Source organism: Rhizobium sp. WSM1328 (assembly GCF_057653715.1).
The window spans coordinates 1-461373 of the sequence record NZ_JBYGKO010000003.1; the positions used below are offsets into that span (position 1 = coordinate 1).

The 461373-nt window shown below is 60.2% G+C and carries 403 protein-coding genes and 26 pseudogenes (1 of these 429 only partly in view); 264 read left to right on the top strand and 165 right to left on the bottom strand.

Annotated elements, in window-relative coordinates; all coding sequences use genetic code 11:
• The 3 genes from repA (AC2444_RS27680) to repC (AC2444_RS27690) all read left to right on the top strand — a co-directional run bounded on the left by repA (AC2444_RS27680) (position 1) and on the right by repC (AC2444_RS27690) (position 3716).
• Positions 1 to 1197, top strand: coding sequence for a plasmid partitioning protein RepA (repA, locus tag AC2444_RS27680; RefSeq protein WP_128407550.1), 1197 nt, complete (start codon positions 1 to 3; stop codon positions 1195 to 1197).
• A gap of 75 nt (positions 1198 to 1272) precedes the next feature.
• Complete coding sequence (gene repB / locus AC2444_RS27685; protein ID WP_222018380.1) at positions 1273 to 2253, top strand: plasmid partitioning protein RepB; 981 nt, start codon at positions 1273 to 1275, stop codon at positions 2251 to 2253.
• Positions 2254 to 2408: 155 nt separating this feature from the next.
• Complete coding sequence (gene repC / locus AC2444_RS27690) at positions 2409 to 3716, top strand: plasmid replication protein RepC (RefSeq protein ID WP_487762921.1); 1308 nt, start codon at positions 2409 to 2411, stop codon at positions 3714 to 3716.
• A gap of 921 nt (positions 3717 to 4637) precedes the next feature.
• On the opposite strand, the pseudogene AC2444_RS27695 reads toward repC (AC2444_RS27690), so the two are convergent.
• Positions 4638 to 4790 (bottom strand): annotated as a pseudogene (locus AC2444_RS27695) (MarR family transcriptional regulator); the annotation flags it as partial.
• On the opposite strand from AC2444_RS27695, the pseudogene repC (AC2444_RS27700) reads away from it, so the two are divergent.
• A pseudogene (repC, locus tag AC2444_RS27700) lies at positions 4790 to 4981 on the top strand (replication initiation protein RepC); the annotation flags it as partial. The pseudogenes AC2444_RS27695 and repC (AC2444_RS27700) sit on opposite strands and share 1 nt — an antisense overlap.
• A 469-nt stretch (positions 4982 to 5450) precedes the next feature.
• On the opposite strand, the gene AC2444_RS27705 reads toward repC (AC2444_RS27700), so the two are convergent.
• From AC2444_RS27705 to AC2444_RS27715, 3 genes and pseudogenes are all read right to left on the bottom strand, one after another.
• A complete protein-coding gene (locus AC2444_RS27705) occupies positions 5451 to 5747 on the bottom strand; it encodes a hypothetical protein (RefSeq protein WP_128450365.1) in 297 nt (98 codons plus the stop codon).
• Positions 5748 to 5875: 128 nt separating this feature from the next.
• Positions 5876 to 6211 (bottom strand): hypothetical protein, encoded by a 336-nt coding sequence (locus tag AC2444_RS27710; RefSeq protein ID WP_128450366.1) that lies wholly within the window; start codon positions 6209 to 6211, stop codon positions 5876 to 5878.
• Between the two features lie 243 nt (positions 6212 to 6454).
• Positions 6455 to 6631 (bottom strand): annotated as a pseudogene (locus tag AC2444_RS27715) (IS630 family transposase); the annotation flags it as partial.
• A gap of 161 nt (positions 6632 to 6792) precedes the next feature.
• Here AC2444_RS27715 and AC2444_RS27720 point away from each other — a divergent pair.
• Positions 6793 to 7104: a hypothetical protein gene (locus AC2444_RS27720; RefSeq protein ID WP_487762880.1), complete on the top strand. Its 312-nt coding sequence runs from the start codon at positions 6793 to 6795 to the stop codon at positions 7102 to 7104.
• Here AC2444_RS27720 and AC2444_RS27725 read toward each other — a convergent pair.
• Positions 6992 to 8131 (bottom strand): calcium:cation antiporter, encoded by a 1140-nt coding sequence (locus AC2444_RS27725; protein WP_128450367.1) that lies wholly within the window; start codon positions 8129 to 8131, stop codon positions 6992 to 6994. The two genes, AC2444_RS27720 and AC2444_RS27725, sit on opposite strands and share 113 nt — an antisense overlap.
• A gap of 968 nt (positions 8132 to 9099) precedes the next feature.
• Here AC2444_RS27725 and AC2444_RS27730 point away from each other — a divergent pair.
• A complete protein-coding gene (locus AC2444_RS27730; protein ID WP_017997006.1) occupies positions 9100 to 10353 on the top strand; it encodes an MFS transporter in 1254 nt (417 codons plus the stop codon).
• A gap of 574 nt (positions 10354 to 10927) precedes the next feature.
• On the opposite strand, the gene AC2444_RS27735 is transcribed toward AC2444_RS27730, so the two are convergent.
• The 7 genes from AC2444_RS27735 to AC2444_RS27765 all read right to left on the bottom strand — a co-directional run bounded on the left by AC2444_RS27735 (position 10928) and on the right by AC2444_RS27765 (position 16571).
• Positions 10928 to 11092, bottom strand: a complete 165-nt coding sequence (locus tag AC2444_RS27735) for a hypothetical protein (RefSeq protein ID WP_164902269.1) — start codon at positions 11090 to 11092, stop codon at positions 10928 to 10930.
• Positions 11093 to 11410: 318 nt separating this feature from the next.
• Positions 11411 to 11893, bottom strand: a complete 483-nt coding sequence (locus AC2444_RS27740) for a MarR family winged helix-turn-helix transcriptional regulator (protein ID WP_128450369.1) — start codon at positions 11891 to 11893, stop codon at positions 11411 to 11413.
• A gap of 128 nt (positions 11894 to 12021) precedes the next feature.
• Positions 12022 to 13056, bottom strand: coding sequence for a 2,5-dihydroxypyridine 5,6-dioxygenase NicX family protein (locus AC2444_RS27745; protein ID WP_128402196.1), 1035 nt, complete (start codon positions 13054 to 13056; stop codon positions 12022 to 12024).
• 45 nt (positions 13057 to 13101) lie between these two features.
• A complete protein-coding gene (locus AC2444_RS27750; protein WP_128402195.1) occupies positions 13102 to 13743 on the bottom strand; it encodes an N-carbamoylsarcosine amidohydrolase in 642 nt (213 codons plus the stop codon).
• Positions 13744 to 13798: 55 nt separating this feature from the next.
• Entirely contained in the window at positions 13799 to 14551 is a 753-nt protein-coding gene (locus AC2444_RS27755) for a maleate cis-trans isomerase family protein (RefSeq protein ID WP_128450370.1), read from the bottom strand.
• Positions 14552 to 14640: 89 nt separating this feature from the next.
• Positions 14641 to 15438: an alpha/beta fold hydrolase gene (locus AC2444_RS27760; protein WP_128450371.1), complete on the bottom strand. Its 798-nt coding sequence runs from the start codon at positions 15436 to 15438 to the stop codon at positions 14641 to 14643.
• Complete coding sequence (locus tag AC2444_RS27765) at positions 15435 to 16571, bottom strand: FAD-dependent monooxygenase (RefSeq protein ID WP_128450372.1); 1137 nt, start codon at positions 16569 to 16571, stop codon at positions 15435 to 15437. Before AC2444_RS27765 ends, AC2444_RS27760 begins: the two co-directional genes overlap by 4 nt.
• A gap of 352 nt (positions 16572 to 16923) precedes the next feature.
• Between AC2444_RS27765 and AC2444_RS27770 the strand changes: the two genes are divergently transcribed.
• The 17 genes from AC2444_RS27770 (at position 16924) to AC2444_RS27850 (ending at position 39605) form a co-directional block, all read left to right on the top strand.
• Positions 16924 to 17448 (top strand): (2Fe-2S)-binding protein, encoded by a 525-nt coding sequence (locus AC2444_RS27770; protein ID WP_128450373.1) that lies wholly within the window; start codon positions 16924 to 16926, stop codon positions 17446 to 17448.
• Positions 17445 to 20984 carry a molybdopterin cofactor-binding domain-containing protein gene (locus AC2444_RS27775; protein WP_128450374.1) on the top strand — a complete coding sequence of 1180 codons (3540 nt, stop codon included), beginning with the start codon at positions 17445 to 17447 and terminating at the stop codon, positions 20982 to 20984. The genes AC2444_RS27770 and AC2444_RS27775 overlap by 4 nt, the downstream gene beginning before the upstream one ends.
• Positions 20985 to 20995: 11 nt before the next feature.
• The gene (locus AC2444_RS27780; protein WP_128450375.1) at positions 20996 to 23680 is read left to right on the top strand and encodes a carbohydrate-binding protein; all 2685 of its coding nucleotides are present in this window, start codon (positions 20996 to 20998) and stop codon (positions 23678 to 23680) included.
• A gap of 17 nt (positions 23681 to 23697) precedes the next feature.
• Positions 23698 to 25935 (top strand): MGH1-like glycoside hydrolase domain-containing protein, encoded by a 2238-nt coding sequence (locus tag AC2444_RS27785; protein WP_128450376.1) that lies wholly within the window; start codon positions 23698 to 23700, stop codon positions 25933 to 25935.
• A gap of 364 nt (positions 25936 to 26299) precedes the next feature.
• Positions 26300 to 27376, top strand: a complete 1077-nt coding sequence (locus tag AC2444_RS27790) for an ABC transporter substrate-binding protein (protein ID WP_003554938.1) — start codon at positions 26300 to 26302, stop codon at positions 27374 to 27376.
• The gene (locus tag AC2444_RS27795) at positions 27366 to 28280 is read left to right on the top strand and encodes an ABC transporter permease (RefSeq protein WP_113548373.1); all 915 of its coding nucleotides are present in this window, start codon (positions 27366 to 27368) and stop codon (positions 28278 to 28280) included. Before AC2444_RS27790 ends, AC2444_RS27795 begins: the two co-directional genes overlap by 11 nt.
• 10 nt (positions 28281 to 28290) lie before the next feature.
• On the top strand, positions 28291 to 29070 hold the full coding sequence (locus tag AC2444_RS27800) for an ABC transporter permease (RefSeq protein WP_003554934.1): 780 nt from the start codon (positions 28291 to 28293) through the stop codon (positions 29068 to 29070).
• Positions 29057 to 30106 (top strand): ABC transporter ATP-binding protein, encoded by a 1050-nt coding sequence (locus AC2444_RS27805; RefSeq protein ID WP_113548372.1) that lies wholly within the window; start codon positions 29057 to 29059, stop codon positions 30104 to 30106. The genes AC2444_RS27800 and AC2444_RS27805 overlap by 14 nt, the downstream gene beginning before the upstream one ends.
• Complete coding sequence (locus AC2444_RS27810) at positions 30106 to 30705, top strand: cysteine hydrolase family protein (protein ID WP_128450377.1); 600 nt, start codon at positions 30106 to 30108, stop codon at positions 30703 to 30705. The genes AC2444_RS27805 and AC2444_RS27810 overlap by 1 nt, the downstream gene beginning before the upstream one ends.
• 55 nt (positions 30706 to 30760) lie before the next feature.
• Positions 30761 to 31240, top strand: a complete 480-nt coding sequence (locus AC2444_RS27815) for a MarR family winged helix-turn-helix transcriptional regulator (protein ID WP_128450378.1) — start codon at positions 30761 to 30763, stop codon at positions 31238 to 31240.
• A 33-nt stretch (positions 31241 to 31273) separates the two neighbouring features.
• Entirely contained in the window at positions 31274 to 33616 is a 2343-nt protein-coding gene (locus AC2444_RS27820; protein WP_128450379.1) for a beta-glucosidase family protein, read from the top strand.
• A 16-nt stretch (positions 33617 to 33632) separates the two neighbouring features.
• Positions 33633 to 33962, top strand: coding sequence for an XdhC family protein (locus tag AC2444_RS27825; RefSeq protein WP_012759937.1), 330 nt, complete (start codon positions 33633 to 33635; stop codon positions 33960 to 33962).
• Complete coding sequence (locus tag AC2444_RS27830; protein ID WP_128450380.1) at positions 33962 to 34657, top strand: XdhC family protein; 696 nt, start codon at positions 33962 to 33964, stop codon at positions 34655 to 34657. The genes AC2444_RS27825 and AC2444_RS27830 overlap by 1 nt, the downstream gene beginning before the upstream one ends.
• A gap of 142 nt (positions 34658 to 34799) precedes the next feature.
• A complete protein-coding gene (locus AC2444_RS27835; protein ID WP_113548367.1) occupies positions 34800 to 35423 on the top strand; it encodes a nucleotidyltransferase family protein in 624 nt (207 codons plus the stop codon).
• A gap of 534 nt (positions 35424 to 35957) precedes the next feature.
• Positions 35958 to 37850, top strand: coding sequence for a molecular chaperone HtpG (htpG, locus tag AC2444_RS27840; protein ID WP_128450381.1), 1893 nt, complete (start codon positions 35958 to 35960; stop codon positions 37848 to 37850).
• A gap of 409 nt (positions 37851 to 38259) precedes the next feature.
• Positions 38260 to 38922: a transcriptional regulator gene (locus tag AC2444_RS27845; RefSeq protein ID WP_128450382.1), complete on the top strand. Its 663-nt coding sequence runs from the start codon at positions 38260 to 38262 to the stop codon at positions 38920 to 38922.
• Between the two features lie 131 nt (positions 38923 to 39053).
• Positions 39054 to 39605: a hypothetical protein gene (locus AC2444_RS27850; RefSeq protein ID WP_128450383.1), complete on the top strand. Its 552-nt coding sequence runs from the start codon at positions 39054 to 39056 to the stop codon at positions 39603 to 39605.
• Between the two features lie 93 nt (positions 39606 to 39698).
• On the opposite strand, the gene AC2444_RS27855 is transcribed toward AC2444_RS27850, so the two are convergent.
• Complete coding sequence (locus tag AC2444_RS27855; RefSeq protein ID WP_128450384.1) at positions 39699 to 40421, bottom strand: GntR family transcriptional regulator; 723 nt, start codon at positions 40419 to 40421, stop codon at positions 39699 to 39701.
• A gap of 156 nt (positions 40422 to 40577) precedes the next feature.
• Here AC2444_RS27855 and AC2444_RS27860 point away from each other — a divergent pair, with 156 nt between their 5' ends.
• The 8 genes from AC2444_RS27860 (at position 40578) to AC2444_RS27895 (ending at position 50168) form a co-directional block, all read left to right on the top strand.
• A complete protein-coding gene (locus AC2444_RS27860) occupies positions 40578 to 41393 on the top strand; it encodes an ABC transporter ATP-binding protein (RefSeq protein ID WP_128450385.1) in 816 nt (271 codons plus the stop codon).
• Positions 41394 to 41406: 13 nt separating this feature from the next.
• Entirely contained in the window at positions 41407 to 42402 is a 996-nt protein-coding gene (locus tag AC2444_RS27865; protein ID WP_128450386.1) for an ABC transporter substrate-binding protein, read from the top strand.
• A gap of 10 nt (positions 42403 to 42412) precedes the next feature.
• Entirely contained in the window at positions 42413 to 43183 is a 771-nt protein-coding gene (locus tag AC2444_RS27870; protein ID WP_128450387.1) for an ABC transporter permease, read from the top strand.
• Positions 43184 to 43195: 12 nt separating this feature from the next.
• Positions 43196 to 45565 (top strand): hypothetical protein, encoded by a 2370-nt coding sequence (locus AC2444_RS27875; protein WP_128450388.1) that lies wholly within the window; start codon positions 43196 to 43198, stop codon positions 45563 to 45565.
• A gap of 125 nt (positions 45566 to 45690) precedes the next feature.
• Entirely contained in the window at positions 45691 to 46350 is a 660-nt protein-coding gene (locus tag AC2444_RS27880; protein WP_026157679.1) for an ABC transporter ATP-binding protein, read from the top strand.
• Positions 46347 to 48749 carry an ABC transporter permease gene (locus AC2444_RS27885; protein ID WP_128450389.1) on the top strand — a complete coding sequence of 801 codons (2403 nt, stop codon included), beginning with the start codon at positions 46347 to 46349 and terminating at the stop codon, positions 48747 to 48749. Before AC2444_RS27880 ends, AC2444_RS27885 begins: the two co-directional genes overlap by 4 nt.
• Entirely contained in the window at positions 48739 to 49809 is a 1071-nt protein-coding gene (locus AC2444_RS27890; protein WP_128450390.1) for a lipocalin-like domain-containing protein, read from the top strand. Before AC2444_RS27885 ends, AC2444_RS27890 begins: the two co-directional genes overlap by 11 nt.
• Positions 49810 to 49949: 140 nt before the next feature.
• Positions 49950 to 50168: a helix-turn-helix domain-containing protein gene (locus AC2444_RS27895; RefSeq protein ID WP_128449644.1), complete on the top strand. Its 219-nt coding sequence runs from the start codon at positions 49950 to 49952 to the stop codon at positions 50166 to 50168.
• Between the two features lie 75 nt (positions 50169 to 50243).
• Here the strand turns inward: AC2444_RS27895 and AC2444_RS27900 are convergent, their stop codons facing one another.
• On the bottom strand, positions 50244 to 50852 hold the full coding sequence (locus AC2444_RS27900; protein ID WP_128449641.1) for a J domain-containing protein: 609 nt from the start codon (positions 50850 to 50852) through the stop codon (positions 50244 to 50246).
• 391 nt (positions 50853 to 51243) lie between these two features.
• Here AC2444_RS27900 and rpsU (AC2444_RS27905) point away from each other — a divergent pair, with 391 nt between their 5' ends.
• The gene (gene rpsU / locus AC2444_RS27905; protein ID WP_113546788.1) at positions 51244 to 51483 is read left to right on the top strand and encodes a 30S ribosomal protein S21; all 240 of its coding nucleotides are present in this window, start codon (positions 51244 to 51246) and stop codon (positions 51481 to 51483) included.
• Between the two features lie 237 nt (positions 51484 to 51720).
• Here the strand turns inward: rpsU (AC2444_RS27905) and hpaI are convergent, their stop codons facing one another.
• The 8 genes from hpaI to AC2444_RS27945 all read right to left on the bottom strand — a co-directional run bounded on the left by hpaI (position 51721) and on the right by AC2444_RS27945 (position 60187).
• Positions 51721 to 52533, bottom strand: a complete 813-nt coding sequence (gene hpaI, locus AC2444_RS27910) for a 4-hydroxy-2-oxoheptanedioate aldolase (RefSeq protein WP_113546789.1) — start codon at positions 52531 to 52533, stop codon at positions 51721 to 51723.
• Between the two features lie 11 nt (positions 52534 to 52544).
• The gene (gene hpaH / locus AC2444_RS27915; protein WP_128449640.1) at positions 52545 to 53348 is read right to left on the bottom strand and encodes a 2-oxo-hept-4-ene-1,7-dioate hydratase; all 804 of its coding nucleotides are present in this window, start codon (positions 53346 to 53348) and stop codon (positions 52545 to 52547) included.
• Between the two features lies 1 nt (position 53349).
• Positions 53350 to 54219 carry a fumarylacetoacetate hydrolase family protein gene (locus AC2444_RS27920; protein ID WP_113546790.1) on the bottom strand — a complete coding sequence of 290 codons (870 nt, stop codon included), beginning with the start codon at positions 54217 to 54219 and terminating at the stop codon, positions 53350 to 53352.
• Positions 54220 to 54239: 20 nt separating this feature from the next.
• Complete coding sequence (gabD, locus tag AC2444_RS27925; protein ID WP_128449639.1) at positions 54240 to 55694, bottom strand: NADP-dependent succinate-semialdehyde dehydrogenase; 1455 nt, start codon at positions 55692 to 55694, stop codon at positions 54240 to 54242.
• Between the two features lie 23 nt (positions 55695 to 55717).
• Positions 55718 to 57133: a pyridoxal phosphate-dependent decarboxylase family protein gene (locus tag AC2444_RS27930; protein WP_113546792.1), complete on the bottom strand. Its 1416-nt coding sequence runs from the start codon at positions 57131 to 57133 to the stop codon at positions 55718 to 55720.
• 81 nt (positions 57134 to 57214) lie between these two features.
• Complete coding sequence (hpaD, locus tag AC2444_RS27935; RefSeq protein ID WP_113546793.1) at positions 57215 to 58195, bottom strand: 3,4-dihydroxyphenylacetate 2,3-dioxygenase; 981 nt, start codon at positions 58193 to 58195, stop codon at positions 57215 to 57217.
• A 38-nt stretch (positions 58196 to 58233) separates the two neighbouring features.
• Positions 58234 to 59751 carry a 5-carboxymethyl-2-hydroxymuconate semialdehyde dehydrogenase gene (gene hpaE, locus AC2444_RS27940; protein ID WP_113546794.1) on the bottom strand — a complete coding sequence of 506 codons (1518 nt, stop codon included), beginning with the start codon at positions 59749 to 59751 and terminating at the stop codon, positions 58234 to 58236.
• A gap of 43 nt (positions 59752 to 59794) precedes the next feature.
• A complete protein-coding gene (locus tag AC2444_RS27945) occupies positions 59795 to 60187 on the bottom strand; it encodes a 5-carboxymethyl-2-hydroxymuconate Delta-isomerase (protein ID WP_128449638.1) in 393 nt (130 codons plus the stop codon).
• A 122-nt stretch (positions 60188 to 60309) separates the two neighbouring features.
• Between AC2444_RS27945 and hpaR the strand changes: the two genes are divergently transcribed.
• Entirely contained in the window at positions 60310 to 60783 is a 474-nt protein-coding gene (gene hpaR / locus AC2444_RS27950; RefSeq protein WP_113546796.1) for a homoprotocatechuate degradation operon regulator HpaR, read from the top strand.
• A gap of 13 nt (positions 60784 to 60796) precedes the next feature.
• On the opposite strand, the gene AC2444_RS27955 is transcribed toward hpaR, so the two are convergent.
• The 6 genes from AC2444_RS27955 to AC2444_RS27980 are packed head-to-tail and all read right to left on the bottom strand — an operon-like array spanning position 60797 to position 67181.
• The gene (locus AC2444_RS27955; RefSeq protein WP_128449643.1) at positions 60797 to 61804 is read right to left on the bottom strand and encodes a phosphotransferase enzyme family protein; all 1008 of its coding nucleotides are present in this window, start codon (positions 61802 to 61804) and stop codon (positions 60797 to 60799) included.
• A gap of 8 nt (positions 61805 to 61812) precedes the next feature.
• On the bottom strand, positions 61813 to 63096 hold the full coding sequence (locus AC2444_RS27960) for an aspartate aminotransferase family protein (protein ID WP_128449637.1): 1284 nt from the start codon (positions 63094 to 63096) through the stop codon (positions 61813 to 61815).
• A gap of 1 nt (position 63097) precedes the next feature.
• Positions 63098 to 64459: an aspartate aminotransferase family protein gene (locus tag AC2444_RS27965; protein ID WP_113546798.1), complete on the bottom strand. Its 1362-nt coding sequence runs from the start codon at positions 64457 to 64459 to the stop codon at positions 63098 to 63100.
• Between the two features lie 17 nt (positions 64460 to 64476).
• On the bottom strand, positions 64477 to 65127 hold the full coding sequence (locus tag AC2444_RS27970) for an HAD family hydrolase (protein ID WP_113546799.1): 651 nt from the start codon (positions 65125 to 65127) through the stop codon (positions 64477 to 64479).
• Positions 65124 to 66395 carry a Tm-1-like ATP-binding domain-containing protein gene (locus AC2444_RS27975; RefSeq protein WP_113546800.1) on the bottom strand — a complete coding sequence of 424 codons (1272 nt, stop codon included), beginning with the start codon at positions 66393 to 66395 and terminating at the stop codon, positions 65124 to 65126. The genes AC2444_RS27970 and AC2444_RS27975 overlap by 4 nt, the downstream gene beginning before the upstream one ends.
• Positions 66396 to 67181, bottom strand: coding sequence for an IclR family transcriptional regulator (locus AC2444_RS27980; RefSeq protein ID WP_113546801.1), 786 nt, complete (start codon positions 67179 to 67181; stop codon positions 66396 to 66398). It abuts the gene before it with no gap.
• Between the two features lie 322 nt (positions 67182 to 67503).
• On the opposite strand from AC2444_RS27980, the gene AC2444_RS27985 reads away from it, so the two are divergent.
• Together AC2444_RS27985 and AC2444_RS27990 are read left to right on the top strand one after the other, a co-directional pair.
• Positions 67504 to 68955 carry an APC family permease gene (locus AC2444_RS27985; protein WP_018073574.1) on the top strand — a complete coding sequence of 484 codons (1452 nt, stop codon included), beginning with the start codon at positions 67504 to 67506 and terminating at the stop codon, positions 68953 to 68955.
• 58 nt (positions 68956 to 69013) lie between these two features.
• Complete coding sequence (locus tag AC2444_RS27990) at positions 69014 to 70492, top strand: aldehyde dehydrogenase (RefSeq protein ID WP_128449636.1); 1479 nt, start codon at positions 69014 to 69016, stop codon at positions 70490 to 70492.
• A 121-nt stretch (positions 70493 to 70613) separates the two neighbouring features.
• Here AC2444_RS27990 and AC2444_RS27995 read toward each other — a convergent pair whose 3' ends face one another.
• Together AC2444_RS27995 and AC2444_RS28000 are read right to left on the bottom strand one after the other, a co-directional pair.
• Positions 70614 to 71126 carry a flavin reductase gene (locus AC2444_RS27995; protein ID WP_003550320.1) on the bottom strand — a complete coding sequence of 171 codons (513 nt, stop codon included), beginning with the start codon at positions 71124 to 71126 and terminating at the stop codon, positions 70614 to 70616.
• Between the two features lie 9 nt (positions 71127 to 71135).
• Positions 71136 to 72698, bottom strand: a complete 1563-nt coding sequence (locus AC2444_RS28000; RefSeq protein WP_128449635.1) for a 4-hydroxyphenylacetate 3-hydroxylase N-terminal domain-containing protein — start codon at positions 72696 to 72698, stop codon at positions 71136 to 71138.
• Positions 72699 to 72751: 53 nt separating this feature from the next.
• On the opposite strand from AC2444_RS28000, the gene AC2444_RS28005 reads away from it, so the two are divergent.
• The 11 genes and pseudogenes from AC2444_RS28005 (at position 72752) to AC2444_RS28055 (ending at position 84350) form a co-directional block, all read left to right on the top strand.
• Entirely contained in the window at positions 72752 to 73687 is a 936-nt protein-coding gene (locus AC2444_RS28005; protein WP_113546804.1) for a helix-turn-helix domain-containing protein, read from the top strand.
• Between the two features lie 170 nt (positions 73688 to 73857).
• Complete coding sequence (locus tag AC2444_RS28010) at positions 73858 to 74802, top strand: helix-turn-helix domain-containing protein (RefSeq protein WP_409565786.1); 945 nt, start codon at positions 73858 to 73860, stop codon at positions 74800 to 74802.
• A gap of 126 nt (positions 74803 to 74928) precedes the next feature.
• Positions 74929 to 76335, top strand: a complete 1407-nt coding sequence (locus AC2444_RS28015) for an aldehyde dehydrogenase family protein (RefSeq protein WP_128449634.1) — start codon at positions 74929 to 74931, stop codon at positions 76333 to 76335.
• 3 nt (positions 76336 to 76338) lie between these two features.
• The gene (locus AC2444_RS28020) at positions 76339 to 77934 is read left to right on the top strand and encodes a GMC family oxidoreductase (RefSeq protein ID WP_128449633.1); all 1596 of its coding nucleotides are present in this window, start codon (positions 76339 to 76341) and stop codon (positions 77932 to 77934) included.
• 71 nt (positions 77935 to 78005) lie between these two features.
• A complete protein-coding gene (locus AC2444_RS28025; protein WP_128449632.1) occupies positions 78006 to 79262 on the top strand; it encodes an ABC transporter substrate-binding protein in 1257 nt (418 codons plus the stop codon).
• Between the two features lie 84 nt (positions 79263 to 79346).
• Entirely contained in the window at positions 79347 to 80213 is an 867-nt protein-coding gene (locus AC2444_RS28030) for a branched-chain amino acid ABC transporter permease (protein ID WP_128449631.1), read from the top strand.
• Positions 80210 to 81247, top strand: a complete 1038-nt coding sequence (locus tag AC2444_RS28035; RefSeq protein ID WP_206615932.1) for a branched-chain amino acid ABC transporter permease — start codon at positions 80210 to 80212, stop codon at positions 81245 to 81247. Before AC2444_RS28030 ends, AC2444_RS28035 begins: the two co-directional genes overlap by 4 nt.
• Positions 81244 to 81948: an ABC transporter ATP-binding protein gene (locus AC2444_RS28040; RefSeq protein WP_128449630.1), complete on the top strand. Its 705-nt coding sequence runs from the start codon at positions 81244 to 81246 to the stop codon at positions 81946 to 81948. The genes AC2444_RS28035 and AC2444_RS28040 overlap by 4 nt, the downstream gene beginning before the upstream one ends.
• Positions 81948 to 82667, top strand: coding sequence for an ABC transporter ATP-binding protein (locus AC2444_RS28045; RefSeq protein WP_128449629.1), 720 nt, complete (start codon positions 81948 to 81950; stop codon positions 82665 to 82667). Before AC2444_RS28040 ends, AC2444_RS28045 begins: the two co-directional genes overlap by 1 nt.
• A gap of 15 nt (positions 82668 to 82682) precedes the next feature.
• A pseudogene (locus tag AC2444_RS28050) lies at positions 82683 to 83398 on the top strand (SDR family NAD(P)-dependent oxidoreductase).
• Positions 83399 to 83408: 10 nt separating this feature from the next.
• A complete protein-coding gene (locus AC2444_RS28055) occupies positions 83409 to 84350 on the top strand; it encodes a helix-turn-helix domain-containing protein (protein WP_128449628.1) in 942 nt (313 codons plus the stop codon).
• A gap of 21 nt (positions 84351 to 84371) precedes the next feature.
• On the opposite strand, the gene AC2444_RS28060 is transcribed toward AC2444_RS28055, so the two are convergent.
• The 4 genes from AC2444_RS28060 to AC2444_RS28075 form a co-directional block, all read right to left on the bottom strand.
• A complete protein-coding gene (locus AC2444_RS28060; protein ID WP_017968736.1) occupies positions 84372 to 84761 on the bottom strand; it encodes a nuclear transport factor 2 family protein in 390 nt (129 codons plus the stop codon).
• Between the two features lie 9 nt (positions 84762 to 84770).
• On the bottom strand, positions 84771 to 85550 hold the full coding sequence (locus tag AC2444_RS28065; protein ID WP_128449627.1) for a MoaF C-terminal domain-containing protein: 780 nt from the start codon (positions 85548 to 85550) through the stop codon (positions 84771 to 84773).
• Positions 85551 to 85563: 13 nt separating this feature from the next.
• Positions 85564 to 86349: an SDR family NAD(P)-dependent oxidoreductase gene (locus AC2444_RS28070; RefSeq protein WP_128449626.1), complete on the bottom strand. Its 786-nt coding sequence runs from the start codon at positions 86347 to 86349 to the stop codon at positions 85564 to 85566.
• Between the two features lie 500 nt (positions 86350 to 86849).
• The gene (locus AC2444_RS28075) at positions 86850 to 88082 is read right to left on the bottom strand and encodes an ROK family transcriptional regulator (protein ID WP_128439962.1); all 1233 of its coding nucleotides are present in this window, start codon (positions 88080 to 88082) and stop codon (positions 86850 to 86852) included.
• Between the two features lie 283 nt (positions 88083 to 88365).
• Between AC2444_RS28075 and AC2444_RS28080 the strand changes: the two genes are divergently transcribed.
• From AC2444_RS28080 to AC2444_RS28095, 4 genes are all read left to right on the top strand, one after another.
• Positions 88366 to 90954 carry an ATP-binding cassette domain-containing protein gene (locus AC2444_RS28080; protein WP_128449625.1) on the top strand — a complete coding sequence of 863 codons (2589 nt, stop codon included), beginning with the start codon at positions 88366 to 88368 and terminating at the stop codon, positions 90952 to 90954.
• Complete coding sequence (locus AC2444_RS28085; protein ID WP_128449624.1) at positions 90951 to 91961, top strand: ABC transporter permease; 1011 nt, start codon at positions 90951 to 90953, stop codon at positions 91959 to 91961. Before AC2444_RS28080 ends, AC2444_RS28085 begins: the two co-directional genes overlap by 4 nt.
• A gap of 51 nt (positions 91962 to 92012) precedes the next feature.
• Positions 92013 to 93017 carry a rhamnose ABC transporter substrate-binding protein gene (locus AC2444_RS28090; protein ID WP_012759921.1) on the top strand — a complete coding sequence of 335 codons (1005 nt, stop codon included), beginning with the start codon at positions 92013 to 92015 and terminating at the stop codon, positions 93015 to 93017.
• A gap of 67 nt (positions 93018 to 93084) precedes the next feature.
• Positions 93085 to 93849, top strand: coding sequence for a glutamine amidotransferase (locus AC2444_RS28095; RefSeq protein WP_128449623.1), 765 nt, complete (start codon positions 93085 to 93087; stop codon positions 93847 to 93849).
• Positions 93850 to 94183: 334 nt separating this feature from the next.
• Here the strand turns inward: AC2444_RS28095 and AC2444_RS28100 are convergent, their stop codons facing one another.
• Entirely contained in the window at positions 94184 to 94429 is a 246-nt protein-coding gene (locus tag AC2444_RS28100) for a hypothetical protein (protein WP_012759919.1), read from the bottom strand.
• Positions 94430 to 95152: 723 nt separating this feature from the next.
• On the opposite strand from AC2444_RS28100, the gene AC2444_RS28105 reads away from it, so the two are divergent.
• Together AC2444_RS28105 and AC2444_RS28110 are read left to right on the top strand one after the other, a co-directional pair.
• A complete protein-coding gene (locus tag AC2444_RS28105; RefSeq protein WP_113546817.1) occupies positions 95153 to 95719 on the top strand; it encodes a sugar transferase in 567 nt (188 codons plus the stop codon).
• 123 nt (positions 95720 to 95842) lie between these two features.
• Complete coding sequence (locus AC2444_RS28110) at positions 95843 to 97858, top strand: polysaccharide biosynthesis protein (protein ID WP_128449622.1); 2016 nt, start codon at positions 95843 to 95845, stop codon at positions 97856 to 97858.
• A 28-nt stretch (positions 97859 to 97886) separates the two neighbouring features.
• On the opposite strand, the gene AC2444_RS28115 is transcribed toward AC2444_RS28110, so the two are convergent.
• From AC2444_RS28115 to AC2444_RS28125, 3 genes are all read right to left on the bottom strand, one after another.
• Positions 97887 to 99161, bottom strand: a complete 1275-nt coding sequence (locus AC2444_RS28115) for an O-antigen ligase family protein (RefSeq protein WP_128449621.1) — start codon at positions 99159 to 99161, stop codon at positions 97887 to 97889.
• Between the two features lie 329 nt (positions 99162 to 99490).
• Positions 99491 to 99742: a hypothetical protein gene (locus AC2444_RS28120; protein WP_128406053.1), complete on the bottom strand. Its 252-nt coding sequence runs from the start codon at positions 99740 to 99742 to the stop codon at positions 99491 to 99493.
• A 56-nt stretch (positions 99743 to 99798) separates the two neighbouring features.
• Positions 99799 to 100203 (bottom strand): DUF2934 domain-containing protein, encoded by a 405-nt coding sequence (locus AC2444_RS28125; protein ID WP_113546821.1) that lies wholly within the window; start codon positions 100201 to 100203, stop codon positions 99799 to 99801.
• A 273-nt stretch (positions 100204 to 100476) separates the two neighbouring features.
• On the opposite strand from AC2444_RS28125, the gene AC2444_RS28130 reads away from it, so the two are divergent.
• Together AC2444_RS28130 and uxuA are read left to right on the top strand one after the other, a co-directional pair.
• Positions 100477 to 101199 carry a GntR family transcriptional regulator gene (locus AC2444_RS28130; protein WP_128449620.1) on the top strand — a complete coding sequence of 241 codons (723 nt, stop codon included), beginning with the start codon at positions 100477 to 100479 and terminating at the stop codon, positions 101197 to 101199.
• Positions 101200 to 101241: 42 nt separating this feature from the next.
• On the top strand, positions 101242 to 102429 hold the full coding sequence (gene uxuA, locus AC2444_RS28135; RefSeq protein WP_128449619.1) for a mannonate dehydratase: 1188 nt from the start codon (positions 101242 to 101244) through the stop codon (positions 102427 to 102429).
• Positions 102430 to 102681: 252 nt separating this feature from the next.
• On the opposite strand, the gene AC2444_RS28140 is transcribed toward uxuA, so the two are convergent.
• On the bottom strand, positions 102682 to 103329 hold the full coding sequence (locus AC2444_RS28140) for a TetR/AcrR family transcriptional regulator (RefSeq protein ID WP_128406051.1): 648 nt from the start codon (positions 103327 to 103329) through the stop codon (positions 102682 to 102684).
• A gap of 132 nt (positions 103330 to 103461) precedes the next feature.
• Between AC2444_RS28140 and AC2444_RS28145 the strand changes: the two genes are divergently transcribed.
• Both AC2444_RS28145 and AC2444_RS28150 read left to right on the top strand, forming a co-directional pair.
• Entirely contained in the window at positions 103462 to 104646 is a 1185-nt protein-coding gene (locus AC2444_RS28145) for an HlyD family secretion protein (RefSeq protein WP_012759910.1), read from the top strand.
• Between the two features lie 25 nt (positions 104647 to 104671).
• The gene (locus AC2444_RS28150; RefSeq protein WP_128449618.1) at positions 104672 to 106261 is read left to right on the top strand and encodes a DHA2 family efflux MFS transporter permease subunit; all 1590 of its coding nucleotides are present in this window, start codon (positions 104672 to 104674) and stop codon (positions 106259 to 106261) included.
• A 48-nt stretch (positions 106262 to 106309) separates the two neighbouring features.
• Here AC2444_RS28150 and AC2444_RS28155 read toward each other — a convergent pair whose 3' ends face one another.
• Together AC2444_RS28155 and AC2444_RS28160 are read right to left on the bottom strand one after the other, a co-directional pair.
• Positions 106310 to 107179 (bottom strand): aldose 1-epimerase family protein, encoded by an 870-nt coding sequence (locus tag AC2444_RS28155; protein WP_128449617.1) that lies wholly within the window; start codon positions 107177 to 107179, stop codon positions 106310 to 106312.
• A gap of 104 nt (positions 107180 to 107283) precedes the next feature.
• Positions 107284 to 107613, bottom strand: a complete 330-nt coding sequence (locus AC2444_RS28160) for a DUF6665 family protein (protein WP_012759907.1) — start codon at positions 107611 to 107613, stop codon at positions 107284 to 107286.
• Positions 107614 to 107817: 204 nt separating this feature from the next.
• On the opposite strand from AC2444_RS28160, the gene AC2444_RS28165 reads away from it, so the two are divergent.
• From AC2444_RS28165 to AC2444_RS28180, 4 genes are all read left to right on the top strand, one after another.
• A complete protein-coding gene (locus AC2444_RS28165) occupies positions 107818 to 109440 on the top strand; it encodes an ABC-F family ATP-binding cassette domain-containing protein (RefSeq protein ID WP_012759906.1) in 1623 nt (540 codons plus the stop codon).
• 99 nt (positions 109441 to 109539) lie between these two features.
• Positions 109540 to 109932 (top strand): VOC family protein, encoded by a 393-nt coding sequence (locus AC2444_RS28170; protein WP_128406048.1) that lies wholly within the window; start codon positions 109540 to 109542, stop codon positions 109930 to 109932.
• Between the two features lie 92 nt (positions 109933 to 110024).
• Complete coding sequence (locus AC2444_RS28175; RefSeq protein ID WP_012759904.1) at positions 110025 to 110615, top strand: hypothetical protein; 591 nt, start codon at positions 110025 to 110027, stop codon at positions 110613 to 110615.
• Between the two features lie 99 nt (positions 110616 to 110714).
• A complete protein-coding gene (locus AC2444_RS28180; protein WP_003549551.1) occupies positions 110715 to 110879 on the top strand; it encodes a DUF1328 domain-containing protein in 165 nt (54 codons plus the stop codon).
• A gap of 82 nt (positions 110880 to 110961) precedes the next feature.
• On the opposite strand, the gene AC2444_RS28185 is transcribed toward AC2444_RS28180, so the two are convergent.
• Both AC2444_RS28185 and AC2444_RS28190 read right to left on the bottom strand, forming a co-directional pair.
• Entirely contained in the window at positions 110962 to 111321 is a 360-nt protein-coding gene (locus tag AC2444_RS28185) for an EF-hand domain-containing protein (RefSeq protein WP_017997076.1), read from the bottom strand.
• A gap of 20 nt (positions 111322 to 111341) precedes the next feature.
• Complete coding sequence (locus AC2444_RS28190; RefSeq protein ID WP_128449616.1) at positions 111342 to 111590, bottom strand: YMGG-like glycine zipper-containing protein; 249 nt, start codon at positions 111588 to 111590, stop codon at positions 111342 to 111344.
• Between the two features lie 591 nt (positions 111591 to 112181).
• Here AC2444_RS28190 and AC2444_RS28195 point away from each other — a divergent pair.
• Both AC2444_RS28195 and AC2444_RS28200 read left to right on the top strand, forming a co-directional pair.
• Positions 112182 to 112703 (top strand): DUF992 domain-containing protein, encoded by a 522-nt coding sequence (locus AC2444_RS28195; RefSeq protein WP_017957594.1) that lies wholly within the window; start codon positions 112182 to 112184, stop codon positions 112701 to 112703.
• A 76-nt stretch (positions 112704 to 112779) separates the two neighbouring features.
• Positions 112780 to 113271 (top strand): GNAT family N-acetyltransferase, encoded by a 492-nt coding sequence (locus AC2444_RS28200; RefSeq protein WP_128449615.1) that lies wholly within the window; start codon positions 112780 to 112782, stop codon positions 113269 to 113271.
• A gap of 37 nt (positions 113272 to 113308) precedes the next feature.
• Here the strand turns inward: AC2444_RS28200 and AC2444_RS28205 are convergent, their stop codons facing one another.
• Positions 113309 to 114238 carry a LysR family transcriptional regulator gene (locus AC2444_RS28205; protein ID WP_128449614.1) on the bottom strand — a complete coding sequence of 310 codons (930 nt, stop codon included), beginning with the start codon at positions 114236 to 114238 and terminating at the stop codon, positions 113309 to 113311.
• 72 nt (positions 114239 to 114310) lie between these two features.
• Here AC2444_RS28205 and AC2444_RS28210 point away from each other — a divergent pair, with 72 nt between their 5' ends.
• The 10 genes from AC2444_RS28210 (at position 114311) to glpK (ending at position 125468) form a co-directional block, all read left to right on the top strand.
• Positions 114311 to 115228 carry a DMT family transporter gene (locus AC2444_RS28210; protein WP_206615931.1) on the top strand — a complete coding sequence of 306 codons (918 nt, stop codon included), beginning with the start codon at positions 114311 to 114313 and terminating at the stop codon, positions 115226 to 115228.
• Between the two features lie 98 nt (positions 115229 to 115326).
• Positions 115327 to 116100, top strand: a complete 774-nt coding sequence (locus tag AC2444_RS28215; protein WP_128449612.1) for a DeoR/GlpR family DNA-binding transcription regulator — start codon at positions 115327 to 115329, stop codon at positions 116098 to 116100.
• Positions 116101 to 116218: 118 nt separating this feature from the next.
• Positions 116219 to 117733 (top strand): glycerol-3-phosphate dehydrogenase, encoded by a 1515-nt coding sequence (gene glpD, locus AC2444_RS28220; RefSeq protein WP_017997082.1) that lies wholly within the window; start codon positions 116219 to 116221, stop codon positions 117731 to 117733.
• A 41-nt stretch (positions 117734 to 117774) separates the two neighbouring features.
• The gene (locus AC2444_RS28225; protein WP_017997083.1) at positions 117775 to 118854 is read left to right on the top strand and encodes an ABC transporter ATP-binding protein; all 1080 of its coding nucleotides are present in this window, start codon (positions 117775 to 117777) and stop codon (positions 118852 to 118854) included.
• Positions 118855 to 118863: 9 nt separating this feature from the next.
• Positions 118864 to 119934 (top strand): ABC transporter ATP-binding protein, encoded by a 1071-nt coding sequence (locus AC2444_RS28230; protein WP_017997084.1) that lies wholly within the window; start codon positions 118864 to 118866, stop codon positions 119932 to 119934.
• Positions 119935 to 119936: 2 nt separating this feature from the next.
• Positions 119937 to 120803, top strand: a complete 867-nt coding sequence (locus AC2444_RS28235; protein WP_012759894.1) for a carbohydrate ABC transporter permease — start codon at positions 119937 to 119939, stop codon at positions 120801 to 120803.
• A 1-nt stretch (position 120804) separates the two neighbouring features.
• A complete protein-coding gene (locus AC2444_RS28240) occupies positions 120805 to 121716 on the top strand; it encodes a carbohydrate ABC transporter permease (protein ID WP_012759893.1) in 912 nt (303 codons plus the stop codon).
• Positions 121716 to 122012, top strand: a complete 297-nt coding sequence (locus tag AC2444_RS28245; protein ID WP_003552210.1) for a DUF2160 domain-containing protein — start codon at positions 121716 to 121718, stop codon at positions 122010 to 122012. The genes AC2444_RS28240 and AC2444_RS28245 overlap by 1 nt, the downstream gene beginning before the upstream one ends.
• An 81-nt stretch (positions 122013 to 122093) precedes the next feature.
• Positions 122094 to 123818 carry an ABC transporter substrate-binding protein gene (locus AC2444_RS28250; protein ID WP_012759892.1) on the top strand — a complete coding sequence of 575 codons (1725 nt, stop codon included), beginning with the start codon at positions 122094 to 122096 and terminating at the stop codon, positions 123816 to 123818.
• Positions 123819 to 123965: 147 nt separating this feature from the next.
• Entirely contained in the window at positions 123966 to 125468 is a 1503-nt protein-coding gene (gene glpK, locus AC2444_RS28255; RefSeq protein WP_012759891.1) for a glycerol kinase GlpK, read from the top strand.
• 15 nt (positions 125469 to 125483) lie between these two features.
• Here the strand turns inward: glpK and AC2444_RS28260 are convergent, their stop codons facing one another.
• From AC2444_RS28260 to AC2444_RS28275, 4 genes and pseudogenes are all read right to left on the bottom strand, one after another.
• On the bottom strand, positions 125484 to 126482 hold the full coding sequence (locus AC2444_RS28260; RefSeq protein ID WP_128449611.1) for an ABC transporter permease: 999 nt from the start codon (positions 126480 to 126482) through the stop codon (positions 125484 to 125486).
• A 2-nt stretch (positions 126483 to 126484) separates the two neighbouring features.
• On the bottom strand, positions 126485 to 127504 hold the full coding sequence (locus tag AC2444_RS28265; RefSeq protein WP_128449610.1) for an ABC transporter permease: 1020 nt from the start codon (positions 127502 to 127504) through the stop codon (positions 126485 to 126487).
• Complete coding sequence (locus AC2444_RS28270) at positions 127494 to 129044, bottom strand: sugar ABC transporter ATP-binding protein (RefSeq protein ID WP_128449609.1); 1551 nt, start codon at positions 129042 to 129044, stop codon at positions 127494 to 127496. Before AC2444_RS28270 ends, AC2444_RS28265 begins: the two co-directional genes overlap by 11 nt.
• Positions 129045 to 129109: 65 nt before the next feature.
• A pseudogene (locus AC2444_RS28275) lies at positions 129110 to 130123 on the bottom strand (sugar ABC transporter substrate-binding protein).
• A gap of 419 nt (positions 130124 to 130542) precedes the next feature.
• Here AC2444_RS28275 and AC2444_RS28280 point away from each other — a divergent pair.
• From AC2444_RS28280 to AC2444_RS28300, 5 genes are all read left to right on the top strand, one after another.
• Entirely contained in the window at positions 130543 to 131406 is an 864-nt protein-coding gene (locus tag AC2444_RS28280) for a helix-turn-helix transcriptional regulator (RefSeq protein WP_012760176.1), read from the top strand.
• Positions 131407 to 131513: 107 nt separating this feature from the next.
• Entirely contained in the window at positions 131514 to 131951 is a 438-nt protein-coding gene (locus AC2444_RS28285; protein ID WP_012760175.1) for a VOC family protein, read from the top strand.
• A 52-nt stretch (positions 131952 to 132003) separates the two neighbouring features.
• Positions 132004 to 133050 (top strand): ABC transporter substrate-binding protein, encoded by a 1047-nt coding sequence (locus AC2444_RS28290; protein ID WP_128449608.1) that lies wholly within the window; start codon positions 132004 to 132006, stop codon positions 133048 to 133050.
• A gap of 8 nt (positions 133051 to 133058) precedes the next feature.
• Entirely contained in the window at positions 133059 to 133847 is a 789-nt protein-coding gene (locus AC2444_RS28295) for an ABC transporter ATP-binding protein (protein ID WP_041935945.1), read from the top strand.
• Positions 133844 to 134614, top strand: a complete 771-nt coding sequence (locus AC2444_RS28300) for an ABC transporter permease (RefSeq protein ID WP_128449607.1) — start codon at positions 133844 to 133846, stop codon at positions 134612 to 134614. Before AC2444_RS28295 ends, AC2444_RS28300 begins: the two co-directional genes overlap by 4 nt.
• Positions 134615 to 134701: 87 nt before the next feature.
• Here the strand turns inward: AC2444_RS28300 and AC2444_RS28305 are convergent.
• Positions 134702 to 135581, bottom strand: a pseudogene (locus AC2444_RS28305) (alanine--tRNA ligase-related protein).
• A gap of 140 nt (positions 135582 to 135721) precedes the next feature.
• Here AC2444_RS28305 and AC2444_RS28310 point away from each other — a divergent pair.
• Entirely contained in the window at positions 135722 to 136153 is a 432-nt protein-coding gene (locus AC2444_RS28310) for an antitoxin Xre-like helix-turn-helix domain-containing protein (protein ID WP_003552236.1), read from the top strand.
• Entirely contained in the window at positions 136150 to 136632 is a 483-nt protein-coding gene (locus AC2444_RS28315; protein ID WP_128449606.1) for an RES family NAD+ phosphorylase, read from the top strand. Before AC2444_RS28310 ends, AC2444_RS28315 begins: the two co-directional genes overlap by 4 nt.
• A gap of 184 nt (positions 136633 to 136816) precedes the next feature.
• Here AC2444_RS28315 and AC2444_RS28320 read toward each other — a convergent pair whose 3' ends face one another.
• The 6 genes from AC2444_RS28320 to AC2444_RS28345 all read right to left on the bottom strand — a co-directional run bounded on the left by AC2444_RS28320 (position 136817) and on the right by AC2444_RS28345 (position 142255).
• Positions 136817 to 137224 carry a type II toxin-antitoxin system VapC family toxin gene (locus AC2444_RS28320; RefSeq protein WP_012760169.1) on the bottom strand — a complete coding sequence of 136 codons (408 nt, stop codon included), beginning with the start codon at positions 137222 to 137224 and terminating at the stop codon, positions 136817 to 136819.
• Positions 137224 to 137478, bottom strand: a complete 255-nt coding sequence (locus AC2444_RS28325) for a type II toxin-antitoxin system Phd/YefM family antitoxin (RefSeq protein ID WP_128449605.1) — start codon at positions 137476 to 137478, stop codon at positions 137224 to 137226. The genes AC2444_RS28320 and AC2444_RS28325 overlap by 1 nt, the downstream gene beginning before the upstream one ends.
• 169 nt (positions 137479 to 137647) lie before the next feature.
• Positions 137648 to 138634 carry a 4-hydroxythreonine-4-phosphate dehydrogenase PdxA gene (gene pdxA, locus AC2444_RS28330; protein WP_128407270.1) on the bottom strand — a complete coding sequence of 329 codons (987 nt, stop codon included), beginning with the start codon at positions 138632 to 138634 and terminating at the stop codon, positions 137648 to 137650.
• 30 nt (positions 138635 to 138664) lie between these two features.
• Positions 138665 to 139798 (bottom strand): iron-containing alcohol dehydrogenase, encoded by a 1134-nt coding sequence (locus tag AC2444_RS28335; RefSeq protein ID WP_128439934.1) that lies wholly within the window; start codon positions 139796 to 139798, stop codon positions 138665 to 138667.
• 352 nt (positions 139799 to 140150) lie between these two features.
• On the bottom strand, positions 140151 to 141338 hold the full coding sequence (locus AC2444_RS28340) for a sialidase family protein (protein ID WP_128449604.1): 1188 nt from the start codon (positions 141336 to 141338) through the stop codon (positions 140151 to 140153).
• 11 nt (positions 141339 to 141349) lie between these two features.
• Positions 141350 to 142255: a dihydrodipicolinate synthase family protein gene (locus AC2444_RS28345; protein WP_128449603.1), complete on the bottom strand. Its 906-nt coding sequence runs from the start codon at positions 142253 to 142255 to the stop codon at positions 141350 to 141352.
• Positions 142256 to 142582: 327 nt separating this feature from the next.
• Between AC2444_RS28345 and AC2444_RS28350 the strand changes: the two genes are divergently transcribed.
• From AC2444_RS28350 to AC2444_RS28380, 7 genes are all read left to right on the top strand, one after another.
• A complete protein-coding gene (locus AC2444_RS28350) occupies positions 142583 to 144217 on the top strand; it encodes an ABC transporter substrate-binding protein (protein ID WP_487762922.1) in 1635 nt (544 codons plus the stop codon).
• A gap of 130 nt (positions 144218 to 144347) precedes the next feature.
• Complete coding sequence (locus AC2444_RS28355) at positions 144348 to 145304, top strand: ABC transporter permease (protein ID WP_012760163.1); 957 nt, start codon at positions 144348 to 144350, stop codon at positions 145302 to 145304.
• Positions 145305 to 145306: 2 nt separating this feature from the next.
• Positions 145307 to 146263 (top strand): ABC transporter permease, encoded by a 957-nt coding sequence (locus AC2444_RS28360; protein ID WP_012760162.1) that lies wholly within the window; start codon positions 145307 to 145309, stop codon positions 146261 to 146263.
• A complete protein-coding gene (locus tag AC2444_RS28365; protein ID WP_017997106.1) occupies positions 146260 to 147267 on the top strand; it encodes an ABC transporter ATP-binding protein in 1008 nt (335 codons plus the stop codon). The genes AC2444_RS28360 and AC2444_RS28365 overlap by 4 nt, the downstream gene beginning before the upstream one ends.
• Entirely contained in the window at positions 147267 to 148259 is a 993-nt protein-coding gene (locus tag AC2444_RS28370; RefSeq protein ID WP_026157687.1) for an ABC transporter ATP-binding protein, read from the top strand. The genes AC2444_RS28365 and AC2444_RS28370 overlap by 1 nt, the downstream gene beginning before the upstream one ends.
• Positions 148256 to 149320, top strand: coding sequence for a four-carbon acid sugar kinase family protein (locus AC2444_RS28375; protein WP_012760159.1), 1065 nt, complete (start codon positions 148256 to 148258; stop codon positions 149318 to 149320). Before AC2444_RS28370 ends, AC2444_RS28375 begins: the two co-directional genes overlap by 4 nt.
• A gap of 24 nt (positions 149321 to 149344) precedes the next feature.
• Entirely contained in the window at positions 149345 to 150109 is a 765-nt protein-coding gene (locus AC2444_RS28380; protein ID WP_011649637.1) for a FadR/GntR family transcriptional regulator, read from the top strand.
• A gap of 112 nt (positions 150110 to 150221) precedes the next feature.
• On the opposite strand, the pseudogene AC2444_RS28385 reads toward AC2444_RS28380, so the two are convergent.
• From AC2444_RS28385 to AC2444_RS28395, 3 genes and pseudogenes are all read right to left on the bottom strand, one after another.
• Positions 150222 to 150985: pseudogene (locus tag AC2444_RS28385) on the bottom strand (protein-L-isoaspartate(D-aspartate) O-methyltransferase); the annotation flags it as partial.
• Positions 150986 to 151140: 155 nt separating this feature from the next.
• A complete protein-coding gene (locus AC2444_RS28390) occupies positions 151141 to 152145 on the bottom strand; it encodes a sugar-binding transcriptional regulator (RefSeq protein WP_012760157.1) in 1005 nt (334 codons plus the stop codon).
• 89 nt (positions 152146 to 152234) lie between these two features.
• Positions 152235 to 153269, bottom strand: coding sequence for a sn-glycerol-3-phosphate import ATP-binding protein UgpC (locus AC2444_RS28395; protein WP_128449602.1), 1035 nt, complete (start codon positions 153267 to 153269; stop codon positions 152235 to 152237).
• Positions 153270 to 153424: 155 nt separating this feature from the next.
• Between AC2444_RS28395 and AC2444_RS28400 the strand changes: the two genes are divergently transcribed.
• The 7 genes from AC2444_RS28400 to AC2444_RS28430 all read left to right on the top strand — a co-directional run bounded on the left by AC2444_RS28400 (position 153425) and on the right by AC2444_RS28430 (position 160714).
• Complete coding sequence (locus AC2444_RS28400; protein WP_113546875.1) at positions 153425 to 154783, top strand: extracellular solute-binding protein; 1359 nt, start codon at positions 153425 to 153427, stop codon at positions 154781 to 154783.
• Between the two features lie 13 nt (positions 154784 to 154796).
• The gene (locus tag AC2444_RS28405; RefSeq protein ID WP_206615933.1) at positions 154797 to 155762 is read left to right on the top strand and encodes an ABC transporter permease subunit; all 966 of its coding nucleotides are present in this window, start codon (positions 154797 to 154799) and stop codon (positions 155760 to 155762) included.
• Between the two features lie 2 nt (positions 155763 to 155764).
• Entirely contained in the window at positions 155765 to 156685 is a 921-nt protein-coding gene (locus AC2444_RS28410) for an ABC transporter permease subunit (RefSeq protein WP_113546854.1), read from the top strand.
• Between the two features lie 28 nt (positions 156686 to 156713).
• A complete protein-coding gene (locus AC2444_RS28415) occupies positions 156714 to 157442 on the top strand; it encodes a glycerophosphodiester phosphodiesterase family protein (RefSeq protein ID WP_113546855.1) in 729 nt (242 codons plus the stop codon).
• A gap of 3 nt (positions 157443 to 157445) precedes the next feature.
• Positions 157446 to 158168 carry an HAD family hydrolase gene (locus AC2444_RS28420; RefSeq protein ID WP_128449601.1) on the top strand — a complete coding sequence of 241 codons (723 nt, stop codon included), beginning with the start codon at positions 157446 to 157448 and terminating at the stop codon, positions 158166 to 158168.
• A 124-nt stretch (positions 158169 to 158292) separates the two neighbouring features.
• The gene (locus AC2444_RS28425; RefSeq protein ID WP_128449600.1) at positions 158293 to 159021 is read left to right on the top strand and encodes an SDR family oxidoreductase; all 729 of its coding nucleotides are present in this window, start codon (positions 158293 to 158295) and stop codon (positions 159019 to 159021) included.
• A gap of 55 nt (positions 159022 to 159076) precedes the next feature.
• Positions 159077 to 160714, top strand: coding sequence for an FGGY-family carbohydrate kinase (locus AC2444_RS28430; RefSeq protein ID WP_128449599.1), 1638 nt, complete (start codon positions 159077 to 159079; stop codon positions 160712 to 160714).
• A gap of 51 nt (positions 160715 to 160765) precedes the next feature.
• Here the strand turns inward: AC2444_RS28430 and AC2444_RS28435 are convergent, their stop codons facing one another.
• On the bottom strand, positions 160766 to 161377 hold the full coding sequence (locus AC2444_RS28435) for a L,D-transpeptidase (protein WP_128449598.1): 612 nt from the start codon (positions 161375 to 161377) through the stop codon (positions 160766 to 160768).
• A gap of 106 nt (positions 161378 to 161483) precedes the next feature.
• On the opposite strand from AC2444_RS28435, the gene AC2444_RS28440 reads away from it, so the two are divergent.
• From AC2444_RS28440 to AC2444_RS28450, 3 genes are all read left to right on the top strand, one after another.
• Positions 161484 to 161699 (top strand): hypothetical protein, encoded by a 216-nt coding sequence (locus tag AC2444_RS28440; RefSeq protein ID WP_245461259.1) that lies wholly within the window; start codon positions 161484 to 161486, stop codon positions 161697 to 161699.
• A 215-nt stretch (positions 161700 to 161914) separates the two neighbouring features.
• Entirely contained in the window at positions 161915 to 162973 is a 1059-nt protein-coding gene (locus tag AC2444_RS28445) for an alpha/beta fold hydrolase (RefSeq protein ID WP_128449597.1), read from the top strand.
• Positions 162974 to 163148: 175 nt separating this feature from the next.
• Positions 163149 to 164198 (top strand): class I SAM-dependent methyltransferase, encoded by a 1050-nt coding sequence (locus AC2444_RS28450; protein WP_017997123.1) that lies wholly within the window; start codon positions 163149 to 163151, stop codon positions 164196 to 164198.
• A gap of 56 nt (positions 164199 to 164254) precedes the next feature.
• Here AC2444_RS28450 and AC2444_RS28455 read toward each other — a convergent pair whose 3' ends face one another.
• Positions 164255 to 164443 carry a hypothetical protein gene (locus tag AC2444_RS28455; RefSeq protein ID WP_128407259.1) on the bottom strand — a complete coding sequence of 63 codons (189 nt, stop codon included), beginning with the start codon at positions 164441 to 164443 and terminating at the stop codon, positions 164255 to 164257.
• A gap of 155 nt (positions 164444 to 164598) precedes the next feature.
• Positions 164599 to 164814, bottom strand: a complete 216-nt coding sequence (locus AC2444_RS28460; protein ID WP_171815749.1) for a transcriptional regulator — start codon at positions 164812 to 164814, stop codon at positions 164599 to 164601.
• A 187-nt stretch (positions 164815 to 165001) separates the two neighbouring features.
• Here AC2444_RS28460 and AC2444_RS28465 point away from each other — a divergent pair, with 187 nt between their 5' ends.
• Positions 165002 to 165892, top strand: a complete 891-nt coding sequence (locus tag AC2444_RS28465; RefSeq protein WP_128449596.1) for a LysR family transcriptional regulator — start codon at positions 165002 to 165004, stop codon at positions 165890 to 165892.
• 357 nt (positions 165893 to 166249) lie between these two features.
• A pseudogene (locus tag AC2444_RS28470) lies at positions 166250 to 166558 on the top strand (IS66 family transposase zinc-finger binding domain-containing protein); the annotation flags it as partial.
• A gap of 2 nt (positions 166559 to 166560) precedes the next feature.
• Here AC2444_RS28470 and AC2444_RS28475 read toward each other — a convergent pair.
• Both AC2444_RS28475 and AC2444_RS28480 read right to left on the bottom strand, forming a co-directional pair.
• Positions 166561 to 167499, bottom strand: coding sequence for a sialate O-acetylesterase (locus AC2444_RS28475; protein ID WP_012760137.1), 939 nt, complete (start codon positions 167497 to 167499; stop codon positions 166561 to 166563).
• Positions 167500 to 167944: 445 nt separating this feature from the next.
• Complete coding sequence (locus AC2444_RS28480) at positions 167945 to 168256, bottom strand: hypothetical protein (RefSeq protein ID WP_017997128.1); 312 nt, start codon at positions 168254 to 168256, stop codon at positions 167945 to 167947.
• 286 nt (positions 168257 to 168542) lie between these two features.
• Here AC2444_RS28480 and traA (AC2444_RS28485) point away from each other — a divergent pair, with 286 nt between their 5' ends.
• On the top strand, positions 168543 to 171851 hold the full coding sequence (gene traA / locus AC2444_RS28485) for a Ti-type conjugative transfer relaxase TraA (RefSeq protein ID WP_128449595.1): 3309 nt from the start codon (positions 168543 to 168545) through the stop codon (positions 171849 to 171851).
• On the opposite strand, the pseudogene AC2444_RS28490 reads toward traA (AC2444_RS28485), so the two are convergent.
• Positions 171773 to 172464 (bottom strand): annotated as a pseudogene (locus AC2444_RS28490) (sugar phosphate isomerase/epimerase family protein); the annotation flags it as partial. The gene traA (AC2444_RS28485) and the pseudogene AC2444_RS28490 sit on opposite strands and share 79 nt — an antisense overlap.
• Before the next feature lie 55 nt (positions 172465 to 172519).
• Here AC2444_RS28490 and AC2444_RS28495 point away from each other — a divergent pair.
• Positions 172520 to 172864 carry a YkgJ family cysteine cluster protein gene (locus AC2444_RS28495; protein WP_017997131.1) on the top strand — a complete coding sequence of 115 codons (345 nt, stop codon included), beginning with the start codon at positions 172520 to 172522 and terminating at the stop codon, positions 172862 to 172864.
• Between the two features lie 303 nt (positions 172865 to 173167).
• On the opposite strand, the gene fcl is transcribed toward AC2444_RS28495, so the two are convergent.
• The 6 genes from fcl to AC2444_RS28525 are packed head-to-tail and all read right to left on the bottom strand — an operon-like array spanning position 173168 to position 180766.
• Positions 173168 to 174238 (bottom strand): GDP-L-fucose synthase, encoded by a 1071-nt coding sequence (gene fcl / locus AC2444_RS28500; RefSeq protein WP_012760134.1) that lies wholly within the window; start codon positions 174236 to 174238, stop codon positions 173168 to 173170.
• Positions 174231 to 175322, bottom strand: coding sequence for a GDP-mannose 4,6-dehydratase (gene gmd, locus AC2444_RS28505; protein WP_012760133.1), 1092 nt, complete (start codon positions 175320 to 175322; stop codon positions 174231 to 174233). The genes fcl and gmd overlap by 8 nt, the downstream gene beginning before the upstream one ends.
• 53 nt (positions 175323 to 175375) lie before the next feature.
• Entirely contained in the window at positions 175376 to 177583 is a 2208-nt protein-coding gene (locus AC2444_RS28510; protein ID WP_012760132.1) for a GumC family protein, read from the bottom strand.
• Complete coding sequence (locus AC2444_RS28515) at positions 177580 to 178725, bottom strand: glycosyltransferase family 4 protein (protein ID WP_012760131.1); 1146 nt, start codon at positions 178723 to 178725, stop codon at positions 177580 to 177582. The genes AC2444_RS28510 and AC2444_RS28515 overlap by 4 nt, the downstream gene beginning before the upstream one ends.
• The gene (locus AC2444_RS28520) at positions 178719 to 179819 is read right to left on the bottom strand and encodes a glycosyltransferase family 4 protein (RefSeq protein WP_017997134.1); all 1101 of its coding nucleotides are present in this window, start codon (positions 179817 to 179819) and stop codon (positions 178719 to 178721) included. Before AC2444_RS28520 ends, AC2444_RS28515 begins: the two co-directional genes overlap by 7 nt.
• Positions 179816 to 180766: a glycosyltransferase family 2 protein gene (locus AC2444_RS28525; RefSeq protein ID WP_012760129.1), complete on the bottom strand. Its 951-nt coding sequence runs from the start codon at positions 180764 to 180766 to the stop codon at positions 179816 to 179818. The genes AC2444_RS28520 and AC2444_RS28525 overlap by 4 nt, the downstream gene beginning before the upstream one ends.
• A 613-nt stretch (positions 180767 to 181379) precedes the next feature.
• Between AC2444_RS28525 and AC2444_RS28530 the strand changes: the two genes are divergently transcribed.
• The 3 genes and pseudogenes from AC2444_RS28530 to AC2444_RS28540 all read left to right on the top strand — a co-directional run bounded on the left by AC2444_RS28530 (position 181380) and on the right by AC2444_RS28540 (position 186706).
• A complete protein-coding gene (locus tag AC2444_RS28530) occupies positions 181380 to 182705 on the top strand; it encodes an O-antigen ligase family protein (RefSeq protein ID WP_017997135.1) in 1326 nt (441 codons plus the stop codon).
• Positions 182702 to 184831: a right-handed parallel beta-helix repeat-containing protein gene (locus AC2444_RS28535; protein ID WP_012760127.1), complete on the top strand. Its 2130-nt coding sequence runs from the start codon at positions 182702 to 182704 to the stop codon at positions 184829 to 184831. The genes AC2444_RS28530 and AC2444_RS28535 overlap by 4 nt, the downstream gene beginning before the upstream one ends.
• Positions 184832 to 185507: 676 nt before the next feature.
• Positions 185508 to 186706 (top strand): annotated as a pseudogene (locus AC2444_RS28540) (IS256 family transposase).
• Between the two features lie 206 nt (positions 186707 to 186912).
• Here AC2444_RS28540 and AC2444_RS28545 read toward each other — a convergent pair.
• Positions 186913 to 187512, bottom strand: a complete 600-nt coding sequence (locus tag AC2444_RS28545; RefSeq protein ID WP_017997138.1) for a hypothetical protein — start codon at positions 187510 to 187512, stop codon at positions 186913 to 186915.
• 158 nt (positions 187513 to 187670) lie between these two features.
• Between AC2444_RS28545 and AC2444_RS28550 the strand changes: the two genes are divergently transcribed.
• The 4 genes from AC2444_RS28550 to AC2444_RS28565 are packed head-to-tail and all read left to right on the top strand — an operon-like array spanning position 187671 to position 192973.
• Positions 187671 to 188537, top strand: a complete 867-nt coding sequence (locus AC2444_RS28550) for a WecB/TagA/CpsF family glycosyltransferase (RefSeq protein WP_012760125.1) — start codon at positions 187671 to 187673, stop codon at positions 188535 to 188537.
• A gap of 7 nt (positions 188538 to 188544) precedes the next feature.
• On the top strand, positions 188545 to 190038 hold the full coding sequence (locus AC2444_RS28555) for a sugar transferase (protein WP_017997139.1): 1494 nt from the start codon (positions 188545 to 188547) through the stop codon (positions 190036 to 190038).
• A 45-nt stretch (positions 190039 to 190083) separates the two neighbouring features.
• Complete coding sequence (locus tag AC2444_RS28560) at positions 190084 to 191127, top strand: UDP-glucuronic acid decarboxylase family protein (RefSeq protein WP_012760123.1); 1044 nt, start codon at positions 190084 to 190086, stop codon at positions 191125 to 191127.
• Between the two features lie 4 nt (positions 191128 to 191131).
• Positions 191132 to 192973, top strand: a complete 1842-nt coding sequence (locus AC2444_RS28565) for a glycosyltransferase family protein (protein WP_017997140.1) — start codon at positions 191132 to 191134, stop codon at positions 192971 to 192973.
• Between the two features lie 178 nt (positions 192974 to 193151).
• On the opposite strand, the gene AC2444_RS28570 is transcribed toward AC2444_RS28565, so the two are convergent.
• A complete protein-coding gene (locus tag AC2444_RS28570) occupies positions 193152 to 193928 on the bottom strand; it encodes a LuxR C-terminal-related transcriptional regulator (protein WP_017997141.1) in 777 nt (258 codons plus the stop codon).
• A gap of 551 nt (positions 193929 to 194479) precedes the next feature.
• Between AC2444_RS28570 and AC2444_RS28575 the strand changes: the two genes are divergently transcribed.
• From AC2444_RS28575 to AC2444_RS28600, 6 genes are read left to right on the top strand one after another with little or no spacing between them, the layout of a single operon-like run.
• Positions 194480 to 194986, top strand: a complete 507-nt coding sequence (locus AC2444_RS28575) for an acyltransferase (RefSeq protein ID WP_012760120.1) — start codon at positions 194480 to 194482, stop codon at positions 194984 to 194986.
• Positions 194983 to 196020 (top strand): Gfo/Idh/MocA family protein, encoded by a 1038-nt coding sequence (locus AC2444_RS28580; RefSeq protein WP_012760119.1) that lies wholly within the window; start codon positions 194983 to 194985, stop codon positions 196018 to 196020. The genes AC2444_RS28575 and AC2444_RS28580 overlap by 4 nt, the downstream gene beginning before the upstream one ends.
• Positions 196017 to 197120: a DegT/DnrJ/EryC1/StrS family aminotransferase gene (locus tag AC2444_RS28585; protein ID WP_012760118.1), complete on the top strand. Its 1104-nt coding sequence runs from the start codon at positions 196017 to 196019 to the stop codon at positions 197118 to 197120. The genes AC2444_RS28580 and AC2444_RS28585 overlap by 4 nt, the downstream gene beginning before the upstream one ends.
• The gene (locus AC2444_RS28590; protein ID WP_017997142.1) at positions 197110 to 197829 is read left to right on the top strand and encodes an acyltransferase; all 720 of its coding nucleotides are present in this window, start codon (positions 197110 to 197112) and stop codon (positions 197827 to 197829) included. The genes AC2444_RS28585 and AC2444_RS28590 overlap by 11 nt, the downstream gene beginning before the upstream one ends.
• A complete protein-coding gene (locus AC2444_RS28595; protein WP_012760116.1) occupies positions 197826 to 198800 on the top strand; it encodes an NAD-dependent epimerase/dehydratase family protein in 975 nt (324 codons plus the stop codon). The genes AC2444_RS28590 and AC2444_RS28595 overlap by 4 nt, the downstream gene beginning before the upstream one ends.
• Positions 198797 to 200008 carry a DegT/DnrJ/EryC1/StrS family aminotransferase gene (locus tag AC2444_RS28600; RefSeq protein WP_026157690.1) on the top strand — a complete coding sequence of 404 codons (1212 nt, stop codon included), beginning with the start codon at positions 198797 to 198799 and terminating at the stop codon, positions 200006 to 200008. The genes AC2444_RS28595 and AC2444_RS28600 overlap by 4 nt, the downstream gene beginning before the upstream one ends.
• Before the next feature lie 424 nt (positions 200009 to 200432).
• On the opposite strand, the gene AC2444_RS28605 is transcribed toward AC2444_RS28600, so the two are convergent.
• Complete coding sequence (locus AC2444_RS28605) at positions 200433 to 201941, bottom strand: O-antigen translocase (RefSeq protein WP_017997144.1); 1509 nt, start codon at positions 201939 to 201941, stop codon at positions 200433 to 200435.
• 228 nt (positions 201942 to 202169) lie between these two features.
• Positions 202170 to 203480, bottom strand: coding sequence for a polysaccharide biosynthesis/export family protein (locus AC2444_RS28610; RefSeq protein WP_012760113.1), 1311 nt, complete (start codon positions 203478 to 203480; stop codon positions 202170 to 202172).
• A gap of 578 nt (positions 203481 to 204058) precedes the next feature.
• On the opposite strand from AC2444_RS28610, the gene AC2444_RS28615 reads away from it, so the two are divergent.
• The 7 genes from AC2444_RS28615 to AC2444_RS28645 all read left to right on the top strand — a co-directional run bounded on the left by AC2444_RS28615 (position 204059) and on the right by AC2444_RS28645 (position 223234).
• On the top strand, positions 204059 to 211105 hold the full coding sequence (locus tag AC2444_RS28615) for a DUF4082 domain-containing protein (protein ID WP_128449594.1): 7047 nt from the start codon (positions 204059 to 204061) through the stop codon (positions 211103 to 211105).
• A 50-nt stretch (positions 211106 to 211155) separates the two neighbouring features.
• Complete coding sequence (locus AC2444_RS28620; protein ID WP_017997147.1) at positions 211156 to 212379, top strand: GTP-binding protein; 1224 nt, start codon at positions 211156 to 211158, stop codon at positions 212377 to 212379.
• Positions 212380 to 212616: 237 nt separating this feature from the next.
• Entirely contained in the window at positions 212617 to 217935 is a 5319-nt protein-coding gene (locus tag AC2444_RS28625; protein WP_128449593.1) for a DUF4082 domain-containing protein, read from the top strand.
• A 21-nt stretch (positions 217936 to 217956) separates the two neighbouring features.
• Positions 217957 to 219168, top strand: a complete 1212-nt coding sequence (locus AC2444_RS28630; protein WP_128449592.1) for a GTP-binding protein — start codon at positions 217957 to 217959, stop codon at positions 219166 to 219168.
• A gap of 76 nt (positions 219169 to 219244) precedes the next feature.
• Positions 219245 to 219553: a hypothetical protein gene (locus tag AC2444_RS28635; RefSeq protein ID WP_012760108.1), complete on the top strand. Its 309-nt coding sequence runs from the start codon at positions 219245 to 219247 to the stop codon at positions 219551 to 219553.
• 97 nt (positions 219554 to 219650) lie between these two features.
• Positions 219651 to 221795 carry a peptidase domain-containing ABC transporter gene (locus AC2444_RS28640; RefSeq protein ID WP_012760107.1) on the top strand — a complete coding sequence of 715 codons (2145 nt, stop codon included), beginning with the start codon at positions 219651 to 219653 and terminating at the stop codon, positions 221793 to 221795.
• Positions 221792 to 223234, top strand: coding sequence for an HlyD family type I secretion periplasmic adaptor subunit (locus tag AC2444_RS28645; RefSeq protein WP_012760106.1), 1443 nt, complete (start codon positions 221792 to 221794; stop codon positions 223232 to 223234). The genes AC2444_RS28640 and AC2444_RS28645 overlap by 4 nt, the downstream gene beginning before the upstream one ends.
• A gap of 11 nt (positions 223235 to 223245) precedes the next feature.
• Here the strand turns inward: AC2444_RS28645 and AC2444_RS28650 are convergent, their stop codons facing one another.
• From AC2444_RS28650 to AC2444_RS28660, 3 genes are all read right to left on the bottom strand, one after another.
• The gene (locus tag AC2444_RS28650) at positions 223246 to 223374 is read right to left on the bottom strand and encodes a hypothetical protein (protein ID WP_260686789.1); all 129 of its coding nucleotides are present in this window, start codon (positions 223372 to 223374) and stop codon (positions 223246 to 223248) included.
• A gap of 254 nt (positions 223375 to 223628) precedes the next feature.
• Positions 223629 to 224531 carry an MBL fold metallo-hydrolase gene (locus AC2444_RS28655; RefSeq protein WP_164902773.1) on the bottom strand — a complete coding sequence of 301 codons (903 nt, stop codon included), beginning with the start codon at positions 224529 to 224531 and terminating at the stop codon, positions 223629 to 223631.
• 98 nt (positions 224532 to 224629) lie between these two features.
• On the bottom strand, positions 224630 to 225262 hold the full coding sequence (locus tag AC2444_RS28660) for a DsbA family protein (protein ID WP_128407710.1): 633 nt from the start codon (positions 225260 to 225262) through the stop codon (positions 224630 to 224632).
• Between the two features lie 113 nt (positions 225263 to 225375).
• On the opposite strand from AC2444_RS28660, the gene AC2444_RS28665 reads away from it, so the two are divergent.
• From AC2444_RS28665 to AC2444_RS28725, 13 genes are all read left to right on the top strand, one after another.
• Positions 225376 to 226269 carry a LysR family transcriptional regulator gene (locus AC2444_RS28665; RefSeq protein WP_012760716.1) on the top strand — a complete coding sequence of 298 codons (894 nt, stop codon included), beginning with the start codon at positions 225376 to 225378 and terminating at the stop codon, positions 226267 to 226269.
• Between the two features lie 190 nt (positions 226270 to 226459).
• Positions 226460 to 226726: an acylphosphatase gene (locus tag AC2444_RS28670; protein ID WP_017997643.1), complete on the top strand. Its 267-nt coding sequence runs from the start codon at positions 226460 to 226462 to the stop codon at positions 226724 to 226726.
• A 153-nt stretch (positions 226727 to 226879) separates the two neighbouring features.
• On the top strand, positions 226880 to 227530 hold the full coding sequence (locus AC2444_RS28675; RefSeq protein WP_128407709.1) for a Rieske 2Fe-2S domain-containing protein: 651 nt from the start codon (positions 226880 to 226882) through the stop codon (positions 227528 to 227530).
• Positions 227527 to 228372, top strand: a complete 846-nt coding sequence (locus tag AC2444_RS28680; RefSeq protein ID WP_128407708.1) for an aromatic ring-hydroxylating oxygenase subunit alpha — start codon at positions 227527 to 227529, stop codon at positions 228370 to 228372. Before AC2444_RS28675 ends, AC2444_RS28680 begins: the two co-directional genes overlap by 4 nt.
• Entirely contained in the window at positions 228369 to 229028 is a 660-nt protein-coding gene (locus AC2444_RS28685) for a glutathione S-transferase family protein (RefSeq protein WP_128407707.1), read from the top strand. Before AC2444_RS28680 ends, AC2444_RS28685 begins: the two co-directional genes overlap by 4 nt.
• 1 nt (position 229029) lies before the next feature.
• The gene (locus AC2444_RS28690) at positions 229030 to 230409 is read left to right on the top strand and encodes an amidohydrolase (RefSeq protein ID WP_128449438.1); all 1380 of its coding nucleotides are present in this window, start codon (positions 229030 to 229032) and stop codon (positions 230407 to 230409) included.
• A 26-nt stretch (positions 230410 to 230435) separates the two neighbouring features.
• Complete coding sequence (locus AC2444_RS28695) at positions 230436 to 231533, top strand: BMP family ABC transporter substrate-binding protein (protein WP_012760710.1); 1098 nt, start codon at positions 230436 to 230438, stop codon at positions 231531 to 231533.
• Between the two features lie 3 nt (positions 231534 to 231536).
• Positions 231537 to 233057, top strand: coding sequence for an ABC transporter ATP-binding protein (locus AC2444_RS28700; RefSeq protein ID WP_128407705.1), 1521 nt, complete (start codon positions 231537 to 231539; stop codon positions 233055 to 233057).
• A complete protein-coding gene (locus tag AC2444_RS28705) occupies positions 233057 to 234157 on the top strand; it encodes an ABC transporter permease (RefSeq protein ID WP_012760708.1) in 1101 nt (366 codons plus the stop codon). Before AC2444_RS28700 ends, AC2444_RS28705 begins: the two co-directional genes overlap by 1 nt.
• Positions 234154 to 235065 carry an ABC transporter permease gene (locus tag AC2444_RS28710; RefSeq protein WP_128438951.1) on the top strand — a complete coding sequence of 304 codons (912 nt, stop codon included), beginning with the start codon at positions 234154 to 234156 and terminating at the stop codon, positions 235063 to 235065. The genes AC2444_RS28705 and AC2444_RS28710 overlap by 4 nt, the downstream gene beginning before the upstream one ends.
• Before the next feature lie 369 nt (positions 235066 to 235434).
• On the top strand, positions 235435 to 236748 hold the full coding sequence (locus AC2444_RS28715) for a CmpA/NrtA family ABC transporter substrate-binding protein (protein WP_113544896.1): 1314 nt from the start codon (positions 235435 to 235437) through the stop codon (positions 236746 to 236748).
• A gap of 56 nt (positions 236749 to 236804) precedes the next feature.
• Positions 236805 to 237698, top strand: coding sequence for a nitrate ABC transporter permease (gene ntrB / locus AC2444_RS28720; RefSeq protein WP_128449437.1), 894 nt, complete (start codon positions 236805 to 236807; stop codon positions 237696 to 237698).
• Between the two features lie 11 nt (positions 237699 to 237709).
• Positions 237710 to 238507 carry an ABC transporter ATP-binding protein gene (locus AC2444_RS28725; protein WP_012760704.1) on the top strand — a complete coding sequence of 266 codons (798 nt, stop codon included), beginning with the start codon at positions 237710 to 237712 and terminating at the stop codon, positions 238505 to 238507.
• Between the two features lie 82 nt (positions 238508 to 238589).
• Here the strand turns inward: AC2444_RS28725 and AC2444_RS28730 are convergent, their stop codons facing one another.
• The gene (locus AC2444_RS28730) at positions 238590 to 239264 is read right to left on the bottom strand and encodes a GntR family transcriptional regulator (RefSeq protein ID WP_128449436.1); all 675 of its coding nucleotides are present in this window, start codon (positions 239262 to 239264) and stop codon (positions 238590 to 238592) included.
• Positions 239265 to 239602: 338 nt separating this feature from the next.
• Here AC2444_RS28730 and AC2444_RS28735 point away from each other — a divergent pair, with 338 nt between their 5' ends.
• The 9 genes from AC2444_RS28735 to AC2444_RS28775 are packed head-to-tail and all read left to right on the top strand — an operon-like array spanning position 239603 to position 248167.
• On the top strand, positions 239603 to 240730 hold the full coding sequence (locus AC2444_RS28735; RefSeq protein WP_017997635.1) for a BMP family ABC transporter substrate-binding protein: 1128 nt from the start codon (positions 239603 to 239605) through the stop codon (positions 240728 to 240730).
• 20 nt (positions 240731 to 240750) lie between these two features.
• Complete coding sequence (locus AC2444_RS28740; protein ID WP_128438947.1) at positions 240751 to 241878, top strand: ABC transporter permease; 1128 nt, start codon at positions 240751 to 240753, stop codon at positions 241876 to 241878.
• Positions 241878 to 242804: an ABC transporter permease gene (locus AC2444_RS28745; RefSeq protein WP_017997633.1), complete on the top strand. Its 927-nt coding sequence runs from the start codon at positions 241878 to 241880 to the stop codon at positions 242802 to 242804. Before AC2444_RS28740 ends, AC2444_RS28745 begins: the two co-directional genes overlap by 1 nt.
• A 12-nt stretch (positions 242805 to 242816) precedes the next feature.
• Positions 242817 to 243833 (top strand): formamidase, encoded by a 1017-nt coding sequence (locus AC2444_RS28750; RefSeq protein ID WP_128449435.1) that lies wholly within the window; start codon positions 242817 to 242819, stop codon positions 243831 to 243833.
• An 11-nt stretch (positions 243834 to 243844) separates the two neighbouring features.
• Positions 243845 to 244546, top strand: coding sequence for a biuret amidohydrolase (gene biuH / locus AC2444_RS28755; RefSeq protein WP_041935977.1), 702 nt, complete (start codon positions 243845 to 243847; stop codon positions 244544 to 244546).
• Positions 244546 to 245601, top strand: coding sequence for a cyanuric acid amidohydrolase (gene atzD, locus AC2444_RS28760; protein WP_128449434.1), 1056 nt, complete (start codon positions 244546 to 244548; stop codon positions 245599 to 245601). The genes biuH and atzD overlap by 1 nt, the downstream gene beginning before the upstream one ends.
• A gap of 1 nt (position 245602) precedes the next feature.
• A complete protein-coding gene (locus tag AC2444_RS28765; RefSeq protein ID WP_012760696.1) occupies positions 245603 to 247153 on the top strand; it encodes an ABC transporter ATP-binding protein in 1551 nt (516 codons plus the stop codon).
• On the top strand, positions 247153 to 247821 hold the full coding sequence (locus tag AC2444_RS28770; RefSeq protein ID WP_012760695.1) for a cysteine hydrolase family protein: 669 nt from the start codon (positions 247153 to 247155) through the stop codon (positions 247819 to 247821). The genes AC2444_RS28765 and AC2444_RS28770 overlap by 1 nt, the downstream gene beginning before the upstream one ends.
• Positions 247814 to 248167, top strand: a complete 354-nt coding sequence (locus tag AC2444_RS28775) for a cupin domain-containing protein (RefSeq protein ID WP_012760694.1) — start codon at positions 247814 to 247816, stop codon at positions 248165 to 248167. The genes AC2444_RS28770 and AC2444_RS28775 overlap by 8 nt, the downstream gene beginning before the upstream one ends.
• Positions 248168 to 248218: 51 nt before the next feature.
• On the opposite strand, the gene AC2444_RS28780 is transcribed toward AC2444_RS28775, so the two are convergent.
• From AC2444_RS28780 to AC2444_RS28795, 4 genes are all read right to left on the bottom strand, one after another.
• Entirely contained in the window at positions 248219 to 249010 is a 792-nt protein-coding gene (locus AC2444_RS28780; RefSeq protein ID WP_012760693.1) for an amino acid ABC transporter ATP-binding protein, read from the bottom strand.
• Positions 249007 to 249675, bottom strand: coding sequence for an amino acid ABC transporter permease (locus AC2444_RS28785; protein WP_012760692.1), 669 nt, complete (start codon positions 249673 to 249675; stop codon positions 249007 to 249009). The genes AC2444_RS28780 and AC2444_RS28785 overlap by 4 nt, the downstream gene beginning before the upstream one ends.
• Positions 249672 to 250313 (bottom strand): amino acid ABC transporter permease, encoded by a 642-nt coding sequence (locus AC2444_RS28790; protein ID WP_003555545.1) that lies wholly within the window; start codon positions 250311 to 250313, stop codon positions 249672 to 249674. The genes AC2444_RS28785 and AC2444_RS28790 overlap by 4 nt, the downstream gene beginning before the upstream one ends.
• A 98-nt stretch (positions 250314 to 250411) precedes the next feature.
• A complete protein-coding gene (locus AC2444_RS28795; protein ID WP_128449433.1) occupies positions 250412 to 251227 on the bottom strand; it encodes a transporter substrate-binding domain-containing protein in 816 nt (271 codons plus the stop codon).
• A 228-nt stretch (positions 251228 to 251455) separates the two neighbouring features.
• Here AC2444_RS28795 and hutC point away from each other — a divergent pair, with 228 nt between their 5' ends.
• The 4 genes and pseudogenes from hutC to AC2444_RS28815 all read left to right on the top strand — a co-directional run bounded on the left by hutC (position 251456) and on the right by AC2444_RS28815 (position 255135).
• A complete protein-coding gene (hutC, locus tag AC2444_RS28800) occupies positions 251456 to 252163 on the top strand; it encodes a histidine utilization transcriptional repressor HutC (protein ID WP_017997626.1) in 708 nt (235 codons plus the stop codon).
• Positions 252164 to 252193: 30 nt separating this feature from the next.
• Positions 252194 to 253130: pseudogene (locus tag AC2444_RS28805) on the top strand (LysR family transcriptional regulator).
• A gap of 113 nt (positions 253131 to 253243) precedes the next feature.
• Positions 253244 to 254599, top strand: coding sequence for an LLM class flavin-dependent oxidoreductase (locus tag AC2444_RS28810; protein WP_017997625.1), 1356 nt, complete (start codon positions 253244 to 253246; stop codon positions 254597 to 254599).
• Entirely contained in the window at positions 254596 to 255135 is a 540-nt protein-coding gene (locus AC2444_RS28815) for a flavin reductase family protein (protein ID WP_012760690.1), read from the top strand. Before AC2444_RS28810 ends, AC2444_RS28815 begins: the two co-directional genes overlap by 4 nt.
• On the opposite strand, the gene AC2444_RS28820 is transcribed toward AC2444_RS28815, so the two are convergent.
• Positions 255112 to 256275 carry an aminotransferase gene (locus AC2444_RS28820; RefSeq protein ID WP_128449432.1) on the bottom strand — a complete coding sequence of 388 codons (1164 nt, stop codon included), beginning with the start codon at positions 256273 to 256275 and terminating at the stop codon, positions 255112 to 255114. The two genes, AC2444_RS28815 and AC2444_RS28820, sit on opposite strands and share 24 nt — an antisense overlap.
• Before the next feature lie 96 nt (positions 256276 to 256371).
• Between AC2444_RS28820 and speB the strand changes: the two genes are divergently transcribed.
• Entirely contained in the window at positions 256372 to 257427 is a 1056-nt protein-coding gene (gene speB / locus AC2444_RS28825) for an agmatinase (protein ID WP_012760688.1), read from the top strand.
• A gap of 190 nt (positions 257428 to 257617) precedes the next feature.
• Here the strand turns inward: speB and AC2444_RS28830 are convergent, their stop codons facing one another.
• The gene (locus AC2444_RS28830) at positions 257618 to 258202 is read right to left on the bottom strand and encodes a cysteine hydrolase family protein (RefSeq protein ID WP_128449431.1); all 585 of its coding nucleotides are present in this window, start codon (positions 258200 to 258202) and stop codon (positions 257618 to 257620) included.
• A gap of 80 nt (positions 258203 to 258282) precedes the next feature.
• Entirely contained in the window at positions 258283 to 260670 is a 2388-nt protein-coding gene (locus AC2444_RS28835) for a putative bifunctional diguanylate cyclase/phosphodiesterase (RefSeq protein ID WP_128438943.1), read from the bottom strand.
• A gap of 105 nt (positions 260671 to 260775) precedes the next feature.
• Between AC2444_RS28835 and AC2444_RS28840 the strand changes: the two genes are divergently transcribed.
• Positions 260776 to 261582: an ABC transporter substrate-binding protein gene (locus AC2444_RS28840; RefSeq protein ID WP_128449430.1), complete on the top strand. Its 807-nt coding sequence runs from the start codon at positions 260776 to 260778 to the stop codon at positions 261580 to 261582.
• A 75-nt stretch (positions 261583 to 261657) separates the two neighbouring features.
• On the opposite strand, the gene fdhA is transcribed toward AC2444_RS28840, so the two are convergent.
• Both fdhA and AC2444_RS28850 read right to left on the bottom strand, forming a co-directional pair.
• Complete coding sequence (gene fdhA, locus AC2444_RS28845; protein WP_033184174.1) at positions 261658 to 262848, bottom strand: formaldehyde dehydrogenase, glutathione-independent; 1191 nt, start codon at positions 262846 to 262848, stop codon at positions 261658 to 261660.
• A gap of 585 nt (positions 262849 to 263433) precedes the next feature.
• On the bottom strand, positions 263434 to 264339 hold the full coding sequence (locus AC2444_RS28850) for a DMT family transporter (RefSeq protein WP_003555531.1): 906 nt from the start codon (positions 264337 to 264339) through the stop codon (positions 263434 to 263436).
• Between the two features lie 111 nt (positions 264340 to 264450).
• Here AC2444_RS28850 and AC2444_RS28855 point away from each other — a divergent pair, with 111 nt between their 5' ends.
• A complete protein-coding gene (locus AC2444_RS28855; RefSeq protein WP_128449429.1) occupies positions 264451 to 265326 on the top strand; it encodes a LysR substrate-binding domain-containing protein in 876 nt (291 codons plus the stop codon).
• Here the strand turns inward: AC2444_RS28855 and AC2444_RS28860 are convergent.
• Positions 265301 to 266359 (bottom strand): GlxA family transcriptional regulator, encoded by a 1059-nt coding sequence (locus AC2444_RS28860; protein ID WP_080518631.1) that lies wholly within the window; start codon positions 266357 to 266359, stop codon positions 265301 to 265303. The two genes, AC2444_RS28855 and AC2444_RS28860, sit on opposite strands and share 26 nt — an antisense overlap.
• A 40-nt stretch (positions 266360 to 266399) precedes the next feature.
• Between AC2444_RS28860 and bcoG the strand changes: the two genes are divergently transcribed.
• From bcoG to AC2444_RS28910, 10 genes are all read left to right on the top strand, one after another.
• Positions 266400 to 267302, top strand: a complete 903-nt coding sequence (bcoG, locus tag AC2444_RS28865; protein ID WP_128438942.1) for a 3-dehydrocarnitine:acetyl-CoA trimethylamine transferase BcoG — start codon at positions 266400 to 266402, stop codon at positions 267300 to 267302.
• A 7-nt stretch (positions 267303 to 267309) separates the two neighbouring features.
• A complete protein-coding gene (locus tag AC2444_RS28870) occupies positions 267310 to 268800 on the top strand; it encodes a carnitine 3-dehydrogenase (protein WP_017997616.1) in 1491 nt (496 codons plus the stop codon).
• A gap of 10 nt (positions 268801 to 268810) precedes the next feature.
• Positions 268811 to 269971: an acyl-CoA dehydrogenase family protein gene (locus AC2444_RS28875; protein ID WP_003555525.1), complete on the top strand. Its 1161-nt coding sequence runs from the start codon at positions 268811 to 268813 to the stop codon at positions 269969 to 269971.
• A 4-nt stretch (positions 269972 to 269975) separates the two neighbouring features.
• Positions 269976 to 272030 (top strand): acetate--CoA ligase family protein, encoded by a 2055-nt coding sequence (locus tag AC2444_RS28880; RefSeq protein WP_012760684.1) that lies wholly within the window; start codon positions 269976 to 269978, stop codon positions 272028 to 272030.
• A 6-nt stretch (positions 272031 to 272036) separates the two neighbouring features.
• On the top strand, positions 272037 to 272819 hold the full coding sequence (locus AC2444_RS28885; RefSeq protein ID WP_003555522.1) for a carnitinyl-CoA dehydratase: 783 nt from the start codon (positions 272037 to 272039) through the stop codon (positions 272817 to 272819).
• A gap of 118 nt (positions 272820 to 272937) precedes the next feature.
• On the top strand, positions 272938 to 274527 hold the full coding sequence (locus tag AC2444_RS28890; protein ID WP_003555521.1) for an ABC transporter substrate-binding protein: 1590 nt from the start codon (positions 272938 to 272940) through the stop codon (positions 274525 to 274527).
• A gap of 97 nt (positions 274528 to 274624) precedes the next feature.
• On the top strand, positions 274625 to 275629 hold the full coding sequence (locus AC2444_RS28895; protein WP_003555520.1) for an ABC transporter permease: 1005 nt from the start codon (positions 274625 to 274627) through the stop codon (positions 275627 to 275629).
• Complete coding sequence (locus AC2444_RS28900; RefSeq protein WP_003555519.1) at positions 275626 to 276453, top strand: ABC transporter permease; 828 nt, start codon at positions 275626 to 275628, stop codon at positions 276451 to 276453. The genes AC2444_RS28895 and AC2444_RS28900 overlap by 4 nt, the downstream gene beginning before the upstream one ends.
• A complete protein-coding gene (locus AC2444_RS28905; RefSeq protein ID WP_128407684.1) occupies positions 276446 to 278077 on the top strand; it encodes an ABC transporter ATP-binding protein in 1632 nt (543 codons plus the stop codon). Before AC2444_RS28900 ends, AC2444_RS28905 begins: the two co-directional genes overlap by 8 nt.
• A gap of 51 nt (positions 278078 to 278128) precedes the next feature.
• The gene (locus AC2444_RS28910; protein ID WP_128449428.1) at positions 278129 to 280132 is read left to right on the top strand and encodes a CocE/NonD family hydrolase; all 2004 of its coding nucleotides are present in this window, start codon (positions 278129 to 278131) and stop codon (positions 280130 to 280132) included.
• A gap of 3 nt (positions 280133 to 280135) precedes the next feature.
• Here AC2444_RS28910 and AC2444_RS28915 read toward each other — a convergent pair whose 3' ends face one another.
• Positions 280136 to 281047, bottom strand: a complete 912-nt coding sequence (locus AC2444_RS28915) for an alpha/beta hydrolase (protein ID WP_128449427.1) — start codon at positions 281045 to 281047, stop codon at positions 280136 to 280138.
• A 224-nt stretch (positions 281048 to 281271) separates the two neighbouring features.
• Here AC2444_RS28915 and AC2444_RS28920 point away from each other — a divergent pair, with 224 nt between their 5' ends.
• Together AC2444_RS28920 and AC2444_RS28925 are read left to right on the top strand one after the other, a co-directional pair.
• Complete coding sequence (locus AC2444_RS28920) at positions 281272 to 281796, top strand: RNA polymerase sigma factor (protein WP_128449426.1); 525 nt, start codon at positions 281272 to 281274, stop codon at positions 281794 to 281796.
• Complete coding sequence (locus AC2444_RS28925) at positions 281793 to 283913, top strand: vWA domain-containing protein (protein WP_128449425.1); 2121 nt, start codon at positions 281793 to 281795, stop codon at positions 283911 to 283913. The genes AC2444_RS28920 and AC2444_RS28925 overlap by 4 nt, the downstream gene beginning before the upstream one ends.
• A gap of 64 nt (positions 283914 to 283977) precedes the next feature.
• On the opposite strand, the gene AC2444_RS28930 is transcribed toward AC2444_RS28925, so the two are convergent.
• Positions 283978 to 284904, bottom strand: coding sequence for an SMP-30/gluconolactonase/LRE family protein (locus AC2444_RS28930; protein WP_012760676.1), 927 nt, complete (start codon positions 284902 to 284904; stop codon positions 283978 to 283980).
• Positions 284905 to 285130: 226 nt separating this feature from the next.
• Between AC2444_RS28930 and AC2444_RS28935 the strand changes: the two genes are divergently transcribed.
• Positions 285131 to 286207, top strand: coding sequence for a LacI family DNA-binding transcriptional regulator (locus AC2444_RS28935; protein ID WP_003555512.1), 1077 nt, complete (start codon positions 285131 to 285133; stop codon positions 286205 to 286207).
• A 76-nt stretch (positions 286208 to 286283) separates the two neighbouring features.
• Here the strand turns inward: AC2444_RS28935 and AC2444_RS28940 are convergent, their stop codons facing one another.
• Positions 286284 to 287315 carry an L-idonate 5-dehydrogenase gene (locus AC2444_RS28940; protein ID WP_017997608.1) on the bottom strand — a complete coding sequence of 344 codons (1032 nt, stop codon included), beginning with the start codon at positions 287313 to 287315 and terminating at the stop codon, positions 286284 to 286286.
• Between the two features lie 10 nt (positions 287316 to 287325).
• On the bottom strand, positions 287326 to 288267 hold the full coding sequence (locus AC2444_RS28945; RefSeq protein WP_003555510.1) for a 2-hydroxyacid dehydrogenase: 942 nt from the start codon (positions 288265 to 288267) through the stop codon (positions 287326 to 287328).
• Between the two features lie 135 nt (positions 288268 to 288402).
• Here AC2444_RS28945 and AC2444_RS28950 point away from each other — a divergent pair, with 135 nt between their 5' ends.
• The 13 genes from AC2444_RS28950 to AC2444_RS29010 all read left to right on the top strand — a co-directional run bounded on the left by AC2444_RS28950 (position 288403) and on the right by AC2444_RS29010 (position 302895).
• Positions 288403 to 289167, top strand: coding sequence for an SDR family oxidoreductase (locus AC2444_RS28950; protein WP_128449424.1), 765 nt, complete (start codon positions 288403 to 288405; stop codon positions 289165 to 289167).
• 13 nt (positions 289168 to 289180) lie between these two features.
• Positions 289181 to 289738, top strand: coding sequence for a gluconokinase (locus AC2444_RS28955; protein ID WP_128449423.1), 558 nt, complete (start codon positions 289181 to 289183; stop codon positions 289736 to 289738).
• Positions 289728 to 290621, top strand: a complete 894-nt coding sequence (locus AC2444_RS28960; protein WP_128449422.1) for an NAD(P)-dependent oxidoreductase — start codon at positions 289728 to 289730, stop codon at positions 290619 to 290621. The genes AC2444_RS28955 and AC2444_RS28960 overlap by 11 nt, the downstream gene beginning before the upstream one ends.
• A gap of 106 nt (positions 290622 to 290727) precedes the next feature.
• On the top strand, positions 290728 to 292224 hold the full coding sequence (locus AC2444_RS28965) for a sugar ABC transporter ATP-binding protein (protein WP_128449421.1): 1497 nt from the start codon (positions 290728 to 290730) through the stop codon (positions 292222 to 292224).
• 18 nt (positions 292225 to 292242) lie between these two features.
• Positions 292243 to 293283, top strand: coding sequence for an ABC transporter permease (locus tag AC2444_RS28970; protein WP_003555504.1), 1041 nt, complete (start codon positions 292243 to 292245; stop codon positions 293281 to 293283).
• Between the two features lie 51 nt (positions 293284 to 293334).
• Positions 293335 to 294432, top strand: a complete 1098-nt coding sequence (locus tag AC2444_RS28975; protein WP_003555503.1) for an ABC transporter substrate-binding protein — start codon at positions 293335 to 293337, stop codon at positions 294430 to 294432.
• 95 nt (positions 294433 to 294527) lie between these two features.
• On the top strand, positions 294528 to 294866 hold the full coding sequence (locus AC2444_RS28980; RefSeq protein WP_128449420.1) for a hypothetical protein: 339 nt from the start codon (positions 294528 to 294530) through the stop codon (positions 294864 to 294866).
• 324 nt (positions 294867 to 295190) lie between these two features.
• Complete coding sequence (locus tag AC2444_RS28985; protein ID WP_003555501.1) at positions 295191 to 296216, top strand: ABC transporter substrate-binding protein; 1026 nt, start codon at positions 295191 to 295193, stop codon at positions 296214 to 296216.
• Positions 296217 to 296250: 34 nt separating this feature from the next.
• Positions 296251 to 297141, top strand: a complete 891-nt coding sequence (locus tag AC2444_RS28990; protein ID WP_003555500.1) for an ABC transporter permease — start codon at positions 296251 to 296253, stop codon at positions 297139 to 297141.
• Positions 297117 to 297866, top strand: coding sequence for an ABC transporter ATP-binding protein (locus AC2444_RS28995; protein ID WP_003555499.1), 750 nt, complete (start codon positions 297117 to 297119; stop codon positions 297864 to 297866). Before AC2444_RS28990 ends, AC2444_RS28995 begins: the two co-directional genes overlap by 25 nt.
• Positions 297867 to 297901: 35 nt before the next feature.
• Entirely contained in the window at positions 297902 to 299275 is a 1374-nt protein-coding gene (locus AC2444_RS29000) for an LLM class flavin-dependent oxidoreductase (RefSeq protein WP_128449419.1), read from the top strand.
• Between the two features lie 62 nt (positions 299276 to 299337).
• Positions 299338 to 300408 (top strand): LLM class flavin-dependent oxidoreductase, encoded by a 1071-nt coding sequence (locus tag AC2444_RS29005; RefSeq protein WP_017997603.1) that lies wholly within the window; start codon positions 299338 to 299340, stop codon positions 300406 to 300408.
• Positions 300409 to 300933: 525 nt separating this feature from the next.
• On the top strand, positions 300934 to 302895 hold the full coding sequence (locus AC2444_RS29010; RefSeq protein ID WP_017997602.1) for a HAMP domain-containing methyl-accepting chemotaxis protein: 1962 nt from the start codon (positions 300934 to 300936) through the stop codon (positions 302893 to 302895).
• A 90-nt stretch (positions 302896 to 302985) separates the two neighbouring features.
• On the opposite strand, the gene mctP is transcribed toward AC2444_RS29010, so the two are convergent.
• The 5 genes from mctP to AC2444_RS29035 form a co-directional block, all read right to left on the bottom strand.
• Entirely contained in the window at positions 302986 to 304461 is a 1476-nt protein-coding gene (gene mctP, locus AC2444_RS29015; RefSeq protein ID WP_113544859.1) for a monocarboxylate uptake permease MctP, read from the bottom strand.
• Positions 304451 to 304648 carry a DUF3311 domain-containing protein gene (locus AC2444_RS29020; protein WP_003555492.1) on the bottom strand — a complete coding sequence of 66 codons (198 nt, stop codon included), beginning with the start codon at positions 304646 to 304648 and terminating at the stop codon, positions 304451 to 304453. Before AC2444_RS29020 ends, mctP begins: the two co-directional genes overlap by 11 nt.
• Positions 304649 to 304919: 271 nt before the next feature.
• Positions 304920 to 305564: a two-component system response regulator MctR gene (gene mctR, locus AC2444_RS29025; RefSeq protein ID WP_012760663.1), complete on the bottom strand. Its 645-nt coding sequence runs from the start codon at positions 305562 to 305564 to the stop codon at positions 304920 to 304922.
• Positions 305561 to 306946 (bottom strand): two-component system sensor histidine kinase MctS, encoded by a 1386-nt coding sequence (gene mctS, locus AC2444_RS29030; RefSeq protein ID WP_128449418.1) that lies wholly within the window; start codon positions 306944 to 306946, stop codon positions 305561 to 305563. The genes mctR and mctS overlap by 4 nt, the downstream gene beginning before the upstream one ends.
• A 122-nt stretch (positions 306947 to 307068) precedes the next feature.
• Positions 307069 to 307533, bottom strand: coding sequence for an Lrp/AsnC family transcriptional regulator (locus tag AC2444_RS29035; RefSeq protein WP_128449417.1), 465 nt, complete (start codon positions 307531 to 307533; stop codon positions 307069 to 307071).
• A 163-nt stretch (positions 307534 to 307696) separates the two neighbouring features.
• Here AC2444_RS29035 and AC2444_RS29040 point away from each other — a divergent pair, with 163 nt between their 5' ends.
• The 5 genes from AC2444_RS29040 to AC2444_RS29060 all read left to right on the top strand — a co-directional run bounded on the left by AC2444_RS29040 (position 307697) and on the right by AC2444_RS29060 (position 311768).
• Positions 307697 to 308476 (top strand): ABC transporter ATP-binding protein, encoded by a 780-nt coding sequence (locus tag AC2444_RS29040; protein ID WP_128449416.1) that lies wholly within the window; start codon positions 307697 to 307699, stop codon positions 308474 to 308476.
• A 47-nt stretch (positions 308477 to 308523) separates the two neighbouring features.
• Positions 308524 to 309297 (top strand): transporter substrate-binding domain-containing protein, encoded by a 774-nt coding sequence (locus AC2444_RS29045; RefSeq protein WP_003538444.1) that lies wholly within the window; start codon positions 308524 to 308526, stop codon positions 309295 to 309297.
• 12 nt (positions 309298 to 309309) lie between these two features.
• On the top strand, positions 309310 to 310035 hold the full coding sequence (locus tag AC2444_RS29050) for an ABC transporter permease (protein ID WP_128449415.1): 726 nt from the start codon (positions 309310 to 309312) through the stop codon (positions 310033 to 310035).
• Between the two features lie 12 nt (positions 310036 to 310047).
• Positions 310048 to 310737 carry an ABC transporter permease gene (locus AC2444_RS29055; protein ID WP_113544855.1) on the top strand — a complete coding sequence of 230 codons (690 nt, stop codon included), beginning with the start codon at positions 310048 to 310050 and terminating at the stop codon, positions 310735 to 310737.
• A 122-nt stretch (positions 310738 to 310859) separates the two neighbouring features.
• Positions 310860 to 311768 carry a homocysteine S-methyltransferase family protein gene (locus tag AC2444_RS29060; protein WP_128449414.1) on the top strand — a complete coding sequence of 303 codons (909 nt, stop codon included), beginning with the start codon at positions 310860 to 310862 and terminating at the stop codon, positions 311766 to 311768.
• A gap of 35 nt (positions 311769 to 311803) precedes the next feature.
• On the opposite strand, the gene AC2444_RS29065 is transcribed toward AC2444_RS29060, so the two are convergent.
• Positions 311804 to 312238, bottom strand: a complete 435-nt coding sequence (locus AC2444_RS29065; RefSeq protein ID WP_033184137.1) for a MarR family winged helix-turn-helix transcriptional regulator — start codon at positions 312236 to 312238, stop codon at positions 311804 to 311806.
• Between the two features lie 201 nt (positions 312239 to 312439).
• Between AC2444_RS29065 and AC2444_RS29070 the strand changes: the two genes are divergently transcribed.
• Complete coding sequence (locus AC2444_RS29070; protein ID WP_128449413.1) at positions 312440 to 314254, top strand: chloride channel protein; 1815 nt, start codon at positions 312440 to 312442, stop codon at positions 314252 to 314254.
• A gap of 90 nt (positions 314255 to 314344) precedes the next feature.
• On the opposite strand, the gene AC2444_RS29075 is transcribed toward AC2444_RS29070, so the two are convergent.
• The 5 genes from AC2444_RS29075 to AC2444_RS29095 all read right to left on the bottom strand — a co-directional run bounded on the left by AC2444_RS29075 (position 314345) and on the right by AC2444_RS29095 (position 319552).
• Positions 314345 to 315115: an ABC transporter ATP-binding protein gene (locus AC2444_RS29075; RefSeq protein WP_003555479.1), complete on the bottom strand. Its 771-nt coding sequence runs from the start codon at positions 315113 to 315115 to the stop codon at positions 314345 to 314347.
• Positions 315116 to 315124: 9 nt separating this feature from the next.
• Complete coding sequence (locus AC2444_RS29080) at positions 315125 to 316108, bottom strand: ABC transporter substrate-binding protein (RefSeq protein WP_113544853.1); 984 nt, start codon at positions 316106 to 316108, stop codon at positions 315125 to 315127.
• 40 nt (positions 316109 to 316148) lie between these two features.
• Complete coding sequence (locus AC2444_RS29085) at positions 316149 to 317000, bottom strand: ABC transporter permease (RefSeq protein ID WP_003555477.1); 852 nt, start codon at positions 316998 to 317000, stop codon at positions 316149 to 316151.
• Between the two features lie 10 nt (positions 317001 to 317010).
• A complete protein-coding gene (locus tag AC2444_RS29090) occupies positions 317011 to 318363 on the bottom strand; it encodes an LLM class flavin-dependent oxidoreductase (protein ID WP_128449412.1) in 1353 nt (450 codons plus the stop codon).
• Between the two features lie 403 nt (positions 318364 to 318766).
• Entirely contained in the window at positions 318767 to 319552 is a 786-nt protein-coding gene (locus AC2444_RS29095) for an IclR family transcriptional regulator (protein WP_012760654.1), read from the bottom strand.
• Between the two features lie 219 nt (positions 319553 to 319771).
• Here AC2444_RS29095 and AC2444_RS29100 point away from each other — a divergent pair, with 219 nt between their 5' ends.
• Genes AC2444_RS29100 through AC2444_RS29135 form a run of 8 tightly spaced genes read left to right on the top strand, consistent with a single transcriptional unit; the run spans position 319772 to position 327973 of the window.
• Positions 319772 to 320845, top strand: coding sequence for an ABC transporter substrate-binding protein (locus AC2444_RS29100; RefSeq protein ID WP_128449411.1), 1074 nt, complete (start codon positions 319772 to 319774; stop codon positions 320843 to 320845).
• A 34-nt stretch (positions 320846 to 320879) separates the two neighbouring features.
• Entirely contained in the window at positions 320880 to 322394 is a 1515-nt protein-coding gene (locus tag AC2444_RS29105; protein WP_128449410.1) for a sugar ABC transporter ATP-binding protein, read from the top strand.
• Complete coding sequence (locus AC2444_RS29110; protein ID WP_128449409.1) at positions 322391 to 323353, top strand: ABC transporter permease; 963 nt, start codon at positions 322391 to 322393, stop codon at positions 323351 to 323353. Before AC2444_RS29105 ends, AC2444_RS29110 begins: the two co-directional genes overlap by 4 nt.
• Complete coding sequence (locus AC2444_RS29115; protein WP_012760650.1) at positions 323350 to 324291, top strand: ABC transporter permease; 942 nt, start codon at positions 323350 to 323352, stop codon at positions 324289 to 324291. The genes AC2444_RS29110 and AC2444_RS29115 overlap by 4 nt, the downstream gene beginning before the upstream one ends.
• Complete coding sequence (locus AC2444_RS29120; RefSeq protein WP_128449408.1) at positions 324288 to 325244, top strand: amidohydrolase family protein; 957 nt, start codon at positions 324288 to 324290, stop codon at positions 325242 to 325244. The genes AC2444_RS29115 and AC2444_RS29120 overlap by 4 nt, the downstream gene beginning before the upstream one ends.
• Positions 325237 to 326547: an alanine racemase gene (locus tag AC2444_RS29125; protein ID WP_128449407.1), complete on the top strand. Its 1311-nt coding sequence runs from the start codon at positions 325237 to 325239 to the stop codon at positions 326545 to 326547. Before AC2444_RS29120 ends, AC2444_RS29125 begins: the two co-directional genes overlap by 8 nt.
• Positions 326548 to 326583: 36 nt before the next feature.
• Positions 326584 to 326928 (top strand): RidA family protein, encoded by a 345-nt coding sequence (locus AC2444_RS29130; protein ID WP_003555467.1) that lies wholly within the window; start codon positions 326584 to 326586, stop codon positions 326926 to 326928.
• A gap of 31 nt (positions 326929 to 326959) precedes the next feature.
• Positions 326960 to 327973, top strand: coding sequence for a succinylglutamate desuccinylase/aspartoacylase family protein (locus AC2444_RS29135; protein WP_128449406.1), 1014 nt, complete (start codon positions 326960 to 326962; stop codon positions 327971 to 327973).
• A 15-nt stretch (positions 327974 to 327988) separates the two neighbouring features.
• Here the strand turns inward: AC2444_RS29135 and AC2444_RS29140 are convergent, their stop codons facing one another.
• The 7 genes from AC2444_RS29140 to AC2444_RS29170 all read right to left on the bottom strand — a co-directional run bounded on the left by AC2444_RS29140 (position 327989) and on the right by AC2444_RS29170 (position 333977).
• Entirely contained in the window at positions 327989 to 329173 is a 1185-nt protein-coding gene (locus tag AC2444_RS29140) for a hypothetical protein (RefSeq protein WP_128438918.1), read from the bottom strand.
• A 170-nt stretch (positions 329174 to 329343) separates the two neighbouring features.
• A complete protein-coding gene (locus AC2444_RS29145; RefSeq protein ID WP_128438917.1) occupies positions 329344 to 330018 on the bottom strand; it encodes a 4-carboxy-4-hydroxy-2-oxoadipate aldolase/oxaloacetate decarboxylase in 675 nt (224 codons plus the stop codon).
• Between the two features lie 91 nt (positions 330019 to 330109).
• Complete coding sequence (locus AC2444_RS29150) at positions 330110 to 330946, bottom strand: ABC transporter substrate-binding protein (protein WP_003555460.1); 837 nt, start codon at positions 330944 to 330946, stop codon at positions 330110 to 330112.
• A gap of 31 nt (positions 330947 to 330977) precedes the next feature.
• Complete coding sequence (locus AC2444_RS29155) at positions 330978 to 331742, bottom strand: amino acid ABC transporter ATP-binding protein (protein WP_012760644.1); 765 nt, start codon at positions 331740 to 331742, stop codon at positions 330978 to 330980.
• The gene (locus AC2444_RS29160) at positions 331739 to 332497 is read right to left on the bottom strand and encodes an amino acid ABC transporter permease (protein ID WP_003555458.1); all 759 of its coding nucleotides are present in this window, start codon (positions 332495 to 332497) and stop codon (positions 331739 to 331741) included. Before AC2444_RS29160 ends, AC2444_RS29155 begins: the two co-directional genes overlap by 4 nt.
• Positions 332494 to 333201 carry an amino acid ABC transporter permease gene (locus AC2444_RS29165; protein WP_003555457.1) on the bottom strand — a complete coding sequence of 236 codons (708 nt, stop codon included), beginning with the start codon at positions 333199 to 333201 and terminating at the stop codon, positions 332494 to 332496. The genes AC2444_RS29160 and AC2444_RS29165 overlap by 4 nt, the downstream gene beginning before the upstream one ends.
• Complete coding sequence (locus AC2444_RS29170) at positions 333198 to 333977, bottom strand: SDR family oxidoreductase (protein ID WP_128438915.1); 780 nt, start codon at positions 333975 to 333977, stop codon at positions 333198 to 333200. The genes AC2444_RS29165 and AC2444_RS29170 overlap by 4 nt, the downstream gene beginning before the upstream one ends.
• A gap of 246 nt (positions 333978 to 334223) precedes the next feature.
• Here AC2444_RS29170 and nac point away from each other — a divergent pair, with 246 nt between their 5' ends.
• Positions 334224 to 335129 carry a nitrogen assimilation transcriptional regulator NAC gene (gene nac / locus AC2444_RS29175; protein WP_003555455.1) on the top strand — a complete coding sequence of 302 codons (906 nt, stop codon included), beginning with the start codon at positions 334224 to 334226 and terminating at the stop codon, positions 335127 to 335129.
• Positions 335130 to 335223: 94 nt separating this feature from the next.
• On the opposite strand, the gene AC2444_RS29180 is transcribed toward nac, so the two are convergent.
• Genes AC2444_RS29180 through AC2444_RS29210 form a run of 7 tightly spaced genes read right to left on the bottom strand, consistent with a single transcriptional unit; the run spans position 335224 to position 341250 of the window.
• On the bottom strand, positions 335224 to 336426 hold the full coding sequence (locus AC2444_RS29180; protein WP_003555454.1) for a pyridoxal phosphate-dependent aminotransferase: 1203 nt from the start codon (positions 336424 to 336426) through the stop codon (positions 335224 to 335226).
• A 60-nt stretch (positions 336427 to 336486) separates the two neighbouring features.
• The gene (locus AC2444_RS29185; RefSeq protein WP_128438914.1) at positions 336487 to 337254 is read right to left on the bottom strand and encodes a 5-oxoprolinase subunit PxpA; all 768 of its coding nucleotides are present in this window, start codon (positions 337252 to 337254) and stop codon (positions 336487 to 336489) included.
• 37 nt (positions 337255 to 337291) lie between these two features.
• Positions 337292 to 338287 carry a 5-oxoprolinase subunit C family protein gene (locus AC2444_RS29190; RefSeq protein WP_128449405.1) on the bottom strand — a complete coding sequence of 332 codons (996 nt, stop codon included), beginning with the start codon at positions 338285 to 338287 and terminating at the stop codon, positions 337292 to 337294.
• Positions 338284 to 338991 (bottom strand): 5-oxoprolinase subunit PxpB, encoded by a 708-nt coding sequence (gene pxpB, locus AC2444_RS29195; protein ID WP_128449404.1) that lies wholly within the window; start codon positions 338989 to 338991, stop codon positions 338284 to 338286. Before pxpB ends, AC2444_RS29190 begins: the two co-directional genes overlap by 4 nt.
• Positions 338988 to 339425, bottom strand: coding sequence for an acetyl-CoA carboxylase biotin carboxyl carrier protein (locus tag AC2444_RS29200; RefSeq protein WP_128449403.1), 438 nt, complete (start codon positions 339423 to 339425; stop codon positions 338988 to 338990). Before AC2444_RS29200 ends, pxpB begins: the two co-directional genes overlap by 4 nt.
• Complete coding sequence (accC, locus tag AC2444_RS29205; RefSeq protein WP_128449402.1) at positions 339422 to 340807, bottom strand: acetyl-CoA carboxylase biotin carboxylase subunit; 1386 nt, start codon at positions 340805 to 340807, stop codon at positions 339422 to 339424. Before accC ends, AC2444_RS29200 begins: the two co-directional genes overlap by 4 nt.
• On the bottom strand, positions 340807 to 341250 hold the full coding sequence (locus AC2444_RS29210) for an acetyl-CoA carboxylase biotin carboxyl carrier protein (protein ID WP_003555446.1): 444 nt from the start codon (positions 341248 to 341250) through the stop codon (positions 340807 to 340809). The genes accC and AC2444_RS29210 overlap by 1 nt, the downstream gene beginning before the upstream one ends.
• A 278-nt stretch (positions 341251 to 341528) precedes the next feature.
• On the opposite strand from AC2444_RS29210, the gene AC2444_RS29215 reads away from it, so the two are divergent.
• Positions 341529 to 341783: a type II toxin-antitoxin system Phd/YefM family antitoxin gene (locus AC2444_RS29215; RefSeq protein ID WP_128449401.1), complete on the top strand. Its 255-nt coding sequence runs from the start codon at positions 341529 to 341531 to the stop codon at positions 341781 to 341783.
• Positions 341780 to 342211 (top strand): type II toxin-antitoxin system VapC family toxin, encoded by a 432-nt coding sequence (locus AC2444_RS29220; RefSeq protein WP_033184307.1) that lies wholly within the window; start codon positions 341780 to 341782, stop codon positions 342209 to 342211. Before AC2444_RS29215 ends, AC2444_RS29220 begins: the two co-directional genes overlap by 4 nt.
• Positions 342212 to 342292: 81 nt before the next feature.
• Here the strand turns inward: AC2444_RS29220 and AC2444_RS29225 are convergent, their stop codons facing one another.
• Positions 342293 to 343363, bottom strand: a complete 1071-nt coding sequence (locus AC2444_RS29225; protein WP_033184306.1) for a LacI family DNA-binding transcriptional regulator — start codon at positions 343361 to 343363, stop codon at positions 342293 to 342295.
• Between the two features lie 221 nt (positions 343364 to 343584).
• Here AC2444_RS29225 and AC2444_RS29230 point away from each other — a divergent pair, with 221 nt between their 5' ends.
• The 6 genes from AC2444_RS29230 to AC2444_RS29255 all read left to right on the top strand — a co-directional run bounded on the left by AC2444_RS29230 (position 343585) and on the right by AC2444_RS29255 (position 350526).
• Positions 343585 to 344535, top strand: a complete 951-nt coding sequence (locus AC2444_RS29230) for a sugar phosphate isomerase/epimerase family protein (RefSeq protein WP_128449400.1) — start codon at positions 343585 to 343587, stop codon at positions 344533 to 344535.
• A 58-nt stretch (positions 344536 to 344593) separates the two neighbouring features.
• Positions 344594 to 345826, top strand: a complete 1233-nt coding sequence (locus AC2444_RS29235; protein ID WP_003555442.1) for an ABC transporter substrate-binding protein — start codon at positions 344594 to 344596, stop codon at positions 345824 to 345826.
• Between the two features lie 102 nt (positions 345827 to 345928).
• Positions 345929 to 346816, top strand: coding sequence for a carbohydrate ABC transporter permease (locus tag AC2444_RS29240; RefSeq protein ID WP_003555441.1), 888 nt, complete (start codon positions 345929 to 345931; stop codon positions 346814 to 346816).
• Entirely contained in the window at positions 346816 to 347700 is an 885-nt protein-coding gene (locus AC2444_RS29245; RefSeq protein ID WP_128438908.1) for a carbohydrate ABC transporter permease, read from the top strand. Before AC2444_RS29240 ends, AC2444_RS29245 begins: the two co-directional genes overlap by 1 nt.
• 7 nt (positions 347701 to 347707) lie before the next feature.
• Positions 347708 to 348790 (top strand): ABC transporter ATP-binding protein, encoded by a 1083-nt coding sequence (locus AC2444_RS29250; RefSeq protein WP_128438907.1) that lies wholly within the window; start codon positions 347708 to 347710, stop codon positions 348788 to 348790.
• A gap of 83 nt (positions 348791 to 348873) precedes the next feature.
• Positions 348874 to 350526, top strand: coding sequence for a GMC oxidoreductase (locus tag AC2444_RS29255; protein ID WP_128438906.1), 1653 nt, complete (start codon positions 348874 to 348876; stop codon positions 350524 to 350526).
• 30 nt (positions 350527 to 350556) lie between these two features.
• Here AC2444_RS29255 and AC2444_RS29260 read toward each other — a convergent pair whose 3' ends face one another.
• On the bottom strand, positions 350557 to 351669 hold the full coding sequence (locus AC2444_RS29260) for an NAD(P)/FAD-dependent oxidoreductase (RefSeq protein ID WP_245461250.1): 1113 nt from the start codon (positions 351667 to 351669) through the stop codon (positions 350557 to 350559).
• A 128-nt stretch (positions 351670 to 351797) separates the two neighbouring features.
• Here AC2444_RS29260 and AC2444_RS29265 point away from each other — a divergent pair, with 128 nt between their 5' ends.
• The 9 genes from AC2444_RS29265 (at position 351798) to AC2444_RS29305 (ending at position 361010) form a co-directional block, all read left to right on the top strand.
• Complete coding sequence (locus AC2444_RS29265; RefSeq protein WP_128449399.1) at positions 351798 to 352187, top strand: nuclear transport factor 2 family protein; 390 nt, start codon at positions 351798 to 351800, stop codon at positions 352185 to 352187.
• Positions 352188 to 352259: 72 nt separating this feature from the next.
• Positions 352260 to 353111 (top strand): helix-turn-helix domain-containing protein, encoded by an 852-nt coding sequence (locus AC2444_RS29270; protein ID WP_128449398.1) that lies wholly within the window; start codon positions 352260 to 352262, stop codon positions 353109 to 353111.
• Positions 353112 to 353221: 110 nt separating this feature from the next.
• Positions 353222 to 354136, top strand: coding sequence for a polyphosphate kinase 2 (gene ppk2, locus AC2444_RS29275; protein WP_012760628.1), 915 nt, complete (start codon positions 353222 to 353224; stop codon positions 354134 to 354136).
• Between the two features lie 146 nt (positions 354137 to 354282).
• Positions 354283 to 356172: an alpha/beta hydrolase family protein gene (locus AC2444_RS29280; RefSeq protein WP_128449397.1), complete on the top strand. Its 1890-nt coding sequence runs from the start codon at positions 354283 to 354285 to the stop codon at positions 356170 to 356172.
• A 63-nt stretch (positions 356173 to 356235) separates the two neighbouring features.
• Entirely contained in the window at positions 356236 to 356904 is a 669-nt protein-coding gene (locus tag AC2444_RS29285) for a hypothetical protein (protein WP_245461249.1), read from the top strand.
• Positions 356901 to 357092: a hypothetical protein gene (locus AC2444_RS29290; protein ID WP_003555180.1), complete on the top strand. Its 192-nt coding sequence runs from the start codon at positions 356901 to 356903 to the stop codon at positions 357090 to 357092. The genes AC2444_RS29285 and AC2444_RS29290 overlap by 4 nt, the downstream gene beginning before the upstream one ends.
• A 208-nt stretch (positions 357093 to 357300) precedes the next feature.
• The gene (locus AC2444_RS29295) at positions 357301 to 357543 is read left to right on the top strand and encodes a hypothetical protein (RefSeq protein ID WP_128449396.1); all 243 of its coding nucleotides are present in this window, start codon (positions 357301 to 357303) and stop codon (positions 357541 to 357543) included.
• Positions 357544 to 357677: 134 nt separating this feature from the next.
• A complete protein-coding gene (locus AC2444_RS29300) occupies positions 357678 to 358841 on the top strand; it encodes a beta-barrel domain-containing protein (RefSeq protein WP_012760625.1) in 1164 nt (387 codons plus the stop codon).
• Between the two features lie 63 nt (positions 358842 to 358904).
• Positions 358905 to 361010: a peptidase domain-containing ABC transporter gene (locus AC2444_RS29305; protein WP_487762923.1), complete on the top strand. Its 2106-nt coding sequence runs from the start codon at positions 358905 to 358907 to the stop codon at positions 361008 to 361010.
• Between the two features lie 34 nt (positions 361011 to 361044).
• Here AC2444_RS29305 and AC2444_RS29310 read toward each other — a convergent pair whose 3' ends face one another.
• Positions 361045 to 361920 carry an aldo/keto reductase family oxidoreductase gene (locus AC2444_RS29310; protein WP_128449395.1) on the bottom strand — a complete coding sequence of 292 codons (876 nt, stop codon included), beginning with the start codon at positions 361918 to 361920 and terminating at the stop codon, positions 361045 to 361047.
• Between the two features lie 99 nt (positions 361921 to 362019).
• Between AC2444_RS29310 and AC2444_RS29315 the strand changes: the two genes are divergently transcribed.
• Entirely contained in the window at positions 362020 to 362931 is a 912-nt protein-coding gene (locus tag AC2444_RS29315) for a LysR family transcriptional regulator (RefSeq protein ID WP_003555190.1), read from the top strand.
• A 42-nt stretch (positions 362932 to 362973) separates the two neighbouring features.
• Here AC2444_RS29315 and AC2444_RS29320 read toward each other — a convergent pair.
• Positions 362974 to 363141: pseudogene (locus AC2444_RS29320) on the bottom strand (pyridoxamine 5'-phosphate oxidase family protein); the annotation flags it as partial.
• A gap of 210 nt (positions 363142 to 363351) precedes the next feature.
• On the opposite strand from AC2444_RS29320, the gene AC2444_RS29325 reads away from it, so the two are divergent.
• Both AC2444_RS29325 and AC2444_RS29330 read left to right on the top strand, forming a co-directional pair.
• Positions 363352 to 363969 (top strand): type IV toxin-antitoxin system AbiEi family antitoxin domain-containing protein, encoded by a 618-nt coding sequence (locus AC2444_RS29325; RefSeq protein ID WP_012760622.1) that lies wholly within the window; start codon positions 363352 to 363354, stop codon positions 363967 to 363969.
• Positions 363962 to 364830: pseudogene (locus AC2444_RS29330) on the top strand (nucleotidyl transferase AbiEii/AbiGii toxin family protein). The gene AC2444_RS29325 and the pseudogene AC2444_RS29330 overlap by 8 nt, the downstream one beginning before the upstream one ends.
• A gap of 220 nt (positions 364831 to 365050) precedes the next feature.
• On the opposite strand, the gene AC2444_RS29335 reads toward AC2444_RS29330, so the two are convergent.
• The 4 genes from AC2444_RS29335 to AC2444_RS29350 form a co-directional block, all read right to left on the bottom strand.
• On the bottom strand, positions 365051 to 365530 hold the full coding sequence (locus tag AC2444_RS29335; RefSeq protein WP_003555195.1) for a pyridoxamine 5'-phosphate oxidase family protein: 480 nt from the start codon (positions 365528 to 365530) through the stop codon (positions 365051 to 365053).
• A gap of 107 nt (positions 365531 to 365637) precedes the next feature.
• Positions 365638 to 365832, bottom strand: coding sequence for a hypothetical protein (locus tag AC2444_RS29340; protein WP_003555197.1), 195 nt, complete (start codon positions 365830 to 365832; stop codon positions 365638 to 365640).
• Between the two features lie 60 nt (positions 365833 to 365892).
• A complete protein-coding gene (rpsU, locus tag AC2444_RS29345) occupies positions 365893 to 366129 on the bottom strand; it encodes a 30S ribosomal protein S21 (RefSeq protein WP_012760619.1) in 237 nt (78 codons plus the stop codon).
• Positions 366130 to 366167: 38 nt separating this feature from the next.
• Positions 366168 to 366320 carry a hypothetical protein gene (locus tag AC2444_RS29350; protein ID WP_164902321.1) on the bottom strand — a complete coding sequence of 51 codons (153 nt, stop codon included), beginning with the start codon at positions 366318 to 366320 and terminating at the stop codon, positions 366168 to 366170.
• A gap of 453 nt (positions 366321 to 366773) precedes the next feature.
• On the opposite strand from AC2444_RS29350, the gene rapA2 reads away from it, so the two are divergent.
• The 6 genes and pseudogenes from rapA2 to AC2444_RS29380 all read left to right on the top strand — a co-directional run bounded on the left by rapA2 (position 366774) and on the right by AC2444_RS29380 (position 371728).
• Positions 366774 to 367487 (top strand): calcium-binding lectin RapA2, encoded by a 714-nt coding sequence (gene rapA2, locus AC2444_RS29355; RefSeq protein ID WP_003555201.1) that lies wholly within the window; start codon positions 366774 to 366776, stop codon positions 367485 to 367487.
• 196 nt (positions 367488 to 367683) lie between these two features.
• Entirely contained in the window at positions 367684 to 367872 is a 189-nt protein-coding gene (locus AC2444_RS29360; protein ID WP_003555203.1) for a hypothetical protein, read from the top strand.
• A gap of 107 nt (positions 367873 to 367979) precedes the next feature.
• A pseudogene (locus AC2444_RS29365) lies at positions 367980 to 368188 on the top strand (helix-turn-helix transcriptional regulator); the annotation flags it as partial.
• 269 nt (positions 368189 to 368457) lie between these two features.
• On the top strand, positions 368458 to 369954 hold the full coding sequence (locus AC2444_RS29370; protein ID WP_128449394.1) for a DUF4153 domain-containing protein: 1497 nt from the start codon (positions 368458 to 368460) through the stop codon (positions 369952 to 369954).
• A 47-nt stretch (positions 369955 to 370001) separates the two neighbouring features.
• Entirely contained in the window at positions 370002 to 370706 is a 705-nt protein-coding gene (locus AC2444_RS29375; protein WP_003555207.1) for a response regulator transcription factor, read from the top strand.
• Entirely contained in the window at positions 370706 to 371728 is a 1023-nt protein-coding gene (locus AC2444_RS29380) for a sensor histidine kinase (RefSeq protein ID WP_017997570.1), read from the top strand. The genes AC2444_RS29375 and AC2444_RS29380 overlap by 1 nt, the downstream gene beginning before the upstream one ends.
• Before the next feature lie 114 nt (positions 371729 to 371842).
• On the opposite strand, the gene AC2444_RS29385 is transcribed toward AC2444_RS29380, so the two are convergent.
• The gene (locus AC2444_RS29385; RefSeq protein WP_017997569.1) at positions 371843 to 372442 is read right to left on the bottom strand and encodes a TetR/AcrR family transcriptional regulator; all 600 of its coding nucleotides are present in this window, start codon (positions 372440 to 372442) and stop codon (positions 371843 to 371845) included.
• 121 nt (positions 372443 to 372563) lie between these two features.
• Between AC2444_RS29385 and AC2444_RS29390 the strand changes: the two genes are divergently transcribed.
• Positions 372564 to 372989 carry a hypothetical protein gene (locus AC2444_RS29390; RefSeq protein WP_012760611.1) on the top strand — a complete coding sequence of 142 codons (426 nt, stop codon included), beginning with the start codon at positions 372564 to 372566 and terminating at the stop codon, positions 372987 to 372989.
• A gap of 72 nt (positions 372990 to 373061) precedes the next feature.
• A complete protein-coding gene (locus tag AC2444_RS29395; protein ID WP_012760610.1) occupies positions 373062 to 373457 on the top strand; it encodes a VOC family protein in 396 nt (131 codons plus the stop codon).
• Between the two features lie 176 nt (positions 373458 to 373633).
• Here AC2444_RS29395 and AC2444_RS29400 read toward each other — a convergent pair whose 3' ends face one another.
• The 7 genes from AC2444_RS29400 to otsB all read right to left on the bottom strand — a co-directional run bounded on the left by AC2444_RS29400 (position 373634) and on the right by otsB (position 380505).
• Positions 373634 to 374398 carry an SDR family NAD(P)-dependent oxidoreductase gene (locus AC2444_RS29400; RefSeq protein WP_128438895.1) on the bottom strand — a complete coding sequence of 255 codons (765 nt, stop codon included), beginning with the start codon at positions 374396 to 374398 and terminating at the stop codon, positions 373634 to 373636.
• Positions 374399 to 374450: 52 nt separating this feature from the next.
• The gene (locus AC2444_RS29405; RefSeq protein WP_128449393.1) at positions 374451 to 375179 is read right to left on the bottom strand and encodes an SDR family oxidoreductase; all 729 of its coding nucleotides are present in this window, start codon (positions 375177 to 375179) and stop codon (positions 374451 to 374453) included.
• Positions 375180 to 375205: 26 nt separating this feature from the next.
• Positions 375206 to 376465 (bottom strand): sugar ABC transporter permease, encoded by a 1260-nt coding sequence (locus AC2444_RS29410; RefSeq protein WP_012760607.1) that lies wholly within the window; start codon positions 376463 to 376465, stop codon positions 375206 to 375208.
• Positions 376462 to 377283: an ATP-binding cassette domain-containing protein gene (locus AC2444_RS29415; protein ID WP_128449392.1), complete on the bottom strand. Its 822-nt coding sequence runs from the start codon at positions 377281 to 377283 to the stop codon at positions 376462 to 376464. The genes AC2444_RS29410 and AC2444_RS29415 overlap by 4 nt, the downstream gene beginning before the upstream one ends.
• Positions 377284 to 377353: 70 nt before the next feature.
• Positions 377354 to 378427, bottom strand: coding sequence for an ABC transporter substrate-binding protein (locus tag AC2444_RS29420; RefSeq protein ID WP_017997565.1), 1074 nt, complete (start codon positions 378425 to 378427; stop codon positions 377354 to 377356).
• 215 nt (positions 378428 to 378642) lie between these two features.
• Entirely contained in the window at positions 378643 to 379527 is an 885-nt protein-coding gene (locus tag AC2444_RS29425; protein ID WP_128449391.1) for a helix-turn-helix domain-containing protein, read from the bottom strand.
• Positions 379528 to 379725: 198 nt separating this feature from the next.
• Positions 379726 to 380505 carry a trehalose-phosphatase gene (otsB, locus tag AC2444_RS29430; protein WP_206615926.1) on the bottom strand — a complete coding sequence of 260 codons (780 nt, stop codon included), beginning with the start codon at positions 380503 to 380505 and terminating at the stop codon, positions 379726 to 379728.
• Positions 380506 to 380629: 124 nt separating this feature from the next.
• Here otsB and AC2444_RS29435 point away from each other — a divergent pair, with 124 nt between their 5' ends.
• The 5 genes from AC2444_RS29435 to repC (AC2444_RS29455) all read left to right on the top strand — a co-directional run bounded on the left by AC2444_RS29435 (position 380630) and on the right by repC (AC2444_RS29455) (position 386730).
• A complete protein-coding gene (locus AC2444_RS29435; RefSeq protein WP_012760602.1) occupies positions 380630 to 381715 on the top strand; it encodes an ROK family protein in 1086 nt (361 codons plus the stop codon).
• An 865-nt stretch (positions 381716 to 382580) separates the two neighbouring features.
• Positions 382581 to 382757, top strand: a complete 177-nt coding sequence (locus AC2444_RS29440) for a hypothetical protein (protein ID WP_164902772.1) — start codon at positions 382581 to 382583, stop codon at positions 382755 to 382757.
• A gap of 262 nt (positions 382758 to 383019) precedes the next feature.
• Positions 383020 to 384237, top strand: coding sequence for a plasmid partitioning protein RepA (gene repA / locus AC2444_RS29445; RefSeq protein WP_003555232.1), 1218 nt, complete (start codon positions 383020 to 383022; stop codon positions 384235 to 384237).
• Positions 384234 to 385223: a plasmid partitioning protein RepB gene (gene repB / locus AC2444_RS29450; protein ID WP_003555234.1), complete on the top strand. Its 990-nt coding sequence runs from the start codon at positions 384234 to 384236 to the stop codon at positions 385221 to 385223. Before repA (AC2444_RS29445) ends, repB (AC2444_RS29450) begins: the two co-directional genes overlap by 4 nt.
• A 199-nt stretch (positions 385224 to 385422) precedes the next feature.
• Positions 385423 to 386730: a plasmid replication protein RepC gene (gene repC / locus AC2444_RS29455; protein ID WP_128449390.1), complete on the top strand. Its 1308-nt coding sequence runs from the start codon at positions 385423 to 385425 to the stop codon at positions 386728 to 386730.
• A 67-nt stretch (positions 386731 to 386797) separates the two neighbouring features.
• Here the strand turns inward: repC (AC2444_RS29455) and AC2444_RS29460 are convergent.
• The 8 genes and pseudogenes from AC2444_RS29460 to AC2444_RS29495 form a co-directional block, all read right to left on the bottom strand.
• Positions 386798 to 387212, bottom strand: a pseudogene (locus AC2444_RS29460) (transposase); the annotation flags it as partial.
• 188 nt (positions 387213 to 387400) lie between these two features.
• Positions 387401 to 387787 carry a type II toxin-antitoxin system VapC family toxin gene (locus AC2444_RS29465; protein ID WP_003555238.1) on the bottom strand — a complete coding sequence of 129 codons (387 nt, stop codon included), beginning with the start codon at positions 387785 to 387787 and terminating at the stop codon, positions 387401 to 387403.
• The gene (locus AC2444_RS29470; protein WP_003555240.1) at positions 387784 to 388032 is read right to left on the bottom strand and encodes a type II toxin-antitoxin system VapB family antitoxin; all 249 of its coding nucleotides are present in this window, start codon (positions 388030 to 388032) and stop codon (positions 387784 to 387786) included. The genes AC2444_RS29465 and AC2444_RS29470 overlap by 4 nt, the downstream gene beginning before the upstream one ends.
• Positions 388033 to 388150: 118 nt before the next feature.
• Positions 388151 to 389293, bottom strand: a complete 1143-nt coding sequence (locus tag AC2444_RS29475; RefSeq protein WP_012760598.1) for a site-specific integrase — start codon at positions 389291 to 389293, stop codon at positions 388151 to 388153.
• Positions 389290 to 389619: a type II toxin-antitoxin system Phd/YefM family antitoxin gene (locus AC2444_RS29480; RefSeq protein WP_012760597.1), complete on the bottom strand. Its 330-nt coding sequence runs from the start codon at positions 389617 to 389619 to the stop codon at positions 389290 to 389292. The genes AC2444_RS29475 and AC2444_RS29480 overlap by 4 nt, the downstream gene beginning before the upstream one ends.
• 11 nt (positions 389620 to 389630) lie before the next feature.
• A complete protein-coding gene (locus AC2444_RS29485; RefSeq protein WP_003555245.1) occupies positions 389631 to 390008 on the bottom strand; it encodes a type II toxin-antitoxin system VapC family toxin in 378 nt (125 codons plus the stop codon).
• The gene (locus AC2444_RS29490) at positions 390005 to 390295 is read right to left on the bottom strand and encodes a type II toxin-antitoxin system Phd/YefM family antitoxin (RefSeq protein ID WP_003555247.1); all 291 of its coding nucleotides are present in this window, start codon (positions 390293 to 390295) and stop codon (positions 390005 to 390007) included. Before AC2444_RS29490 ends, AC2444_RS29485 begins: the two co-directional genes overlap by 4 nt.
• A gap of 322 nt (positions 390296 to 390617) precedes the next feature.
• Positions 390618 to 392318: pseudogene (locus AC2444_RS29495) on the bottom strand (IS66 family transposase).
• Positions 392319 to 392369: 51 nt separating this feature from the next.
• Here AC2444_RS29495 and AC2444_RS29500 point away from each other — a divergent pair.
• The 4 genes and pseudogenes from AC2444_RS29500 to AC2444_RS29515 all read left to right on the top strand — a co-directional run bounded on the left by AC2444_RS29500 (position 392370) and on the right by AC2444_RS29515 (position 398157).
• Positions 392370 to 393483 (top strand): annotated as a pseudogene (locus AC2444_RS29500) (RHE_PE00001 family protein).
• Between the two features lie 89 nt (positions 393484 to 393572).
• The gene (locus tag AC2444_RS29505) at positions 393573 to 394535 is read left to right on the top strand and encodes an aminotransferase (protein WP_245461246.1); all 963 of its coding nucleotides are present in this window, start codon (positions 393573 to 393575) and stop codon (positions 394533 to 394535) included.
• 9 nt (positions 394536 to 394544) lie between these two features.
• Positions 394545 to 396947 (top strand): DEAD/DEAH box helicase, encoded by a 2403-nt coding sequence (locus AC2444_RS29510; protein WP_245461245.1) that lies wholly within the window; start codon positions 394545 to 394547, stop codon positions 396945 to 396947.
• Positions 396895 to 398157, top strand: coding sequence for a hypothetical protein (locus AC2444_RS29515; RefSeq protein ID WP_245461244.1), 1263 nt, complete (start codon positions 396895 to 396897; stop codon positions 398155 to 398157). Before AC2444_RS29510 ends, AC2444_RS29515 begins: the two co-directional genes overlap by 53 nt.
• Positions 398158 to 398224: 67 nt before the next feature.
• On the opposite strand, the gene AC2444_RS29520 is transcribed toward AC2444_RS29515, so the two are convergent.
• The 3 genes from AC2444_RS29520 to AC2444_RS29530 are packed head-to-tail and all read right to left on the bottom strand — an operon-like array spanning position 398225 to position 399937.
• Complete coding sequence (locus AC2444_RS29520; RefSeq protein WP_128449389.1) at positions 398225 to 398704, bottom strand: hypothetical protein; 480 nt, start codon at positions 398702 to 398704, stop codon at positions 398225 to 398227.
• 5 nt (positions 398705 to 398709) lie between these two features.
• Entirely contained in the window at positions 398710 to 399615 is a 906-nt protein-coding gene (locus tag AC2444_RS29525; RefSeq protein ID WP_128449388.1) for an ImmA/IrrE family metallo-endopeptidase, read from the bottom strand.
• A 1-nt stretch (position 399616) separates the two neighbouring features.
• A complete protein-coding gene (locus AC2444_RS29530; protein WP_128449387.1) occupies positions 399617 to 399937 on the bottom strand; it encodes a helix-turn-helix domain-containing protein in 321 nt (106 codons plus the stop codon).
• A 176-nt stretch (positions 399938 to 400113) separates the two neighbouring features.
• Between AC2444_RS29530 and AC2444_RS29535 the strand changes: the two genes are divergently transcribed.
• The 5 genes and pseudogenes from AC2444_RS29535 to AC2444_RS29555 all read left to right on the top strand — a co-directional run bounded on the left by AC2444_RS29535 (position 400114) and on the right by AC2444_RS29555 (position 406146).
• Entirely contained in the window at positions 400114 to 401310 is a 1197-nt protein-coding gene (locus tag AC2444_RS29535; RefSeq protein WP_128449386.1) for a nucleotidyltransferase domain-containing protein, read from the top strand.
• Between the two features lie 5 nt (positions 401311 to 401315).
• Positions 401316 to 401804, top strand: a complete 489-nt coding sequence (locus AC2444_RS29540) for a type II CBASS E2 protein (protein WP_128449385.1) — start codon at positions 401316 to 401318, stop codon at positions 401802 to 401804.
• A gap of 4 nt (positions 401805 to 401808) precedes the next feature.
• Positions 401809 to 402936: an HNH endonuclease gene (locus tag AC2444_RS29545; RefSeq protein ID WP_128449384.1), complete on the top strand. Its 1128-nt coding sequence runs from the start codon at positions 401809 to 401811 to the stop codon at positions 402934 to 402936.
• Between the two features lie 162 nt (positions 402937 to 403098).
• A pseudogene (locus tag AC2444_RS29550) lies at positions 403099 to 403799 on the top strand (T6SS phospholipase effector Tle1-like catalytic domain-containing protein); the annotation flags it as partial.
• 472 nt (positions 403800 to 404271) lie between these two features.
• Positions 404272 to 406146: a hypothetical protein gene (locus AC2444_RS29555; protein WP_164902771.1), complete on the top strand. Its 1875-nt coding sequence runs from the start codon at positions 404272 to 404274 to the stop codon at positions 406144 to 406146.
• Positions 406147 to 406287: 141 nt separating this feature from the next.
• Here the strand turns inward: AC2444_RS29555 and AC2444_RS29560 are convergent, their stop codons facing one another.
• Together AC2444_RS29560 and tuf are read right to left on the bottom strand one after the other, a co-directional pair.
• Positions 406288 to 406944 carry a hypothetical protein gene (locus tag AC2444_RS29560; protein ID WP_128449383.1) on the bottom strand — a complete coding sequence of 219 codons (657 nt, stop codon included), beginning with the start codon at positions 406942 to 406944 and terminating at the stop codon, positions 406288 to 406290.
• Between the two features lie 439 nt (positions 406945 to 407383).
• Positions 407384 to 408556 (bottom strand): annotated as a pseudogene (gene tuf, locus AC2444_RS29565) (elongation factor Tu); the annotation flags it as partial.
• Between the two features lie 311 nt (positions 408557 to 408867).
• Between tuf and AC2444_RS29570 the strand changes: the two are divergent.
• A complete protein-coding gene (locus AC2444_RS29570) occupies positions 408868 to 409062 on the top strand; it encodes a hypothetical protein (protein ID WP_128449524.1) in 195 nt (64 codons plus the stop codon).
• Between the two features lie 181 nt (positions 409063 to 409243).
• On the opposite strand, the pseudogene AC2444_RS29575 reads toward AC2444_RS29570, so the two are convergent.
• Positions 409244 to 409591 (bottom strand): annotated as a pseudogene (locus AC2444_RS29575) (site-specific integrase); the annotation flags it as partial.
• A 94-nt stretch (positions 409592 to 409685) separates the two neighbouring features.
• Between AC2444_RS29575 and AC2444_RS29580 the strand changes: the two are divergent.
• Entirely contained in the window at positions 409686 to 411242 is a 1557-nt protein-coding gene (locus AC2444_RS29580) for an ISL3 family transposase (RefSeq protein ID WP_128449522.1), read from the top strand.
• 106 nt (positions 411243 to 411348) lie between these two features.
• Here AC2444_RS29580 and AC2444_RS29585 read toward each other — a convergent pair whose 3' ends face one another.
• The 6 genes from AC2444_RS29585 to AC2444_RS29610 form a co-directional block, all read right to left on the bottom strand.
• Complete coding sequence (locus tag AC2444_RS29585) at positions 411349 to 411585, bottom strand: hypothetical protein (protein ID WP_245461255.1); 237 nt, start codon at positions 411583 to 411585, stop codon at positions 411349 to 411351.
• 246 nt (positions 411586 to 411831) lie between these two features.
• On the bottom strand, positions 411832 to 412692 hold the full coding sequence (locus AC2444_RS29590) for a hypothetical protein (RefSeq protein WP_128449521.1): 861 nt from the start codon (positions 412690 to 412692) through the stop codon (positions 411832 to 411834).
• 233 nt (positions 412693 to 412925) lie between these two features.
• Positions 412926 to 414167 (bottom strand): hypothetical protein, encoded by a 1242-nt coding sequence (locus AC2444_RS29595; RefSeq protein ID WP_128449520.1) that lies wholly within the window; start codon positions 414165 to 414167, stop codon positions 412926 to 412928.
• 315 nt (positions 414168 to 414482) lie between these two features.
• Positions 414483 to 414992 carry a hypothetical protein gene (locus AC2444_RS29600; RefSeq protein ID WP_128449519.1) on the bottom strand — a complete coding sequence of 170 codons (510 nt, stop codon included), beginning with the start codon at positions 414990 to 414992 and terminating at the stop codon, positions 414483 to 414485.
• 70 nt (positions 414993 to 415062) lie between these two features.
• A complete protein-coding gene (locus AC2444_RS29605) occupies positions 415063 to 416721 on the bottom strand; it encodes a M4 family metallopeptidase (protein WP_128449518.1) in 1659 nt (552 codons plus the stop codon).
• Positions 416722 to 416874: 153 nt separating this feature from the next.
• Positions 416875 to 417501: a hypothetical protein gene (locus AC2444_RS29610; RefSeq protein ID WP_128449517.1), complete on the bottom strand. Its 627-nt coding sequence runs from the start codon at positions 417499 to 417501 to the stop codon at positions 416875 to 416877.
• A gap of 812 nt (positions 417502 to 418313) precedes the next feature.
• On the opposite strand from AC2444_RS29610, the gene AC2444_RS29615 reads away from it, so the two are divergent.
• The 3 genes and pseudogenes from AC2444_RS29615 to AC2444_RS29625 form a co-directional block, all read left to right on the top strand.
• On the top strand, positions 418314 to 418565 hold the full coding sequence (locus AC2444_RS29615) for a hypothetical protein (RefSeq protein WP_128449516.1): 252 nt from the start codon (positions 418314 to 418316) through the stop codon (positions 418563 to 418565).
• A 231-nt stretch (positions 418566 to 418796) separates the two neighbouring features.
• Positions 418797 to 419837, top strand: coding sequence for a metallophosphoesterase family protein (locus AC2444_RS29620; RefSeq protein WP_128449515.1), 1041 nt, complete (start codon positions 418797 to 418799; stop codon positions 419835 to 419837).
• Between the two features lie 131 nt (positions 419838 to 419968).
• Positions 419969 to 420179, top strand: a pseudogene (locus AC2444_RS29625) (IS3 family transposase); the annotation flags it as partial.
• 73 nt (positions 420180 to 420252) lie between these two features.
• On the opposite strand, the pseudogene AC2444_RS29630 reads toward AC2444_RS29625, so the two are convergent.
• A pseudogene (locus AC2444_RS29630) lies at positions 420253 to 420591 on the bottom strand (ATP-binding protein); the annotation flags it as partial.
• Between the two features lie 8 nt (positions 420592 to 420599).
• On the opposite strand from AC2444_RS29630, the pseudogene AC2444_RS29635 reads away from it, so the two are divergent.
• Positions 420600 to 420868: pseudogene (locus tag AC2444_RS29635) on the top strand (ISL3 family transposase); the annotation flags it as partial.
• A 171-nt stretch (positions 420869 to 421039) separates the two neighbouring features.
• Here AC2444_RS29635 and AC2444_RS29640 read toward each other — a convergent pair.
• Positions 421040 to 422332 (bottom strand): ComEC/Rec2 family competence protein, encoded by a 1293-nt coding sequence (locus tag AC2444_RS29640; protein WP_128449514.1) that lies wholly within the window; start codon positions 422330 to 422332, stop codon positions 421040 to 421042.
• Positions 422333 to 422459: 127 nt separating this feature from the next.
• A complete protein-coding gene (locus AC2444_RS29645; protein WP_164902778.1) occupies positions 422460 to 422621 on the bottom strand; it encodes a hypothetical protein in 162 nt (53 codons plus the stop codon).
• Between the two features lie 1327 nt (positions 422622 to 423948).
• Here AC2444_RS29645 and AC2444_RS29650 point away from each other — a divergent pair.
• The 10 genes from AC2444_RS29650 to AC2444_RS29695 all read left to right on the top strand — a co-directional run bounded on the left by AC2444_RS29650 (position 423949) and on the right by AC2444_RS29695 (position 437888).
• Positions 423949 to 427626: a S8 family serine peptidase gene (locus tag AC2444_RS29650; protein WP_128449513.1), complete on the top strand. Its 3678-nt coding sequence runs from the start codon at positions 423949 to 423951 to the stop codon at positions 427624 to 427626.
• The gene (locus tag AC2444_RS29655; protein WP_164902777.1) at positions 427619 to 429184 is read left to right on the top strand and encodes an MBL fold metallo-hydrolase; all 1566 of its coding nucleotides are present in this window, start codon (positions 427619 to 427621) and stop codon (positions 429182 to 429184) included. The genes AC2444_RS29650 and AC2444_RS29655 overlap by 8 nt, the downstream gene beginning before the upstream one ends.
• Before the next feature lie 100 nt (positions 429185 to 429284).
• Complete coding sequence (locus AC2444_RS29660) at positions 429285 to 429686, top strand: hypothetical protein (protein ID WP_128449511.1); 402 nt, start codon at positions 429285 to 429287, stop codon at positions 429684 to 429686.
• A 597-nt stretch (positions 429687 to 430283) separates the two neighbouring features.
• A complete protein-coding gene (locus AC2444_RS29665) occupies positions 430284 to 431240 on the top strand; it encodes a hypothetical protein (RefSeq protein ID WP_128449510.1) in 957 nt (318 codons plus the stop codon).
• A 120-nt stretch (positions 431241 to 431360) separates the two neighbouring features.
• Positions 431361 to 432251 carry a hypothetical protein gene (locus tag AC2444_RS29670; RefSeq protein ID WP_164902776.1) on the top strand — a complete coding sequence of 297 codons (891 nt, stop codon included), beginning with the start codon at positions 431361 to 431363 and terminating at the stop codon, positions 432249 to 432251.
• A gap of 11 nt (positions 432252 to 432262) precedes the next feature.
• Positions 432263 to 432892 carry a DUF2272 domain-containing protein gene (locus AC2444_RS29675; RefSeq protein ID WP_164902775.1) on the top strand — a complete coding sequence of 210 codons (630 nt, stop codon included), beginning with the start codon at positions 432263 to 432265 and terminating at the stop codon, positions 432890 to 432892.
• The gene (locus AC2444_RS29680) at positions 432882 to 433793 is read left to right on the top strand and encodes a DUF3616 domain-containing protein (protein ID WP_128449508.1); all 912 of its coding nucleotides are present in this window, start codon (positions 432882 to 432884) and stop codon (positions 433791 to 433793) included. The genes AC2444_RS29675 and AC2444_RS29680 overlap by 11 nt, the downstream gene beginning before the upstream one ends.
• Positions 433794 to 433877: 84 nt before the next feature.
• Positions 433878 to 434144 (top strand): hypothetical protein, encoded by a 267-nt coding sequence (locus AC2444_RS29685; protein ID WP_128449507.1) that lies wholly within the window; start codon positions 433878 to 433880, stop codon positions 434142 to 434144.
• Positions 434145 to 434577: 433 nt separating this feature from the next.
• Positions 434578 to 436836 carry an AAA family ATPase gene (locus AC2444_RS29690; protein WP_128449506.1) on the top strand — a complete coding sequence of 753 codons (2259 nt, stop codon included), beginning with the start codon at positions 434578 to 434580 and terminating at the stop codon, positions 436834 to 436836.
• Complete coding sequence (locus AC2444_RS29695) at positions 436833 to 437888, top strand: HNH endonuclease family protein (RefSeq protein WP_128449505.1); 1056 nt, start codon at positions 436833 to 436835, stop codon at positions 437886 to 437888. The genes AC2444_RS29690 and AC2444_RS29695 overlap by 4 nt, the downstream gene beginning before the upstream one ends.
• A 183-nt stretch (positions 437889 to 438071) precedes the next feature.
• Here AC2444_RS29695 and AC2444_RS29700 read toward each other — a convergent pair whose 3' ends face one another.
• Genes AC2444_RS29700 through AC2444_RS29710 form a run of 3 tightly spaced genes read right to left on the bottom strand, consistent with a single transcriptional unit; the run spans position 438072 to position 441379 of the window.
• A complete protein-coding gene (locus tag AC2444_RS29700; RefSeq protein ID WP_245461254.1) occupies positions 438072 to 439322 on the bottom strand; it encodes a Dyp-type peroxidase in 1251 nt (416 codons plus the stop codon).
• 27 nt (positions 439323 to 439349) lie between these two features.
• Complete coding sequence (locus AC2444_RS29705) at positions 439350 to 440945, bottom strand: SUMF1/EgtB/PvdO family nonheme iron enzyme (RefSeq protein WP_128449504.1); 1596 nt, start codon at positions 440943 to 440945, stop codon at positions 439350 to 439352.
• Positions 440945 to 441379 (bottom strand): hypothetical protein, encoded by a 435-nt coding sequence (locus tag AC2444_RS29710; RefSeq protein ID WP_128449503.1) that lies wholly within the window; start codon positions 441377 to 441379, stop codon positions 440945 to 440947. Before AC2444_RS29710 ends, AC2444_RS29705 begins: the two co-directional genes overlap by 1 nt.
• A gap of 595 nt (positions 441380 to 441974) precedes the next feature.
• On the opposite strand from AC2444_RS29710, the pseudogene AC2444_RS29715 reads away from it, so the two are divergent.
• From AC2444_RS29715 to AC2444_RS29730, 4 genes and pseudogenes are all read left to right on the top strand, one after another.
• Positions 441975 to 442087, top strand: a pseudogene (locus AC2444_RS29715) (non-homologous end-joining DNA ligase); the annotation flags it as partial.
• 171 nt (positions 442088 to 442258) lie between these two features.
• Positions 442259 to 442732 carry an Hsp20 family protein gene (locus tag AC2444_RS29720; RefSeq protein ID WP_128449502.1) on the top strand — a complete coding sequence of 158 codons (474 nt, stop codon included), beginning with the start codon at positions 442259 to 442261 and terminating at the stop codon, positions 442730 to 442732.
• A gap of 72 nt (positions 442733 to 442804) precedes the next feature.
• Complete coding sequence (locus AC2444_RS29725; RefSeq protein WP_128449501.1) at positions 442805 to 443104, top strand: DUF982 domain-containing protein; 300 nt, start codon at positions 442805 to 442807, stop codon at positions 443102 to 443104.
• A gap of 478 nt (positions 443105 to 443582) precedes the next feature.
• Positions 443583 to 444026: pseudogene (locus tag AC2444_RS29730) on the top strand (zinc-binding dehydrogenase); the annotation flags it as partial.
• Between the two features lie 142 nt (positions 444027 to 444168).
• Here AC2444_RS29730 and AC2444_RS29735 read toward each other — a convergent pair.
• Positions 444169 to 444387: a helix-turn-helix domain-containing protein gene (locus AC2444_RS29735; RefSeq protein WP_128449532.1), complete on the bottom strand. Its 219-nt coding sequence runs from the start codon at positions 444385 to 444387 to the stop codon at positions 444169 to 444171.
• Between the two features lie 78 nt (positions 444388 to 444465).
• Between AC2444_RS29735 and AC2444_RS29740 the strand changes: the two genes are divergently transcribed.
• Positions 444466 to 445362, top strand: a complete 897-nt coding sequence (locus tag AC2444_RS29740; protein WP_487762924.1) for a LysR family transcriptional regulator — start codon at positions 444466 to 444468, stop codon at positions 445360 to 445362.
• A gap of 267 nt (positions 445363 to 445629) precedes the next feature.
• A complete protein-coding gene (locus tag AC2444_RS29745) occupies positions 445630 to 446550 on the top strand; it encodes an ArdC family protein (protein ID WP_128449498.1) in 921 nt (306 codons plus the stop codon).
• Positions 446551 to 446613: 63 nt separating this feature from the next.
• Here AC2444_RS29745 and AC2444_RS29750 read toward each other — a convergent pair whose 3' ends face one another.
• From AC2444_RS29750 to AC2444_RS29760, 3 genes are all read right to left on the bottom strand, one after another.
• The gene (locus AC2444_RS29750; RefSeq protein ID WP_128449497.1) at positions 446614 to 446859 is read right to left on the bottom strand and encodes a WGR domain-containing protein; all 246 of its coding nucleotides are present in this window, start codon (positions 446857 to 446859) and stop codon (positions 446614 to 446616) included.
• A 91-nt stretch (positions 446860 to 446950) separates the two neighbouring features.
• Entirely contained in the window at positions 446951 to 448633 is a 1683-nt protein-coding gene (locus tag AC2444_RS29755; protein ID WP_128449496.1) for a type IV secretory system conjugative DNA transfer family protein, read from the bottom strand.
• Positions 448630 to 448941 carry a mobilization protein gene (locus tag AC2444_RS29760; RefSeq protein WP_128449495.1) on the bottom strand — a complete coding sequence of 104 codons (312 nt, stop codon included), beginning with the start codon at positions 448939 to 448941 and terminating at the stop codon, positions 448630 to 448632. Before AC2444_RS29760 ends, AC2444_RS29755 begins: the two co-directional genes overlap by 4 nt.
• A gap of 286 nt (positions 448942 to 449227) precedes the next feature.
• On the opposite strand from AC2444_RS29760, the gene traA (AC2444_RS29765) reads away from it, so the two are divergent.
• The 3 genes and pseudogenes from traA (AC2444_RS29765) to AC2444_RS29775 form a co-directional block, all read left to right on the top strand.
• Positions 449228 to 452521 (top strand): Ti-type conjugative transfer relaxase TraA, encoded by a 3294-nt coding sequence (gene traA, locus AC2444_RS29765; protein ID WP_128449494.1) that lies wholly within the window; start codon positions 449228 to 449230, stop codon positions 452519 to 452521.
• Positions 452522 to 452873: 352 nt separating this feature from the next.
• Positions 452874 to 453494 carry a type IV toxin-antitoxin system AbiEi family antitoxin domain-containing protein gene (locus AC2444_RS29770; protein ID WP_128449493.1) on the top strand — a complete coding sequence of 207 codons (621 nt, stop codon included), beginning with the start codon at positions 452874 to 452876 and terminating at the stop codon, positions 453492 to 453494.
• Positions 453484 to 453594: pseudogene (locus AC2444_RS29775) on the top strand (nucleotidyl transferase AbiEii/AbiGii toxin family protein); the annotation flags it as partial. The gene AC2444_RS29770 and the pseudogene AC2444_RS29775, both read left to right, overlap by 11 nt.
• Here AC2444_RS29775 and AC2444_RS29780 read toward each other — a convergent pair.
• On the bottom strand, positions 453585 to 453707 hold the full coding sequence (locus tag AC2444_RS29780) for a hypothetical protein (protein ID WP_281019815.1): 123 nt from the start codon (positions 453705 to 453707) through the stop codon (positions 453585 to 453587). The pseudogene AC2444_RS29775 and the gene AC2444_RS29780 overlap by 10 nt on opposite strands.
• A complete protein-coding gene (locus AC2444_RS29785) occupies positions 453707 to 453988 on the bottom strand; it encodes a type II toxin-antitoxin system Phd/YefM family antitoxin (protein ID WP_128449492.1) in 282 nt (93 codons plus the stop codon). The genes AC2444_RS29780 and AC2444_RS29785 overlap by 1 nt, the downstream gene beginning before the upstream one ends.
• 221 nt (positions 453989 to 454209) lie before the next feature.
• Between AC2444_RS29785 and AC2444_RS29790 the strand changes: the two genes are divergently transcribed.
• From AC2444_RS29790 to AC2444_RS29820, 7 genes are all read left to right on the top strand, one after another.
• Positions 454210 to 455202, top strand: a complete 993-nt coding sequence (locus AC2444_RS29790) for an LLM class flavin-dependent oxidoreductase (RefSeq protein WP_128449491.1) — start codon at positions 454210 to 454212, stop codon at positions 455200 to 455202.
• Between the two features lie 22 nt (positions 455203 to 455224).
• A complete protein-coding gene (locus tag AC2444_RS29795) occupies positions 455225 to 456574 on the top strand; it encodes an LLM class flavin-dependent oxidoreductase (protein ID WP_128449490.1) in 1350 nt (449 codons plus the stop codon).
• 17 nt (positions 456575 to 456591) lie between these two features.
• Positions 456592 to 457791, top strand: coding sequence for a M20 aminoacylase family protein (locus AC2444_RS29800; RefSeq protein ID WP_128449489.1), 1200 nt, complete (start codon positions 456592 to 456594; stop codon positions 457789 to 457791).
• Positions 457788 to 458345 carry a GNAT family N-acetyltransferase gene (locus AC2444_RS29805; RefSeq protein WP_128449488.1) on the top strand — a complete coding sequence of 186 codons (558 nt, stop codon included), beginning with the start codon at positions 457788 to 457790 and terminating at the stop codon, positions 458343 to 458345. The genes AC2444_RS29800 and AC2444_RS29805 overlap by 4 nt, the downstream gene beginning before the upstream one ends.
• Positions 458346 to 458382: 37 nt before the next feature.
• On the top strand, positions 458383 to 460158 hold the full coding sequence (locus AC2444_RS29810; protein WP_128449487.1) for an amino acid ABC transporter permease/ATP-binding protein: 1776 nt from the start codon (positions 458383 to 458385) through the stop codon (positions 460156 to 460158).
• A 92-nt stretch (positions 460159 to 460250) separates the two neighbouring features.
• Positions 460251 to 461195: an ABC transporter substrate-binding protein gene (locus AC2444_RS29815; protein ID WP_128449486.1), complete on the top strand. Its 945-nt coding sequence runs from the start codon at positions 460251 to 460253 to the stop codon at positions 461193 to 461195.
• A gap of 66 nt (positions 461196 to 461261) precedes the next feature.
• On the top strand, positions 461262 to 461373 hold the start of the coding sequence (locus tag AC2444_RS29820; RefSeq protein WP_128449485.1) for an ABC transporter substrate-binding protein. It continues 824 nt past the right edge of the window; 112 of the gene's 936 nt are visible here — the first part of the coding sequence; the start codon lies at positions 461262 to 461264; its stop codon lies off the right edge, out of view.

Consider the following 461373-nt stretch of genomic DNA (forward strand, 5'->3'; position numbering starts at 1 on the left):
ATGAACGCGTTTAGCCCGCTACCGTCGTTTGAGTTTGACGACAAGATCCTGATGCAAGGTGCGGAAATCTCGCGCAAGCTCGATCAACTGCGTCTGGAGAACTTTCCCCCGAACGCGAAGAAAGACCTGCGTCAGTTCTCGCTCGCGGAAGTCGCGCACTACCTTGGCGTCACCCCGAGCAATTTGAAGCGCCTCTATCTCGACGGCAAAGGGCCGAAGCCAGTCACAATGTCGGGAAATCGCAGATACTACACTGCCGAACAGATGTTGGAGCTGCGATTTTTTCTGGACAGGACAGGGAAGTCGGAAGCTAAGAAATATGTTCCTCACCGCAAGCCGGGCGATAAATTGCAGGTCATTGCGGTCGTCAACTTCAAGGGAGGCTCTGGCAAGACGACCACAACGGCTCACCTTGCGCAGCACTTGGCGCTGACCGGACACCGCGTGCTTGCCATCGATCTTGACCCACAGGCGTCGCTCTCGGCTCTGCACGGTTTCCAGCCGGAGCTTGATCGGAATCCCTCGCTCTACGATGCGATACGCTATGACGACGAGCGCAAGTCGATTGCCGACGTCATTCTGCCGACCAATTTCCCTGGCCTCGATATTGTCCCGGCGAATCTGGAATTGCAGGAATATGAATACGACACGCCCCTTGCCATGCAGGCTGGCACGGATGGGAAGCGCTTCTTCACGCGTCTCGGCAAGTCGCTCGAGGAGGTTGACAGCCGCTACGACGTCGTGGTGGTCGATTGCCCTCCGCAACTGGGATATCTCACCTTAACCGCGCTCACTGCGGCGACCTCCGTCTTGATTACAGTCCATCCGCAAATGTTGGACCTGATGTCGATGTCGCAGTTCCTGCTCATGCTCGGCAATATCACCAAGACAATTAAAAAGGCTGGTGCCAATGTGCGCATGGACTGGCTCCGTTACCTGATCACCAGATTTGAGCCAACGGATGTACCGCAGGTGCAGATGCTGGGCTTCATGCAATCGATGTTTGCCGAGGAAATCCTCAAGAGCCCGATGGTGAAGACAACGGCAATCTCCGATGCCGGCTTGACGAAACGTACCCTCTACGAGCTCGATCGCTCAAATTTCACGCGAGAAACCTATGACCGCGCGATCGAATGCATGGATGCCGTCAATTTCGAGATCCAAGGATTGATCCATAGGGCTTGGGGGAGGCTCTAATGATGTTGACCGCCGTCAAAACAGCAAGATTCTGCAGTCGAAACAACCCGATAACATGGCTTCGAGGATAGCGATATGGCTCGGAAAAACCCATTCGCCAATGTGATGAGCGACACGCCGGCCGACAGCAACCGGGCAGTGCTTGATTACACCATCCGGGGCGCTTCTAAGTCGATCCTGAATTCCATCGATGAGATGGCGGCCCGTGCAGATAAGCTGCTGGAGGGCGAGACTGTCATCGAGCTGAACCCGGATCTGGTCGATGTATCGTTCGTGCGCGATCGCATTGAGGAGGATGAACAGGAGTTCAACGAATTGCTTTCGGCAATTCGGGAGCGGGGGCAGGACAGCCCGATCCTGGTACGGCCTCACCCCAAGGATTCCGAGCGCTATATGGTGGTGTTCGGGCATCGACGTCTTCGGGCGGCAAGGGCTCTCGGAAGAAACGTCCGTGCAGTCGTCAAAGACCTGAAAGATAGCGATCATCTCGTCGCGCAGGGGCAAGAGAATTCGGCGCGCGCCAATCTGTCATTTTTTGAGAAGGCAATGTTCGCGAATGAAATCGCGCGGCTTCACTTCGATGGTGACAACGCAATTGTTCTCTCGGCACTTTCGGTGGACAGGGCGACCCTATCGAAGATGCTGGCGGTGGCAAGCATGCCTCGCGAATTGCTGGATGCGGTCGGAGCAGCCAAGGGCATTGGACGTGATCGCTGGTACGAGCTGAAGACCCTGTTGGAGCGGCCCTCGAATTTGGAGAGGGCACGTGCCTTCCTCGCAACCGCGGAATTCAACGCGAAGACAGGCGACGATCGGTTCAACGTACTGCTGACGCATATCAAGGCATCAGGCAGATCAACTCCATCGAAACAGGTTCGTGCGAGCAAATGGATTGCCGACGACAAGTCCGTTGCCGCTGATCTGCGGAGCGACGGACGAACTTTTACACTTGCTTTGAAGGCCAAGGATGCGGTCGGGTTTGGGGATTTCCTCTCCGAGAGCCTGACGGATCTCTACAAGGTCTATCGAGGCCGAAACGTTCAACAAGGAGAGTAGACCGCAAAAGAAAAAGGCCCCCAACGACGCGGTCGTGGAAGCCTTCCTCGTATTCCTAGCAGATCGAGAATCGCATTTCCACGAATCACAGTCAAGAGTCTTGGCACCGCTTTTTGGTGAGCAGAGTTCTTTTGCCTAAACTGAGGTGAAGGCAAATGGAGAGTGGATATGTGACGACGCCCTTTGGGCGGCGGCCGATGTCGCTTGGCATGCTGGCAAACCAGCACCTGGCCGAGACCATCGAGCCGGGAATGAAACGCAGCAAATGGAAGCTGTTCAGGGCGATCTGCGAAGCACGGCCGGCGCTTGGCGTCACCGATCGGGCACTGACGGTGCTCGACGCGCTTCTGACCTTCTACCCTGACGACGAAATCTCCGAGGAAAAGGGACTGATCGTCTTCCCGTCGAATGCGCAGCTTTCGTTGCGCGCCCGCGGCATGACGCCAGCGACCCTCAGGCGGCATCTTGCTGTCCTGGTCGAGGCCGGCCTGATCCTGCGCAAGGACAGCCCGAATGGAAAGCGCTATGCGCGCCGCGACAGGGCAGGGGCGATCGGCGATGCCTTCGGCTTCAGCGTCGCACCGCTTCTGGCGCGTGCTGTCGAAATCGAAAGCCTGGCCGCTCAGGCGGTTGCCGACCGGGAGCTGTTACGGGTGACCAGGGAACGCCTGACGTTGTGCCGGCGGGACATTTCCAAGCTGATCACGGCGGCGCTCGAAGAAGGGGTTTCCGGTGATTGGGAAGGCATTTCGGCGATGTTTCGAACGCTTCTTGCCCGAATTCCACGGGTGGCGACCGCCGAAGACCTGGCACCGCTGCTCGACGAGATGGCGATGCTGCGTGCAGAGATCGTCAACATGCTGGAAAGACGGATAAAAACACAAAAAATTGACGCCAATGAGTCTCAAATTGAGCATCACAAACAGAATTCAAATCCCGACTCCACTTATGAACTTGAACCAAGCTTCGAAACGAAGCAAGGCGAAAAGGCAGCGGCCGACAATGACCCGAACGCCGGGCCGTTATCGGCCGAACGAAGATTGAAGCAGCAAAAGCCTTCCGGCCGGATGAGCAACAGGGCGGGGGGCGCAGCCGACCCGGGCGCCGGACAAGGCCTGAAATCCTTCCCGCTCGGCCTCGTCCTCCAGGCCTGCCCCAGTATTCTCGACTATGGGCCCGGCGGAAACATCGGCAATTGGCGAGACTTGATGTCGGCGGCCGTCGTCGTGCGTTCGATGCTCGGCGTCAGTCCCTCGGCCTATGAGGAAGCCTGCTCGGGCATGGGCCCGGAAAACGCCGCCACCGTGATCGCCTGCATCCTGGAGAGGGGAGGGCACATCAACTCGCCCGGCGGTTATCTCAGAGATCTGACCCGAAGGACCGAAAAGGGCGAGTTTGCAATCGGACCGATGCTGATGGCGCTCGCGCGGGCGAATGGTGGAGTGCGGCGCTATGCCAGCTGAGGGGGAGACGGGTGCCTGTTTTGGCTGGAAATGCCTGCCCGCGTGAGATCCACTGTGGCGGAGCGATTTCCTCCACTGTCGCGGCCAGTCTCGCGATCGAATAGGCTTTAGGGATGAAAGCGGTTGTTTTCTCTGTGAGCTCGTTATTATCGTTCAGTGGTCATTGGCCTCATCAGGCGGGTGGCATTCCCCGGCTCTCAGCGAAAGTCCATCAAGGGTCCGAAAGCCTTGGAATTCAATCGCTCCTTCGAGCGCCAGGGCAGATTTTTCGGCAAATAATCACCCCGCCGATCGTCAATGATCGTCGTCGGATCTCGACGACACTGAAGAAAAGGCAACGAGGTGGCGGAAGTAATCTGAGATATAGATTCTGGTTAACGGGCTGTTAACCATTGTTTCAATGCGTTACGCCTCATCTACGTTGTCTCAGATCATGTGGCGCGGTAGGCATAAGGGTGGCGGTCATCATTGTTACAGTTGGCGGGGACAGCTTTGACGGATTGTGGGCGCAGCATCGGCGCCGCGCCGTACGGGACGCGCGGGTGCTGTTTGCCAAGGCGGCGCACGCCCGATTTCCTCCTGTCCCATGAAAGGAACCGACCCTCGGTTCAGCAGGTAGAGGCGCTGTAGTCTGGTGGGAATGCGTCGGCCGGTCGGCGGGCTAGTCGAAGAGCTGCACGCGCTCAAGACCGAGGGAGAAATGCTGCGATCCGAGAACGAAGTGTCTTGCGGGAGGGCAATGCGCAGCTGCGCCTGGCTATCGTTCCGGTAATGCTGGCCAATTCCCTATCGGTAAGCATGACTCATATTGGGTCCACTGCTGGAGAAGCGTAACGCATCCTCTACCCGAAGATGGAGGATCAACAATCCACGACACACAAGAATCGACGACTCTGAAAACTCGTCATTCTAATTCGGTGGTCACTCAACTCCGAACGAGCTTAGCTTCTTTAGAAGAGCCTCCGAAATCTCGAACTGGCGCGCCGCTTCGCGTCCCATCGAGTTCTTGACGATCGTCTCGCTTAACATTCCACTTCTCACCAGAAGATCCACCGTCTCCTTGACGCCGCTGCGCCTGCGATGCATTGGGGCCGGAGAATGCCGCAGTGGCGATGGCGTGCATTCCCGAGCGATCAAACTTCATAAACTCGGCCGGCGGATATCTGCGCGATCTTACGAAGCGCGCGGAGCTCGGAGAGTTTTCGCTTGGGCCGATGCTCATGGCTCTGTCGAAGGCAAATGGCGAGGGGACGCGGAATGCGGGGGTAACGGAGGCCGAGACTATTTCTACTACAAGGGGCCACTTCAACGGTCGAAGCGTTCTGCTTGTCAAAATACCGGGCTCGCGGGCATCGCTCGTTCTGCATAGCCGCTGATTTCTCCTGCGAAATGCAGGAGGATACGCAACTGGATATGTGGATAGACGGCGGGAGCCGGATGAAGATGAAATGTCAAACATTATCAGCTGGTAGTTTCTTGAGAAACGAGGCGCTTCCGATGACGAAATACCAAACATCCGCTGTTCAGACCCTTTTGGGGGACATGATTTACTCATCCCCAGGTGTTCATCGAAGCTTCTCGGGCGATGTTTTTAGATGTGGAGGGGCGGCTGGTTCATCCAGGGGAATTTGGCGTTTGCCGTGAGGCCGTAGCCAAGCAGTTCATTCGCGCGTTTGTCCCTAGCAAACGGTCCGGACGATTTACAACGCCGCTCTTATTCTGGCCCCAAGCGGGCTATCCACGCTGAACCGCCAGAAAAAAAGCAACGATCAAGATCACGAAGAGCCCGGCCGCAGCCGCCGCTATCCCCACAAGAGCAAACCATGTCCGCATATCGAGAAAGCTTGGTCGCCGACCGTCAGCCGCCTTTGTGCCGAGAAATGCCAAAGCTCCGAGGACAACCGGCGTACCCCCTCCAATGACCATCGCTACTGCACCTTCCGGGGCAGTGGTTCGCCAGATCATCCCGAATACGCAAATGCCGGCAATCGTTCCAACGATGAGGGAGCCAAGAATGAGAAGAATGCGCATTGTGTGTCTTTCGCCAATGAAGGCGCTATTATTCACCGGGCAATTTTACATTCATATCGTAGGAGCAGCCAATGAGTGTTTGACGGTCCAGCCGAATGATTCCGACAAGTAGCCTTCTGACGCAGGGCTCAATAATGCAATCGTGGAATCGATATCATTATCAAAAGGAAAGCAATTGCGGCTGCGATTGTCACCGCAGCACTACAAAGAATAGAGCCCGCAATAACGCTCGGGCTATAATATCCCGGAATGAAAACCAACGCCACAATGAGCGCGCACGCTGTTGGGGCGAGAAAAATCCAAGGCTTGTATTGAAAATTCCCAATCCCCTCCAAAAGAACAAAAACGGAAGGGGCAAAAACTTGTGTCATGAAAGTCAGCGGGATAACCAGCAGCCATATGATCAGCGCGAGGAAGACTCCGTCTCTAAATGTCTTTTTGCGGGGTATGAGTGAATCGCGCATATTGTTTTAGGTTTAGCCTTGGTTTCCTCGAGCCGCGCGTGTCCTTTAAAAGGACCATTCGCGGTGTAGGGTTTGCTGGAGACGCGTCAAATACTCACCCGCTTGGTCCCGCATAACCGATAAGCAGGAACGGTATGAGGAGAGCCAATTGAATAGCACGTTTGGTCGATCTTAGAGGAGCTAGCCAGGCCGCACGATCACCACTTTGTCGCTCTGGGCAGGTCTCATACCAATCTGCATTGATCAGAACCGATGCACCCAGTCGCGCATTCCGATTGAGATGATCTTCCAGGGTTGGTCGATGAGCTTCTTTCAGGCCTTGCAGCGGTGACCGACGATGTCGTCATAGGACGTGAAGACCCGGTTTGATAGCCAGTTGTCGCGCATGAACTGCCAGACATTTTCGACGACGATCATCTCACCGTTCGCGATCGCTGCGTTTGGAGCACTTTTGGAGAGCTTCGTGGTTTCCGAGCTTCTGAAACTCGCGTCCTGGTCGGAGCGGCGGCCTAACCTTCTAGCACTACCGGACCAAGGATCAGGACGAGCTGGACGGGGTAATCGAGGACCGTCGCGGGCGGATCGTCGGAATTGAAGAGAAAGCATCAGTCACGGTCAAATCGGACGGCTTCAAAGGGTTGAGGCAACTACAGGAAGCTGGTGGGGAGCGCTTTATCCGTGGCCTGGTGCTTCACGATCATGATCGCGTGACCCCGTTCGGAGAGAAGTTGCACGCCGCCGTCCGGACCCTGATCGCGCAGCAAAGCTCGCGAAGCAGCCCTAGGGGATCGCCGAAACCAGCAGGAACACGGCAAATATCACTAGATGGATCGCCCCTTGTAGCACCGTCGTGCGGCCGGTCCCCAGGGTCAGGGTGCTCACGAACAAGGTAAGCACCAGCAGCGTCGTGTTCGCGGCCGAGATGCCTAGGGCCAGTTGCTGGTCAAGAACAAGCGAGACTACCGCGACAGAGGGTATGGTCAACCCTATACTCGCGATGGCCGATCCGAGAGCTAGGTTGATGCTATTCTGAAGCTGGTTCTTGAGGGCGGATTTCGCTGCGGCAATCCCTTCCGGCAAAAGCACGATCGCGGCGATGACCACGCCGACAAAGGTGTGCGGCAGTCCGGCAAGATCGATGGCCGCATCGAGGGAGGGCGACAAGGTCTTCGCTAGAAGAACGACGGCGACTAGCGAAACCAGCAACAGACCCAGGCATGCCAGGGCTTCCCGGTCTGAAGGCTTCGGGTGGTAGACCTCCGTCATGTCCTCACCGATCACATCTTCAGCGGGGCCATCCAAGAAGTAGGCGCGATGCTTGACCGTTTGCACGAAGACGAAGACGCCCCAAAGCATCAGAGAAACGATGCCGATGAACATCGCCTGGAGTGGAGAATAAGACGGGCCGAGAACTGTCAGCGTGTGATTTGGCAGGATCAACGCCAAGGCGGCGAGGGTGCCGAGCACCGCCAGGGCGGAGGACGCACCCTTAAGCTGGAACGACTGCTCGAAGTGCCGGCTTCCTCCCATGATCAGACAAAGCCCGACGACGCCATTGAGCACGATCATCACGGCGGCGAACACGGTATCCCGCGCGACGGAGCCGCTGCCTTCAGCCCCGGACACCATAATCGAGACGATCAATGCGACTTCGATGACCGTGACAGCGATTGCCAACAGGATCGAACCAAATGGCTCGCCGAGCTTAAGCGCGAGGACTTCCGCGTGGTGAACTGCGCTAAAGACGGTGGCGGCAAGCATGATACCGGCAAGAACAAGGACCACCGGACCGTCGGAGGGAACGAAGTGGAGAAACTTCACAGCGAGAAGCTGGGATGCCAAGAGCGGGGAGAGCCACGTCCACGTCGGGATTGCCGGGTGATGTGTCTCGCTTGCGACGCCGGCTTTCAGTACGTTCATGTGTGTTCCTGACTGGCGATTGAACGCGTGGCAGAAAGCCGGCGTGTCGGAAAATCAATGGCGCTCGAAATCATGTCATAAGCAAGCCTGGATCCTGAAATCGTGTTACCGTGCATGAAGCGATCCGTCCGAACCTTGCCCATACTCGTGACCGTGGAGACTGAGTTGGGTTCGATGGGCGTCGGTGTATAGTGTTCGCATGCCTGTTTGGAGCGGGTCTTGTCGGAATGTATAGCCGCAGCAAGCCGGGTCACGACCTCGAGTAGGACTCGCGAGACACGTCCTGGTTTCGACAGCCGTCGTTGGAACTCTCTCGCAGATTACCTACACCCTATGATCAACTGGGAGGTTGGCCGCCCGCGAACCATCGGCGCCGAGGGCTAATGGGGACTGCGGAAAGCGAGTTTGAAAAGGGTGCTCCGGATCAGGGGCAGACACCCTTTTCGTGCTGAGTTTTGCAGTCTCAGCGGAACGGAAATTAGCAGAGAGATTGCTGTCTACCATCGGACCGAAGTCCGACTCACCCGCAATAATTCGTCGATGGCAGTGCCGAGGGGACATCATCGATCAATGCGCCCCTCGATCCGAGGTGATTGCGGACGAGCAACTCGCCAGGGCGGGCTCTCGGTTGGCGGACGCGTGGAACAAGGCCTTTACATCGTATCCTTGAGGCGAGATTTGACCTTCGATCTCGGCCTCAGCCAGACGGAACTGGCGAGCCTGCAGCGCCTCTTTTTTAATGCTAAACCGTATAGCCCCGATACTGCTCGACGCGGAGCTCAAGCGGCTCGATGCCTCGCCGCCGGAGATTGCGACGATTGCGGCGCGATTTGATGGCGGGAGCTTGAGGATGGGCTCGTCAATCAGGTATTCAACGCACCGAAGCTCGTCATACGAGACGAATGCACTTGGCATTGGTCGAGAGCGTTCAGTTCATAATCGGACCCTGAGGAGTTCTCGCCGTGGCCATGTTTGAAAAGCGGATGACTGCGGCAGGTGGGCCCGATTCTGGCGACGTCGACTCTGGGTATGCCTGGTGGCGGCTGGTACTCACGTTGATCCTCGGCACCGTTGCCTGCGTCGGCAATTGGTCCGTCGTGGTGCTTCTTCCAACCCTGCAAGTCGAGTTCGACACGGTGCGTGGCGGTGCCTCGCTTCCCTATACCTGCACCATGCTTGGCTTTGCCTTTGGCGGGGTTGTAATGGGGCGTCTGGCCGATCGGGTCGGCATCGTCGTGCCAGTACTGATCGGCGCGTTCCTGCTTTGCGTTGGCTACATCCTGGCTGCTCTTACCACCAATATTTGGCAGTTCGCAGCCTTCTCGCTGGTAATCGGCCTTGGATCAGCTGCCGGCTTCGCGCCGCTGATATCCGACCTCTCTCTTTGGTTTAGCAGGCACCGGGCGCTCGCAGTCGCCTTTGCGGCCTCGGGCAGCTATCTTTCCGGGGCGGTTTGGCCGATGGCTATCGAGCATTTCCAGACGACCCAGGGCTGGCGCGCAACCCATGTCGGAATCGGCATTTTCATCCCACTGGTGATGGTGCCCATCGGTCTGCTGTTGAAGCGGCGTCTACAGACCGTAACCTATGTCCAGGCCGAGGCGGTAACCGAAGCAGCACGCAACGAACTGGGCCTAAGCCCGAACGCGTTGCAGGTCGTCCTTGTCGTCGCGGGCTTTGCGTGCTGCATGGCAATGTCAATGCCGCAGGTCCATATCGTCGCATATTGCGGGGATCTCGGCTACGGTGTGGCGGTGGGCACGCAGATCATCGCCTTGATGCTTGGACTGGGTGTCGTCAGCCGATTGGCGTCCGGGGCGGTCGCCGATCGGATCGGTGCCGGGCCGATGTTGATCCTCGGTTCCTCGATGCAGGCGGCAGCGCTGCTGCTATATCTGTATTTCAACAGCAAGTCGTCGCTCTATGTGATCTCCGGCCTGTTCGGGCTATTTCAGGGTGGCATAGTTCCGATGTATGCCGTGATCATTCGGAAATATCTGCCGCCACGTGAGGCGGGTATCCGCATCAGCCTGGTGTTGATGGCGACTGTTCTTGGCATGGCTTGTGGGGGCTTGGCCGCTGGTTATATTTTCGACGCCACCGGCTCTTACCGCCTGGCTTTCCTGCATGGCTTCCTTTGGAACTGCGTCAACCTTGCTTTGGTGAGCTGGTTGATCCTGTGGCCCAGGCTGCGGCGGAGGCAGCAGGCGTTGGCGACGTGAACAGGGGCGCTTTCTCGCCCCGAGACAAGCTCTCGATTTACTGCCCAACGCGCTAACCAAAGTTTCTCGATTCCACACTTTAAAACCCCACCCCCCTGATTTGTGGACACCGGACCCGCCCCGTAATCAAAGGGATGGTCAGATCACTAAGAGACACCTACTACCAAGGCCAGCATCATCCCGCTCCGAAGAGCGGCGCGAGATCGAATTGGGCACTGGCACTTACGGCCGTCTTCATCAGTCGGTGGGCGCTTGGCATCTATGACGGGATGGTGGCACCAATGCTGAAAGTGGGTTGGTTGACGGTACCACGAAATGGCCCCGACCGGCGACAATAGCTCGCGGCACTCCGATGACGGTCTCTTAGAGCAAGGGACTGGCAGTCCCGCGACGCTCGCAACCGTTCAGCTCCTCGGCGATTTCATCTGCGTCCGGCTTTCGAAGTTGCACCAGATCCTTGCCGTTCGTGGCGGCCGGAAGTCCTGTCAAGGTGTCCATGACTGTCCACGAGCCGCCATCGGGCTCGACCCGATAGCGGTCGCCACTCGTGACGCCACTGTGACGTGAATGGTGGTTAGAGCACATGGGATGAAAACAGGGCTATGACCACCAGCACGGTCATGCAGATGACAATAGACCAGAGGATCGCCTTGACGCGCGGGTTGGTGCGGATGCGCGTTGCAATGTCGGGCGTAGGTGGTAGCGGGCGTCCATGGGCAGAGCCGAGATATCGAGCCATCGCAATCTCCTTGTGTGCCGGGTGAACGCCGCCCACCTCCGCTTGTTCCCCGGCGGAGCTGAGCGACATGCGATTCATGTTAGAAAATGCTTAACTACATTTGGAAGACTTCTTCCGCGCTGTTTATCCTCTGATCACGGCGAAATCGGTCGGGATGCGGCGCGTGCGCATAGCAGACGGTCCTTGTTGGGCATACGCCCAGTGACTGAAGGACGCGGCCGTACCCCAGATCAAAGTTGTGAAGAAGGTCAACCACGATGATGCCGGTCATGAGGTCGATATTCCACGACACGCCATCATGGCAGGGCGCCAATCTCGTCACCGCTCTCCAACCTCATCGTCCGCGATTTTGCGAAGAAGATACAGCAGCGCAATTCTCTCGGCCGGATTGAGGGGAGAGATGGTTTTCTCGCTGATGAGATATGCGCGAGGATACATGTCCTGAAGCAGCGCCTCACCCTTCGGCAGGAGAGAAATGACGACCTTGCGGGCGTCGGCTCTGTCTTTGGACAGGTCGATCAATCCACGTGCTTTCAGACGCTCGACAATCCCGCGGATGGTCGCCTGATCGACCGACGTGGCCTTCACCAATTCGACCTGAGAGCTCGGTCCGAGATCGTGTAGCGCGCAGAGCGTGACGAACTGGACGGATGTCAGGTCTGGGTCACTGGCGTTGGCCTGGAAGATCGAGAGATGCCGCTGATAGGCTTTTCGCAGCAAGTGACCCACCTGCTCGGTAACATCATAGGCGGTTTCAGACACCGCGGCTTCACGTGGGCGTTCGATGTCTTTGACAGTCATGTTAGCGGGTCCATCGGTTGCGGCGTCTAGTGCGTCCATGCAGGAAACACCACAGCATGTTTCACCGGTCAAGGCATACGAGGCTCGGGCTGCTTGGCGTGTTTTCACGCCAAGCAGGTTGGTTGCGATTACGATTTGACGGTGTGCTTCATTTCCTTGACGGCGATATCGCCTTTCAGGACCATCGGCTCATCGTCGAGAAAGAGCGAGCAATTGCGCATCGGGATATCGAGATGGCAGGCCGTGTCGTTCGGGCCGCCCAATTCATTGTTCGGGCCGGTCGAGAACATGACATTGCCGTAGAACGAGCGGGCCTCCATGCCCATGCCGCCCGGAAATTCGCCGGGCACCATGCGATGCCACTTGGCGTTTTGATTAAGACCCCAGCCGACATGGCTCATGCCCATGCCACGCGGATCGTTGAAACCGTCCATGTAGGATTTGACTAGCTCGGCGTCGAGGCCACCGCGAATGTCGGTGATCCAACCGTTTTCAATGGTGTAGTAGATCGGATCGCGCACGTAGATGTTCTGCGGCAGCAGAATATCGCCCGGAGCAACGACGATCGTACCGTCGACGCCGTCATCGTCACCACCGGTGAAGACAAAGCCGGATGGCCAATGATCCCAGCGGCCCGGTTCGTCCGTGCACGCATATTCCGTGACGGCCGGATAGGTGTTGAGCTTGTAGGTGACATCCGTGCCATGGTCCGAGGTGATCCGCATCACCTTCGCCTTGGACAGCAGGTCTCCTGCAAATTCGACGCGCTCGCGCAGTTCCTTTGTCGGCAACATGCGGGCAAGAATTTCCGGCGGTTCGACGGCGGTCAGGATGCGCGTTCCGGCCGCCTGGATCGCCATCTGTTCCGGGCTGAAGAGCAGGAAGATGCAATCGATCAGCATGTCGGCGGCCTTCAGGGCCTCGACCGCGTCAGGCATGGCCGCTAGGCCTGTCTGGCCGACGGCCCATGCACCCGCCGGTGGCACCGGCGGTAAACGCATGTGATACATCTTGGCCCCAAGACGCATGCCCGCCGCCATGAAGGCGTCGGCATAATCGAGGCGCTCGTTGCCCTGGGTCAGGACGATGAGTTTTTCGCCCTCGTGGACGCCCGACATCTTCAACTGATGCAGGCAGATTTCGGTGAAGCTGAATTGATCCATGCTCGTTCCCCTATCTTACGTGAAGGCTTGGCTGTTTTTGCAAAGTTACGGACGGTCGGACTTGATCTTGGCGATTTCGGCAATGGCATCCTCCCTCGAAACGACATCGCCATACTTGCTGTCGATATCGAAGAGGTTGGCATTGTGCGGATCGGGGTGCCGGTCGCCGACGCAATCGCGCACGACGATCGTCCGAAAGCCGTGCTGGACGGCATCCACCGCACTTGCGCGAATGCAGCCGCTTGTCGAGCATCCAGCAAGAACGACGGTATCGATACCCTGCGTGTGAAGCAGAGAGGCGAGACTGGTGCCGAAAAAGGCGCTGGCATATTGCTTGACGATGACCAGCTCGCCCTTTTCCGGCTCGACGCCGTCGCAGAATTCGGCCAGCACGTTGCCCTCGACCATGGCCATCATGACCGGAGCCTTTTTCACCCACATGCCGCCATCGGCGCAGTTCTCGGCGAGATAGAGAATGCGGGTGTGGATGACAGGAATGCCTGCGGCGCGCGCCGCAGCCAGAAGTGCCGGTGTTTGTGCGACGGCATCGACGACACCCGGCGCATAGAGCGGCGCGCCTTCCACCGTATAGGCTTTCAGGAAGTCGATCACCAGAAGGGCCGGCCGCTGGCCGAAACCGATGCGGTTGCCCCAAACGCCCTGATAGTTGGTTTCAGCACTCTGCATAGGGCACTCCTTGTTTTCCTCCGCCGCAATGCGGCCGGAAACGACAAATTCAGGTTCAATAAGCGCCGGACAGAAGGGCACCGGCACCCGGCACGACGGCTTCCAGTCCTAGTGATTTCAGCATGCAATAGGTGGTTGCCACGGCAGCGGTGAGCACCGGTTTGCCGGTCATGGCCTCGACCTTGGCGATGACGGGCAGCGACGGCATCTGCACGCACGCCGAAAGCACGATGACATCGACATCAGAAAGATCGAGCGTCTGGACGATGGCCGGCAGGTTTTCCGGATCGTGGCGGGCAACATCCAGATTGTCGGGAATTTCAAGCGCCCGCCAATCTATCACTTCGAAGCCTTCCTCGCGAATATAGTTCACGACGAGTTCGGTCAGCGGCTTCATATAGGGCGCGACGACGGCGATCTTCTTCGCCTTCATCACCTTCAGGCCCTCGATCAGCGCGCCGGCGCTGGTGACGACCGGGATGTTCGTGTCGTTTTCCTGCGTGCGGCCGGTCAGGCGCTTTTCCGACTGGCGATGGTAGCCGAGGCCCATCGCGATGATGGCGACGAGGCAGGCATATCCCAGCACGTCGACGCGCGCATCGGACAGTTCGATGGCGCACCGATCGGATTCGGCGTCCATGGCGGCCAGTTCTTCCTTGACCACCTTCTTCATGCGCATGCGGCTGGAGTGGAAGGTGAAGCGCTCCGGGCGGATCAGTTGGCGAGCCATCAGCATCGCCGGAATTTCCGTCTCCATCGTTGTGTTGGAACTCGGCACGATCTGGCCGATACGATAGGGTTTCTGCACGGACGGCTCCTTTGATGAGTGAGCGGGCGCACATTGGGCGCTCTCGCTGCGGCAATAAAAATGGCGGGCCAAAGACCCGCCATTGGCGTTTATCGGGAGAGGAAATCTCCAAGCGCCTCGAAGAAGCCGTCGAGATCGTCCCAAGGGATCATGTGGCCGGCATTCGGGACGCGGCTGATCTCGATAGCGGGATTGAGCCCACGGATTTCCGCTACATCTTCCGGCGCAATCACGCCACCACGTCCCGCGACCATCAGCATCGACGGCTGCTTCAGTGTGGCGAAATCCGGGAAGATGTCGTCCTTGTGGAAGTCCTCGAAGGCGGTGACGATGGCAGGCTCGAAGCAGGTGTGCAACCATTCGGCACGCAACTGCAGCTGGCTTTCCGTCCATGTCGGGCAAAACGCCTTCATGCCCTCGGCATCGATGCCTGCCAGCGCGAGGCGAATGCTATCGACATACCACGGCAGCTTGCTCGGATAAGGCCGGCGGCCCGGCCCGGAGACGGGGGGATCGATAAGGGCGAGGCGGGAGAACTCGCCGCCGGTATTTGCCGCCCGCATGGCGATGCGCGCACCCATCGAATGGCCAAGCAGCGCAGGAGCGCCAACACCGAGCGCCTGGGCAAGGCCGATGACGTCGGCGGCCATGGCATCGAGACCGTAGTCGAGATCCGGACCGGTCGAGGACAGGCCGCGTCCCCGGACATCGAGAACGTAGACGTCATGGCGTTCGGCAAGGCGTTCGGCAACGAAGCCCCAGGTGATCGCCGGGCTGGTGATGCCGGGAATGAGGATGACCGGCCGACCCTTGCCGCCATAGCGGAGGTAATGCTGGCGAATGCCGTTGGCAGAGACATTCGCGCCGTAGAGAAGGGCCGCGCTCATGCGACGCTCTTGTCGAGGATAGGCTCGGCATAGACGTCGTAGCCGTAGACCCATGAAGGATCTTCCTGCGTCTGCAGGAACGTATTGGCGTTGGACACGGTCTGAACCTGCGTCGCGCGATCGCGTCGGCTGGCCTCATAGAGGCGGAAGGCGGTCGCGTAATCCTGCGATCCGGTTTCCTCCAGGCATCGCGCCAGCATGGCCGCATCCTCGATCGCCATGGCGGCACCCTGAGCCATATGCGGCTTCATCGGGTGGCAGGCATCGCCGAGCAGGACCAAGCGGCCCTGGCTCCAGAGCGGTAGCGGGTTACGGTTGAACAGTGGCCACTTGGTGACGTCGTCAGTGGCTTCGATCAGCGCCTGGATGACCGGATGGTATCCGGCAAAGGCTTCCGACATTTCTTCGCGGCTGCTCTGCACGAAAGCGCCGTCGAATTCCCAGGCGGGGTGCGGGACGCCGGTCACGTAGTAATATTCGTCGCGGCGGCTGGTGGTGTAATAGACCATCATGTGGCGATCCGGCCCCCACCACTTGACGCAATCCTCGAAGGTCAGGTCGAACTTCTTCAGCTTTTCCGCCGAGATCATCGCGCGATGACCGACCCAGCCGCTATAGTTCGGCTTTTCGGCGCCCAGCAATGTCTCGCGGACGCGCGAATTGATGCCGTCGGCACCTATCACGATCGTGGCGCGCGCCGAGGTGCCGTCCTGGAATTCGAGGTAGACATCCGAGCCATTGTCTTCGAGGCGGGTCAATCGCTTGTTGAACTGGACGGTGCCGGGAGTCATGGTGTCCATCTGCAAGGCAGAGAGATCGCCGCGATGGACGGTACAATAGGTCGCGCCATAACCTTCGAGCGGAATGCGGGAGAGATAGTCTCCCGTCAGGCCATCCCGGCTGAACCAATAGGCCGGCGTGCTGCTGATATCGATCAGCTTCTGGTCCATGCCGATGCGCTGGAAGATCTTCAGGACATTCGGTCCCATGTGGATGCCGGCGCCGAGGCGGGAAAAGCTCGGGGCCTGTTCAAAGATCTGGACGTTGAAGCCGGCATGCTGGAGCAGCGCCCCCGCTGCCGCGCCGCCGAGGCCGGCACCGATGATCGCGATCTTTTCATTTCCGGTGGACATGGCGACCCCTTTTTTCCGTTTTTCAACGTATCGCTCTGGCGATAGGCGAATTGGCTTACTTATAGCGTATACGCTTTAAAATGCAAGAGCGAGACAAGCATTCGTGGCGGGCTGGTTTAGTTGAATACCCCAGCGTAACGCGTTTTTCGACGTTTGCAACAACGAAATTCGACTTGCCAGCGGCCCATATGAAGCGTATACGCTATTTATATAAAAATGAGGGGCAGTAGATGCGTAATGTCGGTGACAGTCGCATCGTTATGATGCGCACGCGCCGCCAAGGCGCCCGCCGTATAGCGATCCGTCCAGTAGCAAAAGGCCTGGCTATTTGCGCGATGCTGGAGGAATTCCCGTGAAGCCTCCCGTTTCCGTTTCACTGAATGTCAACGACGCTCTTTGGCGCGTTAGCGCGAAACCGGAAACACCGCTTCTTTACATCTTGCGTAACGACCTGTGCCTGAATGGACCGAAATATGGCTGTGGCCTGGGCGAATGCGGCGCCTGCGCGGTTCTGGTTGACGGCCGTCCGGTGCGCTCTTGTACTGTGCCGCTTGGCGCGATCGGCAAACGACGCGTGATCACGCTTGAGGGGCTGGCGGTGGATGGGCTTCTGCACCCGGTACAGCAGGCTTTCATCGAAGAGGCGGCGGCGCAATGCGGGTATTGCCTCAACGGCATGATCATCGCCACGGTTGGACTGCTTCAGCGAAATACGGATCCCGACGAGAGCGATATTCGCGATGCTCTGCGGCACCATCTCTGCCGGTGCGGAACGCATGTTGAGATACTGGCCGCTGTGCGGCGCGCCGTAACCCTCACCAAAGCCGGCCGGCCAGTCGACCCGATGACCGACGACATGACGGAGGTTTCGCGATGAACCACCGCGAAGCACCCAAGTCCGCCTACATGGCAGCCGCGAGCACGCTTCTCATTGTCAATGACGCGTCGATGGGCGACGCCGCCGAGCTTTATATCGCTGTCGGGGCCGATAGCCGGGTGACAGCGTTCAACGGCCACGTCGATCTCGGGACAGGCATCCGCACGTCGCTGGCGCAAATCGTCGCCGAAGAGCTCAGCGTGCCGTTCGAACAGGTGGACATGGTTCTCGGCACGACGACCGCCGCGCCCAATCAGGGGGCGACCATTGCCAGCGAAACCATCCAGATCACCGCAGTGCCGCTGCGCCAGGCCGCCGCGACCGCCCGTCACCATCTTCTCGTCAAGGCCGCCGAGAAGGTCGGCGTGCCGATTGAGCGGCTGCGGCTGGAGGACGGCATTATCCGTGCCGACGGCGGCGAGAACTGGCAGCTGAACTTCGGCGATGTTGTCGTCGGCAGCCATGTCAGGCTGTCGATCGACAGCAATGCGGCGCTGAAGCCGGCGTCGGACTATAAACTGGTTGGCTCGTCGCGCCCGCGCGTAGATATTCCCGAGAAGGCAACCGGGCGCTGGACCTATGTCCACGATGTGCGCGTGCCTGGCATGCTGCACGGCCGCGTTATCCGCCCGCCATATGCCGGATTCGATCATGGCGAGCATGTCGGAAACAGCTTGATCTCGATCGACGAGACCTCGGTCGCGCATATCGACGGGCTGGTCGGCGTGGTCGCCATCGGTGATTTCGTCGGTGTTGTCGCGACCCGCGAGGAAATCGCCATCGAGGCGTCCGGGAGCCTGAAGGTCGTGTGGCGCGCGCCGCCCGAGTGGCCGGATCTGAACATGCCGGAGAAGGCGCTGCGTGCCAATCCGTCGACGCCACGCAAGCTTGCCGATCGCGGCAATGTCGACATGGCATTGGCCGGTAGCGCCCAGCCGATGAACCGCACCTATGTCTGGCCTTACCAGATGCACGGTTCGATCGGCCCGTCCTGCGCGGTGGCCGATTACAATGACGCCGGGCTGACCGTCTGGTCGGGAACCCAGAACCCTTATCCCATGCGCCGCGATCTGGCGCTGCTGCTCGACATGCCGGAAGAGCAGATTAGGGTCGAGCGGCTGGAGGCGGCCGGCTGTTACGGCCGCAACTGCGCCGATGACGTAACAGCCGACGCGGCGCTGCTGTCGCGGGCCGTCAAGGCACCCGTCCGGGTCCAGCTGACGCGCGAACAGGAACATGCCTGGGAGCCGAAGGGCGCCGCCCAGATCATGGATGTGCGCGGCGGTCTCGACCTGGAGGGCGGTCCGTCCGCCTATGATTTCGAAACGCGCTATCCCTCCAATCTGGCGCCAACCCTTCCCCTGATCCTCACCGGCAAGCTGCCGCCCGTTTCCGACGTCGTGCAGATGGGCGATCGTACCGCCATCCCACCCTATGCCTACGGCAACCTGCGCGTAACCGTGCACGACATGCCGCCGATCGCACGCGCCTCCTGGTTCCGTGGCGTGTCGGCGATGCCGAATACATTCGCCCACGAATGCTACGTCGACGAGCTGGCCGCCGCCGCCGGCGTCGATCCGGTCGAGTACCGGCTCCGTTATCTCCACGACCCACGCGCCGTCGACCTGGTGCACGCGCTTGCCGAACGGGCGAAGTGGGTGCCGCATACGACGTGGGGCACGCTCAGCGGCGAAGGCGATCTGCTCTACGGCCGTGGATTTGCCTATGCCGTCTACGTCCACGGGCCGTTTCCGGGCAAGGCCGCCGCCTGGGCGGCATGGGTTGCCGATGTCGCCGTCAACAAGAAGACCGGCGAGATCGCGGTTACCAAGGTGACATGCGCGCAGGACTCGGGAATGATGATCAATCCCGACGGAGTGCGCCACCAGATCCACGGCAACATCATTCAGTCCACCAGCCGGGTGCTGAAGGAAAAGGTCGAATTTTCCTCGACCGCGGTGCAGTCGAAGGAATGGGGCGGCTATCCGCTGATTACCTTCCCCGAGGTACCTGATATCGACGTGCTGATGGTGCCGCGCCAGGACGAGCCGCCGCTCGGCGTCGGAGAGTCCGCATCCGTTCCCAGCGCCTCGGCCATCGCCAATGCCGTCTACGATGCCACCGGCATTCGTTTCCGCGAACTGCCGCTGACGCCGGAACTGGTCCTTGCCGCGCTGAACGGCAAGACGAACGAAACGCCGGCCACCCCGGTCGCGAAAAAGCGGAGGTGGTGGAACGTCGGCCTGTCGGCGATCGGCGCCGTCGCCGCTCTGTCCGGTATCGTGACCATGGCATCGCCATGGCGCCCGGCGATCGGCACCATCCAGCAGCCGGACGCCAATGTCTACAGCGCCGCCACCATCGAGCGCGGCCGGCTGGCGGCGGCGGCCGGCGCCTGCAATGTCTGCCATGTCGGAAACGACGGAACACCCTTTGCCGGTGGCCGGCGCTTCGACACGCCATTCGGCGCAGTTTATGCCACCAACATCACGCCCGATGTCCAAAGCGGCATCGGCGCTTGGTCCTACCCGGCCTTCGAACGTGCCATGCGCGAGGGCATCAGCCGCGACGGCCATCACCTCTATCCCGCGCACCCCTACACCTCGTTCGCCGGCGCCGAGGATGCCGATCTTCAGGCGCTCTACGCCTACATGATGACGCAGGCGCCGGTCGCCGAAAAGGCGCCTGAGACGAAGCTCAAATTCCCCTACAGCATACGCGCGATGATGGCGGGCTGGAACGCGCTGTTCCTGAAGGCGCAGCCGTTCAAATATGTCGAGACCCGCGATGCGCAGTGGAACAGGGGGGCCTATCTCGTCGAGACCCTGGGCCACTGTTCGGCCTGCCACACGGACCGAAATGCGCTCGGCGCGGAAAAGAGCGGCAGCGCCCGGCTTTCCGGCGGCTTTGCCGATGGCTGGGAGGCGCCCGCCCTGAATGCGTTCGCCAACGGCCCGGTCGGCTGGACGGCAGACGCCTTCTATGACTACCTGCGCACCGGACATTCGCGCGATCACGGCAGTGCCGCCGGCCCGATGGCGCATGTCGTCGAGGTCATGCAGCCGCTGCCGGACAGTGATATCCGCGCCATGGCCACATATCTCGCAAGCCTCAACGAGGCCCCCGCCGATAGCAAGGTGCAGAGCCAGGCTGCCCTTTCCGCGAGCGAAGCGGCCAAGGCTTCCGCCGCGCGCATATCGCCGAAGGGCGAGCCGCTGTTTAATGGCGCCTGCGCCACATGCCACACTGGAAACACGATCCTGTCGTCGCTGGCGCTCAACAGCAATCTTCATGCGGAGACCCCGGACAATCTCATCCAGGCAATCCTGAAGGGTGTCGAGGCGCCGGCAATCCTGGCGCAGACCACCGGCCGTCAAGCCCCTGAAGTGATGTCGATGCCGGCTTTCCGCCAGACGCTGAACGACGGCCAGATCAAGGATCTCGCCGATTATCTGAGAGCGCGCTTCGCCCCCGACAAGCCGGCCTGGACGGAAACGACCAAAGCCATGCAACGCGTAACGGCAGCAAGCCACTAGGGAGAGACGAGTTGGAGCAGATCCGAACCGGACAGGATATCGGCCGCCGCGACTTGTTCGAGAACCCGACAGCCGCGTTTCGCCCGTCGGCCTACTGGTTCTGGCATTCGATCCCGACAGAGGACGTTTGCCATGCGCAGCTCGCCGATTTCAAACAGAAGGGGATCGGCACGATCCTGATCCAGGCCCGTCTCGCAATGTCGCGCGATGACTACCTGTCGCCGGCCTATCTGGACGCCTATCGTGTTGCGGCTGGGATTGCCGGCAAGCTGCGGCTGAAGCTCGGAATCTACGACGATTACAACTGGATCAGCGGTCACGCCGGCGGCCGGACGGTCGTGGACCGCGATGACCTGCGCGAGCGCCACCTGTTCTGGTCGTCCTCGGGAGAGGCGCGGGGCGACATCAGCGGCGTCCATCCGCCGTTCACCCGGACGATGGGCCCCGATATCGTCGCGTGGCAGTATGAGGGCAGCATCGTCGAGTGGTGCGAATGGACCGTCGAGGCAGCGCTACTGCATCCGTCGGCCGGCATCGACAGTCTCGATCAGGTGGTCGACGTCACGGCGCGGACATTCGTCGTCGAAAGCGACCGAACGTCGTGCACCTACCTGTTTGACGGCGTGCCCGATGGGGGGCAGGTGCTCACGGTGTTCGTCAGCGCCCGGTCGAGGACCTCGCGGCTGATCAATTATCTCCTGCCGGAGGCTGCGGAGCGGTTCGTCGAAGTCGGACTCGATCCGCTGATCGAGGCGCTTGGTGATCTCGTGCCCGATCCCGTCGGCTTCGTGTTCTACGACCAGCCGGCGGCGGGTTTCTACAAGTGGAGCCAGATCTCCGGTGACCTTGGCAACAGCCTGCTCTATGCGCCGACCCTGCCGGACGTCGTGTCGCGCGGCACAGGCGAAACCTTCGCCAGGGCCCTGCTGGCGCTGGTGCGTGGCGTCGGACCTGAAACCCTGCGGCTGCGCGCCCAATTCTACGCCGCCTATTCGGCCCTGATGAACGAGGCCTTCTCCGGCACGTTGCGCCGATGGGCCGAGGGTAGGGGGATCGTCCTTACCGGGCACGAGATCCTGCCGCATATCAGTTCCTGGTCGCTGAACGGCGGTTTTACCAGCATCGACCCCAGGGTGGCGCTTGCCGTGGATTTCTTCGGCATCGATGCCTACCGGCACGAGACGGCCGTTGATTGCAACAATTTCGTGGCGCAGCTGGCGCCGAAGCTCGGCGACTCCGTTGCCCGTTCGAATGGTCGCAGCCGATGCGTCGTCGAAACTTATGCCAGCGCCGAGCGAACGCCCGTGCGTGCCGCCGGGCAATGGGAACTGACGCTGGAGACGATGCGGGCGCAGGCCATCCGGCTTCACTGCCTCGGGACCCGGCAATTCCTCTGGCACGGCGTCTACCAGACGGACGGGCGCGACAACGATCCGACGCCGTTTTCCAATCCACGTTTCGATTTCGGGCCGGGCATCAATTTCGAGCCGTGGTGGAGCTACCACGATCTGTTTGCCGAGGAGACGGCACGGATTTCCGCCTTCATCGAGGGGGCCACGCCCCGCACGCCGGTTGCGATCCTTTATCCTCTTCATACAGGCTTCGCAGAAGGGCCGCGCCACAGCCATGCAACCCATATCGGCGCCTGGTGCGAAGGGCTCTTAGCAGAAGGCTGCGACTTCATGTTCGTCAGCGAGGCCGATTTGGCGACCGCTACGATCAAGAACGGCCGCCTGCGCGCGTCCGGCCTTGTTTTCGATGCTGTCGTTCTGCCGTCCGTCACCGTGCTCGAGACGACGAAGACCTTGCACATGCTCGCCGTCTTCAAGGCGGCGGGTGGTGCTGTCTGGTCTTCAGGCGAGCGGCTCTCCACCGTCTGCGATGGCGCAGCGGGGCGTGCCGTCGGCACGTCGATCCATCTCGAAGGAATGCCTGGCAAAGGCGACATCACCGCTCTGTTGCAGTCGCTTCGGTCATCGGGTCCAGATCTTGCCTGTCATTCCACGGGCAGACCCTGGCAATGGGTGGGGTATGAGGCCGCTGGTTGGTGGCGGGTCGTGTTGTTCAACGATGGCGCATCGCACCTCATCAGTGAGATTTCCTTCGGCGACGGTTTCGCGTGCGAGGTCTGGTCCGCGACGACGGGAGACGTGGGAAAGGCAACCGCCTTCAGCCACCTGACAGTCGCGCTCGCGCCCCAGGAGGTGCAATGCATTCGACTGGGCGAGACGACGCAGAAGACCACCGTGCAAGGCCATCTCGAGCACCAGCCGCTGCTTGCCGCGGCTCGTGCCATATCGCTTGTCGACGGCTGGAGCTTCGCGCCGGGCCCTGACGCGGGATTCGTGCCGATCTCGGTGGTTGCAGGGTGGGAAACGCAGGGTTTTGCCGGTTTCTCCGGTACCGGCATTTATCGGCTGGCGCTCGAAATCGGCGATGAGGCCGAGTGGGTCCTCGAATTGCCCGAGGTCCACACGGTGGTCGCGGCGCTGCTCGATGGCCGGCAGATCGATCGAAGAGGCTGGCGCCCCTACCGCTTTGCTCTGGGGCGGCTGCTTCCAGGCGTCCATTCGCTGGAACTGCGCGTCGCCAACACGGCCGCAAATCGCTACTACATCAACACGCCTTATCTCGGTGACACCGCCGACAAGAGCGGCTTGTCCGCCGCACCGAAGCTCATCCAGCTGGCAAACTGACCGGAAGTTACAGACCCATGCTACAACATTCGACGATACCCCTGATGCGTGCCTGGAACAGCTGGTCCAACCGGCCGGCCGAAACGGTCTTCCTGCCGCTCGGCGTGCGGATCACACCGGTTCTCTATTCGACCCGCAGCAAGACGACCTCCGCGATCGAGCCGCGACGCGATATGGTTCGCCTCGGCCGTCACACCATCGACGGCTCGCTGATCGAGCTGGAGACCGAGCTCAGCGGCACGACGGTCGCCTTTTCTACGACGAAGACAGACCCCTTCGCCATCCGCGGCAGCTGGAACGGCAAGGTATCGGCCGAGTGGGGACTGCGATTCTGGCTGACGCTGGCAATCTCCTCAGATGCCGGCGAGGTGGTGGTCCATGACGCGGGCCGCAACATCACGTTGGTGAAGGTCGGAACGCGCTTCGTGGCGGTCGCGACCGCCGAGGCGCCGGTGCACGTCACCGGCCACGAGACGATCGACGCGCTGCGGACCGACTTCGAGGAAAACGGTTATTTCTATACCGCCACCCGCAGGAGCGAAGCGCCGTTGATTGCCCTGCGTTTCAATCTTGAGATGATGCGCCAGGGCGCCTATGCCGCAGGCGTCGCCGATAGTGCCGAATTGGCGATCGCCAAGGCGCAGGCATGCCTTGCCGCCGGCGCGCCAGCTGCGATCGCCGATGCGCAGACCGGCATGTTCGAGGGCGCGCTCGATGCGATGCGTGACGTCGTCGCCTGGAACACCATCTGGGACGAAACCAACGCGCGTTCCTACACCGCGGTCACCCGCATCTGGAACCTCGGGAAATTTGCCGTCTGGTTCAACGACCAGATTTTCGCCGCCCTTCTTGCGGGCGTGTTCGACGCCGATCTGGCGCGCGAGAACATGGCGACCGCGATGGCCGGCGCAACCCCGCAGGGCAATATCGCCTGCATCGTCACCTCCAACGATGCCTGGGTCGATCGCAGCCAGCTGCCGTTCGGCGCACTGGTCGTCTGGCAGCTCTACCAGCGGACCGGCGAGCGGTCGATGATCCAGGCAAGTTACGAGGCGCTGGTGCGCAATCGGCGCTGGTGGCAGGACAACCGCGATCCGGACGGTTTCGGCCTGCTGTCCTGCGGCACCTCCGACGTGGGCGATGGCCTCTACAAGGGGACGGCCTTTGCCGCGCGCAACGAGACCGGCATGGACAATTCCGCGACCCATGACGAGGCGATCTACGATCCCGTCACCCGGACGCTGTCGACCTTCGATCTCGGCCTCAACTGCGCGGCCGCTCTCGATGCCGAGATGCTTTCGAAAATGGCCGCCGTGCTCGGCAAGCATGACGATGCCCGCGAATTCGCCGCTCTGGCCGAGCGTCACCGGACGCTGATCTCGCAGACGCTCTGGGACGAGAGCCGCGGCATCTTCGCCAATCGCCAGCGGCGCGGCGGTTTCGTGCGCTCGCTGTCGCCGACCAGCTTCTACCCGCTGCTGTGCGGCGCCGCGACGCCGGCGCAGGCGGAGCGTCTGCTCGAGCATCTGAGCGACGAGACGACCTTCGGCGGTGATTTCGTGCTGCCGAACGCAACGCGAGACGATCCGGCCTTCGCCGACAACGTCTACTGGCGCGGCCGCATCTGGCCGAACGTCAACTATATGGTCTGGCTCGGCCTGCGGCGCTACGGCTTCGTGGCGGCGGCGAGCAAGCTGGCAAGCCAGAGCTACGACCTGTTCATGAAGAATTGGCGCGAGCATCGTATCGCCTCCGAAAACTACAATGCCGTCACCGGCGAGGCGATGGACCAAGGCGATACCGATCCATTCTACATCTGGGCCGCCATGCTGCCGCTGATGGCTGCCAGTGAGATTGTTGACTTCGATCCGTGGACCGGATGGACGATGCGCCATGCCGGCCGGGATGTGGTGCTCGGACCTATGGTCTCGCCGTCGGGAACGCTCGAGCTGGTCGTCAAGTCCGGAACCCTGGTGATGACATTGAACGGGCGCGCAGCACTGAAGACAGATCTGCACACTACGCTGTCGCGCATCGTCTTCGCCAACGGGCGGGTGGCCTGCACGATTGCTCCGGTCTCCGAGGCAGGTTTCATCGAGTTGCCAGGCTTGGCATTGGGCGATGTTCTTGCCGCCCGTATCAACGGGCAGGACATCAACTATGTGTCGGGCGGCGACGGAATACGCGTCATGATTGCTGAACACGCGGAGGATCGCCGGCTCGACGTCTATTTTTCATCGTCAAGCGCTCACTAAAGCAAGGCAGTGCTTGACAGGTCTCGATTCCTCACAGATAGTTTGTGTACATATAAAATAAAAGACTGATGCTAAAGTCAGAGGGTTGAACGAACAGCTTGCAGGAGATCCGTGGATTCATGCCGGCCGCTCAGTGAAGTGATGTACTATTCTTACAGAAGTGGTGTGCCGCTGCGTCGCAGCGCGCGCTTCATTTCGCCGAGACGTCAGTGCTCCACGGACAATGCTCATCTGCTTTTAGTATGCATACAAATGATTAAGCGCGCTTTAGCACGTGTTTGTTTTCAAGCTAGCCGATCCGTTGAGGTCGATGACCGCGGGTCATGATGGTCCATAACTGTGTATCTTCAAGAGGGGTGCCACAATGACTGAACTCACCAGACGCAACACAATGAAGTTGATGTCCGCAGCACTGATTGCTGGCGTCAGCATCTCCACCTTGCCGCGCAAAGCCTTTTCGGCCGGATCCATCACGGTCCTCAACTGGCAGGGCTACGGCACCGACGAAGCCTGGTCGCTGAAGGCTTTCACCGAAAAGACGGGCATCACAGTCGTCCATGACTACTACAGCTCGGAATCGGAAATGCTGACCAAGATGCGCACGAATCCGGGCGCCTACGATCTTGTTATCCTCAACGCTGCGCGTTGCGCCCAGGCGGTTGCCGAAGACCTGCTGCAGCCGATCGATTTCAGCAAGGTTCCAAACGCGTCAACAGTCGACGAGACCCTGCGCGCCAACCCGAACTTCAGCAAGGACGGCAAGGGTTATGCCGTTCCGTGGGTCTGGGGCATGACCTCGCTTGCCATCCGTGAAGGCATGACCGTTCCCGACAGTTACGCGGTCCTCGCCGACCCGGCCTATAAGGGCCGTGTTGCCATGGACGACGACGCCATCATCAATGTCGGCGTTGGCGCGCTGATGAGCGGGCAGGACATCAACGATCCCAAGGATCTGGCTGCTGTTACGGCCGCGCTGAAATCGATCAAGCCGAACGTCAAGTTGCTGTGGTCGACGGAAGATCAGTGGAACAAGTCGTTCGCCGCCAAGGAATTCGACCTGTCGCTGTTCTGGTCGGGCGGCTCGGTGCGATCCAAGCGCGTTTCTAAACTTCCGGTTCAGTTCGTAGTGCCTAAGGAAGGCGGCGTCGGTTGGGTCGATGGTCTCGGTGTTCCGGCATCGGCTCCGAATCCAGAAGGTGCTCTTGCCTTCGTCAACTGGATGATCGATCCGATATTCTATGTCGAATGGGCAACCAAGATTGGAGCCCCCGCTTCTTCAAATTCGGCAGCCCTTTCAGCACTTCCTGCCGACGATCTCACCCGCCTGGTACACAAGACCGAATATTTGAAGACCACGTCCTTTGTCTCGGGCATTCCCGACGACCGGCGCGAAGCCTTCAACAATATCTGGCAGGAAGTGAAAGCCTTCTATGCAGAATGATCGTCTGATATCAGCGTCAGAGCGCGGACCTTCGGGTCCGCGCAGCCGGCGCCCACTCCCGCCATGGGTTTCGACGACGGCGCTGCTGCTGCCGACCTATGGGTGGCTGACACTTGCCGTCTTTCTGCCGCTGCTGACCATGTTCGTGTTCAGCTTCATGTCGGCGACACCGATGGGCAAGACCCCGATCGTCTTTACGCTGAAGCAGTACCGCGCGTTCATCGATCAACCCTATCTGGTCGGGATCGGCATCACGTCGCTGCTGATCGGCTTCTGGACGACGCTGTTCTGCGCCGTGCTTGGTTTCCTGGCGGCCGTGGCGCTGGTCCGCTCGACCTTCGGCAAGACGCGCGAGATGTTGTTGATCCTCATTCTCCTGCCATTCTGGACCAACGGTCTTGTGCGCGTCTTTTCGTGGACCATGGTGCTGCGCGAAAACGGCTTTCTCGACAGTCTGCTGCATATGATTGTTCCGGACGCGGGTTCCATCGGCTTTCTCTACACGCGCTATGCCGTGGTGGTTGGTCTTGTTCACGGTTATCTGCCGTACATGATCCTGACCTGCTACATAGCGCTGGTGGCCATCGACGACGCGATCATTGAGGCTGCTTCAAGCCTCGGCGCGCGCTGGTGGACCATCCTGTTCAAGATTTTGATGCCGCTTGCGGCTCCCGGCCTGATCTCCGGCGCCGTTTTGATCTTCATTCCGGTCATCGGTTCATTCATGGAACCGCGCATTCTGGGCGGTCGTGTCGGCGTGACCATGGGAACGGTGATCGAGGATCAGTTCACCCAGGCCTTCAACTGGCCTTTGGGCGCATCGTTGTCCTTTACGCTGCTGGCGGTCGTGCTCGCAATTTTCGCAACCTTCTCCGGTGTCCTGCGCCGCGGAACGGTCGCTTGAGGAAGGGATCATGAAAACGCTCGGTCCAATCTATCTCATCGCCATCCTCATCTTCCTCTACACGCCCATTCTCGTGATGATGGCGATGGGGTTCAACGCTTCGCCACTTTACGAACTGCCATTCCATTTCTCGCTGCAATGGTACGACGCGCTCTGGGACAACAGCATCCTTCTGACGGCGGGTCTGAACAGCCTGGTGATCGCGAGTATCACCGCGGTTCTGGCGACGGCTTTGGGCACCATGGCGTCCGTTGCGCTGTCGCGCCGGACCTTTCGCGGCAGAAGTCTCCTGCAACTGATGCTGCTGCCGCCGATTGCCATTCCCTGGCTGATCACCGGCACGGCCATGCTGATCTTCTTTTATTGGACCGGTATCGGGCGCGGCATGCATGCCCTGTTGATCGGCCATGTGGCACTCGCCATCCCCTACGTTGTTCTGGTCGTCGGCACGGGCTTCAAGACAATCCGCGCCGACCTTGAAGAAGCCGCGATGAGCCTTGGTTCGACGCCGGTTCACGCCTTCTTCTCGGTGACGCTACCGCTGCTTTATCCGAGCATCCTTGGCGCCGCGCTCTTCGCCTTCGCAGTGTCGCTCGACCAGTTCGTGATTTCCTACTTCCTCGCAACGCCCGGGTACACCACCCTGCCGGTGCAGATCTACTCCTCGATCCGCAAGGGCTTCACCCCTGAAATCAACGCGATCTCCACCGTGCTTCTGCTCGGCTCGATGACGATCATCCTGATTTTTGCGCGCTTCGCCAAGCCCGGAGACACAAGTGACAAACGTTAAAGTCAATTCCGTCGCCAAGACCTACGGCAGCACACCGGTCCTGTCCGATATCACCACCGAATTCCCTGAAGGCTCTTTCACCAGCCTTCTCGGCCCATCCGGCTCCGGCAAGACCACGCTGCTGCGCATCATCGCGGGCTTTATCAAGCCCGACCAGGGCGTCGTCACGATCGGCAACAATGATGTCACCGACATTCCGGTCTGGGGCCGTAACATCGGCATGATGTTCCAGTCCTACGCGCTGTTCCCGCATATGACGATTGCCCAGAACGTCGCCTTCGGTCTCGAACGCCGGGGCATCAAGGGCGCCGCCGCCCGCAAGGAAGTCGACCGCGCGCTGGAAATGGTGCATCTGCCTGGCTTTGCCGATCGCATGCCCAAGCAGCTGTCCGGGGGCCAGCAGCAGCGCGTTGCGCTGGCCCGCGCCATGGTCATCAAGCCGAGCGTGCTGCTCCTCGACGAGCCGCTGTCGGCGCTCGATCGGCGCCTGCGCCAGGAAATGCAGGTCGAACTGCTGCGCATCCAGCGCGAAAGCGGCCTGACGACGATCTTCGTCACCCACGACCAGGAAGAGGCGCTGACGCTGTCCGATAAGGTAGCGATCCTCGACAAGGGCCGCATCGTCCAGATCGGCGAGCCGGAAACCGTCTATGAGAGACCGCTGACGCGCTTTGCCGCCGAATTCCTCGGCGATTCCAACTTCCTCACCGGCACCGTGGAGAACGGCGCTGTGCGTCTCGCCGATGGGACGGTAGTTCAGACCACCGGCACGTTGCCATCAAGCGGCTCGAACGTCACGCTCGCGGTGCGCCCGGAGAAGATGTCGATCGCATCGGGTCCGACGGATGGCAACAGCCTGACGGCGCGCATCACCACCGTCATCTACGCAGGTCCCGTGCTGTCCTATCTGCTGGAGACGGCGGACGGTCTGCCGCTGAAGCTGTTTGCACAGAACCGCGATGGCAAGGTCCTGAGCGATGGCGACACCATCACCCTGACCTGGGCCGCGGAACACACCGTCCCGGTGGCCGACTGATGATGGCACCCGCGCCACTCTCCAGGAATGCGCTGCATGTCGTCATCGACATGCAGCGGCTCTTCGCCGAGCAAACGGCGTGGTATACGCCAGCGATCGAAGGCATCCTTCCCAATGTGGTGGCGCTGAGCAAAGCGCGGCCCGCTGAGACTGTCTTTGCTCGCTTCATGGTGCCACAAAATGCCGAAGGTGCAACGGGCCGCTGGAAGACCTACTATCGTCGCTGGTCATCGGTGACGCTGGATGAGCTCGATATCGCCATGCTGGATCTGGTCGCACCGCTTACAGCGATCGCCGCTCCAGGCTCCATCGTCGACAAAAAGACCTACTCGGTCTTTGGCTCGCCCGCGTTTACTGCGCGCTTGCAAGGATCGGCAACGGACACGCTGATTTTCTCGGGCGTCGAGACCGACGTCTGCGTCTACGCCAGCGTTCTTGATGCGGTCGACGCCGGCTACCGGGTCATCCTCGCCGAAGACGCACTGGCAAGCGGCGACTTGAAGGCGCACGCCATGGTCATCGAGATCCTGGCGCCAAGGCTTTCGGAGCAGATTGAAATTCTGACGACAGAAGCCATTCTGAAATTATGGCTAGAGTAAATTCGGCAGCGCCATTGCCGGTCACCACGACGAACAGGCAGATTTGAGAGATCCTATGGACGTTCCGTTCAAAGACAAAGGCGGCCGACAAAAGACCGCAACGACCGAGACGCCCGGCCAGCAGGCACAGTATGCGCTTGGCGAGCAGATCGGCTTCTATCTGCGCCAGGCCAACCAGCGGCACGTGGCGATCTTTGCGAGCCTGATGGCGGAGAAGCTGACCACCACCCAATGGGCGGCGCTGGTCAGGCTGAAGGACCTGCAGCCCTGTTCGCAGGGCAATCTCGGCCGCGAGACCGCCATGGATATGGCGACCATCAAGGGCGTCGTCGATCGACTGGTGAAGCGTGGCCTCGTTCACACCGCCCCCGACGCGACCGACGCGCGCCGGCTGGTGCTGACGCTGACGCCGGAAGGCGAGGTGACGGTCGCCCGCAACCTGTCGGTCGCGCTGCAGATCTCGCAGGAAACGCTGAGCACGCTGACGCTTGCCGAGCGGATGATGCTGATGGAACTCCTTCAGAAGATCTGTTGACACACGCCTGATCCGCAGTACCGGAGACCAATCATGTTCCAGCCGAGCGACGCTGACATTCGAGCGCTTGTCGATCAGATGACGGTGGCCGAAAAAGTCGATCTCCTGAGCGGGCGTGGCCTGTGGAAGACGGCATCGATCAGCAGGCTCGATGTTCCTTCGATCGTCATGACCGATGGGGCCTATGGGGTGCGCTACTCGACCACCCAGATCGACGCCGGCGACAACGACGAAGACAGTCTGCGGGCGTTCCTCGATCTCGTCGGGCAACAGGGCGACGGATCGGGCGGCATGTTCGGTGCCACCCGTCCAGCCACGTGCTTTCCCAACGGCAATCTGCTCGGCTGTTCCTGGGATATTGATCTTGCCTATCGCATGGGCGCTGCACTGGCGGCCGAGTGCCAGGATTTCGGGGTTCATCTGCTTTTGGGCCCCGGCATCAACATAAGGCGCACGCCGCTGGCCGGGCGGGCCTACGAATATTATTCCGAGGATCCTGTTATCAGCGGCGACATGGCGGCGGCCGTCGTCTGCGGATTGCAGGATAACGGCGTCGGCGCCTCGCTCAAGCATTTCGCCTGCAATAATTCCGAAATCGAGCGAACCACGACCAGTTCCGATGTCGATGAACGCGCCCTGCGCGAAATATACTTGGCAGGCTTCGAGCGGGCCATCGAAAAGAGCGCGCCGTGGACCGTGATGAGCGCTTATAATCCGCTGAACGGCATCCAGGCCGCCGAACATCATTGGCTGTTGCGAACCGTGCTGCGCGGTGAATGGGGCTATGACGGGCTTGTCCTGTCAGACTGGCACGCGATCAAGGATCGTGGCGCTGCACTCGATGCCGGCACCGAACTCGACATGCCGGAAAGCAAGCCCCGCAAAGCGCGTCTCCATGCGGCGATCAACGCCGGCGACGTGGCGCCCGAGGTGATCGATGCGGCTTGCGCCAATGTTCTGGCGTTCGTGCGCAAATGCAAGTCGAGCGAGCGGCGCGGCACGCCGGCGGATTTCGAGGCGCATCATGTGCTGGCGCGCGACATCGCGGCGGAATCGATCGTGCTGCTGCGCAATGAGGGCCAGGCGCTGCCGCTCGATCCCGGCGAGCCGGGTGAGCTTCTCATTGTCGGCGACGGCGCCGTCACTCCTGTTATCCAAGGCTCCGGCTCGGCCACCACCAATCCCTATCGCGTCGACAGTCCGTTCGTTCAGATTGCCGCGCGGGCAGGAGACAGCCTGAAGGTCCGGCATCTGCCCTTCTCGCCGGTCGCGCAGCCCGACGTGACTGCGTCGATCGAGGCGATCGTCGAAGCCGCGGAGCGTGCCGATGTAGTTGTCATGTTTGCGGAAAACGAGAAGAGCCGTCACGGCGAGGGCAACGACCGCGACACACTGAAGCTCGCCGCCAGCCACGATGCACTCATCACGGCGTTGTCGGCGACAGGTCGCAAGCTCGTCGTCGTGCTCTCGATGCCAGACACGGTCGAGATGCCGTGGATCGGGGATGTCGACGCCGTCCTGGCCAGTTTCTATGCCGGGCAGGGCGGTGGCGAAGCACTGGCCCGCATCCTGTTTGGCGAGCAGAACCCGTGCGGCAAGCTCTCCGCCAGCATGCCGGTTCGCATGCAGGATATTCCGGGCTGGCACACCTATCCGGGCGAGCATGGCCGGCATGTCTATAGCGAGGGCATTTTCGTCGGTTACCGGTTCTACGATCTGAAGGCGATGACTCCAGTCTTTCCGTTCGGACATGGGCTCAGCTACACCACGTTCGCCTATGAGGATCTCAGGCTCGATACGCACGAGATCACGCCCGGCGCCGGCTGCACCGCCGCCCTTACCATTCGCAACACAGGTACGGTTGCCGGCAAGGAAATCGTGCAACTCTATGTCCGGCCGATTAAGCCGGGTCTCAAACGACCCGTCCGTGAGCTCAAGTCTTTCACCAAGCTTCATCTGGCGCCAGGAGAAGCGAAGAGGGTAACGCTTGGCCTGGCGCAGCGCGATTTCCAGTATTTCGACACGTCGCGTTCGGCTTGGGTTCTCGATGCCGAGGCCTTTGTAATCGAAGCGGCTGCATCCTCCAGAGACATCCGCTTGTCGATCACCTTGCCATGCAGGTCAGAGGCTCCGGCGCTGCCGACGATTTCGGCCAATTCTCCGACAGCGCTTGTCTTTGCCCACCCGAACGCCGAGGCCGCTCTCGTTGGTTTCTTCGTCAGCAGGCTTTCGATCTCCGCTGCCGAAGCCATGGCCCTTCTTGCCAAGACAAAGGGCTCCTTTCTCGGCTTCTACGACACTTTGAGCTGGTATGTAGGAGACAGCGTCAAAGAGGCGGATATTGCCGAAGTCTTTTCAGAACTAAACCAACACTAGATTGAGGCCCGCAGGAATGACCATCCAGACGAACCTGACCGACCCGCTGCTGACGGCCGAGCACTGGATGGAAACGGGCCGTGCTGTTGCGATTGCGACGGTGATCGAGACGTGGGGTTCGGCGCCGCGTCCGGTTGGCAGTCATCTGGTGGTCGATGGTGATGGCAACTTCGAGGGTTCGGTTTCCGGTGGCTGCGTCGAGGGTGCGGTGGTTACCGCCGCTGCCGAGGTAATTGCCGCCGGCAAGGCGCAGATGCTGGAATTCGGCGTTGCGGACGAGACCGCCTGGCGCGCCGGGCTGTCGTGCGGTGGGCGCATCCGTGTCTTTGTCGAGAGGCTCGGCTGATGCTCCGCGACAGCCTGCAGCGTCTGAACGCCGCGCGCCGGAAGCGTCTCGCCGTCGTGCTGCTGACAGATTTTCGGGGAGAAGAGCATATCTTCCTGGAAGGGGATCCGGTCGAGCCGCCATTTGCCGCGCTCGTCGAAGGCGCCTTTCGGTCTGGCCGCTCGATGGCTTTCGACACGATAGATGCCAGCGGCTTCCTCAATGTCTACATACCTGCCCCGCGCATCGCCGTCATCGGCGCCGTCCATATCAGCCAGTATCTGACGCCGATGGCAAGGTTGGCCGGCTTCGATGTGCGCATCATCGATCCGCGCACAGCCTTTGCGACGCATGATCGCTTTCCCGATGCGCAGATGTGCACCGATTGGCCCGTCGATGCGTTGATGGCGGATCCACTCGACCGCTATACCGCCTTAGTCGCACTCACCCACGATCCCAAGATCGATGATTTTCCCTTGGCCGAGGCATTGCGCACAGGCTGCTTCTATATCGGCGCGCTCGGCAGCCGAAAGACCCACGCAGCGCGGACAGGCCGCCTTGCCGCATACGGCTTCGGTGCCGATGCGCTTTCGACGATCCACGCGCCGATCGGGCTCGACATCGGCGCATCCAATCCAGCTGAGATCGCCGTAGCGATCCTTGCTCAGGTCATCAAAGCGCTTCGCACGAGCAGCCGCCAGACGATGCCTGCGTAGCGCCTATGGAGAGGCTCACCCTCCGACGATGACGCAGATGGAAAATAGCTTGCCTGGACGCTAAGCTGCTGCACGTTCGCGACCTCGTAACCTGGAGCTCGTCGACGGAGGACGCTGCGGCGCTGGTGGGATCGGGAAAGAGATGGGAGCAAAGCCGAATGTATCAATCGTCGTGCTGGCGGCTGGCTTGGCAACGCGCATGGGCTCGAATGGCGGGCACAAGCTGTTGGCCATGTTTGACGGAATGCCGCTCGTGCGTCGCTCGGCTTTGGTCGCCAAGGCCAGTAGCGCCGTTTCCATCGTCGTCGTCGTCGGCCATCGGCAAGACGATATCCGGGACGTTCTCACCGGCCTGCCCCTGCATATTATCGTCAATCCAGACTACCGAGCGGGCATGTCGAGTTCACTGGCGGCCGGATTTGCCGCTGCTGTAGCCGACGGCGCCGATGGTGTTCTGATGTTGCTTGCCGATATGCCAGGCATTTCTACAGACAATCTGAATCAGCTGATTGACGCGTTCCAAGTCGCGGACGGCGCCGCAATCGTTTGCGCCGCCTCTGAGGGTATGCGAGGCAACCCGGTAATCTTGCCACGGTCCCTTAACGACAGCGTTCTGCGCTTGAGGGGCGATATCGGTGCCCGTGACCTGATCAGAACATCGGGGCTGCAGGTCATTGAGGTCGAGATAGGAACCGCGGCGCTAACCGATGTCGATACCGCCGAGGCGATTATCGCTGCCGGTGGCATTCCTGTTGAGGACTGCTAAGCGATGCCGCCGCTCGACCCAGCGGATTCTCACGGCTTCTGAGCGCCTGCGGTGAAGAGTCCACGTCACCGTGGTCATCCGTCATGCAGTCTTAGCCCGATGAGGACTGTCGTCAGGTTTGAATAATATCACCTTTATGTCGAAACCCGCGTGAAGATCACACACGCGAAATTGTTCATAGCTGTTGAACGAGATCGCCGGACTAGGTGAGCTCAGATTGTTGGAAGCTCTTCCACCTCTCCAGTTTTTTCATTACGAATTCCACAGTTGAAGCCTTGTGCAGCCAATCCCGCTTGCGTCCCGCAAGATCGCTCCCGATGTCGTCGGCGCTCAGTTCGCCCGCAAGATGCGAAAGACGTAGTCGTTAGTTCGAAACCTGCTCAAGAGCAGGGTTCTGGTGAACCTCTCGCGCTTTTGAAACCATTTGCAATCCCCGGCAATTGGCGCCAATCAATCGACCGCAACGGTGAAGCGCTTGAAATCCATCAGCGGAAAACCATCTGACGCGCGACTTCTGCAAAATGGGGATTATCGATGACGACATTCGACGAGCGGCAGCCTGAGCAACATGCATTCGAAGCGGATGTCAGTCGGCTCCTGCACATGATGGTGCATTCGGTTTATTCCGACAAAGATATCTTCCTCCGGGAATTGATCTCGAACGCGGCGGATGCCTGCGAAAAGCTGCGCTACGACTCGCTTTCCCAGCCGCAACTCTCGGCCGACGGCATACAGCCTGGAATTCTCGTGACCCTCAATGAAGAGGCGCTGACGCTTGTCGTCGAGGACAACGGCATCGGCATGAGCCGGAGCGAGATGATCGACGCGCTTGGCACGATCGCGCGCTCGGGGACAAAGGCATTCATGGAGCGGATTGAGGCTGCTAAGGCCGGCGAGAAGGCTGAACTGATCGGTCAATTCGGCGTCGGATTCTATTCCTCGTTCATGGTGGCAGACAAGGTCGATGTGATCTCGCGGCGTGCGGGTCAGGAGGAAGCCTGGAAGTGGTCGTCTGACGGCAAGGGAAGCTACGACATCGTCGCGGCCGATTCCGTCGAGGCGCCGACGAGCGGTACCCGCGTCGTTCTGCATCTCATGGAAGATGCAAAAAGATACACCAACAAGTGGACTGTCGAAAAGATCATTCGCGATCAGTCCGGCCACGTACCTGTTCCCATTCGCCTCGTCGATAAGGAAGCGGCCGAGCCGTCGCAGATCTCCGATGGTGCCGCGCTCTGGACCAAGCAGAAGAGCGAAATTTCCAAACAGGATTACGACGATTTCTACCGTGGCGTTTCGGGTCAATACGATGAGCCGCTGACCAACGTGCATTTCCGCGCCGAGGGCCGGCATGAATATACGACGCTGGCCTTCGTACCCGGTTCCCAGCCTTTCGATCTGTTTGATCCGGATCGCAAGGGTCGGATGAAGCTCTACGTGAAGCGCGTCTTCATCACCGATGACGCCGAGTTACTGCCGCGTTACCTCCGGTTCGTGCGCGGTATCGTCGATACGTCCGATCTGCCGCTCAACATTTCCCGTGAGATGATCCAGGAGAGCCCGGTTCTCACGGCGATCCGTAAAGGCGTAACCAGCCGGATCCTTACCGCATTGGAGAAAATGGCCGACAGCGAAACCGAGACGTTCGGCATATTCTGGGGCCTCTTCGGGGCAATCGTCAAGGAAGGTATCTACGAAGACTTCGAGCGCCGCCCGCAATTGCTCAAGCTGGCGCGTTTCCACACAACTGCTGTCGAAGGCGCGACACGGAGCCTGACGGAATACGTGGCAGCCATGAAGGAGGGGCAGTCGTCTATCTTTTACATCAGCGGCTCGAACCTGGAGCAGTTGAATGGTTCACCACAGCTCGAGGGCTTCCGGGCCAAGGGGATCGAAGTGCTGCTTTTGACCGATTCCGTAGACAGCTTCTGGCCCACCAATGTCTCTGATTTCGAGGGCAAGTTATTCAAATCGGTCACCCAGGGCCTTGCCGATTTGAATAACATCGCCGGCGAGGCAGGCATCGACGAGCAAAAACAGGAAGCCTCTTCCGAGGTTGCCGCTTTTATCGATTTCGCGCGCGGTGCTCTCGGCCAGGAGGTTGCCGATGTGCGTGTCTCCGGTCGATTGACGGAAAGTGCGGTCTGCCTGGTCGCTTCCGAGCACGGGCCTGATCGACAACTTGAGAAAATGCTCCAGGGGGCAGGGCGGCTGCAGACGGCTTCGAAGCCCGTCTTAGAAATCAACGCACAGAGCCAGCTCGTCAGAAGCATCGCATCGATGGACGATCATGCCTTTCGTGAGGATGCAGCTTGGCTCCTCCTCGATGAGGCCCGCATTCTTGATGGCGACAAGCCGGCGAACCCACGGGCATTTGCGGAGCGGCAGGCAAGACTGTTTGCCTTGGCGATGGGACACGGCAAATAAAGGCTCACTACGGATCTTGGCCCATTCGGGCCGAGATCCCTTATGCGTATAAAGACCAACTGCCCCGTTCCTGATCTCTTCGACCAGGCGGTCGAAAATTGGTACGCGAACCGAACTCCGGCGCAATTCCCGATAGTCGGCGATGTTATAGCCGTTATGGGACATCGGTGAGCTGTGGCATGTTGGAAGTGTGTCCTCTCTCGGAATCAGTATCAGCCCAGGGAGGGCGTTTGGAAGCGGCAACGTTCGCTCCATATGAGCCCACTGGAGCCTGTTGTCGTCTCAGCTCCCGTGGCTCTGGTGTCGCCAGGGTATGGACCAACGGCGCAATAGTCGTTATTCGCACGCCATGTTGCGATGCTGAAAACGTCGCTGAAACATCACCGCAGATACCCAAGGCTCTTTTAAAGTGAAAAAAGTGCAGCGCAGCTTTGCCGTCGAGTACAAATCAGGTCGGCGAAAACTCAACTCCAAACCGAGCTCGATCTGGGCAGACACGGATCTCAAGTCCGTTGCGCAAGATATGCAGGACGAGGCAATGCCATTTATGTCATTGTCTCCTCAGGCACGAAGCACCGCAATGCTTGTATCCGAAGAAGAACAGGCCGGGCCATTATTGACACTGCCGATCGAGCAAGAGACAAATGCATCGGCTTTACAGGAGACCATAATGGCCGACGAAAAAGATACGACAACCAATGCTAACACGCCGGCCGCCGCGGCGCTCGATGTACCGAAGAAGGTGCGCAAACCTCGCGCCAAGAAGGTGGTGGCTGAAACCGCCTCAGCCGCCGTTTCTTTGCAACCGGCAGCGGCTTCGGGTGCCAAAGCTGGAAAGCAGACGAGAGGACGCAAAGCAAAGCCTGACGAAGGGACGACGAGTGCCAAGCGTGTACCTGTCAAACGTGCTCCGAAGGCTGTGTCGATAGCGGCTGCACCGTCGGTGGCGGCAGTTGATGAGATCGCGGATCTTCTGCAGCTCGAAGAGGAAAACCAGAGACTGCGCAAGCTGCTGGCGGAGAAGCTCCGCGCTGAAAATGCCGATCTGCGAAAGCGACTCAACCTCGGTTGATCGGCAGCAGACGGTCAAGCGCTGGCCGCATTCTCATGCTTATTGAAGTTTAGATATTGGCGGCGGTTCGTTCTGCCGCCAACGTTTTTGCTCGCAGTTTGCATACGCAGTAGAATTCGAGGTCGAATAAAATGGCGTCTCCATGGAAACTTCTTGCTGGGCTGGTGTCACGGCGACGCCCGCAGAAGCAAGAACACGGCTCGACCGATGATGTGAAGCCGGACGTATCAGCCGTCGCCGAGCCGACTGAAACGGCAACCGACAACCGGTCGAAAGCCGCAGACCGCGCGGCCAGCGAAAAGCCGGTCACTCACGAACAACACAAGGCGGTGTCGCATCATGCCGAAGAAGCGGTAAGCAGTGTTGATGACACGGCAGATGTCGAAAGCGCCATGCTGGAGAATGCGGTTGATCCGGCCTTATCCAATGAGGCCGACGCAGCCAGGCACCCCTCACCAAAGGCATTGCCAGTAGGCGAAGTTCCAACGCGAAAGCGCAGCAGGCGGAGCAACAAAGCGAAAACGATTGCTGTCGTTCTTCCACCTTCTCCAGGCGCTACCGCTGTTTCTGACGACGCAGTCAGTCTGGATGGAGAAATCAGGCTGCTCCGGGATCAGCTGGCGACGAAGCTTAGGCTGCAAAACGCACAACTGAAGAGGATGCTGGATCGGTTCGAGCGGTGAAATTGTCATTTCCTTCGTACCCATCGCGGCCATATTGCCTGGCTAGGAACGGGTATGAGCTGGGTTTCCCATCAAGAGCAAAGACTCGAACTCTCAGCGGTCGGGCGTTCGACTGCCGAGGACAAACTGGTACCGCTCTGGTCGAATAAAAAATTCAGACTTTTCGGCGCAAGCGCCGGTTTCGAAATAGGAACTCCGTTCCAGCACAAGCAGGACCGCATTTTCAGCGGCTCCAATCAGCGATGTTATCCGAGGCGAGACAGCACGCGCCCCGATCGCAATCTCAGCGGAGACAATGTCGGCGCCGGCTTTGTCTTTCAGTAGTGCATAAGTTGGTTGCCGTTCGGCGATCTCTCGCTCCAGCTCTGACATGAACGCCGGCAAGAAGCTTCGGCCCAATGCAATCGGCTCGTCATTCACCACATGAAGCCGTTCCAGAAGTGCGCATGTCGTTCCGAACAGCGGGATGAAAGCAGATGGTGTTTCAATTGCGGTCAACTCGACGATCCGCATCGTAGCATCGAAGCCTTGGACTTTCAGCGATTCATGAAAGCTACGCAGTGTATCAATTTGATGGCGCACCTGCTTGCCGGCCACGAAAGTGCCTTTGCCTTTCCGGCGTTCGATCAGCCCATCCCTATCGAGTTGTTGGAGCGCCAGCCGCACGGTGACGCGACTGACTGTGAAGCGTTCCATAATTTGCGATTCCGACGGGAGCCGTCCGGACGGCTCGTAGGCGCCTTCGGTGATCTCGGCACGAAGCCGATCGGCGATCTGCAGATACATAGGCACCGGGTTATTGCGGATGAGACTCATCTATTTTCCATAGGGTCGAAAACACCACGAAGCAGCGAAGCTTTGGAATAGCGTTCCCTTTTGCTGCCACACAAGGGGAACTCTTCACGTTGATGACCTGTATTATAATGTATTAGAAATTGGGACAACTCCAATCCAGGATCGTCCTAACGCAACATGGCATCTCCAGTTATCCCAAGGCAGGTTTCATCCGGCGCCGCCTTCTCGGTGGACCGCATGGCTTTCGCCTATCCCGAAAGCCGACGCGCCGTATTCGAACGGTTTTCACTGAAGGCTCGGCCGGGAGAATTCGTGGCGATCCTGGGTCCGTCCGGTTGCGGCAAGTCGACGCTCCTTAATCTTCTCTCCGGCTTCCTGCGCCCGCAATCGGGGCATATCACCATCGACGGTGTGCCTGTTGTCCCTGAGCATCCGGTCCTCGGATATGTATTTCAGTCGCCAAACCTCTTCCCTTGGTTGACTGCCCTGGAAAATGTTCGCTTCGGCCTGCGCATGAATTGCCGTGGATCTGCGCAGGAGCAGAGAGACGTCGCGCTGAATTTTCTTCGACTTGTCGGTCTGGAAGAGCAGGCACATGAGCCACCTCACCGATTGTCGGGCGGCCAGCGTCAGCGGGTTGCGCTGGCGCGCTCACTGGCGCTCGAGCCGCGCCTCCTGCTCATGGACGAACCATTCGCAGCGCTCGACGCCCTGACGCGTGCATCCCTCAATGACGAATTGCTGCGCATCTGGTCGGGCTTGGGGAAGACCGTACTGTTCATCACCCATGACATCGACGAAGCGATCTATCTTGCCGACAGGGTTCTCGTCCTTGGGCTACCGCCGACAGGCATCACCGCCGAAGTGGCAATCGATTTGCCGCGTCCTCGCGATCAGCGTGGCACGAGAGCCAATCCTTTATTCGCTCAACTGCGCGAACAGCTCTCGGAGGAAATCGCCAAAGTCATGACCAGCAATCTACCCGTTACCTGAAGGGGAGCATCCGATGAAACACATTCTACCTGCAGTTCTTCTCGCCCTTGCAGCCGTTTTGCCTGCCCATGCCGAGGACCCGCGGCCGCTTCGCATTGGCTGGGTCCAGGCTATGGCGAATGCACCTGCCCTGATCGCCGAGGAGAAAGGTTATTTTCGCGACGAGGGGTTGAACGTCGAGCTCAAGGGTTTCGGCGATGGTCCCGTCATCCAGCAGGCGGTGGCTGGAGGCGAAATCGATGCGGCCTATATCGGTGCGCCCCCGGTCTATCAATGGGCGGCGCGCGGTCTCGAGGCGAAAATCATCGCCAAGGTCAACTATGGTCAGGCAGCGGTGATCGCGAAGACTGACGGCCCGATCCAGGCCCTTTCCGACCTCAAGGGCAAGAGGCTTGCCGCCGTCAACAGGGGCAGCGGCATGGACGTGCTGCTGCGTGGCTACGTTCTCAAAGAGGCCGCCGGCCTCAGCCCGGACGCAGATCTTGCGCTGTCGCAAATGCCCGTGGGCAACATGAACGCTGCCCTCGACACCGGCGTCGTCGATGCAGCCTTTTTGTGGGAGCCCTTCATCAGCCAATCGGTGCTCCGCGGTACAGGTCGCGTCGTCTTCGACGTGAACGGAGCTTTGCCCGGCTATCCCTGGTACGTCATAGCAGCGCCTGCCAAGACGCTGAAGGAACGCCCGGACGATCTCGTGAAACTGTTGCGAGCGAATTCGAAGGCCATTGCGTTTTTGCGGGAGCATCCCGAAGAGGCCGACAGGATCATCGCCCAAAGCTTTAAGCTGGAATCCCTGACGGCCGCGGACGGACGTATCGTTCCGCCGGAAGCGATCGTCACCGAGGCGAGGAAGCGCCTTGGGTGGTCGGCGGAAATCGAGCCCTCCGACCGTGCCTTCATCCAGCGGCTCATCGACTACTCCGTCGCCCTCGGCTTTCTCGAAAAGCGCTTGAATGTCGACGACATCATTGACGACAGCTTCGCCGCAAAAGCGGCCGCTCAACGATGAGATCCGATCGATGAAGAAGTTGGCAGCGCGGCTGCGTTTTCCGCAACCGTCCTGGCGCTGGGCAGCGCTTCCGTTCCTCCTTGTCGTGTGGTGCATCGCGGCAAGCCGCGTTCCCTCCTATGTGCTGCCGCAGCCGTGGGACGTGGCGGCCGAGGGGGTTCGCTGGATCCGGTCGGGCGAGTTGGGTCGCCAGGTCATGGCGAGCTTGTTGCGCGAATTCGGCGGCTTCGGCGCGGCCGTCGTGGCCGCTGTGCTCATCGGCGTGTCTGCCGGACTTTGGCGGCCGTTTCGCGAATTCGTCCAGCCGCTGCTCGGTCTCTTCATGGCCATCCCTCCGATCGCCTGGGCGCCGTTGTCGCTGATCTTCTTCGGCCTCGGATATCTCTCCATTGCCGTCGTCATATTCATCGCATCGGCCTTTCCGATGGCCCAGACGATTCAGGAAGGCGTGCTTTCCACCCGCAGCGGCGAGGTGCGTGCAGCGCGCATGCTGGGTGCCAAAAGGCTGCAACTGCTGGCCCATGTATATCTTCCCGCCTCTCTCCCGTTCCTCACTGCCGCATTGCGCATCGGTTTTGCCCAGGCGTGGCGCGCGCTTGTTGCAGCCGAGATGATCGGCGCATCTCAAGGCATCGGCTGGATGGTCGCCATGGGCGGGCAGGTTGGCAATTCGGCGCAGGTGCTTCTCGGCATCGCGCTGATAGGACTTACCGCGTGGCTGATGGAGAGCCTCGTATTTCGACGGATAGAGCGCCGCTACGAAGGCTGGCGCGGACAATAACGGACGTTCCCCATGACAGAGATTTTGCCAGAAAAGACGATTCAAGCCAGCGCCCATTCTCCGATGGGCCTTGCCGATCATTTCGATACTCTGCCCTTCCTCGGCCGTCTAAGCTGTCAGAGGCAGACGCTGACGGCGGGTGAGTGGACCGAATTGGAGCTCGTTTATGAGGTCGGAGCTGTCGGCCTCGCAGACGGTGCGTGGCTGAAGCTTGCCTTCAAGTTCTATTCCGATTGGGCGCTGTTCCAGACAACGGAGCCGACGGGCGCCAACTATATTTCCGCCGAATACCACGCCGGTCCTCTGGTTGCGGGGCAAAGCCCAGGTACCGTTCAAGCACTGAAGGTGCGTTTCGATCAGAAGGGACACGAACGTCCCTTCCAGAAGGCGGTCATCATCGACGTCGTCGACGGCTATCTCAACCCCGGCGACAGGATCGTCATCCGTCTGGGCGATCGGCGGCAGGGCGGCGCCGGCACACGTGTGCAGACTTTCGTGGAGAAGGTGTTCCGTTTCCGGCTGTTCGTCGACCCGCTGGGCAGCTCAAAATTTGCGGAGGTGCCAGGCGACTGCAAATTGGAGATCGCGGCCGGGCAGCCGCATGCCCTTCAGGTCATCGCGCCGCGGCTGGTTGCCAGCGGTCAATTCTTCGACGCTATCGTGCGCGTCGACGATATATGGGGAAACACTTGCCAGGGTCGAGACCTGCATGGTGCGCTCGTCATTACTGCCCCGGATGGCGGGCAACGAACGGAGCTAGTGGCATTCGCCGCGGAAGGCTGGACATTTGCGCGGATTTCCGGCCTTTCCTTCGCTGCTGCCGGCGAGTGGAAATTGGAAGCATGGCTGAATGACGAACCCGGCGTCGCACCGGGCATCGCCTATGTACAGAGCGAAGAGGGTGCCTTGCGCCCTCTCTATGCCGATCTTCACGTCCATTCCGACGACACCGTTGGCACCAATGATGCCACCTACAATCTCACCTACGGGCGCGACATCGCCGGACTTGACGTGGTGGGCTACACCGTCAACGATTTCAACATCACCGAGACGAACTGGGACGCAGCCGTCAAGACCATCCACGAACTCAACGAGCCCGGTCGCTTCGTCTGCTATCCAGGCACCGAATGGTGCGGCAACTCCGCTGCCGGTGGCGACCGAAACGTCGTCTTCCTGCGCGACGGCAAGCCCAGGTTTCCGTTCGACGAGCAGGGACGCTCCCTGCGCTCTTTCGAATGGAATGAGACGACGGCGGGAGCGATCCGTCCTGGGATATGGCCGGTTGACCGGCTCTATGGAGCCTATGCGGATGATCCGGAAGGCCATTTGCTAATCCCACATGTGGGTGGCCGGCGCTGCATTCTCGACTGGAACCATCCGGAGCTGGAACGCCTCATCGAGATTGGCTCCGCCTGGGGACAATTTCATTGGCTCTACGTCGAAGCTCTAGCTCGCGGACACAGAGTTGGCGCTTCCGCCGCTAGCGACGAACATCAGGGCCGATGCGGCGGTGGTGCGCCGGCCACCGGAACCTTCGGTGCACGTGGGGGGCTCACCGGCGTCATCGCCGACGGTTTCGACCGTGCTGGCGTTGGCGCTGCACTTCGGGCGAGGCGCACTTTTGCCACGACTGGTGAACGGAGTTTTGCGGTTCTGTCCCAAGGCAAACATTTCATGGGCGAGGTGTTTGACGCCGAGCTCAATCAGCCGCTCTCTTACCGCCTGCTCGGCCACGCCGGCTGGGAGGAAGTTCAGCTTTTCGACGGCGACCGCATGGTGTGGCGACGTGATCTGCATGCCGAAGCGGGCCTCAGTGAGCGCAGTGTGCGGATCCGTTTCGGCGGCGCGCGGATAAAGGATCGCTATCGCGCGGCCTATTGGAGCGGCGAAGTGGCTGTCACCGGTGCAGCGCTTCTGGATGTGCGCGGCATCGGTTTCGATCATCCCGAACAAAGCGTTTGGCGCACTGGGCTCGGCACCCTCGGCTTCAGGACGGCAACACATGGCGACGTCGACGGAATCGAACTTAAGCTTTCCGACCTGCGCGACGCGCGCATCGTCGTAGCCGCGAAGCTCCATGGCTACAGCAAGATCGGGGATCCGCTCCAGCCGCCGCCACATGTCCATGCTCCCGAGGTGTTTTTAGAGGCATGCGGAAGCGAGCTGATCGCAAAGGGCTCGATCTCGGTCGATCTTCAGGGTGTCGAGCTTCGACTTCTGTTGGAGCGCGTCACCGATCGCCCTCTTCCACGCGATCTCTCAGGCGAGATACCGCTTCCAGGACTTGGATTGAGCCACGGCCGCGAACACCCGCTTTTCCTGACGGCGAGACAGAGGGATCAATCCCGCATTTGGACGTCAGCGCTGTTCATGACAGCTTGAACTGAGCGTAAGCTGATGCGGGCCGCTGTTTTTGTGCTGCCGCACGGATCTTGCGATCCATCTCGAAAGTTCTTAGGTCACCGGAGGTTTTGCATTCTGCAAACTCCGTGTTCGAGAAGACCGAGATGATCCTCACCCTCGCAGGCGTTAGAAAATCCTATTCCACTGCGGAGAGCCCGATTGAAATCCTGAAGGGCGTCGATCTGGAAGTCGCTGCGGGCGAAAGTGTTGCTCTAACCGGAGAGTCTGGCAGTGGCAAAAGCACATTGCTGCATCTGGCAGGCGGGCTCGACCGTGCAGACAGCGGCTCGGTCGTGATGGATGGCAGCGATCTGGGGCTATTTGCTGAAAGCGAACGGGCCCGATACAGGAGAACGAAGGTCGGCCTCGTTTTTCAACAGTTTAACCTCATCCCATCACTGAGCGTCGCAGCCAACATCTCGTTCCACGCCAAGCTTGCAAACCGGTACGATCACGCTTGGGAAAGGCAGTTGATCGAGGAATTGGGGTTGGAAGAATACACCGCCCGATATCCCGAGCAACTTTCCGGAGGCCAACAGCAGCGCGTTGCAATCGGGCGAACCTTGGCTGCTCGACCTCCTCTCGTCCTTGCGGACGAGCCAACGGGCAACCTGGATGAGCAAACAGGCGATGCCGTCCTCGATCTGATGCTCAACCTGGCCCGGACGGTGGGATCGGCTCTGCTTCTCGTCACCCACTCCACGAGGCTTGCAGCGCGTCTGGACCGAACAGTGGTCCTTCGCGGTGGGAAGATTGCAGAATGAACTTCGTCGCATTCGCAGCCCTGCTGTCACACTGGCGTCGGAGACCTCTCCAGCTTCTGACGCTGGTCATGGGGATTGCGCTGGCGACGGCTCTCTGGTCCGGCGTTCAGGCTATCAACGCCGAGGCGAGGGCGAGCTATGCGCGGGCGGCTTCGGTTCTGGAGCAAGGCAACCTCCGGGAGATCGTCGCCAAGGACGGTGACGGCATAGCGAGCGAGGTCTATGGCAGCCTGCGTCGAGCGGGTCTGAATGTTTCGCCCGTGATCGAGGGCAACTACCGCTTCGGAAGCACAAGAATAAGATTGGTTGGTATCGAACCTCTGACGATGCCAAGGGACACCCGGAACCAGACCGTCGCCAGCAGTCTAGACCTATCCGGCTTCTTTTCAGCCAGTGGACAGTTGCTTGTGTCGAGCGCGACTGCCGAGCGGCTCCGTGGCAGTACCGACATGAGCGTCAAAATCGATGGCAAAGTTCCCGACGGTGCTGCCTTCGTCGACATATCGGTCGCCGACAGGTTGCTCGACAAGCACGGGAAGATCGACCGCCTGGTGGTCGCGGCCGATCAAAGGATCACCGCGGAAGCAATCGATCAGGCGGGATTGACGATCCGCGAACCCGGTGAACAACCAGACGTCGCTCGCCTCACAGACAGCTTCCACCTCAACCTTACGGCTTTCGGCTTCCTTTCGTTCATCGTCGGGCTCTTCATCGTGTATTCGGCCACGGGCCTGACCTTCGAACAGCGTCGAGGCACTTTTCGTACACTTAGATCTCTTGGTGTCTCGCTTCGAGCATTGATCACGGTGCTCTTGATCGAGCTTTCGATGCTGGCGCTGATATCGGGCTTGATCGGCGTCATGCTCGGCTACGTCATAGCATGGCTCCTGATGCCGGGTGTCGCCGCGACCCTCAGGGGCCTCTACGGTGCCAATGTGTCAGGCTCGCTATCCATTCGGCCGGAGTGGTGGTTGGCTGGACTGGCGATTGCTCTCGGAGGAACCGCTGTCTCGTCTGCCCAGAGCCTGTGGCGGGTATGGAAGCTGCCGATTTTAGCTGCCGCCCAGCCGCGAGCATGGGCAAGAGAGTCGGCCAGATCGCTTGCCTTTCAAGCGGGAACGGGCGGAGTTCTGCTGATCTTGGCTGCTATCCTGGCGATAGCTGCGTCCGGGCTGGTGGCGGGTTTTGCGACACTTGGCTGCCTGCTTCTTGGAACAGCTCTGGTGCTACCTGGACTTCTTGCGGTCATCCTGACCAAAGCGCAGCATTTGGCACGAACCGTCCTCATGGAATGGTTCTGGGCCGACACCCGCATACAGCTTCCCGGCTTGTCGCTGGCTTTGATGGCTCTGCTGCTGGCATTGTCGGCAAACATCGGTGTCGGCACGATGGTATCGAGCTTCCGGCTGACTTTCATCGGATGGCTGGATCAACGCCTGGCCGCCGAGCTTTACGTCACTGCCAAGGATGAGGAGGAAGCTGCGCGTCTCCGCGTCTGGCTTCCACCACGCTCAAGGGCGGTCTTGCCCATCTGGAGCGTCGACGCCGAGGTGCTTGGCGAACAGACCCAGATCTTTGGCGTTGCGGACGATTCGACCTACCGGGAGCAGTGGCCGTTGATCGCTTCCGAAAACGACGTTTGGGCAAGGATCGCCGCCGGGCAGGGTGCTCTGATCAACGAACAGATGTGGCGTCGCGGCAAAGCCAAGATCGGCCAACCGTTGGTCATGCCTGGAGGCTGGAGCGCAACTGTGGTCGGCGTGTACTCGGACTATGGAAATCCGAATGGGCAAGTGATAGTCGGGGTCAAAACGCTCGTCGATCATTACCGCGATGTCCCGAAACTTCGCTACGGTGTCCGAGTTGCTCCCGAGCAAGCCCAAGATCTCAAGCGTCGGCTGGTCGAGGAGTTTGGCCTTCCGGATACCGCCATCGTTGACCAGGCCTCACTTAAGCGGCAATCGAGAGCCATCTTCGATCAGACGTTCAAGGTGACCGGCGCGTTGAACGTCCTCACCCTTGCTGTGGCAGGATTTGCCATGTTCTCAAGTCTCCTGACGCTGTCTGGTATTCGGCTTCCGCAACTCGCGCCAGTATGGGCAATGGGTGTACGGCGACGGGATCTGGCGCTCTACGAAGTTGCCCGGACACTTGCACTCTGGCTGGCGACATTTATGGCTGCGATCCCGGTTGGTCTTACCCTGGCGTGGGTCCTGCTTGCGATCGTGAACGTGGAGGCTTTTGGTTGGCGATTGCCAATGATGGTGTTTCCAATGGACTGGTTTTGGCTGGGAGCAATCGCTCTTGCTGCTGCATTGCTGTCGGTGCTGGTGCCGGTTCGGCGTCTGGCCTCGATCAATCCTGCGGACCTGCTGGGGATTTTCGCCAATGAACGGTAGAAAGTCGGCATCTGTCCTGATAGCGGCGGCTATGATCTGCGCGAGCGGTCAGGCATTTGCGCAAGGCTTCGCCGGATTGGGATCGGATGCGCAAGGTTTTGCGATCCCGGAGCGGGGTTCTGTTCTTTCTTTCCCCACCGATCATGGCGCTCATCCTGATTATCGCATTGAGTGGTGGTATGTGACCGCCAATCTCAAAGACGAGGATGGCAGGCAATATGGAGCGCAGTGGACGCTGTTTCGCTCTGCGCTGGCTCCGGGAGACAAGGCAGGTTTCGCGGATCCGCAGATCTGGGCTGGGCACGCGGCGATCACCACCCAAGGTCATCAGTACGTCGCCGAGCGCTTGGGGCGGGGAGGCGTCGGGCAGGCAGGCGTTGCCGCAAGACCATTTCGGGCTTGGATCGACGACTGGCGGTTGGAGGGTAGCGAGCGAACCGGCTCGGACGCCTTTGGCAACCTTTCAGTCTCTGCGGGCGGGCTGGACTTCAGCTACACCTTAGACCTCAAGGCCGACGGCCCGCTCGTTCTTCAGGGGGAAAACGGCTTTTCCGTGAAGTCGGCGAACGGGCAGGCGAGCTACTATTACTCGCAGCCTTTCTATGAGGTGGCGGGAACGATCATGACATCCGGAGCGCCGGTTAAGGTCACTGGCAAAGCCTGGCTGGATCGGGAGTGGTCGTCGCAGCCGCTTGCGTCCAATCAGACGGGGTGGGATTGGTTCTCACTGCATCTGAATTCCGGCGACAAGCTGATGGCTTTTCGCCTTCGTGATGACAAGGACGGGTTTATCTCCGCGAACTGGATATCGGCGGATGGACGAACGACACTTTTGTCGAAAGACGACGTCCAACTGGAGCCGACGCGGAAGGCAACGGTCGATGGGCGCCGGATGCCGGTTGAGTGGCGCATACGCGTGCCGAGTAAGTCACTTGATATTACGACGAAACCGCTGAACGAGCAGTCCTGGATGGCGACCTCTACGCCTTATTGGGAGGGGCCGATCAACTTCACAGGCTCCACGTCGGGTGTCGGATATCTTGAAATGACCGGCTATTAGCTGCTACGTCTCACACGTAGGTAACAGCTCCTACGTCGAACGGTGCGAACCGGCGGAAATCGCCCGGACCCGGGCGGTGGCGTTGGAACTATGAAACTGTTTGGTACGTTTTCCGGCCCGCCAAAAGGAGCTTTAACGACATGAACATGGCCTCGAAGATTGTGAAATCCCTTGTTGCTCTGTCCGTCGGCGGCTTGCTTGCGGAAGCTCGCGCGGCTCGCGGCTATTCGCTGGATGACGTTGCAGAAACCACTGGTCTGACTGTGGCCGAAGTGACAGCTCTGGAGAACGACACGGATTTCGACGCGTCAAGGATACGAAGGACCGCGGCCGCTCTAGGGGTTTTAGACAAGATTTGAGACGTGCGTCGCGCACTACACAGCTTTTTCACGGCAGCGTCTTATCTGTTGACCCGCAGAGACTGTGTCTCCGATTTAGCAGAACCCGTTCAACTTGAGGATTTTATGGGCGTCGATTGCCGCTTGGAGCTCAGCTTCCGAGTTTCGATCTCCTCGGTTGGCGTCTGGATGATGTAGCTTGAGCATCTGCTTATAGCGGCGCCTGATCTCCTCGGGCGCCGCGCCCTGCGAAAGGCCGAGCGTTTCGAAGGCTTTCGCTTCCAATACCTTGAGCTTACGTCGCTGGAGATCAGCTTTCGTTGCTTGATGTTGGGCAGCACTCTTGCGTGCATTAAGGGCTTTTGCCGTGCCCGAGCGGACGGTCGAAGGAAGCGGCATCTCTGTCGCATGATCAACGCGGGTACCCCACGTCTTACGGGCGCCGCTTGCTGCCTCACTCTGATAGCGGGCGGTCACCGGATCGGACAGATTGCTCGCGAAATTATATCCCTTATTGTATTCTCTCGCATGTTGCGGGCAGAACAGCAGGTACAAACCCTCCGCATCTCGCCCAACGGGCGCACGATTGGTGCCGCCGCTTTCGCAACCGTCCCACTGGCATTTCGACTGGGAAGGCTCGGTGGGAAGAGCTGATTTTTTGCCCGTTGGCCTCAGGCCGACGAAAATTTTCGAATCAAACGTCATCGCGCGTTATAGGGCGGTTTTCATCGAACCGGCAAGCTGCCACGCGGTCGGTCGGCCCGGCTATAATCTCCTAATCCGGTCAAATTGGGCAATGCTGCGGCTGCCCTTCGAGCAATCGTGGTGATCATCAACAGGGCGCAAATAGGAAACTGGTAAATCATCTCGTTCGATTTCACGCGGGCAACTCAGTCCAATTGGGGAGGTTTTCAGTCATCCTTTAGCTGCGAAACCTGCGACCCTTAAATGGCTGGCAGAGCATACCTCTAGCCCCATTCGCGATCGTGCCCATGAAACAGTGACGACAGAGAATTTAGGCAATCGGCCTTCCAAGGCTTGATCATCAACGCGCGTGGATCTAATGAGGCGCGTTAGCGATCCTAGGAGTTTTAGAATGCAGGTTCTGGTACGTGACAACAACGTTGAGCAAGCGCTCCGTTTTTTGAAAAAGAAGTTGCAGCGCGAGGGCGTATTCCGGGAGGCCCGACTTCGGGAGCGTTTTGAAAAGCCCTCCGAAAAACGTGCTCGTGAGAAGGCCGAGGGCATCAGGCGTGTCCGTAAACTCGCTCGCAAAAAGCTTGAGCGGGAAAGCGGTATTTCGGCCCCCAAGAAAGTAAGAGCTTCTGGTCGCTAAAGGGGATCGAATGACGGATGTTCTGTCCGTCGGGATAGGACTTCTTGTGTCCGAGACATTCCTTTCCCACTCGCCGTACCGAGTTGAAACTGATCGAAAGCATCGACGCCCCTGGCGCCCTTTTATCAAGCGGGGTGTGCAACCCGACACGGCGGCTGATTGCAGAACAGCTCGCCGCGCTTCAGGGGCCGATCCAGAGGATAGCGCCGTCAGCCAATCTGAAAGTTGCGAGGCGCTTTAGTAGACCTTTGCCGTGTCCGAACTTCCGGTGCCGGCGGCATTTGCCTTTTGAAAATCGGACAACAGGCGCGAGGCGCCGTTCGCCAGCAGGCTGACATCGTTTCCAATGGCGACGAAACTGGCGCCGAGTTCCAGGTAGCGCTTGGCCAGCGCCTGATCGGCGGTCAGGATACCCGCGGCCTTGCCGTGCGCCTGGATACGGATCAGCGCCGCTTCCACCGCCTGCTGCACCTCGACATCGCCGGGCCTGCCGAGATGGCCCATGTCGGCGGCAAGATCGGCTGGTCCGATAAAAACGCCGTCGATGCCGTCGGTGGTGGCGATGTCATCGAGTGCTGCCAGTCCGGCGCGACTTTCGATCTGCAGCAGCAGGCAAATCTCCTCATTGGCCGTCTGCAGGTAATCGGGCATGCGATTGAACGCCGAGGCGCGGGCGAGGGCGGCGCCCACCCCACGCATACCATGCGGCGGATAACGCACAGCGCGCACCATCGCCTTCGCCTGATCGCCGCTCTCGACCATTGGCACCAACACGGTTTGCGCGCCGATATCGAGGATCTGCTTTAAGAGCCAGGCCTCGCCGATCGGCGCCCGTATGATCGGATGGCTCGGCGAACCCTTGAGCGCCTGCAATTGCGCCATCATCAGAGGGATATCGTTCGGCGCATGCTCGCCGTCGATCAACAGCCAATCATAGCCCGCATCACCCAGTATTTCAGCCGTATAGGGATTGGCGAGCGCGAGCCACAGTCCGATCTGCGGACGCTTCTCCATCAAGGCCCCTTTGAAGGTGTTTTTTGGCGCCGGCATGGGCATCCCTCCTATGCGAAATAGCTGCTGACGGTGCCGTAGGATCCGAAATCGGCAACGATCGTATCGTTGTGGCGTGCTTCGATCGGGCGAATGAAGGAGCCGGCAAGGACGATCTGGCCCGCCTCGATGCCATCACCATATTCAGCCAACCGATTGGCAAGCCAGGCAACGCCGCGCGCCGGCTGGTTGAGCACTCCGGCACCAAGACCGGTTTCCTCGACCTCGGCGTTGCGACTGACAATTGCGCCCATCCAGCGCATGTCGACAGTGTCGGGTCGCGCCATGCGCCCGCCGAGCACGATACCGGCATTGGCCGCATTGTCGGAAATCGTGTCGACGATGGTGCGAGCCTTCTTTGTTCCGGGATCGACCCTGAGGATGCGCGTATCGAGGATTTCCAGGGCTGGGGTGATATAGTCCGTGGCGTTCAGCACGTCGAACACGGTGACGCCGGGGCCTTTCAGCGGAGCCTTCATGATGAAGGCGATCTCAGCCTCGATCCGCGGCTGGATGAAGCGGTCGGCAGGGACCGTCGCGCCGTCCTCGAACAGCATGTCATCGAACAGCACGCCGGAATCCGGCGTGTCGATGTTCAAGGCATATTGCATCGCCTTTGAGGTCAGCCCGATTTTCCACCCGATCACTTTGCGCCCGGCAGCGATCTTCTTCGTGCCCCAGGCCGACTGCACGGCATAGGCGTCGTCCATGGTCATATGCGGATATTTGAGCGACAGAAGCCCCGTCTGTTCGCGCGTCCGCTCGGCGATGTCGAGACGCTCTGCCGCCTGCCTGATCTCATCTGAAGTCAGCATCTCACACCTCGTCAGCGATCGCGTTGCGCAAGATGCCGATACCATCGGCCTCGACCTCGACGACATCGCCGGGCTTCAGCCAGATCGGCGGATCGAAGCGGGCACCCGCGCCGGTTGGCGTGCCGGTGACGATCACATCGCCGGGAACCAGCGTAGTGAAGGTCGAGATGTAGTTGATGATCTTGCGGAAGGAAAAGATCATCCGGCTGGTGCGGTCGCTCTGGCGGACTTCGCCGTTGACGCGGGTTTCGAGCCTGATGTCGGCGATCTGTGCCTCGTGCGTGAACGGGATCAGCCAGGGGCCAATCGAGCCGGTGCGGTCGAAATTCTTACCCTGGGTGACGTTGAACTTGGCATGGCGGACCCAGTCGCGGATTGTGCCTTCATTGCAGAGCGACAGCGCCGCGATGTGGGACAATGCTTCAGCCTCGGGAATGCGCCGGCCGCCCTTGCCGATGACGATGACGATTTCGCCTTCATAGTCGAGCTCCGGGCTTTCCGGCGGTCGGATCAGCGGCTGATCGTGGCCGGTAAACGAGCGCGGGAAGCGGATGAACAGGGAGGGATTGGAAGGCGCGGCCTGCCCATCCTTGTATTCCTCGTTGCGGTCGGGGAAGTTTACGCCGACGCAGATGATCTTCTCCGGGCCGGGAACAGGGATTTCATAACGGATGTCCGACACGGGAAAATCGGGCTCCAAGCTCGCCGCTTCCTCAGCGAGCTTCAGCAGCACGCCGTCGGCTATCACCTCGCGCAGCGTTGGCCACTTCGTGCCATGGCGGGCGGAAAGGTCAATAATTCCATCTCCCGCAAGAAGGCCGTATCCACTGTGGCCGTTGCGGGTAAAGCTGACAAACTTCGGGTGCGACATCGCTTTTCTTCCTGTTCAGTTCAGCCGATGCCGCCGAGGCAGACATATTTGACTTCGGTGAATTCCTCGATGCCGTATTTCGAGCCCTCGCGGCCGAGACCCGACAGTTTGACGCCGCCAAACGGCGCTTCTGCCGTTGAGATCAGCCCGGTGTTGACGCCGACCATGCCGTATTCCAGTGCCTCGGCCACGCGAAATACCCGAGCCAGATCCTTGGCGTAGAAGTAGGAGGCAAGGCCGAACTCGGTATCGTTCGCCTGCTCGATGACGTCGGCCTCGTCCTTGAAGCGGAACAGCGGCGCCAGCGGCCCGAAGGTTTCTTCGCGCGCCACCGCCATGTCCTTGGTGACATCGCCCAGGATGGTCGCTTCGAAGAAGGTGCCGCCAAGCGCATGTGGCTTGCCACCCTGCAGGATACGCGCACCCTTGCCCAAGGCATCGGCGATATGCTCCTCGACCTTGGCAAGGGCCGCCTTGTCGATCAGCGGTCCGAGGATGACGCCTTCGTCAAAGCCGTTGCCGGTTTTCAGCCGGCCGACGGCCGCCACCAGCTTCGCAGCGAAGGCGTCATAGACGCCGTCCTGCACGTAAATGCGGTTGGCGCAAACACAGGTCTGGCCGTTGTTGCGGTATTTGGCAATCAGCGCGCCTTCGACCGCAGCATCGAGATCGGCATCGTCAAAGACAATAAACGGCGCATTGCCGCCGAGTTCCAGACCGAGTTTCTTGATGGTCGGGGCGCTCTGCTTGTAAAGCTCGGTGCCGATTTCGGTGGAGCCGGTGAATGTCAGCTTGCGCACGACCGGGTTCGAGGTCATTTCGGCGCCGATCGCCGCGGCCGAGCCGGTGATGACGCTGAAAAGGCCCTTTGGCAGGCCGGCGCGTTCGGCGAGAACCGCAATGGCGATCGCCGAAAACGGTGTCTGAGAGGCCGGCTTCAAGACCAGGGCGCAGCCGGCGGCGAAAGCCGGGCCCGCCTTGCGGGTGATCATCGCGTTCGGGAAGTTCCACGGCGTGATCGCCGCGACGACGCCGATCGGCTGCTTCATCACCATGATGCGCTTGTCGGGCTGGTGGCCGGGGATCAAGTCGCCATAAATGCGACGACCCTCCTCGGCGAACCATTCGATGAAGCTTGCGCCATAGACGATCTCGCCAGTCGCCTCGGCCAGCGGCTTGCCCTGTTCGAGCGTCAGGATGCGGCCGAGGTCTTCCTTGTTCTCGATCATCAGATCGAACCACTTGCGAAGGACGGCGCAGCGGTCCTTCGCGGTGCGGGCAGCCCATCTCTTCTGCGCCAGGCGGGCGGCCTCGATGGCCGTCCTGGTCTCGGCGGCACCAAGCTTTGGCACGAGACCGATGATCTCACCGGTCGCCGGGTTGTTCACCTCGATCGCGTTTTTCGGATCCGCCTCGATCCACATCTCGCCGACAAGCGCTGCTTGGCGGAATAGCGAAGGGTCTTTCAGAAGCATTGTGTTGGTCCTGTCTTTTGAGTCTAGCCAGCGTTCGGCATTCTCGCCGCGACTTCGGAAATGACGTCAAAGGCGGTGTCAACGTCACTTTCCGTCATCTCGAACTGACCCGCCTGAAAGCGGATCGCTACCCGACCGTCCACCCGGGTTTGGGTCAGATAGATGCGACCGTCGTCATTGATCGCGTTCACCAAAGCAAGGTTATGGGCGTCGAGATCTTTTGCGCCAAGGTGGCGAAATGAAAACAGTGAGAAGGCTGGCTCGGTGACGATCTCGAAATTGTCGCCAGCACGTAGGCGTTTGCAGAGTTTTGCAGACCAACCCACGTGGTTGCGGATCATTGTTCTCAGGCCGTCCAGTCCGTGAAACCGCAGTAAAAACCATAACTTCAGAGCCCGGAAGCGGCGGCCGAGCGGGACCGTCCATTCCGAATAGTTGATGATGCCGTCGCGACCGTGGGTTTTCAGATATTCCGGCTGAATGGCAAGCGTGCGCACGAGGTCGGCTGGATTTCGAATGAAATGGGCCGAACAATCGAACTGCGCGCCCAGCCATTTGTGCGGGTTGAAGACCACGGAATCTGCCTCTTCGACACCCGCCCACAAATGGCGGAATTCTTCGCAGATCATCGCCGATCCTGCCCATGCCGCATCGACATGGACATAGAGGCCGTGTCGATGAGCGATCCGCACCACATCGGCAATGTTGTCGCAGGCACCGGTGCTGGTGCCGCCCGTGCAGGCGATGATGCCGGCCGGCACATACCCGGCCTCCGTGTCCTTTACGATTGCCGCTTCCAAAGCGTCGCAGTCCATGCCCCGCAATGCGCCGCGAGCGGGAATACGCACGAGATTATTCTCGCCGATGCCGGATACCCAGATCGCCCGGTCTATGGACGTGTGCACCTGATCAGAAGAATAAATGCGTAGTTGCGGATTTCCGCTAAGGCCCGCCTTGTTACCATTCCAGTCGAGGGCGCGTTCGCGCATGACGAGCACCGCCGAAAGCGTGGCAGAGGAGGCAGAGTCCTGAATGACGCCGGCAAAACCCTCCGGCAGTCCGATCGCCTGCCGCAGCCAATCGAGAACTCTTGTCTCGAGCTCGGTCGCTGCCGGAGAGGTTTGCCAGAGCATGCATTGCGCCGCCATTGCCGTCACAAGATATTCCGCAACGACCGACACGGGCGCCGCGTTGGCAGGAAAATAAGCAAAAAAGCGCGGATGTTGCCAATGCGTCATCCCTGGCAGGATGATATTTTCGAAATCGGCGAAGATGGCGTCCATGTCTTCGCCGGTTTGCGGTGGCTGCATCGGCAACCGCGCGGCGATCTCACCGGGGGCGGTCTGCGCACGCACAGGCCTGTCACGAAGAGATGCCCTGTAGGCGACGCCCCAGTCCGCGGCCTTGCGCGACCATTCGGCAAAATCTGTCCCGTTCATTGATCGCTCCGCTAGGACCAATTTACACGTCTGAGCGCGGCTTTGGCCGCGATCAGAACAAATGAGTATTCTGCCTGCCGGTCAGGGCGCGACGATCGGCTGGGCCTTGAGGATCGAATCTACCACACGGGCGCCAGCAAACAGGCTTCCTTCCTCGAACCAGGATTTCGGCGCCGGAGCACCCCATAGCGTCTGGCGCTGCGGATCCTTGAGATCCCATTTGATCGGTTCCAGGTCGGGATCAACCGTCTGATAATCCGAGCAGTAGATCTCGATGCGGTGGCCATCGGGATCGCGGATGTAGAGGAAGAAGGCATTGGAAATGCCGTGCCGGCCCGGTCCGCGCTCGATATTGGGCAGCCAACCGGTGGTCGCCATCAAATCCAGCAGGTCGATGATATTGAGCGGCGTCGGAACCCAGAACGCGGTGTGATGCAACCGCGGGCCGCGACCATTGGTAAACGCAATGTCGTGGACGCCACCCTTGCGGTGCGTCCATGCAGCCCAGAGCTTGCCGGTCTCCTCGTCGGCGGTGTATTCCGTCACCCGGAAGCCGATCTCATTGTAGAAGGCGACGCTTTCGTCGACATTCGGTGAGAAGCAGTTGAAGTGATCGATGCGGAGCGGTTTCACGCCTCTGTAGAGGGCATATTTCTGGTGGATCGGCGGCAGGCGATCCATCTTGGAATAAAATTCCAGCGGAATGCCGTGCGGATCGCGCGTGCGGAACGTGCGCGACTGGTAGGGCCGCTCGACCCATTCGACCGGCAGGCCCTTGCCCTTGAAGAAATGCTCCGCCTTATTGAGGTCCTCGTCGGAGAACACCTTGAAGCCGAGATCGCGCGCTTCGGCGGCGGCTTCTTTCTTCAGGACGATGCAGTGATGCCCGCGTTCCTCGAGCGCACGCAGATAGATCGTGTCTGCCGTCTCGTCGGTCACCTGCAAGCCGAGAGTATCGACGTAGAAGGCGCGCGATTTCGCAAGGTCGGTCACGGCAAGCTCGACATGGCTGAGGCGCACGATGTTGAAAGCCGGATAAAGATTGGGTGTGGGCAGGGGCATGGGGTTCTCCTCCAAATTCAATAGGGTGTCCGGTGCACTCAGCCGCCGAGTTTCTGGATCGCATGCGCCTTGGTGGCGAAAGCAACGTTCTTGGTCTCCATGTAGAAATCGAAGGACCAATCGCCGCCGTCACGGCCGATGCCGGAATTCTTGACGCCGCCGAAAGGGGTCGGCAGGTGGCGCACATTTTCCGAGTTCACCCAGATCATTCCGGCGTCCAGCGCATCGGTGAAGCGGAAAGCGCGGGTGACGTCCGAGGTCCAGAGGTAGCCGGTGAGGCCGTATTGCACATCGTTGGCAAGCGCCAGCGCATCGGCCTCGTCCTTGAAGGAGATCGCGGTCAGAACCGGTCCGAAGATTTCTTCCTGCGCGATACGCATTTGGTTGTTGGCGCCGGTGAAGAGGGTGGGGGATACGTAACATCCGCCACCCGGCCCATCGAATTTCTCACCGCCAGCGGCAAGCGTGGCACCGTCCTCTTTGCCGATCGTGATATATTCCAGCACCTTCTTTTCATGGACGGGGTGGATCAGCGGACCGACCACAGTTTCTGGATCAAGGGGGTGGCCGACCTTGATGCGCTTGGCCTTCTCGGCGACCATCGCCGTGAAGCGGTCGTAGATGTTTTCCTCCACCAGCAAGCGGGAAGACGAGGTGCAGCGCTCGCCATTCAGCGAATAGATCATGAAGACGGCAGCATCGGCGGCACGTTCAAGATCGGCATCGGCAAAAACGATGACGGGATTCTTGCCGCCGAGTTCGAAATGTACCCGCTTCAGCGTGTCGGCGCCTTGTTTCATGATCATCGAGCCGGTGCGGCTTTCGCCGACGAAGCCGATCGCTCTGATGGCGGGATGCTCGGTCAGTGCCTTGCCGGCGTCCTCGCCGAGGCCGTTGACGAGATTCCAGACACCCTTCGGCAAGCCCGCCTCTTCGGCGATCTCGACCAGCAGCCGTGCCGTCAGCGGTGAAAACTCCGCCGGCTTGTGGACGATGGTGCAGCCGGCAGCGAGCGCTGGTGCTATCTTCCAGGTCGACAGCATGAAGGGTGTATTCCATGGCGTAATGACGCCGACTGGTCCGATCGGTGCACGGCTGGTGAAGTTGACTTGACCATCGGCACGCAGCGTTTTGCCGTCACGGGCTTCCACGGCGCGGTCAGCGAAGAAGCGGAAGTTCTCGGCTCCGCGAAGAGCTGCCTTCGCCATGAATTTGAGCGATTGACCGGTATCCATGCATTCGACGAACGCGATCTCTTCGGAACGCGCTACGATCGCGTCGGCAATCTTATGAAGAAGTTTCTTGCGCGCGTCGCCCGACATCGCGGCCCAGGCAGGAAAGGCAGCTTTTGCGGCTTGTGCCGCCCGGTCCACATCCGCCGCCTTGCCGTGTGCCACCTTTGCCAAGATCTTCAGATCGACCGGAGAGATGATGTCGAACGTGGTGCCATCGGCTGCAGGGATTGCTTCGCCAGCGATATGGTTCAGGACGCCGTCTTTGCGAAAGCGAGCCAAATAGGCTTCGGCCTTTGCGATGTTTTCTTCCAGTGTCGACATGCTTTTCTCCGATGTGTCCTGCTTGCGGTCAATCACTGCGGCGCTAACCGTTTGTCTTGCGCAGGCGCGGGTGGATGGCGTTTTTCTTCCAGCTCAGCGCCGGGTCGATTTCGCGGATTTCGAGGGTGAGGGCGAAGTGCGGCGTCTCGAACAGCTTGCGGAGGTGTTTCGTGACGGCGGCAAAGATCGCTTCGCCGGTCCTTCGCTTGTCCTCCTGGCTACGACCTTCGCCGATACGAAAGGACATATCGATGAAGGCGTTTTCATCGAGCAGATCGGCAATCGCATAGGCTTCGCACCGGATGGCGCGCACCCGCACGGCACCGGTCTCGAACAGACCCGTGCCGAGAATCTCGGCGTGGATCACACGGCACAGCGCGTCGAAGTCCACTTTTCCGTCGAGATTAGCCGAATAATCCATGGTGAAATGCGGCATCGTTCCTCCCCGCGCCACGACCTCAGTATATTTAACATGTTAAATATTTTGTCGGCTCTGTCAAGGGCATCGTGTCTGCCGGCCACGTTGCGCGGCTCAAGAAATTGATCCATAGAACCCTTATGACCAAACAATCCCCTGACGATAACGGCATCATGCAGGATGCCCTGCTGCCCCGCGATACGCGCCGCTCGCTGCCGATTGCGTTGCTTCGGGCGCGTGAAGCGGTGATGGGGCACTTCCGGCCCATGCTGGCGCTGCATGATGTGACGGAACAGCAATGGCGCGTCATTCGCATTCTGGCGGAAGCCGGAACACTGGATGCATCGGAGATGGCGGAACGGGCCTTTATTCTTGCTCCGAGCTTGACGCGGATCATTCGCTCTCTCGAGGAGCGCGGCTTCATCACCAAGAGCAAGGATGCTGAAGACGGCCGCCGGATATTGTTGCAGATCACCGCCGCAGGGCTGAAGATCATCAACGAGGTCAGTCCCGACAGCCGGATGATTTATACCGCGCTTGAGCAGCGGTTCGGCCGCGAGCGCATCGATACCTTGCTCGACATGCTCGACGAACTGGCGACGCTGAACAAATAGCACGGCCTCGCTCCTATCTGCTGGCGCCGAGGCCATCTGCCAGCGTCAGTGCGTCGGCTACATAGCGCTGAAGCCGCTCTGCCGCATCCGGCGCGTCAATTCGCTGACCGATCCAGCCGATATACGTGATGCTGCGCAGAACCATGAAGAGTGGCAGGGTTTCAATGGCGCTGTCCGGCAGCGACCGCACGCCGCGGTATCCCGCGATCAACGCTGCTTTGATGCGTTCGTAGTGCGGCTCGTCGCGATTCTTGAACAAGGCTGTGGCGATGTCGAACATTCGCCAGCCGTAGCCGGCATCGTCAAAGTCGATCAATTCGACATGATCGCCGTCTATGAACACGTTTTCCCGAACGAGATCGGCGTGGATGAGACCATAGTCGAGATGGCGGAGTGCATCGGTTTTCTCCCGCAGCAAAAGCCTGAGATCCGATAATTGCATCGCCTGGTTCGGCGACAGTCCCGCACAATCCCAGAATCGCCCCCAAAGCGGCTGCCTGCCAAGCAAACCATTGCCGTCCCATGCCGGGCGGTGGAAGTCGGCCGGTGGTCTCCAGGCATCGGCGGCGGTGTGCAGCCGGGCCATGGCTTCGCCCAGCAAGCGGAAAATCACGACGAGGCGCTCACTGGAATGCACGAGAAGGACGCCCGATTGGCCGAGTGGGCTGCCGGTCATCCAGCTGACGATGTCGGCGTATTGGTCACCGAACTCAGGATTTGCGGCAAGCGCAACGATTTGGCGTCCATCCGGCGTGGAAACTGGTGCCGGAACACGCAGGCCCGCTTCGCGCAAGGCTGCCATCCAGCAGAGTTCCGAAACCAAAGCAATTTCGTTGCGATAGCCGGGCCGGTGCAGCCGCAGGGCTGCAGGCTCGCCGTTCCTGAGCGTCACCCGGAACACCGCATTCTCCCGGTATTTCAGGAGCTGGGGTGTCTGGGCGCCCAGCTCCCAGCTGCCAAGGGCTTCGCATGCGCGCGCACTCAGCGCCTCCATGAAAGGGATGGATTCATGTTCCGACATGGCCACCGTCACAATCCGGACAAAACGTCGTCGAGCGTGGAAAGCATCAAATCGGCATTCTCCTTCGAAAATGGCATGGGTGGTCGGATCTTGGTCGCGCATTGATGCACCCCGATCTTGCCCATTAGGACGCCGCGCGCCCGCATGTCATTGATGACCTTCGTGGCGATGTCCGGCGCCGGGGTCTTTTTCTCACGGTCGAGAACCAGCTCCGCCCCGAAGAACAGGCCGCTGCCACGCACGTTGCCGATGACGTCATGTTTTTCGGACAGGCGTTTGAGGCCGTCTTGCGCATAGGCGCCGACGGCACGGGCGTTTTCCATCAGTCCTTCATCTTCGATCACGTCGAGAACCGCCAGGGCCGCAGCACAGGAAACCGGATTGCCGCCAAAGGTATTGAAATAGCGAAAGGCCTTGCGGAAGGCGTTCAGCGTGTCGGCATTGGCGACGACGCCGCCGACCGGATGGCCGTTGGCCATCGGCTTGCCGAGCGTCACCACGTCGGGCACGAAGCCTGCGCGCTGGTGGCCCCACATATGGCCGCCAGTGCGCCCGAAACCCGGCTGCACCTCGTCGGATATGACAAGCCCTCCCGCCTTGCGCACGGCGGTGATTGCCTTGTCGAGAAAGCCCGGCGACAGGTCGGGAAATCCCTCATTGGCAAAGAACGGGCAGATGATGAGCGCCGAAAAGCCGTGCGGGCTACTCTGCAGCGAGGCGATCGCTTTTTCCACTTCAGCGGCGAAAGCCTCCGCAAAGGCTTCGCCGGGCATACCACCCATCGGCCGATAGCTGTCGGGCGCCGGCACGTAGCGGACATGGCCGCCGAAACCGCCGACCGGGGGCATGCGGGTAGAGAGCTGCGACACGGCCGCGGTATTGCCGTGGTAGGTGTGGTTGGTCGCGATAACACCGGTCTTTCCCGTAACCGCCTGCGCCATACGCAACGCGATGTCGTTGGCTTCACTGCCGGTACAGGTCATGATCGCCGTATCGAGGCTCTTGTCGAATGTTGCCGTCAGCCGCTCGACATAGTCGAGGATGCCTTCATGGAGATAGCGCGTGTGGGTGTTCAGCGTCGACGCTTGCCGGGTGATCGCGTCGACCACGCGTGGGTGGCAGTGGCCGACGTGCGGCACATTGTTGTAGCAATCGAGATATTTCCGGCCGTCGGCATCCCACAGCCAGACACCTTCTCCACGCACCAGTTGCACCGGTTCGTCATAAAAGGTGGACATGTTTCGGCCAAGAAGCCGCTCGCGGCGGGCGAGAAGTGCTGCGTTTTCCGCCATGTCATTTGCCTCCCGCGGCAGCTGTCAGGCCTGCCTCGAGTGCGGCGAGGATCCGATCTACATCGGCCGTGGTGATGATAAGCGGCGGCGAGATGATGACGTTGGAGCCGGAGGTGCGCACCATCACGCCGGCGTCGTAGGCCGCGTCTTGCAGGCGCTGGACCACATCCTTCGGCGCGCCGGTCTTTGCCGCGCGGTCCGTCACCAGTTCCAGCGCGCACATCAGCCCTTTGCCGCGCACGTCGCCGATCAGTTCGTGTTTTTCCTTCAGTCTGTTCAGACCGGTCAGCAGTTCGTTGCCGCGCGCGCCTGCATTGGCGGCCACGTTGAGGCGCTTGGTTTCCTTGAGCGTCGCCAGCGCCGCCGCTGCACCCACAGGGTGGCCGGAATAGGTGTAGCCATGGCCGATGGTGCCGACGGTGTTCTTGTTTGCCTCGAAGGCTTCCGCGATCTTGTCGGAAATCATGACGGCACCGAAGGGATAATAGCCGTTGGTAATCGCCTTGGCGGCCGACATCAGGTCGGGCCTGGTGCCCCACAGGCGTGATCCCGTCCAGGCGCCGGTGCGGCCAAAGGCCGTGATGACCTCGTCGGCGATCAGAAGAATGCCATTCTTGTCGCAGATGGCACGCATCAGCGGCATGAAGGTTTCGTGCGGCACCATGATGCCGCCGGCACCCAGAACTGGCTCCATGATGAAGGCGGCGATGGTGTCGGCGCCCTGGAAGGCGATCTCGTCTTCGAACTGACGACCGATGGCCGCGGCGATTTCCGCCGGATCGTCGGTGCCGAAAGGATTGCGGTAGCCATAGGGAGCCGCCAGGTGCGAAACGCCCGGGAGCAGCGGCTCGTAGTTGCGACGGTTGTTGGCATTACCGTTGACGGACGCGCCGCCGAAATGGGTCCCATGATAGCCTTTCTTCAGCGCCACGAATTTAGTGCGCTCCGCCTGGCCATTGACCTTGTGGTACTGGCGGGCAAGCCGCAGGCAGGTCTCCACGGAATCCGAGCCGCCCGAGGTGAAGAAGGATCGGCTGAGGCCGTCTTCCTTGAACCACTCAGCCAGTTCGTAAGACAGTTCGATCAGCGGCGGATTGGTGGTGCCGCGAAAGGCGGAATAATAAGGGAGTTCCTCGAGCTGGTCACGGATGGCCTGTTTGATCGGATCGCAGGAATAGCCGAGGTTGACGTTCCAGAGCCCCCCGACGCCATCGAGCACCGTCTTGCCGTCGATATCAGTGATTTCAACACCGGAAGCCGCCCTGATGATGCGCGGCGGATTGGCCAACATGTCGGCCGGGTGCGCCATCGGGTGCCAGACATGACGGGCGTTGTTTTCGGTCAGAAAATTGGTTTCGCGCATATCGCAGTCCTCTTCGTTCAAAGTCCAAGCATGGAAAGGGCGCGGGCATAGCCGTCCGCGGGCCGGGTAACGTCGAAATGGACGTTGGGAAGCTTGACGACGTCGGCGCCCTCGATGTTCTTCAACTGATCGTCGACGAAGACGCAGGCTTCGCGCGGAAGCCCGACCTCGGCGATCACCTGTTCATAGGCGCGCGGATCCGGTTTCAGGATCTTGGTGTAGGTGGCATCGACGATGACGTCGAAGAGATCGATCAGCGGGAAACGCTTGCGAAATTCGACACCGTAGAAAAGATCGAGTTCATTCGAAAGGATGGCGAGCCGCAGGCCGGCGGCCTTGGCGCGGGTGATGGCGTCTGCCGCCTCCGGACGCAGCACGAGATCGGCATCGGCGCCGCGCGCCCGCTGGACGAAGGTCTTCATGTCGGTCCAATCCTCACCGACCAGCCGGCCGACTTCCGCGGTCCGTGTCATCCAGTAGTCGCGTTCGGTGATCTCACGGTTCTGCATCGATACCCAGAGTGGATCAGTCGTTGTATCGAACGGACCGCGCCAGGTGAGTGTGCCGGCGGCAAGGCCAAGCGCCCGCTCGGTGACGTCGTGCGTTTCGAACAGCGTGCGGGTGACGACGCCGCCGAAATCGAGGATGAGTGCGCGATCGCCTGTCATGGCCTGCCTTCCGGGATGATGCCCTGTGCAACCCACGCATCGAATACGGCAAGGGCCTTTGTGGAGAATTGGGGGGAGTTGATGTGGCCATCGACCTCATGCAAGTCGACGGATTGGGGGAGGGCTAGGCGCATCGCGTCGATAAAGGCTGAAAGGCCTACCGGATCATGCAATGGTTCGCCTGGCTGGTCCCATTCCTGTATGCCTTCGAGCGGCAGGATCAGGGCAACCGGCGCCTGTGCGCCGCCAAGTTTTTCTCCGATCAGCGCAGCCGTCGCCCGGCGTCCTTCCGGCGAGGTGGTGACGGAGCCGATCAGCCGGTTGTGTGCGTGATAAGGTCGGTCGGCAAGTGCCGCCGGCAGCGGCTGCCACGCGGGCAGGTCAACCATATCGACGGCGCCGGGTGCAACGATCTGCGGTATGCCTGCGCGGCCCGCATTTTCCATGCGGTCCGGACCAGAGGTGACCACGGTGCCATTCTGGTGGTTGACGACTTCCTGCATGCAGAAGTCGAACACCGCGGCAAAGCCTTTCTGCGCGGCAATCGCCTCGAAGGCCCGTCCGCCCATGCCGGTCGAGTGGAATACTGCGACCTCATAGCCGCGTTTTTCGAGTTCCGGCTTCAGGTGTTTCATGTATTTGAGGCAGGTGGAACCGAGTGAGGTCATTCCGATCAACGGCCGCTCCGCCTTGGGCTTCACGCAGGAACGGGCGGCTCCGACGACGGCACCGCAGGCCTGGGAAAGCACGGCGCGGCAGATATCGTTCAATCCGTAAAGTCCGCCGGCCCACAGTATCATCATCAAGTCCGGGGCGATGCGCTCCGGCGGCACGAGATGCGAATAGGCAATTGTCGAGACCACGAATTTGGGAACGCCGAGCGGCAGGGCAGCCGCCACGTCAAGCGCCAGGTCCGTGCCCATCGAGCCGCCGAGAACAATGATGCCATCCGCCTTTCCGGTCGCGTGCAACGTTCCGACGAGAGCCGCGGCGCCGGTTGACATCAGCCTCATGGCTGAATTTTCGTCGCCGCTGCCGATGATCGCTTCGATCGATGTTCCCGCCGATTTGGCGATGTCGTGCCGGGAGTAATCAGGCGTGTAAGGCGGATCTGACAGGATACTGACGTCGACCAAAATCGGTTTTGCGCCAGCATCGCGGATGATGCCCGCCATGAACTGAAGCTCGTCGGATTTGGTGTCGCCGGTTCCAATCAGAAGGATGCTGAGTGGACGTGATTGTTCTGGCGACGGCTCTGCTGGGCTCATTCAACCGGTCCTCTTTGTTTGCATTTTTGTTCCCGAAGGCCGCTCCGGCCCGTAGTATTTTTCTGAGATGCGTTTGGCTGTGTCGACGACGGCTGCGCCGAAGTTTGCCAGTGTGGCGGCGCGCGCGCGCGCCAGCGGCGCCGCGATGGTGATGGAGCCGATCGGTTGACCGGCCGGCGAAAGAATGGGAGCTCCGGTGCTGACGACGCCGACCTCGAGACCCTGGCTGCTGATCGAAAATCCGCGCGCGACCGTTTCGTCTATTATTTTGCGGACGGCGGCCGGATCGGTCACGGTGTGCTCGGTAAAAGCGTCCAGTGGCTGCGACAGGGCCGACTCGATGTATTTCTTATCTGAGAAAGCCAGATAGGCGAGGCCCGACGCCGTAGCGTGGAAAGGCAGGCGCGTGCCGATCTCGACGATGACCCGGTGCGCGCGCGGTGAGTCCTCGACGTGGATCGTTGAAAGTGTGCTGCCGCTGAATTCGGCGAGATGAACAGTTTCCTCAGACTTTTCAGCGAGCTCCCTTACGAAGGGGATGGCGACCCGCAGGAACGGATAACGCGCCTCGCGAATCCGCGCCAGGCGAACCGGCGCTGAACCGATCCGGTATCTGCGCGTGTCCGGATCCTGCTCAACGAAGCCATGCTTTTCCAATTCGACAAGCAGGCGGCGGGCCGTCGCCTTGTCGAGGTCGCAGAGACGGGCGATATCCGTCAATCCCGCTTCGTGGTTGAGTTGCGACAGGCTGTCCAGCAAGGACAGTGCTTTTCCGACGGTGCTCATGCGGTCTCCTCTTTTTGTCCGGTCGCCGTTCGATACCGGTTGGTGTTACGGGCACCTGTCTGGGTCATCATCGTCGATGTCCGGTCCTCCATGCCGGCCAAACTACTTAACATGCGAAATAACTTGACAGGTGTAGCCGTTATTTGCAAGTCTATATTTGAAGCAATGGTTCAATATATGAACCATATGCGCTGACCTGCGCGCGGCCAAGAGCAAAAGAAAAAACGCGGCAGATTAGTCCGGTTCGAAATGACGGCGATTTGGGAGGACGCGTTTTCCCGGAGCGCAATCGGATAGTTGCAACAAGGGGAACTTGAGCAAAATGGACAATCAATTCTCAACAGGCGCAGGTGAAAACCAGCTGCGCAAGAACAGTCTCGGCGTCGGCGCCGTGACATTTCTGGTGGTTTCGGCCGCAGCGCCGCTGACGGCGGTCGCTGGCGGCGTGCCTCTGTCGATGATGCTCGGCAATGGGCCGGGCATCCCGCTGACCTTTCTGCTGGTCACGGCGATCCTCGTACTGTTTGCGGTCGGCTACGTCGCCATGGCGCGCCACATCCGCAATGCCGGTGCCTTTTATGCCTATACCGCCCAGGGTCTCGGCGGCATGATGGGCGGTGCAGCCGCCCTCATTGCCATCCTTGCCTACAATGCCATGCAGATTGGCGTTTTCGGTCTCTTCGGTGCGGCAACCGCAGGGTTCTTCGCGGGCATCGGCCTTGAATTGCCATGGTGGGTCTGGACCTATATCGGCATCGCCGTCGTCGCGGTCTTCGGCTATCGGCGCGTTGATCTGTCGGCTAAAATATTGACGGTCCTCGTCATTCTTGAATATGTCGTCGTGCTGGTCATCGACGCCGCTATCTTGCTCAAGGGCGGTGACAGCGGCATCTCAGCCGTACCCTTCACGCCCGCCGCCTTCATGAGCGGAACGCCGGCAATCGGCATTCTCTTCTGCTTTGCAGCGTTCATCGGCTTCGAAGCAACCACGATATACAGCGAGGAAGCCCGCGAGCCGCACAAGACCGTGCCGCGCGCGACCTATATCTCTGTCCTTATTATCGGCCTCTTCTACATGCTGACCTCGTGGCTGATGGTCAACGGCGCCGGCGCCGATAAGCTCGTTCCCGAACTGCAGGGCCTCGCCGATCCTACGACCTTCCTCTTCGGCCTTGCCGAACGCTATGTCGGTCACTGGATCGTCCCGGTCATGAACGTACTCTTCATCACCAGCCTGTTTGCCGGCGTGCTCGCCTTCCACAATGGCGTCGCCCGCTACATGTATGTCGCCGGCCGCGAAGGTCTGCTGCCGAAGTCTGTTGGGGTCACCCACCCTGTCTTCCAGAGCCCGCATGTCGGTTCGGTGATCCAGACGATTGTTGCCGCTCTCGTCATCGCGCTCTTCGCCTTTACGGGGCAGGATCCCGTGCTTGCCCTCTTTTCGTGGCTCACCAATGTCGGCACGCTTGCCATCATTCTGCTGATGGCCTTCACCGCATTCGCCATCGTCGCCTTCTTCAGCCGCAATCCCGGCCTCGAGGGCAATGTTCTCGTGACCAAGATCTTGCCGGTGATCACCGGCATCATCCTGCTGGGTCTAGTCTACTATATCACGGTGAATTTCGGCGCGATCGCCGGCGCAAGCGGTGTGCTCGCCGTGCTTCTGCCGGGGCTGGTGGTGATTGCCGCCATTGTCGGCTTGATGGCAGCTGCCCGTCTGAAGTCGGAAGATGCTGCCGGTTTTGCCCGGCTCGGCGCCGGACAGGAAGCCTGACATATCTGGATCATGATGGCGGACGCCGGTCCGCCATCTCTTTCGTAAGGAGATTGAGATGCAGGACAAGATCGACCAACTCCGCTCGAGCGTCGTCTCGCCGCAATCGCTGTTCATTGGCGGCGAGTGGCGTACACCTTTAAGCGGCGCGACAATGGATGTCATCTCGCCGATCGACGGATCGAAATTGACAACTATCGGCGATGCCGGGGCGGCGGATGTCGATCTCGCCGTTAGGGCTGCGCGCACCGCTTTCGAGAACGGCGCGTGGTCGAAGGCAGCGCCCGGCGAGCGCAAGAAAATCCTGTTCCGGATCGCCGAACTGATCGAGCGTGATACGCTGGAATTGGCGGTTCTCGGCGTGCGCGACAACGGTACGGAAATCAGCATGGCCGTGAAAGCCGAGCCAGGCAGCGCCGCCGCCACCTTCCGCTATTACGCCGAAGCCCTCGACAAGGTCTACGGCGAAATCGCACCCACCTCCGAAAGCGTTCTCGGCCTCATTCACCGCGAGCCCGTCGGCGTCGTCGCCGCTATCGTGCCGTGGAATTTCCCAATGATGATCGGCGCCTGGAAGATCGCGCCGGCGCTGGCAGCCGGCAACTCCGTCGTGCTGAAGCCCGCCGAAGGCGCATCGCTCAGCCTTCTGAAACTGGCGGCGCTGTGTGCTGAAGCCGGCTTGCCGGAGGGAGCGCTCAATGTTGTCACCGGCCGCGGCACGGTCGCCGGCGAGGCGATCGGCCTGCATGGCGATATCGATGTTCTCGTTTTCACCGGCTCCGGCGGCGTCGGCCGCCGGCTGCTCGAATATTCGGCGCGCTCCAACCTGAAGCGGGTCTATCTCGAACTGGGCGGCAAATCGCCCAACATCGTCTTCGCAGATGCGCCGGACCTCGAACAGGCCGCCAAGGTCTCGGCATTCGGCATCTTCAGAAACTCGGGACAGGTCTGCGTTGCCGGGTCGAGACTCCTGGTCGAGCGGTCGATCCACGAAGCCTTCGCAGAACGGATTTCAGCTATTGCCGCGAGGATAAAGGTTGGTGATCCGCTGTTGCTCTCGACGGAATCCGGCGCCATCTCCAGCGAGATACAGCTCGAGAAGGACCTCGGTTTCGCCGATCAGGCGTTGTCCGAAGGCGCAAGACTGAGAACCGGCGGCGGGCGCATTCTTCAAGACACCGGCGGTTTCTATATGCAGCCAACCGTGTTCGAGGTGACGCCGCAGATGACGCTGGCCAAACAGGAGGTTTTCGGGCCGATCCTGTCCATCATTCCCTTCGATGACGAGACGGATGCGCTCAACATTGCCAATGCCACGCCTTATGGCCTCGCTTCAGCCGTTTGGACCAGCAACCTGTCTCGCGCCCATCGCATGGTGCGAGGGGTCAAGGCCGGCGTCGTCCACGTCAATACCTATGGCGGCGCCGACAACACCGTGCCGCTCGGCGGCATCCGCCAGTCGGGCAACGGCCACGACAAGTCGCTACACGCCATGGACAAGTATCACAATCTGAAGACGGCGTGGATCCAGCTCTAGCTTGGTCGAGCACTTTGCTGAGAGCAGGGGTCGCAGTTGAAATTTGGGACGCATCTGAAGTTAAAGCTTCCGCGCGCAGCCCATTCGCTGTCAGCAGCAACGCGGCTGACAGCGAATACCTTCAACCTCCGAAGCTGCCAATTTGCGTCGGGACATGAACGTAATTCCGGTCAAAATACAGTAACGCATTGCCATCGGGGCGGGATCGGATGCCGGCGATCCGCCCGATAAAAATGTGATGGCTGCCGACAAGTCTTGCCTCAGACAGCTCGCAATCAAATGAGACGATCGCATCCGCGAGAGCATCCGTACCTGAAGGCATTGCGACCCAATCCGCAGAGGCGTAACGCGCCTCCATATCGGCGGTTGCTCCGGCGAATTTCCCGGCTAGCTCTCTGTGGTCGTGACTTAATACGTTCACGCAGAACCGGTGGTTTTCCAGAAACAGGGCGGTTTGGGCGGATCGGCTATTCATGCAGACGAGCAGCGTCGGCGGCTCATCCGTGACGCTGCACATGGCCGTGGCGGTGAACCCGCCGCGGCCGGCGGGACCATTGGTGGTGATGACGTTGACCGGCGCGCAAACGCGCGCCATGGCGTTGCGGAACTCGGTTTTGGAAAAGGCCTCCTCCATGCTCGCCTCCTATTCAGCAGCGGACTTGAACTGGTCTGCATTGCCGATCGGCGGCAACCAGGTGTCACCGGTCCAGCCGTTTTCGTCGTAGTCGCTCATGCAGGTATCGACCAAGGCCTCCATTTCGCGCAACCGTCCGCCACGCTCGGCCCCCTTCAGCACCTGAAGCCGGACTTCTTCCGGCGCGCCGGCATAGTTCAGCTCGTAGAGCGCATGCCGTCCGCCGAACTCGGTTCCGGTTGCGTCCCACAACAGCTTCATGATCTTGATGCGTTCGATATGGCCCATGTCGTTGGAGCCGCGCACATACTGGCCGAGATAGCGGTTGATCTCCGGATTGCCGAAATCCTTGGCTGAGGAAGGCAAATAGATCAATCCCGAGGCGACGACCTTGCGGACCGTCTCGATGACCCGGGGATAGGCTTCCGACATGAAAGTGCGATAGGCGAGAGCCGCCTCCAGATTGGGCAGCACTGCGCCGTTCGCCCAGGGGATCGGATTGTAGGCCATGGCGTTGGAGAAGCTCCAGAACATGTGGCGCAACGCGATGACTTCGCCAAGTGCGGCCTGATTGCCACGGAAGGCATCGCCGCCGGTCGCCCGCAAAGCCTTGGCGAGCAGGCCGGCCAGGAAGTCGAGTTTGACGGCGAAACGCGTGCAGCCCTGGAAGCAGTAGCCATGCATGAAGCCGGAAGCGGGATGAAAGGACAGGATCTTCGGCGCATCGCGCAGGACCAGCACGTCCTCCCAGGGGATGAAGACATTGTCCAGAACCAGGATGGCATCGTTCTCATCGAAGCGGGAAGAGAGCGGGTAGTCGAATGGCGTGCCGACACGGTTTGCCGTTTCCTCATAGGAAACGCGGCAGAACATCTTGATGCCGGGCGCATTCATCGGAACGATGAACATCACCGATAGCGACGGGTCTTCCGTAACCGTCGCCGAGCTTTGCGCCAGGAAATTGTAGTGCGTCAGCGCAGAGGACGTCGCCACCACCTTGGCGCCCGAGACGTAGATGCCGGGATCGGTTTCCTTGGTGATATGAACGAATACGTCTTTTACGGCATCCGCCGGCTTGTGGCGGTCGATCGGCGGGTTGACGATCGCGTGGTTCATGAAGAGAGCCGCTTCCTGGGCGCGCTTGTGCCAGGCGAGAGCATTGTCCTTGAAGGGACCGTACCAGTCGGCATTGGCGCCCAGCGTATTCATCAATGCTGCTTTGTAGTCGGCGGTTCGGCCCATCCATCCATAGGACATGCGGGCCCAGTCGGCGATCGCACCCTGTTGAGCGACGAGATCGGCGGAGGACTTTGCGACACGGAAATATTTGTGGGTGTAGCCCCCAGAGCCGGTGTCGGTCGGCGATGTCAACCGTTCCTTGGTCTTTTGCGCATGCAGCGCATCGTAAAGCCTGGCGAGCGAGCGGGCGGAATTGCGCATCGAGGGATGCGCGGTCACGTCCTTGACACGCTCACCATTGATGTAGACCTCGCGCCCGTCACGCAAGGATGCCAGATATTCCTCACCGGTGAAGGGCCGCTTGGTATCGGCCCGGAAATCTTCTGATCGCATGTCGTCCTCCCTTGATATGAGACAAATGCTAGTCCTTGCGTTCGCCTTCCACCATGGACAGAATAGGGAAATCACTTGTACTTTTTACGGCGGCCAGCATGAACGACATCGTCCCAAGTTTCTTTGTCTACGGCGAACCGGATCGCCCTTTGGAGATCGGATTTCTTCATGTCGAAACGGTGATGGCGCGCGCAAATCTCCATTCCGGCCAGGTTCGAGCCCATAAGCATGATCGGATGATGCAGGTCACTTTCTGGACCAGCGGCAACGGATCCTATTTCATAGAAGATCAACGTTTGGACTTTTTGGCGCCTGCCGTCAGCTTTGTGCCGAGCGGCGTCATCCACGGCTTCAACGTCGATCCGCTTGTTTCAGACGCGGTCGTCGTGTCGATCGCAGACAGTCTGCTGCCGTCGATCGCCGGTCAGACGACGCTGCCGCTGGATCGCCCGGTGATGGTGACGGGGCAGGGCGCGGAAGCGTTCTGGGAGAGGCTTCGGCGGACTATGCAACTAATTCTGGAGGAGTACTCCGAGGGGAGAGGCCAGGCCGATACGATCCTTTCACCATTGGTTGCCGCCATGCTGACCCAGATCGGACGCCTGGCGTCCGACGCGCCGATGCTGGCACAATCGCCACAACGCCTGCTTGCTGGTGACCTTCGACGGCTGATCGACCGGCATTTTCGTGAGAACTGGCCGGTTGCGCGCTACGTTTCGAGCCTCGGCACCACGCCGCATCTTCTTGCCAAGGCCGGGCACATGGCTTTCGGCCAGGGCGTCAAGGACATGATCGCCGAGCGCCGCCTGCTCGAGGCCAAACGTCTGTTGCTTTTCACCATCCGATCGCTCGAGGACATAGCTTACGAGGTGGGCTTGAAGGATGCCGCTTATTTTTCGCGCTTTTTCCGCGCGCGGACCGGTATGCCGCCCAGTGAATGGCGGCGGCAAAACATAGCTGGTGAGAAGAGTCGGGATGACGGATTCTAGTTAACATGTGAAATATATTGACAGAGCGATCTATCTTCGACACTCTTTCAGTTTACCGGTCTCAGGTGTTGCCGCCTTTTTGCGCTTGTGGGAGAGTCGCGCGAGACGGACATGTCGTTGACTGACACTGTTGGGAGGCAGAGTTGGAGCTCTTGAACAATCAGGCCCTGATGCAACACGCATGGGCAACCGTTCCCTATGATCAATGGACCAGTGATCTCCAATCGATCTGCGGCAACTTCAATCCAAAAGCAATGGAGAGCGGCAAGGCCGTAACGGGGGCAGCCCGGCGTATCGATGTCTGCGGTATGGAGTTCGCCCATGTTTCCAATGATCTCGATCGCGTCCATCGAGATTGGGATGACATTCGCCGAGACGCCAACGAACACCTTTTTCTCATCGTGCAGCTCGAAGGGTCCTGTGGTCTCGAGCACGTCGGACTCCAGGCAGTCCTGGATGTCGGTGATTGCATTCTCGTCGACTCGACCCGGCCCACGACATTCCATTTCGGCGGGCAATTCAGCAATCATCTGTCGCTGCATTTGCCACGCCAGATCATGTATGCCGAAAGCCCGATCGATTTCGACATCGCCCGCAAACTCGAGGCCTTTGACCCGATGGCAATGATGCTGCGTGCGCTGGTGGCGAAGATCATGTCCAATTCGGCATCGGATGCCGCGTCCGCCAATCTGCGGCACCTGATGTTCAATGCGACGCGACAGGCCTTCGTCTCAAACGGCGACGCCATGTCCGCGCTCAACGACAGCGCTTCGCGGCGGCTGGAAATGGTCGACATACTGATCGACCGACACCTGACCGAGAGCGATCTCAGCGCCAAGTGGCTGGCGACACGGATCGGCGTATCCATCCGCACGTTGCAGCAGGATTTTCAAGGTATCGGCATGACCTGCACCACGGTCATCCGGGACAAGCGTTTGCGCCTCGTGCGTGAAAAGATCGCGCAGATCAAAGATCAAAGAAGCCCAAGGACGATCGCTGAAGTCGCCTATTCAGCCGGCTTCAATGATATTTCCTATTTCAATCGCAGCTTCAAGGATCTGTTCGACTGCGCGCCGACCGATCTGCTCAGGCCGGTGACATCAACCGCACAATAGTGCGGTTTGAATAGTTGATGAGCCGACGGCCTGTTGCGTTTGAAACCAAGTCGCGGCGCGCTCCTGCCCAAGACGGCTTTCTTCTGCCCCGTCATACTCCTTCCAAAGCTCAGGGAGGAGCCAATCGTGAAGCAGTACAGTCTGTTCATCGGCGGAGCACGCATCGAGACCGCAACCTATGCCGACGTTCGCAACCCATCGACCGGCGAAGTCGTCGGTCAGATGCCGCTGGCGACTCCGGCGGATCTCGATCATGCCGTTGCCGCAGCCTCAGTCGCCTTTCGCACTTGGAGCCAGGCGTCGGAAGAAGAGCGCCAGGCCGCCTGTCGCGCCATTGCCGAAAAGATCGCAGCCAATGGCGAGGAACTTGCACGCCTTTTGACGCTGGAGCAAGGCAAGCCTCTCAATGGTCTCGGTTCCCGGTTTGAAATTGGTGGTGCACTTGCGTGGACACGCCATACGGCAGAGCTGAATCTACCCATCGAAATTCTGCAAGACGACAATGAGGGCCGTGTCGAATTGCATCGCAAGCCGATTGGCGTCGTCGGTTCGATCACACCCTGGAACTGGCCGGTGATGATCGCTTGCTGGCATATCGTGCCAGCGGTGCGCGCCGGCAATACGGTCATCATCAAGCCCTCGCCGCTGACGCCACTTTCGACAATCCGTCTTGTCGAGATCATGAATGAAGTGCTGCCGGCCGGCGTCGTCAATGTCATCACCGGCGAGAACAGCATTGGTGCAGCACTTTCCGCCCATGACGGCATCGCCAAGATGACCTTCACAGGCTCGACCGAGACCGGCAAGAAGGTCATGGCTTCGGCTGTCGCGACGTTGAAACGCCTGACGCTCGAGCTTGGCGGCAATGATGCCGGTATCGTTCTTCCCGATGCCGACCCTGCACAGATCGCCGAGGGCCTGTTCTGGGGAGCCTTCATCAACAACGGCCAGACCTGCGCAGCGCTGAAACGCCTTTATGTGCACGACAGCATCTATGAAGACGTCTGCGCACGGCTTGCCGACTACGCCGGCAGGATCGTGATCGGCGACGGCCTTGACGAAACCAGCATTCTTGGCCCGGTCCAGAACGAAATGCAGTTCAACAAAGTTCGCGAACTTGTCGATGATGCGCGCGCCAATGGCGGCCGAATTCTCGCCGGCGGCACGCCGATCGATCGGCCGGGTTACTTCTATCCGATCACGCTTGTTGCCGACGTCGACCATGGTGTTCGTCTCGTCGACGAAGAGCAGTTCGGGCCGGCACTACCGATCATTCGTTACACCGATATCGATGAGGTCATCGCCCGCGCCAACACCAATCCCGCCGGGCTTGGCGGCTCTGTCTGGTCGGCGGACGCCGAAAAGGCCAAGCGCTATGCAATGCAGCTCGAATGCGGCTCGGTATGGATCAACAAGCACGGAACGATCCAGCCGAACGCCCCCTTCGGCGGCGTCAAACAATCGGGCATCGGTGTCGAGTTCGGCGCCGAAGGGCTGAAGGAATTCACCACAATCCAGACGGTGTTGAGCTGAGCCATGGCGAACTTCGACTATATCATCGTCGGTGGCGGATCGTCCGGCTGCGTGCTGGCAAACCGGCTCTCCGAGAACCCGGCGAACAACGTTCTGCTGATCGAATCCGGCCGGCGCGACGCCGACCCCTGGATCCATGTTCCAGCCACCTTCTTTAAGGTTCTCGGCAAGGGTGTCGACATTCACCCCTATGCCTCCGAGCCGGAGAAGGGCCTCAACGGCCGCCCTTGCATTACCCCGCAGGGAAACGTGCTCGGCGGCGGCAGTTCCGTCAATGCGATGATCTACATCCGTGGCCACAGGAACGACTACGATACCTGGTCGCAGATGGGGTGTCACGGCTGGTCCTACGACGATGTGCTGCCGGCTTTCCGATCGCTTGAGAATAACGAGAGCCTCAGTGGCGAATTTCATGGCCGCAGCGGCGGCCTGCACGTCTCGAACCCTCGTCACCGCCATCCGCTGAGCGAAGCCTTCATTCAGGCAGCCAGGGAAGTCGGCATTCCGTATAATCCGGACTTCAACGGTGCGGACCAGGAAGGCGTCGGGTTCTACCAGAGTACGACTTACCGGGGGCGTCGTTGGAGTTCCGCGCAGGCGTTCCTGCGCGACGCGGAGATAAGGCCGAACGTCACGGTCCTGACCGAACGCAAAGTCGCTCGCATCCTGTTCGAAGGCCGGCGGGCGACGGGTGTGACGTTGCAGGACGGCACCATATTCACCGCTTCCAAGGAAATCGCCCTGACGGCAGGGGCAATCGCGACACCCAAGATCCTGCAGCTTTCGGGCATTGGCGAGGCCGAGCATCTCCGGTCTCACGGCATCAATGTGGTGGCCGACCTGCCGGGCGTCGGCGCAAACTATCAGGATCATCTTGAAGCGCCGGTTCAAGGCGAGACCCACGAGCCGATCTCCATCCTCGGGCATGACAGTGGGATTCGCGCCGCCGGACACATGGCGCGCTACCTGCTGTCGCATCGTGGTCTGCTTTCATCGAACGTCGTCGAATGCGGTGGTTTCGTCGATACGGCCGGCACCGGCCAGCCGGATGTTCAGTTCCATGTCCTGCCGGTTCTTGTGGGCTTCGTCGACCGCGATCCCGAACCCGGTCATGGTCTCAGCATCGGCCCCTGCTACCTCAGGCCGCGCTCGCGCGGCACCATTCGTCTCAGAAGCGCCGACCCAAATGACCGCGCGGAGTTCAACGCCAATCTCCTCTCGGACCCGGCCGACCTCGATACGTTGGTGCGCGGTGTCGAGGCAGCGATCCGCATTCTGGATGCGCCAGCACTTGCGAAGCTTGTCAAGCGACGCGTCCTGCCGAAACCGGGGGTCGAAAATGATCCCGCGGCATTGCGAGACTACATCCGCCAGACCGCCAAGACCGTTTTCCATCCGGCGGGCACGGCGCGCATGGGGCGAGCTGACGATCCGATGGCGGTTGTCGGGGCCGATCTGAAAGTGCGCGGCGTCGAGGGTCTGAGGGTATGCGACGCGTCGGTGATGCCGACGCTGGTATCGGGCAACACCAATGCTCCGGTGATGATGATTGCAGCCCGCGCGGCCGCCTTCATGACAGGCAAGGCGATCGCTGGCTGAGGCAAAAGATTCCACGATGGAAGACGTTCGCGGGGAGTGCGGACAATAACGGGAAACTGGAGGAGGAAACGATGAGAATAGATATGAGGGGGCTGGTGGTCGGCCTCGGCCTGACGCTGCTTTCGGCGTTCAGTGCTCATGCCGCTGCGTCCTGCGGCGACAATACCGGCAAAGCCGCGACCGGCGAACCGATTGTCATCGGTGCGATCACCGGAAAAACCGGTCCGGACGATTTTTCGAATTCGACCAGGGCCGCCAAGGCCTATTTCGACTGCTTGAACGCCAATGGCGGCATCAAGGGGCGGCCGGTCAAATATCTGGTCGAAGACGATCAGTGGAATCCTGAGACCGCCGCTCAGCTGGCCGCCAAGCTCGTCAACGACGAGAAGGCAGTGCTGATGGTCGGCAATTCGAGCTTTGTCGAATGTGGCGCAAACGCGGATTTCTACAAGAAGTCCGGCATTGTCGTCGTCGCTGGCGTCGGCGTTCCTCGCGAGTGCTTCTTTGCCGAAAACTACGCCGCGACGAATGCCGGACCGCGCGTCTCCACGCTGGGCGCCATGGGCTACGCATTGGATCAGCTCAAGGCAAAGTCGGTCGTTTGCATCGGTCCGAACATCCCGAACGTCGGTACATGGTCCTGCGACGGCATTGAGTCGCTGGCCAAGGAAAAAGGCTTCACGGCGGAAACGATCCTGATGGATCCCGGTACGGCCGACTCGACTTCGATCATCCTGCAGGCGGCGGCTTCCAAGCCTGATGTCATTATCCTCGGCCTTCCCAAGGGCGTCACAATCCCGCTTCTGACCGCGGCCGAAGAACAGGGGCTCAACCAGACCATCAAGTTCCTGAGCGCGGCATCGGCTTATGACCTTTCGGTGCCCGGTACAATTGGCGCAGGCTGGGATGGAAATTTCTATGTCAACATGGAGTTCAACGATCTCGAGGCCGCGACGCCCGACAATCAGAACTGGCTTGCCGTCATGGACAAATATGGCCAGCGGTCCGATCCGCGCGACACGTTCGCCCAGGCCGGATATCTTGCCGCCCGGATTGCCGAGAAGGCACTGATGTCACTTGATCCCAAGGACATCACCCGCGAAAGCACCAGTGCCGCCATCCGGCAGGTCAAGGGCTTTGCCAGCGATATTTTCTGCGCGCCTTGGTATTTCGGCGATGGTCAGCCGCGCCACAATGCAAATTCAACGACGCGCATGGCAGTCAGCGAAGGCGGCAAGTGGAAGGTGATTTCCGATTGCGCGCCATCGCCTGATCCGGAGTTGGCCGACGTCCGCGCCTTTGAAAAGAGCGCCGGAATAGCTCCGTAAATTGAGGCATCACGCATCGTCCCGTGGTCCGAGCCACGGGATACGCTGCCCGCCGTCTCTTCGGCCGCACATCGGAATCCGCTCATGACCTTTTTACCATTTCTGATATCGGGTCTCGGAATTGGGGCCGTCTATGCCCTCTCAGGCGTCGGCCTTGTCATCCTCTTTCGGGCAACCGGGGTCCTTAACTTCGCTTTCGGCGCGTTTGGTGCCATCGGCGCGCATTGCGCCTGGCAGCTTCTCGAATGGAAAATGCCGCTTTCCGTGGCCATCCTCGCGGCCGTCGTCGTGTCCACGGCCATCAGCTTTCTCTACGGGCAGATCTTTGCGCCTATGCTATCGCATCGCGATACGGTCGTGCGCGCCGTCGGGACCTTGGCGCCGGCCTTGGTGCTGATCGCCCTGATGGGAATTATCTGGGGTGAGCTGCCGCGTCGCCTGCAGTTTCCGACCGACCAGATGTTCATTTCCCTCTTCGGTGTTCGCCTGACCTATACGCGCATCATCGCCATCCTGCTTGCTGTGGTGATGGTCGGCTCGATCACACTGCTGCTCAATCGGACGCGCCTGGGCCTTGACATGCGAGCCTTGGCCAACGACCGCGACCTGAGCGCAATTCTCGGTGTTCGCATTCTCTACACAGAAACGGCGGCATGGGTCATTACCGGCATTTTTTCCGGTTTCGCCGGCCTGCTGCTTGCCGACCTCGTCCGCCTCCAGGGTACGTTCCTGACTTTGCTGGTGATCCCAGCGATCGCGGCGGCAATTCTCGGCCAGTTGCGCTCGCTTTGGGAAACGGCTGTCGCTGGGCTTCTGATCGGCATTGCCGAAGCTGCGCTCACCCCGGTCGGCTGGATCTCACCCTATCGCGCGGCCGCACCTTTCATTATCGCGCTCGTCGCGGTCACGATCTTGGGGAGCACGGCCAAGGCCGTGTTGAAGGACCGATGATGACTTCGCAGCAGACGATACAGGCACTACCGGAGCGCGTTCCGGTGGCCCGGTTTCCCAAACAGCTTCTTCAAGTTCCCGCGACGATGGCTCTGTTTGCTGCCGTGGTCACGTGTCTTGCCAATTCCTACTGGCTCTCGGCCGCAACGTCGGCGGTGGCGCTGTCGCTCTCGGTGGCGGGGCTGGCGATCCTCTATGGGCAGCTCGGCCTCGTCTCGCTCTGCCAATTCGCGCTCGTCGGGGTTGGCGGGTGGGTAACGCTTCGTGTCGGCCACGCCTTTCACCCGCCGTTCGAAATCAGCCTTCTGGCCGGAGGCATCGTCGCTTCCGTGGTCGGCCTTGCCTTCGGCTTGCCGGCGCTGCGCTTGAGGGGGCTTTATCTTGCCCTTGTCACGCTGATGCTCGCGGGCGCGTTTCAGATCATCATCAGCGCCTGGGGCTTTCCCGACGGCGGCAACGGTTTTCTCGGCCGCGCCGACGGTTCCGGCCGTGCCATGCTCCCACGGCCTGAAATCGCCGAGGGAGCCGTCGGCTATTTCCTCTATGTTTGCCTTGCCGCGACCATCGCTCTGCTGATCGCCCAATGCCACAAACTGGGACGACCCGGCCGCGCCTGGGCTCTGATCCGCAAGGGCGAGACGGTCGCCATTGCAAGCGGCGTCAATGTGCTGACCTACAAGGCATGGGCATTCGCGCTCAGCGGCTTCCTCGCGGGCGTTTCCGGTGCACTGCTTGCCGGAAATGTCGGTCAGCTCGATGGTCGTGCGTTTGGCGCCTTCGAAAGCCTGAACCTCTTCGCCCTGGCGATCGTCGGAGGCGTCTACAACTGGTACGGAGCGCTGCTTGCCGGGCTGCTGCTGCGGGCGGTGCCGGCGCTGCTGACCGATCTCGGGATCGATGGATATGTGACCATCGGTATTTTCGGCGTCGCTCTGTTCCAGGCATTGGCGACGGCACCATCCGGCATCGCCGGACAGATCGCCTCGCTGATCGCCCGGCTGCGATTCGGTTCGGCAAAGGAGAGGGCGCGATGATCGCCATCGACAATCTTGTCGTTCAGTTCGGCGGCGTCAAACCGATCAACGAATTGACTGCGACGCTTGCTGCGCCAATCGCCGGTCTGATTGGCCCGAACGGTGCGGGGAAAACAACCTTGCTCAATGTTCTCTCAGGTTTCGTCAGGCCGGCTCGTGGCAGCGTCGCACTGAATGGCGAACAACTGCTGGACCTTGCACCGCTCCAGCGCGTGCGCACCGGCCTCCGCCGGTCGTTCCAGACAGAGCAGGTCGTCGAGGATCTGACAGTGTCGGGCAATCTCGCCGCGATCGCGGATCATGTAGTGGCGCCGCTAAATCGCGCCGCGGCCATCGATGCCGCTCTTGCTTTTGTCGGCCTCCGACCGGTGACCGATAAGCTCGGCCAGTCACTCAATCTGTTCCAGCGCCGTCTGGTCGAGCTCGGCAAATGCGTGATCGGCAATCCCAGGCTCATCCTGCTCGATGAACCTGCCGCCGGCCTGACGGAAGAGGAGGGCGGCATGTTTCGCGAACTCGTTTTGCGCATCCCCGCCGAAGTCGGAGCGCAAGTGTTGGTGATCGATCACGACGTCGAGCTCATTCGGGCGATGTGCAGCGAGACGATGGTGCTCGATTATGGAAAGCTGCTGGCGCTGGGGCCGACGGATGCGGTGCTTGCCGACCCGAACGTGCGTCGCGCCTATCTGGGGGAATTCTGATGGCAGCGATCTCATCCGTGGTTGTTGAAAACCTCGCCGTCGAGCGCGGTGGCAAACGGGTCATCCACGATGTCTCCTTTGCCATCAAAAGCGGAGAAATCACCGCGTTGCTGGGTGCCAACGGCGCCGGTAAGTCGAGCACCGTTATGGCGCTTGCTGGCGTCCTGCCTATCGCTGGCGGCAGAATGCGGCTCGACGCGATGTCGCTCACCGGGCTTTCTCCCGATCGCATCCGCCGGGCCGGCCTGGCGCTGGTGCCGGAGGGCCATCGGGTGCTGGGCCAGCTCTCGGTGGAAGACAACATTCTCGTTGCTGCCTTCGATGGGGCGCCTTCCGCCCGCCGCGAGGGACTCGAAAGAGCCTATGAAATATTTCCCGAACTTGCCCAGCGCAAACGCCAGCTGGCTTCCGATCTCTCGGGGGGCCAGAAGCAGATGGTCGCGATGGCGCAGGCGTTTATCGCCAAGCCAGGCTTCATGGTGGTCGATGAGCTTTCGCTTGGGCTGGCGCCGGCTGTGGTCAAGCGGCTGGCGGAAGCACTAAAGATAGCGGCCCAAAACGGCATCGGCGTGCTCCTGATCGAACAGTTCGCCAACCTTGCTCTCGATCTAGCCGATCACGCGATGGTCATGGAGCGCGGCCGGCTGGTCTATGACGGTGCTTCCGCGACGTTGAGGGCCAATCCCGAAATCCTGCATGGCGCCTATCTCGCCAGCTGATCTCAAGGAGAGACGATGACCTTTGCCAACGATCTTTTTACCGGCCGCACGGTCGTTATCCCCGGCGGAACATCGGGCATTGGGGCTGCGACGGCTGAGCGTTTTGCTGCGCTCGGTGCCCGGGTCGTCTGCTGCGGCCTTGGCGCCGCCGGCGGACCACGCAGCGAGCGGATCGAGAGCTGGGACATCAACGTCCTTCAGCCCGGCGCTCTCGACGATTTCTTCGCGAGCCTCAATCAGATTGATGTGCTCGTGAATTGCACCGGCGTCAGCCGCGATCGCGACGAATGGAAGAAAGAGAAGTTCGATGAGGTCATAGCAATCAACCTGACGTCCGTCATGGATTGTTGTCGCTTGGGCCGCAGCCGGATGACATCCGGTTCGTCCATCATCAACATTGCGTCCATGTATTCGACTTTCGCGCGGCAGATCGGCCAGGTTATTCGGCCAGCAAGGGAGCGATCGTACAACTGACAAAGTCGTTGGCGCAGGAGTTTGCGGCGGAGAATATCCGCGTCAACGCTGTCGCGCCGGGCTGGATCGTAACGCCGCTGAGCCGGGCATTGTTTGCCGATGAAGTCGTTTCGGCGCCGATCAGAAACCGCATACCGGCGGGACGATGGGGCGAGGCGGCGGAAGTCGCCGACGCGATCGTCTTCCTGTCGTCCGAGGCAGCACGCTACATAACCGGCGTCTGCCTGCCGGTCGACGGCGGCTACCTGACCTCATGAGGAAGACAGCATGGAACCGGTTTTCTCATCCGTTAAAGTTGCAGGGGGAAGGGATTTTCCGAGCGTTGCCCGCAGCTTGTTTGGCAATGTGCGGCTCGATTTTCAATCGGGTGACGAAGATCAAAGCCGGCTGTTGTCGGCAATGCTCGGCACCTGCCGCCTGACACTGCTGGAAGCCGATACGCACACGGTTTTTGACGAGCGCGTGACCCTCGGCTCGGACTCTCCCGATGCCATCAAATTGGTTTTCCAGACACATGGCTTTTCGTCCCTCAACCAAAATGGCCGTAGCGTTCCAGTCGGCGCCGGCGCGAGCATCATGTATGATCCAAGCCGTCCCTATGTGCTGACCAATAGAACGGCTGTCCGCCTGCTTCTCCTGCAATTGCCGCGTCGCGCGCTTCCAGTTCAAGCGGTCAACCGGCTGATGGAGCCGTTTGTCGCCATGCCTGAACATGCGGGGATGCAGCGCATCCTGCTTTCGCTGATGGATTCGACAATCCGGGAGATTGGCAAGTTGGACGATACCGCGCGTGCCAGCCTCGGCCAGACGATGATCGAGCTCGTTCGCACCATGATCGGCGTCGATCCGCAGCGGGAACGATCAAGCGCCCATTCCCTTGACCTGCTGCGACGGCGTGTGAAGGACTTTGTCTCGGACCACATCTCGCGGCCAGATCTCGATGTCGGCATGATCGCGCGCCGCATGGGTTGTTCCATTCGCTACATCTATCGTGCATTTGAGGCCGAGGGCACGACGCCGGCCGACTATATCTGGAGCCTGCGGCTGGAAAGGGCCGCGTCCAGACTACGGGACGCTGCATGCCGCCCGGGCGAAATATCGGAGATTGCCTTTGCGCTTGGGTTTTCTTCGAGCGCGCATTTCTCCCGGGCGTTTCGTGGCCGCTATGCGCTTTCGCCCTCCGATTGGAGAAAGGGCGGCCCGGTGTGAATCCGCGAGGCCGCCACGCGTTTATCGCATTGCGTCCGCTACACGCAGCGTGTCGGTGAATTGTTCGAAGCGCCGGATCTTGCCGTCTGCGACGCTCCAGACGTGAACGACACGCGCCTTGAAGGACTTGCCGGTCTGTCTGTACGTCCCGGCATAATCACCGATTCCGATCACGTCGCTGCCTGCATCCAGCAGCCGTTCCAAGGCGAACGTGTAACCGTCGAAGGCTTCTCCGAGTGCGAAGAAAACGTTTTTGAAAACCTCTTGCGGACCGACATAGGTGCCGGCACAGGGAAAGCCATCCATTTCCGTCCATCGGCAATCGGCGGCGATGTCGGCAAGCATGCCGTCCATATCCCGGCGCGCGTTGGCGTCGTAGTGTGCCTTCACGATTTCATAGGCTGTGCGCATCGTTCTGCCTCAAACTGGTTCCTGCCCGGGGAGATAGTAGGTCATCGACGCCTTGCGGATGAAGGCGCCGGCCGGGCTGTTCTGGATATGGCCATCACCAGTGATGCCAAGGAATTTGCCTGTCGAACGCATATCCTTGAAATTGTAGAAGAATGTCGAGGCGACAGCGATCTTGAATTCGCGGAAGGTGAAGATGTACTGATCATCGTCGAACTTGTAGGTGGTCGTCAGGTCGACGTCACCGTGCCCGCGTTGCACGCCGACAAGGCATTGCCATGCATAGCGTTGCGACGAGAGATAGGTATGTTCGTAGACGTGGTTCGGGCTATAGGTGAAATGCGCCCTTAGCCCGATCAGATCCCGGCTTTCGGCGGGCACCGGTCCGCTGACTGCGCCGCCTTCGAGAATGCCGGGTCGGAAAATCTGCGCCACCTGCGGCTCTCCGACGGATTGCTCCTTTTCGCGAACAATCGAATAGATCGAGAGAACGCGGCGGCTGGAAACGTTCAGGATCAAGGTCTCGGCTTCTTTGGGTCGACCCGCGAAAATGACTTCGACGAAGAAGGTGTCGGGCGCAACCTCGATGACTTCGACCTTGTCGGTTGCGCTGCCATCGCCGTCCGACCATTGCACATTGTCATCGTGGAAGGTGAGTTGAAGCTTGCGTCCGTCGTCAAAGGCGATCGCGTGGGATGAGCCGGAAAGGGCATTCGTCGCCGGCAGTCGGTTCGCGTCGATCCCGTATGCGAACTGATCGTAGGTTTTCCAGTCTTTCGGATTCTGGTTCATTATTGTCTCCTCCTCAGGTGAATGCGAGCGTGGGCAGATCGACAGTCCCGGCTCCGCCGTCGACGGTCAGGATGGCGCCGTTGACCATTGCGGCTTCCGCCGAGGCCAGGAAGCAGACTGCATTGGCGACATCTTCAGGCGTTGCAGGACGGCCAAGCGGCACGTCCTTCGTCACAAGGGCATAAGCGTCCTCGATGCTCTTCAGCTTGAATTTTTCCATGATGAATTCCATCTGCTCGTCGGCCATCGCCGTCGTCACCCAGCCGGGGCAAACGGTGTTGGTCCTCACGCCGAGGCGGCCGTAATCCCGAGCCAGCGACTTCGCCAGGCCGATACAAGCATGTTTCATGGTGACGTAGCCTGCGGCATCCGGACCGGCAAAAAGCCCCGCGATGGAGGCAAGCACGACGATATTACCTTTGCTCTCGATCAAATGCGGCAGCGTTTCGCGCGCACTGACGAAGGCCGTGTTGAGGTTGAGCCTGGTCGCCAGATCCCAAGTCTCGTCTGACATGCTGACAGTAGGGCCGACACCATGGCCGCCGGCATTGGCCACGAGAATATCCAGGCTGCCGAACTGCTCGGCGACGGCAAGGGCGGCAGCCTTCATGCTGGCGCCGTCGGCTGCATCGGCGACAACGACCGTGGCTCCCATCTCTTCGGCAACTGCGTGGAGTGGATCGGGACGTCGCCCCACGAGCGTGACATTCCCACCTTCCAATCGAATCCGGCGGGCGACCGCCGCACCGATTCCCGTTCCCCCGCCCGTAATCAAGGCCGTCTTGTTCTTGAAGCGCATGATGTCTCCTCTCACCTTGAGGAATATCATGGCCCAAAGCGGCGGAGCCGTCGTGTCCACTTCTGCAGTAAGTTTTGACTGAGAGTGCACAGCCTTGGAATGCGGGCTGCATGGCCGAGGCATTCGCCGGATGTCAGAGCACAAGAATGAAGCTCACGACCTTGCGACGATCCCCTGGAGGTTTCGGCGACTGATGATCAAGTAAGGCCGATACGATCGGCACCTTCTAATCGAAAGGCGGGCTAAGATGTCCATGCTGCCAGGCACGAAGGATAATCTTCATTGCCTTGACACATCCGCGATGGGAAGTGTGTTTCGCGCCCGCCCTCATCCGATTCCCGGTGGAAGAATAAGCGCCGGGAAACTGACGGGCGAAAGTCTTGTGCCTGCTTCTCATCAAGCCGAATGCAAAAAGTAATGGCGTATCCTGTTTCGCCCCGCCCGCCGCAGCGCCAGGTTTTCGTTTCTACCCCTGGAAGCCAAAGGCACGATCAACTTTCCTAAGAGCCAATCAAAAGCGGCTTCTTGTCGTTGCCTTTTTTCATGAGAACGCCGGTATCCGGACCGAACATCAGGTAGAGCGGAAGTATGCTCGCTCCGAGCGCGGAACCCCGGGCTCCCAGGGCACCGGCGGTGATCGTGGGTGCGATCAAGCCGGGGGGGACCATCTCTGAAAAACATTGCCGGACGCGGGCAACGGTTTCCATCAGCAGTGGAGCGGGGAGAAGCCCGTCGATGACAACCGCTTCGACATCGATGACGGCAATGCTTCCGATAATCGCCTGGGCAAGAGCATCCGCGCAGTCGTCCTGCCACTCGGAAACAAATGTGCGCGCGGCTGGCGGCATCGGGTCGAGATCACGGACCCGCCTGATGTCTATACCGTTGGTCCTGAGATGATGGACGAGGGTATAGATTGAGGCACGATGAAGCAGGACTTCGAATTTTCCGGCCGGCTTGGGAACGGAGCTTAGCGTCGAATGTGTCACCGGGAACGGCCCGTAAGCTGCGGTATTGCCGTTCGGACCAGTCTGCAGGGTCCCATCGAGGACAAGGCCGCCGCCGACGAATGTGCTGAGTGAGATGTGGAGGAAGTCAGAAAATTTCTTACCCAACCCGTACACCAATTCCGCGACGGCAGCTGCCGACGCGTCATTCTCGATCATGACAGGAAGACTGTGGGTGTCGGCAAAATGGCCCTTCAGGTCAAAGGACCGCCAGGCCAGTTGGACATCACCGGGAAATCCGAGCTCCTCGTCCCATCCACCAATGAAATAAGGGGCGGAAATCCCGATGCCGATCAGGCGCGAGCTATGAACAGCGCCAAGCTGTGACTTGAAACGCCCGATGGCGGCAGCGCCTAGGCGCTTTATGCTATCGGGATCCGGATGATCGTAGTCGTGGGTCTCGAACGCGGAGATTTGCCCCGCAAAGTCGATTAGGATGGCATCCATCGCTCTGCGGCCGATATGAAAGCCGATCGAATAAGCCCCGGTGCTCGCAAGCCCGTACATTGCAGACGGCTGGCCCTTGCCGCCGAAGCGCTTGCCATTTTCGACCAGATAGCCACCTGCGACAAGAGCCTCAACGATCGCTGCAACAGCTGGTGGGGTAAGATGTGCGAACCGCGCGATCTCCGCCTTGGATGCTTGGCCAAAGCGTCGCACTGCGTCCAGAACAACGCGCTCGTTGTAGTGGCGAAGCTGGACGGAATTACTGCCTTTTCCTGCCATGCGATCCAACCGTGAAAGGACCATTCAAAAGCACGTTGCTTTAAGTGCCAGCACCGGTAACGCGACCGCTGAATTTACGCAACTATCGCGCAGGCCAGGACGCTGTCTCTAGAGGCCATCTTTAAAATGTGGGTTGACCACAATCAAGCATTATTATAGTAAACTGCTTTAATAAATGCCCGATGGGAGTTGGGTGGAGTTGTCTGCCCTAGGGGGTCGGAGGAGGCACCAGGAATGGCTCGCTGCGCGTGGTTGGAAATTCTCGTCATTCCGGATGCGCCGGATGCTTGATGTTTCAGGCAGACCAAAAGCTGCTGGGACGAGGACGACCGGCCAAGTCGTCGCGTCGCTCGAGGGCGTCACGAAGGTCTTTGGTGGCACCGTCGCTGTCGCAAATGTGTCGATTGAACTGCGGGCAGGAGAGGTGCTTGCCCTGCTTGGAGAGAACGGTGCAGGCAAAAGCACATGCGTCAAGCTTCTGGCCGGCGTCCATCGGCCAGATGGCGGCCAGGTCGTCATGCTGGGCAAGCCCGTTGCGTTCGCGTCTCCACTGGAGGCGCAGCGTGCCGGTGTCGCCGTCATGCATCAGCATCCAGGTCTTTTTCCCGATCTCAGCATCGCCGAAAATCTCTTCATCGGGCAGACCGGGTTACGCTGGAAACTTGACCACAGGCAGATGCAAAGCGAGGCTGCGCGCCTTCTGACGCTCGTCGGCCTCGACGTGGATGTCACAGCCCCTTTGGGGCGGCTGCGGACATCCGAGCAGCAGCTCGTCGAAATTGCCCGTGCGCTTTCGCTCGACGCACGCGTTTTGATCATGGACGAACCAACAGCAGCCTTGTCGCAGAGAGAGGTGGAACGGTTGTTTACGGTTGTGGACAATCTCCGCCCGCAAGGGGTGGCGATGATGTTCGTTGGCCATCGCATGGACGAGATCTATCGCGTCGCCGATCGTATCGCCGTCCTGCGTGATGGTCGCCATGTCGGAACGGAGATTGCGGCGGATCTATCCCGTGAACGTGCCGTTCAGATGATGGTCGGGCGTTCCCTGGATGGGCTCTATCCTCGCAACAACACGGCGCCTGGCGATGTGGTTCTTGACGTCAGGGGACTGTCCTGTGACGGTTCGTTCCAGGATGTGTCGTTTCAACTGAGAGCTGGCGAAATCCTGGGGTTCGGCGGATTGGTCGGCAGTGGCCGGACCGAGATCGCCCGGGTCCTGTTTGGCATCGATCAGCCGACAGGGGGGACGATTGCAATCGATGGCAAAACAATGCGCTTTGCCTCGCCGAAAGATGCCATGGGCAACGGCATAGCCTATGTTTCCGAAGACCGGATCGGGCAGAGCCTGGTTATGGACTTCCCTATTCTGAACAACGCGTCGTTGACTGTGCTCGACAAGGCGACCCGAGGCGGGTTGATGTCGCGCGAAAAGGAAATTGGCATTGCAAAGCCGTTTCTTGACCGTCTTCGGCTGCGTTTCAAGTCCTTCGATCAGCCGGTCGGCGCGCTGTCCGGCGGCAACCAGCAAAAAGTCGTTCTGGCAAAATGGCTAGCGACCAATCCTCGCATCCTAATCCTCGACGAGCCGACGCAAGGCATCGACGTTCAGACCAAGGCCGATGTCCATGCGATGATGACCGATCTCGCCGCCAAAGGCATGGCGATCATCCTGATCTCATCCGAACTGCCGGAACTGCTTGGCATGGCCGACCGCATGATCGTGCTGAGGGAAGGCTCGGTCACGGCCGAGTTTCGGCACGATGAGGCCACGCAGGAAAAGGTGATCGGTGCAGCGACCGACGCGATCGTGAAGAAGATGGATGGCGAGATCGTTGCCCAGCCGGTCCCGCATCTGGACGAAAACTCGGTGATCCCGGAAAGAGCAGCGCAGGGCACATGGCGGCGGGTTCTGGCCCGCCGGGAATTGGGGCTCTTTGCGGCCATTGCGGCTGTCGTCATTCCCATTTCGATATTGAACATACGCATGCTGAGCGGCGCAAACCTGTCCGCCCTGGCAATGGACGCCGGCCTTCTGATGATCGTCGCCGTCGCCCAGATGCTTGTCGTGATCACCCGCAGCATCGATCTTTCCGTGGCCGCGATCATCGGTCTTGCAGCCTATGGAGCGGCCTCGACGATCCATCTGCATCCCGAGATCGGCGTGGTGGGTGGTGTCGCCCTGGCTTGCACGATCGGGCTCGCCGCAGGCTTCCTGAACGGGCTCATCGTGACCTACGGTCGCGTGCCGGCCATCGTCGTCACGCTCGGCACCATGTCGATCTTCCGGGGCATCAACAGCCTTTGGGCCGGCGGAACGCAGGTGAGCGCCGACCAGGTGCCGCAAGCCTGGCTTGATATGACGGCAGCGAATATTTTCGGAGTTCCGGCTGTGCTCCTGATCGCCATCGCCACCCTGCTCGTCGTTGCCTATATCCTCCGCAATACCTCGATCGGCAGGGAACTGTTTGCCATCGGTTCCAATCCCGGTGGAGCGAGCCTCATCGGCATTCCCTCGCGTGCGCGCATCCTGATGGCCTTTTCAGCAGCCGGGCTTCTGGCCGGGTTCGATGGTGCGCTCTGGGCGTCCCGCTATGCCACGGTCGATGCACGCGTTGCCTACGGTTTCGAGTTGACCGTGATTGCGGCTGTCGTCGTCGGGGGCATTGCCGTTCGTGGCGGCTCCGGCACGGTGCTGGGCGTCGCGGCCGGCGCCCTGATGCTGCTCATCATCAACAACGGGCTGACGCTCGTGCGTGTCGATCCCCTTTGGCTGCAAGGGGTCTATGGCCTCGTCATTCTCGCCGCCATCGGCATCGACGCGCTCGTCGCCCGCCGCGCCGCCGGCAAGTGCAAGGGAGCACATCGATGAGCGGAAACTCTGAGCGCAATCCCGACTTCGTCACCCGCTTTGCCAACTGGGACAATTTCCTGGCGGTGCTGACGATCGCCGTTGTCGCCTACGCTCTCTTGGGCGTGCCGAACTTCGCTTCCGTCTTCAATATTTCGCAGGCTGTTGCCGGCATTTCAGAGCGCGCGCTCATCGTATTGCCAATGGTGCTGCTGATCATCGCGCGCGAAATCGACCTGTCCGTCGGCAGTATATTGGCTCTCACCAGCGTGATCTTCGGCTTGCTCGTCCAGCACGGCGCGCCACTCCTGCTGGCCATTCCGGTCACGCTGGTCGCCGGCGGAATTTGCGGCGGTTTTAACGGCGTGCTAGTCACGAAGCTCGGGCTTCCATCGCTTGTCGTCACGCTCGGAACCATGGCCCTGTTTCGCGGCATTGCCTACATTCTCCTCGGCTCGGACTCGATCAACGACTTTCCCGACAGCTTCCTTGATTTCGGTATCGATACTGTTGGCACATCGCCGGTGCCGCTGACCATCCTTCCCTTTCTGCTGCTTGCCCCGGTTTTCGCCATAGCGCTTCAAAAGATGCCGCTCGGCCGACGCATCTATGCGATCGGCGGAAGTCCCGACGCTGCGAGCTATTCCGGCATTCGTCTCGCCCGAACGGTGTTTGGCTTGTTCGTCACATCAGGGGTGGTTTGTGCGGCGGCTGGCATGGTCTACGCGGCGCGGCTTGCAAATGCTCGCGCCAACAACGCAGTCGGTATCGAGCTCGACGTTATCACCATCGCGCTTCTGGGCGGGATCAGCGTCTTCGGCGGGCGTGGCCGGCTGACCGGCGTGCTGTGGGCACTTCTGCTGGTCGCCACCATTCGCAACGTCCTTGGGCTGCTGCAGATCGGCGGCGACGCGCAGGGGACGGTCATCGGCCTTCTGCTCATCGTTTCGCTGTTGGCCAGCAATGCGGCGGAACGCGTCTTCGCCAGCGTTCGAACGCGATATTTCAAAGTCAAAACAGGCGAGTAGTTCCGGGGCTAGCCTGCTTCACCGAACCGGATATCTTGAGGAGGAACCGACATGACATCGCATCTTTTCAAAACTCTACTTGTCGCGGGCAGCTTGATCGCCAGCATCGCGGCGGCAAACGCGCAGGAATGCGCCAAGGAACCGGTCACGGTCGGCTTCCTGCCCAAGCTCGACACAGACCCCTATTTCCAGGTTGCACAAACAGGTGCGGAAGAGGCTGCAAAGGAGATCGGCGGCAAGGCGATCAAGCAGGCTCCGTCGCAGGCAACCGCCGAGGCGCAGATCGATTTCATCAACAATCTAGTTTCGCAGAAAGTCGGTGTCATCGCGATCTCCGCCAACGACGCCAATGCCGTGGCCCCCGCCTTGCGCCGCGCGGCCAAGCAGGGTGTGAAAGTCGTATCCTATGATTCCGACGTATCGACTGCCGCCCGTTCCGTCTTCCTCAATCAGGCGGCCGGCGACAGCCTGGCCGAAATGATGCTGGAATCGATGGGGCAGATGATCAACTATGACGGCGAGTTTGCGATCCTGTCCTCGACCCCGACGGCCACGAACCAGAATGCCTGGATCGACTTCATGAAGAAGACGATGGCGGGCGACAAGAAATACTCCAAGATGAAGCTCGTTCAGGTCGCCTATGGCCAGGAGAGCGAGCAGGTCAATCAGCAGCAGGCGCTGGCCTTGGCGCAGGCATTTCCGAACCTCAAGGGCATCATCATCCCGGCCGGCATCGGCTTGCCCGCAGCTGCCCGTGCAATGGACCAGGCGGGCCTTCTCGGCAAGGTCAAGCTGACCGGTCTGGCGCCGGCAACCCTCATTAAGAAGTATATCCAGAACGGCTCCGTTCAGGATATCTGGTGGAACGTCAAGGATCTCGGCTACCTCACCTACTATGCGGCCCAGGCTGTCGCGCAGTGCAAATTGACGGGCAAGGAGGGCGAGACCTTCGAAGCAGGCAGGCTCGGTTCCTACAAGGTTGGAGCTAACGGCGAAGTTCTTCTTGGACCTGCGGATATCGTGACGCCGGCAAACGTCGAAGAATTCAAGTTCTGAAATCCGTCGACGTGATGGGTGGCGCCGCAGTGGCACCACCCAATTCAACTGACATCGGGAGACCACCATGAAGCCAGTTCTGCTTGCCGGCGAGACATTTCACGTCACCTCCTTTGCCTCCAAGGGATATGAAGTTGGAGCGTCTGCGCGATATTCGAACGGTGCCGAGCGCTATATTCAGGGCCTTGCGGCGCATGGCGTCGTGGTCGTCCAGATCGGCGGCGAGCGTTGCGAAAGCGAATTTCCGACGACGATGGACGGACTTGACGCCTATTCCACGGTCGTGTTGTCCGACGTGGGCGCGCTGTCGCTTCTCTACACCCCGCAGACGAGGGCAGGCCGCCGCTCGGTGAACCGCCTCGAGCTTCTGAGGGAGTGGGTGGATAAAGGTGGGGCGCTGATGATGGCAGGCGGATATTGCAGTTTTCAAGGCATCGATGGTCTTGCCATGTTCCGCGGCACGGCGGTGGAGGAATGCCTGCCTATCGAGTGTTTTCCCGGACCGGATGGCTTGGAGGCGCCAGAGGGCCTGGATCCGGTCATTCATGAAATCAGTCATCCGATACTGGCAGGAGTGCCATCGCCGATACCTTATGTCCTTGGCATGAACCGCGTTGCCGCACGCGGCGACATGGAGACGAAAACACTGATCCATTGCGGCCATCGCACCGGACAAATGCCGCTCCTATCGGTTCGCGACTACGGCGCCGGTCGGACTCTAGCTTGGACGACCGACATCGGTCCTCACTGGCTGTCCCAGGACTTCATGCAATGGCCCGGTTACGATCTGCTGATGGCCAACATGATCCGCTGGCTCGCTCGAGAAATTTAGGGTGATGGTTCGAACGACGGCGAGCGCCGAAAATCTCCCGCAGTTTCTTTGAAGCAAGGTGCGGTCACTCGTCAGGGACGCCCTGCCTGAGCTCGGCTTTACTCGTCCACGGAGGACATCCGCACTCCGGACAGAATCGGCGTCCACCATGATCGACAGTGCCGCCTTCGCTCTCGAACTGACCGGCCGGCCATATGGCGAAGTAGGTGAATGCGGCGGGTCCCCTGCCGTTAGTCGGTACAGTGACAGATGCCGACCCGCGTTGGGCACAGTGATGGCAATGCGCACATTTCCGCAGAGGCAGGATTCTGCCAGGACGCCCATCAACCGTTGCCTATTCGTCGTCGACGACTTCGGTATCGGGGCGGTCGCCGCCATCGGCATGTTCCGTCTGCCACCGACCATCGGCGAGCTGATATGAAATTTCGGCATCGCGGCCTTCAATGTGCTGGCGCTGGGCCGCCGACTTGGCGGCAGCGAGCGCGCTATCGTGGTCCGAATAGGTCTCCGACCAGACGTCTCCCAGGCGGTAGGCGAAGCCGCCGTCATGCTCGCCGACATGGTAGGTGATAGTCGTCATGCTGTTCCCCTCATTGGCGTCGATATAAATTAGGGCGCAGCGCCAACATTCCAATCGCGCGGCCATAGGCCGTCGGCGACAATTATGCCGCGCTACGGTGAGCTGAGACATGCGTCAAGATGGCAGCGTAATGTAGAAAAACCGATGTCCGAAAGGACTTGAGCTCTGTCGCGTTCGAAAGGACGCGGATGGCGATGTTAGTAGCCGACGTCCGATAGCCTCCGCGCCAGGTCGGGTTCATACTCTATTCAGCGACGATCGCTGCCTCATCCGTTACTTTGCAAGCGCTGGCATTGCTCTCATCCTACTCAATCGTAGGAGAACCGCGAAGGCGGCCAGGCTCAGCACAGGGACGAGAAAACAGCAAATCACCTATAAGGGGATCGGCGCTCTCGGCGCCGTCAGCGCGCAGTATCGATGCGCTGGTTGCAAGGCGGGTGCGGCAAACGCGATCGCGGTCAAGCTCGCGACCGGTGAGACGTCGATTGATCTCGATCCCGCCCTGATCGAAGATTCGTTCGTGACGGACCGGTTGGCGCAAAATGGTGAACGATTTTCGCGAATTGCTTGAGGCGATCTGCCTGCGCGGTCAAGATTTGCCGATCCTCGTCCGTCCGCCACCGGAGAATGATGGCAGTTGACGCGAAACGGTTTTTGACGATACGGCAACGCGATAGGCCGAATGGCGGATGGTCGGTCAATAAGGCGGAAGAACTGCGGAGCATGGATTTGAAACGGGCGGTGGATTTTTTCCTGGCTTTGATTGCGGCGGCGATCCTGCTCGTTCCAATCCTTGTCGTCGCTCTTTGTGTTCGCCTTACCTCGCCGGGACCGATCTTCTATTGGTCAAAACGTGTCGGCCGTTTCAATCAGATCTTCCTGATGCCGAAATTTCGCAGCATGCGCGTCGACACACCGACGGTTGCCACGCATCTGCTCGAAAATCCAGATCGGTTTCTGACACCCATCGGCTCGTTTCTGCGCAAATCCAGCCTCGACGAACTGCCACAGCTCTGGTGCATTCTCGAGGGGAAGATGAGTTTCGTCGGGCCACGGCCGGCACTCTACAATCAATATGATCTGATAGAGTTGCGCACCGCCCATGGTGTCGACAAGCTCCTGCCCGGATTGACGGGATGGGCGCAGATCAATGGCCGGGACGAATTGCCGATTCCAGAGAAGGTAAAATTCGATGTCGAATATCTCGAACGTCGCTCGTTCGGCTTCGACATAAACATCCTGTTTATGACTGCCGAGAAGGTCATCCGCCGTAAGGGCATACGGCATTAGGTTACCTACTTCTGATAGATAAGTCGGTGCAGAAGACCTTGATTTCCGATTATTTCAGTTGCGCTCGTTGCAGAAAGCGACAAGAAGGTGGTTGTCTATTGATCTGCGAGACGCTGGTAAGCAATGCCTGAAAATACGCCCACTGAGACGCCGCGCTCGGGATGGTTCTTAATGCCGCTGCAAGCGCTTGTCGCCCCTCTGCTGGCGATGCCGCGTGTTGCCAAACGCGCCCTGGCTTTGCTGGTGGATTCCAGCTTTTGTGTTCTGACCATCTGGCTCGCCTATTGCTTCCGCCTCAACGAATGGACGGTGCTGACCGGCGTGCAATGGTTGCCGGTCGTCGTTTCGTTGTGCATGGCCCTTCCCATCTTCATCGTCATGGGCATGTACCGGGCGATCTTCCGTTATGCCAATATGGCTGCTTTCATTACTGTTCTGAAGGCCATTGCGATCTACGGCTTCGCCTTCATGACGATATTTACTGCCCTCAGCGTCCCCGGTGTTCCCAGAACCGTCGGTATCCTCCAGCCCTTCCTGCTGTTGATTGCGATCGGGCTGTCGAGGTTGAGTATCCGCTACTGGCTCGGGGATGCCTACCAGCGCATCCTTCACAAGAATATGCTCGCCAAGGTGCTGATCTATGGGGCAGGGACGGCCGGGCGGCAGCTGGCCGGCGCCTTGATCAACAGTGCCGAACTCAATGTCGTCGGCTATCTGGATGATGACCCGCGTCTTAAGGGCGGCGTCATGGGTGGTTTGCCGATCTACGACCCCTCGGACCTTCCGGTGCTTGCAGAATCTCTCGGCGTGCACAACGTGCTTCTTGCTCTTCCCTCCGCATCGCGGCAGCGTCGCAATGAAATCCTGGAGCACATCCGTAAAGCCAGGGTCAATGTTCGCACGTTGCCGGATCTCACGGCCCTGGCTCAGGGACGCATCGCCGTCTCCGACATCAGAGAGCTGGAGATCGAAGATCTGCTGGGGAGGGAAGCGGTCGCACCACGGCAGGAGTTGCTCGACAAGGCGATGCGTAAAAAGGTGGTAATGGTCACGGGTGCTGGTGGCTCGATCGGCGGCGAGTTATGCCGCCAGATTCTGCGCAACGAGCCTTCAAGCCTGATCCTCATCGATCAGAACGAGTTTGCGCTTTATAATATTCATGCCGAATTGCAGAAGCTGGCCGAACTGTACAAACACGAAAATACGCAGATCGTCCCGATTCTCTGTTCTGTCCGCGATCAGGATCGCATGGAACATGTCATGCAGAGCTGGCGACCTCAGACGCTCTATCATGCAGCCGCTTACAAGCATGTTCCCCTTGTCGAACATAATGCCGTGGAAGGCATCAAGAACAATGTGATGGGTACGCTGGTCGCGGCACGCGCGGCGAATAAATGCGGCGTCTCGAATTTCGTGCTGATCAGTACAGACAAGGCCGTGCGTCCGACAAATGTGATGGGGGCCAGCAAGAGGTTGGCAGAGATGGTTCTGCAGGCGCTCGCAGCAGAATCGGCGACTGACAGAATGCGAACGAATTTTTGCATGGTCCGCTTCGGAAACGTCCTCGGCTCCTCCGGATCTGTCGTGCCGCTTTTCAGGCAGCAGATCAAGGAAGGCGGCCCCGTTACGCTGACACATCCTGATATAACCCGCTATTTCATGACCATTTCGGAAGCCTCGCAGCTCGTCATACAGGCCGGCGCGATGGCCGACGGCGGCGATGTTTTCTTGCTCGACATGGGGGAGCCCGTCCGCATCGCCGATCTCGCCCGCAAGATGGTCGAGCTTTCCGGGCTGGCCGTCCGCGACGAGAACAATCCCGAAGGCGATATCGAGCTGTCCGTTACCGGTCTTCGGCCCGGCGAGAAGCTCTACGAAGAACTTTTGATCGGCGACAACCCAGAAACAACCGAACATCCTCGCATTATGAAGGCGCGCGAGGATTTCCTCTTCTGGTCGGAGCTTTCGAAAAAGCTCAACTCGCTCAATGCGGTATTGGATCGGAACGATATGGTCGCGGCACGTGCGATGTTGGCCGAACTCGTCTCCGGCTATTCCTCAACAGGTGAGGTCTCGGATCTGGCTTTCAGCGGCGCCGAGCCAATCCGGCTGCCTCAGCCAATTCAAAGCACGTCGTAGAGTCTGCAGGCTCAAGGGATGCCAGACGTCAGCTCCGGACGACGGGGGCAAAGCGTGTGCTGCCGCGATCCGCACAAATAAGGGCGACGAGGTAAGCGAAGATCGGATCCAAAGCTTTCTGATTGAACATGATGCCAAAGCTGCCCGTGATGACGTAGCTGCTGACGAGCAGAAGAGCGAGCGCAATCGCTAAATCCCGGCCCGGTCCCGCTTCTTTTCTCAACGCGCCTATCACCGGTGTCAGCAGCATCAGCGAAAGTGCCGCAATACCGAAAACGCCGGCGTCGATTCCTGCGGTCAGAAAGCCGTTGTGGACATGCGAGTAAGGCAGCTGCGGCCTTATGTTATCGGGCAGTTCTGCCAAAACCGAACTCATCCGGTTCTGCGGGCCATAACCCGTCAACGGGTCCTTGCCAATTGCCGATAGTGCGCCTTTGTACAAGGCGAACCGGGCACTCAGCGACGTGATCTCGCCGTCGGTGCGTTCGAGCGATGTCAGATTTTCCTGAAGCGCCTGGATGCGATGGAGGATCTGGCCGCTGCCCAGGGCGATAAGTCCCGCCAACAGCAAGGAGCTGGTAATAGCCAGGCTGCGCAAACTCAGATGGAAGCTGTGCTTGCGAAAATACCAGAGGAAGATGACGATATGGATGGGAATGACCAGCCAGGCCGAGCGCGTTCCGGAAAGCAGAACGCAGCCTAGACCGGCGGCATATCCCAATATCGCAATTCTTTGCTCCACGCTTCTGGGAGATTGAACGTTGAGAAGCGCAATGCCGCCGAACAGAATACCTATCACGCCCAGGAGGGCAGCGTTGGACGTTCCAGCCTCTGCTCTCTCCATCAGAAACATGATCTGCAGTAGACTGAAAACAAAGGTGACGATCATGCCGATGCCTGCGCCGAGGATAAAGAGCGGCACGAGACGGCCATCGGGAGATTGGCGCATCCGCGGCAATATCAGCCAGACCGAGAAGAAAGGCAGGAGGCGGAATATCCAGTCCGCTACGTCGGAGTAAGGCGGATTGATGAAGATGCTGGCGATCATCACCAGCGGGTAGATTGACATGAAAATGGCAACCAGCCGGTCGGATCTCGACAGGTTCAAGGCGAGGCGGCCCGTCGCCAGACAGTAGACGCCCCACACCATCGACGCGAGGAGGATGAAGGAGTTAAAGTTCGGCGAAAGCCCTGGAAGGATTGCAAAGAGAAAGACGGCAATGCGGTTGTTTCGGTCGAGTGCGCTTCCGGCCTCATCCCCCTGACAAAGCACTGCCATCTTGAGTTGTCTAAGATAATTCACTTTGCCGGTCCTGACCGTGTCGATGCTGCCTCGCTAAGGATCGCGATCACAGCTGTCAAGCTGTGATGAGGGTGCAATCTATGGCTTTATTCGACGTGGTATTCCAGCAACAGGCGTCCGGACAGACGTGGTTCCATTCGATGATCAGTGGAAAATGGCTGCGACGGTAAGTCCGGCCTCAACAGAAAACACGTTTGAAGTGCGGGCTTGAAGGTTGATAGCAAGCAGCCGACGGGCGTTGCCGAGAGAAGAGGAGGCGGCGACATCCAGATCGGCACGGCTGGTCGAAGAACCGATGCATGCGCCTCGTTGAAGTGAAGCGGCGGCCGCTATCGCCAATATGGGCGTGTCGAACCTTCCGCCGATGATCGACCAAGGAGATATCCAAGCCCGAATGCGACAATGCCGGTGGTGAGCAGCAATGCGCTTGCAGTGCGCGGGTGCTCTCTGGCACCGAAGGCGACGGCATAAGCCTCACGCTTCATCTCTTTGGCCGCTGACTTTGCCACCTTGGTCAATCCCTCCGGCTGCTCAGTGGGCGTTCCGGTAAATCCGGCGTTCAAGTTCTGTTTGTCGACCATGTCGGGTACCTTTCTGAAATTGGCAAGAGGTCTGAGATTGGCGCGAGCCGGAAAGTTCAATCCTGCTCGCGTGTGCCGGGGGAGGCTTCGCGTTGATCGGCGTCCTCGAGATCGGTCTTGACGAGAAATGTATCCGTATGTTGGCGCGAAGCTTCTCGCAATGCTGCGAGGTTTGGAGGATTGTCGGCTTCACCCTGCTGTGCATCGAGTTCATGTTCAGCCAGGCTCCAGTGATGCCCGTGCTTGCCTTCCGGCCTCCCTTCCTTCTCCCACAGGGAATATGCCCTTTTTCGGATCTCTTCCTCGCGGCCTGCTGCCGGCGATCCGCCGCTCTGGCGGCTGACTTCCTTTGAGGCTCGCGGAGTCGCTTTCCGTCTGCCTGCCTCCGCGGCGGGTCGAACTCCCGGTCGGGCGCCATCGGTTGTATTTTCGCTCGTTTCGGGTCGTGCTGGCTTTTTCATAAAAGTCTCCTTGCGGATCTCAACCAACTTGGCCGATCTAAGTTCCAAATAAAGAGCGCCTTGGTGCAGAGATCGGGTGTCCATTTTCTGCGAGGTCTGCCGTTCACCCGGGCTTCGCACCGTAATTGCCGTTCCATGTTCTTGCCTCGAGCCTACGGCACGCGGGTGGACTTGCTCAATTCGCGAGGCGCCGAACCTTGAGTGGCATGTCTTGGCACGGCAACAAAACTGATATACTAGTATGCCACAGAAATTCAGCGTCCTGGTATATCCATGCGGCAAGCATCAGAAACTGAAGTTTTGGTCGCCCCGGCTTTGCGGGAGGTCGGGGGCAGGCTGCGCCGGATCACCACAGCCGGCGCCATCTACGATCGCCTCTATGCAGACATCGTGTCGCTGCGGATGCCGCCCGGTATGCTGCTGCAGGAAAAGCGGATCGCCGATGATTTCGGCGTTAGCCGCACGCCGGTGCGCGAGGCGCTGCTCCGGCTTTCCGAAGGCGGACTGATCGATATCTACCCACAATCGGGCACCGTCGTGTCGCGGGTGCCGGTCTCGGCGATCCCTGAGGCAGTTGTCGTGCGCAAGGCGCTTGAAGGCACGACGGTCGAGGCTGCGGCGCTGACCGCCTCCGCCACCGATATCGCCCGTCTCGACGCCATCATTGCCCGCCAGCAGGCCCATGCCGCGACTGGCAATGCCTCGAGCTTCCATGAGGAGGATGAGGCCTTCCACGAGGCGATTGCGCAGATATCAGGTTATCCCGGCATTTGGGCAATTCTGAAAACGGTCAAGGTGCAGATCGACCGGGCACGGCGGCTGACGTTGCCGGTGCTCGGGCGTATGGATACCGTAGTGCAGGAACACATGATCATCCGCGATGCACTCGCCGCTCATGATGCGGCGGCTGCGCGCAACGCGATGATCCATCACCTAAGCGCCGTCATTCCCGATGTCGACGAACTGCGCGCGCGTTACCCCGATTATTTCTGCTGACGGCAGGCCAACACGAAACGAAAGACCACGGAAGGAAGAGAGATGCGACAGGGTTGGAGATGGTTCGGACCGGAAGCACCGGTGACGCTGGATGACGTCCGCCAGACGGGTGCGACGAATATCGTCTCTTCGCTGCATCAGGTGCCGATCGGCAGGGCCTGGACAGAGAAGGAGGTGCGCGAACGCCAGTCTCTGATCGAGACGACGCCGGGCGACCGTTCGCCGCTCGTCTGGTCGGTCGTTGAGAGCATCCCGATCCCCGACGCGGTCAAGCGCAAGGGCGGGGAGGCGAAGGCCGAAATCGAGGCGTGGATCGCCAGCCTCGAAGCGGTGGCTGCCTGCGGCATTCCGATCGTCTGCTATAATTTCATGCCTGTCGTCGACTGGACCCGCACCGACCTCGATTACGTGACGCCGACAGGCGCCACCGCCATGCGCTTCGATCACGAGCGTTTCGCAGCCTTCGATCTCTTCATCCTGGAGCGGCCGGATGCGGCCCAGCACTATTCCAGCGAAGACCGCGAACGGGCGCGTATCGTCTTCGAGGCGATGACGGACGACGAGATCGCCGACATTACCCGCATCATCACCTCGGCTCTGCCGGGGTCGACCACCGAACCGCTGACCATTCCGGCCTTCCGGGAAAAGCTGGTCGCCTATAGTGGCATCGATGCTGCTAGACTGCGCCGGCACCTGATCGAATTCCTGGAGGCGGTGACGCCGGCTGCCGAAGCGCGCGGCGTCAAGCTGACGCTGCATCCAGACGATCCCCCGCGTTCGCTGTTCGGTCTGCCGCGCATTGCCTCGACGGCGGACGACTATGCCGCTCTCTTCGATGCGGTGCCATCGGCGGCGAACGGCATGTGTTATTGCACCGGCAGCCTCGGCGTCCGCGCCGAAAACGACCTGCCGGCGATCGCCCGACGCTTTGCCTCGCGCATCCATTTCGCCCATCTGCGTGCCACGACGCGCGAGGGTGACGGCCGGACATTCCATGAAAGCGCGCACCTGGAAGGCGACGTCGATATGGTCGCGGTTCTCAGCGAACTGGTCGCGGAAGACCGCCGCCGCAGTCCCGAAGACACCATCGTGTTCCGATCGGACCATGGCCATCGCATGCTCGACGACCTCGACAAGGTCGTCACACCCGGCTACCCGGCGATCGGCCGCATGCGCGGCCTCGCCGAACTGCGCGGTATCCTGCATGCGCTCGGTGCGCCGCCGAACTGAGGTGTTGTCTCTGGCCGAGGAGGGGGCAAGACGTTGCCACTTGTCTCTTCTCCCCAGCGGGGAGAAGTGCCGGAGCGATAGCGAGGCGATGAGGGGGCTTCACGGCACACCGCTCAATATTGCCCTTCGCTTGCGCTCAGTGCACGCGCCCCCTCATCTGCCCTTCGGGCATCTTCTCCCCGCTGGGGAGAAGGGAGAGCAACTGCTCGCCCGTAAACAAAAACCATCGCGCTCTGAAGCCCGAGCGATGCTTCAGAGCGCGCAACCTTTCAGGAAAAGATCGGCGCACATCTTCGCCCGCGCCTGGATCGCCTCGATCTTCGGCGGCGGCTCCTGGCGCAGGATCGCCGCGCGCTGCGGCTCCATGGCCATCATGCCACGCAGCATGCCGCAGGCCAGATGCGGATCGTCGAGTGCAATGAGGCCGCGGTCGACCTGTAGGCGCAGCCAGTCTTCCATCAGCGCATTGGTGCGCAGGATCGCCCGTTCGTAGAAGGATGTGGCAATTTCAGGAAAACGGTCCGACTCGGCGATAACGAGGCGCATGATGGTGACCGTATCTTCCGAAAGCGTCAGCATGCCGTAAGCCATCAGCATGCGCTCCAGACCATCTCTCAGATCGGCAGCGGCAAGCATCGGGGGATCGAGCGCCAGTAGGAAGCGGCTGATACGCTCGGAGACCACGCTGGCGAAGAGATCGGCCTTGGTCGGAAACAGCCGGTAGAGCGTCTTTGTGGAAACACCAGCCTCCTGGGCGATCGTGGCGATGCTTGCCGCCGCGTAGCCGTTATCGTGAAACTGGGTGTCTGCCGCTTCGACGATCAGGTTCCTGGTGTCGTCGTCACAGCGTATCTGCGGCCGGCCTCTCGGCCTCTTCTCGATTTGTTGATTTTGGACCATGACGATTTTCCAAATTCATGTTGACATCCATTTTATAGTGCATATTTTAGAAAACATCAAGTTTCCTAAATTGTATTCACCCCATTAGAGGCCGCAGCCCTCGTGACAGCGACCGTCATCAGGAGAGAGACAATGACCATCAAGACGCTGCACGCCTTGAACAACAATACTGCCGTCGAAAACACTGCCGAAGCCGCACCGGCAAGCCTGGACGCCGGCCAGCCGCCGCGCGTCGCGGAAGCTGCCGCCACCGTTGCCGAGGAAAAGCCCGCCGGCAGGCGCGGCGGCCGCTCCCTGCTTCTCGGCGCCACCGCGCTCGTGCTGATCGCCGCCGGCGCCTATTACGGCCATGATTACTGGACGGTCGGTCGCTTCCATATATCGACCGACGATGCCTATGTGAAGGCCGACAACAGCACCATTGCCCCCAAGGTATCAGGCTATCTCGCCGAGGTCCTCGTCATGGATAACGAGACCGTCAAGGCCGGTCAGCCGCTCGCCCGTATCGACGATCGCGACTTCAAGGCAGCCCTCGATCAGGCCAGCGCCGATGTCGCTGCCGCCGAAGCCACCGTCAACGCCAAGCAGGCTTCTCTCGATATCCAGCAGTCGACGATTGCCGCCGCCCGCGCGACCGTCGATGTCGACCGCGCCAATGAGACCTTTGCCGAGCAGAACAACAAGCGTTATTCGAACCTCGCCACCAGCGGCTATGCCCCGGTTCAGACGGCGCAGCAGGCCGCCTCGCAGATCGCTGCCGCCCAGGCCTCGATCGTCCGCGACACCGCCTCGCTCGATGCCGCCGTCAAGCAGGTCGATCTGCTGAACGCCGAGCTGGCCCAGGCAAAGGCCGCCCTTGCCCGCAGCCAGGCTGTCCAGCACCAGGCCGAGCTCAACCTTTCCTATGCAACGATCACAGCCCCCGTCGACGGCACCGTCGGCAACCGGACGCTGCGCGTCGGCCAATATGTCCAGGCCGGCACCCAGCTGATGTCGGTCGTGCCGACGACGGCCGCCTATGTCATCGCCAACTACAAGGAAACCCAGCTCACCGACGTCAAGGCCGGCCAGCCTGTCGACATCGAGGTCGATATGTTCCCGGGCCGCACCTATCACGGCCATGTCGACAGCCTCGCTCCGGCAAGCGGCCAGGAATTCGCGCTGCTGCCGCCTGACAACGCCACCGGCAACTTCACCAAGGTCGTCCAGCGCATTCCCGTGAAGATCGTGCTCGACGGTGACGCCGCCGCCAACGGCGACCTGCGCCCCGGCATGTCCGTCCAGCCTGATATCAATACCAAGAACGACCGCAGCTAGGGCCGGGGGACAAGGAGTTCGTGTCATGTCCACCATCGCAGCAACATCAATCGCCGTTCCGCAGCCGAAAACCGGCGCCAGTACCAGGGAATGGATCGCCGTTCTCGCCGGCATGATCGGCGCCTTCATGGCGATCCTCAACATCCAGATCACCAATGCCTCGCTTCTCGACATCGAGGGAGGCATCGGAACAGGCGTCGACAACGGCGCCTGGATCTCCACCTCCTATCTGATTGGCGAGATCGTCGTTATCCCGCTGACGGCCTATTTCAGCAACGTCTTCTCTTTCCGCCGCTACATCCTCGTCAACTCAGTCCTCTTCCCGCTGTTTTCGATTGGCTGTGCCTTCGCCCATGATCTCGGCACGATGATCGTGCTGCGCGGCCTGCAGGGTTTTGCCGGCGGCGTGCTGATCCCCATGGCCTTCACCATGGTGCTGACCAAGCTGCCGAAGCACCAGCAGCCGCTCGGCCTTGCGGCCTTCGCGCTCTCGGTCACCTTCGCGCCGGCGATCGGCCCGACCATCGGCGGTTATCTCACCGAAAACTATGGCTGGCAGACGATCTTCTTCATCAACGCCATCCCCAGCGCCATCATGGCGGTCGCCCTTGCCCTGACGCTCGACAAGCAGCCGATGCAGCTCGGCCTGCTCAGGGAAGGTGACTGGGCGGGGATCATCAGCATGGCGATCGGCCTCTCGGCGCTGCAGACGGTGCTCGAAGAAGGCAACAAGGAGGACTGGTTCTCCTCGCCCTTCATCGTCAAGCTGAGCATCCTCGCCTTCGTCTTCCTCGTCGCCTTCATCTGGATCGAGCTGACGGTGGAGAAGCCGCTGGTCAAGCTGCGCCTGCTTAAGCAGCGCAATTTCGGCATCGGCGTTGCCGTCAACGTGCTGGTCGGCGTCGCCCTTTTCGGCACCGTCTATATCCTGCCGCAATATCTCGGCCAGGTGCAGCGCTATAATGCCGAGCAGATCGGCAACGTGCTGGCATGGACCGGCCTGCCGCAGCTGCTTTTGATCCCGCTCGTGCCGATGATGATGAAGCGCTTCGATGCGCGTTACATCGGCTTCCTCGGCATCTCGATCTTCGCGATCAGCTGCTTCATGAACATCACCTTGTCAGCCGATACCGCAGGCGACCAGTTCTGGATCCCGAACATCGTCCGCGCCATCGGCCAGGCGCTGGTGCTGACGCCGATCACCGCGATCACCACTGCCGGCATCGCGCCTTCGGATGCGGCCGCCGCCTCGGGCCTGACCAACATGCTGCGCAATCTCGGCGGCGCCGTCGGCACGGCAACGCTCGGCACGGTGCTGACCAAACGCGAGCAGTTTCACTCGAACATCATCGGCCAGTCGGTGACGCTCGGCCGTGACGAAGTGCGCAACCGCCTCGACCAGTTGACAGGCTACTTCCTGCAGCATGGTGTTTCCGACCATGCCGTAGCAACCCAGAAGGCTATCGTGGCGCTTGGGCAGGTCGTCAAACGCCAGGCCCTGATCCTCGGTTTTGCCGATACCTTCGCCGTCATCGGCGTGGTTCTTGCCATTGCAGCCATCGCCCTTCTGCTCACCCAAAAACCGCGGGCCGGTGGTGGCGCCGGCGCTCATTGAAGACCCCTGGCGCTCGCCCGGCTTCCCGGCGAGCGCTTCTGTCTGTCCCTATTCCGAAATTTTGACGGTGAAGGCGAAGCTCGCCACGGCGCCCGGCGCCAGGATCGTGGTCGACGGCCTCTTCGAAAGCTCGCTCGAGCCCCCCGCTTCCGCAGCCGTTCCGTGCCAGGGCTCGATGCAGAGGAAGGGCGCGCCCGGTTTGGTCCATAACGCAAGGTTGGGCAGGTTTTCGAAATGGAACTGCATGGTCGGCCCGTCTTCGGCGCCATAAGTCAGCCCTTCGCCCGCACCATCAGGGAAAATCATCGCATCCTGCTCGAACATCGAATGATCGAGCACCAGCCGGCCGGCTTTGAATGGGGAGGGCAGGGCCGCAGGGTTGATGAGGCCGCCTTCCAGCCGCACAAGCGCCGGCTCGCCTTCATTGTCGAGCGTGACGACGTGGTCGCGGCCGGAAGTACCGGGCAATGGCCAGGCGAAGGCCGAATGGAAGCCGAGACCGAAGGGCATTGCTTTCCGGTCGCGATTGGTAACCTCCGCCGTGACAGTCAACGCGTGACCCTCCACCGCATGCACGACGGCCAGCTGAAAATCGAAAGGATACACCGCCCGGGTCGCATCCGAGGCGACCAGTTCGAACCGGCACATCGTCTCGGTGGAGGCCGCAAGGGTGAATTCGCTGCGACGGGCAAAACCATGCTGGGCCATCGGATAAACCGTGCCGTCGATCGTTACCTTGTCATCCGGGGCCTTGCCGACGATCGGAAACAGGATCGGTGACCGCCCGGTCCAGAAGGCTGCGTCGCCGGTCCATAACCAAGAGCGCCCGTCGCTTGACGTGAGCGACTGCATCTCGGCGCCGAGGGAGGAGACATCGACGGTGAGATCCTGATTCCCGATCCGGATTGAGATTGGCATCGCGTTTCCTTTCGCATTGGTTCCGCATCAAGCCATACCGTTCCGCCCCGGCGATTTCCACCCAATAGCGAGGCTGGACGGCTGCCACACCAGCCGTCGCCGCGCTATTTTCGCACTGCGCCCAATCTCGCGATTACTTCGTTGGGGATGCCGTAACGCTGGATGGCGTCGCGGTTGTTGCGCAAGCCGCAGATCTCACGCTGGATGAAGAATGCCCAGACGGCGTCTGATGCTTCATTGAGAAGCCTCTCGCGTTCCTCAGCGCTCTGGCGATCGGGAGCCCAGGCCTTCAGGGCGGCAAGCGTCGCCTCCACCTTCAGTCCGTGACGTCCAAGCGAATCCGCGCGTTCCGACATCAGCTCGTATTCGAGGACGTTGAAACCGTTTTTATTCTGCTCGGATGGTCTGAAGGACTGCGGCGGACGAACGCTCATTGGCGCGAGTTCCCGTTGGTGTGAGCCGCGATATTATCCAATCCTGTTGCAAATTAAAGAAGGTGAGCATGATGTGGTTCGAAAACCGCTCAGGCTTTTCGGCATCATATTCTTGATCGAGAGGGTGGGAAACAGGGCTATCCTGCGCTTTCCCCGCATGGCATAAGCGCGCCAAAATCTCCTTCTCCAGGCGCCGCGTAAATCATGATCCGTATCGAAAATATCAGCAAGCAGCTCAGCCACCGTATCCTCTTCATCGAGGCATCCGCGGCTCTTAACAGAGGCGAGAAGATCGGCCTTGTTGGTCCGAACGGCGCCGGCAAGACAACGGTCTTCCGGATGATCAACGGCGAGGAGCAGCCCGACGAGGGGCAGGTCTCCGTCGAGAGGGGCGTCACCATCGGCTATTTCAACCAGGATGTCGGCGAGATGGCCGGCCACAGCGCCGTCGCCGAGGTGATGAACGGCGCCGGTCCGGTCAGCATCGTTGCCGGCGAATTGCGCGATCTGGAGGCGGCCATGGCCGATCCCGAACAAGCCGACAACATGGAAGAGATCATCGAGCGTTACGGCGAGGTGCAGGCGCGTTACGAGGAACTGGACGGTTATGCGCTCGAAGGCCGCGCCCGCGAAGTGCTCGCGGGGCTGAGCTTCAGCCAGGAGATGATGGACGGCGATGTCGGTGCGCTGTCGGGCGGCTGGAAGATGCGCGTGGCGCTTGCCCGCATTCTCCTCATGCGTCCCGATGTCATGCTGCTCGACGAACCGAGCAACCATCTGGATCTCGAAAGCCTGATCTGGTTGGAGGAATTCCTGAAAGGTTATGAGGGCGCGCTGCTGATGACCTCGCACGACCGCGAGTTCATGAACCGCATCGTCACCAAGATCATCGAGATCGATGCGGGCACGCTGACGGCCTATTCCGGCGACTATGAATTCTACGAGCAGCAGCGGGCGCAGAACGAGAAGCAGCAGCAGGCCCAGTTCGAACGCCAGCAGGCGATGCTCGCCAAGGAAATCAAGTTCATCGAGCGGTTCAAGGCGCGCGCCTCGCATGCCTCGCAGGTGCAGAGCCGGGTGAAGAAGCTGGAGAAGATCGACCGGGTGGAGCCGCCCAAGCGCCGCCAAATCGTTTCCTTCGAGTTCCAGCCGGCGCCGCGCTCCGGCGAAGACGTGGTCAACCTGAAGAACGTTCACAAGAAATACGGCAGCCGAAGCATCTATGAGGGGTTCGACTTCGTCGTGCGGCGCCGGGAGCGCTGGTGCATCATGGGCATCAACGGCGCCGGCAAGTCGACGCTGCTGAAGCTGGTAACGGGCTCGACCGCGCCTGATCAGGGCAGCGTTGCGCTGGGCGCCAGCGTCAAGATGGGTTATTTCGCCCAGCACGCCATGGATATTCTCGACGGCGAGCGGACCGTCTTCCAGATGCTGGAAGACCAGTTTCCCCAGGCCGGGCAGGGGCCTTTGCGCGCGCTGGCCGGATGCTTCGGTTTCTCCGGCGACGATGTCGAGAAGCGGTGCCGGGTCCTGTCAGGCGGCGAGAAGGCGCGGCTGGTCATGGCGATCATGCTGTTCGACCCGCCGAACCTGCTCGTGCTCGACGAACCGACGAACCATCTCGACCTCGACACCAAGGAGATGCTGATCAAGGCACTGTCGCAATATGAGGGCACGATGCTGTTCGTTTCGCACGATCGGCATTTCCTGGCAGCACTCTCCAACCGGGTGCTGGAACTGACGCCCGAGGGTGTCCACCAATATGGCGGCGGCTACACCGAATATGTAGCGCGCACCGGCCACGAGGCGCCCGGCCTGCGAAGCTGACGGTTTTTTGCGCAGCATGTCGAAACCGTCAGCGTCGAATCGACAAGCGGAGAGCAGGCCAGCGATATCGGTTGGCCGCTCGAAGCAACGGAGGAGAAAATGCGCATGCTGTTGGATCGGATCGAGGTCGTCACCCTGTTCGTCGATGATATCGACGAGGCCAAAGCGTTCTACCAAAAGGTCTTTGCGCTCGACGTCGTTTATGAAGACGCGGTATCCTCTGTCCTGAAATTCTCGGGAACGATGATCAACTTGCTCGATGCAGCGCAGGCGCCTCAGCTGGTCGAGCCATCCGCCGTGTCAGCCCCCGGTTCGGGCGCACGCATCCTGCTGACGATCAAGGTCGATGACGTCGATTCGGTTTGCGCGGAGCTGCAGAAACTCGGGGTTGCGCTGCTCAATGGTCCGATCGATCGTCCATGGGGCCGCCGCACCGCGGCCTTTGCGGATCCGTCAGGCCATGTCTGGGAGGTCGCGCACGAATTGCGCTAACCCCTCTCGTGCGATTTAAGTTTTGCCGTCATCGGCCTTACGGACGGGCCGCTTCTTCCAAGCGAAGAGCGGATTCGACGGCTATTGCCACGATGATGACCAAATTCCGTGGTGTTCGGAGGCCTCTTCATGCAATCGGGGACGGGCGCATCGGCATGGACTGGATCAATCGTTATATCGATCAGCCGCTACTGCACGGCGCGGCGGGTTTGTTGCGGAGTTGGCATCTCCGCACGCGGCAACCGCCGGAGCTGCTGGAGCCGACATGGAATCTCGTCGTGCTCTCCTTTCTGCTGATCGCGAGCGGGCAGGTTATGGCCGGCAAACCTTTTGCGCTCAGTGTCGCCGCGCTGATCATGCTGGCGCTGCCGTCTGCGCGAAAGCTGCTTTCGGCTGTGAAGGCAGGGCAAGGCGGGTACGGCGCCCGGGAGTACAAGTCGCTGAGAGCGCGCGCCATCGCCAAACGTGAGGCGGAGTGGTCGGTGCGGATCATCGTCCTCTTTGCATCGGCCTGCCTTCCGTTCATCGCCCGCATCGACGATCCGGTGGGAGCCTGTTTCATGTTGGGAGCCAGCATCTGGTTCGTGCTGACCGGGCCGCTCAAGGCCTATCTCGATGCAGCCGAACCTCCCGAGCCGAATGAAGGCGACCGGACGTACAGCGGCGCCTTTCATTTCGGCTGAAGGGAGCCGATGCGACGCCGCATGTCCCGGCCATCAGACGGACGGGAACCAAATGCGGCCGTCTCCGTTATCTCCGCAGCAACGTACAAGGAGATTGCGATGCTTTACTACGCTCTGGTGTTTCTCGTGGTGGCCTTGATTGCCGGCGTCCTCGGATTTGGCGGCATCGCAGGGGCGTCAGCTTCCATTGCCCAGGTTCTGTTCTTCATTTTCCTGGTGCTGTTCGTCGTATCGCTCGTCATGCGACTGATGCGAAAAGTATAACGCGGACAGATTAAAGTATAAAAACCCGGCGAAGCACATCGCCGGGTTTTTCTTTATTGCCACATTCGGTTTCATGTCTCCGTCACTGAAGGCTTCCGTCCCGGTCGTGGTCGGCTGTCGCGAAATCCGCCATCACCCGCTGCATGAATTCGCTTCGGCTGATCCGGCCGTTATGGTTCGCGTCGGTCAAAGTGAATTGCTCGACCGTCAGGATCTGCACCGTCTCGTCGGACTGCAGGCTGCCGTCCTTGTTCTTGTCGAGACTTCCGAAAGCTGAGCCCATGAAGGTCTCGTATTCCGATCGGTCGACGGTCTTGCTGGTATTTGCGTCAAGCCGATCCATCTGGCCCTGATACATCGATCCGGGCTGTTGCTGTTGTTGCGCCACTGCCCCAACGCATTGGCACAGTATGAATGTGGTCACCAAAGCCAAAGTTTTCATCGCTTGATATCCCTCCCCAATTATCGGCAAGCCAGGCGGTTACCCACGAAGCCGCCGCCGCCTATGCCGGCGCCGACAGCAAGCACCTGCCCGGTTCCGGCGCCGATCGTGCTGCCGATCAAGCCACCGACAATCGCGCCGCCGACGGTTCCGGCGATGCAGCCGAATTCGGAATTACGATCCGAGACGGCCTGCGACGTCGGGCCGGACTGGCAGGCGGAGACGGCAAGGCATCCCGCCAGTATGATGTTTATCCTGCGTATGCGCATCTTTCCCTCCCGATAAAATTACCCGTTATCTCCAATAGAGATCGGCGGGCGTACGATTGTCCGGCCCCCGCGAAAATATCGCCTGATTATATTTCTTAAATTCAGACTTAGTTTCTGTTCGAGCAGAAGCAGAAATCCGGAAAACAAGCGGAAATGCTGCGGCAATGCCAAGCAATCATGCTGTTTTCTCTCCAGTTGCACTGCTGCATGGAGAGTATCTTCGATACAGTACAGCTATCTATACGGCATGGCAACCTGCGCGATCATCGATGCTTATCCAAATAGGGGCGCCTGCGATGTGCATGATACCGCTCGTCGAGAGTTGACGGCGACCAGGATCGTGCCTTTCCGGCAACCATCCCTGACAACATCGTGAAATAACCGGATGACGCGAAAAGATGCCTTCGAAATGTCCCAATGGGAGCTGAACCGTAAGCGTGTTTATCGCTTGCGCCCTCCCAGGCGCTTTGACATGCGATGCGTAAATGATGCCGGTTCGGGATCGTTTTGCGGTTCCGTCCGTTATCTGTTGCCGAATCTGGTGGCGAGTAGCCGGGTATGCTCCCGTCACGATTTGAGAAGGAGAGACTTATGAACAAAATTCTTGCGACGGCTTTTGCCGCGGTATCGTTGACGTTTGTCGGCGCTGGGGCGGTCAATGCCGCCGATCTCGGCACCAGGACATATGAGGAGCCGGACCTCCGCAATGGCGTGAAGATCGGTTACCTCACCTGCGATATCGGTGGCGGCACGGGTTACGTGCTCGGTTCCTCCAAAGAGGCCGACTGCATCTTCCAGTCGACCGTCGGCAACGAACTTTCGGATCGTTATACGGGTGAAATGAGAAAGCTGGGCATCGACCTTGGCTTCACCACGCGCAGCCGCCTGATCTGGGCCGTGTTCGCGCCGACGGCCGGCTATCACCGCGGATCGCTCGCCGGCCTCTACGTCGGCGCCACCGCCGAAGCGACGCTCGGCGCCGGTGTCGGCGCCAATCTCCTGGTTGGCGGCACCTCCGGCTCGATCCATCTGCAGACGGTCAGCCTGACCGGTCAGCTCGGCCTCAACGTTGCGGCCGGCAGCGCCTCGATGACGCTTACACCAGCGAATTGATATGGCCTTGTGACGTCCCCTGCCGCGTCGCAGCAGGGGACGTCATCTCGTCCGAGGCACGATTTTGCACCCTCGCATGCCCAAGCCGGATCACGACATGATGGATATTCGAATGTCAACGCCCAGCGAGGACGAGATCCTGGTTGGGCACTATCTGAAGATCTGGGACAGCTACGGCACACCACCGGAACATTACAGGCCTGATGCGGCGGCGCGGATTTTATCTTTCATCAGAAGCGGTCGCGAAGAGCGCCGCCTGACCTCGTTCCTTGCCATCGTCGACGGCGACATCGCCGGTTCCGCATCCTGCCAGCTGCACCAATCGCCGTTTCCGGAGGTTATTCAGCCGGAACAGCGGCTGCACGGTTACATCTGGTCCGTCTATGTTGCCGACGCCTTCCGCCGGCGCGGCATCGCACTGGCGTTGACCAACAAGGCTGTCGACTATCTAAAATCGATCGGCTGCACGACCGCTGTCATCCATGCCTCGGATGCCGGCGAGCACGTCTATCGGGCCACTGGTTTCGAACTGGCTAAGGAAATGCGCCTGAAGTTTTCGGCGGAATAGCGACCGGCGATCGCCGGGGCCGCCGCCAGCTTTCCGCCTACGCTTTCGCTCGGCCGGGTGCGATAAAAGTAGCGATCGTCGCCTCGTCGTGGCGGGCCTCGCGCAGGAAGCGGCTGGCGAATTCGATAGCAGGGCTTCTCAGTGCCTCGTCCGGTCTAATCAGATGAAAGGCCACATGATAGTCGAGCGTCCGCTCCGATACAGCGACGACGCGTCCGGTGGCCATCGCGGCATCCGATAGCGGTGGCCGCGCGAGCGCGATCCCGAGGCCTTGCGCGCAGGCATCGATCACAAGATTGTAGTCCTCGAAGCGCCGATCGTGGCCGCGCGGTATATAGTCGACGCCCTCACGAGAGAGCCAGCGCCGCCAGCCTTCAATATTCGAATCGTGCAGGATCGGCAGATCGAGCAGCGCCGAGGCATCGGAGCGCTGCCCGAGCCGCTCCGCCAACGCCGGGGCGGCGATCGGAAACGATTTCTCCTGCCAGAGCGGTAGGGCGCGCACGCCGGCCCACGGTCCCTTGCCGCAGCGAATGGCAAGATCCGTGCCTTCGCCGAAATCCGCCAGCCGGTGTTCGAGCGTCAGCTCGACATGCAGCTCGTTTCCTTCGAGCTTCGGCAGGCGCTGAAACAACCATAGAGAGGCGACAGAGGGCGTCACCGAAAGGCGAACCACCGCCTTGTTGCGGCGAGGCAGCCAGCGTTCGCCGCTATTGCCGAGCAGCGTAAGTGCTTCTTCGGCCCGCGCGAAAAACCGCATGCCTTCCGGCGTCAGGCGCACGCCCCGGGCTTCGCGCGCAAACAGGCGCACGCCCATCCAGCGTTCCAGGCGCGAGACCTGCCGCGACACCGCGCCGTGGGTGATGCCGCTTTCCTCAGCGGCGGCCGAAAACGATCCGAGCCGGGCGGCGCGGGCAAAGGTCTCGAGCGTATCGAGCGGCGGAAGCACTGGCGAGCTGTGAACCATACGCACATTTGATCATCGATTGCGATGCTTTTCAAGCACGCATCGAAGGCCTACTCACTGTCGCAGGAACATATGGAGGTGAAAATGAGCATGGCGGCAAGCGCACCGGTTTCGACGAAACAGCAAGGCGGGTTCGATCTGGTGGCCTTTGCGGCGATCGTGGTCACCATCCTCTCCTGGGCTTCCTCCTTCGTGGTGATCCGCATCTGTCTTGGACCACTGACGCCGATCGAACTGGCGACGGCGCGTTATGTGGCAGCCGGCGCCATCGCCCTCGTCTATCTCGTCATCTATCGGCCGACGCCGGAAAAACGCGATTTTTTCCGCCTCTCCGTTGCCGCCGTGCTCTTCATCGCCGCCTATGCGGTTCTGCTGAACACCGGCGAGCAGACCGTTGCGGCAGGACCGGCGAGCTTCATCATCAACACCATGCCCGTCTTCACCGCCCTCATCGCCACATTCGCGCTCGGCGAGCGCTTCGGCCGCTGGGGTTGGGCGGGCACCGCGGTTTCGTTCGGCGGCGTGGCGCTGATTGCGGTCGCCTCCGACGGCGGCTTCAAGCTCGATCCGAACGCTGTCCTCATCCTTGGCGCAGCGCTCTGCTCGGCGATTGCCAGCGTGCTGCAGAAGCCGCTGCTCGGACGGTTGCCGGCACTTGCTGTCACTGCCTGGATCTTGCTCATCGGTTCCGTGCCACTGTTTCCGGCCGTCCCGGCGACGATTCAGGCGCTGGCCGCCGCACCGGCGGAGGTGAACTGGGGCGTTGCCTATCTCGTTATCTTCCCCACCGCGATCGGCTACCTCACCTGGGCGATCGCCCTGAAGCGGCTGACGGCGGCCCGCGCCTCGAATTTTCTTTACGGCGTTCCGCCGGTCGCCACGCTGATCGGGTTTGTCTGGCTGGGCGAAACGCCGACGGCGCTCGGCGCGGTTGGTGGCGTCATGGCAATCCTCGGCGTGCTGATCGTCAACGTGATGCGGAAGCGGTAGCGGCAAATTCGGGCCGTGAAGGCGGCCCGGCAAACAGTTAGGCATTGCGCCGCCGTTCGCTTTCTTTAAAACGAAAGCAGATCGAAAGGCACACGCTCATGTTCTTGACCGACCGGCAAACCGAAATCGTCGCGATTGCGAAAACGAGCGGAAGGGTGCTGGTCGAAGAGCTCGCCTCCCGCTTTTCGGTGACGCCGCAGACGATCCGCAAGGACCTGAACGATCTCTGCGATGCGCAGGTGCTGACCCGCATCCATGGCGGCGCCACCTTCCCGAGCGGGACAGAGAACGTCAAATACGAGGCGCGGCGGCAGATCGCCGCTTCCGAGAAACAGGCGATCGGCATTGCCGCGGTCGAACTGATCCCGAGCGGGGCCTCACTCTTCATCAATATCGGAACGACGACCGAGGCGGTAGGCGAGGCGCTCGCCGACCATCACGAGCTGATGGTGATCACCAACAATATCACTGTTGCCAATCGCTTGCGTCTTTTTCCGGCGATCGAGGTCGTCATTGCCGGCGGGGTGGTGCGCGGCTCGGACGGCGGGATCGTCGGTGAGGCGGCCGTCGATTTCATCCGCCAGTTCAAGGTCGATTACGCCGTGATCGGCGCTTCGGCGATCGATATCGACGGCGCGCTTCTCGACTATGATTTTCGCGAAGTGAAGGTTGCCCAAGCCATCATCGCCAATGCCCGACATGTCATTCTCGTTGCCGATTCGACGAAATTCGAACGCACCGCACCGGTCAGGATCGGCCAGCTTTCCCAGGTTCATACCTTCATCACCGATCACTGTCCGGTGCCCTCGATCCGCAATCTATGCCTCGAAAACAATGTGAAACTGATCGAAACGAACGGCAGATTTCGCTAGACAACGACCCTCACAAACATTCGTTTGACATTCGTATTCCTTTCGTTTTAACTGATGTTACTTTCGCAATTGCGCAAGTTTTGTGCGATGCGAAATCAATGGCAGTCTCGGAGGGGGAATGAGCCGGGAGATTCACGACATATTCGTCATCGGCGGCGGCATCAACGGCTGCGGGATCGCGCGTGATGCTGTGGGGCGGGGTTATTCCGTCGCATTGGCCGAGATGAACGATTTTGCTTCGGGTACCTCGTCGGGCGCCACCAAGTTGATCCATGGCGGCCTGCGTTACCTCGAGCATTACGAATTTCGCCTGGTGCGTGAATCGCTGATGGAGCGCGAGATTCTCTGGGCGATGGCGCCGCACATCATCTGGCCGCTGCGTTTCGTGCTGCCCTACCACAAGGGCGGCATCCGTCCGGCCTGGCTGATCCGGCTCGGCCTCTTCCTCTACGACCATCTCGGCGGCCGTAAGCTGCTGCCGCCGACATCCGTTCTCGACATGCGCAGCGATCCGGCCGGCAGGCCGCTGAAGGCGCTGTTTTCCAAGGCCTTCGAATATTCCGACGGCTGGGTCGACGATGCCCGCATGGTTGTGCTGAACGCCCGCGACGCCGCCGACAAAGGCGCGACCATCATGCCGCGCACCAAGGTGGTGTCGGCAAGGCGCGAGAATGGCCTGTGGCATATAGAGACCACCGATACCGTCACTAGCCGCAATGACAGCCATCAGGCCCGCATGCTGGTCAATGCCGCCGGTCCTTGGGTCGACCATGTCATCCGTTCCGCCTTCGGCCAGAACGAAGCCCACCACGTCCGCCTCGTCCAGGGCAGCCATATCGTCGTGAAGAAGAAGTTCGACGATGCGAGAGCCTATTTCTTCCAGAATCCTGACAACCGCATCATCTTCGCCATCCCCTACGAGGGCGACTTTACCCTGATCGGTACCACCGACCGCGACTACACCGCCGATCCGAGGGATGTCAGGATTTCGGAGGAGGAGACGGTCTACCTCTGCAATGCGGCGTCGGAATATTTCAAGGAGCCCGTCAGGCCGGAGGATATCGTCTGGACCTATTCGGCCGTCAGGCCGCTGTATGACGACGGCGCCTCGAAGGCGCAGGAGGCGACGCGCGACTATGTGCTGAAGCTGGAAGGCGAAGGTGCCGCGGCGCCGCTGCTCAACGTCTTCGGCGGCAAGCTCACCACCTATCGCCGGCTTTCCGAACATGCGCTGGAGAAGATCGGCGCTGCGATCGGCGCCAAAGGCGCCCCGTGGACGGCCAAAAGCCATCTGCCGGGTGGCGACTTCGCGGTCAAGGGTTACGAGGCGGAGGTCGCCAAGCTGAAGCGGCGTTATTCGTTCCTCGCCGATCGGCATGCCCGCAGGCTGGTGCGCCGCTATGGCACCAGGGCCGAGGCGCTGCTTGGCGATGCCAGCGGCATCGATGATCTCGGACGGCTGTTCGGTGGCGATCTCTACGAGGCAGAGGTCACCTATCTCGTCGAACATGAATGGGCCCGGCACGCCGAAGACGTGCTGTGGAGGAGAACAAAGGATGGTCTGCGCCTTTCGAAAGAGCAGGCCCAGTCACTGGAGGAGTACATGGCTGCCATGCCGGCGATGGCCGGGTAGGAGCCATGTGGTCCCCGCTGCGTGGAGGCACGGGAATCGGAATGCTGGAATTGCGAAACGCCGCCAAGATGGTGGGCGCGGATTATCATATCTATCCGACCGATCTGGTTCTCGAGCGGGGCACGCTGAACGTCCTGCTCGGGCCGACGCTCGCGGGTAAAACGTCGCTGATGCGACTGATGGCGGGGCTTGACCGTCCCACAGGCGGCTCCATCCATTTCGACGGCACTGACGTCACCGGCATGCCGGTGCAGAAGCGCAACGTCGCCATGGTCTACCAACAGTTCATCAATTATCCGGCATTGACGGTCTACGAGAATATTGCCTCGCCGCTGCGGATTGCCGGCAAGGATGCCAAGATCATCGATCTGGAGGTACGCAAGGCTGCCGAACTTCTGAAACTCGGGCCTTATCTCGATCGCACGCCGCTTAACCTCTCGGGCGGCCAGCAGCAGCGCACGGCGCTTGCCCGTGCACTCGTGAAGAATGCGAGCCTTGTTTTGATGGACGAGCCGCTGGCCAACCTCGACTACAAGCTGCGCGAGGAACTGCGGCAGGAATTGCCGCGCATTTTCGCCCAGTCCGGCGCGATCTTCGTTTATGCCACGACGGAACCCTCCGAAGCCTTGTTGCTGGGCGGCAATACGGCAACGCTCAGCGAGGGCCGGATCACCCAGTTTGGCCCGACGGTCGAGGTCTATCGCAATCCGCTCGATCTGACGACGGCGAAAACCTTTGCCGATCCGCCGCTGAATTTTATTGATCTAATCAAATCGGCAGGCAATTTCCTGCGCGACGGCGCTGTGATTTTTGCCGTGCCGCGGCATCTTCAGAATGTGCCAGACGGGCCGGCAACGATCGCGTTTCACCCCCATCATCTTGCACCAACCGCCCAGACGGCTGATTCGGCGCGGCTGACAGCACGGACACAGATTTCGGAGATCACCGGGTCGGAAAGTTTCGTGCATCTGCAATTTGCCGACACCCGCTGGGTGATGCTTGCGCACGGCATCCTCAATGTCGACCCGGACACGGATCTCTCCGTTTTCATCGATACGCGCCACCTTATGGCGTTCGGCGCGGACGGCCGGGCGATCACCACTGCTAGGCAGAGGGGCTAGGAGAAGATCATGGCACGTATCACCCTCGATCATATTCGACATGCCTATGGGCCGAACCCGAAGAGCGAGAAGGACTACGCTCTCAAGGAAGTGCACCACGAGTGGAACGATGGCGGTGCCTATGCGCTGCTCGGACCTTCAGGCTGCGGAAAGACCTCGCTGCTCAATATCATTTCGGGCCTTATTCAGCCCTCCGAAGGGCGAATTCTCTTTGACGGACAGGATGTTACGAACCTGCCGACGCAGCAGCGAAATATTGCGCAGGTATTCCAGTTTCCGGTCATCTACGACACGATGACTGTCTATGACAATCTGGCTTTCCCCTTGCGAAACCGCGGAGTCGCGGAGCCTGATGTTGATCGTCGTGTCCGCGAAATATTGGAGATGATTGATCTTGCAGACTGGGCCAAGCGTCGCGCGCGCGGTTTGACGGCGGACCAAAAGCAGAAGATTTCGCTCGGCCGCGGCCTCGTGCGCTCGGATGTGAACGCGATTCTCTTCGACGAGCCGCTCACTGTTATCGATCCGCATATGAAATGGGTACTGCGATCGCAGCTGAAGCGGCTGCATAAGCAGTTCGGTTTTACCATGGTCTATGTCACGCATGACCAGACGGAGGCGCTGACCTTCGCCGACAAAGTCGTGGTGATGTACGATGGCGAGATCGTGCAGATCGGCACGCCGGCCGAGCTCTTCGAGCGTCCGAGTCATACCTTCGTCGGCTACTTCATCGGTTCTCCGGGCATGAACTTCATGCCAGCCAAGGTGGAAGGCCGCACGGTTCGGGTCGGCGAGCATGCGCTGACGCTCGACTATGCGCCAAAGACTTCGGCAGCGGCCAAGGTAGAGCTTGGAATCCGGCCCGAGTTTATTCGGGTCGGCCGCGAGGGCATGCCTGTGACCGTCAGCAAGGTGGAAGATATCGGCCGGCAGAAGATCGTCCGCGCGCAGTTTGCCGGCCAGCCGATCGCGATCGTCGTCCCTGAGGACGAGGACATTCCGGCTGATCCGCGGGTGACCTTCGAGCCATCGGGTATCAGTATCTATGCCGACTCTTGGCGCGCCGGACCGGAGGCTTGATGATGGAAAAAACCTGGAACAACAAAGCGTGGTTTCTGGTCCTGCCGGTCCTCGTGCTGGTGGCATTCTCGGCCGTCATTCCCTTGATGACGGTTGTGAACTATTCCGTTCAGGACACTTTCGGAAACAACCAGTTCTTCTGGAACGGAACTGACTGGTTTACCGAAATCCTGCATTCCGACCGATTCTGGGCCGCTCTACAGCGAAACCTGATTTTTTCGTTGATCATTCTCGCTCTTGAGATCCCGCTTGGTATCTTCATTGCGCTCAACATGCCGAAATCGGGCATCGGCGTGCCGGTATGCCTGGTTCTGATGGCGCTACCACTGCTGATCCCGTGGAACGTTGTCGGCACGATCTGGCAGGTGTTCGGCCGCAACGACATTGGTTTGTTTGGCTATTACATCAATGCCATCGGCATCGATTACAACTATGTGCAGGATCCGTTCGACGCCTGGGTGACGATCATCATCATGGATGTCTGGCACTGGACGAGCCTGGTCGTCTTGCTTTGCTATGCAGGCCTCGTTTCCATTCCGGACGCTTTCTATCAGGCAGCCAAGATCGACGGTGCGTCTCGTTGGGCTGTGTTCCGCTATATCCAGCTGCCAAAGATGAAGCGCGTTCTTCTGATCGCCGTGCTGCTGCGTTTCATGGATAGTTTCATGATCTACACCGAGCCTTTTGTCGTCACTGGTGGCGGTCCCGGCAACGCGACCACTTTCCTGTCGATCGATCTGGTCAAGACCGCCCTCGGACAGTTTGACCTCGGTCCGGCCGCTGCCATGTCGCTGGTCTATTTCCTGATCATCCTGCTGCTTTCGTGGGTGTTCTACACCGTCATGACAAGCCACGACGCGGAGAATTGAAATGAGCGCCTCCAACGAAACGACAGCGAGCCGAAAAATCTCTGGCGCTACCAGTGTCGCAAGCGGTCTCTCCTCCGATGAAGTCAGCCGTCTGATGCGCCGGCGCGGCGAGGAATCGCGCTGGTGGTGGGTGGTTCCGACGATCTATATCATTGTGCTCCTGCTGCCGATCTATTGGCTCGTCAATATGAGCTTCAAGACCAACGCGGAAATCGTCAATTCTCTGACGCTTTATCCTCATAACCCGACGATCGCCAATTACGTGACGATCTTCACGGAGAAGGCGTGGTATTCCGGCTACATCAATTCAATCACCTATGTCGTGATCAACATGGTGATCTCGGTGGCAGCCGCGCTGCCGGCGGCCTATGCCTTTTCCCGTTATCGGTTCCTTGGTGACAAGCATCTTTTCTTCTGGTTGCTGACGAACCGGATGGCGCCGCCGGCGGTCTTTGCCCTGCCGTTCTTCCAGCTCTACTCAGCCTTTGGGCTGATCGATACGCACATCGCCGTGGCATTGGCGCATTGCCTCTTCAACGTGCCGCTTGCGGTCTGGATCCTTGAAGGCTTCATGTCCGGCGTGCCGAAGGAAATCGACGAAACGGCCTATATCGATGGCTATTCGTTCCCGCGCTTTTTCCTGAAGATCTTCACGCCGCTGATTGCGAGCGGCATAGGTGTCGCCTGCTTCTTCTGTTTCATGTTCTCTTGGGTCGAGTTGCTGATCGCACGAACGCTGACGACGACCGACGCCAAGCCGATCGCTGCCACCATGACCCGTACCGTCTCTGCATCCGGCATGGATTGGGGCTTGCTCGCCGCCGCGGGTGTTCTGACCTTGATCCCAGGGGCGCTGGTGATCTGGTTTGTGCGCAATTACATCGCCAAGGGCTTCGCCCTGGGGAGGGTTTGATGAGCTTTTCGCTTCCCGATTTTTCATGGATGGCGTGGACCTGGCCGACGGCCACTTTCTTCGTCGTTATCGCATTGCTGCTGATCGGCATGGGGGTCTGGGAATACGCCGCTCCGGGCGGCAATCCCCGGATCGGAATCCTGCGCTTCGAGACGACGCGCGGTGACCGGCTTTTCCTTTCGCTGCTCGGCAGCGCCTTTATCCATCTTGCCTGGCTTGGTCTCGCTGGATCAAGCCTCTGGTGGGCTCTCGCTCTCTCCGTTGTCTACGCCGTTGGCGTATTCCGTTACGTGTGAGGCAAACTGATGCAGATGGCCGGGGTTTTTCTGGCCGCCTGAGACGTGAAGACTGCAATCGCAAAACCCTGGGAGGATATCATGCGAAGGCATTTATTGACGACGACAGCAGCCGTGCTGCTGGCCATGACCGGGTCGGCCTATGCCGGCATGGACGAGGCAAAGACTTTTCTGGATAAAGAGATCGGCGACGTGTCGACGCTCTCTCGCGCCGACCAGGAAAAGGAAATGCAATGGTTCATCGATGCTGCGAAGCCTTTCCAGGGGATGGACATCAAGGTTGTTTCGGAAACCTTGACCACCCACAAGTATGAGTCCGAGGTTCTGGCTCCGGCCTTTACTGCGATTACCGGGATAAAGGTCACGCACGACGTCATTCAAGAGGGTGACGTTGTCGAGAAGATCCAGACGCAGATGCAGACCGGGCAGAACCTGTATGACGGCTGGGTCAACGACTCCGACTTGATCGGCACCCACTGGCGCTATCAGCAGGTGCGCAACCTGACCGACTGGATGGCCGGCGAAGGCAAGGACGTTACCAACCCCGGCCTCGATATCGACGACTTCATCGGCACCAAGTTCACGACAGCGCCGGACAAGAAGCTCTACCAGCTTCCCGACCAGCAGTTCGCCAACCTCTACTGGTTCCGTTACGACTGGTTCAACGACGAGAAGAACAAGGCCGATTTCAAGGCGAAATACGGCTACGATCTCGGCGTTCCGGTCAACTGGTCGGCCTATGAGGACATTGCCGAATTCTTTACCGGCCGTGACGTCAACGGCAAGAAGGTCTTCGGCCATATGGATTACGGCAAGAAGGACCCGTCGCTCGGCTGGCGCTTCACCGACGCCTGGCTGTCGATGGCCGGCAATGGTGACAAGGGTCTGCCGAACGGTCTTCCGGTCGATGAGTGGGGCATCAAGGTCGACGAGAATTCGCGTCCCGTCGGTTCGTGCGTCGCGCGTGGCGGCGATACCAACGGCCCTGCATCGGTCTATTCGATCCAGAAGTATCTCGATTGGTTGAAGGCTTACGCACCGCCGGAAGCTCAGGGCATGACCTTCTCGGAATCCGGTCCGGTGCCGGCGCAGGGTAACGTCGCGCAGCAGATCTTCTGGTACACCGCGTTCACCGCAGACATGGTCAAGCCTGGCCTGCCTGTCATGAACGAAGACGGTACGCCGAAATGGCGTATGGCACCGAGCCCGCATGGCGTTTACTGGAAAGACGGCATGAAGCTTGGCTATCAGGACGTCGGTTCCTGGACGCTGATGAAATCGACCCCGACGGACCGTGCAAAAGCCGCGTGGCTCTATGCACAGTTCGTGACCTCGAAGACGATTGACGTGAAGAAGAGCCAGCTCGGTCTCACCTTCATCCGCGAATCCACCATTCGCGACAAGAGCTTTACGGAGCGCGCTCCGAAGCTCGGCGGTCTGATCGAGTTCTATCGTTCGCCTGCGCGTGTTCAGTGGTCGCCAACCGGCACCAACGTCCCCGACTATCCGAAGCTGGCTCAGCTTTGGTGGCAGGCTATCGGTGACGCCGCTGCCGGCGCCAAGACGCCGCAGGAAGCCATGGATTCTCTTTGCGGCGAGCAGGAGAAGGTCATGGGACGTATCGAGAAATCGGGCGTCCAGGGCGATATCGGCCCGAAACTCGCTGAAGAGCAAGACCTCGCTTATTGGAACGCGGATGCGGTGAAGAAGGGCAACCTTGCGCCGCAGCTGAAAATCGAGAACGAGAAGGAAAAGCCGGTCACGGTCAACTACGACGAACTCGTCAAGAGCTGGCAGTCGAAGTAAGGCGGACCCGGCCGGAAGCGACGGGGCTTCCGGCCATCACTTCCTGCCACCGGCAACAAGCCGGTGGCACCCACAATCTTTCTCTCATGAAACGTCCGCGTCCTGCTGTCCTCGGCAGGAGCGGTTTCGCGCGAGCCGGAGACGGATATGAGCGGCTATATTCTTTCAATCGACCAGGGCACGACCTCCTCGCGCGCGATCGTCTTCGACAGCGACATGAAAATGGCCGGCTCGGCGCAGGCGGAGATCACTCAATATTATCCGCAGCCCGGATGGGTGGAGCACGACGCTGCCGAAATCTGGCAGTCCGTCGTCGATACTGTGCGCAAGGCGATCGCCGATGCCGGACTTGATGCCGCCGACATTGCCGCGATCGGCATTACTAATCAGCGCGAGACTGCGGTCGTCTGGGATCGCAGGTCCGGGACACCGCTTCACCACGCGATCGTCTGGCAGGACAGGCGCACGGCCGAAATGTGCGAGAGCCTGAAGGCCGATGGATACGAGAAGCTGTTCAGCGCCAAGACCGGGCTGCTGCTCGACCCTTATTTCTCCGGAACGAAGCTGCGCTGGCTGCTCGACAATGTCGATGGCCTACGTGAGAAGGCGGAAGTGGGCGATGTCTGCTTCGGCACGATCGACAGCTGGCTGATCTACAATTTGACTGATGGACGCGTGCATGCCACCGATGCGACCAATGCATCGAGGACGCTGCTCTACAATATCGATGACGGCGCCTGGGATGAGGAGCTTCTCGGCATTCTTCGCATTCCGGCCGCCATGCTTCCTGACGTCAGGGAATGTGCCGATGATTTCGGCCGCGTCGACAAGGCGCTGTTCGGTGCGGAGCTTCCGATCCTGGGTGTCGCCGGCGACCAGCAGGCGGCGGCGATGGGCAATGCCTGCTTCGAGCCCGGCATGATGAAATCCACCTATGGCACCGGCTGCTTTGCCCTGCTGAACACCGGCCGGGATCGTGTTTCCTCTTCCAACCGGATGCTGACGACGATCGCCTGCCGGCTCGACGGCGAGACGACCTATGCGCTCGAAGGCTCGATCTTCATCGCCGGTGCCGCCGTGCAATGGCTGCGCGACGGCCTCGGCATCATCGGCCAGGCATCCGAGGCGGGGGTGCTTGCCGCCAAGGCCGATCCCGGACAGCAGGTCTACATCGTTCCGGCCTTCACCGGTCTCGGCGCGCCCTATTGGGATCCGGCCGCGCGTGGCGCGATCTTCGGTCTGACACGAAACAGCGGGCCGGCGGAATTTGCCCGCGCCGTGCTTGAATCCGTCGCCTACCAGACGCTCGATCTGCTGGTGGCGATGAAGAAGGACTGGGGCGTCAACCAGCTGGAAACGGTGCTGCGCGTCGATGGCGGCATGGCGGCTTCGGATTGGACGATGCAGTGCCTGGCCGACATGACCGGAAATCCTGTCGACCGCTCGGCGATCCGCGAGACGACGGCGCTGGGCGCAGCCTGGCTCGCCGGTTCGAAAGCCGGCATCTGGCCAGGCAAGCGGGATTTTGCGCAGGCCTGGGCCTGCGACCGCCGCTTCAGCCCTTCGATGGATGAGACCGAGCGGCAGGGCAAGATCATCGGCTGGAAGAATGCCGTCTCCAGAATGATTTCGGACGCCTCCGCGGGATAGAGCCGCTTCCCGCTCTTACGCGCCGGCGGGCTTTCTATTGATGAAGCTCAGGGCGAGCACGGCGAAGATCAGCGTTCCCGTGCCGACCTGCTGCCAGTAGAAATTCAGATCGGTCAGCAGCAAGCCATTGGCGACGATGCTGAGCAGCAGCGCGCCGAGAACGGTCCCGCCGACATTCGGCCGTCCGAGTGGGCTGAGCGTGGTGCCGATGAAGGTCGCGCCGATCGCATTCAGCAGGAAGGCATTGCCCGAGGAGGGGATGTAGGTGGTGACGGTTGCGGTCAGGATCAGGCCGGCGATTGCCGCGATCAACCCGACCAGGATGAAAGTCACCGCGACATGGGCCGGCGCGGCGATGCCGGAATAGCGCACGACGCCCGGCTGGATGCCGATCGACAGGATGACGCGGCCGAAACGCGTGCGGGCAAAGACAACGGCAGCGGCCGCGATGACGACGATGGCGGCGGCAAGCGGCACCGGAATGCCGGCGATCGTGCCGTGGCCGAGAAAACGGAAGGCTTCCGGCACGCCGTTCGGCGGCAAATAGACCGGATTGCCGCCATTGGTCAGCAACTGCTGAACGCTGCGGCCGATGAACAGGGTGCCGAGCGTGGCGAGGAACGGCGACACGCCGATCCCGGAAATCAAGAGCGCGTTGAAGGCGCCTACGAACGCTCCGGCGGCCAGTCCCGCGAGGGCGGCGACTGCCACCGGCTGCCCGGCGACGACGAGCGAAACGAAGGCGAAGCTGGCAAAATCCATCGCCGTTCCCACCGAAAGATCGATGCCACCCGATGCGACGGCGAAGGTCATGGCGACCGAGACGATAGCCAGCAGCGTGAAATTGTTGACCAGAATGCTCTGCAGGTTGGCAGGCGTCAGGAAAGTCGGGGTTGCCACGGAGAAGGCGGCAAACACCGCAACCAGGGCGAGGATCAGCCCATAGCGCACCAGGCCGCCGGCGATGAGACGCGGCAAGTCGATGCTGGCGGGGGGAGGGGTCTGGAGCGACATGGTCAGGCCTCCTGCCGGCGCAGCAGCGTGGTCGCAGAAACGACGATGAGAATGAGCACGCCCTGGACGCCGCTGACCAGCGTGCTCGAAATGTTCAGCAGCTGGAAACCATTGACCAGGAAGCCGACCAAAAGGGCCGAAAGCAGCGTCCCGGTGATCGTCGGAACCAGCCGGCGCGAAAAGACCGAGCCGAGGAGGGCCGTCACGACGACGGGCAACAGCATCTCGCCAGCGCCGGTCGTGCTGCCGCTCAGATAGGAAACCGATAGGATGCCAGCGATGCCGCCGGAGACGCCGCTGGCAACGAAGGCGCCGGCCAGCAGCCGGCGAAGCGGCAGACCGGCGGCACGCGCCGCATCCGGAAACTCACCGACGGCGTAGAGACGCAGGCCGAGCGGAGTATATTGAACGATCGCCGTGGTGATGGCCGTGAAGCCGAGGAGCACATAGGCAAGAACCGGGATGCCGAAAGGATCCGAGGCGGAAAGCGCCGACAGGAATGGTGTCGAGGCGGGCAGGACGGTATTGCCGGTCAGCACCAATTCCAGGCCGGCGACGACGTTCATGACGGCAAGCGTGGCCAGCAGCGGCACGATGCCGGCATAGACGATGGCAATGGCATTGACCGTGCCGATCAGGGCGCCGGTGAGGATCGCCGCCGCAATCGCCGTCGCATCGCCGTAGCCGAGCTGCGTCAGGCTCGCATAGACGGCAGCGCTGAGGCCCATATTGGCAGCCAGCGACAGGTCGATGCCGCCGGTGACGACATTGGAGCCGCCGGCAATCAGCACGATCGTCAACCCGATGGCAAGCACACCGGAGATGGCCGATTGACCAAGTACGTTGCCTATATTGCCGATGCTGAGGAAATAGGGTGCGGTCAGCGAAAAGATGATCAGGATGGCGGCGAAAGCGATCAGCGATCCGAAGCGCAACGCGGTCGCTGCAATATTGCCGGCCGGCCGGGGAGGCGGTTCCGCAGCGGAAAAACCGGAAGGCGCGAATTCTACTTCAGCCGACATGGCGTTGTCCCTCGGATGATCCGGTCGATTGAGCGAGCACCGCATCCGCCGTGGTCTCCGACGAGACGAATTCCCGCGCCACGCGGCCGCGGAAGAGCACCAGGATGCGATCGGTGATGCCGATGAGCTCGGGCAGATCCGAAGACAGCACGATGACGCCGGCGCCGCGCGACGCGAGTTCGCCGATCAGCGTATAGATCTCGACCTTGGAGCCGATATCGACGCCGACTGTTGGTTCGTCGAGGAGATAGACCTCGGAGCGGCGGCTCAGCCACTTGGCGATGGCGATCTTCTGCTGGTTGCCGCCCGAAAGCGTGCGCAGCAGGGCATCGCGGCCATTGGTCTTCACCTGCAGCCGCGTAATCAGAGTGTCCACTTCTTGCTGTTCGCGTCTGCGATCGAGAAAGCCGAAGCGCGTGAAGCGGCCAAGGCTGGAAAGGCTGATATTTTCCGCGACGCTGAGGTCGAGCGCGACGCCGTGGCGACGGCGATCTTCCGGCACCAGGGCGATCTCGCGACCGGCCGCCTGGGTGGGATTGGTGAAACGGGCAGCTTTGCCGCTGACCTCGATATGGCCGGAAGCCGGGGTCTCCAGACCGAAGAGAGTGCGGACCAGCTCCTTTGCGCCGGAGCCGAGCAGGCCGGTGAGGCCGAGCACCTCGCCGCGGCGAAGCGTGAAACTGATGTCGTTATATTTCCCCGGCGCCGACAGCTGCTCGACCTTGAGGATTTCCGCGCCGGGCGTCACCTGCGGCTTCGGAAACATCTCCTTGATGTCGCGTTCGACCATCAGCCGCGCAATCGCGCCAGCCGAGGTCTCCCCGATCGGCAAGGAGGCGACGTCCAGCCCATTGCGCAGCACGGTGACGTGGTCGCAGAGCTCTTCGATTTCGTTCAGGTAATGCGAGATATAGATGATGGTGACGCCTTCGTCGCGCAGACGGCGGATCAACCGGAAGAGGATATCGGCCTCGCGGCGCACCAGTGCGGCCGTCGGCTCATCGAAGACGAGCACCTTCGGCTGATTGAGGAGCGCGCGGGTGATTTGCACGATCTGCTTTTCGGCAGTCGACAATTCGCTGATCAAGGCGGCGTTCGGCAACCGGATACCGAAATAGTCGTTGAGAATATCAGACGCGCGACGTTGCATCAGTCGCCGGTCGAGGAACGGTGTGCCCGATATCCGCGGTTCCCGGCCAAGGAACAGAGCTTCGCCGACGGTGAAGGTCGGCACCAACAGCCGGTCCTGGTGAATGAAATGGATACCGAGCTCTTCGGCAAGATGCGGTGTCAGCCTGTCGAATGTTTGCCCTTCGATCTCGATCCGGCCGCCATCCGGCTGATGAAGACCGGCCAGCAGTTTGATCAGCGTCGACTTGCCGGCGCCGTTCTGGCCGACGAGACCGTGGATGGTGCCGCGCCTGACGATCAGCGACGCACCGGCAAGCGCCTGCGCACCGCCGAAATGCTTGACGATGCCTTCAAAGCGGATGATGTCGTCGCGGGCCGTCACCGGCGGCTTCAACGAAATGGCCGTCATATCGATCTCTCCGGGCGGGCAGATTGCGAGCGATCCGGCGATGACCGGACCGCTCGTGTTCAGTGTCAGCCGATGCCGAGCTTCTTGGTGACTTCGCCGACATTGGCCTTGTTGGCGAGCAGTGCCGGAACATAGGTCTCGCGCGGCAGCGTCTGGCCGGCGAGCAGCTTGGCGACGTTGCGGATGGCGGTGCGGCCGATTTCCGCCGGCTGCTGGGCGACATCGGCACCGGCTGGCGAATTCGGATCGGCGATGAGCTGGAGCACTTCCGGGCTGCCATCGACACCGTAGGTGCGGATCTCGGTCCGCCCGGCGGCCGCCAAGGCCTGGGTCGCGCCAAGCTGCGGAATGTCCTAGGCCGACCAGATCGCCTTGATCGAACCCTTTTCCGGATATTTGTTGAGGATCGCCGTGATCTGCGTGAAGGCGTCCTGCACGGTATTCGGGATGACGTCGCGCAGTTCCGGCTGGAGGATTTTGACCTTCGGGAAATATTTGACGACATTGACCAGCTGGTCGTAGCGGATCGCGCAGGGGGTTACGCCGTAGAAGCCGTTGAAGACGACGATATTGCCTTCGCCGCCAATATCGGAGACGAGCTGCAGCGCCAGGTCCTTGCCGATGCCCCAGTTATCGGAGGTGGTGTTGTTGATCGAATTGGTCGAACCGACGTCGACGGTCAGAACCGGGATCCCGGCATCGCGCGCCTTCTTCAGCCAGGGATCGATGACGCTGAGCGTTCCAAGGATCTGAACGATCGCATCCGGCTTCTGGGCAATCAGCGTCTGCAGCTGCGAGACGAGCTTGCCGTCATTGCGTCCGGCATCGACGGCGATCGGCTCGCCACCGAGGCGCTTTACCTCCTCGATCTGGGCATTATAGGCCTGCAGGTCGAAGAAGTGATCGGTGCCGGTTGCGCTGATGGCGATGCGCTTGCCTTTCAGCGACAGTTCTTCGCCCGCGGCAAAAGCCGACTTCTGTCCGATGAGCGATGCACCGGCGACGGCGACCCCGGCCGCGGCGGACAGTTTCAGCAGCTCTCGTCTTCCGAGACCGTTTTCAGACTTTTCGATACTCATCGCAATTTCTCTCCAATTAATTATGTCTATAGATTAAATGGATTAATGCGGATGGATAGGAACGAATTTCCAAAAGAACGATCTCCGGGGGAAAGAGTGGACAAAACGAAAGCTCTTCCCTGGCCGCGGTTTCCCGCGACCAGGGATGATTCCGGAGGCCTCGGCGGTTTTCAGAGCGGTCGATGAGTCTGCAGCCACCGATCAAGAAGAACATGCACTGCATAATTCTTGCGCATGCGACCAAATTTGCCGAAGGCGAACTCCTGCCGGGCCGCGGTGCCGTGTGGCGCGACAGCAGGCGTAAAATCACGATTTAACGGGGCACCGTCGGGTTTTATGCTGCGACGTTGATATCCAGCGCGAAGCTTCGCTCCACTTGGCGCGCAACTTGCTTCTCCCCTGCCAGGGAGAATGAAACAATGCCCGATATCGACCCGCAGATTTTCTCAATAAGCCGGCCATCCCTTGGAGGCTACAAGGCTTTCGTTCAACGCGACATGATTGTCGAGACCTATCGCAGCGCCGCGGGGCAAATGGTTTCGAGGGGCTCCCTTCATCGAATTTCGATCAACCGCACGGCGCACGGCAAATATGCCTATCGGCTTGGAAGCGGGGCATTCCGCAAAGTTGAGAGGCCGCCGTTCACCCTCGGATTTCAACCGGCCGCCACCGTCCTTGAAGTCGATGGCGATGCGGCGGATTATATCTCGATCTTCCAGTCACCTGCGCTCTACAGCAGCATTGGCGGCTCTCGCTTCGATTCCGAGCATTGGGATAGTGATGCGCTCAGCGCGACGACTGATCCGACAACGCTGCAGGTCGCGCTCTCCCTTGCATTTGCCGCCGAGAAGACCGGGCGCGACGACCCGCTTTTGATGCAGCATCTGGGGATGGCGCTCGCCTGTTGCGTTGTAAAACTGCTGGGCGCCAAACCTGAAGCCGGCGATCGTCCGCTGACATCGGAGAACCTTCGACGGGTGATCGACTACATTGAAAACCTGCTTGGCAAATCCGATCTGAGTGTGGAGGAGCTGGCCGGGGTGGCCCATATGAGCCCCTTTCACTTCAGCCGGGAATTCAAACGGGCGGCCGGCATGGCGCCGCATCGCTTCGTTCTCGAACGCAGGATCGAACGAGCACGGCTTTACCTCGCCGATGGCAAGGAGACGCTCGCAAACATCGCTTATGCCACAGGCTTTTCCAGCCAGGCGCATTTCTCCAGCGTCTTTCGCCGTCTGATGGGGGCGACACCGAAGGAATACCAGCGTTCGGTCCGTCTTTGAGCCGGCTCTTGCCGATGACAGATCAGCAGCTTTGCGAAAGACAACCGCACGAATTTGAAATCTCTTGAGGCTGCGGTCTGCGAGGCTTTTCCCATCAGGAGGCCCATATGACCGCTTTTGCCCAAACCAATCCGATTACCGACATCTGCTTTTTGGTCGAGGACATCGACAAAGCATCGGCCTTCTATGTCGAGCGGCTTGGCTTCAAGCCGCGCCGCCGGGCTCCGGGCTTTGCCGATTTCAAAGGGGCGGGCGTGACGCTGGCGCTCTGGGAGATCGAGCATATCGCCGAGAATACCGGTGTCTCAAGCCGCCGTGCCCCGCAAGGTGCACACAAGGCCTGCGCGGCCATCGAGCTCGCCTCGCCAGAGCAGGTCGATGCTGCCTATGCGGAGCTGAAAGCTGCGGGCGTGCTCTTCCACGCGCCGCCGCAGGATTATGTCTGGAACGCGCGATGCGTCTATTTCGCCGATCCTGACGACAATCTCTGGGAAATCTATGCGTGGTCCGCAGGTGGCCCGATCGGTGACATCGGCCCGCAATAGCGAGCGCAATCGGTCGGTCGTCCAACAATCCAACAAGGGGAAAGGCAAGCAAATGAACGGGGAAGACAAACAAATCGTGGTCGGCAGGCGTACCGTCCTGAAGGGCGGTGCCTTTGCCCTTGCTGCAGCGACGGCAGGGATCAGCGTGTTCGTGCCGCGTCACTCCAAAGCCGCCGCATCCAAGGTCGTCATCAAATATGACTGGCTGATGAGCAACGGACAGATCGGCGATATCGTCGCAGTCAAGCGTGGGCTGTTCGAGGCCGAGGGTCTCGACGTCCAGTTTTCCCCTGGTGGTCCCAATTCGGCAACGGTGCCGCCCGTGATCACGGGTGATGCGCAGCTCGGCCAGTTCTCGGATTCGGCACAGCTTCTTCTTGCCAGGTCATCCGGCGTGCCGATCAAGATCTTCGCCTGCGGTTTTCGCATGGCGCCTTTCGCCTTCTATTCGCTGCCCAAGGCGCCGATCCGCACCGTCAAGGACATGATCGGCAAGCGCATCGGCATCCAGCCGACGGCTCGTTATGTCCTTGATGCCATCCTGCTGAAGAACAATATCGATCCCTCGAGCCTGACCATCACCAATATCGCCTTCGACATGACGCCGCTGATGACCGGTCAGGTCGATGCAGTGACCGGATGGATCACTAACACGCAAGCCCTTTCCATCATCGGCCCCGACCGCATTGATCTGATAATGAAGGACACGGGCCTGCCGTCCTACGCCAACGTCTATTTTGCCACCGACGATGCCGTGACCGGCCATGCTGAGACATTGGCAAAGGTGTTGCGTGCGGTCGCCAAGGGTTGGGCCTGGACGCATGACCATCCCGAAGAGGCGGTCAAATTGACGGTGGAGGCCTATCCGCAGCTCGACCTTGCCGTGGAGCTGAAGACGATACCGCGCATATTGTCGCTGAGCTTCGACGCAGCAACGGGTAAGGATGGCTGGGGCAGTTTCGATCCGGCGGCGCTTGCCGAACAGATTTCCGTCTACGACAAGATCGGCCAGTTCAAGAGCGGCGCGCCGAAGCTGGAGGACTGCTATACGGCCAAAATCCTGGACATGACGGCGGACGACCGCCCGAAGATTGCGTGAGAGCGGATTTGCCTGAAGCAGCGGCCATCGAAACCAAGGATCTGGCTGTCGGTTATGCCGGCGCTGTCGAGACGACCCGCATTCTGTCCGGCGTCGACCTCAGCGTCGGCAGGGGCGAGTTTCTGACCATTCTCGGTCCCTCTGGCTGCGGCAAGTCGACCTTGCTGCGTGCCGTGGCGGATCTTCTCCCGCCGCTTGACGGGCGGCTGTCGGTGCTCGGCAGGACAGCGTCGGAGGCGCGCCGGCGGCGCGAGGTCGCCTTCGTCTTTCAGGACGCAACGCTGCTGCCGTGGCGGACCGTGAAAGAGAATGTCGCGCTGCCGCTGCAGGTGGGGAAGAAGAGCGTCTTGCGATCGGTCGATCCGCGGCCCGACCACTGGATCGAACTGGTCGGCCTGTCGCATCTGGCCGATCGCTATCCGCATCAACTGTCCGGGGGCCAGCGCCAACGCGTCGCCATAGCGCGCGCGCTTCAATGCGAGCCGGATATCCTGCTCATGGACGAACCCTTCGGTGCGCTCGACGAGATCACCCGTGAACGACTGAACGACGAGCTTCTGGACGTCTGGCGCCGGACCGGCACGACCATCCTGTTCGTCACCCACAGCGTCGTCGAGGCGATCTATCTCGGCGGACGCGTGCTGGTCCTGGCCGCCAATCCGGGCCGCGTCCAGGCGCTGATCGACCTTGCACCGCTGAAAGACGAGCGTGGGCTCTGTCGGCGCGAGAGTCTCGATGTCCAGGAGACAGCCGCCCATCTGCGCCATTTGTTGCAGCAGGGGAGTTCGGCTGCATGATGCATCGTCCGTTGTCATTCGCCGAGGCAATCGGCCTTCCTGTTATCGGCGCCCTTTCGCTGCTTCTCGCCTGGCAGTGGCTGGTGCCGGCGCTCGGTATTCCGGCCTATATCGTTCCAACGCCGCTGGCGATCCTGCGCACGCTTGGCATCGAATGGCGCTTCCTTCTGTCGAACGCCGTTCCGACGTGGGGTGAGGCGGGCCTCGGCTTCCTCCTGGGCAACAGTCTCGCCGTGATCATGGCAATTGCCTTTGTCTATAATCCACGGTTCCAGGCCGCCTATTTTCCCGTTGTCCTGCTCTTCAACACCATCCCGGTGCTGGCGCTTGCGCCGATCATCATCCTCATCTTCGGCCTCGGCATGCTGCCAAAGGTCATCATCGCTGCTCTCATTTGCTTCTTCCCAACCCTGGTGAATACCGCCCGCGGCCTCAATCTGGCGACGGCGAGCGAGCTTGACCTGATGCATGTGCTTTCGGCGAGCGGGTGGGAGACGTTCTGGCGTCTGCGCGCCCCACGGTCCGCCCCCTTGCTTTTTGCGTCGCTGCGCATTTCGGCAACCACCTGTGTGATCGGCGCCATCGTCGGGGAGTGGATCGGCTCGAACCAGGGGCTGGGCGCAGTGATCATCCAGTCGACATTCAACTATCAGGCGGAAAGGCTTTTTGCCGCCGTCGTGCTCGCCTCTTTCTCCGGCATCGTCTTTTTTGCCGCTGTTGCCCAGATCGAGCGGATTTTCCGTCGACTGCAGCCGGGGCAGAGCTGAAAGCGTTCAATGCGGGCGCCGCAACGCTGACGCTTTCCAGGATATGACAAGGCCTCCCGATGTTATCTGCGGGAGGCCTTGTAGGTTCTACTCCTCCATGCTCTCACTGACGTCGGAGAGATCGATGCCATGGGTGTCGAACCACCCAGTCAGGACTCATCTCGGAATGGCGGTCACGCAGACACAGATATTTGGCGCGCAGCCGCTTCTGGCGTTCGACCTCTTCCGCGAAGAAGGGGTGATGGAGCATGCCGCCCATCTTGTGGATGCGACGGAGCAGCTTTCGCAAGACGTATCCCTGCTCCTTATTACCAGGTCGGTAGCCGCTTTCCACGATTGTCATGACTGTCTCGCACAGTGTCCCGAGCGCATCGTCTTGCGGTGTGCCGCTGACGATCATGTCGAGGCGTTCCAAACCAAAACCGACATCGATGCAGCTTCCGAGCGGATTGACGATGTTTCCGATCTCGACGCCATCCTTATAGAACTCGGTGCAGTATCCGCGGATGCTGCCATCGCTCCACATGCATTCCGGATCCGGCACGATGGGCACGCGCCCGCCATAGAGCGGCGTCCATTCCACCAGGCGGTCGGGATGGATCGTCACATGATCCGGCACGAGCCCCACCGTTTCCAGAAACTCGAGCCAGAAATCGATGGCGTTGCCGACGGTCATTTCCCTGAAGGAGAAAAGGCCGAGCATGGAGAAATGGAGAAGATGAGTTCCGTCGCCGATCTCGTCGAGGTCGCCCATGCGCAGGCAAGCCTGGCTGTTTGCGACGGTTCCACTATGGGAGGGATCGGAGAAGAGGGGCTTGTACTGCTGCATTCCAGCGCTGCAGAAGAGCGTGGTATCGTCATGCGGCCGTACGGATTCGATGCGTATGAAATTGATGCCCTTGGAAAGGCAGAAGTCTTGATATTGCTGGATCAGGCGTCCCGCGGTGACATAGGCAACCTCCTTCATTGTTCGTATGCCTTTGGTAAAGATAGCGGTCTCTCGCGCGCACGGCAATCCGCCGCTATCGAAGATAAGCCGGGATGGCACCCTTGAACATTGTTTCACTTGAGACTAAATATAGCCTCAAGTGAAAAGGAGCCGTTGCCATGATGGGATTTGCCGGTATCGCCGATGTTCTCGGGCTGCCCGCCAGGGAGCCGGTATCGCGTTCGGCCTTCGGCCTGCTCTCCAGCATCGAGGAAGGATTACCGGTCAAGGCGCTTGACCGCATGGCGCTGCTTCTGGCGCCTGATGATGCCCAGTTCAAATACCGGCTGGTTCCGAAGGCCACCTATGAACGGCGCAAATCCAAGCATCGGCTCTCCTCGGATGAAGGCATAAAGCTTGCCCGTCTCGCGCGTGTCTGGGGCCAGGCGCTCGATGTCTGGCAGACCGAGATCGAGGCCCGCGATTTCCTGTTTCGGCCGCATGCAATGCTTGAGGACAGGCGGCCGATCGACGTGGTCATCCAGAGCGAGATCGGCGGCGAGCTCGTGCTCGACATTCTCGGAAGCCTGAAATACGGCAGCGCTGCGTGAGCGCACAGGTTCTTGACCGCACACTGACATCCGTCCGCATCGGAGATCCCCACGGAACCTATCCGATCTTCGACGCCACCGGCTCGACCATCGCGCCTGGCCGGTGGAACACGTCGGGCAGCCCGATCATCTATACGAGCGAGCATTATTCGACGGCACTGCTCGAAAAGCTCGTCCATGGCAGCGGGCGGCTGCCACCCAATCAGCACTATGTCACGATCACCCTACCGCGTGGGCTAAGCTACGAGGTTTTCTCCGAGCCCGCGCTGCCCGGCTGGGACAGCATGCCGGCAAACGTCAGCAAGGCTTTCGGCGAGCGCTGGTGCCAGGAAAAGCGCAGCGCCATCCTGCTGGTCCCAAGCGTCGTCGCCAGCGTCGACCGCAACGTGCTGATCAATCCGGCCCACCCGGAATTCCCGTCGATCACCACCAGCCTCCACCAACCGGTCTTCTGGGATCGTCGCTTGTTCGGCATGTGACGGGTTGCGGTGCAATCAACGTTTCCGCTGAGCAGATCAAAACGCCGGACAGATGAGGCTTGGTCAGCAGATCATGATGCTGCCACCAAACGCGCCGACAATAGTTCTCGGCCCGACGTAGCCAAGGCCTTTATCCAAAGGCACAGGAGGCCATTTTAAACGAGGAAGTGGCTGCCTCGACTGCTCACGCGTCCGTCTCCCATGGATTTATCACCGCTGCGCCGGTGTCGTCAAAATCGCCGACATTGCGAGTGACGACAATCAGATCATGAACGATCGCGGTTGCGGCGATCAGCCCGTCGATATCGCCACGCGGCCGGATGGCGGCGATGCGGCCCCATTCGACGGCGATCTCGTCGGTCACCGGCAGGATCCGGTCGCCATGATCATAACGCAGCTTGCGCAGCCACTCGGTGAGATGCGCCGCGGTCTTCGGATCCGATTTCTGTTTGAGGGCAATGCCGCGCATGATCTCGCCAAGCGTCAACGCGCTCAGGTGGATGGTGAGCGGATCGACGGAGCGCAGCCAGGAGACCGCCTGCGGCGTGCCGCGTCGCGCCTCCGAGACGATGTTGGTGTCGACCAGATACATCAGAAGGCAACGTCGCGGCTTGGAGTCTTGTTGCGTGCTTCTACCGCATCGGCGAACTCATCGTCCCAGGCGGGGCCACCGAGCAACTCGTCGACGAGGGTCGGCCTGCCGGCACGCAGGGCGTCGTAGTCGCGCGCGGACAGAACGACGGCCGTACGCTCGCCCCGCACGGTCACCACCTGCGGCCCTTCTTGTCGGGCCTTCTGCACGACCTTCGAAAATTGGTTCTTGGCGTCCTGCAACTGCCATTCCATCGATTCTGCTCCTAGCTAGACTGTCTAGCTATGTAGTCTTGGAATGTCGACGCGTCAACGGCGGGACGCTCCTGAACGACAGAGTCCGGCTCTGCTATTGGATGTCATAACGAAGTTCAAAATCGTTGTGTCGGCGATGGGCGCTTGTTGGTCCTCATGGAAGCCGCGATCACGCTCTCTGCCGCGGCGAGCGGGCCATCAGCCTGGCATAGGCGATGGCCGACAGCATGTTGACGTGGTTTGCCTTGCCGGTGCCGGCGATGTCGAAGGCGGTGCCGTGATCGACCGAGACGCGGTCGATCGGCAGGCCGAGCGAGACGTTGACCGCCGTGTCGAAGGCAACGAGCTTGATCGGGATATGGCCCTGGTCGTGATACTGGGCGATGACGAGATCGAAGGCGCCGTTATAGGCGCGGGCAAACACCGTATCGGCGGAGATCGGACCGACGACGTCGATGCCCTTTGCCTGCGCCTGTTCGACGGCGGGCGCCAGGAATTCCGTATCCTCGGTGCCGAACAGGCCGTTTTCGCCGCAATGGGGATTGAGTCCGGCAACGGCGATGCGCGCTGTCTTGCCGAGCCGCAGGAAGTGCCTGTGGCCGGCTTCGATTGTCGCCAGCACCCGCTCAGTCTTGGCGCGCTCGATCGCGCCCTTCAGCGAGATATGGGTGGAGACGTGGATGGTGTTCAGCCGCTCGGAGGCAAGCAGCATGAAGGAGCTCTTCGAGCCGGTGAGATGCGCGAGCAGCCCGGTGTGGCCGTCATGGTGATGGCCGGCGAGGTTCATCGCCTCCTTGTTGATCGGCGCGGTGACGATGACGTCGGCTTGTCCCGACATGGCGAGATCGACGGCGCGGGTGATATAGCGCACCGAGGCATCGCCGGCGACGGGGCTGACCTTGCCGATCTCGGGCAGGGCGGCGGCGAGCGCGACTTCGTCGACGGCAATCCTGTCGTCACCGGGCGCATCGGCAGGCCCGAACCGCAGTCCGGTGCCGCTGACGCGGTCGGCGCGTTCCAGCGCTTCGACATTGCCGACAATGACGAAATCGCGGCGCTCTTCCCTGGGCAGAGCTGCCAAGGCCTTGACGATTACCTCGGGGCCGACGCCGGCCGGATCGCCGAGCGTCACGGCGACTTTCGCATTCCTGTCCATCGATCGAATTCCTTCTGAAAACTTTGTCGCCTAGAACGCGGCCGCGTAAATCGCGCGAATGTCGGCCCGAGAGAGATCTCGCGGATTGTTATCGAGCAGACGGCGAATGGCAAAGGCGTCGTCGGCCATGGCGTCGAGATCACTTTCCGGCACGCCGAGGCCTGAGAGCTTCATCTCGATGCCGAGTTCGGCGCAGAAAGCATAAGCCGCATCGAAGACGGAGGTGACGTTGCCGGAGGTTTCACACCCAAGCGCCTCCATCACCGCCTTGGTTTTCTCAGGCGCGGACGGTGTATTGAAGGCGAGAACATGCGGAAAGATCAGCGCATTTGCCGCGCCATGGGCCACATGCCAGCGCGTTCCGAGGGGATAGGCGAGCGCATGGCCGCCGGCGGTGTTGACCGGGCCGAGGCAGAAGCCACCGTAAAGCGAGGCGAGCGAGAGGCCGGCGCGCGCCTCGGCGTCGTTGCCGTCCTTGACGGCGCGGGCGAGATATTTGCCGACGAGCCGCGTCCCCTCGATCGCATAGATGTCGACCATCGGATGCGCCTTGCGGTTGGTGAAGGCCTCGACGCAATGGGCCATGGCATCGACGCCGGTGGCGGCCGTCGTGCGAGCCGGGACGCTGAAGGTCAAAGCAGGATCGATGACGGCGATATCGGCCAGCATATGCAGGCTTTCGACGGCAAGCTTTGCCATCGTCGCCGGATCGGTGACAAGCGCACGGATGCCGGCCTCGCTGCCGGTGCCCGATGTCGTCGGCACCTGGGCAAGCGCTACCTTGCGCGGCCCATGCACCTTGTTCGGACCGACGACCTCGTGCAGCGTCTGGGCAGAGCCGGCAAGCACGGCGGCAAGTTTTGCTAGATCCATGGCGCTGCCACCGCCGAAGCCGACAATCAGCTCGGCATCGGCGGCGTTTGCCGCCGCCAGCACCTTTGCGAGATTGGCCGTATCCGGTTCGGGCGTCACTTCGGCAAAGACGGTTACCTCGCCCTTCAGCTCCAGTACGTCAATGCGCGAGGCATTGAAGGCATCGGAGATGACGAGCGTGCGACGATAGCCCTTTTCGGCGGCCCATTTGCCGAGCTTTCCCGCCGTGCCGACGCCGAATTCGATCAGATGCGGCCGAACTATCGTGATCGGCGAATCCAAGCTGGCCATGAACCAGTCCTCCCTGCAAGATCTTGCGGCAATATCATCGTCCTCTTTAATGTAAAGTTGTAAGGTCAATGTCAAGCCAGCATTCCAGAGAGCAGAAGTTTTTATCATCTGACGTGCGCTCGAGCGCGCTTCAACGCGGCGTTGCTGTGCCAATATCGATAAAGATATCAGTGTGTTATGAAATTCGTCATGGTTATGCCGGCATTTCATGCACCGCTGGCCCATCATCTTTGCGACGGCGGTGAATAATCTGAGCCTGTTGTCAATTTCCCCGTCCGTCAACCCGCAGCCGTTGCCATCCTGCATCCTTGCGATCGGATGCAGGTTTACTATTTTCCGGCTGCCGCTTTGCTCACGGCAGGGATTGCGGGGCGAGGCGCACATATTTGATGGCGCGCCGGTAGTAGGTGTAGGCGATATGCAGCGTGCCGTCGCCGCCCTGGACGATCGAGGGGTAGGAGAACTCGCGGTTCAGCGACTCTTTCGAATTGTTGCTGAGGCAGAAGCCGTCGCCGGTATCGAGATCGATGCGATGCGGAAAGCTCTTGCCGCCATCCCTTGATATCGCCAGGCTCAGCGGCGCACGCGGAACACCCCAGACGGCCTTGCGTGCGCTGGTATCGGCAACGACGGCGGTCTCTCCAGCTTCGCCACCCTCGATTTCGTCATAGAGAGACTGGCGACGTGCATCCGACATGCCGGCATTCGAATGGTTGTAAACCATTGCGATTGCTCCATCATTCAGGATCGTGGCCTGGATCGAGGAGTTGTTGTTCGGCAGTTCGGCGGGCTCGGGCGCACTCCATGTCTCGCCGCCATCGGGTGATCGGCTGGAAAGGATGTTTTCGGCAAAACGATTGCGGTAGAAGGCGATCATCTCGTCGCCGCCAAGCGGCAGGATGTTCATGTGCACCGCGCCGATACTGTCTGGAATATCGCGCATCTGCCAACTCGCGCCGCCATCACGTGACATCAGCACCGCAGCCGTATCGGCATCGCCGCTCCAGCGCTGGCCATTCAGGCCGACGCAACGGAAGACCGGAAGCAGCCAATCGCCCCTGCCGTTGACGACGATCTGCTGGCGAACGAAAGTGCCGGGACTGTCGCAGAGAATTTGGACCGGGCCGAAAGTCTGGCCGCCATCACCTGAAATCCGGCATTTGACAACAGAACCGTCCTGATTGCCGGAAGTCTGCGAGGTATAGAGCAGCCATACGTTTCCGTCTGGAGCCTTGAAAATTAACGGATTTTGTTCGGATTTCTCCGGGTCGTCGCTCATCTTTTCCGGCACGGACCATCGCCCGGAGCCCGGCGCCAGCCGCGACATGTAAATCGAGATATCGCCCATGCCCTCCATCGTGCCGCCGAACCAGACGCAGGTCAGCGTGCCGTCGGGCAGAAAGGCGAGATTTGCGGCATGGTTCTGGATGCAGGGGGAGGGCAGATAGGCATCCGCACGACCCTCGATTGTGGGGTGAGGGGCGATGGCCCCGGTCATCAGGGCCGGAATGGCTTCCGGAGGCAGGCCGGTAAAACTCATGACGGATCTCCTCAAGGCAGCTTGGCGTAGCTTTCGGCGAGTGCGGCATAGTCGGCATCGCCGAGCGGCATCAACGGCGCGCGCGTACGCTTCCAGGCGGGATTGCCGGTCTTCAGCCCAACCATCGCCTTGATGGTCGGGATCTGGACGTAGGAATTGGAAAGCGTTCGATAGGCGTTGATGCGGGCCTGCGCCGCCTCGACATCGGCGGCGCGCGCCTCGTCATGGACATGCTCGTAGACGGTGCGGAGCGAATTCGCCACGAGATTGGAGGTGGCGGTGATGCAGCCGGCGCCGCCCGCCTTCAGCAGCGGCAACAACAGCGGATCGGCGCCTGCGAGCACTGAGAAGCCGGGATAGGCGGCGATGATCGCCTGCATGTTGTTGAAATCTCCCGCAGATTCCTTGATGCCGACGACCGTCTCTGGGAAGGCCGCAATCAACCGCCCGATCAGCGGAATGGATAGCGGAACGCCTGAGACCTGCGGAATATGATAGAGGATGACCTGCAAGCGCGTGTCGGCGACCTTCTCCAGCACCTGCGAATAGGCGGCGAAGAGACCATCGTCGGAGACGCCTTTGTAGTAGAAAGGCGGCAGCATCACCACCTTGCTGACGCCAAGCGACAGTGCGTGCCGGGTGAGTTCCACGGTCTCCGGAATGGCGACGACTCCGGTGCCCGGCAAAAGCCTGTCGGCAGGAATGCCGGCCTTCAGTGCCGCTTCCAGAATGGCGCGGCGCTCGGCGCCGGAGAAGGAATTGGCCTCGCCCGTCGTGCCGAGCAGCGCCACGCCATGGCACCCCTCGGCCAGCAACTGCCGGCAATGGTCGGTGAAAAGGCCGAAATCCGGCCTGTTGTCCGCCGTCAGCGGCGTTGCGGAGGCGCTGAAAACGCCGGTAATCCTGTGATGGCTCATTCCGCCCTCCTCGGCGCGTCCTGTCTTGCCGATCCGTGTTCGAACCGGGAGGCTGCGCATTGCAATTGTCATCGGTCTGTCGCGATGGAGTGCAAAGAACTTTTATATTGCCGCGATTTTGTCAAGAAGACAAAATGCCGTGAAGCCGCCGCGAAAAGTTATCTATCTGTTATAACTTATATATTTTCAGGAGAAAATTTTGTTCGGATTGAAATCGCGATTTTTTGTTGACATATTTACAATAACGAGAGAACGATACGGAACGGATTGTGCTGCGCCTGGCAGGTGCAGGGAGAGCGCTGCCGAATTCACTCTGGGAGGAATGCCATGTCTGATCAATCGGATAAAACCAAAATATCACGTCGTAACGCGCTGAAGCTCGGCCTTGCAGCCGGTGTCGGCCTCACCGTATTCGGGATGAATGCCCGCATCGTTATGGCCGATGAAGGCCAGGTCCTGAAGGTCGCAAATCCGGCCTTCGACCAGGACTGGTTGCCGCTGCGCGGCGGCGGCAGGACGTTCCGCTGGAATTCGATCTGGTGGGCATCGCCGATGTATTTCGACAGCGAAGGCAATATCAAGCCCTACGTCTTCACCAGCTGGGAATCGGCCGACAACACAGTCTGGACCTTCAAGCTCGACCCGAAGGCCGTCTTTTCCGACGGCAGCAAGATCACCTCAGCGGATGTCAAGGGATCGTGGGAAGTCTCCTCGATGCCCAACACCAAGAACCAGCGCGCCGACCAGGTGCTGAGCAGGGTCAAGGGTTACGCCGAAATCGCCGCCGGCTCCGGCAAGGAGTTGACTGGTGTCGCGACACCCGACGAAGGGACGGTCGTGGTGACGCTTGGTGCCGCAGACCCGATCTTCTTCATGCGCCTGGCAAACCACATCGCGCCGATCACCAAGGCATCGCAGTCGCGCGGCAGCGACGGCGAGGAGATCATCGATTGGTATAAGCCCGATAGCAAGCCGGTCTTCTCCGGTCCGTTCAAGCTGACGAGCATCGACATCGACGCCGGCAAACTCTCGTTCGAGCCGAATGAGAACTTCTTCGGACCGAAGCCGAAGCTTGCCCGTATTGATATCACCTCGATCGAGGATAATGTCACTGCAACGTCGCTGATCAAATCGGGCGAGTTCAACGCCCATACCGAACTTGTCACCTCGACCATCATCCAGGATCTTGGTCCGGAATTCTCGGCCGGCCCGCTGATCCCGACCAGCCAGCATTTCTGGTTCAACATCTCCCGCGCGCCGATGGACGATCCGAAGGTCCGCCAGGCGCTGATCATGGCCGTCGATCGCGACGGCCTGTTCAAGGCGTCCTATCCCGACGGCCCGCACAAGAAAGCCGACCAGATCCTCAACTCGGTTCCGGGTGCGGAGAATTCCGGTTTCGAGCCTTATCCCTATGATCCGGCTGCTGCCAAGAAGCTGCTTGCGGAATCGACCTACGGCGGTCCGGAGCGCCTGCCGAAGATCCTGTTCGTCGGCATTTCGGCGCCGGCCATTCAGGCCGCCGCCCAGTTCATCGCCGAGCAGTGGCGTCAGAATCTCGGCATCACAGCCGTCGACATGAAGCCGCAGCAGGATTCCTATGCGGGTCCGGATCAGAATTCGGTCCAGATCTTCCGCGACGACGTCGGCACCCGCGTTCCCGATGCCGTCTCCTATCTGGCGGGCTGCATCGCCTCGACCTCGTCGAATGCGCAGAACAAGCTCGGTGGATACAAGAACGACAAGGTCGACAGTGCCCTTGCCGAGGCCACGACCAAGGCTGCGGACGATCCGAAGCGCATCGCTCTCGCCCAGGAAGCCCAGAAGGCGTTCCGCGAGGATTGGGCCTTCATTCCATGGTATTCTCAGGCGATGTCGCGCTGGGCTACCAAAGAGGTCAAGGGCCTGGAAAAGAACCTTGACTGGCAGGTCGTCGAACCCTGGAACATTTCCATCGGTTGATCCGGCGGAAACCGTTCCAATCGGCAATAACCCGCGCGAAGGCCGCAAGGCCTTCGCGCACGTATCAAAAAGAAGAGATGCGATCGCAGCCAAAAGCGGGAACGCGTCGAACAACAGGTGGGAGGTGGCCTTGCTGCGCTACGTGCTAACCCGATTTGCCATCTGGATTCCGTCCGTTTTGGTGGTGATGCTGGCGGTCTACGCGCTGGCCTTCTATGGTGCAGGCGATCCGATCAAGCTGATCTTCCTGCGCGCGCCAGGCGACGTCGCCTATAATCCGCAGCGCATCGAAGCCATTCGCGAAAGTGCCGGTCTCAACAAACCCTTCATCGTCCAGTTCGGCCTTTACATCTGGAACCTGCTGCACGGCCAGTTCGGCAATTCGTTGACCTCGGGCCGCTCCGTCTGGGCAATGGTCTCGGCCGCAGCCCCCGTCTCCTTCCAGCTTGCGATCTGTTCCATCATCCTGACCGCCGTCGTCGCGATCCCGCTCGGCATGATCGCTGCGCTCAACCAGAATTCGCGCATCGACTATGCCATTCTGGGCTCCGCACTCTTCCTCTGGGCGATCCCGGCCTATGTCGCCGGTCCGATGCTGATGGTCGGCCTCATCGTGCTGCTGCCGGGTGCAAGCGTGCCCTATGGCTGGGGCGGCATCTTCGATGTCCGTATCCTGCTGCCGTTGCTCGTCCTTTCCTTCCAGCCGATCGCGCTGATCGTGAGGCAGACGCGTGCCGCCGTCATCGAGGTACTGTCGGAGGATTTCGTCCGCACCGCCCGCGCCAAGGGCGTGCCCGAGATCATCGTGGCATTGCGCCATATCCTGCGGCCGGTGCTGACGCCCGTCGTCACGCAGCTCGGCCTGATCATGATCACCATCGTCAACGGCGCGATCTTCGTCGAACTCGTCTTCGGCCTGCCGGGCCTCGGCCGGTTGACTGTGCAGGCGCTGATCAATTCCGATTATCCGGTCATTCTGGCGATCACGCTGATCGGCTCATTCCTGGTGATGGTCTCGAACCTCCTGGTGGATGTGCTCTATCCGCTGCTCGACCCGCGCGCCAATGATTCAAGAAGGAGCCGCTGACCATGTCCGCCATCCCTCTTTCCACCACCGAAACCGTCGAAGAGCCGGTCAGCCTGTGGCGCGATGCCTGGTATCGGCTGAAGCGCAACAGGCTCGCCATCTTCGGCCTCGTCATCGTCCTGATCCTCGGCTTCACGGCGATCTTCGGCCCCTACCTCACGCCTTATGATTATTTGAGCCAGGACCTCAACGCCCGCAACGTCCTGCCGTCGATGAGCCACCTCTTCGGAACCGACGATCTCGGCCGCGACGTCTTCAGCCGCGTGGTCTTCGGCACACGCACCGCCTTCCTCGTCGCCATCATCGTCACCGTCTTCGCGGTGCTGATTGGCCTGGTGCTCGGGGCCGTCGCTGGTTTCTTCGGCAATCCATTCGATCGCGCCATCATGTGGCTGACCGACGTGACGATGTCGGTTCCCAACCTGCTGCTCGTCGTCGTCATCAACGCCTCGCTGAAATCGCCGATCAGCAAATGGATGGAGGCGCGTTATCTCGCGACCCTCAATCCCTTCTACCGCGAAACCATGTGGGTGGATTTCATTCTCGTCTTCGGCTCGATGGCGCTGATCTCCTGGCCGCCTTACGCCCGTCTCGTGCGCGCCCAGGTACTGTCGATCCGCAGCCGGCCCTATATCACCGCGGCCCAGGCGCTCGGCCTGTCGAACTGGATCATCATCAAGCGTTATGTCATTCCGAATGCGCTCGGCCCCCTGATCGTCTCGGTCAGCGCCGGCCTCGGCACGGCGATGGTGCTGGAAAGCGCCTTCAGCTTCCTCGGCGTCGGGGTCAATCCGCCAACGCCGAGCTGGGGCAACATGATCTCGGACGGCCTGCGCGTCTGGCAGCATTATCCCCACCTTCTCGCCGCTCCGGCGGCCGTGCTCGGCCTTGCCTCGGTTGCCTTCAGCTTCCTTGGCGACGGACTCAACGACGCGCTCAATCCGCGGGGCAGCAAATGATGGATACGAAAAGCACCGACCGCCTGCTCGATGTCAGGGGCCTCACCGTCGAGATCGACGGCCGCAACGGCCCGGCCGTGGTCGTCGATGGCATCGATCTCCATGTCAACAAGGGCGAGACCCTTGGCGTCGTCGGCGAATCCGGCTGCGGCAAGAGCCTGACCATGCTGAGCCTGATGCGGCTGCTGCCGAACAAGATCAAGGTCACCAAGGGATCGGCGACATTCGACGGCCGCGACCTGCAGACGATGTCGAATCGCGAGCTGCGCAAGGTGCGCGGCGGCGATATCGGCTTCGTCTTTCAGGATCCGATGACTTCGCTCAATCCGGTGATGCGCGTCGGCGACCAGATCTGTGAGCCGCTGGTCTACCATCGCGGAATGAAAAAGGCGGCGGCCCGCGCCCGCGCTGTCGAACTTCTGCGGCTTGTCGGCATCCCCGGCCCGGAAGAGCGCCTGCAGGCCTATCCGCACGAGCTCTCCGGCGGCATGCGCCAGCGCGTGATGATCGCGATCGGTCTTGCCTGCAATCCGAAGCTTTTGATTGCCGATGAGCCGACGACGGCGCTCGACGTCACCATCCAGGCTCAGATCGTCGATCTGGTGAAGGATCTCAGAGCCAAGCTCGGCATGTCGGTCGTCTGGATCACCCATGATCTGGCGCTGATCGCCGGCCTGGTCGATCGCGTCGCCGTGCTCTATGCCGGCACGGTGGTCGAGGATGCGCCGGTCGACGAGCTCTATGCCCGCCCGAGCCATCCCTATACGCGCGGCCTGCTGTCTTCTATCCCGAAGCTTTCGGACCCGCCGGCAAGCCGGCTGAGCTCGATCGGCGGCACGCCGCCGGAGCCTGGCCGCCGGCCGAAGGGTTGCCCATTTGCGCCGCGCTGCCCGCTTGCCGAAGCCATATGCCACGAGAAGGTGCCGCAGCTCGAACCGTTGAGCGGCAGCGCCAATCACCGCGCCGCCTGTTTCGTCGTCCAGAGAATGCAGGAGGCCGCGTGATGGGCGCTCAACCGCTGCTCAAGATCGAAAACCTGGTCAAGCATTTCCACGTCAAGCTCGGCGCCTTCGGCGAACGCTCGGCAACCGTCTATGCCCTCGACAATGTCAATCTCGACATCATGGAAGGCGAGACGCTGAGCCTGGTCGGCGAATCCGGCTGCGGCAAGTCGACGACCGGTTTCACCATCCTCAACCTCTACAAGGCGACCAGCGGCAAGGTCGTCTACAAGGGCCAGGATCTCGCGACGCTCGACGAGAAGCAGATGCGGCCGTTTCGCCGCGACCTGCAGATCGTCTTCCAGGATCCCTATTCGACACTCAATCCGCGCATGACGGTGGGCGAGGCGATCGGCGAGCCGATCCTCTTCCACAAGCTCTGCACCAAGGCCGAGCTGAAGGACAGGGTGACGACACTGCTCACCGATGTCGGCCTGCCGACGCGGTTTGCCCAGCGCTACCCGCACGAGCTTTCCGGCGGTCAGCGCCAGCGCGTCGTCATTGCCCGCGCGCTCGCCTGCCAGCCGAAATTCATCGTCTGCGACGAGGCGATTTCGGCGCTCGACGTGTCGATCCAGGCGCAAATCATCAACCTGCTGCTCGATCTGCAGGAAAAATACGGGCTGACCTATCTCTTCATCGCCCATGATCTCGCGGTCGTGCGCCATATCAGCACCCGTGTCGGCGTCATGTATCTCGGGCGGCTGGCCGAACTTGCCAGCCGCGAGGAACTCTTCGACAATCCGCTGCATCCCTATACCAGAGCGCTGCTGTCGGCCGTTCCGGAGACCGATCCGGAGCATGAGCGCACGCGCCAGCGCCAGATCCTGCAGGGTGATGTGCCGAGCCCGCTGAACCCGCCGACCGGCTGCCGTTTCCACACGCGCTGCCCGATCGCCATGGATGTCTGCAGCAAGGTCATCCCCGCGTGGCAGGAAGCAAAACCCGGCCATCTCGTCGCCTGTCACGCCGTCAACACCGGACAGACCGCATGACGCTGAAGGCCGTCATCATTGCCGATGACCTGACCGGCGCGCTCGATACAGGCACGCCCTTCGTCGAAGCCGGCCTTTCGATTTCGGTCGCCGTTGATGTCGAGGCCGCAGAGGATGCCATCGCCACTGGCTGTGACGTGGTCGTTATCAACACGGCCTCGCGCGCGCTCGGCGAGCGCGAAGCTGCCGAAAGGGTGCGCTTCGCGACCGAGGCACTTCGTGGCGTGAAGCCCGCAGTCGTGATGAAGAAGATCGACTCCCGTCTGAAGGGCAATGTCGCGGCGGAGAGCCTGGCGCTGGCAGATGCGCTCGGCCTGGAGACTATCCTCGTGGCGCCCGCTATTCCCGATCAGGAGCGCGTGACCTACAGAGGCTGTGTTGTCGGCCGCGGCGTCGACAAGCCGCTCCCGATCGCCGATCTGTTCGAGAGCCGCGCAGGCAGCGTCACCGTTGCCGATGCGGAGAATGACAGTGATCTCGACCAGATCGTGGTTGATCAGGACTGGCGGCTGGCACTTGCGGTCGGCGCACGGGGTCTGGGTGCTGCTCTTGCCCGCCAGCTCGGCGAAACGGGGCGGCAGCCGGTGCCGGAATTTGCAGCGACCCGACGCACCCTTTTCGCTTTTGGCTCGCGCGATCCGATTACCGCTACCCAGATGGACCGGCTCGAAGCCTCGGGTGTCCTGCGCATGGTGGTAGACGCGCCGATGGGGCAGGTCGAAGTCGGGGAGGGCATGGCGCTGCCGGCGCTGCTGCGCTGCACCGGCGATATGACAGCCGATGCAGCAGAGGTCGCCCGCTGTTTTGCTGCAGGCGTTAGATCGGTCATCGACGATACCAGGCCTGACATGCTGATGGTCGGCGGCGGCGATACGGCGCTTGCCGTTTTCCAGGCGCTTGGGGTCAGAGTGCTGGCGCCGCAGGGCGAAATCGAAGCCGGTGTGCCGTGGTTCGATGTCACGGCAGCCGACGGGCGGCATTTTCGGTGCGCCGTGAAGTCGGGGGGCTTCGGCAAGCCCGATAGTTTGTTAAGACTGGTCCTTTGGAATCGGGCGGCATAGTAAGATACCGTCGGGGAGAATGACGTGGCTGAAGTGAATGGCGAATCTTTGAACGCGGAAGCCGGCCCGCCGGGCAAGCCCGAACGCGGCAAGGGCGTCAAGCTGGTCGATCGCGTCTTCGACCAGTTGCTCGAGCGTATCCGCGGCGGAAACTATCCGCCCGATTCACGCCTTCCCGGCGAGCATGAGCTTGCCTCGATGCTGGGTGTGTCGCGGCCGATCGTCCGCGATGCGCTGGCGCGCCTGCGCGATCAGGGCATGGTCTATGCCCGGCAGGGCGCCGGCACCTTTGTCAGTGCGCATGGATCGCCGACGACGCAGCTTGCCTATTCGCCGGTCAAGACGATCGCCGACATTCAGCGCTGCTACGAATTCCGCCTGACGATCGAGCCGGCGGCGGCCTATTTCGCCGCCAAGCGCCGCAATGAATCGGCCATTCAGAAGATCGCCAGCGCGCTTGCGGATCTGCGTGAGGCGACCAGCCATCAGCTTCACCGCACCGATGCCGATTTTCTCTTCCACCGCGCGGTGACGGAGGCTGCCAACAATCACTATTACACGGCCTCGATCGATGCGCTGAAGGCTCATATCGCCGTCGGCATGCATCTCCACGGCCTCTCTTTGCTCGGCCCTCGCCAAGGGTTGGAACAGGTCTATGAAGAGCATAACGCCATCTACAAGGCGATCGCCGATGGCCGGCCTGACGATGCACAAAGACTGATGAAGGCGCATCTCGAAGGCTCTCGGGACCGTCTGTTCGAGGGCAGGGTGCTCGACCTATCCTTCTGACGCGCATTCCCAAGCGGCTATCAACTCAAAAATGGCAGCGAGTTCATGCCCTCGAGGTGTTTCCTTCGTCGTCAGTTGTCAGCCGGATTTCTGCTTCTTGATGATGCTGATGCGGCAGCGCGGGCAATTTGTCTATCTTTCCCATACCCCTCCCTGTGCGTCTTGCGGAGAGCTTGGCTCGGAGGCAACCACTTTCGGCAATGAGGGGGCCGTGGCCGTATACATCGGATGGGTAGCAGTCCAGGCGTCTTCACCGATCAAGGGAACGAAGCGCACCCCGCCAAGATCTTCTTCCTCGAATACGGTGGCGCCGGTGCGCGTGAGCCGTTTCAGCCGCTGCCCTTCACCGCCGCCGACCGGGATGATCAGTCGCCCTCCGAGCCCCAGCTGTTCTTTCAAGGCGGTTGGTACCTCGGGTGCGCCCGCGGAAACGATAATGGCATCGAACGGAGCGGCTTTCGCCCAGCCCTTGCTGCCATCGCCGACGCGAACGTCGATGTTGCGGTATCCTAGCTTCTCGAACCGTTCCTTAGCCTCAAGCGCCAGCTTTTCATGGCGCTCGATAGAATAGACATACCTTGCTATCCGGCTGATGAGGGCGGAAGCATAGCCAGAGCCCGTTCCGACCTCGAGCACTTTGTCACCGGCATTCAGATTGGCCTTTTCGAGCATCAGAGCCACGATGAATGGCTGCGAAATCGTCTGGCCCTCGCCGATCGACAGCGGCGCATCCTCATAGGCGAATTCCTCGGAGCCTGGAGGAACGAATTTTTCGCGCGCCACCATGCGCATCGCCTCGATGACGTTTTGATCGCGAATGCCACGACACGTCACGTGGTGCTCCACCATGCGATCTCGAATGCGCGTCATATCCATGGATCAGCTCCACTGCCGCCGATTGCATCTGGGGGCAATTTCTGGGCGGTGCAGAATGTAAAACAAATGGGCGACCGGAGAGTTCCTGAGATGCGCAGGCGCACGTGGATGTATCCGGAAGAGCTCGCAGTCGAGATCGACCGTCGATGCGCGGTCTATGACCCGCCGCGCGTCCTCAACTCGGTAGCAACGAGTTGCGCCTGCAGTGCGGTCGCTTCGTCGCAAATCAGCACGTTTCCAAGCCCGGACAACAAAACCGCGGCAATTGCGTGAACCTTGTTCAAGCCGCCCGATGCGAAGACGACATTGGGAATGGCTCGTAACACCTCAAATTCCGGAGCAATCGCGCACCTGTTGATCGGATGCTCGATCGGGCGCCCGGTCTTATCGACAAACTGGCCAAGCACGTCACCACAGGCGCCGGCTGCGACAAGCTCTTCTATGTTGATGTTGCTCGGCAGGCCGTAGCGCATCAGCAGTGAGCGTTCGGTCATGTCGCCGATGCTGAGCACGATGACGTCATTGGCCTCGATCTGCCGGAAGGCCGCTTCAAAGACGTCTTGTCTGACGATCGCTTCGCGCGACTCGGGGCTGCCGGCGTAAATGGGCGCGGCAAGATAGGAACATTCGGCATTGAGCTGGCGGGCAAGGTCGCTTGCGATATCAAACGTGTTGATTTCGATGCCATGCGTCAGTCCGCCCATGACCGAGTTGACACAGATTTCGGGTCGCCGCTGTGAAGGCATATGACGCACCATTTCGCGCAGAGTGGCTCCCCATCCGACGCCGATGCCGCGAATGTTGCCGCCGTTCAGCAACTGAACGAGATAATCGGCTGCCGCTTGACCGAGCAGGACGGGGATGAGGTCCTCATCCTCTGGAGTCGGTACGATGATAGCCCTGGTGAGCGAGAATTCCGCCGCCAACTGCTGTTCCAGAGCCACACAGGATGTCAGCCGCGAATTGAGTGTGATCGTGACCAATCCTGATCGGCGCGCTTCTGCGATGATCTTGTTGACGCGAAGCCTGTTGGTTGAAAGTGCTTCGGCAATTTCACCTTGCGTGCGCCCCTCCATGTAATAGAGCCAAACCACGCGCACCTGCATTTGCTCATCTGGGAGCGCAACGGGGGCGAATGGAGAATTTCTATTCTGCGTCATGCAATATCTGCGCCTCCGCTTTGACGGCTATGGATCGCGAATTCCTGCCGTTGTCAATTGTGACGGTTGGATGCCGTTTGCTTCCCCTGTCAATCGGTTCGACGCCCGGTCGCCCGGTTGAAGGGATGCAGGCCATCCATTCCCACATGACACGAAATCCGATCACCTTCCTGCAGACGCTGATTGGTGGAAACACTGGCCACGACGCGCTTGTCCGCGCCATCGATGCGCAAATGGACGTTATTCTCATCGCCGACGGTCTCGATCAATTCAACGAAAGCGTCGAACCGGAGATCATGCGCTGAACGCCCACCGAGATTGATTGCACTCGGCCGGATGCCGATGACATCGGTATCCCTGGGAAGCGCGAGTTGGCAGGGGCCAAGCTGATCGAGATCGATCAGGTTCATCGGCGGTGAGCCAATGAACCCTGCCACGAACACCGTTTCGGGCCGGCGGTACACCTCGATTGGTGTCCCGATCTGCTCGATCCGGCCACCGTTCATGACCACCAGCCGGTCGGCAAGCGTCATGGCCTCGAGCTGGTCGTGCGTCACATAAAGGCTTGTCGTTTTAAGCTGCCGCTGCAGTCTTCGGATTTCGACGCGCATTTGCACACGCAGCTTCGCATCCAGGTTGGACAGCGGTTCATCGAAGAGAAAGGCGGCGGGATCGCGGACGATGGCGCGGCCCATGGCAACCCGTTGCCGCTGTCCGCCGGACAGCTGGCGGGGGCGCCGCTCGAGGAATTCGCCAATCTCCAGAATGCTGGCGGCATTGGCGATTCGCCGATCAATCTCGCCGCGAGCGACACGGCGATTTTTGAGGCCGTATTCGAGATTCTGCCGAACGGTCATGTGAGGATAGAGCGCATAGTTTTGGAACACCATGGCGATGTTGCGGTCGGCCGGATCGACATGGCCAACGTCGCTGCCAGCGATCCTGAGGTGCCCGGAGCTTATGGCTTCTAGGCCGGCGATCATACGAAGCAAAGTCGACTTTCCGCATCCCGACGGTCCGACCAGCACGATCATTTCACCATCTGCGACGGTGAGATTGATCCCCTTCACCGCGGAGACGGGGCCGTAATTTTTCTTCAGGTCAATCAGTTCGATCGCTGCCAAAGTATCCTCCCTTCGATATCGTCATACATTTGTAACACGCTATTGACATTTGTAACAAGTGGCTCCACCCTTGTTTTCATCGCCACCTTGGGAGGGGTTGATCGGCGCTGGACGTGCCGGTCGGCGAACACAACGGCAATGGAGAGGAAAGCGAAATGACGACAGAATTTTCGATGGGCGCTCGCATAGGACGGACATTCCGGTCCTTCGCGGCAGGCGCTGCTCTTATGACGCTCGGATTGGCAAATGCAGGCGACGCCAGTGCAGCCGATCGCGTCAAGATCGAGTGGTGGAACGCAGCAAACGGCCGCCTGGCCGAGATCACCAAACAGCTGATTTCGGACTTCAATGCCTCGCAGGACAAATATGAGCTCGTTGGCATCAGCAAAGGCAATTACGAGGAAACCATGGCGGCGATGGTGGCTGCCTATCGCGTCGGTCAGCAGCCCGTGCTTATCCAAGCCGCCGAGCGAGGCTTTCTGACCATGTATAATTCCGGCGCCATCATCCCGGTGCCGGAGCTTATGGAGAAGGAAGGCTACAAGATCGACTGGGGCAATTTCATCGCTCCGGTCGCGGGCTTTTATCTCGTTGACGGCAAGCCGGCGGCAATGCCCTTCAACAGCTCGACACCGATCTTCTGGTACAATGCCGATCACTTCAAGGCAGCCGGCTTCGACAAGCCGGCCGAGACCTGGCAGGAACTCGACAAGCAGTTGCACGCCATCAAGGAGAAGGGAATTTCAAAGTGCCAGATGGCGCTTGCGAACGACTTCTATTGGAGCCTGATCGAGAACTACGCCGCGATCCAGGACCAGCCTTACGGTACCAAGGCAAACGGCTTCGGTGGTCTCGATACCGAATTCATCTTCAACAAGAGCCCGCTGATCGTCGGCCAGGTGACACGCCTCAAGACGTGGCTCGACGATGGGGTCCTGCAGATCGCCGGGCAAGGCCTCTCACCCGACCAGCTGTTTACCTCTGGCAGTTGCTCGACCTATGTGGCCTCGACCGCGGCGCATGCCGCTGTTGAAAGCGGTGCGAAATTTCAATGGAGCGCGACGTTCCTGCCGCATGAGGAGGGCATCGAGCCTAAGAACAGCACCATTGGCGGCGGAGCGCTTTGGGTGTTGAAAGGCAAGTCGGACGAAGAATACGCAGGCGCTGCGGCCTTCTTGAATTTTGTCGCCTTGCCGAAGACACAAGTCTGGTGGAGCAAGCAAACCGGCTATGTCCCGGTGACGAATGCCGCCTACGAAGAGGCCAAATCCGAGGGCTATTTCAAGGAGCATCCGACCCGCGAGGTCGCCATTCTCCAACTCACGCGCGGCACGCCAACCGACAATTCGCGCGGCTTCCGCTTTGGCAATCACAACCAGTCGATGGCGCTTCTGGTCGAGGAGATCCAAGGCGTGTGGACCGGACAAAAAACGCCGCGGGAGGCACTGGATGCTGCGGCGGCCCGCGGAAACCAGATCCTTCGGCAGTATGAGCAGCTTCATGCAGCAAAGTAAGACCCTCGGAGAGATGGGGGGCGCCACCCGGCGCCTTCGCATCCCGCACGCTCTTTCGGCGGGCCGCCTGATCGCGCCGTCGTCGGATGCTGGATTGAAGTCCGCTCACTTCAACAGGCCGTGGCTCGCCTTCGGACTTGTCGCGCCGCAGCTGCTGATCCTGTTGTTCTTCTTTTTCATACCGTCTTACAAGGCACTGTCGTTGGCCTTCGTTCAGGTCGACCCGTTCGGCGGCACGCAAATCTTCGTCGGGCTGAAAAACTTCTACAATCTGTTCGCAAGTCCGGAATATCGAAGCAGTGCGCTATTCACCCTCTGGTTCACCCTCGCACAGAATGTTGCAACGCTTGTGCTTGCAGGTCTGTTTGCATTCGCAACCGATTTCGTGGTCAGGGGCAGGGGAATTTATAAAAGCATAATCCTTCTGCCCTACGCGATCGCCCCGGTGATTTCAGGCGTGATCTGGGCCTTCCTGTTCAATCCGGCGGTCGGGCCGGTCGCTCAATTTCTGCATGGGCTCGGTTTCGAATGGGACCCGAACCGGCGTCCTTTCGATGCGCAACTCCTGGTGACCATCGCGTCGGTTTGGAAGAATGTCTGCTATGACTATATCTTTCTCGTTGCCGCATTGTTGGCCGTGCCCGTTTCGCTTCTGGAGGCGGCAAAGCTCGATGGCGCAAGGCCGGTCCGGCGCTTCTTCACAATTTCGCTTCCCCTGATCTCACCGACGATCTTCTTCCTCGTGGTGATGAACTTCGTCTACGGACTGTTTGAAACCTTTGGCATTATCGACGCGGTCACGCGCGGTGGCCCGGCAGGCGCAACGAACAGCCTGGTCTACAAGGTTTACCAGGATGGTTTCGTGCAACTGGACCTCGGGTCGTCGGCCGCGCAATCCGTGCTGCTGATGTTCATTGCCATCCTGTTCACCATCGTTCAATTCCGCGCCCTCGAGCGCAAGGTCAATTACCAGGTGTAATCATGCCCGAACGTCATCTCGGTCTTTCGATCTTCTGCCACGCCATACTGCTGATTGGCGCGATCTTTGTCTGCCTTCCTCTCTATTTCGCTTTCGTCGCCGGCTCATTGACGTTGCAGGAGGTTCAGCAGGCACCGTTCCCGGTCATCCCAGGCCCGCATTTTCTCGAAAACCTTGCCGGCGCCTGGGAGCAGGGCGAGTTCTCCCGGTTGTTTTTGAATTCGATCATCGTCACCGCCGGCATCGTGATTGGAAAGCTGGCGATCTCATTGATTGCAGCATTTGGCGTGACCTATTTTCGCTTCCCGTTTCGCATGACGGCATTCTGGCTCATTTTCGTATCGCTGATGCTTCCAGTCGAAGTCCGCATCATCCCGACCTATGAAGCGGTCGCCGATGCCGCCGGGCCGCTGCGCTGGTTGGCGGGGTCGATCGGTCTTTCCGGTGTCGTTGAAGGGCTCACCGGATACAGTATCGAAGCATCCTTGAAGTGGAACATGGTCAACAGCTACGCCGGCCTGATCCTGCCGCTCATCGCCTCTGCCTCCGCGACCTTCCTTTTCCGGCAATTCTTCCTGACCGTTCCCGATGAACTTTGCGAGGCGGCCAAGCTCGATGGAGCCGGCCCGCTGAAATTCTTCAAGGACATTCTCCTTCCGCTCTCGAGCGCCAATATCGCGGCCCTGTCGATCATCCTGTTTCTCTATGGCTGGAACCAGTATTTGTGGCCGCTGCTTTTCACCACGGACAAGGAGATGGGAACTGCGGTCCTTGGGCTGAAGCAGCTCGTTCCCGTCTCGGACTCAGCACCTGCCTGGAACATCGCGATGAGTGCGGCACTTCTCGTCATGCTTCCGCCTGCGGCCGTTATTCTCTTCATGCAGCGATGGTTCACCAAGGGACTGGTGGACTCCGGAAAGTAACATCCCGAATTTCAAGGATAATCAGACAATGGTGCATATCATCGGCCACCGCGGTGGTCGCAATCTCTGGCCCGAGAACAGTCTTTCGGGCTTTCGTAAACTCGCGCAAATGCCGGTAGACGGTGTCGAATTCGACATCCATCTGACGCGCTCGGGGGAAGTGCTTGTCATTCACGACCCGACGCTGGAGCGAACGACAGACGCCGACGGGCTGGTCGCAGACCTTCACCCCGGCGAAAATCGCACGGTGCGGCTCAAAGGGAGCGACGGGGAGACCATTCCCACATTGGAGGAGGTCCTCGCCGTCTTCAAGGACACGCCGCTCGAGCTTCATATCGAATTGAAAACCAATGCCGACGGAACGCCGTATGAGGGGCTTGCCGCCAAGGCAGCCGCCGCGGTCGACCGTCTTGCTTTGGCGAAGCGGTCAATTCTCACCAGCTTTCATCCGGACGTGCTCGTCGACATACGCAAGGTTGCTCCGCATATCCGCACCTTGTCGTCGTTCGATTCCAAATCGGCCGAGCGTCTCGGTCTGATCAACAGTCTGAAGTTACTCAACGAATGCTCCGATATCATCGCCGTCGAGAAGTCGCTGCTTACGGCACAATGGGAGCAGATTACCGAACTCGTGCCGGTCGACCGTCTTGGAGCCTGGGTCCCAAACGACATCGGAGATCTCGAATACTGGCTTGCCAAACCGATCCGGCAGATCACCACGGATCGGCCGGATCTCGCATTGCAGGCGCGGAGGTGAGAGATGCTCGATAACCGCGTCGATTGCCCCGGTATGCCGGACCACCAAGGCTTGGAAAGCATTGATCTCGTGATCTTCGATTGCGACGGCGTGCTGATCGATAGCGAGCCGATCGCCAGCCGCACATTGGCGGAAACTCTGCAAGGTGCCGGCATTGCGATCACCGCCACAGAGGCTCATCTCAAATTTACCGGCAATTCAGAAAGCATCATCGGCGAGATGTGCCGGCGCGATTACGGGATTATCGATATCCCCGAGCTGTTTGAAACATGGCACCAGCGTCTATTCGAAGAGTTTTCACGCTCGCTGCTGCCGATCCCCGGCATTGCCGATGTCGTCTACGGACTTCAGCGACCAAAATGCGTTGCGTCAAACAGCACGATGCAGCGGCTCCGCAACAGCTTGGGCATATTGGATCTGTGGAGCGCATTTGGAGACGAGGTCTTCAGTGCCGAAGCCGTCGCCCGGCCGAAGCCCGCGCCCGATCTCTTGCTGCACTGCGCGGAGCGTTTTCGAGCCCGTCCCTCCAGATGCGTCATGATCGACGATAGCAGTCATGGCGTGGCGGCAGCCGTTTCCGCAGGAATGACGGCCGTCGGATTTGTCGACCCGGCCGATCCGAGACCTGACCGGCATACGGCATTGGTGACAGCCGGTGCATTTGCCGTTGCCATGGGGGCGGAGCAGCTTGTCGCCATCCTGGAGGATATCGGAGGCACGCTGTGAGGGTCTCCGGCGCAAAAGGCCTTTCATTCCCGGTCTCAGCCAATGTGGTCTGGTTCGGGCATAAACCCTGCTCTCGTGGCAGCCATGGACGCGTCCCATCCCGCTTCTGCAAGGAATATTCCTCGTGACTGATCTCATGAAAGGTAAGGTTGCCGCCATTACGGGTGCCGCATCGGGCATCGGTTTGGAATGTGCGCGCAGCCTCCACGCCGCAGGTGTAACGGTCGTGCTCATCGACCGCGCCAAGGACAAGCTCGAAGCTCTTTGCAAGGAGATCGGCAGAGGCGCTCTGCCGCTCGTCATCGATCTTCTCGATGGAAAGCAGGTCTCGGGCATATTGCCTCGCATTCTTGACGTGGCCGGCGGGCTCGACATCCTCCACGCCAATGCAGGCGCCTATATTGGCGGTCCCGTTGTCGATGGCGATCCGGATGCCTGGGACCGCATGCTCAATCTCAACATCAACGCGGCCTTCCGCTCGGTCCATGCGGTGCTGCCGCACATGGTTGCCCAGAAGTCCGGCGACATCCTGTTTACGAGCTCGATCGCAGGCGTCGTGCCGGTCGCGTGGGAGCCGATCTACACAGCCTCGAAATTCGCAGTTCAGGCCTTCGTCCATTCCACGCGCCGGCAAGTGGCGCAGCACGGCGTGCGCGTCGGTGCGGTGCTGCCAGGACCTGTCGTCACGGCCTTGCTCGACGACTGGCCGAAGGCGAAAATGGAGGAAGCGCTGGCCAATGGCAGCCTGATGCAGCCGAAAGAAGTGGCCGACGCCGTCCTTTTCATGCTGTCGCGACCGCGTAATGTGACTGTCCGCGATCTTGTGATTCTGTCGAATAGCGTGGATCTGTAAACACCGGCCCCAGACTGCAGTTAGCCTGATCCTTGCCGACTTCAAAGGAGAGACCATGAGCGACACATCTCGCACGCCAGAAGCAGATGCCAAACATGTCATCGGCGTCGACGTCGGCACCGGCAGCGCCCGTGCCGGCCTGTTCGACCTGACCGGCCGGATGCTTGCCTCCGCCAAGCGGAATATCACCCTGTTTCACGAACCGGGTTCAATGGTTGAGCAATCGAGCGCCGAGATCTGGGCGGCGGTTTGTGCGGCAGTGCGCGAAGTGGTTTCCTCGGCCGGGGTCGATCCGGCGTCCGTCATGGGGCTTGGGTTCGATGCCACCTGTTCGCTCGTCGTTCTCGGCGAAGGCGGCAAGCCGCTTCCCGTCGGGCCCTCGGAAGATCCGAAGCGGAACATCATCGTCTGGATGGACCACCGCGCCGTCCCGCAGGCGGAGCGCATCAATGCGCTCGGCCATGACGTCCTGCGTTACGTCGGCGGCCGTATCTCGCCTGAGATGGAAACGCCCAAGCTTCTCTGGCTGAGGGAAAATCGCCCTGAGGTTTTTGATGCCGCGTGGCAATTCTTCGACCTTGCAGATTTCCTGACCTGGCGCGCGACCGGCGATCTGTCGCGTTCGACCTGCACGGTCACCTGCAAGTGGACCTATCTCGCCCATGAAAAGCGCTGGGATGGCGATTATTTTCATCAGATCGGCCTCGGCACGCTCGCCGACGAAGAGTTTGCCCGCATCGGGCAGGCTATCGTCGAGCCCGGTTCGGCCCTCGGTCGAGGACTGACCACGGCTGCGGCCGGCGAGCTCGGCCTGAAGCCGGAAACGCCCGTCGCTGCCGGACTGATCGACGCCCATGCGGGCGGAATAGGAACCGTTGGCATCGGTACCGATCCACAAGCCAATCTGGCCTATGTTTTCGGCACTTCCTCCTGCACGATGACATCGACAGCTGAACCGTCGTTCGTGCCCGGTGTCTGGGGGCCTTATTATTCGGCCATGGTGCCGGGACTATGGCTGAACGAGGGTGGCCAGAGTGCCGCCGGCGCGGCGATCGACCAACTGCTCGCCTTCCATCCGGCTGCCGCGGAAGCGAGGGAGCTTTCGAAGAAGTCGGGCGTTCCGTTGCCGGTTCTGCTCGCAGATATGGCCGCCCGAAAGGCGGGCCGTTCTTCCGACGCCGTCACGCTTGCGGCCGGACTGCACGTCGTTCCCGAGTTCCTCGGCAACCGCGCGCCCTTTGCCGATCCGCATGCCCGCGCAATCATTGCCGGTCTCGGGATGGAGGACGATATCGGCAGCCTGGTCTCACTTTACATCGCAGGGCTTTGCGGTATCGGCTACGGCCTCAGGCAGATCATCGAGACGCAGGCCGATGCGGGCGTTACCATCGAAAACATCGTCATCAGCGGTGGCGCCGGCCAGCACGATTTCGTTCGCCAGCTGCTTGCCGATGCGAGCGGTAAGCCGGTCATCGCGACAAAGGCCGAGGAACCGGTGCTCCTGGGGGCCGCCATCCTGGGCGCTGTCGCCGGCGGTCTGTTTGCGGATGTACGCGAAGCGATGACGACACTCTCGGTGGTCGAAACGACATTCCTGCCATCAGAAGGGCCGATCCCTCATATTCATGACAAGCGTTACGAAGGGTTCAAGGAACTTCAGGCTCTGGCGCGCAAGCTGCGTATCGACGGTTAAATATCCCTACGTCAATCCGCAGAGGTCCATCAGCGATCGATCGGCTGACAGCTAGCGCCGAACAATGACCTTCGTTCCCGGCTGCACGATCTCGTAAAGCTCTTCGACATCTTGACGGTACATTCGAAAGCACCCGCTGGACGCGTTGGTGCCGATAGACGAGGGGTCGTTGGTGCCGTGGATGCGCAACAGGCCATCGGCGAGATAGATCGCGCGGGTTCCAAGCGGATTGGCGGGACCGGGCTTCACGACCGCTGGAAGCCGAGGGTTCTTCTGCCGCATGCCGGCCGTGGGTCGCCATTCGGGATGGGCTCGCTTCGACACGACCCGCGTAGATCCATACCATTGCTTGCCCTCGCGGCCGACCGCGATGGGGTAAGCGAACTGCTCGCCCCAAGGGGTGGTGTAAATGAGCGCATGCTTGCTCGTCACGATTTCGATGGTTCCTTTCGCACGCCCCGTCGGCGATTGCCTGCGATCATGCAGGGGCTCTTGATAGGGAGGCGCTGGATCGTAATCGAGTGGTGGCGGATAGGGGCTGTATGGATCATCGTAACCGTATCCGTCAAACTCGTCATATCCATCATACGGCCCATTGATCTGGGCTTGAGTCTGAAAGACCGTCAGCAAAAAGGCCACAGCCACGAGAGCCAGCAATCTCATCTTGTCGCCATCCGCTTGTTGAACAAGCTTGATTGGGCTGAATTCTGTGGCGGCACTATGACTGGTCGCGGCAAGATCTTGAAAAGCTATCGCGCCGCACCAGGTGATGGCTGGCCTCCGTCCCTGGGAATTCCAAGGTCGCGTGCACGCCGGCACCGTCATCGGTTGGGTTCACAAACCCGCTGCCTTCATCATCGAAAAGCGGCTCGGTCGCGGTAAACTTGTTGCGACGATCTTCCGCCTCCATCAGGAAGCACCGGATGTCGACCCGCTTGCCACCGCACTTTACGATGGCCTCCTCGCTCTTACCACAAGACCGTGAGCTCAGCGACAGCCAACGGAGGTCGCGAGAACTTTGCTTCGTGCTCAAGCGCTAGCGGGAGGGGCTCAGATCGCCGGTCGGGTATATTGCCCGAAGCGGGCGAAATTTACGGAAAGACCTCGTAGCGAGCCTCCCAGGCTGCACTGTCTTCCAGGAGAATCATCCCGTAGGAGATAGGTCTGTTATGCGATCGTCGGCTGCGATATTCTCGACCGATGAAACTCAGTCAGACTATAAGGTTCGCTACCGCCGAGGACGGCACCCGTATTGCCATGGCGTCTTGCGGGCAGGGTCAGGTGATCCTGCGGGCGGCGCACTGGCTGAGCCATGTCGATTATGATCTCGAAAGCCCGGTGTGGCGACCGTGGCTCCAGGCACTGTCCGCCCACAACCGGTTTGTGCGCTACGATCCGCGCGGCTGCGGCCTGTCGGACCGGCATGTCTTTGACCTCTCGGTCGAAGCGTGGCACGCCGACCTTGCTGCCGTGGCGGCGTCGATCGAGGAGCCGCGCTTCGTTCTCCTCGGTCTTTCGCAGGGCGGCGCGCTCGCTATCGCATATGCCCTCAAATATCCCGAGCGAGTATCGCATCTGGTGCTTTTGAACGCCTATGGTCAGGGTGCCCGCGCCAGAGCTCAGACCGAGGCGGAGCGGCTGGAAGCCGAGACCCTTGTCAATTTCGTTCGCGTCGGCTGGGGACGCGATAATCCGGCGTTTTGCCGGTTCTTCACCAATCTCTTTATCCCCGACGGCACGCCTGAACAGCATCGCTGGTGGGGCGATCTCGAGCGGCAAACGGCAACGGCCGACGTCGCCGCACAACTGCTTTGGCAGATGCAGGGGATCGACGTGCTGGACCTTGCGGCGATGCTGCGCGTCCCGACGTTGATCGCACACAGCCGCGGTGATATGCGCGTGCCGTTTGACCAGGGTTGCAAGCTCGCCGCCGCGATTCCGGGCGCGAGCTTCGTACCGCTTGAGAGCAAGAACCATGTGCTCTTGCCGGACGAGCCCGCGTGGAATGTGTTTCAAACGGAACTTGCTGCCTTTCTCGGGCAGGATCGGTCGGTGCGGCCGCGTGCGGTCAGTGAGGCCGGTCTGACACCCGCCGAGGGCGCCCTTCTCGACCTCGTTGCGGAGGGGCTAGACAACCGCGCGATCGCAGAACGGCTTGGCAAGAGTGCAAAGACCGTGCGAAACCAGCTGTCGGTGATATTTAGCAAACTCGGCGTGCATAGCCGCTCGCAAGCGATTGTCGTCGCGCTCTCCCGATAGCCCGCTTCTGCAGGTGGATAGACACCTCCTCCGATGCCGATGGGACATGTGTCCCTCCAAGGAGCGGGATTTCTTCGCAGACGCGGGACAACCGCCTCATGCCCGCCGAGACGGCAAGCTTCATCCTCGGCGTCACGGATGGCAGGACGCCATCCGAGCACCGGGAGGAATTCACGTGACGGAAATAAACGAAACAACGCTCAATGAACTCGTGGGCCGCGTCCTTGGCGACCTTGGCGGAGCGGTCAGCGTACCTCTGGTCCGGATCGGGGATGCTCTTGGGCTGTACAGGACGCTGAAGGAGACCGGGCCGGTGAAGGCCGACGAACTTGCCGATGCCTCGGGATGCGCACCTCGTTATGTGCGCGAGTGGCTGGCGGCACAGGCTGCCTCCGGTTATGTGCACCATGAGCGAGGATTGTTCTCGCTGACGCCCGAACAGGCCTTCGTGTTTGCCGAGCCGGACAGCCCGGTCAATCTGATCGGCGCGTTCGATACCGCTGCTGCGATGGTCGAAAACCAGCCGAAGGTGCAGTCCGCTTTCAAAACCGGCCGAGGCGTTGCCTGGGGCGATCAGGCTGGCTGCATGTTCTGCGCCGTCGCGCGGCTGTTTCGCCCAGGTTATGTCAATGCCCTTGTGCAGGACTGGCTGCCGGCGCTTGACGGTGTCCTCGACAGGTTGAAAGCCGGTGCGAAGGTGGCGGACGTTGGATGTGGGCACGGGCTATCGACGATCCTGATGGCGCAGGCGTTTCCCAATTCCCGGTTCGTGGGCTACGACTTCCATCCGGGCTCGATTGCCGCTGCAACCGCGCACGCCCAGGCACACGGGTTGACGAACCTGCACTTCGAAGTCGGCAGGGCGCAGGATTTCGACGGGCGAGATTTCGATTTGATCACCTGCTTCGACTGCTTGCACGACATGGGCGACCCGAAAGCCGCTGCGGCTCATATCCGAAAGGCGTTAAAGGAGGGCGGTGCGTGGATGGTGGTCGAACCAATGGCCGGAGATACGCTGGAGGAGAATATCAATCCGGTTGGACGGCTCTATTACTCCGCCTCGACGATGATCTGCGTTCCGACCTCGCTTGCGCAGGAGACAGGGCTGGCACTCGGTGCGCAAGCGGGAGAGCGGCGATTGGCCGAGGTGATCCGCTCAGGCGGTTTCACTCATATCCGGCGTGCAGCCCAGACGCCCCTCAACATGATCCTCGAGGCCACCTGACAGGTCGCGCCTTCTATTGGAAATGTCGCGCCACATTCCAGGCCTCGTCAGGAAAGTCAACGAGTGAGGTGGCTGGCTTGCAGGAGCACGCCAGCCACCTCAACTTCAGCGACGGCGGTAAACCGTGCATCTGATTGCCGGTCTGTTCGAAGTATTCGCTGAGCCCGTTCGATGCCCTGAACGATGCCGACGCGACGGTCCTGCTCGAAAAACACTCGATCGCTCCGGATGAGACGTTCTGTCAATGCGCCCAGCCTCCTGAAACTGCGAGACGCCATTTTATCGGCCAAGGACGCACGACTTCGGGACGTCTTGCAGGAGATCATGGGCACACAAAACGCGTGAAGAGCGGATTCGAACCGCACTATAAGTTCGACCAGCGCTGTGGACTTGCCGTGCGTCATTCCATTGCCTTCAACCGAATTCCGGGACCACCGACCCCAGAGTAATCGCCATCGAGGAATATAACCCCTGCTTCTTCTAAAACTGTCCGAATGGCTGCGATTGTCCTCGGCTTCAGATCCTCGCCGCGCTCAAATCTCACGATCGTATTTGTTGAGACAGCGGCTGCATCGGCGAGTTGTTTCACGCCCATCTCCAGCGCGGTTCGCGCCATCTTACACTGAATAGGCAACAAAATCGCTTCCCCATATCGAATTCGCCTTGACATGGCGATTTTTGCGTCGTATCCACACTTTGCGGGGGCTACCTCCCGCGCGAGCTGATTCTATCAACGGCGACTATAGCCTAGCTCAGTGCTGAAGCGCGAGGGCGGCGTGAGACGTCGTCGGGACAGGGCATTCATGGAACTACGCCAGCTCTCCTACTTCGTCGCGGTGGCCGAGGAACTGCACTTCGGCCGGGCGGCCGCCAAGGTGCGCATCGCCCAGCCGGCGCTCTCCAACCATGTGCAGGCGCTTGAACGGGAGCTCGGCTGCGCGCTGTTCATCCGCTCGACCAGACGGGTGGAACTGACGCGGGCAGGGGAGATCTTCCACGAGCGCTGCGTCGGGATCCTCAGCGAGGTCGATCTGTCCGCCGAGATCACCAGGGCGGTGGCCGGCAAGACGATAAGGCAGATCAGGATCGGCACCGTCTATCCGGCGACCACCGGCGTGCTGCCGGCGTTCCTTGGAAAGATCGCCCGCAAGTACCCGGATATCCGCATTCATATATCAAGCGGCAATACCGGCGACATCATCCGCGGCCTGGAAAACGGCCAGATCAATCTCGGCTTCATCAGACCGGTGGAAAACATCGGCTCGTTGCGCTTCTCCTCGATCGCCCATGAGCGGTATCTGTTGGCGGTGGCCAGGAGCAACCCACTGGCGGAGAGGGCGGAGATTGGTATCGACGATCTACGTTCGGAAAGGATCATCGCCTTCAACCGCAAGAACCTCTCCTATACCGAGCGGTACTTCAACGAGAAGTTCGAGGAATACGATCTGACCCGCAACATCGCTTACAGCTGCGACGACACCTATTCGCTGGTGTCGCTGGTCTCTGCCGGCCTTGGCATCGGCTTTGCGCCGGAATGGACCGAGGGCCTGCCGAACCGGGCCTTCGAGCTGAAGGCGGTGAGAGGCATCGACTTCAGGATCGGGCTTGGCGTTGCCTGGAGCAAGGACGACCCAACCGCCTCGCGCGACGACATCGTCGATATCGCGAGGTCACTGGCTCGGCCGGCCAGGTGAGGCGAGGGAGCCCACGGGTCCGCCCAAAGCGGAACGGCTTGCCGGGGGCAGTCGGTCCCGGGTTCCGCTCGTTCCCGAGCGGCGCTCCGCTAACCCTCCTGCGGCTGCCCTTTTAACCGGTCAAGCCGTGCGCGAACTGGCGCCGGCGCGGACGCGCCTTCGCCTGGTATGCTCATTGTTTGGAGGAGCGTCCTTGCCGAGGCAGGCACGATCTCAAGAACAAGAAGTGCTGACAGTCGCAAGTTCGGCATTTGATTCACGACGTACACGCGATAGCACATCGAGCGGTCCGTCTTCTGCTCCCACATTGTTCTCGCCGCCCTGATCTGTGATCGCCTTTCCATGGACAAGCGAAGGGATCTCGCGGTGGAAGACCTTGAGACAGCTATCGCGACCGTTCATGCAGAGCCGAGGCCGATAGCCCTTCAGGCAAGCAGCACCCCAAAACACGCGCCGCCAATTGCGGCCCGTCCATCTTCCTCGTATCGAGGAGATCATCGAGCCGGAAAGCCCCCATCTGCTCTGCGGCGGAGGCTTGCATGGCTTGGCGAGGACGTGTCCGAACGGTTGGGCGTCGTTCCAGCGCAGTGCACGCGTCCTCGTCACCGCCGTCCCAAATACGCCTGCCGGGCCTGTACCGACAGCGTTGTTCAGGCTCCAACGCCTGACTATTGCGAGGTTTCCAGATGGCGATCGCCGCGCAGAAGATTCAGCCAGGCCCGGGCCGCTTTCTCCCCGCCTGTGCCCCCGAAATGGCAATCGTCGTAGCGGTCGTCTCCATCGAGTAACGCATCAGAATTTACCCCCTCTCGGATACCATGGCTGCTTTTTGACAGGGCCAGTTGCGCCCGTACGATCGCATTGTCTGGAATATGCTCCTTGAAGCCGCCGTTGCTCGGTTCGAGGCATTTCGATGCAATCGAAATGTAAACGGGTGCTTCGACGCCGTGCTGACGCAACGTGTCAACCATCGACATGAAACGTTCCTGGTAGGCCTTCGCAGTGGTGCCCATAACGAGGTCCGCCTCTCCTTGCACCCAGAGGACGTTCGTTATCCGGTAACCGGAACCCTGAAGCTGTTTCACTGTATCGACTAGCACGGGATTGAAGTCACCACCTGCCGCCCATCGTGCGACCTCAGATCCGGAATATGCGAGAGGTGCGAGGATGACGTTGTCATTTTGACCCGATGCTATCAAATTGTTCCCAAGAAGCGTCCAATACTCTCCCCTCGTATTGGTCGATCCAAGAAGTGGCGACGCCGCGATGAAGCAGCGTTTGTCAAAGGCGTTTACAACGCGAGCGCCATAATTCGAGCGGTGCCGTTGTCCACCGTAGTTGGCCGCGTTCGATTGGCCAAGAATGAGTAAGACAGCAGTTCGGTCAGTCTGAGGCGGGCAGGCCACAAGCGTTTTTGATTCATCCCCGATCAGTCGTTCGTTGTCGTCGAACGTATAACGGCTTGGAGCCGCCGCCTTCTCTCCGCCAACCATTTTCTTCAGCGCGGAAAGTTGTGGCCAAGGAAAGATCTCATGTCTCGCGCTCATGCCGCCCAGAACATACATGGCGATCAAGGCGGCCAAGCCGACTGCCATTGTTTTGAGCATGTCGTTGCCTTTTGAATGTCAACCGATGATTTGGAGCCTCCGGCGGGCCGAGCTATCCTAGCGTGGACATTGGCCCGAATGAAGGCATGTCTGTATCCCCGCAATATGTTCCTCGCAATCACTACCGGCCACCTGATAATCGGGGCATCGACATCGTCGCCGAGTGATCGAGCCAGCCTGTGCTTTTCCTGACCGCTCACCACAAGCATCAGCGGAGGGAAGTCTTCGCTTTATCCCGACTCTTTGCATTGTTCGTTTCCAACACGGTTCGGCGACTTGGCAATTCATCAGGGAGGTTCTGACTGGAGTCGGCAACATTGCTAGAACCTCCCTGACGTCCTTTCAACAAGCATCAGGACAATCTAGGCCCGATTGTGCCGAGGGAAAGCCGGACCTAAGTCGGACTAGCGACCCTAGGTCTCACTGTTCATCTCGTTGGCATGGATCATGATGTTGCACTCCCGTTGCCGATATCGCCGATAGTCGGCTCATTTGCCTGCGGCTTCAGCAGATCGTCGAACAGATCCCGGTCGCCATCGCGGGTGAGGAACTTTGGCAGTTCGGATCTGAGCCAGGCTGCCAGTCCTCCGCCGATCTGCACATCGCGGTCATTCTCCAGCCGATGCAGCACCAGTGCGCCGATCAACACCTTGCGGCGCGTGTCGATGGCGCGCTCCTGCTTGCCGAGACGGATCTGCAATGTCTTTCGCTGCGCTTCCAGCTGGGCCAACCGTTCGCCGATGGTTTTGCGCGCCATGATGATTTCTCCCTTGTTCCTGTTCAGCCATTGGCCGCGGCGATGAACGGATGATCACAGCCGCCGGCGTGCCTGGATCGAAGTTGTCTCGAAGAGCGGCGCTTCGAAACCCGCAAATCTGCGCGTGGAAGCGACCGGCTGAACGGCTTACGAGGTCATCGGGAGATTGCCGCGTGCTCCCACCAGTGCCCGAAGGAGCCAAGCGACGAAGGCACAAGGGCGCACTTACGAGTTGCCGGGCAACTCAAAGCGCGGGCCGGCGGCCCGCTAACCAAGGGGACAAGCGATGGCGATCTATCATCTCAGCATGAAGCCGATCGCCCGCAGCGGTGGCCGCAGCGCTGTCGCGTCCGCCGCCTATCGTGCGGCTGAGCGGCTGACCAACGAGCGTGATGGGCTAACCCATGATTTTAGCAACAGGAAAGGTGTCGAGCATGCCGAGATCGTCTTGCCGACTGGGTCTTCCGCCTATTGGGCGATGAAGCGATCGGCCTTGTGGAATGCCGCCGAGCGTGCCGAGAAGCGCAGTGACGCCCGGATTGCCCGGGAATTCGAAATCGCCCTGCCACACGAATTGAGTTCCGATCAACGCCTGGCGCTGACGCGGGCCTTTGCCGAAGATCTCGCCAACCGCTATGGCGCTGCCGTCGACTTCGCGATCCATCGGCCAGGTGAGGCAAGCGATATCAGAAACAGCCACGCGCATCTGATGATGACGACGCGTGAGGTGAGGGAAACCGGTCTTGGCGACAAGACGCTGCTCGAGCGGGAGAATAGATGGCTTCTCGCCAATCACCTGCCGCCATCGCAACTGCAGCTGAAGGATCTCAGACAGGCCTGGGAGCATCTTGCCAACACGCACCTTGAGAGGGCCGGCCTCGATATCCGCATCGATCATCGTTCGCATCTGGAGGCCGGGACCACGATCGAGCCGACCGAACATGTCGGTGTGCATGCCACTCAGATCGATCGCCAGGGTGGGGCAGTCTCGCGCGCGCGCATCTCACCGCAATCGGCCGATCGCAATGCCGAGACCATCCGGAGGCGCCCCGAAGAGATATTGAAGCTGATTACCAACGAGAAGAGCGTCTTCAGCCGCTATGACATTGCGAGGGCTCTGCATCGATATATCAACGACGATGCGCAGACCTTCCAGAATGCTTTTGCCGCGGTCATGGCGTCGAAGGCACTTGTCGAGCTCAGACCCGACAGTTCAAGCCTTCGCGGCCGTGACGGAGAGGCACGCTATTCGACGGTCGAGATGGTGGCGATCGAGGGTGCGATGGCAACATCCACTGTTGCGATGAAGGCGCGCCAAAACCACGGTGTCTTCAAGCGGCATGTCGATGCTGCGATCGCCGAACAGGACAGATCGATCCAGGCGGGAAATCCTTCACCGGGGCAGGGGCTGTCGGCGGAACAGCGCCAGGCGATCGAGCATGTCACCGGCGCCTCTCAGATCGCCGTGGTGATCGGCTTTGCCGGTGCCGGCAAGAGCACGATGCTGGCGGCTGCCCGCCACGCCTGGGAGGCGCAAGGTTATCGCGTTCATGGCGCGGCATTGGCCGGCAAGGCCGCGGAAGGCCTGGAGCAATCGTCCGGCATATCGAGCCGCACCTTGGCGTCGTGGGAATACAGCTGGCAGGCTGATCGTGGTCGGCTCAATGCTCGTGACGTCTTCGTCATCGACGAGGGCGGCATGGTCGGAAGCCGGCAGCTCGCCCGCTTCGTCGACGAGGTCAAACGGGCCGGCGCCAAGCTCGTCCTGGTCGGAGATCATGAACAGCTTCAGGCGATCGGAGCGGGCGCGCCGTTTCGGGCAATCGCCGAAGCCGTCGGCCATGCGCAACTGTCGGAAGTCCGACGTCAAAGAACCGATTGGCAAAAGCAGGCTTCGATTGACTTCGCATCTCACCGAACCGCAGCCGGACTGTCGGCCTACGAGGCACGGGGAAGCGTTCATCTGAAGACGGATCGCGCTGAAACGCTGAAGGCGATCATTGCCGATTACGTCGCTGACCGATCGGCACATCCCAACGACACGCGCATTGCCATGGCCCATCGACGCGACGACGTCCGTGCCATCAATGCCGGCATTCGCGCTCGGTTGCAGGATCGCGGTGAGCTGGCAAAATCCGGCAACCCGCCTGGTGATAAAGGTGAGGAACTGAGCTACCAGACCAACAATGGGAAGCGATCCTTTGCGCGTGGCGACCGCATCGTCTTCCTGGAGAACGATCGTGATCTCGGCGTCAAGAATGGCATGTTGGGCGAGGTGATCGCCGTCCAACCGGACGCAATACAGGTTCGGCTTGACGGCAAGGCGCAGACGCAAGATGGGCAACGCCAGGTGACCGTACCGGTGAACAGTTACCAGGCCTTTGATCACGGCTACGCGACGACGATCCACAAGACGCAAGGTGCCACCGTCGACCGGAGTTTTGTCCTGGCGTCGACGACGATGGACCGGCATCTGACCTATGTGGCGATGACCCGTCATCGTGAAGAGGTGCAGCTTTATGCGGGGCTCGATGCGTTCAAGACGGAGCGATCCCTGACAGAGACACTGAGCCGGTCAGGCGTGAAGGAGACGACGCTTGACTATACCCATGACTTCGCCAATCGGCGCGGCATGGAGGATCGCCGGGGGCAGGGCGAGAGCGAGGTCGCACCTGCGGTAATCACCAAGGAGGCGGAGCGCATCGCGGACACGACGGTTCCCAAGCCAATGCAAGAACCACGGCCGCCGACACCGCTCGCGGCCCGCAGCATCGCCGATGGCGGCTCGTCGCACCAGGATCCCACTGGCGATGAACGTCGCGATGAACGCGAGGATGAACGCCGCGTGCTCGTTGCGGCGGTTAAGACCTATGCGATGAGCGTCGAAGAGGTCGGACGATCAAAGGCGATGCCGGCATTCGAACGTGATTGGGCCGCGGCAAAGCAGCTCGCGCCGCAGGTGTTCAACGACGCGCCAGCGGCAATGGACGTGTTGCGCGGCCGCATCCTGGATGAGAATGCAGATCCGGTCGCGCTTGCCAGTCAACTCAGCACTTCGCCCGAGACGATCGGCGCGCTCGCCGGCAAAACCGGCCTGTTCGGAGACAACGCTGAACGCAAACACGCGCTTTTGCGGATCGATGCGCTGGCTTCACATGTTCGCCAATCCGCCAACACCTGGCAGCGTCGCCTTGCGGCTGAATGCGGCTCCGAACGCTGGAAACGAGAAAAGCAGGACGTCGTCGAGGTTCTGGGGCCGAGCCGCCGGAGTGAGGCGCTGCTGCGCAATCTCGATGATCTCCCTTATAGCGACAAGGCAAAGTTCGTCGAACGACTGGCGGCGACACCGGAGGGCCGTCAGGCGCTTGCCGAGGCAAAGGACATCGCTACTGCGATCGAAACGCGCTTCGGTCGCGCCGATCCCTCAGATCTCGCGGATCAGCTGAAGCGAGTGGGACCGGATCGGGATGGTGACGTCGAGCGCATCCGCCAGGTTGCTCGCCTTGCCGATCGCAGTCATCGTGCGGAGCTCACCCAGCAGATGGAGTTGAAGCGGTCGCTGAAGCGGGGCAAGTCCTTGGGGCTTGGGATGTAGATGTTTGGGTCGGACCAGGGATTTCGAGGAGGCTCAGGCTGGCGATAGACCGCTTCCGGTGTCTCGGAAAAGTCGCGCCAGACCTTGCCGCGGCGGCGAGCTCCTTGAGGGCTCGACCAAAGGCCTCGATTGTCAGCCACCCGTCGCAGCCGCTCGCGCGTCGCGCCTTGAACCTCTCTGCCCAGGGAATGTTGCCGCCGGGTAAGCGGCGGTCGTTCTCCAAAATGTAGACATGCACGATGCGGTCACTGTTTCGCGTGAACGCGCCGATTGGATCTGTCTCTTCGATTTTGCTGTGGAACGTGTCGTACATGGCGCGGATATGCGGATGTCCGACCGCGTCGATATGGGCCGCAAGATCGTCCATCGTGTTGAACAGAGCATTCGAGGCGATTCAGCGCCTCAAGCCCGATCATTACGCTGTGCTTTGCTGCATGATCGCCGATCGCGTGTTGTGAGGAAACCGAGCGCTTGAGTTCCGCCGCGCTCGGCCGGCTTCCCGAATTTTGCCGAGCGTCGAATGCCGCGGGCCGCTCAGCATCGTCGTGCCGAGCGCGTCGCTGCAGTCGATGGCCCATTTCACGTAGTCGATGCCGCGTCTGCGGTGCGCTCGCTCAGCGCATAGCCGAAGGCTTTGCTCTTGGCGGCCTATGTGGTAGGAGCGGGCCATGACATCATTGATCGATTTCAATTGCCAAGGCTGCGGAGCCTGCTGCTCCTATTCGCCGACCTGGCCCAGATTTTCCACGGAAACCGACGCTGCTCTCGATTTGCTGCCAGCGCATTTCGTAGCTGCGAACCAGCAAGGAATGCGTTGCGACGGTGCGCGCTGCTCCGCATTGGTCGGTCGCGTCGGTTCAGAGACATCCTGTCAAGTGTACGATCTTCGGCCTGATGTCTGCCGCGCCTGCGTCCCAGGGGATGACGCTTGCTTGACCGCGCGCGCGTTCTTCGGGCTCGGTAAGCCAGGTTTGCCGCCCAGTGACATCGATGCGGAACCGCCAATCAACTGAGGCGGGGTTCCGTCCGGCTCCTCTTCGCCTGTCGACTTTACTCCAGCGATTGTCGTCCGAAAGGTCAGCCGAAGGTAAGGCCCGGTGGAGTCATCCGATGTGGACTATCTGCCTAGTAGCGCGACAAGCGATATCGGCATTTCGACCGCGAAAAAATCCAACGCCGCACCGATAATCATCAACCACACGACCATCAAGAAAATGAGCGCTGCAATCCTGATTTCTACAGGCTGCATTATTTGCGCCGTCCCAGCATGTACGTCCCCCCGAGACAAAACCCCTGTTATCCCTCGTGCAAATTCCCTATGGCGAGGGATGATGCGCAACGGTCGAGAGCGTGGGCGCGTGCGGCGCCGAACTCTTCGCTTTCTCGAAACTGATGTCGCTTTGACCGATCAAGTCGCTGGACACAGCTCTGTCGCTGCGTTCGAGATGATGGCCATCAAGGAAGGAGCGGTAGGCATCTGCGATGCCCTCTTTCAGACCTATCTTAGGAGACCAGCCGAGACTGCGGAGCTTGTCGACGCTCAGGAGTTTACGTGGCGTGCCATCTGGCTTGGTGAGGTCGCGGGTGATCTTGCCTTCGAAACCAACGATCTTGGAGACGAGGTATGCCAATTCGAGAATGGTAATGTCTTCGCCACAACCTACGTTCACATGACTTTCGGCGGAATAGGTTTTCATGAGATGGAGGCAGGCGTCGGCGCAATCGTCAACATGCAGGAATTCGCGCCGCGGCGTGCCCGTACCCCAGACGCATATCTCTTGCTGCTCGCTGACCTTGGCCTCATGTGTCTTGCGTATGAGCGCCGGCATGACATGGCTTGACCCGAGGTCAAAATTGTCGCCTGGACCGTAAAGATTGGTCGGCATGGCCGAGATGAAATCTCTACCGTGCTGTTTGCGATAGGCTTGGCAGAGCTTTAATCCGGCAATTTTGGCGATCGCATACCATTCATTGGTGGGTTCAAGCGATCCGGTCAGAAGTGAGTCCTCAACGATCGGCTGGTCGGCGAATTTCGGATAGATGCAGGACGAGCCCAGAAACATCAGTTTTTCGACGTCAGTTCTATGGGCTGCGTGGATGACATTCGCTTGGAGAATCAAGTTGTCGTAAAGGAAGTCGGCCGGATAGGTAGCGTTCGCGAGAATACCGCCGACCCTCGCAGCAGCTAGGAAGACAGCATCGGGACGATGCTTACTCATCCAGGCCTCCACCTGGTCCTGCCGTCTGAGGTCGACCTCGGCGCGGGTGGACGTCAAAATTTCGCAGCCCTCGGAAGCGAGACGCCGCACGATCGCAGAGCCCACCATGCCGCGGTGGCCCGCGACATAGACCCTCTTTCTGGTAAGGCTGTAGATCACCTCAGGCATGGGCAAAACCTTTGGTTACACCGACCGACGGAACATTTCGTGCCATGACTTTCAGATCCGCGCGAACCATCTCCGCAATCAGTTGATCAAGACTGGTCTCATGTTTCCAACCAAGCTTCGTGTGCGCTTTCGTCGGATCGCCGATCAGAAGATCAACTTCAGTCGGGCGGAAATAAGCGGGATCGATCTCCACCACACACTGACCGGATGTCTTGTCGTATCCCTTTTCCTCAACTCCGTTCCCACGCCAATCAATCGGCATGCCCACCTGGGCAAAGGCCTTGTCAACGAAGGAACGAACCGAGTGCGTTTCGCCGGTCGCAAGGACATAGTCCTCCGGTTCATCCTGTTGCAGCATCAGCCACATGCCACGGACATATTCTCGTGCATGTCCCCAGTCGCGCTTGGCGTCCAAGTTGCCGAGATAAAGCCTTTCCTGCAGTCCAAGATGGATCGCCGCAGCCGCCCGGGTGATTTTGCGCGTCACGAATGTTTCGCCGCGGATCGGGCTTTCATGATTGAACAAAATGCCGTTCGAGGCGTGCATGCCATATGCCTCGCGATAATTGACCACAATCCAATAGGCGTAGAGCTTGGCCGCAGCGTAGGGTGATCGAGGGTAGAAAGGTGTCGTTTCGCTCTGCGGGACTTCCTGGACTTTGCCGTAGAGCTCTGAGGTCGATGCTTGATAGAAGCGGGTCTTCTTTGTCAGCCCCAGGAGGCGAATGGCTTCAAGTAGCCGAAGGGTGCCGGTTCCATCGGCGTTAGCCGTATATTCCGGGGTCTCGAAAGAGACTTGAACGTGGCTCTGTGCGGCGAGATTATAGATCTCGTCCGGCTGCGTTTCCTGAACCACGCGGATGAGGTTCGTTGAATCGGTCATGTCCCCGTAATGCAGAATAAAGCGAGGATTTTCGACATGGGGATCCTCGTATAGATGCTCGATGCGACTGGTGTTGAAGGACGATGAGCGTCGCTTGAGGCCGTGAACAATATAGCCCTTCTCCAGGAGCAGTTCGGCCAAATACGCACCGTCCTGACCTGTTATGCCTGTAACCAGTGCAACCTTATTTTCGTTTTTCATGCGGTCTCCGTAATTTATTTCGGCGGAATCAGGCGGACACGCGCTGTTCGAACTCACGTGAACTCGTGGTACTTCCGCAGTGAGCTCGCAAACAGTTCTGAATCGCGGAAGTTGTACATGGCGTGTTTGTTCGTATTGACGTTATTTATGGCAACGGCAATCTCTGCGTTGCGCGCGGTCTTCAGCTGATGTAGGCAAAACTCTACCGCCCGACGGCTCGTCTTTCCCCATTTTACGACCACCAGCGTTCTTTCTGCTAACGCTGTCAGATGCATCGTATCAGCCGAGGCGAGCACAGGCGCGCTGTCGAAGATGACGATTTGGCCCAGTGAGGCGGCCATCGCCACGATGTCAGCTGCATCAGTCAAGCGGACGCGCCGATGGAGACTGGCATTGCCAGCCGGGATGAAGTCGATGCCGCTTGGATGGTGATGGATGATGTCACGCAATCCCGCCTGCCCACACAGGAATTCGTTCAACCCCTGCTTTAGCTCTGATTTGAAAAACGAGTCGAGATTTCCGAGTCTGAGGTCGCCATCGACAAGCAGCACCGGAATTCCGTTGGCGGCGAGATCGATTGCCAGGGATCTGGCGACAAGCGACTTGCCCTCTCCGCTGTGAGCCGACGTCACGACAATCGTGTTTGGCAGTTTCCCGCCGTTAGATTGTTTGAGCGAAGTCATCACGGAGCGAATTGCTTCGTCAAACATCCCGTCTTGGATGCTCCCGAAGAGCATCGACGGATCTCTCCGGTCTTTCCGTTTGAGGTGCGGGATGAATCCGGCGGGTACGATGCGCGACATTCCGGCCATCTGGTCGAAACTGCGGACTGAGTTGTCCAGCATCTCGACCACGAAAGCGGCCGTCACCGCGATCGATACCGAAGCCAAAAGGGCGCCGATCAAATAGAAAAGCCGCCCGCGTCCCGTTGGCGCCAGCGGCACCGCGGCCGGTGACAAGACTTCCAGTTCCGCGCCTGGCAACATGGCTTGCGCAGCCAGGCCACGGCGCTGCTCGTCGAGCTTGTCCAGTGCCGTCTGCTCTTTGTCAGCCATGCGCTCGAGTCGGGCCAACTCGGTTTGCGCCAGTGTGGAGCGAGCGCGTTTCTCATGAGCGGCCGCCAATGCCGACCGGACTGCGTCGTCCTCATGATCGAGCGCCGCAAGCTTGGCGCGTATCGATTGGAGATATCGATCGGTCGCAAGGCTGAGATCGGTGCGGGATTTAAGGATCTTGGCCCGCGTGTCGAGCACGGATTCTGCCGTGTTGCCATATGTCTCGAGAAGGCGCTCGAGATCTTGCTCCTGCGCACGAAGCTCGCGTTGCATTGCGCCAATGCTGTCGGGAATGACCATATTCTGCAGGGCGAGCGAGGGGTCGTCGGCCGCTTCGAGTGCAGATATCGTTGCTCTCGCTTCAACGCGGCTTTGTTCGATTTTTGTCCGCCGCTCGCCCAACTCCATGATCGACTTGATCTGTTCAACCTGATCGTCATCACTTGAGGCGACGTCCATAATTTTCTGGTACCCGTCGGCGGCATCGCGTGCTGCCTTGGCGCGCCCCATCTGTTCGTCGATGCGCAGCAGAATCCATTCTTCTGCTGCGTCCACTCGACCACGCAGACTGTCCTTGCGTTCTTCGAGGTAGATGCTGATGAGCCGGTTCGGGACCGAGGCGGCCAGTTCGGGGTCGCTCGCATCGAAGCCGATCTGAATGACGTCACCCTGGCCATCGCGCCAAACGCGGAGGGCCTTGTAGTACTTCGGGATTATGGGCTCGATGCTGTCCCGTACCGGCAGGGACGGTTTTTCACTGTCGACCCAACCGCGAAGCATTGATCGGATCTTGTCGATAGGCGAGATTTCTTGCAGCGCCGGATTGAATTCCGGCCATTCATTGAGGCGCAGGTCGCGGATTACCCGCTCTGCGATGCTTCTGGAAAGAAGCCGTTCGGTCTCAGATGTGGCGTCCAGCGGATCGTTGCGGCCGGACTCGTCGGTGCCGAGCTTCGTCGCCAGAGGCGTGTGGATGATCAGCCGGGACTCGGCATGATAAGTCGGCTTCAATCCCGAAATCACGGTTGCGGCAACCGCCATAAGTACCGTGATGATGGCCATTATCATGACCATCCGTCGCCGAATAAGGCGCAGGCCTGACGTCAGATCAATTTCGTCCGAACGGGTCTCTACCTGAAGCCGGGGATCGTAGCGCATCGATGAGAGCGAGGTGTTGCGGTCTGGCGGCACAGTCGAAATAGTCATCGTTCACCCGCCGTTGTTTGAGGTTGCGCGGAGATAGCGTCGTAGAGTTTGTCCAGCGATCGCATATAAGCCTTCATACTGAAATTATTGAGATAATGAGCGCGGGCCTTGGCCGACAGATAGTTGCGGACTTCCGGGTCGGTGACGAGCTTAGCCAGCGCCGCAGCCAGGGCATCCTTGTCTCCGACAGGTACGAAGACGCCAGTTTCACCGTCGGAGATGACTTCGCCATGCGCGCCGACGCGCGTGGTGACGACGGCGAGCCCATGGGCAAGCCCTTCGACCACAGCCATTGCCAAGCCCTCGGCATGCGAAGGTAAGACCAGGATATCTGCCCGTGTACACAACGCCCGCGCCTCGTCGGCGCCAAGCCAGCCCGGCATTTTCACCAGATCTGAAAGTCCCATGGCGGCAGCCTGACGCCGGTAGTCTTCCACAGGTCCGTCGCCTGCCAGCACGGCTCGCCACTGGAGCTCTTTCATGATCGGATGACTTAAGGCAAGCAGAAGCTCCTGAACGCCTTTGCGTTCGCTCAGCCGGCCGAGAAATATGATCAACGGCATCTCGCCGACATGAACATTGCGCGGTCCGGGGTCGGGCACACAATTGCCAATGACGACTACGCGGCGCTCATCCACGCCGAGAAGCGTCGTAAGCGTCATGCGGTCGCGCTGGCCCAGTGCCACGACCTGGTCAGCATGTTGGAACATCCGGCGTACAAGCATTTGTTGACGTGGCGAGCGTGCGGCAAAATCGCGCGCGTAGTCGTAGTCGTGCAGGTGCAATATGTGAGAGCATCCGAGGAGACGGGCAGCCTCGGTCAGGATCAGTTTTCTTGCGGTGCTGCCGCGACCCGCGACATGAATATGGTGAATGCGTGCCGGAGCAATTATCCGGTCCTTCGCCATCATCAAGACGGCGCCGAGCACGCGCAAAGGCGACGCAACGGAGGACCACCGAGACCCTCTAGTGTCGGTGACGAGGTGTGTTTCGCCGGCCTCCTTTGCCGTGTTCGATATATAGCCGACGAGCCTGCCAATTCCGCCACCGTTTTCGCAACCACCCGGGACGTAGTGGCGGACGGTTGCTGCTGCGTTCCGCGTCGCTACCCGATTTCCATCCGTGAGCGTGTTCATCAGCATGCCCCGACCACCTTACGATAAACGGCCGCAGCCTGTGCTCCGACCTGTTGCGGCGAATTCGGACCTGTAGCCCAAGCGAGTGCGTTGATCCCGAAGCTGCTTCTGAGCTCGCTGTTTTCCGCCAGTGTCCGTATGGCTGTCGCGAGCTGTTCCGCATCCCCGGGTGGAACCACCATTCCCAGTCCGTTTGGCAGAACGGTGGCTCGCAATTCGCCGACATCCGTCACGATAACCGGTTTGCCAAATGCGGCGGCAAGATTGAGGACGCCGCTTTGAGAGGCTTCCGTGTAGGGAAGGACAACGATGTCCGCATTCAGAAAGAGCTGGGCGACCTCCATATCCTCGATAAAGCGATTGCGAATATCATAGCGACTAGCGTCCCCCATAAGGGGCTGGAAGATCCGCGGATCGTCGCCGCGGCCTGCCACCGTGATGCGTAGATTGGGGAGCAGGTCCTTGAGCATTGCCTCGGCACGGATCAGATGCTCCAATCCCTTGTAAGCAAAAATCCGTCCGAAAAGCAGAACGCGCAAAGTTCCATCTGCGCCGCGCCGCGCCATCTTGTGCCGCCGGGCGAGTTCCGCGTAGCGATGAATGGCGGGATGCGACAAGACATGGACACAATCAGGCGACTTTGAATATCGCTCGAGGACCATCTGTTTCAGCCCTTCGCCATGGACGACGACATGGCCCGATTGCCGCACCATCAATTGGGGAGCCCAGGCGGGCAGCGTGCGGGTGTCGGAATCGCCGGGATGCACTTCCACGTCATGGACGGTGGTCACGATCGGGATCGGTCGCCAGAACGGCGCGGCAAAATTCAACCAGAGCGTCGAGTTGCTCAGCAGGTGAATGACGTTCGGCCGCTCCTGCCGGATAAGACGTGTGAGTTGGTGCAGGAACCAGGGATTGGAGAGCGAGCGGTGCCTTGGCCAGTCCATGAGGTGCAGATCGACAGCCGGATCGATCCATGAAGCAAGGTGTGCGTAGCGCCGGCGCGGAACCGCGAGGACGACATGCGCATGTCGCGCAACGCCGCTAGCGAAGGAGATGGTGTAGTCTTCCAGTTCGGAAACCAGCAGCAGCGCCTTCATCCCGCAGACTCCGACACGCCGACATCCTGACCAAGTCGAGGCAAGTCGTAGGCTGTGCGCAATGCATCACGCGTCCGCCTCAGCAAGTTTGGTTCTCCGGCGAAAAAGAGCCCTTCCACCGCGAGGCTGAACCGGGTGCGTGTATCGGCGCCCTGCAGCCTGGCTGAGGCTACCCGGTACGGATAGTGATCAGTCAGACGCAGCCTTCCCGCCAGATCATGCGCGGAAAGAAACCGGTTCGTCGCTTCAACCGTCGCCTGCCAATGGGCCATCCGCTTCCGCAGCATGGCGGCGTCATCGACTGGCCGATACCAATTATTGTTGTGAATCCGATAGAACCCGAGTGGATCCGACAAGGCGACAACGCCCCCGAGAAATGGATAGATGCCTGTGAGCCAGGCATCGGCAGACATACGGAACTGCTCGGGAATATCCCCTGCAGCATCCCACGCGCTGCGTCTTACAGCGATGGCTGATGTCATCGGGAAGGGCCACCAACCAGCCGATTTGGCGAGCAGTGGCGACAAATTTCCTGAACACAGGGTCCGAGGTATTGGCTTGAAGGCTGGTGAGCCATCGGTCTGCGTTGGCTGAAGCCGGTGATAAACAAGAGATGCCTGAGGATTGGAGTGGAAAGCAACGGCGGTTGCCGACAGCTTGCCTGGCGCCCACCAGTCATCGGCATCGAGAAAACAGAGGATGTCGCCACTGCTCAACTTCACAGCAGCATTTATGGCTGCGGCCTGTCCCTGGTTCTCCTGGAAAAGCACCGCCACCCGCTTGTCATAGCCGTCGAGAACAGAGCGCGACTGGTCGCTCGAGCCGTCGTCGACGACGATTATCTCGACATTGGACGCCTCTTGTCCCAAGGCGCTGTCAATCGCCCGTTCGACGAAGCGACCGTAGTTGTAGTTGTTGATAAGGACGCTGAATGTCGGTCTCTCCATGACGCCTCCTCAAGCTCGTCGCTGCGCGACGCTTCGGTGCACCAGAGTTGCCAACGCTCGCGCGTCTGGTAGCGCGAATTGGCGGAAAGAGATGAGATGCAGACAGGTATTGTTCTGCTCGGTGAGGATTTCGCCTTGAGCTAGATTTACCGCCGACAACGCCTTGACGCGTGGCACTCCCGTTACAAAACCAGGATCATGACGCAGAACCATACCAATCCCAACCCTTCTAAGCGTCACCTGCCAATAGTCAGTTGCGCTAGAATTACTGTCTCACTTCACCGAAAACTGCGGCTCAGCGCGACGTGCTTTGCGGCATCTTTCATCGTGAAGCTACCGGTGATTGGTCACAGGTGACATCTGCTCTTATGGGCAATGTTGTACGTCCCGGCACCAACTTTTGGAGGAGGGGCAAACCGGGAGCTTAAACTAAACAACGCCCTTAGATGGTGGGTAAGCGCGTTAGGATTAGCTCCGCCTACGTTTGCGTTAGTTGACTGGGGAGGTGGCGGGATGTTCGCTGGTGGTGGCGCAGCTATGAAAGGGGTTTCATGTCTTTCCACATTGCCGCGATCAATACCCTCTCATCTGTCCAAGCAAGTCGGGACGGGTAATGAGAGCGTACACGCTTAGAATAGCGAATGGGCCGACTGTCAGTTGGCGAACAATAGAGTGCTGGGGCGCCGGCCTCTGCCTTTTTCTTCAGACAGGCGCGCTTTTCCCGCTAATGTTCGCGGATGCCGACGGAGGCCTTAGCGATCATGCCAGGTCGATATTGCGTCTGCTTTGTCTACCCGTATACGGGTTTACATTGCTGATGCTGGCACGAAATTTTCCGCACTTCATCACAGCGCTGAAGCGAAATTGGTTTGTCCCGCTGATGGTCGCTATGCCCTTCTTGTCCGTCTTCTGGTCGGTTGGCCCGTCGACGACTTTCAGGCGTGCCATCGGCCTGCTCTTCACGGTTCTTTTGGCTTATGTATTGGCAATACGCTTTACGCCGAGGCAGCTGCTTCTCATTGCATTTGCGACCTTCGGAACATGTATCGTCCTCAGCCTTTTGCTTCTTGTGGTGTCACCGGGGCTCGCTCGCATGCCCACGGACAGCGCGGTGCGCGGCATATTCATCCACAAGAACAGCCTTGGTTGGTACGCCGGTATGATGATACTGGTGTCGACCGCCGTCGTAATGGACGGCAACCGAGGCTTGCGGCGAACCGCTTTGATCTTGCTGATGGCGGGCGGGGCTTGTCTCTTCCTTTCCGGATCGATGACCGCGACAATTGCGACGGTATCGGCATATTGCCTGATCGGATTCTACTCCTTGTTGCAGCGAATCCGTGGCATCGGTCGGATCGTCTTCATCCTGTTTTTTGTTCAAATGTTCGTCGGGATCCTCCTTTTGCTTCATGAATTCCTGGTCCCTTTCCTTGAGGCGCTTGGCAAGGATGCCACGTTGACGGGCCGAGTGCCCTTGTGGGAACTTGTCGACGGTCAGATCGCCGATCATCTCCTGCTCGGCTTCGGCTACCAGGCGTTTTGGACAGAAGCGAATCCCGAAGCGTGGATTATCTGGTCAAAGATCCAATGGATGGCTCCCCACGCCCATAATGGATTCCGCGATACGCTGCTGAGCTTCGGAATAAGCGGAATGACTTTGTTCGCTCTGATGCTTTTGCAGGCACTCCGCCAAGGGGCGGCCCTACAATGCGGGGACCCGCGTTATGGCTGGCTCTGGCTGAACGTCTTCACGGTTGTGGTTTTGGTGATGAACCTGACCGAGACAATCTTCCTTATCCAGAATGACGCGATTTTCATTCTGTTCACAACAGCCATCATCATGTTCTCTCTATACAAGCCTGTTGTTGTTTCGACGGCTCCCGGCCGGCAACTGCGAGCATCGGCCCGCAGCCCAACGGCGGAGCTGCAAATCTCATGAGGCTGCGCTTCGCGCCGATCTTGAGCATTTTGCTTGCGATGCTCTTTCCGCAGCCGAGCAAGCTGGCCTCGGTGAGCCCGAACGCAGATGCGCCTGAGAGGCTGCAGACGACGGTCAGGGAGGCAACTTGCGCGGAAGCCTCGCCGGCGACTTTTTCAGACAAGCTGAAGGGGACTTCACTGAGCAGCATGGTGACCGGAGCACCCGCGGCCCGGGCAGTATTCTATGTCTCTCCCGATGGCAAAGACACCTGGAGCGGACACCTTCCTAAAGCAAATTCTCGGCGTACAGACGGTCCTTTTGCCAGTATTGAAAGAGCGCGGGATGCTGCGCGCCAGAAGGGCGGCCAGAATACGATCGCAATGGGCAATGGGGATTATTATCTCGCTGAACCGATAGTCTTCGATGCTCGCGATGCGGGCCTGATCATCGCGGCGAGATGCAACGAGGCGCCAGTCCTGCACGGCGGCCCGATTGTGCGCAATTGGACGGCGCAGGCCGATGGTCGCTGGAAGGCGTCACTGAAGCTGCCTGCGGGCCGGGATGTGGGCGATCTTTTCGTCAGCGGCGCGCGCCAGACGCGGGCTCGCTTTCCCAACGCTCCACTCGATGGAGACCCGCGCAAAGGGTGGCTTTTCGCGGCTAAGTGCACGCAGGACGACGATATATGGCATGGTAACACGCGCTTTTGCTTCCATGCCGGCGATCTTCCGATCTCAAAAAATGCGGCAGGGCTAGTCGCCCACATCGTAGGTGGTTTTCACCCCGGCAGCCAGTGGGGCAGTGACACCCTCCCAGTGGTTTCAATCGACGCCGCGAACCGGGCCATAAATACCCAAGGCACCAGCTATTTCTTCACCGCAGAAGGCAGCCGCTATTTCCTGACTGGGGCGGCGGCGATGCTCGATGCGCCTGGGGAGTGGTGGTATGACCGCGTCAACGGTCAACTCGATTATATCCCGACCGATCGACCGCCAACCAGTTCTACAGTTGTCGCCGGCATCCTGCCGACCTTCTTCAGGCTGGATGGAGCCGACGGGATGGTTATCTCGGGGCTCCAGTTTCGGGATGGGGATCCGCAGGGCAGCGGCAAGTTCGGTACCGACACCAGAAGCTTTGGGGCCATACGGCTCGATCACTCGGATGGCGTCCGGCTGCTCGGCAATTCCATCGACAATGTCGGCGTCGGCATCCATGTTTCCGAGAGCAAAGATGTCTTGATTGCCGGCAACGTGATTGGAGATGTGGCTGGCAATGGGATTTACGTTGGCACAACCTATGGCAGCTTCGGCAAATCCGACAGAGCCAGAATCCTGTCGAACCATATTCATGACATCGGAAGGGTCTACTTTGAAACTGCGGGGATATGGTTCCAGGCGGCCGACAGTATCAGGATCGCCCATAACCTGGTCGAAAATACTGCGCAGTTCGGTATCGCCGGCGGCTCACTGTGGGGAGCACAAGACGCAGTCCACGACGCAGTCATCGAGCATAACGTGATCCGCAATGCCAATCAGCAGACGGCAGATGGCGGTGCCATCAAGCTGATGGGCGAGCAGGCGGACCTCCTGAACAGCAGCATCCGCTACAACCTGGTTACCGGGACAGGTCAACTTATGAACAGGGCCGATGGGACGTTTTGGCCTCCCGGATATGAAAATATCAATGAATGGCCGACCCCTATCAGTTGGGCGATCTACACCGATGGCAAGGCCAGCGGTGTGCGCATCGAAGGAAATACGCTCTCGGACAATATATCGGCGATCGGCATCAACGGCGGCTGGAGCAACTTGGTGACGGGAAACGTCATCACGCACGGATCGGGCGCGGCTTTTCGCGTTGATGACGGTACCGGCAGGGAGTGGCATCCGCCATGGGCACGCCCCAACCGTATCGAGGGCAATATCGTGTCGATCGGCAGTAGTAGCGGGCTTGCAGCATACGTCTACGCTCCCGGCCATGGGCCTGGATACGTGCAGTTCGCTCGCAACCGCTACATCGGCAATTTGAACGACAAGAGCTTCCGAATACATCCGAGCATCATGCGTTCGGGAGAATTTGGCAATCTAAGGGATCTCCAGAAGGCTGGGGCGGACACCGCAAGCGTCGTCGCGCCGCCGGAGTAACAAAAGGCGCGGCGACGAGCGGTGTTCCTGCCCGCGATAGCGCCTTCGGCTATGGCGACTTGTAAACCCGCTCCGCCATTCGTGCACGCGTTGCTGGTGACTGCAGCAGTTAAGAACGATGAAGACATGCCCTTGGTGAGCCAATTCGAAAGCGAAATTGCAACCCTTGCCAGTTCGGATCCCGCGCCAGACGCGCGGGGATAGCCGACATAAGTATACTGCATCAAAATCAGGATCCGGAGATCTGGTAGGGTGAGGCAGGCTGAGGCGGGGCAATATTGTAGGCAGCGAGCTGGGTCAGCACCTTTGCACTGAGAGTTCCCCGAACTCCCGGATGACGATTGGAGCCTTCATCGGCATAAGAATGGGTCCATACATCAGACGGACCAATGGTCATGAAAACCGCAACGCGGTCAGGAGTCCCGGCCATCCGTCGAAGGGCTGATCGTGCCACGGTGAAAGCCCTTTGCGAGTCAATGCGAAGTCGCGGCCCGATCCGGTCGCAGAACTTGCGTAGATCGTGTCCCGGCACGTGGTGTAGGTGGCGGGAGGTAGCAAAGCCGAGCGCCCGCGCGCTTTTCATAGCGCTGTAGCGGGTGATTGGGTTTGCGGGCGGCCATCAGTGTTTTCCGCTAGGGTCGGGTTGTTGAAGACCAACCTGACGGAAAGACCACCGATGACCAATGACATGATGAACGTGCGTTCGCTTGTTGAGAAGAGCGCCGATGCAGATTTGTTGCGTGAGATGATCGGCTTTGCCGCCGAGCGGCTGATGGAGCTGGAGGTCGGATCAGCTGCGGTGCTGAGTTCGGCGAGAAGAACCCGATGCGCCTTGCTCAACGCAATGGCTACCGCGACCGCGATTGGGAGACGCGAGCCGGGACCGTTGAACTCCGCATTCCGAAGCTGCGCAAGGGCAGCTACTTTCCGAGCTTCCTTGAACCCCGTCGCATGGCGGAAAAGGCTCTGACGGCCGTCATCCAAGAAGCCTATATCCAGGGAATCTCGACCCGTTCTGTCGACGATCTGGTCAAAGCCATGGGCATGAGCGGTATTTCGAAGAGCCAGGTGTCCCGGCTCTGTGAAGAGATCGACGTCAAGGTGAAGGCTTTCCTCGACAGGCCGATTGAAGGCGAGTGGCCATACGTGTGGGTGGACGCGACCTACCTCAAAGTCCGGCGCGGCGGACGTGTCGTTTCCGTCGCCGTCATTATCGCTGTCGGCGTGAACAGCGATGGCCGGCGCGAGGTCCTAGGCATGGAGGTCGGGACGTCGGAGGCCGAACCGATCTGGACGGAATTCCTGCGTAGGCTGACACGCCGAGGATTGCGCGGCGTGAAGCTCGTCGTCTCGGATGCCCATGAAGGCCTCAAGGCTGCTGTCACGAAGGTTTTGAATGCCACCTGGCAAAGATGCCGGGTTCACTTCATGAGGAACGTGCTGGCGCACGCCGGAAAGAGCGGCAGGCGGGTCGTCTCCGCTTTCATCGCAACGGCCTTGGCCCAGGAGACGCCGGAGGCAGCAAGCGCTCAATGGCGCAGCGTCGCCGATCAGATCAGGCCGAAAGTGCCGAAGCTCGCCACCATCATGGACGATGCCGAAGAAGACGTGCTCGCCTACATGACTTTCCCGAAAGAGCACCGTGCAAAGCTGCACTCGACGAATCCAATCGAGCGTCTCAATGGCGAAATCAAGCGACGCACCGAGGTGGTCGGTATCTTTCCGAACGACGAGGCGATCGTCCGTCTCGTGGGCGCGCTGCTGCTCGAACAGAACGACGAGTGGGCCGTCCAACGCGCCAGGTATATGACCCTTGAGACCATGGCTCAAATGAGCGATGATCCCCAAATCAGCCTGCCCGCTGTGGCTCGCTGATATCCGCTCCGACCCATGTCGGAAAGCACGGCCATCAGCCGTCAGCTACACCACTCCCGTGGACACGATCCTTGCGTAGGCTTCTGCCAACGAGTGTCGGCATTTGCCCGGCATGTTCGATCCGCACATCGAAAATGATGGCATCGCCTGCCCCTTCTCCGGCATGCTCCTTACCAGGCCCCTGAGGTGAGATCTTGGTCGAACCTTCAATGTCGCTGGCGAGTTTTCGTCCCGATCCTGCAGGTAGAATGCGATCTTATACCCCTGAAAGACTCGTCCGCGAAGATAGTTCCGTCAATGCAGGCAAGGTGGTGGGGAACCTCATTATGCCACGACGATGTCGTGTTGATCATCATATCGCATTCGCCTGTGAGAACGACGTCAAGCGGTTGCGTGATTTCCTTGAGGTGATTGAGGATCACGTCGGATGTCAGAAATCTGGCGACTTCCTCTGCGACATACCTGGCCTGAAGCTGGAATTTGCCACCGTACTGATACCGGCCTTCCGATTTCAGGTACTGCGTCACAATCAGTCGTAAGCATTCCACCTGATTGGCGGCTAGCAGTTCCCTGATGACGGTGTAGCTGTCGGAACTCAAATCTTTCTGCAGCGGATTCTGTCGTCCAGCTCTGACTGCTCGCCAGCCGAGGCCGTCATCTCGCCTGTCGGATCCCCACATCTCTCTCCCGGCTTGTGCGCTCACCCCCGGCCCTGTCTGCGCGACGGCGACTATCTTCTTCGATTTTGCGACGGCCAAACGCTCTTTCGCGACGGCACTCATCAAAAAGAGCACGTCGTAAACCATAGGGGTACATTGCCTTACTCCAAATATTGTAACTTATCCCCGCGTAAGGCGTAGAAATATGAAGTCTCATCTACGTCCAATAGTTGGAACGGCAAGTATGGAGGCAATCGCCCTTACAGCATATTCTGATGACAGTTTAGATCGCGAAAGCGCAGGTCATGAGAAAGCAACTAGCAGACAGCAGTCAAGATTCGGTTCTTAATCGACCGAGCTATTCGGAATCTATTAATGTCCTTGGTGTTCGCATTTCGGCAGTTAATCTCAAAAGTGCCACCGGATTTATTCAAACAGCGATCGAAGACGGCAGGAAGGAATATGTGTGCGTTCGCGACGCGCACGGTGTCGTCCGATGTCAAGATGATCCCGAACTCCGGTCGATACATAACCGTGCGTTCCTCGTGACACCCGACGGCATGCCGTTGGTATGGGCATTGAAACGTGCCGGTCATGCCGAAAGCGACAGGGTCTATGGACCGGATCTCATGTTATCCGTTTTCGATGCCGGCAGCTCCAAGGGCTTGCGCCACTTCCTTTATGGCGCAACGGCCGAAACGCTCGAACAGCTGCAGGCGCGACTTCTCGCGAAATTTCCGCAAGCACAGATCGTCGGCTCCTATGCGCCACCTTTTCGCAAACTGTCGACGCGGGAGGAAACGGAGATTGCTGACCAGCTCAATCGATCGGGCGCCGATATCATCTGGGTCGGCCTGAGCAGTCCAAAGCAGGAGCTCTGGATGGCGCGCATGCGCGATCGTCTGGAAGCATCGATGCTCATCGGGGTCGGAGCCGCATTCGATTTCCACGCCGGCCTCAAGCGGCAGGCTCCAAGGATCATTCAAAGAAGCGGCTTCGAATGGGCGTTCCGCCTTTTGTGCGAGCCGCGACGGCTGTGGCGGCGCTATGCGGTCGTCGTGCCGACCTTCATCTCACTGACGGCATTCCAGAGACTGGGGCTTCGGAAGTTTCCGATCGAAGACGCGGTTTTTGGACCAAGCGCGCCAAAAGAAGCAGCTGCAAAGGTGTAAAGCCATCATGTCCTTATTTGCGTCGCCAGCAATGACACCGCGTCCGTCGAAGGCAGCCACATCAAGTGACATGACGTCGCGGGCGATTGCGGCAGGTTCCGTGCCGCCCATAGCAGCTAAGACCGCCGATCCCTTTGACCGGGCAGGGCTGAATATGCCCGCCGCACTACGGCGTCGGCTTCCTCGGCTTGCAACCTCGTCCTTGCTGGCCGCCGGCGACATTGCAAGCTATTTGGTTGCCTATTTTGTTGTCCTGTCCTTTTTCCCCAGTGGTTTGGAGGGCACGCTGGCGGAGCGTACGTTCGCGATCGCAGCACTCGCCGCGATTATTCTTTACGCATCGGCCGGCCTCTACCCTGGATATCGGTTACATGAGCACGAACATCTGCGGCGGCGCACTGTAGCTGCCGTCAAGGTGGCTGTCCTGGCGGCGTTTGGAGCAATTATCCTCCCGGAGGGGGAACGACTGCTGCTTGCCGTCATTGGGTTCCTCGCTCTCGGGCTGATTGTTCAGCCATTTGTGCATTGGCTTGCACGGGGCCTGTGCTGGAAACTTGGAGTCTGGGGGGAGCACGCGGTTGTCATAGGGGGGGGCAACCTTACCCCCGCTCTCGTGGCCCATTTCAAGAACCACTGGCAGTATGGCATCAGGCCGGAGGCCATTTCCCCCGATAGTGTGGAGGCATTGCCCGATGGCGGGCCATCCATTGCCATGATTGCGGGCGACACAGGCGTGCTTGCACCAGATTTGGCGGCTATGCGTCGGAAGTTCGCCGAAGTCATTTTGCTGTCCGACACGCCGAGCCTCAAGGTAACCGGATTGCGGCCTGCGGATGTCGGCGGAGAAATCGGTATTCGCCTTACCAACAGTGGGAGTTCGGTGAACTCGGACCTGGTTCGCCGAATCCTCGATCTCGCAATCGCCATCCCTGCATCGATCGTCGTCGCCCCATTCATCGCGTTTGCAGCGGCCGCAATCTATGCCATCGATCCGGGCCCCGTCTTCTTCCGGCACACCAGGGAGGGGCGGTCAGGCAAGCCGGTGCACGTCCTGAAATTGAGGACGATGTATCAGGATGCAGAGCAGCGCCTTGAAGCTGTCTTCCGAGACGACCCCAACATGCGCGCCGAGTGGTTGAGCCACTTCAAGCTCAAGGACGATCCGCGCGTCCTTCCGGTGATCGGACATATGCTGCGCTCTTCGAGCATCGATGAGCTGCCGCAATTGGCAAACATCATTGCGGGGCAGATGGCCATCGTCGGACCGCGTCCGTTTCCAGAATATCACCTCTCAGCGATGGACAGCGAATTTCGTGACAAGCGGCGTTCGGTAACACCGGGGCTGACAGGCCTCTGGCAGATATCCGAACGAAGCAATGCGGATATCGAGCTGCAGCAGCAACTCGACGAGTTCTACATCGACAACCGGTCTCTGTGGTTCGACTGCCAAATTCTTCTCAGCACAATCCCTGCGGTGTTCAAGCGCGGGGGAGCCTACTGACCATCCTCGCTTCCGCGAGGCAACCATCAACAACGGAGCATACCAATGCACGGACAAAAGCGAATTATGGTAACCGGCGGCACCGGGTTTCTGGGATCATTCCTGTGCGAAAGGCTTTTGCGCGAGGGCAATGACGTCCTCTGCGTGGACAATTACTACACCGGTTCGCGCGACAATGTGCTGCATCTTCTTGACGATCCTCGCTTTGAGATACTCCGGCACGACATTACCTTCCCGCTCTATGTGGAAGTCGACGAGATCTACAACCTCGCCTGCCCGGCATCTCCTGTTCACTACCAGTTCGATCCTGTGCAGACTGTGAAGACCAATGTGCATGGGGCCATCAATATGCTGGGCTTGGCCAAGCGCACCAAGGCGAAGATCTTCCAGGCTTCCACCAGCGAAGTTTACGGCGATCCGGCAGTCCATCCTCAGACGGAGGACTATCGCGGAAGCGTCAATCCCATAGGCCCGCGGGCGTGTTATGACGAAGGCAAGCGGTGCGCCGAAACGCTGTTCTTCGACTATCATCGTCAATATGGCGTGGAAATCCGGGTGGCGCGGATCTTCAATACCTATGGGCCTCGCATGCAGACCAACGATGGCCGCGTCGTCTCCAATTTCATCGTTCAGGCGCTTCGAAACGAGTCGATCACCATCTTTGGCAACGGCACGCAAACACGGTCGTTCTGCTATGTAGACGACCTGATCGACGGTTTTATCCGTCTGATGGGTGCGCCCGCTGGAGTCACAGGCCCTATCAATCTCGGCAATCCCGGAGAATTCCAGGTCCGTGAATTGGCAGAAATGGTGATCGAAATGACCGGATCGAAGTCCGGTATCGTCTTCAATCCTCTGCCGGTCGACGATCCGACACAGCGCAAGCCCGATATCAGCCGCGCAACGCAACAACTGGGCTGGCAGCCGAAGGTGAACCTTCGTGAGGGGCTTGAGAGAACGATCGCTTATTTCGAGTGGAAGCTTTCCGGCGGCGTAAGGAACAGGCTTAGCGCCAAGTCCTCGCAAGAAGCTTATCCGCATCTGGCGTCTGCGAACGTCGAACTCACTGCTCCTGAAGCCATTCGATAGGGACATGAATAGCAACGTTAATGATCGAAAGCCGCGGCTCGTTTTTTTTCAATGGGACCATCAGCCCAATGCGAACGCGGCCGGTTACCTGCTGCTGCACATGCAGCAGCAGGTCAAATGCCTCACAACACATTTCGATGTCGTCGTCATTAACCGCGACTGCGATTATGCAGAGATATGCGACAGGTACGAACCGGATCTGACGCTGTTTGAAAGCGGTTATCGGTCGCATGGGTCGCGTCGCATAAAAATCACCAACACCAATACCCATATCGTCGTTCCCAAGCTTGGCCTTCATAACGCCGACGCATGGTGCGATCGACGCGCGGGCTTCCTTTCCGATATGGAGCAGTGGGGCATCGAGGCGTATTTCGCGATCGCAACGATGACTCCGGAATATATGCCGGCGGTGAAGGAGAATCTCTTCGTCTGGCCAAATTTCATCGATCCCAAAGTCTACCACGACTATGGCCAGCAAAAGGTCATCCCGGTGATGCTCACAGGTCAGGCCTATGGCCTTTATCCCTGGCGACAGACGGTCTTTCCGATGATCCGCGACCGTTACCCCTGCCTGGTCTCGCCGCAACACGCCTATGAGAGCAAGCTAGCTTCCCAGCTCCTGTCCGGAGAGGCTTACGCGCGCGCGCTCAACTCGAGCCTCGTCGTCCCCACATGCGGCACTATGGGCGGCGAGGTCGTACGCAAGCACTTCGAGATTCCCGGGGCAAATGCCTGTCTCGTGACCGAACGCACAGCAGCAGTGGAGGCAGCTGGCTTTGTCGATATGGAGAACTGTGTCTTTGTTGACGGCCAAAACGTCGTCGAGCGACTAGATTACCTTTTTGCCCATCCCGACGAAATACGGCGTATCACGAAAGCCGGTTACAGTTTGATCCATTCGTGTCACACACTGAGCCACAGGCCGCAAATATATCAGTGGTTCATGCTGAACAAAGGCCTGCAGTTCGGTGAAAAGATCATTCAGTCCGGCCCCTTCGGCGATCTTACAAAGGTTCAGCGTAGCTCCAGGCGAGAGAGCGTCCATATCGTGGGGGAAGCCAGCGATCGCGCTTTGCTGAAGCAGGGCGACTTGCTTCTCGAGCAGGGCAGGGTGGCGGAGGCCAAGCAGTGCTACGCGCGCTGCCTGGACTATGTATCCTACCTGCCCGAAGCTAAATTCCGCCTTGCCATCTGTGCGTTGCAGGAGGGCGACGCCGATCACGCCTATGAGCTTCTGGTGGACCTGGTCAAGGTGACCATGAGCGAATATGGGGCACTCAACCCGGATCCGGTCGAGTGGGCGTACTTCCTTCTCGCTTTAATCTCCAGAGGCCAGTTTGAGCGGGCGCGAAGGCTGCAAGATTTCTATCCATCGCTATCCCACGACGAATTCAGGCGCGCGCGCCTCGTCATCGCGCAACTCGGTCGCTCAGGCGATGGGGTCGTCTCGGGGCGGTATGGCAGGGATCGAAAAAGCATTCATCAGATTCCTGATCGGAGCGATTCCGAGTGGCTTGCATGGTTTTCCGATATTCTTGAGCGCTGTCAGCAGCCAGATCTTGCAAATGTTCTTCGTCACGCTCCCGTCGGCGGAAGCAGCGCCGGCGAGAAAGTAACATCTCTACAATTCAAACGTGATGCTGGCTGGCGTCTGCGACTATATTCAGGCGTCGATGGCCTGATGGTCAGACTGCGCCTGAATGGCCTGCGGCCGAATGTGCCGCCGCTGCCTGAGTTCCGATATTTCTGGCATCTTGCGCGGGGTCTGGTCCCGCATTCGCAGAGAGGCCCGTTGCGCAAGATCCGAATAGCGCTTTCCAGGCTTCCTATCGGCACCGGCAATTAGCCGTGGGAAAATTGCACATGCAAACAGCGACACCTGGAGAGTCGTACATGACAGACTTTCCAAGTGAGGCTGAAGATGCAATCGCGGACTCGGTGGCGTATTTGCCGTGCAGCCACCGAGGATGTTTAGAGCGAGAATGCGCTCCTGATGCGATCCAAGATCTGATCGGCCGACCGCATCAGCACAGGCTGTTTGTCGCAGAGCCGCCCGAAAGAAACAGATCGTTGAGCTTGAACACGACTTCCGTTCTGTTCGTCGCTTTGACCTTTTTCATAATATTGCGAACATGCACCTTTACAGTGCTTTCTCGCAGGTTGAGCTCATAAGCGATAATTTTGTTTGCCTTTCCGCGTCGGAGCGCCTCCACGACTTCGACCTGACGATCCGTGAATATGCCGGCTAGCGGGCGTGCGGTCGAATTGCTCGAGTCCAGCAAATGACGCATGGCGAACAGGGCGCTTGCAGGCACAAAAATTCCTCCTGCCACCGACAGCGCGATCAGCTCCATACAGACACTGACGCTGACTGAGGCGGGGATGAACCCTTTGGCTCCGTACTCAAGTGCCCTAACGATTTGACCGAAATCGTCGCTATCGGCCAATACGATGAGTGGCGTTGATACAAATTCTGACGAAAGCTTCCGGATTTGCTCCGAAACGGCCGGTTCATCGATCTTTTTGCCGCCGACGTTCAAGAGGATTGCCGAAAGCGGAGGATATTCGTCGCGCTTCTGCTTCCACTCCTCAATTGATCCAAATGCCAGAATCTGCAAATCCGCCTTTTCGGCAGCCATGCATTGCGCCAGGCATTGCCGATCAAGCTCACGATTATCGAGAATGACAAGCGAATGCGTGTGTCTTCCCGGCACGACAGCTGTGTTCGGATTATCTATCCTGAGGGGAAGAGCTACGTTCTCCTGCCTGAGGTCCAAATTCGGTATAAGTGCTGAATTCACAGCTTCACCCTCCCCTAACACGTTACGCTCAACTAAGGCTCCGAGTACCAACCCCTCTCAATTCGGGGGTTTAGGAAACTCTAAAGTAGGAATCGAATACCACAATTCGCGGGGCGTTACAGTAGCTAATATAGGCTAAGTAGCGCACAACTTTCATAACAAGTCGGAAATATAAAGTAAATCTGAAGTAGTCTTACGCGTTACTAGATAATTTTCAGGATAAACTTCATCGTTACACCGTAGTTTGTGACGGGTCACTAAATGCATGGAAACAATCGCAGTCTCCGGCGTAGGACCGGCTGCGGATGCGGTCGGTGAGTCCGCCACCAACGTTGGCCGATGTATGAACATGGGCGTAAGTCATCATAAGTAGATACGCCTTTAGGTGAATAACCTTAAACGTTTTGTTTCTTTACTCAGATGCAGAAAACAATTCTCTTTGCAATGTAGAAAAATATTAGCCCTGTCGGTGTGAAACCTTGGGTGCAATCAAGCGATTGTTGGTTTCAACTGAAAGTCTGGGCGTGTTCAAGAGTAGGGGTTTTGCAGGGATGATTGCATCAAACGTCAAGCTGGATGACGGCACCATTATCCACCATCCGGATCTTGTGAATCTATACGGCTGCACAATCGGCGCCGGAACGCGCATCGGCACCTTCGTTGAGATCCAGAAAAACGTCCTGGTCGGAAAAAGCTGCAAGATCTCCAGCCATTCCTTCCTCTGTGAGGGCGTGACGCTGGAAGACGGCGTGTTCATAGGCCACGGGGTCATGTTTACGAACGACACATACCCGCGCGCCGTCAATCCGGATGGCAGCCTCCAGACGGAGGCCGACTGGATTGTCGTCCCGACCCTGGTCAAGCGCCACGCGTCGATTGGCAGCAACGCCACCATTCTGCCTGGCGTGACCATCGGAGAGGCTGCGCAGGTCGGCGCCGGAGCCGTTGTAACAAAAGATGTACCGGATGGCGCCATTGTTATTGGCGTTCCGGCCAGGGTGATCGGTCGCGTCAATGACGGACCAGTCGACATGTATGCGTCGGGAGGAATGAAATGATCGGCATTGCTGTTGTTGGGTATGGATATTGGGGCCCGAATCTGGTGCGCAACATCTCGGAGGCGGCCGGAGCGCACCTCGTTTCTGTCTGTGATCTTAATGTTGAGCGGTTGGCGGCTGTCAAAAGCCGCTACCCCGCCGTGACGATCACCGATGATTTCGAGGAAGTGCTGCGTGATCCAAGAGTTGATGCCATCGCTATCGCGACGCCGGTCTTCACCCATTTCAAGCTCGCAATGCAGGCTATGATGGCCGGAAAGCATGTCTTCGTCGAAAAGCCGATGGCATCGACGACGGAGGAAGCTTCGCGGATGGTCGAAGAGGCCGCACGCCGACGCCTCGTGCTGGCAGTGGATCATACCTTCGTCCACACCGGCGCCGTCCGCAAGATGCGCGAACTGGTCGAGAACGGCTTGGGCGACATGTATTATTATGACTCGGTTCGGGTCAATTTGGGGCTCTTCCAGCATGATGTCAGCGTCATCTGGGACCTCGCGGTGCATGATCTCTCCATCCTGGACCATGTTGTGCAGGAAAGGCCGGTGGCCGTTTCAGCGACAGGCATGAGCCATGTCCTCGGCGAGCCGGAAAACATCGCCTATCTCACGCTCTTCTTCGAAAGCAAGCTCATCGCACACATCCACGTCAATTGGCTGGCGCCGGTCAAGGTGCGCCGCACGCTGATCGGTGGCAGCAACAAGATGGTCGTCTACGACGATCTGGAGCCCAGCGAAAAGATCAAGGTCTACGACAAGGGCATCACGCTGAACCCCAATTCTCAGGCTTACGGCGAGAAAGTGCATCAGATGATGGTTGGCTACCGCAGCGGCGACATGTGGGCGCCCAAGCTCGATATGACCGAAGCACTGAAACGCGAACTGGATCAGTTCGTCGAGTGCATCGAGCAGAACTCGCGGCCCATTACGGACGGCCATGCCGGCTTGCGCGTCGTTCGCATTCTGGAAGCTGCAAGCCGGTCGTTAGCCCAGCGCGGTCGCATCATCGAGCTCGAAGAGGCAAGGCGCATCGCATGATCCCGTTCCTGGACATTAAGGCACAATATCAGTCAATCAAGGGTGAGATCGACGCCGCTGTGCTCGGCGTCCTCGCCTCGGGGCAGTACGTATTGGGCGACGAGGTCGCGCATTTCGAGCAGGAATTCGCCGACTATTGCAACGTCAAGCATGCGATAGCGGTCAACACCGGAACGAGTGCCTTGCATCTTGCCCTGCTTGCGGCGGGCGTTGGTCCCGGCGATGAGGTCATTACGGTGCCATTCACGTTCGTCGCAACCGTGTCGGCGATCTGCTATACGGGTGCGCGACCCGTGTTCGTCGATGTTGAGCCCGTGACACTCACGATGGATCCGGCGGAGGTCGAGGCAAAGATTACTCCCCGCACCAAGGCCATTGTTCCTGTCCATCTCTACGGTCAAATGGCCGATATGGACGCGATCAAGGCAATTGCCGAGCGCCACGGGATACCCGTCATCGAAGACGCCTGCCAGGCCCATGGCGCGCAATACAAAGGCCACCGTGCCGGCAGTATCGGCCTATCCGGCTGCTTCAGCTTCTATCCGGGCAAAAACCTCGGCGCCTGCGGCGAGGGGGGTATGGTCGTTACGAATGACGATGATCAGGCCAAGACGATGCGCATGCTGCGAGACTGGGGTCAGGAGCAACGCTATCACCATCTGCTGAAAGGCTTTAACTATCGCATGGACGCCATTCAAGGCGCGATCCTGCGTGTCAAGCTCCGGCACCTTGAAGACTGGACCGAGGCGCGTCGCGCTCATGCGCGCCGCTACTCTTCGCTGCTTGCCGGATCGACGGATTTGACAATCCCTGTCGAAGCAGCCGACCGGCGTCACGTCTATCATGTCTATGCCATAAGAAGCCACGATCGCGATGGGCTTCAACGCCTGCTCAGCGCGGAAGGCATTCCGTCCGGGCTGCATTATCCCATCCCTGTTCATCTGCAGAAAGCCCATGCCGACCTTGGTTACCAGGCCGGGGACTTCCCGGTTTCGGAAGCCGCCGCACGGGAGGTCCTCTCGCTGCCGATCTATCCAGAGATGCCTGTACGACACGTTGACCAGGTGGCCGCCGCGCTGGAGTACGCCTATGTCAGTTAACCGCCCAGGCGAGGCTCGACTGGTGCAGGCGGTCCATGGTCGCCATGAAAGGCCGGCAGATCCTGACTACCAAACTGGGTTGGTCGAAGAGCTCAGACAATCATACGGGCGCGCTGGCCTGATAGACCTCTATGGTCGTTTCGCCACAGGTGACGGGGTCGTCGACACTCTGATGCGCAAAGCCATCTGGCAAGCGATCGCGCGGAACTGCGGCGCGGGACTTCAGGTCGCGGGCGGCGCCGGTTTCAAACATCCGGAAACGTTCGAAATCGGCAATGGCGTGTTCATCGGCGCCCAGGCCTATATCCAGGGACGCTTCGACGGCACCTGCGTGATCGGCGACAATGTCTGGATCGGCCCGATGGCCTATTTCGATGCACGCGATCTGGTTATCGAGGACTGTGTCGGCTGGGGTCCTGGCGCCAAAGTGCTTGGGTCGACCCACACGGCACTGCCGGTGGATGTGCCGATCATTCGCACGGATCTCGAAATCAAGCCGGTCCGCATCGGCGCATGGGCCGATATTGGAACGAACGCAACAATTCTTCCCGGCGTGAGCATCGGGAAGGGGGCGATCGTCGGAGCGGGCGCTGTCGTTGTTTCCGATGTCGAACCGTTTTCAGTCGTGGCGGGCGTGCCGGCGAAGTTTATACGCTGGCGCACGGAAGCCGATGCTGTGGTCGATATATCGCGTGGAGGAAGATCGTGAGAGATCAACGGGTACTCATTACCGGCGGAGCCGGCCTGATCGGGTCGCATATCGCCGATCTCGTCGCATTGGAGAAGCCGCGCGAGATTATCATCCTCGACAACTTCGTGCGCGGACGCCGGGACAATCTCAGCACGGCAATAGGTGGCGGGTCCGTCAACATTATCGAGGGAGATATCCGTGACAGAGCCTTGCTGGCGAAAACCTTCGAGGGTGTGGACATCGTCTTTCACCAGGCGGCCATTCGCATCACGCAATGCGCGGAAGACCCACGGCTTGCCTTCGATGTGCTGGCCGAAGGCACGTTCAATGTTCTCGAAGCTGCCGTAAAGGCAGGCGTGTCGAAGGTCGTCGCTGCCTCTTCAGCCTCTGTGCTGGGCTTGGCCGAGACCTTTCCGACCACCGAAGCCCATCATCCATATAATAACAGGACGATCTACGGCGCGGCCAAGACCTTCAACGAGGGGCTGCTTCGCAGCTTCGCGGAGATGTACGGCCTGCGCTATGTGGCGCTGCGCTATTTCAACGTATACGGGCCGCGAATGGACGTTTACGGTGCCTATACCGAAGTGTTGATCCGCTGGATGGAGCGTCTGGCGACCGGAATGCCACCCCTCATCTACGGAGACGGCAGCCAGACGATGGACTTCGTCGATGCACGTGACATCGCCCGGGCAAACCTGCTGGCTGCGAAGAGCGATGTCACCGATGAGGTGTTCAATGTCGCGAGCGGCGAGGAAATAAGCCTCCTGCAGCTTGCGCAGATGCTGAGCAGCATCATGGGGGTCTCACTCGAACCGCAGCACAAAGAAGCCCGCGCGGTCAACGGCGTAACCCGTCGTCTTGCCGATATCAGCAAGGCCGAGAAACTCCTTGGCTTCAAAGCGGAAATATCGATGGAACAAGGGCTTCGCGACCTTGTCGCCTGGTGGCAGTCGAAGACCGCTGCGGCAGGAGGGCAAGCTGCATGAGCGCGTCTCTCTCAACGATTCCGGTCGCCAAGCCCGTCCTCGGAGAAGAGGAGGCCGAAGCAGCGCGCCGCGTTATTATGTCAGGATGGGTAACGCAGGGACCGGAAGTCGCGGCCTTCGAGGGCGAATTCGCAGCCTTTGTCGGCGCCGCACATGCCTGCGCGGTTTCAAACTGCACGACCGCACTGCATCTCGCCTTGATGGCGGTCGATGTCGGTGCCGGCGATGAAGTCATCACGGTCAGCCATTCGTTCATCGCCACCGCGAACGCTGTTCGATACTGCAATGCGGTCCCTGTCTTCGTCGACATCGAAGCAGATGGTTACAATATCGACCCCAGCCTGATCGAAGCAGCCATCACGCCCCGCACCAAGGCAATCCTATGTGTGCATCAGCTTGGCATGCCTTGCGATCTCCGCTCGATCGTGGAGATCGGCAAGCGCTATCAGCTCCCGGTCATCGAAGATGCTGCATGCGCGACGGGAAGCGAAATCCTGTGGGACGGGCGTTGGGAAAAGATAGGCAAGCCGCATGGCGACATTGCCTGCTTCTCCTTCCATCCCCGGAAGGTCGTCACGACAGGTGATGGTGGCATGTTGACCACCGCCAATCCCGAGTATGATCGAAAGTTCCGGCTGTGGCGTCAGCATGGCATGAGCGTCACCGATGCTGTTCGCCATGGCTCGAAACAGGTGATCTTCGAAGACTATGACGAACTGGGCTACAACTACCGTATGACCGACCTTCAGGCTGCCGTCGGAAGGGAACAGTTACGGCGGCTGCCGGGGCTGATTGCGCAGCGCAGGCGGCTCGCCGAGCAATATCGTGAGCGCCTGTCTACGATCCCTGGGCTCTCACCGGTCGAGCCGCATTGGGCTCGTAGCAACTGGCAGAGCTTTTGCGTGAGACTGCCTGATGCCGTCGACCAGCGGAAGGTCATGCAGACACTGCTCGATCAAGGGATCTCGACCCGGCGCGGTGTGATGAACATTCATCTGGAAGGTGCCTATTCCGACCAGAGTTCTTATCGTGCCGCCACAAGTCTGGAGCGAAGCGTGGCAGCGCAGCGGCAAACGGTAGTCCTTCCGCTTTATGCTCAGATGACGGATCTCGACATTGTCAGGGTTGTCGAAGCACTTCGAAGCTCATTGGCTGAGGTCGCCAACATACCCGCCTTACAGCACGATAGGGATATCGCTCTTGTATGATTTCCTGATTGCGTGATGCAATCTTTGTTGTGCCGCAGGACCTGATGCGCATCGCTTCGATGCGCATTTTTTGTTAGAGCCTTTCCTGGTCAATTTGAAGCATTCTGTTGGCTCAAACGGAGTCGGATGGTCGACCCCGGCCGGCGCGCGTCGAAGCCAAGCTCTACGGCCAAGCCGGCAGGTCGATCAGGCAGGCCCGTTTCAGCCAACCCCCGCAGATTTGCCCAGCAAATCTGCAAGACTCTAGAATTGCCGGCCGCATCGCTTCGCATGGCGAAGCAGTGCGGCCGGTGGGCCGGGCATCTCTCCACCTGGATCAGAGGCGATCGGCTCGGACGTACCTTGGGGTATGCCCTTCGCCAATCGCCTTTTCCCGGACGAACACCTGTTCCGGCAGAATGATTCAATCTGACCCGGAAAGGCTCTAGGCGAACTTCGCGATCCATCCTCTGATCACTGCAGGCATCACTTCGGGCGGAAGAAGCTGGACCAGCATGCGCAGCGAGTAGATCCCAGTCAGAGCTACGGCCAAGGTGCCGATCCCTATCGCCGGCCATAACGGCAAGACCCAAAACGCCGAGAATACCAGCACCGATGCAGGCAGGAAAAGCAGCACGTGCCTGCGGTTGGCTGCGGATCCGCGGAAGCCGGTAAGCCGCCGCACGATCACGTAAATGAGGATGCTATGCCAGACGTAGAGGCCGAAAAACGCCATGCCGGCTCCTGGCGTACCGAACTTCGATACGAAGTGCCATGCCAGCCCTACATGCACGAGCGTGGCCGCCACCTCCGTCCAGAAGAAAATGGATTGTGCACGCTTCGCCAGGATGATGAAGCCCATCGGCCACGCGATGATCCTGAGCATCATGCCAAGGCAGATCCAGCGCAAGAGATCAACCGCGCCATGAAACTCCGAAGAATAGAATAGGCTCATCATGAGCGGCGCCAACGTCAAAGTGGCGAGCAGACCGGGGCCGGCAAGAAGGATGCTGATTTCCATCTGTTCGTTAACCAGGCGGTTGCATTCGGCATGATTATCCGCAGTCGTGGTCAGGCGCGGATAGAAGTCCGTTCCCATCGCCTGCAAAATGAAGCCGGCATAGAGACCGCCCAACCCCCAGGCTGCCTGATACAATCCTGCGGCCATCACGCCCCCATCCTTCAATATGATGATGCGGATGGCATAGGCCGCGCCGAAGGTTAGAAGTCCGCTCGCCATGAACACGGCGCCAAATCTCAGCAGAGGTGCCCACTCTTGGCCAAATTGGCGAGCCGACATTCGCGGCGAGTGTGCGCCTATCCGTCTGCTGTACCACCAGGTGGAGAGTGTTGTGACGGCCGCAATCGCTACGACAGAGGGTGCGATCGCCTGCGCGCCGAACAGGTAAATCAGCGGGACCGTGATAACCGTGCCGAAAAAACCTGTGAGCACATTGATGCGGGCAAGATTTGCAATGCCACGTAAGCCCTGGATCAACGCCGTCTGCCCGGACGACACTATCCGGAAAAATACGGCGAGCGAGAGCAGTGCGATGCCACCGGCGTGCTGGTAGTCGCCGAAGGTGAACCCCGAGACGGGAAATGCCAGCGCCGCAAGAAGGAGCGCGCCAACCACCCCGAGTACTATCGATATGCGTCTCAACGCCTTCGCCGACTGTGCGATCCTCGCTTCGTCGCCGGTACCGGCGGCCTCGGCGACCTGTCGCACCCCGCTGCCGCCCAGTCCCAGGCCAGCGGCCGTTTGCGCGATATCGACGATTGACTGGTAGAGGCCCATGAGCCCCACGCCTTCAGGCCCAAGCAGAACGGCCAGGGCCTTGTTGCGAATGATGCTTAAAGCGACGTTCACGAGCGAGGAACCGCCCATCAGCATCGTCGACTTGAGGATCTGGGTATAAGTCTGCCCACTGGCTGGGATCATGCGCAAAGTCATCAATCATCCTTGGCCGCTATGCTGTGGGGCGGGATCTCCGGCGCGCTGTCGCCGACATGTTTACCAACGCCGCTTCGGAGATATGCGGCAAAGGCATTCCTGTTGGGGCAGGGAGCGAATTCAAGACCTGGTCGGGTTTATAACAGCTTGTCGCGCACGTAGTCGGAACGCCTTGGTGCTGCTCAATCGTCCGCTGCGGCCTCGTTTGTAATACATGCTTTTCGCGGGTCACTGGCTTGCCTGACTGGCGTGTGTCTCAGTTTCACGCGACAGGTCGGCGGGCGCGGCCTGAGACACCGGATCGGCAATTGGGGTTCGAACGACCCTCACAACATCACCCGGGATCAGCGCCGTTGTTTCGGAGGCCTGGAACTGCCTGATTTGCCCTTCGCTTCGCCGGCTCACCGTAAACGTCAGCGGGAGCGCCTCGTCGGTGGTAGTCGAGCCTCCTGCCGCAAGGTCATCGAGAAGCAGTTTTTGCGTCATCTCGCGCTTCAATTTGAACTGATCGAGGCTTGCCTGTTCCGACTGCAATTCGGAAGCGACTTCGCTTCGCCGCGTGTCATAAAGCCCCTCAAGATTTCGCGTTGTCTCACTGATCGCCTGACGGCCCCGCATGATGGCGGTGACAAGGTCGAGCCGATCGGAGCGGTAGGTGGTGAGCAACCGTTCCAGATCCAATTGACGCGACGAGAGTGTGAGGCCTTTCGAAACCAGCGTTTTGACGCTGGTCAGCTGCTCCTCGATAGATTTGATATTGTCCTCCGAGCCCTGCACCTTCTCGCCCAGCATGCCGACTTCACTGTTCAAAAGATCACGCAATTCCGTGAGCGCCTTCGACTGCCTGTCCAGCGCATTTGCACGAGCCTGAAAAATAACCCGTTCCTCGTTGTATATTCCCGCAGCGTATCGCTGATCGACGCCGACCGTCTGATCGAACGAGATCTCCTTTGCCCCGATCATCTCTGCTTGGAGCCGTGCTAATTTGGCAGTGCTGCGCAGCAGCGAGTGGTCGATTTCCCGCAATTCGCCTGCGAGTTTGATCGTCTGCGATTGCTGCTGACTTGTGGCGCGGAATGGGCCACCGCTCATTGCCAGGGATTGCAGGACGGTAAGTCCGGAACGGAATTTGTACTCCCCAGGCGTGGTTACGTCTCCGACGACATAGATTGGCGGGTATTCAAGAATTTCGATGGTGACGGCGGGTGGCTGAACCAATCCGATTTTTTCTTGCAAACGCTTGGCAATCTCGGTTGTGAGGCTGGTGTTATCGAGATTGCCGACGGAAACGGATCCAAGAAAGGGCAGAAAGACAGCGCCTTCATCCGAGACGGTGTATTCGCCGCCAAGCGCATCCCATCTTTCATATTGGCCTTTGGACTGCATCCATTGGACAATCGTCAGACGGATTTTCGTTTGCGGAGCAAAAGCAGCGTCATTGGCGAGAGCCGGCGGTACAGTTCCGGCAAGAAAGACCAGTGTACTGATGACAAGTGTCGCCGGAAAAAACACGTTGAGAACGCGATACGATAGCTTCATTTACATGTCCAGCCTGCAATAGCATCCTTAAACGGACACCGGTTCAACGCCTTACGCGTTACGCGAGCGTCGGGCACCAGGTCCGAAGCCTTAATGCCAGTGTGCAATCTGGCGAAGCCTTGAGGAAGGTGGCGGTTGTTTGCTTCGCCTAATCACTATTGATGAGGTGGGGGAGGGTGCTTAACCTAAACCGGGCAGCAACATACACCTTCGTTGCGGTACAGAGGCATTGGCCCGGGAAATCAGGTGATCATGCGCAGGAAGAGGCGCGCTCGCCGCGCAGGACAACGATCCCTTGCGGCAGAGCCATTGTTTGGATCGTCGATTTCGAGACGTTGATATTGACCGGCGGCGCCGCCTTAACGGTCGGAGCAAAGGAAAAAATGCCCCGAAACGAACACCTTGCGTGTCTCGCGCATCACGTGGCCGATGCCAACAATGTCGTTGCCCAAAGGATACCGCCTGTAGAGCGAAAGGCGTAGGACCTACTCGCTTATTTTTGGGCTATCATTCAGGGCTTCGTAGCAAACGATCCCCGTAGAATCGATCCCGATAATCTCGCGAGAGAGGGCCCCGCCATGTATCGCAACGCTCGCCGGTGGACATCACGCTCACTCCTGCTGGATTCGTTGGTTCCCCGATGGCTGACCGTCGGCGGAAAGGGAAGGCCTGGCAAGCCTGCCGATAAGCGCGAGGATAGTGCTCAACTTGCGACATCCGTGCAGACGGCCGAGGGAAACAAGCATGATGGTACGCTTGTCGACAATCCCTACAACAACGCGGCGCTCAACGAGCACGATGTTGGTCCGAGTGGGGGCGTGATTGGCGACGCGGAAGGTGGGGTGGATATCAACCACCTAGCGCTGCCCTTGCCTGCCCTGCCTGACGCTTTCACAGCAAATCGCGAGACAGGGGTTCGAAGCGGGGACACTGCCGCGTCTCGGTTGTTCGCCCACACGCCTGGTTTTGCAAGTTTCGAGCGGGACGCGCACGGTGTCGCATTCGGGGCTCAATCGTCCCTTTATCGCACCTACGCTGGAATGAGCCTCATAGGCGACGATCCTTTGGCTCCGTATCTGTCGCAAAGCTCTTCACCGATAGTTTCGGGACAGGGTTCTGTCGCGGTGACGGGCGAGCGTGCGCACTCGGGCAACGTCGTCATCCTCGAATCGAGCCCGTCAGCGCAGGCGACCGCGCAGCATGATGGAGTTAACTCGCTGGCTTTTGGCATGCCCTTTGGTGTGTGCGGATGCGGTTATTTTACCTCTCCTACGCGGATTCTCGATTGGGCCCATGGCGGCGCCGTGCTCCAACAGGACGGTCAATTACCGGGAACCAGGCTGACCGAGGGGCCGGACTTTGTATCGACGATCAAGCGGGCCATGGGCGCCTCGATCAGCGACCCGCTTCTCGATCGTAACCTTTCCCCTCTCTCGGGCTGGCGCGGGACCGCAACATGGACGGATTCGCCGATCTTGAACGGATCGTTGCCAGGCGGCGGAGAAATCGGAACGGGCACCGCCACATCCAAGGGTATCGGCACTCTTTCCGGCTCGGTGACGACGCCACCTTCAACGCAGCGGTCGTTGACGACGCAAAATCTGGCGGCCGCGGCTGCGGCAAGCAACCTGATCGTGCTGGAAAATCAGAAGCAGGGTAACCCAGAGAGCGAGTGGGGCATCGACGGTGCCGGTAGCTCCAACATCGAGGGATTTGCGACCGACATCAGCGTCGACAATGGCAAGACGATCAGCTTCAAGATCAATACGAATTCCACCAACTATCGGATCGATATATACCGGCTCGGCTATTATGGCGGCATGGGCGCGCGCAAGGTCGACACCATTCAGCATACCGGATTGCAGAATCAACCTAATCCGTTGCGCAATGCGACGACCGGCACGGTCGATGCCGGCAATTGGGCCGTGTCGGCCTCGTGGACCGCACCCGAGGACGCCGTATCAGGCGTCTATATCGCCAAGCTCGTGCGTCAGGATGGCACCTCCGGCGAAAATCACATCCCGTTCATCGTGCGCGACGACGACAGCCACAGCGACATCGTCTTTCAGACGGCAGACCAGACCTGGCAAGCTTACAACGGTTGGGGTGGCGCAAACCTCTATGGCGGCAACGGTCCGGCGACGGGGCAGGGTGCGGGTCGCGCCTATGCGGTCAGCTACAACAGACCGATCGCGACCCGCGGCGGGGTTGGCACTTTTGCCGGTCCGCAGGATTATCTGTTCGGCGCCGAATATGCGGGCATCTACTGGCTGGAACAGAACGGCTATGACGTCTCCTACCTGTCGGGTGTCGACGCCGACCGCTATGGCAGCCTGTTGCTCAATCACAAGACCTATGTTGATGCTGGGCATGACGAATACTGGTCTGGTCAGCAGCGGACCAATGTCGAAGCAGCGCGCGATGCGGGCGTCAACCTGATGTTCTGGAGCGGTAACGAGGTCTATTGGCGCACCCGTTGGGGCAATGCCTATAGCGCCGACGGCACGCCCTATCGCACTCTGATCACCTATAAGGAGACATTTTCGCCCGGCGCGAGCATCGACCCTTCGAACGAATGGACAGGCACATTCCGTGATCCGCGCCTCAGCCCACCCGCCGTCGGCGGTGGAAACCCGGAAAACTCACTGACCGGACAGTTGTTCAAGGTCGATGATGTCGGCAGCAATCTCGCCGCCATCACGGTCGGATATGACGACGCCAACCTGCGCTTCTGGCGCAATACGAGTGTTGCCAATCTTCAGCCTGGCCAGACCGCAACGCTCACCAAAAACTATCTTGGTTACGAATGGGACGAAGCGGTCGATAACGGCTTCGATCCGGCCGGCCTTGTCAAGCTGTCGTCGACGACGCTTCCGGTCAGCACCTACTTGCTTGACTACGGAAATACCACCGGCAATGCGACGTCGACCCACAATTTGACGCTCTATCGTGCGCCGAGCGGTGCACTGGTGTTCGGCGCCGGTACCGTGTACTGGACATGGGGCCTGAGCGACAATCACGACAACCAGGCGACTCCGACCGATCCCCGCGTACAGCAGGCAATGGTCAATCTGCTTGCCGATATGGGCATTCAGCCTGGGACGCTGCAATCCGGGCTTGTCGCTACAACCGGTTCCACGGACCATGTTGCACCGACCTCCGTCATCACGGTGCCCGCGACGGTGGCCGTCGGATCCAACGTGACGATTACGGGCACTGCTGCCGACACGGGCGGCGGGGTGGTCGCCAGCGTCGAGGTTTCGACCGACAACGGCGCGAGCTGGCATCCAGCGACAGGCGATGAGAACTGGACCTATAGCTGGTCGCCGCAGGTCGCCGGTAGCTACACGATCCGGTCCCGCGCCGTCGACGACAACATCAACCTTGAAACACCCTCCGCCGGGCGAACGGTCACCGTCAGCGGACCGAGTTACACGTCTCTGTTCGGTTCGGCGACGCCAGCGGTCGTCAACACCGACGATACCTCAGCCGTTGAACTCGGGGTCAAATTCCAGACCTCTGTGGCAGGGACCGTCACCGGGATTCGCTTCTACAAGGGCAGCCAGGATACGGGCACGCACACCGGTTCTTTATGGTCGAGCACCGGTACGCGGCTTGCTACCCTCACCTTCACCAACGAGACCGCCAGCGGCTGGCAGATCGCCTATTTCACCAGTCCGGTGGCGCTGACGGCCGGACAAACCTATACAGCGTCTTACCACACGAATACCGGTCACTATTCGACAACCGCCGACTACTTCATCTCCAATGTGACGAGTGGGCCTCTGACGGCGCCGGCCAGCGGCAACGGCGTATACACCTATGGCAGCGCCAGCCTCTTCCCCACAGGCACATTCCAGTCGACGAACTATTGGGTCGATGTGATGTTTAGCACGTCGGGATCGAACACGACGCCGACGGCAGTTGCCGATGCGGGGGATGCGACCGAGAAGGGTGGCGTGGGCAACGGTTCGGGTGGTGTGGTTGCCAGCGGCAATGTGCTGACCAACGATACCGATACGGATGCCGGTGACACCAAGACGGTGACGGCGATCCGCTTCGGCGCCACAACCGGCACGCTCGGTTCGGCACTGAACGGCACCTATGGCAGTCTCGTGCTCAGCGCATCGGGCGTCTATAGCTATGCCGTCAACGAGACCAATGCCGCCGTGCAGGCATTGCGGCAGTCGACCAACACGCTGAGCGATGTCTTCAGCTATACGATGCGTGACACGGCCGGCGCCACCGCCACGGCCAGCCTCACCGTCACCATCCATGGCGCCAACGACGCGCCGGTGCTGGCGGTCCAGACGGCTAGCCAGAACGCCACCGTCGGCTCTGCCTTCTCGTTCACGCTGCCGACGACGACCTTCACCGATGTCGACAGCGGCGAGACGCTGGCCTATGCGGCAACGTCCGCCGACGGCACGGCGCTGCCTGGCTGGCTGAGCTTCAATGCCTCGACGAGGACCTTCTCCGGAACGGCGACGACATCAGGTACCTATGGCGTCAGGGTCACGACGACCGACCTTGGCGGCCTCACCGCCACTGAGACCTTCAACATCGCCGTGTCGACATCAGGCAACACGACGCCGACGGCGGTTGCCGATGCCGGGGATGCGACCGAGAAGGGTGGCGTGGGCAACGGTTCGGGCGGCGTTGTTGCCAGCGGCAACGTGCTGACCAACGACACCGATGCGGATGCCGGTGACACCAAGGCGGTGACCGCAGTCGGCTTCGGCGCGACATCAGGCACGCTCGGTTCGGCGCTGAACGGCGCCTATGGCAGTCTCGTGCTCAGCGCATCGGGCGTCTATAGTTATGCCGTCAACGAGACCAATGCCGCCGTGCAGGCATTGCGGCAGTCGACCAACACGCTGAGCGAAGTCTTCAGCTACACGATGCGCGACACTGCCGGCGCCACCGCCACGGCCAACCTGACCGTCACCATCCATGGCGCCAATGACGCGCCGGTGCTGGCTGTTCAGACGGCTGCCCAGAACGCCAGCGTCGGCACAGCCTTCTCCTTTGTCCTGCCGACAACGACCTTCACCGATGTCGACAGCGGTGAAACGCTGACCTACACGGCAACGGCTGCCGACGGCACGGCACTGCCTGCCTGGCTCGCCTTCAACGCCACGACGCGGACCTTCAGCGGCACACCGACGACATCCGGCACCTATGGCGTCAGGGTGACGGCAACCGACCTCGGCGGCCTTGCCGCCAACGAGACCTTCAATATCACTGCGACAGTGGCGCCTGCGACCTACAGCCTGTTCAACGCCTCCAGCACACCGGCCCAGACCAACCTCAACGACGGTCAGCAGCTCGAGGTCGGCGTCAAGTTCCAGTCGAACGTTATCGGTGATGTCACCGCCATCAAGTTCTACCGCAACGCCAACGACAACGGACAGAACGTCGTCGATCTGTGGACCACGACCGGCACCAAGCTTGCCACCGCCACCTTCACCAACACCACGGCGAGCGGCTGGCAGACGGTGAACTTCACAACGCCCGTCACCATCGCCGCCAACACCACCTATATCGCCTCCTACCACACCACCGGCGCATACGTGGCAACCAACAATTTCTATACGACCGCCGTCACCAGTGGTCCGCTGACGGCCCAGTCGAGCGCTGTCGCCGGCGGCAACGGCGTCTACCGCTATGGCGGATCCGCCACCGTAGGCATTTTCCCGAATGCCACCTTCAACGCTGCCAATTATTGGGCCGATGTGGTCTTCCGTCCGGCATCGACAACACCGAACACGACGCCGACGGCAGTTGCCGATGCGGGGGATGCGACCGAGAAGGGTGGCGTGGGCAACGGTTCGGGTGGTGTGGTTGCCAGCGGCAATGTGCTGACCAACGATACCGATACGGATGCCGGTGACACCAAGACGGTGACGGCGATCCGCTTCGGCGCCACAACCGGCACGCTCGGTTCGGCACTGAACGGCACCTATGGCAGTCTCGTGCTCAGCGCATCGGGCGTCTATAGCTATGCCGTCAACGAGACCAATGCCGCCGTGCAGGCATTGCGGCAGTCGACCAACACGCTGAGCGATGTCTTCAGCTATACGATGCGTGACACGGCCGGCGCCACCGCCACGGCCAGCCTCACCGTCACCATCCATGGCGCCAACGACGCGCCGGTGCTGGCGGTCCAGACGGCTAGCCAGAACGCCACCGTCGGCTCTGCCTTCTCGTTCACGCTGCCGACGACGACCTTCACCGATGTCGACAGCGGCGAGACGCTGGCCTATGCGGCAACGTCCGCCGACGGCACGGCGCTGCCTGGCTGGCTGAGCTTCAATGCCTCGACGAGGACCTTCTCCGGAACGGCGACGACATCAGGTACCTATGGCGTCAGGGTCACGACGACCGACCTTGGCGGCCTCACCGCCACTGAGACCTTCAACATCGCCGTGTCGACATCAGGCAACACGACGCCGACGGCGGTTGCCGATGCCGGGGATGCGACCGAGAAGGGTGGCGTGGGCAACGGTTCGGGCGGCGTTGTTGCCAGCGGCAACGTGCTGACCAACGACACCGATGCGGATGCCGGTGACACCAAGGCGGTGACCGCAGTCGGCTTCGGCGCGACATCAGGCACGCTCGGTTCGGCGCTGAACGGCGCCTATGGCAGTCTCGTGCTCAGCGCATCGGGCGTCTATAGTTATGCCGTCAACGAGACCAATGCCGCCGTGCAGGCATTGCGGCAGTCGACCAACACGCTGAGCGAAGTCTTCAGCTACACGATGCGCGACACTGCCGGCGCCACCGCCACGGCCAACCTGACCGTCACCATCCATGGCGCCAATGACGCGCCGGTGCTGGCTGTTCAGACGGCTGCCCAGAACGCCAGCGTCGGCACAGCCTTCTCCTTTGTCCTGCCGACAACGACCTTCACCGATGTCGACAGCGGTGAAACGCTGACCTACACGGCAACGGCTGCCGACGGCACGGCACTGCCTGCCTGGCTCGCCTTCAACGCCACGACGCGGACCTTCAGCGGCACACCGACGACATCCGGCACCTATGGCGTCAGGGTGACGGCAACCGACCTCGGCGGCCTTGCCGCCAACGAGACCTTCAATATCACTGCGACAGTGGCGCCTGCGACCTACAGCCTGTTCAACGCCTCCAGCACACCGGCCCAGACCAACCTCAACGACGGTCAGCAGCTCGAGGTCGGCGTCAAGTTCCAGTCGAACGTTATCGGTGATGTCACCGCCATCAAGTTCTACCGCAACGCCAACGACAACGGACAGAACGTCGTCGATCTGTGGACCACGACCGGCACCAAGCTTGCCACCGCCACCTTCACCAACACCACGGCGAGCGGCTGGCAGACGGTGAACTTCACAACGCCCGTCACCATCGCCGCCAACACCACCTATATCGCCTCCTACCACACCACCGGTGCATACGTGGCTACCGATGGCTTCTTCGCCAACGGCGTCAGCAACGGTCCGCTGTCGGCGCTATCCAGCGCTGCGGCTGGCGGCAATGGCGTCTATGCCTACGGCGGATCTGCCACCACAGGTCTCTTCCCGACCAGCACCTTTGACTCGGCAAACTATTATGCCGATGTGGTCTTCCGGCCGCAGCTTGCAGCTTGACGCGTCGAACGAGGTTAAAGAGGGTTTCGAATGAGGCTCATAAAACGCAAATGACAGTCGCTCCGAATGCCCTCATTCAAGGGATGCTGATAAACAGCGTCGACCGGCTGCCGGTGACGGTGCTCTCGGGTTTTCTCGGCGCCGGCAAGACGACGCTTCTCAGCCACGTGTTGACCAATCGCGAGGGCCTGCGGGTCGCGGTCATCGTCAACGATATGAGCGAAGTGAATATAGACGCTAGTCTTATTCGAGACGGCGGCTGTAACCTGTCGCATACGACGGAGACGTTGATCGAGCTCAGCAATGGCTGCATATGCTGCACCCTGCGCAACGATCTCCTGACGGAAGTGCGGCGACTGGCCGAAGAGGGGCGATACGACTATCTGTTGATAGAGGGGACCGGCATTGCGGAGCCATGCCCTATCGCGGCAACCTTTTCATTCCGCGACGAAAACGGTGTTTCGCTCTCCGATTTTGCGAAACTCGACACGATGGTGACCGTCGTCGACGCCACAAGCCTCTTGGCCGACTACACCAGCGCTGATCTGCTTCGCGATCGCGGCCTGCAGCGCGACAGCGAGGATCGGCGGACGCTTATCGACCTGTTGGTGGACCAGATCGAGTTTGCCGATATTGTCGTGATCAACAAGATCTCCGATGCGACCGAGGAGATCCGCGCGGAAGTCCGCAAGACGGTGGCTGCACTCAACCCGGATGCCCGCCAGGTGGAGACGGACTTCGGCAAGGTTTCTCTTGCAACCGTCCTCAGTACAGGCCTCTTCGATGAAGCAAAAGCCGCCGCTCACCCGTTGTGGCACAAGGAACTGTACAATCCGGGCGATCATGTTCCGGAGACGGAGGAATATGGGGTATCGAGCTTTGTCTATCGCACGAGACGTCCCTTCGACCCCAAGCGGTTTCGAGCATTCCTGGACGAGCCCTGGCCGGGGGTAATCCGCGCCAAAGGCCATTTCTGGCTTGCCACGCGCCCGCGTCACGTGGGTCTGATGTCGGTTGCCGGGGTGCAACGGCGCTGTGAGCCTATGGGGCTCTGGTGGGCGGCCGTTCCCCGACAAGACTGGCCCAGCCATCAACAGTTTCGCCAGCATCTCGAGAGCCGATGGGACAGCGCTTGGGGCGACCGTCGGCAGGAGCTCGTGTTCATCGGTGTTGATATGGACGAGACAGGCGTCCGCACCGCGTTGGACGACTGCCTGGCCAGCTCGGACCCGCGGGACTGGTCGGCTCTCGAAGATCCGTTTCCGGCCTGGTAGCACGGGACGCGGGAGTACCGGGGTCGACGCAAAAGTACCGGCTCGACCGGCCGGACCGGCGAGACAATACCGAACTAGAATTTCTCTTCACCCAGAGTCGGCCGCTGAGCAGTAGCCGGAGGCTGCTTTGCGGGCTTGTCGGGTCGGGTATGCGGTGTGGGTCATCATATCGGAGTACGGAGTATCACCCAAATACCCCAGATTGCTGTCGTACGTTCCCCTTCGAAAGCTGGCAGGATGATTTCGTCCAATGCTGGTCGACGGGAAACGGGGACGCCGCTCTTGCTGAGATTTCATGTGAGGAATCGCGAATATCTAAGTACTGCCGGCGGCACGCCGAGCGTCTGTCACCCACCCTCTGTCTGGACCGCATTGGTTGGAACTGCGACCGTGGTGTCTTCAAGCACTCAGGGTTCCTACGGCTTTGCCAATCAGGACAGCGCAACCGTCCAATCCTCTTTCTCAGGCACTGTCACATCTTCCCTGATTTCATCAGGCGACACGCAATCGTCCTCCGCATCGTCGACGGCGATGCCGGCGCCTGCGGGAGATAGCGGCGCGCAAGACAGTTTCACGAAGACGGCGTCCGCTGCGACGGTGTTCCAGACGCCTTCCTCGACATCGCAACGCACCGTGCTTGCCCCGGATCCGTCCGAGGAGGCTGCGACACTGCCCGCCGCTCCCGCGCTGACGGGCGTTACCACCGATGCCGACACCGGAAGCGCCAAGACCGCGGCGCCGGTCAGCTCTTCCAGCACTCTGGGCGCGACTTCGTTGCGCCTTCAGGCCTCGATAGCATCTGTCTCTCTGGAGCCCAGCCAGGACGTTTCTGCTGAGACGACCGCGGCCCCGACAGCATTGGCGGCAGCGGCGGTTTCGGCTGCGGCGACGCCCAACAAAATCGCGCTCGAAAACCTGAAACAGGGCAACCCGATCAGCGAGTGGGGTCTGGAGGGCGATGGCGGTGGCACCATTCAGGGTTTTGCCACCGAAATCAGCACGAATATCGGCCAGACGGTCGATTTCAAGATTGCCACCGATTCCACCCACTACCGCATCGATATTTACCGCATTGGCTATTACGGCGGAGCCGGCGCGCGCAAGGTTGACTCGATAGAGCAATCGCTGACATCGGCGCAGATCCAGCCGCACCCGATCGTCGACATGTCGCTCGGCCTCATCGATTGCGGCAACTGGTCGGTATCGGCGAGCTGGGAGATTCCCGACGACGCCGTTTCGGGCGTCTATTTCGCCAAGCTCGTGCGCGAGGATGGCACCGAGGATGCAAGCATCATCCCCTTCGTCGTGCGCGACGATGCCTCGACCAGCGATATCGTCTTCCAGACATCCGATACCACCTGGCAGGCCTATAATGCCTGGGGCGGCGCCAGCCTCTATTACGGCGAAGTCCCCGTCGATCCGGCCGACATGATCGGCTACCTGCCGCCGAACTGCAGCTGCGGGCTGACCGCGATCGGCCGCGCCTCGGCCGTCAGCTACAACCGCCCGATCATCACCAATACCAGCCCGATCGGCGGCTCGCATGATTTCATCTTCGGTGTCGAGTCTTCGGCGATCCAGTGGCTGGAGCAGAACGGCTACGATGTTTCCTATATCTCCGGCGTCGATGCGACGCGCAGCGGCAGCCTGCTGCTGAACCATGATGCCTATCTCTCCGTCGGTCATGACGAATACTGGTCGGCCGAACAGCGCGCCAATGTCGAGGCGGCCCGCGATGCGGGTGTGAACCTCGCCTTCTGGAGCGGCAACGAGTGCTACTGGAAGGTGCGCTGGGAAAGCAGTATCGACGGCAGCGGCCAGGCCTATCGCACCATGGTCTGTTACAAGGAGACCTGGGGCACGAGCACGGATCCGAGCAGTACCAGCACTGGCACCTGGCGTGATCCGCGCTATACCGATCCGGGGCAGGAGCCGGAGAATTCGCTGACCGGCACGTTGTTCCAGGTGGACAGCTACCGTTCCGATACGATCACCATCCCCTACGACTATTCGAACCTGCGCTTCTGGCGCAACACCGATGTCGCCGAGCTTGAGGAGGGCGAGACCTTCAATCTCGTGCAGAACCTGCTCGGCTACGAGTGGGATTCCGACGTCGAAAACGGCTTCCGGCCGGATGGCCTTATCAACCTGTCGCTCTCCTCGATCGCGGTCAGCACCTATCTGCGCGACTACGGCACGACGGTCGGCGATGCGCTGGCGACCCATAGCCTCACCATGTACCGGGCCGAAAGCGGCGCGCTCGTCTTCGGCGCCGGCACCGTCTTCTGGTCCTGGGGCCTGAACGCCAACCACCAGGGAGCGGAGACGCCGACCGATCCCAACGTGCAGCAGGCGATGGTCAACATGTTCGCGGACATGGGCATCCAGCCGACTACGCTCGATGCGAGCCTGATCCTCGCGACCCAATCGACCGACGCGTTGAAGCCCACCTCGTCGATCAGCTCGCCGATCATCGGTGCCAGCTTCGTCGAAGGGCAGCGCGTCACCATCACCGGCACGGCGCAGGATTTCGGCGGCGGCATCATTGCCGGTGTCGAGATCTCCACAGATGGCGGCCAGCACTGGTTCAAGGCCACCGGCCGCGAGAGCTGGAGCTATAACTGGGTCGTCCAGGCGAGCGGCACCTATACGATCCTGTCGCGCGCCGTCGACGACAGCGTCAATCTGGAGGCACCATCGGCCGGCAAGCAGGTTACTGTCACCCTGCCGGGCACACAGGGCCTGTGGACGCTGGCGGAAAAGCCTGCGGTGGAAACGGCAATCGATCGAGATCCGGTCGAGCTCGGCCTGCGCTTCCAGGCAACGACGGCAGGCTCGGTGCAGGGCATCCGCTTCTACAAGGGCTTCTACAATACCGGCGACCACGTCGTCAGCCTCTGGTCCGGCGACGGAACGCTGCTCGCAACAGGCGTGTCGGCGGGTGAATCGCTCTCCGGCTGGCAGACGGTGATGTTCTCCTCGCCGATCCAGATCGCCGCCGGCACGACCTATGTGGCCTCCTATCACAGCAACGGATTCTTCTCCGTCACCGAGAATTATTTCAACGAGCCCTATGCTAGCGGCGCGCTGAAGGCCGTCGATGGCGGCGGTGTCTTTGCCTATAGCGGCACCAGCACGTTCCCCGGCCAGAGCCCCGGCGGCTCCAACTATTGGGTGGACGTGGTCTTCGGTGCCGGCCCGAACAGCCAGCCGGTCGCAACCGACGACGGCGGGCTGATCATCGGCCATAACGGGACGCTTGTTATCTCGATTGCCGCACTCGTAGCAAATGATGTCGACGCCAATGGCGATGCGCTGACCATCACCGCCGTCGGCAATGCGCTGAACGGCACGGTTGCTCTCAACACGCAGACCGGAGCCATCACCTTCACGCCGGCTAGCAATTATTCGGGGCCGGCAAGCTTCACCTATACGCTGTCGGACGGCCGCGGTGGCACGGATCAGGGCAATGTCAGCCTCACGGTTCAGCCAAGTCCGGCCGGCGAGACGCTGTTTACCGGCAGTGAGGGACCGACCGGCGGCAGCTTTAACGACAATACGGCGATGGAACTCGGCATGAAGTTCGTCGCCTCCGCAAACGGCACGATCTCGGGCATCCGCTATTATAAGGCTGCCGGCGACACCAGCGTGCACACTGGCTCTATCTGGAGGGCCGACGGCACGCTCGTCGCCACGGTCACCTTCACCAACGAGTCGCTTTCCGGCTGGCAGACAGCAACCTTCTCCACGCCGCTTCAGATCACGGCGGGTGCGACCTATGTCGCCTCCTACCACACGACCGGCAGCTATGTGGCAACGGCAGGCTATTTCAACACGGCACATACCAACGGCTCGCTGACGGCGCTGGCCGGCACGAACGGCGTCTATGCCGTCGGATCGGGCTCAACCTTCCCGACCCAGAGCTACCAGTCGTCGAATTACTGGGTCGATGTCGTCTTCAACCAGTCGACGGGCAACACGGTGCCGGTTGCCGCCAACGACAACGGCTACACGACCTATGCCAACACGGCCCTGTCGATTACCGCGGCCAACCTGCTTGCCAACGACAGCGACAGCGATGGCGACCCGCTGAACATTACTGGCGCCAATGGCGCGGTCAACGGAACGGTGACCTTCAACAGCCAGACCAACTCGGTGATCTTCACGCCGAATTCGGGCTATACGGGCGTCGCAAGCTTCTCCTATTCGATCTCGGACGGCCATGGCGGCACGGCCTCGGCCACCGTCAGCCTCACTGTCAATTCGCAGCCCGGCGGCGGCACGACCTCGAGCTTGTTTACAAGCGCCGACACGTCGGGTGCAGCCGCCGCCAACGACGCCAACTCGGTCGAACTTGGCGTCAAGTTCATCGCTTCCGCCAACGGCCAGATCACGGGGCTCACCTATTACAAGAGCGCTCAGGATACCGGCACGCATGTCGGCTCGCTCTGGACCACGAGCGGCCAGCTCCTTGGCCAGGCAACCTTCATCAACGAGACGGGAAGCGGCTGGCAGACGGTCTCCTTCACGCAGCCGATCAATGTCACGGCCGGCGTCACCTATGTGGCGAGCTACCATTCGAACGGCTTCTATTCGGCAACCGCAAACTACTTCACGACGGACTTTACGAGCGGCGCGCTGACGGCGCCGGCAAGTTCGGTCAGCGGCGGCAACGGCGTCTATGCCTATGGCACGGGCAGCCTGTTCCCGACCGCCTCCTACAATGCCAGCAATTACTGGGTGGACGTGCTCTATCAGCAGGGCGCGCAGAATTCAGTTCCGGTCGCAACCAATGACAGCGGCTACTCGACAAATACGGGCACGCCGATCACCATCCAGGCGTCGGCGCTGCTTTCAAACGACAGCGATGCCGATGGCGATCCGCTCACGATCACTGGTGTCAGCGGCGGCGTCAACGGCTCGGTCGCATACAATGCCCAGGCCCAGACGGTGACCTTCACGCCGACCGCAGCCTATTCGGGACCGGCGAGCTTCAGCTACGCGATATCAGACGGCAAGGGCGGCACGGCCACGGCCCAGGTTGCGCTCATCATCAACAACCCGGCTGCAGGCCCGGAGCAGAATCTCTTTGCCGCCAATGCAACGCCTGCAATCGTCTCCACCAACGACAATCAGCAGGTCAATCTCGGCATGAAATTCCAGGCCGATACGGCAGGCTGGATCACCGGCATCCGCTTCTACAAGGGTGTCGACAATACAGGCCCGCATAACGGCTATCTCTGGACTGCTTCGGGCACGCTGCTCGGTAGCGTCGCCTTCAGCAACGAAACGGCAAGCGGCTGGCAGACCGCGACACTCACCCAGCAGGTCGAGGTCGCCGCGGATACGACCTATGTCGTTTCCTACAGCACCAACGGCAATTATTCGGCGACCGGCAATTACTTCAGCGCCGATGTGACGAATGGCGATCTCAGGGCGCTCAGCGGCAGTAACGGCGTCTATGCCTATGGGTCGAGCGGGTTGTTCCCGAGTGCCAGCTATAACAGCACAAACTACTATGTGGACGTAGCATTCAGACCGCAGCTCGCGGCGTAGAAAAGCGAGCGGGGAGTACCGATGACGAGTGCAGACAACAGACTTCCGGTCACGGTCCTTGCCGGGTTTCTCGGCGCCGGCAAGACGACGGTCCTCAATCATGTTCTGCACAATCGCGAGGGACGTCGAGTCGCCGTGATCGTCAACGACATGAGCGAGGTCAATATCGATGCCGATCTCGTCCGTGACGGCGGAGCCAACCTGTCGCGGACGGACGAGACGCTGGTGGAGCTCACCAATGGCTGCATCTGCTGCACTTTGCGCGACGATCTTCTGAGCGAGGTCCGCCGGCTCGCTAGCGCTGGCCGTTTCGACTATCTGCTGATCGAGGGCACCGGCATTGCCGAGCCTCTGCCGGTCGCAGCAACCTTCTCCTTCCGCGACGAGAGCGGCGCGGCACTCTGCGATGTCGCGCGGCTCGACACGGTGGTTTCCGTCGTCGATGCGGTCAATCTGCTGGCCGATTATGCCAGCGCGGAATTCCTGAGGGATCGTGGCGAGAGCCGGGACGGAGATGACGAGCGCAGGCTCGTCGAGCTCCTTGTCGAGCAGATCGAATTTGCCGACGTCGTTGTCATCAACAAGGCCACGGAGGTGACGCCCGTAGCTCTTGCCGAGGTTCGCCGCATCGTAGCCGCACTCAATCCCGATGCCCGCGTCATCGAAACCGGCTTCGGGCGGCTAAAACTCGACGCTATCCTGAATACCGGCCTCTTCAGCGAAGCGAGAGCTGCCCGCCATCCGCTGTGGCACAAGGAACTCTTCGGTTGGGGCGATCATGTGCCGGAGACCGAGGAATACGGTATTTCGAGCTTCGTCTATCGCAGCCGCCGGCCGTTCGATCCCTCCAGGCTGCGGGATTTTCTCGACAGGAAATGGCGGGGCCTCATCCGCGCGAAGGGTCATTTCTGGCTGGCGACGAGGCCCAACGAGATCGGCCTGCTGTCGATTGCCGGCACCCAGTGCCGCATCGACACCAAGGGCTTCTGGTGGGCGTCGGTGCCGAAAGCACACTGGCCGCGCCATCCTCAATTCCGCCAGCTGCTCGACCGGCATTGGGACGAGGTCTGGGGCGACCGCCGCCAGGAACTGGTCTTCATCGGCGCCGGCTTCGACGAGGAAGCCATCCGCACCGCGCTCGACGACTGCCTGACCGGTGAGGAGACAGGCTTCGATCCGCAGACCGCCGCCGGGCTTCGGGACCCGTTTCCGGCGTGGCAGCACGCACATTGAAATAGTTAGAGCGTCCTAATGGACGTAAGGCGCCCTAAGGTGAAGACGTTTCGATTATCAACTAAAGGAGAGAACAATGAGCAACGAACTTTATGCAGATGGCATCGGCGAAATCACCATCACCGGAACGATCGTGCGCATCGACCTGATGTCGCTCTCGGCCACCGATCGTGACGCCAACAACAATCCGAAGCCGGTCTTCCGCCAGCGCATCATCATGCCGGTCGATGCCTTCGCCAATGCCGTCGATCTCATGCAGAAGGCGCTTGGCGGGTTGGTCGAGTCGGGTGCGGTCCGTCGCATCGGCGATATGCCAGCTGCGGCGGCTGCCGATATTCAGACGGTGCAGGCCGGCGCTTCGAACGCCTCGCCGAACTTCAACTGATAAAACAGGTCTAGAGCGCCGTGCGTCCATTCGGACGCACAAAGACGCTCTAACTTTTCAAATCGAAGCCTCGGTCTCGTATTGTTTCGGGTGGGCCATGAGTGGTTTTCTGCATACCAACCTGCACTGTCTTGCGCTCGTAGCGCGTCATCACGGCGTCGATCTTGCTCCTGAACGACTGCAGCACGATTATGCCGTCGGCAACGATCCCGTTGCCATGCGGCAGTTGCTGCGCATGGCCAAGGATGCCGGCCTCAGAGCAAGGCATCTGACGCTCGACTGGCGATCCCTGTTCCAACTCGGCGAGGCCTTCCCGGTGCTCGCTGAGCTGACGAACGGCAATTGGGTGGTCATCGCCGGTGCTGTCGGGAGCGGGGAGGATGAGAGAATCCGCGTTCTCGACCCGCTGGCATCACGCGCCGAGGTGATGATGCTCAGCGAAGAGCAGTTCGCCAAGGCCTGGCTCGGATCGGTGATCCTGCTGAAGCGCAACTATCGCATGTCCGATGAGGATCGGCCTTTCGGCTTCCGCTGGTTCGTCCCCGAGATCATCAAGCAGCGCAGCTTCTTCCGCGACGTCGCGCTCGCCGCCTTCGTGCTTTACGGGCTGGGGCTGACCACGCCGATCTTCTTTCAGCTCGTCATCGACAAGGTGCTGGTGCATCAGAGCTATGCGACGCTGACGGTTCTGACGGTGGGCATCGCGATCGCGCTCGTCTTCGACGCGACCTTCACCTTTCTGCGCCGTTATCTGCTGCTTTATGCGACGAACAGGATCGACATCCGCGTCGCGACCCGCACCTTCGGCCATCTGCTCAATCTGCCGATCGCGCTCTTCGAGCATGCCTCGGCCGGCGTTCTCGTCAAGCATATGCAGCAGACTGGGCGCATCCGCGAATTCCTGACCGGCCGGCTGTTTCTTACGCTCCTGGACGGCGTTTCGCTGCTGGTCTTCGTGCCGATCTTGCTTCTCTACAGCGTCAAGCTGACGCTTGTCGTGCTCGGTTTCGCCGCCCTCGTCGGGCTCGTGGTGATGATGCTCGTCGGGCCGTTCCAGCGCCGGTTGCAGGCGCTTTACCAGGCCGAAGGCGACCGGCAGGCATTGCTGGTGGAAACCGTGCACGGCATGCGCACCGTCAAATCGCTGGCGCTGGAGCCGCGCCAGCGCAAGGTGTGGGACGATTATTCGGCCCAGTCGATCTCCGTGCGTTTCCGGGTCGACAAGATCTCGACCATCGCCCAGGCGATGACCGGGCTGCTGGAGAAGCTGATGAGCGTCGCAATCATCGGCCTCGGCGCGCTCGATGTCTTCAGCGGCGCGATGACGATCGGCGCGCTGGTCGCCTTCAACATGCTCGCCGGCCGGGTCTCGGGACCACTGGTGCAGATCGTCACAATGGTGCACGAATATCAGGAAGTCGCGCTCTCCGTGCGCATGCTCGGCGAGATCATGAACCAGCGGCCGGAGCAGGCGGGCCGCGGGCGAGGTGTTCGGCCGCATCTGCAGGGCCGCATCGAATTCGACAGGGTCAGCTTCCGTTACGGCCCGGATAGCGCGCCGGCGCTGGACAATGTCTCTTTCGCCATTCCCGCGGGCTGCCTCTTCGGCGTGGTCGGCAAGAGCGGCTCGGGCAAGACGACGATCACAAGGCTCATCCAGGGGCTCTATCAGAGCCAGGAAGGCCTCGTGCGCATGGATGGCTATGACAGCCGCGAGATCGATCTCGTGCATCTGAGAACGAGCATCGGCGTCGTGTTGCAGGATAGTTTCCTGTTTCGCGGCTCGGTGCGCGAGAATATTGCCGCCGCCAAGCCCGATGCCAGCATCGAAGAGATCATGGAAGTCGCCCGCATCGCCGGCGCCGAGGAGTTCATCGAGCGCCTGCCGCGCGGCTTTGACACGATGCTGGAGGAAAACGCCTCCAACCTGTCAGGTGGCCAGAAGCAGCGGCTTGCCATTGCCCGCGCGCTTATCACCGATCCGAAGCTGTTGATCTTCGACGAGGCGACGAGCGCGCTCGACCCCGACAGTGAGGCGATCATCCGCGATAATCTGAGCCGCATCGCCGCCGGCCGCACCGTCATCATTGTCTCGCACCGGCTTTCGACGCTCGTCGATGCCGATGCCATTCTCGTCATCGAGCGTGGCAAGGTCGCCGATATCGGCCGGCATGATCAGCTCGTATCGCGCTGCATGACCTATCGTCACCTGTGGTCCCAGCAGATGAGGCAGGTCGCATGAACGCGCACATTAGAAAACCCAGCGAAAACCTGCCGGTCCCTTCAGGCAAAGGCCCTTCAGACAAGGGCCCTTCGGGGAAGGGCAGGGAGCTCACCGCCCGCCCGCCGTTGCCGCCGGCAATTGCAGAATTCCAGTCCGACGCCGTCGAGCTGGAGGAACGCGCCCCGCCGCGCATTGCAAGGATGACGCTGTACTGCGTGACGGCGCTGATTGTTTCGGCGATCATCTGGGCCTCGGTCTCGTCGATCGATGAGGTGGTGATTGCGCCCGGCAAGCTCGTCACCACCCAGCCGACGATCGTCGTCCAGCCGCTCGAAACCTCGATCATCCGCACGATCGAGGTGAAGGTCGGCGAAGTGGTGCATGCCGGGCAGACGCTCGCGACCCTCGACGCCACTTTCAGCCAGGCCGATGTCGACCAGCAGCAGGCGAAGTTCTCCGCGCTCGACGCGCAGGTGAGGCGCATCGAGGCCGAGCTTGCCGGCGACGACTACACGAAGATGGCGGGAGATGCGCCCGACCAGGTGCTGCAGGCGCAGCTCTTCGGCCAGCGACAGGCCTTCTACATGGCGCAGCTGCAGAATTTCGAGCAGCAAATCGCCGGCCAGTCGGCCGCTCTTGCGGCGAGCAGGAACCAGGAGGCCGTGCTCAACGACAGGCGCGATGGGCTCTCTCAGATCGAGGCAGCGCGGGAGCGGCTCTATAACAAGCAGAGCGGCTCGCTGATCACGTTGCTCGGCTCCCGTGACGCTCGCCTTGACGTCGAGTCCGACCTGACCGCTGTCCGCGGCCGGGCAGACGAGGCCGCCCACGCCTATGCCAAGCTCCGAGCCGACCGCCAGGCCTTCATCGAGGATTTCCGCCGCGCCGCAATGGAGCAGCTGGTGGAACTGCGCGGCCAGCGTGACATGGCTGACGAGGAACTGAAAAAGATGGAACTGCGCCGCAACATGGTGGCGCTGACCGCACCCGCCGATGCCGTCGTGCTCGATCTCGCCCACCGCTCGGTCGGTTCAGTGGTGCGCGAGGCGGAACCGGTCGTGACGCTGGTACCGATCAACGTGCCGCTCGAAGCCGAAGTCTCGATCAACACGCGCGACATCGGTCGCGTAGCCGTCGGCAAGGAAGCCCGCATCAAGCTCGACGCCTATCCCTTCCAGAAATATGGCACCGCCACGGGCGAGGTGAGAACCATCAGCCAGGACACCTTCCTCACCGGCCAACAGGAGCAAACAGAGACCCCGAGCCAGCCGGCCGCCCCCTTCTTCAAGGCGCGGATCCTGCTTGCCGATACCCGGCTGAATGCAGCAGGCATGCCGGTGCGGCTACTTCCCGGCATGACCGTGTCCACGGAAATCAAGGTCGGCAACCGTACTGTGATCTCCTATTTCCTGTATCCGCTGCTGCGTGGCCTCGATAACGCAATACGCGAACCGTAGGATGTGACGGATCAGTTCGCCCCGGCGAGATCCCGAGTGAGCACATGCACTGCCGCTACCATTGTCATGTGTCCGTCGACCACCTTCGACAAAATCTCGATCCGCTGCAGATCACGCTCGCTCATCGCAATCAGTCCCATTCGCAATCTCCCAGGTCATCAAACAAGGGGAGAGTGACATTCCAACTTTTCAGAAACAGGACACTTTAACTTTGCGGCTACATAAATTTGCGGCGTAATGGATATTATGGAACTACGCTATCGGCCTTCATTCGAACTTCGACGACACATGGTAAGCGCCATTTAAGTGCTGACGACTGCATCACCACTTTTGCGGCCTTCCCAGAGATGAAGGGCCCTCCCGGGCCCTTCGGATCAATTTGAAGATCGGCCGTTCAGCCCCACTTCATTTCTCCCTTAGCAACCTTGGAGCCGATGTCGAGCGCAACCCCCATGCCGAGACCGGGGAAGCGGGCTTCCATGGCGGCCTTCAGCGCAGCGGAATCGGCTGCCTTGGCGAGTTCTTCCTCGAAAGCGAGCAGATAGCTCTTCGTGTGTTCGACGGCGGACAGATCGGTTGCCGCTTCCGGCGTCATGTGGCCGGGAACGACAATCGTTGGCTTGCGAGCGCTGATTTTGTCGAGGGTGGCCACCCAAGCGGCACGCTGCTCCGGAGCCTGGGTGTCGGCCGTCCACACGTGGACGCCGGAGAAAATCATGACGCCCCCGAAAACGGCGTTCAGCGATGGCACGAACAGGTACCGGCGATTGCTTAACCCTGCTTCGGCCGCGACAATCTCGACTGTTTCGCCATCAACTGTGACGCTTGGAGCGTCGAAGGCTTCCGGCATGACGATGTCTGCAAGGGTCTGCGGGCCGTTCTCCTTGAGCTGCGGCCCCCAAACGGCAAGCTTTTTCTCGATATTGCCCTTGATCGCTGCAATCGTATCGGAAGCGGCCAGCACTTTTGTGCCGGGAAAGGCTTCGAGGACCGGCTTCAGGCTGAAGTAATAGTCCGGATCGGACTGGCTGACATAAATTGCGGTCAGCGTCTTGCCGGTGGCCTTGATCGCCTCCGCCAGCGCACGGCCGTCGGGATAGGTGAACCCGCCATCGATCAGCAACGCTTCGCTGGCGCCGGTCAGCAGCACCGGAGCGCGAAAGAAGCCATTCTGACCGGCGGGGAAGTGCTTCCAGGCCAGCTTTGATCCGGCCGCGTTGCCGAGATCGGCAGGCGCAAAAACGGCAACGGCGCCGGCTGCGAGGGTGGTTTTCATGATTTCTCTCCTTGAATACATGGTTGTCTCCGATGTTCGCCAGTTTCGATTTTCTGCTGCCGTGAGGGTTGCCCCCCGCAGGTCGGTAGTTCATGGAACGGTCTGCTGAAAACGAACGATCACGCTGCCTGAAGCTCGGCAGCAAGTCGGTCAAAGCCGCCGAACAAGGCATCGCTGCGCAGCACGCGGCGCTTATCGCCGTCGCTGACCAAAAGCGCCGGGACACCATCCGTCCGGAATGCAGCCATGAGTTGGCGGGACTTCCCGATCCTGTTGCGATAGATTTCGAGCAGAGCCTCGTCCGGAGCCCGGACACGAGCGGCGGAATCGGAAAAGCCGGCCTGATCGAGAACGTCGGCCACGACAGCGATCTCCGAGGTATTGCGGCCGTCAACATAGCGAGCGCTTTGAAGTGCCTTCAGGGCATCGCCTTCCCTGTCGAGTTGCGTCACCCCGACGGCTATGATCCCAAGCGTCGCAGGGGCGGAGTCGAACATACCGTCTGCGCCCCCGAGAACCTGATCGCGATAGAGCTGGCTGAAGACCTGTCCCGTGAGCCGGTTGATCCGCTGGTCATTATGCCAGGCATAGGCTGCGAAACGTTCATCCAACGGACGGGCGCCTTCGCCCGCGAAGAGCCCGGTGGGCGCAAGCTCGACGGTGAGATTGTCAAGCTTGGCCATTTTGTCGAGCGCGGGCGCCGCACCATAGCACCAGCCGCAAAGCGGATCGTAGAGATAGGTAAGATGCATATCGGACCATCCTTGAGCGATGGACAACAGATAGTGCACTTTTATTGAGTGATAAATATTGTTAAATGTGACAGAATGTATGTCAAAAACTTACAATCAAATGGAAGAAGGTTATGGAGGCTGTCAACCTCAATCGGCTGGCCTATTTCGCAGCCGTCGTCGATACCGGCTCGTTCACGAAAGCTGCCGAGCGCCTCGCAATCACGAAGACGGTCGTCAGCCAGCAGGTTGCGCGGCTGGAAGCTGAGTTGAAAACCAGCTTGCTCCTCCGAACAACACGACGCGTCGAGCCGACTGAGGCCGGCAAGCTTCTCTACGCGCGCTGCGTCTTGATTTTCCGCGAAGCCGAGGACGCGGTCGATGAAATCACCCGCGCAAATGCCGAGCCGACAGGCATGCTACGCATTGCTGCGCCCAATGATTATGGTGCGAGCACGATCGCTCCGATTGCTGCATCCTTTATCCGGAAGTACCCCGCTTGCAGGGTCGAGCTTCTGCTCGCCGATACGAAGATGGATCTGCTCGCCAATCAGATCGATCTGTCGATCCGCGTTGGTTGGCTCGATGACTCCAGTCACCAAGCGAGACGGATCGGTTCGTTCCGGCAGTTTCTTGTGGCGTCTCCCAGCTTCTCCGCCACGCTCAGTTTGAACAGTCCAGAGGATGCGGCGGGCCAGCCGTTTATCGCCAATCTGGCCCTCAAGGAGCCGGTGACCTGGAGGTTTATCCAGGGCGATTTCGACAGGCGCACCGTGCGGATGCAACAGAGCCTCATGAGCAATTCGACGCCTGCGGTTCTCGCGGCCACGCTTGCGGGGGCGGGCATATCCGTGCTGCCGGATTTTCTGGCTGGAGAGCATATAGACGCTGGCCGACTGATAAGATTGTTGCCGGACTGGAGCCTGCCGGCCGGAGGAATCTATGTCGTCTATCCGGCAGCTCGGTTCCGCACACCCAAAGTCACGGCTTTTGTCGCAATGCTGACTGGCGGTCGCTCGCCCGACTAGGCTGTGCCATCACGCAGCCTGAGTTGTTTCCATACGTCGCGTCGCCAGCGGCGCAGCCATACGGTGGCGGGGAATTGGTATGCCGCCGCAGGGCTTTGCAAAGGAAACTCCGACGCCATATTCTCGCCTTGACGGCGACCCCTTCCCGAAGTTCATTCAGGCGCTATGATGTAGGAAAACAAGGGCGAGCATGGGACAAGATACAAGCGACCTTCTAGAACGGATGACGATTGTCGGTGATCTCGAGGTGGCCTCCTTCGTTCCCTGGATCCGGCGCCATGCCGCCAAGCTTGGGCTTTCGCACACCATATCTCATACGAGTTCCATGCGGATCGAACTTGAGGTTGCTGGGCCGGTGGAGCTGATCGACATGATGGAGATGGGATGCTCTCTCGGGCCCATCGACGTGTGGGTCGAGAGGATAGATCGCACGGCGATCAGCGGCGAAAGGACCTAGTGCCGGGCTGTGGCACATTTCCCCCGTGCATATTATTTACTCATTGTTGCCAATGCGAAATAATTATGCAAACCTGATAAGGTTGAGCGGAAGTGCCTCGATGCCGAGGTGGGACGTCTCGGCAAGCATATGATTTGTTTGGGAACTCTAGTCATGCCATCCGCTACGACCGGCTTTTGGACGCCAGTCGCCCTTTCCCGGGATTTGCCGGCCGGAACCGTCATACCGGCACGGACGACAGCCGGATCGATTGCCCTGTGGCGCAGCGCTTCGGGGCGCATATCGGCATCGGCGGATCGTTGTCCGCATCGTGGCATGCGCTTGTCTCACGGCTTCGTGCGCGGCGAGACGCTCTCCTGCATCTATCACGGTTGGAGCTACGGCCAGGCCGGAAACTGTCTCCGCATTCCGGCTCATCCAGGCCTGACGCCACCGGAGACAATCCGCGTCGCCACCCATGACGTCGAGGAAACAGATAACGTGATCTGGGTGGCTGTGGGTGCGCCCGCTTCGAAGCCACCGAGGCTTGATGACCTCACTCCCTTGCGTTCGCTGACGGCATTCGCCGGCATCGCGGCGATCGAGGCGGCGGCCGGTGCGAAGACGAGCCCTGACGGTCTTGTCGAAATCGACGCATCCACCGGGGTCGTCTGTCTGCTATTATCCGCTTGGGAAGACGGACAGACGTTGATCCATGTGCTGCTGAAGGGTGACACCGGCCCGGAGGCGGGCATCGGCGCCTCACGGGTCGCCGAGAGCCTGCGCCGCCGGGCTGAGGGTCTTCAGAGGGATATCGCGCAATGACCATGCAGGCGATGATCGACGAATGGTATCCTGTCGGGCTTTTCAGTCAGCTCGACAGCGCTGGTCGCACGACGGCGTTGATGGGCGAGCCGATCGAAGTGGCACGCGATGCCGATGGCAATGCGAAGGTGACGGGCAGAGACGGCCGTGTTCTGCCGGTGCGTGTGCGTTACGGTCATGTCTGGTCCTCCCTCGGCGAGCCGAAGAAGGAGCTTTTCCCCATTCCCGAGGCTGACCAGCCCGGCCGCCGCTTCGTCGATGTCGGCGTGGTGCGCGTGCGCTGCTCGCCGCTGCGCGCCGTCGAGAACTTCCTCGACATCGCCCATTTCCCCTTCGTCCACACCGACATTCTCGGCGCGGAGCCGCACACCGAGGTCCAGAACTACAAGGTCGAGATCCGCGAGGAAGAAGACGAGGTCTGGGCAACGCAGGTGAAATTCTACCAGCCGCAGGCCGCCAAGTCGGCAAGTGGCGGGATCACGACGGAATACATGTACCGCGTGCCGGCGCCCACCTGCTCCGTGCTTTACAAGACCTGCCCGCCGCGCCCGAGCGAATGGGATGTCATCACGCTCTTCGTGCAGCCGCTGGCCGAAGACCTCTGCGACGTCTGGCCATGGATGGCGCTCTTCGATGATGAGACCGCGATGACCGACCTCATCCACTTCCAGCAGACGATCTTTCTGCAGGACCGTTCGATCCTCGAAAACCAGATCCCGCGGCTGCTGCCGCTCGACCCCGGCATGGAAATTCCGACGCGGGCCGATCTGACATCGATCGCTTACCGGCGCTGGCTGAAGCGTCACAATTATACCTACGGCGCACAGCTGGTGGCGCAATGAAGCTCTACGACTATATTCTCTCGCCCAGTTGCTACAAGGTGCGCCTGATGGCGGCGCTGACCGGCGTGAAGCTTGACTTGCGCCCGGTAGATTTCCATCCCGGCGCCGAGCATCGAGGCCCCGAGCTGCTTGCACTCAATCCGGCAGGCTCCATTCCGATCCTGGAGGATGGCGACCTGATCCTGACCGAGTCGTCGGCGATCCTCGTCTATCTCGCCGCCAAGGCAGCACCCGAATGGCTGGGTAGCGTCAAGGCCGAGGAAGCGGCGCGGGTGCAGCAATGGCTGTCGTTCTCCGGCCGGCTGACGGCAAGCCTCGGCGGTGCGCGGCTCCATGAAATGCTGCTGCGGCCGGGCGATATCGGCGCGCTGCAGGCCCAGGGCATCGCCGCCCTTCGCGAGCTTGAAGCCGGGCTTGTCGAGCAGGGTCTTCGCGGCATGCGTTTCCTCGCCGCCGACCGGCCGACAATTGCCGACATCGCCTGCTTTCCCTATGTGGCGCTGGCGCCCGATGGGGGCGTCACGCTGGATGCTTATCCTGCGATCCGGCTCTGGTCCCGGGCGCTGCGCGCCCTCGACAAGTTTATCGAAATGCCTGGCATTCACCGACTACACGAGTTGAAGCCCGAACCCCAGATCGAACCGGGCGAGGCGTGAGATGGCTGGATATCTCCTGAAGAACTGCGCTGCCGTGATCGTCGACGAGGGCAAAGGGCCGGTCGCCCATCGCAATGTCGATCTCCTGACCAACGGTCCGGCGATTATGGCGATCGGTGAGAATCTGGGGGCGGACGCGCTGCCTGCCGGCACGACCGTTCAGGATGCTGCCGGCTGGTTCGTCTATCCGGGCCTCGTCAACACCCATCATCACTTCTTCCAGTGCTTCGTGCGCAACCGTGCCGATCTCGACTGGACGAAGCTCTCGGTGATCGAGTGGCTGGACCGCATCTACCCGATCTTTTCGCAGCTCAATGAGGAGTGCTTTTACCACTCCTCCGTCACGGCGATGGCCGAGATGGTCAAGCATGGCTGCACCACGGCCTTAGATCACCAATACAATTTCCCCCGGCACGCCGGAAAGCGGCTGATCGACCGCCAGTTCGAAGCAGCCGAACTGCTCGGCATGCGTTTCCATGCCGGCCGCGGCGGCAATACCCTGCCGAAGTCGGAAGGCTCGACTATCCCGAACGAGATGCTGGAAACGACCGACGAATTCATCGCCGACTGCGCACGGCTGATCGAGACCTACCACGATACCAGCCCCTTCAGCATGCGCCAGGTCGTGGTCGCGCCGTGCCAGCCGGTGAACTGCTACCGAGAGACCTTCGTGGAATCGGTGGCATTGGCGCGTGATCGCGGCGTCGTGATGCATACCCATGTCGGCGAAGGCGAAAGCCCGGTCATTCAGGCTCGCCATGGCATGCGCACGGTCGACTATCTGGAAGAACTCGGCTTTGCCGGGCCTGATACTTTCTATGCCCATTGCTGGGAACTGACACACGACGAACTCAGGAAGATGGCGGCCAGCGGCACCGGTGTCGCGCATTGCCCGGAACCAGTCTATCTGGTCGGCGCTGAGGTCACCGACATTCCCGCCATGGCCGCCTTCGGCCTGCGTGTCGGCCTCGGCTGCGACGGCGCGGCCTCCAACGACAACTCCAACCTGATGCACTGCCTGCATTCCGCCTACATGCTGCAATGCCTCGTCTCCTCCAGCCGTGCCCATCCCGTGCCGCCGCCGGTCGATTTTCTCGGCTACGGCACGGCAGGCGGCGCCAGCCTGCTCGGCCGGCGCGATATCGGCCGGCTCGCGCCCGGCATGGCTGCCGACCTGTTTGCGATCGACACTCGGCGTATGGATTATGTCGGCACGCGCCACGATCCGCTGAGCCTGATTGCCCGCGTCGGCATCGGCATGGCGACGGACATGACCATGATCAATGGCCGCGTCGTCTGGCAGAAGGGCGAATTTCCCGGGCTCGACGAAGCCAAGTTGGCTGCCGATGCCGAGGCCGCACTATCCACCGTGGAATTTTAAAAAAACCAAAAGAGGGAACTGAGAACATGACCAAACTGACCCGCAGAAACCTGATGACGGCCGCTGCCGCCACCGGCCTTGCCGGCGTGCTCGGCAGCCGCCTTGCTTTGGCCGCCGACGAGCCGCTCGGCATCACGCTCGTCGTCCCGTCGCCGATCGGCGACGTTGGCTGGGGGCATGCGCTTGCCGCCGGTCTCGAGCCGATCAGGGCCGCTTACGGCGACAAGGTAAAGGTCACCGTGCTTGAGAATATCGCGGAAGGCCCGGACGCCGACCGCATCATGAACAAGACCGTCGCCGACGGAAACAAATTCCTGATCGCCGGCTCTTTCGGCTATCAGAACGGCGCCTTGCAGATCGCCCGCCGCGATCCAAGCGTCACGGTCCTGCACGCCTCGGGCTTCCAGGTTGCTCCGAACTTCTCGCCCTTCGCCGCCAAGTATTTCCAAGGTACCTATCTGCTCGGCATGGCTGCCGCAGCACTTTCCAAGACCGGCAAGCTTGGCTCTGTCTCCGCCTTCGCCATTCCCGAACTCATCACGTCCATCAACGCCTTCACCCTCGGCGCCCAAGCCGTCAAGCCCGACATCGAGGTCTCGGTGGTCTGGGTGAACTCATGGTTCGACCCGGCCAAGGAGCAGGAAGCCGCCAAAGCCCTGATCGCGCAGAAATGCGACGTGATCTTCTCCAACGCCCAGGACACGCCGTCTGTGATCTCGGCCTGCGAGGAAGCCGGCGTCTACGCCTTCAACCTCAACTCCTCGATGAAGAAGTACGCACCGAAAACCTATCTCGGATGCATCTCGACGGACTGGTCGCCGTTCTTCAAGGCATCGGTCGACGCCCACCTTGCCGGCACTTTCAAGGGCGCCAATGCGTTCCTCGGCGTCGCCGACAAGGTCGTCGAAGTGGTCGACTGGAATGCGGATGTTCCGGCTGACGTGATGACCAAGATCAAGGAGATCGAGGCAAAAGTTGCCGACGGCAGCTTCTCGCCCTTCACCGGGCCGATCGCCAAGGCCGACGGCAGCGAAGGTGTCGCATCCGGTGCAACCATGGCCGACCCCGAGATCATCGCCATGAACTGGCACGTCAAGGGCGTCTCCACGCCGCTGCCGAAATAAGTCATGACCACCCCGCTCCTGTCGCTGCGCGGCATTTCGAAGAGCTACGGCCAGATCCATGCCAATCAGGCCATCGATCTGGACGTGGCGCCGCAATCGATCCATGCGATCCTCGGAGAAAACGGGGCGGGAAAATCGACGCTGATGAAACTGATCTACGGCGTCGAGCAACCGGATGACGGTGAGGTCATCTGGGAAGGAAACTCTTTGCGCCTCGCCTCCCCCGCCGAGGCGAGGCGCAACGGCATCGGCATGGTCTTCCAGCACTTCTCGCTGTTCGAGACCCTGACCGTCCTGGAGAATATTCGGCTGGTCGTGCCGGGCCGCAAGGCTGAGCTCAAGGAACGCATTCGGACGCTCGGACGGGAATTCGGCCTCGAAGTCGACCCGCTCGCCCATGTGCATGCGCTGTCCGTCGGCGAGCGGCAGCGGGTGGAGATCATCCGAAGCCTGATGACCAATCCGAAGCTGCTGATCCTCGACGAGCCCACCTCCGTCCTGCCGCCGCAACTGGTGGAGAAGCTCTTCGACACACTGCGCCGGCTGCGCGACGGCGGCGTTTCCATCCTGTTGATCTCCCACAAGCTCGAGGAAATCCGGGCGATCTGTGACCGGGCGACGATCCTGCGCGGCGGACAGGTGACCGGAGATGTCGACCCGCGCGAGCATGATGCCCATGACCTTGCCCGCATGATGATCGGCCGTGAGATGCCGGCGCCCATCTCGGCCCTGCCACTGTCCGGCGGGGAAAAGCGGCTGGAGATCATTGGGTTGGATTATCAGCCCGACGATCCCTTCGCGGTGCCGCTCTCCGGCATCAGCCTCGAGGTGCGTGCCGGAGAGATCCTAGGGATCGCCGGTATTTCGGGCAACGGCCAAGGCGAGCTTGCCGCGTTGATTTCAGGCGAGACGGTGCTGGGGCGTGACCAACGCGACCGGATCTACATGATGGAGATGGATGTCGGCAGGCTCGATGCCGCCGCGCGGCGAACGCTCGGATTTGCCTTCGTTCCCGAAGACCGGCTCGGACGCGGCGCGGTGCCCGAAATGTCGCTCGTCCTCAACAGCCTGCTGACGGCTCATCCGCTCAAGCTTTTGCGGCACGGTCTCGTCGACAAAGCGCGTGCGTTGGCGTTCACCCATGATTGCATCCGTCAGAATGATGTCCGCACGCCCGGCCCGGATGCCGAAGCCGGCACTCTATCGGGCGGCAATCTGCAGAAGTTCATCGTCGGCCGCGAAATCATGCTGTCTCCCAAATTGCTTTTCCTGGCGCAGCCGACCTGGGGCGTCGATATCGGCGCCGCATCCGCCATCCGCAGCCGTCTGGTCGCATTGCGCAATCAGGGCATGGCGATCCTCGTCATTTCCGAGGAGCTGGAGGAATTGTTCGAGCTCTGCGATTCCATCCAGGTGCTGCATCACGGCCGGCTAAGCCCGCCGCTCGCAACGCGGGACACGAAGCCCGAGGAGATCGGCCGACACATGATCGGGGCACAAGCCTCGCCCGAGAAAGTCCAGTGATGAGTGCTTGGTCCCTTGCTTTCGTTCCCACCCTGGTCCGCCGGGAGCGCGCTTCGCTTGCCGCGACCTTGCTCGCGCCCGTCATAGCACTTGTCATAGCGGTCGCGCTCAACCTCGGACTTTACATTTTGATGGGCCGTGACCCTGTCGCGGTCATTTATGCGATGCTCTTCGAGCCCTTCCTTTCCTGGGCCTCATTTTCGGAAGTGCTGCTAAAAGCAGGCCCGCTCCTTCTGATCGCACAGGGACTGGCGATCGGCTTTCGCGCCAAGGTCTTCAACATCGGCGCCGAGGGCCAATTCATTCTCGGCGCGATCTTCGCCTCTGCCATTCCGGTCTGGTTTCCGCAGGCGACGGGCCAGTGGATCTGGCCGGCGATGCTGCTGCTCGGCGCCATCGGCGGCGCACTTTGGGCTTCTCTCACCGCCTTCTGGCGCGTGCGCCTCAACGCCAACGAGATTCTCGTTTCCCTGATGCTGAGCCTCGTCGCGGCGCAGCTGCTGAACTATCTGCTGCTCGGCCCCTGGAAGGATCCGAACGGCTTCAACTTCCCCCAGTCGGTGATGTTCCAGTACGATGCGATGGTACCGACCCTGATTGCCGGTACCCGCGTCAATGTTTCGTTCCTCATCACGCTCGCTTTGTCGGTTGCGGCCTGGGTCTTCATGCAGAGGAGCTTCATCGGTTACAAGCTGCAAGTCGGCGGTCTGGCGCCGCGAGCTGCCGGCTATGCCGGCTTTAAGGAAGGGTGGGCGATCTGGCTTTCGCTGCTGATCGGCGGTTTTGCAGCCGGTCTTGCGGGGGCCGCCGAAGTCGCCGGTCCGCTCGGCCAGCTGCAGCGTTCGGTCGCGAGCGGCTATGGCTATGCGGCCATCATCGTCGCCTATCTCGGTGGCCTGCATCCGATCGGCATCGTGATCTCGGCGCTGGTCATGGCGGTCATCTATATCGGCGGCGACAATGCCATGGTCTCGGCCAACCTGCCGATCGCCGCCGTCCGTGTCTTCCAGGGCAGTCTGCTGCTCACTTACCTGATTGCCGTCGCCTTCGTGCGCTATCGCCTTGAATGGCGCCGCGCCGCCCACCGGAGCCCATCATGAACGCCATCGAGTTCATTCTTGCCGGCATGCTCGCGGCTGCGACACCGTTTCTTCTGGCAGCCCTTGGCGAGCTGGTGGCCGAGCGCGCCGGCGTCCTCAACCTCGGGGTCGAGGGATTGATGGCCTTCGGTGCCGTGCTCGCCTTCATTATCGTCTACCAGGGCGGCGGACATCTCCTGGGTTTCGTCGTCGCCGGGCTCGGCAGCGCGGTCCTTTCGCTGCTCTTCGCCGTCGTCACGCTGGGTTTCCGGGCAAACCAGGTGGCGGCGGGGCTTGCCATCGGCATTCTCGGCCAGGGCCTTTCCGCGCTTTTCGGCAAGACCTATGAAAGCCTCACGGTCAGGGGACTGCCGAAGCTTGGCCTTCCCGGGCTTTCGGAACTGCCGGTTGTCGGCGGCCTGTTCGTCCAGGACATCGTCGTGTGGATTTCACTCGCCGCGACCCTCGCTTTGTGGGCCATATTTGCCTACACCAAGCTTGGCCTCATCGTCCGCGCCGTCGGCGAGAATCCCAAGGCCGCTCACGCCATCGGCTATTCGGTAATCTCAGTCCGCGTCCTCGCCATCGCCTTCGGCGGCGCGATGGCCGGCTTCGCCGGCGCCTATGCGTCGGTGGTCTATACACCACTCTGGGCCGATGGGATGATTGCCGGGCGCGGCTGGATCGCGATTGCCCTCGTCGTCTTCGGGACTTGGCTCACCGGCCGTATCTTCCTCGGCGCCTGCCTGTTCGGCGCAGTCTCGCTGATGGGGCTTGCAGCCCAGGCAACCGGACTGGACGTTCCCTCGCAACTGCTCTCGAGCCTGCCATATCTGGTCACGATCATCGTGCTCGGCATCATCTCCGCCGACCGCCGCCTGTTGAAACTGAACGGCGTCGCTTCGCTCGGCGAGCCATTCGAGCGGTAGTCTTCGGTGTTGCGGGACAGCGCGGCGCGCGTGCGCTGCACAAATAGGCGCTCTCACGACCGCGCACATAGCAGCAGTCGCACAAAACCTCGGCACAAAGCAAGCATGCCTAAAGTATAGGCACTCGCGAATTCTTCGGGTTTCTCTTTTTACTTCAAGCTGTTACCAGCATCCTGCAGAACTGGCACGCCGATTGCAGGTTCAGATACGCATCGGTCAACGGCGACCGGTGCGGATAGGCGCGGCATAAGCGCCTACAATAGACACCGACGTCGCAAGGTTTTTGCTCCGGGATTCTCCCATCCCCTGGACGCAATTTCCGGCGGCGTTTTTTTGTGTCCAAATTCAGCCAGCAGAGGGAACCTGCGCATGACTAAGAATTTGCAGACTGGGATTTCGACAACCGGCATTACCCGCCGCAGCATGCTCAAGACGACTGCAGCGGCTGCCCTCATCGGCGCTGTCAAGACGGCCTTTCCATCCGGCGCCTTCGCAGCCGGAGCAGGCCCTGAGGTGAAGGGCGTCAAGCTCGGTTTTATCGCTCTCACCGATTCCGCGCCGCTGATCATCGCCAAGGAAAAGGGCTTTTTCGACAAGCATGGCCTTCCGGAAACGGATGTGGCCAAACAGGCCTCCTGGGGTGCGACCCGCGACAACCTCGTGCTGGGTGGCGCCGCAAACGGCATCGACGGTGCGCATATCCTGTCGCCGCTCCCCTATCTCATGCATACCGGCAAGGTGACGCAGAACAATAAGCCGGTGCCGATGGCAATCCTCGCCCGGCTCAACCTCGACAGCCAGGGCATTTCCGTCGCCAAGGAATATGCCGACACCGGCGTGCAGCTCGATTCCTCCAAGCTGAAGGCGGCATTCGAGAAGAAGAAGGCGGAGGGCAAGGAGATCAAGGCCGCCATGACCTTCCCGGGCGGCACCCATGACCTCTGGATCCGCTACTGGCTCGCCGCTGGCGGTATTGATCCGAACAAGGACGTTTCGACCATCGTCGTGCCGCCGCCGCAGATGGTTGCCAACATGAAGGTCGGCAACATGGACGTCTTCTGTGTCGGCGAACCGTGGAATGAGCAGCTCGTCAACCAGGGCATCGGCTTTACCGCAGCCACCACCGGCGAGCTCTGGAAGGGTCATCCTGAGAAGGCGCTCGGACTGCGCGCCGAATGGATCGAAAAGAATCCCAATGCTGCCAAGGCCCTGCTGATGGCTGTCATGGAGGCGCAGCAGTGGTGCGAAAGCATGGACAACAAGGCGGAGATGGCTGACATTCTCGGCAAGCGCCAATGGTTCAACGTTCCGACCAAGGACGTGCTCGGCCGCCTCAAGGGCGACATCAATTATGGCAATGGCCGCGAGGTCAAGGCCACCGACCTCTATATGAAGTTCTGGAAAGACGGCGCCTCCTATCCGTTCAAGAGCCACGACACATGGTTCATGACGGAAAACATCCGTTGGGGAAATCTGCCGGCGAGCACCGACATCAAGGCGCTGGTCAACCAGGTGAACCGTGAAGACATCTGGCGCGAGGCCGCCAAGGATCTCGGCGTCGCGGCGGCCGATATCCCCGCATCGTCTTCTCGCGGCAAGGAGACTTTCTTCGACGGCAAGGTCTTCGACCCTGAAAATCCTTCGGCCTATCTCGACAGCCTTTCGATCAAGGCTGTCTCCTGACCCGCTCCGGCGCGCAACGGGCGCGCCGGCCTTTCATTCCCGTGAGGAGCGCGTTGATGTCCGCCCTGGCAAATAAAGAAATTCCCTCAACGTCTGCCTCCGCCAAGCTGGCGGCAAAGGTTCTGCCATTTTCCGGCAAGCATGGATCGCGGATCGATTTTCGTCGAGCGGCACTGACCGCACTTCGCAACGTCGTTCCGCCAGTCGTCGTGCTGGCACTCATCCTGCTCGTCTGGCAGGTGCTCTGCTCATCGGCGGATGCGTCTTTACCCTCGCCGCATCGGGTCTGGCTGGATAGTTATGACCTGATCGCCTATCCGTTTTTCAACTACGGCTCCCAGGATATCGGGCTCGGCTGGCGCGTGCTCATTTCGCTGCAGCGCGTTCTCTATGGCTTTGGGCTTGCCGCGGTTACGGGCGTCATCATCGGTGCGATCATCGGGCAGTCGATCTGGGCAATGCGTGGCCTCGATCCGATCTTCCAGGTGCTGCGTACGGTTCCGCCGCTCGCCTGGCTGCCGCTGTCGCTCGCAGCCTTCCAGGATTCCAATCCTTCGGCGATCTTCGTTATCTTCATCACTTCGATCTGGCCGGTGATTATCAACACCGCCGTTGGCGTCCGCAATATCCCGCAGGATTACCGCAATGTCGCCGAGGTGCTGCGGCTCAACCAGTTCGAGTTTTTCTGGAAGATCATGCTGCCTTCGGCAGCGCCTTACATCTTCACCGGCCTCAGGATCGGCGTCGGCCTTTCCTGGCTCGCCATCGTCGCGGCCGAAATGCTGACGGGTGGCGTCGGCATCGGCTTCTTCATCTGGGACGCATGGAACTCGTCGCGCCTTCCGGACATCATCGTCGCGCTCGCCTATATCGGCATCGTCGGCTTCTCCCTCGACAAGCTGGTGGCAGCACTCGGCAAACTCATCACCCGCGGCGCCATGGCCAACTGAGGAACGCTCCTATGAACGCCTATCTGAAGCTCGACCATATCGACAAACATTTCGATCGGGGCGGCGTACGCGCCGAGGTCCTGAAGGACATCAACCTGACGATTTCCGCGGGCGAATTCGTCTCGATCATCGGCCATTCGGGCTGCGGCAAATCCACCCTGCTCAACCTCATCGCCGGCCTGACTCCGGTATCGGCAGGCGCCGTGCTCCTTGAAAACCGTGAGGTCAACGGACCCGGCCCGGAGCGCGCCGTCGTCTTCCAGAACCACTCGCTGCTGCCCTGGCTGACGGTCTACGAGAACGTCAATCTCGCCGTCTCCAAACTCTTCAACCGAACGAAGACCAAGGCCGAACGGCATGACTGGGTCATGGCCAACCTCGACCTCGTGCAGATGGCGCATGCGAGGGATAAGCGGCCTTCGGAAATTTCAGGCGGCATGAAACAACGCGTCGGCATTGCCCGCGCGCTTTCAATGGAGCCGAAGATCCTGCTGCTCGACGAGCCCTTCGGCGCGCTCGATGCGCTGACCCGCGCCCATCTTCAGGATGCGGTGATGGAGATCCACGCTCGCCTCGGCAACACCATGGTGATGATCACCCATGACGTCGATGAAGCGGTGCTGCTGTCCGATCGCATCGTGATGATGACCAACGGTCCGGCGGCCCGCATCGGCGAAGTGCTCGATGTGACCATGCCCCGCCCCCGCAATCGCATCGAACTCGCCTCCGACCGGACCTATCTCAAATGCCGTGAAGCCGTGCTGAAGTTCCTCTACGAACGCCACCGCTTCATCGAAGCGGCGGAGTAGAGACCGGGACATAACCTCGGCGTTTACCGGCCGTGGTTTTTTCGCCTTTGTAGCGGCGCCTGATTTCAGGCGTCGCGCCTCTTTACTCCCCGGGCGTTGCAAAGACCGCGCTGGCATCGCTGACAATTTCCACATGGGAATATGCCGCCTGCCCGGCGGCGGCGGCGTCCGCGCGCATGATCGCGGTGACGATCCGGCCGTGCTCCTCATAGGATTTTGCCAGGCGCCCGGGCAGACGGAACTGCGCCCGCCGAAAGGGCGCGAGGCGCGCCCGCGTCTGCGTGACCATCTCGAAGACATGATCATTGTGCGCGCCGCGATAAAGCCGGGTGTGAAAGTCGGTATTGTGAGCCGAATATTGTTCTTCCGCACCGGCATGCACGAGCCTCACCGATTCCCGATGCTCCAGCTCCAGCGCGCGCCGCTCATCGACCGTCATACGCTCGGCCGAGAGCCTGGCGCAGATCGCTTCGAGTTCGGCCATCGCTTCGAACATCGAATGCAGATAAGCCTCGGTGACATTGGTCACGACGGCACTGCGGTTCGGCTCGCGCGCAATCAATCCCATGGCGCCCAGCTCACGCAGAGCCTCGCGTACCGGCGTGCGCGAAACGTCAAAACGAACCGCGAGCGACACCTCGTCCAATTTCGCGCCAGGCAGGATTTCCCCCGTGACGATCATGTCGGCAATCGCTCGCACCATCTGTTCGACGGTGGTTCCGGTACGGATCACTTCTCTGCGCCTGGTCTGCTTCACGATACGAATCTGCTCACGTCAACATTCTGCATACAGATGCGGTTCGAGACTCGATAAGTCAAATCTAGTGGCGAAGATATTGTTAAATTTTCGCTTTCCGATGCACGAGCACCTCAGGCAATCCGAATTTATGCCAATCGCGCAGTAACAATGAACAAGAAATATCTATTGATTACTTTTTACGCAAAGATTCGATCAATCTGCATGCACTTTGCAATGCACAGATCTTGCTGGGGCGGATAAACTATAAAAAACAATAGATTAATTTCTGGCACATGCATTGCATGCACTTTTCTGTACCCGTTCGCAACCGGCCCAGCGCCGCAAGGAGCATTCCGATGACCAAACTCCTTTCCATGAACCGCCGTAATTTCCTCCAGGCTTCCGCTGCCGGTGCGCTTGCCGGCGCCATGCCCGGCCTGATCGCCTCCTCCGCCGCAGCCCAAACAGCGCTGACCGTGGGCTTCATCTATGTCGGTCCTAAGGACGACTACGGCTACAACCAGGCGCATGCGGAAGGTGCAGCCGTGGTCAAGGCGCTATCGGGCGTGACGCTGGTCGAAGAAGAGAATGTGCCGGAAACCGTCGACGTCCAGAAGACGATGGAATCCATGATCAACCTGGATGGCGCGACCCTGCTCTTTCCGACCTCCTTCGGCTACTTCGACCCGCACATGCTGGCCGTGGCCGCCAAACATCCCGACATCCAGTTCCGCCACTGCGGCGGCCTCTGGCAGGAGGGCAAGAACCCGGCGAACACCGGCTCCTATTTCGGCTATATCTTCCAGGGCCAGTATCTGAACGGCATTGCCGCCGGCCATGCGACGAAGAGCAAGAAGATCGGCTTCGTCGCCGCCAAGCCGATCCCGCAGGTTCTGCAGAATATCAACGCCTTCCTGCTTGGAGCGCGCGCAGTCGATCCTGGTATCACCTGCCAGGTGATCTTCACCGGCGAATGGTCGCTCGCCGTCAAGGAGGCCGAAGCCACCAACGCCTTGGTCGACCAGGGCGTCGACGTCATCACCTGCCACGTCGACAGCCCCAAAGTGGTCGTCGAGACGGCCGCCGGCCGCGGCGCCCTCGTCTGCGGCTATCACGCCAACCAGAGCCCGCTTGCTCCGGAAAAATACCTGACCGGCGCCGAATGGGCCTGGGGGAACGTCTACAGCGACTTCGTCAAGAAGGCGCAGGCCGGCGAAAAGCTCGGCAACTTCGTGCGCGGCGGCCTGAAGGACGGCTTCGTGAAGATGAGCGCGCTCGGTCCCGCCGTGTCGGCAGAGGGCCGCAAGGCCTTCGAAGCCACACAGGCTGAGATGATGAAGGGCGGCTTCTCGGTCTTCAAGGGACCGTTGAAGGACAATAAGGGCGACACCGTCGTGGCTGCCGACAAGAGCTACGCCGAAGACGCGATCGAGCTCGAGAGCATGAATTATCTGGTCGAGGGCGTCGTCGGGTCCACGGCATAAACCGCGAAGGGAGAAGCGCCATGACCATCGAGGCCAATGATCCCGCAATAGCCATCACGGAAAAACCGGTGTCGCTGCGCCCCATCTTCGAATGGATCGCGCGGCGAGCCGAGCCTGTTGTCATCGGCCTCGCGGCCATCCTGATCGGTCTTGCGCTCTTCTCCCTCTTCATCCTGGCGGTCGGCAAGTCGCCGGCCACCCTCTTCCAACTGATGTATACCGGCGGTTTCGGCAGCTGGTTTTCGGTGCAGAACAGCTTAAGTCGTGCCGCACCCCTTCTCCTGACGGCACTCTGCGTCGCCCTGCCCGCCCGTCTCGGCCTCGTCATCATCGGCGGGGAAGGAGCGGTCGTGCTGGGCGGCGTTGCCGCCGCAGCCATGGCTCTGCCGCTCGCCGGCACCGCGCCTGTTTTCCTCACTCTCATTCTGATGGCAATCGCTGCCATGGTGGTCGGCGGCATCTGGATCGGCCTTGCCGGTTTCCTGCGGCACTATCGCGGCGTCAATGAAACCATTTCGTCGCTGCTGCTCTCCTATATCGCCATCGCCCTGATGAACCAGTTTGTCGAAGGGGTGCTGCGCGATCCTGCAAGCCTCAACAAGCCGTCGACCAGGCCGCTGCCGGCGGACTACATGCTCGGCAACATTCCCGGCATGGACGTGCATTGGGGCCTCGTCATCGGCATCCTCGCCTGCATGATCTCCTGGATCGTGATCGAGGCGACGAGCTATGGTTTTGCCGCCCGCATCGCCGGCGGCAACGTGCGCGCCGCGCAGATCCAGGGGCTGCCGGTGGGCAAGCTGATTGCCGGATTTACCGCGCTTGCCGGCAGCTTTGCCGGTCTGGCGGGCATGATCGAAGTGGCGGCGGTGCAGGGAAGTGCCAACGCCTCGCTTGCCGCCGGCTACGGTTATACCGGTATCCTCGTCGCCTTCCTCGCCAGGCACAATCCGCTGGCGATCATTCCGGTCGCGATCCTGCTCGGTGGCATCGACGCCTCGGGCGGCCTCATCCAGCGGCGCATGGGCCTGCCGGATGCTACGGTTCTGGTGCTGCAGGGGACGCTCTTCATCGTCATTCTCTTCTGCGAGACCTTCTACGGCCGCTTCAAGATCTTCAATCCCGACCTCTGGAAAAGGAGCCTCTGATGGAAGAGACAGGCATCGGCATCTGGGGCGTGCCGCTGGCGATCTTCGCCGGCGCCATCCGCGTTTCCACGCCCTTCATCTTCGTCAGCCTCGGCGAGACGATCACGGAACGCTCCGGCCGCATCAATCTTGGCCTCGAAGGCACGCTCGTCTTCGGCGCCATGACGGCCTATGCGGTGGCCGTCATGACTGGCTCCCCGACCCTCGGCGTGCTGGCCGCAATGGTGGCGGGCGCGACCTTCGGCCTTATACACGGCTGGATCTGCAAATTCCCCAAGGTCAACGACATCGCCATCGGCATTGCCATGATGCAGTTCGGTCTCGGCATGGCGTTCTTCCTCGGCAAATCCTTCATCCAGCCGGTTGCCCCGAAACTGCCCTCGATCCCGCTCGGCGGCTGGTCGAGCACTCCGCAAGTCCAGGCGGCGCTCAATATCAACGTGCTGTTCTTCATCGGCGCGGCACTTGCCCTCTTCCTGTTCTGGGCCTTCAAGAATACCCGCATCGGCCTGATCCTGCGCGTCGTCGGCGACAGCACCGACGCGGCCCGGGCCATGGGCATCCATCCGGACCGGGTTCGCTTGCTGGCAACGGCAGTGGGCGGTTCGCTGGCGGCAATCGGCGGCGCCTATCTCTCGCTCTACTATCCGGGCTCCTGGAACGAAGGCATCTCGTCGGGTCAGGGCCTGATGGCGGTGGCTCTCGTCATCTTCGCTCGCTGGAATCCGATCGGCTGCTTTCTCGCTGCCCTGCTTTTCGGCGGTGCTGGCGCGCTCGGCCCGGCGCTGCAATCGGTCGGCGTCACGCAAGGCTACTACCTTTTTTACGCCGCGCCTTACGTGCTCACCCTCATCATCCTGATCGCCACCTCCTCGCCCACCCGTTCGCTCGCCGGTGCGCCGGGTGCGCTCTCGCTCACGAAATAACGGAGCCTTTCGATGAACGGACTTGGCGGTCTCAACAAATCCGAACACGGCGTCGGTATCGGCCTGGTGCAGCTCCAGCTGCCGGTGACCGTTACCAAAGCGGACTTGGCAAAACAGACGCAGGTGATCGTCGATCTGGTGGCCAAAGCGCGGCGCAACCAGCCGGGCATGGACCTCGTCGTCTTTCCCGAATACGCGCTGCATGGCCTTTCCATGGACATCAATCCGGAGATCATGTGCACGCTCGACGGGCCGGAGGTCGCGGCCTTCAAGCAGGCCTGCAGGGACAACCGGATCTGGGGCTGCTTCTCGATCATGGAGCTGAACCCTGGCGCCATGCCCTACAACTCCTGCATCGTCATCGACGATCAGGGCGAGTTGAAGCTCTATTACCGCAAGATGCATCCCTGGATCCCCGTCGAGCCCTGGGAGCCCGGCGATCTTGGCATCCCTGTCATCGAGGGCCCGCGGGGCGCGAAGCTCGCTCTGATCATCTGCCATGACGGCATGTTCCCGGAGATGGCGCGCGAATGCGCCTACAAGGGCGCCGAAATCATGATCCGCACAGCCGGCTACACGGCGCCGATCCGCGATGCCTGGCGCTTCACCAACCAGGCCAACGCCTTCTGCAACCTGATGATCACCGCGAATGTCTGCATGTGCGGCTCGGACGGAACGTTCGATTCCATGGGTGAAGGCATGATTTGCAATTTCGATGGCACGATCATCGCCCACGGAACCTCCGGCCGCGTCAACGAGATCATCACCGCGGAGGTGCGTCCCGATCTCGTTCGCGAGGCCCGGCTCGGCTGGGGCGTGGAGAATAATATCTACCAGTTCGGTCATCGCGGCTACGTCGCCGTCGCCGGCGGCGCGCAGGATGCGCCCTACACCTACATGCACGACCTTATCGCCGGCAAATACCGCCTGCCATGGGAAGGCGAGATAAAGGTCAAGGACGGCACGTCCTGCGGATTTGACAAGCCGATGCGCCGTTACGGCGAACCCCTCAAACCTGCCGCGGAATAGGAGAGAGAATGATGGACGCGATGGTCGAAACCAACGGGCATTTTATCGACGCCGATCCGTATCCGTGGCCCTATAATGGCGCTCTGAGGCCTGATAACACCGCCCTCATCATCATCGACATGCAGACGGATTTCTGCGGCAAGGGCGGCTATGTCGACCATATGGGCTACGACCTGTCGCTGGTGCAGGCGCCGATCGAACCCATCAAACGCGTGCTTGCCGCCATGCGGGCCAAGGGCTACCACATCATCCACACCCGCGAGGGCCACCGCCCGGACCTCGCCGATCTGCCGGCCAACAAACGCTGGCGCTCGCAGCGGATCGGCGCCGGCATCGGTGATGCCGGCCCCTGCGGCCGAATCCTGACGCGTGGCGAACCGGGCTGGGACATCATCCCCGAACTCTACCCGATCGAAGGCGAGACGATCATCGACAAGCCCGGCAAGGGTTCGTTCTGCGCCACCGACCTCGAACTCATCCTCAACCAGAAGCGCATCGAGAACATTATCCTCACGGGGATCACCACCGATGTCTGCGTTTCGACGACGATGCGCGAGGCAAACGACCGCGGCTACGAATGCCTACTTCTGGAGGACTGCTGCGGTGCGACCGACTACGGAAACCACCTCGCCGCGATCAAGATGGTGAAGATGCAGGGCGGCGTCTTCGGCTCGGTCTCCAATTCCGCGGCTCTAGTCGAGGCGCTGCCCTGATGCCGTCATTGCGTGCCCATGTCTTTCGCGTGCCAGCCGACGGCCCCGATGACGTTGCCGGCGTCGAGGCGCTCTTTGCCAGCGGCCTTCAGGCGAACAACGTCGTCGCCGTTCTCGGCAAGACGGAAGGCAACGGCTGCGTCAATGATTTTACCCGCGGTTATGCCACCCGCAGCTTCGAGACATTGTTCAGTAGATATGGCGTCGACGGCGTCTCGATCATCATGTCCGGCGGCACCGAGGGGGCGCTCTCGCCGCATTGGACGGTTTTTGCGCGTGAAACCGTAGAAACCCCGGGCGAACGGGCGCTGGCCATTGGTGTGTCGCGTACCCCCGCGCTGCCCCCCGAACATCTCGGGCGCCGGGAACAGATCCTGCTCGTCGCCGAAGGCGTGAAGTCCGCGATGAGGGATGCCGGCATCGATGATCCCGCCGATGTCCATTTCGTGCAGATCAAGTGTCCGCTGCTCACCTCGCGCCGGATTGCCGAGGCCGAGGCAGCAGGCAGGACGGTCGCAACCCACGACACGCTGAAATCCATGGGCCTCTCGCGCGGCGCTTCGGCTCTCGGCGTCGCCGTGGCACTCGGCGAGATAGATGCGACATCGATCGGCGATGCCGACATCTGCACACGTTTCGATCTCTTTTCCCGCTGCGCCTCAACCTCGTCCGGGGGCGAACTCACCGATCACGAAATCATCGTCCTCGGCATGAGCGTAAAATGGTCCGGTCCGCTGTCGATCGACCACGCGGTCATGCTGGATGCGATCGACGCGCATTCCGTCAGGAAAGCCCGCGAACGCCTGCCGGAAAACAGCCGGCTGGCGGCGGTTCTCGCCAAGGCCGAGCCGGACCCGTCCGGCAGGATCGACGGCAGGCGCCACACGATGCTCGATGACTCGGATATTGCAGGCACCCGCCATGCCCGTGCCTTCGTCGGCGGCGTTCTCGCCGGCATCTTCGGCATTACCGATCTCTATGTGTCCGGCGGCGCCGAACACCAGGGTCCGCCCGGCGGCGGTCCCGTCGCCATCATCGTCGAAAAGGAGCAATGAAGTGAGCACAGTCCGCGACACGCCCCTTCCGCAAGCCGGCAAGGCCGTCGGCATCGAGACGCTCGATATGACCATGCGTTTCGGCAGCTTCACCGCGCTCGACAACGTCTCGATCGCCGTTCCGGCCGGCTCTTTTCACGCGCTTCTCGGCGAAAACGGCGCCGGCAAGTCGACGCTCGTCAAATGCATCATGGGCTTCTATCACGCCACGTCAGGCTCGTTGTCGGTCGACGGCCGCGAGGTGGCGGTCGCCTCACCCAAGGATGCCGCGACCTATGGGCTCGGCATGGTCTACCAGCATTTCACACTGGTTCCCTCTCTGACCGGTGCGGAAAACCTGGTCATCAGCCGCACCGAAGTGCCCGCGGTGATCAACTGGCCCAGGGAACGCAAGGATCTGGCGGCTTTCATGGAGCGCATGCCGTTCAAGATCCCGCTCGACAGGCCGGTGAGCGAGCTTGCCGCCGGCGAAAAACAGAAGCTCGAAATCGTCAAGCAGCTCTATCTCGGCCGTTCCTTCCTCGTCCTCGACGAGCCGACCTCGGTGCTGACGCCGGCCGAAGCCGATGAGATGCTCGGCATCGTCCGCGGGATGACCGAGCGCGGCGAGCTCACCGTGCTGATGATCTCCCACAAGTTCCACGAGGTGACGAAGTTCGCTGATGCCGTCTCGATCCTGCGGCGCGGCAAGCTGGTCGGCACCGGCAAGGTCGGCGAGCTCTCCACCGCCGAGATGGCGGCGATGATGATCGGCGACGTCAAGCTCGCCGAGCTCGACAGCCGTCTGCCGGTGGCGGAAGCGGCCAAATCCGTGCTCACTGTGACCCAGGTGAAAGCTCCGGATCGCTCCGGCCTGAAGACGATCGAGATCGACGCGCTGACGGTCCGCTCCGGTGAGATCGTCGGCATCGCCGGCATATCCGGCAACGGCCAGAAGGAGCTGACGGAAATTCTGGCCGGCCAGCGCCCGACCGATAGCGGCCAGGTCATGGTCAATGGCGAGACTTACGGCGCCACCCGTGAGGAGACCCGCAAGAACAGGGTGCGTTTCATCCCCGAAGAGCCGTTGCAGAATGCCTGTGCGCCCAAGATGACCGTGAGCGAGAACCTTGCGTTCCGCACCTTCGATTTGAAGCTGGACGGCAAGGACGCGATCTGGCTGAACAAGGGCAGCATGAAGAAGCGTGCCTCGGCGCTGATCTCCGACTTCAAGGTCAAGACGGCCTCTTCCTCCTCGCCGATCGCAGCGCTCTCGGGCGGCAACGTGCAGCGGGCGGTGCTCGCCCGCGAACTGACCGGCGATGTCGATCTGCTGATAGTCTCCAACCCCTGTTTCGGCCTCGATTTCTCGGCCGTTGCCGAAATCCGCGCCCGGATCATGAAGGCCCGCAATTTGGGAGCCGCCGTGCTGCTGCTTTCGGAAGACCTCGACGAACTGCTCGAGATGTCCGACCGCATCATGGTCATTTCGGAAGGCAAGCTGGTTTACGAGACACCGGCGCGTTCGGCCGATATCGGCGTGATCGGCGCCCACATGGCGGGGCATCATTGATGATGGGGATCAAGGCAGAACCCTTCGCCTTTCCGGTGAAACACGATGAGCTCGCCCTCATCGTCATCGACATGCAGCGCGATTTCGCCGAGCCGGGCGGATTCGGCGCCAGCCTCGGCAACGATGTCAGCCGCATCACCAGGATCGTGCCCGATGTCAAACGCCTCATCCAGGGCTTCCGCAATGCCGGCCTGCCTGTGATCCATACGATGGAGTGCCACCGGCCTGATCTCTCCGACCTGCCACCGGCCAAACGCGACCGCGGCAATCCTGCGCTCAGGATCGGCGACGAAGGCCCGATGGGCCGCATCCTGATCTCGGGCGAACCCGGCACGGCAATTCTTCCGGAGCTCGCTCCGGTGAAGGGCGAAGTCGTCATCGAAAAACCCGGCAAGGGCGCCTTCTACGCGACCGACCTCGGCACCGTGTTGCAGCAGAAGGGCATACGTCAGCTCGTCTTTGCCGGTGTCACCACCGAAGTCTGCGTGCAGACGACGATGCGCGAAGCAAACGACCGCGGCTATGAATGCCTGCTCGCCGAGGAGGCCACGGAAAGCTATTTCCCCGAATTCAAAGCCGCCGCCATCGCCATGATCCGCGCCCAGGGCGCGATCGTCGGCTGGACCGCCCATATCGACGACATTCTGGAAAGCATCGCCCATGCCTGAAACGACCCGCGAACGCCTGACCTCAGGCGGCTGGAAGGAGTTGGAATTCGGCCCTTTCCGCGATGCTGTCACCATTCACTGGATCCGCCCCTTCGAGGGCGATCAGCCGGGCGTGGCGCTGCTGAAATATGAGCCCGGCGCTTCGGTTCCCCGCCATCGCCACGAGGGGCTCGAGACCATCCTGGTGCTCGATGGCGTTCAATCCGACGAGACGGGCGATTACATCAGCGGCAGTTATATCGTCAATGCACCGGGCAGCGAACATTCGGTCTGGAGCGAGACCGGCTGTGTCGTGCTCATCCAGTGGGACCGGCCCGTCAAAATATTCGAAGACGACACTGCCTGAACCCGACGCCGGCCTTGAAGGTCTGCCCGACGATCCGAAAGGACATGAACGTCACAGCAGCATCGAGGCGCCGCGATCGATATAGGTATCCAGAAATTGCTCGAGGCGGGGATTTCTCGGCCGTTTGAAGACGTCCTGCGGCGGGCCGGTGAACAGCACCTTGCCGTGATCGAGAAAGATGATCTGCTGGCCGACCGTCGCGGCAAATCCGATCTCGTGGGAGACGACGACCATCGTCATGCCCTCGGCGGCGAGATCGCGCATGACGTTGAGCACCTCGCCGGTCAGCTCGGGATCAAGTGACGAGGTCGGCTCGTCAAACAGCATGATCTTCGGGTTGAGGGCTAGCGCCCGGGCGATGGCGACGCGCTGCTGTTGCCCTCCCGAGAGCTGCGACGGATAGTGCCCTGCCCTGCCCTCGAGGCCGACCTTGACGAGCTGGGCCATTGCCCGCTCCTCAGCATCCTTGCGGCTCATCTTGTGAACGGACTTCAGCGCCTCGCTGACATTGCCGAGCGCGGTCATATGCGGCCAGAGATTGAACTGCTGAAAAACCATGCCGATCTGGGATCGGATCCGCCGGTTCGCCGCCGCCGGCACCCGCTCCCGGACGCCCTTGGCGTTTTCCGCAAAGCCAAGCACCTCGCCGTTGACGGCAATCGTACCCTTCGTCGATTCCTCGAGAAACGCCATGCAGCGCAGCAGCGTACTCTTGCCGGATCCGGATGGGCCGATGACGCAGGAAACCTGTCCCTGAACGATGTCGAGGTCGATGCCCTGCAGCACGGTGGAACCGCCAAAGGTCTTGACGAGATTTTTGACTGCGATCGCAGGAATGCTCATATGTTGAAAAACCTGAATCTTGAGAGTTTCGTTTCGGCGAGGTGACCGAGCCAGCCGGTGATTTCCACCAGCGCCCAATAAAAAAGGGCAAGCACGAAGAGCGCCTCGACGAAAGCATATTGCTGCGAACCGATCGCACTCAACGTCGCCGTCAACTCCGGCACGGTGATGATGGACAGCACGGCCGTCTCCTTCATCAGGATGATCGTCATGTTGACCGAAGGCGGCAACACCAGCATGGTCATCTCCGGCAGCAATATGCGTCGGACGATCTGCCCTTGTGTCAGGCCAACGCACAGGCCGGCCTCGATATGTCCCTTCGGGACGGCGGCAAAGCCCGAACGGAAAATCTCGCTGAAATAAGCCGCGCCGTAGATGGAAAGGCCGATGACGCCGGCCGGGATCGGATCGAGTGACAATCCGACGAAGGGGCCGCCGTAGTAGACGAGGAATATCTGAATCAAGAAGGGCGTGCCGCGCAGCACTGCGATGACAACGCCGAATGCCTTGTCCGGGACAACGCCGCCAAAACGCCTGGCAACGGCAACAAGGAAGCCGAGCGCGGCAGCGGCCGGCGTGGTGACGATCCAGATGACGATGGTGAGCCATGCGCCGCTGAGGATTTCCGGAAAATTGTTGAAAATCACATTGATGTCGAAGGTCATCGCGGCACTCCCGGCAGGGAGCGTTCGATCAGGCCGCCCGCAAGGGCGACGATCCAATTGATGATGAAATAGATTAGACCGGCGGAAGCGAAAATCTCAAGCGGCAGGAAGGTGCTGCCGGCAAGATCCTGGGCCATGCGCGTCAGCTCGATGACGCCGACGACCGAGACCAGCGAAGACGCTTTCAGGATAAGGATCGCTTCGTTGACGAGTGCTGGAAAGGTCAGGCGCAGGGCGATCGGGGCCTTGATACGACGGAAGATCTGAACGGGACTCATGCCAACCATTTCGGCAGATTCGACCAAGCCCATGGGAACGCTGGCAAAACCGCCGCGCAGATTTTCAGCCTGGTAGGCTGCCGTACACAGCGACAGACCAACGATGGCCGCAACGATGCTCGGCACGTTGATGTCGATCGCCGGCAGCAGGTTATAGATCAGCAACAGCTGCACCAGCAGCGGCACTCCGCGAAAAAAACTGATGAAAATCTTCGCCGGCAGCACCAAAAGCCGTTGCTGCGAAAGCAACATGGCGGAAATAACGATCGCGATCGCAAAGCCGATCAGGATAGAAACCACGCTGATCGTCACCGTGTAGATCGAGGCTTGCAGAAGCAGTTCGAAAAGCTTGATGGACATGGGCGATGTTTGCCTGGGCGCTGCGGCCGTGAACTCTGATGCCACGGCAGATTGCGCCCCGACCACTGGCGGGGCGCGTTCGTTTCACCGGCGGCAAATCAGAATGCCGGGTCCTTGACAGCATCAGGCGTATCGAAAGATGCACCAAACCACTTCTTCTGCAGCTCTGCCATGCGCCCGTCTGCCTTGATCTTGAGCATCGCGGCGTCGATCGCATCCATCAGGGGCGCATGGTCGGCATCCTTGAGACCGATGAAGCCGAAATAGGACTTCTTGCCGAATGGCGGCAGGACGACTTCGAAGGTGCCCTTTCGCTGGCTGGCGACGAAGGCGATATTCGGCAGCGAATTGGCGACGCCGGCAATACGGCCGGCGGCGAGGTCGGCGTAGGATTCGGTAAAGGCGGGATATTCGCGCACGTCGACCTTGGTCGGCAGCGTGGCGGAGAATTCCTTCAGCTGGTCGAGCTGCGCAGTTGCCTTGCCGACACCGATCGTCTTGCCGGCAATATCTTCCGGCTTGCTGATCGTCGTGTCGCCAGCCTTCTTCAGAATGGCAATCGTTGCTTCGGCGATCGGCGGCGTGAAGCGATAGCGCTCCATGCGCTTCTTGGTGATCGTTGCAGGACCTGCGACGACATCGAACTTGCCGGCCTCGAGCGCCGGGAAGACGCCGTCCCAGGGAAGGGCGACCCACTCGATCTTGACGCCGAGTTCCTTGCCGATCTCGGCAAAGAGGTCGACGTTCAAGCCCGTGTGTTCGCCGGCATCGATATAGTCGAACGGTGCGAAAGCCGTTTCGGTGCCGACCTTGAGGGTGCCGGCTGCCAGCGTGTCGGCGGCATGGGCGGAAACGGCTGCTCCGAGCAGGAACGCGGCGCCGACCAGACCCTTCAGCAGTGAATGTGCCTTCATGATCATCTCTCCAGTTTTTATTCCCCCGGCGGAGGAGTTTTTGTTCCCGACTTCGATTTCCTCTGCGCGGATTTCTATGCTCCGCTTTTGACTATACAAATAGATATAGGCTGGCCTAGAGTGTCAATGTAAAAGACGAGGAACGCAAAATTTGTGCCGGGTGGCGTCGATCTCGCTGGCATGACCGTTCCCGTATTTATGGTCGCTGACGCCGGATGAGGTGCGGGCTTGGTGTCGATTTATCAACGTATTTTCACCGATGTCGAGACGAAGATCATCAGCGGCGATTGGCGGCCCGGTGACCGTATTCCCGTCGAACACGAACTCGCGGCGGAATATCGGTGCTCGCGGATGACCGTCAGCAAGGCGCTGTCGGCGCTTGCCGAGCGCGGCATGATTGTCAGACGGCGCAAGACAGGTTCGTTTGTCGCATCGCCCCAGATCGACCGCACGGTGATGGATATCCAGGATATCAGCACCGAAGCGGAACTGGCCGGGCACGAACACCGCTTCGAAATCCTCGCCCGCAAGATCGAGCGCCTTGGAGAGGCGGAGGCGCAGCAGCTGTCGGAACCTGCCGATGCAGAAGTCCTCAGGCTCCAATGCCTGCATATCGTCGATGGCAGGCCGAATGCCATCGAGCGGCGGATCATCATGCTCGATGCTGTCCCACGGGCGAGAGAGGAGAGCTTTGCTTCAACTCCGCCCGGCAAATGGCTGCTTGACGAGGTTCCCTGGTCCAAGGCCAAACATGTCATTCGCGCCGTTTCGGCCGACACCACGACGGCGCGGATCCTGCAGACGGAACGCGGCGAGGCCTGCCTTAGCCTCATCCGCCAGACCTGGCAGAACGGTCGTACGGTGACCTATGTCGAGTTCACCCATCCAGGCGACCGGTTCCAGTTTGCGGGGACGTTTCATCCGGCAGCAAATTGAGCTCGACGCCAATCACGAGAGGTTCTGCAAGTGACCGATGAGCGCCTCAAGGCGATCCCGCTGAAAAGTTTGCAGGCGTTCGAGGCGGTGGGGCGCTGCGGCGGCGTGACGGCAGCGGCGCTGGAGCTCAGGGTTTCGCCGGGCGCCATCAGCCAGCAGATCCGCAAGATCGAAAGCTTTCTTGGAATTTCGCTTCTGGAACGCAGCGGGCGAACCGTCGAGCTGACCGCCTGGGGCCGGCTCTACCATCAGGAGATATCGAAGGGGTTCGAGCAATTTGCGCTGGCCCAGCAATTGTTGGAAAAGGCGCGCAACGAGACGGCGCTGGTGCTCAGTGCGCTTTCCTCCGTCGTCAACAAATGGATCGGCAGGCGCATCTTCGACTGGCAGGCGCTTCATCCCGAAGTTCCAGTGAGGATTATCGGACGCGACAAAGAGCCCCGGATCGGTTTCGACGATGTCGATTTCCGCGTCAGCTATGGATCGGACGTCCTCCAGCACGAACACTATACCGAAGTTCCGCGATTGGGTGGTGCCTGCCTGCTCGCCGGCGCTGATGCAGGATCGCGCGCATGCGGCTCGCGATCTTTTCGAAAAGCCCCTCCTCCATGTCGAGTGGGAACGGCACTTCACCCCTTATCCCAGCTGGGCGGAGTTTGCCGCCAAGGCCGGTGTCCCCCTCGATGCGTCGACGCCGGGCCTTTCCTTCACTCTTTCGAGCAGCGCGATTGATGCTGCTGTCAACAAGCGCGGCGTCGTGCTCGCACAAATGTCGATGATATCAGACGAGCTTGAAGCGCAAACGCTGGTCATTCCCGTCGACCTGCGCATTGCACTGCGCGAAAGCTATTTTCTCGCCTGGGACCGTGCGGCCTTGCAGAAGCCCCACGGGCACGAATTCCGCGAGTGGCTCATTGCCATTTCCCGTCAGCAGGCCCTGGCGTCAGCGCCTAAGCCGATACTTTAGAAAAACTAAAACGGAACCTAGCTGAGCGATATTGATGAAAATTTGCGCCTGGCGATAATTTACGCAGTCGCCCTCCACCGTTGGCGGCGTGGCCGACATAGCAGGAGAGCTCGATGGCGCGAACCGACAAGATGAAACTCGGGACTTTCGTCTACACATTCGGCTTTCACCCGGCCTCCTGGCTGCATCCGGCAAGCGACGTCAATGGCGCCAACGACTTCGCCCATCTGCTCGATGTCGCCAAACGATCCGAGGCGGCCAAATTCGATTTCATGTTCATGGCGGATTCTCCTGCCGCTGCCGTCGGCGATCCGAAAGCGCTTGCCCGCATTCCAACCAAGATGAACCGTTTCGAACCGCTGTCGCTGCTTTCGGCTCTGGCGGTCACCACCAATGACCTCGGTCTCGTGGCGACGGTATCGACGAGTTATTACGAACCATACAATGTCGCGCGCTTGTTCGCCTCGATCGACCATCTGAGTAAGGGCCGTGTCTGCTGGAATGTCGTCACCTCCGACCACGACGAAACCGGCTACAATTTCAATCGTGAAGGGCTCGACCCGCATGCGTTACGCTACGAGCGTGGCAACGAGTTCGTCGATGTCGTATTCGGTCTTTGGGACAGCTTCGAGGACGGCGCACTGCTTCTCGACCGTGAAAACGGTGTCTACTACGACAAGGACAAGCACCACACGCTCAATCACAAAGGCACGCACTTCCAGGTTCGCGGACCCCTCAACATCGCGCGAACGCCCCAGGGCCGTCCTGTCATCGCCCAGGCGGGCGGTTCGGAACCCGGAATGGACATGGCGGCACGCACGGCGGAGATCGTCTTCAGCCTGGCATCGAATATCGACCGAAACCGGACCTTCTACGAAAACGTCAAGAGCCGGATGCCGGCCCATGGGCGCGATCCGGACGATCTGAAAATCATGCCGGGCATCGTGATCAACGTGGGTGAAACTGAAGCCGAGGCAAAGGCGAAGGTGGATTATCTGATCGACAAGATGCATCCGGATGTCGGCCGGCTGATGCTCTCCGAATTCCTCGAGGCGGACCTGCGCGACGTCGCACTCGACAAGCCTTTCCCCATGGATCGGCTGCCGGCGGCGCCCAAGGGATCACGCGCCTTGTTCGACGAGCTGGTCGATTTCGTCAGAAGCGGCCGCACCGTCGGCGAGCTCATCCGGCACTATGCCGAAAAGCATACCGGAAATGGCATGACGGGCACGCCGGCCCAGATTGCCGACTTCATGGAGGAATGGTTCGAAACGCGCGCCGCCGACGGCTTCATCCTGATGTTTCCGACCTTGCCGTCCAGCCTCGACGACTTCGTGCGGCTTGTCCTGCCAGAGCTTCGACGCCGCGGGCTGTTCCGCGAGGAATACGAAGGCAAGACCTTGCGCGAAAACCTCGGTCTTTCAATGCCGGTAAACCGCTTTGCCAAAACAAAAGAGCCAGCCCGATGAGTGTCGAGGCTTTGATCAGCGAAGCGGACTTCAAGCTTTCGATGCGTCATCTGGCGGGTGCCGTCAGCGTGATTACGGTCGGCGACGGGCAACACCGCACCGGCTTCACGGCAACGTCGGTCTCCTCGCTATCGGCGGAGTTGCCGTCCGTCATCGTCAGCGTCAACCGAGCGTCTTCCTCATGGCCGGCGCTGCAGCGGTACGGCTGCTTCTGCGTCAACGTGCTCGCCGCCGACCAGCAACAGGTGGCGCAATCCTTTGCCGGTCTTGACGGACGAAAGGGCGCCGAACGCTACGGCGGTGCAGGATGGTATCGCCTCAAGACCGGCGCGGCCGCCCTTGAAAACGCCCTGACGGTCCTGGACTGCAAGCTCGAAACCGCTTTCCACTACAATTCCCATGCCATTTTGGTCGGACATGTTTGCGCAATGGAAATCCGGCAGGGCATAGGGCCGCTGCTCTACTGGCGCGGCGGCTATCATGAACTTCCGGCGGAGGTTGATCAAAACGGTCTAGCGAAGGCGCTCGGACAATAGCCCAATCGAGGCGACATCCGCATTGGCAAAGGCAAGTCTGAGGTAACGCTCCTGGCCCTCGCCGAAATAGGCGCCGGGCAAACAAACGATGCCGGATTCCTTGGCGAGTTTCTCGGCAACTTCGGAAGACGATCGATCGGCGTGGGGATGGCGGACAAAGGCGAAATAGGCGCCAATCGCACCGATCTCCCAATCCGGCAGCCCGGAAAAGACCAACCTCAAAGCGTCCGCCCGGCGAGCAATCTCCAGCCGGTTGCCGGCCCGCCAATCGGCAAGCGCCGGGATCGCCGATGCAACGGCGATCTGGGCCGAGCGCGGCGCGCAGATCTGCATATTGTCCATCACCTTGGCGATCTCGGCGATGAGTTTAGGCCCTGCCGTGATTGCACCCAGCCTGTGACCGGGGATGCAGAAGGATTTCGAGAAGCTGTAGAGAAGAACGAGCGTGTCTTCCCAGCCCGGCTCTGAGAGGAGTGAGTGTGGCCGTCCGTTATCCTCGCCGAGGAAATCGCGATAGGTTTCATCGAGGATCAGCCAGGCGCCGTATCTCCGGCAGAGAACGAAAAGCTCATGCAGCAGGCTCGGCGGATACACGGCCCCGGTGGGATTGTTTGGTGTGACGACGGCAAGCATCTTCGCGCCGGCCGCAAGGGCCGCCTCGGCCGAACCTGGATCGGGAAGAAAGCCGAAGGCTGGGTCGCAATCGACCAGCCGTCGACCGATCCCCAGCATCGACAGCGTCGTATCGTGATTGAAATAGAAGGGATTGGTCAGCGCGACGGTATCGCCGGCGCCGGCAAGCGCGATTGCCGAACACATGAACGCCTGATTGCAGCCGGCGGTAATGTGGATATTGCCGGCGGAAAGGTCGGCGCCGTAATATTCGGCAACGTGAGCCGCGTAGGTCTTGCGCAATAAAGGTTCGCCCTCGATCGGCCCGTATCCTGTCATCGCCTGTTGCCCAGCCGCCTCGGCGAGAAGCCGAAGCATCTCCGGATGCGCGGGATAGCCGGGCACAGCTTGCGACAAATCGATGAGTGGCCCTTTTCCCCCCTTGTATTCGTGGCTCCAGGCGACGACGGAAGGAATGGGCGGGGCAGAGAGGCGGGCAACGAGGGAATTGGGTTTTGCAGCGATCATATCGATTTCTCTTTGATACCGATTGCTACAACGATACCAATTGTTTTCTCAACCTCTTTGTCTGACGAGACGGACCTGAAGCGGAGACGCATGCATATGGTGTGGGATAAAACGCGGCTCGAGCAACTGCGCGCAGAATTTGCAGACGCCAATGGCGGCGAGATATTCGATGAGAAGTTTCGCAAAGTAGCGGAGAAGATCATCTCCAAGAGCGGCACGAGACTGGCGCCATACGCCGGAGTGCCGACCTTCCTCAGCGCACCCTACATGCAGGTCGCGGCCGATGATCCGGATTTCGGCAATCTCCAGGTTGCGATCACCGGGATCCCCATGGATCTTGGCGTCACCAATCGTCCAGGCTCGCGTTTCGGACCGAGAGCACTTCGCGCCATCGAAAGGATCGGCCCCTACAATCATGTTCTCGCTACGGCGCCGGTCTTCGATCTTCGGGTCGCCGATATCGGCGACATATCGTTCCAAAGCCGTTACCGGTTGGAACTCAGCCACGACGACATCGAAAAGCGGATCGGCCAGATCGTCGATGCCGGCGTGGCCCCGCTTTCCGTCGGAGGCGATCATTCCATCAGCCACCCGATATTGAAGGCCATCGGCCGGCACCAACCGGTCGGCCTCATCCATATTGATGCCCATTGCGATACAAGCGGCGCTTTCGATCAGACGAAGTTTCATCACGGTGGGCCGTTCCGCAATGCGGTGCTTGACGGCGTGCTCGATCCGACACGGACTATCCAGATCGGCATCCGCGGTTCAGCGGAATATTTGTGGGAATTCTCCTACGCTTCGGGAATGACCGTGATCCACGCAGAGGACATCAGCGGAATGGGGATTGCGGCCGTCATTGCCAAGGCAAAATCCATCGTCGGCGACGGCCCCACCTATCTTTCCTTCGACGTCGACAGCCTCGATCCGAGCTTTGCGCCCGGCACGGGCACGCCCGAGGTCGGTGGATTGACCACGCGTGAAGTCCTTGAACTGATACGCGGACTGAAGGGGATAAACCTGGTGGGTGGTGACGTCGTGGAAGTCGCCCCGCAATATGACGCAACGACCAACACGGCGCACGCCGCAGCACAGGTGCTCTTTGAGGTCCTGAGCCTCATGGTGTTTAGTCCATCGATCGGCAGGCGCTAAGGCCGACCTCTCGGTCATCCGTGGCAACTGGCCGGATGGGCCAAGATCATATCATTCGCACCTAGCAATGACGGAAGCAGGGAATCTCACGCCCATGGTCGTCGCCACCGACGCCTCCCGTCATGCAGCCACTGTCGGTGGAGGCGATGAGCAGTATTACGGCGAAGCCTTCATCGTCACGCCAAGCGTACTAGCCAACGCATCTCAAAAACTCTTCGGTATCCATGAGTTCGAGCTGCACGGAAAACCGATCTTGCAGAAGTTCCAGTGACGCGTCATGCGTATCGTCGGCGCCGCTGCAGACGGCGTCGTTCAGCACGATGACACGATAGCCGAGATCGATCGCGCCGAGCGTCGTGGCAAGCACGCAGACATCCGTTTCACCGCCCGTTATCACAAGCGTATCGACCCGCTCCGACTGAAGGATCGGATGCAGGCGGCCGTCGATCCAAGGCGAATAAGTGCGTTTGTCGAAGTGCCTTGCCGGCGGAACCAACGAGGCCAGCGATGGGGCGAGATCTATGAAGCCGCGCGGAAGATGTTCGCCCGTCATCATCCACCATTTCTGGTAATAATCCCGCCATTTCCCCGGCATGTCGTCCGCACGCTCGGGTGGCAGGAAGCGGGTAAAGATCGTTCGCGACGGATGCCGCCCGGCCAGCTCTTCGATCTGGGGAGAGATCCGTGCCATCCAGGCAACGTGCCACGGCGTGTCTTCGGCAAACATCCGCTGCATGTCGACGCAAAGGTGCCGCCATTCCCCGACCTCGCCCATCACATCCTCCATTCGGTCTTCGCGCGTCAACCGCGACGCGGGGCGAAAGTTCCCCTAGCCTGCGGAAGATCTGAAGCCTCTCACGCGACGGCGCCTCGGGCGGTCGTCAGTAACCCAGCGGCGCTTTCAGCTTTCCGGAAACTATCAAGCTCGCCAATAGGAACGGGTTTGGAGAAGAAGTAGCCTTGGAGGTCGGTGCAGCCGAGGGCGGCCAGAAAGTCGCGTTGATAATCGGTTTCGACCCCTTCGGCCGTCGTCGAGATACCGAGGTTACGGCTGAGCGCGACGATGGCGCCAATGATTGCCGCCCCATTGGCCTTGGTGCCGAGCTGTGAGACGAACGATCGATCGATCTTGATGCGGTCGATATCGAAGCGCAGGAGATGGCTGAGGCATGAAAAGCCAGTTCCGAAATCATCCAGCGAAACCTGGACACCCCGGCTGCGCAACGACTTCAGCACCGTATAAACGTCCGAGTTGTCCTCGATCAGTGAGGACTCGGTGAGTTCGAGCTCGAGCCGGGACGGCTGCAGACCGCTCTCCTCAAGCACGGCGAAAACTTCCTCGGCGAAATTCGGTCTTCTCAACTGGGCAGGAGACACGTTGACCGCAACAAACGTGTCCTCCGGCCATTTGCAGGCGGCTCTGCAGGCTTCGCGCAAGACCCAGAAACCGAGAGCGTCGATGAGGCCGCCCTCCTCGGCGACAGGGATGAAGCTGGCAGGCGTCAACAGCCCGCGCTGACTGTGACGCCAACGCACGAGAGCTTCCGCGCCCGACGCCGCGTATCCTGCCTCAGCGCGATGGACCGTTTGGTAATAGACCTCGAGCGATCCGAAGTCCGGCCGGTTCGAAACCGGATCGGCGTGTGGACCATCTGGGGCCATGCCTTTGGCCAGAACTTCCCGCAATTCGTTCTTGAGAATGTCGCGTGCATTTCGGCCGCCGTCCATGGACGGTGAATAGAGACGCCACTGGCCTCGGCCGCCCATCTTTGCCTCGTACAGCGCGACGTCGGCGTAGCGCATGATGTCATCGGCATTCCGCCCGGCATCCGGCACGACGGTCACGCCGATCGAGCCGCCGACGCGCGCAACCGCTTCGCCGCGCAAAAGCGGGAAGGGTTTGCCAAGTTCGGCAACGATCGCTTCGCATATTGCCGGCAAAACGTGGTCATGATCTTTGATGTCCCGGAGAAGCAGCGCAAATTCGTCGCCCCCTAGCCGGGCAAGCGTGTCGCCCGGACGAAGCAGCGAGCGGATCCGCTCGGCGGCCATCCTGATGAGTTCATCGCCGGCGGCATGGCCGAATGTGTCGTTCACCGCTTTGAAGCGATCGAGGTCGAGAAGTGCGACCGCCGAGCGCTCGGTCGAATTCTGCGTCTCGGCCAGGCACTCGTCGAACCTCATAGCGAACAAAGCGCGGTTGGGAAGATCGGTGAGCACATCATGCAAGGCAAGCTGCCTTGCATGCAGCTCGCTTTTCTTCAACTCGCCGAGACTCCTTCGCAGGCGCACCAGCAAGACCGAGAACAGGATCGCGATCACCAAGGCGGCAATCGAAAGCGCCGGCATCAATCGACCGATCACCCTCGAACCTGGAAGATCCGGCCGCCATACGATAAAGCCGATCGGTTCGCCGTTTGCCGTGGCGTCAATCTGGAACGCAACCTCATTTTCGTCCGCATCGGCAGTGCGCGCGAAGCGGGCGCCGTTAAGGCCCTGTTGCCGGCTCAATTCGTCCAGCGCCGCACCATCGATAAAGCGCACGACGATCAGGAATTGCCGCATCGGCTGGCGCTGTCCCCCGGCAGCCTCGTTAATGGCGACGACTCCGACGATGGTCGGCCGGCCCTCGAGCCGCATCAGATTGGCCAGAGCACGGTTGGAATGGGCGGCGCTCGCAAGGCGGGCTTCCATTGAGGATGGCGTTCTTTCGTTCAAAGCCGTGCTTCGCCTGACCCCAAAGCGGGCATCCTGAAGGAGAGGCAAAAAGAGAGGCCTCATCCAGCGGTACCGCTTCTCCGTTTGGGCGTCCGCCAGCATGAGCAGTTGCGCCTTTTCATCGACAACAAAGGCCTGGTCGTAGCCGAACGCCGACATAGCCGTCTGGCCGATCGCACTCCCGGCTGCTGCCGTCAAAACGGCATCGAGGCCGGAGGAGCCTTCGGTCGAAAGGGCGGCAGGATAGACACGTGCGAGGTAGCCATTGCCGAACTGGCCGATAACATGCGCGACTTGATCGACCTGTTCGCGCAGGCGGGCATTCACAAGCTGACGCTGTCGATCGAGGGCTGCGGCATCGCTTTCGGTTCCTGCCCAGAGCGCCGAGAGTACGACAAGCCCGATCGCTCCGAGCCCGCTGACGGCAATAAGGAACAGAATTCTCCCGGAGGCGATCCAGGATTGCTGAAACGTATTGGAGCTGGAAGGAAGAACGATCTGCAAGCCTAGACCCCTGAACACCACGACACGGGCGCATTCGTCGACGCTAACAAAGAAGCGTTCACGTAGAATTAAAAGCTGTGGCCCACTATGGCGCGAGATCGACTATGCCCCAAGGAGCTCCCGACGATGTTGCGCATATCCATTCAGACCATATTGCGCGGAACGCTGATGGCGGGCGGGATCGGTGTCTTGTTAGCGGCGGCCGCGCCGCTCGAGGTGGCTGCGCAGGATCGCATGCCAATGAGAATTGCCGTCGAAGGTGCATTTCCGCCCTTCAACTATCTCGATTCAAACAACAAGCTTCAAGGCTTCGATATCGATATTGCCAATGCGCTGTGCGAGGTCGGCAAGTTTGAATGCCAATTTATCATCGAGAAGTGGGACGACATCATCCCCGATCTCGTTGCCGACAAATACGACGCGATCATCTCATCCATGTCGATGAGCCTTGAGCGACGTCAAAAGGTTGCCTTCACTGAAAAATACTACAACAGCCCGTCGGTGTTCATCGCCCGGAAGGATTCGTCGATCAGCGATGTCAGCCCCGCCGCCCTCAGCGACAAAATTCTTGGTGTGACGTCGTCGACAGCGCAGGAATCCTATGCCAACCATCTTTATCCAGAAATGAAAAAGACGGTGTTTCGGTCATCGCCCGAATTGTACAAGGGTCTGGCGGATGGGAGCGTCGACATTATCCTCGAGGATAAACTGGCCATCTATGATTGGATTGCCAACACCAAGGCTGGAAGCTGCTGCGAGTTCAAGGGGCCGGACCTGGTCGACGTCACCTATTTTGGTGAAGGCGCCGGTATAGCGCTGCGCTTGGATGACAAGGAGCGTCTGACACGCTTGAACGAAGCGTTGAAGAGCATCCAGGCGGATGGAACCTATGACATGATCAACGCCAAATATTTCCCGTTCAGCATCCAGTAGTTCGCCGTCCAATTTTTCGAGAATGCGGAATGGCCGGGTTTTCGCCCGGCCATTCCTATGTGTGCAGTAATGTCGCTATGCGGCTTTCGCCACCTCGCCATGCGGATCGAGGACATATTTCGTCGCCGCTCCCTGGTCGAAGCTCTCATATCCATTGGCGGCATCGTCGAGCGGGATGACCTTGGCGTTGACGATATCGGCAATTGGCAGTCGGTCGTGGAGGATCGCCTGCATGAGTTGACGATTGTATTTGATCACCGGAGTCTGGCCGGTGTGGAAGGACTGCGCCTTGGCCCATCCGAGGCCGAAGCGAAGCGACAAATTGCCGTGTTTGGCGGCATTGTCGACAGCACCTGGATCCTCGGTAACGTAGAGGCCGGGAATGCCGATCGAACCGGCGGCACGGGTAATCTCCATCATCTGATTGAGCACGATCGCCGGCTGTTCCCCGCCCGAGTGGCCGCGGGCCTCGAAGCCGACAGCATCGATGGCGCTGTCCACTTCGTTGGTGCCGACGACCTGCGCGATCATGTCGCCAAGACGGTCGCTCTTCGACAGGTCGATCGGTTCGAAACCGACCTTCGCCGCATGCGCCAGACGGTCTTGATTGAAATCGCCGATCATCACGACTGCAGCGCCGAGAATGCGAGCCGAAGCGGCAGCCGCAAGGCCGACGGGGCCCGCGCCTGCGACATAGACCGTCGAGCCGACGCCAACGCCTGCCCGCACTGCGCCATGGAAGCCGGTGGGCAGGATGTCGGAGAGCATGGTGAGATCCCGGATCTTCGCCATTGCCTTGTCCCGATCGGGGATTTTCAGCAGGTTGAAATCTGCGTAGGGAATGGTGACGTAGCGTGCCTGTCCGCCGATCCAGCCGCCCATGTCGACATAACCATAAGCACCGCCGGCGCGGGCCGGGTTTACCGTCAGGCAGACACCGGTATCCTGAGACTTGCAGCAGCGGCAGCGGCCGCAGGCGACATTGAAAGGCACCGAGACGATATCGCCGATTTCGAGCATCTCGACATCGATGCCTTTCTCGATGATCTCGCCGGTGATTTCATGACCAAGGACCAGGCCCGGCATCGCCGTCGTGCGGCCGCGGACCATGTGCTGATCGGAGCCGCAGATATTGGTAGAAATCACTTTCAGAATGACGCCGTGTTCGATGCGGCGGCCGTCAGGCGCTTCCAGCTTCGGGTCGTCGATGTCGCGAACTTCGACCTTGCCCGGCCGGAGATAGACGACGCCTCTATTTTTACTCATGAATTCCTCCCACTTGTTTGAATGCCTCGATCTGCAACCAATGCAGCCGATGGCAACCTTCCCTCCGGCCTGCCTCCTCAGCAGCCCGGTGTCCACAACACGAGGATACCGCCGCATCGGGCGATATTCGGATTTTGCAAAAGGGACAGATTGAATGGAGAAGAGGAGTAAACGCCATGGCTTTCGCCTGTCGTTCCGCTCGTGATCGTCTGCCTGCAATCCGTCGATTTGCTCTGCCAAGAGCTGGTTTCCAGCTCCAGAATCTCCTTTCGATCCATCTCGATATCTTTCCGGATTTCTATCCGGCGATTTCCTTGAGGATTTCAGTTCTCCTACCGCTGCTGGGAGCGTCGGCGCGTCAGGCCGGCTTCCCAATGCCCATTTCGCCAGTTTGCGAGATAGCGCCTTGAACACCACAAACAAACCATGCCTGACGGAAAACAGCGATCAAGAAAACGACATGGGTGCAACGCAAAGACGACAGTCGGCAAAGTCGCCATAGCTCGCTGTGCAGGGGAGTAACTGATCCCGCGAATACGGCGGTTTTCCGGATCGTCCCGGAAGATTGATCGCCGCCTAAAGGCTTTAGGCGCGATGCGGTCGCCGGCTGCGGCTGACGTCGATGGCCGTGTGCCAGATCACTGCGCCGAGGATGATCGCGCCGCCGAAAAACGTGGCGACGGGCGGCTCTTCGGAAAACAGCAGCCAGACCCAGAACGGCGTGAGCACGATTTCCATTGTGCCGATCAGCGCCGCCTCCGCTGGCGGCATCCGCTTCGCCCCGGCAAGGAAGAGCACCAGTGCCAGGGAGAAATTGGTCGCGCCGAAGGCAGCAAGAACGATCCAGTTGTGCAGGTCGAGCGAGCCTACCGAACCGAACGGCGCGAAGAGTGCAAGCGTCAGGAAAGCGCTGACCACGGTCGGCGGCAGGCTCGGCACGTCGGGACTGATCCGCGGAATGATGATGACGAGCGCGAAGGACGCTGTCATGCCGAGCGCCAGCAGGTCGCCCCATCCGGTGCCGCCGCCGATCGACGAGGCGACGATGACCGCGACGCCGAGGAGCGAGATGCCGCCGGCAATCAGCGTCCGCCTGGAGACCCTCTCCCTGAGGATGACCCAGCCGAGCATGGCCGCGATAAATGGCGCGGTCGCATAGATCATCGTCACATTGGCGACGGTGGTCATGTAGAGCGCCCCGATGAAGCAGCCCTGACTGAAGGTCTGGCAGGCGATCATCGCAAGGCTGGACGGATGGAAGATGAAACGCCATTGCTGCCGTGAAATACCCCCTTCGAGGAAAAGGCAGGGGATCAGCAGGAACAGGCCACCGAACAACGATCGCCAGGCGATCGCCGTCCATACGTCGGTCGTAAGGAGTCGCGAATAGACGCCGCTCGCGCTCCAGGCAAGTGTCGCAGCAACGATGAGAAACACACCCTTCTCATGCTCGCTGCTTGCGAGGCGTCTGGCCGGATTTTCAATTGTCACGCAGATATTCTCAAAGAAGGAAGTCGAACGCGGGTCATTTGTGCGCCCAGAATTGACATCAGACAAACGAATAGTAGAGATGGCTATCATCGATTTTTTCTATGGCTGAACATGCACGAGCCGATTGAAAGCGACCTGCTGAGAACCTTTCTTGTCGTCGTCGAGACGTCGAACTTCTCGGCGGCCGCTCAGCGCATCGGGCGGACGCAGTCGGCCGTCAGCAGCCAGATCAAAAAGCTGGAGCAGACGATCGGCGAAACGCTGTTCGAGCGCGGCGCCCGCGGCGTATTGCTGACGCGTCAAGGCATGCAACTCGTCCCCTATGCCCGCAGGATCATCGACCTCTTGAACGAGGCCGCCGCGACGATCCGCAGCAAGCCGCTAGATGGGCCGGTGCGCATCGGAATACCCGAGGAATACAGCCAGACGGTACTGCCGGCGGCGCTCGCGGCTTTCGCCGTTCGCCACCCGGCCGTCGAGGTGACCGTGTCCTGCGACTATACCGTCCGTAACCTCGCCGCCCTCGAGCGGGACGAGCTTGATCTGGCCGTCGTTTTCGACTGGAGCGATGAGACGAAAGGCGAGGTCATCTGCATTGATCCCACGGTCTGGGTCACATCAATGGTCCATCGGCTGCACGACATCGATCCCCTGCCGATTGCGACCTATCGCAATTCCACCTGGTCGCGCGATTTTGCGCTCCGGTCGCTGGAGCAGATCGGCCGCAACTATCGGATCGCCTTCATCGCCGATACCGGCTCGGGGCTGAAGAATGCCGTGATTGCCGGCCTTGCCGTGACCACGCTTTCCCGCAGCAATATACCGCCCGGCTGCCGGGAGCTGACCGCCGAAGACGGTTTCCCGCCGGTCGACTCCTCCAAGGTCGTGCTCCGCCGAAGCACCTACCGTTCCAGCGAGGCCGTTCGGGAGCTTGCTGAGATGATACGGGACGCGTTCCAGCCTATACCGGCGCCTGCGATGACGTGATGCGGCGGCGCAAGCGGCGCCGGGTCTCGGACGGGCTCTCGGAAAAACTCGCCCGGTAGCTTCTCGCAAAGGCTGAGGCCGAATTGAAGCCGGTTGCCGCCGCGATGTCGGCGAAAGAGGCTGTCGTCTCGATCACCTTGCGGCGCGCCGCATTCAGGCGCAGCGCCAGATAGTGCACATGCGGCGGCGCGCCGATGCTCTGCTGGAAGAGATACTGCAGATGCCGGGCGCTGATGCCCACCCGCCGGGCCAGCCGTGTCAGGACCAGAGGCTGCTCGATATGCTCCTCCATCAGCCGTACTGCCTGGGTCACGCGGGGATCATGCATGCGCAACCCCGCCGAGGCTGCGGAAAGCTGCTCGTCCGCATGGAAGGACGGCTGCTCGTAGCGGAACAGCCGGCTGACCTCGAGCGCCAGCGAATAACCCTGCCTTTGCCGGATCACCTCCAGCATCAGGTCGACGGTCGGAAGCGAACCTGACGTCGTCAGCCGCTTGCCGTCGATGACGAAACGATCCTTGACGGCCCGCACCTCAGGATAGGCCAGCGCAAAATCCTCGTAGTCCTCCCAGTGGACGGTTGCCGGGAGCCCGTCGAGCAGGCTGGCTTCGGCTAGCAGCCAGGTGCCGGACTCGATGCCGGCAATCACCGTGCGATAGCGGGCGGCCTGGGAGAGCTGCATCTTCAGCGCCGGCGTAGCACTTCGGCGCCAGTTGTAGCTAGCAAGTACGAACAGCGGCGTATCCTCGGTCGTCGCCTTGAAAGCGCCTTGCGCGGGCACGGCAATATTGCTGGTGGTCGGGACCGGTGCTCCGTCCGGCGTCAGCAGCCGCCAGCGATAGAGCTCGCTGCCGGAAATGCGGTTGGCGCCGCGCAGCGGCTCGATCACCGAGGCGATCAGGATCAGGTTCGCGTCCGGCAGGACGAGAAGGTCGATATCGAGCCGTTCTGTGGATCGCTGCAGCAAGATCATCTCCCTAGAGTTCCGATAATGTATCGGTTGCTTCCGATATTGCAACGCATCGTCCTTCATCCTGTCGCGTAATGCCGACAAGACGAGGGAGAACAAAAACATGCCTCTTGCGATGAACCGCGATGTCTTCATTACCTGCGCCGTTACCGGCGCCGGCGACACGGTTTCCAGATCCAGCCACGTGCCGATCACTCCCAAGCAGATCGCCGATTCCGCCATCGACGCGGCAAAGGCTGGTGCTGCGGTGGTTCACTGCCACGTCCGCGACCCGGAAACGGGTGCTGCCAGCCGCCGCAACGACCTCTACAGGGAGGTCACCGACCGCATCCGCTCGGCCGATGTCGATGTCGTCCTCAATCTCACCGCCGGCATGGGCGGAGACCTGATTTTCGGGGATGTCGAAAGCCCCCTTCCCCTCAATCCTAACGGCACGGATATGGCCGGCGCCACCGAGCGCGTCAGCCATATCGCCGAATGCTTGCCTGAAATCTGCACGCTCGACTGCGGCACGATGAACTTCAACCTCGGCGACTATGTCATGACCAACACGCCGGCCATGCTGCGGGCCATGGCAAGCAAGATGACCAATCTCGGCGTGCGCCCCGAAATCGAGGCTTTCGACACCGGCCATCTCTGGTTTGCCAAGCAGCTTGCCGAGGAAGGCCTGATCGAAGACCCGGTGCTGATCCAGCTCTGCATGGGCATACCATGGGGGGCGCCCGACGATCTCAATACCTTCATGGCGATGGTCAACAACGTGCCTCAGAGCTGGACTTTTTCGGCCTTTTCGATCGGCCGCAACGCCATGGCCTATCCGGCGGCAGCCGTTCTGGCCGGCGGCAACGTGCGCGTCGGCCTGGAGGACAATCTCTTTGTCGGCAAGGGCCAACTCGCCACCAATGCTGAGCTCGTTGAAAAGGCCGTGCAAGTGGTCGAGGGCATGGGTGCCCGGATTATCGGCCCGGAAGACGTTCGCAAGAAACTCAAACTGACGAAGCGCTGAGGACGGCATGACTGGGATCAACAAGGCGGCTTGTATCGGCGGCGGCGTCATTGGCGGCGGATGGATCGCGCGTTTTCTGCTGGCCGGCATTGACGTTGATGTGTTCGATCCGCATCCGGAAGCGAGCCGCATCGTCGGCGAAGTGCTCGCTAACGCCGAAAAAGCCTATGCCATGCTGACCGGAGCACCCCTGCCGCCCCGCGGCAGGCTGACCTTCTGCGCGAAGCTCGAGGAAGCTGTCGCCGGCGCCGACTGGATTCAGGAAAGCGTGCCGGAAAGGCTCGACCTCAAGCGCCGTGTCCTGACTGAGATCGATGCTGCAGCACGCTCGGACGCCCTGATCGGCTCTTCCACCTCAGGCCTGCTGCCGACCGATCTGCAGCGCGACATGACGCATCCCGAACGCCTCTTCGTCGCCCACCCCTATAATCCCGTCTATCTGCTGCCGCTCGTCGAAATCGTCGGTGGCGAAAAAACCTCGGCGGCGACCATCCGGGCGGCGATCGAAAGACTGGCGCCGCTCGGTATGAAGGGCGTCCACATCGCCAAGGAGATCGAGGCCTTTGTCGGCGACCGGCTGCTCGAAGCGCTCTGGCGTGAGGCCTTGTGGCTGATCCATGACGATATTTGCACGGTCGAGACCCTCGACGATGTCATCCGCTACTCTTTCGGCTTGCGCTGGGCGCAGATGGGCCTGTTCCAGACCTACCGCATTGCCGGCGGCGAGGCCGGCATGCGCCACTTCCTCGCCCAGTTCGGTCCATGCCTCGCCTGGCCCTGGACCAAGCTCACCGATGTCGTCGATCTCGACGATGCGCTGATCGAAAAGATCGGCCGGCAATCCGACGAACAGGCGGCCGGCCTGTCGATCCGCGAGCTCGAACGCATCCGCGACGAAAACCTCGTCGGCATCCTGCAGGCCCTCAAGGGCGGCGATGGCGGCAAGGGCTGGGGCGCCGGCAAGCTGCTGAAGGACTTCGAGCAATCGCTCTGGGCGCAAGGCGGTAGGGCGGCCACGTCTTTCGACCCGTCGAAGCCGCTGAGGCTCGTGGAGACGAAAGTCGGCCCTGCCTGGGTCGACTATAACGGCCATATGACCGAGCACCGCTACCTGCAGGTTTTCGGCGATACATCGGACGCATTGTTGCGCCTCATCGGCGTCGATCTCGCCTATGTCGAGGCGGGGCAGAGCTATTACACGGTGGAAACCCATATCCGCCATCTCGGCGAGGCGAAACTCGGCCAGGCGATCCACTCGACCTGCCAGATCCTCTCCGTCGACGAGAAGCGGCTGCATGTCTTCCACACTCTGTACGACACGGCGACGGGCGAGGCTCTGGCAACCGCCGAACACATGTTGCTGCATGTCGACAGCAAGGCCGGCAAGGCCACACCGGCGCCGGCCGTCATTCTCGACAAGGTCAAGGCGGTTGCAGGAGCCCACGCGAATTTGGCCGTGCCTGAAGGTGCCGGCCGTCACGTCGGCCAGAGGCGGTAGGAGGATAGGCATGCATTTCGGACTGAGCGAAGAACAGGAAATGATCGTCGAGACGGTCCGCGCCTTCGTCGAAACCGAAATCTATCCGCATGAAAACGAGGTCGAGCGCAGTGGCATCGTCCCGCCGGAGCTCGGAGACGAGATCCGGCGCAAATGCATCGATCTCGGCTTTTACGCCTGCAATTTCCCGGAAGAAGTCGGCGGCGCCGGTCTCGACCATGTCACCTTCACGCTGGTCGAGCGGGAACTCGGGCGCGGCTCCCTGGGGCTGACGGTTTTCTTCGGCCGGCCGTCCGGCATCCTGATGGCCTGCGAGGGCGAGCAGCGAGAACGCTATCTCCTGCCCGCAGTGCGCGGTGAGAAGATCGATGCGCTTGCTATCACCGAGCCGGACGCCGGTTCCGATATGCGCGGCATGAAATGCGCTGCCCGCCGCGATGGCAGCGACTTCGTCCTCAACGGCACGAAACACTTCATCTCGCATGCCGACGTCGCCGATTTCGTCATCGTCTTTGCCGCAACGGGCGAGGAGGAAACGCCGAAGGGCATCAAGAAGAAGATCACCGCCTTCCTGGTGGATCGCGGCACGCCGGGATTCGAAATCCTCGGGGGCTACGATTCCGTTTCGCATCGCGGCTACCACAACTCAACGCTCAGCTTCACCGATTGCCGGATTCCGGCAAGCCAGGTACTTGGCGAGGTGCATCGCGGCTTCGAAATCGCCAATAAATGGCTCTATGGCACGCGGTTGACGGTGGCCGCCACCTGCGTCGGCCGGGCACGGCGCGTCTTCGACATGACGCTGCCTTATGCCGCCGAGCGCAAGCAGTTCGGCAAGCCGATCGGCGCCAATCAGGGCGTGTCGTTCAAGCTCGCCGATATGATTACCGAGATCGACGCGGCCGATTGGCTGACGCTCGCCGCCGCCTGGCGGCTCGATGCCGGACTCTCCGCAGACCGGCAGATCGCCTCGGCCAAGCTCTACTCCTCCGAAATGCTGGCCCGCGTGACTGACGAGGCGATCCAGATCTTCGGCGGCATGGGCCTGATGGACGATCTGCCGCTTGCCCGCTTCTGGCGCGATGCGCGCGTCGAGCGCATCTGGGACGGTACCTCTGAAATCCAGCGGCATATCATCAGCCGCGATCTGCTTAGACCCTTGGGAGCATAAGCCGATGACGCCGCGCCCGCTCGACCGCCTGCTCAGACCGCAAACGATCGCCGTCTTCGGCGGCCGCGAGGCGCGCAGGGTGATCGAGCAGTGCGACCGCATGGGTTTTGCCGGCGAGATCTGGCCCGTCCATCCAAAGCTCGACGAGGTGCTCGGGCGGCCCTGTTATCGCTCCGTCTCCGACCTGCCTTCGGCGCCGGACGCCGCCTTCGTCGGCGTCAACAGGATGCAGACCGTCGAGATCGTCCGCAGCCTTTCTGCGGCCGGTGCCGGCGGGGCGGTCTGTTATGCATCGGGTTTCAGCGAGGCGACGGGTGAACTCGGCGACGGCGCCGAGTTGCAGCAGGCCCTGCTGGAGGCAGCCGGCGACATGCCGATCCTCGGGCCGAATTGCTACGGGCTGATCAACGGTCTCGACGGTGCGCTGCTCTGGCCCGATCAGCATGGCATGCAGCGCATCGCACGTGGCGTCGCGATCCTCACGCAGTCCTCCAATATCGCCATCAACCTGACCATGCAGACCCGCGGCCTGCCGATCGCCTATGTGGTCACCGCCGGCAACCAGGCGCAGACATCGCTTGCCGATGTCGCCTGCGCATTGATCGACGACCCGCGTGTGACGGCGGTCGGCCTTCATGTCGAAGGTTTCGGCAATCTCTCTGCACTCGAACGGCTGGCCACCATGGCCCGACGGTCGAGGAAGCCGGTCGTCGTGCTGAAGGTCGGCAGGTCCGAGCAGGCAAAATGCGCGGCGGTGTCGCATACCGCCTCGCTTGCCGGCAGCGATGCGGTCGCGGATGCCGTGCTCGCCCGCCTTGGTCTTGGCCGTGTCCAGACCTTGCCGGCGTTGCTCGAAACCCTGAAGCTGCTGCATGTCGCCGGCCCGCTCGCAAGCCATTCGATCTCGTCGATGAGCTGTTCCGGGGGCGAAGCTTCGCTGATGGCGGATGCAGCCGTCGGTCGCAATGTGGAATTCCCCGCGCTGCAGCCGCAACAATTGCCCCGTCTGCGGCGCGTTCTCGGCGAGATGGTGACGCTGTCCAATCCGCTCGATTACCACACCTTCGTGTGGGGGGATCTTGCACGCCAGACCGAAGCCTTCAGCGCCATGTTCGAGGGCGGTTATGCCCTCAATCTCGTCGTCCTCGACTTTCCGCGCGATGATCGCTGCGATGCATCCGAATGGGCGATGACGGCAGACGCGGTGATTGCGGCTGCCGCTGCAACCGGTGCGCTGGCCGGCCTTCTGGCGACCCTTCCGGAAAACATGCCGGAGCCGATCGCCGATCGGCTGATGGCAAACGGCATCATTACCTTCTGCGGTATCGACGAAGCCATCACGGCTGCGGACGTCGCCGCCGGCATCGGCCAGGCCTGGGATCGTCCGCCGCCCCTGCCGCTGCTCGATGTGCCCTCTATCGATGGCGAGATCGAGACGCTGACGGAGGCCGATGCGAAGGCCGAGCTTGCCGCCTTCGGCCTTCCGGTTCCGCAAGGGCTGTTGGCCTCTTCTCCCGGTCAAGCGGCCGAGCAGGCTGAGCGGCTCGGCTTTCCCGTCGTGCTGAAAGCGCTCGGCATTGCCCATAAGACCGAGGCCGGGGCCGTCGCACTCAACCTAAAGAATATAAAGGCGGTGTCGAATGCGGCGGCGGCAATGCCGCCGAATGCCGGTTATCTCGTCGAGAAAATGATCGATCCGCCGGTTGCCGAGCTCATTGTCGGCGCTATCCGCGACCCTGTCTTCGGATTGTCGCTCACGCTCGGGGCGGGCGGAATCTTCGTTGAATTGCTTGAAGATTCCGTCATCCTACCCCTTCCGGCGACGAAAACCGACATTCACGCGGCAATTTCGCGCCTCAAACTTGCAAAATTGATCTATGGCTATCGCGGTCGGCCAAAAGGCGATCTTGAGGCCGCTGTCGGCGCTGTCTTAGCAACGGCAGATTATGTCGTAAAGAACGCGGCATGGCTGGAGGAACTGGACATTAATCCATTGATGGTTCTTCCCGAAGGGCGTGGCGTGGCCGTAGTCGATGCTTTGATACGGCGGAGGAGGTAGCATAGGTTGAGCGAACCCATTCGCACACGACAGGACGGCGGAGTGCTCGAAGTCGTCATCGACCGGCCGAAGGCGAATGCCATCGACCTTGCGACCAGCCGTGCTCTGGGGTTGATCTTCCGAAATTTCCGCGACGATCCGGCGCTGCGCGTCGCCATCGTCTCGGGCGCCGGCGAGAAGTTTTTCTGTGCCGGCTGGGATCTCAAGGCGGCGGCATCAGGTGATGCGGTCGACGGGGACTACGGTGTGGGCGGCTTCGGCGGGCTGCAGGAACTGCGCGACCTCAACAAGCCGGTCATTTGTGCGGTCAACGGTATCTGTTGCGGCGGCGGTCTGGAGATCGCGCTTTCTGCCGACCTGATCCTCGCCGCCGAACATGCGACCTTCGCCCTGCCGGAAATCCGCTCCGGCACGGTTGCCGATGCGGCTTCGATCAAGCTGCCGAAACGCATCCCCTACCACATCGCCATGGACATGCTTTTGACCGGTCGTTGGCTCGACGTTCACGAGGCGCATCGCTGGGGTTTTGTCAACGAGGTCCTGCCGGCCGAGCGGCTGATGGAGAGAGCATGGGAGCTTGCCCGGCTGCTTGAGAGCGGGCCGTCGCTCGTCCATGCGGCCATCAAGGAAATCGTCCGCGAAGCGGAGGGTTCGACGTTCCAGACTGCCATGAACAAGATCACCAAACGGCAGTTTGCGACGGTCGACAGGCTCTATTCGAGCGAGGACCAATTAGAAGGCGCACGGGCCTTCGCCGAGAAGCGAAGCCCCATTTGGAAAGGAAAATGACCAGGCGGCGGCAACCGCATTATTTTCCCGCATGATGCGGGCACCGGAGGTGGAGAGGAAACCGTCTGCGGACCTGCCCGGAAGTTCTGTCAACGCACCATAAAGAAGGAACTGGGGAATGAACGACTACACGAAGTATCTCGCAAGCCGTGTCACCGCCGGCGGGCTCAGCCGCCGCGAATTCATGGGACGCGCCATGGCCGCGGGCATCACACTTGCCGTCGCCGACAAGCTCTTCACCGAAAGTGCGCAAGCTGCCGAACCGAAGCGCGGCGGTCACTTGAAGCTCGGCCTCGAAGGCGGTGCCGCTACCGATTCCAACGACCCGGCGAAGTTCCTGTCGCAGGTCATGTTCTGCATCGGCCGCTGCTGGGGCGACATGCTGGTCGAGTCTGATCCGCTGACCGGTGCCGCCGTGCCGGCGCTCGCCGAATCCTGGGAACCGTCGAAGGACGCGGCGACCTGGACCTTCAAGATCCGCAAGGGCGTCAAGTTTCACGATGGCAAGGAACTGACGATCGATGACGTTGTTGCGACGCTGAAGCGCCACACCGACGCCAAGTCGGAATCCGGCGCGCTCGGTGTTCTCGGCTCGATCAAGGAGATCAAGGCCGACGGCGGCAATCTCGTGCTGACGCTCAGCGAAGGCAATGCCGATATGCCGCTGCTGCTGTCGGACTACCATCTGGTCATCCAGCCGAACGGCGGCGTCGACGATCCTCTCGCCTCGATCGGCACCGGCCCCTACAAGATGACAAGCTTCGAGCCCGGCGTCCGCGCCACCTTCGAAAGGAACAAAGACGACTGGCGCACCGACCGCGGTTACGTCGATTCGATCGAAATCATCGGCATGAACGATGCGACCGCCCGCATCGCGGCCCTGTCGTCCGGCCAGGTGCACTACATCAACCGGGTCGACCCGAAGACCGTCAACCTTTTGAAACGCGCACCCAACGTCGAGATTCTCTCGACCGCCGGCCGTGGCCATTACGTCTTCATCATGCATTGTGACAAGGCGCCGTTCGACAACAACGACCTGCGTCTGGCCCTCAAATATGCCATGGACCGTGAGGCCATGGTGCAGAAGATCCTCGGCGGTTACGGCAAGGTCGGCAACGACTTCCCGATCAACAGCACCTATGCGCTGTTTCCCGAGGGCATCGAGCAGCGCGTTTACGATCCTGACAAGGCTGCCTTCCACTATAAGAAGTCAGGTCATAGCGGCTCGGTCCTCCTGCGCACCTCCGAAGTCGCCTTCCCCGGCGGTGTCGACGCAGCCGTCCTCTATCAGGAAAGCTGCAAGAAGGCCGGCATCGAGATCGAGGTCAAGCGCGAACCGGGCGACGGCTACTGGACCAACGTCTGGAACGTCCAGCCCTTCTCGACCTCCTATTGGGGTGGCCGCCCGACGCAGGACCAGATGTATTCCACCGCCTATCTCTCGACGGCGGATTGGAACGACACCCGTTTCAAGCGTCCTGACTTCGATAAGCTGCTGCTGCAGGCCCGTTCCGAACTTGATGAAGCCAAGCGCAAGGACATGTATCGCACCATGGCGATGACGGTGCGCGACGAGGGCGGGGTGATCTTGCCGATGTTCAACGATTTCGTGAACGCCTCCACCAAGCAGGTGAAGGGTTATGTCCACGACATCGGCAACGACATGTCGAACGGCTACGTCGCGACCCGCGTCTGGCTGGACGCTTGATGGCAAGGGGACGTTTGCCCCTCTGATCTCCAACGAAGCCGGGACCGTGGGATGAAACCCCGCGGTCCTCCCGACGTTTTAGCGCGAGGTCCTCGCCATGACCAATCCTGCCCCAAGCATCTTGCCCGGCCTCGGGTTCCGGCAGCGTTTTCCGCTGCTTGCCCTCATCCTCGAGCGCTTCGTGCTCAGCCTGGTCCTGCTTTTTGCCGTCTCCATCCTGATCTTCGGCGGCCTGGAAGCTCTGCCAGGCGATTTTGCCACAACCTATCTCGGCCAGTCGGCGACGCCGCAGGCCGTTGCCAATATTCGCCAGGATCTCGGGCTGAACCGTCCGGTGACGACGCGCTACGTTGAGTGGCTCGGCAACGCCGTTCAGGGTGACTTCGGCACCTCCTGGGCCAGCAAGAATTCGGTGAGCGAACAGATCGGCAAACGCCTCGGCAATTCGCTTTTCCTCGCGGGTTTCGCAGCGGTGATATCAGTGCCGCTCGCCGTCGGCCTCGGCATGCTGTCGGTGCACTTCCGCAACCGCCTGCCGGATAAGATCATCAACATCATCTCGCTTGCGGCGATCTCACTGCCGGAATTCTTTATCGGCTACCTGCTCATCCTGCTCTTCGCGGTGAACCTTGGCATGGCGACCTTTCCAGCGACCGTCTATGACAGCATGGGCTTCGTCGAGCGGTTGAAGGCGATCGCGCTGCCGACGGCGACCCTCGTGCTCGTCGTGCTCGCGCATATGATGCGCATGACACGGGCGGCTATCCTCTCCGTCATGTCGTCGGCCTATATGGAGACCGCCGAGCTGAAGGGCCTCAGCGCCTTCCGCTCGATCGTCAAACATGCCGCCCCCAATGCGCTTGCGCCGATCATCAATGTCATCGCGCTGAACCTTGCCTATCTCGTGGTCGGCGTCGTCGTTGTCGAAGTGGTCTTCGTCTATCCCGGCATGGGACAATATATGGTCGATGCGGTCACCGTGCGCGACATGCCCGTCGTGCAGGCCTGCGGCCTGATCTTCGCGGCTGTCTATATCTTCCTCAACATGACGGCCGATATTCTCGCGATTATCGCCAATCCCCGGCTGAGGCATCCGCGATGAGATTGCGAGATATCCCCATCACCGCCTGGATCGGCATGGCCGGTATCGCCATCGCTTTCATCTTCGCGCTCTTCGCTCCCTGGCTCGCCCCCTATGGCGAGACGCAGGTCGTCGGCGACGTGTGGCAGTTGCCTGATAACCAGTATATTTTCGGTCTCGACAATCTCGGCCGCGACATCTTCTCGCGGTTGATCTACGGCGCGCGCACGACGCTGACGGTCGCATCCGCCGCCACCGTCATCTCCTTCTCGCTGGGCATTATCCTGAGCTTCACCGCGGCCGTCTCGCGCGGCATCATCGACACAGTCTTTTCGCGCTTCAACGATCTGATGATGTCGATCCCGACGCTGATCTTCGCGCTCGTCGTTCTTGCGGTGCTGCCGCAAAACATCGTCGTGTTGATCCTTGTCATGGCGATCCTCGATTCCACCCGCGTCTATCGTCTCGGCCGCGCCGTCGCGCTCGATGTCGCGGTGATGGAATTCGTCGAGGCGGCAACACTGCGCGGCGAAGGCAAACTTTGGATCATCTTCCGCGAAATCCTGCCGAACACGCTGTCGCCGCTGCTGGCCGAATTCGGCCTGCGCTTCGCCTTCTCGATCCTGTTCCTCTCGACGCTTTCCTTCCTCGGCCTCGGCATTCAGCCGCCTGCGGCCGATTGGGGCGGCATGGTCAAGGACAACAAGGACGGCATCATCTTCGGTATCTCGGCAGCGCTGGTGCCGGGCACGGCGATCGCGACACTTGCCGTCTGCGTCAACCTCGTGGTCGACTGGCTCCTGAAACGCACATCCAGCCTCAAGGGAGGGCGCGGCGATGCCTGAGCTTCTTTCCGTTCGTAATCTGAAGATCGAAGCAACCAGCTACCCGCCGGGCGAACCGCCGAAGCGAGTGACGATCGTAGACGGGGTTTCCTTCGATCTGCAGAAGGGCAAGGTTCTCGGCCTGATCGGGGAATCGGGCGCCGGCAAGTCGACGATCGGCCTTTCGGCGCTTGCCTATGGCCGGGGCGGCGCCGAAATCACCGGTGGCGAGGTGCGGCTCGACGGCGCTGATATCCTGGTGCTCGGCAAGGACGGCATCCGGAAAATCCGCGGCGCACGGGTCTGCTACGTTGCGCAATCGGCCGCCGCCGCCTTCAATCCGGCCCACAGGCTCGGCGATCAGGTGATCGAAGCCTCGGTCAAACATGGATTGATGACGAAGGACGAGGCGCGCAAACGTGCGCTTTACCTATTCGGGGTTCTCGGCCTGCCCAATCCCGAAACTTTCGGCGAGCGCTTTCCTCATCAGGTCTCCGGCGGTCAGTTGCAGCGCGCGATGACGGCGATGGCGCTCTGCTCCAATCCCGAACTCATCGTCTTCGACGAGCCGACGACAGCGCTTGACGTCACCACGCAGATCGACGTGCTGGCGGCGATCAAGCATGCCATCGAGGAAACGCACACCGCCGCCCTCTACATCACCCACGACCTTGCCGTCGTCGCCCAGATTTCGGACGACATCATGGTCCTGCGTTATGGCAAGCAGGTAGAATATGGCAGTGTCCAGCAGATCATCGAGGCGCCGCGGGAGGACTATACGCGCGCCCTCGTCAATGTCAGGCAGGCCTATCGTGAGGAGGCGGCCGACCAGTCGGTTGCGCTTCTCAAGGTGGAAAATGTCAGTGCCGAATATTCCAACGGCTTCAAAGTGCTGCACGATGTCTCGCTGCACGTGCCGAAGGGGCAGACGCTCGCGGTCGTTGGTGAATCCGGTTCGGGCAAATCGACGCTAGCGCGCGTCATCACTGGCCTGTTGCCGCCGAGCAGCGGGCGCGTCGTCTTTGACGGCAAGCCGCTGATGCCTGATCTCAAGAGCCGGCCGAACGACGATTTGAGGCGCATCCAGTTGATCTACCAGATGGCCGATACGGCGATGAACCCGCGACAGACGGTGCGCGACATCATCGGCCGCCCGCTGACCTTCTACTATGGCCTTCGGGGTGCTGAGAAGACGGCAAGGGTGAAGGAACTGCTCCAGCAGATCGAAATGGGCAAGGGCTTCGTCGACCGCTACCCGGCCGAACTATCCGGCGGCCAGAAGCAGCGCGTGGCGATCGCGAGAGCGCTGGCCGCCAAGCCCGAACTCATCCTCTGCGACGAGCCGACCTCGGCGCTTGATCCGCTGGTGGCGGAGGGCATCCTCAAGCTGCTTCTGCGCCTGCAGGAAGAAGAGCAGCTGTCCTACGTCTTCATCACCCATGACATTGCGATCGTCCGGGCGATTGCCGACAGCGTGGCGGTGATGCATCGTGGTAAGCTGGTGCGGTTCGGTCCGAAATCGACAGCACTGTCGCCGCCCTTCGACGACTATACCGATCTGCTGTTGAAATCCGTGCCGGAAATGGAAATCGGCTGGCTGGAACGGGTGCTTGCCACGCGTCGCATGGAGAGCGCCGGCAACTGACCTGACGAGGGCAGAACCTTCGTCTTACGGAATATGCATCAAGGAATGAGCATGACCTCGCGCGGCTTCACCACCATCGAGAATGAATGGATTACGCTGGAGGATGGGACGCGGCTTGCCGCGCGCATCTGGATGCCGGATGGCGCGGAAACAGATCCCGTTCCCGCCGTCTTCGAATTCCTGCCCTATCGCAAACGGGACGGAACCAGCCTCAGGGACGAGTCGACCTATCCGGTATTCGCGGCCGCAGGCATTGCCGGCGTGCGCGTCGATATCCGCGGATCCGGAGAATCCGACGGCGTCATCGACGGCGAATATACCGAAAGCGAGCTTGCCAATGCCTGCGAGCTGATCGCCTGGATTGCCTCGCAGCCATGGTCGAACGGCGCTGTCGGCATGATGGGCATCTCCTGGGGTGGCTTCAACAGTCTGCAGGTCGCAGCATTGCGCCCGCCGGCGCTGAAGGCCGTCATATCGATCGCCTCGACCGTCGACCGCTACAATGACGACATCCACTACAAGAACGGCTGCCATCTCTCCGCCCAGCTCTCATGGGCTGCAACCATGCTCGGTTACCAGTCGCGGCCGCCCGATCCTGCGCTTGCCGGCGAACGCTGGAAGGAGATGTGGCTGGAACGCCTGGCGGGCGAACCCTTCTTCATGGAGGAGTGGTTGAGCCACCAGCGGCGCGACGACTTCTGGCGTCACGGCTCGATCTCAGAGGATTTTTCGAGCGTGGAGATTCCCGCGCTGGTGATTGCCGGCTGGGCCGACGGCTACCGCAATACGCCGCTGATGGCGGTCGAAGGCCTGGGCGACAAGGCGAAGGCGCTGATCGGCCCCTGGGTTCACAAATATCCGCACTTCGCCTGGCCGAAGCCGCGCACGGATTTCCATGGCGAGGCGATCGCCTGGTGGAATAAATGGCTGCGGGGCGAGGATAACGGCATCGACGGCTTGCCGCAGGCTCGCGCCTATATTCTCGATGCCATCAGCCCTGCCCCGCGACGTGACAGCGATCCGGGTTTCTGGGTCGCCAAGGACGTCTGGTCGCCGCCGCAGATGCAGTGCTTCTATGTCGAGCAGTTCGGCAAGCTGACCGAAGGCATGCCGATCCCGCATGCGCCCGAACATCCCGTTTATCTCCGCTCTCCGCTCGACACCGGGACTGCATCGGGTGAATATTTCACGCTGAAACCCGACGCCGAAATGGCGATTGATCAACGCTCGGACGATGCCGGCTCGCTGGTCTTCGATACGATGCCGCTTGCTGGCGATCACGACTATCTCGGCCGGCCTGTGCTCACGCTTGCGCTGCGGTCGCAGGCGGCAAGCGGAAATCTCTGCGCCCGGCTCATCGATGTCCATCCGGATGGCACGGCGACGCGTGTCGCCTTCGGCGTCGTCAATCTTACCCACCGGGACGGCAATCCAGATCCCAAGCCGCTGATCCCAGGTGAGACGGTGTCGATCCGGCTCGTGCTCGATGCCTGCGGTTATCGCTTCCGCAAGGGGCATCGCATCCGCCTTTCGCTCTCCACCGCCTATTGGCCGATGATCCTGCCGCCGCCTGATGCCGAAGGCATCGAGGTCGATATCGCGGCACTCGGCCTCGGGCTGCCGATGCTCGGGGAGCACCAGCGGATCGACATCAAGGAACCAGCCAATCCCGATCCGCTGCCGAAATACATCGAGCACGCGGCCGCCGTAACGAAGCGGCAGGTCGTCCGCGATCTCTCGGTCAACAGGACCGAGTATCACATCCACGAGGATACCGGGCTCACCGAGCACCCTGAGACAGGCCTCTCGACCCGGCAATTGCGCGAGGAACTCTGGTCGATTTCACCCGATAATCCCCTGTCGATGACCGGGACGTCGACCTGGACCTGCGACATGCGCCGCCCCGGCTGGTTCGTGCGAACGGTGGCGACCGCGCGGATTGCCTGCACCCGGACCGACTGGGTCATCAGTGCTGTCGTCACCGCCTTCGAGGACGACGTGCAGATCTTCGAAAAGGTCTTTGCCGAAAAGCGGATCGTCCGCGACCTGATGTGATCATCATGCCGCCGCAAAACGCCTTGTGGCCTCGCAGACGGCACGGAAGCCGTCGCGGGCGCCGTCGCTCATGTGGCGGGCGCGCAGCCACGCGTGCACCATTTGCGGCTCCTCTCGGAACCAGACTTCGACGCCCTCCGCGATAAGCCGGGCGGCATAGTGCCGGCCGTCGTCCCGAAGCGGATCGAAATGCGCGACCGTGATGAAGGCCGGCGGCAGCCCGGCAAGCGAAGCTGCCTGCAGGGGCTCGGCGATCTCATTGCCTGCCGGCGCCTGCAGGATTTCGCGATAATAGCCGACATCCGCCGTCGTCAGGCCCGGCGCCGCGGCCATTTCGACGTAAGAGCCTGCGGCAAGGTCACCGCCAAGCGCCGGATAGATCAGAACTTGGCCGACGACTCCGGACAGGCCCTCGTCGCGCGCCCGCAATGCAAGGCCCGCCGCCAGATTGGCCCCGGCACTGTCGCCGATCAGCACGACCTTGCTGTTGGCGGAAAGCAGATGCTTCAACACGGTAAAGCCGTCATCCGTCTGCGCCGGCCAGCGATATTCAGGGGCCAGCCGGTAATCGACCGAAACAAGTTCCGCGCCGGCAAAATCGGCGATCTCGGCGCAGATGGCATGATGGCTCTCGAGCGAACCGACAACAAAGCCGCCGCCATGAAGATAGAGCAGAATGGTGCGGGTGCTGATTTTCCGCGGGCGGTAGCGCCGGATCGGTATGCGCTGGAGCATGCCGTCCGCAAAGATCATCTCCGGGGGCAGCGGGCGGTCGAAACGAGCGCAGAGCGTGTCGTACCAATGTCGCTGCTGTTCGATCGATGCTAGAACGGCGTCTGGCGGATAGAAGGAATCGCAAATCGCCAGAAACTGCAGGATGCCCCTTTCGGTGGGGGCAGGTGGTTGAGCGGACATGAAGGTCCTTTCGCGATTTGGGACATGACAGATCATGTCCCTGGCCGACTCTGTCCTCATCATGCGCCTCTGTGAAGCGGACGATCTGTCTGGCCGCGACCCATGGATGTCGCGGCTTTCAAAATTCGCGATAATTTTTTCATCGCCGACCCAAGGAAAGTCATCCGAGAAACGTCTCAATCTCGAAATAGCATCTTGCTGGATAGCATGGGGTAGGTGCGGAATTGGACGCGGAGCTCATAGAACGAGCGCAGGGCGGCGACCGGGAGGCCTTCGGGCAACTGGTGTCGCGCCATTATGATTTCGTCCATGCGACGGCGTGGCGGTGGTCTGGCAGTTCCACGGATGCCGACGACATCGCCCAGGAGGTCTGCGTCAAGCTCGGCGCAGCCATCCGCAGCTTTCGCGGCGCCAGCCGCTTCAGGACATGGCTCTATACGCTGACGCTCAACGCCGCCCGCGACCATAGACGCAAGCTTGCACGAGAGGAGCAGACATTCCGCGCCTACGCCGCCGAACCGCAGCCCGATGCGCCGGCCGGAAATGACGATGAGCTATCGAGCGAATTATGGGCAGCCGTGCGCGCCTTGCCGGACAGGCAATGCGACGCAGTGCTGCTCGTCTACGGCGAAGGTCTCAGCCATTCGGCTGCCGCCGATGTCATGGGCTGCTCGGAGGCGACTGTGTCCTGGCAGGTTCATGAAGCGCGCAAGAGGCTGAAGGCCGTGCTCGGCAAGGAAGAGGTATGACCGTGGACAAGGAACTCGAAAAACTCTCCCGCCTGACACCGCCGACAGCAACGCCGGAGGCGCGTACTCGTGCACTTGCTGCCGCGATGCAGGCCTTCGACACCGCGGAAAATAATGCAACGGCGGCCCAAGGAAATGCGAAAGGCTGGCGTCAAAGCTCCATCATCAACTGGATATGGAGCCCTGCCATGAACAAGAAATTCCTCGCCGGTTCAGCCCTTGCGACGCTGCTGGTCATTCCGGCCGCCGGTTATCTCGCGATCGAGCTGACCCGTAACGGATTGCCGATCATCGACCAGACTGAGATCGCCGGCAATCTTCCGAAAAGTGAGGCGTCGAAACAACCGGCTGCAACCACCGGTCAGCCGGTTGCGGTCGCGCCGCAAATACCGGCCGGGAACGTCAGCCTGGCTGAGCAATCTGTTGCTGTCGCGCAAGCGCTGCAGGACAAGGAGGCGCCGGCCCTCGCGAAACCCGATGCGTCGCAGACATCCGAATACGATGCCAACGCCGCCCTCACGAACAAGCCGGAGGGTTCTGCCGCGGCACTCGGGGCTACCAAACGCGCTGCGCCGGCCGCTCCCGGCATCGTCCCCCAGCGGCAGTTTGCCGAACCGATGGCCGCCATCGCCCCCTCGCCTGTTCCGCCTGCGGAGGGGCGCATGCAGATGCAGCTCGATCCCAATCGCGAGCGGTTTGCCAATGCGGCGGCAAATCCGATCAAGAGCGTCGCGACGGATCCGGTTTCGACATTCTCCGCCGATGTCGACAGCGCGTCCTATGCCTTCGTCCGCCGGTCGTTGACGGGCGGGGCAATGCCCGATCCACTATCGGTTCGCGTCGAGGAGATGATCAATTATTTCCCCTATGACTGGCCGGGTCCTGACAATGCCGACCAGCCTTTCAAGGCGACGGTGACTGTCATGCCGACCCCGTGGAACCGCGACACGGAATTGATGCATGTGGCGATCAAGGGTTATGATATTGCGCCGGCGACCACGCCGCGTGCCAATCTGGTTTTCCTGATCGACGTGTCGGGCTCGATGGACGAGCCGGACAAACTGCCGCTGCTGAAGAGCGCCTTCCGGCTCATGGTCAACAGGCTGAAGGCTGACGATACCGTGTCGATCGTCACCTATGCCGGTAATGCCGGCACGGTGCTGGCGCCGACACGCGTGGCGGAGAAATCGAAGATCCTGTCGGCGATCGACAGGCTGGAGCCCGGAGGCTCGACCGGCGGGGCCGAAGGCATCGAGGCGGCCTACGACCTTGCCAAGCAGGGCTTCGTCAAGGACGGCGTCAACCGGGTTATGCTGGCGACCGATGGCGACTTCAATGTCGGTCCGTCGAGCGATGGGGATTTGAAGCGCATCATTGAAGAGAAGCGCAAAGACGGCATCTTCCTCACCGTTCTCGGCTTCGGACGGGGCAATCTCAACGATTCCCTGATGCAGACGCTCGCCCAGAACGGCAATGGCAGTGCTGCCTATATCGATACCTTGGCCGAGGCGCAGAAGACGCTGGTCGAAGAGGCCGGATCGACGCTGTTTCCGATCGCCAGCGACGTCAAATTCCAGGTCGAGTTCAACCCGGAACGGATCGCCGAATACCGGCTGATCGGTTACGAGACGCGGGCGCTGAACCGCGAGGATTTCAACAATGACCGCGTCGATGCCGGCGATATCGGCTCCGGCCACAGCGTCACGGCGATTTACGAGATTACGCCGAAGGGAAGCCCCGCGGTGATGAATGACGACCTGCGGTACGGCGCAGCCGATAAGGTGCCGGCCGAGGCCTCCGACAGCGCCCATCACGGCGAGCTTGCCTTCGTCAAGATGCGCTACAAGCGGCCGGGCGAGGACAAGAGCGCCCTCATCACCACGCCTGTCAACGACGGCAACGCGGTCGCCACCGTCGATGCCGCGCCGCAGGATGTCCGTTTCTCGGTGGCAGTCGCAGCCTTCGGCCAGAAACTCAGCCATGTCGCGGCCGTCGACACCTATTCCTATCAGGCGATCGCCGATCTCGCCGCGGCATCGCGAGGCACGGACACCTTCGGTTACAGGTCGGATTTCCTCGGTCTGGTTCGGCTGGCGGACGGTCTCAGTCAACGGTGAGGCAAGAGGCACAAAACTGTACCAAACAAGAGGCCGTCCCAAAAGGGCGGCCTCTGCTCAGTGATCATCCCAGTCTCGTTCCGTTGGCGGTGAGATAAACAGCATAAAGAGACGTGCTTGCAGTGATGAAGAGGCGGTTCAGTTTCTCGCCGCCGAAAGTCACGTTGGAGACGCCTTCAGGAATATGGATCTTGCCGATCAACGTCCCATCCGGATCGTAAGCGTGCACACCATCGCCGGCGCTCGTCCATATCCTGCCCTTGCGATCGACACGAAAACCATCGAACAGACCTGCACTACATTCTGCGAAAACGCCGAGATCGGTCAGCCTCCCCTCATTCGAGACCGCGAGCTTTCTGATATGACGCGGACCGCCGGGCAGATGCGTTGCTCCGGTGTCGGCAACGTAAAGCAACGTCTCGTCGGGGGAAAAGGCCAGTCCGTTCGGCTTGACGAAATCGGAGGTCACCTGATCGGTGGTACCTGTTGCCGGATCATGCCGGTAGACGTGGCATCCACCGATTTCCTCTGCGCCGTAGTCGCCCTCATAATCGTGGAGGATGCCGTAGCTCGGGTCGGTGAACCAGACGGTCCCATCGGACTTGACGGTGACGTCGTTTGGAGAATTGAGCCGCTTGCCTGCAATTCGATCGGCCAGAAGGGTGACCCTGCCGTCGAAATCCGTGCGCGTGACACGGCGCGTCAGATGCTCGCAGGTAATCAGCCGACCCTGATTGTCGACAGTGTTGCCATTCGAATTGTTGCTGGGCGAGCGGAAGACCGACGTCTGCCCGCTGGCGTCGTCGTAGCGCATCATTCGGTTGTTGGGGATATCCGAGAAAACCAGATACCGCCCGGCGGCAAACCAGGCCGGTCCCTCCAGCCAGCGGCCGCCGGTCCAAAGACGCTCGACGCGGGTGTGCCCGACGAAGCAGCTTTCGAAACGCGGGTCGAGAACCTCAAACCCCGTACCGTCAATTTGCCCGAACATGATACTCCTCCATTGCGCTCAGATTGTTATCGATATCATCATGTCGTGTTTTGACGGCTTCGTACAGACGCCGATCTGCCGGCCCTTGCCAAAATTCCCAAGGAAGCTTGCTTTCTGGGCGTTGGAATGGTGTGTTTTTGCAGTAATATCGATTGTACGATGATAACGATAACTTTATCGTCTCTTGAACTACCCAATTCGGAAGCTTGTTTGAAAGCGGAGACCAGTGAAAAACGAGGATGAGCCGAAAGTCAAACGTCTCAAGCCGGGAGACGCTCAAAAGCTGACGATGGCGGAGGTCGCCAAATATGTCGGCGTTTCTGCCATGACCGTTTCGCGTGCCTTTCGCCAGGACGCAAGCGTTTCCGAGGAGACCCGAAAGCGCATCATGGAGGCGGTCGACGCACTCGGTTATGTGCTCGACCTGTCTGCCGGCAGTCTTTCGTCAAGGCGAAGCGGCTTCATCGCTGCCCTGGTGCCCTCAATCAACAATTCGAATTTTTCCGACACTGCGCGGGGCATGACCGATGCACTGGAAAATACCGGCCTTCAGCTCCTCCTCGGCTATACCGACTATTCGTCGGAGAAAGAGGAAGAACTGATCGAGGCTATGCTGCGCCGCCGGCCGGAAGGCATCATCCTGACCGGTGGCTCGCATACGGCGCGCGCGCGGCGCATGCTGGCAAAAGCCGGCATTCCCGTTGTCGAGACCTGGGAGCTTCCGGAAGATCCGATCAATCAGGTTGTCGGCTTTTCCAACAGCGAGGCGATGGCCCTGTTGGTGCGGACGCTTGCCAGTCAGGGATATCGGAAGTTCGGCTATATCGGTGGAACGACGGCGCGCGATACGCGCGGCAGCCAGCGGCGAAGCGGTTTCCAGAGAACAGTCGAAGAACTGGGCCTCGGACCGGGACGAATGATTTCCTTCGGCGTGCCGCCCATCACCATGGAGCAGGGCGGCCAGGCGATCGTCAGCCTGCTGGAACGCTGGCCGGACACGGAAGTGGTTCTCTGTGTCTCCGACCTTTCCGCCTTTGGCGCCATCATGGAATGCACGCGCAGGGGAATGAAGGTTCCAAGGGACATCGCCATTGCCGGTTTCGGCGACTATGAGATCTCGTCCATCTGTCATCCGCGCATCACCACCATCAATGTGGATTGTTATGGCATCGGCCGTCAGGCCGCCGCCCGCCTGCTGGATACCCTCCATACCGGCGAGGCGACCGGCGATGAGATCACGTTGACCGGCTACAAGGTTGTCTTGCGCGAAAGCACGGACCGCAACGGCGCACCGACAGCTTGAGTACTGCGGCGCGGCGCGTCTTTTCGGATGCGCGGCGCTGTAACACTTTGAATGGCTGCAAGGATCATGCAGTCGGTCAGAAGGCGATCTGGACTTTCATGGACTTGCTGCGATCGCCGGCCAATTCGAAGGCGGCGACGGCCTCTTCAATCTTAAAGACACCTGTCAGCAGCGGCTTCAGATCGACGCGACGCGCGTTGATCAGTTCGACGGCGAGCGCAAATTCCTCGTGAAAACGGAATGTGCCGCGCATCTCGATTTCCTTCGCAACGATCATATTCTGCGGAATGGAAACATCGCCGCCAAGGCCGAGCTGCACGAGAACAGCGCGAGGCTTAAGCGTTTCTAGGCCCGAGCGCACCGCCCGCTCATTTCCCGACGCTTCGAACATGACATCGAAATATCCCTTTTCGGCACTGTAGGCCGCGAGGTCGGAAGCATGCGTGGCAACATTGATCGTTCGGTCGGCGCCGCTGGTGCGCGCAATCGCCAGAACGCTGTCGGTCACGTCGGTCGCGACGATCTCACGGGCGCCGAGGACGCGCGCCGCGACGATCGCCAACATCCCAATGGGGCCGCAACCGGTGACCAGCACCCGTTTGCCTAGCAGCGACCCGGCGCGGTTTGCCGCATGCAGCGTCACCGCAAAGGGTTCGGCAAAGGCGGCCTCGTGAATGGAAATGCCGTCCGCGACCTTGTGGCACTGCCAACGCTCCGCCACCAGCCGCTGGCGAAAGCCGCCCTGAATGTGCGGCATCGGCATGGCACTGCCGTAGAACCGCATGTTGAGACAATGGTTTTGCTGCCCCTTCAAGCAATATTGGCAATGGTTGCACGGCCGGCTCGGTGAAACCGCGACACGGTCTCCGACGGCAAGATCGGCGACGCCGGAACCCAGCGCCTTGACCGTGCCGGCGATCTCATGGCCAAGGATCATCGGTTCGCGCAGGCGAACGGTGCCGAAACCGCCGTGATTGTAATAATGCAGGTCGGAACCGCAGATGCCGCCGGCTTCGATGGCAATCTCCACCTGCCCGGCGCCCGCAACCTCCGGCTCGCGCTCTTCGATCCTCAGATCCTTGGCGGCATGAATGACGATGGCTTTCATATCGGGGTCCTCACACGACGGGAGTTGGAAGAGCGCTACCGGCAAAATGCGCAGCGAGATTGTCTCTGACGAGTTTGCCCATGGCCTTGCGGGTTTCGACAGTGCCAGAGCCGTGATGGGGCTGCAACACGACGTTTTGGAGGGTCAGGAAACGTGCATCGATCTTGGGTTCGTTCAGGAAGACATCAAGGCCCGCAGCCTGAATGGTGCGGTCTTGAAGGGCTGCGATCAGCGCCTCTTCGTCTACGGTCGTTCCGCGCGAAACATTGATCAAGATGCCGTTCGGACCGAGCGCTTTGAGCACCTCCGCATTGATGATCTTCATGGTCGCCTCCCCGCCGGGAACGATGACGATCAGAAAGTCGGCCCAGTCGGCAAGCGCGACAAGGTCGGGCTCGTAGGCGTAAGCAACATCCTGGTGATCATGGCGGGCGAAATAGGAGATGTCGCAGCCGAACGCGGCAGCCCTCCTGGCGATCGCCTTGCCGATCCGCCCCATGCCGGCGATCCCGACCTTCTTGCCCGAGACGCGCGTCACCAGCGGCATCGCGACGCTGCCCCACTGGCCGGAGCGGACGAAAACATCGGCCTGCGGGACCTGCCTTGCCGTCGCAAGCAGCAGTCCGATGGCGATATCGGCGACATCTTCGGTCAGCACATCAGGGGTGTTGGTGACGCGAATGCCGTTGGCGCGGGCATAGGACAGGTCGATGGCGTCGGTGCCGACGCCGTAACAGGAGACAATTTCCAGTTTCGGCAATTGCGCCATCAGCTCTGCGGACGCTCCGAGTTCGCCCCGGGTCGCTATGGCGCGGATATCCTTGCCGACCCTGGAGATCAGCTCGTGCCGATCTGCCGCTTCCCACAGGCGATGGATGCGGTAGTTCGCCTCCAGATCCACCATGTCCCATTCCGGATAAGCTCCGGTCATCAAGATTTCTACCTTAGGCATTCCGTTTCCATCCCGCATTTTGACAGTTGATTATGTTATCGATAACATATAATTCGGAAAAGCGATGTCAAGTGAGTTTCACCGTCAGCGGCAGTTGAAGCCGTCGCCCGCGGCGAAACCGGAGGAGTTATTTGCATGAAGAACCTGTTCGATCTTACCGGACGGCGTGCCTTGATCACCGGCTCGAGCCAGGGGATCGGCTATGCGCTGGCCGAAGGCCTGGCGCAGTATGGCGCCGAAGTCATCATCAACGGCCGCACGCCCGAAAGCGTCAACCGCGCGGTCGAGAGCCTCAAGGAGGAAGGCCTGTCTGCCCATGCGGCGATCTTCGACGTGACCAGCAAGGACGCTGCCAAAGTGGGTATCGACGCAATCGAAGCCGATATCGGGCCGCTCGACATCCTGATCAACAATGCCGGCATGCAGTTTCGCACGCCGCTGGAAGATTTCCCGGCGGACAAGTGGGAGCTGCTGCTGACCACCAATATTTCGAGCGTGTTCTACGTCGGCCAGGCAGCGGCCAAACCCATGATTGCCCGGGGACAGGGCAAGATCATCAACATCGCCTCCGTGCAAAGCGAACTGGCGCGCCCCGGTATTGCTCCCTACACCGCGACCAAGGGCGCGGTGCGCAATCTGACCCGCGGCATGTGCGCCGACTGGGCCAAGTACGGCCTGCAGATCAACGCGATTGCGCCGGGCTATTTCAAGACGCCGCTCAATCAGGCGCTTGTCGACAATCCCGAGTTCTCGTCCTGGCTTGAGAAGCGAACGCCGGCCGGACGCTGGGGCAATGTCGATGAACTGGTCGGCGCCGCCGTTTTCCTGTCGGGCCGCGGATCGTCCTTCATCAACGGGCACACGCTCTATGTCGACGGCGGTATCACGACCTGCCTCTGATAGAGACGAGACCATGGATTTCGACAAAAAGGCGCCACCTCTGGCCGTCGTCGTCATGGGCGTCAGCGGCTGCGGTAAATCTTCGGTTGGAGAGCATCTCGCCGCTCGAAACGGCGTGCCGTTTCTGGAGGGCGACCAGCTCCACCCGGCTCAAAACGTCGAGAAGATGGCGCAGGGCATACCGTTAACCGACGACGACCGCCTGCCGTGGCTTGACCGGATCGGCGAGGAAATAAGGACCGCGCAAAAAGTATCGCAAGGGCTGGTGATTTCCTGTTCGGCGCTGAAGAGAAGCTATCGGGACAGGTTGAGTCAAGCGGCGGACGGGCATCTCGCCTTTGTTTTCCTGGAAGGATCCCGCGACCTGTTGCTGTCGCGGATGCAGGCCCGTCAGGGCCATTTCATGCCCGCGACTTTGCTCGACAGCCAGTTGCAGACGCTGGAGCCGCCGACCGGTGAAGCTAATGTCGTGACGGTGGCGATCGATAACGCGTTGGATGATATCGTGGCACTGGCTTGCAAGGGACTGAGCGGCATGGCCGTCAAGGGAGGAGATTATCATGCAGGATGACTACAGAGCAGATGTCGCCGTCATCGGTGCCGGCATCATGGGAACGGCGATCGTCACCCGATTGATCGAAACCGGGCATAAGGTCTCCGTCTTCGACCTGGACACCGAAAAAGTTGCGGCTTTAGAGGCCAAGGGCGCACGCGCGGCCGGCTCCGTGGAGGAAGCGGTCTCACGGTCGGCATTTTGTGTGCTGAGCCTCAATCACGCCAACATCGTCCGCGCTGTCGTCTTCGGCGAAAAGGGCGTTGCGGCGGCGGCGGATGCCGACAAGGTGCTGATCGATATGTCCTCGATCGACCCGGCCGACACGGCCGACATGGCGACGCGGCTGCGTCGAGAAACCGGCATGGCATGGGTGGATTGCCCGCTTTCCGGCGGCGTGCCAGGTGCGCTGAGCGGACGCCTGACGATTATGGCCGGCGGCAGCTCTGAGGATTTCGAACGGGCACGCGTGGTGATGCGGCATCTTGCCACCAATTACACGCTGATGGGTGTATCCGGCGCGGGGCAGACTACGAAGCTGATCAATCAATTGTTTTGCGCCGTGCTGTTTCAGGCCGTCGCGGAGGCGGTCAAGCTCGCTGAAGCCGGCGGCGTCGACCCGGCCGCCATTCCGGCCGCCCTTGCCGGCGGCAGGGCGGATAGCCGCATATTGCAGGAATTCATGGCGAAATTCGCCGCCCGGGATTTCTCGCCGACAGGCAGAATCGACAACATGTTGAAGGACCTGGATTCGCTTCAAGCCTTTGCGCTGAAGACGAAGACGCCACTGCCGATGACTGGCTCGGTGGTCGAGATTCACCGTCTGCTCTGCGCTGCCGGGCTTGGGCCAAAAGACTCGGCCGAGATGATGCGCCTTCTCGACGGATTCCAAACCGACTGACGCCAATCTCCAGTTAAATTCGGGATCGCCATCTTTCCGCTTGACCACGCATAAATGTTATCGATAACATACACCCATGAAAACCGCAGCTTTGGGAGGAGCCACAGTGGAAGCCAAGAGACTGCTGGAATTCCAGTCGATCACCAAGAGCTTCGGCGGAACGCAGGCGCTGCGCGACGTCTCGATTGACCTGCGCGAAGGAGAAATCCTCGCGCTGCTGGGAGAAAACGGCGCCGGCAAATCGACGCTCATCAAGACACTTGCGGGCATCTACAAGCCCGATAGCGGCGACATCCTGTTTCGCGGCCAGAGCTACCATCATCGTCCCCCGAAGCCGAACGAGCGGCAGCCGGTTGCCTTCATCCACCAGGATCTCGGTTTGATCGAGTGGATGACGGTCGGCGAGAACATGGGCCTGTCGCAGGGCTTCTCGATGCGTCGCGGCCTCATCGATTGGAGAAGGACGCAGGCGCGCGCCAACGAAGCCTTGAAACTGGTCGGTTGCGACTTTGACCCCACGACGCGGGTCTCGGCATTGTCGCGAACCGAAAAGTCGCTTGTCGCCATCGCCCGTGCACTTGCCGTCGAAGCCGACGTGCTGGTGCTCGACGAGCCGACGGCGAGCCTTCCCGCCGATGAAGTCGATCGGCTGTTCAATGCGATCCGTCCGTTGAAGGATCGTGGCGTCGGGATGATCTACGTTTCCCACAGGCTGGACGAAATCTTCCGGATTGCCGATCGGGTCGCGGTTCTGCGCGACGGATGCATGGTGGGACAGAAGCCCGTCAGCGAGACCACCCCCGAGGAGCTGGTGACGATGATCATCGGCCGCAGCGGCGACAGCCTCTTTTCCAAGACGGCGATCACGCCCGGCAAGGCGATCGTTGAGGTCCGCGATCTCGTCTGCGCCGGCACAGGCCCGATATCCTTCGATATCCGCGAGGGCGAGCTTCTGGGACTGGCTGGATTGCGTGGCGCCGGTCAGGAACGGATCGGCCGCGCCCTGTTTGGTTGCGAGCCCTTCAACGGCTCGGTTCTGCTGCATGACGAGGCCCCCGACCTTTCCAGCCCACGAGGGGCAATGGCGTCGGGCATCGGCTTGATTGCCCGTGACCGGACGGAGGAGTCCGTGGCGCTCTCGCTGTCCATTCGGGAAAATACCTACCTTAATCCGGGAGCCGTCGGGCGTGGGCTTTTGTCCTTCCTGTCGCCGCGCGGCGAAGCCGACCTTGCCCATAAGATCGGCCATTCCGTCGGTCTACGGCCGAACGACCCGGATCTGCCGGTGGAGGCCCTGTCGGGCGGCAACCAGCAGAAAGTGGTCGTCGGCCGCTGGCTGGCGACCGGCCGCAAGCTGCTGGTCGCCGAAGATCCGACCGCCGGCGTCGACATTGGGGCGCGTGCGGAGATCTACCGTCTGATCACCCAGGCGCTCGAGGCCGGTCTCGCGGTTGTCGTGGTGTCGACGGACTTCGAGGAAATCGCCCATATCTGCCACCGCGCGCTGGTCTTCTCGCGCGGGAAAATCGTCAGTGAACTGACTGGAAGCGCTCTGACGACGGAGGCGGTCATCACGGCCGCATCCGCATCGGAAGCCGCTTGAGCCATCGGGAGAACAGCCATGCAATCCATTGAATCCACGGCCCTGGAGCCGACCAAGAGCGAAATGGCGGGTCTGTCCACGGGACAGAAGATCGGACGCCTGATCCCGGTTTACGGGCTGGTGATCCTGACCGTCGGCCTGATCGTGATCTTCTCGATCCTTCTGCCGGATACTTTCCCGACCGTGTTGAATGTCCGCTCGATCGTGTCCGACAAGGCTATCATCGCGCTTCTGTCGCTGGCTGCGATGATCCCGATGGCATCGGGTCGCATCGATCTGACCGTCGGCTATGGCATCGTGCTTTGGCACATTCTCGCCATCAGCCTGCAGACGGCCTACGGCCTGCCCTGGCCGGTCGCGGTCGTCATCGTGCTCGCACTCGGTGTTCTGACCGGCTGCATCAACGGCCTGCTGGTCGAGGTTGCGAAGATCGACAGCTTCATCGCGACGCTCGGCACCGGAACGGTCCTATACGCGCTTGCGCTCTGGCACACCGGCGGCCGACAGGTGGTCGGCGTCCTGCCTGATGGTTTCTATGCGCTGAACGGCACCATGCTGTTTGGCCTTCCGATCACCGGCTTCTATGTGCTGCTGATCGCCATCTGCATGTGGATCGTGCTCGAATACCTGCCGATCGGCCGCTATCTCTACGCCATCGGCGCCAATCCGAAGGCTGCAGCCCTCAATGGCATTCCGGTCCGCAAATTCGTGATCGGCGCATTCGTCACCTCGGGGCTGCTTGCGGCCCTGACCGGGGTCCTGCTCGCCTCGAAGCTGCGCATCGGCCAGGCGAGCGTCGGCCTCGAATATCTCCTGCCGGCGCTTGTCGGCGCGTTCCTCGGATCGACGACGATCAAGCCGGGACGGGTGAACGTCTGGGGCACCTTGATCGGCGTCATCATCCTGGCCGTTGGAATATCAGGAATTCAGCAATTCGGCGGGTCGTTCTTCGTCGAACCGCTGTTCAACGGCGTGACCCTGCTGATTGCCATCGGCATCGCAGGCTACGCCCAGCGCAAGCGCGGAGCTGTGAGGAGGATCACACCCGCATCCAAATGAGGATGCCGGCTTATCCCGGCATTTCATAACAAACAAAATGGAGGAGTGAACATGAAGCGCAGAACATTATTGCAGGCAACGGTCGCAACCGTCGCCGTTATGCTCAGCATGCCGGCATGGGCCGATTCAATGGCCGATGCCAAGGCCGTGGTTGAAAAGTATGCTTCCAAGGTGAGCGCTTGGGACGGCCCGACGAGCGGCCCCAAGGGCGCTGCCGGAAAGAACATCGTCATTCTTGCCGGCGATATGAAAAACGGTGGCATCCTCGGCGTGGTCAATGGCGTTCAGGAAGCGGCAGGCGCGCTCGGCTGGACGGTAAAGGCGCTTGACGGCGCCGGCTCGATCGGCGGGCGGACCGCGGCTTTCGGCCAGGCCATGGCGCTGAAGCCGGATGGCATCATCATCAACGGCTTTGACGCGGTCGAGCAGAAGCCGGCGATGGAAGCAGCCAAGGCTGCCGGCATTCCGATGGTTTCCTGGCACGCTGCCTCGGCGGTCGGTCCGGTTCCCGAAGTCGGTGTCTTCGCAAACGTGACTACCGATGCGATGGAAGTATCGAAGTCCGCGGCGGATTGGGCCTTTGCCGATGCCGCCGGCAAGCCGGGCGTCATCATCTTTACCGACTCCACCTATGCGATCGCGATTGCCAAGGCCGATCGCATGAAGAAGGAAATCGAAGATCTCGGCGGCACGGTGCTCGAATATGTCGACACGCCGATCGCCGAAACCTCGCAGCGCATGCCGCAGCTGACCACGTCGCTTCTACAGAAGTATGGCGCGAAGTGGACGCATTCGCTGGCGATCAACGACCTCTATTACGACTTCATGGGACCGTCGCTCGCCTCGGCCGGCATTGCAGGCGATGGAAAACCGGTGAACGTTGCCGCCGGCGACGGTTCGGAAAGCGCCTATCAGCGTATCCGCGCCAAGCAATTCCAAGCCGTCACGGTCGCCGAGCCGCTCAACCTCCAAGGCTGGCAGCTCGTCGACGAATTGAACCGCGCCTTTGCGAAAGCGCCATGGTCCGGCTACGTGTCGCCACTCCATGTGGTGACCAGCCAGAACGTCGAGTTTGACGGTGGGCCGAAGAACAGCTTCGATCCCGACAACGGCTATCGCGATCAATACAAGAAAATCTGGGGCAAATAACCCTTCCAATCGGGGCGTATCGATCGATACGCCCCGACCTCACGATAACACGCCAACATCGATCCAGCTCCGGCGAGTTTTGGAAAAGAGAACCTATGATCATTCGTTATGCTTTGTTTGAAGGCGAAATCCATCCCGGTAAAGAACGGGAATTCCGCGAATTCGTGCGGCAGCGGCTCGTCCCTCTCTGGACGAAATTTCCAGGCGCCGAGGAAATCCGGGTGCTGGACGGGATGGAGCGCGACGAAGGCGCCCCGATCTATGCCATGGCGCTCGCCATTCGGTATCCCGATATGGACACGGTGAGCACGGCACTTCTCTCCGATGTGCGGTCGCAGAGCCGTGAGGTCACCGGCGAACTCCTGCAGCTCTTTACTGGCAAGGTGCATCATCACGTCTTCTCGGCCAACGAATACGCGCCGCATAGCGCCTGACACAGGCGATCCCGACGTCCGCGACGGCTTGGCGTCTGAAGGGCGGTCACTGCGGTTTGCTGCCAAGCCTTTATCAAGAGCAGGGTTAAACAAGGCCCCGTAAAGCGCCGTGGACGAACGTCCCAGGCGCTTTTTTCACGCCTGGATACATCGACCCTCGTGCCGACGCGCCGGACGCGGTGGTTTCGGTTTCCCGCCTTTTGAGCACAATTTTTCACCAGCGCCACTTTCATTAAACTAAATAATCTATCGATTTAGTAGATTACATTCCATCTTACCGTGCATCGCTCCTGCAATCAGCAATCGGAAACGGGAAGATCGACGATGACATTGGCAAAGACATTCAAAATTGCGTTGTTCAGTCTGCTTGGTCTCAGTGCCATTCACGGTCCGACGGCAGCCGAGGCAGACGCTCCCCTGCTTCCCAAAGTGCCGCCGGGCACAGTGCTGACGATCGGCGATCCGGTCACGCAGAAAGCGCTCGAAGTGTCCGGCCTCGGCAAGGAGCTCAGTTTCGAGGTCAAATGGGCCAATATCAGCGGCGGGCCGCAGACGTCGGAAGCTTTCCGCGCCCATGCACTCGACGTCGGGTCGGTGGCCGAGATCCCTTCGATCTTCGCCAACTGGAACAATCTGCCCGTCCGCAACATCGCCTATCGCGAACGCCGTGACCCGATCGCCAATCCGATCTACCGCTTCGGCATCGCGCCAGGCGCGGCCGTGAAGACGCTCGCGGACTTCCGCGGCAAGCGCATCGCCTTCAGCCCGGGTCAGGCACAGGGCACGCTCGTTCTACGCGCCCTCCGTGCCGCAGGCTTGAAGAGCGGCGACGTCACTCTGGTGGAACTGCCGAGTACCAGTGACGTCTACCCGAAGGCACTGGCGAGCAAGCAGGTCGACATCGCACCGCTCGGCGGCGTCTACATCAGGCGCTACATCACCCAATACGGACCCGATGGCGCGACCCTCGTGGAACATGGCCTGCGGGATGATCCGAGCCATCTTTATGCGCCGCAATGGGTTCTGGATGATCCCGCCAAGGCGGCAGCTCTCGCCGAATACGTCGGCCTGTGGGCACGCGCCACCGAATGGGTGAACCGGAACCCGGACCTCTGGATCAAGGAATATTACGTCGGTCAGCAGGGGTTGAGCCAGGAGGACGGGGAATATCTCGTCAAGCTGACCGGCGAACAGGTCGTTCCCAGCGATTGGAGCGAAGTGAAGAAGCGCCACCAGGAAACCATCGATCTACTGGCAGACGAGCTCGGCAACAAGCCCCTCAATGTGGAGCAGATTTTCGACAATCGCTTCGAAAAGCTCGGCGCCGCGGCCTTGGCCAAGAGCCAGTAACGCTCGACACCCCTTCGGAGAGGAGATTTGAAGCATGGCAACCACTTGGGATGCAGATGAGGCGAAACTGTCGCGGTCGTCCGGCGGTAGAATTGTGCGGGCAGGTTCTCGCCTGGTAAAACCGGCTGGCTCCGTTGGCCCGCGAGCCAGGCGCAGGTTAGGCCCCGGACCGGCGATCCCTTTCGGACTGCAGATCGGGCCGGCATTACTCGTCTTGACCTGGGTCGTCGGCTCGGCGCTCGGATGGATCGACCCGCGTATCCTGTCGGCGCCGTGGACGGTGGCCGAGGCTTTCGTAAGGCTCATTGAGCAGGGTCGCCTGCAGGATAACTTCGTGACGTCGGCGACACGCGCCCTGCTCGGCCTTAGCATCGGTTTGCTGATCGGCACGATCCTGGCGTTGATCGCCGGCCTTTCCCGGATCGGCGAAGCCCTGATCGACGGGCCGGTGCAGATCAAGCGCGCGATACCGACGCTGGCCCTGATCCCTTTGTTGATCCTGTGGTTCGGCATCGGCGAGAGCATGAAGGTTACGACCATCGCGCTTGCCGTGATCGTGCCGATTTATATCCACACCCACAACGCGCTCCGCAGCATCGACAGCCGTTATGTCGAGCTGGCCGAAACCCTGCGGATGGGCCAGAAGGACTTCATCCTTCAGGTCGTGCTGCCGGGTGCTTTGCCGGGTTTCCTTCTGGGTCTGCGGTTTGCCGTCACCCTCTGCTGGGTTTCTCTCGTCGTGGTCGAGCAGATCAACGCCACCAGCGGGCTCGGTTACATGATCGATCTTGCCCGAAATTACGGGCAGACCGATGTCATTCTCGTCGGCCTGGTGGTCTATGTGCTGCTCGGTCTCGTCTCGGACGGTCTCGTCCGCCTGCTTGAACGGAGGGCACTCTCATGGCGCCGCACCCTGGCAAACTGAAGCCCGCAAACAAAGCCGTCCACGTGCGAGACCTCGCACGGCGGTTTGCGACGAAGACGATCCTCGACGGCGTCGATCTCGATATCGAGGAAGGCGAATTCGTTGCCCTGCTTGGCCGCAGCGGCTCCGGCAAAAGCACGTTCCTCAGGGCTCTTGCCGGTCTCGATCACGGTGTCGAGGGAACGGGCACCCTCGAGACGCCGGAGAGCCTTTCGGTGGTTTTCCAGGATGCCCGCCTGCTGCCGTGGCGCACCGTCATCCAGAACGTCACGCTCGGCTTGACCGGCGCCTCCGGCCAGGAGGCCGGGCGGAAGGCTTTGGCGGAGGTAGGACTTGCAGGTCGGGAAACGGCGTGGCCGAACCAGCTTTCGGGTGGCGAGCAGCAGAGGGTCGCGCTTGCCCGTTCGCTGGTGCGCGAACCGGCCCTGCTTCTCGCCGATGAGCCGTTCGGCGCTCTCGACGCACTGACCCGGCTGAAAATGCACGATCTGCTGCGGGAGTTGTGCGCAAGACATCGTCCTGCCGTGCTGCTCGTCACCCACGACGTCGATGAGGCGATTTCGCTGGCCGACCGGATACTGGTTCTCGACGAAGGGCGCCTCATCGAGGATCTCAAGATCGATCTGCCGACGCCGCGTGATCACGGCGATCCGCGCTTTGCTCAAACCCGCATCCATCTCCTCAGCCGGCTCGGGGTCGAGCTTCCGGGCCGCAAGGCCGCCTGACATCAGCAACAGTTCAATTTGATGAGGATAAGCCAATGAGCATATCGAAAAGGCAAATGCGGCTTGGCGCATTCATCATGGCGACCGGCCATCATATCGCCGCCTGGCGCCATCCGCAGGCACAGGCCGATGCCGGCCTCAATATCGATCACTACCGCGAGCTCGCCCAGACCGCCGAACGCGGCAAATTCGATCTCGTCTTCGTCGCCGACAGTCCGGCTGGATGGGACCGCGCCAAGGATCCCGAAGCGCTTCGTCGCACCGCCCAGGGCGCGCATTTCGAGCCGCTGACCCTCTGGGCGGCCCTCTCCCAGGTGACCAAACATATCGGCTTCGTCGCCACGGCATCGACGACCTACGAGGACCCCTACCTTCTCGCCCGCAGGTTCGCGTCGCTGGACTATATTTCCAAGGGTCGCGCCGCCTGGAACGTCGTCACGACGGGTGCGGATGTTTCGAAGAATTTTTCAATCGCGGGCCATCCTGCCCATGCCGATCGTTATGAGCGGGCCGAGGAATTCGTCGATCTGGTGAAGGGCCTGTGGGATTCCTACGAGGACGATGCCTTTATCCGCGACCAGGAAAGCGGGGTCTATCTCGATCCTGACAAGGTGCATCTCGTCGATCACAAGGGCAAGTTCTTCTCGGTGGCCGGTCCGCTCAACGTCGGCCGCCCGGTGCAGGGCTATCCTGTCATCGTGCAGGCCGGCGCATCGGAACCGGGGCGCGAACTTGCCGCCCGCACCGCCGAGATGATCTTTACTGCCAACCAGACCTTCGAGGATGCGCAAGAATTCTATTCCGACGTCAAAGGGCGGCTCGCCCGCTACGGACGCCGGCCGGACGAACTGCTGATCAGTCCCGGCATATTCCCGGTGCTCGGCGGCACGGAAGCGGAAGCCCGGGCGAATTACGACCATCTCCAATCGCTGGTTCATCCCTCCATCGCCTGGAATATCCTTGCGCGCCACTACAAGGGCGTCGATCTTTCCGGCTACTCGCTGGACGATCCCGCCCCTCCCCTGCCTGATAATACCGAACTCAACAAAAGCCGCCTCAAGCTGGTTTCCGATCTGGTATCGCGCAACAATCTGACGCTGCGCCAGTTCTATCTGGCGGTCGCCACCGCTCGTGGCCACCGGACGGTGGTTGGAACACCCGAGCAGATCGCCGATGCGATGCAAAGCTGGTTCGAGAACGGTGCTGCCGACGCCTTCAACATCATGCCGCCGATCCTGCCCACCGCCTTGACCGATTTCGTCGATCAGGTCGTCCCGATCCTGCGCAAGCGCGGCCTGTTCCGGCACGAATACGAAGGCACGACGCTGCGGGAAAACCTTGGCCTTCAACGCCCGCCAAATGGCTTTGTGGTTCAGGCGGGGCAGCAGCAGGCGCAGGCAGCCGTATGATCTCTAGAGGGGCCCTCCTCCCCCTCGTTTTGTTCCAATCACACACAGAACCGCAGCATCGCATGAGCAATAATTCCGAATTTCTCTGGTATATTCCGAACGACGTCAAAGCCGGTCATCGCGGTGATTCCGCCGTCGAGAACCACAACAGCCTGGATACGCTGACCAGCCAAGCAAGGGCGCTGGAAGAGCATGGCTGGAAGGGCGCGCTCATCGGCACCGGTTGGGGCCGCCCCGACACGTTCACCGTTGCGGCCTCGCTCGCCGCCCGGACCACCACATTCGAGCCGCTCATTGCGATCCGCCCAGGCTATTGGCGACCGGCGAACTTCGCTTCCGCAGCGGCGACGCTGGACCATCTGACTGGCGGCCGCGTGCGGATCAACATCGTGTCTGGCAAGGACAACCTGGCTGCCTACGGCGACAGCGAGGGTGATCAGGCACACCGTTATGCCAGGACCAAGGAGTTCATGCGGCTGGTCCGCAGATTATGGACCGAAGAAAACGTCACATCCGCGGGCGAGAACTTCCGGGTCGCTGAATCCACCGTGGTGCCACGCATCCAGGTTCGCGACGACCGTCGGCACCCCAAATTCTATTTTGGCGGCGCTTCGGAGGCGGCCGAGCGGGTGGCCGCCACCGAGGCCGATGTCCAGCTCTTCTGGGGCGAGCCGCTCGAGGGTGTCCGCGAACGGATCGCGCGGCTCAAGGCGTTGAGCGGGGAGCTGGACCGCGACCTCCCGCCGCTGGAGTTCGGCCTGCGGATCACGACGCTGGTCCGCGACACCACGGAACAGGCATGGACCGACGCCGAGGCGAAGGTCGCCGAGATGGCGAGAAGCAAGGGCAGCGGCTGGCACGATCACCAGCGGGTGCTCGCCGTCGGCCAGCAGCGGCTGCTCGATCTGCACGAGCGCGGCGACGTCCTCGACGACAACCTCTATACCGCGCCGGGCAAATTCGGCGGCGGCGGAGCCGGCACCACCTGGCTGGTCGGGTCGGCGGAAGACGTCGCCCGCTCGCTGCGCAAATACCAGGATCTCGGCATCACCCACTTCGTGCTGTCCGACACGCCCTATCTCTCCGAAATCAAGCGGCAGGGCGATCAGCTGCTTCCGCTGCTACGTAGCTGAGGCGGGAGCACCAGAGCTGCGGCACCGCAGCTGCAACTCATGCCAACTGCCGAGACCTTTCGGCAAATCACTAGCCGATGCCAGAACGGCGTCGGCTAGTCGCAGGCAAGCCGCAGCGCCTTGTTATGCAGGGGAGTCCGAGGATTTCGCAACCACCGGGAGAGCGCTCCTCAAATAGTCCATCCGAAAAACGCAAATGCTATCCAGATATGGCGATATAGCATGCTCCGTCGGGTCCGTTTACACTCTCTAAAATATATTCCGCTAATTTTTTGGATATCGGGACGACGTTCTTTGAGGTTCGTCAGCTCCGCCATGATGGCGGGTCAGGCGCCCGAATTTCGCATGAAATCGGCTTTTATTGCTTTGACGGATGTCCCGTATCTCAAGCGCGATTCCGGGCACCGAGGTGCCTGTCGGATGCACTCGGAGACACCGAGGCTCTGCATTCGAACGAGATATGACAAGCAATCCTGGCTGCCGAGACATCCTTCCAACAAACCTCAGCGCGAGGGGAGAGTGCATATGAAGAATATCATGAGTTTCGGGGTTGTGGCGCGCTTGGCGCTTGGCTTCAGCGTTCTCCTTTTGCTGATGGTCGGCTTGACCATCTATTCGACGGAAAAAGTTGCGCAGATCAACGATAAGCTTGGAACCATCAACGACGTCAACAGCGTGAAGCAGCGGTTTGCCATCAACTATCGCGGCAGCGTGCATGACCGGGCGATCGCTATTCGCGACGTCACTCTGGTGACGTCTGACGATGAACGGAAGACCGCCGAGGCATTGATCGAAAAGCTGGCAGCGTCTTACGCGGAGAATGAAAAGCGCATGGCGGATATGGTTGCTTCTCCGGCCGGCGCGACGGAACAGGAAAAGACCATTCTCGGTGAGATTGCAGACATCCAGGCGAAGACCAATCCTTTGGTCGCCCAGATCATTGCGCTGCAGGAGAAAGGCGACGGCGAGGCCGCTCGCAAGATCCTGCTCGAACAGGCCCGGCCGGCCTTCGTTGCCTGGCTTGGCGCCATCAACAAATTCATCGACTACCAGGAAGCGCTGAACAAATCGATTGGCGGCGAGGTTCGCAGCACGGCAAGCGGCTTCAAGCCATTGGCCCTGACCGCGCTTGGCATTGCGGCTGTTCTTTCACTGGTTGCCGCCGCCGTGACCGCACGCACGATCGTCGGCCCGCTGGCAAAACTTCAGCTTTCGCTGAAAGCGATGGCCGACGGCAATCTTAACGGCGATCGTCGCCTCGAAGCGCGCGGCGACGAGATCGGCAAGCTTGCGCGGGCGGTAGCGGGGCTGCGCGACGCAATTTCGGCAAAGGCCGAACGGGAAGCCGACGCTGAGGCGAAGCGAGCCGTGTCGGAGCGGCATCGGCTCGAGCAGGATGCCGATGAACGCCGTACGCTCGCCGAACAGACGGACAAGGCTGTCGGCCAGCTTGGCGACGCGCTGCAGGCGCTGGCTGATGGCGACCTTACACAGCAGATCGGCACTCCGTTCATTCCGTCCCTGGAAAAGCTCAGAGCCGACTTCAATTCCGCGGTCGAAAAGCTCCGTGCCGCCATGCAGAAGGTTGCTCAGAACGCCAGCGCCATCGCGGGCGGTGCACAGGAGATCCGCTCTGCCTCGGACGATCTCGCCAAGCGGACCGAACAGCAGGCAGCCTCGGTCGAGGAAACCGCCGCTGCTCTGGAAGAGATTACGACCACCGTTGCCGACTCGAGCAACAAGGCCCAGGAAGCCGGCCAGCTCGTTCGCAAAACCAAGGACAGCGCGGAGCGCTCTGGCAGCGTCGTTCGGGATGCGGTCGACGCCATGGGCAAGATCGAATCCTCCGCCACCGAAATCGGCAGCATCATCGGCGTTATCGATGAAATCGCGTTCCAGACCAATCTGCTGGCGCTGAATGCCGGCGTCGAAGCCGCCCGTGCCGGTGACGCAGGCAAGGGCTTTGCCGTCGTGGCTCAGGAAGTGCGTGAATTGGCGCAACGTTCTGCCAAGGCGGCAAAAGAAATCAAGGAACTGATCAACGCTTCGAATGGCCACGTCAAAAGCGGCGTTGCCCTGGTTGGCGAGACCGGAAAGGCGCTGAAGGAGATTGCCGAGCAGGTACAGCAGGTCGACGGCAATGTAGGCGCCATCGTCGGCGCCTCGCAAGAGCAGGCGACCGGGCTGAAAGAGATCAATACCGCCGTCAACAGGATGGATCAGGGCACACAGCAGAACGCCGCCATGGTTGAAGAAGCCACAGCGGCGGCTCATAACCTTGCCAAGGAAGCCGACGCGCTGTTCCAGCTGCTGGGCCAGTTCAACATTGGCGGAGCGGTGGCACCGAAACGCGTATCGCCGCCCGCTGCCGCAGCGCCTCGCGCTCAACCGGCGCCCTCGCCCGCGCGTCAGATGATTGCCAAAGTGGGCAAGTCGTTCCAGACGAATGGGAATGCGGCATTGGCCGGCGATTGGGAAGAGTTTTAAGTCGCTCTGATCTCTTTCCGGCTGATACTGGAAAGCAGAGCCGTATGATTCTTGCGAAGGGCAGCGTTTGCTGCCCTTCGCATTTGCATCTTATGCCCGGGCCGGAGCCTTGGCCGGAAGCAAGGCGTTGACCACGACCGCAACCGCGATGTTGGCCGCAAGCGCCAGCAGTCCGGTGTAGACGGTGAAGGGCTCGCCGCCGAGGCTGATCAGATGCAGAGGCTTCCAACCAGCATCCCAGACCAGGAAAGTGCCGCCGCCGAAGCCGACGAACCAGCCGGCAAGCAGGCCTGGTGCACGGAACCAGTTAGTGTACAGGCCGAAGACCAGGGCCGGAAGCGTTTGCAGGATCCAGATGCCGCCGAGTAGCTGCAGGTCGAGGGCGAATTGCGTCGGCAGGAAGATGATGACGAGAAGCGCCCCGATCTTCACGACGAGCGAGGTGATCTTTGCGACCTTCGCCTCGCCCGCATCGCTGACATCAGGATCGACATAGGCTTTCCAGAAATTGCGGGTGAAGAGGTTGGCGGCGCCGATGCTCATCACTGCCGCCGGCACCAGCGCGCCGATGGCGATCGCCGCAAAGGCAAAGCCTGAGAACCAGCCTGAAAACAGCGTCTTGAACAGCGTCGGAACGACGTCATTGGCGCTGTCGAGCTTCAGGTTGGCGGCATGCCCCATATAGCCGAGCAGGGCCAGCAGGCCAAGCAGCAGCGTATAGGCGGGCAGCATGATCGCATTTTTGCGGATCGTTTTGCCGCTGTTGGAGGCAAAGATGCCGGTCAGCGTATGCGGATACATGAAGGCCGCGAGCGCCGAACCCAAGGCGAGCGTGGCATAGGCGACATACTGATTGCCGCCGAGCAGCAGGTTGCCGGAACCCTTGGCCTGGAAAGCCGCATCGGCCGAGGCGAAGACATTCGCGTAACCTCCGAGTTTCGACGGGATCAGTGCGACGGCGGCGATCACGACGATATAGATCATGATGTCCTTGACGAAGGCAATCAGCGCCGGCGCGCGAAGGCCCGCGGAGTAGGTGTAGAGCGCCAGCACGATGAAGGCGATCGCCAGCGGCAATTCGCCATGCAGCCCGAGCGCCTTCAGCACCGCCGTCATGCCGACGAGCTGGAGGGCAATATAGGGCATGGTGGCGATGACGCCTGTTGCCGCCACGGCAAGTTCGAGCCCGCGCGATCCATATTGACCGTGGACCACGTCGCCAGCCGTCACATAGCCGAAATCCTTGGCGCGTTTCCACAGCACAGGCATGACCATGAAGACGAAGGGATAGACGACGATGGTGTAGGGCAGCGCGAAGAAGCCGTAGGCGCCGACCGTGTAGACCAGCGCCGGGACAGCGATCACGGTGTAGGCGGTATAGAAATCGCCGCCGACCAGGAACCAGGTGATCCATGTGCCGAAGTTGCGTCCGCCGAGGCCCCATTCGTCTATACTCGCCAGCGTTTCCGGCTTACGCCAACGAGAGGCAACGAAGCCCATGACGGTGACGAGCACGAAAAAGAAGATGAAGACGGCAAGCGCCGTGCCGTTGATGTCAGTCGTCATGGCGAGTGCTCCGATAGGCGATCCAGGTCAGCGCTGCGGTGATCGGCACCCAGAGAAGCTGATACCAATAGAAGAAGGGAAAGCCGAAAAGAGATGGCTCGCGGACATTGTAAAATGGTGGCCAGAGCAGACCTAGATAGGGAATGACAAGCAGCCAGAGCGCTGCCTTGCTACGTGGTTTTTCCATGTCGGGATACCTTTCAGGCGCCGCGTCGGCGGTCGCCATGTTCCAGTTGTCGGCGTGGAAGGCAGGTCTGTCAGCCGGCGGCCGCGGCAGGCCCGGCTCGGGTCGCTCGAGGTTTTCCGACCGATCGGAAGCTGATGTAACGCATGTGAATTCCTCCCAACGGCTCGCACTTGGCCAGCCGTGGATGGAGTCCTATGGCGGTGGTTTTGTTCTCACAAGATGGGCGCGGCGCTGAAATGCCGGGGCCTACCCAGAAGTGGGTAGACGCGATTTACCCGGTTTTCGAGACGATGCCGTGATCGAGCGCATAGCGGATGAGGCCCGCTGTGGTGGCGATACCGAGCTTCTTCTTGAGGTTCTTGCGATGGGTTTCCGCCGTGGCGGAGGTGATCCCGAGCGTTTCGGCGATCTCCTTGTTGCTTCTGCCGGCAACGATCAGCCCGAGAATGTCGCGTTCGCGCGGGGTCAGGGGATCGCTACCCTCCTCGGCGCGTTCGCCCATCAGCGCGTCGAAGACGCCGGACGAGAAATATGTCCCCCCGCCCGCTACGGTCTCGATGGCCGAGACGATCTCGTCTGTCGAAACGTCCTTCAGGATGTAACCGGCAGCGCCATGCATGACCGAGGAGGAAATATACTCGCGGCTGTCATGCATGGAGAGCATCACGACCCGCGCCTGGGGAAGTTCGTTCCTGAACAACTCGATCGCATCGATGCCGCTCAGCTTCGGCATGTTGATGTCCATCAGCACGACCTGCGGCAGAACTTGCCGGCCGATCTCCAGCCCCGTTTGCGCGAGCCCGGCCGTGCCGGCAACTTCGATATGGTCGAATGTTTCGAGCACGGCCTTCAACCCGTCCAACACCAGCGGGTGGTTGTCGATCAAGAGCACCCTGATTTTCGGGCGTTCCGTCATGCCGCTTCTGCCTGCTGGTCGGCGGGACGATTGGCCGATTTCGGCAGCATTGCCGTCAGCGTCGTGCCGGTCTCGCTGCTGTTGATCAGCAGCAGGCCGCGGAAGTGGGCCATCCGCTCCTGCATGTTGCGCAGGCCGAGACCCGATCTGCCGGACAGGCCGTCCTTGGCGCCGTCGAAGCCAGTGCCGTTGTCGGTGACCGTCATGCGGGCGCGGCCGTTGTCGCTCCAGAGCTTGACCGCAAGCTTGGAGGCGCCCGAGTGGCGTTCGACATTGTTGAACGCTTCCTGTGTGACACGATAAAGCGCGGTATTGGCTTCGGCCTTCAGCGTGTCGGTGAAGCTTGAGGCGTCGATCTTCGTCTCGATGCCCGTGCGCTCGGCAAAGTGATAACACAGCGCCTCCAGCGCGGCCGTCAGGCCGAGATCGTCGAGCACGCGCGGGCGCAGGTCGTGCGACAGCCGCCTGATTTCCTTGATCGCGCCGTTCAGCGCCTCGACACCGCGATCGATCGTCAGTGCTGCATCGTCGACATTGGTCCTCACCTTGCGGCCGGCAAGATCCATCGCATAGCGCACGCCGACGAGATTTTGGGAAATGCCGTCGTGCAACTCGCGGGCAAGCCGTGCGCGCTCTTCTTCCTGGGTATCGATGACCCGCTGCGTAAGGGCCTTGAGCCGGCTGTCGGCCATGCGACGCTCATGGAACGTCAGCAGCATGCAGGTGGTAAAAACGACGAGCACCGAAGGCACGGCGATCAGTGCGACGATGATAAAGGTCCGCTTTATGTTGGCGCGCATTCCGGCGTTGGCGGCGGCACTTTGGGCAAAGACGTCATCCAGATAAACACCGGTGCCCACGACCCAGTGCCATTTGTCGAGGCTGACGACGAAGGAGAGCTTGTCGGCGATCCGTCCGGTCGATGGTTTCTGCCATTTGTACTGATGCAGGCCCCCGCCCGCTCTTGCCGTGGCGATCAGTTCGGCAATGACCTTGTCGCCATCCGGATCGGTGAGGTCGAGCCAATTATGCCCATGCCGGAAACTCTGGCGCGGATGGACGATGTTGTTGCCGTCATAATCGTAGACAAAGAAATATCCGTCCTTGCCGTAGTCGAGCGAAGTCAGGATCGCCGCCACCTTTTGCTTGGCGGCTTCGTCGTCGGCACCGGCATTGTCATAGATCGTCTGGATGGCGGACAGGGCAAGGTTGGTCAGATTGAGGATCTCGGCTTCCTTGGTCTTCAGCATGTTCTGCTCGAACGTGTCGATGCTGTTCTTGGCGAGGTTTGCCGATTGCCAGGTGATGAAGGTGGTGATCGCAAGGATCGATATGACGAGCGGGACGATCGCCAATGCGATGATCTGGTGTCGTAACGTCAACGATCATTCCTCCCGAGAATTTGCGCCCGGAATTATGCCCTTTGTCAAATGCGAGTCCAGCGGCTTGTCGGTTCCCGATCTGTGGCAGCCGGAACCACTGCCGACGGAGCATGGCGTGCGCGCTAGTCCAGGGGCACGAACAGGCCGAGCTTGACGTCCCGCAGCACCACATTCGTGTGCATGCGGCGGATCTGCGGATTGTCTGCCATGATCAGTGCGGCGATGTCGTCATAATGCTCGACGTCGCGGGCGGTGACGATTGCGATCAGATCGACTGCGCCGGTGACATAATAGACCTGCTGTATGTGATCCTGCTTTTCCGCCCAGAGGCGGAACTTCGCCAGCGCGTCGTAATTGTCCCGCTCGATCTCCATTCCGACGATGAACACCATCGCTGTGCCCGTCGCCTTGCGCTCGACGACGGCCACCTCCGCCTTGATGATCCCTTCCTCGCGCAGCCGCTTCAACCGCCTCTGCACGGCCGAGACCGACAGTCCGATCCGCTCGGCAATCGTTTCGGCTTTCAGCTGGCAGTCGCGCTGAACGATATCGAGAATGTCACGGTCAAAACGATCCAGCTGTTCCATTGTCCAATCCTAGTTCTCGCCGCAGCAACTCGCGCATTCTGCCGTACTTGCCGCACGAAGAAGATTATTTTGCATAAAATATGCAGAATAGATGAAAACTGCGCGAAAAAGCCGCGTTGTTTTATCATTATCCTTCGCAAACTCAATTCACCCGGAACCATGCATGCCAGATCAACCCTTTCCTGCTCTTCGCGTCGAAGATCTCCATAAAAGCTTCGGCTCGCAAGAGGTTCTCAAGGGTATTTCGGCGCAGGCCGAGAAGTCCGATGTGATTTCGATCATCGGCTCGTCGGGCTCCGGCAAGAGCACCTTTCTCAGGTGCATCAATTTTCTGGAAACGCCGGATCGTGGCCGGATTGCCGTGAACGGCGAGGAGATCGCGCTGAAGATGGGGCGGGACGGCCGGCTACAGCCGCGCAGCTGGCGGCAGATCGAACGGATACGGACCGGACTGGGGATGGTCTTCCAGAGTTTCAATCTCTGGGCCCATCGTACGGTGCTGGAAAACGTCATCGAGGCGCCGGTGCACGTCATGGGCATTTCGCGACGCGAGGCCATCGAAAAGGGCGAGGCCCTGCTTCACAAGGTCGGACTGTTCGACAAGCGCCATGCCTATCCCGCTTTCCTCTCCGGCGGTCAACAACAACGCGCGGCGATTGCCAGGGCGCTCTGCGTCGACCCTGATGTCATGCTGTTTGACGAGCCAACATCGGCGCTCGATCCGGAGCTGGTCGGCGAGGTGCTGAAGGTCATCCGCGATCTCGCGGAAGAAGGCCGGACCATGCTGATCGTCACGCATGAAATGCGCTTCGCGCGCGATGTCTCCAGCCGTGTTCTCTTCCTGCATCAGGGACGGATCGAGGAGGAAGGTCCGCCGGAGCAGATATTCGGGGCGCCCGTCAGCGCCCGCTGCCGGGAGTTCACCGGCCTCAGCGCCCACTGATGCGCATCGAGCTCTCATCGACAACACAAACCAGGAGAATCCTGCGAATGAAACTGCTTCCCACGCTGTTCGCCGGCGCGGCACTTGTGCTTTCCGCCGTCACCGCACAGGCCGAAGTCCGCTTTGGCGTCATGAACGAATCCTATCCGCCCTTCTTCGCCAAGGACGCCTCCGGCCAATGGCAGGGATGGGAGATCGACCTCATGAACGCTGTGTGCGAGGAGATGAAGGAGAAATGCTCGATCGTCGAGATCTCCTGGGATGGTCTCATTCCGGCTCTCCAGAGCAAGAAGTTCGACGTGATCTGGTCGTCGATGTCGAACACCGCGGAACGCTCGAAGGTGATTGATTTCACCGACAAATATTACAACACACCGAGCACCTTGATCGGTCCCAAGGATCAGAAACCGGGCGCCACTGCCGAGGACGTGAAGGGCAAGACCATCGGCATCCAGGTGTCGACGATCCAGTCGGAATACTACAAGAAGTATTTCGCCGCCGCTGCCGAGGAAAAGACCTATCAGACGCTCGACGAAGCGTTCCAGGATCTCGCCTCCGGCCGTATCGACTATGTCTTCGGCGATTCACTGGCGCTTGACGCGTTCCTGAAAAGCGATGGCGGCAAGGATTGCTGCGCCAAGATGGGCGACGTCGCCGACGACAAGGAAATTCTCGGCGCCGGCGTTTCGGGCGGCCTGCGCAAGGAAGACATTGAGCTGAAGGCCAAGCTGAATACGGCGATCGCCGCTGTCCGCGCCAGTGGCCAGTATGACGCCATCAATAAGAAGTACTTCGATTTCGACATCTACGGCGCAAAGTAAGCAGCCGGAACGATGGCGACCACGCAACAAGGTATTCTGGACCTGCTGTCTCCCTATCCTCCGGGATGGGGCGGCGTCCTTTTGGCAGGTGCGGTCTCCACGGTCGCCATCTCGGCTTGCGCCTTCGCGATCGGCCTGCTGCTCGGCACGGGCGGCGCGCTGGGAAAGCTTTCGGGCAATCGCATGCTCCGCCTCCTGCTCGATCTCTATACCACGCTGATCCGCGCCGTCCCCGAGTTGATCCTGATCGTCGGGCTCTATTATGCCGGCACCGATGGCCTCAACCGACTGCTCGCCGCTTTGGAGCTGCCGCCGGTCAATGTGAATGGGTTCGTGGCGGCCGCAGCCGTGCTGGGTTTCGTCCAGGGTGCCTACATGACGGAGGTGCTGCGCGGCGCGATCCTTGCCATTCCCGTCGGCCAGATCGAGGCCGCCAAAGCCTTCGGCATGGGACCGGTGCTGAGGTTCCGCCGGGTCCTGCTGCCGGCGCTCCTGCCAAACGCGCTGCCGGGTCTTGCCAATCTATGGATGTCGGTCACCAAGGACAGCGCGCTGGTCGCGGTCGTCGGCTACCAGGAACTGGCGCTCGCCACCCGTCTTGCCGGGGCAAGCACCAAGCATTACTTCGTCTTTTTCCTTGCTTCGGCCCTTCTCTATCTCGCCATCACGCTTGTTTCCAACGTCGTCTTCAAACTGATCGAGGGACGGGTACGGCGGGGGCAGCCGCGCCTTGCCTGAAGAAAGCGCCCCATGAATTTCACCTGGATCTCTTCCTATTGGCCGCTGCTTCTGACAGGCGCCTGGCAGACTGTTTGCCTGCTGGTGATCTCCGTGGTGTTCGGCTTCGCCATCGCCATAGGCCTGGCGTTTGCGCAAGTCAGCGGCGGCAGGCTGACCCGGCTGCTGGCGCGTAGTTACTGCACCTTCTTCCGCGGCACGCCGTTGCTGATACAGCTGTGGCTTCTCTACTACGGGGTGGGCTCGCTGCTGCCCATGGTCCCCGGCATCCGCCAGAGCCTCTTCTGGCCGATCCTGCGCGAGGGCTTCTTCTTCGCCGCCGTCAGTTTTACCCTGAACTATGCAGCCTATGAGGCAGAGGTGTTGCGCGGCGCGCTGCTTGCCGTTCCCAAGGGCGAGCTCGAAGCGGGCCGGGCCTTCGGCCTGTCGCCCTGGATGCTGGTCCGCCGCATCTGGCTGCCGCGCGCCATTCGCATCGCCCTGCCGACGATTGCGGGAGAGATCGTCATGCAGCTCAAGGCGACGCCGCTCGCCTTTACGGTGACGGTGATGGATCTCTATGCCGTGGCAAACAAGGTTCGGCAGGACACGCTGCTCGTCTATGAACCGCTGCTAGTCGTCACCCTCTTCTATCTCGCGCTGACCGCCGTAATCGCCCGCGTCTTCCGAAGTCTCGAAGCGCAGGTGCCGGTTCGCCGCTAGGCCGACGGCAAAGAAACTGGTCATGAGTTCCCTCACGCACGAACCACGTACATCTCGCCCACCTTTGTTATGCAAAAGCCCGCCGCCGCTGACGGCGCGACAGCCTGAATGGAGACCTCTTCATGAGCACGATGCGAATTCTCGATGGCGGCATGAGCCGCGAACTGTTGCGGCTGGGCGCCGAGCTGAAACAACCGGAATGGTCGGCATTGGCGCTGATCAATGCGCCGGATATCGTCCGTAAGGTTCACCAGGAATTCATCGCTGCCGGCTCTGAGGTCGTTACGACAAACAGCTATGCGCTCGTGCCCTTTCATATTGGTGAGGACCGGTTCTGGAAGGAGGGGGCGGCGCTGATCCGTCTCGCCGGTCGCTTGGCGCGCGAGGCGGCTGATTCTGTCACGGATCGGAAGGTGCTGGTTGCCGGCTCGCTGCCGCCGATCTTCGGCTCATACGAGCCGCAGAACTTTCAGCCTTCACGGGTGCAGGATTATCTCGAGGTGCTTGTCGAAAATCTTTCTCCCTTCGTCGATGTATGGCTCGGTGAGACGTTAAGCCTGATTGCCGAGGCAGAGGCTGTCCGCAAGGCGGTGGCGGCATCAGGCAAGCCGTTCTGGATTTCGTTCACATTGGTCGATGACGAGGCAGCGATAAGGGGCGGCGAACCGAAGCTGCGCTCCGAAGAAAGGGTCGAGGATGCGGCATCCTGGGCGGGTTCATCGGGCGCCGAAGCCCTCTTGTTCAATTGCAGCAAGCCTGAGGTCATGCAGGCGGCGGTGGAGACCGCGGCGTGCGTGTTCCGGACAATGGACGCGCGCATCGAAATCGGCGTCTATGCCAATGCCTTCGAAGGGGAGCAAGGCGAGGCAGCCGCCAATGAAGGCCTGCATAAGACCCGCAACGACCTAAATGACGATGCCTACTCGCGCTATGCCTGCTCCTGGGCTGAGGCCGGCGCGACCATCATCGGCGGCTGCTGCGGCATTGGCGCCGCCCATATCCATCGCCTGAAGAAGACGCTTTTGGATTGAAGCGGCACGTCAGGAGATCGGCTATGTCGCAATTGTCATTTGGTGTTTGACGCCGTCTTCTGGAGCTCGAGCAGAAGCTCGATCAACTTCGGGGCCATCTCCCTGATTTCCGAAAGGTGGACGGCGCTCAGTCGCGTCAGAAGCGCGTCCGCCTTATCCGTCAGAAGAACCGTCTGGCGGCGCCTGTCGGCCGGATCGGCATGACGTTCGACCAGTCCGGCATCCGACAACCGCCCGACAAGCTCGGTCGCCGTATGCGGCGCGATGATCAGCCGCTCGGCCAGCATGCCGATGGTCATGGCATCGCCACGTTGTCCCTTGATCGCCAAAAGGGCCTGATGCTGCTGCGGGGGCAATCCCTCCGACTGGGCGGCCGAGGCGCTGAAGTCCATGAACTGGCGAAGCGCGAATCTGAGGTCGGCGAGAGCCTCGTAATCCTCCTGTCTCAGCGGCGGCGCGGTCTTCCTCAAAGCACTTCTCCTCTGCCGCAACGGCTGCCAGGGTCGGCAGCCCATGCCGCCATCATCGAATAGATGGGCAGTCGCCAGGCGGTCAAGTGAGGCATCTTCATGGGACATTTTCGCCTTCATGCTTTCACCCATTGATTTATATCGTATCACGATATATTGACGCGCCTCAAGCGTATCCATTCCGGCGTAGCAGAGGCTTCCATGGCGCAGCATCCACCAAACAACCGGCCGCACGATTTCACCGGCGGTCTTTCCCGGCGCGAGGCCGGCGATTTCACCACCGACAGGCGGGTCCTCCTCCTGGTCGGCATGTCCATCATTGTCGGCACCGCCGGCGCGTTTGCCGCCTGGTGTCTCGTCAGCCTCATCGCGCTGGTGACGAATGTCATCTGGTTCGGGCAGATCGGCATCCAGCCTGCCTCTCTGGCTGCGGTGCCGCGCTCGCTGTGGGTGGTGCTTGTTCCGCCGCTGGGTGGACTTGTCATCGGACTGATGGCCCGTTTCGGGTCGGAGAAGATCCGCGGCCACGGCATTCCCGAGGCGATCGAGGCCATCCTGATCGGCGGCAGCCGGATGTCGCCGAAGGTCGCGGTCCTGAAGCCGCTGTCGTCTGCCATTTCCATCGGAACCGGCGGCCCGTTCGGAGCCGAGGGGCCGATCATCATGACCGGCGGTGCGATCGGATCGCTGTTCGCGCAATTCTTTCACCTGAGTGCGGCCGAGCGGAAAACGCTGCTCGTCGCGGGCGCGGCCGCAGGTATGACGGCGATCTTCGGTTCGCCGATCGCCGCGGTCATGCTGGCGGTCGAACTGCTGTTGTTCGAATGGAAGCCGCGCAGCTTCATTCCCGTCGCCGTTGCCGCCTGCGTGTCGATCTGCTGGCGCCCGCTGCTGTTCGGCGTCGGCCCGCTGTTCCCGACCCACTTCCAGGTGGCCTTGCCCTGGTGGGGTATTTTCGCCTGTGCGGCGATGGGCATCATCTCCGGCCTGCAATCGGGATTGCTGACGACGCTGCTCTACCGGATCGAGGACCTGTTCGAAGCCTTGCCGATCCACTGGATGTGGTGGCCGGCGCTCGGCGGTCTCGTCATCGGTCTCGGCGGCCTGATCGAACCGCGGGCAATGGGCGTCGGCTACGACATCATCGATGGCCTGCTCAACAACCGGCTGCTCGCCCCGGCTGTCATGTCGATCCTGCTGGTGAAGACCATCATCTGGCTGATTGCCCTGTCGTCGGGCACCTCCGGTGGCGTGCTCGCGCCGCTTCTCATCTTCGGCGGGGCTCTCGGATGGCTGGTCGGCCTTGTCATGCCGGGCAATGATCCCGGCTTCTGGGCGCTGCTCGGAATGGCGGCGATGATGGGTGGAACCATGCGTGCACCGCTGACGGGCACTTTCTTTGCGTTGGAGATCACCGGCGACGTCAGCACGCTCGTTCCGCTGCTTGCCGCAACCGTGGTGGCCTATGCCGTCACCGTGCTTTTGCTGCGCCGCTCGATCCTCACCGAGAAGATCGCCCGCCGCGGTCAGCACATCACCCGCGAATATGGCGTCGACCCGTTCGAACTGTCGCGCGCAAGCGAGATCATGATCAGCGATGTCGACACGCTTTCCGTCGCCATGACGGTGGGAGAGGCCTGCGATTTCTTCGCCTCGCAGCGGAAGACGCACCGGATCTATCCGGTGGTCGATGCGACAGGCAGGCTGGCCGGCGTCGTATCGAGAGCCGACGCTTTGCTCTGGCAGGGGAACCCGGACCTCGCCAGCCAGACGCTTGCGGAAAACGTGACGGATGATTCAGTTCCGGTGGGGCACCCTGATGATACGGTCGCATTCATCGCCGATCTGATGCTGTCGACCGGCGACGGACGCATTCCGATCGTCGATCCGACTTCAGGGAAATTATGCGGCCTGATCGCGCGCAAGGATCTGCTGCTGTTGCGCAGTTCCTACAGGTCGGCGGAATTGGATCGGCGCCCGTATCTCACCGCCAGCTCGAAGAGCAAGTCGCGGTAGCGGTCCGCGGGCGTCCTCCGCATCGCTATTGCTACTGCCGCGCGCCGCATGGATCAGGTCCCATGCGGCGCGCGCTGACGCTTGAAGACGTCAGTGCAGTCCGAACAGGTTCAGCAGCTCTTCGCGGTGTCGAACGAATTCCGGTGCGCTGCGGTCGCGAGGACGGGGCAGATCGATTTCGATCAGACGCGGCTCGCCGCCCTTTTCCCGTGGCAGGATGAGGATTCGGTCGGCCAGATAGATCGCCTCCTCGAGATCATGGGTGACGAGGATGGTCGTCACATCCTCATCGCGCCAGATCCGTGCGAGTTCTTGCTGCATGCCGATCTTGGTCATCGCGTCGAGCGCGCCGAGCGGTTCGTCGAGCAGCAGGATCTCCGGCTGGACGGCTAGAGCCCGGGCGATGCCGACGCGCTGGGCCATGCCGCCCGACAGCTGCCGGGGATAGGCAGCCTCGAACTGCTGCAGGCCGACGAGCTTGACATAGTGGCGCGCCCGTCCCCTCGCCTGCTCACGCGACAGGCCGCTAGTTTCCAGCCCGAAGGAGACATTGTCGAGCACGGTCAGCCAGGGCAGAAGGCGCGGTTCCTGGAAGATGACGGCGCGCTCTGTGCCGACGCCTCGCACCGCCTTGCCATCGACGAGGACCTCTCCCGTGTCGGAATCCTCAAGACCTGCCAGAACCCTGAGCAGGGTCGTCTTGCCCGAGCCGCTGGCGCCGACGATGGCGAGGCTTTCGCCGGAGCGGACGTGGAGGTTGATATCCCTGAGAACCTGCAGAGGTGTCCCGTTCAACCTGTAGGATTTGGAGAGGTGACGGATCGTCACCTCCCCGCGGCGCGTGTCCTCAGCGATGCTCATCATCATTCCTCAGTTGCTTGCCGGCTTGGCGTCGACGGTCAAGAGGATGTCCTTGGCGGCCAGCTGGCCCTGCTTCAGCTTGCCTTCGCGAACCAGGACGTCGATCCAGAACTGGATGTCGCGCTCGACCGGCAGGCCGCCGGCACGCACCCCATAGCCTCGGAAGTACTGTGCGATATCAGCGTTCTCACCACGCTCACTGAGCGCCTTGGCGAGGATCTTCTTGGTTTCCTCCGGATGCTCGCGGGCGTAATCGAGAGCGCGAGCCGACTGCTCGACGAAAATCTTTGCAGCTTCAGGATGTTCGCGAGCGAAATCACGGCGCAGGACCACGAAGCCCCCGGCGATGTCTCCAAGCACGTCGGTATCGTCGAAAATCGGACGCAGACCGCCATTCTTCAGCGCAGCCCCTTCGAAGGTCGTCTGCCAGTAGCCGAAGGCGGCAATATCGACCTGTTTGGAGCGCAGCACCTGCTCGAGCTGCGGCCCGGGAACGACAAGCTGATTGGCTGCGTCCGCCGGTAGGCCTACGGAATGCAGGGCTTCGCGGATGGTATAGTCGAGATGCGCGCCGAGCGTATTGACCGCGATGCTCTTGCCGGCAATGTCCTTGATACTCTTGATCGGGCTGTCTTCCAGCACGTAGAAGGTCGACTGCACCTCGTTATTGATGCCGTTTGAGGGATAGGCGGCGACGAAATCATTGCCGCCGATGATCGAATTCAGGACGGCGGAAGTTGCGGCGCTGCCGATCTCGACATCACCCGATGCCAGGGCGATCAGGGAGGCCGGGCCGCCCTGGGCGTAGCCGACATTTTCGAGCGTGATGCCCGTTCCGTCGAAGTAGCCGAGTTCGGCGGCGAGTTCATGAGCGGCAAGACCACCCTGGCTGGCGAGATAGCGCAGCTTCACCGTGTCGGCGGCCGCGGCGGGTGAGGTTAGGCCGAGAGCAATCACTGCCGGCAGGAGAAGGTGGCGGGGATGGAATGTCATCTGGTGGGACCTTTCGGAAGAGCAAAATCGGGAAAGCAGGTCAGCGGCTCGGCTGAGACCAGCGGCAGAGACGGCGCTGCAAGAGAACGAGCAAGGCATTGGCGGCAAGCCCGAGGAAGGCGAGCAGAAGGATCGCTGCAAACATCAGCGGGATCTGGAAATTGTACTGGGCATTCATAACCTGGAAGCCGATGCCCTTGTTGGCGCCGATCATCTCGGCGGCAATCAGCAGCAGAAGTGCCGTCGTCGCCGAAAGACGCAGGCCGACGAAGATCGCCGGTACCGACGCCGGCAGGATGACGCGGCGGAAGATGGTCAGCGGTCCGGCGCCATAGGTCCGCGCCATCTCGATGAGCTTCTTGTCCACTTCCTTGACGCCGCCGATCGTGGCAAGCAGCACCGGAAACAGTGTGGCCCAGAAGATCACGAAGATCTTCGATGTTTCGCCGAGACCAAGCAGCAGGATGAAGACCGGGTAGAGCGCCAGCGCCGAGGTCTGGCGGAAGAGCTGCAGGATCGGATCGAGCGCCTGTTCGACCGCACGAACCTGGCCCATGAACAGGCCGAGCGGAATGCCGATCACCACGGCAAAGGCGAAGGCAGTTCCGGATCGCTGCAGGCTGATGGCGATATCATCGAGCAGCGCGCCGTTGGCAAGATTGGTCCAAAGAGCGGACAGGATCACGTCTAGGGGCGGGAAGATAGCGGGATTGACCCAGCCCCTGGTGCTCGACACCTGCCAGAATACGAGGAAGCCGATGAGAAGGCCGTAGCGGGGCAAAAGCGATGCGAGCACCCCGCGCACTTGCAAGGCGAGAGTGGAAATATGGCTTTCGCTGTTTTTCAGGCGGCCGAAGCTTCTCGGAAGAACCTGGTTGATTTCATAGGACATCGACCGCTCCTCACTCTGCTGCCTGGAGATCTGCTTGTTCTGCAGCCCACCGATTGGTCGGGAAAGGCAGGCCGAGGTTTTCTCGAAGCGTCTTGCCCTCATAGGCCGTGCGGAACAGGCCGCGGCGCTGCAGTTCCGGAATGACCAGATCGACGAAATCGTCGAGCGCCGTCGGCAGCCAGGGCGGCAGAATGTTGAAGCCGTCGGCAGCTTCGTTCTCGAACCACTTCTGCAGCGTATCGGCGATCTGTTCGGGCGTTCCGACGATGGTGTAGTGACCGCGGGCGGAGGCAATCCACTGATAGAGCTGGCGAATGGTGAAGTTGTTTTCATCGGCGATCTGGCGGATGAGGGCCTGGCGGCTCTTCATGCCTTCCGTCGGCGGCGCCGGCGGTAGAGGGCCGTCGAGGTCATAGCCGTGCAGGTCGAGCGTGCCGCCGGTCAGGCCATTGAGGAGGCCGATCCCGTCCTCTTCGACGATGAGCGAGGTCAGGCGGTCGTATTTCTCGCGCGCCTCCGCCTCGGTCCTACCGACGAAAGCGGATACGCCGGGCATGACGAGGATATGATCGGGGTTTCGGCCGAGAGCGCGGGCGCGCGCCTTGATATCCCGATAGAACTCCTGGGCGGTTTCGATATGCTGATGGGCGGTGAATATGACTTCGGCCGTTGCTGCGGCGAGCCCGCGTCCATCTTCGGATTGCCCGGCCTGGACGATGACGGGATGCCCCTGCGGCGATCGCGAGATGTTGAGCGGACCGCGCACGCTGAAGTGTTCGCCGCGGTGATCGGTGTCGTGCAGCTTCGCCGGATCGAAGAACACGCCGGACTCCTTGTCCCGTATGAACGCGTCGTCTTCGAAGCTTTCCCAGAGTTTGCGGACAACGTCGACATGCTCGGCGGCGCGGCGATATCGGTCTGCATGCGGCAGCTGGGTATCGCGGTTGAAGTTCTGCGCCGTCAGGTCGCCCGTGGTGGTCACGACATTCCAGCCGGCGCGGCCCTCCGAGATCAGATCCAGCGAGGCGAACTTGCGGGCGGTCGTGTAAGGCTCCTCGTAGGTGGTCGAGGACGTGGCGATAAAGCCGAGATGGGTGGTGAAAGGCGCAAGGGCGGAGAACAATGTCACGGGTTCGAAGCCGGCCACGCGGGCATTGCCGCCTTCGCGTGCTCCACCGAAACCGACAGCCAGCCCGTCGGCCAGGAAATAGGCATCGAAGAGGCCACGCTCAGCTGTCAAGGCAAGACGCTTGTGAAACTCGAAACTGGTCGCGCCGTCGGCCGGCTGGTCGGGATGCCGCCATGACGCAACATGCTGTCCGCCACCGGGAAGAAATGCCCCAAGCCTGATTTTCCGTGTCATTTCGTGTCCTCTCCGTTTTCCGTCAACAGCCCGGTCTTCCCCAGGGCCAAGTATTCAATTGGCTGTTGGGTTGCTAAAATACGTTCTCCATAGAATTTATAGAGAAACTGAATTTCGTAGTTTCGGAGGAAGGGTGAATAGATTTCCCGGTTTGGCATGAAATTGGAAATCAACGGTCAGGGCGACTATCCGGGGGTATGCGGGCGCGGACCGGCAGATGGGATCTGCGGGCGTGGCGAAGAGCCCGGCCGAGACGACAAATGGCAATAGGTCTTCTGAGCGTCTTATGCCCGCTTGCAGCCCCGCCGGAGCGAGGATCCAGTTTGACGAGCATGCAAGAAATGGCGGTTTTCGCACGAACGCCCGTGCTACCTGAGATCAATGCCTTGATGTGCTCAGGGCATCAGCCTCGTTTTGGCCGGGTCGGGGCATGGTCGAGGCCGGCGGCGGCCTTCTTCAGGCAGTCGAGGTAGCGGTCCCGGTTGGCGATGCCATCGTCGCGTGGCGTGACGAGGCAGAGCGTTGCGGCTGCATGGCCTTCCTCGCCCCGCACCGGTACGGCAAAACAGTGGGTGAAGCTGTCGACGATGCTGTTGAAGGTGAAGAGACCTTCGCGCTCGGCCTGGCGCACCTCGGCGATGAAGGTTTGCGGCTCAAGCCATTCGCCGTTCGGCAGGCGAAAATCCTGCGGCGGAATGAAGTTCAGAATGTCCTGATCCGACAGGTGTGCGACGAGCAGGCGGCCCGACGCCGTCCACGGGATCGGCACCGACTGCCCGACATCCGTCGAAATGCGGAAGGGGCGCGCGCCTTCGCGCATGCGAACGACCGTGTATCTGTTTCCATCCAGCATGCAGAACTGCGCTGTCTCCCGCGTCTCGTCGGCAAGCTGTTCCAGCGCCGCCTCGCATTCGCGGGTGAAGTCGAAATGGTTCTCATAGGCTGCGCCGAGGAAATACAGTTTGCGGCCGAGATAGACACGCCCCTCGCCGCCGGTGAATTCCAGGATACCATTCTGCAGCAGCAGGTTGACGAGCTCGTAAACCGATGAGCGCGGCGCGCCGATCTGCGCGGCGATTTCATTCGGCTTCAGGGCCTGCCGTTTCTGGCGCAGGAAATCGAGGATCTCGAAGGCGCGGTCGAGCCCTCGGGCGCGTTTACCGGCTGCTTCGTCCTGAACTGCATCCATTTCTATCGATCCCTTTTTTGTCCGGCCAAGCTTTTCAAGCCGACTGCCGCATCTGTCAATCGATCCCGTCATTCGCCGCGAATGAAATTTTCCCACCCCTCTTGCGAGGTAGAAAAATCGGCATAAGATCGCCTCGTCCGGTATATAGATCACATGTACATTATATTGGACACCAATGGCAAGCCGTCAACGCTGCCGCACACAAAAAAGGGGATCGACATGAAGAATCTTGAAAACGGCATTTCCGCTTCGCTACGCCGCCGCCTTCTCTCGGGTGCTGCCGCCGCGGCCGCACTCCTCGTCTTTTCGGCCGGTACGGCCTCGGCCGCCGCCAATTGCATCAAGGGTGACAGGAAAGCGCCCTATACGATCGGCTGGGCAAACATCTATTCGGTGCCGACCTGGATGAAGCAGACCGAAGGCACCATCACGGCCGAAGTGGAGGAGCTGAAGAAGGCGGGCCTCGTCAAGGACCTGATGATCACGGACGCGCAGGGTAACGCCCAGACCCAGATCCAGCATATCCAGTCGATGATCGACGCCAATGTCGACGCCATCGTCGTGATCGCCGGTTCCTCCAACGCGCTCGACCGCGTCATATCCGATGCCTGCGACAAGGGCATTGCCGTCGTGAATTTCGACAGCCTTGTCAACACCGACAAGGTGACGGCGAAGATCAACACCGATTCCAACGAATGGGGCGCGACCGCTGCAAAGTGGATGGTCAGCCAGCTCGGCGGCAAGGGCAAGATCATCATCATGAACGGCCCGGCCGGCATTTCGGTGAGCGACGACCGCCGCAAGGGCGCCCAGCCAGTCCTCGATGCCAATCCCGGTCTCCAGGTGATCACCGAGACGAACACGGAATATAATGTCGCCCCGGCCCAGGAAGCGATGACCAGCCTGCTTTTCGCCAATCCCGAAATCGACGGCGTGCTGTCGCTCGGCGGCGCGCTATCGGCCGGCTCGGTGCTGGCCTTCGAGCGTCAGGGCCGCGACCAGGTGCCGACAACAGGCGAAAACGCCAGGCAGTTCCTGGAGCTCTGGAAGGAGAAGGGACTGAAGGGCTGGGCCACCATGCAGCCCAACTGGCTCGGCGCGCTTTCCGTCTACACTGCCGTGCAGGCGCTGGAAGGCAAGGACGTTCCGGCCTTCGTCAAGGTGCCGCTGCCTGTCATCGACGACAGCACGATCGGCAGCTACCTCGCACGGGCCGACAAGTTCCCGGCGGACGGCTATATCTACTCGGACTACGACAAGGCGCTCTTCGACAAGCTGCTTGCCGCCAAGTAATCCGCCCAAGTAACTCGGGTTGAGGAAAGCCGCCATGACGGAAAAAAGACCCCTGCTGGAAGCCCGGCAGGTGTTCAGGGGATTTTTCGGCAATCCCGTTTTGAAGGGCGTCGATATCGCCCTTCTGCCGGGCAGGGTTCACGCCTTGCTCGGCGAAAACGGCGCCGGCAAGTCCACGCTGATCAACCTCCTGTCCGGCGCTCTCCAGCCGGACGGCGGTTCCATCCTCGTCGACGGCAAGCCGGTCGAACGCTTCAGCCCGGCGGCTGCGCGTGGCGCGGGTATTGCCGTCGTTCAGCAGGAGCTGAGCCTCACGGCCAGTCTCTCGATTGCCGAAAACATAGGGCTCGGCGCCTTTCCGCGCCGGTTCGGCCTTATCGATTACAGAGCGCTTCATCGCGGCGTGTCAGACGTCTGCGATATGGTCGGGCTCACCGAGCGGCTCGACATGCCGGTCGCCGACCTCGCGCTTGGGCGCCGTCAGATGGTGGAGATCGCCAAGGCGTTGTTCCGCAAGCCGCGTGTGCTGATCCTGGACGAGCCGACCTCATCGCTCTCCGCGCACGAAGCCGGCATCCTGGCCCGCCTGATCGAGACGCTGAGAGACCGCGGCACGGCACTTCTCTATATTTCCCACCGCCTCAACGAGGTACAGGCGCTGTGCTCGCATGTCACGGTGCTGAAGGACGGCCTGGTCACCGCCGACCAGTCGCTATCCGGGATCGACGGCGAAGGCCTGGTGCGCCTGATGGTCGGTCGCGAGACCGGCGACCTGTTCCCGCCGCGCCTGGCCGCAGCACCTGGTGCGATGCGCATCAGCGTCGAAGGTTTTTCCGCCGGCATGGTGCGTGACGTCAGCTTCTCCGCCCGCGCCGGCGAAATCGTCGGTATTGGCGGGCTCGTGGGACAAGGGCAGGAAGACCTGCTGCTCGGCCTCTACGGCGCGATTCCGGCCTCGGCCGATCGGGCGGAAGTATCCGGCAAACCCGCCCTGCCCGCCAATGTCGGCGAGGCGAATGCCGCCGGCATCGTCTATGTCCCGGCCGACCGCAAGCATGAGGGGCTGGTGCTGCCCCATTCCATCGCCTCCAATCTCATCCTGCCCTCGCTCGGACGGCTCGCCCGCAAAGGGCTGCGCGACCGGCCGGCGGAAACCGGCCTGGTCGCCGATCTGGCGCGCCGGCTGACGATCAAGGGCGATACGGCCCGCCCGGTGCAGGCGCTTTCCGGCGGCAACCAGCAGAAGGTGGCGCTCGCCAAATGGCTGCCGCTCGATCCCTCCGTTCTGCTCCTCAACGATCCGACGCGCGGCGTCGACATCGAGACCAAGCGGGAAATCTACCTCATGCTCCGCGCCTTCGCCGCCGAGGGGCGGCTCGTCATTCTGGCTAGCTCCGATACGCCGGAGCTCGTGCATCTCTGCGACCGTGTCGTGGTTCTGCGCGAGGGGCGCATCGCGGCCGTGCTGTCGCAAGATGAAATCAGCGAAGGAGCGATCGTCGGCGCAGCCATGGGCATCACGGCCACGACGCAGGGAGAGGCGGCATGAGCACAAGTTCGTCATCCCGGCTCTACGGCTCGATCCAGCTTCGCCGCAACCGCGGCCTTGCCGGCCTCTATCTGGTTGTCGCCGCCTTTCTCATTCTCTACGCGCTGCTCTTTCCTGGCATCCTTTCGATCGGCGGCTTCTCCAAATTCACGCAGAACTGGTTCCCGCTCGCGCTCGTCACCATGGCGCAGGCGCTGCTCATGCTGAACGGCGGCATCACGCTGGCGATCGGCCCGCTCGTCAGTCTTGGAGCGGTGATCGCCGCGACGACGATGCAAGGGGCGCTCGGCGTGCCGGGAGGCATTCTTGCGGTCTCGCTTGCCGGTCTTTCGATCGGTGCCGTCATCGGCGCCATCGTCACATATCTGAGGCTGCCCGCAATCATCGTCACGCTTGCCGGCTCCTTCATCATCGGCGGGGTCGCACTCATCCTGCTGCCGCGGCCGGGTGGGTTCATTCCCGATTGGCTGTCGACGGTACTGGCCGGCCACACGCCCGTCGCCTTCCTGCTGCTCGTTGTGATCCTGGTCCTGTGGAAGGCCTTTCTAGCAACGCCGCTCGGCCTCGGCATCTACGCGGCCGGTGACAATCCGGTCGGCGCGTTCCGCTCCGGCGTCCCGGTCGAACGGGTGAAGGTCGCAGCCTTCGCCCTGTCCGGTCTTCTCGCCGCCCTGACCGGTCTCTTCGTCGCTGCGCAGACCGGCTCGGGTGATCCTGTTATCGGCACGCCCTTCACGCTGAACTCGATTGCCGCCGCCGTCCTCGGCGGCGTGGGCTTCCTCGGCGGCAAGGGCACGATGCGCGGCGCGATCTGCGGCAGCCTGCTGCTCTCGGTGATGATCAACGTCATGTTCTTCCTGGGCTTCCCGCCGGTCGCACAATATGTCGCGCAAGGTCTGATCATCGTCGGCGCGGTCGCCGTGCCGGAACTTCTTGGGGCTTGGAGGGCAAGGCGATGAACATCATCAGGTCCGCGTTCCGCAATCCGCCGCTGCTGACCTTCCTTCTGGTCGCGCTCGTCTGGATCGTCGCAAGCTTTACGTTGCGTGGTTTCGGCGCCTATGGCCACCTGCGCTACCTGCTCGAACTCGCCGCGGTGATCGGCATTGCCGCCGCCGGCCAGACGCTCGTCATCCTGATGGGCGGCATTGATCTCTCCGTCGGCGCGGTCATAACAGTCACGGCGATCCTGCTGCCGCTGATCTCGCCAGCCTGGGACCCGACCGGCCTCGCCGGCATCGCGGCGGCCCTTGCCATCGCCGCGGCTATCGGCCTGATGAACGGCGCCGGTGCTGCCTATCTTCGCGTGCCGCCGATCATCATGACGCTGGCCATGGCGACCTTCCTGCAGGGGCTGCTCGTCATCGTCGCCGGCGGCAGCGCGGTTACCGTCAGCAATCCGGCGGTCATTCTGCTCGGGCAGGCGCGGCCGCTCGGCATTCCCTCAGGCATTATCCTGTGGCTTGTCGTCTCGATCGTCGTCCTGCTGCTCGTCCACCGCATGCCGATCGGCGCCCGTTTCCTGGCGCTTGGGGCAAACCCGCTGGCGGCCCGACTTTCCGGCGTCAGCGTCACCCGCGACACGCTGATCGTCCACACTCTGTCCGGCTTTTTCGCAGGGCTTGCGGGCATTCTCGTGCTCGGCATGAACCGGCAAGGTTATGTCGGCATCGGCGACCCCTATCTGCTGACCTCGATCGCCGCCGTCGTGCTCGGCGGCAGCTCGATCCTCGGTGGCCGCGGCACCTATGCCGGCACCATTCCCGGGGCAATCCTGCTTGTGACGACGACGGCGCTGATCACCGTCGTCAATGCCTCCCCCGGCTGGCGCTCGATCATGTTCGGCACCTTGATCCTCGCTCTTCTGCTGGTTTCCGGACGCGAGGCGCGCAGATGACGGAGCTCTATGACGGGCCGGTGATCGACCCGCATCACCACCTCTGGGACCTCAGCCTGCAACGCCATCCCTGGCTGCAGAAGGCCAGAGCTTCCGGCGAAGAGATGGTTTTCGGAAACCTCGCGCCGATCCTGCGCGACTACAGCATCGACGATTATCGCGCCGATGCTGCCCGCCAGAACGTGATTGCAACCGTGCATGTGGAGGCCGGCTGGTCCGTTGCCTACCCGCTTGACGAGAGCCGCTGGCTGGATGGCCTCGACCGCAGCTTCGGTGTGGCGCGCCGTTATATCGCGGGCGTTTCTCTCGACGGGCCGGACACTATAAGCCTGCTCGAGGCGGAAGCGGCGAACCCGAATGTCGTCGGCATCCGTGATATTTTGAGCTGGCATCCTGAAGCGGCGAAGAGTTTTGCGCCGCGCCCGAACCGCATGGACGATCCCAGCTGGCGGGCGGGACTTGCCCATGCCACGCGGCTCGGACTGGTCTTCGACCTGATGCTCTATCCCTGGCAGATGACCGAGGCGCTCGAACTGGTGCGTGCTTTTCCGCAAACGCTTTTCGTGCTCAACCACGGCGGCAGCCCGGCTGACCGGACGGAGGACGGCATGGCGCTCTGGCGCCGCGGTCTGCGGGCGCTCGGCAGTGAGCCGAATCTGCGCCTGAAGATTTCCGACCTCGTCGCCTATGACAATAAGTGGACGCTCGAAAGCCTGCGGCCGGTGATCGAGCATTGCCTCGATTGTTTCGGCCCGGCGCGTGCCATGTTCGCGAGCGACTTTCCGGTCGCGGGCCTGCATGCCTCCTTCGACGAGGTCTACCAGGTTTTCCGAGCGGTCGCCTCAGAGCTCTCTTACGACGAGCAGCGCGCCCTGTTCTTTGCCACCGCCAATGAAACCTATCGCCTCGGCATCGCCGATCCGGCCGAGATCAGGAGTGGCTGCGATGTCTGACCTCCATACTGCGACGGAAAACGAGCTGATCGACGAGCGGGTGCGCGGCTTTCCGCCGGGCAATCCGCCGCTTCCGCTTGCTGCAATCGGCAAGCAAGGATGGAAGCCCTATGACGGCAGGATGGCCCTGCCGCTGATCTCGCTCGACCGGCAGGCTTTCTTCGGCAATGTCGAACTGATGATGGCCTATGTGAAGAGCCACGGCGCCGAGATCGCGCCGCACGCCAAGACACCGATGTCGATGGCGCTGGCGGAGGCACTTCTGGCGGCAGGCGCCTGGGGCACGACGGTCGCCGATATCCGCCAGGCCGCCGTCCTGCTCAAGGCGGGACAGCGCCGGCTGATCCTCGCCAACGAGATCGGCGGGGCCGCCGCTGCCCGCCGGCTCGCGGCCCTGCTTGCCCACTATCACGATGCGGAACTTCATATCTTCGTGGATTCGACGGCGCTCGCCGAGGCTCTTCGCTCCGCCTGGCAGGAGCGTGTCGATCTGCCGCCCCTCGGTCTGCTGGTGGAGTTCGGTGCCGGTCGCGCCGGTGCCCGCGGCGTCGCCGCCGCCGAGGCAATTCTGGAGGCGATCCTTGCCGCGGAGACGCCGGCCTTCCGGCTGACCGGCATCGCCGCCTATGAAGGTGCGGCCGCGACCGCCGATGCGGAAGAGACGATGCGTCGCATCGACGCGCTGATGGCGGTGACATCCGATTTCCTGCCGAAGCTGCGCGCCCGCATCGGCGACGAGCGGCCGCTCCTCGTCACGGCCGGCGGCTCGGTGTTTTTCGACCTTGTGATTGCCAGGCTTTCAGCCGCCGTTGCGGCCGATCCCGCCTGCCGGCTGGTGCTGCGCAGCGGCGCGATCTTCTTCCACGATCACGGCATCTACGAGCGCGGCCTTGCCGGCCTCGATGCACGCGGCGGCTTCCGCATCGGCGGCGAGACGATCTCGGCGGCCGCGGGTTTCCGTCCGGCGCTGCGGGTCTGGGCCGAGGTCCTCTCCCGGCCGGAGCCGCGGCTGGCGATCTGCGGCATGGGTATGCGCGACGTGGCCATGGACCAAGGCCTGCCACGGCCGTTGGCGCTCTATCGCAATGGGGCGCGTCTTGCCGATCTCGCAAGCGCCGACGTGTTTCGCCTCAACGATCAACACGCCTTCGTCGCCCTTGCCGACGGCAGCGACGTCGCGGTTGGCGACGTCATCGAGTGCGGCATCTCGCATCCCTGCACCTGCCTTGACCGGCATGCCATCCTCTACGGCCTCGACCCGGATCATTCGGTGACGGCGGCCTATCTGACCAGCTTCGGCTGAACTTTCCCTCCAAAAGCAAGAAAAGGAAAACCCGCCATGATCCAGCGTTATCAGAAAGGTTCGCGTATGAGCCAAGCCGTCAGCTACGGCGGTCTCGTCTATATTGCCGGCCAGGTCGCGGAAAATCGCAAGGCTGATATCAAGGATCAGACCCGCGACGTGCTCGGCAAGATCGACGCCCTTTTGCAAGAAGCCGGCATCGACCGCTCGCGCCTCATCGCCGTCAACGTCTTCCTGCCGGCGATCGTCGATTTCGAGGCGATGAACAGCGTCTACGATGACTGGATCGACATCGAAAACCCGCCGGCCCGCGCCTGCACCGAAGCTCGTCTCGCCGATCCCGATCTGCGTGTCGAAATGACTGCCGTTGCCGCCCTTTGACGGCATCGCAACCGTCCGCACTGGAGACATCATGCATAGCGGTCTCGTCAATCCGATCGACTTTTCGCGCGAGGGCCGGCAGTCCGGCGACCTCGCCATTCCCTATTCGATCGACCGTTCGCCCTATTATCAGATCCGCATTCCCGTCCTTCGTCTGAAAAATGGCGAAGGGCCGTCTTTGCTGCTGATGGCGGGCAATCATGGCGACGAGTATGAAGGTGAGCTCCAGCTCGGCCGGCTGATGCGGCTGCTGGATGTCGCGGAAATCCGCGGCGCCGTCACCATCCTGCCGATGGCGAACCTGCCGGCGGTGATGGCGGCCAAGCGCTGTTCGCCCTTCGACGGCGGCAACCTCAATCGGGCCTTTCCCGGCGATCCCAGCGGATCGCCAACGGCGCGCCTGGCGCATTTCCTCGAACACGAGCTCTTTCCCCGCCATGACGTCGTGCTCGACCTGCATTCGGGCGGCACCTCCATGGCGCACCTGCCCTGCACGCTGATCGAGCGGCAGGGCGATAGCGCCCGCTTCGAACGATCCGTTTCACTGATGCGCGCCATGGGTGCCGCGCATGCCTTCATCGCCGATAACGGGCCGACGGCGCCGACATCGATGGGGGCTGCGGCAAGGGCCGGAACCATCGGTCTTTCCGGTGAGTTCGGCGGCGGCGGTACCGTGACGCCTGAGACCATGGGTTTCACGGCGGCCGCGATCGACCGGCTGCTCGTCACACTCGGCATCATCGAGCGTCCGGTCCTGTCACGCATGCCGTTCGCCGAGCCCGGACCGTTGCAACTGTTCTCGCTATCCCGGCACAGCCAGGGCATCTATGCGAACCGCAGAGGCTGGTTCGAGCCGGCCGTCGCCCTCGGCGCCATCGTTGCCGCTGGCGAGCTTGCCGGATGGTATCATGACCTCGAACGCCTCGAACAGCCGGAGGAAGAGCTGCGCTTTGCCGAGAGCGGCATTGTCATTTCCCACCGGCTGCATTGCGACAGCCAGGCCGGCGACTGCCTGATCCAGGTCGCCGAACCCATTGCATCCTGAGAAGCGCTGATCTGCTCAAGCGATTGCGTCGACCGCTGCCTTGACCCAGTCGAGACGCTTTGCCGGTATCAGGCCGTAATTGTAGAAGTTCACGCCGTCAGCGCCGGCATCGATGGCAGCCTTGGCGCGTGCGGTCAGCACCGCCGACCCGCTGACCTCGGGATAGAAGACGCGCAGGCCCACGGCGAGGAACTTGCTCGGTCCAATTGCCGCCCGGCCGGTCCGGATGACGTCGCCGACGGCATCCGGCTCCATGTCGTAGCAGCAGAGGATCGCCCCGTCGCAGAGCTTGCCGACGGATGCGAGATCGACGCCGCCGAGCCAGCCGTCCTTCAGGTCGATGAGCACGATGCGGGTTGCCGGATCGGCGGCCGCCTTGATCTCGTCGATCAGGCTGGTCACCGGTTCGCTGCGCCAGGTGAGATAGGCATGCAGCTCGGGATGGTCGCGAAAGGCATCGATGCCGGCGGCCGGAAAGTCCGGGAATTGCCGTTCCGGGATAACTCGTTCGCAAAGTTCGGCGATGAAGCGCGCGACCGATCCGCGCGCGCCTTCGACCGGCACACCGGCCTTTGTGGCACGCGCCGTGCAATGGTCGCAGAAGCAGAGCGACAGCAGGAAATCATCTTCGGCGTTCAGGCCGACACCGTCTTTTTCGTGATGATATTCATGCGCGAATCCCATGAAATTCGGGCTTTCGAGTTCCACCATATCGGGCCGGTAGTTGGTGGTGATGTCGCGCACGAGGGTGACGGCATAGGCCCGCGCCGCCGGGCTGGAGGGGCAAAGATTGTAATAGTTGGGATTGCCGAAGGCGTTCCGCGTCACGTGATCGGGATGCAGCATGCCGAGGCGGCTATTATGCAGGCAGACCGTCCAGCAGGAGACCTTGAGACCCGTCGCCTCGCGTCCCTGGACGAGGGTTTCCAGCATGTCGCCGCGCTCAGTGACATTCCCAGCCATCAGCGGCCGGATCAGCTTGTCCAGCCACAGGCTTTCATCCGGCCGGAAGTAGACCGTCCCGTCCTCGGGGAAATAGGCCTTCTGCTGCGGGCTCCGCGGCTGCAGGAACCGGCCGGCGTGATAGGAGGTCGCCAGGCTGACCGTGTTCAGGCCGGCGCGGCCGCGAAGCTCGGCGGCGAGTGCTGCAAGCCCCTGGTCCTGGATGTCCCAGGGATAAGTCCACATGGAAAGATGCATGGCGAGCTCCCGTCGAATCTGTCCATTTTATAGAACATGTGTCCATAATAGTGTCCAGACCGATCTTGGAGGCGTGGCGCCTGCCTGGCAGCGTTCTTGCATAAGGCGGCTGGCCGAAAAGGCCAGCCGCTTTATAAAGTGGCAGGGCTGATGGCTATTGCGCTGTCGTCTCAGATGTCGACGACGAGACCCTTGGCTTTCAGCACCGGTTCGAGATTGCTGACCTCGATGACCGATTTGCCCTGCTTATATGCCGAGATATAGCCGGCCTCGGCATCTTCGCGGCTCTGTGACAGCCTGGCGACTTCCTGCGCTTCCTGGCGACGCACGACCACCAGGCCGTCGGCATCACCGGCGATGATGTCGCCGGGATGGATGATTTCGCCGCCGACGATGATCGTGTCGTTCACCGCCGCGATGGTTTCCTTCACCGTCCCCTTGATGCAGACGCTGAGCGAGAAGACCGGGAAGCCAAGCTCCCTCAGTTGCAGCGTGTCGCGCACGCCGGTGTCGGTCACGAGACCGCCGATACCCTTTGCAAGGCAGGCATTGGCAAGCACATCGCCGAAGGATCCGGCCTCTTCGTATTCGCCCGCCGATACGACGATGATATCGCCCGGCTTTGCGTAGTTGATGGCGAGTTGCAGCATGATGTTGTCACGCGGCGCGCATTTCACCGTGAAGGCCGGGCCGCACAGTTTCATGCGGTAGTCGACGGGCTTGAGGCGGGAGGAAAGGGCTCCACGGCGCCCTTGGGCTTCGTGGATCGTCGCGGGCGAAAATTTGGAAACGGCGTCGATATCGGCTTTGCTTGGCCGTTCGGCGATATCTTTAATATGGATCACGGATGCCTCCCATTTTTGGCCGACGGCGGGCATGCCCCGCCGTCTGAATTCGTTTGGACGTTATCGGTGGATGACGCCGAAGCCGGTCGGCTTACGGGATCGGGTCGAACTTCAGCTCGGAGAGCGATACGACCTTGTCGGTGCGCGTCATCTTGTATTCGGTATCCGGACCGAGCCACTTGTCCCAGATCTTGTTGATCTCGCCCGATGTGTCGAGCTTGCGAAGGATCTCGTTGATCTTGGCGGTCAGCGCCGGCTGATCCTTGGCCATGCCGATGCCGATCGGCTGGTACAGCATCGGCTCCTCGATCATCCGCATTGCCTTGCCCTTGCTCTTCGATTCATTGACGAATTTGGTCGTCGTCATGGTGTTGGCCACCATGCCGCGCGCCTTGCCCTGCTGGACGGCGAGATAGGCCGAGGCGGTATCCTGGAAGGTCAGTGGGTCGGATTTGTTGAGCTTGATCGACATCTCTGAGGTCGAACCCTTGGTCGAAGCGATGCGCTGGCCCGCATAATCGGCCTTCTTCTTGCCGGCATCGTCCGCCGGCACGATCAGCATTTCCTTGGCGAGATAATAGGGATCGCTGAACTGGATCTGCTCGGCACGGCTCAGAGTATAGGCAAGGTTGGCAACGGTGATGTCGACGCGGCCGAGCTTGACCTCGGGCACGCGCGCCTCGACCGAAACTGGCTTGATTTCAGCCTTGACGCCCAATTCCTTGGCGATGGCGCCGCAGAGGTCGACGTCGAAACCGGCCATTTCGCGGGTCTTCGGATCGGGAGAGGCGAAGGGAGGAACGTCGGCGAAAGTCGCGCAGCGCAGGGTTTTCGCTGACATGATGTTGTCGAGCTGATCGGCTTTCGCGGGCAAGGCGGCCGCCATGCCGGCAAATGCGGCGGTGAGGGTTAGGCATTTCCAGTTCATTGCTGTTCTCCTTTGTTTTTGGTGGTTGGTATCAATGCCTGAGATCAGCGAGGAATCGCTGCGCACGGGGATGGCTTGGATTTTTGAAGAAGTCCTCGGGGGTCGCCATTTCGAGGATCTGGCCGGCATCGATGAACCAGACCCGATCTGCGACGTCGCGCGCGAAACCCATTTCGTGGGTGACGCAGAGCATGGTCATGCCTTCGGACGCCAGGCTCTTCATGACGGCCAGCACTTCGCCGACCATTTCAGGATCGAGCGCGCTGGTCGGCTCGTCGAACAGCATCACCGGCGGTTCCATGGCAAGGGCGCGGGCGATTGCCACCCGCTGCTGCTGGCCGCCCGACAACTGACCGGGATAGGCCCGGGCCTTGTCGGCAAGGCCGACCCGATCGAGAAGCTTGAGGGCTTTGTCCTTTGCGACGTCAGGCGCCACGCCTTTCACCCGGATTGGCGACATCGAGACGTTTTCGACCACCGAAAGGTGCGGAAACAGGTTGAAGTTCTGAAATACGAAGCCGATCCGGCTGCGCAGCGCATTGAGTTCCTTCGCCCGCATGGCGGCATGAATGTTTTGGCCGTCGAGCGTAATCGATCCGCTGTTGATCTCCTCGAGGCGATTGATCGTGCGGATCAGCGTCGATTTCCCCGAACCGGACGGTCCGCAGATGACCACGACCTCGCCGCGCGAGACCTGCGCATCGATGTCCTTCAGGACCGGATAGTCGCCGTAGCTCTTGCAGACCTGCGAAAGCCGGATCGTCTGCAATTCCTGTGCTGAAACTGACATGGTCATGGCTGCTCCGATATGATTTTCGATGGCGCGACCAAGGCGGCGGCAGGAAGGTTGGAAAGTCCCGCACGTCGCCGCGTGATGCTCCGCTCGAGGCGATTTGCGAAGTAGGTGAGCGTCCAGCAGATGGCGAAGTAGACGATCGCCAGAATGAGGAAGACCTGGAAAGGCTGCGTCAGGAGCTGGTTGTTGACCTGGCTTGCGGCAAAGGTCAGGTCCGGCACGTTGATCACGTAGCCGAGCGTCGTGTCCTTGATCGTCGAGACGAATGTCGAGATGATGCTGGGGATCATGTTGTAGAGCGCCTGTGGCAGGATGATGAAGCGCATCGCACCTAAATAACCGTGACCAAGCGCACGTCCCGCGTCCATCTGGCCCGGTCCGAGCGCAACGATGCCGGCACGGACGACTTCGCTCAGGAACGCGCTTTGATAGACCACGAGCGTCGTCAGCATCGTCACGAAGCTCGGCACATCGGCGCCGGTCAGCAGCGGAACGAGGAAATAGCTCCACAGGATGAGCATCAAGAGCGGCACGCCCCTGGTGAAATAGACCAGTGCGGTGACCGGCCAGCGCAGCAGCGGCGACCTGGAGAGCCGCGCCAATGCGAACAGGATGCTGACCGGAAAGGCGAGAGCGATGCTGAGCGCTGAAAGGATCAGCGTGTTGGCGAGCCCGCCAAGCGGCCCGTTCGGATATTGGCCGATCAGCAGCAGCAGCCAGTAGTCTTGGACGATGGCGATCATGTCGTGGATCATGCTCGCGCACTCCTGGCAGGATCGGTGCGCATCGACAGATAGGCGCCGATGCTCATGATCACGAGCGAGAAGAAGAGGTAGAGAACTGTGCCGATCAGGTAGATCTCGAAGGTCCGGAAGCTGAGGTTCTCGATTTCCTTGACGGCATGCGTCAGTTCCGAGGCTCCGATGACGACGGCGAGACTGCTGTTCTTGAAGAGGGAAACGCTGTGATTGATGAGCGGCGGCAGCGCGTTGCGCACGCCTTGCGGCATGATGACGAAACGCATCGCCGAGACATAACCGTGGCCAAGCGCGCGGGCTGCCTGCATCTGGCCTGGACTGACCGAGCGCACGCCCGAACGAAGATCTTCGCTGAAATAGGCCGCCTGGCAGAGCCCGAGCCCGATCACCGCGAAGATGGCCTCGGCATTATGAACGGCCAGCCATTCGGCTACCCCGCTCGGCATCAGGGTGAAAATCCCGAAATACCACAGCATCAGCTGAACCAGGGTGGGGACGTTGCGGTGGTAGGATACGTAAGCAGCGACTAACGGATCACCGAAACGAAAGGGCGACAAACGCAAAGCCAGCAGCAGAAGTGCCAGCGCCATCGCCATCGACCAAGAGCCGGCGTAGATGATGAAGGTCATCTCGATGCCATGCAGCAGCATGGCGGTATATTCCGGATTTCCCAGGATTGCCGAAAGGTCGAAACCGCTCACGGGTTTGGCTCCCCGGATTGATCCAGCTTCGCCGCAGGTTGGGGCTTTGCCGTCTGCAGGCCGCCCATGACCTGCAGCGTCGGTGTGATCTCCATATGTCCGATGTTGACGGCGACGGGGGCTGCTATGGCGAAGGCAATCGCGTCGGCGATATCGGTCGCCTGCGGAAGTTCGAAGCCGTCGATGAACCGTTCGCGGATGCTGGGGTCATCGCCGTGGACGTGATTGAAGATGTCAGTGGCGACCCGGCCGGGGCAGATTTCCGTGACCCGTACCCGCTTGCCGAAAGCGTCGATCCGCAGCTGGTTGGACAGCATGCTCACCCCTGCCTTGGTGGCGTGATAGGATGAGTTGCCGCCGAAATTATAGGCGCCGGCAATCGACGAGATGTTGATGACATGTCCGCGGTCGCGCGCCACCATACCGGGCACGACCAGCCGGCAGATGTGCAGAACCGCCCGGAGATTGACGTCGACGATGAGATCGATATCGCCCTCGTCGGCTTCCAGGAATTTCTTCGGCCGGTCGACACCGGCATTGTTGACGAGAATATCGAACTCCACCCGACGTGTGAGCTCTGCCATGGCCTGACGGTCGGTCACGTCGATGACGTGGGCGATGCAGCCCGTCCGCGCGGCCAGCTGCTGCAGCGCTTGGGCACTGCGGGCAACGGCATGGACCTCGATGTTCTCCCGGCGGAACCGCTCAACCACGGCTGCGCCGATACCGGAGGATGCGCCGGTCACCAGTGCGGTCTTGTAGTCGGAGAATGGCATTGTCGTTCCCTTGTTGTTGATTGAGACAGTAGCGAAGCTTAAACCCCTTGCCTAAGACCGATTATCTCTGGAGCAATAAGCAACGGTTATGGAGCCGGCTCAGGCTGCTGAAGAAGAGAAAGAGCTGATGCCGGGCATCAGCTTGCTGCGTCCGGGCCTGAGGAAAGCAGCGACGGCGTCGCGTTGCAAAAGCAATGCGTGTCTGCAAATGTAAGCCGCGCAGATCAGAACGGTACCCCGATCCTCATGGACATCAGACGCCTCAAATCTTTCATCGTGATCGTCGACAGCGGCAGCATCACGCGAGCGGCGGACCTTTTGCACATCGCCCAGCCGGCCCTCAGCCAGCAGCTTGCGGCACTGGAGGAGCATTTCGGCCACAAGCTGCTGATCCGCAGCCAGCAGGGCGTCAGCATGACCGACGCGGGACACGCGGTGTATCGCCATGCGCAGATTATCCTTCGGCAGATGGAGCAGGCGCAAGCGGATGCCTCCGCAGCCGGGAATTCGCTTGCCGGGCGTGTGTCCGTCGGTCTCGTGCCGTTCAGCAGTGCGGCCACGCTGTCGGTCGACCTCCTGGCGGAGACCCGGAAACGGCATCCCGGTATTCTGCTGCACCTGACGGAAAGCGTCGGCCAGACCTATAGCCAGATGATCATGAACGGCCGGCTGGAGATGGCGCTTCTCCATGGAACCGGACCGATCAAAGGCGTCCGGTTCGAGCCGATTCTGAGCGAAGAGTTTTTCCTTGTCGCCCATCGGGACTTTGCGATCGAAGCGGATGCGAAACCGGTTCCGGTCAATAGTCTCGACGGGATGCCGCTGCTGTTGCCGCCGGCCTATAATTTCGTGCGCCGCGCGGTCGATACCGCCTTCACGCGCACCCGCACCAATTTGAAAGTCGTGGCGGAAGTCGAAATCGTCCGCACGCTCGCCCGCGCGGTGGGCAGCGGTCTCGGCGCGACGATCATGCCCAAAGCCATCGCCGACCGCATCGTATCGGAATCGAGCGAGCCGCTGATCTGCCGGCTCGTCTCGCCGCGGATCGAAGAAACCCTGTCGCTGTGTGTGTCCGATCAGAATCCCTTGTCCGAACCGGCCCTTGCCGTCCGCGACATCCTTCTCGAGCTGACGGCGCGGTTGAAACGCTAGAGCATGATGCCGAAAAGTGTGAGCGGTTTTCGGACGACATCATGCTCCATTTCTTTGCTTTAGATCCAAATTCAGATCTAAAGCGCGTTGCCGATCAGCGCATATCCCTGCAGAACTGGGCTATGCGCGCGCATCCTTCGCCGAGTTTCTCCATGCTCGTGGCGTAAGAAATGCGAAAGAAGGGGCTCATTCCGTAAGCCGCCCCTTGCACGGTCGCGACATGATGCTCGTCGACGAGCGCCATGACGAAATCGACATCGGTCTCGATCTTTCGCCCGCCCTTGCTGGTCTTGCCGATCAGCCCCGAGATATTGGGATAGATGTAGAAGGCGCCTTCGGGCCTATGGCAGCGCAGCCCTTCCACCTCAGACAATCGGTCGAGAACGAAGTCGCGTCTTTCCTTGTAGATCGCGGCACGCTCCTTCAAGAGATCCTGAGGCCCATCGAGCGCCGCGGTCGCCGCAGCCTGCGTCAGCGTCGCGATGCCGCCACCATTCTGTCCGTTGACGTTGCTGATGGCGGAGATCAAGTCTTTCGGCCCGGCACAAAAGCCGAGCCGCCAGCCTGTCATCGCGTAAGCCTTGGAGACACCGTTCATCGTCAGGACGCGATCATAGAGCCTGGGCTCGACTTCGGCGATCGTGCAGAACTGGAAGTCGTCATAGACCAGGTGTTCGTAGATATCGTCGGTCATGATCCAGACATTGGGATGTCGCAGCATGACCTCAGCAATGGCAGCCATCTCCGCCCGGGAGCAGGCGGCTCCGGTCGGATTGTTCGGGAAATTCAGGAAGAGCCATTTGGTGCGCGGCGTGATCGCCGCCTCCAGATCCTCGGGATGCAGCTTGAAGCCGGTCTGCTCGTGGCACGGGACGGCGACCGGGACACCGCCGGCGAACTTGACGATATCCGCATAGCTGACCCAGGAGGGCGTCGGAATGACCACCTCGTCGCCGGGATTGCAGGTTGCCAGCATGGCATTGAAGATCACCTGCTTGCCGCCGCCCGAGACGACGATCTGGCTCGCATCATAGTCGAGATTGTTGTCCCGTTTGAACTTCCGGATGATGGCCGACTTGAGCACCGGCGTACCGTCCATCGGAGGATATTTCGTATCGCCGGCAAGAGCTGCCGCATAGGCCGCCTCGATCGCGTGCGCCGGAGTGGGGAAATCCGGCTCGCCGGACGAGAGGCTGACGACCTTGATCCCTTTCGCGGCCAGTTCCCTGGCGCGCTGGGTCATGGCGGCGGATGCGGATATGGAGACGTTTTTCAGGCGGTCAGCGATAACGGACATCGACATGGTCCTTCGATGAGGTTGAAATTTGGAAACCGCCCTTGGGCGATCAGGATTGCGTCATTCGGCGAGTTCGGCGGCAGGCGCGAGCGCAGCACCCGTGGCTTCGATCTCGCCGCGTACGATGCCGGCAAGCTCGAGAGCGCCGGGCGTGTCGCTATGGACGAGAATGGAGCGGGCCGGCATTGCGATCACCGCTCCGTCGATCGTCTCGACAGTTCCTTCGAGCAGAAATTTCCGTACGCGCGCACGCACCGATGCCTCGTCCTTGATGACGGCGCCAGCGAGCCCGCGCGCGACAAGTCTGCCGCCAGCGTCATAAGCCCGGTCGGCTAGGAAAAGCGCCAGCGTCTTCAAACGCGCGCGCCGAGCTGCCTGCTGGATCTCGCTGCCTGAAGTGACGAAGACGACGAGGCCCGCATCGACCGTGGCGATCGCATCCATCATCAGATCGGCCAGCACAGGATCGCGGTTGACCATATTGCCCATAGCCGCGTGGAAGCTGATATGGGAGACAGTGACACCCTCGGCTTTGGCGATCGCCATCAGTGCGCCGAGCTGATAGAGCATCTGCTGGCGAAGCTCGTCTGCCGGAAACGGTATTTCGCGCCGGCCGAAACCCGGCCGATCAGGCAAACCGGGGTGCGCGCCGATGCCGACGCCGTTCAGTTTCGCAAGCCGGACCATGCGTCCCATCGTATCCGGGTCGCCGCCATGGAAACCGCAGGCGATGTTGGCCGACGAGACAAGTTTCATCATCGCTTCGTCGTCGCACAGCCGGTAGGGACCGAATCCTTCGCCCATGTCGGAATTCAGATCGATCTTCATCAGTTCCTCCTTTTGACGGCCTTTTGGGCGACACGCATTAGGCCATCGCCTTCAAGGCGCGCTTGACCAGTCGGGATGTCTGCCTGACGTCCTCGACATAGCCGGCGACAGCCTGTTCAACTGAGCGCGCCTCCGCATGCGTCGAGCGAACGAACTTCAGGCGGGCGCCGATCCGGGCTTGGCCGAGCCGCCAGAGATCGCATTCGATCACGCCGGCGATCTTCGGATATCCGCCGGCGGTGTTGGCATCGCTCATCTGCACGATCGGTTCGCCGCCGGGCGGAACCTGGATCACGCCGGGCACGACACCGTGGGAGCGCATCTCGATGGACGCTGTCGGCTTGATCGGCTCGCCGGACAGGCGATAGCCCGTCCGGTCGCTTCGCGAGGAAATCCTCCAGGTCTGGCTCCAGAAGGCTTCGCCATCTCCGGCGAAAAGATCATGCTCGCCGGCCGGTAGGGCGCGGATCGGCAGTGTGCCGTCGACAGCAGCCGGGAAGACTTCGCGCAGCGCCACGGCCGGTTCGACGACGGCGAGCCCGGAGGCCGGCAGCATAATCAGTTCTGCGTCCTCCCCGACCGCGATCCGATCGCCCTTCGCCAGAGGCCGGCCTGCATTGCCCCCGAAGCTGCCGCGCAGCGACGTGCTTTGCGAACCCATGACAACGGGGATGTCCAGCCCGCCTCCGAGCGAAATATAGGAGCGCGCCAGTAGCGGCGGCTGTTTCAGTTCGAGAAGCTGTCCGGGCTCCGCGATATAAGCGCACCAGGCAAGCAGTTCCGATCCGTCGAGATGAGAATTGCCGTCCGCGCCGGTCACGGCAAAGGCGATGCGCCGTTCGAAACGCAGGCTGAACGGGAAGGTCTGCACCTCTATCGCGGCTGCGTTTTCGTCGTTGCCGACGAGAATGTTGCCGATCCGGACCGCAAGCGGATCCATCGCGCCGCTCGCCGATACGCCGATGTCGCGATAGCCGGGGCGGCCAAGATCCTGCACTGTGTTGAACGGACCGCTTTCCATGATCTCGATCATAGCTCGATCCTTGCCGGCAGGAACCGCACCGTATCTCCCGGCGCCATCATGGCGGGGCTCGGCAACATGGGGTCGAACATCTCAAGTGCCGCGAAGCCGATGGAATTCCAGCCGTTGGGACCTGTGAGCATGGCGACGCCGGTCTGCATACCGCCGATGGTCACGCAGCCCTTCGGCATCTTCAGCGAGGGCACGGTCTTTCGCGGCATGTAGATGCGCGGATCGAGACCATGCAGATAACCGAAACCGGGAGCGCTGCCCAAGGCGAAGACACGGTAGGTCGCTTCATGATGGATGCGGACGACCTCACGGTCGCTCAAGCCCGAGAGATTACAAAGGGCCGGAAGATCCGTCGCATATTCGCCGCCATAATGGACAGGGATCTCGATGGTCTTGCCGTTGAGATCGATGCTGCGGGCATTCTCCCATGCCTCCAGCAGCTGGGCGACCACCGCATCAGGATCCTCGGGCGTCTCCTTGAAGATCACCAGCAGATTGGTCATGCCCGGAATGTTTTCCGCAAGGTCCGCCCAGTCTTTCACGGTCTGGGACAAAGCCCAGATCCGCCGCTGTGCGATGAGATCGAAGTCGCCGGGCGCCTCGAGCAGGAAGGATCTGGCGCCGATCGAGGAAACCCGCGCCAGGCTTTTGGTGGCCGGAACGATCTCGCGTTGCGATGCATGTCTGTTCGTCGTGACGATCATGACTGGAGCTCGATTTCGAACAGAGGATCACCGAAGCTAACCAGCGCACCAGGCTCGGCGAGCAGCCTGGTCAAAACACCGGGGTGTCCGGCGCGAAGGGGAAGCAGGATGTGCCCTACCCCGACAAAGCCGACGATATCCGCATCGGATACGGAGCGCGGCAGATCTTGCGGCACGGCGGAGGCGGCCGGGTGCTCGACACAGAAGCGGCCGGCCATCGGCGCCTTCACGACGGCCGATGCGGAGCCGGGAGCCAAACCGGGAGCAGGAGACGTCGCCCCGGTCGAGCTGATCCGGGAGCCGCCTTTTCCGGCGACGACGATGCGAAGCTGCCCGCCCGGCCGGGAGATTTCGAGACCGTCCACACCGGCGGCCGTCAACGCCTCGGTGAGCAATGCAATCGTCGCCGGATCGCTGAAATCGATCGCGCTCATGCCCCCCTCCGCAGTTTCAGCCATTGTTCGAGATAATGGATATCCGTCTCGCCGCGCGCGAACGCGCCATCCTCGAACAGGGCGCGCAGAAAGGGGATGTTGGTGGAAATCCCCTCGACCTCAGTGCCCGCAAGCGCCTCGCGCATTCTTGCCATCGCTTCCGCCCGCGTCGGCGCATGGACGATCAGCTTGGCGATCAGCGAGTCGTAATAGGGCGAGACCTTGTAGCCGGCATGAATATGCGTATCGACGCGGATGCCTGGTCCCGTCGGCAACGCCAGATGGGTGACGACACCCGCCGACGGCAGGAAATTTTCCGGATCCTCGGCGTTGATGCGGCATTCGAAGGAGTGGCCCTCGCATGTCACATCGCCTTGGGTGAGATCGAGAACGTGGCCCTGCGCCGCCCTTATCTGCGCCTGGACGATATCGACACCACTCGTCAGCTCGGTGACGGGATGCTCGACCTGAAGTCGCGTGTTCATCTCGATGAAATAGAAAGCGCCGTCCTCATAGAGGAATTCGAAGGTTCCGACGCCCCGGTAGCCGATCTGAAGGCAGGCCTTTACGCAAGCCAGACCGACCGGCTGGATGATGTCGGGTGCGATCCCCGGCGCCGGCGCCTCCTCCACCACTTTCTGATGGCGGCGCTGCATCGAGCAATCCCGGTGGCCCAGCCACGCGGCATTGCCGTGATCGTCGCAAATAACCTGGATCTCGATGTGGCGCGGATGCTCTAAGAATTTCTCTATGTAGAGCGAGGGGGAACCGAAGGCCTTGCGGGCCTCCTCCCGTGTCAGCGCAATTGCTTCATGCAGCAAATCGGCCTTGGGCACGACACGCATGCCGCGTCCGCCGCCACCGCCGGCTGCCTTGATGATGACGGGATACCCGATTTCCAGCGCTATGCGCTCGATCGTGGCGGGGTCATCGGGCAGCGCCGTGTCCGGACCGGGAACGCAGGGCACGCCGGCCGCCATCATCGCGCGCTTTGCCGCGATCTTGTCGCCCATAATCGCAATCGATGACGCGGTCGGACCAATGAAGGTCAGCCCCGCCTTTTCGATGGCGTCGGCGAAGGCGGCGTTTTCAGACAGAAAACCGTAACCTGGATGGATGGCGCCTGCACCGGCAAGACGCGCCGCCAGAAGGATGGCATCCTGATTGAGATAACTCTTGGCGGCGGTCGATGGGCCGATGCAAAGAAAGCTGTCGGCGGTGCTGCCGTAAGGCGCTTGCCTGTCGGCCTCGGAGCAAATGGCGACCGTCTTCAGGCCGAGCTCATGGCAGGCGCGCTGGATCCGGGCTGCGATCTCGCCACGATTGGCGATCAGAACAGTATCGAAGCGGTCGGTCGCGGATTGTTCAGTCGTTTCCGGCATCAGGCAATCTCCGCCAACAGGTCGCCGGTCTCGACCTCGCCCTCGTCGATTTCGGTGAGGTGCGTAATGCGCCCTGACCGCGGCGCAGCGATCGTGTTGAAGACCTTCATCGCCTCGATGATGAAAAGCGTCTGCCCCTCCTCCACCTCGTCACCGATTGCAATGAATGGCGGTTCCCCGGGTGCCGGGGTCCGGTGCAGAACGCCGAAGACAGGCGCCTTCACCGCATAGGAAGTTTTCTCGAGCCTCGACGACGCATCGGAGCCGGCATCATCGGCAAAGCTCGTCGTCGATCCTGCCTTTTGCGCGGGCTCGGCAGCAGCCTCCTGACCCGGCGACGTGCGGAAAATCCGAACCGTCACGTCCTTTTCGGTCACGGTCAGCTCGGCAATGTTCGATCGTCCGACAAAGTCGATCAGCGTCTTGATCTTCGAGAGGTCCATATGCGTGCTCTGAATTTCAAAATTCCACCGCGCAGACCCGAAGTTTCAAGTCGCCCGGTGTTGTGATTTTTCGTAGCACGACGCGTCGACTGATGGGGTCAGACGAAGTTTTGATGGAGTGCAATCGGCACCCACTACGATATATCGCCGAACGTTAGCGACCTTCCCTCGACGGCAGCCGGAAGTGGCAGAATCCCCGCAATGGATTCAATGAAGGGACAATGTTTGTTGGCCGAAAGTGCTATATGTAGGTAAGTACCTACATGAGGCAGCCAACTATGACCATTACGACACTTTCCAGCCGTGAACTCAATCACGACGTCAGCAATGCCAAGAAAGCCGCCAGAAAAGGGCCAGTCATCATCACTGACCGCGGCAAACCTTCCCATGTCCTTCTGACATACGAGGAATTTCAGCGTATTTCCGGTAGGAGCCAAAGCTTGGTCGATGGGCTTTCCATGCCGGGCCTGTCGGAAATTAATTTCATGCCGTCGCGGGTCGAGATCAAAACCCGCGGAGTTGACCTGTCTTGAGTTATCTGCTGGATACGAATGTCATTTCCGAACTGCGCAAGATTGGTGACGGTAAGGTTGATCCGGAAGTCGTGGCATGGATCAAAACGGCAAACGCTTCTGATTTTTATCTCTCTGCAATGACCATTCTCGAATTGGAACGGGGCGTGCTTGCTGTCCAACGACGCGATGCCCGGCAGGGTTCACGCCTGCGTACATGGCTTGATGATCACGTGCGTCCGCAGTTCGCCGGCCGGATACTGCCGATCGATGATGCCATCGCAACGCGCTGCGCGCATCTGCATATTTCCGACCGGCGCAACGAGGCAGATGCGCTAATTGCTGCCACTGCACTGGTGCACAATCTTACCGTGGTCACGCGAAACGTGAGAGATTTCGACGGCACCGGTGTCGTCATTGTCGATCCTTGGCAGGGTCAAGCAATGTAGGCGCCTTAAATGGATGCAAGTCGCAGCGTCCATTACAACGTCGGCGTTTCCACACGGATGCGCGGCCGGCTTCCGTCATCGTCAGCTCTTCGTGGGGCCGATGCTCTCCCGCAAGATCAGGCTGCTTCGGATGACGGTGCGAACCGCCGCCGTATTCTGCCGCTGGTCAATGGCGTCGAGCAGAAGATCCACCGCTGCGCGCCCCATCTCTTCCACCGGCTGCTTGATCGTCGAGAGCGGCGGCGAGCAGAATTCGCAGACCGGGGAGCCGTCGAAAGAGACGACGGACAGATCACCGGGAATGCGCACGCCTGTCCGCTGGACACGGCTGACGAATGAAATGGCCATGTCGTCGCTGGTCGCGATGACGGCTGTCGGTTTCTCGGTCAACTCGGCGAAATCATCCGCCGCCTGGACACCAATGTCGAAGCCGTGCTGATAATCGAGATGACCACCCGAGCGATGCACCGCCTCCTCGGACAATCCTGCCGCCTCGAGCGCCTCGAGCACGCCGCCGTAACGCTCGACATCGTGATAATTGCCTTCAGGCCCTGCAAGATAGAAAAACCGCCGATGACCCAATCGGATCAGTTCGGCAGTAACGTCGCGCACGGCTTCGCGGTCGTTCGTCACGACGCTCTGCAGGCCGGCATCGCTCATGTCGAGCAGCATCGACACGATCGGCAGACCGGAATTGGCCAGCGAGCGCCCGTCGACCTCCGGAAGCTTCGACGACAGGATGATGGCCCCGCGTACGCTGCCGCCGAAGGCGAGGTCGAGGATATGCCGTTCGGAAATCTCGTCGCGATCGAGGTTGGCAATCATCAGGTTGTAGCCGCCCTGGATCAGCGATTGATTGATACTCTGCAGCACCTGCGGAATGACCTGGGAAGCACCATAGTAGAGCGATCCCGGCAGAATGATCATGATGATGTTGGATTTGCCGACCCTGAGGCCGCGCGCCATCGCGTTCGGCGTATAGCCCAGTTGCCTGGCTGCGGCATTGATCCTGGCGCGCGTCTTCTCGTTGACTCGGCCGGGATTGGCGAGCGCCCGGCTGACTGTCGATATCGCAACGCCGGCGAGCCGCGCGACATCGGCCATCAATGCACCCGATGGCTCCTCTCCCACCACATCCTTGTTTTTATTCATGTTTATTTCGGTCTCCCGGATGCTTCGATTTGCAACTCTAAGGCAGGGAGCGGTTTATAGCAAACGTTTGCCAAAAATCGCTTGCTTAAAAAACCGGCTTGGCTATTATCTAGCCATGGCAAACGATTGCCATTTCTTAATGCGTTGAAAACCCATGATTATTGGATGCGGAACGGCACTTCCGCACGCTGGTAGGTCATGCCTCGAGAAATGGACAAATTATGGCTACTGACAGGCTGCGCTTCGGTGTCGATCTCGTGACATTCTTTCATCCCGGCTTCTGGGGCGTCGACAGCCATGAGGCGATCGTCGGCTACGCCCGCGCCGAGCCCCGTGCCTTCTGGGACAAGATACTCGACAGCGTCCAGGCCTCCGGCGTTGCCGGTGTCGAGCTGACGTTCTCTCCCTTCAACTGGCAGGACGCCATCAAGACCTATGGTTCCGTCGACGCCTTTGCAGCCGAACTGGCAAGACGCGGCCTGACGCTCTGCAGTGGCTTCTTCGCGGAACTGGAGGCGGCCGGCGATTTCGCTGAGCCCGAGGCCCAGCGCGCGCTGATCGACAAGGCGGAACGATATGCCGACTTCCTGAAAGCCTGCGGCAGCGACATCATGGTGATCGGCGCGCCGCTGCGCCAGACGCTCGGCGCCCAGCCGGTGCAATTCTACGATTTCGACCGCGCCAAAGTGATTGCCGATTTTCTGAACCGGCTTGGTGCGACCCTCTATGCCAGGGGCGTGCGGCTGGCGCTGCACACCGAGGCGCACTCGATCTTTGCCGCCGCGCGCGACGTCGATCTGATGATGCTTTTGACCGACCCGGCCTACGTGCACATGTGCCCGGACACGGCCCATATCATCGTTGCCGGCTCCGATCCCGTCCAACTCGTCGATCGCCATCACGAGCGCATGATCATCGCTCACTGGAAGGATGCGATCGGCCCGATGCCCGCCGATACGCCGATCGACAAGCACATCCATGAACGCCACCAGCCCTATTTCTGCAGCTTCGGCCTCGGACGGGTCGACTGGCCATCCTGGATCCGGCTGCTGCGCGACCGGGCCTATGAAGGCTGGGCGATCCTCGAACTCGATGCCGCGCCCGATCCCGTCCGCGACATCGCCAACGGGCTCACGCTCGTCCGGCAGGCGCTCCTGCCGATCTATCGCTGACAGTCATCCCTAAGACAACGAACGCCCCGCAAAGAGGGCATTTTCAAGAGGTGGAACAATGAAGACCATGATGAAGCTTTTTCTTGCCGGCGTGGCATTCGCCGGTCTCTTCGCCTCGGCCCATGCCGAGGACAAGCCAACGATCGAGATCATGTCGTCCTGGACGTCGGGCGGCGAAGCTGCCGCCCTCAACGTCATCAAGACCGAGTTCGAAAAGCGCGGCGGCGTCTGGAAGGATTCCTCGATCGCCGGCTTCGGTGCGGCCGATGCCGCCTTCCAAAACCGGATCGTCGCCGGTGATGCGCCCGGCGCCAAGCAGGGCGTCATCGGTCTCGCTGCCGCCGATTTCATCAACCAGGGCCTGTTCAATCCGATCGACGACGTGGCGGCCGCCGGCAAATGGGCTGACGCCCTGCCGAAATCGATCCACGATCTCATCACCTATGACGGCAAGGTCTACCTTGCGCCGACCGGCGCCCATGGTGAAAGCTGGCTCTTCTATTCCAAGGAAGCCTTCGAGAAGGCCGGTATTTCGCAAGAGCCCAAGACCTGGGACGAGCTCTTTGCCGATCTCGACAAGCTGAAGGCTGCCGGCATGGTTCCGGTCGCCTGGGGTGGCCAGCCCTGGCAGCAAACCAAGGTCTTCAACATGATCCTGCTTTCGCAGGTCGGGATCGACGGCTTCCTGAAGATCTATGTCGATAAGGACAAGAGCCCGGCATCCGTCGAAGGCGTGAAGAAGACCCTCGAAATCCTCGGCAAGCTGCGTGGTTATGTCGATGCCGGTGCCGCCGGCCGCAACTGGAACGACGCGACCGCCATGCTGATCACCGCCAAGGCCGGCGTGCAGTTCATGGGCGATTGGGCCAAGGGCGAATTCACCGTTGCCGGCAAGGAGCCGGGCAAGGATTATGGCTGCATGATCGTGCCGGAATCGAAGGGCATGGTTTATATCGCCGACTCCCTCTGGTTCCCCAAGACCGGCAAGGCCGAGACCGACAAGGCGCAGAAACTTCTCGCCGAAGTCGTCATGGATCCGGCCGTCCAGGTCGAATTCGCCCTCAAGAAGGGTTCGGTTCCGATGCGCGCCGACGTCGACAAGTCGAAGCTGGACGTCTGCGCCCAGAAGGGTGTCGAGCTGATGGCAGCCGGTGCGATCGTGCCGGACCAGGCGATCGTGCTGACGCCCCAGCAGGTTGGCGCGCTCGATGACTTCGTCGACGAATACTGGAGCGGCGGCTCGGACGATACGGCCTCCACAGCTGGGAATTTCTTCGCCATCTTCGAGTAGGATAGTAGCCCGTGGCGTCGACCTGATGTCGGCGCCACGGCTGCCAGCCGCCGCCTCGCGCGGCGGCGCGCCCTGCTTTCCACTCCGTCAACGAGCTGGCCGATGTCCATCAAACGCAAGCCCAATCTTTCCGCGACCATCGCGCTTTTGCCGACATGGTTCGTCGCGGTCGTGGTCTTTATCGGCACCATGGCCTGGTCGATCCGCCTGTCCTTCACCAATTCGACGCTTTTTCCATCCTCGACCTATGTCGGCTTGGCGCAGTATTCGAAGCTCTTCTCTTCCGCCAAGTGGCTGGCCTCGCTGCAAAACGTGTTGATCTTCGGCGTGCTATACGTCGCAGGCTGTTTGCTGCTGGGCTTCCTGCTGGCTGCGGCGCTGGACCGCAAGATCCGCTTCGAAAGCGCCTTCAGGACCATATTCCTCTATCCCTACGCCATGTCCTTCGTGGTGACCGGGCTGATCTGGCAATGGATGCTCAATCCGACGCTCGGCATCCAGGCGAGCGTGCGTTCGCTCGGCTGGGAAAGCTTCGTCCTCGACTGGGTGGTCAATCGCGACATGGCGATCTATGCGCTGGTGCTTGCCGGCGTATGGCAGGGCGCGGGGCTCGTCATGGTCATTGCGCTCGCCGGCATGCGCGGCATCGAAGGCGAGCAATGGAAGGCGGCGCGGATCGACGGTATCCCTGTCTGGCGGATCTATGTCTCGATCATCCTACCCCAGCTCGGGCCGGCGCTGGCCGCGGCCGGCATGCTGCTCGCCATGGGCGTGATCAAGACCTATGACATCGTCGTTGCCATGACCAATGGCGGCCCCGGCAATGCGACGGAGGTGCCGGCGAAATTCATCATGGACAATCTGTTCGGGCGCCAGAACCTCGGCCTCGCCACAGCCGGCGCGACGGTGCTTGTCCTCGGCGTGATCATCGCAGTCGCCCCGTTCCGCTACATCATGCACATGCGTGACAAAGCCAAGGGAGCCGCGTGATGGCACGTCTTCATCCGAACGGCCCGAAGCCGGCACAGATCACCGCCGGGCGCATCGGCCTCTATGCCTTCCTTGTCGTCGCAGCGCTTTTCTTCCTTTTGCCGCTCTACACCATGGTCGTTACCTCGCTGAAATCGATGCCCGAAATCCGGCTCGGCCAGATCTTTGCCCTGCCGGCGACGCTCGATTTTTCTGCCTGGGCAACCGCCTGGTCGGGGGCCTGCATGGGAACCGTCTGCGTCGGCATTCGCAGCGGCTTCTGGAATTCGGTGGCGATCACCCTCCCCTCGGTCGCGCTCTCGGTCTTCATCGGCGCCATCAACGGCTATGCGCTGTCGCTCTGGCGGCCGCGCGGGGCAAACCTGCTCTTCGGCCTGCTGATGGCCGGCGGCCTCATCCCCTACCAGATCTTCCTCTATCCGATGGTCCGGGCGATGGCGAATATCGACCTTTATAATTCGCTGGCTGGCATCATTCTCGTGCATGTCATCTTCGGTCTGCCGCTGGTGACGCTTCTTTTCCGCAACTATTTCCTCAGCGTGCCGGAGGAGCTCTGCAAGGCGGCGCGCGTCGACGGCGCGGGCTTCTGGCGCATCTTTTTCGAGATCATGCTGCCGATTGCCGTGCCGATGGTCGTGGTGGTCTCCATGCTGCAGTTCACCGGCATCTGGAACGACTTCCTGCTCGGTCTCGTCTTTGCCGGCCGCGACAACCTGCCGATGACCGTGCAACTCAACAATATCGTCAACACCACGATGGGCGAGCGGACCTACAACGTGAACATGGCGGCGACGATCCTCACTGCCATCGTTCCGCTCGCCATCTATTTCCTGTCCGGCCGCTGGTTCGTGCGCGGCATCGCGGCCGGCGCAGTCAAGGGGTAACACTTCCATGCAATCTGCCGTCTCCGTCAAGGACCTGAAGATCGCCTACGGCGACCATACGGTGATCGAGAAGATGTCGATCGACATCGCGTCGCGAGAGTTCCTGGTGCTGCTCGGCCCTTCCGGCTGCGGCAAGTCCACGCTTCTGAACGCCATTGCCGGTCTCCAGGACATCACATCAGGCGAGGTCTGGATCTCGGGCAGGAACGTCAGCTGGGAGGAGCCGAAGGACCGCGGCATCGGCATGGTCTTCCAGTCCTACGCGCTCTATCCGCGTATGTCGGTCCGCAAGAACCTCTCCTTCGGGCTTCGCGTCGCCGGCCTGCCGAAGGCCGAAATCGAGGCCCGTGTTTCCCGCACCGCCGCCCTTCTCCAACTCGACAAGCTGCTCGACCGGCGTCCGGCCGAGCTTTCCGGCGGCCAGCGCCAGCGCGTCGCCATCGGCCGGGCGCTGGTGCGTGAAGTCGATGTCTTCCTGTTCGACGAACCACTGTCGAACCTCGATGCCAAGCTGCGCAACGAATTGCGCGTCGAGATCAAGAAGCTGCACCAGCGCCTCGGCAATACGATGATCTATGTCACCCACGACCAGGTCGAGGCCCTGACGCTGGCCGACCGGATCGCCATCATGCGCGACGGCGTCATCCAGCAACTCGCCTCGCCGGCCGAGATCTACCGCCGCCCGGCCAATCTCTTCGTTGCCGGCTTCATCGGCGCTCCGGCGATGAATTTCATCGAGGGCCGGATCGAGCCCGGCAACGGCGCGCCGCTCTTCCGGAGCAAGGAGTTCACTGTCGATCTCTCCGGTTATTCCTTCCGAGCGGACGCAGCAGAAGGGCCTGCTACTCTCGGCTTTCGCCCGGAACACCTTGTGCTCGATGGCGCCACGAGCGGCCTGCCAACCATTCCGGGCCGCGTTTCCGTCGTCGAGCCGATGGGTTCGGACGCCGTCGTCTGGTTCGACTGGGCAGACCAGAGCCTATCGCTCCGGCTGATGGGCGATGTCACGCTTGAGCCTGGCGATACCGTGGCTCCCGGGCTCGATATCGCCAAGGCGTCCCTCTTCGGCACTGACGGATCGCGGCTGTGACGCGCCACCCCTTTGTTTCCCCGCAATTCCTGGCGCTTTTCGTGCCGTTTTGAGGATTGCTCAAGGACAGGATTAGAAAAGACATGTCTGAGATCGTCTATGATGCGCTGGTGATCGGTTCCGGCGCGGCGGGTTCATTCGCGGTAAAGGAACTGACGGCACAGGGATTGTCGGTGCTGCTGCTCGAGGCCGGCCCCGCCGTCGGACCGAAGGATTTCGATCCCGTCCGCAAGAAGGCCCCGGCAAGCAGCATCAATATCTGGGAGCGTGCGCGGGCCACTCTCAAGGGCCAGCCGATCCAGGCGCGCGCGGCGTTTTTCACCGAGCGCTTCAGCCACTTCTTCGTCAACGACCGCAAGAACCCCTATACGACGCCGAAGGGCGAACCCTTCCTCTGGATCCGCGGCCGCCAGGGCGGCGGGCGCCTCCACAGTTTCGGCCGGGTGCTGCTGCGCTGGACCGACGACGATTTCAAGATCCGCTCACGTGCCGGAAAGGGCGTGGACTGGCCGGTCTCCTATGATGAGTTGGCGCCTTTCTACGACGAGGTCGAGGCCTATCTCGGGCTCTATGGCAACAAGGACAACGTGGCCACGCTGCCGGATGGCATCTATGCGAAGCCGGCAAGCCTGACGCCCGCCGAACAGATCTTCAAGCAGGCGGTCGAAAACCGCTGGCCGGAGAGGCACGTCGTCTCCTGGCGCTACATCGCGCCTGACGCCGACCGGATGCCGCGACCGCTGCGAGATGCAAACGCGACCGGTGAGCTGACCATCCGCTACGACGCCGTCGTTCGCCGCATCACCACGGACGAGAAGACCGGCCGCGCTACCGGCGCCGAATATATCGATCGCAACACCGGTGCGGTATCGACGGTTCGCGCCGCGATGGTGGTGCTTTCGGCCTCGCCGATAGAGAGCGTGCGGCTGCTCTTGAATTCGGCGTCGGCGAAACATCCTGATGGGCTCGGCAACAGTTCGGGTGCTCTCGGCCGCTATTTCATGGACCAGCTTCCATGCCTCGCCTTCGGCTCCTTCTCCAAGGCAAAGGGTTGGGCGCCCGACGAGTCCGCGCCGACCGACCCGTTCTATAATCCGTCGGGCGGGATCTTCATTCCCCGCTTCGGCGAGAGCGACGCGGCCCGCGGCGATTTCGACTACCAGGGAAGCGTCGGCCGCGCGCCGGTCTCCGTGGACACGGATGCACGTCTCGCCTTCTTCGGCTTCGGCCGCATGCTGCCCTATGCCGACAATCGCATCACGCTCGATGTCAGGCGTAGGGATGCCTGGAACATTCCCGTGCCGCATATCCGCTGCGTCATGCAGGAGGAGGAGCAGGCGCTGCTCAGAAGGCAGGAAGAAACGCTGATCGCATTGATCAAGGAGGTCGGCGGCGACCTCGAATTCATCGGCTCGCCGACCGGCCTCAAGGAGATGGGCAAGGGCGCATTTCCCGAAGCCGATGTCTTCAGCCGCTTCATGTTCCGCAAATGGTTTCGCAAGACCATGTGCATGGGAGCGGCAATCCATGAGACGGGCGGCGCGCGCATGGGCGAAACCCGTGAGGCTTCGGTTCTCAACCCCTATAATCAGCTCTGGGATGCCCCGAACCTCATCGTCACCGACGCCAGCGCCTTCCCCGGCAGCGGCATCGCCGGCACCACGCTCACCGTCATGGCCCTGACGATCCGCGCCTGCCGGAATCTTGTCGACCAGTACCGGACAGGACGGCTGTAGGCGCCCGCAACGGCTGAACTGCTAGATCGTTCACGCCGCTTTGGTGTTTCGGCGCTCGGCAAGGATCTGTTCGAGGAGGTACATCGTCACCACGGGACCGACAGCTGTGCCTGCCGCAGATGCATGCGCAAGATGAGCGACCGCATTATCCGCATTGCCAACGGCAAACACGCCCGACCTGTTGGTCCGGCCATCCTTGTCGGTCCTGGCGAGACCGATCTCATCGACCTCGCAGAGGGATGCGGCGAGGCCCGATGCAGCCCGAATCTCCGCCGCGATCCATGTCGCATCGCAGGCGATTTCCCCGCCGCCGCTCGCCGTCGAAACGCCAACAAGCTTGCCGTCTCGATGGACGAGCCCGGTGATTTCGTCCGGAATGATGTTGATATCGAGAAGCCGCAAGCGTTCCGCGTCGGCTTCATTGAACCTGTGCCGTGAGACGATAGTGACATCACGCGACCACATCCAGACCCAGGACGCCATATGCGCCAGGCGTTCCGGCAATCCGAACACCACGAAACGCTTGCCTCGAACTTCATAGCCGTCAAAACAGGGGCAGACACGCACGTCACGCCCCCACGCTTCCGGCAAGCCTGACAGTGGTGGAAGGTCGTCTATCACTCCCGTTGCCAAGACGATCGTGCGTGCTGCGACTCTGGATCCCGTGGCTTCGACCCAGAACAATCCGTCCTCACAAGGCACAATGGAATGGACGTGCTCGGATCTGATGTCCGCACCGTAACGGACGGCTTCCGCACGCGCTTGCGCCATGAACGCTGCTGTCGGCATGCCGTCGAAGCCCAGATGCTCCCGCACCTCTTCAACGCTGAAAATGCGCGATTTACCGCCGTCGAATACAAGCGTCGATCGGCCGGCTCTTCCCAAAAAAAGGGCGGCGCTGAGCCCCGCGGCCCCGCCGCCGACCACCACCGTATCGACTACATCATTCATAACCTTGGCCTTCGATACCCGTGTGATTCCATGACACTGACACGATTGGTAACATATCCCGTTATTCGACACAACAAAAGTTACGAAATCGCTTTGTGCAGAATGAAAGGTCCAGATGTGCGTTCTTTGCCGAGAATTTGAAGGATGACGCATTCTCGCCCCGTTGATTACACCTGATGTAATTGAGGGCATTCCCTGTCCCGCGATATTAGTGAACGGCCTTCCTGCAGGAGGAACAATCCTGTCAACAGAAGCGGCCGACAACCGATGTCGATGGCTCAACTGCCGTCACCCGTACAAAGCGGCCGAGGAGAACGACGATGACGACCATGAATTTTACCAAACGAGAACCCCCTGAATGGCTGTTGGCCTTCTGGAAGGAGATCGATGACAAGACCTTTGGCGGAGGCTTCGACTGCCTGGCGCAGGAAGCGACCTGCAATCTGGGCGTCGCCGACTGGAAGGGGCGAGACACCATTCGTGAGAACCTGCGCGCCTTCATCGACACGGGTTTCTCAGCGCTTCACGACGTCGCGGAATATTGGGACGGCGGCTCGCTGAAAATCTTTCGCGGGACTGTCACAATGACGCCCGACGACGAGGCTCAACCGGTTGTCAAACCGGTGATGACGCACTTCTTCTATATGGATGAACGAGAGCCGGCCAAGGTCGGCCGCTGGTACGGATCGGTTGGCCCGGTTGCTTTCTGATCGATATCGCAGCTGGCGGGAGCGTTATTGCCCCCGCCGGCCATTAGCCGCACAGACGGAGATCGCCATAAGATGAGCTCGACGCACAGTCCTTCAAGCGCAGTACCGAACGAGCTTGGCATCCAGTTGCGCGCCTGGCGCGACACGCGCGGCAAGAGCCAACTGGCTCTCTCACTCGATACCGGCATATCGCAGCGTCAGATCAGCTTCATCGAAAGTGGCCGAAGCACGCCCGGCCGCCACAATCTGCTGCATCTCGCCGACGCCCTTGATGTGCCGTTGCGAGAGCGCAATACGTTATTGCTCGCCGCCGGTTACGCCCCGATTTACGCCGAAGGCGGTATCGACGATGTTGAAATGAAGGGCGTCACGGACGCGTTAAGGCGCATGCTTGTTCAGCACGAGCCGTTTCCGGCAGTTGTCATGGATCGGTATTGGAACGTCGTCATGACGAACGACGCGACGCAGGGCTTCTTCAATAACTTCATTGACATGGCGGCACGGGAAAAACCGCGCAATCTGCTGCATCTGATGTTCGATCCGGCCGGTTTGCGGCCCTTCATCCCAAACTGGGAGGAAACTGCAAAAAGTCTGATGGCGCGGGTATTCAGAGAGTCCGTGGGCCGCGTCATTGACATGCACACGAAGGCGCTGATCGATGCGCTCCTCGCCTATCCGGATGTGGACAGTGCCTGGAAGGTCTCGACGACAGCGGACAGCACACCCGTCATCCCCTTGTCCTTCGTCAAGGACGGGCAGGTTCTGAGCTTCTTCTCGCTGGTGACCACAGTTGGCACTGCGCAGACGATAACGACCCAGGAATTGAGGATCGAGTGCATGTTCCCGTTGGATGATGCCACGGAGGTGGAATACGCCAAGCTGATGAAGCAGGCTGCCGCGCGTTGGCGCCAGACCGGGAAGTGAGACATCGCCGTCAAGGCCGTGGCGTAGGACATCCAGCTTTCCGTACCTGAACCGTCACACAAACTTCGCAGTGACATGCTCCTGTCAAAAAAAGCAGGAAGGGAAAGCCCATGTCTCAGACACCTCAGGACCAACTCAGCCGTATAAAGGCCGAAATCGCCGACAGCTTCGATGAAGAGCTGGAAATGCAGATGGAGGAAGACCGGCTCGACGATCTGGTCGCCGAAGGAATGTCGGAACCGGCAGAGCAGACGCTCGAGCGAAAGATCTACTTCCGGGAACTTTTCCGTCTGCAGCACGAACTGGTGCGGCTGCAGGATTGGGTTCAGCACAAGAAGCTGAAGGTGGTTGTGCTTTTCGAAGGCCGGGATTCGGCCGGAAAGGGAGGCGCGATAAAGCGCGTGACCCAGCGGCTCAATCCGCGCGTCTGCCGGACGGTCGCGCTGCCCGCTCCTACAGAGCGGGAACGCCATCAATGGTATTTTCAGCGTTATGTCCCGCATCTTCCGACCGGTGGCGAAATGGTCCTCTTCGACCGAAGCTGGTACAATCGCGCCGGTGTCGAGCGCGTGATGGGTTTCTGCACCGACGAAGAACTCGAGGAGTTCTTCCGCTCGGTGCCTGAATTCGAGCGAATGCTGGTCCGTTCTGGTATCGTGTTGATCAAATACTGGTTTTCGATCACCGACGAGGAGCAGGAATTCCGCTTCAAGATGCGTATTCACGATCCGCTGAAGCAATGGAAGCTCTCACCGATGGATATGGAAAGCCGGGTCCATTGGGAGGAATACACCAAAGCCAAGGAAGAGATGCTGGCGCGGACACACACGGAGGATGCACCTTGGTGGGTGGTGCAGGCGGTAGACAAGAAACGGGCGCGTTTGAACTGCATCGCCCATCTTCTCGAGCAGATCCCTTACGAGGATGTTCCAAAACCCGAGATCCAGTTGCCGGACCGCATCCGTCACGCCGATTACAACAGGGCGCCGGTTCCGCCTGAAATGCTCGTGCCGGAGCGCTATTGAAAGCATGGCATTCGCCGCGCCCTGATCTTCAGGGGGCGGCTCTCGCGGCGTGCTGCCTCTGGACCATTCCCCGCCCGACACTAGGTTCCGCTTCAAGAGTGAGGTTCCGTCGACCGTGCCTCAGAGTGGACGAGTGAGGGAAATGCTTGCTTTCCAGTAGCCGATTTTACGCCGATAGACGTGCCACGTGGGGATACGAACCAAGTTTCGACGGCGCCCTCATCGCATGGTGGGGCTCCAAACGCGGCGCTCGCGCCGTCTTCGTCGGAGAATTTTCCGGCGGAGAACTCAACATCATCGCCACGTTCAAAGGTGCCCTTTCCCACTTTGGCTGGCGGCAATACGCTGACCTTTTGGTTCTCACCGAGAAAGACCGTCTGTGGGAAGTAGATCCCAGGCGACCCGGGACACGCACCGACGTTACTCCACGAGATTTCCAAACGTGGCAGGTGATCGTCGACCCTCGACACGCCGCAGACAACCAATTCCTGGTTTCCTACGATCGCAGCCCCGCTGTCGCCGATCTCTATGCAACCAGTGCGGACGGACGCGACAAGCGGCTCTTGGAACAAAACAACGGCTCGACCGAAAGCTGGTTGTTGAATGAGGCGCAGGTTCCATGCATTCGCGTCGAGCTGACTGCCTCGGGAATGAGGCGATACCTTCACCGAATTAACGCCGACAAGCCGTGGCGAGAGATGGCGGCACTCGAGCCGGATGACACGCTGGTCATCTGGCGTACGGACAGGTCAGGCAATGCCTTCGAGGCGCTTTCCAACCGTCAGCGGGACAAGATCGCGTTAGTTTCGCTGGACCCGGTTACCGGTAGAGAAACCGTGCTGGTCGAGGACGGCGATGTCGATGTTTCAGACGCGCTGCGCTTCACGCCCACCGAACCGGCTGACGTCGCCGTCATTCGCGACGGCTATCCACGATATATCGCCCTTTCGGAAAGAGGAACGATCTTCACTGAGCTGGTTCTGGATCGCAACGGGCATGCCGACGTCGAAATCTCAGGTTCTTCCGAGGCTGGTGCGCTGCTCACGGTCGCGATCTCCTATGATGAACGACCCTACCAGCACTATCTGTTAAACTTGGCGGATAAGAGCAAGACGCTGCTTTCCGCGTCGGCGGAAAAGCGCAAGTCGGCATTTTCGGCAGTTACGAAGCCTGTCTACTTCACGGCCGGAGATGGTGAGGAGATACCAGCATTGTTGACGCTTCCGGCTGGCTCACCTCATCCTGTGCCGACCGTCGTAATGGCTCACGGCGGCCCGGCGCGCCACGACAGCTGGGGTTACAACATCGAGAAGAGCTTTCTCGCAAGCCGCGGATACGCGACCTTGTCAGTCAACTATCGCGGCTCGACCGGCTTCGGGAAGAGGTACCAATCTCTGGGCTATCGGCAGTTTGGGCGAAAGATGCAGGACGATATCGCCGATGCCGGGCGATGGCTGCTCGCCCAAGGCATCGCGGCTGAAGGCAAGCTTGCGGTCGCCGGCGAAAGCTACGGAGGTTTCATGGCCGCGCTGGCAATGGCCGACGACAAGCTCTTTTCCGCGGCAATCATCGACTACGCAATCCTGGATCTGCCCTACCAGATGCAGAACAACCCGGTCGGCTGGGGGTTGTTCCTCGGCCAGGTCATCCGCTACTTCGGCAATCCTGATGATCCCGGCGATCTCACGCAGATGCAGGAATTCTCGCCGCTTCACAATGCAAAGAAATTGCGCGGATCGTTTCTGCTCACCGCCGGAATGGAAGATCCGGTCGTCGGTTGCCAACAGACGAAAGCCTTCGAGAAGGCGTTGCGCGAGACGGGTCGCGATGTCACGGCGCTATACTTCGATCGGGAGGGCCATGGCTATGCCGGCTGGCAAACCAAACTGGTGCGCGCCCGCGAAATCGAGCTATTTCTCAGCCGCAAACTCGGCGGCAAGGCAAAAAAAATCGATCCGCTGGCCTTCTTGTCAAAGCACTGGATTCAGGGGCGTTTCGGCAATGGCGCGCGAAATATGCTCGCTCGCCGAGTATAAACGGCGAGAACAAAGCCTTGATACTCTCCCTGATTGCTCTAACCTCCCCTTGGCGCGCCGGATATGGCGGGTTTTGGCTTTACCTCGGAGGCACCTATGGTTGACGTTCAGAGTGTTAATGCAGATACCAGCGGATATTACATCCATCCCCTTGAAGATTTTGAAATCGACGCCGTGAACGGTGCCGGCTCATGGATCGGCCATGTCGATCGTGGGCTGATAGGCGGAACATACGCAGCCGGCGGCACTTTTGCGACCACCGGAAGTCTGGGCAAAGCCGGGATTGCCGGCACTGCAGGGTTCGCAGCAGGGGCGTCGGGCAGCATATATAATGGCGGCCTCTCCGGCGGCGGCAATAGCAGCGGTCGTGTCATCTGCACGCATTTCTTCCGACGCGGCATGCTTGACCGCGATCTTTGGCGGGCGGATCTGGAATTCACGTATCAGTCTCTGTCGCAAACGACGGTTCGTGGATATCAATATTGGGCGATCCCCTATGTCCACCTGATGCGCCGAAGCCCGCTCGCGGAAAAAATCATGTATCCTCTCGCCAGAGCGCGGGCTCTGGAGATTGCCTACCAGGCCGGGCGCCGTCCGAAGGGCTCGCTTGGCGGCAAGGTGGTGCGCCTTATCGGCGAGCCGCTATGCTTCCTGATCGGCAGCGTGGTGAAGCAGAAGGACTGGGCTCCGCTTTGGGTGGAGAAGACCGAGGCGACAGGAGGTCAATCATGACAGCCTTCTCAAAATTGATCGTGCAGGAAGTTGCGTTATCGGCGGTCTTGGCGGCAGGCGCCGTCATCGGCATTCCCAAGCTGACCGACCCGAATGCCGCTGCCAATTATCCGCTGGCGATCGGGGTTTTCCTGGCAATGGTCGCGACCTTTGTCGCCTACGAGCTTTTCGTCAAGAAATCATCCTGATGTTATCGTCTGGCTTGAAAGGCCTGTGACGTTTTCAACGGCCGGGAGGCGTAAATCTCCCGGCCGTTATGATTGAATCCTATATTTAATCCTGTCCCGGTCTTCAAAAGTCATCGTCTGCAGGTTGACGCTTTCTTGATGCTACCTAATTTTCCCGTGCACGTAGTGTTTTCGACTACCTTCCCGAAACAAGCAAATGGTGAGTTAAGTGCGGGGTATCAAAGAACTTTCCAGCGCCGAGATGGAACACGTATCCGGCGGTGGCGTCAGCTCCGGTGTTCGGGGCGCAATCGACGGGGCAGCCGCACTCGCAGGTGGTGGCGCTCTCGGGTACGCCGCGGCGATCGGCGCGGGCGTGGGCATTTCCGCCTTCGGCGTCGGAGCGCTTGCGGTCGGTGGCGCTGCCCTTGGCGTCTACGGTGTCTACAGACTGGCGAGAGCCTTTGCCTAAGCTTTAAAACATGGGGCTCCGCCGGAATGGCGGGGCACCCTTCCTTCCCCTAACGACCATATCTGATCTCAATGAGCCTGTTTCGCCGAGAAGCCCTCGAACGGCAGTCCCAGCGTTTAACGGGAACGGTGTCGATGGCGGTACCAATGGGGTGGCACGTCACCGGCTATCTGATGGCCGGCATCCTCATCGTCGTTCTGATCTTTCTTTCCATCGCAAGCTATTCCCGCATTGTCACCGCAACCGGCATTATCCAGCCGGACAAGGGCGTGGCGGTCGTCATGCCCTCGCGCCCGGGCGTCATCATGAAGATGATGGTCGCAGACGGCGATCAAGTCGAAGAAGGCCAGGAACTGGTGGCCGTGCGCTCCGAGGACTACCTGGTCAGCGGTGAATCAGCCTCCGAAAAAGTCGCCGAAATGCTCGACCGGCAGAATGCGAGCATCAGCGAGCAGCTGGCGGAAGTCAAAAATGATGAAATTGCCCAAACGGCGCAATTTAGCGCCCAGATATCCGGCTACCAGACGCAGATCGACAAGCTTCAAAGCCAGATCGCCTTGCAAAAGGAACTGATCACCTCGATCGAGAAAGATGTCGAGCGCATTCGCGGCCTGGTCGACAAGGGTATCGTTCCACGACGAGACGTGACTTTGAGAGAAGATTCGCTCACCGAGCGGCGCCAGCAAATGGCGGTGCTGGAAAGCACGTTGACGGAACGGCGGTCGGATCTCTCCGATGCCGAACGAATGCTCGATCAGGTCAAGGCGCGCTCAAACGAGAAGGTCGCAGCACTCCAGTCGCAGCGTGAGGATATCAATCGCGGCCTCGCCACCAATGAACAGTCCCGTGCCTATGTGATCAGATCGCCGATCGGCGGTACGGTTTCTGCCCTCACGGCCAAGATCGGCGAGCCGCTGAACACGCAGCAGGCGCTCATGAGCGTCGTGCCGCTGAATGCAACATTGCATGCGCAACTGGACGTGCCCAACGCCGCCGTCGGTTTTGTCGAGGTCGGGCAGGAGGTACGGCTGGCGATCGATACCTTCCCTTACCAGAGCTTCGGGACGATCGCAGGTCGCGTCAAGAGCCTGTCGAAAAGCCCGATCAACCGTGGCAGCGGCGCGAGCACCAACCTGAACTATCTCGTGACGGTCGACCTTGAGCGACAGAGCATCACGGCCTTCGGAAAGCAGCAGGCGCTGTTTCCCGGCATGACCTTGTCCGCCCGGATTGCGACCGCGCGCCAATCTCTACTGGAATGGCTGTTCGAGCCGTTGTTCGCCCTTCAACGACGATAGGACCTGCGATTGTCTTCCAAAGCACTTCAGGCCGGGTTCTTTTCAAATTCACGAATTCGTCTCATTCGTCAGAATGAGGTCAGCGAATGCGGTCTGGCCTGTCTGGCAATGATGGCGAGCTTTTACGGGCACGACGTTGATCTGGCGACGATGCGCCGACGTTTCACCCCGTCATTTCGGGGAGCCCCGCTGTCGAGCCTGATCAAGATCGCAGACCAGGTCGGCCTCCTGCCTCGCGCCGTCAAGCTGCCGCTGGAAGAGCTGCCCAATCTCGCATTGCCGGCGATCCTCCACTGGAACATGAACCATTATGTCGTCATTGAGCGGGTTTCGGGTGACAAGGCGCTGATCCACGATCCGGCTGGTCGCAGTGAATGGCTTCAAATGTCTGAGGTATCGGACCACTTTACCGGCGTTGCGCTGGAGTTGAGGCCAAACGAAGCATTCGAGAAGAAAACGGAGCGTACGGTGTTGCGCTGGTCGCAGCTCTGGACGCGGATCAACGGGCTCGGAAGCTCGTTCCTTCAGGTCATCGTCCTCAGCGTCGTGCTCCAGATCTACGTGCTTGCCCTGCCCTACTACCTGCAGGTCGGCATAGACAACGCGCTGCCGGCGCTCGACCACGATCTGCTTGCGGTGCTTGCGCTTGGTTTCGGGCTCTTCACCGCCTTCAATACCAGCGCGAGTTTCCTTCGCTCCTTCGTGATCCTGGCGGCGGGCTCCGCGTTAGGTTTCGGCATCGCCTCGAATATCGCCAGGAAACTGTTCCGGCTGCCGCTCGACTGGTTCCAGAAGCGGGAGGTCGGCGACATCCTGTCCCGCTTCCAGTCGGTGACGCCGATACAGAAGATGCTGACGGAAGGCGTTGCGGGAACGCTGGTGGATGGACTGCTTGCGCTGACGACTCTGGCAATCATGTTCTTCTACAGTGCCAAGCTCGCAGTGATCGCCTTGACCGCCTTCTTTCTCTATTTCGTCGTTCGCCTGATATCCTTCTCGTTCGAACGCCGCGCGCAGGAAGGCAGTATCATCGCCCACGGCAAGGAGCAGACAGCCCTTATCGAAACGATACGCGGCATCCAGACCTTTCGTCTCTACAATAGTGAAACGATGCGGCATGCCATGTGGCAGACGTTGTTGACGGATGCCGTCAACGCCAACATCCGCTCCTCGCGCATAGGCATCTGGCAAACGACCGGCAATGCCTTGTTGTTCGGCCTGGAGAATGTCGTCACCATCTATCTGGCAATCGGCTTCATCATGAATGGCGGCTTCAGCGTCGGCATGGTTTTCGCCTACCTCGCCTATAAAGGTCAGTTCCTCGACAAGGCCGGCAATCTCGTCGATCAGGGCATGGCGTTCTTGATGTTGCGGCTGCATCTGGAACGCTTGGCCGATATCGCCCTGGAGGAGGATGACAGAAGCTTTGCCGCCGGTTCCATGGCCGTCACGGAATTAAAAGGACGCATGGAGCTCAAAAGCGTTTCCTACCGCTATTCCCCAACCGACCCCTTCGTTCTCCAGGAGATCGACCTTTCCGTCGAAGCCGGCGAACATGTGGCCATCACCGGGCCGTCAGGCATGGGTAAATCGACGCTCCTGAAGGTGATGCTCGGGCTGCTGTTGCCTCAATCCGGCGAGGTGGCCGTTGACGGTCTCCCCCTCCAGCAGTTCGGTCACAAGAGCTTTCGGGATCAGATCGCAGCCGTCCTGCAGGACGACAATCTCTTCGCCGGGTCGATAGCGGACAATATCACGCTGTTTGCCGAGCAGGCCGATCCCGCAGCCATCGCCGATGCCGCACGCGCTTCGGCAATCCACGACGAGATCATGAAAATGCCGATGCAATATGAAACCCTCGTCGGCGACATGGGATCGAGCCTCTCCGGCGGCCAGAAGCAGCGCGTGCTGCTGGCGCGCGCGCTTTATCGAAAGCCGAAAATGCTTTTCCTGGATGAAGGCACGTCTCACATGGACGCCGCCAACGAGGCGCGCGTCAATCATTCCATACGCTCACTCGGAATTACTCGCATCGTCGTCGCTCACCGGCAGGAAACTATCGCTGCCGCCGACAGGGTTCTTTACATGGACGGCGAGGGCCTGCGACCTCTCGCTCCACCAACGGAAGTCATCAGCCTGCAACTGGGCGAAAGCCTGAGCACGCGTTAAGAGCGTGACGTCGCGCCTGCGCTTTCGGAGTGCCTCAGGCGGCGCTGCCAGCAACGCCGTCCAACTGCTTGAGAGCCCCATCCGGCAGCACGAGCCCGGCGGCGGCGAGGTTTTCTCTGAGATGGCCGACGGACGAAGTGCCGGGGATCAGCAGGATGTTTTTCGCCCGATGCAGCAGCCAGGCGAGCGCCACCTGCATCGGCGTGGCATTGAGCCCTGCGGCGACATCAGACAGAGTGGAAGACTGCAGCGGGCTGAAGCCGCCGAGCGGAAAGAATGGTACATAGGCAATGCCGTGGTACGCCAGATCGTCGATCAGGGCATCGTCGGCCCGATGCGCCAGATTGTAGTGGTTCTGCACGCAGACAATCTCGGTGATCCCACGCCCTTCGGTAATCTGCTTGGATGTGACGTTGCTCAGCCCGACGTGACGCACCAGGCCCTGCCGCTGCAGATCGGCGAGCACCGTTAGCGGCGCTTCGATCGACCCTTCGGCCGGACCGTGCACGTCGAACATGATCCTGAGGTTGACGATATCAAGCACATCGAGGCCGAGATTGCGGAGGTTGTCGTGCACTGCCTCCGTCAGCTCTTCGCGCGAGAAGGCCGGAATCCACGATCCATCCGCGCCGCGCCGGGCGCCGATCTTGGTGACGATGACGAGATCGTCGCGATAGGGGTGCAGTGCTTCGCGGATGATCTGGTTGGTGACGTGCGGGCCGTAGAAGTCGCTGGTGTCGATGTGGTTTACCCCGCTCGCGACCGCTTCTCGCAAGACGGCCAAGGCCGCACCATGATCTTTGGGTGGTCCGAACACGCCGGGCCCGGCAAGCTGCATGGCGCCATAGCCGAGCCGCTTCACGCTGCGGCCGCCGAGGTTGAACGTGCCGGACTGATCGATAGTGGACATGAGTGTACTCCTTTCAATAGATGACACCCCCAAGATAAACATTGTCGGGGCGTATGAAAATTGGCTATAATCTGCACGGGCTGTGCGGAGTGGCGAACAGTGAAGACAGATCTGGGCGATCTCAATGCTTTCGTTGCGGTGGCGCGTGCCGGTGGTTTCCGCGAGGGCGCGCGCGTCAGCGGCAGCAGCGCCTCTTTCCTCAGTGAAGCGGTGCGCCGCCTGGAGGGCCAGCTCGGTGTCAGGCTGCTCAACCGCACGACGCGCAGCGTCGTGCCGACCGAAGCGGGCAAGGGCTTGCTGGCGCGGCTCGGCCCTGCTTTGAGCGAGGTGGAAGCTGCCCTCGACGTCGTCAATGGATTTCGCGACAGGCCGGCGGGTGCCTTGCGCCTCAATGTGCCGGTCAGCGCGGCGCGGCTGGTACTGCCCGCCATCGTCCCACCGTTCCTCGCCGCCTATCCCGATATTCGGCTGGAGGTGGTGACCGACGAGAGCTTTGTCGATGTCATCGCGGCAGGCTGCGATGCCGGCATCCGCTATGACGAGCGGCTGGAGCAGGATATGATCGCCATACCGATCGGCCCACGCATCCAGCGCTTTGCCATCGCAGCCTCCCCCGACTACCTGGATCGCCGTGGCCGTCTGCAACACCCGAGCGAACTGCTCGCTCACGCCTGCATATTGGGCCGTTTCGACAGCGGTGCGATGACGGCGCCCTGGGAGTTCGAGCGCGATGGCGAGATCGTGCGGGTCGATCCAACGGGACCGCTGATCGTGCGGGTCGGCGGCGCGACCGACCTGGCCGTCGATGCAGCGATAGCAGGAACAGGGATCGTCTGCCTCTTCGAGGACTGGCTGCGTCCGCATTTCGACAGAGGTGCGCTCGAGCCCATCCTCGAACCTTGGTGGCAGCGATTTTCCGGGCCGTTCCTCTATTATCCCGGACGTCGGCTGGTGCCGGCACCGCTTCGGGCATTCATCGACTTCGTCAAGGCATCAGCCAATCAGACTTGATATTTTTCGGCCAGAGGGAACGTCGTTGAGCGCTTCTATGCGTTAGAGCTTGATCTCGGCATTGTCGCCCATGTCAGGTTTGCTGTTCGAGGCCGCGGCGGCGGCCATCTTGATATAGCTGATGATCGTGCCTGGACTGTCCCAATATTCGGCCGAAGACGGGGTCATCTTGAGGATGCGGATGGAAGGATCGTCGGGATTGTCCCACCAATGGCCACGATTGCTTTCACGTCACTTGGCTAGGTGTCCGTCTCGGCGAGGCTACACCCCTGCTCTCGCCAACCACTGGGTTTGCAGTTCTCATCCAATCGAGACAACTATTCACGGTGAAAGTATTCACGAAGCGATGGCTTTCTCGCCTTTAGGGATCGTGATACAAATCCTAGGACAACAGATCCCATTCTCCGAGCTTTTATATCAATGCCCAGTTCCGACACTCAACGCCAAATCGCCCGGACCGTGCTAACGGAGCGCGGAATAGCACGTTTGAGGGAACTGCGTAATGCAGGTGTGACAGGGGCCACCATGAGCCGAATGGAACGGGATGGCGAGGTGCTGCGGCTTGCCCGCGGTCTCTACCAACTTCCTGATGCGGAGCTTGATGTCAACCACAGTATGGCAGAGGTTGCCAAACGCGCGCCGAAAGCCGTTATCTGCCTCGTTTCGGCCTTGGCATTCCACGGCCTGACGGATCAGCTTCCGAGACAAATCTGGCTTGCCATAGGCCGTAAGGACTGGGCCCCGAAACCGGACGGCCCCGCTATGCGCATCGTACGTTTCACAGAAAGCCTTCTCAACGAAAGCGTCGAAACCCATGTCATCGAAGGCGTTCCCGTGAAGGTCTTTGGAATAGCCAAGACAATCGCCGATTGCTTTCGCTATCGCAACAAGATCGGCCTTTCGATAGCGATGGAGGGGCTGCAGGAGGCACTGCGGCAACGAAGGACTAGTCCTGGCGAAATCGCCAACCAGGCCGAACGCGGTGGCGTCGGATCCGTGATCCGGCCGTACCTCGAGGCGCTGACCGCCAATGGCTAAGGAAATCAGAAACGTCGGCGCCTCGGTGCGAGCCCGCCTGTTGCACCTCGCCAAGGCAAGCGGGCAAAGCTTTGATCTGGTCCTGACGCGTTTCGCTCTTGAACGGTTATTGTTCCGGCTCGGTCAGTCGCCCCACGCCAATCGCTTCGTTCTAAAAGGGGCGATGTTGATAATGAGTTGGTTCGACGACCCGCACCGAGGCACGCGCGACCTCGATCTTTTGGGTTTCGGTGATCCGAGTCCGGACCCGATGCTTGAGACATTTTTGAAATTCTGGCGCAAGAGGCCGACGATGGCGTCACGTTCGATCCCGATACGCTGCATGTGGATCGCATTCGCGAGGCACTGGACTATGGTGGGCTCAGGCTGCGGGTGATCGCTACGATCAGTGGAGCCCGGATCAACCTGACGATCGACATCGGGTTTGGCGATGCGCTTGAGCCGGGAGTGGAGATCCTGGATTATCCTTCCATGCTCGATTTTCCGATGCCGCGGCTCCGGGCCTATGCGCGGGAAACGGTCATTGCCGAGAAGTTTCAGGCCATGGTGATGCTGGGGCGAGTAAACAGCCGCATGAAGGATTTCTACGACGTTTGGATCCTCAGCAGGTCTTTCGACTTCAGCGATGATCGGCTGGCGCGTGCAATCGCCGCTACGTTTAAGCGCCGCGAGACATCGATCCCCACCAACCTACCTGACGCCCTAACGGACGCCTTTGGCAAGGACCAGCAAAAGCAGCGGCAATGGCGCGCTTTCATTGAAGGCGTTGCACACAATCCTGGCGATCTGACAGACGTCATCGCGGAGATTGCCGCATTCCTGATGCCGCACGCGGTTGCAGCTGCGAGGCTGGACCAATGATCGGTTTGCTAGCAAGCTCTCTCACACCAACTTCATGCTTTTGGACTCGCGCTGAGTTCTCGCTCGACTGAACCTGCATCACGGGAAGTTTCTCGGGCACCGAGAGCCCATCGATCGCAAGCATGGTCATGCCGTGGATGAGCCCACCAGGGTGCCTGTTAACAGCCAATCAGGCTTGATATTTTTCGGCCGAGGGAACGTCGTTGAGCGCTTCTATGCGTTAGAGCTTGACCTCGGCATTGTCGCCCATGTCAGGTTTGCTGTTCGAGACCGCGGCGGCGGCCATCTTGATATAGCTGATGATCGTGCCTGGGCTGTCCCAATATTCGGCCGAAGACGGGGTCATCTTGAGGATGCGGATGGAAGGATCGTCGGGATTGTCCCACCACGCCTTTGCCGGCGTCGCCCATAATTCCCTGATCTTCGCCCGGTCGTTCTGCACCTCGGCCGTCCCCGATACGGAAACATATTTCTGTCCCTTGGTGTCGGCAAAGGCCAGGCACACGTTTGGCCAGCGGGCGATCTCATCGTCCTTGTGACTACTGACATCCGTCAGAAAATAGATCGCATTCTCGAGCTGCGCGGTGTAGGCGGACATCGGGCGGGCTCGCAGATCGTCGCCGCTGCGGGTCGTCAGCATGCAAAACCCGATCTTGTCGATCAATTCCCATACCCGTGTCGCCTCGTCGTTGTTAGCCATCATCATCTCCATCTGAGCAAGAGACGAGGTAACCATCTGCCGAGGTCTATGTTCCCGGTGGCGGGCCTAATGAGCTCATTCCCGAGGCGGTCGAGACACACAGTCGATCAATGGACGCTCGGTGTTTTCATGACCATCGCAAAGTCTTCGGCCACCAGTTCGCTGACGGCGATGAGGATTTCCTCCAGGGAAAAGCCTGATGTCAGGGTGCGTTGGATCAAATCCTGCAAATCCGGCTCCACGACATCGCGGCAATCCTCGATGCGTTCTTCCGAAACGGTGAGGCTATTGAGTTCGTCCATTGTCTATCCTTTCAGGTAATGTAACCACCAAAGCCCGGGAAGGCCGGTGGGATGAGGCCGTTACCGGGCAGCGGCCGTCCGCTTCGGGCCGGGCAGCAGGCCTTCACGCTGCATCTTCTTGCGCGTAGCCTTGCGCTGCCGGCTGATCGCCTGCGCCTTTTCCCTGACGCGCCGTTCGGACGGCTTTTCATAGGCGCGCCTTTCCTTCATTTCACGGAACAGACCTTCGCGCTGCATTTTCTTTTTCAAGACCCTGAGCGCTTGATCGACATTATTGTCTCTGACGAGGACCTGCATTTCGAATTCTCCTTGTTGGATGGTGCTCTGATCGCCGCTCAGCCGAGCTGCTCGGCGATCAGTGCCTGCAATTCGCGGCGGGTGAGAAGGCAGGGAAACGGCTTCCAGTTCCTGGGAGCACTGCGGACAGCCTCGTCATCCTCACGCGGATTCGCCGCCGCAACCACGGTGGCTGTATGTGTGTTGTTCAAAAAGAAATCCTTTGCCAACCTTGGCCGGCGTTATCGATTGTTTGTGGGATTGCCCATCACGCAGCCTTAGGGCGCGCGCCGATGCATAAGCGCCTCAGTCACCAGCCGGCAACGGCTGAGATCTCCGCTTGGATCGGGTACGTCAGCAACATAGGGCTCGGCGAGCACAATTGCAACGCATAGCCCGGATGGCACGGCGCGGGCATCGCCAATCGCCTTCAGATATACTCTGCGCCATTTTATTCAAGTTAACCGGGTATAGTTTCTACCGAATTTTCTTCAATTTGGCTTGAATGTGACATTATTTCGCCGGAATGGAAGCAACGGGGAGTTCGGCGTCGAAATTAACCTTCTGTTAAATAGGCCATTGACTTGTAGTATTAATAGGTTGTTAAAGGAGCCGCTCGCTGAGGTCGAAATTGACCCGCCAATAAACAATTTGAGGAGAGTGCAATGGCTTCGCCAATTCATGCAACTGATGATAGTGCAACATTTAAAGAAACCGACGTTATTTCCGGAAATCTGCTTTCCAACGATTCATCCGACAACGGCCATCTCTTCCTGCGCGCCTTCGATGGCGCGAGCGTTGGCGCCAAGGCCGGCAACAGCCAGGTCACCGAGATCCAGGGCGACTACGGCACCTTCTTCGTTAAGCCAGATGGCAGCTACACCTATGTCCTCAGCGACGCTGCCAAGATTGGCTTTGCCAACGGCGAATCGTACCAGGAGAAGGTTTCCTACAAGATTTCCGACGGCAGCGGTCATACCGATGTCGGCCTCTTCACCCTGAACATCCAGGGCGTAACCCAGGTAAAGCCGATTGCTGTCGACGACCACTACAGCTTCAACGAAGGTAGCGCCATCGGCGGCAACGTTCTGGACAACGACATTGCCGGCGACAACGGCAAGCTCTTCCTCCGTCAGTTCGACGGCACGAACGTCAGCGCCAAAAGCGGCCTCGACGCTGTTACCGACATCGTCGGCGACCATGGCATCTTCCACGTCAAGCCGAATGGCGAATTCACCTATACGCTGACGGAAGACCTGGCTGCCGGCCAGAACGTCACGGAAACTGTCCAGTACTACAAGATCTCCGATGGCGAAGGCCACACGGACGCTGGCATTCTGACGCTCAACATCACGGGCACCGACGCGCATCTTGCCTGATCAGTTGCAATAAATCAGTGAGACACACCGCCCGCCGCGCAATCGGCGGGCGTCTTCGTATATCCGCTTGTTCTGCGCGCGGTGAAGGCGGGGTTTAATCATGTTCGGTTGAAAGTCTGCAGAGCGGCATAGCTCTTTTTAGCTAGTTCTTATAAACGCCGGCGTGGCGTAGTCTCGATGTTCGGAGGACACGCCGTTGACCGAACACATCGAACCCAGGCAAGTCGAAACAGACGATCTGACCAAAGTCTGGTCGGTGACGGAGTTCTGCGCTCGTCACCGCATAGATGCCGAGGAACAAGCGCTGCTGCTCAAACTCTTCGGGCCGTTCGCGACCGCCTCCGAATTGCTTCACAATGCCAAGCGCGCGCCAAGGTTCAGATAAGGCCTTCTCCATTTCTTCGATATCTTCGCACGTGAACGAGACGGTGGTGCAAGACACCGCCTGATCGGGTGACGCTCTTCATCCTGCCACGGCATTTTCCCTGGCCGTCGGAGAGACCGTCGCCTGCGGCCCATATCTGCGACAGCCGTCCACCCGGCTGGCCGATGCCATTGGCCAGGCTTTGCTGATCGCCGATGGCGAGGACACGCGGTTAGACGGGGCATTGCCGATCTTACGGCCATCGGGTCTGCCGCCTTATCTGGTCGGGATCACGCCGCTTGCATCGATAGCGGTTTCCATCCGGGATGTGGTTGATAGGGCCACTGCATACCCTGATGGGGCCGAGCGATTTTCCTGAAATGCTGCTTACTCTCTGCACAAAATCTGCAATTCGGCGCGGCATTCTTCCGCCATGAGCAAGAACCACATCCCGCCCGGCGTCACACCGCCCGCTTTGCCAGATCGCCTCCGCAATGACGGATGGTGGCTGACGGAGGCAGGCTGGCCGCGAGAAGCCGCCTCTAACGCCAGCCCGGTAGACATGCTCATCGTCATCGAAAAGCGGCATCTACGAGAGGAGCACCAATGGACACAACCAACACGCTGACGGAAGCAATGCCCATCAGGCGTGGCACTAGCCGGATTGTCGGCCTGTTTGCGCTGGTGGCGCTGGCTGATTTTCTGATCTTCGGTGAGATGCCCGGCATAAACCTTTTCCTGTTTGCGCTCGCCGTCTGCGCCGGCATTCTACTTTTGGCCGGGAAGATCCGCGCGCCGTCAATCGCTGCTCTCCTGTTTGGTTTTTCGGTTCTGGCATCGGCACCTCTACTGGAAGCCCCTTCACTAACCGGCATCGCCCTTTGCCTCAGCGCGCTGATAGCGGTTGCTCTCGTCGGCGCCAGGCTTATGCCTCGCAATCTGACCGGTCTGCCGCTGGTGTTTCTCCGTTTCACTCTCATCATTCCCTTGCGGCTTGCCGACGATTTTAGGAAATATCTCAAGGCGCCGGCCAAACGTTTCTCCTTCACCGTCGTTTGGCAGGGCGTCGGCCTCTGGATCATGCCGCTCGCTCTCGCCGCAGTCTTCGTGTTCCTCTTTGCAGCGGCGAACCCGCTTATCGAGATCGCGTTGCGCAGTATCCGTTTTGCCGTTCTGTTGCAGTTTCTCGACCTGTGGCGGATTGGCTTCTGGATGATGATCGCCGCTGTGATCTGGGCGCTATTGCGGCCGCGCCTGAAGCGTCGCACTGCGAGGTCGCAAGCCGGCAGGGCGTTCGTCATCGTGCCGACCAGGAATGCACCGTTCGGCCAGGCCTCCCTGCTGCGGTCGCTGTTCCTCTTCAACGCCCTCTTTGCCGTGCAGACACTTCTCGATCTCGTCTATCTCTGGGGCGGCGCAAACCTGCCCGATCACATGAGCCATGCCGAATATGCTCATCGCGGCGCCTATCCGCTGATTGCGACGGCGCTTCTGGCCGCCGGTTTTGTTCTCCTCGCCATGCGTCGCGGCGGCCCCGGCGATCAAAGTTCGCTGATCCGCGGCCTCGTCCACGCCTGGATCGGCCAGAACGTCCTTCTCTGCCTGTCCTCGATGCTGCGGCTTGGACTTTACGTCGAGGCCTATTCGCTGACGGAACTGCGCGTTGCCGCCGGTCTCTGGATGGGCCTCGTCGCTATCGGCCTTGTCTTGATCCTGCTGCGCATTCTGCTCAACCGATCCAACGAGTGGCTGATCGCCGCCAACCTCGCTTCCCTGATTGCCGTGCTCTATATCAGCGCCTTCATTGATCTCCCTGATGTCATCGCCCGCTTCAATGTCGCCCACAGCCAGGAGATCAGCCACGATGGCCCGCCGCTCGATATCTATTATCTCTCCACGCTCGGCCCTTCCGCCATTCCGGCCCTTGATCTCCATATTCGCGCGCTACCGGAATACAGAACCGACAAGATCAGCGAAGCACAGCTTATCCGGGGCTCGCTCGTCTGGAAATTCGAGCATCGCCCCCGCGACTGGCGGAGCTGGAGTTTTCGTTCTTCGCGGCTGGAGGCCTATCTTCTGTCTCCTGCCGCCATTGCAAGATAGTGCGAGAACGATAACAACAGGCACGACATATCAACGCAGGACCGGTGATGGCGCCCCGCATTCTCGTCGTCGATGACGAACCTCACATCCGCGACGTGATCTGCTTCGCCCTTGAGCGGGCTGGCCTGGCCTGGATGGCAGCCCGCAACGGCACCGAGGCGATGGCGGCCTTCCGCCGTGGCAACATCGATCTCATCATCCTCGATATCGGCATGCCCGAGATGGACGGTCTGGAAGTCTGCCGCCAGATCCGCAAGACGTCGGGATTGCCGATCCTGTTTCTTTCGGCGCGTGACGAGGAGATCGACAGGATACTGGGTCTCGAAATAGGTGGAGACGATTATGTCACCAAACCGTTCAGCCCGCGCGAACTCGTGGCTAGGGTCAAGGCGATTTTGAAGCGCAGCAGCAATGGGGCAGAGCCTGACAGACGCCACGCCACCCTTGTCGCCGGTGAGCTCAGCCTGGATCGCCGCGGCAGGACGGTCATGTTTGGCGAGAACACCATCGCAATGACCGCGCTTGAATTCGCAATCCTGGACGCATTGTTGTCACGCCCCGATATGGTCTTCAGCCGCGAACAACTGATGGAAGCGGCCTATGGCGCCGGTACCTATGTTGCTGACCGGACGATTGACAGCCATATCCGCAACATCCGGGCCAAGTTCCTGGTGGCCGGCGGCCAGGGGATTATCGCAACCGTTCACGGCATCGGCTTCAAACTCGGCCGTGAAATCGGGAGGAAGGCCTGATGTCGGCACCGAAAGTCAGGACGAAATGGCGGCCGACACTGGCGCTGATTGTCTACGTCGTGCTTCTCGCGGTCATGGCGCTGCCAATCCTGATCGTCATCTGGTTTCGCGCCGTGGAAGCGAGTTCGAACCGGATGGCGCCGGCGGAAATCGGCGCCCTCGCCGTCGTCTTCATGCTGACGCTCGGCGTTGCTTATGTGCTGACGCGCACCATCACAGGGCCTATCGACGCTTTGATCGCCCGAACGGAAGAGATCGCCCGCGGCGGCAAGGGAGCAATCCGGCCGCTGGAAAGCTATGGAACGCGCGAGATCGCTGTGCTGTCGCAAAGCTTCCTTGATCTTGCCGGAAAACTGGTCGATCGCACCGAATACGTGCGTTCCTTTGCCGCCCATGTCTCCCATGAACTGAAATCGCCGCTGACGGCGATCCGCGGCGCGGCGGAGCTTCTGCGTGACGATGATGCCGAAAAGCCGATGACGAAGGTGCAGCGTTTGCACTTTCTCGACAACATCGTCGCCGATGCCGTCCGGCTCGACGCGTTGTTGCAGCGGCTAAGGGAGCTTGCCCAGGCGGAAACGCCCGTGGCCGAAGGCAAAAGCAGCGTCACCGACATTTTATCCTCACTGCGCGGACGGTTTCCCGCCCTCCGTGTTTCCGGCTCAGGTGATACGGAAATATCGGTTGCTCTTCCCCAGGAGGCAGCCGGCATCGTCTTTGCCAATCTTGCCGACAACGCTCTTCAGCACGGCGCCACGCTGTTGGAAATCAGAGTATCGACCGACGCCCGAGCTGCCGTCATTCTTGTCCGTGACGACGGCAGCGGTATCTCCGAGGTAAATCGCCAACGCATCTTTCAGCCGTTTTACTCAACGCGCCGCGAACAGGGTGGCACCGGTATGGGCCTCAGTATCGTCGGCGCCATGCTGAGCTCCCATGGTGGCACGATCCGCCTGCTGCGAGCGACCGGCGCCGGTACCGAGTTCGAAATCACCATACCTTTGCAAATTTTATCTGGCTGAGGTCGCGCCGAAGCGATGTGCGGCGGAACTGACTGCGCTTCTCGACGCCGAGCCGCGATTTGTCTTCGAGACCCCCTCCACGGATTTCAAGCCCGCGCTGCCCTGAGGGAGGGATCAGTTTCCAGGGTCTATCGCCGTCAGCGCAGCCTTCGCGATGACGTCTGCAATGCGTTTGGACAGCGCCGGGTCGGAAGCAGCGCGGGCGAGGGTCACACCGCCACTGAGCATGGCGAGCAGCAAGATCGCCTGGTCTTCCCGGCGCGTTTGAGGTTGACCCGATACCTCACCCTCCGGCAAGCCGGCCGCAATTTCCTCGATGAGACGTTTGAGTTCCACCGTATAGGCGCTTCGTGTTTCATCGTCTGCGCGCACCACGTCGGGGGAAAGGCTCGGCAGAGCGCAGCTCTCACCCAGATCGCAGGTTCTTTTATAGCCGAGATAGTAGCCGACGAATGTCGCCAGCCAGTCTTTCGGTTGACTGGCCTTTAACCCCGCAATTCCTTGCCGCAGCTCTTCTAGGCCGGTTAGCACGGCGGTTCGAAAGGCTTCCCCCTTGGACTTGAAATGTCCGTAGAAGGCGCCGTTGGTCACGCCTGCCGCCTTGGTCAATGCATCGATGCCCGCACCGCCATAGCCTTCCTGTCTGAAAACCCGTCCAGCCGCGGCAATGACCCGCGTTCGGGTCTCCTGCTTATGCTCGGCACTGTAGCGCATGTCCGTCCTTTTTAAGAGCGAGCACTCTTTATGTCTTGCTAAGAGAGTGATCGATGTGTATGAATAAAGAGCGATCGGTATATATCAAAAACGGTCATGGTTCAAACAGGGAGACAATCCGATGCCCATCACGCTCACCGTACCTGAAGGCCTGCTCTCGCTGGAGGGCCAGGCGCAGGCTTTTGCCGGATTGACAGACGCGTTGCTTGATGCCGCGGGCTTGACCGGCAACACTTTCATGACGGCCAATGTCATCGGCACCATCAACGTGCTGCCGCGCGAGCATGTGCTTGCTGCGGGAAAGCCGATCGCTGCGGCTTTCATCGAACTCAAGCTGCCTGAGATTGCGCTGGTAAGTGCAGAGACCAGGCAGGCCTTCTTCGAAAAAGCAGCCGACGTCGTCGAACAAGCCGCCGAGGGCCGGCTCAGGCGAGAACACATATGGTCGAACATCATCTACGCGCCCGAGGGGGCGTGGGGCATCGCCAGCCGCAGCTATAGCAATGCCGATCTTGTCGCCGCTATCCAAGGTGGCGCGACGCAATGACTGTGGAATGCGCAAAAGCGCCGGGCCGGGACACTGAGGCGTCATGGTCCGGAACGGTACGGGAGTGAAGCCATGCAGCTTGCCAACTACTTGTTCTTCGCCAACGGCTGCGAGCAAGCGCTTGCTTTCTACACCGAATGCGGGCTTGGCCAAGTCACGCAATTGAAGCGGCACGGTGCAGACGGAATGTCCGCTGCCCCCGAAGCCATGCGCGGGAAGGTGATGCATGCCCGCTTCGAAGGACCCGACGTTCTTTTCTTCGCTTCGGACAATCATGACGCCGAGCCGATGCGAGGCTCCGCCCACATGCTGATCATGGAAGACCGCGACAGTACCGCCAGCCTCTTTGCACGGCTGGCCGAGGGCGGCAAGATCACGACACCACTCGCCGTCCAGCCATGGGGAAGCTATTATGGCAAGCTCACGGATCGCTTTGGCGTCCAGTGGATGCTAGATTGCCTAAATTAGAGCACGATGCCGAAAAACGGGAGCGGTTTTCGGACTGCGCGCGAGCGTGAGACGATAAGGCCCCGATAGCCGCGAAGTGTCTGCATCTGTGTCACAATCAGAACATCGCGCGCGGACGATAATCGGCCGCTCGCACCAACCAAGCGGCTGCGAGCCGCCCTCCCCGTCTTCGGGTTTCAGCGCGTTGTATAACCGCCGTCGATAACCAGCACTTCGCCGGTGACATAACTTGCTGCCGCCGAGCAGAGGAACAATGCGGCACCCGCCACCTCCTCCGGCTGCCCGACGCGTCCCATCGGGGTCATGCTGCGCCAGGTCGGGAACCAGTCGGGATTGTCGATGCCGCCGCGCGACAGATCGGTCTCGATATAGCCGGGGGCGATGGCGTTGACGCGGATGTTTTCAGCGGCAACCTCGCTGGCGAGGCTCTTCGTCATCATGTGGACCGCCGCCTTCGAGGTGTTATAGGCGACCTGGTTCTGGGGAATGTTGGACACGATGCCCGATATCGAGCCGATATTGAGGATGGCGCCGCCGCCTTGGCGCCGCATCGGTGCTAATGCGGCGCGGCAGGCGCGAAAGACGGCGTCGACGTTGACCGTCATGATTTCGCGCCAGATGGCATCGGAGAATTCGCCGCTGTCGCCGTGAATGGCGATGCCGGCATTGTTGACGAGGATGTCGAGCCGCCCCGCCCGCGAAAGAGTCTCAGCGACGAGTTCGTCGGCAGCGCTTTCCTTCATCAGGTCGACGGCGATGAAATCGCAATCGACGCCGGCCCTGGAGAGCTGGTCTTCCGCGGCCAGATTGCGGGTTCTGCCCGTGATGATGACTTTGGCGCCCGCCTCGCCGAGCGCCTCGGCGATGGCAAGCCCGATGCCGCGCGTGCCGCCGGTCACCAGCGCCACCTGTCCGTTCAGGCGAAATCTGTCGAAGATCATGGCCGTTTCCTCTTGAGTGGGTTCGCGAGTGTTGAAGACGGATGCACTTTCGTCAGATGTCGGCGCTCTGCGGCAGGATGACGAGATCGCGGATCGTAATGTTGCGTGGGCGCGTCAGCATGAAGAGCACGGCTTCGGCCACTTCGTTCGCCTCCATCAGGCCGCCGGCTGCGAGTGCCTCGTCCAACTTCTCCTGTGGCCAATCGCTGAGAAGGGCGGTGACGACTGGGCCTGGAGCGACGGCGCCGACGCGCAAGCCATGCTTGGCCACCTGCCGCCGCAGCGTGTGGACGAATGCCTGGATCGCGTGTTTCGAGGCGGTGTAGATCGGCTCCCAGACGACAGGGATCATGCCGGCAACGGAACTCGTCAGGATGATATCCCCGGTCTTGCGCTCGACCATATGCGGCAGGACGGCATGCACCGAACGGAATGCGGCGTTGATGTTCAGATTGAGCATCCGGTCCCAGGCATCAGGATCTCCGCCCAGCACTTCGCCGCCGATATAAGAGCCGGCATTGGCGTGGAAGATATCCAGTTGGCCGGTTTTTTCCAGTATCTCAGGCATCATCCGTTCGACGCTTTTCGGATCGGTGAGATCGATGACCAAGGGAATGGCGTTGGCGTCGAGTTTCGAGCAGATTTCCCGCAACGCTTCCTCGTTACGGTCGACCAGCACCACCCGAACGCCGGCGGCAAGCAAAGCCTTGGCGCATTCCAGGCCGATACCCGACGCCGCTCCGGTGACGGCCGCGACTTTTCCAGACAGATCCTGTCCCATTTTCTTCCTCTGTTTTCTCAGTTGCTTTAGGCTCGGCCGTGCGAAATTCGCGAGCGGCGTGCCAGCGAGTCGACGATGACGGCGACGGCAAGGACAGCGCCGGTGATCATGTATCGAAGTGACGATGACAGATCGAGAAGCGTCAGCCCGCTGGCAATCGACTGAATGACGATGATGCCGAGAAGGGCTGAATAGGCACTGCCTCGCCCGCCAAACAGGCTCGTGCCGCCGATAACTGCTGCGGCGATGGCATTGAGATTGACGTCGCCGGTGCCGGCTTGCTGACTTGCCGTCGCCAGCCGTGCGGCGGAGAGAACGCCGCCGGTTGCCGCAAGCAGAGCGCACATGACGAAAGCGCTCGTATAGATGCGCGAGACGTTGATGCCGGAACGACGGGCGGCCTCCCTGTTGCCGCCGACGGCATGCATCGAGCGTCCCCATTTGGTGCGCGTCAGCGCATAATTCATCGCGCTGGTGAGCCCGACGAAAAGGCCGAACATCCACGGAATGCCGCGCGACTGGTTAAGATAGAACGCGACAGCTTCCAGGGCGAGTGTGATGATGACGGCGCGTAGAAGCAGCCCGCGGGCCGATTTCGCTGACAGGCCGGCCGCCCGCCGGCGCGCCGAGGTGCGGTAGCTAGCGAAGAAGAAGGCAATGCCGGCAAGTGCCACCAGCAGATAGGCGATCGGGTCCGGCATGACCATGATCTGACCGAAACTCACGAGCCAGGAACCATAGGGAAGATTGATCGAACCGGTCGCTCCGAGGATATAGAGCTGCAGGCCGAGAACCGCGAGCAGCCCGGACAGCGTCGACACGAAGCTCGGCATGCCGAAGCGGTTGAAGAGAAATGCGTAGAGCGAGCCGATCAGGACGCCGACGATCATGGCGGCGAGGACCGCAAGAACCACCGGCCAGCCCTGGTTGACCCAGAAGACGCCGACCAGTGCCGAGGCGAAGCCGCTGACGGAGCCGACGGAAAGGTCGATCTCACCCACCATCAGAATGCAGACGATGCCGAGTGAGATGACACCGACCGTCGAGCAGTCGAACAGCATGTTGACGAGGTTGCTGCTCGAGAGAAACACCGGATTGAGCGCCTGGAACACCGTCCAGATGATCGCCAGGCCGACAATGACCGGCAGCGAACCGAGATCGCCTGAGCGGATGCGATCCCCAAAGGCGCGGATCGAGCCGGTAAGGCTATCGTCATGGCGCACTCTTTCGTCACTTCGGTCGAGCAGCGCAGGTGCCGCCGGCTCATTCTGGATGGTCTTCATCATGGCCTGCCCTCCTCGTTCTGTTGGCTTTGCGCCTGGCGGCGCGACGCGCGGCGGGAGACGGAATTGTTGGATGCACCGGTGATGGCGCTGACGAGCTGCTCATTGGATGCGTCGGGCAGCATGGTGCCATTGTTGCGGCCGAGCCGAAGGACGACAATTCGGTCCGCGACGGCACGAACATCCTCCATATTGTGGCTGATCATGATGACGGCGAGGCCGCGCACACGCACGCGCTCGATGAGGTCGAGCACCTCGGCGGTCTGGGCAACGCCCAGCGCAGCTGTGGGTTCGTCGAGCATGATCAGTTTCGGCTCGAGCAGCAGCGATCGGGCGATCGCGACCGTCTGGCGCTGTCCGCCGGAGAGTGAGGCAACAGGTTCGCGCACGCTCGGAATGCGGGCCGAGAGCTCGTTCAAGAGCTTCCAGGCGGCAATCTCCATCGCAACCTCATCCAGCTGAAATGGGTTGAGTTCCTTGCCGAGGAAGATATTGGCGACGACGTCCAGATTTTCGCAAAGCGCCAGATCCTGGAAGACGGTTGCGATGCCGAGGTCGAGCGCAGCACTTGGGCTCGACAGGTTGGCCGGCTTGTTTTCGAAGAAGATCGTGCCCGAACTTGGCTGATGCACGCCGGCCAGGATCTTGACCAGCGTCGATTTGCCAGCGCCGTTGTCGCCCACCAGCGCCACCACCTCGCCGGCATACACGTCGAGGTCGATATCGGTGAGCGCCGACACTGCCCCGAAGTTCTTCGATATTCCACGCAGACTGAGGACAGGCTGACGGGAAGGGTCAGGAGTATGAGAGGTTTCAGACATCGCCTGGCCTTCGAAAAAGGAAAAATCGGAAGCGCGACCGGTGGTCCGGCCGCGCATTCCCTTGGCTCTATTATTTGGTGATGCCGAGCTTCTTGCAGCCGTCGGCATAGCGGCCGGTGCACAGTTCCTCGGCGGTGTTGATCTTCTTGTCGATGATCTCGGCCTTGAGGTTTTCAGCAGTAACGACGGCAGGGACGAAGAGCTGCGCCGGCGTGTCGTAGAGCGTCATTTCGGCCTTGATCGTTTCTCCGGCCAGAAGCTTCACGGCGACGTCGGCAGCGGCAGCGGCGACGATTTCGCTCGGCTTTGAAATCGTATTGTACTGATCCCCTGCGATGATCAGCTGTAGTGCCGCGATCGTCGCATCATTGCCGGTGACCGGCGGCACCGGATCGACACCTGCTGCCTTGAAGGCTGCGATGGCGCCACCCCCAGTGCCGTCATTGGCAGCGACCACGCCGACGATCTGTTTGCCGAAACGGGTGATCTGGCCGCCCGCCCATTGCTGGGCGTTCGCGGGCTGCCAGTTCGGCGTGTCAAATTCGGCAAGCGTCTTGTAACCGCCGCTCGCCAGACCCTCGTGAATGCCGTCCTTGATCAGCCCGGCAGCCGCATCGGTCGGCGAACCATTGATCTGCAGGATGCCGCCGCCATCGGTCGGCACGTTCTGCGCCTTCAGATGCTGGACGAGCGATTCCGCAATTGCCTTGCCGATCGCCTTGTTGTCGAAGGAGACGTAAAAATCGGCCTTGCCTTTCGGGATCGGGCGGTCATAGGCAATGACCTTGACGCCCTGGCTCTGTGCAAGCTGGACGAGCGATGCGGCGGCCGCCGAATCCACCGGGTCCAGCACGATGACTTTGGCGCCTTGCGTGATGGCCGAATTGAACTGTTGCTGTTGTTTTGCGATATCGGCATCGGCGTTCTGATAGAGAACCTTGCACGACGCACAAAGCTTCTTCATTTCCGCGACGAAGCCCGGGTGGTCGTGCTCCTCGTAGCGGGTCGATCCCTGGTCGGGCATGAGGAATGCCACTGTCGCATCCGCAACGGCGGTTTGCGCAAAGGCGGAAGTACCACCAAGCAAGGACAGGACAAATACCGCGGCGCCTGCCGCCTTTGTTGAGAATTTCATCATTTCCATCTCCTCCCGTTGAAAAAATTGTGTTGTGATCGCACTGTTCTGCTGTGGCCGTTCGGCTGAAGGAACGGTCGCGCCTGCCCCGGCGGTTTGACGTCTTTGAGGACAAGCATTTCCAATCGCGAGCCGCTCATCGCGTGCCCCCGTTCAAGTCAGTGTCAGTATTGGTTCCTCCTCCTCGTCCTCCCTCGTCCTTTGGAGGTGCTCGTTCGGCTCCTCTAGGCCGCCTTTGCCACGTTGATATTGTCGCCCAACAACCGCCTGAAGCGAGAAGGCGTCATGCCCTTTTCCGCGAGAAACTGCCGGTTGAAGTTGGACAGATTGTTGAAGCCGACCTCGAAGCAGATATCGGTGATCGATGCGTGGTCATCGCTCATCAGGATCTGGCAGGCGAGATTGATGCGCAGGCGTTTCACATACTGTACCAGCGACATGCCGGTATGGCGGCGGAATGCGCGCGAAAAGGCGCCGGTCGACTGGTCAGCAATCGTCGCCAGATCGGCTTCGTCGAAGGATTTCGTCAGGTTCTCTCTGATATAGGCGAGCGCCTTGTTGATGCCGGCAGACATGTAGCCAGATGGATCGGGCAGATAGCTCGGGCTGGCGAGAAGCTGGGAATCCTGCGCCCGGCTGAGCAGGCCGACGATCATCATGAACAGCTCGATACGACGCACACCGTGTGCCTCCTGCACCTCGTTCATCAGGGGAGCCACCTGCCGGCTGGTATCGGCGCCGAAGAGCACGCCGCGCCGCGAGGCTTCAAGAACCGGATCGAAGGGCCCGAGTTCGGCCAGCACCTTCATAGTACCGCTGATGAAATTCTCGCTGAACTGGATGAGCTGGCATCGAAGCGGAATGCTCGATCCTTTCGGGACATCGCTGATCCAGTTATGGGGAAGATTAGGTCCGGCAAGCACAAGGTTGCCCGGTTCAAATTCGCCGATGAAGTCGCCGACGAAATAGCGTCCCGTCGTCGCCACGACGAGATGAAGTTCGTATTCCGGATGAAAATGCCAGCGAACCGTATGGTAGGGATAGCCATGCGCCTTCGTCGCGAAAGATTCGCCGGGCCGGATCTGAACCACTTCCAAGTCGGGTTCCATTGTTTCCTCCTCCAAGGACTGTTCCAGGCCGTCCGCCAAATTCCCTTTTTGGCTTTATTGTTAAGGAGAGTGTAATGGTCTCGTGTCGTGCCCGCCACCACGATTCCCGGGTAAAACCGATACTTTTTTGACAATTGACACTGCGCAGCCGGTGTAAAGACGACAGCAACCCGCATGCACATCGTCCAACGGCGTACCTCAGGCGGCCAAGGCGGCAATCACGTTTCTGACCAGCGCAGAAGAGGACAGCCGGCTCGTGGCGCAGCTCGGAGCGCCGATCGCGCCGACACGCACGGAAACGCCACCACGCGCATTGGCGATCGCAAACATCGACTCGTCGGTCAGATCATCGCCAATGGTAATCGGCGAGCGGTTCTTGAACGGGTCGGACTGGAAGAACCGCTCCAGCGCATCGCCCTTGCTCGACCGTGCCGGGCGCAGCTCGAATACCATCTTGCCGAGCTGCAATGCCCAGTTCGGCCCGGCTAGCTCCGCATAGTGGTGCATGCGGTCTTCGAGCACCTTTTCATATTCCGGCGCCAGCCGGTAGTGGGCGGCAACGGCCGCGCCCTTGTCCTCGATCAGGACGCCAGGGTAGTGCTCGGCTTCAGCGGTCAGCGCATGTTTCAACGCCTGAAACTCAGGTGTCGCCTCGAGCGTCTGCATTCCGGCGGCGTTCCTGATTTCGGCGCCGTGCAGGCCTGCTGTCGGAAATGCAAAGGGTTTGAACAGCGCGTCTGCATAAGCAAGAGACCGTCCGGTGACCAGCGCCAAGGCGCCGCCGAGCTTGTTCGACAGGCGATGAAGTTGTCCAGGAAGCGCCTCTGGAACCTCTATCGCATCCGGTGTGGGTGCAAGATTGAGCAGCGTTCCGTCGATATCGAGAAACATTGCCCAGCGGTCCGGTTCCTCCAAGACCAGTGAAAGCATTTCCTGTGTAGCGGCATCGTCCTGCACGGCATTCTCCAAACTCTGCAATCATTGAAGCTAGGTCGCCAACCGGCAAGGGCAAGGTGATTTTTCAGAGTCCGGAACATCCAGAGGATAGTTCGCGTTGTATCTCGCCGCCCGTTCGAGCACTCGCGCCGTAGAAGGTACATTGATGGCCAAAAGCAGTTCCGATCCCCGTGATGAGATCAATGCCCCGTTGGCACATGGCGCTTTAAACCTGCCATTGGTAGCGATCGACGATTACAATAACGAACTGCGTGACAAGGATGGCTTCGTTGGCGACAACGCCAACAAAAAGACGTTCCAACAAAAGCTCGACGATTGGAGAAAACGCATCCGCAAGGTTGGAGACGACCCGATCGGCAAGACCGCGACGGAGAAACTCTCCAAGAAAAAAATCGACGCTATTTTGAAGGGCGATGATTTGGCGGCGGCGGCGTTGGTCATGGGGGCAGTGGAGGATTTTGCGCAAGACTTTGCCGATGTGATAGCAAAGTTTCTGAAAGACAAAGGCTGGGGAAAGACAGAACGCATCGTCGTTGGCGGCGGCTTTCGTCGGAGCCACTTTGGCGAACTGACAATCGCCAGGACCATGGTCATTCTTAAAGCGGCCGGCGTCGACGTCGAAGTCGTGCCGATCGTACATCACCCCGATGAGGCCGGACTGATCGGTGCGATCCACCTGATGCCGCGCTGGATGTTCAAGGGCCACGAGGCGATCCTCGCCGTTGATATCGGCGGCACGAACGTTCGCGCCGGCGTCGTTAAATTCGGAAAGGACGACGTGCCGAATTTCGCGGATGCAAGCGTCTGGGAATCCACCATCTGGCGTCATGCCGACGATGAGCCAAGCCGCACCGCCACGATCGAAAGGTTGGCGGCGATGTTGCGGGATCTGATCGGCAAGGCCGAGAAGGCCAATCTCAAGCCAGCGCCGATCATCGGGATCGCATGCCCCGGCATCATCAAAGCCGATGGTTCAATCGAACGTGGCGGACAAAACCTGCCGGGCGGAAACTGGGAGAGCGACAGTTTCAACCTTCCCGCCGCACTGATGAAGGCCATTCCTGAGATCGGCGACGACAGCACATTCGTGATGATGCACAACGATGCAGTCGTGCAGGGATTGTCGCAGATCCCTTTTATGAGCGACGTGTCGAGATGGGCTGTGCTGACCATAGGCACGGGGTTGGGCAATGCGCACTTTACCAATCGCGAGGGCACGAAGGTGCGATAGTGGAATGCCTGCCTCGCGCCACTCTACGTAAGGAACGCTGGATCGGCCGCGATGCTTGCGATCCGCGATTAGGCTTTGCCGCCGGCGTGCCGCGTTATGGTAAATAGCAGGTAAACAAGAAGGAATTCCGTGGACGGAAGCGAACTCGCCAATAAGTTCCGCTAGAAGACGGCGGCTTTGCCAACTTGGAGGTGAGATCTGGTTGCCCGGGCTACCCAATAACGTCAGCAATATCTCGGTACGATTGCTGCGAGCACTGTCGATGATACTCGCCGAAACCTGATTCGCCTAGCATGCGCTGTATTCATCGTGGCGGTTGATGACAGCCTGGGATGTCTGCAACCCTGTTCGCGCTCAACCCGGCACGTGACTAGACTGGTGCCATTGACCTGGCCTGGCGATTATCGGATCTGCGTACAAACGAACCGGAACCCCTTGACGCCAGCCGCTCCCAGTATCTCCCTGACTTCGATCGGCACGAAAATTCGGGCTGCGGGTCCCCTCCCCCGTTGGTCCGCAGCAGCACCCTTGCCTGTGGTAAAACCCAAATCGCAGTCTCCAAATTCTGGCGATGCCGCATGATCTGCGATAGCCCAGTTCGCCGGTGCCGATAAGATGGGGCCTTTCGCATGTCAGGCCGCTCCTGCGCGCCACTCTTCTATCCTTGCGCGGGGAAGAGACCCGAGCGGCGAGCGTCGCCGCCAAAGGTCGCGTTTCGGATCGGCGCTTGAAGATGGGGCTCTCCCCTCCCCTTCGCGCGTGCTTGGAAAAGATGGTGATAACGCCGGCTGGCGGTTCTCGGCGGCTTCAAATTGCGCTTATCTCCAAGGCTTCACGCAATCGATGCGCAGACGAAAGATGGATCATGAATTTCAAGGGAATAAGCGCTCCGCTCAATGCTGGCCGTCTGGAACAAATGCTCGGCCTTGCGCAGCCACGGCGCGATGCCGCAACCCAGGACACAAATGACAAGTCCGCCGGCAACGAACCTGTCCGCGGGATGGAAACCGAAAGCCTGTGCCGTTCATCTGCCTATAAATGAGAAACGGATTGTCTGGTCCGACGTGCTCAAGCAGTGGATGTTGTTTTCCGGTGAGTCGGCAACTGCGTTAGCGTCTGGCATCGACGGGTGCGGGCACCGCCGCCATTGTCAGCTGACAATTGAGCTAAGATTCCGGAATTCCACATGATTTTTTCGTTGAATCCTGTCTGTTATCCATTGGCTAACCAAGAAATCGCTTGACGGAGTCGGCAGACTCACGATCATTTGCGCAAAATGACCCGATTTATCAGGATTTGCGTGAATGCCGACTAAGGCCGCGATTGTTGAGAAAGCCAAGAGAGCGAGTCGAGTCTCGATCGACGAGACGATCGCGCAGGACTCGACGATGCTCAGCAGCCAATTGCAGGTGCTGTTCGAGCGGTTGTTTTCGCCCGACGCCCGCAAATCGCTACGGCGGTTCAGCAGCACCGAGACTGCCAAGCTGCTCGGCGTTACGGACAGCTATGTTCGCCACCTTGCCGCCCAGGTGGAAAGCATCAATCCGGAAAAGACGGCGGCCGGTCGACGGGTCTTCTCGCTTGAGGAAATCCATGCGATGCGCCACCATCTCGGGCGCACCAAACCGTCCTATCTGCCGATGCGCCGGCCGGGTGACCATCTCCAGGTGATCGCCGTCACCAATTTCAAAGGTGGCTCCGGCAAGACGACGACATCCATCCACCTGGCGCAGTTCCTGGCTCTTCGCGGCTACCGCGTGCTCGCCGTCGACCTCGATCCGCAGGCGTCGATGTCGGCGATGCTCGGATATCAACCCGAATTTGACGTCGGCGAAAACGAGACGCTTTATGGTGCCATCAAATATGACGAAACGCGCCGCGACGTAGCCGACATCGTTCGCCAGACCTATTTTCCGGGGCTCGATCTCATTCCCGGCAATCTCGAACTGCACGAGTTCGAACACGATACGCCAAAGGCGCTCGCCGACACCAACCGCGACGACAAGGACATGTTCTTCATGCGGGTCGGCAATGCGCTGCATTCGCTGGAGCAGAGCTACGATGTCGTCATCATCGATTGCCCCCCCACCCTCGGCTTTCTGACGCTCTCTGCTCTTTGTGCCGCTACCTCCGTCCTTATCACCGTCCATCCGCAGATGCTCGACGTTGCGTCGATGAACCAGTTCCTGACGATGACCTCCGACCTTCTGGCCGTGGTCAAGCAGGCAGGCGGCAATCTTGATTACGACTGGATGCGCTATCTGGTCACCCGCTATGAGTCCAATGATGGACCGCAGGCGCAGATCGTTGCCTTCCTGCGCAGCCTGTTTGGCGAGCGTGTGCTGACCTCGATGATGGTCAAGTCGACAGCGGTCTCGGATGCTGGCCTGTCGAAACAGACGATCTACGAGGCCGGACGCGACACGATGCATCGCCAGACCTATGACCGCGGGGTGGAATCCGTCGACAGCGTCAATGCCGAGGTCGAGCAACTCATTCGTAGTGCATGGAGCAGGACATGAGCCCAAAAGGACGCGACATCCTGAAGAGCATGGTCGGCGCTGTCGAACCGACACGGCCGGACGTGCCAAGCGTGCAACAGCCGCATCGGCCTTCGGGAGCGGTCAAGGCGATGAACCTGTCACTTGGACGGCTGGGAGAGGAAGCAGCCGCCGCTAAGGCACTGCGGGAATCGCTGGCTTCCGGCGACAAGGTGCTGGAGATCGATCCGGCTGCGGTCGAAATGTCCTTCATCCGCGACCGCATCCCGGTCGACAAGGATGCCGAGTTCGAGCGATTGAAGCAGTCTATCCAGGAAAGCGGACAGCAGGTTCCGATTCTGGTGCGGCCGGACCCGGCAAGGGCCGGGCACTACCAGGCCGCCTATGGCCACCGGCGCCTGCGGGCGGCAGCAGAGATCGGGGTTCCTGTTAAGGCCGTTGTACGTAAGCTCACCGATGAAGAGCTGATCCTCGCACAGGGTCAGGAGAATGGCCCGCGTGTCGACTTGAGTTTTATAGAGCGGGCACTGTTTGCACGCCGCATGGACGAGCATGGCTTCAGCCGTGACATGATTTCCAAGGCACTGGCGACAGACAAGCCGGAAACGTCAAGGCTCCTGCAGGTGGCTCAGACGATCGATCCCGAGATCATTCTCGCCATCGGGCCGGCCCCCAAGGTCGGACGCCCGCGCTGGTTGGCGTTTGCCGAGAAATTCAGGGAGACGGGCGGGCAGAAAAAGGCGCAGGCTGCCATCAGAGCTGCTGGTTTCGTGACGTTGGAGACCAACAGCCGCTTCGATGTCATCTGGAAGGCGGTAGAGGAGAAGAGTGCACCTCAGCGGGCCGAGCAGACGCTCCGGACCCAAGGCGGCGCTCCGCTTGCTTTGGTGGCCCGGTCCGGCAAAACCTTTCGCATCACCGTCAAATCGGCGGCGTTTTCGGAATTCCTGGCTCAGCGGTTGGTAGGCCTCGCCGCCGAGTTCGAAGAGGAAAATGAGGGAAAATGAGGCAGTTAGGCCGGTTGTCAGCTGACAATTCGGATAGGAGATAACGCGCAAAAGAAAAAAGCCCCCGAACGTCACCGTCGCGGAAGCTTTCCTCGTAGTCCTGAACACCTCCGAGAATCGCACTTCCGAGAATCGCTGTCAAGAGTTTTTGGCGCCGTTTTGGTGAGCGGATTTCTTTTGCCTCGTTGAGGTGGAAGATATGGAAACCGGAAGTGTAACGACGCCCTTCGGGCGGCGGTCGATGACGCTTGGCATGCTTGCAAGCCAGGTCATGGCTGGGGAGATCAAACCGGATCAGTCTGTCGATAAGTGGAAATTGTTTCGCGCGCTGTGCGAAGCAAAGCCGCTGCTCGGCATTGGCGATCGGGCGCTTGCCGTGCTCAACGCGCTTTTGAGCTTTTATCCGAAGAACGAACTGGCCCAGGGAAACGGTTTGATCGTCTTCCCGTCGAATATCCAGCTTTCGCTCAGAACGCATGGCATGGCCGAACAGACGGTGCGGCGTCATCTCGCCGCGCTCGTCGACGCAGGTCTTCTGCTGCGCAAGGATAGCCCCAACGGCAAGCGTTACGTCCGCAGGGACAGGGCAGGGGAGGTCGACGAGGCGTTCGGCTTCTCGCTGGCGCCGCTCCTTGCCCGTGCCGACGAGATCGAACAGCTCGCGGCCGAGGTTATGGCTGAGCGGCTGCATGTCCAGCGTCTGCGTGAACGCATCACCCTTTGCCGCCGTGACATTGCAAAACTGATCGAAGCGGCCGTTGAAGAAGAGATCCCTGGGGATTGGCAAGGCCTATACCGCGAATTCCGGGACCTGATCGAAGGCCTGCCGCGATCGCCGACGACAGCACAGCTTGAACTGTTGCTGGATGAATTGACGGGCCTGCGGACAAATATCCTTAACCAGCTGGAAATTCAGGTTAAATCAACAAAACAGCGCGGCAATGCCGATTATATCGAGCGTCACATACAGAATTCAAATCCCGAATCTATTTCTGAAGTTGAACCAGGCTTCGAAACGAAGCAGGGCGCGACAGCTGAGCCAGACAACGACCGAGGGGCCGTGACGGCAGAGAAGGGAAGGGGTAAGGCAACCCATCCCTTCCATCAGATGGAGGAAGAGCAAAGTCGACGGCCGGGGGGCCGCAACGATGGTGGCGGACTGAAATCCTTCCCACTTGGCCTGGTTCTGCAGGCCTGTCCGGAAATCCTTGCCTATGGGCCGGATGGCGCAATCCGCAACTGGCGCGATCTGATGGCCGCAGCCGTCATCGTTCGATCGATGCTGGGCGTCAGTCCATCGGCCTACGAAGAGGCCGCCAATGTGATGGGTCCGGAAAACGCCGCGACCGTGATGGCATGCATCCTGGAGCGAGGCGGCCACATTAATTCGGCCGGTGGCTATCTTCGTGGCCTGACGCGGCGAAGCGAAAAGGGCGAATTCGCGATCGGCCCAATGCTGATGGCGCTTCTGCGGGCAAATGCGCCGGCCGGGCGGAAAGTTGGATAGGCCTTCGGCTCCGTGCGGGCGGCGCCGATAGATAGCTAAGCTCGGGCAAAACTCTGCAGGCTGCTACGAGATTATCCATCACGACGATGTCGCCGGGTTTGAGCACTGGTACGAGTTGCTGCTCGACATAGGCGCGAAAGCACTCACCCTTGATCGAGTCCATCGAAGACACAGGGTGCGGTGAGCCGATCGCAGCGCAACGCGCCGAGGAAAGTCAGGGTGCGCTAATGTCCGTGCGGGGCGAAGCTGCGCAGGCGTTTGCCCTTCGGCCCCCACCCTCGAAGCGCCGCCATGTTGGTCTTGATCCAGGTTTCATCGATAAAGACCAGCCGTCTTGGATCGAGGCCAGACTGCCAGGATCGCCAGCGCTGTCGCCGTTGCGCAACGTCAGCGCGCGCCCGGTCAAGGGCGAACAGTGTTTTTTTGAACCGCAATCCCTCACGCCGCAGGAACTGCCACACCGTATCGTGGGATACCTTCACCCGTGACATCGATCGGGGCCGCGGAAAATCCTCTCGTGCCAAGAAGAGGCCGAAGAGGGTGCCATCCACCAAGCCGGCTGCGCCGGACGCAACAACGGGCGAAAAGCCATCGCGGCAGCGGCAGGGGAGGGGCTCATTCGCAGGCGGTAGGGCCTCAACTCCTGACTGCAGTCTCTCTTCCGCCATGATCACGCCGCCCGGACATCGGTTTGAGCGAAATCGTTGCCCTTGAACAGCAGCGGCTCGCCGGACGCTTTCGCCAGAGCATAGGCAAAGCAGTCGCCAAAGTTGAGACCGGCCTTGTGACGACCTTTTCCGAAATCGAGAAACGCCTGCCTTGCCAATTCGCCATGCTCGAGCGTGACAGGCTCGATGATGATGCCGGCGCGCCGGAAGAAGGCCTCGGCCTGGCGCATGCCGTCGGGGCCGAGCTGACCCTCGACCACCATCGACAACTCGACGTAATTGGCGACGCTGATCCGCGTGAGCTCCGCGTCATGGATGATCTTAACGAAACTCGCCGCCTCGGGCTCACGGTAGAGGATTGCGACCAGGGCCGAGGTATCGATGATCATTTCGGCAGGCCGTTCTCGTCGTAAAGGAACTCGGCATGGTCGACATAGGGGCGTTTGACGTGCGCTGCGGCGCGATCGGCGATCGCCAGGAGCTCCTCGACGCTGGCACGCCCCTTTCGCCGTTCGATCTTCGCGAACCGCTCGCGCAGCGCCTCGGTGACAACGCGGGTCATGCTTTCTCCCGTGGCGTGGGAGATCGCCTGCGCCAAGCGATGGGCTTCCGGATCCTTGATGCTGAGGCTCATTCCGATAATTTCCGTCTAGAAAAATAGCGTTCTTTCTAGATTTCTATGCGCAATCTTCTTCATTTTCAAGCCTGTCGAATAATGTCCGATAAATTACCGGACATTTAGATGGAGCCACCTAGAGCATTCGAGCAGCGCGACCGCTTCGCCGCGTAGCGTTGTTATAGTAGCTGGATGCCTGCTGCACAGAGCGGTGGCGCGATTGCTCCATGGCTTCGGGAAGCGGGATGCCGCGGTTCGCAGCCTCCGTCAGATAGCCCGACCGAAGTCCATGCGCCGAAAACTCCCCAGGCTCCAGCCCAGCCTCTGCCACCCGCCGCTTGACGATATCGTTGACCGCTTTTGGGTCGAGCGCCCGTCGGGATACATTGCCCCAGCGATCGATCGCTCGAAACACGCTGCCGCCGTCGACTTTTGCAGCCGTCAACCAGGCATTCAGCGCGTCCACCGGCCGGCCGGTCAGATAGACGACCTCGTCCTGGCTGGCACCGGAATTCTTGGTGCGGCCAAGATGGATGGTGAGCGAGGGGAGGGGGATGTCGTCCTCACCGGTGACCGGCGCCTCGACCGTCAGTTGCTCCCGGCGCAGACCCGCGACTTCGCTGCGACGACGACCGCCGGAGGCGAAGGCGACCATTAGGATCGCCCGATCGCGAACGTCGCGCAAACTGTCACTCCTGCAGGTCGCGAGCAGCCTGGCCAGCACCTCGCCGGTGACCGCCTTGGCGCTTTTGCGGCGGCGTGGCCGCGGCACGGCGCGCACCGCCAGCCGGATCGCCGACTTCAGGGCAGGGGAGGTGAAGGCGCCGTCGAGGCCGCGCCATTTGGTCAGCGTCGACCAGTTGGCGAGGCGCCGCCGCACCGTGTCGGGTGCGTGTGGCCCCAGAGACCTCAGGAAGCCGCGAAAGCGCAAGACGTCTTCGACATCGGCCGGCATGCCATGCTCGGGGTCGTTTTCGCGCCGTTGCGGATCCCACAGATGGTGGGCGACAAATTTAAGCAGCAGCGCCTCCGCCGCTGGCCAGGGCAGGGCGCTACCCGTCGCCGCAAGCGACCAGGCTTCGAGATAGGCGAGGTCGGAGGTCAGTGCCCGCAGCGTGTTGTCGCCCATACCGGCATTGACGAGATGCCGCAGCGTCTCGACATCCTGGTCGGTCAAGAGCTCGGCGAGCTTGTCACGGCGGTCGATCGGCAGCACGGCTGCGATGGTGTCCAGGGCCTCGGCGCGGCTGGTGACGGATGCAGAATGCGTGACACTCATCGCGGCGCGCCGTCTGCGTCGTAGAAGTCATCGTGCGCGGACGTCAGATCCACGTCTTTCGGCCTGCCTGTCGCAGCAATAGCCCAGACATCATCGAGCGAAGAAGGTCTTCCGGCCTCGGCGATCCTGCTGGCTGAAGCGGCCGCTACCCCGTCGCCAAGGCTCTTCGTGGGCTGGTCAGATCCGAGAACAGGGCTCGAAGAAAACGCGGTGAGCCTTGCAACAGGTCGTCCGTCCCGGCACACATAGACCTCGTCCTGACGGGCCAATTCGATGAGCTCCTCCAAGCGTTCCGCGGCTTCCTGGACATCAGCGAATATCATCATCACCAACCTCCTTACCATACCCGTTCGTGCAGCACCGCATCGAAGGCGGTGTCGAGCGACACGAAGGCACAATGTTCCAACCGCGTCTGGGCGGCGAGAATGCGGTCCCAGGGATCGCGGTGATCCCAGTCGAAGCTTGCCGCCAGTTCGGCGTGCAGGTCGGTGATGGCAAGTGTCTGTAGGCCACTGTCAGCGACGGCAGCGCGCAGTTCCTGCGGCCTAAGATCGAGCTTTTTCAAACGCATCTTGTTGTCGAGCTCGTAGAAGGACACGGCGCTGACGAGGACGCTGTTGGCCTTGTCCTCGATCAGCGACCGGGCCATCCCGGACAGCCGCTCGCTACCGATTGTCCACCAGTAGACAGCGTGGCTGTCGAGCAGAATCTTCATGGCTGGGGCTCGCGCTCGGATGGACCACCCTGCCAGACGCCGACATCATCGTTCCAATCGCCGGCGTCGATTGCCACTTGTTCGGCATCGACCTCGTCGAACAGGTCGTCGGGCAGGCCGCGCTGGCGCAGCAAGCCGAAGGGGCGCTTGCCGCCATCGGCTGGGCCGATGCGGGCATAGATCTCACTGCCCCGCATGATAATGATTTCTTCGCCCTGGTTGGCGCGCTCGAGCACCTCGGCGAAATTTTTCCGCGCTTCGCTGATCTTGTAGCTGGTCTGGGACATCGTGCGCTCCGATTTTGCCTCTCAAGCTGCACGATAGCACCGTAAACCCGTGCGTACAATCCATCTGTACGTATCACTTCCGATAAGAGCTACTTATCGATGGTTATAACTTTTCAGAAAATCCCGAGCGATGACGGAAGCTAGCATCCATATCGCTTCTGGTTAATGACGTGTTTACCATGATTTCAATGTCTTACGATCTCGCCAAATTGCCAATCTCCAGCTTGCTGGGGGTAAGCGGGGCTGATTTGGTGGCCATGCCGACACAATCAGCATGTCTGACCCAGAGCAGGGTGCTAGTTGCGCAAAGGATCGAGAGCGTTCAGGCGCGTGCTGCAACCATCGAGGCGAGGGGTGCCACAAGATGATCTTCGTCATTGATCCCCAGCCGATCGCCGAGATAGTGCCAGAACGACAGGCCGAGCTTTTGGGCAGGTCTTCATCAGGCCGAGCATGCTGTCGCGCGCCTGCCGACCGCTGCGACTGACCGTGCCGCCGGAAATCTTTCGCTTGATGACAAGTCCCCGCAGATCTCTTTCCGACGCATTGGTGTGGAGCGGGTTTCAGGCCGCTCCAGCACCCGCAGCAGTTCGTCCTTGCGGCGACCCAGTCGAAGCAGCAGTTTGTCGAGGTCGCCATAACCGGTGCGCAGCGAAAAGATCCGATCGAACCGAGCCTGAAGGCCCCGGGCTGCACGGGGATCAGGTCTTCGCCGATAGGCTTTCAGGGTCTTGTAAAAGTGCCAGACAAGCTCGCGCAGGGTTTCGACGTGTTTCACTTGGCCGGGCGTCGCCGGCATCAGCTTGTGCAGCAACCGCTCGGCGTGGACCCAGCACAGCGCATGGGTGCCGACGCGGAATTGTCCGGCATCGTCGGATACGATCACCGCATTGCCGACCAGACCGTGATGGCGGATGGCGCCCCAGATGCCGGCCTCGGCAAACGGGCGGATTATGTCCTTGTCGAAGATGTCGATACCATTGGCGGCCAGATACTCGAGAAACGGAACCTGATTGGCAAACCGCCGCGGTTCACATGTCTTCAACCGCGCCAGAAGGGCGGGGTCCACCTGACGGGTTTCCAGAAAGGTGAAGGCGGCATCGTTGAGAACATAGTCCTGATAGTTGCCGCGCAGCAGGGCCAGAAAATTCAGCCGCGACTTCGACGGCGTCGTGCGGAAGGCGGTGAACTGTTCGCCGCCGATCTGTGTCGTATGGAAATTGCGATTGGCATGGCGGGCACCTGTATCGTCGACCGTGACAAAGGGAGCCGAGACCAGGCCGGCATGCAGCACGGCGGCATCCTCTGCATGAAAGCCATCCAGCCGCTCTGTCAAAAACCGGATGACCTGGCGTTTGGTCGCGATCATCGCTAGCGATGACGCTGTAATTTCGACACCGACATCGTTCAGCAAGGTCGTCAATCGCTGCGTTGTGACCTGCCCATGGCTATGAAGCATCAGGCAGAAGCGACGCAGACTGGCGCCGTAGCCGCCCTTTATCCCTGCTGGCAGCGGCGCAATGATCGTGCGTCCTTCCGGTGTCACCCAGCATTCGCGGCGATAGCGCACCACTTCGGCCCGCACAACCAGATCCCGGACCACGCAATCCTTGTAGCCTTTAAACCGCGATCCAGTTGGGGCTCTGGCAGGCAGTACCTCTTGGCGCGTGGCGCTCCCCGTGTCGCCCTTCGGCCCGCGACGCCGCGCAGGCTTTCGGCTGCCGGCAACCGCCTTGTCGCTCGTTGCCTGCTCCATGCCCGATGGCCTGAACGGTGGGCGTGGCGGCAGGTTTTTAAGCCGCGCAATCTCGTCGCGCAGAAGCTGGTTGTCGACCTTCAGCCGGGTGTTCTCGATCCTGAGCACATCGTTTTCTTCTCGAAGCTTTCGGTTGTCAGCCTCAAGCGCCTCAATCCGGATTTCTGCCCGATCGGCCCGCGCCACAAGTCCCGTCACCAATTCCCGCAGCGCCTTCAGCGACAGCGTATCAGCATGCTCGGCCATGGGGAGGCGGCGCTTCGTCATAAAGGAAGTGAATCATGATTCACAAAAAATCGGAATCCCCCGTGCCAGCAGATCTGCTCCAGTTACCTGTTGCTGCCGATTTCCGACGCCACAGCCGCACTGGCGCGGCTCGACGAACGGATCGCCCGGTCTCCGGTCGGGCCGGGATGGATCGAACGATCACACTTCGCAGACGCCTGTGCCTCGCTGTGGATCGACGGCGACCTGGTGCATCTCGAAGACCTGGTGCTGCATGACGCCGGCGCCGATATCCGCGCCCCCACCCACGAGCTGACCATCGCCCGCGACGTGCTGCGGACGTGCCGCCGGATAGCGTCGCAGCCGCCCGGCTGGCCGCTCAATGCCGACGGTCTGCGCAGCCTGCGCGGGCAGGCGTGGCCTGCAGCATCCCATGGCGCCGACAGCACCGTGGCGAACAGTGTTGTCGAACCGGATGTAGAGATGGCTGGGGTAGGGGAGGGGGAGGATATCACTGATGTTGCCAACCCTCTCGACGCAGAGTTTGGCGCCATCGATGCTGTGCTGGCCCGATCGCAAGCGGCCATCGAACAGGCAACGGCGCCGGGCCGTGCCGTCGCGCGCGAAAAGGATCCGCTGGTCTACGATCTCGACTGGGACGAGGACGAACGGCTCGGCGAATGGCGGGCGGTGCTGCGCGAACTCGACGGCTTCCCACCGGTGCTGCAGGCGGTTGTCGCCCTCGATGCGCGGAATGGTTTGGAGGTTCTGCAGCACGCCCCTTGGCTCGGCCGCCTCCTGGCCGCCTCGATCCTGCGCCAGGGCCGGTGTGACGACCGGAGTGCATCTGGCTGCCTTCAATCTTGGCCTGAAATCCATACCCGTCGATCGGCGCCGGCACCGCGATCGCGAAACCCGCTTGCTGGCGCTTCTCGCCGGCATCACCGCCGCGGCCGATCTTGGCCTCAAGGAGCACGACCGGCTTACCCTTGCCAGGCAGGCGATGGAGGGAAGGCTGGTCGGCCGGCGTCGGTCGTCCAAACTGCCGGAGTTGATCGAGCTGGTGATGGCGCGGCCGCTGGTGTCGGCCGGCATGGTGGCCAAGGCGATTGACGTGACGCCGCAGGCGGCGGTGCGGATCGTCGGCGAGCTGGGTTTGAGGGAGATGACGGGGAGGGGGAGGTTTCGGGCGTGGGGGGTGCTGTAAGGACCAAATTTGGTGAACGCTCCGGCCCTTCCCTACCGTTGTAGTTGTGGCGTTTGTGGCGCTTCTCGTGTAACCCAAGAGTTGCAACCATGTACCGAGACATCATGCATAAGCAAGCGCCGCCAAAGGCCACATTGAACAAATGGCTCACCAGCTATTCCTCGTCTAAAAAGGGCTACGGTCATATTCTGCTGGAACAGATCGTTCCCGGCGACGCAACGATACGCGAGGGCCTCCGACCCTATTTCGAGTCCGCGCATTCGGATGCTCGCGAGTACTTTCATGCCTATGCGGGCATGAGCCTCCATCCGGATGCCGGAGCTCCGGGATGCAACGCAAAATATCCAAACTGCCTTCCTCCGAAGGCCAGGCGGGGCGTGTTTGGAGAGGTGATGTCGGGGCTGATGACCGAGGCGCTGGACTTCGTCGGCAATCACGAATGGATCGTCCCGGTATTTCTCTTCCGCAACCAAGAAGACGCAAGGCAATATATCTACGTTCTTTCGCGCGATCCCGCGCGCAAAAGAGAGGTTCTCGGCCGCAAGGGCGACGATTTTATCGGCATCGTCGTCAATGACGACGGCGCAGTCACGCGTTTCATTGCCGGCGAGGCCAAATGGCGCAAGAAATGGATACCCTCCGTTCTTGATGACGTGATGTTTGGCACGAAGATTGAGTTACCGAAAAAGTCCGGCAACCTTGTCCACGATGGCAAGGGTGTATGGTTCGAAATCAACCGTGCCCTCGATGTGCCGATTGGGGTGAAGCAGTTGCAGGACATTCTCCAGGAGCTGGCGCCCGATGAATACGCCAACGTCATCCTCTCCCTGGACAAGATCCAGCAACTGCAGAATCCGGCGCCGTCCGAGCGCACCGATCTCATTCTTCTGGTCGGGGGCAGCGCGGCCGGTCGGGGTGAGGGTGAACCGTTACTGGAATGGGAAACCAAACCCTCCCAGCATCAGAAGAACAGGGACCTTCAGGTCGTCGAAATCATCCTGTCGGATGGCGATGCACTGATCGACGCGCTCTATGACAGCCTGTGGCCCTAGGGGAAATCCATGCCGATCACAGATGCAGAACGCATAGCAATCGCGACCCGGACACGAAACGCCATTGGCCAGGATCAGCTACTGACACCGAGGCAGGCAAGGGCTTTCGTCAGGGCGATACAGACTACATGGGACGTCGAGACCATACAGTGGTCCGAAAACGATTCCGGGGAAACCCTAACAGAGGCCTACAGACTCATCCATGCCGGAGGCGTCCTGCAGTCGGTCGCGGGCGGAAACCCGGTGGATGCGAGCTCAGCCTTTCGTCGGGCAGGCGAACTCTTCGAATGGCTGGCCCGCTCGGAGGACAGCTTGGCTGAAGTCGTGCCCTTGGCACTGTTTGCGGCGGGATCCTACCAGCTGGGCGGATTGCCTGCCATGGCAGCGGGACTATTACGGCAAGTGAAGTCGAAGGACGACGGCATTCTGTTGTTCGCTGACTTCCTGAGTGCCGATTTCGACAGCGTGCTGCAGAGGGTTGCTGCGTTCTGGAACGCGCATCCTGAGGCGACCGTGCCGGACGCCTCAAACGCGTTTTTCAAGGCGGATGTTGACTCCGATCTTGCGTGGTTGACGACGCTCGAGCTGATCCGATCGGTTGGGCTCGCGGCCGACAGCCTGCGCCGGGGCCACGTCGACAGGCTGGCGGCCGCTATGACCCACCTTCGCCAGGTCGAGCGCTTTCTGGTGCGTCTTGCCCCAGAGGACGTCGCGACGCTGGCCTTCTTTATCCGGTCCGCTTGCGAGCGTTATACCAAGGCGACGATCTATCAGCCTCTTCGGCGATTGGCCGCAACGCGTCCAGGGCATCTGGCGTATCTGGATGGTTTTGCCAGGCGGCAATATGCCAGAGGGCGTGGCGTGCTCTGGCAGTCGCAACATCAAGGCATAGAGCGGCTGCTCCAGAACTCTTCCTTCGCCCTGTGTACACCGACCGGATCGGGTAAAACGCTCGTCGCGAACCTGGCGATCGTAAAAGAGCTTCTCCTGCTGAGCGACGGCCTTCTGGCACCGCTTGCCCTCTACATCGTTCCCTCCCGTGCGCTCGCCGGCGAGGTCGAGGCGAAACTCACCGGCGAACTCGGCCGCGAATTCATCGTCACCGGACTATATGGGGGAGCCGACTGGGGCATCACAGACGCCTGGCTGACCGCGGATACCCCGACCGTGCTCATTGCAACTGTCGAAAAGGCCGACGCGCTGATGCGCTATCTCGGACCGATGCTGCTTGCGCGGTTGAAGCTCCTGCTGGTGGATGAGGCCCACCAGGTGGTCGTCGAAGACACGGTTTATGAGCAGGAAAGCCTCGCAGAACATCAAAGCCGTGCGGCGCGGCTCGAGGCCTTCATTTCCAGGCTGTTGGCCCGCAAGCCCGGCGTCGTCCGCATTGCGCTTACCGCGGTGGCAGGCGGGGCCGCCGGACCGGTCGCCCGCTGGATCGAGGGAAATCTGGCCGCGGAGGCGGTGGGATCCTATTATCGCAGCACCAGGCAAGCGATCGGCACGTTCGAGGTTCGCCCCGGCGCGCCGCCAGAGATCCTCTTCGACATGCTCAACGACCGCGTCCTCGCGGTGCGCGGCCGCGGTCAAAACGTCTACATGCGCCTTCGCATTGCGCCAATGCCGCAGGCGCCGGCCACGGTCAGAGGCAGCCTCAATCACAACACGCAGCTGGCGATCCTGTGGGCGGCCCTTCACCTGACAGAAGGTGACCGACGTATCCTCGTGTCAGTGTCCCAAAGTCCGGAAGACACCATTCGCTGGTTTGCCCAGGCTTTCTCGCTCAAGGGATGGGATGCGGTTCCGGCATTCGTGCCGCCGGCCGATGGCCCTGATGCGGAGCTCTTTCAGTCTGCCAGGATGGTTTGCGCCGATTATTGCGGCCAAGATTCCCACGAGCTTAAATTGCTCGACAGCGGGGTTGCGACGAACCACGGCCAGATGCCACAACGTCTTAGGCGCATGATGGTGGCGCTAATCGAGCGCTCGATCTGCCGCATCACCGTGGCGACCGCCACTTTGACCGAAGGCGTCAACCTGCCTTTTGATCTGATCTTCGTGCCCTCTGTAATGAGAAGTTCTTTCGATGTCGCGACTGGCCAGCGAACGGAACATCCGATGTCGACGGCGGAATTTCGCAATCTTGCCGGCCGCGCCGGCCGCCCGGGTGCTGCCAAGGGTATGGAGGGCATGACGCTTGTCGCTCTTCCGGTTTCAGAATCGACCACCGCGAATGCTCAAAGACCGATCCAGCGTAATCAGATCCGCGCCCGCAGGGGCGAATACGACAATCTCCTCGGGGGGTTGATCGCGGACGCTGCAGGGGGGGGGCCAGCATCACAGTCCGCTTGCAGTGCTGATGCGCTCCATATCGCAGAGAGCCTACCTGCTTGGCGCGGCGACGCCGGCTGATTTCCTGACCTGGCTGGAGGTTGTCATCCCGGAAACCCTCTCTCCAGAAGCGGGCACGGCGTCGCCCTCGGCAGCTGCCCGGCTGGCAGACAGCATCGACGAGCTGGATGGCATCATCCTGTCTGCGATCGAAGAGCTGCAGGCCATCGAGCCGGCCCAGCTGACCCAAGCGCAGATTGAGACGGCCATTGCCAACATCTGGCAGAACACATTCGCGCGCGTGGCTTCCGCCTATGAAGCCTGGATGGAACAGGCCTTCATTCAAAGAGCCAAGGGTCTTGTCGGGACAGTTTATCCAGACGCCGATGAACGGAAAACCCTTTACAGTTTCGGCTATACCCCTTGTATCGGCCGGCGCTTCCGGCCTGCGGCAGAAAAGTTGATTGACATCCTGCACTATGCGGACCGCTATGGCGGAATGCAGGACGACGACCGGCTGGCGTTGTTTCGGCAGATGGGAGACATCATCGCGACGGACCGCGGCTTCGGCTTCGCGGTCCGAGACACCGTCATGGGTCGCGATCTCTATGCCAGATGGCATGAGGTGCTGGCCTGGTGGATGTCGGCTACCGATGCTTCGGAGCCTCCGGTCGACGATCTTCGCGCGTGGCAGACATTCGTTGCGGACAATCTGGAATTCCGGCTGGGCGTTGCAATCGGAGCCGCCGTTGCCCAGCGGTGGACCGAAGAAAATCCCGATCCCTTCGCGACACCGGCCCTCGACACGTGGAAAGACACGGCGGACCTGCCGTGGTTCGCGTTCTGGGCGAAGGAACTGCTCCGCTGGGGGACGCTCGACCCGTTCATCGCGTTTGCCTTGTCGCAGGGCATCGCCCGTTCGCGCGATGATGCCGTCCCTCTGAAGCAGGAGTTCCTGGATTGGATGGAACAGCGGGATGAGCCGGTGGCAGACGACGAGGATCTGATCGATCCGCGACATTTCCTTGAGTGGTCTCGCAGCAGAAGAACAACTACGGCTGAACTGGTTGTATCCCGATCAATGCCGGCCGGCCTGTCCGGCACCACCGGTGCCAAGGGAAGATATTCAGTCATCCCAATCCGGATCGCCGATGGCCTGCGCTGGATCGATCCGGCCGGATTCGAACTGGCCGTATCGCCAGACAATTCGGCAATGCTTGGCCCAACCATGTATAGCCAGGACTTCGATCTCGTGATGAGCGAAGGCCCAGAGATAGTCAGAACATTCTGAGACCAGGCACAGCGACCGTCGTCGCCCCCCGCGCTTTATCCGTCTGGCAGTGCATTCCCCCGTGACACTAGCGTGATTGGTGCGCTCCCCTACGCTGTACGATCGTTTGATTTAGAATCCGTCGATTGATTTTTTGCTTCCAACTCAACTGTCTCGCCGAGAGTTTCCGTTTGAGTTTTGTTTGCTTGAGAAAGCGACATTCCTTGTCATCAAACAGATATCCCATCCGGTAGGCGTGCTCGATGAGATCGTCGTTGGCATTGCCAGAAAGATCCGCCTGAATGCGCTTCAAACCTTCAAAGAGGTTTCCGGTGTCAATTCCAACGAACCGGTTGATGCAGACATTGCCGACATAGGTGGTGGCGCCATTGAGTCGATTGCGAATGTAGCAATGTTCGAGAATATCCTGACCGCAAGGGCATTGATCATATTCTTCACTGATCTCGACGCCGACCAAGTCCCATTCAAGTCCAGCTGTCTCGAATGACTTCGAGTTCGACAGGGGAACGATGTGGGCTTTGAGGCGCTCGAAATTATGGCCTTCCATCGAGATCAATCCCTGCGATATAGTTCCTGTTGAGCACGCCACCGGTCTCTCGTCGTCATATCCTCGCTTTCTTCCTCCTCGTCCTCTGCACGTTCGTGCCATAGCATGATCAAGGCAAAGCCGTTGTTCTGAAGGCAGACCTGTTCGCTGAGGGCTGGGGCGCGCTGTCCGCGGGGTACGTCAATCCAGAGATCGGGCAGACGGCCGTCAATTTCGCTCGGAACGCCGATCCGCATGTTCCTCTGGTAGAACAGCGAACCGTGTGGGACGGATCTGTTGCGGCTTGCTACGACAAAAGGAAAGCGCTTTCGATTGTGGTAGACACGTCCAACCTTCCCATCTTTGACGACAATAAAGGCCAGGGATTCGGGGTGATATTCCGCATATGCCCGCGCCATGGCTTCTTTGCTGACACCAAATTGATCAGCCAGCTGGAAGACCTGTTCCAAGCTCGGCGAGGGATGCTTCTTGAAGGCCTCACGCAGTCTCGGCGGTGGCATCAGGATCAGGGAAGAGAAGCGGTTCGCTTCGACCTCCATTTTCGCCCGACGGTCGCCCTCTTTTGCCGAGAGCACACGGAGGTCTTCCCTTGAGCAAAGAAATTGACCGTCTTTGTCTGGGATATGGTTGGCGATCAGGAAGTGGCCGAGCTCGTGCCCGATAGTAAACCGGCGACGCGGCTGGTTTACCCCCTTTTTCACCAGGATAATGCCGCGGCTCCGAATTGTGTCGGTGATCAAACCGCCCTCAAAGCCCTCTGTCCGTAACTCGGCGATTTCTTCGACTTCGAGCTGAAGCGCCAGTTTCTCGATCGGTACGGGAAGCGGAAGATTTGGCTCATGCTTCAGGATCAGGCTGACAAGCCCTTCAGGCGACCCTGTATCAGCCAAATCCATCCGCAAGATATCCATTCTACTTCCCCTTAGGCTTCAGCCTGTCCATCAGCATCTGGATGGTCTCTCGATCTTGCGGAGCCAGGGATTTGAGATCCCTATACATTGCGACGAGGCCGGGTTCTTCGTCTTTTCCTTCCGGGTTCTCCCCGACCAGATCGGCGATGGCAACACGAAAATGCGTCGCGAGTTTTGTGAGAAGTTCAATCGATGGGTTCGTGCTGCGGCCGGTCTCAAGATCGTAGATGTGTGTCTTGGACGCTCCAATCGCATCCGCGACATCCTGCAGAGACTGGCGGTTTTTTCCCCTGAGTTCTTTGAGCTTGCCAGCCAAAGACATGTTTGAAGTGCTCCCTTGAATCGCTGAAGGCGCGTGCACTCTCGTGCCGCGCCGTTCGGTTAATCTGTACAAAACTATAGCACAACGCTTGACGATGGCAAGCGTTCGATTTATCTGTACGAAATTAGGCGAGCGAATCTTACGGCGAGATCGCTTTTCGGGCGCAGGAGGAATGCATGTTTCACGACCACCGACTTATCATGCGGGACGGGATGCTCATCGGCGCTCTGGAGCGGATGTGCGCCACACTCGAAATCGCGCCGAGCCAAGCGGAGCTCGCGAAGGAGCGCTACGACGGCGTGGGCGGATGGTTGGCGGAATCGGAGGATCCTTTGCTCAAAGCAATGGGAATTTTTCTCCAGGGATCGACGGCGCTCGGAACGACTGTGAAGCCGATCGGCAGCAATGAACATGACGTCGATCTCGTAGCCCATGCGCCAAACCTTGGAAATTGGGTCGAGCCTGTCGCGTTGAAGAAGGCAATCGGCGATCGGTTGAAAGCCAACGGCCATTACAAGCCGCTGCTGGTGGAGATGGCGCGCTGCTGGCGGCTCGTCTACGCCAACGAATTCCATATGGATATCACGCCGTCTATTCCGAACCTGGGCTGCAACATGGGTGGCGAGCTCGTCCCAGATCGGGCGCTCAAGATTTGGAAGCCATCAAACCCTAAAGGCTATAAGGCATTGTTCCTTGAACGCGTGAAGTTGGCGCCTCGTTTCCGGGTAACAAAGAGCTTCCATGCGGAAGATCGCGCGCGTGCCGACATCGAACCCTATCCGGAGCAGGTTCATTTTAAAGGCCTGCTGCAGAGGGTCGTCCAGATTTTGAAGCGGCATCGGGACGTTTTCATCGCGGTCAACGAAATCGATATGTCTCTGTCGCCGATTTCGGTGCTCGTTACAACGTTGGCGTCTCAGAGCTACGAATACTGCGTGAAGACGTTTACCTACGACACGGAACTAGACCTCCTCTTCGATGTCATCCGCTACATGCCGGACTTCATCGAAGCCCGCAGCGTAAACGGTCGAATGCACTGGTTTGTCTGGAACGAGACGACCAAGGGCGAAAATTTCGCTGAAAAATGGAACGGTGATCCCAAGCGGGCAGAGATATTTTTCACCTGGCACTCTCGCGCTCTTGCCGACATCAGCAGGCTGAAAGATGTCGAGGGACTTGATGGCCTGAAGCGGCAGCTCGGCGACGCCTTTGGCTCCGGTCCGGCCAAAGCCGTAGTGGACTCGATCAGCAAGGATATCTCGACCTCTCGCCAGAACGGCACCCTTGGCGTAGCACCCCGTATTGGCCTTGTGACCGGCATCACCACGGCCAGCGTAACGCCCGTACGCGCCAACACTTTCTTTGGGCGGTAGCTGCCATGCGTTTTTCCGATCTGAAGCCATTGACCGCTGCGCAGCAGTTTCTTCTTTTGACGAAGAACCCGCTGTCGACTGGTGACGGTGAACTCGGATCGGGGCGTTTCAGGTGGCATTACAAAACATCTCCAACACCTCTTTCCCGCATTTATGACGCGCGACTGGAGTTTGCGCCTAACCACTCGCCGAGAGTGTTCATCGACGGCCCTGATCTCCTGATGCTGTCGGAAGGAGAGGATCTTCCACACGTATACGACCAGAAGCCCACCCTCCTCTGTCTCTATTTACCACGAACCTATGAGTGGCAGCCATGGATGCGGCTCGATCAGACTATCATTCCGTGGACGTCACTTTGGCTCTTCTATTTCGAGGACTGGCTGATCGATGGCGAATGGCGGGGAGGGGGAGAGCATCCGGAGCATCGTAATGTAGAGCAGCGTATCAGCCGAAGCCGCTTGCAGCGGCGGCACGCGCCTGGTCGAAGGGATTGAATGAATGGTGAAGTCCAAGATTCCCGACAAGGTCCAGCGTGCGCTTTGGGCGCGTGCGGCAGGCCGTTGTCAGTTTCGTGGCTGCAACTGCGAGCTCATAGGCGACCTCCTCTCAGGAAAGGAGGATAAGATGTTTGGCTTTGTTGCCCACATCGTCGCCGACTCGCCTGAGGGAACCCGCGGTCATCCGACCAGATCGGCACTTCTCGCCAAGGATCTCTCCAATCTTATGCTTCTGTGCGCCAAATGCCATCGCTTGATTGATAATGAAGCGCCTGACGAGCATCCAGAGGAACTTCTGCTACTCATGAAGGAGGAGCACGAACGGAGGGTGCGCTTGGCAACTGGTATCCAGCCGGATCGCGCTTCACATGTCATTCGTTTCGGTGCCAACATCGGCAAAAACGAAGCGCTCGTCGCTAGAGACGAGATTTTTGCATCAATGCTGCCGGATCGCTCACCGGCATCCTTTGAAACGATCGATCTCGAAATGCTTGGTCTGTCGCTCGATGATGCCGATGAGCAGTATTGGCAAATTCAGCAGGGTAATTTGCAACGTCTGTTCGCCGATAAAATCAGGGGGCGAATCGAACGGCAGCAAATCACCCATGCCAGTGTTTTTGCGCTAGCACCCCAGCCGCTCTTGATCGAGCTCGGACGGCAGCTTTGCGACATTCTGCCCGCCGAGGTTCATCAGCGACATCGTGAGCCCGCCACATGGAAATGGCAGAATGATACGCCTTCGATCAAGTTTCAGACCGCGACGCCGAGCGAGATCCACCCGACGGTTGCGCTTATTCTGGGCCTCAGTGCTTCCGTTTCCCAGGACCGGATCGTTTCCGTTCTAGGGGATGAAGTTTCAGTTTGGTCGATAACTGCGAAGTCACCACACAACGACATCATGAGGAACGCTGGCGACCTTTCCCGCTTTCGCCAGGAGCTGAGACGGTTCTTTGACCGAATAAAGTCGGTACACGGAGAAGGGGCAACGATAAACGTTTTTCCCGCCTTGCCGGTCTCGGCGGCGGTGGAAGTGGGGCGCGTGTGGATGCCAAAGGCTGATTTGCCTTTGAATGTGTTTGATCAGAATCGCAGGATCGGTGGTTTCGCATCTGCTCTGACGATCCAGTGACTTCGCTGCTAAGGCCCACCAAAAACATCACCAAGTAGGGGCGAGCTAGTTGAAGTGGTTTCTATCTGTGGTAGATTTTTGGCGCATTGAGGGGAGGCTAACGATTTGCCCAAGAACATCGTCGTCTGCTGTGATGGAACCGGCAACGAAATCGGCGTGAACATGTCCAATGTTCTCAAGCTGTATAGGATGCTTGAGAAGGAAGACGATCAAGTTGTGTATTACGACCCTGGCGTTGGAACGTTGGGTCAACGAAAGACCTGGGGGAGAATTAGCCAGAACGCAAAAGGCGTTCTGGGGCTTGGCACAGGCTATGGCCTGGACGACGATGTGCTTGGTGCCTATCGTTTTTTGGCTGAACATTACAGTGAAGGCGACCAGGTATTTCTTTTCGGCTTCAGCCGCGGCGCTTACAGTGTCCGTATCCTTGCTGGCTTCATTCACCTCCTCGGTTTATTGCACCAGGACCAGTTGAACTACGTCGGCTATGCGTTCGCCGCTTACAAGCGCGCCGCCATGGACGGTGAAGATCTTTCCGTAGCTTGGCACTTCCGGAGAATTGTTGGCGGACGGACGATACGATCAAGTTCCTTGGCGTCTGGGATACCGTTGCATCCGTCATCGTGCCGCGACCTGACCGTTTCTACATCCCGAGTTTGGAGACACTGCCTTACACGCTGCAGAACCCAAGCGTTGAAGTCTTCCGTCAAGCAATTGCCATCGATGAATTTCGCCGGATGTTTCGATTGCGTAGATGGAAAGAGGGCCAGGAATTCAAGCCAAATCGCTTTTCGACGTCGGAGCCTCGAAAGCAAGACAGCCGCCAGGTTTGGTTCGCGGGCTGCCATTCCGACATCGGCGGTGGCTATCCGGAGGACGAGAGCGGGCTATCAAAATTCCCGCTCCGCTGGATGATTCAACAAGCCAAGGCAAACGGGCTGAGCGTAAACACGTCGATGTTCAATCACCTCGTGGAAGGAAAGGCGAGGAGTGATAGTGAACATGAGTACGCTGAGCCCAGCGTAAGTGCGAAGTTGCACGTATCAGCAACCGGCGCCTGGCGTATTCTCGAGTGGGTGCCGAAGAAGATGAAATGGCGAGAATGGCCAAAACGCAAGGGCCTGCTTGGCTACTACCTGCCCCATTGCGAGCCGCGAGTCATTCCTGAAGGAGCAAAGATCCACGAGTCGGCGCTCCATCGGAAGGAGGCTGTGTCATCCTATCGCCCGCAGAATTTGCCTGCGGCCTATGACCTGGAAATGTGAGGATGCGGGACGGTTCGATGTTATTTCATCACGTGCCGTTGCTGGCGCGCTGACGAATGGGGGAAAGTTAATGGCACTGTCCAGCGATCAATGTACGCCTTACTTGTCGGTTTCGATCTACAAAGCCACCAACGGAGAGGCCGTCGCATCAAATGAGCTGCTTACCGCCATCCGCGATCTCGCAAAAGACAATGCTGACAAAAAAGGCACGGAAAAACCAAGATTTCCTGCGGTCCAAGACCCGTCCATCGAAAGTGGCGGAACGACGATTGCCTGGGCGCACTACGTCGAAAAGCGATCACCGAGTTGGTTCTCCGGTGAGGGCATTGCAGACACGCTCAATCAGCTGATCATTGTTGCCAAACGCGGTGATTTATACGCGTTGCAGTTCTCGGATAATGGTCTTCGAGGTACGGTAGCAAAGAAAATTCTGCGCGCGACCAATGGACCTTTCACGAGAATTAGGCGGCTTAGTTCGAGCGAGATCAACAAGGCATTTGTCGAGAGCCAGGTCCGCACGCTTTGGCTCAGCGGCACCCATCGCCGAACAACGATCAAGCCTGACTCGAAAATACTGTCGGGACTTGAGTTGGAGACTTCCCTCGATCCACTTGGGGACCAGACCTACTACTTCAGCTCGGTCCGCAGCACGATGTCCTTGTCGGAACAGCTCACAAGTGCAGTAGTCGGCGCAAGTCCAACCGGGAGCAGGATCTGGATTGGACCTACACGGTCTTGGGAGGAGTTCATCGTCAACGTCGGTCTAATCCTTGATCGAGCCGCAAACTGCATGAACGACGCAGCGCGAGCGGACAGGCCGCTTCCTATCCTCGCTTCGGCTATCACCACACTGGAAGGAATTGAGCAACCTTACGATTTAGCTTTCATTGTCCCCGAACAGGTGAATGATGGAGTCGGACACGTAGGCGAAGACGAACTTCGATGGCTTCAGCAGTTCGGCGATGCCGCAAGGTTTGAAATTACGGCGACGGCCGAAAGCGCCAACTTTGAAGCCGAAGTCTACTGGGCTGATGTAAGGCTCGGGCGGCTGGCCTACGAATTCGAGCGAACGCTGGGTTCCGATGTTCGTCTCAAAATTCGGAAGGTTGACGGCTTCGACAACGTGGACCGAGATGTCGAGATCCTTAAGATCTGTCGGCAGCCAGACAACATCACGGCTTATTTCGACACTGGTCACACTTTCTCCCGTGGTCATTTCTACGAAACCAGGTTTCGCGACGCCAAGTTCTTGGACTGGCAATGGGTCTCGATGGCCCATGATGGAACTGCGTTCTGGCAGGAGAAGCCGCTGGATGGGCAACGCTTTGCTGTTGAAAATACCGGCAATGCTGAGGACAGTTCTCTCTTTGGCATGGTTGCCAGACACTGGCCCAATCTGGATGCACGGGGCCTGCAAACTGGATGGCTAGTCTGCGACGACGGTGCGATGGAATCTGCAGATTTCATCCATTTAAACGACATAAGCGATCCGCCTGAGTTGACCCTAATCCACGTGAAGGGTAGCGGTTCCGACAATGCCAATCGTGGGATTTCCGTTTCTGACTATGAGGTCGTCGTCGGGCAGGCGGTTAAGAATCTGCGCCACGTTGATCGCGGATTGCTAAGAGAGAAGTTGGCAAAGAATGCCGAAGGGGTGCTCCAGAATGCAGTTTGGCACGACGGGCAACGTCAGGAAAATAGGGGAGCGTTACTCGCGATTCTCGATGGCCTGGGCTCCAACCTGAAAACAAAAGTGGTCGTGTTTCAGCCCCGTGTCCGTCGCAGCGTCTTAAATGCCATTCGTGGCAAGATGGCTGACGGCAACTTGGTCGATTCAGATGTTCGACGCATGCAGCAACTGGACGCCCTTCTTCTTGGAGCGCGAGCTGATTGCTTTTCGCTGGGGGCAGACTTCCGTGTAATTGGCGATGGTGATGAAATCTGAAGCCGCATGGTTCTGCGGAACGGTATGCTGGAAGTCTTTATCATCTAGCAAAAAAGGTTCATCATTACAGGTGCAAGGCGGCGACGGGGTCGTGAACGACGCTATCGCCATACGGTTGGTTCTTGCCATCCGAAGGTCAAACTAATTGTATGCATCTGAAGCGGCTTTCCTTCTACGAACGTCGCGATCTTCTGGGGCCCAATAGAGCGGTACAATTCGATGACGAATAAAGAATCGGTTACCGCTGCTATTGCACGTGTGATGCGAGCGAAACCATAGTCGCGTGTCGATCTTATCTTCGAAAACGACGATATCCTCGATGTTCGTGGTTAATTGCTCTTTCCAATTGGCGAGCACTTCCGCTGCACGTTTGGCGCGGCAATAGATAAGGATCTCGCCGTGATCTCGTCCGTAGACGCTATTGCTGCAGCGCGTGCGCAGTTGCAGAAACCCCTTTACAAGCCAAGTGTAATCGCGATGTAATTTCGCCTCGGCAATCCAGCAAAAATGGTCATCACCCTTGATAAGAATGTCGCAATGGCCCCCGTCCTGAGTGTCGTGAGAAGCTTCAATTCTCAACAATGCCAGCTGTTCAATGATGCCGGTTGTAAGAGCGTCCTCTGAATGAGACTGGTTAAGATGGCGGTTGCGAACGAGCGCATCGTAAGAGTATTCGAGAATGCTCTCGAGAGCCTTGACCCGTCCGCCGTGGGATTGAGCGCAATGGTAATCGGTCACAGCCCCGCCACACAGGCCTCGGAATTTGGCATAAAATGCCCGCAGCTCCTCGTAGGTCAAGTCTTTCCGTTCATCTGGTGGTTCCAACGCGATCCCTCAGCAAAAATATCGGTTGCACGCGGCTTCGCGCATTGAATATGAGTTCGCCAGTCTGGGGGTGAGAAATTACGTCGTCTTGTATTACGGCTTCGAACTGATCGGGTGTGAGAATGACTTCGTCTTCACAGAGGAGCTTTCCCCTGACGCGGAAAATCGATTCGGTCGACGATGACAGAGAAAAGATTGCCTCAAGAAATCGCTCATTGAGCTGATCGAGCTCAATTGCTTTTGTCAGCGTAGTGAGGGTGAAATAGCCCGTTGACGTTTGCAGTTCTGGAACGACTTTGCGAAGGTCATCGCGAAGTTGGGCCACGGAACGGCCGTCTCGAACGGCGGCAACGTGGGAGGAAGTCGCAGTCGCCTGACGACTCCGCGTCAGAACGGGACCATCGCCTTCTTCGTCGATGATCCGGACGACAACGCCGGCACCGACGGTGCGGCCGCCCTCGCGGATAGCGAAGCGCAGCTTTTCTTCCATCGCGATCGGAACGATCAGCTCGATGTCAATGGTAACGTTGTCTCCAGGCATAACCATCTCCGTGCCTTCCGGAAGCGTTACGATGCCGGTCACGTCGGTCGTGCGGAAGTAGAACTGCGGACGATAGTTCGTGAAGAACGGCGTATGACGGCCACCCTCTTCCTTCGTCAGGATGTAGGCTTCAGCCATGAACTTCTTGTGCGGCTTGACCGAACCCGGCTTGCACAGAATCTGGCCACGCTCAACGCCGTCACGGGTAACGCCGCGGATCAGCGCACCGATGTTGTCGCCAGCCTGGCCCTGATCGAGCAGCTTGCGGAACATTTCAACGCCGGTCACCGTCGTCTTCGTCGTCGGGCGGATGCCGACGATCTCGACTTCTTCGCCAACCTTGACAATGCCACGCTCGACGCGGCCGGTCACAACCGTACCGCGGCCCGAGATCGAGAACACGTCTTCGATCGGCAGCAGGAACGGCAGGTCGATCGGACGCTCAGGCGTCGGGATGTAGGCGTCGACAGCAGCCATCAGCTCGCGGATCGAATCTTCGCCGATCTTCTTGTCCGAATCTTCGAGAGCAGCAAGTGCCGAGCCTTTGATGACCGGGATATCGTCGCCCGGGAAGTCGTAGGACGACAGCAGTTCGCGAATTTCGAGCTCGACGAGCTCCAAAAGCTCGGGGTCATCAACCCGGTCGACCTTGTTCATGAACACCACGATCGCTGGAACGCCAACCTGGCGAGCAAGAAGGATGTGCTCGCGCGTCTGCGGCATCGGGCCGTCAGCTGCAGAGCAAACTAGGATTGCGCCGTCCATCTGGGCAGCACCGGTGATCATATTCTTGACGTAGTCGACGTGGCCGGGACAGTCGATATGTGCGTAATGACGGTTCGGCGTTTCGTATTCGACGTGCGCCGTCGAAATCGTGATACCGCGTGCCTTTTCTTCCGGAGCAGCGTCGATCTGGTCGTACGAGACGAAGGTCCCGAAATATTTGGTGATGGCTGCGGTGAGCGTGGTCTTCCCATGATCAACGTGGCCGATCGTGCCGATGTTGACATGTGGTTTTGTCCGCACGGAGATTTGCTTGCTCATAGGCCCTATGCCGAACTTGTAGCTCTGGTTCATGGAAAGCATATTACCGTCAGCGGATTGTGCAATCGACTTTTGCGTTCACTGGATACCTGGCTTTCTGTGCGCCGAACGATTTATGACTAGTGTGTGGTCATTTGAGATGAAGACCTACGCGCAACGTCGGGTGCGAGCGCAACAGGGAAACAGTGGCGGATTGCCAGTCCTGTCCTGTCACCAAAGGCATTGTCGTGTCGCGACGATGTGCTTTCATTTTGACACAACCGGTTCCATAGGCCGAGCTACCTCGATTGAAATCGCACTGCCTCGACATCATGTCTGACGTTTCGTTTGCTGACCGGCTCGCGTTCGGCCGGGAGTGCGATGTCACCCTCGCCGGACTGACGACGCTCGGCGCGGCGATCTACGCGGGCTCGCGTATGCTGCAGCTCCGCAATGACAACTGGCAGAACAAGGAACCGCTGCCGATGGGCGTCCTCTACCTCACCGTGGTGCCCGCCGACATCTGACCGAAGTCCTGGTGCCGCGTCGCGTATCATTCGCCTAGCCGAATCTCTGCTTAAGCAGAAACACAGATTTCTGTGTGCACAGATTATTCGCAAAATTCGCGCTCTACCTCGCTGGGAAAGCTCGTCTCCAATCGACGTAAATCAGTTTCACGATCGAAGACGGTGGCGTTTTCAAAAATTATTAGGGAGACCGGAATGGTCTTTGAATGCAAGCGACAAGCCGGAGCCGTTCAGGCGGCGTAGTTCCATGGCATGAGCGCGTCGATTTCACTGCTGGGCCATCCATTCGCCGGAATGTCTGAAACAAGGGCGCCCGCGGCGTGTCCTTCAGGCCCGCAGCCTCCATATAGTCATCGAGGTAGCTTTCCAGCGAATGGTGGCAGGGCAGTTCCACCTGCTTTCCACCTTTTTGGTGCAGCCGAACCCAGAGCCGCCGGTCCTGCGGGTACACGTCCCTCACTTCCGTATTCGAGGCGGCGCCGATCCGCGCAAAGGTATAGGTCATCAGGCCGATCAACGCCCGGTCACGCTTGCCTGTGTTCCGGCGTGCAAATTTGGGTCTGACTCATATTTGATGATTTCGCGGTCGAAACTGGCGCGGTTATCAGAAAGGAATCAGCACCATGGCGACCAAGTTTCGTCTGTCGTCCCTGATCCCGGCCGGATTGATTGTTGAGCGTTCCGACGAGAGCAACGGGGTTATCATTGTTTCAGCGCGGGCTGCCGCCGATCGACGTTCCTGCCCTTTATGCAACCGAATGTCAGATCGTGTTCATAGCCGCTACGTTCGGAAAATTGCTGATTTGCCTTGTGCTGGCACCAGGGTCCAACTGCGATTATCGGCAAGGCGCTTTATCTGTGAGATGACATTCTGCCGTCGCCGGATCTTCGTCGAAAGGTTTGGAGAGCTTGTCGTTCCGGAGCGCAGCCGTCGGACCGCTCGGCTTGATACCGTCGTACATCATCTCGGGTTGGCTCTGGGAGGGCGGCCCGCAGCAGCCTTTGCCAAACGCTTGATGATCCCAGTCAGCAATGACACCCTGATCCGCGCGGTGAGAAGAAGATCCGCGGCGTCGGATGACGCGCTAAGCGTCGTCGGCGTCGACGATTGGGCTTTCCGCCGCAATCACCGCTATGGCACCGTCGTATGTGATCTTGAGAAGCGAAGGATTATAAAGCTTCTGCCCGATCGAGAGATCGCGACAGTTTCCACCTTCCTTGCTCAGCACCCCGAAATTGCGATTGTTTCCCGCGACCGAGGCGGTGGCTATCGTGAAGCTGCCGCCAAGGCTTTACCCCATGCCATGCAGGTCGCAGATCGTTGGCATTTGATGGAGAACGCCAGCGCGGCGTTCCTCGACGTCGTGCGCAAATCCATGCGAGCGATCCGTACCGCAATTGGTGCTACGACGATCAATCCTGCGCTACTCACCTGCGCTGAACGACTGCAATATGACAGCTATCTGCGGCTTGAGGACGAGAATTCGACGATCACCAAGCTGTCCTCCGATGGCGTTCCAATAAAGGAAATCGTGCGACAAACCGGCTATAGCCGCGGCACAGTTCGCCAGATCGTCCGCGGTCACAGAACTGATGTGTTCCGTGTCAGACAAAGTTCCCTTGAGGCCCATCTGCCGCTGTTAGATCAACTCTGGAGATCTGGGCAGCACAACGGCGCTGAACTCTGGCGACAGCTAAAGTGCAAAGGCTTCCGTGGTTGTTCTCGTGTCGTCGGCGAGTGGGCCGCAAGGCGACGGCGGTCTGAGCGGATCTGCGACCAGCAACTTCAAAAAGTGCCATCCGCCAGAACGATTGCCCGATTGATGACAACTGCTCGCGATCAACTGAGTAAAGCTGACACCATCACCATTGCGGCCATAGAAGCCGGCGTTCCCGCCTTGATCCAAGCCCGCAATCTAATTGATCGGTTCCAGACAATGATCCGAAGGAAGGCCAGGACAGAACTCGACCCATGGATCGCTGATGCGCGCGACAGTCTGTTCGCCCCCTTCGCCAACGGGATACTAAAAGACAAGGCAGCGGTGTCCGCCGCCATCACAGAACCTTGGTCGAACGGCCAGGTCGAAGGACAGATCAACAAGCTGAAGCTCGTTAAAAGGCAAATGTATGGGCGTGCCAAGCTGGATCTTCTTCAGGCACGATTGATCGGGGCAATGTGAAAGAAATCGTCATCAAAAATGCGTCAGACCCAATTTTGGACGCCGATTGACAGCCCCCCTCGGCCGGAACGAAATGACCACGGGGGCGGCTTGGTTTCAGTTGGTTTCAGACGCTGGTAGTCTGCCAGCGCATTTCAGTCGCTATTGTGCTGCAATCCCTTAGGTTGATGTCGTTCTGCCGCATCACCACCGTTCGAAGCTCGATGGCGGCACCTGCCTCGAACAGCATAGCGAAGGATTGGATGGGCCGGTCGAAGGCACCCTGCTTCTTGACGATGGTATCGTGGAGTTCTTCCTCAGCCGCATAAAGCGGGATACCCCCTCGGCGCGTCGCCTTGGACACTGATTTGAAGCGTTATCGAACGATCATATTTAACAACGCGAAACCTTCTGTTTTTCTGCTCAGCCGCCATTGGGGTAATTACTGATGATGAAGACGCTGATCAAGAGTCACTAGCTGAATTCTCCGCAAGCCAATCCTCTTCTCTTCAATTCAATGCCTTGGGAATTGTTCACGGACGACGAACCAAGGTGAACGAGATGACAACTTCAGCTCGCGGCCCGACCGGTGTCGATTTGTCGGCGTGTCCTATTGTAGTGGTTGTGTGTAGCCGAGGGATTGCAGGCTTTCATTGACCCTATTGGTCAATTTTGAGGGGGTTGTTTGTTCGTTGGCGACGATGATTGCCAGTTCATAGGCAAGTACGGTCAGCCGGTCATCCGGCGCCTGCTTATTTTTTTCGTAATCCCTCAGGACATTTCCAATTTGGACCATCTTCGCTTCGACCTGCTCAGACTCAATTCCAGCCAGATCTTTCCAGTAGAGATCCCAAAACCTCTTGTAGTCCGTAGAGTTGGGGTCAATGGGGGTCTTCAGACTTGCAAGTCGTCTAACGACTGAGACCGTCTCAGCGTAGACCGCGACTTTTGGCTGATACGCGCCGGTTTCGATTGGCGATGATCCGATTTCGTCGTAAGCCCATTTGAGTTCTCTGTATGTCTCAAATTCCAGTTGCGGGTCTGTACCCTTTTGGATTTTTACCTTTTCCGCTTCTAACTCGTTGATCTTCTTATGAATTCTCTCTCTATTTGTCCTCAAATCTTCAAAATATGATTGCCAGTCACTGCGCTCCTTCGCGCCTGCGACATGTGCGAAGTAGTCGGCAAACCTAATTCGTAGTTCGATGTTTTGGTTGACAGCGGTATCTAGGAAGCTCTTGATATAATCCTGTTGGCCTCGAACGACTGTCTGTTCAAACTCAGTCTTTTTCCGCCAATCCTCGATCAAAGCGCTGACGATAGTTACTGTCGCCGGGATCGCCACCGATGCCAGTCCGATGACAACAGTGCCCCAAATGAACTTTTGAAAACCATAACGAGCTTCCTGTTGCCTCAGCGCGATTTCAGCCGCACTGATGGTGTGAACTGCAGGTACTGCGACATCCGCCATGGCCCTATCCTCCAACCGACAGCCAAGAAATAACACAATCAGAACGCGCGCACCATAGTACACCTACCGAATGCCGAGTAGGTCCGGTGTAACATATTTTCGAGACGCATATCGCAAGAGAACTCTTCTCCTATCCCGCTGTATTGACCTGCCACTGAACTTTCATCCGGCGACGATTACAGCCTCGGCAGTTTTGAACCGCCCCCTTGTTCTTGCAGATCATCTTGCAACGCCTACCGCTTGACGGAGACGTGGACATGCGCGCTGTCTTCGAAGAACACCCAGTCTAGCCCAGCGTCGACCGCAAGGTGACCGAGCCGGCCGAGCTTGTCTCCATCTCGTGGTGATGTGGTAACGTCGGCCGCGCGTCCCTCGTAATGCAGGGAAGCCCCATGGTGCTCGTTATTCTCGTCCCAAGCTTCTGTCACCCGCAGCGTCACACCGGGCCATTCCGCGCCGACGTGCGCGGCCAAGCGATCCAGTCCGTCTCTGAGCCGTGCCGACATCATGCGGTCCGCGCCTGTGCCTTCCTCGTCCTTAAACTCGATGTTGCCATTTAGATTTTTGACCAGGATCGCGAATTCCGGATCGCCACGCTTGATCTTCTTGATGATCGGTCCGCAGACATTGACCTCGCTCTGGTTCGGCACCTTCTCGCCGAGCATCAGCTCTTTGGCACGGGCCGCCGCCGATGCGACAGCCGCTGTTGATGGGTGAAAATCAACGTTGACGGAGGCCAAACTCGTCGAGTCCAGATAGTTGACATGCAATTTCGCGATAGATTGGCCGGAGCGGCCCAACGCCCCGAGCGTCTCTGCAAGCAGGTCGATTTGTGTGGGGGGCGTTGAAGAGACGGGCGCCGCCGGCGGGGCGCTTAATGAAGCGAGAGCCGCGTCCGCCAACATGGCGTCAGTCAGAACGTTCATTGGCTCTCCCTCCACGACCACACTCGCGCCATCGATACGCGTCGAAACCTTGTGGAGGAATGCGTTGGGCGCGAACGCTTTCAAACTGTCGATAAGTGCGATGACACGGGTTCGGCTGTCCCAGAAATCCATCACCCCCTTTGATTTGAGTGGGTTTGTCGGATTGAAGCAACCGATGCTTGAGAGGTAGAGCCTCGGGGGGTGGCCAGGGTGGATAAGGATGGCCGTTCGTTTCCCTGTGTTCCCCAAAAGGACGCCAGGCATATGCAGCTTGCCTGGCGTCTTCAAATCCTCTGAATAATCTATCGTGCTATAGGTCGGCCCGAATTGTGTCCAGAGTGGATACGTCTCGGCTTCGACACGTTTTCCGTTGTCTTCCTCGCTGTTATCGCCTGGCCCCACTGCTTCGCAAATATGACCTGCAAGTTCGGGCTTGGGGAAGCCATCGATGTAAACCTGATATGTTCCATATGTGCGCGTTGCCGCACCCTTTTTTTGTATTCCGAGGCGTCGAACGTGAAGCTCCCATCCCTGTTTGGTAATCGGCATCTCGTGTCTCCTTATGCCGTAAAAGGGCCACCGCCGGATTGTTTGCAAGTCGGGGTAGACGCGTCATCCTTGCTTCAATCAGGTCGTTTCATTCAAAGGCTTGTACTTCCAGTTTTCTTCCCGGGCAGCTAGCCACCCCGTTTAGTTTTTGAGTGATAGCCAGCATCGAGAACCCATCGGCGCTGGTGATCACGTCAATTTCTCCGCCACCATTCGCTTGCTTTTCATCCGCGGTTTAGATTGGCGAGGATGATCCTGATGACGTTGCCGGTGCGCGAAGGCCAAATGATGCAGGCAATCCAGAGCCGATGTCCGCTACTTGCCCTCGATCTTTTGATGGGCGATCATGGGGCTCTTTGTTTCGGGAATGTCGACATAGTAGAAGCCGGGGCATTTGTCGTCAGTTTCTTCTGGGCAATTGACCTCGATCTCGTCGATTGCAAGATCCTCGCAGCTTGCTCCTCTGGCTTCGTCCAAGGTCTTGTCCGTGGCCCCTGGTTTCAATTCGCTGAAGAACAATGCCACCGTAGACCTGTTCTTCTCGCCGTCTTGGTCCGCCCCCATGTTTTTTGCTTGCTTGTCCATGGGATAGTGGAAATAGACCGCAATCGGGCGGCTTGTTCCCTGCCCAACGTTTTTCAACTCAGCCTTAAAAGAACACATGGGCGTGCAGCTGCCACCGCCGCAATCCCCCTCAATTGGGGAGGTCACGAGCGAGAGCTCATGAGTTGCGGCGTCTGCCAACGAAGCACCGGCACTCAACATTAGCGTCCCTGTGGTGCAGGCCAGGCCACAAATCAGTCGATAAAACGATGTGCTAGACATTACCAACCCCACGCCACTTATATCCGGTGATCTTTTTGAAACGCGCGCGCACGCACGACCCACTGATCCTCTAGACAATACCGACGTCGTCGAAGGCCGCCTCGATGGCCGAAACTTTTCGCGCAAGCTGAACAGGAGACGAAATCCTGAACAAGGTTCGCGCTGCGCTGACGGCCACTCGTCGACTGTCAGTGAATTGAGACGTACGTGAGAGGAGCTGGGTCACTGCAACGTAGAAGATTGCAGCGACTTCATCGGGTGTAAAGACCAGAGTGCCGCTGTTTTCCGCCACCAGCATGAGATAGGCCGCCTTGTTGTGAATGCCGCTGTTGGTATGAACGCCTCCCCAGTCGCCCCTCTGCGTTACCGGCAGAACGCGATATTGATCCATATGCGCTGGTTGCCCGCACGAGGCAGGATCGGACATGTCCCGGATATGGCCACCGCCTTGCGCAAACCCTTCTCCAAGTCTCCAGTCCCACAGACGCGGGTCGAGCTTTCCTCTGTTGGCAATCAGAATGCCGAAAATATCCGAGTAGGATTCGTTTAGCGCTCCTGATTGTGCTGCATACTCAAGGCGTGACGTGTTGTCGGTTACCCCGTGGAACATCTCGTGTCCGACGATATCGAGGGCCGCGGCCAGGGTAAGCAGTTGCCCTGCATTCAGAACCTGTCCATATACCATCTGCATGCCATTCCAGTATGCATTGAACCACTGATTACTGCCCGGACTTTCCTGAATCACGACGCAATTGATACTGGCGTTCATGGGGCCGCCCTGATTGTCGATATTGTTTCGCAAGACGACTTCGCGGAGAAATCGTGCCACTTCTGCGGCATTGGCATGCGCGCTGACAGCTGCAGGTGGCCAGGCAGGTCCGATTTCGTCGCCAGGGAGAGCTGCATCGTCAACATTCGGATCCCGAAAGCCAAAATCGAAGGTCTGGATGTTGTAGACTACGTCCTTCAGAACGGCGCTCGCACCAAGGTTTTCGATGGTTATGGTTCGCTGGATATTGCGAGCATCGAGCGCAACCTGTTGCTCAGCAGCCATCGTCGGCGTGCGCGGTAATTCCGCAATGACTCTCGCAGTGTTCGCGTCAACAACGTAGTCAAAATAACGTGGTGTCAGCTGACGCGCTCCGGCCCTTTCCGTTAAAGTCACCTCGACATCCTCGAAGATATACGTCAGATGCCACTTATCTTTCTTCGGCTCGTAGTAAAAACTGAGACGAGGCGCCACGCCGCTGAGTTTTTTGTTGAAAGGCTTTTTCCTGCTGACTGCCTGCGCCGCTCGAGAGGCAGAAACTTTCGCGATAGACGGTACATCTCGCGGATCTCCGAGCGCCGAATTCAGGCTTACTAGATTGTTTTCGTCATCCAGTTCAACGGTCACAAGCGAGCCGTAGACCGGGATGTCCTGAAATGTCTGCCGGAATTTGACCGTCTTCGTATGGGTGAGTGGAACGGTTTCGGTGCCGATGACCTTGAACCGGGAAACCGCATCATCTGTTGATGGCGCGACAAATTGTGGAACTCCTTCGCTGCCGAGCGCGTGATCGAGATAGCGACGGGCTGCGGTTTGAGGATCAACGGCTTTTGTCGTCGCGGGCTCAAAAGCGCTGGACTCTTCGCCTGCGAGCGCGGCAAACATCGGAGCGGATCCGGCATCTGCAACATGCATCGAAAATGATCGCATTCCATTTCCGGACTTCTGCGACTCTGCCATGACGAGCTCTCCCTAGAACGCAGGCGCAGCCTGCTCAACACTTTGGTTTTTTACAGCCACTTTCAGGAATCTGTCGAAATCATCTGCATGCAGGCGTCGACGCCCCATCCTCTATCGACGCCGGGCACTTTCTTCTTGGCCTGCGCCTCTGTTTCAACTGCCCGGAAGCACGCAGGTGGCCACCTCTATGCGCAAATCATCAAGTGTTCGCACCGGGGCAAAGCCTTTGCCGGCAGGTTGGTTGACGATCGAGGCCTTTAGCGATTCGACCAGGCTTCGGTAATCCGGTAATGTGCGAGAAAGCTTTTTTCGAAGGTTTACGCGCACATTCAAGATACCGCCGTTTACGATTTCGCCAGCAGCCGTACTCGTTCGATAGCTAACGAGGAACGGCTCGCCCGCCTTGCGTATGCAGACGAGTTGCTCCGCAGCGTCTAGCAATGCAGCGCTGGTTTCGCCGGGCCTGAAATATGTCGATCCTGCCGCAATAGTGCCGCCGGCAAGCCCCGCGCCCTTGATAAGGTTCAGGTCTGCATCATAGAGCAGGCCACCGGCTGCAACCCCTGCGCTCGCTATCAAGCCGACAGCCGCCATGTCTTGGGCACCTGACGCTTGATCGGACAACGCGATATACTTGTTAGCGAGAAGATCGGCATAGTGTATCGTGTCGGCCAACGTCTCAGTGCTTTGTTTCGAATAAATCTCAACTTCGCTTCGTTGGACATTTGTTGCCCCGACGCAACTGCTGAGGAAAGCAGGGATCGATAAAACTACGGTCATTCTGCAAATTATCTTCGTTGCCATTTGGACCCGCCCAGCCACTCGTCGTTCTTGCCATGAGTTCTGCTTGCCGGCCTGAGAATGGCGCATTGAATCTGCTCCAGGCTCTCAACAAGGCCGGCAATTCATTATCACAACCGGCCGATTCGCCGGAAAATCATGCCAATAAAGTCCCGCTAGAATAGGTTTAAGAATTTCTTCGGCGAACTAGCTCTTGTTAAATACAATTTTTGATGTACTATACATTCAAATATACACCTTTCAAGTCATTATAGAAAAATGTCGTAGTTGATTTTTTAGATTGAAGAATAGATATGCCTATTATATCACATAATGAAATGTGAACAATGTATCATTTTGTGTTTGTAAACAATATCACAAAGATATTTGTGTAGTTGAAATTTGTTATCTAGAAAAGATACATTTTGTTTGATGTTGCTCGCGGTATGTTTGCGTGCGATTTGGGAAACAATCCTTATTTTACTGCGCATATGGAAGTGTCGTTGAAATCGCAGAGATGAGATTATTCGCGTTCCCAAATATGCAAAGTTGCCGAGCATATCGCCGTCGGGCTGTTTGGCTCATTAAACTGCTCGAATGGTGACCTCAAGAACCTCGGCGGCCTCGCCACCGAATTCATGCACACGTTACGCGTGGCGGCGGGTAGTCGGACACTCGGCGTCACATCGCACTACCTTGCAAAGTCCACGTGGCCCTCGCTTCCGTGGAGCGCCTTCTTTGACGACGCAGACGTGCTGCTACCGCAATCTTATTGGCGGTCGACCGTCGGCACAATCGGCCACGGTGATCCGGTGGACAACTACAAGGTTGGGATCGAACGTTGGCGCAAAGCTGGCGGCGACCCGGCTAAGATCATCCCAATGGCTGGCGAGCTTGGAAGCAGCAAGCCGACCGAGATAGACAAATATGTTGAGGCAGCAAAGGCGGTAGGCAGGCGTCAGCTTCACTTTTATACATGGGAACCGAACGTCAGCGAAGCAGTATGGGATCGCGTCGCTGCGGCGAGTGTCGAAACAGCTCCGGCGCTGGCGGCAGCCGAGTAGACGATGGGTTTGGGTCTACATGGAAGACGGCCAACGTCCATGTAATGCTTGAGGCAAGCTGCTGGCCGCGACAAGGACGCTCGCAGTGCTGGTGTCGACGCTTCTCGAACGCGTGAACCCTGCGGCTTTGTCGCGGGATGTCGAACCCAGCCAGTCGGCCAAGCAAGAGCAAACTCGCAATGAAATCGCTGTTCCCGCACGGCACCTTTTGCGGGGTATTGGGGAGGCGAAATGTCCAGATTTTTCGAAATGCGCAGCGCTGCACATGCGCAGCGGCCGCATAAAGGAAACAGACTCAAAGCGGCTTTGAGCAGCCTCTTTCTGTGTACCTTCACGCTCTCGCCGATGAGCGCTTCAGCCACTGATGAACAACCGGTTGGCATCGTCCTGGCAGCAGGCGACATTTCTAAATGCGGTCCGCCAGGCGCTGATGAAAAGACAGCCAGGCTTATTACTCGAGAGATCGCAAAGGCCAGCAGTGCGAACATCCAAGTTGCAGTCCTTGCTTTGGGTGATCTCGCCTACGATAGGGGCAGCGCGGCTGATTTTAAGTGCTATGACAAGAGTTGGGGGCAGCAAGATATCTATCATCTCACTTTGCCTGTGCCAGGCAATCACGAGTACGAAACGGGTAGCGCAAAGCCGTTTTTTGACTATTTCTCTAAGCGCCCGATCGTAGCGGAGAGCACGAAGCGAGGTGGCTATTATGCCGTCGACGTCGCTGCCAACGGTAAGCCAGTCTGGCGCATCTACGCATTAAACAGCTATGCGGGTGCTGGAAAAGGCTCGCCGCAGATCAAGTGGCTCGCCGATGACCTGTCGGCAACCGAGGCACCCTGCATCCTTGCGTTCTGGCACCCCTTTATTTTTAGCTCCGGACATCACGGGCACGACGATAGCAGCAAAGCGGACGCGCCATTTGCTCGCGGGAAGTTAATGGTTGCCGCCTTTCAAGTGCTCAAGGAAGCTGGGGCCACGGTGGTTCTTTCCGGCCATGATCATGATTTTGAGCAATTTGGTCGGCACAACGCAGACGGCAACGCTGATCCCGACGGACTGCGCAGTTTTGTCATTGGCACCGGCGGAGGGCCCCTTTATAAAAGTGTCCTATACACGAAACGACCGCCAACGAGCGAGATATACCGGCAAGATACGCACGGCATTCTGAAGGTGGAACTCTATTCGGGCTCCTACCGGTGGAGCTTTCTCGAGGTCGATGAGGACAAGCCAATCATCCTAAGTCCGAATGAGGATCGGTGTCGCTCTCGGTAAAGGGTAGCGGGCATTTGACGGGTTTGTCTTAATGCCTCTCACAGTAAGGCAACGAACGCCTTGACGTTTGGGTTGCCCGACGGCTCTCCGGCGAGAGCGTGATGATCGGAGACAGATTGACAGCGAACTCTGAGTCGATCCGCTATCGGTCTTGCCCACCGCCGGAGGTCGAGATGCGAGCGAAGTTACGCGACCTTATATGAACGGCGGCATCGGGTTCGTCGGCTGTTCATCTGGCTTCGACGGGACGAAGAGCCGTCCGGCGTCAATCGCATCTACCGTTTCTATCGCGAGGAAGGCCTTTCCGTACGCAAGCGCAAAGGCAGGCGGCGTGCGCTTGGCCTGCCCGACGCTGGCAGGGGTTGCGGAGAGTAGGACAAGTGCGGGTGATGTCGTTTTCGGCTTTAGCTGGAGGTCGGCTTTTAAAGGGCCAGGACTCGTTGCCGGTTTCAACGGTCTCGCAATGATGGGTAAGACGGTTGAGGAACGCTGTCGTCATCTTGGCATCGCCGAACACTGTGGGCATTCACTGAAGGCCAGATTTGTGGTGACGATGATCGACGTCCGTTCGTAGAGCCTGCTGATCAGATGGAACGGGAGCTGGCCTCCAGCCTGGGCGAACGGCAGGTAGCCAGTTCGCCGAGGACGATGAAGTCGAGGCGCGTGAGGTAGTCAGCAATCCGTCCTGTTTGCCGGTGCGTGTTTCCGTTGCGAGGCGATTCACCAGATCGACGACATTGAGGAAGCGGCGCCGCGCCGCTACTGGTCGAGGCGCGGGAAATTATAGCGGCCTACCAGGCCATGATCCGTAAGAGATCTCTCGCTGATCTCGAATCCTGGAACGCGCTCGATCGGGCTTGGTAGCCTCCTTCGCCAACGGTGTCGTCAAAGGCCGGGCGATCAGCGCCGCGATCACATGGTCCAACGGCCAGACGGAGGGGCAGATCACCAAACTCAAGCTCGTGAAGCGCCAGATGTATGGCCGAGGAAAGATCGATCTGCTTCAGGCTCGCGTCATCGGCGCTGGATAGGCCCGTCACCACAAATTGCGTCAGAGCCAATTGCACGCCGATTGACGATGCCATCCAGCACAATCCACACCTTCATCCCCTGCCGGCGGCGTATTTGTCACGGAAGACGGTTCGCATCGAAAATCCGTCGTAAGAATAGTCGCCCCTTCCGGAAGAAACCAGTCGTTCCGCTCACTGGTCGAGATTTTGATAACACTGCATGTTTCCGCAGGGGGCGGTGGGAATTGGTCTGCCTAACCAATCGAGATGAGCATGACCGCTGCCATTGCCACTTGCGCTGCTGGTTCTGTTTGCCGTATCAATTTGTTTGCCGCCAGTATGATCCTGCCGTGAGCGTGTCGTGGGGTGGCCGTAGGAGTTCGGCAGCCCGAAGCTGAATACTGCCTTATTTACGGTCGACACACATTTGGGCGGCAACTGAACATGCTTCCAATCCGCTCCGTGATGCGTAACGGCAATGCCTTCCACTAGGCTCGGCATGTTTTGTAGGTGGGAATAGGATGCGTCCGCCGGCAACAGCAAGGGGTGGCCGCCGTATGGCGAACTGACCTCTGCCCAAAATCCCGAATTGTTGACGCTATTGCCGTTGGCGCGATGAAAGACTGCGTTACTAAGTGAAATCCTACTTCCGCGCGTCACCATCATTGTTCCGTTTGCCCCGACAACGGCGCTAATCAAAGCGATGTGCGGACCTGAAACGGTCTGGGAGGGCGCAATCCAGGTGAGCGCTAAGGCTACGGAATTAGGGATAAGCGGTCCTGATGACCAATGATCGTCGTGCCAATGCGACAATATGATCGGCGGCCGGCGTGTCAGGCAGAAATGCGGGATACGGTGGGGCCGCGTGTTCGTGTGGCTGCGCGTGCCGCCACCAAAATCGAAATAGGCAAAGGGGATGTTGCTGCTGTCGCTGAAGCTGATCGTCGTGCCCTGGCCGACGTCGTAAACAGCGCATTGCTCGATCTTCGGAGAATTGAGCGAGGCCAAATAGTCCAAAACCTCTTGCTCGTCGACCACCCACTCATCTAAGCTGTGGGTCTCGTCAAGCGTTGGAGCCTGTGCGGACGAGACTGGCGCCGCGCTGGTTACGGCCACACGCTGCGCAGCGCCATAAAGGTTTGGATAGAGCCTCGAATCTCCGCTCTCGGCGATCTCAATCTGGACCCAGTCATCCTCTGACAATTTGTTTTTACCATCCACTACCCAGGGCCCACCACTCTGTCCGAATACGTCAACCTCAAGAAAATACACAGGAAGTTTATCGATGGCGTCACGTCGAATATCGCCGCGCATCATCAGCTCATTGCTGCGTGTGCCGGTGTCGAACCAATCCGCGTCAATCGCGCCAAACAGAAGCTCGGTCCTACCGAGGGTTCCTTCCATGGCCTCATCGAAGCGAGCGTATAGTCGGGCGGGCAAGGGCCCATGCGCTTCTGGCGGCGGAAATCGAAGAAATGGGTTCATGCCAAGGCTCCTCTCAAGCTCCTGCGTTGATTGGCGACTTCAGACAGCTATTTCGTAGCTGATGCGGTTATTGTCCTTTTGGATCCGGATCATTCTCCCTTGATCGGCTCAGGAACGGCTTGGTTCGCTACCCGCTGCGCGGGAAATTCGATGTCGAACCTTCCTGATGTGGTCTCTCATATTCCGTAGTGACCTGAATGTACTTCTTATCGATCACCACGACGCGCGCGAAATGCAGGATCCCCGACTTCTTCAGGGCGTTGGTGATCGCCGGCTGGATGGTGGGCAAAAGACGCCTCCAATGCCGCCAGTTTCTCCTGGCTTGAGGGATCCTTGAGAGAAAGAGTAAGAGTTAAGGCGTGTGTCATCTCTATATTCCGTTTCGGTTCGCGTTGGCTTTCTTAGAACTCTTAAGACCCAAGATCTCACGTATTCTTCAGCGCATGCCTTAGATTATCGGCGCCACTCCGGTTAGATGAACAATCAATATGAAGATCATCCGAAAGGAATTCAGTTAACACTGCATATTATTTGGAATTTACCTTCGAAAGGCGGCCGTACTCTATGAAATGCGCTGAGGACTATCGCACAATCTAATAGAAGCGTACAACTTTAAAGTTCATGTCATAATAAAATTCACCTAAGACTTCGTCGCGAATTCTACAGACACTCATAGCCTCGACAACCACTTTGCGACCGGATTCAATTTCGCCGTGATTCATCATGAGCAAATTTGCGCTCACGGCCGGCGGCGGAGCGGATTGGACTTTCTAGCGACGCGAATAGCGATCCCGCAAAACCAGAAAGCGTTAAGAACGTGCTTTCCGGGGAGACAAGCTTGCACCTATTTTGGAGAGTAGGACGGGCGCACCCTACTCGGCGAATGCAAGCCGGTGGCGCAATGTAGCAGAAACTATCTCACTAAACTTTGAAGCAGTAAGCAGCGATCGTTAAAGATGGCGAGGTTGAAGTCCGTGAGATTGGGGTGAGTTCTTTGCGGCTATCGACAAGGCGAGGGCGCGCGACGCATGCAGTCCTTCAAGGTGCTCGCATGATTCCCTTCGTGGAGGGCGCGAAGTGGTAACCGATTTCGGCGGATCCTATCCATTGCCGACTGCAAAAGCCGCATGGACGGGGCGCGTATGGCAACAACCTCGGCGCGGGCTGCATCGCCAACCATGAGCACCGTCGCCTCCGAGGCGATTAGGTGACCGATATCGTTCATCTGGCCACGCTGAGTTGCAGCACCCTGCCTCGTGGCGCGCCAACCACCATTGTCAGCGGCACCGTGCTTGTTGATAAGCTCATCGTTCAAAGCATTCCTTAAGATGGTGGAGGTATAGAGCTCCTCGCTCGTGGGGCTTAATAGGCGACTATTTCCGGGTCGATGGTCCCATGCCAAGGCGATCTAGCCCGGCTTGTCTGACGGGAGACATACGTACTGCCAACATCCTGTTCGATACAGCGTCAATTTACCAGGAAACTTGAAGGCGTAAAAATAACATTGCGCTCTTCCTATGGTTGATTAATATATTCTCTGACTTCGATTTCAGAAACCGATGTGAAGTCGGCCTGAAGTCTCATTCCGGTGGATCGCGCAGCTGGGGGGCGAAGAGGTGGCTGACATCGCAGGACTGCTTATCAAGGTACGTGGAGACGGTGCGGCGTTCGCGGCGAATAAGCGGATTCTCCGCTTCAAGACTGATGCGATCGAGCCGATCTTGAGCCTGCCTCCCGAGCTCCCCGCGGGCATGGGCGCCGATGCCGTGCAGGGGGCTACTTGGCTCAAGATAGGCGCCGATTTCAGGAACTCGGAAAATCCGTGGGACGATGCCCATGCCATTGTAGATCGCGGTTCAGCTTTCGCGGCCGCGGGCGGCCCACAGGTGCTGGCGATCGAGCCAGATCTGGTGCAGAGATGGGACTATAAGGATGCGAATGGCGATCGGGGTATGGCGGCGAGCGCCAGCCCCGTCTGCGCCTTCGACGCGTCGGACGGCAGCGGCAGAAAGTCTGTAGGGCCAAGGGTTGCCTGGAATGCCGGTGCGGCCTTCAGTCAGTTTGAAGCGGCACGCCAGAAGGTCGGCGACAGGCAGAGCGGGATCATCGTCGCCCATCTCGACACGGGTTTCGATCCGGCGCATCAAACCCGGCCCGTAGGGATTGTCGATAAGAGGCTTTGGCGCAATTTCGTCGATGACGGGCACGATCCTAGCGATGCCGTTGATCATGCCCCCGCGGGCACGCTGACCAGTAATCGCGGGCATGGCACTGGGACGCTCAGCCTGCTCGCCGGCAACAGGTTGGACGGCACGTCACCAGGCTGGCAGGGGTTCTCCGATTATGTCGGTGGTGCTCCCCTCGTGCAAATCATTCCGGTGCGGGTCGCCGATTGGGTGGTGCGTTTCAGTACGTCTACGATCGTGCAGGGTTTCGAGTATGCCCGCCAGCAAGGCGCCCATGTTCTTTCCATGAGCATGGGCGGATTATCCTCGGCCGCGCTCGTTGATGCGGTCAATCTTGCCTATGAGCATGGCGTTGTGATGGTAACGGCGGCGGGCAACAACTACGCCGGGATATTGTCGCCAAAGAGCATCGTTTTTCCGGCGCGCTATCAGCGTGTGCTCGCTGCATGTGGTGTGATGAGCGACGGCCGTTCCTATTCCGGGCTCGAATTCAAAACCATGCAGGGTAATTACGGACCCGACAGCAAAATGGGAACGGCGTTGGGGGCATTTACCCCCAATGTCCCCTGGGCCGAGATCGATTGCGGCAAGATTGTCGACATGGATGGTGCCGGTACCTCGGCCGCTACGCCACAGATTGCCGCCGCCGCCGCCTTGTGGCTGGCGGAACACTGGGACACGGTCAAGAACTACGCCCAGCCATGGATGCGTGTTGAGGCGGTTCGCCACGCGCTGTTCTCTAAGGCCCTGAAATCGACTGCGAAAATGAACGCGCGGGAAACGTTCGAGAAAATCGGACAGGGCGTCCTACAGGCCGAAGCCGCGCTTGCCGTATTGCCCCTGGCCGCGAGCAAGCTGAAGAAACTGCCGTCGGCCACCGACTCTTGGAGCTGGCTCAACCTCCTGATCGGTGGCGGCGTCAGCCTGGCGCCGAGCGGGCCTGAGGCGCTGCAGAAACAGCGCATGCTCGCGCTTGAACTGACGCAGATGGCTCAGCGCGTCGCCTCGGTCGATCAAGCAATTCCCGACCCCGACGCGGATCCGGCGGATATACCAGCTACGGCCCGCAATCGCTATCTGGAAGCAGCTCTTGACGAGGGCAATCCGTCGAAGCCGCTGAGAGCCGTGCTGGAGGCCGCTCTCGGACGACGCGGTGCGGTCATTCCGGCTGCATCGGTTCAACGGGTGACGCCGCCGATCCCGCGCAAGCCGCGAGCCGTTTCGCCACCGAAGAGACGGTTGCGCGTCTATGCGCTCGATCCGTCGATCGGTAAACAGCTCGAATCGGTTGCCGTCCATCAAGCGACACTTTCGGTACCGTGGGATGATGACAGGTCTGACGGGTCTCTACTGCCTGGTCCGGTGGGCGAGTATCTCGAAGTGGTCGACGTCGATCCGGCTTCTAACCGTGTTTATGATCCCGTCGATCTCAACAACAAGCTTCTGCTTGCTCAGGACGGGCTGGCTCCATCCGAGGGCAATCCGCAGTTTCACCAGCAGATGGTCTATGCGGTGGCCATGGCGACTATAGGTCATTTCGAGCGGGCGCTGGGGCGCCGTGCCCTCTGGGCGCCGCGTTATGCCAGCTATATCGGGCGGGATGGCGACCGCAAGTCGAAGGGCTACGAAGTGCCGCGCCTGCGCATCTATCCGCATGGGCTGCGCATGGAAAATGCCTATTACAGCCCAGACAAGAAGGCGTTGCTGTTCGGCTATTTTCCAGCCGACAGCGACCAGGACGACACTACTGCGGCGGGGTCGATGGTCTTCAGCTGCCTTTCCTTCGACATCATCGCCCACGAGACCTCACATGCCCTGCTGGATGGGCTGCATCGCCGCTTTCAGGAAGCGTCCAATCCAGATGTTCCGGCATTTCACGAGGGTTTTGCCGATATCATTGCCCTGTTCCAGCACTTCACCATGAACGAGCTGGTGAGTTTCGAAATCGGGAGAACTCGAGGCAATTTATCGGCCGTCAATCTCCTGTCGGGCCTCGCCCTTCAGTTTGGGGAAGGCAGCGGTCGATCCGGCCCGTTGCGCGACTATGCCAAACCCAAGATGGCCGAACTCGACTACGACAAGAGCTTCGAGCCGCATGACAGGGGTTCGATTCTCGTCTTCGCGGTCTATGACGCCTTTCAGGCAATCATCGCGCGCCGCACGGAAAGTCTTATCCAGCTTGCGACGGGTGGAAGCGGCGTTTTGCCGGCCGGGGCGTTGCATCCGGGTCTCGTCGAACGCCTGACGGAAGATATCGTCAAGACCGCGCGTACCATGCTCGACATGTGCATTCGGGCGCTCGATTATTGCCCAGCGGTCGATATCACTTTTGGCGAATATCTGCGGGCTATAATCACTGCCGATATGGACGTCTTTCCCGAGGATACCCACAATTATCGGCTGGCCTTCATGGGTTCCTTCCGAAAATGGAAACTGTTGCCGCGTGACGTACGGACAGTTTCGGAGGAGACGCTGACCTGGGACACTCCGGCGGTTCCCACACCATGGCTGGAAAACATTCTGAAGGATATTGATCTCGGCTGGGACCGTAAGCTCACCCGGTCGAAGATATTCGAACACAACGAGAAAAACCGATGGAAACTGTGGGCGGGACTGAAGAGGGTCTTCCTGGAAAATCCGGGGCTTTATGCGCATTTCGGCTTGTTGCCGGATCTACCGCGCTTCCGAGATGATGGTACTTTGCTCAAGAAACCCGACAAGGGCGGCACGACCTTCGACGTATACGGGGTGCGGCCGACACGACGCGTCGAACCGGACGGTTCGTTCCGCACCGAGGTCATCGTCACGATCCAACAGCGTGTTCCGGTACGCCAGGATGGCACGATGGCGCTAGATGGTGTCAGCGCCGGCGAAGAATTCCTCTGGTTCCGTGGCGGTGCCACGGTGATCATCGATCCGCGCAAGGGGCAGGAGGAAATCCGTTATGCGATCATCAAAAATACGGGAAGCGGGGCACGGCAGAAGCGCCAGGCCCAATCCGCTGCAGCGCATTACATGTCGCCGCTGAGGGCGCTCTATTTCGGCGAGGTCAAGTCGGAGCCTTTTGCGTTGCTGCACGCCGATCATGGGAGCCACGATCATGGCTAAGACTCTGACGAAGTCGAGAAAAAGTACATCGACAACCGTAAAGGCGAAAGTTTCTGTTCCCGTGATGGACGGTGTAACTCCCGCAATCACCGTTCGGCACTACTGCCAGGGTATAGGAGACTGCCATCTCCTGACCTTTCGCAAGTCCGACGGCTCACTGTTTCGAATGCTGATAGATTGCGGCGTTCATTCGTCGATCGCTGGAGGCGGAGATCTCATCCGGGATATCGCCGCGGATATTAAGACGGAGACCCGCGGAAAGATCGATGTCCTGGTGGTGACACACGAACATTGGGATCATGTCTCGGGTTTCACCAGTGCGGGGGCGATCTTTAACAAGAACAATTTCGAGGTGGACGAAGTCTGGATGGCTTGGAGCGAAAACCCAAAGGATCCCGATGCCATAGCGTTTGACAAGTTCAAGGGCCAGGCGCTCTCTGCCCTGCAGGGCGCGAGCGCGGCACTGGATGCCGCCAAGGGCATGAATACTTACCTCGGCGGGCTTCGCGATGGATTGAATTCGGTGCTGGGTTTCCAATTTGGAGCCGACGGCGAGAAGGTTCGGGCCGCGCGGGATGCCGCCGCCGCGCTTTCGAAGAAACAGCCGCCAGTCTATCTGAGTCCGGAGACGCCCCCCTTCTCCATTCCCGGCCTGCCCAATGTGCGCATCTACGTGCTCGGCCCGCCACGCAGCAAGGATGCGCTGAAGCTGGAGACCAAGGCGAGCGAGCAATATCCGCTGGCTGCCGATAGTGCTCCGTCATTCCTGAAGCCGCTGCGCGCCGCTCTGGACGCCAACAATGCAGACGGCGCGTATGCTGCAGACTTTGCGTGTCCTTTCGACCCGCATATCGGTACGCCACTTTCCGAAGTTCTGGCTGGGGCGGTAGATGGCGAGATATCCGATTTTGTTCGAAGGCACTATTCAGACAGTTTGCCACCACCCGTTGATAAGCCCAAGATCGATGATGAAACGGTGAGGGATCAGTCCTGGCGCCGGATCGATGCCGACTGGCTGGGCATCGCGGCCGATCTTGCCATCCAGCTCGACCGCGGGGTCAACAATACCAGCCTCGTGCTGGCATTCGAGATGATCGATAGTGGACGGGTCTTCCTGTTTCCAGGTGACGCGCAGATCGGAAACTGGCTGAGCTGGAAGAATGCCAAGTGGACCGTCGGTCAGTCCGAGGTGAAGGCGCTCGATCTGATGGCGCGTACGGTCTATCTCAAGGTCTCTCATCACGGCAGTGAAAACGCGACGCCGGAGAAGAACGGGCTGGGTCTGATGACCAGCCCGGATCTTTCGGCATTCATCCCCACCAACAAGGATGATGCAGTGAAAGTCCGCTGGGGTGCTATGCCTTATGATGCCATCCTCCAGGCGCTATCGGCTAAAACGGAAGGCCGCGTTATCCGCGCCGACGACACGTGGTTGGCAAACACCAATGGTAAGCCTGATTTCGCTCATCCCTCGGGATCTGTCCTTGCCGTTCGCAATGCGGTTCGCGACCCAAAGCGCGGCGCTGGCGGGCTTTGGGTCGAGGTCGATCTCGCCTAACTCCTAGAAGATCGTGATCTCGGCTAAAGCCTTACGCCGCGACTGAAGGCCCAGGTTTCCATTTCGAACGACTGATACCGGCGATGTGCAGGGAGTTGAAATGTTGATTGCGAAGGTTTTTGCACGACCGAACTGGAACGACATCTGCCCGGTGCAGGCCGGCAAAACTTATGAACTGTCGGCATCAGGAACCTGGTGGGATTGGTTCGTACCGTCTGGGCCTGAAGGTTATGAGGGCACAATTCTCAAGCCGGCCGCACACCTTAAGCGATCACCTGCTGATCGCTGGTTCTGCCTTATGGGTGCTGTGGACCAGGATGAAGACACTCTTTTCCCAATAGGTCGCCACAAGACGTGGACGTCGACCCAGGACGGCATGCTTTGCTGTGTTGCAAACGATATCCCGGCGATGCATTGGAATAACTGGGGAGCAGTGACGGTGTCTGTCCGCACAGTTGGGAATCCTGTAACAAACGGTGTTGAATTCCAACAAAGCAGATGAGCGATCGGAACGCGGATAACGCGGGCTCGCCAGCCGGCGAGGTGGATAGAGGCGTTCGACGTTCGGTCCTTTCGGAATTGAAGAGGTGGCGCCGCGCCCTGCGATTATGCAAACCGCCGATCGACAAGGGCCACGCCTGGGCGGCTGTTATTTGGTTGAGAAGCCGTCCCGCGACCGATACGGACGAAGAGGTCGAGGGCTGATTGATGTCGCCCATCAGATCATCGTTCTCGTGGCTCCTGGGTGGGGCCTCGCCCCTTACTTCACCCGCGATGAGCCCACCCCACGGAGGTAACAGCAACCGGCGTGACCGGCAACTAGCGCCCATCGTATGCCGTAGACGGCACTACCGGGAACCCAAAGAACTTGACGGAGCCGTCGTCGACATCAACCCCAAATTCCGCATGGCAGCTAGAAACGGGTCTATCAGCGTTCCTTAAAAAGCAATGCGTTCAAAATACAGAAAGCCAATCGAAGCTTACGACAAGATATATTTTCATAGATTCTGTGTAAAATCTTAAATAGTACTTGCGAGTTTCCACACATATAGTTATGGTTGTGTTATTGTGGATCTTGACTTTTGCGAGCGGCAATATAATGGGCGAAGTTGGGCGAATTTCGGATGAGAAGCAGCTGCCATTTCAGCATGCTCGGCAGTCTGATGATCTTATTCTTTGGAAGACTTATCGTATTGATCTTGCCGCTGAACTTGACCGTATATCGATTGAAGAGGCAGTAAAAACAAAGATCGCCAATCTTCTGGGTTCAACTGCCGAACCCAAGGCGTGGGAACATCTATATGAGGCTGAGCAGCGTCTCGCCGCTGTGCGTAGCGACGATGCCGTCAAGGCGGATTGGGCGCGGCGCATTGTCGAAGCGGAAAACCTCGGGGTCGGGTCGGCTGCTGCTTTGAAAGCGCAGTTCGGTGCGATCGATACAGCCGAGAACCGGAAGGGAACCTATCTCGCCCTGCTTGACGATCTGCACTTCCGTTATGCCAAACGTCGGCTCGACAGGCACACGCGGATGAAAACCGCCACATGGCTCAACAATGTTGGCGTGCTTCTCTGCGCTCTCGGGCTACTGTTCACCGTCGTCGGTTGGGTGTTCTGCCAATCCTTTGGTGATTTCCTCGCGCGAACGCATCTCCTGTACGCAATATGGTGCGGCATGCTTGGGGCATATTTCTCCCGTTCCGTGTCCATGCGCTCCTCGATCGCTACATTGGATTACGATGTGTTGATGACGGACTATTCCAGATGGAGTGTGATACAGCGCCTTGTCATAGGCGCGATCGCGGCCTTCGTGATGTATCTGCTGATTGCCGGCAATTTATTGGCTGGCGACCTCTTTCCGACAACGGATTTTAGCAAGCCAGTTGTCAATCCGAAGCCGGGTGACCCGAGCTTGGCAATTCCGTCAATTGCATTTGCAAAACTTCTTGTTTGGTCGGTAATTGCAGGCTTCTCGGAGCGATTACTGCCCGACCAGCTGTCGCGGCTTGAAAATTCGGCTCAAGCCAGCAGTGGCGACAAGCGACCTTCGACGAAATGACCCCTCGGGCGGTGACAGCATTTGAAGGCCCAACGGCTGACACAATTTCAATTTGTAAATATTGATCTGAAATAACTTATAGTATATAAGCGCATTCGTAACTTCCGATCGGGGGCGATCATGGCAATTCATTTCGACGTTGTTCGCGATGGAAAGCATTTTTCCGTGCGCGTGGATGGATCAAAAGTTTTCAAGATCGCTGCGAAAGTGCGATATAGGAACAGAAGGACCGGAGTCGAACGTTTTGGCCTGTCCAATGACGGCGGGTTCTTTGGAAATGACGAAGCACGCAAGCATCTCTATGCCGCAACTGATTTCGATAGCGTATTTCCGTTCTGGTCAGATTTCATAGAGCCTACAGCGATCTGCGAAGGTCAGAGCTTCATTTCCATTAATACGTATGACAGAGCCAGATTTACCTTCGGATTCGGCCAGTTTGCTGCTCATGTACCGGACGGTGACTTCATAAGATGGTTTAGGGACATGCTGCAGAGGCCTGAAGCTGTCGACTACTTTCCCAACCTCGATGTTCAGGCCGGGCGCATCGTCAAGGTAGAGGACACGAAGGTCGTTCCTCTCGAGAATGAGGATTCAACCGAACCGCTCCAACTCTACTTCAACCCAACGCTTGACGAGGTCGAGGATGCCGAAGTCGTTGCCTCCGCAAAGTTCATTCATTGGACGACGAACCATCCGGAGGCCCGCTTGCTGCAAGTCCAGCATATGGTCAATACGGCCATGCGCCTTGTGAAGGAGGCAGACCGGAGGCTTGGCCTTGATGGCCAGACCGGGGACATATGCTGCGTCATTGTGGATGTTCGCCACCAGGGGAGGGCAGGGTTCGACGAATTGCAACACGCCCTGCTGCAGTCGAAGCCTTACGAAGCGCTCCTGGAGGTGGGCGCCGACGGCGAACCCGAGCGCGTCGCAAACCTGAAGGCGGCGCTTTCGACGCGTCGGGGCGAACTCAAGAAAAAGAAATGGTCGCGGTCAACCGGTGGCTTTGTCTGAAGGGGGCGAGCATGTCGATCATCGAAGAACTTGTTTCTACGGCGAAGGAGCAATGGACCCGCTGGGGCGGACCGTTCGAACGGGTCGACGGTACGCTCGGTGGCTTCACGGATCGGAGGATGGAGGCAAAGCATCCATTCTGGACCTTTGTGGGGGAGTATTGGCAATCGATCGGCAGCGATCTTGACGGACGTGACTCCCCAGCCTGGTCTGCAGCGTTCATATGCTATTGTTTCAATACGGCTGGGGCGGGCAATCGTTTTCCTTATTCCGACAACCATTCGATCTACGTCTCCAAAATCGACTCCGGAAATTTCGCGGGGCTATCTTTGGTCGATCCGACAACGACGCCTGTTGCAGTCGGGGACTTGCTCTGGGCAAGCCGTAGTGGCGATGGTTGCAGGGCGCCGCCGCTGACCTTTGCCGACGCGAAGAGGGAAGTGAAAAGGATCCGCGACGGAAGAGCCGACAGCTTCTGTAGCCACAGCGATATCGTCGTGGCGATCCGCGACGGACAGGTCGATGTCATCGGCGGCAATGTCAAACAGGCCGTCACGAGGACGACTTACCGTCTGGATACGTCCGGTCGGATCAGGGACGGACGGCGGTCATTTGTCGGGGTGATCAGGAATGCGCTGTGAACTATTCTGTGCCGTTCCCGCGGCGGTTCTCATCCTGCTCTCCGAAGCGCCGCCCGCGGGCTCTGAGCCCTTCCGATATGAGGGTGTGTGCGAAGCGTCTGCGGCCGCTATACTGGATGAGACCCACTTTGTTGTTGCCAGCGATGAAACAGAACAATTGTCAATATATGAGAAGGGTAATCCCAAGCCGATCGGCACGTTCACCCACCCTGACGTCACCGATATCGAAGCGGCAACCCGTATCGATGACACCATCCTCTGGCTGACGTCCCATTCCCTCAACAAGGAGGGCGAGGACAAGAAAAAGCGAAAGATCTTGTTTGCAACGAAAGTCGCAAAGAACTCACTCTCGTTGTCGGGATCCGATTTTCGGACGCTTCGATCGAGACTTGCCTCCATCCTCGGCCAAGACGAAGGTACGCTCAGCAAGAGCCTCAACATCGAGGGATTGGCCGCGACATCGCAAGGCGAGCTTCTGATAGGACTGCGTGCCCCGCTCGACAGTGCTGGGAAGGCTTTAGTGCTAAAGGTGGACAATCCCTTCGGTCTTGTCGGCGATCGCGGGTCGACAGGAAAAAGTTCTGCCAATATCGCGGCCGTTTCTCGTATTGATCTCAATGGCAGAGGCGTCAGAAGCATCGAGAGCGTGGGAGAGGGCAAGCGAGCTTTCCTCGTCGTCGGTGGGTCTGTAGAAGATGCGGGATTACCGCCGTTGCTCTTCTGGTGGGATGGCGCCCAGGGGGTTAGCAAAGGACCGGAGGTTTCACTGACAGGCCTCACTCCCGAGGCCATGATCATATGGGATGAGCACCATGCTCAGATCCTCGGCGACAATGGCGATGGTTGCAGCGATAGTGACGCGAACCCGCGCTGGTTCCCAAGTATCGATGTCACGTTCTAATCATGTGCCAAGTATGGACGCCGCCCTGAGCGATGCCGAAAGGCGAAGTTCGGTGCCCGCCGCTCATTGTCCGAGGCATTCTACATGGTTGTCGTGAGCGCGATGATGGCGATCACCGTCATCGACCTGCACTACGTGGTGTCGAACCGCCAAAAGCTCGACAGCGGCGTCGAATTGAGATCGCACGTCTTGTTGACGCTTGACGAGCCCGCCGCACATGACATTTGCCATCCGCCAATGCTGTCGTCACACGCTGTGTCGCCAGGTCAGCGCAATGGGGTTTCAAAACTGCGTTTCGGAGCAGGCACGCAAAAGCAACAAGCACATCGAGGAGCGAATGCCGCACGCTAATCGTTGGGCTGGCGAATATCGGTTCCGTAGAAATTGTCCACAGCGCAGACATCCGCGAAATCGGCTAATCCGAAGGAATCAAATAGCGCTATAAGAGTGTCCAGGGGACATCGTTGCCCGTTCCTCGCCAACATTCCACTGGTTTCCTCACAAGCTAACGCCCGCTGAAGCCCAATCGCGTGTTTTGTTGACAGCGTCTGATCCAATCTTCAGCTGGAACTTCTGCTTCCGTACGGGGGATTAAGCGAAGCATTTTCGACGCTTTGCCGCCGCCTGTACGGTTGCTTTAGACGACCCCGTACGTATCGAGTGGTCAGTGACTATCGATGCACAACAGTATTGAAAAGCCGCCAGTAATATCAGCATATAAACCTGAGGTAGATACCAGAGCGCGCAGAAGCACTGACGTTTCTTAGGTGGGGAGCTCAAAGCGATGATCAGAATCAACCGGAATAGTGTGCCCACTCCAGCAATCTTGCAACGCGACAACGGGAGCCAAGCTGACCGCGAGTTTGAGGCCGCACGAAAATTCTATTCAAAGTACGAGGATAATCGTCAGCGCGGCGGGTTTGAGTTCAAGCTTTACCGGCATCCGTCGGTGAGAAATGCCCTGCATGAGCTCTTTAATGGAAAGTGTGCCTATTGCGAGACACCGCTCACGACAGGTCCCGGCGACATCGAAATGTATCGTCCGAAAGGTGGCGTGATCGCTGACGATGGGACGCACTTGCCACTTCACTATTGGTGGCTCACCAACGAATGGGCGAACCTTTATCTCAGTTGCGCCGAATGCAACCGGATCTCCTATCGCGGCTCTGGCACTACAAAATCCCGCTCCGGTAAGGGCGGTCGATTTCCGTTGGAAGATGAGAGACGTCGTGCCGACATCCTAGCTCCGATCGAGACTTTGGACACAGAACGCCCTCTCTTGCTCGACCCCTGCAGGGACGACGTTGATACGGTGCTCTTGTTTTCCGAGAACGGTCTGGTTTCCAGCAAGGATGTCAGAGGCTTGACAACGATCGAGATCCTTGGCCTCAACCGACCTCGATTGGTCGAAGCGCGCCAGAAGACGGCGCGAATGATCGGGACGCTGCTTCAGGCCTTGCGCGGATACACCAAGCATTCCGAGTCCGAGGAATCGGTGCGAAAAGTTCTTTTTCAGCTCAAGGAGATGATGAGTGCGGCCGCAGCCTATGCTGCGATGTGTAGGCAACTCGTGAATGCATTCGTGGCGGGTTTACCCGACGACGAAGCTGGAATTTTAGGAGATCCAGAAGAACTTTCCGGCCTTCCACGTAATCAGCTGAGCCGCAGCCAACAGCGCGCGGCAAAGGTTGCGCTGACGGATTTCCAAAGCGCGCGTGAGAATTACTCACTCGAGGATGATGGTGAGGAGGGGACGACGGCTTATCTACGTGCAGGCAGTCGATTTGTTGAGCGCATAAAAGCCACGAACCTCCGCGCTATCTCGAAACTTGACCTCAATGTTGCCGATACCGCAGGTCAAGCGCCCTGGTTAATGTTGCTGGGGGAAAATGCTGCGGGCAAGAGCACGATGCTTCAGGCTCTCGTTCTGGCGCTTGTGGGTGATCGATATCGGAACCAATTGATCAACGCGCTCGGACTCGATCCAGGCACTATGGTGAGGGCCGGAGCATCTTTTGGCGAAATCAGTATCAAATTGAGCGGTGCGACAGCGCCGCGTGTTCTGCGCGTCTATCATGACGGTCGCATAGAGACGACCGGACGAGAGGCGCAGTTGATGCTGGCTGCCTACGGCTCGACTCGGCTTTTGCCGCGACGAGATGGTCCGAAACATCAAGGCACGACCTACGCCCGTGTAGAGAATCTCTTCGACCCCTTCGTTCCGCTCGTTGACGCACAAGAGTGGCTCATTGAGGCCTCGCCGGCCGAATTTGACTACGCGGCGATCGCAATCAAGAAGGCGCTGGCTATTGACCTCGACCGTGAACTCGTAAAGCGAGACGAAGAAGTTGGCCTCATAGAACAAGGGAAATTTACGCCATTGGCCCGGCTCTGCGATGGGTATCAAACGGTGATTGCGCTCATCGCTGACATTTTGTCGCTGGTTCTTCCCGCTTGGAAAACGCCAGAACTTGCGCAGGGCCTGGTCCTGATCGATGAGGTTGGGAACCACCTTCATCCTTCGTGGAAGCTTCGCTTCGTCGAGAGTATGCGGACTATCCTGCCGGGGGTGCAGGTCGTGGCAACGACGCACGAGCCTCTTTGCCTCCGAGGACTCCGTCATGGTGAAGTTGCAGTCCTTCGCAGAGGACCGCGCGGAGGTGTGACACTTGTGGCGGATCTGCCGGCGATTGAAGGGTTACGCGTAGATCAGATCCTGACATCTGAGCACTTTGGCCTTGCAAGCACGCTCGACCCATCGTTGCAGTTACTGTTTGACCGGTATTATTATCTGCTGAGGAAAAAGTCGCCGAACCAGGTCGAAAGCGCTGAGATCCTCGAGCTGCGCGCCGAAATCAATGATGTGCAACAATTGGGTAATAATGAGCGCGAGCGCCGTCTACTCCAAGCCATCGATCGTTTCCTTGCGCAGCGCCCAGAATTGAATACCGCTGCCGACGTTCGGCACGGCGAAGAAATGCTCGATGAAGAGCTGTCTGCGATCTGGAGTGAGGCTGCTCTACTTACCGGGCCTGTGTCATGATCCGGATCCAACGCCTCCCAGCTCAAGCCGCAGAAGCAGCGTTAGAACGAATCGGACGCCGCGGCCTAACTGAACGCGAGCACGCGCTTTGGCACTTCGGCGGGGTGCGGCCGATTAGAGAACCACTACCGCCTCGTCCAGATAGAGCACCGAACTTCACCGCGTACAAATGTGAAGCGGTAAAAACCGCGCTCTCAGGGTTGTTCGGCACAAAATGTGCCTATTGCGAAAGCCCTTATGCCCATTTGGCCTCAATGGAAGTTGAGCACTTCCGGCCGAAGGGCGGCTATATCGACGACGATGGGGAATTCCGTTCACCCGGATATTACTGGTTGGCTGCAAGCTACGACAACCTTTTGCCGTCCTGCATTGACTGCAACCGTGAGCGAAAACACTTTCATCGAACGAAGAATGGTCAACGCGTACCGACCAAATCTGGCAAGGCGAATCGTTTTCCGATTGCTCCCGGAACGCAACGGGCGACCCGGCCTGTGGAGATGGCGAATGAGAGGCCACTCCTATTAGACCCCTGCATCGACAATCCCGATCAGCATCTTCGCTTCTACGCTGACGGGTTCGTCGAGCCAGCGACAAGCGCAGAGGAAGATCAGATGTCGAAGGGCCGCGCGACGATCGACGTCTACGGTCTCGTGCGCGAGGCACTTGTGTCCGAACGGCGCCGATGGGCAATTCTGGTGGAAGCGGCTATGCAAGGTGTTCTCACGGCAGACCGAAATGTACGAGCCCATCCACTAGACCCCGACATGGTCGATCAACGCGCAATTGCTGAGACCGCCCTGGCGTTTTTCGTCCAACCTGGATCGCAATACCTAGCGATGACGACCACAATGGTTTCAACGTTCAGATTGGTCCGCGCAGCTGCTCAACACTACCACCTTGCTCTTGCGGCTTGGAACAATACAAAGACTGTTGAAGATAGAACCGCGCTTGTCGAGCGGGCCGCAGTCATCCAACGGATTAGGGGAGACGTCCTGCTCGAGCAAAAGCTGGTAGCGCAACTATTCAAGCAGGCGAGCGTTCCCGATTTTTGAGGGGCGCCACTTTCTCGTTCAGCCGCGTGTCGCTGAGAAAAAAGGTGGGAAGCCTTCGCAGTCCGGCCCGTTGTGCAGCTATTTATCAGCGAAGTGCATGTCATCGATGAGTCCATCACGTCCGTCCTTCTTGCTCAGCAAGGTCTGCTTGTCGCGGGAATGGCCGCACGCGCCGGCGGCGTTTTAGCGCCCGTTGCTGCTAAGACGTGCGAGAAACCAGACCGCGCTCCTGCTTGGCACGAACAGATAAGCTCCTCCGCGCATCCGCACGAAATCCCTTATTCCGGTGAGGTTCAGCGGGCCGCGCGGAGAGGGTATCGTCAGCCGCCCCATGCCGCCTCCGCGGCCGGTGATGGGATCGACCTCGTTTTCCAATCCGTGAAACTGCCAAGCGGTGGCCCAGGTCTGCTGAACGAATTCGAATTGGCGTTCTATGTCGGCATTGAGGCACATGAAGAGAAGGCCGGGTTTTTGTTCCTTCGGATCATTGGCGCCAACGGCGTCGAAACCGCGCCCGATGCGCAGGATGCGATGACGATTGACGATTGAAAGTTCAACCTTTGAGGCAGGGGCCAGACTATCGCGAGGATTTGACCGGCGAATGTGCGCCCCGAGGGGACAGCGCTCGCCAAGCGGATCCTCTGCGCCAGGCAGGAAATCATTATCGGGCCGAAAATGTCCCCCGCTCTGCTTTCTGGTCGCTGGACCATGCGGGTAGCGCACCAGCGAAGAGCCATCCTTCCAACGACCAACCATCTTGGCGCCGATCCACTCCGGTAAAAGCTCTGGATCGAGTTGATCGGGCACTGCTGGATGATCGGCGTAGCGTTTGGCCGCCTCGCCCACATAGTCGTTGAAGACATCGACATATTGCGCAAGCTGACGGATGACCAGGAACGTGCCGTTCCGTCCGAGGTCGCGCGCGGCGGCGGCGCAGTTGCTGCCAAAATCTGGCTGGAGTGCGCCACGTGAGTGCGTAGGCTCAGCGAGCGGCAAAAGATTGCCGGGGTCCATCGCAGCCGGCACCTGTGGCGACGGCGGGAAGAAGCCACGCGTGTCGGGATAGCCCAGCAAGAACTCCCCCGGCTCGACCGCATGGATGGTGTCCGACCGGCGCATCCAGCGTCGCGTTCCCTTGATGACTGGTTGCGAAATTCCGTCCGCGAACCCAAACGGCTCCCGCACGGTCTGCGCCGCCGTTTCACCCGGCGTTGGCCGTGGCAGCGGCGTCGGTGTGACCCGATGTATCACCTGTCCGCCGGCCGCATCGATGCCTGAGATCAAATCCTTAGCGTATGAGGAAAGAGTAGGTTCAGAGTCTGCATAGATGAGGAGCGCGGCATCGATTGCATTTTCCGGGCCACCCCACAGCCATTGCCTGGCTTGGTCGTCGCCGGTATCGGCAAGCAGGTTAGCCAGACCGGGCGAACCCATGCCCACGCGACGCCCGTTTACACCAAATCACGCTGTTACCGGCAGTCTTCGGGCGCTTTTGTACTGTAGTGGGTGCGAAATTTCCAAAATCTCTCGCATTTCCTTTGGCAAGAGTGTGAGCGGGATGAGTGCTGAAATCCTAAAGCCGACATCTGCATGTTTGGAAGCGGGCCCGCCAGCAATGTCGTCACCTTCGACAGTAATATCGATTTCGTCAACAGCATCGTAAAACCCGCTGCCCTTCAGGTAGGATTTCTTGAAATCTCTGGTGCCGCCCACGATCGATGGAGCGGCCCGCTCAAAAATGTACATATAGCCGCTTTCCTTCGCGCGTCCTGAATGACCATAGCAAAACCACCGCCATTGATATTCATCAACGCACCATTCCCAAACATTGCCCACAAGGTCGATGATGCCAAGTGCGTTCGAACGATCAACCGCGTTCACGCTGGCAGCGGTCTTCTGGGCCATGCCGTGGACGACCAATTGATGCGCGGACGGCCGTTCATCCTGATACTTGTCACCTCCCATCAGCGCGAAATCCCACAGTTGGGGCGTTGGAGGAGACACTAGTGGTAAGCTCATCTGTTCCCTGAGCCACTGGCAATGTTGCCTCGCGTTCGCGATAGTGATTCCGACTGTCGGCTGATTGTCACCACCGAAATCCGGATCTGAGAATACGTCGAATGTCTGCGTTTCCCAGCGCTTGCCGTCGTGGCGGCGTGCCTGGGGGCCCGGCCGGCGACCGAGACTTTTTTTCATGGCGGCGTTAGTGACAGGCGTTTTGCCAATGACATAGGCGAATGCGTCCTCAAACGGAGCAAGGGGAAGCACCACGCCGGGCACGCCGTCCGCCATGTCGATCTCGTGGTAGGGGAAACTTCCCGGTGGACGTGTAAGGTAAGTCTTCCCACGCCCAAACGCCGCAACGATGGGGATAGGGACAACGTCATCTCGCTCCGCTTTGGCATTGTGCTGTGCAGCCTGTTCGGCGAGCCAATCGCCCATATCCGTGACGGATACCGACCCATCCTTGTCTCGATCAGCCCTGCGCCATAGATCTGTCAGCCCTTGGCAAAGTGTCGCCGAGAAAAATCCAGCCTTTAACGCTTCAAATTCCCGCGCCGATTCCAAAACATCGCTGGCGAGCAATATCTCAAAGCTTTCCGACGTGAAGCCGAGGTCTTTCATCACCGCCTTGGGCTCCTCGTGTCGCAAGCCGCTTTTCGCCGCAACCTGGCCGGCGTTGCAGCAATCAAGGATCAAAACGCGATTTCTTGCCCGACACCGATTCATGGCTTTCATTATGTCATCAGCACGAAGGCCGGTTTCCATAAGCCTTGCTTTGTCGGTGTTCTGAAAGAGAAGGAACAAATCTCCGCGGTCTAGAAGTCCATGCCCCGCGAAATATGCGACGAAAGTATCCTCTTCTCGGCAGCTCTCAGCGGAACGGAAAAAGCGCCGCAGAGCCACTTGAGAAGTGATTCCGATTCCGTCCTCCGTCTCGAAGCCGCAATACATCGAACGAAGGGCGTCACGGACCTTTTGCGCATCGTGCTCAGCAAACTGCAGTTGATGGCGTCCTTCAGGTCCGTTTGAACCAATTACGATTGAGCGCCGCATCAACTTTTCCCTACGCCGATCTCGATCCCGGTCTTGTCCGCCTTGATCTTTGCCGCCAAGGCGTCGGAGGTCATGCCCCTATCGATCTTCGTCGACTTTTTCCATGTCATTACTGGCTGATGGTGTTTGTCTCGGATGACATTGCCCCCAGCATCTAGCGATGGCGTCATTTCGATATCTTCGGTAACAATTGGCCGATCGAGAATTGACTGGATGACCTTTGTAATGAGTGGGGTGGCAACAGCCACCACCGCCGCGGACCCCAGCAAGATCATGAAAATATCACGTTTGCCGCTATTGCTCGCTGGATCCTCGACGAGTTGCAGTCCTTCGACCTTAGCCGCCTTGAGCAGCATCTCGACCGAAATACCATTCTCCTGCATTGCATTTACGACTTCATCGCTGAACGTTACATAAATCGCAGATTCCGTCATTGGTCCCTCCTCGTAATCTCGCAGCAGAGTACACTTATCGCGAGTACCCGCCAAGATGATATACTTCAACAAGCCTACTATAAAAGTAGAATAGTCCTAGCTCATCATCGACCGAGGCAAGATGGCGGTGGCCATTTTCCTGGCGGAAAAATCTGGTGCAAACGAACCCAGTACTTGTGGGCTTCAATGCTCAGAATGATCGGCGATGTACGATTGCTCCAATTCCACGCAACTTTGAGAGCGGAGTTCACATTAGACCGCGCGAATTTGGGGAAGAAGACAAGATCTAGCGATCCGGATGAAGAGCTGACGAGGCGATCGTTGCGATCAATAGCTCCACAAGCTATATTACGCCCCAGGCTGTGTTTTCAGCGACTTAGTTCTTGAATTACCAGGGGCACGCCTGTTCATATCCATTCAAGAGCTACGCTTCCTCATGCGGCTGGTCTCTCACCCTGGCTGTCTCTCTGGGGCCAGTGCGGCTTGGACCCCACCTTCAATGATTTCAGCAGCCCTCGATGGATCAGAAACAGCTCGCGCAATCTGAAGTGTGCCGACCAGCAGCCTGAAGATCGCCATTGGGCGGTTCGACGCACCTTCGCTGATTGCCGAGATCGAATTCCGGGCTGGACCGACGACGGCAATCTGCGTCACGCATCCTACAAAGGCTTGCCCGAAGTTCAGGATAATGCGGCCGTTTATGAGTAGGATTGAGCTGGTGGCAGAAGCCGAAAACGAGCAAATTCTGCTGCTGCTCTTGAATCCAAATATGCCAAAAACCAAATCGATTGCCGCCAGCCGCTGATAAAGGGCTGGCCTTGCTGGAGGCGCCGTCTTTCGGCGCTTCCGTATCCATGTTGCTTCAAGGAGGATATGGCTATGGCAACATCTTACGACTATGCACCGCTGTTCCGTTCCAGCGTCGGCTTCGACCGGGTTTTCAATCTTCTGGAAAACGCCCAGCGCGCCCGGTCGATCAGCGACTGGCCGCCCTATGACATCGTCAAGACCGGTGACGACACCTACCGGATTTCGATCGCGGTCGCGGGCTTCACCCAGGACGAACTCGACATCACCTTCCAATCCAATCTACTGACGGTCACCGGCAAGAAGCAGGAAGCAGCAAATGAAGGCTACCTGCATCGCGGCATCGCCGGCCGGCCGTTCGAACATCGGTTCGAACTTGCAGACCACGTCAGGGTGAATGGGGCGCATCTCAGCAATGGGCTTCTTTCGATCGACCTCGTTCGCGAGATCCCAGAGGCACTGAAGCCGCGGAAAATCTCCATCCAGAGCGCTGCCGCGCTGAATTCCGCTGCTCCCGCGCAGATCGAAGCGCGGAAGGCGGCTTGACGCGTCTTTCGCAGAACAAGGGCGCCGTGGCTACGGCGCCCCTCAACATTCCGGGTTAGGAAGGAGAGAGCGATGAAACCCGATATGTTCAAACAGCCTGTTTCCATTTTTGTCGGCCTAGGCTTTCCGGCAGAGGTTCACAGCGTGATGGACGCCTATCGGCATCTCGTCGAATGGCCGGCTTCACCGAGAGAGGCGGCGCACTCGGTCGCACTCCAGGCATGCAGAGCCGCATTGCGCGGTGAGATCGAAGCAGAGACCGCGCGGGGCCTGTTTGCCGCCTTCGCCGGGAAACACGACCTGCTGGCGCCGGAAACCAATATGATCGCGGCCTCACGCGTGCGGCGTGACCGGGATCCACACGTACAGTGAGGTGGTTCGATGACGCACGACATGTTGCAGCTGGCGGCTAGCAACGCAATGGCGATGGGACAGCGGTCTTGCTTCAGGGTATGCAGCTTCAGCGGCCAATCGACGTGGTGAGAGCGCCGGCTCTTTCGGTCGATGATAAGCGAACGATCCTCGCGCTATCGATTCGAAGCCGGCCCTCCGGCAGGTGCCGGGAATGCCAGAGCCGATTTCGATCGATGAGGTACAGTCCGCGCTGAAAGAACTCGATCGGCGCTGTGGTATCTGACGGACTGCGCGTTCAAGCGGCCTGCTTTGACGATTTGGCGGGCCGCTTGATCGCCTGTTCGAGGGAGAGCTGCCCATCACAATAATCCCGCTAGACGCTCGCCGCACACCCCCGCGGCAGGCTTTTTCGTTTTCGGAGGCTTGTTCTTGCTATAGATTGAGATCCAGTTGCGGCTGCCCCTCGGTCGTGGCACTGGCGTGATCGTTGGTCAGCGAGTCACTGGGTGCGCATCATGTGGTCGATCACTCGAAGCCGCTCGCCGGTCAGATCGCGGCATTGGGCATCGGCGCTCCCGCCTTTGTGTTCTCAACCACGCAAACCGCGCAGCATGTCGATGACATCGCCGAACTGATCGCACCGCAGGGGCGCTTCTGCCTGATCGATGATCCAGCGGGCTTCGACATCATGAAGTTCAAGCGTAAGGCCGTATCGATCCATCATGAGCTCATGTTCACTCGCGCCATCTACGGCACGCCGGATATGGACGAGCAGGCGAGGATTCTGAACAAAATATCAAGTTCCGTCGACCATGGAAGGATTCGAACAACCGCTACTCAGAACCTCGGGATGATCAATGCGGCAAACCTGAAGAAGGCTCACGAGCAGCTCGAAAGCGGTTCGACGATCGGCAAGGTCGTGCTCGAAGGGTTTGCGTGATCAAAATCTGGCGGCGCGCCCCTCGCGCCGCCAGTTGGCACCAACGAATGGAAGTACCACGTGGACAAAACTTTCTGATCATTCAGAGAGTCCGGTCGTGGACAGTTAACGACAGGTGTGAACGTTTCCGCGCGGTTGCTCGCTATTCCTTACCTGGCTTTCTAAGTAGGTCAGCAGGCTCAACACCCAACACGGCAGCTAGCCGGTCTAGCACCTCAATACTTGGGCTGTAGACGCATCGTTCCAGAGAGCTGATGTAGGTCCGATCAACGTTGGCACGATGGGCGAGCTCCTCCTGCGACATTTTCCTCGCCTGCCGAAGAGTTCTCAAATTTCGAGCGAAGGTCTCGCGTATCTCCATGACAGCGAGAGAACCTCTTGTAGAGTATTCCGCTACGGAGTATACTCTACAAAAGCGAGAAAGCGTCATGCCGGCGCTATCCGCCTCCCTTCGTCGAAGGACCCCTACTTCGTCGCGGTGGCCGAGGAACTGCACTTCGGCCGGGCAGCCGCCAAGGTCCGCATCGCCCAGCCGGCGTTGTCCAACCATGTGCAGGCGCTGGAGCGCGAACTCGGCTGCGCGCTGTTCATCCGTTCGACCCGGCGGGTGGAACTGACCAGGGCAGGGGAGATCTTCCACGAGCGCTGCGTCGGGATCCTGAGCGAGGTCGATCTGACCGCCGAGATCACCAGGGCGGTGGCCGGCAAGACGATAAGGCAGATCAGGATCGGCACCGTCTATCCGGCGACCACCGGCGTGCTGCCGGCGTTTCTGGCAAAGATCGCCCGCAAGTACCCGGATATCCGCATCCATATTTCCAGCGGCAATACCGGCGACATCATCCGCGGCCTGGAAAACGGCCAGATCAATCTCGGCTTCATCCGGCCGGTGGAAAACATCGGCTCCTTGCGCTTCTCCTCGATCGCCCATGAGCGGTACCTGCTGGCGGTGGCGAGGAGCAACCCACTGGCGGAGCAGGCGGAGATTGGTATCGACGATCTGCGCTCGGAAAAGATCATCGCCTTCAATCGCAAGAACCTCTCCTACACCGAGCGGTACTTCAACGAGAAGTTCGAGGAATATGATCTGACCCGCAACATCGCCTATAGCTGCGACGACACCTATTCGCTGGTGTCGTTGGTCTCGGCCGGGCTTGGCATCGGCTTTGCGCCGGAATGGACCGAGGGCCTGCCGAACCGGGCGTTCGAGCTGAAGGCGGTCAGAGGCATCGACTTCAGGATCGGGCTTGGGGTTGCCTGGAGCAAGGATGACCCGACGGCTTCGCGCGACGACATCGTCGATATCGCCCGCTCGCTGGCACGGCCGGCCAGGTAAACGATCTGCGCTTCGGTCAGCTGTGACGCGAGCGATGTGATCCCCTCGCGGATCTGCCATGTCTGCCTCCATCAGAACCTCCCCTGCGATTGCGTGCCATCGCGTCCTGCCCCGGCTTTGGGTCCTGCCAGGCTCGCGCCGCCGGCAACGGCTTTGCCGTCCTCCACTGCGTTTCGGCCCCGCGGGGTGCAGGCAGCGCTTGCAGCCCGGCTTTCGGACCGCCGTAGCAGGTCGCGATGGCCGCGACCTCGAAACGGAGGTTCCAACATGAGCAGGCAGCAATCCAATCAACGATCCGATATCTACAGCCGCATCACCAACACGATCATCGCCGATCTTAAACAGGGTGTGCGGCCATGGACCAAACCCTGGACGACGGGACATGCGGCAAGCGAGGTCAGCCGGCCACTGCGCCACAACGGCCAACCCTATTCCGGGATCAACGTCCTGCTGCTCTGGTCGCAAGCCTTCGCCCGCGGCTTTGCCTCATCGAGATGGATGACGTTCCGCCAGGCCATCGAACTCGGTGGCGCCGTTCGCAAGGGCGAAACCGGCACGACCGTGGTCTTTGCCAGTTCGTTCGTCCGCACCGAGACGACAGACACGGGCACCGAGATCGAACAGGATGTTCCGTTCCTCAAGGCCTACACGGTGTTCAATACCGATCAGATCGCCGGTCTTGATGGCCGCTTTGACGAGATCGCACCTCACCAGGATCCGATGAGCCGCATTGGCGATGCCGGTCGCTTCTTTGCCAATACCGGCGCGCTGATCCGCCACGGAGGATCGGCTGCCTATTATGCCGCTCAGCGTGATTACATCCAGATGCCATGCCTGGATGCCTTCAGGGACGATGCTTCCTATGTCGCCGTCCTCAGCCACGAGATGACGCACTGGACCGCCGCACCGCGACGGCTGGATCGCGATCTCAGCCGCTACGCGAAAGACCGGAGCGAACGCGCCCGCGAGGAGCTCATTGCCGAACTCGGCAGCGCGTTTCTCTGCGCCGATCTCGGCATCGTCCCAGAGCTTGAACCGCGCCCCGACCACGCCAGCTATCTCGATGGCTGGCTCAAGGTTCTCCACCACGACAAGCGCGCCATCTTCTCGGCGGCGGCACATGCGCAGCGCGCCGTCGACTATCTGCATTCCCTGCAGCCGGAGCGCGACGAAGAGGAGGCGGCGTAGGCCGTCTCTTCCTTCACTCAACAGTCTCTTCCTTCGCTCAGGCATGAGAGACGCGGATGCCGATCACTGCAGCGGAAGGTAGCCTCTCGACCGCTTCCTGCGCAAAAGGCTGAGCAGGAGATCGACGGCTTTTGCCTCGCTGTCGAAGACATGGATCTTCTGCTGCCCGCGACTGCCGATGCGTCCCCAGCTGCGCACCAGCGAGGTCTCGCCGAAGAGGTTCGGCTCGATCGACAGCGCATAAAAGCGGGCCATGTTCCTCGATGGATCGATGCGTTCGATGTAGAGACGATAGGGCTGAACTGTCATGCCGGCAGAATCGCAAACACCAGGCGGCGTCGTCCAACGACATTTGTGAATCGATCCGGCCCGATCGATTCACGTTGGTGATATCGCCTCGTCAGATCTGTGACGCAGTGAACAATCCGGAAAATTCCGGATCGGCATAATAGCGCAACTTTGTCGCAACGATCGGCCGCCGGCCGGCGATGAACAGCAGCTCAGTCTTGGCATGCATGTTGCGGACTTCGTCGGGCGTCAGCAGAGGGCGGGCGACATGCTGCTCGGCAAAGGAGAGGCCGGTCCTTTCCGAATCGAGCGCGCGTGCCGCCGTGTTGAAGACGACCGTCTCCTGGCCAAGCAAATCGGAGACCAGACGGGCGCTGTCGTGATCGTTGACGCCGAACACTTGCAGCACGCCGGCGTTGGATAAAAACGTACCGGCGCGCTGGCCATAGGTGGCGCGCAACTGATGAATGTCCTGGACGATCGGCCAGAGTTGCACACCGTAACCTGCCATCAGACCCATGGCCCGTTCGATCGGTGCCAGATGACCAAGGGCGGCGAACTCGTCGAGCAGATAGAGAACAGGTGGCGCAGATGGATGCGGCGAGGGTGGCGTTCGCGCCATCTCGGTCAGGCTCTGGGCCACCAGCAAACGCAGCCAACGCGAATAGGCCGCAAGCCTGTCTGGCGGCAAGACCAGGAACACGGTCGCCTTGTCTGCCTTGAGGTCACCGAACCGAAAATCCGACCGTGACAGCACCTCGGTCATGCGCGGACTGTCGAGAAAGTGCGTATGTCGCTGGGCTGCCGACAGCACACCGCTAGCTTCGCGATCCGACTTGCCAAGATGCCGATTGGCAGCCCGGGCAATCAGTCCGTTGATCGCACCAGTCCCCTGCATCTCATGAAGCAGATTCTGGAATGCCGCCGGCGCCATCGTCAGATCGCGCCGGAGCGCCGAGAGATTGCGCTGGTCGTTTGGCGCGCTGGCAACGATATGAAGAAGCAATCCAGCGATCAGCGCCTTGGCTTCCTCGTTCCAATGCGCATCACCTGACAAACCTGGTTCGTCGAACACCAGTGCGTCGGCTAGTGTCGTTGCATCATCGGCGACATCGACGCTGTCTGGATCAACGCCGCCCATCGGATTGAAGGCTGCCGAAGGCCCGCCGGTGATGCCGAACGGATCGAGGATATGAACCGGCCCGAACTTCTCTCGCGCATCACCGGCGATGATCGCGTTCTCGCCTTTCGGATCGATGCAGATGATCGAGCGGTCGGCGGTCAGAAGGTTCGGGATGATGGTGCCGACACCCTTGCCGCTGCGCGTCGGCGCCATGGTCAGAAGATGAGCAGGCCCGCTGTAGCGAAGAAGCCGTCCGGAGTTGTTCGCACGGCCGATCAGCAATCCGCCTTCTGCCTTTGTCAGAGGTGCAATCTCTCTGCGGCCGGCAAAGCGCGCCGTCCCATGCGTGTCGTCCGCCGCCGATCCAAAATGCGTGATCAGCGGTACCGACAACAGCCGAATGAGGAGCACGATGGCAAAGGCCATCACCACCCAATCGCCGATATGCCAGATGACGTCACCCCTGTGGCCGCCGAGCATCACGCGTCTGAGGTAGTCGATCCCGAAGTAGACGGTGAACACGACAAGCAAATAGCCAAATGCACCCATGACAAACGACTTGGCATATCGCAGCGGAAAGGTGATGAACGCGACGATCGCCCAGAGCGGATCACGGGCCGCCATGCGCATCATATTTGCCAAGGCAATCTTGATCTTGATGGCAAGGATCATGATGCCGCACTCCCGTTGCCGATATTGCCGAGCGACGGCTCATTTGCCTGCGGCTTCAGCAGATCGTCGAACAGATCCCGATCGCCATCGCGGGTGAGGAACTTTGGCAGTTCGGATCTGAGCCAGGCTGCCAGTCCTGCGCCGATCTGCACATCGCGATCATTCTCCAGCCGATGCAGCACAAGTGCGCCGATCAACACCTTGCGGCGCGTATCGATGGCACGCTCCTGCTTGCCGAGCCGGATCTGCAATGTCTTGCGCTGGGCCTCGAGCTGCGCCAGCCGCTCGCCGATGGTTTTGCGCGCCATGATGATTTCTCCCTTGTTCCTGTTCAGCCATTGGCCGCGGCGATGAACGGAGGGTCTCCGCTGGCTGCATGCCTGGATCGAAGTTGTCTCGAAGAGCGGCGCTTCGAAACCCGCAAATCTGCGCGTGGAAGCAACCGGGTGAACGGCTTACGAGGTCATTGGGAGATTGCCGCGTGCTCCCACCAGTGCCCGAAGGAGCCAAGCGACGACGGCACAAGGGCGCACTTACGAGTTGCGGGGCAACTCAAGGCGCGGGCCGGCAGCCCGCTAACAAAGGGGACAAGCGATGGCGATCTATCATCTCAGCATGAAGCCGATCGCCCGCAGCGGTGGCCGCAGCGCTGTCGCGTCCGCCGCCTATCGTGCGGCCGAGCGGCTGACGAACGAGCGTGATGGGCTGACCCATGATTTTAGCAACAGGAAAGGTGTCGAGCATGCCGAGATCGTCTTGCCGGTTCGCTCTTCTGCCTATTGGGCGATGAAGCGATCGGCCTTGTGGAATGCCGCCGAGCGTGCCGAGAAACGCAGTGACGCCCGGATTGCCCGGGAATTCGAAGTCGCCCTGCCACACGAATTGACGCCGGATCAACGACTGGCGCTGACGCGGGCCTTTGCCGAAGATCTCGCTAATCGTTATGGCGCCGCCGTCGACCTCGCGATCCATCGGCCAGGTGGGGCAAGCGATATCCGCAACAGCCACGCGCATCTGATGATGACGACGCGTGAGGTGAGGGAAACCGGTCTTGGCGACAAGACGCTGCTTGAGCGGGAAAACAGATGGCTTCTCGCCAATCACCTGCCGCCATCGCAGCTGCAGCTGAAGGATCTCAGACAGGCGTGGGAGCATCTTGCCAACACGCACCTTGAGAGGGCAGGCCTCGATATCCGTATCGACAACCGCTCGCATCTGGAAGCCGGGATCACGATCGAGCCGAGCGAACATGTCGGTGTGCATGCCACTGAGATCAATCGGCAGGGTGGGGCAGTCTCCCGCGTCCGCATCTCACCACAATCGGCCGATCGCAATGCGGAGACCATTCGCCGGCGGCCCGAAGAGATATTGAAGCTGATTACCAACGAGAAAAGCGTCTTCAACCGTTATGATATCGCCAGGGCTCTGCATCGCACTATCAACGACGATGCGCAGACCTTCCAGAATGCTTTTGCATCGGTCATGGCGTCGAAGGCTCTCGTCGAGTTGAGGCCCGACAGTTCAAGCCTTCGCGGTCGTGACGGCGAGGCACGTTATTCGACGGTCGAGATGGTGGCGATCGAGGGTGCGATGGCAACAGCCACTGTTGCGATGAAGGCGCGTCAAAACCACGGTGTGGCGAAGCGCAATGTCGATGCGGCCATCGCCGATCAGGACAGATCGATTCAGGCGGGAAATCCACCGGGGCAGGGGCTGTCGGCTGAACAGCGCCAGGCGATCGAGCATGTCACCGCCGGCTCTCAGATCGCCGTGGTGATCGGCTTTGCCGGTGCCGGCAAGAGCACGATGCTGGCAGCTGCCCGGCACGCCTGGGAAGCGCAAGGTTATCGCGTTCATGGCGCGGCATTGGCCGGCAAGGCCGCAGAGGGTCTGGAGCAATCGTCCGGCATATCGAGCCGCACCTTGGCGTCCTGGGAGTACTCCTGGCAGGCTGATCGCGGTCGGCTCAATGCTCGTGACGTCTTCGTTATCGACGAGGGTGGCATGGTCGGCAGTCGTCAGCTCGCCCGCTTCGTCGACGAGGTCAAACGGGCCGGCGCCAAGCTCGTCCTGGTCGGAGATCATGAACAGCTTCAGGCGATCGGCGCGGGCGCACCGTTTCGGGCGATCGCCGAAGCCGTCGGTCATGCGCAACTGTCGGAAGTGCGCCGTCAAAGAACCGATTGGCAAAAGCAGGCTTCGATCGACTTCGCATCTCACCGGACCGCAGCCGGACTGTCGGCCTACGAGGCACGGGGAAGCCTTCATCTGAAGACGGATCGCGCGGAAACCCTGAAGGCGATCATTGCCGATTATGTCGCTGACCGATCGGCCAATCCCAACGACACGCGCATTGCCATGGCCCATCGACGCGACGACGTCCGCGCCATCAATGCCGGCATTCGCGCTCGGTTGCAGGAGCGCGGTGAGCTGGCAACGGGCAGCAACCCGTCTGACGATAAAGGTGAGGAACTGAGTTACCAGACCAGCAATGGGAAGCGATCCTTTGCGCGCGGCGATCGCATCGTCTTCCTGGAGAATAATCGCGACCTCGGCGTCAAGAATGGCATGCTGGGCGAGGTGATCGCCGTCGCGCCGGACGCAATACAAGTTCGGCTTGACGGCAAGGCGCAGACGCCAGAGGACCAGCGCCAGGTGACCATCCCGGTGAACAGTTACCAGGCCTTTGATCACGGCTACGCCACGACGATCCACAAGACGCAAGGGGCTACCGTCGACCGGAGTTTTGTTCTGGCGTCGACGACGATGGACCGGCATCTGACCTACGTGGCGATGACCCGTCATCGCGAGGCGGTGCAGCTCTATGCCGGGCTCGATGCGTTCAAGACGCTGCGATCCCTGACAGAGACACTGAGCCGCTCAGGCGTCAAGGAGACGACACTCGACTATACCCATGACTTCGCCAATCGGCGCGGCATGGAGGATCGCCGGGGGCAGGGCGAGAGTGAGGTCGCATCTCACGAAATCAGCAAAGGGATACAGCCCATTCCGGACACGGCGGTTCCCAAGCCAATGCAAGAACTGCGGCCGCCTACACCGCTCGCGGCCCGCAGCATCGCCGATGGCGGCTCTTCGCACCAGGACCCCAATGTCGATGAACGTGACGATGAACGCCGCGTGCTCGTTGCGGCAGTGAAGACCTATGCGATGAGCGTCGAAGAGGTTGGGCGGTCAAAGGCGATGCCGGCATTCGAACGAGATTGGGCCGCGGCAAAGCAGCTCGCGCCGCAGGTGTTCAACGACGCGCCAGCGGCAATGGACGTGTTGCGCGGCCGCATCCTGGATGAGAATGCAGATCCGGTCGCGCTTGCCAGTCAACTCAGCACTTTGCCCGAGACGATCGGCGCGCTCGCCGGCAAGACCGGCCTGTTCGGAGACAACGCCGAACGCAAACAAGCGCTTTCGCGGATCGATGCGCTGGCTTCACATGTTCGCCAATCCGCCAACACCTGGCAGCGTCGCCTTGCGGCCGAATGCGGCTCGGAGCGCTGGAAGCGGGAAAAGCAGGACGGGGTCGAGGTTCTGGGGCCGAGCCGCCGGAGTGAGGCGCTGCTGCGCAATCTCGATGATCTCCCCTATAGCGACAAGGCAAAGTTCGTCGAGCAACTGGCCGGGACACCGGAGGGGCATCAAGCGCTTGCCGAGGCAAAGGACATCGTGACTGCGATCGAAACGCGCTTCGGTCGCGCCGATCCCTCAGATCTCGCGGATCAGCTGAAGCGAGTGGGACCGGATCGGGATGGTGACGTCGAGCGTATCCGCCAGGTTGCTCGCCTTGCCGATCGCAGTCATCGTGCGGAGCTCACCCAGCAGATGGAGTTGAAGCGGTCGCTTTCGCGCACGAAGAGTTTGGGATTGGGGATGTAGAGTTCCATCTCCGACCGGTGGTCTTTTTTGATTTCGGCCGGATCGTTCTGCGTGTCGATGATGCAGCGGATCGGCTCGGTCTTATTGATCTGCTTGCGTTTCACGCGCACATCTGGGCCAGCCTCGGCCTTCGCCGGCGGTGACGGTGACGAAATAGAAGCCGATTTCCGCGCCTCCGCGTCAAGCTCTGGCCCCAGCACCAGACCTTGCAGAATAAGCCTTTGCGTTAATGCTCGTCGCCTTCGCCTCTACAGCTCGCTGTAGGGGGTGTCGAAATGGGGGATTTCCGAGCAAGCGCTTTGTGATAAAACCTCTGCTATATATTCGATGAATAGAGGAATCGTCACAGGCGATGACATTCACTACCGCCCAGAGACTTCGAGCGCTCGACCTCCTGAAAGCGCGCGGGATGCTCCGGCTGAAGGATTTCGTTGCAGAAGGCATTGGACCGGAGACGCTCGCCCGTCTCGTTCGGGAGGAGGCAGTCGCCCGCCCGGCACGAGGCCTGTATCAACTCCCGGACACTCAGGCTGAGGCGGCCCATGCACTCGCTGAAGCGGCTGTTCTGGTTCCAAAGGGCGTGGTCTGCTTGACCTCGGCCCTCCAATACCACGAACTGACGCTGCAGATGCCCTCGGCTGTGTGGATGGCGATCGACCGCACTGCCTGGCGTCCCAAGATCGATTATCCGCCTATCAAGTTCGTACGCTTCAAGGGGTCCGCTCTCACCGAGGGCGTCGAACCGCATCGCATCGAGGGCGTCGAGGTGCCGATCACAAATCCGGCGCGTTCGATCGTCGATTGCTTCCGCTATCGGGCGAAAGTCGGCCTCGATGTTGCGATGGAGGGGCTGCGCGAGGGCCTCCGTCGGCGCAAGACCACAAGCGACGACCTCTGGACATATGCGAAAGAGGCGAGGATCTGGTCGATCATGCGACCCTATGTCGAAGCGACGGTGGCCGATGGCGCGTGAACTCAAGAAAAACGTAGGGGCATAGGTGCGCGCCCGGCTGCTGGATCGGTCTCGCGGAGAGCGTACGGACTTTCAGATCCTACTGACGCGCTACGCGCTCTCGATTTCCGTCAGGAAGTGCCCTGGCGTCTCGGCGCCGTCGCTGGCAATGAGGCGATAGCGATCCTCGACGTCGCGTTCCTCTTCCTCGGTGAAATGAACACGAGATGGCATCAGGGTTGGCTGTCAGCCAGACGATTTCGGATGCGCGCGAAGGATTCCGCAGCGGGGCGCAGTTTGCCCTCCTCGACCTGCCGGTTGGTCGGCGCCAGCACCTTCAGAAGCGCCAGCGTCTCCTGTGTTTCTTCGTAATGGCCGATATCCTGAAAGATGGCTTTCGCCTCTCCGTGAAGCGTAATGACGACCGGCTGCGGATTATCCTTCAGCTTTCGGATGACCTCCGGCGCATGCGCCTTGAGATAGCTGATCGGCTTGACCTGTTCTGACAGCTTCATTCACTTGCTCCCTTTCGACCAGAATCTAGATCATCAAGTGGTCGATTGAAACAAGCCTTGCGCTGCCGGTGAGACACGGTCCCGGCAGGGGATTTTCCATCTTAGGTGCGGCCGCTTTTTTTCACGCAACGCGTTCGAAAGAGAATGTCATTTCTTATAATGAAGTTTGTCTACTGATTTTATAGACTAAACTTTGCAACCAAGGATCGGATCGTGGCGTCATGACCTATCTCCTCAGCCTTCTCGACAAAAGCCCGATCGAACAGGGTCTCACCGCGGCGGACGCGCTTCGGGCGACGGTCAAGATTGCCGCTCGGGCCGAGGAACTCGGTTATCACCGTTTCTGGGTCGCCGAGCATCACAACATGTCCAATCTGGCGAGCTCGGCGCCGGAGGCGCTGATCGCCTATCTCCTTGCCAGGACATCGAGGATCCGCATCGGCTCCGGCGGCGTCATGCTGCAGCACTACAGCGCGTATAAGGTTGCCGAGACCTTTAATCTTCTGGCATCGCTTGCGCCCGGCCGCGTCGATCTCGGTGTCGGCAAGGCGCCGGGAGGCTTTCCGCTCTCGACGCGCGCCCTGCAGCTTGCCGTCGATTCGGCCAGGAAGCCGGACTTCGCGAGCCAACTCTCCGATCTCAACACATATCTCGCTGCCGACCCGAATTACGACGGGGCGCAGGCAACGCCTTTCCCGCCGACTGCTCCCGAACGTTTCCTCCTCGGCGCCAGCGTCGAAAGCGCCGAGCTCGCTGCCGAGAAGGGTTGGGAACTCGTTTTCGCCGGTCACCTGAACGGCGATCCTGACAATTTGCGCAGAACCTTCGAGGCCTATGAGCGGGCATCCGGCGGCAAGCGCCCGATCCTGGCGCTCGCAGCCTTCGCCGCCGAAAGCGAGGACTATGCCCGCGAGCGCGTCGGCAAGCTGCGCATCGTCAAGGTGTTCCTGCCAAACGGCCAGACCGTTAATGTCGGCAGCGAGGAGCAGGCGGCCGAATTTGCCCGCCAGGCCGGCGTCACCGATTACCGCATCGAGGAAAAGGTGCCGAGCGTGCTGCATGGCACGGCGGAGCAGATCCGCAAGGAGCTGGACGAACTTCACCGCCGCTACGGGGTCAAGGAGTTCGTGCTCGACACGCCGGCGCTTTCGGCCGCCGAGCGCCTGGCCTCCATCGAGCTGCTCGCCAAAGAGCGGCTTTCCCTCGCCGCCTGACCGTTTCCAAAGGATTGATCCCATGGCTCAAAGACACGTCACGTTCGGCATCATGCTGCAGGGTCCCGGCGGTCACATGAATGCCTGGAAGCATCCAAGCGGACCGGCCGATGCCAGCGTCAATTTCGAGTTCTTCGTCAAGACGGCGCGCAAGGCGGAGGCGGCCGGCATCGCTTTCGCCTTCGTTGCCGACGGGCTCTACATCAACGAACAGTCCATTCCGCATTTCCTCAACCGCTTCGAGCCGATCGCCATTCTCTCGGCGCTCGCCGCGTCGACCTCGAAAATCGGCCTCGTCGGCACGGTCTCGACCTCCTACAGCGATCCCTTCACCATCGCCCGCCAGTTCGCCTCGATCGATCTCATCAGCGGCGGCCGGGCAGGGTGGAATGCGGTGACCTCGCCGCTCGAGGGTTCCGGGCGCAATTACAGCCGCGAACATCCCGAGCACGAACTGCGCTACGAGATCGCCGAGGATTATATTGATGCAATCAAGGGCCTGTGGGATTCCTGGGACGACGACGCCTTCGTCCGCAACCGCGAGACCGGCGTCTTTGTCGACAAGACGAAGATGCATCGCCTCAACCACAAGGGCCGCTTCTTCCGCGTCGAGGGGCCGCTCAACATCGGCCGCTCCAAGCAGGGCCAGCCGGTCGTGTTCCAGGCTGGCGCCTCGGATTCCGGCATCAGGCTCGCCGGCAAACATGCCGACGCTGTCTTCACCAATGGCGGGCCGTTCGAGGAGGCGCAGGCCTTCTACCGACAGCTCAAGGACAGCGTGATTGCGCATGGCCGCAGTGCCGCGGAAGTCGGTATCTATCCGGGTATCGGACCGATCGTCGGTGCGACGCGGGAAGAGGCGGACGCCAAGTATCAGGCGATCCGCAACCTTGTCACGACAGAGGAGGCGCTGCTCTATCTCGGTCGCTTCTTCGATCATCATGATTTCAGCGTCTATCCGCTCGACGCGCCGTTCCCCGAGCTCGGCGATATCGGCAGGAACAATTTCCGCGCCACCACCGACCGCATCAAGAAGACGGCGCGGGAGAAGGACCTGACGCTCCGCCAGGTCGCGCTTGATTCCGCAACGCCGCGCACCGCCTTCATCGGCACGGCGGAACACATCGCCGACGAGATCATCCGTTGGGTGGATCATGGCGCCGCCGATGGCTTCATCCTCGGTTTCCCTGTCATCGCCGAGGGCTTCGACGACTTCTCCAAATATGTTCTGCCGATCCTCACGGAGCGCGGCTACTTCGATCCGGTTCTCAAGGGCGAGACGCTGCGCGACCATCTCGGCCTTCCCTTCCGCGAAAGCCGTTATACGGCGGGCGCGGACCAGGTCGAGCGCGGAAAGGCTGTCGGCGCTTGAGGCGCCGACGAACCGTCATGAACATCATCGCTCAGAACCCGCGCAGCAATGATCCGGTCGACAAGGGTATCGCCGCCTATCTCGACGAGATCATCGCGCTTCGCCACGACCTGCACCAATATCCGGAGCTTGCGTTCCAGGAGCTCAGGACCAGCAAGCTTGTGGCATCCCGCCTTTCCTCCTGGGGCTATGAGGTGGCGACGGGCATTGCCGGAACCGGCATCGTCGCCACCCTCAGGCGCGGCGACGGCAAAAAGCGGATCGGCATCCGCGCCGACATGGACGCGCTGCCGATCGAGGAGGCGACCGGTCTTGCCTATGCCAGCAGCAATCCTGGTGTCATGCATGCCTGCGGCCATGACGGACATACGTCGATCCTGCTCGCCGCCGCCCGTTATCTCGCCGAAAGCGGCAATTTCAGCGGCACGCTGCAGCTGATCTTCCAGCCCGCCGAGGAAATCGGCGCTGGCGCCCGCAAGATGATCTCGGAAGGCCTGTTCGAACGTTTTCCTGTCGACGCGGTCTTCGGGCTCCACAACTGGCCGGGTGTTCCCGCGGGTCAATTCGGCTTCGTTAGCGGCCCCGCCATGGCTTCGGTCGATCAGGCGGTAATCAAGATCATCGGCAAGGGCGGCCACGGCGCCGAGCCGCACCGCGCCGTCGATCCGGTGCTTGCCTCGGCCTCCTTCATCACCGCCTTGCAGAGCGTCGTTTCCCGCAATGTCGACCCGCAGGACATGGCGGTCGCCACCGTCGGCTCGATCCATGCCGGGTCCGCCTCGAACGTCATCCCTGAGAGCGTCGAGATGAAGCTCACCATGCGGGCCTTCAGCGAGACGGTCCGCCAGCTGTTGCGAGAGCGCATTCCCGCCCTTGCCCGGGCCCAGGCCGAAAGCTTCGGCGCCGAGGCGGATGTGAATTACCGCCTCGGCTTTCCGGCACTGGTCAATCACGCTGGGGAAACGGAGTTTGCCAGGCGCGTCGCCTTTGACGCACTCGGCCCGGCGGCAATCGAGAAGGATTTCCGGCCGAGAACCGCGAGCGAGGATTTTGCCTTCATGCTGCAGGCAAATCCCGGCAGCTACCTCTTCGTCGGGAATGGCGACAGCGCTCCTCTCCACAATGCCCACTACAATTTCAACGACGCGATCATTGCGCCCGCCGCCCGCTACTGGGTCCGGCTCGCCGAAACCTTCCTCACTGATGACAACGGGTGATGAACGATATGAGCGATACGTTTCTCTATACCAGCCCTCTCGACCCGCGCGCCAAGCCGCTGATCGATGAATTGATCCACGAATATGACAGCCGCTACGGCAATTATTTCAATGCCGAAGGGGCCGCAGCCGAGCTGAACCGCTATCCTCCCGAAGCCTTTGCGCCGCCTGACGGCAATTTTCTCCTGTTGATCCGTGGTGGCGAAACCATCGGCGGCGGCGCTTTCAAGAACTATGACGAACGCACGGCCGAGTTCAAACGCATCTGGACGCGCTCCGATCTGCGCCGTCAGGGCCTTGCCCGCCAGGTGCTGGTGGAATTGGAGGCCCAGGCCGCCCGCCAAGGTTATTCCCGCATCTACCTGACGACCGGCTTTCGCCAGCCCGAAGCCGTCGGCCTCTATCTGAACTACGGCTACACCGCTCTCTTCGACACCTCCGTTGATCCCGAGATCTACAAGAGCCTGCCCTTCGAGAAGGACATCACCCATCTCGCTGAGCCTGCTCACGAAGATGCCGAACCGCGCCTGCGGGTGGCCGGCGCAAATTTCTGAAAACGGCAAAGACCGACAATCATAAAAGGGAAGCACAATGGCGCTGACAACGGATTTCGCCGGCATCGACCCCGGCAGCAGGACGGCAGGATCGAAGGATTATTCCCGTTACCGCATCGTGCCGGCGCGTCATCCGGGCCGCCTGGCAGGCACGATCTTTGCCGCCGTCGTCATCATCGCCGTGCTCTATTCCATCTTCACCAATCCGCGCTGGGGCTGGGGCGTCTTTGCTGAATGGTTCTTTGCCGAACCAGTGCTCGTCGGTCTCGGCAGGACGCTGCTTTTGACCGTGCTTGCCGCCATATCCGGATCCATCCTCGGAACCGCTCTGGCGCTCGCCCGCGTTTCGAAGTCGCCGCTGCTCTCCGGTCTTTCCTGGGGCTATATCTGGCTGCTGCGCTCGATCCCGGTCATCGTGCTGCTGCTGATCTTGAACAATCTCGGCTACCTCTACGAGACGATCAAGATCGGCATTCCGTTCACCGATACCGTTTTCCTCGACTATCCCACAGTGCAATTGCTGACGCCCTTTGCCGCCGCCTTCCTCGGCCTGACGCTCAACCAGTCGGCCTTCTTCGCCGAGATCGTGCGCGGCGGTATTCTCTCGGTGGATCACGGACAGCTGGAGGCCGCCGCCGCACTCGGTCTGCCGCGCCGCCGCCAGGCCTTCCGCATCGTGCTGCCGCAGGCCATGCGCTCGATCCTGCCGACCGGCTTCAACGAACTCATCGGACTGGCGAAGAGCACCTCGATGGTCTACGTGCTGGCGCTGCCGGAGCTCTTCTATACGGTCCAGGTGATCTACCGCCGCAATCTCGAAGTCATTCCGCTGCTGATGGTCGCGACCGTCTGGTACCTGATCATCATGACGGTGCTGTCGATCGCTCAGCGCTATATCGAACGCTATTTTTCCAAAGGCGCCGTGCGCAATCCGACGCCGTTGCCCTTCCAGGCATTTCTCGAGCGTTTCCGCCGTCCGCTGCCTGTCCTCGAGACGGCGACCGACACCGTGCGCAAGATCGGTTTCCAGGATGCGGCGACGCTGCGGGCCGCTGGCGGCGCGGTGCGCATTCACGGCATTTCCAAAAGCTTCGGTTCGCTGAAAGTGCTTGATGACGTCGAGCTAAGCCTTCCCGCCGGCAGCGTGACCGCCATCCTCGGTCCATCCGGCTCGGGCAAGTCGACGCTTCTGCGCGCAATCAACCATCTGGAGCGTGTCGATGAGGGTTTCATCTCGGTCGACGGCGATTTCGTCGGTTACAACAGGAAGGGCGACACGCTCTATGAGCTCAAGGAGAAGGATATCCTCAAACGCCGCGCCGATATCGGCATGGTCTTCCAGAGCTTCAATCTCTTCCCGCATCTGACCGTGCTCGAAAACCTCATCGAGGCACCGATCCAGGTTCGCGGTGTCGGCCGCGAGGACGCCGTGCAGCTGGCGCAGGAGCTGCTGGCACGCATTGGCCTCAGCGACAAGATCAACGCCTATCCGCGCCAGCTCTCCGGCGGCCAGCAGCAGCGTGTGGCGATCGCCCGCGCACTGGCGCTCCGCCCGAAGGTGCTGCTCTTCGACGAGCCGACATCGGCGCTCGATCCGGAGCTCGTCGGCGAAGTGCTCGACGTCATCAAGGAGCTTGCCCGCACCGGCACGACGCTCGTCATCGTCACCCACGAGGTGGGCTTTGCCCGCGAAGTTGCCGATACGGTCGTCTTCATGGACAGCGGCCGCGTCCTGGAGGCCGGGCCGCCGGCCCGCATCTTCGCACAAGCGGAACATCCCCGCACCCGGGAATTCCTCGCCAAGGTTCTCTAGCGCGAAACAGCGCTGGCGAAACGCCGGGCCGCGACGGGCTGCTCCGGCCGAATAACAATAACCGCAACCTAAAGATGAAACGGAGAAGGGGCATGACATTTACAGATAGGGCAAGGCTTCTGATAGCGGGAGCCGTCACCATGGCCGCAATCGGTTTCGGTTCCGCGCAGGCGCAGCAGAAGTTCGATCTCAGCCCCGAGCAGCCGAACCGGCTGCGGGTTGAAAAGAACGAGAAACGCATTGCCGAAATCAAGGACTTCAAGTTCGTCGAAAACGGCGTCTTCACCGTCGGCATCAGCTCGAGCGGCAATCTGCCGCTGCATGATTATGCCTCCGATTCCAAAACCGTCATCGGTTATGACGTCGATCTGGCGCAGGCCATTGCCGACAGCCTGGGCCTGAAGCTCGAGTTGGTTTCGGTCGCCTGGGCCGATTGGCCGCTGGGGCTGACCTCCGGAAAGTTCGACGCGGTGATCTCCAACGTGACGGTCACGGAAGAACGCAAGGAGAAGTTCGATTTCTCGACCTACCGCAAGGATGAGCTTGGCTTCTACGTCAAGGCCGATAGCCCGATCGCGGCGATCAAGCAGCCGAAGGATATTACCGGCCTGAAGGTCATCACCGATGCCGGCACCAACCAGGAGAAGATCCTGCTGGAATGGGATCGCGAGAACGTCGCCGCCGGCCTGAAGCCCATCGAGGTGCAATATTATGACGACGACGCGGTCAAGGATCTCGCCGTTCAGTCCGGCAGAGCCGACACCGTCTTCAGCGTGAACGCGACGCAGGCCTATTCGGCAGGGATAAACGGCAAGACCAAGCTCGTCGGCACCGTCAGCGGCGGTTGGCCGATCACGGCCGAAATTGCCGTCACCACGCGCAAGGGCAGCGGCCTGGCTGCTCCCTTGACCGATGTCGTCAACGACCTGATCGCCAGTGGCGCCTATCGGAAGATTCTCGATACGTGGAATCTCGGTCCTGAGGCGATCGACAAGGCCCAGACCAACCCGCCCGGCTTGCCGAAGAGCGGCTCCTGATCAGTTCCTATAGGGCCGGCGGCATTGCTGCCGGCCACCCTGCCTGACAGTTTGGAGAATAAAACCATGATTGCCTTTCCGGCATTCCGGAGCCTGCTGATTGCCGTCATGGCGTCAGCCCTTTCCTACGGCGCTACCCATGCAGCCGAGGATTTCGACCTCAGCCCAGAGCAGCCGG

Bases quoted from the DNA above. Each gene is read 5' to 3' on its own strand.
- AC2444_RS29020 (WP_003555492.1), bottom strand. From the start codon at position 304,648: ATGGAAAAACCACGTAGCAAGGCAGCGCTCTGGCTGCTTGTCATTCCC.
- AC2444_RS28215 (WP_128449612.1), top strand. From the start codon at position 115,327: ATGTTCTTGACCGACCGGCAAACCGAAATCGTCGCGATTGCGAAAACG.
- hpaE (WP_113546794.1), bottom strand. From the start codon at position 59,751: ATGTCGACACTGGAAGAAAACATCGCAAAGGCCGAAGCCTATTTGGCT.
- AC2444_RS29490 (WP_003555247.1), bottom strand. From the start codon at position 390,295: ATGTCCCAGACCAGCTACAAGATCAGCGAAGCGCGGAAAAATTTCGCC.
- AC2444_RS28180 (WP_003549551.1), top strand. From the start codon at position 110,715: ATGCTTTACTACGCTCTGGTGTTTCTCGTGGTGGCCTTGATTGCCGGC.
- AC2444_RS28575 (WP_012760120.1), top strand. From the start codon at position 194,480: ATGATTGCATCAAACGTCAAGCTGGATGACGGCACCATTATCCACCAT.
- hpaH (WP_128449640.1), bottom strand. From the start codon at position 53,348: ATGCTGACTTCAGATGAGATCAGGCAGGCGGCAGAGCGTCTCGACATC.
- AC2444_RS29770 (WP_128449493.1), top strand. From the start codon at position 452,874: ATGACATTCACTACCGCCCAGAGACTTCGAGCGCTCGACCTCCTGAAA.
- AC2444_RS28630 (WP_128449592.1), top strand. From the start codon at position 217,957: ATGACGAGTGCAGACAACAGACTTCCGGTCACGGTCCTTGCCGGGTTT.
- AC2444_RS28855 (WP_128449429.1), top strand. From the start codon at position 264,451: ATGCACGAGCCGATTGAAAGCGACCTGCTGAGAACCTTTCTTGTCGTC.
- AC2444_RS28430 (WP_128449599.1), top strand. From the start codon at position 159,077: ATGAGCGACACATCTCGCACGCCAGAAGCAGATGCCAAACATGTCATC.
- repB (WP_222018380.1), top strand. From the start codon at position 1,273: ATGGCTCGGAAAAACCCATTCGCCAATGTGATGAGCGACACGCCGGCC.
- traA (WP_128449494.1), top strand. From the start codon at position 449,228: ATGGCGATCTATCATCTCAGCATGAAGCCGATCGCCCGCAGCGGTGGC.
- AC2444_RS29250 (WP_128438907.1), top strand. From the start codon at position 347,708: ATGCAATCTGCCGTCTCCGTCAAGGACCTGAAGATCGCCTACGGCGAC.
- fdhA (WP_033184174.1), bottom strand. From the start codon at position 262,848: ATGAGTAAAAATAGAGGCGTCGTCTATCTCCGGCCGGGCAAGGTCGAA.
- AC2444_RS28600 (WP_026157690.1), top strand. From the start codon at position 198,797: ATGAGCGCGTCTCTCTCAACGATTCCGGTCGCCAAGCCCGTCCTCGGA.
- biuH (WP_041935977.1), top strand. From the start codon at position 243,845: ATGGACGCGATGGTCGAAACCAACGGGCATTTTATCGACGCCGATCCG.
- AC2444_RS27970 (WP_113546799.1), bottom strand. From the start codon at position 65,127: ATGACAGGCGATCGCGCACTCATCCTCGATTTCGGCGGCGTCGTCACC.
- AC2444_RS28985 (WP_003555501.1), top strand. From the start codon at position 295,191: ATGACATTGGCAAAGACATTCAAAATTGCGTTGTTCAGTCTGCTTGGT.
- AC2444_RS28715 (WP_113544896.1), top strand. From the start codon at position 235,435: ATGACTAAGAATTTGCAGACTGGGATTTCGACAACCGGCATTACCCGC.
- AC2444_RS27870 (WP_128450387.1), top strand. From the start codon at position 42,413: ATGAAGAAGTTGGCAGCGCGGCTGCGTTTTCCGCAACCGTCCTGGCGC.
- glpK (WP_012759891.1), top strand. From the start codon at position 123,966: ATGAGCGGCTATATTCTTTCAATCGACCAGGGCACGACCTCCTCGCGC.
- AC2444_RS29240 (WP_003555441.1), top strand. From the start codon at position 345,929: ATGTCCATCAAACGCAAGCCCAATCTTTCCGCGACCATCGCGCTTTTG.
- AC2444_RS29545 (WP_128449384.1), top strand. From the start codon at position 401,809: ATGGTGAAGTCCAAGATTCCCGACAAGGTCCAGCGTGCGCTTTGGGCG.
- AC2444_RS29235 (WP_003555442.1), top strand. From the start codon at position 344,594: ATGAAGACCATGATGAAGCTTTTTCTTGCCGGCGTGGCATTCGCCGGT.
- AC2444_RS29390 (WP_012760611.1), top strand. From the start codon at position 372,564: ATGCCCATCACGCTCACCGTACCTGAAGGCCTGCTCTCGCTGGAGGGC.
- AC2444_RS28335 (WP_128439934.1), bottom strand. From the start codon at position 139,798: ATGGCCAGCTTGGATTCGCCGATCACGATAGTTCGGCCGCATCTGATC.
- AC2444_RS27995 (WP_003550320.1), bottom strand. From the start codon at position 71,126: ATGGAGGAGGCCTTTTCCAAAACCGAGTTCCGCAACGCCATGGCGCGC.
- AC2444_RS29570 (WP_128449524.1), top strand. From the start codon at position 408,868: ATGTCTGACGTTTCGTTTGCTGACCGGCTCGCGTTCGGCCGGGAGTGC.
- AC2444_RS28625 (WP_128449593.1), top strand. From the start codon at position 212,617: ATGATTTCGTCCAATGCTGGTCGACGGGAAACGGGGACGCCGCTCTTG.
- AC2444_RS29815 (WP_128449486.1), top strand. From the start codon at position 460,251: ATGACATTTACAGATAGGGCAAGGCTTCTGATAGCGGGAGCCGTCACC.
- AC2444_RS28200 (WP_128449615.1), top strand. From the start codon at position 112,780: ATGCCCAAGCCGGATCACGACATGATGGATATTCGAATGTCAACGCCC.
- AC2444_RS28745 (WP_017997633.1), top strand. From the start codon at position 241,878: ATGGAAGAGACAGGCATCGGCATCTGGGGCGTGCCGCTGGCGATCTTC.
- AC2444_RS27985 (WP_018073574.1), top strand. From the start codon at position 67,504: ATGGACAATCAATTCTCAACAGGCGCAGGTGAAAACCAGCTGCGCAAG.
- AC2444_RS28375 (WP_012760159.1), top strand. From the start codon at position 148,256: ATGACGCTGAAGGCCGTCATCATTGCCGATGACCTGACCGGCGCGCTC.
- AC2444_RS28750 (WP_128449435.1), top strand. From the start codon at position 242,817: ATGAACGGACTTGGCGGTCTCAACAAATCCGAACACGGCGTCGGTATC.
- AC2444_RS28890 (WP_003555521.1), top strand. From the start codon at position 272,938: ATGAACGACTACACGAAGTATCTCGCAAGCCGTGTCACCGCCGGCGGG.
- bcoG (WP_128438942.1), top strand. From the start codon at position 266,400: ATGCCTCTTGCGATGAACCGCGATGTCTTCATTACCTGCGCCGTTACC.
- AC2444_RS29115 (WP_012760650.1), top strand. From the start codon at position 323,350: ATGAACATCATCAGGTCCGCGTTCCGCAATCCGCCGCTGCTGACCTTC.
- pxpB (WP_128449404.1), bottom strand. From the start codon at position 338,991: ATGATCGTCACGACGAACAGACATGCATCGCAACGCGAGATCGTTCCG.
- AC2444_RS29595 (WP_128449520.1), bottom strand. From the start codon at position 414,167: ATGCCGATTACCAAACAGGGATGGGAGCTTCACGTTCGACGCCTCGGA.
- AC2444_RS28940 (WP_017997608.1), bottom strand. From the start codon at position 287,315: ATGAAAGCCATCGTCATTCATGCCGCCAAGGATCTGAGGATCGAAGAG.
- AC2444_RS29675 (WP_164902775.1), top strand. From the start codon at position 432,263: ATGTCGATCATCGAAGAACTTGTTTCTACGGCGAAGGAGCAATGGACC.
- AC2444_RS29045 (WP_003538444.1), top strand. From the start codon at position 308,524: ATGAAACTGCTTCCCACGCTGTTCGCCGGCGCGGCACTTGTGCTTTCC.
- AC2444_RS29090 (WP_128449412.1), bottom strand. From the start codon at position 318,363: ATGACACGGAAAATCAGGCTTGGGGCATTTCTTCCCGGTGGCGGACAG.
- AC2444_RS28680 (WP_128407708.1), top strand. From the start codon at position 227,527: ATGACCATGCAGGCGATGATCGACGAATGGTATCCTGTCGGGCTTTTC.
- AC2444_RS28155 (WP_128449617.1), bottom strand. From the start codon at position 107,179: ATGCCAATCTCAATCCGGATCGGGAATCAGGATCTCACCGTCGATGTC.
- AC2444_RS29710 (WP_128449503.1), bottom strand. From the start codon at position 441,379: ATGACGGAATCTGCGATTTATGTAACGTTCAGCGATGAAGTCGTAAAT.
- AC2444_RS27775 (WP_128450374.1), top strand. From the start codon at position 17,445: ATGAACCACCGCGAAGCACCCAAGTCCGCCTACATGGCAGCCGCGAGC.
- AC2444_RS28370 (WP_026157687.1), top strand. From the start codon at position 147,267: ATGGGCGCTCAACCGCTGCTCAAGATCGAAAACCTGGTCAAGCATTTC.
- AC2444_RS28580 (WP_012760119.1), top strand. From the start codon at position 194,983: ATGATCGGCATTGCTGTTGTTGGGTATGGATATTGGGGCCCGAATCTG.
- AC2444_RS29435 (WP_012760602.1), top strand. From the start codon at position 380,630: ATGGCCAAAAGCAGTTCCGATCCCCGTGATGAGATCAATGCCCCGTTG.
- AC2444_RS29735 (WP_128449532.1), bottom strand. From the start codon at position 444,387: ATGGAGATACGCGAGACCTTCGCTCGAAATTTGAGAACTCTTCGGCAG.
- AC2444_RS27825 (WP_012759937.1), top strand. From the start codon at position 33,633: ATGACCATCCAGACGAACCTGACCGACCCGCTGCTGACGGCCGAGCAC.
- AC2444_RS28495 (WP_017997131.1), top strand. From the start codon at position 172,520: ATGACATCATTGATCGATTTCAATTGCCAAGGCTGCGGAGCCTGCTGC.
- AC2444_RS28735 (WP_017997635.1), top strand. From the start codon at position 239,603: ATGACCAAACTCCTTTCCATGAACCGCCGTAATTTCCTCCAGGCTTCC.
- hpaI (WP_113546789.1), bottom strand. From the start codon at position 52,533: ATGCCGGCGCCAAAAAACACCTTCAAAGGGGCCTTGATGGAGAAGCGT.
- AC2444_RS29605 (WP_128449518.1), bottom strand. From the start codon at position 416,721: ATGGCAGAGTCGCAGAAGTCCGGAAATGGAATGCGATCATTTTCGATG.
- AC2444_RS29705 (WP_128449504.1), bottom strand. From the start codon at position 440,945: ATGCGGCGCTCAATCGTAATTGGTTCAAACGGACCTGAAGGACGCCAT.
- AC2444_RS28080 (WP_128449625.1), top strand. From the start codon at position 88,366: ATGCTTGATGTTTCAGGCAGACCAAAAGCTGCTGGGACGAGGACGACC.
- AC2444_RS28795 (WP_128449433.1), bottom strand. From the start codon at position 251,227: ATGAAGGCACATTCACTGCTGAAGGGTCTGGTCGGCGCCGCGTTCCTG.
- AC2444_RS28205 (WP_128449614.1), bottom strand. From the start codon at position 114,238: ATGGTTCACAGCTCGCCAGTGCTTCCGCCGCTCGATACGCTCGAGACC.
- repC (WP_487762921.1), top strand. From the start codon at position 2,409: ATGGAGAGTGGATATGTGACGACGCCCTTTGGGCGGCGGCCGATGTCG.
- AC2444_RS28925 (WP_128449425.1), top strand. From the start codon at position 281,793: ATGACCGTGGACAAGGAACTCGAAAAACTCTCCCGCCTGACACCGCCG.
- AC2444_RS28565 (WP_017997140.1), top strand. From the start codon at position 191,132: ATGAATAGCAACGTTAATGATCGAAAGCCGCGGCTCGTTTTTTTTCAA.
- AC2444_RS28160 (WP_012759907.1), bottom strand. From the start codon at position 107,613: ATGAGCGTTCGTCCGCCGCAGTCCTTCAGACCATCCGAGCAGAATAAA.
- AC2444_RS29750 (WP_128449497.1), bottom strand. From the start codon at position 446,859: ATGACAGTTCAGCCCTATCGTCTCTACATCGAACGCATCGATCCATCG.
- AC2444_RS28610 (WP_012760113.1), bottom strand. From the start codon at position 203,480: ATGAAGCTATCGTATCGCGTTCTCAACGTGTTTTTTCCGGCGACACTT.
- AC2444_RS28660 (WP_128407710.1), bottom strand. From the start codon at position 225,262: ATGCATCTTACCTATCTCTACGATCCGCTTTGCGGCTGGTGCTATGGT.
- AC2444_RS28910 (WP_128449428.1), top strand. From the start codon at position 278,129: ATGACCTCGCGCGGCTTCACCACCATCGAGAATGAATGGATTACGCTG.
- AC2444_RS28535 (WP_012760127.1), top strand. From the start codon at position 182,702: ATGAGGCTGCGCTTCGCGCCGATCTTGAGCATTTTGCTTGCGATGCTC.
- AC2444_RS28860 (WP_080518631.1), bottom strand. From the start codon at position 266,359: ATGAAGGACGATGCGTTGCAATATCGGAAGCAACCGATACATTATCGG.
- AC2444_RS28605 (WP_017997144.1), bottom strand. From the start codon at position 201,941: ATGACTTTGCGCATGATCCCAGCCAGTGGGCAGACTTATACCCAGATC.
- nac (WP_003555455.1), top strand. From the start codon at position 334,224: ATGGACATCAGACGCCTCAAATCTTTCATCGTGATCGTCGACAGCGGC.
- AC2444_RS28240 (WP_012759893.1), top strand. From the start codon at position 120,805: ATGAGCGCCTCCAACGAAACGACAGCGAGCCGAAAAATCTCTGGCGCT.
- AC2444_RS29695 (WP_128449505.1), top strand. From the start codon at position 436,833: ATGATCCGGATCCAACGCCTCCCAGCTCAAGCCGCAGAAGCAGCGTTA.
- AC2444_RS27785 (WP_128450376.1), top strand. From the start codon at position 23,698: ATGCTACAACATTCGACGATACCCCTGATGCGTGCCTGGAACAGCTGG.
- mctP (WP_113544859.1), bottom strand. From the start codon at position 304,461: ATGACGACTGACATCAACGGCACGGCGCTTGCCGTCTTCATCTTCTTT.
- AC2444_RS28915 (WP_128449427.1), bottom strand. From the start codon at position 281,047: ATGTCCGCTCAACCACCTGCCCCCACCGAAAGGGGCATCCTGCAGTTT.
- AC2444_RS28615 (WP_128449594.1), top strand. From the start codon at position 204,059: ATGTATCGCAACGCTCGCCGGTGGACATCACGCTCACTCCTGCTGGAT.
- AC2444_RS29155 (WP_012760644.1), bottom strand. From the start codon at position 331,742: ATGACCATGTCAGTTTCAGCACAGGAATTGCAGACGATCCGGCTTTCG.
- AC2444_RS29790 (WP_128449491.1), top strand. From the start codon at position 454,210: ATGACCTATCTCCTCAGCCTTCTCGACAAAAGCCCGATCGAACAGGGT.
- accC (WP_128449402.1), bottom strand. From the start codon at position 340,807: ATGCCGGAAACGACTGAACAATCCGCGACCGACCGCTTCGATACTGTT.
- AC2444_RS28025 (WP_128449632.1), top strand. From the start codon at position 78,006: ATGAGAATAGATATGAGGGGGCTGGTGGTCGGCCTCGGCCTGACGCTG.
- AC2444_RS29480 (WP_012760597.1), bottom strand. From the start codon at position 389,619: ATGATGATATTCGCTGATGTCCAGGAAGCCGCGGAACGCTTGGAGGAG.
- AC2444_RS28265 (WP_128449610.1), bottom strand. From the start codon at position 127,504: ATGTCGGCTGAAGTAGAATTCGCGCCTTCCGGTTTTTCCGCTGCGGAA.
- AC2444_RS28000 (WP_128449635.1), bottom strand. From the start codon at position 72,698: ATGCGATCAGAAGATTTCCGGGCCGATACCAAGCGGCCCTTCACCGGT.
- AC2444_RS27855 (WP_128450384.1), bottom strand. From the start codon at position 40,421: ATGAGTCTCATCCGCAATAACCCGGTGCCTATGTATCTGCAGATCGCC.
- AC2444_RS28670 (WP_017997643.1), top strand. From the start codon at position 226,460: ATGGGACAAGATACAAGCGACCTTCTAGAACGGATGACGATTGTCGGT.
- AC2444_RS28990 (WP_003555500.1), top strand. From the start codon at position 296,251: ATGGCAACCACTTGGGATGCAGATGAGGCGAAACTGTCGCGGTCGTCC.
- AC2444_RS27830 (WP_128450380.1), top strand. From the start codon at position 33,962: ATGCTCCGCGACAGCCTGCAGCGTCTGAACGCCGCGCGCCGGAAGCGT.
- AC2444_RS28260 (WP_128449611.1), bottom strand. From the start codon at position 126,482: ATGTCGCTCCAGACCCCTCCCCCCGCCAGCATCGACTTGCCGCGTCTC.
- speB (WP_012760688.1), top strand. From the start codon at position 256,372: ATGGTGTGGGATAAAACGCGGCTCGAGCAACTGCGCGCAGAATTTGCA.
- AC2444_RS27895 (WP_128449644.1), top strand. From the start codon at position 49,950: ATGAACATGGCCTCGAAGATTGTGAAATCCCTTGTTGCTCTGTCCGTC.
- AC2444_RS29515 (WP_245461244.1), top strand. From the start codon at position 396,895: ATGCGCTCCATATCGCAGAGAGCCTACCTGCTTGGCGCGGCGACGCCG.
- AC2444_RS29410 (WP_012760607.1), bottom strand. From the start codon at position 376,465: ATGATGAAGACCATCCAGAATGAGCCGGCGGCACCTGCGCTGCTCGAC.
- AC2444_RS29800 (WP_128449489.1), top strand. From the start codon at position 456,592: ATGAACATCATCGCTCAGAACCCGCGCAGCAATGATCCGGTCGACAAG.
- AC2444_RS27850 (WP_128450383.1), top strand. From the start codon at position 39,054: ATGGCGTCTCCATGGAAACTTCTTGCTGGGCTGGTGTCACGGCGACGC.
- AC2444_RS28545 (WP_017997138.1), bottom strand. From the start codon at position 187,512: ATGGTTTACGACGTGCTCTTTTTGATGAGTGCCGTCGCGAAAGAGCGT.
- repB (WP_003555234.1), top strand. From the start codon at position 384,234: ATGAGCCCAAAAGGACGCGACATCCTGAAGAGCATGGTCGGCGCTGTC.
- AC2444_RS27735 (WP_164902269.1), bottom strand. From the start codon at position 11,092: ATGGCTCGATATCTCGGCTCTGCCCATGGACGCCCGCTACCACCTACG.
- AC2444_RS29070 (WP_128449413.1), top strand. From the start codon at position 312,440: ATGGCGCAGCATCCACCAAACAACCGGCCGCACGATTTCACCGGCGGT.
- AC2444_RS29120 (WP_128449408.1), top strand. From the start codon at position 324,288: ATGACGGAGCTCTATGACGGGCCGGTGATCGACCCGCATCACCACCTC.
- AC2444_RS29520 (WP_128449389.1), bottom strand. From the start codon at position 398,704: ATGGAAGGCCATAATTTCGAGCGCCTCAAAGCCCACATCGTTCCCCTG.
- AC2444_RS29050 (WP_128449415.1), top strand. From the start codon at position 309,310: ATGGCGACCACGCAACAAGGTATTCTGGACCTGCTGTCTCCCTATCCT.
- AC2444_RS28560 (WP_012760123.1), top strand. From the start codon at position 190,084: ATGCACGGACAAAAGCGAATTATGGTAACCGGCGGCACCGGGTTTCTG.
- AC2444_RS28650 (WP_260686789.1), bottom strand. From the start codon at position 223,374: ATGGGACTGATTGCGATGAGCGAGCGTGATCTGCAGCGGATCGAGATT.
- AC2444_RS28550 (WP_012760125.1), top strand. From the start codon at position 187,671: ATGAGAAAGCAACTAGCAGACAGCAGTCAAGATTCGGTTCTTAATCGA.
- AC2444_RS27990 (WP_128449636.1), top strand. From the start codon at position 69,014: ATGCAGGACAAGATCGACCAACTCCGCTCGAGCGTCGTCTCGCCGCAA.
- AC2444_RS28475 (WP_012760137.1), bottom strand. From the start codon at position 167,499: ATGCTCAAAACAATGGCAGTCGGCTTGGCCGCCTTGATCGCCATGTAT.
- AC2444_RS28445 (WP_128449597.1), top strand. From the start codon at position 161,915: ATGAAACTCAGTCAGACTATAAGGTTCGCTACCGCCGAGGACGGCACC.
- AC2444_RS29285 (WP_245461249.1), top strand. From the start codon at position 356,236: ATGGCGGGTTTTGGCTTTACCTCGGAGGCACCTATGGTTGACGTTCAG.
- AC2444_RS28055 (WP_128449628.1), top strand. From the start codon at position 83,409: ATGGAACCGGTTTTCTCATCCGTTAAAGTTGCAGGGGGAAGGGATTTT.
- AC2444_RS28950 (WP_128449424.1), top strand. From the start codon at position 288,403: ATGAAGAACCTGTTCGATCTTACCGGACGGCGTGCCTTGATCACCGGC.
- fcl (WP_012760134.1), bottom strand. From the start codon at position 174,238: ATGCCTGAGGTGATCTACAGCCTTACCAGAAAGAGGGTCTATGTCGCG.
- AC2444_RS29760 (WP_128449495.1), bottom strand. From the start codon at position 448,941: ATGGCGCGCAAAACCATCGGCGAGCGGCTGGCGCAGCTCGAGGCCCAG.
- AC2444_RS29405 (WP_128449393.1), bottom strand. From the start codon at position 375,179: ATGGGACAGGATCTGTCTGGAAAAGTCGCGGCCGTCACCGGAGCGGCG.
- AC2444_RS28045 (WP_128449629.1), top strand. From the start codon at position 81,948: ATGGCAGCGATCTCATCCGTGGTTGTTGAAAACCTCGCCGTCGAGCGC.
- AC2444_RS29055 (WP_113544855.1), top strand. From the start codon at position 310,048: ATGAATTTCACCTGGATCTCTTCCTATTGGCCGCTGCTTCTGACAGGC.
- AC2444_RS28390 (WP_012760157.1), bottom strand. From the start codon at position 152,145: ATGACGCAGAATAGAAATTCTCCATTCGCCCCCGTTGCGCTCCCAGAT.
- AC2444_RS28110 (WP_128449622.1), top strand. From the start codon at position 95,843: ATGCCTGAAAATACGCCCACTGAGACGCCGCGCTCGGGATGGTTCTTA.
- AC2444_RS28095 (WP_128449623.1), top strand. From the start codon at position 93,085: ATGAAGCCAGTTCTGCTTGCCGGCGAGACATTTCACGTCACCTCCTTT.
- AC2444_RS28780 (WP_012760693.1), bottom strand. From the start codon at position 249,010: ATGAGCATTCCTGCGATCGCAGTCAAAAATCTCGTCAAGACCTTTGGC.
- AC2444_RS29540 (WP_128449385.1), top strand. From the start codon at position 401,316: ATGCGTTTTTCCGATCTGAAGCCATTGACCGCTGCGCAGCAGTTTCTT.
- AC2444_RS29080 (WP_113544853.1), bottom strand. From the start codon at position 316,108: ATGACATTCCATCCCCGCCACCTTCTCCTGCCGGCAGTGATTGCTCTC.
- AC2444_RS28785 (WP_012760692.1), bottom strand. From the start codon at position 249,675: ATGACCTTCGACATCAATGTGATTTTCAACAATTTTCCGGAAATCCTC.
- AC2444_RS29375 (WP_003555207.1), top strand. From the start codon at position 370,002: ATGGCGCCCCGCATTCTCGTCGTCGATGACGAACCTCACATCCGCGAC.
- AC2444_RS28645 (WP_012760106.1), top strand. From the start codon at position 221,792: ATGAACGCGCACATTAGAAAACCCAGCGAAAACCTGCCGGTCCCTTCA.
- AC2444_RS28930 (WP_012760676.1), bottom strand. From the start codon at position 284,904: ATGTTCGGGCAAATTGACGGTACGGGGTTTGAGGTTCTCGACCCGCGT.
- AC2444_RS29105 (WP_128449410.1), top strand. From the start codon at position 320,880: ATGACGGAAAAAAGACCCCTGCTGGAAGCCCGGCAGGTGTTCAGGGGA.
- AC2444_RS29600 (WP_128449519.1), bottom strand. From the start codon at position 414,992: ATGTCTAGCACATCGTTTTATCGACTGATTTGTGGCCTGGCCTGCACC.
- AC2444_RS28350 (WP_487762922.1), top strand. From the start codon at position 142,583: ATGTCTGATCAATCGGATAAAACCAAAATATCACGTCGTAACGCGCTG.
- AC2444_RS29620 (WP_128449515.1), top strand. From the start codon at position 418,797: ATGTCCAGATTTTTCGAAATGCGCAGCGCTGCACATGCGCAGCGGCCG.
- AC2444_RS28620 (WP_017997147.1), top strand. From the start codon at position 211,156: ATGACAGTCGCTCCGAATGCCCTCATTCAAGGGATGCTGATAAACAGC.
- AC2444_RS27890 (WP_128450390.1), top strand. From the start codon at position 48,739: ATGAACGGTAGAAAGTCGGCATCTGTCCTGATAGCGGCGGCTATGATC.
- AC2444_RS27815 (WP_128450378.1), top strand. From the start codon at position 30,761: ATGGACGTTCCGTTCAAAGACAAAGGCGGCCGACAAAAGACCGCAACG.
- AC2444_RS27980 (WP_113546801.1), bottom strand. From the start codon at position 67,181: ATGAGCACCGTCGGAAAAGCACTGTCCTTGCTGGACAGCCTGTCGCAA.
- AC2444_RS29325 (WP_012760622.1), top strand. From the start codon at position 363,352: ATGCCCAGTTCCGACACTCAACGCCAAATCGCCCGGACCGTGCTAACG.
- AC2444_RS28970 (WP_003555504.1), top strand. From the start codon at position 292,243: ATGCAATCCATTGAATCCACGGCCCTGGAGCCGACCAAGAGCGAAATG.
- AC2444_RS29700 (WP_245461254.1), bottom strand. From the start codon at position 439,322: ATGGGTTCGCCCGGTCTGGCTAACCTGCTTGCCGATACCGGCGACGAC.
- repC (WP_128449390.1), top strand. From the start codon at position 385,423: ATGGAAACCGGAAGTGTAACGACGCCCTTCGGGCGGCGGTCGATGACG.
- AC2444_RS29005 (WP_017997603.1), top strand. From the start codon at position 299,338: ATGAGCAATAATTCCGAATTTCTCTGGTATATTCCGAACGACGTCAAA.
- AC2444_RS29655 (WP_164902777.1), top strand. From the start codon at position 427,619: ATGGCTAAGACTCTGACGAAGTCGAGAAAAAGTACATCGACAACCGTA.
- rpsU (WP_113546788.1), top strand. From the start codon at position 51,244: ATGCAGGTTCTGGTACGTGACAACAACGTTGAGCAAGCGCTCCGTTTT.
- AC2444_RS28145 (WP_012759910.1), top strand. From the start codon at position 103,462: ATGACCATCAAGACGCTGCACGCCTTGAACAACAATACTGCCGTCGAA.
- AC2444_RS27930 (WP_113546792.1), bottom strand. From the start codon at position 57,133: ATGAACGGGACAGATTTTGCCGAATGGTCGCGCAAGGCCGCGGACTGG.
- AC2444_RS29810 (WP_128449487.1), top strand. From the start codon at position 458,383: ATGGCGCTGACAACGGATTTCGCCGGCATCGACCCCGGCAGCAGGACG.
- AC2444_RS29370 (WP_128449394.1), top strand. From the start codon at position 368,458: ATGGACACAACCAACACGCTGACGGAAGCAATGCCCATCAGGCGTGGC.
- AC2444_RS28900 (WP_003555519.1), top strand. From the start codon at position 275,626: ATGAGATTGCGAGATATCCCCATCACCGCCTGGATCGGCATGGCCGGT.
- AC2444_RS28150 (WP_128449618.1), top strand. From the start codon at position 104,672: ATGTCCACCATCGCAGCAACATCAATCGCCGTTCCGCAGCCGAAAACC.
- AC2444_RS28585 (WP_012760118.1), top strand. From the start codon at position 196,017: ATGATCCCGTTCCTGGACATTAAGGCACAATATCAGTCAATCAAGGGT.
- AC2444_RS29385 (WP_017997569.1), bottom strand. From the start codon at position 372,442: ATGCGCTACAGTGCCGAGCATAAGCAGGAGACCCGAACGCGGGTCATT.
- AC2444_RS28740 (WP_128438947.1), top strand. From the start codon at position 240,751: ATGACCATCGAGGCCAATGATCCCGCAATAGCCATCACGGAAAAACCG.
- AC2444_RS28365 (WP_017997106.1), top strand. From the start codon at position 146,260: ATGATGGATACGAAAAGCACCGACCGCCTGCTCGATGTCAGGGGCCTC.
- AC2444_RS28815 (WP_012760690.1), top strand. From the start codon at position 254,596: ATGAGTGTCGAGGCTTTGATCAGCGAAGCGGACTTCAAGCTTTCGATG.
- AC2444_RS29670 (WP_164902776.1), top strand. From the start codon at position 431,361: ATGGCAATTCATTTCGACGTTGTTCGCGATGGAAAGCATTTTTCCGTG.
- AC2444_RS27875 (WP_128450388.1), top strand. From the start codon at position 43,196: ATGACAGAGATTTTGCCAGAAAAGACGATTCAAGCCAGCGCCCATTCT.
- AC2444_RS29475 (WP_012760598.1), bottom strand. From the start codon at position 389,293: ATGAGTGTCACGCATTCTGCATCCGTCACCAGCCGCGCCGAGGCCCTG.
- AC2444_RS28980 (WP_128449420.1), top strand. From the start codon at position 294,528: ATGATCATTCGTTATGCTTTGTTTGAAGGCGAAATCCATCCCGGTAAA.
- AC2444_RS29580 (WP_128449522.1), top strand. From the start codon at position 409,686: ATGGCGACCAAGTTTCGTCTGTCGTCCCTGATCCCGGCCGGATTGATT.
- AC2444_RS28640 (WP_012760107.1), top strand. From the start codon at position 219,651: ATGAGTGGTTTTCTGCATACCAACCTGCACTGTCTTGCGCTCGTAGCG.
- AC2444_RS27745 (WP_128402196.1), bottom strand. From the start codon at position 13,056: ATGGATCAATTCAGCTTCACCGAAATCTGCCTGCATCAGTTGAAGATG.
- AC2444_RS28840 (WP_128449430.1), top strand. From the start codon at position 260,776: ATGTTGCGCATATCCATTCAGACCATATTGCGCGGAACGCTGATGGCG.
- AC2444_RS29075 (WP_003555479.1), bottom strand. From the start codon at position 315,115: ATGAGCATCGCTGAGGACACGCGCCGCGGGGAGGTGACGATCCGTCAC.
- AC2444_RS27730 (WP_017997006.1), top strand. From the start codon at position 9,100: ATGTTTGAAAAGCGGATGACTGCGGCAGGTGGGCCCGATTCTGGCGAC.
- AC2444_RS28665 (WP_012760716.1), top strand. From the start codon at position 225,376: ATGGAGGCTGTCAACCTCAATCGGCTGGCCTATTTCGCAGCCGTCGTC.
- repA (WP_128407550.1), top strand. From the start codon at position 1: ATGAACGCGTTTAGCCCGCTACCGTCGTTTGAGTTTGACGACAAGATC.
- AC2444_RS29290 (WP_003555180.1), top strand. From the start codon at position 356,901: ATGACAGCCTTCTCAAAATTGATCGTGCAGGAAGTTGCGTTATCGGCG.
- atzD (WP_128449434.1), top strand. From the start codon at position 244,546: ATGCCGTCATTGCGTGCCCATGTCTTTCGCGTGCCAGCCGACGGCCCC.
- AC2444_RS28725 (WP_012760704.1), top strand. From the start codon at position 237,710: ATGAACGCCTATCTGAAGCTCGACCATATCGACAAACATTTCGATCGG.
- AC2444_RS29440 (WP_164902772.1), top strand. From the start codon at position 382,581: ATGAATTTCAAGGGAATAAGCGCTCCGCTCAATGCTGGCCGTCTGGAA.
- uxuA (WP_128449619.1), top strand. From the start codon at position 101,242: ATGCGACAGGGTTGGAGATGGTTCGGACCGGAAGCACCGGTGACGCTG.
- AC2444_RS27880 (WP_026157679.1), top strand. From the start codon at position 45,691: ATGATCCTCACCCTCGCAGGCGTTAGAAAATCCTATTCCACTGCGGAG.
- AC2444_RS29785 (WP_128449492.1), bottom strand. From the start codon at position 453,988: ATGAAGCTGTCAGAACAGGTCAAGCCGATCAGCTATCTCAAGGCGCAT.
- AC2444_RS28995 (WP_003555499.1), top strand. From the start codon at position 297,117: ATGGCGCCGCACCCTGGCAAACTGAAGCCCGCAAACAAAGCCGTCCAC.
- AC2444_RS28285 (WP_012760175.1), top strand. From the start codon at position 131,514: ATGACCGCTTTTGCCCAAACCAATCCGATTACCGACATCTGCTTTTTG.
- AC2444_RS29425 (WP_128449391.1), bottom strand. From the start codon at position 379,527: ATGGAACCCGACTTGGAAGTGGTTCAGATCCGGCCCGGCGAATCTTTC.
- gabD (WP_128449639.1), bottom strand. From the start codon at position 55,694: ATGCTTCTGAAAGACCCTTCGCTATTCCGCCAAGCAGCGCTTGTCGGC.
- AC2444_RS29420 (WP_017997565.1), bottom strand. From the start codon at position 378,427: ATGGAAATGATGAAATTCTCAACAAAGGCGGCAGGCGCCGCGGTATTT.
- AC2444_RS27795 (WP_113548373.1), top strand. From the start codon at position 27,366: ATGCAGAATGATCGTCTGATATCAGCGTCAGAGCGCGGACCTTCGGGT.
- AC2444_RS29745 (WP_128449498.1), top strand. From the start codon at position 445,630: ATGAGCAGGCAGCAATCCAATCAACGATCCGATATCTACAGCCGCATC.
- AC2444_RS29180 (WP_003555454.1), bottom strand. From the start codon at position 336,426: ATGTCCGTTATCGCTGACCGCCTGAAAAACGTCTCCATATCCGCATCC.
- AC2444_RS27820 (WP_128450379.1), top strand. From the start codon at position 31,274: ATGTTCCAGCCGAGCGACGCTGACATTCGAGCGCTTGTCGATCAGATG.
- AC2444_RS27960 (WP_128449637.1), bottom strand. From the start codon at position 63,096: ATGGCGGAAAACGCAGCACTTCTCGCCCGCCGCGAGCGGCTTCTTGGC.
- AC2444_RS28875 (WP_003555525.1), top strand. From the start codon at position 268,811: ATGCATTTCGGACTGAGCGAAGAACAGGAAATGATCGTCGAGACGGTC.
- AC2444_RS28040 (WP_128449630.1), top strand. From the start codon at position 81,244: ATGATCGCCATCGACAATCTTGTCGTTCAGTTCGGCGGCGTCAAACCG.
- AC2444_RS28955 (WP_128449423.1), top strand. From the start codon at position 289,181: ATGGATTTCGACAAAAAGGCGCCACCTCTGGCCGTCGTCGTCATGGGC.
- AC2444_RS28685 (WP_128407707.1), top strand. From the start codon at position 228,369: ATGAAGCTCTACGACTATATTCTCTCGCCCAGTTGCTACAAGGTGCGC.
- AC2444_RS28225 (WP_017997083.1), top strand. From the start codon at position 117,775: ATGCTGGAATTGCGAAACGCCGCCAAGATGGTGGGCGCGGATTATCAT.
- AC2444_RS29640 (WP_128449514.1), bottom strand. From the start codon at position 422,332: ATGAACCCATTTCTTCGATTTCCGCCGCCAGAAGCGCATGGGCCCTTG.
- AC2444_RS29685 (WP_128449507.1), top strand. From the start codon at position 433,878: ATGGTTGTCGTGAGCGCGATGATGGCGATCACCGTCATCGACCTGCAC.
- AC2444_RS28060 (WP_017968736.1), bottom strand. From the start codon at position 84,761: ATGCGCACAGCCTATGAAATCGTGAAGGCACACTACGACGCCAACGCG.
- AC2444_RS27955 (WP_128449643.1), bottom strand. From the start codon at position 61,804: ATGTCGGAACATGAATCCATCCCTTTCATGGAGGCGCTGAGTGCGCGC.
- AC2444_RS27760 (WP_128450371.1), bottom strand. From the start codon at position 15,438: ATGAGCGCGGCCCTTCTCTACGGCGCGAATGTCTCTGCCAACGGCATT.
- ntrB (WP_128449437.1), top strand. From the start codon at position 236,805: ATGTCCGCCCTGGCAAATAAAGAAATTCCCTCAACGTCTGCCTCCGCC.
- AC2444_RS28210 (WP_206615931.1), top strand. From the start codon at position 114,311: ATGGAGGTGAAAATGAGCATGGCGGCAAGCGCACCGGTTTCGACGAAA.
- AC2444_RS28190 (WP_128449616.1), bottom strand. From the start codon at position 111,590: ATGCGCATACGCAGGATAAACATCATACTGGCGGGATGCCTTGCCGTC.
- AC2444_RS29225 (WP_033184306.1), bottom strand. From the start codon at position 343,363: ATGAATAAAAACAAGGATGTGGTGGGAGAGGAGCCATCGGGTGCATTG.
- AC2444_RS28710 (WP_128438951.1), top strand. From the start codon at position 234,154: ATGAACGCCATCGAGTTCATTCTTGCCGGCATGCTCGCGGCTGCGACA.
- AC2444_RS29210 (WP_003555446.1), bottom strand. From the start codon at position 341,250: ATGGACCTCTCGAAGATCAAGACGCTGATCGACTTTGTCGGACGATCG.
- AC2444_RS28310 (WP_003552236.1), top strand. From the start codon at position 135,722: ATGATGGGATTTGCCGGTATCGCCGATGTTCTCGGGCTGCCCGCCAGG.
- AC2444_RS28280 (WP_012760176.1), top strand. From the start codon at position 130,543: ATGCCCGATATCGACCCGCAGATTTTCTCAATAAGCCGGCCATCCCTT.
- AC2444_RS29130 (WP_003555467.1), top strand. From the start codon at position 326,584: ATGATCCAGCGTTATCAGAAAGGTTCGCGTATGAGCCAAGCCGTCAGC.
- AC2444_RS27740 (WP_128450369.1), bottom strand. From the start codon at position 11,893: ATGACTGTCAAAGACATCGAACGCCCACGTGAAGCCGCGGTGTCTGAA.
- AC2444_RS29530 (WP_128449387.1), bottom strand. From the start codon at position 399,937: ATGTCTTTGGCTGGCAAGCTCAAAGAACTCAGGGGAAAAAACCGCCAG.
- AC2444_RS29085 (WP_003555477.1), bottom strand. From the start codon at position 317,000: ATGTCCTATGAAATCAACCAGGTTCTTCCGAGAAGCTTCGGCCGCCTG.
- AC2444_RS28070 (WP_128449626.1), bottom strand. From the start codon at position 86,349: ATGCGCTTCAAGAACAAGACGGCCTTGATTACGGGCGGGGGAACGGGA.
- AC2444_RS28030 (WP_128449631.1), top strand. From the start codon at position 79,347: ATGACCTTTTTACCATTTCTGATATCGGGTCTCGGAATTGGGGCCGTC.
- mctR (WP_012760663.1), bottom strand. From the start codon at position 305,564: ATGACGGAACGCCCGAAAATCAGGGTGCTCTTGATCGACAACCACCCG.
- AC2444_RS28105 (WP_113546817.1), top strand. From the start codon at position 95,153: ATGGATTTGAAACGGGCGGTGGATTTTTTCCTGGCTTTGATTGCGGCG.
- AC2444_RS29755 (WP_128449496.1), bottom strand. From the start codon at position 448,633: ATGATCCTTGCCATCAAGATCAAGATTGCCTTGGCAAATATGATGCGC.
- AC2444_RS28945 (WP_003555510.1), bottom strand. From the start codon at position 288,267: ATGCCTAAGGTAGAAATCTTGATGACCGGAGCTTATCCGGAATGGGAC.
- AC2444_RS28325 (WP_128449605.1), bottom strand. From the start codon at position 137,478: ATGGAATGGCAGTTGCAGGACGCCAAGAACCAATTTTCGAAGGTCGTG.
- AC2444_RS28010 (WP_409565786.1), top strand. From the start codon at position 73,858: ATGCAACACGCATGGGCAACCGTTCCCTATGATCAATGGACCAGTGAT.
- AC2444_RS28525 (WP_012760129.1), bottom strand. From the start codon at position 180,766: ATGGAGAGACCGACATTCAGCGTCCTTATCAACAACTACAACTACGGT.
- AC2444_RS28400 (WP_113546875.1), top strand. From the start codon at position 153,425: ATGACGACAGAATTTTCGATGGGCGCTCGCATAGGACGGACATTCCGG.
- AC2444_RS27900 (WP_128449641.1), bottom strand. From the start codon at position 50,852: ATGACGTTTGATTCGAAAATTTTCGTCGGCCTGAGGCCAACGGGCAAA.
- AC2444_RS29000 (WP_128449419.1), top strand. From the start codon at position 297,902: ATGAGCATATCGAAAAGGCAAATGCGGCTTGGCGCATTCATCATGGCG.
- AC2444_RS28695 (WP_012760710.1), top strand. From the start codon at position 230,436: ATGACCAAACTGACCCGCAGAAACCTGATGACGGCCGCTGCCGCCACC.
- AC2444_RS28120 (WP_128406053.1), bottom strand. From the start codon at position 99,742: ATGGTCGACAAACAGAACTTGAACGCCGGATTTACCGGAACGCCCACT.
- AC2444_RS29590 (WP_128449521.1), bottom strand. From the start codon at position 412,692: ATGGCGGATGTCGCAGTACCTGCAGTTCACACCATCAGTGCGGCTGAA.
- AC2444_RS28130 (WP_128449620.1), top strand. From the start codon at position 100,477: ATGCGGCAAGCATCAGAAACTGAAGTTTTGGTCGCCCCGGCTTTGCGG.
- repA (WP_003555232.1), top strand. From the start codon at position 383,020: ATGCCGACTAAGGCCGCGATTGTTGAGAAAGCCAAGAGAGCGAGTCGA.
- rapA2 (WP_003555201.1), top strand. From the start codon at position 366,774: ATGGCTTCGCCAATTCATGCAACTGATGATAGTGCAACATTTAAAGAA.
- AC2444_RS28125 (WP_113546821.1), bottom strand. From the start codon at position 100,203: ATGAAAAAGCCAGCACGACCCGAAACGAGCGAAAATACAACCGATGGC.
- AC2444_RS28435 (WP_128449598.1), bottom strand. From the start codon at position 161,377: ATGAGATTGCTGGCTCTCGTGGCTGTGGCCTTTTTGCTGACGGTCTTT.
- AC2444_RS27865 (WP_128450386.1), top strand. From the start codon at position 41,407: ATGAAACACATTCTACCTGCAGTTCTTCTCGCCCTTGCAGCCGTTTTG.
- AC2444_RS28005 (WP_113546804.1), top strand. From the start codon at position 72,752: ATGGACAGAATAGGGAAATCACTTGTACTTTTTACGGCGGCCAGCATG.
- AC2444_RS29780 (WP_281019815.1), bottom strand. From the start codon at position 453,707: ATGCCATCTCGTGTTCATTTCACCGAGGAAGAGGAACGCGACGTCGAG.
- AC2444_RS28090 (WP_012759921.1), top strand. From the start codon at position 92,013: ATGACATCGCATCTTTTCAAAACTCTACTTGTCGCGGGCAGCTTGATC.
- AC2444_RS27750 (WP_128402195.1), bottom strand. From the start codon at position 13,743: ATGCAGAGTGCTGAAACCAACTATCAGGGCGTTTGGGGCAACCGCATC.
- AC2444_RS29300 (WP_012760625.1), top strand. From the start codon at position 357,678: ATGGCGGTACCAATGGGGTGGCACGTCACCGGCTATCTGATGGCCGGC.
- AC2444_RS28690 (WP_128449438.1), top strand. From the start codon at position 229,030: ATGGCTGGATATCTCCTGAAGAACTGCGCTGCCGTGATCGTCGACGAG.
- AC2444_RS29190 (WP_128449405.1), bottom strand. From the start codon at position 338,287: ATGATCGAGATCATGGAAAGCGGTCCGTTCAACACAGTGCAGGATCTT.
- AC2444_RS28905 (WP_128407684.1), top strand. From the start codon at position 276,446: ATGCCTGAGCTTCTTTCCGTTCGTAATCTGAAGATCGAAGCAACCAGC.
- AC2444_RS29535 (WP_128449386.1), top strand. From the start codon at position 400,114: ATGTTTCACGACCACCGACTTATCATGCGGGACGGGATGCTCATCGGC.
- AC2444_RS27800 (WP_003554934.1), top strand. From the start codon at position 28,291: ATGAAAACGCTCGGTCCAATCTATCTCATCGCCATCCTCATCTTCCTC.
- rpsU (WP_012760619.1), bottom strand. From the start codon at position 366,129: ATGCAGGTCCTCGTCAGAGACAATAATGTCGATCAAGCGCTCAGGGTC.
- AC2444_RS29230 (WP_128449400.1), top strand. From the start codon at position 343,585: ATGGCTACTGACAGGCTGCGCTTCGGTGTCGATCTCGTGACATTCTTT.
- AC2444_RS28100 (WP_012759919.1), bottom strand. From the start codon at position 94,429: ATGACGACTATCACCTACCATGTCGGCGAGCATGACGGCGGCTTCGCC.
- AC2444_RS29265 (WP_128449399.1), top strand. From the start codon at position 351,798: ATGACGACCATGAATTTTACCAAACGAGAACCCCCTGAATGGCTGTTG.
- AC2444_RS27725 (WP_128450367.1), bottom strand. From the start codon at position 8,131: ATGAACGTACTGAAAGCCGGCGTCGCAAGCGAGACACATCACCCGGCA.
- AC2444_RS29060 (WP_128449414.1), top strand. From the start codon at position 310,860: ATGAGCACGATGCGAATTCTCGATGGCGGCATGAGCCGCGAACTGTTG.
- AC2444_RS27810 (WP_128450377.1), top strand. From the start codon at position 30,106: ATGATGGCACCCGCGCCACTCTCCAGGAATGCGCTGCATGTCGTCATC.
- AC2444_RS28870 (WP_017997616.1), top strand. From the start codon at position 267,310: ATGACTGGGATCAACAAGGCGGCTTGTATCGGCGGCGGCGTCATTGGC.
- AC2444_RS29725 (WP_128449501.1), top strand. From the start codon at position 442,805: ATGAAACCCGATATGTTCAAACAGCCTGTTTCCATTTTTGTCGGCCTA.
- AC2444_RS29185 (WP_128438914.1), bottom strand. From the start codon at position 337,254: ATGAAGATCGATCTGAATTCCGACATGGGCGAAGGATTCGGTCCCTAC.
- AC2444_RS29335 (WP_003555195.1), bottom strand. From the start codon at position 365,530: ATGGCTAACAACGACGAGGCGACACGGGTATGGGAATTGATCGACAAG.
- AC2444_RS28775 (WP_012760694.1), top strand. From the start codon at position 247,814: ATGCCTGAAACGACCCGCGAACGCCTGACCTCAGGCGGCTGGAAGGAG.
- AC2444_RS27860 (WP_128450385.1), top strand. From the start codon at position 40,578: ATGGCATCTCCAGTTATCCCAAGGCAGGTTTCATCCGGCGCCGCCTTC.
- AC2444_RS28065 (WP_128449627.1), bottom strand. From the start codon at position 85,550: ATGAACCAGAATCCGAAAGACTGGAAAACCTACGATCAGTTCGCATAC.
- AC2444_RS27920 (WP_113546790.1), bottom strand. From the start codon at position 54,219: ATGTCGCACCCGAAGTTTGTCAGCTTTACCCGCAACGGCCACAGTGGA.
- AC2444_RS28230 (WP_017997084.1), top strand. From the start codon at position 118,864: ATGGCACGTATCACCCTCGATCATATTCGACATGCCTATGGGCCGAAC.
- AC2444_RS28420 (WP_128449601.1), top strand. From the start codon at position 157,446: ATGCTCGATAACCGCGTCGATTGCCCCGGTATGCCGGACCACCAAGGC.
- htpG (WP_128450381.1), top strand. From the start codon at position 35,958: ATGACGACATTCGACGAGCGGCAGCCTGAGCAACATGCATTCGAAGCG.
- AC2444_RS29660 (WP_128449511.1), top strand. From the start codon at position 429,285: ATGTTGATTGCGAAGGTTTTTGCACGACCGAACTGGAACGACATCTGC.
- AC2444_RS28975 (WP_003555503.1), top strand. From the start codon at position 293,335: ATGAAGCGCAGAACATTATTGCAGGCAACGGTCGCAACCGTCGCCGTT.
- AC2444_RS29680 (WP_128449508.1), top strand. From the start codon at position 432,882: ATGCGCTGTGAACTATTCTGTGCCGTTCCCGCGGCGGTTCTCATCCTG.
- AC2444_RS28460 (WP_171815749.1), bottom strand. From the start codon at position 164,814: ATGGCGCGAACCGCGCTGGAGATGGGCGTGAAACAACTCGCCGATGCA.
- AC2444_RS28480 (WP_017997128.1), bottom strand. From the start codon at position 168,256: ATGGCGCGCAAAACCATCGGCGAACGGTTGGCCCAGCTGGAAGCGCAG.
- AC2444_RS28635 (WP_012760108.1), top strand. From the start codon at position 219,245: ATGAGCAACGAACTTTATGCAGATGGCATCGGCGAAATCACCATCACC.
- hpaR (WP_113546796.1), top strand. From the start codon at position 60,310: ATGACCAAACAATCCCCTGACGATAACGGCATCATGCAGGATGCCCTG.
- glpD (WP_017997082.1), top strand. From the start codon at position 116,219: ATGAGCCGGGAGATTCACGACATATTCGTCATCGGCGGCGGCATCAAC.
- AC2444_RS28085 (WP_128449624.1), top strand. From the start codon at position 90,951: ATGAGCGGAAACTCTGAGCGCAATCCCGACTTCGTCACCCGCTTTGCC.
- AC2444_RS29215 (WP_128449401.1), top strand. From the start codon at position 341,529: ATGACCATTACGACACTTTCCAGCCGTGAACTCAATCACGACGTCAGC.
- AC2444_RS29415 (WP_128449392.1), bottom strand. From the start codon at position 377,283: ATGTCTGAAACCTCTCATACTCCTGACCCTTCCCGTCAGCCTGTCCTC.
- AC2444_RS29150 (WP_003555460.1), bottom strand. From the start codon at position 330,946: ATGAACTGGAAATGCCTAACCCTCACCGCCGCATTTGCCGGCATGGCG.
- AC2444_RS29610 (WP_128449517.1), bottom strand. From the start codon at position 417,501: ATGACCGTAGTTTTATCGATCCCTGCTTTCCTCAGCAGTTGCGTCGGG.
- AC2444_RS29470 (WP_003555240.1), bottom strand. From the start codon at position 388,032: ATGAGCCTCAGCATCAAGGATCCGGAAGCCCATCGCTTGGCGCAGGCG.
- AC2444_RS28170 (WP_128406048.1), top strand. From the start codon at position 109,540: ATGCGCATGCTGTTGGATCGGATCGAGGTCGTCACCCTGTTCGTCGAT.
- pdxA (WP_128407270.1), bottom strand. From the start codon at position 138,634: ATGGACAGGAATGCGAAAGTCGCCGTGACGCTCGGCGATCCGGCCGGC.
- AC2444_RS28175 (WP_012759904.1), top strand. From the start codon at position 110,025: ATGATGACCAAATTCCGTGGTGTTCGGAGGCCTCTTCATGCAATCGGG.
- AC2444_RS29170 (WP_128438915.1), bottom strand. From the start codon at position 333,977: ATGCCATTCTCCGACTACAAGACCGCACTGGTGACCGGCGCATCCTCC.
- AC2444_RS28345 (WP_128449603.1), bottom strand. From the start codon at position 142,255: ATGAGCCATCACAGGATTACCGGCGTTTTCAGCGCCTCCGCAACGCCG.
- AC2444_RS29270 (WP_128449398.1), top strand. From the start codon at position 352,260: ATGAGCTCGACGCACAGTCCTTCAAGCGCAGTACCGAACGAGCTTGGC.
- AC2444_RS29010 (WP_017997602.1), top strand. From the start codon at position 300,934: ATGAAGAATATCATGAGTTTCGGGGTTGTGGCGCGCTTGGCGCTTGGC.
- AC2444_RS28895 (WP_003555520.1), top strand. From the start codon at position 274,625: ATGACCAATCCTGCCCCAAGCATCTTGCCCGGCCTCGGGTTCCGGCAG.
- AC2444_RS28555 (WP_017997139.1), top strand. From the start codon at position 188,545: ATGTCCTTATTTGCGTCGCCAGCAATGACACCGCGTCCGTCGAAGGCA.
- AC2444_RS28830 (WP_128449431.1), bottom strand. From the start codon at position 258,202: ATGGGCGAGGTCGGGGAATGGCGGCACCTTTGCGTCGACATGCAGCGG.
- AC2444_RS28655 (WP_164902773.1), bottom strand. From the start codon at position 224,531: ATGTATTCAAGGAGAGAAATCATGAAAACCACCCTCGCAGCCGGCGCC.
- AC2444_RS28440 (WP_245461259.1), top strand. From the start codon at position 161,484: ATGGCTGGCCTCCGTCCCTGGGAATTCCAAGGTCGCGTGCACGCCGGC.
- AC2444_RS27710 (WP_128450366.1), bottom strand. From the start codon at position 6,211: ATGCGCGATTCACTCATACCCCGCAAAAAGACATTTAGAGACGGAGTC.
- AC2444_RS28075 (WP_128439962.1), bottom strand. From the start codon at position 88,082: ATGGCAGGAAAAGGCAGTAATTCCGTCCAGCTTCGCCACTACAACGAG.
- AC2444_RS28515 (WP_012760131.1), bottom strand. From the start codon at position 178,725: ATGCTGATGAACACGCTCACGGATGGAAATCGGGTAGCGACGCGGAAC.
- AC2444_RS28590 (WP_017997142.1), top strand. From the start codon at position 197,110: ATGTCAGTTAACCGCCCAGGCGAGGCTCGACTGGTGCAGGCGGTCCAT.
- AC2444_RS27835 (WP_113548367.1), top strand. From the start codon at position 34,800: ATGGGAGCAAAGCCGAATGTATCAATCGTCGTGCTGGCGGCTGGCTTG.
- AC2444_RS29255 (WP_128438906.1), top strand. From the start codon at position 348,874: ATGTCTGAGATCGTCTATGATGCGCTGGTGATCGGTTCCGGCGCGGCG.
- AC2444_RS29095 (WP_012760654.1), bottom strand. From the start codon at position 319,552: ATGGATGCAGTTCAGGACGAAGCAGCCGGTAAACGCGCCCGAGGGCTC.
- AC2444_RS27765 (WP_128450372.1), bottom strand. From the start codon at position 16,571: ATGTCCACCGGAAATGAAAAGATCGCGATCATCGGTGCCGGCCTCGGC.
- AC2444_RS28340 (WP_128449604.1), bottom strand. From the start codon at position 141,338: ATGAGTTTTACCGGCCTGCCTCCGGAAGCCATTCCGGCCCTGATGACC.
- AC2444_RS28290 (WP_128449608.1), top strand. From the start codon at position 132,004: ATGAACGGGGAAGACAAACAAATCGTGGTCGGCAGGCGTACCGTCCTG.
- AC2444_RS28700 (WP_128407705.1), top strand. From the start codon at position 231,537: ATGACCACCCCGCTCCTGTCGCTGCGCGGCATTTCGAAGAGCTACGGC.
- AC2444_RS29380 (WP_017997570.1), top strand. From the start codon at position 370,706: ATGTCGGCACCGAAAGTCAGGACGAAATGGCGGCCGACACTGGCGCTG.
- AC2444_RS28235 (WP_012759894.1), top strand. From the start codon at position 119,937: ATGGAAAAAACCTGGAACAACAAAGCGTGGTTTCTGGTCCTGCCGGTC.
- AC2444_RS28415 (WP_113546855.1), top strand. From the start codon at position 156,714: ATGGTGCATATCATCGGCCACCGCGGTGGTCGCAATCTCTGGCCCGAG.
- AC2444_RS29200 (WP_128449403.1), bottom strand. From the start codon at position 339,425: ATGAGCGCGATCGATTTCAGCGATCCGGCGACGATTGCATTGCTCACC.
- AC2444_RS29505 (WP_245461246.1), top strand. From the start codon at position 393,573: ATGTACCGAGACATCATGCATAAGCAAGCGCCGCCAAAGGCCACATTG.
- AC2444_RS28035 (WP_206615932.1), top strand. From the start codon at position 80,210: ATGATGACTTCGCAGCAGACGATACAGGCACTACCGGAGCGCGTTCCG.
- AC2444_RS28530 (WP_017997135.1), top strand. From the start codon at position 181,380: ATGAGAGCGTACACGCTTAGAATAGCGAATGGGCCGACTGTCAGTTGG.
- gmd (WP_012760133.1), bottom strand. From the start codon at position 175,322: ATGAAAAACGAAAATAAGGTTGCACTGGTTACAGGCATAACAGGTCAG.
- AC2444_RS29665 (WP_128449510.1), top strand. From the start codon at position 430,284: ATGGGCGAAGTTGGGCGAATTTCGGATGAGAAGCAGCTGCCATTTCAG.
- AC2444_RS29795 (WP_128449490.1), top strand. From the start codon at position 455,225: ATGGCTCAAAGACACGTCACGTTCGGCATCATGCTGCAGGGTCCCGGC.
- AC2444_RS28165 (WP_012759906.1), top strand. From the start codon at position 107,818: ATGATCCGTATCGAAAATATCAGCAAGCAGCTCAGCCACCGTATCCTC.
- AC2444_RS28410 (WP_113546854.1), top strand. From the start codon at position 155,765: ATGCCCGAACGTCATCTCGGTCTTTCGATCTTCTGCCACGCCATACTG.
- AC2444_RS27975 (WP_113546800.1), bottom strand. From the start codon at position 66,395: ATGAGCCCAGCAGAGCCGTCGCCAGAACAATCACGTCCACTCAGCATC.
- AC2444_RS29720 (WP_128449502.1), top strand. From the start codon at position 442,259: ATGGCAACATCTTACGACTATGCACCGCTGTTCCGTTCCAGCGTCGGC.
- AC2444_RS29245 (WP_128438908.1), top strand. From the start codon at position 346,816: ATGGCACGTCTTCATCCGAACGGCCCGAAGCCGGCACAGATCACCGCC.
- AC2444_RS29140 (WP_128438918.1), bottom strand. From the start codon at position 329,173: ATGCATCTTTCCATGTGGACTTATCCCTGGGACATCCAGGACCAGGGG.
- AC2444_RS29465 (WP_003555238.1), bottom strand. From the start codon at position 387,787: ATGATCATCGATACCTCGGCCCTGGTCGCAATCCTCTACCGTGAGCCC.
- AC2444_RS27885 (WP_128450389.1), top strand. From the start codon at position 46,347: ATGAACTTCGTCGCATTCGCAGCCCTGCTGTCACACTGGCGTCGGAGA.
- AC2444_RS28195 (WP_017957594.1), top strand. From the start codon at position 112,182: ATGAACAAAATTCTTGCGACGGCTTTTGCCGCGGTATCGTTGACGTTT.
- AC2444_RS27965 (WP_113546798.1), bottom strand. From the start codon at position 64,459: ATGCGCGAAACCAATTTTCTGACCGAAAACAACGCCCGTCATGTCTGG.
- AC2444_RS28510 (WP_012760132.1), bottom strand. From the start codon at position 177,583: ATGACTATTTCGACTGTGCCGCCAGACCGCAACACCTCGCTCTCATCG.
- AC2444_RS29040 (WP_128449416.1), top strand. From the start codon at position 307,697: ATGCCAGATCAACCCTTTCCTGCTCTTCGCGTCGAAGATCTCCATAAA.
- AC2444_RS28140 (WP_128406051.1), bottom strand. From the start codon at position 103,329: ATGGTCCAAAATCAACAAATCGAGAAGAGGCCGAGAGGCCGGCCGCAG.
- AC2444_RS29690 (WP_128449506.1), top strand. From the start codon at position 434,578: ATGATCAGAATCAACCGGAATAGTGTGCCCACTCCAGCAATCTTGCAA.
- AC2444_RS29100 (WP_128449411.1), top strand. From the start codon at position 319,772: ATGAAGAATCTTGAAAACGGCATTTCCGCTTCGCTACGCCGCCGCCTT.
- AC2444_RS28790 (WP_003555545.1), bottom strand. From the start codon at position 250,313: ATGTCCATCAAGCTTTTCGAACTGCTTCTGCAAGCCTCGATCTACACG.
- AC2444_RS29310 (WP_128449395.1), bottom strand. From the start codon at position 361,920: ATGTCCACTATCGATCAGTCCGGCACGTTCAACCTCGGCGGCCGCAGC.
- AC2444_RS28960 (WP_128449422.1), top strand. From the start codon at position 289,728: ATGCAGGATGACTACAGAGCAGATGTCGCCGTCATCGGTGCCGGCATC.
- hpaD (WP_113546793.1), bottom strand. From the start codon at position 58,195: ATGCCCCTGCCCACACCCAATCTTTATCCGGCTTTCAACATCGTGCGC.
- AC2444_RS29125 (WP_128449407.1), top strand. From the start codon at position 325,237: ATGTCTGACCTCCATACTGCGACGGAAAACGAGCTGATCGACGAGCGG.
- AC2444_RS28880 (WP_012760684.1), top strand. From the start codon at position 269,976: ATGACGCCGCGCCCGCTCGACCGCCTGCTCAGACCGCAAACGATCGCC.
- AC2444_RS28250 (WP_012759892.1), top strand. From the start codon at position 122,094: ATGCGAAGGCATTTATTGACGACGACAGCAGCCGTGCTGCTGGCCATG.
- ppk2 (WP_012760628.1), top strand. From the start codon at position 353,222: ATGTCTCAGACACCTCAGGACCAACTCAGCCGTATAAAGGCCGAAATC.
- AC2444_RS29135 (WP_128449406.1), top strand. From the start codon at position 326,960: ATGCATAGCGGTCTCGTCAATCCGATCGACTTTTCGCGCGAGGGCCGG.
- AC2444_RS29395 (WP_012760610.1), top strand. From the start codon at position 373,062: ATGCAGCTTGCCAACTACTTGTTCTTCGCCAACGGCTGCGAGCAAGCG.
- AC2444_RS29485 (WP_003555245.1), bottom strand. From the start codon at position 390,008: ATGAAGATTCTGCTCGACAGCCACGCTGTCTACTGGTGGACAATCGGT.
- AC2444_RS28360 (WP_012760162.1), top strand. From the start codon at position 145,307: ATGTCCGCCATCCCTCTTTCCACCACCGAAACCGTCGAAGAGCCGGTC.
- AC2444_RS28675 (WP_128407709.1), top strand. From the start codon at position 226,880: ATGCCATCCGCTACGACCGGCTTTTGGACGCCAGTCGCCCTTTCCCGG.
- AC2444_RS28020 (WP_128449633.1), top strand. From the start codon at position 76,339: ATGGCGAACTTCGACTATATCATCGTCGGTGGCGGATCGTCCGGCTGC.
- AC2444_RS27945 (WP_128449638.1), bottom strand. From the start codon at position 60,187: ATGCCGCATTTCACCATGGATTATTCGGCTAATCTCGACGGAAAAGTG.
- AC2444_RS28820 (WP_128449432.1), bottom strand. From the start codon at position 256,275: ATGATCGCTGCAAAACCCAATTCCCTCGTTGCCCGCCTCTCTGCCCCG.
- AC2444_RS29110 (WP_128449409.1), top strand. From the start codon at position 322,391: ATGAGCACAAGTTCGTCATCCCGGCTCTACGGCTCGATCCAGCTTCGC.
- AC2444_RS29160 (WP_003555458.1), bottom strand. From the start codon at position 332,497: ATGATCCACGACATGATCGCCATCGTCCAAGACTACTGGCTGCTGCTG.
- AC2444_RS28705 (WP_012760708.1), top strand. From the start codon at position 233,057: ATGAGTGCTTGGTCCCTTGCTTTCGTTCCCACCCTGGTCCGCCGGGAG.
- AC2444_RS28185 (WP_017997076.1), bottom strand. From the start codon at position 111,321: ATGAAAACTTTGGCTTTGGTGACCACATTCATACTGTGCCAATGCGTT.
- AC2444_RS28405 (WP_206615933.1), top strand. From the start codon at position 154,797: ATGGGGGGCGCCACCCGGCGCCTTCGCATCCCGCACGCTCTTTCGGCG.
- AC2444_RS29555 (WP_164902771.1), top strand. From the start codon at position 404,272: ATGGCACTGTCCAGCGATCAATGTACGCCTTACTTGTCGGTTTCGATC.
- AC2444_RS27705 (WP_128450365.1), bottom strand. From the start codon at position 5,747: ATGCGCATTCTTCTCATTCTTGGCTCCCTCATCGTTGGAACGATTGCC.
- AC2444_RS28270 (WP_128449609.1), bottom strand. From the start codon at position 129,044: ATGACGGCCATTTCGTTGAAGCCGCCGGTGACGGCCCGCGACGACATC.
- AC2444_RS28810 (WP_017997625.1), top strand. From the start codon at position 253,244: ATGGCGCGAACCGACAAGATGAAACTCGGGACTTTCGTCTACACATTC.
- AC2444_RS28520 (WP_017997134.1), bottom strand. From the start codon at position 179,819: ATGAAGGCGCTGCTGCTGGTTTCCGAACTGGAAGACTACACCATCTCC.
- traA (WP_128449595.1), top strand. From the start codon at position 168,543: ATGGCGATCTATCATCTCAGCATGAAGCCGATCGCCCGCAGCGGTGGC.
- AC2444_RS28465 (WP_128449596.1), top strand. From the start codon at position 165,002: ATGGAACTACGCCAGCTCTCCTACTTCGTCGCGGTGGCCGAGGAACTG.
- AC2444_RS29035 (WP_128449417.1), bottom strand. From the start codon at position 307,533: ATGGAACAGCTGGATCGTTTTGACCGTGACATTCTCGATATCGTTCAG.
- AC2444_RS29525 (WP_128449388.1), bottom strand. From the start codon at position 399,615: ATGGATATCTTGCGGATGGATTTGGCTGATACAGGGTCGCCTGAAGGG.
- AC2444_RS29510 (WP_245461245.1), top strand. From the start codon at position 394,545: ATGCCGATCACAGATGCAGAACGCATAGCAATCGCGACCCGGACACGA.
- AC2444_RS27790 (WP_003554938.1), top strand. From the start codon at position 26,300: ATGACTGAACTCACCAGACGCAACACAATGAAGTTGATGTCCGCAGCA.
- AC2444_RS28770 (WP_012760695.1), top strand. From the start codon at position 247,153: ATGATGGGGATCAAGGCAGAACCCTTCGCCTTTCCGGTGAAACACGAT.
- AC2444_RS28245 (WP_003552210.1), top strand. From the start codon at position 121,716: ATGAGCTTTTCGCTTCCCGATTTTTCATGGATGGCGTGGACCTGGCCG.
- AC2444_RS28300 (WP_128449607.1), top strand. From the start codon at position 133,844: ATGATGCATCGTCCGTTGTCATTCGCCGAGGCAATCGGCCTTCCTGTT.
- AC2444_RS28320 (WP_012760169.1), bottom strand. From the start codon at position 137,224: ATGTATCTGGTCGACACCAACATCGTCTCGGAGGCGCGACGCGGCACG.
- AC2444_RS29260 (WP_245461250.1), bottom strand. From the start codon at position 351,669: ATGCCCTCAATTACATCAGGTGTAATCAACGGGGCGAGAATGCGTCAT.
- AC2444_RS29400 (WP_128438895.1), bottom strand. From the start codon at position 374,398: ATGATCTTCGACAGATTTCGCCTGAACGGACAGGTGGCGCTGGTGACC.
- AC2444_RS29340 (WP_003555197.1), bottom strand. From the start codon at position 365,832: ATGGACGAACTCAATAGCCTCACCGTTTCGGAAGAACGCATCGAGGAT.